The sequence below is a fragment of the Nocardioides sp. Root140 genome, from assembly GCF_001426745.1.
In the GTDB taxonomy this organism is placed as follows: Bacteria; Actinomycetota; Actinomycetes; order Propionibacteriales; family Nocardioidaceae; genus Nocardioides.
Map to the genome: position 1 here is coordinate 56,744 of NZ_LMFI01000001.1, position 453,002 is coordinate 509,745.

The following is a 453,002-nucleotide window of genomic DNA, read 5'->3' on the forward strand; positions in this document are numbered from 1 at the left end:
ACCTTGGTGAAGGCGTTCTCGTAGCTGTGCTTCATCTGTTTGATCGTTTCTTGCATGTCCTCGGGCAACTCCCACTCCTCCTGGAAGACCACGGAGAGCAGGCTGCGCTCGAGAGTGACGAACTCGATGTGTGAAGACACCATCCGTCGAAGCCGTTCGTCTGGTGGAAGATCCAGTTCGGAGATGGGGACGACCTTCTCCGCGATCCTGCCCAGGATTTGGTCGTAGATGGCGCGGAGCAGGGTGTTCTTGGTGTCGATGTAGTAGTACAGCGAGGCCTTCTTCACGTTCAAGGCGTCCGCGAGGTCGTCGAGGGTGGTTGCGCGGTACCCGCGCTCGGCAAAAAGTTCGCCGGCGACCGCGACCAGACGTTCCATGGTGACCCGCTGTTGGCCGTTGGTTGCACGTTCCATGACACCTGCACCTTTCAGTTCGTGATCACCCGCCGACTGATTCGAGAATGACCGCGGTCCCCAGGCCGCTGCCGGCGGGAACCGTCGCTGCGCCGCGGCGAAGGCCGCGTTGCCGGAGCGCGTGGGCAAGATGGATGACGATCCGGAGTCCCGACATGCCCACTGGGTGACCGAGCCCAATGCTACCGCCATCGAGATTCACCCGGTCGGTAGGCCAACCGCCGAGTCGTTCACAGGCGACGCCTTGGACGCCGAAGCCCTCGTTGCACTCGATCAGGTCGAGGTCGTCCAGACCGAGCTTGGCCCGCTCCAGCATGGTGTTCATCGCTACGACTGCCGAATAGCCCATCAGCTGCGGGTCGCATCCGACCAGGGAGCTGTGGGAAACGTCGAACTCGGCCAGCGGTTCGACCCCCAAGTCCTCGAGCGCCTCAGCTGAACAGATCAGTGCCGCGGCCGCACCGTCGTTGATGCCCGACGCGTTGCCCGCGGTGATCACCCCACCGGGCCTGATGGGATCCATGTTCGCGAGTGTCTCGAAAGAGGCGTCGGCCCGGATGTGCTCGTCCTCGCTGACCTGTCGGACGCCCGCTCGGGTCGCGACGTCCACCGGAATGATCTCTCCGGCGAGACGGCCCGCTGCCTGGGCGGCTGCGGCCTTGTGGTGCGACTCGACCGCATAGGCGTCCATGTCCTCGCGGGTGATGTTGTCGATCTTCGCGTGGTTCTCGGCAACGTCGATCATGTACCACGCCTCACCCCATTGGTGGGAACCGGCGAGCGTGCACTCCTTGAGCGCGTCGGTGAACTGTCCGTGCTTGAGGCGCAGACCCCAGCGGGCACCCTCGACGGTGAAGCCTGCACTGCTCATGGACTCGAACCCGAGTGCCAAGGCCACCTGTGAGTCACCGAGGGCAACGGCCTGTGCGGCCTTGATGAACGCCGCCATGCCCGAGGCGCACTGCATGGTGAGTGTGAATGCCGCTGTGGCATCGGGCAGCCCGATGCGTTTGCTGACGACCCTCGCGGCATTGGACTCGGTCATGTTGTGTAGGACGGTGCCGCCGACTACGTGGTCGATCGCTTCGGCCGGGACACCGCTGCGGTTGATGAGCCCTTGCGCAGCGGCGGTCGCCAGATCAGTCGCCTTCAGGTCGCGGAAGCTTCCGCCGAACTTGGTGATCGGGGTTCTGGCGCCATCGATCAGGTAGACCTTGGTCATGATTTCTCCTTGCGTGGGTGAGGTGGGTTGGAGCGACTTGTCGTGAACGGAGGTGGAGTTGTCAGTGGAGTCCGAGGCCCAGGCCCTGCAGGGCCGCGGTCAATGCGGCCCGGGTCTGTTCGGGCTGGATAACGTCGTCGACGATGCCCGCGTCCACGGCCCGGAAGGGGTGGGTGACCTCGGCGCGGTATTGCGCGGCCAGGGCGGTGCGCACGGCGCGAGGGTCGTCGGCTGCTGCCAGCTCGCGACGGTTCAAGATGCCTACGGCTCCCTCCGGGCCCATCACGGCGATCTCCGACTGCGGCCATGCCCAGGTGAAGTCCGCCCCGAGGGAGCGTGAGCCCATCGCAATGTAGGCGCCGCCGTACGCCTTGCGCATGATGACGGTCAGGCGAGGGGCGTCGGCGTCCGCGTAAGCGTCGAGCATGTCGGCACCGTGCGTGATCACTGCTCTGCGCTCCTCGACCGCTCCGGGGATGAAGCCCGGGACGTCGACCCAGGTGGTGATGGGCACACCGAACCGGCCGCAGAAGCGAACGAACCGGGCCACCTTCTGGGCGGCCTTCGCGTCCAGAATTCCGCCGCGTCGCCGCGGCTGGGAGGCGACGATCCCGATCGGGACGCCATTGAGTCGTGCGAATCCGGTGACCACGCTGGGCGAGAACTTGGCGGAGAGTTCGAAGGTCGTCCCTCCATCGACGATGCACGACAGGACGTGGCGTACGTCGAAGGCAACGTGGCTCGCCGCCGGAATCAGGTCGGCCAGCTCCTGGACACTCCGCTCGGGCTCGCGGGGTGCCTGGAGGGGAAGCTCGCCGCCACGCTGCTGCGGGAGGAAGGAGAGGAGGCCGATGACGGAGCGCAGCGCCTCCCGCTCGTCGGCCACCTCGAGGTGTGCGACTCCGCTATCGCGGGTGTGCAGGCCGGCTCCGCCGAGGTCTTCCGGGTCGACGTCCTCGCCGGTGGCTGCCTTGACCACCTCGGGTCCGGTCAGGAACAGACGGCCCTGGCCGCTGACCATGATCGTCCAGTCGGTAAGGGCCGGCGAATAGGCTGCGGCTCCAGCGCAAGGGCCCATGATCACCGAGATCTGCGGAACCCGCTTCTTGGCACGGACGTTCTGGGCGAAGATCCGGCCGCACCCGTCGAGGGCCTCGATGCCTTCGTGGATCCTGGCGCCGCCCGAGTCGTTGATGTAGATGATCGGCATGCCGTTGTCGATCGCGAAGCGCTGGAGGCGCACGACCTTGTCGGCAAAGACGGAGCCGATCGAACCCCCGGCGACCGCGAAGTCATGGCTCGCAATTGCGGTCGGGCGCCCGTGGATGAGCCCCCACCCGATGGCCACGCCGTCGGATGGCAGGGGAGTGGTCGCGCCCCGGGCCTCACTGCGATATCCGTTGCGCATCGCCATGATCTCGTTAAAGGCGCCGCTATCGCACAGGGCCACCGCCCGGTTCCGGGCAGAGAGGTCGCGCGGCTCCTTGATCGGCAGGGCGGCCAGCCGGTCGCGACGCTCCTGCATTGGTCCTTCGAGAAGTGTTCCCGCGAGGACGTCGGTCTCAATGTTGATGGTCATCATGCTCCAATCTTCCCGTTGGTAGTTCAACCTAACAGACGGTTGGCAGCCTGGACAAGGACTCTTTAGCGTCGGTCTCGTCCCGGCAGGGAGCTGCGCGGACGTGGCGGAGCGCTCGACAGACTCCGAGCGGGAGGCGATGGACAAGACCGCCTGCGTCAACGCACGCGTGGGTTGGATGCTCGTGGTTGCGGCTGAAGTGCCCTGGCTCGAGACGATGGCTTGACCGGGACGGCAGTCAGTAGGCGTAGTGGGAATCGCCGGAGCAGTACTTCCGGGCTGTAATGCGAATGACTGGCTGGACGGTGCGCGCTCTAAAGGCCATGCTCGGCCAAGTTGTCCAATCGCGTGACGGGTTGGACCTTCCCGATCACGGAGCCCCGTTCGTGTTCGTATTGGGGGTCGTGAAGGCAGAGCGGCTCGGCGTTGCTGATTCGGTGTTGTGGGATTCTTGAGGTCCGGCCTTCAGTCAGGGGTGCGGTGGAAGGGTTCGATCTTGCCGTTGGTTTGCGGCGGTAGGGACGGATCCTCTTCGCGTGATGCCGAGTTCGGCGCAGGTGTCGCGCCAAAGCTGGGATGCCGAGCAGTGGCCGTTGACACTGAGCACCCGCTTCACGATGACGCCGCGTTCGGCGAACCAGCCAATGGCCTTGCGGTTGAGCACCGCGGCGGTCTCCATGCTCTCGTCGGCGTGGATCTAGGCGTAGGCGATGCGGGAGTGGTCATCATTGACCGGTCTGTAAGCAGACTGTGCCGAGCATCCACAAAGACCATCACGTTGCCGGCGCAGACGATCAAGTCGAAGGTGCCGAGATCGGGGGCGAGGCCGACCATGTCGAGCACTTCAAGCCGAACATCCGGGTGCTGCTCGTGTCCGGCCTCGATGAGCATCGGGTCGGCAGGCGCCCGGGCTCCAGGGGTCTGCCACTCAAATGCCTTGCCTACTTCCACATACCTCGAGGTGGCTCTTTACGACCTCCCGGTCACCCAGGCGACCACGAGGCCGCAGAGTAGTTGGCGCCGAGCTGTCAGCCCCCACCCAAGCCTCACCGGAGCAACGGAGCAAGTCTGTGATCCAGTGCCCTCTGCCCTGACTCGGAGCAAGTCGTCGTCACTCGGCGCGCCTAGCGACCCGACCTCGGACTGATGTCCCATGTTTATCGGTAGGCGATCGACCCTTTGATCAGCACAGCCTTCGAATGCAAGCGGGCGAAGATCGATGGTCTGCCGGGCGTTTACTCAGACAACGGCTTTCGCGCCGGACAGGAGGCGGCGGGCCATCACGATGCGCTGGACCTGGTTGGTGCCTTCGTAGATCTGGGTGATCTTGGCGTCGCGCATCATGCGCTCGACCGGGTAGTCGCGGGTGTAGCCGTAGCCGCCGAGTACCTGGACGGCATCGGTGGTCACCTGCATGGCGACGTCGGAGGCGAAGCACTTGGCGGCGGCACCGAAGAATGTTAGGTCCTTGTCGTCGCGCTCGGAGCGGCCGGCGGCGGCGTAGGTCAGTTGGCGTGCGGCCTCGACCTTCATGCCCATGTCGGCCAGCAGGAACTGGAGGCCCTGGAAGTCGGCGATCGACTTGCCGAACTGCTGGCGCTCCTTGGCGTACCCGAGCGCGTAGTCGAGCGCGCCCTGGGCGACACCTACCGCCTGCGCGGCGATCGTGATGCGGGTGTGGTCGAGGGTCTTCATCGCGATCTCGAAGCCCTGGCCCTCTTCGCCGATGATGCGGTCGGCGGGGATGCGCACGTTGTCGAAGTAGACCTCGGTGGTGGGCGAGCCCTTGATGCCGAGCTTCTTCTCCGGGGCACCGAACGAGACACCCTCGTCGGACTTCTCCACGACGAAGGCGGAGATGCCCTTGGTGCGCTTGTCGGGGTCGGTCACCGCGAGGACTGTGTAGTACTCGGAGACGCCGGCGTTGGTGATCCACCGCTTTACCCCGCTGAGGACGTAGAAGGCACCGTCGCTGGTGTCTTCGCTCACCGCCCGGGTTTTCATGCCACCGGCGTCCGAGCCGGCGTCCGGCTCGGAGAGGCAGTAGGAGAAGCCGCCCTCGCCGCGGGCCAGTTTGCCGAGGTACTTGGTCTTCAGCTCCTCGGAGCCGCCGATCTGCACCGGCAGCGACCCGAGCTTGTTCACTACCGGGATCAGGGAGGACGACATGCACGCCCGGGCGACTTCCTCGATCACGATCACAGTGGCCAGTGGATCTGCTCCCGCGCCCCCGTACACCTCGGGCACGTGTGGAGCATGGAAATCCGAGGCCAGTAAGGCCTCCGCCGCCTCGTGGGGGTAGCGAGCCAACTCGTCCACCTCGGCAGCGAACGGCGCGATCTTCGCATCACACATGGCGCGCACCGTCTCCTTGAGGGACTGATGCTCCTCGGACAATGCGTAGGTTGGGCTGGTCTTCACGGTGTGTCCCTTCGCGACTTGCTTGGGTGGTGGGCGGGCGCCCGGCACCCGGCATCCGGCTCTCGTTGAACGGGAGGCCAGTGCCAGCCGGTTAACCGCATTACGGAACGGACGAATTCTTCGGGCGAATCGAAGGACTCGCGCCGGCGACCGGACCGGGTCTCGTAGACCTCTCCGAGCCAGGGTTCATCGGCCGCGAATACGACCTTCCATCGGCGCATTGGCCTGGGTCTCGATCCCGCCGCTTGAACCGAGGCGGTGTCGGTCGACGCCAGCTTCTGGATCAACGTCAACTGTTCGGTTCGCGAACCGGATGTCATCGGCGTCCTTCTCTCCTCGGCCCCGCGGGCGATGTCCCGCCTTTGCGGGAGCCATTGGGAGCGTATGGAGTCTCGTGATTGATGTCAACCGTCTGGTAGGTTGATCTACCGACGGAAAGATTGGAGTCTGGGTGAGTGTCCGATCGCACCATCACCGACCACGCCGACGAGCAAGTGGGGGGCCCTTGAATATGCGCCACCATCGGTGGGCCCAGCTCGAATTCAAGGACCCGCGGAAACTCGCTGTTCGGGGTCGAGCGGGTGCCCAGTGCGACGACGGCATCCATGAGCTCTTGGCTCTCCGAGAGGGACATGGAACCGCCGACGCCGCGCGAGCGCGGCTACAAGACGAGGGCGTGGCCGGCTGGGCTCACTTCCACAGTCGCCCGACCGCGATTGCTGGCCACGACTTCGGTGTCGCCAGCGGCTCTATCGGGGCAGTATTCGCTGACACGGTCGCGCGACCGCAGAAGTTGGCCATCGAGAGGCAGATGCCGATCGGTGACATCCGCTCGCGACGACGCGAAGATCGACCTGATCACTACGAGTTCCTCGGACCCGCCGCAAACGCCGCCGAAGGCAATCCAGATGCCCTTGAATGGAAAGGCGGTCTCTTCATGGCACTGTGCGAATTTCGGTGGCACGACCAAGAGGCCCCGTGATTTGGAAACGGCCGATCCCTCTCATCGGTGACCGGACCTCGGCGGCCGAGCGTGCCGCCGAGGTCAGGGGCTGGGCGTTCCCGAGCACGTCCAAGGATGCGTTCTACGACCTCGTTGCCGCCCGCCGGGATATTCGCCGCTATCGTCCAGACCCGGTCGACTCCGAGACTCTCAACCGAGTTCTCGCTGCCGCCCACGCGGCCCCATCGGTGGGGCAAAGTCAGCCCTGGCGGTTCATCGTCGTCTCTGAGCCGGAGGCTCGGGAGCGGGCTGCTCGGATGGCCGACGAGCAGCGGCTTCGACAGGCGCGGCAATTGGAGCCAGATGCGGCGCGACGGCTGCTCGACTTGCAGCTCGAAGGCATCCGGGAGGCGCCGTTGGGGGTGGTCGTCGCCTGCGACAGACGTACGCCGTCCGGGGGAGTCCTCGGCAGGGCGACCTTCCCGGATGCGGATCTGTGGTCGTGTGCGTGCGCCATAGAGAACCTGTGGCTGGCCGCGCGGGCTGAGGGTCTGGGCGTCGGCTGGGTCACCCTGTTCGACCCGCAGCAGTTGGAGGATCTCGTCGGCGTGCCTGACGGTGTGGTCACCCTCGGCTGGTTGTGTCTCGGCTGGCCCGACGAACGACCACCGGCTCCGGGCTTGGAGCGGGCCGGCTGGTCACGTCGACAGCCGGTCAGCGAGGTGGTCGTCGCCGAGCGTTGGAGCGAGACGACGCAGGCGCCGCTCTCGCACCTGCGTGCACCACCCATCCATGCTGTCGTCCAAGCTCGTGACGATGCCGACGTCCTCCTCACGCCGCCTGGCTCGCTCGGCCTGTTAGACCGCTACGTCGACCGCGTTGCCGCTGCCTCGGGCCGGAGTCCAGGCGCCCCCCCGACCGGAGCGCTGCTGCTGGTAGGGGGCCGACACCGGGTGGCCGCTCATGGGGTTTCGGCCTTTTCGGATTCGCTGACAGATGACGTACTGGCCGCGAGTGCGGTCGGGGAGTCGGCCGGTTCCGCCGCGGCCACTGCAGTCGGCCTGGACTTTCGCGCGGTGGACGCAGGGACGGCGTCGGGCGACCTGGTCACGACCGATGCCTTGTCGGTGGCAGACGTGCGGGACCTGATCGAGTGGGGTCGGAGGATCGGAGTGGCCACCGGTCGGAAGCATGTGCTCCTCGCTCTGGGGGAGGTCGGCATAGGCAACACCACGGTGGCGGCCGCGTTGACTGCGACGCTACTAGGGCTGCCCGCGGCCGAGGTCGTGGGGCTCGGAGCGGGGGCTGATTCCGCCATGCTGCAGCGCAAGGTCGAGGTCGTGGAGGCCGCCCTGGCTAGAGTGACGGCAGCCCGAGGCCCTGGCCAGCTTCTGCCTCAAGAAGCACTCGCCTTCCTGGGTGGGCCGGAGTTCTGCGTCCTGGCGGGCGCCGTGCTGGGAGCGGCATCGGTCGGTGCCGTCATCGTTCTCGACGGTCTAGCCACGAGTGTCGCCGCACTGGTTGCGGTCCGGATCGAGCCGGGCGCAGCGGCATACCTGGTTGCCGGTCAGCGCAGCCGGGAGCGGGCCCATGCCTCGGTGTTGGTACACCTCGGGCTCGAACCCTTGCTGGATCTGCGACTGCGATCCGGTGAAGGTGTAGGGGCCGCGCTGGCCACGGGCATGCTGATCAGCGGAGTTAAGCTGCGAGAAGGGATCGGCCGGACGGCGCCATGACCGAGTTGCTTGTGGTCCGGCATGGACAGTCGACTTGGAATGTAGCCGGCCGTATCCAGGGACAGACTGCGTCTCCGAAGCTCACCGACCTTGGTCGCCGCCAAGCTGCCGGGGTGGCTGCTCGGCTGCTCGGCCACGGACCGAGGAAGCTGCTCACGTCCGACCTCGTGCGCGCGTGGCAGTCGGCCGAGATTATCGGGGGCGCGCTGGGACTCGAGCCGCTGTCAGACCCACGCCTGCGGGAACGTCACTACGGGATCTGGCAGGGGCGGAATGCTGACGCTGCCAGACAGGCATCACTTTCCTTGGCCGACCATCAGCGGCTCCCGGGAGGTGAGTCGGTGAGTGACTTACGCCAACGCTGGCTGGCTGTCGCTGCCGAGTTACGCGGGACGCCGGGCCCGGTTGTGCTTGTCACCCACGGCAACATCATCGCAGAACTTGCCGGGGATTCCGTACCGGGAAATGGTTCGGTCACGCGGATTTCGCTCGTGTAGTTTGGGCACAATTGAGTACGGGTGGTCCAAAGGCGAATCTCAGCGCGGGCAGCCCCGTTTCGTCACGAGGTTAGTCGGCGCGTCGACCAAAGTAGGAGCGTACTCAAAGGAGGGCTGGAGGAGCGGGCGATCGAGATGACCGCCGGGTGTGCCGAAGTTCGATTGCCCAGGTCAGGGAGCAGTGGTTTTCTTCACTGCGGTCAACATCCGCATTCAGACCGCGGCAGGCCCCTATGCACCTAGGGAAGCTGGACAGTCGGGAGCGATCAACTTCGTCGAGAATTCTTCTTGGGACGGCCAGACCACTGACTACGCGCGAAGCGCTGATCCCGTTGTGATGCCAGTCCTGGTGCCGCAACTTGGGGTTTAGACCTGTCACCTGAACCTGCAGCAGACCCACTTCGAGAGTTCCTCTTGGGACGGCGGACCAGAGACGATGCGTGAAGCGCTGATCCCGGTGAGATGCCAGGTCCTCGTGCCGCAAACTGGGGGTGACCTGTCGCCGGATCCTGCTGCGGACCCCTGGGTGAACCCCAACGCTGCCTTCCGCGAGATGCTTTGAGCATTCGACAGACAGCGGCCGTGACATCGCCATACGGTCCTCCAATGAGCCCGCTCACCGTGTAGCGGGCCGCAACATGGGGACAGTTCATGCGCCTTCGCTCTCTAGCCGCAACAATCGTCATCGCACTTACCCTCGGGGGCGCGGTCGCCGTGTCGCCCAGTTCGCCCGCAGCGGCCGCCGACGACGGCCCCTTTGACGTCTACGCCCTGAAGTCGCCAGGCCTCGCCATCAACAGCGGTTCTTGCCGCTACGTCAGCGTCACGGCGCGTACGAACGCGGACACCTCCTACATTGATGACGTCGACGCCGAGGTCGACATCTGGAATGGCAACGCCTACCTCGGCTCCGTCAGCCTCTACCCAGTCAGTGGGAACCCGACCGTCCTCGCTGGGAGGTACTTCTACTGCCCGTATGAGGGCGTTGGCGTCATGAGGCTAGGTCGGTCGCAAGTCTCGTACTACGACTACGACTACAACAGCGGCGACTTCATCGACACCAGTAGCGGCCGGCTCGACATCCGCCAAGCAACGAGGTCCACGCTCGACGTCCAGCGCACTGGCCAGCTACGGAGGTTCACTGCGAAGCCGCGCTTCTTTTCTGCTGGCGATGACGCGTGGCACCGTTTTCCAAAGGGAACATCGATCCGTCTCCAGCGCCGGGCGGCGAACGGCGCTGGCGTGTGGCGCGTCGTAAAGTCTGAGCGCGTGGACCGAACAGGCAAGGTAGTAATCGCCGTCCGCCCCTCGAAAAGATTCCAGTACCGAGTTATTCATCCGGGGACGAAGAACTCGCGCCCGATGGCAAGTCGCGTCCGGACGAGTTGACGCTGCAACGAGAACGGCTCCGAGGTTGGCGGAGGCAGCGCTTCACTTCACGAGACCGCAAGGGACTGCTGCACGATCTGGTGCCGACCAAGCGCAGCGCGTGACGCTGGCGCGGCCAACTTTGGCGAGTGACCGTGCACACCCCCTTTGCAACCTTGGCGGGCGAGAACAGCCCGGGAGGTGCAGGCGTCTCCTATTCACCTAAGCCGCACGGCGCGGGGGAGCGATCAATCGGGCACAAGATACCTCTGCGGTCTTCACTCCTGGCCGTGGGTCAGACGACGTGCTCGCGCTTCACAGCACCTTGGTGCCGTACATCTCTCCGAGCGGATCGGCGATGAGTTCGAGCCGCGCGCCGTTCGGGTCTCGGAAGTAGATCGAAGTGCCGCTCTCGCTCAGGTACTCCACCCCGGCGTCGTCGAGTTTCTGCTTGAGGTGGTTCCACCTCAACGGTTCCACGGAGATCGCGATGTGGTGGAGTCCGCCGAGCACCTCGTCATATGGGCCGACTTCCAACCCGGGGAAGTCGAAGAACGCAAGTAGGTTGCCGTGGCCGATGTCGAAGAAGAAGTGGTTCGAGCCCTGGTAGTCGCGGTTCTCGAAGATCTCGGTCAACGGGAACTCCAGCAGCTCCTGGTAGAACCGGACGGTTTCCTCAACGTCGCGGGCTACCAGGGCGAAATGGTGGAGCCCCCGGGCGCTGGACGCCGGCCGGCTCGGCTCCGGCTGCAGGTACGTCGCCCGAATACGCTCGCGTTCGGCATCGATGGCCGCGAGGTCGATCTCCGTCATGGGCTCCAGACTACGGGCGGAGCGGGCCACCGTCCCAGTGCTCGAGGTGGGTCAATTGGTCCATCCCGACCCTGGTGAGGCGCGTGAGCTGCTTGACCGGCTTTCCCAGGGGTACGACGGCCGCGACGGCGTACGCGTCCGGGACGCCGAGCAGCCGCTTCAGCGCCGGCTCCTCGGCGACGGCCATGGTGGTGATCGTGCCACCGAACCCCTCGTTGCGTGCGGCCAAGAGGAGGTTCCACACCAGTGGGTAGACCGACGCGCCGCCCACGATGCCAACCCGATCGAGGTTCTGGTCGAGTGCCGCGACGACGCGCAGGTCGACGCAGACGACGAGAATCACCGGTGCCGTGCGGATCGGGTCGGTGACCGATGTGGGGACGCGGGTCTTCGCCACCTGCTCGTCGGTGATCGCGCTGGGTGTGTAGGCGCTCCATGGCGCCTCGCCCGCGGCCCGCTGCGCGTGGTACCGCCGTGCGCCCGGTCCGGTGATCTCGACCAGCCGCTCGCGCGTCACCTGGTCGCGGACCACCACGATCTGGGTGCCTTGGCGGTTGCCGCCGCTCGGGGCAAAGCGGGCGTTGTCGAGGATCGTGTGGAGCACGGCGTCGGACAGCGGGTCGTCGGTGAAGTCACGCACAGCCGCGGTTGTGCGCATCACGTCGTACAGCTCCATGGGCCCCCACGTTAACGACGGCATCGATTCCGAGCCACCCGCTCGCCTCAAGACTGCTCGCGGCCACCGGGTTGCGACCTTCGTGCCCGGACCTCGGCGCCCGCTGCTCGCTCGCGGTGGAATGACTGTGAGGATCGCGGACAGCGAGTGCGCATCCTTGTTGCCTGATCGCCGCCTGCCACCGGGGTCTGCTGCATAATCTGGTGACAGGATGACGTGAGTCCGAGGTCCCCGACAGCCGGCGACCGAGATAACCGCCGGGTGCGCCGAAGTTCGTTTGCCCAGGTCAGGACGCAGTGGTTTTCTTCACTGCGGTCAACATCCGCATTCTGACCGCATGATGCCCTATTCCCCTAGGGAAGCAGGACAGCCCGGAGCGATCAACATCGTCAAGAATTCTTCTTGGGACGGCCAGACCCCTGACTACGCGCGAAGCGCTGATCCCGTTGTGATGCCAGTTCGCGGTGCCGCAACTTGGGGTTAGACCTGTCACCGGATCCTGCAGCAGACCCCAGATCGTGTAGCAGAACCTCCCGGTCTCGGCCAGGTGAGCGTTTGGCTCAACCATGTGCATCTAGATTCCGGCTGACTTCTACGCCTATCTAGAGGTCTAAGTAGGTGTGTGTAGCGTCGCTGGTGCCGAGGTTGTTGATGAGGCGGAGCTTCGGTGTCCGGTCGGGCGCGAACGTGCGGTCGTTGATTGCTGCGGCGAGTTTTGTGCGCATGGCCTCGATGCTCGCGGGCTGCCAGGTCGCCGCGGCAGAAGCGAGGACGATCTCGTCGGCGTGCAACACGGCGGCCCATTGGAGTCGTTTGTGGGCGGCCGCGGACCGCTCGGCAGCGGAACTCCCGAGGTAGTCGCAGGTTTTCACCTCGGCGGTGAGCAACGTGCCGTCGACCAGAGCGATGAGGTCGGTTTCGGCGACTGACGTTCGGGTTCCCTCCCGGTAGAGGTTCATCTCGGCGCAGTCCGTGTAGTCCCTGGCAGTCTTAGTCAAGTGGTGGGCCAGCCATATCGGTGCGTGGCCGTTGTCTCGGAGGAAGTCGCGGGCGACTTGGTTCAGGTCGTAGAACCAGCTCGGCTCGCTCTTGGGCGTGCGCCACGCTTCGAGGGTGAGTTCGTTGTCAGACCCGCATCGTGGGCAACGGTTGCGCTGGCCGAGGTCGGCGACGGCTACGAAGCTGGGAGCCTCGCAAGTCCGGCAGCCAAGGACGAGACCACGGCGGATGATGCCCCGGGTGATGTAGCTGTCGAGCAGGACGCGTGCCTCGTGGTCACGGACAGCGGGCACCGGCTCGCGGTTTCCGTCGTGCGGGGATGGGACGAGGACGTCACGGATCGCTGGGAACGTGAGGAGTCCGCCGACGCCGGTGACGAGCACTCCGGTGCCGTCCGGGTACGCCTCCTTGCTGCTTCGACCTGCCGGCGAGAACGCGCGGGCGAGGTCCGTGAACTTCCCTGCGAAGTCGGCTGTCATCGCCGACCGGGAACCCCACATCCGTTCCAGGAGGCGGGCCCGGCGCCCGGCGTCGGACCAGCCGAGGTCGTATCCGGCCTGGCTAGCCATCCCGCGGCACCACTCCTGGAGGGTCAAGGACCGCAGGCGAGGTCGGGCGAGGCGTTGCTCGAGGTTGGCGCCGGCGGCGACGAAGTCGTACTTGCGGCTCTCGTAACTCACACTGCGATTGCCCGACCGGACCCAGGTCTCGTACCTCGCGTCGGGGTTCGCGGCCAGCTGCTCGCCGTCGAGGCCGCGCCCTCGGGGCATGGTTGACCCAGCGAGGTGAAGATCGACGTGCCAGGCGATGTCGACACCCCCGAGCACCGGGTCGGAGGGCCGCAGCGGCGGGGGAGTGGTCGTGAACGTGGCGGCCTTCTCGTCACGGAGCACCGGCAGTGTCATCCGGGTTGAGTACTCCTCGGTCACTGCGAGATTCAGCATCCCCTTCTGGGGGAACTGCGCCGGGAACTGGGTGGTTAGGAGCTTCGCTATGTGCTCGGCGCGGCGTGCGGTAGCGGCGCTGCCATGCGCTGTGACTGTCGCGGATTTGTCTCCGTCTCCGTCTCTGTCGTCGTCTTTGTTCGTCTCGGAGTTGGTGTCGCTGGTTGCGGCCGCGCCATCGTCGTCCGCGTCGTCGCTCGAGACTGCGTCGCCGGTGCTGCTTCCGGTCGGTGATGACTGCCCGGGCTGCTCCGCGAGCGATACGAAGCCCTCGATGTCACTATCGTCGTTGTCGGTGAGCCCGTTACGAGAAATGAGATTTGCGATGGCGTCGAGCGCCATGCCGCTTACGGACGCGGAAGTGACCACCGCGCGCCCGAGTTGGCGGATGCGGTAGCCCAGCAGGGATAAGGCAGCGTTTCCCCGGCGGCCGGCCTTACCGGCTCCAGCGTTGATGGGGGACCAAGCGGCGTGAATCCACAAGGTGTTGCCATACAGACGGTGGTAGATGAGCGCGAGTGCGAAGTCGTCCGCAGTGTTACCGACGACGACTGTGATGCGCCGGCGAGCGAAGTTGTCGCCGACGGACACCAGGCCCGGAGTGGTGCGGCTCCAGGCCGGAGACAGCGTCGTCGTGTCGACACCAAGCTTGAGACCAGCGTGGTGGTGGACGAGTCGCGCGGGCAGCCGCTGCGGGACGACCGGTGAAGGGCGCTCCAACTGGGAGTAGAACCAGCCGGCCATTTCTGCCGCCGCATCCGGCGACAGCGGCTCGGGACCGCCGCCAGATCCGTCAAGTTCGGCTACTGAAGGAAGGTCCGGCTTGGCCACGGCACCCACGAGGGCGGCCGTCCACGCACCCCATGCGCCGCCAAGACCGGGCGGCGCCGCCAAGCACATGCTGTCACCCTTCCCGAACACGGCGGTGGAGGACAAGTTGCGCGAGTCGTCGAGGAAGCTGGAGGACTCGTCCGAGTTGCGCCACGTCTGATCCCAACGCACCAGCTTCTTCGGGTCCGGCGGTGGCGCTGGGTCGCTGTCGTCAAGGCGCCGGTAGACCTGGCATGCAAGCGCGACCTGGTCGCGTGCATAAAGGGTCCGAGGGTCCATCGCGGCCTCTGCGTCTGCTGACTTGTTCAGATTGGCGAGATCAAAGTTGGATACTGCGCCGTCGGGACCGACGAACATGTCACGTGCGGCAGGGTAGGCAGTGAGCAGTTCGTTCCAGCTGACTCGGTGCGAGACGACGTAGTCCGGGTCGTACGCGGCGACAGCTCGTAGGACGGTGTCGGACACGACGCCGTCGTGGTGGGCAACCAGGACGAATCCGGCGCCGCCCCACAATTGGTTTGCCTGCCACAGCGCTTGGCGTGCGAAGTAGCCCCAGTGTGGGGTGTCGGCCGGGAAGACAATCGCGACCCGAGGTGCGCGAAGGCTGAAGTAGACCTCGTTGTAGTCCTGCTGCGGTGAGCGGTCGTTCTTCTGCACTCGCGGAGCGTAGACGATGCTGCCGGAGCCTGCACTCCTGCATGGCGGCGGCGGCCGGCCGAGCGCGGGGCTGTGGCGCGCTCCATGCACTGCCTCACTCGAACGAGACTGCCAACGATTGCCTTCAGCGACCCACCAGCAATTAGGGGAGGGGGCTGCTGCATATTCTGGTGACAGGTCGAGGTGCGTCCGAGGTCGCCGACAGCGGCTATTGAGATGACCGCCAGGTGTGCCGAAGCGCGTTAGCCCAGGTCACGAGGCAGTGGTTTTCTTCACTGCGGTCAACATCCGCAATCACGCCACAGCAGGGCTTCCATGCACCTAAGGAACATGGGTACATCGCAGCGATCATCTTGTCGCGGGCTTGTTTCGCCTCCGATCCCCTCATCCGGCTGAGTGTCGATGCAGACGCGTCGATTCAGGGTCGGCTGCGCGACCACGCCAAGGAGAGCCTGCCGCCTGAGACCGAGACAGATGATCTTGAGTGAGGTGCGTGTCGAGGAGTGCCTCGACCCCCTGTTGGCTCTCTTAATGCCGACTGCCCGCCATGTGCACGATCCACGCGGGCAGTGCCCGCGAGTTGGGTCAAGTTGTGCGCCAAGCCTTGCTCACTGGCGAAAGAGGTAACACGTCGCGTGATTTTGTCGGGGCTCGTTAGCGCCGACGGGGCCGCTGGTGGGCAGGGCATCTCATGCCGCCGCGGTTGGAATCGGCGATTCGATTTCAGGCTTAACGATTCGGTCCAATCTCTTGAAATAGTGCAGGAAGCAGTCAGAGGTTGGGTCGAGATAGGCGAGCGCGGTCTTAGTTAAGGTGCTTGGTGAAATCTGGCGTTCAACGGTCTCATTAACGTGGGTCGCGACCTGGTACGCAATGAATTTTGTTAGCCACCGACCTTTAACAAGCCTCCATTGCTCGCCTCGATCGAACAAGTCCGTGATCTGGTCCTCGAGTGATTCGATCCAATCCTGGCTATATGCCGATTCGGCCGCGTCAATCACACTTTGGATGAGCGACATCTCTGCAGTCTCGTCAACTACACCGAAGCCGCATTCGTGGAGTTCTGAGATCTGAGCGAATCGATTCGCGCCCTTATGTCCACAGCATGCGCTTAATGCGCCGAGAGTGATCCACGTCCTGTAGAGATCGGCCAATGAATTGAACGAGGTCATTGCTTCGGCAATGACGGAATCAATGGCTGAGAGCGGTAGTGAATAGGTGGAGCGGACGGCTCGTTTGAGATCGGTACTCCTTAGGATCTCAGATTCGATATCCATCCCTGATGTGTAAATTACGTTTGCTGAGTTTCGGAACGTCCCGGCGAACGAGTCCAAGTCGTGGTCTAGGGCCATGACGATTGCCGATCGACTGCCATCTTGATCGATCTGCGTGAGGGCGCCCTCTTCTTCCCAAAGATCGAAAAGCCTCAGTGCAAAGTGTTTTCCACCTGCCCGCTTGCCGTCGATCTGGAAATCCTCGGCCAACCGAATTTCATATTCAGAATGATCGATTCCTGGATATTTTTCGAGCACCTCATCATAGAAAGCGCGATCATGAGAACGACCTTCAACAATAAGCCACAACCTGAACTTGCCCATCATCGCGCGCTTGCCGAAGGCGCGGGCGTCTCGGACGAGCTTATTCACAATTGAAAAACCTTTTCTCCTGCGACATCCGTCATGACTTCAGGCGAGTGAGTCGCCAATAGAAGTTGGCAGTGTGGGTTGATCTTCTGCATCGTGTCTACGAGAACCAGTTGCCAGTCCGGGTGCATGCTCAACTCGGGTTCATCAATCATCACGGTATTGCTCTCTGCTGCGAGTACCTCGAGCATTAGGCGGAGCAGTTGCTTTTCGCCGGACGAGAGTGACTTGATGGGAATGAACTCTTCTCCGACCTGTACTCGTAGGCCGCGGTTGTGCACGTTTGCTGGTTCAAGAACGAGTATCTTGTCTCCGGAATAGAGTCTTCCAATTGCCTCGGAAAATTCTCGTTGAGGCTTTAGTGCGAGTTGTTCACGATCCGTGGTTCCTTCGATGCTGAGAATTACATTCTGCAGTCGCCCGTCGCGATTGTAGGAGTCTAGGAATTCATTACGAGTGACTGGTAAAGTGATTCCTTGTTGGCGCAGAAACTGGAAAACCATCTTGTACGCTTCTCTGCCATCCATCTCCTTGGTTAGAAGGGGGCCAGATCCGTCATTATCGGCGGGAGGAGAATCGTTGCTATTCACCCCACCGAAAAGTATTGCCAGGATCTGGGCTAGACCCTGCTGCTGAATCTGACGGATTTCGGTGAGCGCCGTGGAGTTGTATTCCTGCCATCGGAAGTTCACATGTCGAGCAAACTGCTCGTCCAAAAAAGAGTCGTCGACTACTGTGCTGCGCAGCCCCGACGGTGCCCGCCGTGCTGTGGCTGAGACGTCGGACATTCGCGAGATTGGCAAGTATGAATGGCGATACGGATTTTCAACCGTCTTCCGATCGATAGACTCGTCGGTCGATCGAAGTAGATCATCTTCGTTGAGAATGACAACATCGGACTCCCAGGAAATAATGTCCGGATTCATCATTTGGAACTGGCCCTCGATCAGTTCCCAGGTGTCACCGTCCTCGTCAACGAGAATCTCGCCGTGCTTTCCCTTCTCGTAGCGGCGGCGAACGTGGGTCCGATGCGACTCGCTCCAGAACACGACTTGGGCACTCTTGAACGGGACTTCTGCTAGTCCGACCGAAGTGTTGCCGAGTGCTGCGTGAAGAATCTTTAGCATCGAGGTCTTGCCGGCGCCGTTGAGGCCCCAAAAGACGTTGAGTGAGCGGTCCAATGTGTAACTGATCGGCTTTCTTCGTCCCGCCAAGCCGTCGATCGTGAAACTGTGAATGTAGGCCACCGCCCTAGCCTGCCATGATATCGGCGCACTCCGCATGGAGTCGCGACAATCGGTGCTTGCCTTCCGCGGAGCCGAGCACCAGCGCAGGCTCCACTCCGGCGCCGATTCCCGTGGGACGCGGTGCTTCGCCGCCATTTCGGCCCGCCGGCTGCCGCGGCCGTGTCGAGCGCCCCGACGTGGAGTGGTGTGGCCGGGCAACGAAGCAGGATGCGCGTCCGCTCCGAGAGGCGTAGGCATCGGCGGTAGTGAATTCCCGATCTAGAGCCGGAATGCCGTTAGCGCCTCGTGCGCTCCGTTGCGCGGCGGGCCGGTCTGCAACGGCCGAGTCAGCCGTGGACCTTCTTGTATGCCTTGGCGAGCGGATCGATAACGGAGATCAACTCTTGGAGACCTTGGAGCGCCCGTTTGGCGGCGGCCTTGGGGTCTGCCTCGCCAGACTCGAGGTTCGCCTTGAGGTCTTCGATGTCGTTGTGCAGCTTCTCGAGCGTGTTGAGCATCTCGGTGCCGCTCGCGGCGATGTACTTCTGTCCTCCAGGCATGCACCAACTATGCCCGAATGAGGCGAAGCTTGTGCGGCCTTGCCGCAGCCGGGCCCACTTGCTGGCAGCCGACCGCATGCTTGCGGACGATCATCACATGTCGGTTCAGGCGCAGAAACTCATCGCCGAGGTCGAAGCGGCCCGAGATTCACACCCCTTGGTCGAGACCATCGACGAACACGGAACGCTTTCGTTCCAGGCTAGGACGACCGCATCATTATGGGGGAAACGACGCGGTAGGTTGCAGGCGTCGCGAGGGCTCGTGGCGTATTGAGCGGCCGCGCGCGATCGCGCGGCGGCCCGGTCAGGGCTCTAGCGGCCAGCAAGGCGTTCTCGCAGGTCAGCGTGCAGTGGTTCTATTCACTGCGGTCAACATCCGCAAGTTCACCCTGCGCGCGAGCCGGCTTCCCGACCTCGTCGAGCTCGGGTCCATGCCCACCCAGGCTGCGCAGTTCCTCGACGCGAGCGTGAAGGCCGGGCTCAACGTCCTGGTCGCCGGCGGCACCCAGGCCGGCAAGACCACGATGCTGAACTGCCTCGCCTCGGCCATCCCCGGGAGTGAGCGGGTGATCTCCGTCGAGGAGGTCTACGAGCTGCGCTTCCACCACCCTGACTGGGTGCCGATGCAGACCCGCCAGTCCGGGCTCGAGGGCACCGGCGAGATCCGGTTGCGCGACCTCGTCAAGGAGAGCCTGCGTATGCGCCCGAGTCGGGTGATCGTCGGTGAGGTGCGGGCCGAGGAGTGCCTCGATCTGTTGCTGGCGCTGAACGCAGGGCTGCCCGGCATGTGCACGATCCACGCCAACAGTGCCCGCGAGGCGTTGGTCAAGATGTGCACACTGCCGCTGCTCGCGGGAGAGAACATCTCGGCCCGCTTCGTCGTGCCCACGGTGGCCTCGAGTGTCGACCTGGTCGTGCACCTCGGCATGGATGCCTCCGGCGTACGACGCGTCAACGAGATCGTGTCCGTGCCCGGACGGGTCGAGAACGACATCATCGAGACCGAGACGATCTTCGCCCGCGAGGGTGATGCGTTGCGGGCACAAGGCGGGATGCCGCCGCGTCTCGAACTCTTCGAGCGACTGGGCATCGACATCCACCCGCTGGTGAAGGCCGGCTGATGGGCGCTCTGGTCGGTCTCGGGATCGGACTGGGCCTCGCCCTCGTCTGGTCGGCCTTCTTCCTGCCCCGCGCGGTCCGTGACGGCGACGCCGGGCCGGGTCGCCTCGAGGTGCTCCTGTCGCGCGCGGGGATGCACACGGTCTCCAGCCGAAGCCTCATCGGCCTCTGCGTCGTGCTCGGAGGGCTGGCCCTGCTGGTGATGCAGGTGCTCTCCAACACGTTCCCGGTGGCGGTCGTCTTCGGACTGATGGCCGGCTACCTGCCGATCGCGGTGGTCGCAGGCCGCGCCAAGAAGCGGCAGCGTGAGTTCGCGGAGGTCTGGCCCGAGGCGGTCGACCACCTGGCCTCGGCGGTGCGTGCCGGCATGTCACTTCCCGAGGCGTTGGCCGGGCTGGCCATCCGCGGACCGGAGCCGCTCCGGCCGGCGTTCGCGCAGTTCGCCCTCGACTACCAGGTCAGCGGCCGGTTCGGGGAGTCGCTCGACCGGCTCAAGGACCTGCTCGCCGACCCGGTCGGCGATCGTGTCGTGGAAGGCCTCCGCATCGCCCGTGAGGTCGGCGGCGGCGAGCTCGGTCGCCTGCTGCGCAACCTGTCTGGCTACCTCCGCGACGACGCCCACACCCGCTCCGAGCTCGAGGCACGCCAGGCCTGGACGGTCAACGGCGCGCGTCTGGCAGTGGCAGCTCCGTGGCTCGTGCTGTTCCTCATGTGCTTCCAGCCGGAGGTCATCCACCGCTACGCCTCGCCCGGCGGTGTCCTGGTCCTCGCCGGTGGCGCGGTCTGCTGCCTGGTCGCCTACCAGTTGATGATGCGGATCGGCAGGCTGCCCGTCGACCGGAGGATCCTGGCATGACCGACCTCGTCGTGTGGGGTGCCGTGCTCGGGGGCGTCGCCGCCGCCGGGCTGCTGCTCGTCGTCTCGCGTCTGATGCGGCTGCGTCGTGCCGACCTCTCCGTGCGCGTCCTTCCCTACATCCGCGACCTGCCCCAGTCGGGGCCCGTGCGCCCGGTCAATGACCAGACCGGAGTGGTCCGGGGTGTCTTCGGGCCCGCGCTGCGCAGCGCCGCCGATGCCGTCGAGAAGGTGCTCGGTGGCAGCACGTCGGTGCGCCGCCGACTCGAGCGTGCCGACATCGACAAGACCGTGCACGAGTTCCGTATCGACCAGGTGATGTGGGGCCTCGCCGCTTTCGGTGCGGCCGCGGCGGTGTCCTTCCTGCAGGCCTGGCGCTCGCCGGGGAACACCGTCTCGCTCGTCGTGCTCACGCTGGTCGCCTTCGCGTGCGGCGTCATCCTGTGCGACAACCACCTGAGCTCCCTGGCCAGGAAGCGCGAGCAGCTCATCCTTCTGGAGTTCCCGGTGGTCGCCGAGCTGCTGGCCCTGGCCGTGGCGGCGGGGGAGAGCCCGGTCTCCGCCCTCGACCGGGTCGTACGCCGCACCAACGGAGCCCTGACCAGTGACCTGTCGAAGGTGCTGGCCGAGATCCGCACCGGAACACCGGTCGGCCGTGCCTTCGACGGACTCGCGGCCCGCACCGGGCTGCCCCTGGTCAGCCGGTTCGCGGAAGGCATTGCCGTGGCCGTCGAACGCGGCACCCCGCTTGCCGACGTCCTGCATGCGCAGGCGTCCGACGTACGCGAAGCAGGGCGCCGCGAGCTGATCGAGACCGGCGCTCGCAAGGAAGTCATGATGATGGTCCCCGTGGTTTTTCTCGTGCTGCCGGTGACCGTGGTGTTCGCGTTCTGGCCAGGCCTCATCGGCCTTCGACTGGTCGCGCCCTAAGGAAGGAAGTCTCGGGATGGACATGGTGAACACGCTGTTTCTCCGGCTGTACGTCGGAGTCAGCACCCGGATGCGTGACGAACGTGGGGACGTCCCGGGGTGGGTGATGATCACGGTGATGACCGCAGGCATCGTCGCGGCGCTGACGTTGGTGGCCGGCCCACGGCTTCGGTCGATGCTGATCGAGGCACTGAACTCGGTGAACGGCTGACGGAAGTGCAGCGACCACGAGACGAGCGCGGGTCGGCGGTCGTCGACTTCGTGCTCGTCCTGGTCATCCTGATCCCCCTGGTGCTCGGGATCCTCCAGGTGGCCCTGGTCCTGCACGTGCGCAACACGCTGACGGCCGCGGCCTCCGAAGGGGCCCGCCACGGCGCAACGGCCGACCGGAGCCCTGCCGACGGCGCCGACTACACCCGCCGGCAGATCCGCGACATCATCGCCGGCGACTTCGCCCGCGACGTCACCGCGAAGCAGACCCGCACTGACGGGACCGAGATGGTCGAGGTGACGGTGCGTGCCGAGGTCCCGGCGCTCGGCCTGTGGGGTCCGTCCGTCGAGCTGGTCGTGCACGGGCACGCCACCGAGGAGGACCAGTGAAGCGGGACGAGGAGGGGAGCGCCCTCATCGAGGTGACCTGGCTGGCGATCCTCCTGCTGGTGCCGCTGGTCTACATCCTGATCTCGGTCTTCGACGTCCAGCGCGGAGCCTTCGGCGTCACCGCGGCGAGCCGGGCCGCAGGGCGGGCCTACTCGCTCGCCGACTCCGAGGCCGAGGGGCGGCGCCAGGCGCGGGCCGCCGCGCAGCTCGCCCTGGAGGACCAGGGCCTGGCCGGCCAGGGCCTCGACGTGGATATCACCTGCTCACTCGGGCCCGGACACTGCCTGGTCCCGGGTTCGGTGATCACGGTCGTCGTGCGCACCCAGGTCCGGCTTCCGCTGGCCCCGTCCGCGCTCGGCGGGGGAGCCCCCAGCTTCCGGGTCGAGTCCGTGCATCGGGTGCCGTTCGGCAGATACACCGAGGAGCGCAGGTGAAGCGCCGCGACGACGGCGGCCAGGTCACCGTGCTGATCGTCGGGTTCGCCGTCGTCCTGATCCTCGCGGTCGGCCTGGTCGTCGACGCGTCGGCCGCCTACCTCCAGCGCCAGGGCCTCGACAACGTCGCCGACGGTGCGGCGCTGGCCGGGGCCGACGAGATCCGCGGCACCGCGGTCTACGACGGCGGGCTCAAGGGCGAGCGCGCTCCGCTGGACACCCGGGCCGCCCACGAAGCCGTGGGCGCCTACCTCCGCGAGATCGGTGCGTACGGCGACTATCCGGCGCTCACCTATGTCGTGCACGTGCGCGACAACGCGGTGGTGGTGAACGTGAGTGCGGGGCTCGACCTGCCGATCACGGTCGGTTCGTTGAGCGAGACCAGGGTCGGGTCGCGGGGCTCGGCGGTGGTCGACGTACAGGAGTGACGCAGGACAACCTGACGGACGGGTGGTTCATGAGTGACCCATGTGGGCCATGGGGGACCAACCGATCGGGTGGTTTCCGGCGTTCCCCGGCGCGCCTGCGTGCATCGCCCCTAATCTCACTCGCGGTGGGGGACCGCACCGGAATGTTGGGAGACTTCCAATGCGCACTGTTGCACTCGGGACCCTCGTGTCCTTGTTGTTCGGATTGTTGATGGGCGGCGTCGGATCGGCGTCGCAGGCAGCGGAGGCCCGCGCGACGAGCAGGTCGGTCGCCGCCAGGGACTACGCCCAGGACGTGGTCGTGGTGACCAACCAGCGCCGCGCTGCGCACGAACGCACCCAGCTGCGGCAGCAGGCGTGCCTGCAACGCCATGCCGAGCTCCAGGCGGAGCGGATGGCGAACCGTCGCCAGATGTTCCACCAGGACCTCGGCGTCGTGCTGCGCCGCTGCGGGATGAGGTCGGTCGCGGAGAACGTGGCCGCGGGCTTCCCGGACGGACGGTCGGCGGTCTGGGGCTGGATGCACTCGGCCGGCCACCGGCGCAACATCCTCACCCGCTCCTACCGATTGACCGGTGTCGCGGCCAGCAAGGCCGGCGGCCGCTGGTACGTCGCGCAGGTGTTCGGCCGGTCCTGACCGCGAGCGAGGGCCCGGCCGCAGTGCGCGGCCGAGCCCTCGCCGTCAGGCAGTCGGGTCAGTTCCCGTAGACCGCCTGGATGCCGGCGCGGTCAGTGCTGGTCATGCTCAGGTCGTCCGAGCTTCCGTTGCACTGCGGGTAGTGCATGATCGAGGCCGAGTCGTACGGCGTCAGCGGACGCCAGTTGTTGTCCTCGAAGCAGGTGCCGGACTCGGGGCGCGTGTGCTCGTGCCGGAAGCCCAGCGTGTGGCCGAGCTCGTGGGCCAGGATGTTGGACGGCGTCCACGATCCCGAGTTGTAGAGCGACTTGGCATTCACGAGGATGTTCTTGGAGCTGGTGCTCGGGAAGAACGCCCGGGCGATGTACTGCGTGGTCTTGGTCGGCTCCACGGAGAAGACGACGGTCCTGTTGCGGGTGTTGCAGCTGCTGTCCGCGCCGGAGACGTGGATGAAGTCGACTGCCGACGAGGCGGCCTCCCACTGGCCCGCGCCGCTGTCCATCGCAGAGACGACGCGCGAGTAGTCGGCGCCGAACTTCGTGCTCACGCAGTAGGTGAGGTTGCCGACGGCGGCCTGCGACCACCGGTCGTCCTTGCCGTTGACCGTGTTGATGATCAGGCCCTCTTCGGAGACCTTCTTGGGCGCAGAGACCATGCCGTCGTAGAACTGCCGCAGCCCGCCCTTGCTCTGGACCGGCTCGTCGCCGTTCACGATCCAGGTGCCGTCCGTGTCGCGGAACGTCGAGGCGGAGAACTCCTGGAAGCTGGGTGGCGTCTCGTCCGAGCCGGCCGTTGCGGCGGCCACTCCCAGTGATGAGGCCAGGACCGCGGCGGCGCCGGCGGCCAGAACACGTGTCTTGCTGATTCTCATGAAGTTCCCTTGCGTTGGTGTCGGCCCCCGAATGCCATCCCCTGCGGAACCGTAGGCGAATATGGCGCCGCAGGGCAGTCTTGTTTTTTCGGGTGCACCTGCCGTAAGTTCACCGGTTTCATTCACGGATTGCCGGAAGGGCTCCCGTGGCTCGGGTGGTTCTCAGGGGTGCCGTAACCTTGCTCCTTGTGGCAGGCAGAGACTTTGAAGCAGAGATCAAGCAGCTCCAGGCGACGATGCACACCATCGAGCAGGTGCTCAACCTCGAGGGGATGCGCGAGGAGATCGCCGACCTCGGCGAGCAGGTCGCCGCACCCGACCTCTGGGACAACCAGGAGAACGCCCAGCGCGTGACCGGCCGCCTCTCGACCCTCAACGGCGAGATGGAGCGCTTCACCTCGCTGCACGGCCGCATCGAAGACCTCGGGCTGATGGTCGAGATGGCGCAGGACGAAGGTGACGCCGACACCCTGGCCGACTCCGAGCGTGAGCTCGACCGCATCAAGAAGTCGGTCGAGATGCTCGAGGTGCGCACCCTGCTCTCCGACGAGTACGACGCCCGCGAGGCCCTGATCACGATCCGTTCCGGCGCCGGCGGCGTGGACGCCGCGGACTTCGCCGAGAAGCTCATGCGCATGTACGTCCGCTGGGCCGAGCAGCACAACTACCCCGTCGAGGTCTTCGACACCTCCTACGCCGAGGAGGCCGGGCTCAAGTCCGCCACGTTTGCCGTGCACGCGCCCTACGCCTACGGCACGCTCAGCGTCGAGGCCGGCACGCACCGCCTGGTGCGGATCAGCCCGTTCGACAACCAGGGCCGCCGACAGACCAGCTTCGCCGCGGTCGAGGTCGTGCCCGTGCTCGAGCAGACCGACGAGATCGACGTCCCCGACGAGGACATCCGCGTCGACGTCTACCGCTCGGGTGGCCCGGGTGGCCAGTCGGTGAACACCACCGACTCCGCCGTACGCCTGACCCACATCCCGACCGGCACGGTCGTCTCCTGCCAGAACGAGAAGTCCCAGCTGCAGAACAAGGCCAGCGCCATGGTGGTGCTCAAGGCCAAGCTGCTGGCCCGCAAGAAGGCAGAGGAGAAGGCTCACCTCGACGAGCTCAAGGGCGACGTGCAGGCCTCCTGGGGTGACCAGATGCGCAACTACGTGCTCAACCCCTACCAGGTGGTCAAGGACCTGCGCACGACCTACGAGTCGGGCAACCCGCAGGCAGTCTTCGACGGTGACCTCGACGGGTTCCTCGAGGCCGGCATCCGCTGGCGTCGTGGCGCCGACCACGCGAGCTAGCGGCGACGGTCGGGGCGGACCAGTCCGCTCTCGTAGGCGAGGACGACGACCTGGACCCGGTCACGAAGGCTGAGCTTCGCGAGCAGGCGTCCCACGTGCGTCTTGACGGTGGCCTCGGACAGGAAGAGGCGTACCGCGATCTCGGCGTTCGAAGCGCCCGTGGCCACCTGCATCATCACCTCGCGCTCACGGCCGGTCAGCCGGGCGAACCCCGGTGGTTCCCGGGCGGGGCCCGGCAGGGTGCCCGCCACCTGGTCGAGAAGCCGGCGCGTGGTGGTCGGGGCGATCACCGCGTCACCCCGATGCACCGTCCGGATCGCGTCCACCACCACCTCGGCCCGAGTGCTCTTCAGCAGGAAGCCGCTGGCTCCCGCCCGCAGCGCCGCGAACGCGTTCTCGTCGCGGTCGAAGGTGGTCAGGACGATGACCCGGGATTCCGGTGTGCGCCCCACGATCTGCGTCGTTGCGGCGATCCCGTCCATCACCGGCATCCTGACGTCCATCAGCACCACGTCGGGCCTGGCACTCGCCACCACGTCGACCGCCTGTTGCCCGTCCGCGGCCTCCCCGACGACAGCGAGGTCCTCCTGCGACTCCACGATCATGACGAGTCCGGCGCGGACCAGCTCCTGGTCCTCGGCCACCACCACCCGGATGGTCATCGGCTGTCCTCCACGCCGCTGGATGCGAGGGTCGGGATCGTCGCGGCGACCCTGAACCCGTCGTCTGCGCGACCAGCGTGGAGGGAGCCGTCGAGCCCGGCCAACCGGTCGCGCATCCCGACCAGCCCGCGGCCGCCGAGGGTGGCCGTCGTCGGGGGCTGCGCAGCGTGGTTCTCCACCGCGATCGCGAGGTGGTCGGGTCGCCAGCTGAGCGCCACCTCGACCTCGCCATCGGTGCCGGCGTGCTTGAGCACGTTGGTGAGGGCCTCCTGCACGACCCGGTAGGCGGCCAGCTCGCCGGCGCTCCCCAAGGAGCCCGTCGTGCCGTCCTCCTGGTAGCTCACCGCGAGCCCGGAGGCCCGGACCCGGCCGATCAGCTCGGGGAGCGCGCGCAGCCCCGGCTGCGAGGCGGACCCGCCGGGATCGTTCAGAGCGTCGAGAAGGTCCCGCATGTCCCGTATCGCCTCCTGCCCGGTCCGGGCCACGGTCTCCAGCACGCGTACGCCGACAGCAGGGTCCCGGGCCGCCATCATCCGACCGCCTTCCGCCTGGGTGACCATGACCGACAACGAGTGGGCGACCACGTCGTGCAGCTCGCGGGCGATCCGGATCCGCTCCTCGGCCGCCGCCGCCCGGGCACTCTCGATACGGGCTCGTCGCCGGTGACGACCGAGTCCCCAGGGCACGGCGATCGCGGTGACCGTTCCGACAACGAGGAACAGCGGCCAGCTCCGGACCGGGTCCTCGCCACCGGCAAGCCCGGGCTGGGAGACAGTCAGGTAGTCCGCCCCCCACAACCGGACGGTCACGGCGGTGGCTCCGACACAGGCTGCGGCCAGCGCCAGCAATGACTCCCGGCGAGAGCACCACGCCGCCACCGTGTGGAGCAGGACCGGGAACACCAGCGTGCTCGGCAGAAGGATCGGGTGGAACGAGACGCCGTCCGGGCCGCCGCTCATCTCGGGCAGCGCGACCAGGACGACCATCACCGCACAGACGACGGCGTAGGAGACGAGCGGCGCGGTTCGCCGTACGACGACGGCCAGGTGGGCCACCACGAGAACCGCTGTCACAGCGACGCGGCCGGGGGTCGACCACGAGCTCTCCCACACCGCCGAGGCGGAAAGCGGGAGCAGGAGCAACCCGAGAACCGTGGCGAACAGGGCATCCACCGTCCAGGCCGGACCCCGTTGCCAGTTCACCGCCCCATCGTAGGGCCGTCACGGGTTCCGCCTCGAGGACGACGGTGATCAGCCTGCAGGCTGACGACGAACCGGGGCCGCGGCGGGAACACTCGAATCCTGTCCACACGATCCGAGGAGATCCGATGCGCAAGAGACTCAAGATCTGGGGAGCGGCGCTCTGCCTGTGCCTGGGTGCCGCACCGGTCCTGGATGCCGGCGCGTCCGCCGGCCACGCCGACCGTGGGCCCGGGACCGGGACGTTCGCGGTGAGTGGAACGGGCGGCGGAACCCTGGAGCTGCCGCGTTACGAGAGTGACATCGTGTCCTTCCGTGTGCGGGCCTCCGCGCCGTCCGATGCCGCCTGGACCGCCACAGGCTCGTTCGACGTGACGCACGTGCGCCCCGACGGAACCGTGCTCGCCGACTTCAGCGGCACCGTCGACTGCCTGATGGTCGGCGCCGGTGTCGCCGTGGTCACCGGCATCATCACCAAGGGCGGTGCGGCCGGAATTCCCGGGGAGGAGCTCGGGCGCCGCGTGGGGCTCACGGTCTCCGACCACGGACGTCGTGACCACCTCGGCTGGAGCTGGCTGGTGACGGGCTTCCACGACGTCACGCCCTGCACCAGCACCGCACCGTTCTTCCCGGTCACCGAGGGCAACTTCAGTGTCGACGCGCGCTGACCGTCGGCCGGCGTACCCACCTCCCACAGGACTCGTCACCGCGGTCGGGGTGCTGATGGCCCTGTGGTGCGTCGGATTCGCCGCGGTGAGCGTCTGGATCGAGGCCACCGACCACTTCGCCGACGGGGAGTACGCCGACTACGCCTCGGGGTTCTCCGTGGCGAACTGGTTGGTCACGGTGATCAAGGTCGGGGGATCCGTGCTGGCGCTGCTGGCGGTGGCTCGTCGGCCACGGTTCCCGGGTCCCGGGGTCGTCGGCACGCTGCTGTGGGCGGCGTTCGCCACAACTGGCATCTACGTGCTCGGCAGTCTCGTGCAGGCGGTGCTCATGCTGACCGGCCAGGCCGGCGATGCCGACCGGATCGACGGTGCCGCTGTCGCGTACGTGGCTCTCTTCGCCCTCGCGGCCGTCGGGTTCGGCGTCCTCGCGGTGTCCTATGCCCGCCGGGCCGGACTCGGGAACAAGGAGTTGGCGCTGGGCGCCATCGGAGCGCCGATCCTGTTGGGTGGGCTCCTGGTCGCCCTGCCCGCCCTTCTCGTGGCCCTCGGGCTGTTCCCGGCCTCGTGATCAGTCGGGGACGCTGTTCCACACGCCCGGACGCGCTCGTCGTACGAGAGTCCCGGTCAGCACCGCGGCGGCCGGGCCACTGATTACTCGCTGGCCGCCGCCGAGGCGGCCTGCACGCACCAGTTGCCGGCCTTCTCGAGGGCCGGCCCGGCTGGCGTCTTGCGGTCGGGGTCGCTGACCGAGCAGGCCAGCCAGGCGTCCACGAAGAGCCCGCGGTACGACGCCTCCGTGCCGGCCTTGGTGCGGCACAGGACGCCGGTCGACGGGGTGCCGAAGCCCTGCCCGTCGACGCCGCGGCAGCCGCGGGCGCTCCGAGCGTCGGCGACCAGTGCCTTCGCCCGGGCCTTCGTGACCGTCGGCACGAACACCCAGACCCTGGCCTGCGCGCCGGAGGTGCCACGGAAGGTGCAGTTGAACTCGTGGGCGACGTCCTCGACGTCACCGGTGATGGTCGCCGTGTCCCCGTTGCCGTAGTGCGTGGTGTCGTCGACCTTGCCGATCGCGGCCTCGACGGCGGCGTCGGGGATGCGGTCGCAGAAGTCGGCACGGGCGATCGCCACGCCGGTGGCGTCGTACGCTGACAGGGGAGTGGCCGACACGGTCGGGTCGGCCTCGGGTTCGTCGTCGGAGCCGCTGCACGCAGCCAGTCCGCCGCCCAGGAGGAGCGCCGCCACCACGGCCACGACGGGTCTCGGCACGGTTCGCATGGGGTCACGTTATCCGGACCCGATTCTCGTGACCCGAAGGTGTGGTCAGCGAGCGGAGCCGCGATGTACGTTCAGTCCGTCACCATTCGATCTGGAGGAAAAGATGCGGGCGAAGAGTACGTTCCTGGCAATTGCTGCGGTGGCAGCGAGTTCCGCACTGATCGGCGGTGGGGCCGTCGCGACCAGCACCGCCGTCGCCTCCTCACCCGGTGTCCAGCAGTGTGACGAGCGACCCGACCAGGCCAGGGTCAAGGAGGGCGCCACCGTCAAGGAGCCCGCCCTCTACGCCAAGTCCGACGCCAAGAAGTACGGCGTCATCAAGGACTCGCCGCGCATGCCGAACGGTTCGGTCACCATCGACACCGTCTTCCACGTCATCTCCGAGACCGCGCCGACCGCAGAGCAGCAGACCAGGCTCGAGACGATGATCGACGACCAGGTCGACGTGCTCAACGCCTCCTACGGCGGCACCACCGCCCCCGACGCCGCCGACTCGCCGTTCCGCTTCGCGCTCACCGACACCACGTGGACCGTCAACCCGGCGTGGGCCCACGTGGCCCCCGGCAAGACCGAGCGCGACATGAAGCAGGCGCTCCACCAGGGCGACTCCGAGACCCTGAACGTCTACGTCGCCGACATCGGCGGCGGCCTGCTCGGATGGGCCTACTTCCCGAAGGGCTACAACGACGGTCGCGACTACATCGACGGCGTCGTGATGCTCGACGAGTCGATGCCCGGAGGCACCGCCGGCAAGTACGCCCTCGGTGACACGCTCACCCACGAGGTGGGCCACTGGATGATGCTCGAGCACACCTTCGCCGGCGCCTGCTCGGCCAGCGGTGACGGTGTCGCCGACACCCCGCGCGAGGCGATCCCGCAGTTCGACTGCCCCGAGGGCGCCGACACCTGCGCGGCACCCGGGCTCGACCCGATCCACAACTTCATGGACTACACCCAGGACTCCTGCATGAACATGTTCACCGAGGGTCAGGTGGAGCGCATGAACGACGCCTGGATCGCCTTCCGGGCCGGGGGCAACGGCTGAGCTCGCGACCGGCCGTTCGGCCGGGCCTTCGACCTGGCCCGGCCGGTACGCCGACACAGCGGAGAGCCCGACTTACCAGTTCTCCTTGGCCTGTCACCTAGACTCCGTCCAGTGATTCGCTTCGAAAAGGTCTCCAAGACCTACCCGGGCCAGGCCCGCGCAGCCCTTGAACAGGTGTCCGTCGACATCGAGAAGGGTGAGTTCGTCTTCCTCGTCGGCCAGTCCGGCTCCGGCAAGTCGACCTTCCTGCGCCTCATCCTCCGCGAGTACCGCGCCTCCGAAGGGCGTGTCTACGTCGCAGGCAAGGAGATCAGCCGTCTCGCCGGCTGGAAGGTGCCCCGGCTGCGCCGCCAGATCGGCACGGTCTTCCAGGACTTCCGCCTGCTGCAGAACAAGACGGTCGCCGAGAACGTCGCCTTCGCCCTGCAGGTGATCGGCAAGTCGCGCGCCCAGATCAACGAGCTGGTGCCCGAGACCCTGGAGCTGGTCGGCCTCGACGGCAAGGAGGACCGCCTCCCTGACGAGCTCTCCGGTGGTGAGCAGCAGCGCGTGGCGATCGCCCGCGCCTTCGTGAACCGGCCGATGATCCTGATCGCCGACGAGCCCACCGGAAACCTCGACCCGAACACCTCCGTCGGCATCATGAAGCTGCTGGACCGGATCAACCGCACCGGCACCACGGTGCTGATGGCCACGCACGACGCCGGCATCGTCGACCAGATGCGCAAGCGGGTGATCGAGCTCGAGGACGGCCGCGTCGTCCGCGACCAGGCCCGTGGCATCTACGGCTACCAGAACTGAGAGGGGCTCACACTCATGCAGCTTCGCCATGTCTTCTCCGAGCTCGTCCAGGGCCTTCGCCGCAACCTGACCATGCACATCGCCGTCGTCCTGACCCTCTTCGTCTCGCTGACGCTGGTGGGCATGGGCTTCCTGCTCAACGCCGAGGCCGACAAGGCCGAGCAGCGCTTCGGCGACCTCAACCAGATCATCGTCTCGCTGTGCAACGAGAACTCCCGCACCCCGCAGTGCTCCGGTGAGGTCACCGAGGCCCAGCAGGACGCGATCCTCAAGGTGATCGACGAGAACCCCGAGGTCTCCGGCTACCACGTCGAGTCGCAGGACGAGGCCTACAAGAAGAGCCTCGACCTCTACAGCGAGAGCGACCAGCAGACCAGCCTGATCAAGAAGATCGGTCCCCAGGCGCTGCGTTCCTCGGTGTGGATCGACCTCAAGGACCGCGACAAGTACAAGGGGATCGCGAGTGCCGTGGAGGGCCTCGACGGCGTCTACGGCGTGCGCGACAACCGCGACATCGTGGAGCCGGTCTTCAAGACCCTCGACACGTTCAAGTTCGGGTCCTACGCGATCGCCGGGTTCCTGATCTTCGCGGCCCTGCTCCTGGTGGCCAACACGATCCGCCTGGCGGCGTTCGCGCGACGCCGCGAGATCGGCATCATGCGCCTGGTCGGCGCCTCGAGCCTCTACATCTCCCTGCCGTTCCTCCTGGAGGCGCTGGTGACCGCGTTGTTCGGCGTGGTGCTCGCGGGTGGAGCCCTGGCGGCGTTCATGCAGTTCGGTGTCAAGGAGCAGTTGAGCGACCAGATCCAGTTCCTCCCGTGGATCGGCTGGCCCGAATATCTGCAGTCCCTGGGATGGGTGGCGATCATCGGACCACTGCTCACCGTGATTCCGACTCTCCTACTGACCCGCAAATACCTCAAAGTCTGAGGTTCGTCGTCTAACGTCGAGGCGTTCACTTCCCCGAACGAAGGCTCTTACGGTGGTTCGCTCCTTCCCCAGCGACGACCGACACCGCTTGGTGGTCCTCGTGGCCGCAACCTTGATGGTGATCGGCATGATCTGCGCTCCGCTCGCGCATGCAGACGACGACAAGCTCAAGAAGAAGGAACGGCGGGTCAAGCAGGACATCAGTTCTGCGCACCAGGACCTCGACGAGTCGAGCGCGGCGCTGCGCAGGGCCGCCGCCCGACTGACCGCGGCGCGGGCACAGCTCACGTCGGCCCGCAACGAGCTCGCCGACACCCGTGGTCAGCTGACCACGGCACGCGTGAAGGACCGGGCCGCCCAGGCCGCCCTCGTGAAGGCGGTCGCCGATCTCGACGCCGCGAAGGCCGAGCTGGCCGACGGCCGTGAGGCTGTCGAGGGCCAGCGGGTGGTCGTCTCGAACCAGCTCGCCGACAACTACGAGTACGGCGACCCGCAGCTGCAGCAGGTCTCCTCGATCCTGCGTGCGGAGGACCTCGACGAGGTGAGCCGCACGCTCGAGACCACCAGCGCGGTGGTCGACGAGGAGAACGGCCAGCTCACCGACTTCACGGTCGCCGAGGTGCTGCTCAAGGTGAAGAAGGACAACCTCGCCGACAAGCGCGACTCCGTGAAGGAGCTGCGTGAGGCGGCCGCGGCCAACCTGCGTGTCAAGCAGGAGCTCGAGACGCGTGCCGAGCAGCAGGCCGCCTCCGTGCGCAGCCTGGTCGGCAAGCGGTCCAGCGCCCGGTCCGTCGCGTCCCGGGTGAAGGCGCGTGACCTGAAGGAGCTGGAGAAGCTCGAGCAGGAGCAGAACCGCATCGAGTCGATGCTCAAGGCGCGTGCCGCCGCGGCCGCGAAGAAGTCCGGCAACTCCGGCCCGCCCACCAGCTCCGGTGGCTACCTGAGCTACCCGGTCAATGGCCCGGTCACCTCGTCGTACGGCTATCGCGTGCACCCGATCTACGGCTACTACTCGCTCCACGACGGCACCGACTTCGGCGCCGGGTGCGGCCAGCCGCTGTACGCCGCCGCGGACGGCACCGTGATCGAGAGCTACTACCAGACCGCGTGGGGCAACCGACTGATCATCGACAACGGTCACGTGCGGGGCGTCGGTCTGGCCACGATCTACAACCACGCCACGTCCTACACCGTGGGCGTCGGCTCGCACGTCACCCGCGGCCAGGTGATCGGTTACGTCGGCACCACCGGTTGGTCGACCGGCTGCCACCTGCACTTCACGGTGATGGTCAACGGCTCGCCGACCGATCCGATGAACTGGATGTAACGCGGTTGCCCGCTCCTGAGAGACTGTCCCCATGGTCAAGGAGCAGGGCACGAAGGTGGTCGCGCAGAACAAGAAGGCGCGCCACGACTACCACATCGACACGACGTACGAAGCCGGCATGGTGCTGGTAGGCACCGAGGTGAAGTCCCTGCGCATGGGCCGGGCCTCGTTGGTCGACGGCTTCTGTGAGGTCGACAACGGCGAGGTGTGGTTGCACAACGTGCACATCCCGGAGTACTCCCAGGGCAACTGGACCAACCACGCCTCGCGACGCAAGCGCAAGCTGCTCCTCAACCGGATCGAGATCGACAAGATCGAGCGCCGGGTCAACGAGAAGGGCTTCACGGTGGTGCCGCTCTCGCTCTACTTCAAGGACGGCCGCGCGAAGGTCGAGATTGCCCTGGCCAAGGGCAAGAAGTCGTGGGACAAGCGCAACACCATCGCCGAGCGCCAGGCCAACCGTGAGAAGGAGATCGAGGTAGGCCGCCGGTTGAAGGGCATGGGATGAGCAGCGACCCCTCGGTGGTCGAGCAGGGCGAGGAACGAATCCGCCTCGAAGCCACCTGCACTCGTCTGGGCATCCCCGGCTTCTTCGACATCCACACGCACTTCCTGCCTCCGCAGGTGATGGCCAAGGTGCGGGCGGTCTTCGACTCCGCCGGCCCGTTGATCGGCCGGCCGTGGCCGCTGACCTACCGCGACGACGACGACGTGCTCGTCGAGACGCTGCGGTCGTTCGGCGTACGCCGCTTCTCGGCGCTGGCCTACGCGCACAAGCCGGACATGGCCGAGTTCCTCAACGAGTGGTCCGCCGGCTTCGCCGATCGGCACCCCGAGGCACTCCGGTGCGGCACCTTCTACCCGGAGCCGGGCGCGGCGGCCTACGTGCGCAAGCGGATCGAGGCCGGGGTGGAGCTGTTCAAGGTGCACGTGCAGGTGGGTGCCTTCCACGTCACCGATCCACTCCTCGACGAGGCGTGGGGCGTGCTGGCCGAGGCCCGGACGCCGATCGTGCTGCACGCCGGCTCGGGCCCGGTGCCCACCGAGTTCACCGGCCCCGGTCCGGTCGAGGAGCTCCTGCGGCGGCACCCCGACCTCGCCCTGGTGATGGCCCACATGGGCGCACCGGAGTACGCCGAGTTCCTCTCCATGGCCGAGCGCTACGACAACGTGCGTCTCGACACGACCATGGCGTTCACCGAGTTCTTCGAGGAGATGGGCGGCCCCTACCCGCCCGGGCTGCTGCCGCGGCTCGCGGACCTGGCCGACAAGGTGCTGCTCGGCTCTGACTTCCCCAACATCCCCTACCCCTACGCGCACCAGGTCGACGCGCTCGAGCGACTCGGTGAGCGACACCCCGGGCTGGGGGACGAGTGGCTGCGCCGGGTGCTGTGGCACAACGCCGCGGAGCTGATCGACGCAAACCCCATTGGGGAATGAACCGCACAGTCGATATGGTTGTGGGTAGTACAACTCAAGAGGGGCTGATCGGTTTCGACTTGGGACGTTAGTTCCAGGGGAAGCGGGTCGAGAAGCCAGCGTCATCTCGTAAACGATCGCTGGAAAACCATAGTTGCCAACTCAAACCGCAACGACTTCGCTCTCGCTGCCTGAGCAGTGATCGAAGGGTCAGACCGGGCATCTGCCTTCGTCCCGGAGCCTGACCTCATCTAGAAGGCTTGCTGATCAATCCGTGTCATGGCGGTTGATCGGGACTTTTCCGTGACTGGGCCTGTCGGCGACGTGTCTGTGCGAGCGCCGGGGCCGAGAAAAGCGACAACACGGACTGCACCCGGAGAAGACCTGGTTCGGCGCTCGAGGACGCGGGTTCGATTCCCGCCAGCTCCACCGTTCACCTCTTGACACCCACAACGTGGTGGATCGCAGGCACCCAGTGCCCGTGATCCACCACGTTGTGCATTTCTTTTCCCCATCGACGCAACGCATCGCCGTCGAGTTACGTCTGGAGCAGTGAGGGGTCGTCCACAATGGTCGGGCCCATCACACTCGGCTTCGCCTGACACGGGGAGATCCATGCGCATCGCCAGAATCGTCGTCCTGCTCGGGATGGTCGTCGGACTGTTCTCGCTGCCGGCCATGGCCTCCGCGGACGAGGCCGCCCTGGTCGCCACCACGACCACCCTCGCCGGGCCGGCCCGTTACGAGGGCCAGACCGTCGCGCTCGACGTGGCGGTCAAGGCCACCGGCGGCGCTCCGGTCGAGACCGGAGCGGTCACCGTCGATCGCCGGATCGGCGGGGTGTGGCAGCCGGTCGCGAACGCCGTGACAGGTGCCGACGGCCACGTCACCGTGCCGGCGACGATGAGCCGCACCGTCGCCGACAACGTCTTCCGGGCCCGCTACGCCGGTGACGCGACGTACGCCGCCTCCGCCTCGGCTGCCCGCACCATCACGTTGCTGCGCCGGGACAGCCGGATGGGCTTCTCCGCTCCGTTGCGGGTGGTGGACGAGACGTACGCCGCCTTCAAGGTGCTGTGGCGCACGCCCGGCGGCGTACCGATCCGCGGTTCGGTCCGCATCCAGCAGAAGGTCGGCACCCGCTGGGTGGCCCGCAAGACCGTCATCACCAACGCCGAAGGCAGGGGCGCCTGGAACTTCAAGGTCCGCACCGACAGCGCCTGGCGCGCGGTCGGGATCACCCGTTCGTGGGTGAAGGGTGCGATCAGCGGCACCCGCAAGGTCGACAACCGGCCGCCCGGCGTCCCGTTCACGATGCCCGCCGGCGCGCCGTACCCCCGGATCAAGCTCCCGGCCCAGCCACGGGCCACCCGCGCGGGCGCCGCGGTCACGATCAGCACCATCCCCGACGCCGTGTGGCGCCAGATGGTCGGCGTCACGTGGCACTCCGGCTGCCCGGTCGGGCGGTCCAGCCTGCGGCTGATCCGCGTCAACTACTGGGCGTACGACGGCTACCGCCGGCGCGGCGAGATCGTCGTGAACGCGCGCGTGGCCGGCAACGTCGGGGCGGCGTTCAAGGAGATGTACGACGGAAAGCACCCGATCCGGGCGATGTACCGCGTGGACCGGTTCGGCTGGAGTGACGCCGTGCGTGGCGGCGACGACCACAAGTCCATGGCGGCCGGCAACACCTCGGCGTTCAACTGCCGCAGCGTGGTCAACAACCCGGGGGTGCGCTCCCCGCACTCCTACGGCACCGCCGTCGACGTCAACACCTGGGAAAACCCCTACCGTTCGCGCACCGGGCTGGTGCCGAACTCGTGGTGGCAGTACCACCCGCACCCGCGGGTCTCGTGGCGCAGCTCGACCCACCCCGTCGTCCAGCTCATGCGCCGCCACAACCTGCGCTGGACCTACGGCAATGACGACACCCAGCACTTCGACGCCTACTCCTCGTCGGGCCGGATTGCTCCGCGTTGTGTGGGCGAATGTCACTGATTTGAGGCTTTTGTGGCACTAGATTCCTGCCATGATCGCGTTCCTGCTTGCTGGGCTCATCCTCGGAGTGCTCGCCCGCACGTTGGCCGGTGGCATCCGTGACCCCCAGGTCATGCTGACCGTTCCGGTGGGTGTCGCGGGTGCCGTCGTCGGCGGAGTCGGCGCCAACGTCCTGCGGGGCGAGGACTGGAACCACCTCGACGTGTGGGGCTTCGTCGCCGCCTGCGTGGTGGCGCTGATCGTCCTCGGCCTGCTCGAGGGCGGCGTGGGCCGCAGGCGGTGAGCTGCGTCTTCTGCGCGATCGTGGCGGGGGAGACCCCTGCCGAGGTCGTGCTCGAGACCAGCGACCTGCTCGCCTTCCTCGACCAGCGGCCGGTGTTCAAGGGCCACATGCTGCTGGTGCCGAAGGAGCACGTCGTGACCCTGCCCGACCTGCCGGCCCGGTTGCGCGCCCCGTTCCTCGAGGCCGGACAGCGGCTGGCCACCGCGGTCGTCGAAGGACTCGGTGCCCAGGGCAGTTTCGTCGCGATCAACAACGTGGTCTCGCAGTCCGTGCCGCACCTGCACCTCCACGTCGTACCCCGCACCAAGGGTGACGGCCTGCGCGGCTTCTTCTGGCCGCGCACGAAGTACGCCGACGACGAGCCGGGGGAGTACGCCGAGAGGCTGCGCGAGGCCCTGTCCTAAGGTGGTCCCGGCAACCTCGACCGCCAGTTCCGGCCGGTCGGGCATCACGCATTGACTAGTCACAGGAGTGGGCATGGGTCGGTTTGACGGACGGGTGGCAGTGGTCACCGGGGCCGCACGCGGCATCGGATTCGCCACCGCGAAGCGGTTCGCCGCAGAGGGCGCCGCGGTCGCCATCATCGACCTCGACGAGGCCGCCGCGAGCGAGGCGGCCGGCAAGCTCGGCGAGGGCGTGAAGTCCGTCGGCATCGGTGCCGACGTCAGCAACGCCGAGTCCGTCGAGGCAGCGGTCGAGCGGGTCGTCACCGAGCTCGGCGGCATCCACATCCTGGTCAACAATGCCGGCATCACCCGTGACAACCTGCTGTTCAAGATGACCGAGCAGGACTGGGACCTGGTCATGGGCGTCCACCTCAAGGGTGCGTTCCTGATGACCAAGGCCGCGCAGAAGCACTTCGTGGAGCAGAAGTACGGCAAGATCGTGAACCTCTCGAGCGTCTCCGCGCTCGGCAACAGGGGCCAGGCGAACTACTCGGCGGCCAAGATGGGCGTGCAGGGCTTCACCCGCACCTTGGGCATCGAGCTCGGCCCGTTCGGCATCAACGCCAACGCCATCGCCCCCGGCTTCATCGCCACCGAGATGACCGACGCCACCGCCGCGCGGGTCAAGATGAGCGTCGAGGACTTCCGGGCCGCCGCTGCCGAGCAGAACCCGGTGCGCCGGGTCGGGTTCCCCGAGGACATCGCCGCCGCGGCCGCGTTCCTGGCCAGCGACGAGGCGTCGTACATCACCGGCCAGACGCTGTACGTCGACGGCGGCGCCAAACTGGGCTGACTTGGGGGTTTGTCACATTTCGGGGACTTCCGGGGGCGGTGGCGCTTACCCTCAAGGCGCACAACTTCACACACCGCTCCCGGACAACGCCGAGTCCTGCCCCGTTCAGGGAGCGTCCCGTGACCCGGAAACAGGGGCAGGAGTGGGGGACCCACAGGTTCCACGCGAGGTCGGTCGAGAGGCCGTCCCGCTCGGGGTGAAGTCATCATGCGATGGCAGGACACTTTCCAGTCCCAACCCGACAGCTCACCTCACAGGCGTGGGAAAGGAAACCCTCCATGCCTGCCCTCTTCAGCGTGCGCAGACCGCGCACGACCGCCCGACTGCGCGCACTCCTGGTGCTGCCGCTGATGACCCTGTCGATGCTGGTGGCCGGCACCATGGCCGACGCTCCGAGCGCCGAGGCAGCGTCACTGACCCGCGCCGAGCGCGTGCAGATCGGCTACAACGTCGCCACCAACCAGATCGGCGACCCCTACCGCTACGGCGCCGCCGGGCCAGGGGCGTTCGACTGCTCCGGGCTGCTCTACTACAGCTACCGCAAGGCCGGCTTCGCGGGCATGCCGCGTACGTCGAGCGCGCAGTACGCCTTCGTCCGCCACATCGCCAAGCGGTACCTGCGCCGCGGCGACTTCGTGTTCTTCCACGACGGTGGCCGGGTCTACCATGCTGCGGTCTTCGTGGGGCGCAAGGACGGCAAGGTCATCATCCTGAGCGCACCGCGAAGCGGCACCCGGGTCCGTCGCGAGCTCGCGTGGACCACCTCGTTCTACGCCGGCACCCTGCGTGGCCGGTGATCAGGGACACCTGAGTTCCACGAGGGCGCGCCTCCCCGGAATCCGGGAGCCGCGCCCTCACACTTTGAAACTGAATCAATGTTGTAGACGATCGGAGAATTTCGTGCGCCGTGTCCACCCCTCCCTGACTACCGGCCTTGCTGCCGCCCTGGCGCTGAGCCTCACGCTCACCGCCTGCGGAGGAGATGACAAGGACGACAAGGACGCCAAGGATCCGAAGGGCACCGCCAATGCCGAGGTCCTCGAGAGCACCTGGCCGCTCACCGGCGAGAAGGTCTCGGGTGACGCGTCCTCGAGCAAGAAGCACCCGGTCTACGTCGTCAAGATCGACAACACCGGCAGCAGTGCGCCCCAGATCGGGCTCGGTTCGGCCGACATGGTCGTGGAGGAGCTGGTCGAGGGCGGCAGCACGCGCCTGGCGTCGTTCTTCTACTCCAAGGTCCCCGACAACGTCGGCCCGGTGCGCTCGATGCGTGCCTCCGACATCGGCATCGTGTCGCCGGTCGACGGCGAGATGGTGACCAGCGGTGCGGCCGGTGTCACCATCAGCCGGATCACCCAGGCGGGCATCAAGTTCCACCAGGAGGGTGCCACCGGTTTCTACCGCGACTCCGGGCGCTCCGCGCCGTACAACCTGTTCGTCGACCTGGCCAAGCTCGCCAAGGAAGGGTCGAAGGGCGAGGAGAAGCGGCCCGACGACTACCTGCCGTGGGGCGAGGAGAAGGACCTGCCCAAGGGTCAGCCCGCCACGTCGGTCGCCGCGTCGTTCTCCGCCGGCCACACCACGAACTGGGCGTTCGAGGGCGGCAAGTACCACAACCAGAACACCAACGCCGCCGACGGTGACGAGTTCCTGGCCGACACCGTGCTCGTGCTCAAGGTGCAGGTCGGCGACGCCGGCTACACCGACCCGGCAGGCAACTTCGTGCCCGAGACCAAGTTCCACGGCAAGGGCGAGGCGGTCGTGTTCCACAAGGGCAAGGCCGTGCGCGGCACGTGGAGCAAGAACAAGGCCGAGAGCGCGCTGACCCTGAAGACGAAGGCGGGCGACCTGAAGATTCCCGCCGGTCACGTCTGGATCGAGCTGGTCCCGACCGATGGTGGCAACGTCACCTTCAAGTAGGCACAGCCTTTCGGCGCCCTGGTCGAGCGGCCCCTTCGGGGGTCACTCCGCCAGGGCGCTGCTGCTTCCGGTGACCGGGTCGACGAACTCGACGCCCTGGTCGACCAGGGAGCGCAGGCCCATCAGCATGAACCCGATCGCGGCCTCGACCCGGGCACTGGCCTCCTCGGGGTCCTCGGCGGCCGCGACGCCTTCGCCGGCGCTGCTCAGGGCGCCGAAGAAGATGCGGCTGAAGGTGTCGATCATCGGCTGCTCGAGGTCCCAGGGGCCTGCCGAGAGCACGTTGTTGACCACGTCGAGCACGATCGCGAACGACGAGCGCTCCTCCTGCTCGCGGAAGCGCTCGTAGCCCAGGATGGCGGGTCCCTCCTGGATCACCACCCGGCGGTACGTCGGGTCCTGGACCACCGAGAGGAACGCGCGCAGGCCCTCCGCGGCCTTCTCCCACGGGTCCTTCACGCCCTTGACCGCCTTGGAGATGCTGGCCGCGGCCTCCGCCTCGATGCGCTCGAAGACCGCCTCGAAGACCGCCTGCTTTCCGCTGTAGTGGTGGTAGAGCGCGCCCTTGGTGACCTTGGCCTCGGCCACGATGGCGTCCAGGGACGTGCCGCCGTACCCGTGCTCGGTGAACAGCTCGCTGGCCGCCTCGACCAGGGCCCGCTTGGTGCTGGAGGAGTACTGCTGGCGCCGGGTGGCGCCGGGCAGGTCCGGAAGGGTCGGGAGGCTCGGGATCAGACGCTTCGCTGCGGACTTGCTCATCTGCTCAGCATAGGGCGGCGCGACCGGGACCCTGTGGCCGAGGTCACGGCGTGGTCGGTTTGCGTGCCGAAGGTCGGTTACATACTCTTGGTACGTACCGCCGGTACGTGAAAACGAAAGGAGCTTGACCATGACCTGGGAAGCCTTTCACCACCGTGGGGACGTCCTCCACCGTGTGTTCGACGAAGTACGTGTGCGCCGCGACGGTGTCCTCCCGATGGACCTGCCGGGCGTTGCCGAGACCTTCCGTGACGAGCTCGACCTGCTGGGCGCACTCCAGCTCCGCTGGTCGAGCCGCCTGAGCGGCAAGATCGAGCGCGAGCTATCCAACCAGCCGATGGACCTCGAGGCAGCCGTGATCGCCGCCTGGCGTGCCACGGCCGACGAACTGCCCGGGATCCGCGAGATCCAGGACCACTACCGCTCCGAGCCGGTCGACACGGCGATGTCGCAGGCGATGGCCAAGGCCGCCGCCAAGGAGCGTCAGCTCCTCGCCGTGATGGCCGGACGCGTCTCCGCCCTGGAGGTGGACGAGCACGGCGCCCGCGTGGGTGCCGCGATCGAGGCCGCCGCCCGCGACGGCTACCAGCTGCCCGAACCCGACCCGACTCCCGGGAACGTCCGTTTCCTGGACCGGATCAGGGCGGCGCTCGCGGCCTGACGGCCGCCCCCTGACAGACAGACCCCGGTGTCGACGCACCCGCGGACCTCCCTTCCGCATCTCCCTCCTTCCCCGCGTCGGCCCGGGGCCTGTCTTCATTTCGGCTTGTCTACATTGGGGGCATGGACCCGAGAGCCGGAATGTTGCTGGTGGCCAGCCCCGAGCTGCTCGACCCGAACTTCGCCGACTCCGTGGTGCTGCTCATCGACGCCGATGGCGACGGCGCATTGGGCGTCGTACTCAACCGGCCGTCCATGGTGATGATCGGCGACGTCCTCTCTCCCTGGGCCGACGTGGCGAGCGATCCCGGCGTCCTCTTCTCGGGCGGGCCGGTCGGTGCCGACGGCGCACTTGCCGTCGCCCAGCTCGCCGATGCCGACGACGAGCCCGTCGGGTTCCGCGGGTCCTTCGCCGACATCGGCCTGATCGACCTCGACTCGCCGGTGGAGCTCATCGAGGGCGGCGTGGCCGAGCTCAGGGTCTTTGCCGGGTACGCCGGTTGGGGCGCCTCCCAGCTCGAGGCCGAGATCGCCGAGGGCAGCTGGTACGTCGTGCCGGCGCTGGCCTCCGACCTGTTCCGGGAGGACACCACGACCCTGCGCCGCGACGTGCTGCGACGACAACCCGGAGCCATGGCGTGGGTCTCAACACGTCCGGTCGACCCCTTGATGAACTGAGTTCTGATCTACAGTGGTGGGCGTGAGCAACCCGATCGGATTCAGCCAGACAGACGTTCTCGAGGACCGTCGCACGGTCCCGACCGACGAGGGTGACCACGAGCGGTTCTCGCACTATGCGCCGAAGGACAAGGTCATGGAGGCCATGGTCATGGGCACGCCGGTCACCGCGCTGTGCGGCAAGACCTGGGTGCCCAGCCGGTCGCCGGAGAAGTTCCCGGTCTGCCCCGAGTGCAAGGAGATCTGGGAGAGCCTGCCCCACGGCGGGGATTCCGAGTGACGGGACGGCCCCCCGAGGCCGTCCCACCCGCAGCACTGACTCCGGCCTGGCCGGAGCGTGCCGCATGGGGGACCGCCCAGTCGCTGCGTGCCTGGCAGTCGGCGGCACTCGAGAAGTACTTCTCGGCCTCTCCACGTGACTTCCTCGCAGTGGCCACGCCCGGCGCCGGCAAGACCACGTTCGCGCTGACCGTGGCCGCCGAGCTGTTGGGCCGACGCGTCATCGACCGGATCACGATCATCGCGCCGACCGAGCACCTCAAGACCCAGTGGGCCGAGGCGGCCGCGCGGGCCGGCATCCCGATCGACCCGAACTACTCGGCCGGTCAGGGCAAGACCTCCCAGGACTACGTCGGCATCGCGCTGACCTACGCCGGTGTCGCGGTGAACCCGCTGGCCCACCGGATCCGCACCGAACGGTTCAAGACACTGGTCATCCTCGACGAGGTGCACCACGCCGGGGACGCGCTCTCGTGGGGTGACGGCGTACGCGAGGCGTTCGAGCCGGCGCACCGCCGCTTGGCCCTGACCGGTACGCCGTTCCGGTCCGACACGAACCCGATCCCGTTCGTCACCTACGTGCCCGCTCCCGAGCTGGGCCCGGGCGCGATGGTGTCGGTGGCCGACTACACCTACGGCTACGGGCAGGCGCTGGCCGACCACGTCGTCCGGCCGGTGCTGTTCATGGCCTACTCCGGCGAGATGCAGTGGCGCACCCGCGCGGGCGACGAGATCTCCGCCCGGCTGGGCGAGCCGCTCACCAAGGACCAGAACGCCCAGGCGCTGCGCACCGCGCTCGACCCGCAGGGGTCCTGGATGCCCTCGGTGCTCCAGGCCGCCGACCGGCGGCTCTCGGAGGTACGCCGCCACGTGCCCGACGCCGGCGGCCTCGTGATCGCCAACGACCAGGACTCCGCCCGCGCCTACGCCAAGCTGCTCAAGGCGATCAGCGGCGAGGCGCCGACCGTCGTACTCTCCGACGAGAAGGCGGCGTCGAAGAAGATCTCCACGTTCACCGACTCCGAGGACCGCTGGATGGTCGCGGTGCGGATGGTCTCCGAAGGTGTCGACGTGCCGCGCCTGGCGGTCGGCGTCTACGCGACGATGATCTCCACCCCGCTGTTCTTCGCCCAGGCCGTCGGCCGCTTCGTGCGTGCCCGCCGCCGCGGTGAGACCGCCTCGGTGTTCCTGCCCTCGGCGCCCAACCTGCTGGTGCACGCCTCCGAGATGGAGGTCGAGCGCGACCACGTGCTGGGCCGCAAGGTCACCGACGAGGACGACATGTTCGCCGCCGAGGAAGACCTGATGAACCAGGCCAACGCCGCCGAGTCGGCCTCGGGTGACGAGGCGCTCGGCCCGTGGGAGGCGCTCGGCTCGCAGGCCACCTTCGACCGGGTGCTCTACGACGGCGGTGAGTTCGGCCATGAGGGCGAGGTCAGCGTCGGCTCCGAGGAGGAGATGGACTTCCTCGGCATCCCGGGGCTGCTCGAGCCCGATCAGGTGCGCGACCTGCTGCGCACCCGGCAGTCCGAGCGGGCCGCGAAGACGAAGAAGCCGAAGCCGGCCGAGGGCGACAGCATCGCCCAGGTCTCGACGCACGAGCAGCTGGCGATCCTGCGCCGCGAGCTCAACGGGCTCGTGGCCGCGTGGTTCCACCGCACCGGTCAGCCGCACGGCGTCACGCATGCGGCACTGCGCAAGGAGACCGGCGGACCGGCTGCGGCCGTCGCGACGGCCGACCTCTTGCACAAGAGGATCGACACGTTGCGCGAGTGGGCCGTCCGCAAGTCGTCCTGATGGCGTGGACTCGTGTCTCGACACGCCGGTCGCGGCTTCGTTCCTCAGCCGCGCGGCTGCTCGACGCGCCTCGCCACGCCGTGCACTCCACGGTCGTGCACGGCTAGGCTCAGCGCATGGCCACCGAGACTTCCCAGACCCTCGATCGTGGCCTCCACGTGCTCCGGGTCCTCTCGCAGAACCAGGCGGGACTCACCGTCACCGAGCTCGCTGCCAGGCTCGAGGTCAACCGCACCGTGGTCTACCGGTTGGTGGCCACCCTCGAGCAGCACGCGCTGGTCCGCCGTGACGCGCGCGGCCGGCTGCACGTCGGGCTCGGCGTACTGCACCTCGCCTCGGCAGTGCAGCCGGTGCTGCGCGACATCAGTGTCCCGGTGCTGCGTGAGCTCGCCGAGAGCACGGGCTGCACGGCCCACCTGACCGTCGCCGACGGCGAGGAGGCGCTGGCCCTGGCCGTGGTGGAACCGTCGTGGACCGACTTCCACGTCGCCTACCGGGTCGGTGCGCGCCACCCGCTCTCCCAGGGCGCCGCCGGCAAGGCGATCCTGCTCGGCCGCGAGACCGCGGCGCCGCGCTACGCCGTCACGGCGGGGGAGCTGCAGGCCGGCGCCAAGGGCATCGCCGCCGCCGTCCGCGGTGTCGACGGTCTCGAGGCCTCGGTCGGCATCGTCACCCTGGGCGCCCTCGACGTCGAGAAGGTCGGCCCGCGGGTCGCCGCTGCCGCTGCCGAGGTCGCCACCCGCCTCGCCTGACCAGCGCCAACCGTGGGTTCTTGATGCGCCAACCGTGGGTTCTTGCGCCTCGAACCGTGGGTTCTTGATGGCCCAGCGCAAGGATCCACGGCTCGGACATCAATGATCCACGGTTCGCGCATCAAGAATCCACGGTTCGGGTGAGGGGGAGGACGCGGAAGGGGATCTGCTCGGCCAGGGCGATGACCGTGGTGGAGCGGACGATCGCGGGGTCGGCCAGCACTCGGTCGATGACCCGCTGGAGGTCTGCGTTGGAGCGCGCCACCACGCGCACCCACATGTCGCCGGCCCCGGTGATCGTGTACGCCTCCAGCACCTCCGCGATCTGCTCCAGCTTGCGGGCCACGCTGTCGTGGCCGCCGAGGTCGATGTTGTCCTGGCGGATCTCGAGGGTCAGGAACGCGGTCACCGGGTAGCCGAGCGCCCCCGGGTCGAGGTCCGGCCCCCAGCCGGTGACCACCCCGCTCGAGGCCAATTTGTCGAGTCGCGCCTGCACGGTTCCGCGCGCGACGCCGAGCCGGCGAGAGGCCTCGAGTACGCCGACCCGCGGCTCCCGGGCGAAGAGATCGATCAATGTGGCATCGAGATCGTCCATCGCTACGCTCCTTCTGGACAACATGCACAGTGTTTCGACGTACTGTTGCACATCTTGTCGCTGGTGGACAGGCTGAACCCATGACTACGACTGCTTCCACGGGCGGCGCGCTGACCGCCGACGAACTCAAGGCCGACCTCACCCTCGACCAGCTCAAGCAGCTGGTGGGTCTCGTCGAGTACGACGCGTCGAGCGACCCGTTCCCCGTGGTGGCCCAGGACGCCGTGTGCTTCGTGGTCGGCAACGCCACCCAGACCGCGACCTTCTACCAGCTCGCACTGGGCATGGAGCTCGAGGCCTACCGCGGTCCCGAGAACGGCTGCCGCGACTCGAAGTCCTACGTGCTTCGCTCCGGCTCGGCCCGCTTCGTGTTCACCGGCGGCGTCACGCCGGGCAGCCCGGTGCTCGAGCACCACCGCAAGCACGGCGACGGTGTGGTCGACCTGGCCATCGAGGTCACCGACGTCGACAAGTGCATCGAGCACGCGCGCGCCCAGGGCGCCACGGTCCTGGTCGAGCCGCACGACGAGACCGACGAGCACGGCACCGTGCGCCTCGCCGCGATCGCGACATACGGCGAGACCCGGCACACGCTGATCGACCGCTCGAAGTACGACGGCCCGTACCTCCCCGGCTATGTGGCGCGCTCCACCACCGTGGCCCGTCGTGAGGGCCACCCGAAGCGGCTCTTCCAGGCCATCGACCACTGTGTGGGCAACGTCGAGATCGGCCACATGGACGAGTGGGTGACGTTCTACAACAAGGTGCTGGGCTTCACGAACATGGCCGAGTTCATCGGTGACGACATCGCCACCGACTACTCGGCGCTGATGTCGAAGGTCGTGGCAAGCGGCAACCACCGGGTGAAGTTCCCGCTCAACGAGCCCGCGATCGCGAAGAAGAAGTCGCAGATCGACGAGTACCTCGAGTTCTACGACGGCGCCGGCTGCCAGCACATCGCGCTGGCCACCAACGACATCCTGCGCAGCGTCGACATCCTGCGCGACAACGGCATCCAGTTCCTCGACACCCCTGACTCCTACTACGACGACCCCGAGCTGCGCAGCCGGATCGGCGAGGTGCGGGTGCCGATCGAGGAGCTGAAGAAGCGCAAGATCCTGGTCGACCGCGACGAGGACGGCTACCTGCTCCAGATCTTCACCAAGCCGATGGGCGACCGCCCCACGGTGTTCTACGAATTCATCGAGCGCCACGGCTCGCTGGGCTTCGGCAAGGGCAACTTCAAGGCGCTGTTCGAGGCCATCGAGCGCGAGCAGGACGCCCGCGGCAACCTCTGACTCGGGGGTGGCCACAACGTGGTGGATCACACGCACCAGGTGCGGGTGATCCACCACGTTGTGATGGGAAGTGCCCGGTGACCGATCAATGAGCGCGTGCAGTAGGTCGCGCGGCACCCCTGATCCTGTGCGCCCGAGTGGGCTCGGGGATACTCCACGGGTGACGCCAGCCCTCGATCCCCGCTCCGCGAGGGTCCTGGTCGCGCTGCCGATCGTGCTGGCGATGCTCAGCATGATCGGCCCGTTCAGCATCGACACGCCTTTCCCGGCGTTCGACCAGATGCGCGACGAGTTCGAGGTCGGGCCTGACCAGCTGCAGCTGGTGGTCACCGTCTACATGCTGTCGTTCGCGGCGATGAGCATCTTCCACGGCCCCCTCTCGGACGCGGTCGGCCGCAGGCCGGTGATCATCGGCTCGGTCAGCGTGTACGTCGTCGCGTCCGTCGGCTGTGCGTTGGCCCCCTCGCTCGGGTGGCTGCTGGTCGGGCGCGCTGTGCAGGGGCTCTCGGCCGGTGGCTCGACGATCGTGAGCCGCACGGTCATCCGCGACGTGTTCGAGGGGCCGCAGGCGCAGAGGCTGATGAGTCGCGTGGCGATGATCTTCGGACTTGCTCCCGCGATCGCGCCGATCGTCGGGGGAGCCCTGCTCCAGCTCGGTCCGTGGCACCTCGTCTTCTGGTTCATGGGCGTGCTCGGCCTGGTGCTGATCGCGGCGACCCTCTTCGTGCTGCCCGAGACGCACCCGCCCTCCGCGCGTGTGCCCTTGCGGGTCGGGGAGATCCTGCGCGGCATCGGCGAGGTCGTGCGCCAGCCGTCATTCCACCGCGTCGCCTGGGCCGGGACCTTCGTCTTCGGGGCGCAGTTCCTCTACATCGGCGGCGCCGCGATCTTCGTGGTCGACGTGCTCGGCCAGGGTGAGCTGGACTTCTGGAAGCTCTTCGTGCCGATGATCGGCGCGATGGTCGCCGGCTCGTGGGTCAGCGGTCGTACGGCGGGGATCATCGAGCCCGTGCAACTGGTGACGGTGGGTTTCGGGATCGCCCTCGTCGGTGCCGCAGTCGGCGTGCTGGTCTCACTGACCAGCCTGGGCTCCGAGCTGCCGTGGGCCGTGGTCGGCCTGGCCGCTGTGGCGTTCGGCAACGGCCTGGGTTACCCGATCGTGCAGTTGATGATGCTCGACCTGCTGCCGACCCGACGCGGCGCCGTGATGTCGGGCGCCACGTTCGTGACCTTGGTCTTCAACGCGGTGGTGGCCGTCGCCGTCACGCCGTACGTCGGCGGCACGGCGCTGGGCTTCGCTCTCACCTCCTTCGTCTTCGTGGTGCTCGGCGTGGTGTGTTGGGCATGGCACCGGCGGGCGCTGCGCCGCGGGATCGCGCCGCTCACCGCCTGATCCGCTCGACCACGACCGTGCCGGCGAACTTGTCGTGCAGGGCTTGGCGTTGGGGATTGCCCAGTGCCCACAGGCAGTCGACGAGGATCCAGCTCCAGCTGGCCACGACGGCCAGGAGCAGCCAGCCTGACCCGCTCTCCAGCTCCTCCGCTGACGCGGGGAGCAGTGCCACCGTGCTGATCACGTAGGGGACGCCCGTTTGCGCGGCGAGCCGACGCAGGATCACTGACCAGGTCAGCCTGCCCGGCCCCAGGGCTGGTTGGATCGAGAGTCGGCACAGCATCTTTGCCGGGGTGGCGGAGAGCCCCCGCCACCAGAGGGCGAACCACAGCGGCACCGCCAGGAAACTGACGGCCAGTGCCACCGGGGTCGGCAGGAGGACTGTGGCGAACAGCAGGAGCAGGTTCACCGGCACCAGCAACAGGCTGTCGAGGACGTAGAGCCAGAAGCGGGTCGACATTGCCGCGATGACATAGCGCGTGGAGGGTTCAGCCGAGATCTGAGTCATGCAGGGACGCTAGAACGGAACCGGCCGGGGCTGCAGAAGTTATCCACAGCCCCAGCCGGTTCGTCGTACGACGTGGTCAGTCGATGTCGCCGACCAGCACCGCCTCGGCCTCCTCGGAGGAGTGGGCGGACGGCGCTTCGTGGTGCACGCGGAGGTGCTTGCTGCCGACGGCCATGATGATGAAGCCGATCACGACGACGCCCGCACCCATCCAGAACGGCGCACTGGCGTTGATCTCCTCGCCGAGACGACCGGCGGCCCACGGTGCGACCGCTCCGCCGGAGAAGCGCACGAAGCTGTACGCCGAGGAGGCGACAGGCCGCTCGACCGGAGCAGCGCCCATGACCGCCTCGGTGATGAGGGTGTTGTTGATGCCCAGGAACGCGCCGGCGACGATGATGCCGACCACCAGGACCGTCTTCGATTCCGTGAACAGCGCCATCACGGCGAGGTCGGCCGCGAAGAGCGCGAGGGCGACCAGGATGGTCGGCACCGTGCCGAAGCGGCGTTGCAACGCGGGGGCGGTCCACACCGAGGCGACGGCCAGGAACAGGCCCCAGCCGAAGAAGATCCAGCCGACCTGCGAGGCGGTCATGTCGAGCGGGAACGGTGCGAAGGCGAGCAGCGTGAAGAAGCCCATGTTGTAGAAGAGCGCGGTCAACGCGATGGTCAGCAGGCCGGGGTGGCGCAGCGCCTTGAACGGGTCGGCGAGCGAGGTCTTGCGTGGCGAGGGCGGCGTCGGCGGCAGCAGGAACGCGGTGGCGATCAGCGCGATCAGCATGAGCACGGAGACGCCGAAGAACGGCGCCCGCCACGAGATCGAGCCGAGCTGTCCGCCGACGATCGGTCCGACCGCGATGCCCAGTCCGAGTGCGGCCTCGAAGAAGATGACCGCCTGCCCGGCCGTGCCGGCCGAGGCCACCACGATCGTCGAGAGGGCGGTGGCCACGAAGAGTGCGTTGCCCAGCCCCCAGCCGGCGCGGAACCCGACGATGGCGCCGATCGAGTCGGACATGCCGGCCAGGCCGGCGAACACGATGATCAGCAGGAGGCCACTGAGCAGCGTCCGCTTGGCGCCGATGCGCGAGGAGATGACGCCGGTGATGAGCATCGCGACGCCCATCACCGCCATGTAGCTGGTGAACAGCAGCGAGGTCTCGCTCGGGGTTGCCCCGAGCTCGTCGGCGATCGGCTTGAGGATCGGGTCGACCAGGCCGATGCCCATGAACGTGATGACACAGGCGAAGGCCACCGCCCACACGGCCCGGGGCTGCCGGAACGTGTCGCGGAAGGTGGGAGCGGGGGAGTGGTCGGTCGGTGGTGCGGTGGTCACTGCGTGCCTTTCGGGGACGTGCCTTCGAGGACTCCGCGCAGCACGGCGACGGCCGTGGCGAGATCCTCGGTGGTCAGGGTGGGATGTGCGTCGATGGCCGAGGCCACGGCCTCGGCGTTGCGGCGTCGTACGACGGCCAGCGCCGTGCGCCCGGCATCGGTGAGGTGCACGAGTGACGCGCGGGCGTCGGTCGGGTCGACGGTCTTCTCGACCCAGGCGCGCTCGACGAGGCCGGCGACGGCGCCGGACATCGTGGGTTGCGAGGTGCGGTCGTACGCCGCGAGGGCGCTGATGCCCGACGGCCCGTGCTCGTCGATGAGGGACAGCACGCGCATGCCGGCGGCGGGTGTCTCGTGGATGTTCTGGCGCGAGGCGCGCAGGACGCGGGCGGCGTACGTGACGAGGTCGCCGGCCAGGGCGAGCGGGTCAGGTGGTTGTGCCATGCATCCATTATTGCATAGGAAGCCTATGTAAATCCAGAGAGCCTGATCCGGCCGTCGTGGAGTGACTTCCTCAGCCGGCGGGCGAGGTGGCGGCCGGGAAGGGCGGCCGACCGGTGCCGGTGACGCGGAACCTGCCCCAGGGATCGACGTCACTGAGGCGGGCCGGGGCGGTGAGATCGCCCGCGCGGACTGCCACGTTCGCTCCGCCGCGGCAGGTCTCTGACAGTGCGACGTTGGGAGCGATCCGTCCGTACCAGTGGAAGTGGCCGTCGATGGGCTGGAACGATCCGCGCAGCGTGACCTCGACCGGGATCTCGGTCTCCTCGGTGATCACCGTCGCGGCCCCGGACCACTCGTCGAGCTCGTAGGGGTCGTGTTCGCGGACCGTCATGTGCGTCGTCCCTTCGTGATCGGGGTCGGCCTCTTCGAGGGTGTGTCGAGTGCGGTGAGCGGGACGCCGTACTCCTGGGAGATGCCCTCGAACGCATGCCACACGAAGGCGGTCAGGTAGCGCGCGACGGCTTCGCGCGACATCGTCTCGCGAGTCAGCCACCACTCGCCGGTGCTGAGTCCGAGGCCGACCAGTCCGTGCGACCACGGCTCGGCGCCCGCCGCGTCGACGCCGAGGTGGCGCAGGGTGTCGCCGAGGATCCGCGCGAAGGTCGTGGCGATGCGCTGCTTGCCGTCGGCCAGGGGGTCGTTGCCGTCGCTGCGGTGGCGCACGAGGAGCAGGAACACCTGCGGGTGCTCGGCGATCGTGGACAGGTAGCCGTCGACGCCGCGCGCCACCTTGTCGCGGATCGGGGCGTCGGTGAGGAGCGCCGGGACGATCCGGTCGAGCACCTGCTGGGCCGCCCAGCTGCCGACCTCGGCGTGCAGCTCGGCCTTGTCGGAGAAGTAGCGGTAGAGGACGGGCTTGCTGACCCCGGCCTCCTCGGCGATCGCGGCGATGCCCACATCGGGCCCGTGTCGGTCGATCGAGGCCACTGCGGCTGCCACGAAGTCGGCACGTCGCTGGTCTCGGTGGGCGTCCCATCGGGTGGTGCGGCCGTCGGCGGATCCCTTGACTGGTCGGGTCATGTGAGTCACTCTAGCCTTAGTGTTACTCGAAGTTACAGTTAAACGTCGTGCCAATGTCGAAAGGACCTCGCTCGTGGCCCTCATGGATCCGCTCTCCGACCGCCTCCTGAAGTCGTCGGCCCGTCAGTCCTACGACCCCGAGGTCGACATCGACTGGGACGCGCCGCCGGTGCCCGGCCTGCACTGGATGCAGCCCGAGCGCACCTCCCTCTACGGCACCGACCTGTGGGACGGTCTGACCCCGGAGCAGCAGATCGAGCTGACCAAGCACGAGGTGGCCTCGATCGCCAGCGTGGGCTTGTGGTTCGAGATCCTGCTGATGGAGATCCTGCTCCGCGACGTCTATCGCAGCGACCCGCGCACCGGCCGCACGCACTACGCGCTGACCGAGATCGCCGACGAGTGCCGCCACTCCACCATGTTCGGCAAGGCGATCGGCACATTCGGCGCCCCGGCCTACGGGCCCAGGCCGCACATCCACAAGCTGGCGCGGGTCTTCCCGCCGATCGCGCGTGGCGCCGCGGCGTACGCCTCGATCCTGATCGGCGAGGAGCCGGTCGACCGCTGGCAGCGCGACATGATGAAGGACGAGCGCATCCAGCCCCTGGTCCGCATGGTCTCGCGCATCCACGTGCTCGAGGAGGCCCGCCACGTCACCTTCGCCCGGGAGGAGCTGGAGAAGTCGGTGGCGACGATGTCGCGCGCCGAGCGCCTCTGGGCGCAGACCCTCACCGCGCAAGGTGCCTTCATCATGATGCGTTCGCTGGTGCACCCCGACGTCTACAAGGCGGTCGGCATCGACCCGCAGCTCGGACGGCGTACGGCGTTGGGCAACCCGAACTACCGCGCCACGATCGCGTGGATGGGCGAGAAGGTCATGCCCTACCTCGAGGAGCAGGGCATGGTCGGCGGCGGCGCGAACCGCAAGGCATGGCGGGCGTCCTTCCTGCTGACCTAATGGGCATCACCGGAGGTTCGTCGTGTGTCTCGCACCCTGTGCACGCACCTCGCGGCGTTGTCGGAGACTCGACGGGGCTCCGCCCCGCCATCGCTCCTCCGCCTTGCGATGCACGCACCCAGGGCACGGGCCACCCCCGACGAACCTCCGGCGATACCCACTAATGTGATCGGCATGCGCCTGCGCGGGGACTGGTACGCCGCGGGCGCCGTCGCGCTCGTGTTGTCCGTGTTCAGCGGTGGCTACGGCTATCACCGCGACGAGTTGTACTTCCGGATGCTTCCTCCGGACACCGGGTACGTCGACCAGCCGCCACTGACCCCGTTCCTGGCCCGGCTGACCCGCGACCTGATCGCCGACCAGCAGTGGGCGCTGCGCATTCCGGCGACGGTGTGCGTGGCCGCCTCGGTGCTGGTGATCGCCGCGATCACGCGCGAGCTCGGCGGCAGCCGGCGGGCACAGGCCCTTGCGGCGTGGGGCTACGGATTCGCCGCCGCCACGTTGATGATCGGGCACCTGCTGGTCACCTCGACCGTCGACCTCCTGCTCTGGCCCGCGCTGGTGTGGACGGTGCTGCGAGCCATGCGTTCCCCGCGCTGGTGGCTGGTGACCGGTGTGCTCGGCGGGCTGTCGACGTACAACCGCTGGCTGGTGGTGGTGCTCGCCGCCGGCCTGGTGCTCGGCCTCCTGCTCGTGGGGCCGCGTCGGGTGTGGCGGCGTCCCGAGCTGTGGGGCGGAGTCGGGTTGGCACTGTTGGTGGCCGCGCCCAACCTGGTCTTCCAGGCGACCCACGACTGGCCGCAGCTCGCGATGGGCGAGGCGCTGGCCGACAACAACGCCGACGAGGTGCGCACCCAGGTCTGGCTGATGCTGGCCTTGCTTCTCGGGGTGCCCCTGCTGCCGATCTGGGTGGCCGGGTTCGTGTCGCTGGTGCGGCGTCCCGACTGGCCCGAGCATCGCTGGCTGGCGGTCGCCTTCGTCGTGCTGGTCGCCTTCACGTGGGGCAGCGGCGCACAGGTGCACTACCTGATGGGGCTGCTGCCGGTGATGTTCGCCGCCGGCTGTGTGCCGGTCGCCGACTGGACCGTGTGGCACCGCGGCCGCACGGCCCTCGTGGCGGGCGGGGTGGCCCTCAACGCAGCGGTGGCTCTGGTGCTCGCCCTGCCCCTGGTGCCGGTGGATGCGGTGGGTGACACCCCGATCCCCGACGTCAGCCCGCTGGTCGGTGACACCGTCGGCTGGCCCGAGTACGTCGCGCAGGTGGCCCGCGCGCACGAACAGGCCGGCGGCGGCGACGTGCCGATCATCACCTCGAACTACGGCGAGGTGGGGGCGGTGGACCGTTTCGGCGCCGACCTGCCCGCGCCGTACAGCGGCCAGAACGAGCTCTGGTACGTAGCACGCCCGCCGGACGATGCTGACACGATCGTGATGGTCGGCGCCCAACTGGCGTCGATCGAACGTCACTTCACGTCGTGCGAGGTCGTCGCGCGTCTGGACAGCGGCGAGGGCGTCGACAACGAGGAGCAGGGCGAGCCGATCGCCATCTGCACCGGACCGCTCACCCCGTGGCGCGACCTGTGGGCGGAGTTCCGGCACCTCGACTGACGTCTGCCGACTACTGCCAGATCCACGAGCGCACGCCGCGCGCCCAGTCGCGACAGGCGGCAGCCGTGCGCGACACGGCGCGGCCCACCGCACGGGCGACCACGCCGACGGCCTTCACCACCGGGCGGAACGGCCAGTAGAGGACGAGGGCCACCCGGGTCACGCCCCTCCAGAGGTGGCCGGCCACCCGGGCCAGCCATCGCCAGCACGCCGCCGCCATGCCCGCCGCGATGGTGAGCACCGGACGGAGCCGTCGCCAGACCCAGAGGCATCCCGCGGCGACACCGCGCCCCAGCCAGGCGATCAGGCCGAGGACCGCGTCCGCGATCCACACGAACGGAAACAGCACGATGAGCAGCACGGGTCGCAGCACCCGGCGCCACACCCAGCCCAGGCCTGTGGCCAGCACCCCGCCAAGAGCGCACAACCCGCGCCACAGTTGGGCACACGCCCAGCGGACCGGGAAGAGCAGCCACCAGACGAAGCGGCCGATCGCCGCGAACAGCGCGCCGAACGCCCGGGCGATGCCGCGACCGATCCAGCAGAGCAGGTCCCAGAGCATCACGAACGGCACGAACGGGAGAGCGACGATTCGCTGCACGGTGGAACGGGTGGTCGACGGCGGGGGCTGATGGTTCACGCGGGTCGTGATGCCCCGTCATGGGCAAGGAGAAACTCGCGCAGCGCGGTGAGGTCGTCGGCGATGATCTGGTCGACCCCGGCGGACAGCAATTCGGGCCACATGTGCTGGTTGGTGCCCCAGAACCTGGCGCTGCGACCGGTCCGGTGGATCTCGCTGACCACGCGCCGCAAGCCTTCCCGTTCGCCGGACGGGATGCGCCCGCGCCCGTCCCAGTCGAAGAGCTTGCCGAACTTGGCGCTGATCGTGGTGGTCACCGCGGACAGCCCGTCGACGAGGTCTCCCGGCCTGCCGTCGCGGGTCGCGTAGCGCACCTGCTGCGAGGCCATCAGCACCGGATCGGTGTGGCCGCTGACCACGACCGTGACGGGTCCGCTGAGGCGGCCGTCGTTGCGGTGCTGGGTGAAGAGGTCAGCGCGGCGGGCCAAGGCATTGTGGATCGCAAGGTACGACGACCGTGCTTCGCTCTTGACATCGATCAACAGGGTCAGCGGCCAGTCCGGCCAGACGTGCCCGCGGTCTTCGACCAGTGCCCCGAGCGGTTCGAGGTAGAGGGACTCGAAGGTGCGGTCGGGGAGAAGGTCCTTCGTGCCGTGGCCGACCAGCAGCCGACCGCCCTCGAGGAACACGTCGACCTCGATCGCCGTGAAGCCGTGGGCGAGGGCGTCGAACAGCGGTCGCTCGCGGGCGTAGTCGTTGTGCGCGAACGCACGCCGCAGCGGCGACCCGATCTCCACCTCGTCCGGCATGACACGCAGGGTAGCGACTGTCGCTAACCTCGACGCCATGCCGTCGTACGTCGCCTTCCTGCGCGCGATCAACCTGGGTGCCAACCGCAAGTTCCCCAAGGACGCCATCAAGGCTGCCGTCGAGGGCGCCGGCTTCACCGACGTGGAGACGCACATCAACACCGGCAACGTCAGGCTGACGACCGCGATGCGGTCGACCGCGAAGATCGAGGTCGCCCTCGAGGACGCGTTCCTCGCCGACCGTGGCTTCGAGGTGCCGACCATGGTGTTCACCACCGCGGAGTTCGCGCAGATCGGGCGCGACGCCGAGGAGCTGCACGCGCCCGAGCTGAGCCGCCACTACGTCTACCTGCTCAAGGAGCCGCTCACCGCCGACGCAATGGCGACCATCGACGGGCTGGCCCGCGACGGGCACCGCGCCGTGGTGCGCGGCCGGGCCTGCCACCTGCTGATGGGGGAGGGCTACCGGGAGGGCACGGTCGACCCGATGAACGTGGCCAGGCACCTGGGCGTGGCCACGAACCGCAACTACAACGTGGTGACCACGCTGGCCGCGAAGTGGTGCGCGTCGTGACCTCCTGAGATTTCCCGAGCCGGCCGGCAACCTTTCGGTGCCGGGCTGCGTCCATGTCTGTAGGGCCACCGGCGCGGTCGGTGCCGCACGTCCGGACGACTCGGGGGAACGAACATGGGACTCAACCTGGCCACGCGCATGTGCATCGCCGGAGGCGTGGCGCTCACGGGCGCGTTCGTCGTACCCCTGGCCGCGCCGGCGACGGCGGCGCCGCACACCTGCCACGGTCTGCGGGCCACCATCGTCGGCACACCCGGCAACGACACGATCAACGGCACCCGGCACCGGGACGTGATCGTGGGCCTGGCCGGACACGACGTCATCAACGGCGGCGCTGGTGACGACGTGATCTGTGGCGACGTCGGCGCCGACCGGCTCGACGGTGGTGCCGGCAACGACAGGCTGTACGGCGGGCAGGGTGCGGTCATCGACGACTACGACGACGTCGAGGGCCCGCTGCCCAACGACGTGCTGCGCGGCGGCCCCGGCGACGACGTGCTCCAGCCCGGCACGTCCACGACGTACAACCTCGACAAGCGGATCACCTACAGCACCTCGGCCACCGCGATCCGGGCCAACCTGGCCACCGGCGTGGTCACCGGCGAGGGGCGTGACCGGGTGCCGACGACAGGACGGTTCGAGTTCTTCGCCTCGCCGCACGACGACGTCGTGCAGGGCAGTGGTCGGAACGACAAGATCTGGGGCGGATCGGGCGACGACGTGATCCGCGCGGGCGCCGGCGACGACTCCCTCGGTGACGGCACCTACAACCAGCTCCAGCGGGCCGATCGTGACCTCCTCGACGGGCAGGGCGGCAACGACTCCCTGATGGGCAGCAAGGGTCACGACACGCTGCTCGGCGGTGACGGCAACGACTACCTCGACGACCACGGGGCCGGAGTCGACCGCCTCCTCGGTGGAGCCGGCAACGACGAGATCTGGGACGTCTTCTCCCGCGGCACCAGCCAGGAGGTCGACGGCGGGCCGGGGAAGAACCTGCTGACCTTCGAGTGGACGAAGCCGGGTGCCGGCGACCCGGCGTACACCCGCCTGGTGATGAACCTGGCCACCGGCGCGAGCAACTTCGTGGGCGAGGGCGCCTTCACCGTGCGCAACGTGACCGACGTGCAGGCGTTCCTGCTCAGTCGTGGTTCATGGACGGTCACCGGCACCGCCGCGGCCGAGCGGTTCCGGGCGGGACGGTCGCTGCGGCTGATCGCGCGCGGCGGTGGGGGTGATGACGTCCTCGAGGGCGGTGCGCTCGACGACGTGATCAGCGGCGGGGCCGGTCGTGACCGGGCCTACGTGGGCCCGGGCAGGGACACCTGCACCTCCGTGGAACGCGTCACCGGACCGGCCTGCGAGATCGTCAGCTGACCTTCTCGAGCTGGACCCGCTCCAGGTCACGCACCGACTTCGAGGTCAACGTGACCAAGGCCACCGCGGCGTACACGATCGCGCTGAAAACTAGCACGTCGCGGTAGCCGAACCAGCTCCCGAGTGGGCCGTAGACCAGCTGGCCCAGGGGCATCGCGACGAACGAGCCCAGTGCGTCGTACGAATAGGCGCGCGAAAGAACAGCCTCGTCGATGTTCTCCTGCATGGCCAGGCTCCAGCCGATCCCGAAGACCTCCATGCCGGCGCCTGCGATGAACGTCGCGCCAATCAGCGGGAGCAGGTGCGGGTCGACCCCGAGCATCAGCAGCGGTACGGCGAAGCAGGTCATGCCGAGCATGCCGGCGCGCAGGGGGAACCTGAGCGAGACGCGCAGCATGACCACGGTCATCAGCAGGAGCCCGATGGCTTCGGCGGAGACCGCGTAGCCCCAGCCCTTCTCGCCGATCGTGGCCTTGGCGACGACCGGTCCGAGGGTGAACCAGGCGCCGGCGTGGATCGCGTTCAGGATGCCGAAGGCGAGCACGATGACCCACAGCCAGGTGTGGCCGGTGAACACCGACCAGCCCTCCTTGAGCTCACGGATCATGTTCGGTGCGGCGTCGCCGGAGCGGTCGCGCTGGGGGATGTGCAGCCGGGTCAGGCACAGTGAGGCGATCAGCCAGGTCAGTGCATCGACGGCCAGTGCCCAGCCCGAGCCGACGGTCACCACGAGCAGGGCGGCGATCGACGGGCCGATGATGGCCAGGCCGCCGCGCGTCATCGAGAGCAGCACGTTGGCCGGCTGGAGCTGGTTGCGTGGCACGAGCTGGGGTACGACGCTCGCCATCGCCGGGAAGCTGGCTGCCGCGACGGTGCCGTTGATCGCCTCGAGCACGATCAGCTGCCACAGCTCGGCGTTGCCGGAGATGACCAGCCAGGCCACGATGCCCTGCGTCAGTGCGGCGACGAGGTTGGAGACCTGCATGACCAGGGCCCGGTCGATGCGGTCGGCGATCACCCCGCCGATCAGCAGGAACAGCACCAGCGGGATGCTGCGTGCGGCCAGCACCTGGCCCAGCGCGCTGGCGGTGTTGCTGACGTCGAGCACGGCGAAGGCCAGCGCGATCGGTGCCATCATCGAGCCGGTGGTGCTGATGAAGCGGGCCGCGAAGTACCAGCGGAAGTTCGTCTCGCGCAGGGGGGCGAAGGAGGCGCTCCAGCTCATCGCACGTCCTCCCCGGTCGTGTCCTGCGTGGTCTTGTCCTCCATCAGGAAGGCCAGTGACGTGAGGTTGGCGTGCAGCGTGCCGGGCGTGCGCGGCGGCTGGGCCGCGGAGTGCATCAGCGACGAGGCTGCCTCGACGTGCTGCATCACCTGCTCCCACACCTCGGGCTCGACCCACATCTCGGCGTCCGAGAGCAACGTCCTGGTGCCGCTCCTGCGCTGGCCGAACCGGCGTACCAGTTCCTCGGCGACGGCCCGGATGTACATCTGCGGGTCGTCTTCGGTGGGTTCCACACCGGATCCGTCGGGACGGGCCTCGTGCTGCCACGGGTGGCGATAGCGCTTGGCGATGCCGCCGCGGATCTTCTCCTCGCCGGCCACCACGATCTCGCCGGCGTCGACCAGGACGCGCAGGTGGTAGCTGGCGTTGGCATGGGTCAGGTCCATCTCACGGGCCACCTCGGCGGCACTCATGTCGGTGCTGGTCAGCAGGGACAGCATCTGCAACCGGACCGGGTGGGCGATCGCCCGCAGGGCCGAGACCGGCGTCTTCTCGTCGCTCATGTCGACTCACTCTCAAAGGGTTCTTGGGGAGTGTGTCGCAGGTCGCCCTCGACTGTCAAGCACTTGTTGGGGAGTTGTTGGAAATCAAGAACTGCCGGCTCGCGCATCAAGGATTGCCGGTTGGCGACGCAAGACTTGCCGGCTCGCGCATCAAGCATTGCCGGTTCGTGGGACTAGGTTGCGGGGATGACGAACCAGGTTCCGGGGCTGCAGGTGACCGAGTCCGACGGCGTGCTGACGATCCGGTTCGACCGGCCGGAGGCGCTGAACGCCTTCACCGGCGAGATGGTGGTCGGCACGGCCGGGCTGCTCAACGAGGCGAGCGTGCGTGACGACGTACGCGTGGTGCTGCTGACCGGCACGGCCGGTGCGTTCAGCACCGGGGCCGACATCGCGGGGGAGAACGCCCACGAGGGGTTCGACGTGCGCGCCCTCGACGCGGCCAACCTGCTGATCCGCGCCGTCGTGCAGTGCGACAAGCCCGTCGTGGCCGGGGTCAACGGCATCGCCGCCGGCGTCGGGCTCTCGGTGGCCCTGGCCTGCGACCTGGCCGTGTGCGCCGAGTCGGCCGCGTTCCTGCTGGCGTTCGCGCGCGTCGGCCTGATGCCGGACGGCGGCTCGTCGGCCACCGTGGCCGCCTCGATCGGCCGGGCCCGGGCGATGCGTCTGGCCCTGCTCGCCGAACCGCTCCCGGGCCGCGAGGCGTACGACGCCGGGCTGGTCTCCCACGTCTTCCCCGACAGCGAGTACGCCGACGGGCTGGCCGGCATCGTCAAGCGGTTGCGCCACGGTGCCCCGCTGGCCCAGGCCGCGACGAAGCGGGCCGTCAACGCCGCGACACTCGCGCAGCTCGAGGCGTCACTGGAGAACGAGCGCACCACGCAGACGATGCTGTTGCGCACGGCCGACGTGGCCGAGGGCATGCGCGCGTTCGGCGAGAAGCGTCACCCGCACTTCACGGGCGAGTGAGGGTCGACCGACGTTGACGATCAGCCGACGTTGACGCCGGCCTCGCGCATCTCGGCCAGGGCCCGCTCGGTCGACTCCGGCGCCACACCCGCACAGAGGTGGGGGAGCAGGCGCACCGTGAAGCCCTCGGCCGCCGCGTCGAGGGCGGTGGCCCGCACGCAGTGGTCGGTGGCGAGGCCGCACACGTCGACCTCGGTCACCTCGTGCTCACGGAGCCAGCCGACCAGCCCGTGACCGTTGGCGTCGCGACCCTCGAACCCGGAGTAGGCCGCGACGTACTCGCCCTTGAGGAAGATCGCGTCGAACGGCTGTGGGTCGAGGTTGGGGTGGAACGCCTCGCCGTCGGTGCCGACCTTGCAGTGCACCGGCCACGAGTCGACGAAGTCGGGGTCGTCGGACCAGTGCGCGCCGGGGTCGATGTGATGGTCCTTGGTGGCCACCACGTGGTCGTAGTCGGGGGCGTCGGGACCCCGGGCGCTCCACAGGTGGAGGAGCTCGGCGACGTCGTGGGCCACCTGGGCCCCGCCGGCCACGGCCAGGGAACCGCCCTCGCAGAAGTCGTTCTGGACGTCGACGACGATCAGTGCGCGCTTCATGGACCGAGGGTAGTGCGCACGGCATGCCTCGGGCCACCGGGTGCGGTGGGTGAGCCTGATCGGCGACAATGGATCGATGTCGTTGCAAGCGGCGGGCCTCGGGCCCGCGCAGGAGAATGCCTACCGGCTGCTGGTGCGGGTCGGTGAGGCGCCGGCCGCCCACGTGGCCGAGGTGCTCGGCCTGGCCGAGACCGAGGTGCGAACACTGCTCGAGGACCTGCAGTCCGTCGGACTGGTCACCTCCGTCGGAGGTGAGCCGCGCCGCTACGCACCGACCCCGCCGGACGTGGGCTTCGCACCGTTGCTCCGCAGCGGCATGGACGCGCTGGACCGGGCCCGCATCACGGTCAACGAGCTGACCGAGGAGCACCGGGCGTCGATCCGCCGCCGCGACGCCAACCAGCTCGTGGAGGTGATCAGCGGCACCGACGCGATCCGCCAGCAGCTGCGCAACCTGCAGCTGTCGACCCGCTCGGAGATGCTGTGGTTCTGTCGCGCCGGCGTGGTGGCGATGCCTTCGGCAGACAACGACGAGGAGTTCGCGATGCTGGCCCGCGGCGTCAGCTACCGGGTGATCTACGAGCAGGCGCTCCTCGAGGAGGCCGGGATGCTCGACAGCCTCGCCCAGGGTGTCCGGGCCGGCGAGGTGGCGCGGGCCGCGCCGTCCCTGCCGGTGCGGATGGCGATCTCCGACCGCTCGATCGCCCTGTGCCCGTTGGTGCCGGGTCGCGACGGGGTCAGCGAGCCGACGGCGGCACTGGTGCGCGACAGCAACCTGCTGACCGCGTTGCTGGCGCTCTTCGACAGCTACTGGTCGGGGTCCTCGCCGCTGCTGGCGCCGCCCGAGCCCGGCGAGACAGCCCTCGTCGAGGCCTCCCCGACCGACCCTTTGGCGGACGAGACCCGGGCCCTGCTCTCGCTCCTGGTCGCCGGGGTGAGCGACAAGGCGATCGCGACCCGGCTCGGGATGAGCGTGCGCACCGTGCAGCGCCGGATCAGTGAGGTGATGACGCTGACCCACGCCCAGACCCGGATGCAGCTCGCCTGGCAGATCTCTCGCCGTGGCTGGCTCGATGACCCCGGGTCCGGGGACGTGGGTCCGCTCAGCTGATCCCGTAGGCCCGCATCACGGTCTGCTCGATGCTGTTGCCGTCGGCGTCCTTCGCGTGCACCCGCAGCGAGACGTGGTCGGCCGTGCGTGAGTGCCTGAGCAGCGTGCGCCAGCCGTCCTTGCCCCACTTGAGGAGGCCGAGCCGCTGCCAGGTCGCGCCGTCGTCGTACGACACCCAGGCTCGTACGTCGGCCAGGCGAGCGAGGTGCGGAGCGTCCACCCGCCCGATCGAGAGCTTCAGGGCCCCGATGCTGCCTGCCCTGACCTCGTGGTCGAGCCCTGCCGGAGTGTCGTAGTCGACCTGCAGCAGCGGTAGTTCAGTCGATCCCGAACCCGGCCGCTCCGAGTGGAACCTCCAGGTCGTGTCCGTGCGGGTCGAGAACTCCCAGGTGGTGTCCTTGGTGCGTTCGACCGCGAGGTCGAGACGGTAGTCCGCCGGCCGCTGACCGACGTCGTAGCTTCCCCAGGCCTGGTCGTCGGAGGCAATCAGCAGCTCGTTCTCGTACAGGTGCATGGTGGTCTCCGAGGCCTTGGCGCGGTCGTACGTCGTACCGCCGTTGCCGGCGAGCTCGGCGACCTTGAGCTCGAGGGCGTCGCCGGTGCGGGTCGGACGGTTGCCGGCCGGCACCGCCGGGCGGACCACCGGGCCGAACCAGTCGTAGGTGACCTTCTCGCCGGGCCGATAGGTCCTGATCCCGTGGACCGCGCCGGTCGTGATCGGGTTCATCGTGTCCCAGCTGTAGAAGTGCAGGACGTGCTGGCGCCAGAGCGTGTCGGCCGCGCCGCTCGAGATCGTCTCGGTGCGCTGCTGCGGGGTGTGCAGGTCGCGCTGCGACTCGATGATCGTGTAGGCCTGCCACGGACGCCACGCGAAGCGCTGCTCCTTGGCCCAGGGCTCCCCGCCCATCTCGGCGTAGCGCGCGGTGACCGTCGCGCTGTTCCTGCGGGTCACCTCGTGGACCACCTGGTCGGGGACCCGGCCGTCGGAGACCTGCACCACGTCGTAGGTGTAACGACTGTCCTCGACGCCCGAGACGCGCAGGTCGACCCGCCCCTGGGCCATGCGGTCGGTGAGCAGGTCACGTTCCTTCGGCGAGAGCACCAGCACGGGCAGCGCCAGACGGGTGCCCCGGCCGGTGAACTTCGTCCACCACTGGGTGCCTTCCTTCGGCGCGATCAGCAGCATCGCCACGCCGGCGTCGACCGCCGCCTTGACGTCCTGGCTGCCCTTGCCTGCCGGGTGGACCAGGGCGATCTTGCCGGCGACGTCGAGGCCGGCGTAGTCGGCGGCCTTGCCAGCCCCGGCTTCGACCACCTCGAGCTGCCGGCTCCCGGTGACGGTCGGGGAGTAGCGCTCCAGGGCCGGCAGCAGGGTCAGCGGCTTGCGCCCCACGGTGGTCGCGGTGACCATCGGCTCGGCCAGCTGCCAGCGCGAGGTGAACTCGAACTCGCCGCCCTTGGCGTGCTCGGTCGGGGTCACCCAGATCGAGCGGGTGTCGTCGAACTTCTGCACACTGTGCGTGATCGTGCGCCCGGCGATCTTCCGGTACGCCGAGTAGCCCAGGTTGCCGCGGGGCGTGGTCGGGAGCGGTGTGCGGACCTGCACCCTCGTCGCCTTGCGGGCATCGAGCACGACCTCCATGTCGCCGGTCACCTCGAGGTCGGGATCGATGATCGCGACCCCGGAGTTCTCGTCGTCGACGTCCGGAGTGACCATCGCGCTGAGGAAGTAGTCCCCCTCGCCCACCTCGACGGTCACCTCGCGGTCCTTCCAGACGTGCACGAGCGTGTCGAAGCGCGGGTCCTCACCGGTGAGCACCACCGGTGTCGCAGTGATCGACTCGCCGTCGAAGCCCACCGCCCGGAAGGTGACCTCGTGGGTGGGTGCGGCCTTCACCGCACCGATCGTCGTGTGCACGACGACGTCGCCACTTGTCGCGACCAGCTGGCCGGCGTACCGTCCGCGCTCGAGCTTCGTGGGGTCGAGGGTGAGGGTGACCTCCGCGGTGCCGCCGGCCGGCACGACCACGGTGTCGCTGGCCAGGGCCAGCGAGCCCTCGGCGGGCGCGTCGCCGCCGAGGTCGGTGACGTCGAGATCGAGGTCGAGGGTGACCTCTGTGTCCCCGGTGTTGGTCCAGGTGATCTGTCGGGTCACGGCGTCGGTCTGGCCGTCGCTGATGTCGCCGAGGTTGACCGTGCCGGTTCCGTGCACCGCCTGGGTGACCGCGCGCGCCACGTCGACCCGGCCACCGCCCTGCTCGTGCTCGGTGAGATCACCCGGGAGGGCAGTGCTGATCAGGGCGTCCTTGAGCTGCTCACCGGTCCAGTCCGGGTGCTGCTGCGCGAGCAGTACGGCGGCGCCGGCGACGTGTGGTGCGGCCATCGAGGTGCCGCTCGCCCTGGTGTAGAGGGCGTCGACCGGGGTGCCCATCGACGTACCGGAGGCGCGGGCGGCGACGATGTCGACACCGGGTGCGGTGAGGTCGGGCTTGATGGCGAGGTCCCCGAGGCGGGGGCCGCGGCTGGAGAAGTCCGCCAGCGACTCGTCACGATCCACCGCGCCGACCGTGAGCGACGCGTCAGCGCTGCCGGGGGTGCCGATCGTGGAGGCGCCCGGGCCGTCGTTACCGGCGGAGACCACGAACAGGGAGTCGCTGCTCGCGCTGAGCTCGTTCACCGCCTGGCTGAGCGGGTCGGTGCCGTCGGTGGGGCCTCCGCCGAGGCTCATGTTGACCACGTCGGCGTCGGCCGCGACGGCCCACTCCATCGCCTCGATGATGTCGGACTCGTATCCGTTGCCGGTGTCGTCGAGCACCTTGCCGGACAGGATGTCCGAGCCCGGCGCGACACCCTTGCGCTGGCCGTCGGAACCGTCACCGCTGCCGCCGATCGTGGCGGCGACATGGGTGCCGTGGCCGAAGCGGTCGGCCACGGTGGCACTGTCGGAGAAGTTGCGTGACTCGCTCACCCGCCCGGCCAGGTCGGGGTGCTCGGTGTCGACGCCGGTGTCCAGCACGGCGACCTTGACGCCCGCGCCGTCGAAGCCGGCCTCCCAGGCGGTCGGGGCACCGATCTGCGCCACGCTGCGGTCCAGATCGGCGCGGACCCGGCCGTCGAGCCACAGCTTCCGCACGCCGGCCGCCATCCGGGCCGTTCCCGGTTGCGTCAGGGAGGTCCAGAAGTCTGCGGCCTCGTCCTTGCGGACCTCCATCACCCGCCCGTCGACGCTCTCCAGCGTGGCGCCCTGGTCCGCGCCGTCCAGCGTGGACAGTCCGCGCATGGTGCCGGAGGTGGTCGCGATCAGGGGCAGCGTGTCGGCCGCCGCGTCGTCGTACCCGTCGGCGAGCAACAGGTCGATGTTGAACAGGTCGTCGTCGAGGCGGCCGGCAGCGAGCAGCGGTACGGCGTCGCCGGGCAGCACGTGCAGCTCTCCGTCGATCTCCAGCTGGTGGAAGTCGACACCGTCCCGGCCCGCGGCGGGTTCGATGACGACCGAGCTGTGGCCGCCGGTCTCGTCGCGGACGTGCACCCGGTCGCCGGTGACCAGGGTGACCGTGTCGTCGGCACCGCGGCCGGGACCAGCGGCGGCCCCGGCCGGGCCGGGGGCGGCTCCGCCCGGGGAGCCGGTGGCCGGGCCCGTGGTCAGGCCTGAGGTCAGTCCGGCGACGACCAGGCCCAGGCCGGTCAGCGCAGCCAGTCGACGGACGCGGGTGGAGGAGGAACGGCGGTGCGGCATGCCAGGGAGTCCTTCGTTTACCAGGGAGCTCGGGGAGCTCGTCTGTCTGCACTCTCCCTGCGTGGCGGCACCCGTGTCAGCGGTCGCGGGTGCCGCAGTTGCGACATGGCGCAACCGCGACAACCCGCGCGGGTTCAGCCGCCGATGTGCTGGGTCTCCAGGACCGGCTCACCCTTGCTGAGCATCTGGGCCGGCAACGGCAGCTCGGCCATCGACGAGGCATGGCGTTCGCGAGCCTGCGCCAGCGTCTCGCGGCCCACGATCTCGCCACCGCTGACCAGCGGCACCAGGAGGGGACGGTCGTTGCCGTCGTTCTCCGGCGGCTCGCCGATGCCGACCACCTCGGCCTGCGCCCGGCCGTCGGGGCCGAGCCGGCGCAGGGCGAACTTGCGACCGCCGATCGAGATCTTGTCCTTGCTCTTCTTCGCCACCGACACCATCTCGCCGTCGTCGCCCTCGCGCGCGACCAGCTTGTAGACGAAGCCACAGGTCGGGTGTCCGCTGCCGGTGACCAGCTGCGTGCCCACGCCGTACCCGTCGACGGGTGCCGCGGCGAGCCCGGCGATGGCGTACTCGTCGAGGTCGCTGGTGACGATGATGCGGGTCTGCGTCGCGCCGAGCTCGTCGAGCTGCTTGCGCACCTGGTGGGCCAGCACGCCGAGGTCGCCGGAGTCGAGGCGTACGGCGCCCAGCTCGGTGCCGGCCAGCTCGACACCCAGGCGTACCGCCTCCTCGACGTCGTAGGTGTCGACCAGCAGGGACGTGCCCTTGCCGAGCGACGCGATCTGCGCGCGGAACGCGTCCTCCTCGGTGTCGTGCAGGAGCGTGAAGCTGTGTGCGGAGGTGCCCGCGGTCGGCACGCCGTACCGCTCCCGGGCTGCAAGGTTGGAGGTGGTCTCGAAACCGGCGATGTAGGCCGCACGCGCGCATGCCGCGGCGGCCTCCTCGTGCGTGCGTCGAGAGCCCATCTCGATGCACGGGCGCCCCTGGGCGGCCATCGTCATGCGCGAGGCCGCACCGGCGATCGCCGCGTCGTGGTTGTAGATCGAGAGCAGCACCGTCTCGAGGACGACGGCCTCCGCGAACGTCGACTCGACCACGACGAGGGGGGAGTAGGGGAAGTAGGCCTCGCCCTCGGCGTAGCCCCAGATGTCGCCGGAGAAGCGGTAGTCGGCCAGCCAGTCGAGGGTGGGGCCGTCGACCACGTGGCCCTCGCGCAGCACACCGAGGACGTGGTCGTCGAAGCGGAAGCGCTCGATCGCGTCGAGGGCCCGGCCGACCCCCGCGACCACGCCGTACCGGCGTCCCTCGGGAAGCCGTCTCGGGAAGAGCTCGAACACGGAGCGGCGATCGGCCGTGCCCGCGGCCAGGGCGGCCTGGAGCATCGTGAGCTCGTAGTGGTCGGTCAGCAGGGCGGTCGAAGAGGCGCCGGATGAGTCGGTCACGCAGGACACTGTGCCACGATGTAGCCGTGTCAACAGCGAGCCCCGCACATGCGGATCCCGACGTCGAGGAGACGGTCACTCCCGACGAGATCACGTTCCTGGCCAAGCCGTGGGTGACGATCGTGTGGAACGACCCGGTCAACCTGATGTCCTACGTGACCTACGTGTTCGGCAAGTACTTCGGCTACGACCGGAAGAAGGCCGAGAAGCTCATGCTCGAGGTGCACGAGGACGGCCGGTCCGTGGTCTCGACCGGTACCCGCGAAGAGATGGAGCGCGACGTGCAGGCCATGCACGAGTACGGCCTGTGGGCCACGATGGAGAAGGCATGAGCGGGTTCGCCCGGCACCGCAAGAGCCGCAGCATCATCGCCAACTTCACCGGGTTCGAGGCGGAGCTGTTGCGCTCGCTGGCTGCCCAGCTCGTCGAGCTGCTGCGCAACGAGGCCGCCGTACCCTCCGAGACGACGGACCCGTTCGAGGCGATGATGGACTTCTCCGGCCCGACGAACGAGCCCGAGGACCCGGTGCTGGCCAGGTTGTTCCCGTCGGCGTACGCCGAGGACGAGGAGGCCTCCGCCGAGTTCCGCCGGTTCACCGAGGGGGCCCTGCGTGACGGCAAGTCGGCGGCCGCGATCGCGATCATCGACGGCCTCGAGGAGGCCGGCCTGCCCCAGGAGCTGACCGAGGACGGCCTGCACTTCGACGTCGAGCTCGACGAGCCGACCGCCGAGACGTGGATGCGCTCGTTCACCGACCTGCGGCTCGCGTTGGCCACCCGTCTCGGTGTCGAGGACGGCGACGAGGCCTACTGGCACAGCCTCCCCGACGACGATCCCGAGGCGCAGGCCCACGACATCTACGAGTGGGTCGGCTATCTGCAGGAGACCCTGGTCGAAGCCCTGATGGACTGACCGGGCGTCAAGAATTCCCGGTTCGCGCATCAAGAACACGCGGTTCGCGCATCAAGGACACACGGTTCGCGCATCAAGAACACGCGGTTCGTCAGATGACGCCGTGGGCCAACATCGCGTCGGCGACCTGGATGAAGCTCGAGATGTTGGCGCCGGCGACGTAGTTGCCGGGCTGGCCGTAGTGGTCGGCGGCCTCGGCACAGCGGGCGTGCAGGTCGACCATGATCTGCTCGAGCCGCTGCTCCGTGTGGTCGAAGTGCCACGAGTCGCGGGAGGCGTTCTGCTGCATCTCGAGCGCGCTGGTCGCGACACCACCGGCATTCGCGGCCTTGCCCGGGGCGAACAGCACGTCGTTCTCGACGAGCACCGCCACCGCGTCCGGCGTGCACGGCATGTTGGCGCCCTCGGCGACGGCGAGCACGCCGCCGGCGACCAGGGCCTTCGCGTGGTCGGCGGTGAGCTCGTTCTGGGTCGCGCAGGGGAGTGCGATCTCGCAGGGCACCTCCCACACCGAGCCGTCGGCGTGGTGCGTGGCGTTCGGACGCTGGTCGGCGTAGTCGGTGAGGCGGCCGCGGTCGACCTCCTTGACCTGCTTGAGCAGGGCGAGGTCGAGGCCGTCCTCGTCGACGACGTAGCCGCCGGAGTCGGAGCACGCCACGACGTGGGCGCCCAGCTGCTGCGCCTTCTGGGCGGCGTAGATCGCCACGTTGCCCGAGCCCGAGACGATCACGCGGCGGCCGGAGAGCTCCAGCCCGCGGGTGGCGAGCATCTCGCGGGCGAAGATCACGGTGCCGTAGCCGGTGGCCTCGGTGCGCACCTGCGAGCCGCCGTACGCCAGGCCCTTGCCGGTGAGCACGCCGGACTCGTAGCGGTTGGTGATCCGCTTGTACTGCCCGAACAGGTAGCCGATCTCGCGGCCGCCCACCCCGATGTCGCCGGCGGGGACGTCGGTGTACTCGCCGATGTGGCGGTAGAGCTCGGTCATCAGCGACTGGCAGAAGCGCATGACCTCCGCGTCGCTGCGGCCCTTCGGGTCGAAGTCGGAACCGCCCTTCCCGCCGCCGATCGGCAGCCCGGTCAGGGCGTTCTTGAAGATCTGCTCGAAGCCGAGGAACTTCACGATCCCGAGGTTGACCGTCGGGTGGAAGCGCAGGCCACCCTTGAACGGTCCGAGCGCGGAGTTGAACTCGACGCGGAAGCCGCGGTTGATGTGGATGTCGCCGGAGTCGTCGGTCCACGGCACCCGGAACATCAGCTGGCGCTCGGGCTCGCAGAGGCGCTCGATGATGCGGCCCTCGACGTACTGCGGGTGGGCCCTGACGACCGGGTTGAGGCACTCGAGCACCTCGCGGACCGCCTGGTGGAACTCGGACTCTCCCGGGTTGCGGGCGAGAACGGTCTGCAGGGCGGTGTCCAGGGTCGGGTCGAGTTCAGCCATGGCCGCAGGCTACGTGGCGTTGTGAGGTTGTGAGGTCGCGTCTCAGGGCCGGGCTCCGGTCGAGGCGGCTTCGCCGCTTCACCTACCCTTGGGACCGTGTTGACCATTGACCAGGCGACGTACGACGCGATCGTCGCGCACGCGAAGCGGGACCACCCTGACGAGGCCTGCGGCATCGTCGCCGGGCCCGAGGGCAGTGACCGTCCCGTGCGGTTCATCGAGATGGTCAACGCCGCGGGCAGTCCGACGTTCTACGAGTTCGACTCCACCGAGCTTCTCGCGCTCTACAAGGAGATGTGGGACAACGACGAGGAACCCGTCGTCGTCTACCACTCGCACACCGCCACCGAGGCCTACCCGAGCCGCACCGACATCGGGCTGGCGAGTGAGCCGAACGCCCACTACGTGCTCGTGTCGACACGCGAGCACGGGAATAACGACGGTCCCGTGGAGTTCAGGTCCTACAGAATCATCGACGGTGAGGTGACCGAAGAAGAGGTCACCGTCACCACCACCGAAACAAGGCATCCCGCCTGATGAGGAGACTTGGCTGATGGCCATCGAAGTTCGGATCCCCACCATCCTGCGCACCTACACCAACGGTGAGAAGGCCGTGAACGCCGAGGGCGCCACGCTCTCCGCGCTCATCGCCGACCTCGAGGCCAACCACCCCGGCATCGGCGACCGCCTCCTCGACGACGGTGACCTGCGCCGCTTCGTCAACGTCTACGTCAACGACGAGGACGTCCGCTTCATCGGCGGGCTGGAGGCCACCCTCAACGACGGCGACCAGGTCGTCGTCCTGCCTGCCGTCGCCGGCGGATGACCCGCTTCGACAACCTCCTGGAGTCCGTCGGCGGCACGCCGCTGATCGGGCTCCCTCGGCTGTCCCCGAGCCCCGACGTCCGCATCTGGGCCAAGCTCGAGGACCGCAACCCGACCGGCTCGATCAAGGACCGCCCGGCCCTGAAGATGATCGAGCAGGCCGAGAAGGACGGGTCGCTCCGCCCCGGCTGCACGATCCTCGAGCCGACGTCGGGCAACACCGGCATCTCGCTGGCGATGGCCGCCAAGCTCAAGGGATACCGCCTGGTCTGCGTGATGCCCGAGAACACCTCCGAGGAGCGTCGCCTCCTGCTGCGCATGTGGGGCGCCGAGATCGTCTCCTCACCCGCGGCCGGCGGCTCCAACGAGGCGGTCCGGGTGGCCAAGCGGGTCGCCGAGGAGCACCCCGACTGGGTGATGCTCTACCAGTACGGCAACCCCGCCAACGCCCTCGCCCACGAGGAGGGCACCGGCCCCGAGATCCTGGCCGACCTCCCCGAGATCACCCACTTCGTCGCGGGCCTGGGCACCACCGGCACCCTGATGGGCGTCAGCCGCTTCTTCCGCTCCGCGAAGCCGGACGTGAGGATCGTCGCGGCCGAGCCGCGGTACGGCGAGCTGGTCTACGGACTGCGCAACCTCGACGAGGGCTTCGTCCCCGAGCTGTACGACGCGTCGCTGATCGACTCACGCTTCTCGGTCGGCCCGCGTGACGCCGTACGCCGGGTGCGCGAGCTGCTCGAGCTCGAGGGAATCTTCGCCGGCATCTCGACCGGCGCGATCCTGCACGCCGCCATCGGCCAGGCCGCCAAGGCGGTCAAGGCGGGGGAGTCGGCCGACATCGCGTTCGTCGTGGCCGACGCGGGCTGGAAGTACCTCTCCACCGGGGCCTACGAAGGCACGATCGACGAGGCCGAGGACCGCCTCGAGGGCCAGCTCTGGGCCTGAGCGGTCGACGGGTGCAGAATTCGACCTGACCACCCGGACACCGAGTGAGCGAGGTGCGGAACGTGTCGAGCGACGTCGGCCACGGACACGGGCACGGGCACAGCCACGCCGCGATGTGCGGCGGGCTCGACCACTCCGCCGGCGACTACACGCCGCAACAGCAGGCCGACCTCGACCTGGTCCTCGCCTTCAACCGGCGCATGGCCGACGCGATCAAGGCCAGCCTCGACACCCTCGAGACCGAGCGGTACCTCGACCCCGACCCGCTGCGCTACATGTGGGTCGACGAAGGGCAGGGACAGATCCCGAGGGTCATCGCCAAGGCGGGCGAGCTGCTGGCCAGTGCGCCGCAGATCACGGGGCACACCCGCCACGAGGTCGACGTCGTCGAGGGTTCACGACATGCCGCCCGTCCGACGCTCGCGACCGGAGCGGACGGCGCCAGCCTCACCGCCTGGATCGAGTGGATCCCCGACCGGGGTGACATCGTGCGCACCGTCTTCCGACAGGCCGGCGGTGGGACCCGTGAGGATGTCGTGTCCGCCGGGATCGTCGACGTCTTCCGGCCCACCGCAGTCATCGCGGACGACGGCGCACCGTGGGTGTTCTACGGTGCACGGGTCGACGGCCTGGTCGGGGTCTGGGCAACCACCATGGTCGGCGGCTCCTGGACCGACCCGAGCCTGGTCAGCGGCGCCGAGCAGCCTGCGTTCAACCAGGAAGTGGTCACCGACTCGCTCGGTCGGCTGCACCTGGTCTGGCAGGGCCGCAACGAGGACCGGTTCGGCATCTTCCACCGCACCCTCGAGAGCGGGTCCTGGTCGCCCGTCGATCTCGTGACCGACGGGGTCACGGCCAACGTCTGGGACCCGACCGTCGCCGCGTTCGACGACGGGTCGACGGCCCATGGCTGGTCGGAGTACCGCGACGGCGCCTACCGGGTCGTCGTACGGCGTCGTGACGCGGACGGGCGCCTCCACGAGACCGTCGATCTCACCTCCGGCGACGACTACGCCCTGCACCCGCACCTCGCGGTCACTGCGGACCAGCAGCTGTGGTGCGCCTTCGACGTGATCACCGTCTCCGGGCACGGGGGCAGCGGACCGACCAGGCTCCGGCCGGTCGACACACTGGACAGCCACCCCGGTCAGCTCGACGGCATGCGGGAACCCGGCGACAGCGTCCCGCCCGAGCTGCTGCCGGAGGTGGCCGCCTCGATCCGGGTCGTCAACGTCGCCGACGACGGGCTGCGCCAGCCACCCGGAGACCTCGCGCCCCGGCTCAACGTCGTTCCTGCGGGACTCCCGCGGCTCGTGCCGACCGATGACGGCGGCCTCACCGTGTGCTACCGGATCCACCGCCAGCTGCCCCTGATGACCTACTACTGGGAGGTTGCCAGCCAGGCCCTCACCGCCGTGGGTTGGTCGGTGCCCTCCACGCTCAACGACACCGACGGGCCGCTCGAAGAGGTCAGCGTCGCCGCCGTACCCGGCGGCGCGGTCATGGTCGCCCAGACCGACGCCCGGCTCGAGCGTGCGCTGCAGTGGACCGAAGGGTTCGGCGGCCGCGAATGCCCCTACCTGCTCGAGCACCACGGCTCGGTGATCTGGCACGGCATCCACGGGCTCGGCACGGTGGTCACCGCCCAGCTGGCCGCGGGCGGCCCGGTGCCGACCGCGGAGCGGCTCGCCGAGCTGGTGCCGGTCCGGCAGGTGCTCGTGGAGGACCTCCGCACCGAAGCGAGGCGCTGGGTCTCCGGGGTGCCGAAGGAGCGATACGTCACCTCGGTCGGCGACCGCGAGCTCACGCTCTACTGGGGTGACCTGCATCGGCACTCGTTGGTGAGCCGCTGCACCGCCGGCGACGAACCCTCGCTGGAGGACTTCTACCGCTACGCGTGGGACGTCTGCGACTACGACTTCTGGGCGGTGACCGACCACTCCGAGAACTCCAGCGACTACCAGTGGTGGTCGATCCAGAAGATCGCCGACCTGTTCCACATCCCCGGCCGATTCGTCCCGCTCTACGGCTTCGAGTGGACGTCGGCCGACTCGGGCCACCAAAACGTCATCTTCGGTGACGTCGAGCGGGGCGCACCGATCTTCTCCGCCTTCGCCGACGGCACCACCGACCCCGACGGGCTGTGGGCGGCGTTGGCAGAGCACCCGGAGTTCCCGGCGATCACGATTCCGCACCATCCCGGCGCGGCGATGGTCAACAACGACTGGGACTACCACGACCCGCGGTTCAGTCGGCTCGTCGAGGTCTTCCAGGCCTGCCGCGGCAACTACGAGTCCGACGGCTGCTTCCGTCAGTACGCCGACGGCACCCGTCAGGGCACCTTCGCGCTCGACGGCCTCAAGCGTGGCCACAAGTTCGGTCTGATCGCCTCCTCCGACCACGGCCACGGCGCCAGCTATGTCGGGGCCTTCTCCGGTTCGCTCCAGCGGGCCGACGTCTTCGAGGCGCTGCACGAGCGGCGTACCTTCGCGGCCACCACCCGCGACGTCCTCCTCGACGTCCGTATGGGTGAGACCTTCATGGGGGAGGAGGCGCCGGCCGGGGCCGAGCGCACCTTCACCATCCACGCCGAGGGCTACACCGATCTGGCCCGGATCGACATCATCCGCAACGGCGAGGTGGTCCATCAGGTCACACCAGACCTCGGTCTCCCCGACGGTTGGTTGACCGTCCCGCTCCGCGTGGAATGGGGTGGCGCCGACGTCACCACGACCTGGAGCGGCTCGGTGCAGGTCACCGACGGCGCCGTCGTCCAGACCTCGCACGTGGGTCCGGAGGTGACCGCGGTGACCGACACGAGCCTTCACTGGGAGGCCGAGACCCGCAGCTTCGGGGAGCCGTACGGCGCCCAGCGTGGCGGTGTCGAGGTCACCTTCGTGGGGCCGCCGACCGCCGTGATCCGCCTCGGCGTCCAGGGTCGCGGAGCGACGGTCGAGCTGGCGGCACTGCACGCGACGCTGGCCGAAGGGCGAGCCTGGGAGGTTCCGGGAGGTCCGGGCCACCTGCGGCTGCAGCCAGGCGTCGGTGGGTTGGCCTCGCTCGGTGCCCGCGAGGCCGACCTGACCTGGACCGACGACTTCGCGGACGATGCCTTCTACTACACGCGCGTCTTCCAGACCGACGGGGAGATGGCCTGGTCCTCGCCGATCTGGGCGTTGTCCTAGCGCGTGAGCAGGGCCTGGTCGAAGTTGAGCTCGCTGCCGGGTACCGGGCCGAGGTCGACCAGGCTGGTCGACAGGTTGGCCACGTCAGCGTTGCGGATCGGCTGCTTGGCGGCGGCGTACGTCGGTCGCGCGAAGCCGGGAGTGGCGAACGCCCGGTTCAGGTCGTAGAGCCGGGCGCCCCGCTTCACGCCGGCGCCCCAGACCACGAACGGCACCCGGTAGTTCGCGAACGACCTGATGTCGCTGTGCCCGTTGGGGCCCTCGCCACCGTGGTCGGCGGTGAGCACCACGGTGAGGTGCTCGAGCAGCTTCGGGTGGGTGTTGACCGTGTGGATGAGCTCGCCCAGGCGCTGGTCGGTGGCCTTGACCGCCTGCATGTAGGCGGGGGACATGAAGCCCTTCGCGTGGCCGACGTCGTCGGGGCGGGAGAGATGCAGGAACGTGAAGGCGCGCGGGTGCGCGACCAGGTCGGCACGCACCGACCGCACCAGCTCACGGTTGTCGAGGTTGACGGTGAACCGGTCGACGGCACCCGGCCACGACCGCTTGAAGATCGCGAACTTCTGCTTCGACGCGAACAGGGCGGTGCTGAGGTCGTGGTTGTGGAACACGCTGAACACCGACGCGACCGGGTGGCCGGCGGCCTGCTGGACGGTGCGGTGGTTGTCGTCGTTGAAGTCGACGCCGTGACCGCCACTCGACCGCGAGACGCGCCGTCCGGTGATCATGCCGGTGTGGTTCGGCAGGGTGAGCGTGCGCTCGAACTCGGTGCGCGCGTTGCTGGTCGCGGCGCCGTTCTCCATCATGCGGTGGAAGTTCGGCGTACCGGCCTTGCCCAACGTGTCGAGGGCCTCGGCGTTCAGGCCGTCGACGGAGATGGCCAGCACGTAGTGCGTGGGGTTGGTGGCGCGCCCGGCGGCGGCCCTCTGGGGCGCCTGGCGCAGCGCGATGGAGTCCCCGGAGTCGGCCGATCCGTTCGATCCGGCCGACTCGTGACCGGCACAGGCGGCCGTCGGGAGGAGCAGGAGCAGGGTCGTCGCAAGGGCGGTGCGGGCGTTCCGAGAGAAGAGCACGCCACGACCCTAACCCCCACGTGACCCGCGCCATTGGTGATGTGGATCGCCATTGGCAGCAATCGTCGGGGGATCCGTCTAGATTGTTCGATCATGGTGGAGCGACCCATAGGCATCTTCGACTCGGGCTTCGGCGGACTGACCGTTGCCCGCTCAGTGATCGACCAGTTGCCCCACGAATCGATCCTGTACGTCGGCGACACCGCACGCCAGCCCTACGGTCCCAAGCCGATCGGCGAGGTCCGCGAGTATGCGCTCGAATGCCTCGACCACCTCGTCGACCAGGGCGTGAAGGCACTGGTCATCGCCTGCAACAGCGCCAGCGCCGCGATGCTCCGCGACGCCCGCGAGCGCTACGACGTTCCCGTGGTCGAGGTGATCTACCCGGCCGCCCGCCGTGCCGTGGCGGCCAGCCGCACCGGCCGGATCGGCGTGATCTGCACCCGCGCCACGGCCGACTCGCTGGCCTACGACGACGCGTTCGCCGCCGCACCGCACGTCGAGCTGTTCACCCGCGCATGCCCGCAGTTCGTCGACTTCGTCGAGCAGGGCATCACCGCCGGCGACGACCTGATCTCTCACGCCCACGACTACCTCGACCCGCTGGTCTCCGAGGGCATCGACACGTTGATCCTCGGCTGCACCCACTACCCACTGCTCACCGGCGTCATCTCCTACGTGATGGGCGACCAGGTCACCCTGGTCAGCAGCGCCGAGGAGTGCGCAAAGGACGTCTACAAGCTGCTGGTCCGCAACAACCTGGTGCGCGCCTCGGGCGAGCCGACGTACCGCTTCGTGACCACCGGCAACCCCGGCGACTTCGAGACGATCGGTCGCCGGTTCCTCGGCCCGGAGCTGCACGTGGCCAGCCAGTTCGTGGGGGTGCGCGGATGAAGCTCACCGTCATCGGCTGCTCCGGCTCCTACCCGGGTCCTGACTCGCCGGCCAGCTGCTACCTGGTGGAAGAACAGTTCGAGGGTCGCACCTGGCGGATCCTGCTCGACCTCGGCAACGGCGCGCTCGGCGAGCTGCACAACCATGTCGACCCGCTGACCATCGACGCGGTCCTGCTCAGCCACCTGCACGCCGACCACTTCATGGACCTCTGCGGCTACTACGTGATGCGCAAGTACCACCCCCTCGGAGCCCAGCCGCAGATCCCGGTCTGGGGACCGGCCGGTACGGCGGACCGGCTGTCGGTCTCCTACGACCTGCCGCTCGACCCTGGCATGCACGAGGAGTTCGACTTCCGCGAGTACCCCACCACGTCTTTCGAGTTCGGGCCGTTCACCGTCCAGGCCGTGGAGGTCGTGCACCCGGTGCCGGCGTACTCCCTGCGCGTCACCAGCAACGACCGGCTGCTGGTCTACACCGGTGACTGCGGCCCGTGCGACGGACTCGACCGCGCCGCCGACGGTGCCGACCTGCTGCTCGCCGAGGCCGCGTTCTGCGACGGCGACGAGAACCCCGAGGACCTGCACCTCACCGGGGTCGAGGTCGCCGAGCTCGCCCAGCGCGCCGGCGCCGCCCACCTCGTGCTCACCCACATCCCGCCGTGGCACGACAAGCAGATCGCGTACGCCGAGGCGAAGTCGATCTGGGAGGGCCCGCTCGACCTGGCCCACACCGGCGCGACGTACGAGGTCTGAGCCGAACGACCGTCGCTCGCTGGCTGCGCGGCGCCGCCTGACCCGGATCGTGCACGTGCATGATCCGGGTCGCCCTTTCACCGGAATGCGTGTCACAACTCGACACCTGCATGATCGTGGTCGCTCGACGGACGCGTGCCGTGCCCGTCCACCCGTGCACGCTCCAACCAGAGCGGCACCCGGCTGCCCGCCCGAAGGGCTGAGCACCGGCCCTGTGGATGACGCCGGCAGGGCACCTCGAATCGCGGCATGCTGCCGGGATGAAATCGACGACTGGCACTGGCGCCGCGACCACGGCACCCGACTCCGACCTCGACACTCGTCGTCCCTTCACACGGGCGGACGCCCTCGCCGCGGGCATTTCCCCGCGCCAGTTGCGTGGCTCGCGCTTCCGGCGCATCTTCCGGTCGGTGCTCATCGACGCCTCGGTGGTGGTCACTCCCCACGTGCACGCCGAAGCCGCCTGGTGCGTGTTCGACCCCGAACAGTCGTTCCTCAGTCACACCTCGGCGGCCCGGATGCACGGCGTACCCATCCCGACCCTGCCCGACGAACACGTCACCGTCCTGCATCCCGACCTGCGTCGACCACGGCCCGGGATCGTCTGCCACGTGGTCTCGCAGGCCAAGGTGATCGTGCGCGACGGCATCCGGATCTCCGCACACGCACAGATGTTCGTCGAACTCTCATCCCTGCTGCCACTCGTCGATCTGGTGGTCGTCGGCGACAACCTGGTGCGCACTGGTCGGGTCACGCTGGCCGACCTGGTGAACTTCTGCGAGACCGCGCAGCTGCCGTACGCCGCCAAGGCACGTCACGCCGCCAGCCTCGTGCGCGAACGCGTGGACTCGCCGATGGAGACCCGTCTGCGCCTGCTGATCGTCCTGGCCGGACTGCCCGAGCCGCAGGTCAACCTGTCGCTGCGCACGGTCGACCGTGAGGTGGTGCGGCGCTACGACCTCAGCTATCCGGAGGTGCGGGTGATCATAGAGTACGACGGGCGCCACCACATCGAGCGCATCGACCAGTGGGAGGCAGACCTCGAGCGGCGCGAGGCGATCGACGACGACCAGTGGCGCATCCTGGTGGTCGTGGCCGCCGACATCTTCAAGCGGCCGGAGCGCACCCTGGGACGCGTCGTCCGGCTGCTGCACTCACGCCGGCTGCCGGGCCTGCCGCGCCGGCTCTCCGACGGCTGGCGCCCACACTTCCCCGGACGCTGAGACCTGCGTGACGACCGCCGGCCTCGCGGGCGCGCGACCCGGATCGTGCACGTGCATGATCGTGGTCGCCTTTTCGGCGATTGGTGTGTCACAACGCAACACCTGCACGATCGTGGTCGCCCGCGCGGTCGCCGCTCGCCGCTCGCCGCTCGCCGCTCGGCCGAGGCGACCTGGCTGCGCGTCGTACGGCCGAGGCTCAGACCAGGCCGGCGTCGTGCACGCAGATCGCGATCTGCACCCGGTTGGTCGCGCCCAGCTTGTCGAAGAGCCGGGAGACGTGCGCCTTGACGGTCGGGACCGAGAGGTAGAGCTCGCCGGCGATGTCGGCGTTGCTGAGCCCGCGACCGACGGCCACGGCCACCTCACGTTCGCGGTCGGTCAGCGTGGCCACCCGGATCTGGGCTGCCTCGGCGCGACCGTCGGGGGCGTCGGACCGCACCTGGCGGATCAGGGTCGCCGTGGCCGAGGGGGAGAGCATCGGCTCGCCGTCGGCCACCTTGCGGATCGCGGCGACGATCTCCGGTGGCGGGGTGTCCTTGAGCACGAAGCCGTCGGCGCCCGCGGCCAGGGCGCCGACCACGTGGTCGTCGGCGTCGAACGTGGTCAGCACGATCACCCGCGGCGGCGACGGGTCGGCGTGCAGCTCGCGGGTCGCCTCGAGCCCGCTGAGCACCGGCATGCGGATGTCCATCAGCACGACGTCGGGGCGTTCGCGCCGGGCCATGGCGACGCCGAGGCGGCCGTTCTCGGCCTCGCCGATCACCTCGATGTCGGCCTGGCCGCCGAGCATCAGGGTCAGTGCGGACCGCACCAACGGATCGTCGTCGACGATGAGAACCCGGATCACGCGGACCACGGTATCCAAGCCTGCAACAGGAACATCGAGCCGTCCTTGCGGAACGTGAGCCGTCCGCCGCCGAGCTCGGCGCGTTCGGTCAGTCCGACCAGGCCGAGTCCCGCACCGGGCGCCGATGCGTTGGTGCCGAAGCCGATCGGGTTGCGGATGCGCACGTCGATGCCCTCGTCGGGGGTGCCGGCCAGGTCGACGAACACGGTGGTGCCCGGTGCGTGCTTGCGGGCGTTGGTCAGCCCTTCCTGGACGATGCGGTAGATGGTGCGGCCCGCCGCGGTCGGCACGTCGCCGTCGTCCACGTGTGCGGCGTACTCGATGTGCATGCCCGACTCGCGGGCGTCCTCGATCAGCTCGGCCACGTCGTTGTACGTCGGTTGCGGACGGTCGAGCAGGTCGCCGGTGCCGGGGTCGCGGAGCACGCCGAGCACGGCGCGCAGGTCGATCAGCGCCTGGTTGGCCTGTTCCTGGACGACCGATGCGGTGGCGCGCATCTCGTCGGCGGTGAGGTCGGTGCGGAAGGCCAGCGCACCGGACTGCATGGAGACCTGGGAGATGCGGTGGGCCAGCACGTCGTGCATCTCGCGGGCGATGCGGGCACGCTCGTCGCCACGCGCCTTGCCCACACGCAGGTCGCGCTCGTCCTCGGCCCGTTCGGCGCGGTCGCGCAGCGTCCACAGCAGCTCCCGACGCGAGCCGATGAACATGCCCCACGCCAGTGTGGCGGCGACGAACACGGTGTTGACGGTGAGGTTGAGCCAGTACGGGTCGTCGTCGTACGACGGCTGCGACACCGAGTAGAACTGGGCGGCCGCCAGGCCAATGACCCCTACCGGCACCAGCTCGCGCAGTCGACGGCGGGTGGCCATGGACACGGTGGCCAGGGTGGCCGGCCCACCCGCGACGCCGGAGACCGAGGCGAGCGCATTGGTGATCAGGGCGATGGCCAGGGGATACCTGCGCCGCAGGTGCAGCAGCAGGTAGGAGACCAGGCCCACGACGAGGTCTACCCAGAACAGGATCCGCTGCTCGCGCCACTGGAACGCGAGGTACGGGCTCCAGGCCAGGGCGCTGATCGCCAGCACACCGACGTACCGCCAGAACGACGACCACTTGGTCAGCGGCGGCTGGTAGAGGTCGGGGGAGGCAGGCACTCGTCAACCCTAGGCCCAGACGAGTGCGCTGCGGATCCGTCCCGCGTCGGCGACGCCCCCTACTTTGGTCGCGTCGGAAGCATCCTGTGGGCCGATGTGCGCAGCGGCCGGGACCGGTTGACTTGTCGTCATGATCAAGGTCGAGAACCTCACCAAGAAGTACGGCGACTTCACCGCCGTCAACGACATCAGTTTCGTGTCCCAACCCGGACGCGTCACCGGCTTCCTGGGCCCGAACGGCGCAGGCAAGAGCACGAGCATGCGGATGATGGTCGGCCTCACCAAGGCCGACGCCGGCTCGGTCACCATCGGCGGACACGACTACATGGACATCCCCAACCCGGGCCGCCATGTCGGCGTGCTTCTCGACGCCTCGGCGCAGCACGCCGGCCGCACCGGCCGCGAGGTGCTCGCGCTGAGCGCCGCGACGATGGGCCTGCCCGCCTCGCGCGTCGACGAGATGCTCCACCTGGTCTCGTTGACCGAGAGCGAGGCCAAGCGCCGGGTGAAGAACTACTCCCTCGGCATGCGGCAGCGGCTCGGCATCGCGAACGCGCTGATGGGTGACCCGTCGGTGCTGATCCTCGACGAACCCGCCAACGGTCTCGACCCGGCCGGTATCCGCTGGATGCGCGGTCTGCTCAAGGGGTACGCCGACCGTGGCGGCACGGTGCTCCTGTCGAGCCACCTGCTCCACGAGGTCCAGATGATCGCCGACGAGCTGGTGATGATCGGCCGGGGCGAGATCGTCGCCCAGGGGACGCCGGAGGAGCTGCTGCGCGACAGCGGCACCTTCTTCCGTGCCCTCGAGGCCGACCAGCTGGTCAAGGCCCTTGCCGACAACGGCATCCAGGCGGCACCGGTCGCCGACGGCTTCCGCACCGACGCCGAGCCCGTGCAGGTCGGCAAGGTCGCGGCCGAGCACCAGATCACCCTCGTCGAGCTGAAGCTTGCCGACGGCGGCCTCGAAGACCTCTTCCTCGAGCTCACTGCCGAGACCCAGCGCGAGACCTACACCGAAGGAGGCCAGAAGTGAGCACGGCAACCGCCCCCGTCCAGGCCGGAGACCCCGGCTACATCGACATCTCCGACAGCCACCGGCCCTCGTTCCTGCGTCTGGTCGGCGTCGAGATCCGCAAGATGACCGACACCAAGGCCGGCCTGTGGCTGCTGATCGTGATCGCCGCCGTGACGGTGATCATCAACGCCGCCTTCCTGATCTGGGGACCCGACGACCTCACGTTCAACGACTTCCTCCAGTTCTCCGGCATGCCGCAGGGCATCCTGCTGCCCGTGCTGGCAGTGCTGCTGGTCACCCAGGAGTGGGGCCAGCGCACGGGCCTGGTCACCTTCAGCCTGGTGCCGCACCGTGGCCGGGTGCTGGTCGCGAAGCTCGCTGCGGCGATCGTGTTCGTGCTCGCTGCCTTCGCGGTGGCAGTGCTGATCGCCACGGTGCTGACCCCGATCAGCGGGGCCCCGGACGGCTGGGACGGTGTCTCCGTCGGCTGGCTCTCGCGCTCGATCCTGGCTCTCGTGATCGGCGCGGTCTGGGGCTACGCCTTCGGTGCCGCACTGCTCAACAGCGCATTCGCGATCGTGTCCTACTTCGCGGTGCCGATGGTGGTCAGCATCGTGACCGCGATCTGGACCTCCGCCCAGGAGAAGCTGCTCTGGTTCGACCTGTCGACCTCCTCGACGCGGCTCTTCGAGCCGGACGGCCTCTCCGGCGAGGAGTGGGCGCAGATCGGCACCGGAGTGCTTCTCTGGATCGCCCTGCCGCTGGCGATCGGCGTCTGGCGCATCCTGCGCGCCGAGATCAAGTAGGCGCCACCTCGACCTGACCGGAGCCGGTCTCCCGAAACGGGGGGAGACCGGTTCCGGTCATTTCGGTGAACCGGTGGGCAGGCTGTTCATGCAGTGTTGCCGGACGTGACGCGGCGACGCCGGTTCGTCGTACCGGGGGACCCCACGCTGGAGGCATGCGGTCCTACGTGCGGTTCGCGGCGCTGGGTGACTCGACGACTCACGGCATCGGTGACCCGGTGCCGGACGGCTGGCGTGGCTGGGCCCGCCTGCTGGCCACCGCCATGGACTCCGGGCACGACATCTCGTTCTGCAACCTCGCCGTCTCGGGCGCGACCGCCACCGACGTACGCGACGGGCAGCTGCGAGCCGCACTGGCCCACCAACCCGACGTCGCCTCCCTGGTGGTCGGCATCAACGACACCATGCGCTCCACGTGGCACCCGCCGCGGATGCGGGCCGAGCTCTTCGAGTGCGCCGACGCCCTGCACGGCTCGGGCGCGCTGCTGCTGACCGCGCGATTCCACGACCACGGTGCGATCTTCGGGCTGCCCGGCGTGCTGCGCCGCGCGCTGTGGCGACGGATCGAGGCGGTCAACGCGATCTACGACGAGATCCACGAGACGTACGACGGGGTGCGGGTCGACCTGGCTGCCCTCCCGCAGACCCACGAACGCGTCTTCTGGTCGGTCGACCGGCTGCACCCCTCGGAGCTGGGCCACCGTGCACTGGCCCGCGCGTTCGGTGCCGGACTGCTCGAGCGCGGACTCGATTTCGAGCTGCCGTCCGCGACGAGCGACGGACTGTTCCTCCCGAACTGGCGCTCCGACCTTGCCTGGATGGTCACCGAGGGCGCGCCCTGGATCGGTCGACGGGCCCGCGACCTCGGGCCGTGGGCGGTGCGGAGGGCGCTGGTCGAGCCGCGCACGCAACGGCCTGCCGCACCCGCCGTGCCGGTGGCCGGGCCCGGCCTCGTTACGCTCGACCCATGACCCGAGCTGACGGCCGTGCCGACGACGAACTCCGCCCCATCAAGATCACCCGTGACTGGCTGGACCACCCGGCCGGATCGGTGCTGGTCGAGTTCGGCCGCACCCGCGTGCTGTGTGCCGCCTCCGCCTCCGAGGGCGTGCCGCGCTGGCGCAAGGGCTCGGGCCTGGGCTGGGTGACCGCCGAATACGCGATGCTCCCGGCCTCGACGAACACGCGTTCCGACCGCGAGTCGGTCAAGGGCCGCATCGGCGGCCGCACCCACGAGATCTCCCGCCTGATCGGCCGGTCGCTGCGCGCGGTCATCGACTACAAGGCGCTCGGTGAGAACACCATCCAGCTCGACTGCGACGTGCTCCAGGCCGACGGCGGCACCCGCACCGCCGCGATCACCGGGGCGTACGTCGCCCTGGCCGACGCCTGCGCACACCTCGGTGTGACCGGTGCCCTGACCGGTTCTGTCGCCGCGGTCAGCGTCGGCATCATCGACGGCGTGCCGCGGCTCGACCTGCCCTACGAGGAGGACGTGCGCGCCGAGACCGACATGAACATCGTGATGACCGGCACCGGCTCCTTCATCGAGGTGCAGGGCACCGCCGAGGGCGCCCCGTTCAACCGCGCCGAGCTCGACGCGCTGCTCGGCCTCGGCGAGAAGGGCTGCGCCGACCTCACCCGTCTGCAGACCGAGGCGCTGGCGGTGGAGCGGCAACGTGCCTGAGGTCTTCCTCGCCTCGCGCAACGCGAAGAAGCTGGAGGAGATGCAGCGCATCCTCGCGCCGCTGATCCCCGACATCCGTGTGCTGGGCCTCGACGACGTGCCGGCGTACGACGAACCGGTCGAGGACCAGCCGACGTTCGAGGGCAACGCACTCCTGAAGGCACGGGCAGGGGTCGAGGCCACCGGACTGCCGTCCCTGGCCGACGACTCCGGGCTCTGCGTCGACGCGTTGAACGGCATGCCCGGCGTGCTGTCGGCGCGTTGGTCGGGCCCGCCGAAGTCCGATGCGCGCAACAACGAGCTGCTGCTGGCGCAGTTGGAGGACGTGCCGGACGCTCGACGTACGGCCTTCTTCACCTGCGCGGTGGCGCTGTGCCACCCGGTCGGCGACGGCAAGGTCGACCAGCACGTGGTGCACGGCCGCATGGACGGCCACATCCTGCGCGAGGTGCGCGGGACCGGCGGCTTCGGCTACGACGTGCTCTTCACCGCCGACGGGTACGACGTCACGACCGCCGAGCTGTCACGCGAGGAGAAGGACGCGATCTCCCACCGGGGCAAGGCATTGCGCGAGATCGCACCGTTGGTCAGCCGCGTCCTGTCGGGGCGCTGACCGGCTCGTCGCGACGGAGCAGCCGCACCAGCGTGAGGCCCCACAGCGTCGCGAGGACGAACATCACGATCGAGTAGACCGCGGCCGGCACCGACGCCTCCGTGCTCTCGAGGATCTCGACCGCGACGAAGATCGCCAGGGTGCCGTTGTGCACCCCGATCTCCATCGACGAGGCGATCGCCTGGCGTTCGACGACGCCGAAGGCCCGGGGCACGAAGTAGCCGGTGAGCAGACTGATCGCGCAGAACAGTGCGGCCACCAGCCCGACGTCGCCGAGGTAGTCGACCACGTTGTCGCGCTGGTCGACGAGGATGGCGAGCACCAGTGCGGCGAGGATGATCGCGGAGGCGACCCGCACCGGTTTGTCCATGCTCGCCGCGAACGACGACTTCTTCGCGCGCACCAGCATGCCGATGCCGACCGGGATCAGCACGATCGCGAACACCTGCACGACCTCGCCGATCGGCATCGAGATGCTGTCGCCCTTGTCGTAGTGGTCGATCGCGAGGTTGGTGATCAACGGCAGGGTGACGATCGAGATGATCGAGTTGATCGCCGTCAGCGAGATGTTCAGCGCCACGTCTCCGCGGAACAGGTGGCTGAACAGGTTGGCCGTCGTACCACCGGGGGAGGCGGCCAGCAGCAGCATGCCGATGGCGAGCAGGGCCGGCAGGTCGAAGGCGAGCACGAGCCCGAAGCACACGGCCGGCAGGAGCAGCAGCTGGCAGGCCAGCGCGATCGCCACCGCCTTGGGGTTGCGGCCGATCCGCTTGAAGTCCGCAATGGTCAGGTCGAGGCCGAGCCCGAACATGATGATGCCGAGGGCGAGGGGCAGGCCGATCGTGGTCAGCGCGGAGTCCATGCCCGGACTATAGGGACAAAGCAGACCGGGCGGACCGGAATCAGGCCCAGGCCCAGCTGTCCAGGATCGTCGTGAAGGCAGCGAGGGCGTCGTCCTCGTAGCTCGGCGGCGTGCTCAGCACGATCGTGTAGGTCTGCTCGTCGACGACGACGAGGTACGCCGTCGAGGCCACGCGCTTGCCGCGTGCGTTGGACTCTTCGAGGCGTACGCCGATCGCGTCGTACCCGCCGATGCTCGTGGCCGGGACCTCGGTCCGGGCGTGGTTGCCCGAGGCGAGGCCGGCCTCCCACGTGGAGCGGAGCGACTCGAGGTCGGTCTCATCGGTGGTGTCGCCCAACTGCACGATCACGTTGGCCAACAGATCGTCCAGGTCATCTCCCCAGACAGCGCCGGTGTCCGTGGTGGGCAATCCCCCCTCGGTGCGCAGGGCCTCGGTCTGGTCGGTCCACTCGTCGGGCAGCGCATAGCTGTAGCCACGTCCCTCGATGATCTCAGCATCGGCAGGCCGCTCAGGGGTGACGGTCGGAGAGGTCGACTGACTGATCTCGTCAGGGGAGTCCGAGGAGTCCTCGGTCAGGTTGGCGACCAGGAGCCCGATCACCACCAGCAGTGCGAGCACTGGCCCGATCACCCCGAAGCGCAGCCAGCCCGGCCGCGCGTAGGGGTCTCTGCTCACTGCATCTCCTGGGAAGTCTTGCTGGTGCCGGAGGGGGGACTTGAACCCCCACGCCCTAGGGCACAGGTACCTAAAACCTGCGTGTCTGCCAATTCCACCACTCCGGCCGGCCCCGAGAGTCTAGGACCGTGGGTGCGCGAGAACTCAGTCGAGGGCGAGGTCGCGACGCAGCTTCGCCACGTGGCCGGTGGCCTTGACGTTGTACTGCGCCACCTCGACGTTGCCGCCCTCGTCGATCACGAAGGTCGAGCGGATCACGCCCTGCACGACCTTGCCGTAGAGCTTCTTCTCACCGAATGCGGCGTACGCCGACAGCACCGACTTGTCGGGGTCGGAGAGCAGGGTGATGGTCAGCCCATCGCGCTCGCGGAACTTCGCGAGCTTCTCCGGCTTGTCGGGCGAGATGCCGAGCACCTCGTAGCCCGCCGCCTTGAGGGAGTCGAGCGAGTCGGTGAAGTCGCAGGCTTGCTTGGTGCAGCCCGGCGTCATCGCGGCCGGGTAGAAGTAGACGATCACCTTGCGGCCGCGCAGGTCGGCCAGGGAGACCTGGTCGCCGGTGTCGGACGTGAGGGTGAAGTCGGGTGCGGGGTCTCCGGGGGAGAGGCGCTGCTCGCTCAAGGTAGGGGTCCTCCTGACCGTTCGGACAGTTGTTGCACACCATGTGCAATAACGTAGGCTGCGCAGTATGCACGTACCTGATGGATTCCTCGACGCTCCCACGTCGATCGCGACCGGTGTCGTGGCCGCGGCCGGTGTGGCCGTCGCCCTGCGGGGGGCGCGCAAGGAACTCGATGACCGTACCGCCCCGCTCGCCGGTCTGGTCGCCACGTTCGTGTTCGCGGCCCAGATGATCAACTTCCCGGTCGCCGGAGGCACCAGCGGACACCTCCTCGGCGGCGTGCTCGCCGCGGTGCTGGCCGGCCCGTTCACGGCCGTGCTGTGCCTGAGCGTCGTACTCCTCGTGCAGGCCCTGCTGATGGCCGACGGTGGCGTGACCGCACTCGGCACCAACATCACGCTGATGGGCATCGTCGGCGTCGTCGCCGGCTGGCTGGTCTTCCGCGGCGTCCTCTCCGTGCTGCCCAAACGCAGGTCGATGGTCGCGCCCGCCGCCGCCGTCGCGGCCCTGGTCAGTGTGCCAACCGCGGCCCTGGCCTTCACCGCCCTGTTCGTCATCGGCGGCACCGCACCGGTCGACTCGGGCAAGGTGCTGGTCGCGATGGTCGGCTGGCACGTCGTGATCGGCATCGGCGAGGCCGTCATCACCGCCCTCGTGGTCGGCTCCGTCGTCGCGTCCAGGCCCGACCTGGTGTACGGCGCCCGCCACCTCCTCGCCGACCGTGAGCTCGAGATCCGTAAGGCAGTCGCATGAAGTCCCGCAAGTTCTTCGCCGTGTTCCTCCTCGTCTCCCTGCTGGTGGCGGGTGTGGGCAGCTACTACGCCAGCTCCCACCCCGACGGGCTCGAATACGTCGCGGCCAAGACCGGGTTCGGCGACTCCGCCAAGGACTCCGCCACCTCCGACAGCCCCTTCGCCGACTACGGCGTCAAGGGCGTCGACAACGCGCGACTCAGTGGCGGGCTGGCCGGCGTGGTCGGCACGCTGACTGTGCTCGTCCTGGCCGGCGGACTCTTCCTCGTCGTACGCCGCCGCTCCGGCGACCGCACCGGCGACGAGGCCTGACGCGATGGGTGCCGGGCACGGGCACCGGCTCTTCTTCCACGGCCACAGCCCGATCCACCGCGCGCCCGCGCACTGGAAGCTCGTCGCGCTGCTGGCCTTCATGCTCACCGTCGTGGCCACGCCGCACCACTGGTACGCCGCCTTCGGTGGCTACGCGCTCGTCCTGGTGACGGTGATCCTGACCTCGCGGGTGCCGCTGCTCTACATCGCACGACGCATGGTGGTCGAGGTGCCGTTCGTGTTCTTCGCGGTGCTGATGCCGTTCATCGCCACCGGTCCGCGCATCGACGTGCTCGGCGTCAGCGTCTCCGAGCCGGGCCTCGTCGCGGCCGGCGGCTTCCTGGCCAAGGCCACCCTCGGCGTGGTCGCCTCACTGACCCTGGCCGCCACCACCGAGCCGGTCGACCTGCTCCGCGGCCTGCGCACGCTGCGGATGCCCGACCAGATCGTCTCGATCATGAGCTTCATGATCCGCTACCTCGACGTGGTCACCGACGAGCTGCGCCGTATGGTCACCGGCATGCGATCCCGTGGCTGCGACCCGCGCTCACCGCGGCACTGGCCGATGCTGGCCCGCACCCTCGGGGCGTTGTTCATCCGCTCCTACGAGCGCGGTGAGCGTGTCCACCTCGCGATGCTGTCGCGCGGCTACGACGGACGGATGCCCTGATGGCCACCCCCGTGCTCGACGTACGCGGCCTCGCGTTCGCCTATCCCGACGGCCACCAGGCGCTGTTCGGCGTCGACCTGCACGTGCACCGCGGCGAGCGGGTCGCCCTGCTCGGCCCCAACGGTGCCGGCAAGACCACGCTGGTGCTCCACCTCAACGGCATCCTGACTGCCGGCGCCGGATCGGTGGCGGTCAGCGGCATGCCGGTCGAGCAGAAGAACCTCAAGGAGATCCGGCGACGCGTCGGCATCGTCTTCCAGGACCCCGACGACCAGCTGTTCATGCCGACGGTGCGCCAGGACGTCGCGTTCGGCCCGGCCAACCAGGGCATCAAGGGCGCCGCCCTCGACGCCGTGGTGATGGAGGCGCTCGAGCGGGTCGGGATGGCCGAGTTCGTCGACCGGCCGCCGCACCACCTCTCGTTCGGCCAGCGTCGGCGGGTGGCGGTGGCGACCGTGCTGGCGATGGAGCCCGAGATCCTCGTGCTCGACGAGCCGTCGTCCAACCTCGACCCGGCCTCGCGCCGCGAGCTCGCCGACATCCTGCGCTCGCTCGACGTGACGGTGCTGATGGTCACCCACGACCTGCCCTATGCCCTCGAGTTGTGCTCGCGCTCGGTCGTGCTCCACGGAGGTGTGGTCGCCGCCGACGGTGCGACGTACGACGTGTTGACCGACGACGCGCTGATGGCGGCGAACCGACTGGAACTCCCGTTCGGCTTCGACCCGCGCAGCATTGGTAACGTTCCCCACTGACGCACCAGCTGCACCCAAACCTTTCGGCGGACGAACCAGGAGATTGATCGTGGCGAACGAGATCAGCTCGATCGAGAGCGAGATCGAGCAGACGCGGGAGCGGCTTGCCAAGACCATCGACCAGCTCGCCTACCGTGCGCACCCCAAGACGATCGTCAGCCGCGAGGTGGCCTCGGTGAAGGCGCACTTCGTCGACGTGAACACCGGCGCCCCGCGCACCGACAACATCCTCAAGGTCGTCGGCGGCGTGGTCGGCGTCATCGTCCTGTTCGGCGTGATCCGCAAGGTCGTCAACTGACCCGTGAGTGACAAGACCCCGATCAAGATGCTGCACGACCGCATCCTGGTCGAACTCGACAAGGACGCCGGCGAACGACGTTCCTCCGGCGGCATCGTCATCCCCGCCACCGCGGCGATGGGCGGTCGTCGACTGGCGTGGTCGAAGGTCGTCGGAGTCGGCCCGCACGCCCGTGCCGTCGAGATCGGCGACCGGGTGCTCTTCGACCCGGAGGAGAAGGCCGAGGTCGAGGTCAACGGCGAGGTGTACGTCGTGATGCGTGAGCGCGACGTCCACGCCGTCGCCGCCGACCGGCTGGCCGACGAGTCGACCGGCCTCTACCTCTGAGCCGGCTCCCGCTCCTGGGCGGCCCTGACCGGTAGCCGCCGGTCCAGCCACAGAGCACCCGCGAAGAGGGCCAGCATCAGCACGGTGACACCCGCGCAGTTGGCCAGTACGACGGCGTACCCGTGCTCGTCGACGTCGATGAACGGATAGGGGTACCAGTTCGCGAACGGTCCGCGCACCAGCGTGTAGACCAGCCAGAACACCGGCAGCACCAGGAACGGCACGAGGCGCCCGATGCGGCCGCGTGGTCCGAACGCCAGCCAGCCGATGGTGGCCAGGAGGGGCACCACGACGTGCAGCAGCTTGTCGGCCAGCCAGTCGGCGCCGTGGAGGTCGAGGATCGGGCGGAGCAGGAAGAAGTGCACGATGCCGCCGCCGAGGCAGAGCACGACCGCATTCAGTCGCAGCGCTCTCCAGGCGGGCCCGCCGTCACGGAACGGGTCCCTCACGAGGGTGGCCGAGGACCACGCGACCAGTGCGTTGCTCCAGATCGTCAGGTAGCTGACGAACCGGATCAGGCGGGTCCCGAGGTCCGGTTGCTCGGTCTCGTCGAGCACCGCGTTGCCCTGCACGATCAGCACGAGCTGGAGCACGAGCGCCGCGGTCGTCACGACCGCGGTCAGCAGGTGCCAGGCGCTGGCGGAGCGATCCGAGGTGGCTGCCATGAGCCTGAGCCTAGGGCCTGCGACTGGCGCGCGCACGAGTTACCGGCACGCGTCGCGCCCTCAGCGAGAGTCGCGATTCGTACCACTCGACGCGCTGGGTTGGTACGAATCGCGACTCTCGGCGGCTCGGGCGACGAGGGTGCCGGAGCCCACACCGAACCGGGCTCGTCTCGATTTTTCTGTGGGGTCACCGGCTGCTAAAGTTTCTCTCGCGCAAGCGGCATTAGCTCAATTGGCAGAGCAGCTGACTCTTAATCAGCGGGTTCGGGGTTCGAGTCCCTGATGCCGTACCAGCCAGAAGGCCGGATCCCTCGGGATCCGGCCTTCTGCGTTCTTGTCGCACGTCGAGCGACCCGGATCGTGCACGTGCACGATCCGGGTCGCTTTTTGACGGCTGTCGGTGTCACGACCATGCACGTGCACGATCGTGGTCGCCCGGCGTCAGTCGTCGGTGGTGTCGGTGGGCTCGCCTGACTCGTCGCCGCCGCGCCCGGTCCCGGCACGCCGGCCGCGACCTTCGCCCCGCGACCGCCCTTCGCCGCGCGACCGGCCCTCGCCCCGCGCGCGACCGCGACCCTGTGGCCGCTCCTCGCGCAGGGCCATCCAGGCATCGCGCAGGCTGTCGCCGGTGCGTTCGATGCGCCAGTTGGTCCAGCCGTTGGCGTCGTACCCGTTGAGCGCCTTGCCGGCGCCCGAGGGGGAGTCGTGCAGGGTGTCGTCGTCGAGCCTGATCTGACCGTCGTCGGTGATCGTGGCGTGGAACTCCTCGCCGGAGCGGGGGCGCGACCACACCAGGCGGTCGCCCGGAGTGAGGGCGCCGGACTCGACGAGCAGGGAGAGACGGTTGCGGCGCGGGCCGCGCTCACCGTCGTGTCGGCCGTGTCCGCGTGGGTGGCCGCCACGGCGGGGGCCACGCTCGGGCTCGGGTGCCTCGGGCAGCTCGAGAAGGCGGCGGAGTACGGCGTTGGGGGTGTCCACGAACGGCTTGGCCTGTTCCTGGAGCAATGCGTAGACCTCGTGGTCAATTCGGATCGTGGGAGTCATCTGCATCTACCTTTCTCGCATCTGACTGGTGGAGGTGCAAGATCTTGTCTTGCCAGAACAGTGTGACAGACAAAAAGACAAAAGACAACAGTGGCGCTAGGCTCACCCCGTGAACGACGCTGCCCGCCCGGTGATCCTGCTCGTCTCCGAGACCCGCTGTGACTTCCTGGTCGATGAGTTCGGCCGCTACGCCCGCGACTACGACCTGCGACAGGCCACGACCGCCGCCGAGGCCGAGAAGGTCGCGGAGCAGGTCTGCGCCGCCGGGGGACAGGTGGCGATGTTCGTCAGCGAGTCGGTGCTCCCCGACGCCAGCGTGATGGCCGCGTTCGGGCGGTGGCGCGCCGTCGTACCCACCGCACGCCGGCTGGTGGCCGCGCACTGGGAGCGGTTCCGCCTCGACGCCGACGCCCTGCGCGGAGGACTCGCCGCCGGCAAGTACGACGCGTATCTCCTGATGCCGCGCGGGGTCCGCGACGAGGAGTTCCACACCGCGGTCACCGAGCTGCTCTCCGACTGGGGCTCGACGGTCGCTGCTCCCGAGGTCGCGGTCGTGCGCATCGTGACGCCGTACGTCGACTCGCTGGTGCTGTCCCTGCGCGACTTCCTCGACCGCATGGGCCTGCCCAATCGCACCTTCTCTCCTGAGGACGAGGTCGGCGCTGCGGTCGTCGCGGGGCTCGACGGCGAGCCGGCGTACCCGCTGGTCGACGCCTTCGACCGGGCGCCCGTGACGGTCCGGTCGGTGCACGACCTGGCGATCACGATCTACGGGCAGCCGGCCGACATCGACGTCGACACCGTGGTCGACCTGGCCGTGGTCGGCGCCGGACCGGCCGGCCTCGCGACCGCGGTGTACGGCGCATCGGAGGGCCTGACCACGGTCGTCATCGAGGCCGAGGCGATCGGCGGACAGGCCGGCACCAGCTCGATGATCCGCAACTACCTCGGCTTCCCGCGGGGCATCTCCGGCATGCGGCTGGCGCAGAGGGCGCGCAGCCAGGCGATCCGCTTCGGCACCCGTTTCTTCACCGGGTGGCCGGTGACCGGCCTCGACGTGGGCGCCGCGGGTGAGCCGCACGTCATCCACACCGACGGCGGCACGCTGCGCGCCCGGGCGGTCGTGATCGCCACCGGCGTCAGCTACCGCAAGCTGCGGGTCGAGCCCCTCGAGGCGCTGACCGGCTCCGGTGTCTTCTACGGTGCCGCGATGACCGCCGCGCGCGAGATGACCGGGCGCGACGTGTTCGTCGTCGGCGGCGGCAACTCGGCCGGACAGGCCGCTGTGCACCTGGCCCGCTTCGCGCGGTCCGTGACGATCCTGGTGCGACGTGCCGGGCTGGCCGAGACGATGTCGGACTACCTGATCCGCGAGATCGACTTCAACCCGCGGATCCAGGTCGAGGCCGCCTCCGAGGTCGTCGACGGCGGTGGCGACGGTCGCCTGGAGTGGCTCGGCATCCACCGCATCACCACGGGCGAGGTCGAGCGTCGTGAAGCAGCCGGGTTGTTCCTGCTGCTGGGCGCGGAGCCGCACTGCGAGTGGGTGCCCGACGTGATCACCCGCAGCGACGACGGCTACGTGCTCACCGGCCGCAACACCTCACGCGACACGTGGGTCGACGGCATGCCTCCGCCCGGGCTGGCCACGAACGTGCCGGGAGTCTTCGCGGTGGGCGACATCCGCGACGGGTCGATGAAGCGGGTCGCCTCCGCCAGCGGTGAGGGCGCGTCCGTCGTCCCCCTTGTCCACGCCTGGCTCGCCGAGGACCCCACCCCCGATTGACGCGAACCGTGGGTTCTTGACGCGCGAGCCGTGGATTGTTGTCGTACGCCGAGCGTTCAGCGCGCTGCCAGAACGGCCTGTGCGGCGTTGTGCCCGCCGAGCCCGGAGACCGCACCACCCCGACGTGCACCCGAGCCGCAGAGCAGCAGGTTCTCGATGTCGGTCGCGACGCCCCACTGCTGGGCCGGCGTCTCGAGCATCGCCCGGTTGGAGGCCCACGGCCATTCGAGGTCGCCGTGGAAGATGTGCCCGCCGGGCATGGCGAGATCGGCCTCGATGTCCTGCGGCACCTTGGCCTCGATGCACGGCCTGCCGTCGGCGTCGAGGGCCACGCACTCCTCGATCGGAGTGACCAGGTGCTCGTTGAGCGACGCCAACGCGCGTGAGACGGCGAGGTCCTTGTTGCGCGGGTCCTCGAAGAGCGTGGCCGGGGTGTGCAGCCCGAAGTAGGTCAGCGTGTGGCCCTCGAACGAACCCAGGATCGACGGGTCGGTCAGCGAGTGGCAGTAGACCTCGCCGGGCATCTGGCTCGGCACCTGCCCGGCGGCGGCTTCGGCGTACGACCTCTGCAGCTGTGAGTAGTCCTCGGACAGGTGCAGTGTGCCGGCGAACGCGACCGTCGGGTCCATGCCCGACCTGAGCTCAGGCAGTCGGTCGAGCAGGAAGTTGATCTTCAGCTGGGCGCCGACCGGCTTGGTCTCCGGCTCCGGCTCCTCACCGAGCAGGATGCGCAGCACCCACGGCGCGACGTTGGCGAGGACGTGGCCGGCCGTCACCGTGTGGTGCGCCTTGCCGTCGTGCCAGGTGACCTCGCCGGTGGTGCCGTCGCTCCTGATCGAGCTGACACCGGCGCCGGTGAGCACCTCGGCGCCCGCGTCGACGGCCGCCTTCAAGAGGGCGTCGGTGACCGCGCCCATGCCGCCCACGGGCACCCGCCACTCGCCGTCTCCGTTGCCGATCAGGTGGTAGAGGAAGCAGCGGTTCTGGATCAGCGACGGGTCGTGCAGGTCGGCGAACGTGCCGATCAGCCCGTCGGTCGCCACCACGCCGCGCACGGTGTCGTCGGTGAAGCGTCGCTCGACCGAGGCGCCGAGCGGCTCCTTGGTGAACTCGCGCCACAGGTCGGCGTCCACGCCCGCCGCCAGTGCGGACTCCTTCTGCAACGGCTGGAGCAACGTGGGTGAGATCGCGGCGGCCAGCGTGCCGATGTCGGCGTAGAACCTGCACCACGCGTCGTACTCGTCGTGCGAGCCGGTCAGCTTCTTGAACGACTTGCGGGTGGCCTCGCCCTCGGGCCGCTCGGCGAGCAGTCCGCCGGCGCGACCGTCGCGCAGCCAGGGCGTGTACGACGCGGTGGTGCGCGAGCGCAGGTCGAGGGAGAGGCCCAGGTCGCTGACCAGCTCCTGCGGCATCAGCGAGACCAGGTAGGAGTAGCGCGACAGTCGGGTGTCGTGACCGCTGAACGCGACCTTGGAGACGGCGGCACCCCCGGTGGCCGGCAGCCTCTCGAGCACGAGCGTCGACAGGCCGGCGCGGGCCAGGTACGCCGCGGCGGTGAGTCCGTTGTGGCCGCCACCGACGATGACCACGTCGTACGACGACCTGCTGCTGGCTGAAGTCATGCGCCGAGACTAGCCGCGTACGACGCAGGAGCACGCGGCGTGGCGCGGCGGGTTGAGGAAGACGGACCGGCGGGTCGAAACCACGGTGAGGTACGTCAGGGCGGTGACCTGCCTGCAAAGTCGGACTACCGTGGAGACATGCCTGCCGTCACCGTCGACGACCTCACCGTCCTGCACCGCATCAAGGGCCCCGGCCTGGGCGACCAGCCGCGTCCGGTGACCTCCGTGTCCACCGCGCCGCAGGGCTACGAGGGTGAGGGATTCCCCGTACGTCGCGCATTCGCGGGCATCGACATGCGCCAGCTCGACCCGTTCATCATGATGGACCAGATGGGCGAGGTCGACTACGCGCCGGGGGAGCCGAAGGGGACGTCGTGGCACCCGCACCGCGGCTTCGAGACCGTCACCTACATCATCGACGGCCAGTTCGACCACCAGGACAGTCACGGTGGCGGCGGCACGATCACCAACGGTGACACCCAGTGGATGACGGCCGGCGGTGGCATCCTGCACATCGAGGCGCCCCCCGAGTGGCTGGTCGTCAAAGGCGGCCTGTTCCACGGCATCCAGCTCTGGGTGAACCTGCCCAAGGACGCCAAGATGACGCCCCCGAAGTACCAGGACCTGCGCGCCAGCACTGTCGCGCTGGCCACCTCGCAGGACGCCGGCGCCCTGGTGCGCATCATCGCAGGCGAGGTCGACGGGCAGGGTGGACCCGGGGCGACGTACACCCCGATGACGCTGGTCCACGCCACGATCGAGCCCGGTGCCCGGCTCGACCTGCCCTGGCCGGTGGAGTTCAACGCGTTGGCCTACGTGCTCGGTGGCCACGGTTCCGTCGGCATCGACGCGCATCCGGTGCAGATGGGGCAGGCGGCCGTGCTCGGGGCGGGGGACTACGTCACCGTCACCGGTGCCGAGCGACAGGAGAGTCGTACGCCGGCGCTCGACGTGATCATCGTCGGAGGCCGCCCCATCGGTGAGGCGCTGGCCTGGGCCGGCCCGTTCGTGATGAACACCAAGGCCGAGGTGATGCAGGCCTACGAGGACTTCCAGAAGGGTCGGTTCGGCCACCCGCAGCCCTGAGTGGGTTCTGGTTCTCCAGAAGCAGGCCGCGAGAGTTGCAGTTTGTACGTGTGGGCCGCTCCGAGAGGTGCAAACTGCAACTCTCGGCGTGCTGACCTGCCCGTGCTTGGCGTGAGCTCTTCAAGCATGCGGCCGTGGTCCCGATTCGTCACCCGTCAGAGGCGTTTCTCGAACCAGGCCTGGGCGTAGGGGTTGTCGTTGTAGCGCTCGATGCGTGAGTAGCCGGCCCGGTCATACATCGCGATCGCCTCGACCAGGGTCCCGTTCGTGTCGAGGCGCACCGTGGTGTGGCCGAGGTCGCGCGCGCTGGCCTCGAGCTCGCGGAGCATCCGGCCGCCGAGGCCGGCGCCGCGCCAGTCCTCGCTGACCCACATGCGCTTGATCTCGGCGATGCCGTCCCCGAGGTCGCGGACGCCACCGCACGCCGCCGTACGTCCTTCGCTGCGGGCCAGCAGGAACACGCCGTACGGCGCACGAAGCGTCGCCGCATCGGAGGCAGAGGCATCACCGGCATCGAAGCCCGACTCGAGGCGCCGGTCGATCTCCGCGAAGTAGGAGGCCATCGCCGACTGGCCCTCGGGCGAGGCGGGGTCGACGGGGGAGATGTCGACGGTCGCGGCGCGGACCAGCAGCTCGGCCGTGGCCAGTGCCTCGGCCAGCCGGGTGCCCTGGCGCTCGGTCAGCGGCTCGACGATCTGCCGGGCGAGCTCGTCGGAGCGGTCCTCCAGCTCGGACCACGTGGCGCGTCCGTCTGGAGTCAGCGTGGCGACGCGACGCCGGGCATCGTGGGGATCGGGCTCCATCGCGACCAGGCCCTCGGACTCGAGACGGCGGAGCAGGCGGCTGAGGTGACCGCTGTCGAGACCCAGTCGGTCACGAAGGTCGCGGACGACCGCGCCGCCCGGCGTACTGCCGATCTCGAAGAGGAGACGCGAGGGGCCGAGCGGCCGGCCGGAGCCGAGGAACGACTCGTCGAGCACGCCGACGCGCTGCGACCAGGCGCGGTTGAAATGACGGAGCGTTTCGACGGCGGAGAGCATTCTCTGACTTTAGTCAGACAAATCAAGGCGGGTCAATCGACGCCGAAATGAACCGAGCCCCTGACCGCGTTGCACGCAGTCAGGGGCTCGATCTCTTGGGGTGAGTAACGGGACTTGAACCCGCGACATCCGCCACCACAAGGCGGCGCTCTACCAGCTGAGCTATACCCACCATGGGCGCGACGCCGGAGCGGCGCGACCGGAGAGAAGTGTAGCCGTAGTCAGGGGGTGGTTTGCGAATCGGGGTCGCCCAACCCGGTGAGCGAGCCACCGTGGCGGTTGGCGATCTCCTTGGCGGCCGTGCTGTCCGGGCCCGGAGCCGGCACGAAGACGGCCTCGCGGTAGTAGCGCAGCTCCTCGATGCTCTCCTGGATGTCGGCCAGGGCGCGGTGGTTCCCGCGCTTGGGCGGCGAGGAGAAGTACGCCTTCGGGAACCAGCGGCGCGACAGCTCCTTGATCGAGGAGACGTCGACGATGCGGTAGTGCAGGAAGGCCTCGAGCTCGACCATGTCGCGGGCCAGGAAGGCGCGGTCGGTGGCGACCGTGTTGCCGGCCAATGGGGGCCGTGAGCCGTCGGGGCAGTGCTTCTTGATATAGGCCAGCACCTGCTGCTCGGCCTCGGCCATCGTGATGCCGTCCTTGAGTTCCTCGAGGAGCCCGGACTTCGTGTGCATGTCACGCACGAACTCGTTCATCTGCGCGAGCGCAGCGTCGGTGGGCTTGATGATGAGGTCGATGCCGTCACCGAGCACGTTGAGGTCGAAGTCGGTCACCAGGGCGGCCACTTCGATCAACGCATCGGCGCCCAGGTCGAGCCCGGTCATCTCGCAGTCGATCCATACAAGTCGTTCGTTCACCCGCACGACACTAGCGGCCACAGCGCCAGAGGCCGATTCAGTCTCGTCTCAGGTGCCCGGCCTACTGTCTGTCGCATGCTGGGATGGGTCGGTCTGCTCGCGCGCCTCGTCGTCGGGGGCGTGTGGATCGTCGCCGGCGCCCTGAAGCTGCCCGACCCGGCGGCCAGTGTGCGCGCCGTGCGGGCCTACGACCTGTTGCCCGAGTCCGTGGTGCCGACCGTGGGACACGTGCTGCCGCTGGTCGAGGTCGTCGTCGGGGTGTGCCTGGTCATCGGCCTGCTCACGCGGCCGATGGCGCTGCTCTCGGTGCTGCTGTTCGCGGCGTTCATCTTCGGCATCGCCTCGGCGTGGAGCCGCGGGCTCCAGATCGAGTGCGGCTGCTTCGGCGGTGGTGGCTACTCCTCCAACGCCACCGACGACTACCCGTGGGAGATCGCCCGCGACGTCGGGCTCCTCCTGGCCTCGGCGCTCCTGGTGTGGCGCGCCCGCACCCGCCTCGCCGTCGACAACCTCCTGTTCAACCCCTGAGAGAATGGTTCGCATGCCTTCGCCGTACAACACGAACACCTCGTCTTCCTCCGGCTCCGGGAGCAACGGAAGGCGAAACGTCCTCATCGGCAGCGCCATCGCGGCGGTGCTGCTGCTGATCGTCGGCATCGGCTGGGCGGTGCAGGCCAACCGCGACACCACCGGCGACGACGCCAAGACCCCGGGCGACTCGACCAGCTCGGGAAGCACCCCGAGTACGACGACCAGCCCGTCGCCGGGAACGTCGTCGACCGCCCCGGCCAAGGGCGCTCCGGCGATCACCGACACCTACGGACTCGGTGTCGGCGACCCGGACGCACCGGTGAAGGTCGAGGTGTTCGAGGACTTCCAGTGCCCGTTCTGCATGCAGTTCGAGGAGGCCTCGCACGAGCAGCTGCAGCAGGCCGCGGCCGACGGTGACGCCTACCTGATCTACCGGCCGATGGCGTTCATCAACGACTACTCCGGCCGTGCCCTCAACGCCTTCGGTGTCGTGCTCGACGCGTCGGGCGGCGAGGTGGCGCTGAAGTTCCACGACCTGCTCTTCGCGAACCAGCCGTCCGAGAGCGGCCCCTACCCGAGTGACGACGACCTGATCGACCTCGCCGTCGAGGCCGGGGCCGACGAGGGCCAGATCCGCCGTGGCGTGGAGACCAGCGAGTTCGGCCAGTGGGCGGTGAATGCCAGCGATGCCGCGTCGAAGCGTGGGGTGAACAGCACCCCGACCGTGTTCGTCGACGGCGACCCGGTCACCGGGAACAGCATCGACGAGCTGCTCGCCAACGTGATGGCCGGGATCGACGCCGGCTGATGAAGGTCGAGCGGGTCCAGCGATGGGTCATGTCGGCGTTGCTCACCACGGTGGGCTTCATCTTCGCCGCCGGGCTCTGCTTCCTCGCGGGAGTCGCCGAACGCCCTGGCGCCGAGCCGGGGCTGCTGGTCATCGCCGCCGTCGTCGGCCTGGTCACCCTTGCCGGGGTCCTGACCATCAACCAGCACAGCATGCTCTCGCCGTGGTTGCTGGTCGGACTGGTGCCGGCGGCCGTGGGGGCCTGGCTCCTGCTGCTGCGCTGACGCTGCACCACCGCCGGGTTTGCCAGGGCCCTGCAGCGGTTAGCATCCGCGCGTGACATTGCCCCGGGCCCTGGCCGCGCTCCTCGCCTCGCTGTGGGTGGTGCTGGCGACCGTCGCGCCGTCGTACGCCGACGACAGGTCGACCACCATGCCGGCAGACCTGAAGGCCACCGGCGTCTACCTCGAGCCGGCGGCGGCCATGGGCGACGCCGACCTCTGGCGCACACGACTCAAGGCCGGCGTGCGCAAGGCCGACCTGCCGGTGCCGGTCAGTGTGGCGCTGTGGTCGGAGATACCGGGTGCCTGGCCGGATCCGGAAGACGTGGTGGTGAAGAACGACGCCGAGCTGCTCGAGCTGTTCGACCTGCCGCCGCGCAGCGTGGCGCTGCTCACCGAGGACGGCTCCCTGAGGTCGGTGAGCCATCTTCCCGGACGGGCCGCGGAGAGCGTCCGGGCGTGGGAGAACCGTGCCGACGCGGTGGTCACCCGCATCGAGGCGGCCGGTTCGGACGCTGATCGTGGCGCCTCCTTGTCCGCGGTCGCCGAGGCGTGGGTCTACCTGCGAGTGGCCGACGCCGACGGCGCGAGCCCGCAGGAGCTGGTGGCCGAGCTCTCCGGCGACACATCCCTGTTCGACGACACCGCGCGCGCACCCGAGCCGCCGTCGGAGGACTTCGAGGACGAATTCAACTCCCCGTGGGTGCTCGTCTCGGCGGCCTGCGTGCTGGTCGGCACGGTCGGCCTCTTCGTCTGGAAGACCTGGCAGATGCCGCGCGGATCACTCTCCAGCCGGGTCGCCGCCGGGCCGCGTCGCACGCCGGACGACCTGATCGCCACGCTGACTCCGCTCGCCCTGGAGGAGCAGGTCACCCGTCTCGCCGAGGCGATCTCGAGCTCCGACGTACGACCCGGCAACCCGGCGTACGACGAGGCGCAGGCCTGTCTCGACGCGGCCGCGAAGTACGTCGACTCCGCCCGAGACCGCGACCGGGTCGGCGTGCATCTCCTGGTCGAGGACGGCCATGCCGCCCTGGCAGGCGCGCGAAGCTCACGCTGCTTCTTCCACCCGCTGCACCCGGCGACCACCTCGGTGAAGCGACGCTCGGTCTCGTTGCCCTGCTGCAAGCCGTGTGCCCGTGGCGTCACCGACGGGAAGGCTCCGCAGTCGTTGATGGTCACCGGAGACGACGGCACCGTCCGCGCCTACTACGAGTCCGAGGACGTGTGGACCACGACCGGCTACGGCGCGCTCGACGAGCGCTGGGCCAAACGTGCGCTCCTCGCGTCACTGGAGGCGCGATGAGTGTCAGGAGCATCAAGATCCACATGCTGAAGTGGTACCTGGTCGTAGGGTCCTTCATCGCGTCGATGGTCTGGATCATCGTGCTTTTCAACTCGCAGGACGTCTACCAGGATCCGTATGCAGATGAGTCGGTCGCGGACGTCACGGTGCACACACCGTACGAGGAGGAAGCGGCGGCTGCCCTGCGCGAGAAGTCGGTGTACGTCGACCCGGTGCTGCGCGACACGGTGTGGTCCAGCCTGGAGACCAGTGGTGTCCGGGACGAGATCGCCGGGAGCACGTCGCCGATCTTCCTCGTCGCCTCGCCGAGGTTCGGCTACAGCCTCGAGGGCGAGGAGGTGCTCCTGGCACGGATCGCCGACGCCACCGACCGCGTCGGCATCTACCTGCTGCTGGACCAGACTGGCGTCGTGGCGCAGCACCACGTGCGCGGCCACGACGACGAGTCAATCTACCTGTATCCGCAGACCGGCGACACGTCCGAGCTCGGCGTCCGGGCGATGATCCGGGACACCGATCACTCCGTTCAGGAGCAGGTCAAGGGGAGCGACGACGAGTCCGGATGGGCGAACAGTCCCGTGATGCTCGGGAGCTTCATGGGTCTCACCTTCGCGGTTCCCCTGTGGTACTTGATGAAACTCATCCGCTGGTCTGCGCGCCGTGACCGTTCCTACCTGAAGGGTTTCAAGGAATGAAGGCCGTGATCGTGCTGCTGCTGGCCCTGGTCGGCTGGGGGCTGGTCGGTGGGGGAGTGACCGCGCCGTCGTACGCCGCGCCGGCCGAGCCCGACGTGACTGTGGAGCCGGGCACCGGCTTCACCCGCGCCCAGGTCGACGAGATCCGTGCGCTGGTGGCCGACGCGAAGATCCGCACCCGGGTGCTCATCCTCAACGACCTGCCGAAGTCGGCCAAGGGGTCGCCCGACCTCCATGCATCGAACCTTGAGCTGGCCCGCTTCAAGAAGGACGACGAGCGGGTGGGCATGACCCTGGTCTTCACGCCCGACACGATTCCCGAGTACGGCGCCTACGACTCGTCGCTCGACAAAGACGTGATCTACGCGCTCAGCGTCGTCGAGAAGGACCTCGACGGCACTCCCCAGGAGAAGTTCGTCGAACTCGTGGAGATGACCACCACCCGCACGGGCGCGCAGCGCATGGACGAGGAGATGGCCAAGATCTGGGAGGAGCCCGAGCTCTCGTCGCAGGACACCGGTGGCTCGAAGGAGCCGGCCAGCACGAAGGTCCTGGTGCTGCGCTGGGTCTTCGTCGCCGTGGTGGCCGTGCTGGTGCTGCTCTTCGTGGGCTTCCGCGGTCGGGCCGTCGCGGGCTGGTGGAAGCGCCGACGCAGGGCGCGCGGCATCGAGGAGGCGGCCGGCGAGGCGCGCGAGAAGACCCTGGCCGACCGGGCGAAGGCCGACCTCGCCGCGTTCGGTGCCGCGATCGACGCGGAGAGCATGGACCAGCACGACGCCCTGCCGTTGTGGAACCTCGCCCTCGACGACTACGACAAGGCGTCGCGGTTGTACGACGCCCGCACCGGCGCTGCCGATGATCGCAAGGTGATCGAGATCTGTGCCCGTGGCCGCGACCGACTGGCCAAGGCGCAACGCTGACGGCTTGGGGCTTGGCCGGTCGCGCTGGCAGACTGCGCGGGTGACTGATCTGGCTGCTTTCATCACCGCGCTGCCCAAGGCGGAACTGCACGTGCACCACGTCGGGTCGGCCTCGCCGCGCATCGTCGCCGAGCTGGCCGAGCGCCACCCCGGCACGGTGCCGAGCGACCCGGCGGCGTTGCGGGAGTTCTTCGCGTTCCGCGACTTCGCGCACTTCATCGACGTCTACCTCGCGGTGGTCGACCTGATCCGCACGCCGGAGGACGTCGAGCTGCTGACCTACGAGATCGCCCGCGAGATGTCGACGGGGCAGAACGTGAAGTACGCCGAGCTGACGTGCACGCCCTACACCTCGGTGGTCCGCGGCATCCCGATCGAGGCCTACACCGAGGCGATCGAGGAGGCGCGGCGCAAGGCCGAGCGCGACTTCGGGCTGGTGCTGCGCTGGATCTATGACATTCCGGGGGAGAGCGGCATCCCCGCCGCCGACGCGACCTTGTCCTACGCGCTGGAGCACCGCACCGACTCGCTGGTCGGCTTCGGCCTCGGCGGACCCGAGATCGGTGTGCCACGCCCGCAGTTCAAGCCGCACTTCGACGCCGCCCGGGCCGCCGGGCTGCACAGCGTGCCGCATGCCGGCGAGACCACCGGGCCCGAGACGGTCTGGGACGCCGTGCGGGTGCTCGGCGCCGAGCGGATCGGCCACGGCACGACGTCGGCGCAGGACCCCGAGCTGCTGGCCCACCTGGCTGCCGAGGGGATTCCCCTCGAGGTGTGCCCGTCGTCCAACATCGCCACCCGGGCCGTGGAGTCGCTCGACCAGCACCCGATCACGAAGTTCCGCGACGCCGGGGTGACGATCACGATCAACTCCGACGACCCGCCCATGTTCGGCACGACGCTGAACCGGGAGTACGAGATCGCCGCCGACCTGCTCGACCTCGACCAGGCCGGCGTGGCCTCGTTGGCGCGGGCTGCCGTCGACGCGTCGTACGCCCCGAGCATCGTGAAGGCCGAGCTCTCCGCGGAGATCGACCGGCACGCCGCCGCGCTGAGGGGCTGACGCCATGGCGCCGGTGCCGAACCCGCTCGAGGCCCTGTCGCGCGAGCAGTTGCAGCAACGGACCAGCCTCAAGTGGAACAGCCACCCTGCGGACGTGCTCCCGCTGTGGGTGGCGGAGATGGACGTGTCGCTCGCGGAGCCGGTGGCGCAAGCGCTGCACCGGGCGGTCGACCTGGGTGACACCGGCTACCCGTTCGGCGACGGACTCGCACGGGCCCTCGCGGAGTTCGCCGCGAAGCGCTGGGGCTGGTCGGACTTCCCGGTCGACCGTACGGCGATCGTGCCCGACGTGATGCTGGGCATCGTCGAGGTGCTGCGACTGGTCACCGAACCGGGCGACCCGGTGATCGTCAACGCGCCGGTCTATGCGCCGTTCTACGCGTTCCTCACCCATGCCGACCGCCAGGTCGTCGAGTCACCGTTGACCGAGGCAGGGCGGGTCGACCTCGACGCGCTCGTGGAGGTGTTCCGCCAGGTGCGGACCACGAGTCCACGGGCGGCGTACCTGATCAGCAACCCGCACAACCCCACTGGTGCGGTGCACACGCGTGCCGAGCTCGAGGCGATCGCGGTCCTCGCCCGGCAGCACGGCGTGCGCGTGATCGTCGACGAGATCCACGCCCCGTTGATCCTGGCCGGCGCGGAGTTCACGCCGTACCTCACCGTGGCGGGGTCGGAGGACGCGTTCTCCCTGATGTCGGCCTCGAAGGGCTGGAACCTGGCCGGCCTCAAGGCTGCCCTGGTCATCGCCGGGAGCGAGGCCGTCGACGACCTGGCCCGGATGCCTGAGGAGGTCAGCCACGGCCCCAGCCACCTCGGCATCATTGCTCACGCGGCGGCCTTCCGGCACGGCGGTGACTGGCTCGACGCGCTCCTGGTCGGCCTCGACGAGAACCGCACACTGCTCGGCGACCTGTTGACCGAGCACCTGCCGCAGGTCGGGTTCCTGCGACCCGAGGGCACCTATCTGGCCTGGGTCGACTGCCGTCCGCTCGGCCTGGACGCGCCGGACTCCGAAGACAACGCCGAGGGCGACCTGGCGGTGGTCTCCGACCTGGCCGGCCCGGCCCGCCATTTCCTCGACCACGCCCGCGTCGCGCTGAGCTCCGGGCACGTGTTCGGTGCCGGAGGGCGTGGGCACGTGCGGATCAACTTCGCCACGTCCCGCGCGATCCTCACCGAGGCGGTCACCCGGATGGCCCGGTCGATCGGCTGATCTGTCGGGCAGGTCAGAAAGCGCCCCCGGCAGGATTCGAACCTGCGACCTAATCATTAGAAGTGACTTGCTCTATCCAGCTGAGCTACGGGGGCATGCGGACCGGAGGCAGCCCCCGATCCGCGCGGCAAAGTATGCCGCATCCAGGGGAAGCCGCCCGACCCCTGGCCGTCAGTTGAGGTCGACGCTGAGCGCCTTGCCCGCCTGGACCAGCAGCGGCACGGCGCGATCGACCAGTTCCGGCGACATCCGCTGGGCCGGGCCCGAGACGGACAGGGCCAGACGGGTGGGTACGTCGGGCACCGAGACGGCGACGCAGCGCACGCCGATCTCCTGCTCGCCCTCGTCCATGGCGTAGCCGTTCTTCGCGGCCAGCGCGAGCTGCTTGGCGAACTCGTCGGGGTCGGTGATCGTGTTGTCCGTGTGCTGCGGCATGCCGGTACGCCGCAAGAGGTCGCGCACCTGGGTGTCGGGGAAGTCGGCCAGGATCGCCTTGCCTACCGCGGTGCAGTGGGGCAGCACGCGGCGCCCGACCTCGGTGAACATCCGCATGGAGTGCCGGGAGGGGACCTGGGCGACGTACACGATCTGGTCGCCGTCGAGCATCGCGAGGTTGGCCGACTCACCAAGCTCGTCGACGAGTGCCGCGAGGTGGGGGCGGGCCCAGGTGCTCAGCATGTTGGAGGAGCTCTCACCGAGCCGGATCAGGCGCGGGCCGAGGACGTACTGCCGGGAGGGCTCCTGGCGCAGGTAGCCGAGGTCGACCAGCGTGCGCACCAGTCGGTGGATCGTCGGCAACGGCAGGCCCGACGCCGTCGCCAGCTGGGACAGGCCCATCATCCCGCCCGCGTCGGCCATCATCTCGAGCAACCCGAAGGCCCGCTCGATCGACTGCACGCCCCCGGCGCGGACCTTCGGCTCTTTCTCTGCCACGTGCTCTGCTCCTCAAATACGATTTCCGGATGGTGGAAGTGTAGCGGGAAATATGTGGGAAGAGGTGGGTTGAAGTTCCACTAGGTAGATACTAGTATCCGTAATGCGAAATACCTACCGCTGAGAGGTCGAGAACGTTGGCTACCCCAAGTCCTGGATACGCCGTCACGGTCCGTGTCGACACTCCGTCCTCCGCGGGGGCCACCGGCCGCCTCGTCGCCGCGGTCGCAGGGGCGGGCGGATCGGTCACCGCGCTCGACGTCGCCGAGTCCCACGCCGACCGGCTCGTCGTCGACCTGACCTGCGACGCCGTCGACGTCGCACACGTCGACGCCATCACCAAGGCCCTCGCTGCAGTGCCCGACGTCAAGGTGCGCAAGGTCAGCGACCGCACCTTCCTGATGCACCTCGGCGGCAAGCTCGAGGTCGTCCCCAAGGTTCCGCTCAAGAACCGCGACGACCTCTCGCGCGCCTACACGCCGGGCGTCGCGCGGGTCTGCATGGCGATCGCCGAGAACCCGGAGGACCTGCGCCGGCTCACCATCAAGCGCAACACCGTCGCCGTGGTGACCGACGGCTCGGCCGTGCTCGGCCTCGGCAACATCGGCCCGGGCGCCGCGCTCCCCGTGATGGAGGGCAAGGCGGCGCTGTTCAAGCAGTTCGCCGACGTCGACGCCTGGCCGGTCTGCCTCGACACCCAGGACACCGAAGAGATCATCATGATCGTCAAGGCGATCGCGGTCTCCTACGGCGGCATCAACCTCGAGGACATCGCCGCACCCCGGTGCTTCGAGATCGAGCGCCGGCTCCGCGCCGAGCTCGACATCCCCGTCTTCCACGACGACCAGCACGGTACGGCGATCGTCGTACTCGCCGCGCTCACCAACGCGCTGCGCGTGGTCGGCAAGGATCTCGACAAGGTCCGCATCGTGGTGAGCGGTGTGGGTGCCGCCGGCCACGCGATCATCAGGCTGCTCCACGCCCAGGGCGCGCGGCACATCGTGGCCTGTGACCGGCGCGGCGCCGTACACAGCGGGCAGGAGGGCCTCGACCCCGACCGCCGCTGGATTGCCGACCACACGAACGTCGACGGCTTCACCGGCAGCCTCAAGGCAGCCCTGGCCGACGCCGACGTCTTCGTCGGGGTTTCGGCGCCGAACCTGCTCGACGGGGCCGACATCGCCACCATGGCCGACGATGCGATCGTCTTCGCGCTGGCCAACCCCGACCCCGAGGTCGATCCGGTGGCCGCCAACGAGCACGCAGCGATCGTCGCGACCGGACGGTCCGACCACCCCAACCAGATCAACAACGTGCTTGCGTTCCCCGGCCTGTTCCGGGGCATGCTGGATGCAGCCGCACGCGAGATCACCGACGAGGTGATGCTCGCCGCGGCGGGCGCCATCGCCGACTGCGTGCATCCCGACGAACTGAACGCGAGCTACATCGTTCCGTCCGTGTTCGACCCCGCCGTCGCCCCCGCCGTCGCGGCGGGCGTGCAGGCGGCAGCCCAGGAAGTGGAGAGCCTTAAGTGAGTGAGGGAGCAGTGATGGAGAAGACCGACGACATCCAGGTGTCGGGAGAGCAGGTCGACGGCGGGGAGAAGATCCTCACCGCTGAAGCCCTCGCCTTCGTGGCCGAGTTGCAGCGCAGGTTCGGAGGCCGTCGCGACGAGCTGCTGGCCGCCCGCAAGGCTCGACGCGAGGAGGTCTCGCGCACGGGCACGCTCGACTTCCTCCCGGAGACGGCGGAGATCCGCGCGGGTGACTGGAAGGTCGCACCCGCGCCGGCCGACCTCGTGGACCGCCGGGTCGAGATCACCGGCCCCACCGACCGCAAGATGACCATCAACGCGCTCAACTCCGGCGCCCGGGTCTGGCTGGCCGACATGGAGGACGCCAGCACGCCGCACTGGAGCAACGTGGTCGGCGGCCAGGTCAGCCTGTACGACGCCATCCGGCGCCAGATCTCCTTCACCGCAGCCGGTGGAGGCAAGACCTACGAGCTGCGCGACGACCAGCCACTGGCCACCATCGTGATGCGCCCGCGTGGGTGGCACTTCGATGAGCAGCACCTCCTCGTCGACGGCAGGCCGGTGGTCGGTGCGCTGGTCGACTTCGGTCTCTACTTCTTCCACAACGCCGCCGAGCTGTTGGCCCGGGGGAGCGGCCCGTACTTCTACCTGCCGAAGACCGAGAGTCACCTCGAGGCCCGGCTGTGGAACGACGTGTTCACGTTTGCCCAGGCCTCGTTGGAGATTCCGCACGGCACGGTCCGCGCCACGGTGCTGATCGAGACCATCCCGGCCGCGTTCGAGATGGACGAGATCCTCTACGAGCTGCGCGACCACGCGTCCGGTCTCAACGCCGGCCGGTGGGACTACCTGTTCAGCATCATCAAGTACTTCCGCGACTCCGGTGCCGACTTCGTACTGCCCGACCGCGCCTCGGTGACCATGGCCGCGCCGTTCATGCGGGCCTACGCCCAGCTGCTGGTGAGGACCTGCCACCGACGCGGCGCCTTCGCGATCGGCGGCATGGCGGCGTTCATCCCGAGCCGCAAGGACGAGGAGGTCAACGCTCGCGCGTTCGAGAAGGTGCGTGAGGACAAGGAGCGCGAGGCCGGCGACGGGTTCGACGGCTCCTGGGTCGCCCACCCCGACCTGGTCCCGGTCTGCCGCGAGATCTTCGACCGGGTGCTCGGCGACAAGCCGAACCAGCTCGACCGGCTGCGCGAGGACGTCGAGGTCTCGGCCGCCGACCTGCTCGACCTCAAGGCCACGCCGGGCAGCGTGACCCGCGAAGGACTGCACGGCAACGTCGAGGTCTCCCTGCTCTACCTCGAGGCCTGGCTCCGCGGACTCGGTGCCGTCGGCATCCACAACCTGATGGAGGACGCCGCGACCGCCGAGATCTCCCGCTCGCAGATCTGGCAGTGGGTGCACAACGAGTCCAAGCTCGAGGACGGCACCGTGATCACGGCCGCCCTGGTCCGCGAGGTGCTCGACCAGGAGCAGGCCAAGATCCTGGCCGACGCTCCTGAGGGCAACCGCTTCGCCGAGGCCCGCACCATCTTCGAGGAGGTCGCGTTGGCCGACGAGTTCGTCGACTTCCTGACCCTGCCGGCGTACGACGCGGTGGTGTCGGCGTGAGCGCCTTCGACGACCTGGCCGACGACCTCGACCAGAGGCTGGCCGCGGCTGACGCCGAGCTGCTCGCCTGCTTCCCCGGCGACCGCGGCACCCGTCAGCCGGTGCACACCGTCTACGTGCCGGGCGACCGGTACGACGCCGGCACCGTCACCCAGTGGGGCGAGGAGGCCAAGACCGTCCTTGCCCAGCACGGCCGCTCCGTCATGGAGCTGGCCGAGGCGCTCGAGCTGCGGCCCAGCCTGGCCGTCGAGGTCTATGACCGGGTCCGCGCCAAGCTCGACCGCGAGCCGATCGAAGACCTCCGGATCGACTTCGAGGACGGCTACGGCAACCGCCCCGACGAGCAGGAGGACGCCGCCGTCATCGCCGCGGCCCGGGCCCTCGCGGTGACCGTCAAGGCCGGCGCCGCCTCGCCGTACCACGGCCTGCGGATCAAGTCGTTCGAGGCGCCGACGCGTCGCCGCGGCCTGCGCACGCTCGACCTCTTCGTCGGCGAGCTGGCCGGCGCCGACGCGATCACCGACGGCTTCGTGATCACGCTGCCCAAGGTGACGTCAGTCGACCAGGTGTCGGCGATGGTGGCCGCCCTCGACGCGATCGAGTCCGCCCACGGCGTACCCGCCGGGTCGCTGCGCTTCGAGATCCAGGTCGAGACCCCGCAGGCGATCCTCGGACCGGACGGCTCCGCCCTCGTGGCGAAGATGATCCACGCCGGTGGACGCCGGGTGACCGGGCTGCACTACGGCACCTACGACTACTCCGCCTCGCTTGGTGTGGCCGCGGCGTACCAGAGCATGGAGCACCCGGTCGCCGACCACGCCAAGGACGTCATGCAGGTCGCGGCCGCCGGGACCGGTGTCTTCGTCTCCGACGGCTCGACCAACCAGCTGCCCGTGGGGGACCGCGACGCCGTACGCGCGGCCTGGCGTCTCCACGTCCGGCTGGTACGCCGCTCGCTGACCCGCGGCATCTACCAGGGGTGGGACCTGCACCCGGCCCAGCTGCCGAGCCGTTTCGTGGCCACCTACGCGTTCTATCGCGAGGGCCTGGTCGCTGCCTCCGACCGGCTCCGCGCCTACGTGCACGGGGGCGACTCGGGCTACCTCGACGAGCCGGCGACCGCTGCTGCCCTGGCCGCCTTCGTGCTGCGCGGGCTCGAGTGCGGAGCCGTCGGGGCTACCGAGATCGACAAGCTGATCGGCGTCGACCTCGAGGGCCTCGCGCGCCTCGCCAGGAGGTCCGTGCCGGCCTGATCCGGCCCGCTCCTGTACGACGCCCTGCACAACGCCCGCTCTTCCGGACCTCGTTCCGGCAGGGCGGGCGTTCTGCGTGTCCGGATCGCGATAAGAGGCCGCGAACCCTTGACACGTCCGTGTGAGCGGGGACACACTTTTCTACACACGGAAAGTTAGTTCCACAATGCGGAATTCAATGAAGGGCTCGCAATGTCATCCGTCGCCACCTCGGAAACCACCAAGGCCAAGCGCAAGCCGCTCTACACGTCGCTGTTCCTCCAGGTGGGTGTCGCGATCGTCGCGGGCATCTCGGTCGGACACTTCTTCCCGGACTTCGGCTCCGACCTGCGCCCGTTGGGTGACGGGTTCATCAAGCTGATCAAGATGATCATCGCGCCGCTGATCTTCTGCGTGGTCGTCACCGGCATCGCCCACGTGGGCGACGTGAAGTCCGTCGGCCGGATCGGCCTCAAGGCGCTGATCTACTTCGAGCTGGTGACGACCTTCGCGCTGGTCTTCGGCCTCGTCATCGCCAACGTGCTCAAGCCCGGGCAGGGCTTCAACATCGACCCGGACACCCTGGCCGGCGGCGAGCAGGCGCTCGCCGAGAAGACCGCAGGCGGCGAGCTGCCGCACACCGTCGACTTCCTGATGGGCATCATCCCGGAGAGCGTCCTGGGCGCCTTCGCCGACAATCAGCTGCTTGCCGTGCTCTTCTTCTCGGTGTTGTTCGGCATCGGCCTGGCCCAGGTCAACGACACCGGCAAGGGCTCGGCGATCCTCGAGCTGATCGACCAGTTCAGCCACGTGCTGTTCACGCTCGTCGGCTACATCATGAAGGTCGCCCCGATCGGAGCGTTCGGTGCGATGGCGTTCATCATCGGCCAGTACGGCATCGAGTCGCTCGCCTCGTTCGGCAAGCTGATCGGAGCCTGCTACCTGGCCGCGGTGCTCTTCGCCCTGGTGCTCGCCGCGATCGCCAAGCTGTACGTCGGTCTCAACCTGTTCAAGTTCATCAAGTACGCCCGTGAGGAGTTCGCCCTCGCGCTCGGCACCGCCTCCACCGAGGCCGTGCTGCCGCGGATCATGAGCAAGCTGCAGAACGCCGGCAACTCGCCCGCCTCCACCGGCCTGGTCGTGCCGACCGGCTACTCGTTCAACCTCGACGGCGCCACGATCTACCTCTCCATCTGCTCGATCTTCCTGGCCCAGGCGGTCGGAGTGGACATGTCCCTGATGGATCAGCTCGCCATGGTCGGCGTACTCATGCTGACCTCGAAGGGCATGGCCGGCGTCCCCGGATCCTCGTTCCTGGCGCTCTCGGCGACGGCCACCGCGATCGGTGCCTATCCCGTCGCCGCGGTGGCGGTGCTGCTGGGCGCCGACCGGATCATGGACTCGATGCGGGTCTTCGTGAACCTGCTCGGCAACTGCGTCGCCACCTTCGTGGTCTCCAAGTGGGAGGGCCAGCTCGACGTCGAGCGGATGCACGCGGTGCTGAACGGCGAGATCGTGGTCACCGACGACGTGCCAGAGCCGGAGGAGCTCCACGTTCCCGGGCATCACGTCGACCACCCGGAGCACCACCCGGTTGCAGCCGCGGCGCTCCCGATCCGCGAGTAGCCTGCTTCCATGCGCCTCGTCGCCGAGTTCACCACCGAGCCCTTCCATGGCGAAGGGAAGCCGCCCAAGCATGCCGTGGTCGCGCTGAAGGCGGTGGAGGATGCCGGCCTCGAGTGCGAGTTCGGGCCCTTGGGTACGACCGTCAGCGGCGACGCCGACGAGGTGGTGCAGGCGCTGGCCGACGTGCTCCGCTCGGCACTCTCGCACGGCGCCACCCGGGTCACCCTGCAGGTCGAGCCCGCCGATGGCTGAGTCCGCGGCGGGCCACCCCCTGCTCGAGGCGGTGGCGCCGTTGCTGGCCCGCCTCGACGCCGAGGTGGTCGAGCCGGCGAAGCTGCGCAAGGGCGACGTCCCTCTCGTGTGGGAGGGGGAGACCGTGGCCGGCGTGCGCCTCGCCAGCGCGGACGCGCCGTCCGGCACCTCGAAAGCTGAGTCGTCGGGGGCGGCTTCGGGCACGGAGTCCGCGGGCGACCTGGCCGCGTTGATCGACGAGGTGGCCGCGGAGATCGCCGGTGAGCGCGGTCTGCCGCTTGCCGACTTGTCCCGGGCCGACAAGCAACGCGCGGTGCGCGTGCTCGAGGAGCGGGGCGCGTTCGCCTACCGCCGCTCCGCCGAGACCATCGCGGAGGCGATCGGGGTCAGCCGATTCACCGTCTACAACTACCTGAACCGGTCCCGATGAGCGTGAGGCTGAAAGTTCGACCACCAGAAATTTCAACAAACTGTTGACGTAGCGGCCGACGCCGTGCCACGCTCATCGTGACGGAAAACACATTCCGCATCACGAAAGTAGGTGGACGGTGAAGCTCGAGGAGCTCAACACCTTGCCTGCGGCCGACGTTCGTCCGCACCTGCTCGCCTGCGCCGACGTACCGGCCTGGGCCGACGCGGTGCTCGCCGGCAGGCCGTACGCCGACAGCGACGCGCTCGAGGCCGTGGCCGACCGCGCCGCCCGCGCGTTCACGCCGGCCGATGTCGACCGCGCACTGGCCGCACACCCGCGCATCGGCGAGCGGGCCAAGGGCGCCGGCACCGAGGCCGCCTGGTCCCGGGCCGAGCAGGCCGCGGTGTCCCGCGACACCGACACGGAGCGGGCGCTGGCCGACGGGAACCGGGCCTACGAGGACCGCTTCGGCCGGGTCTTCCTGATCTGCGCCACCGGCCTCTCCGGTGAGGAGATCCTGAAGTCCTTGCGCAGCAGGCTCGAGCACGACGACGCGGCCGAGTTGTCCGTGGTCGCCGACGAGCTGCGCAAGATCGCCCTCCTCCGTCTGCGAAAGGTCCTCGACTGATGAGTAGTGCCATCACCACCCACGTCCTCGACACTGCCCTCGGGCGCCCGGCCGCCGGCTGCCGCCTGCGGCTCGAGCACCTCGACGGCGACCGGGTCGTCATCCTCGCCGAGGCCGCGACCGATGACGACGGACGCGCCACCGAGCTCGGACCCGACCGGGTCGAGCCGGGCACCTACCGGCTGGTCTTCGACGTCGCGGCCTACGCCGCCGCGACCGGCCAGGACTGCTTCTTCCCGGAGGTCGGCGTCACCTTCGCGCTGACCGACGCGACCCTGCACCACCACGTCCCACTCCTGCTCAGCCCGTTCGCCTATTCCACCTACCGAGGGAGTTGATCCCATGGCCATTCGCCTGGGCCCCAACCAGTACGGCAAGGCCGAGAGCCGCGTCGTCCGCATCTACCGCGACACCGCGCGCCACCAGATCCGCGACCTGAACGTCTCGTCCGCCCTGCGCGGCCGCTTCGAGGGCGCGCACATCAGTGGCGACCAGGGCGACGTACTGCCCACCGACACCCAGAAGAACACCGCATTCGCCTTCGCCAAGGAGAAGGGCGTCGGCGCGATCGAGGACTACGCGCTCGCCCTCGCCGACCGCTTCATCGACGCGGCCCCCGCCGTCGACGGCGCCAAGGTCGAGGTCGAGGAGTACGCCTGGGACCGCATCCCCGTCGACGGCTCCGGCCACGACCACGCGTTCGTCCGCACCGGCGGCGGCACCCGCACCACCGCGGTCAACGTCGACGGCCGCGGTGACGACCGGATCGCCCACGTGGTCTCCGGGTTCAAGGACCTGACCGTGCTCAAGTCGACCGGGTCGGAGTTCTTCGGCTACCTCAAGGACGAGTACACGACGCTCCCCGAGACCCACGACCGGATCCTCGCCACCTCGCTGGTCGCCCGCTGGCGCTACGACGCCGCGTTCGTCGCCCGCGGTGACGTCGACTGGGACAAGTCGTACGACGCAGTGCGCGCCCTGCTGCTCCAGCGGTTCGCCGAGATCCACAGCCTCGCCCTGCAGCAGACGCTCTACGGCATGGGGGAGTCCGTGCTCGAGCAGCACCCCGAGATCGCCGAGATCAAGTTCTCCGCGCCCAACAAGCACCACTTCACGGTCGACCTGGCGCCGTTCGGCCTGGAGAACCCGGGCGAGGTCTTCATCGCCGCCGACCGCCCCTACGGCCTGATCGAGGCCTCCGTCATCCGTGACGACGCCACCGACGCGGGCAATGCCTGGCTCGGCCTGCCCGGCTTCTGCTGAGGTGCGCGATGAACTTCCGCCGTCGTACGACCGCGCCTGCTTCCACGCGTCCTGAGGACGAGCGGCACCCGCCCGGGCAGCTGCTCGCCTACGGAACCCAGCACATCCTGACGATGTACGGCGGCGTGATCGCGCCGCCGCTGATCGTCGGCGGTGCGGCGGGGCTGTCGGCCTCTGACATGGCACTGCTGGTCACCGCCGGACTGTTCGTCTCCGGGCTGGCGACCTTGTTGCAGACCCTCGGCCTCGGGCCGTTCGGCAGCCGGCTGCCGATCGTGCAGGGCATCTCGTTCGCCAGCGTCTCCACGATGGTCGCGATCGCCAGTGAGGACGGGCTGCGGCCGGTCTTCGGCGCGATCATCGTCGCCGGCGTGATCGGCCTGGTGCTCTCGTCGTTCTTCGCCCAGCTGGTGCGACTGTTCCCGGCCGTGGTGACCGGCAGCCTGATCACCGTCATCGGGCTCTCCCTGATGCCGGTGTCGTTCCGCTGGGCGATGGGCAACGAGGAGACGGCGTCCGACTTCGGGTCGATGACCAACATCGGGTACGCCGGCCTGACCCTGCTGATCATCCTGGTGATCAGTCGGCTGTTCCAGGGCGCGGTGTCGCGGCTCTCGATCCTGCTCGGTCTCGTGGTCGGCACAGTGATCGCGGCGCTGGCCGGTCGTGCGGACTTCTCGGCCGTCGGTGACGCGAAGCCGTTCGCCGCGCCTTCGGTCCTGCACTTCGGCACACCGACGTTCGAGATCGGCGCGATCGTGTCGATGACCGTGGTGATGCTGGTGATCATGACCGAGACCACTGCCGACATCCTGGCGATCGGCGAGATCGTCGACACCGAGGTGGACGCGAAGCGGGTCGCACAGGGGCTGCGCGCCGACATGGCCGCCACGACAGTGGCACCGCTCTTCGGCAGCTTCCCGTGCAGCGCGTTCGCGCAGAACGTCGGACTGGTCGCGCTGACCGGCATCAAGAGCAGGTTCGTCGTCGCGACGGGTGGGCTGGTCCTGCTGCTGCTCGGGTTGCTCCCGGTGGTCGGTGCCGTCGTCGCGGCGATCCCGTATCCCGTGCTCGGTGGCGCCGGCATCGTGCTCTTCGGTTCGGTCGCGGCCAGCGGCATCCGCACGCTGTCGCGGGTCAGCTATGAGGACAACCTCAACATGGTGATCGTCTCGGTCGCCGTCGCGGTCGGCATCATCCCGATCGCCGCCCCCACTTTCTGGGACGCGTTCCCGGAGTGGTTCGGCGTGATCATGCACTCGGGCATCAGCGCCACCGCCGTCGTCGCGGTGGTCCTGAACTACCTGTTCAACGAGGTCACCGCCGGCAACAGGTCGGGCGCCTCCGTCTTCGCCGCGTCGGAAGACCGGCGCGACGGCTTCGGTGACCGGCTCGACGACGACATCCGTCACGCGGACTGACGTCAATCCGGCCGACGGCTTGGAGATTGCTCCAAGCCGTCGGCCGCTTCGTGGCCCTGGTTCGTGCCCGCTGTGACTTACCGCGCCGGACGTGCGCGGGTTCACTGGAATCCCACCCACGACTCATCGGGAGACAGGCCATGCAGCTCACCAGTTCCGCACGCACTGCCCCCTCTGCAAGCACCGTCATCGAGGGCGCGACCATCGTCACGATGGACGGCTCACGGCGCGAGATCGCCGACGGGTACGTCGTGGTGCAGGGCTCGCGCATCGTCGACGTCGGCCCGGGCCCGGCGCCGTCGTACCCGGGTGCCCGGGTCGTCGACGGCCGCGGCTGCCTGATCACCCCGGGCTTCGTCAACACGCACCAGCACCTCTACCAGTGGGTCACCCGCGGGCTGGCCGCCGACGCGACGCTCTTCGAGTGGCTCACCACGCTCTACCCGGTGTGGGCCGGCATCGACGAGACCTCCGTCCACGTGGCGACCCAGGCAGGCCTGGCCCGCATGGCGCTCACCGGCTGCACCACGGCAGCGGACCACCACTACGTCTTTCCGCGTGAGGGCGGCGACCCGCTCGCCGCATCGATCGTGGCGGCGGAGGAGGTCGGGCTGCGGTTCCACCCGGCCCGCGGCTCGATGGACCTCAGCCGCAAGGACGGCGGGCTGCCGCCGGACTCGGTGGTCCAGGAGCGTGACGAGATCCTCGCCGTGACGGATGCCGCCATCACGCGCTGGCACGACCCGTCGCCCGGCTCGATGCTGCGGATCTCGGTCGGACCGTGCTCGCCGTTCTCGGTCAGTGAAGGGCTCATGCGTGACTCGGCCGAGCTGGCCCGACACCGCGGCGTACGGCTCCACACGCATCTCGCCGAGACCGTCGACGAGACCGAGTGGTGCGAGGTGCAGCGGGGCTGCACGCCCTTGGAGTACGCCGAGCAGTTGGGCTGGTCGGGCTCCGACGTGTGGTTCGCCCATGGCATCCACTTCGACGACGCCGAGGTCAAGCGGCTCGGGGCGGCCGCGACCGGCGTCGCGCACTGCCCGAGCTCCAACGCCCGCCTCGGTGCCGGAATCGCCCGCGCCGCCGACCTGCGCGAGGCCGGCTCGCCGGTCGGCCTCGGTGTCGACGGCGCGGCCAGCAACGAAGCCGGGTCGCTGTTGGAGGAGGCGCGGCACGCGGTGCTCTTCGCTCGGGCGCGTGGTGGGCCGCGTGCCCTCGGCGTACGTGCCGCGTTGGAGATGGCCACTCTCGACGGTGCCAGGATCCTCGGCCGCGAGGACGAGATCGGGTCGCTCGAGGTCGGCAAGCTCGCCGACCTCGCCGTGTGGCGGCTCGACACGCTTGCCCATGCCGGCATCGACGATCCGGTGGCGGCACTCGTGCTCGGGTCGACCCCGCCGCTCGAGCTGCTGCTGGTCAACGGCCGTCCCGTGGTCGAGCAGGGGCGGATGGCCACGGTCGACGAGGAGTCGCTCGCGCGCCGAGTGGCCCGGGTGCAGCGCGACCTGGTCCGGAAGGCCGGTTGACGTGAGCGCCGACGCAGCCGCGCCCAGCGGGCCGGTCCAGTCGATCGGTCGCGCGCTCGGCCTGCTCGAGCACCTCGCCGACGCCGGCCAGCCCCTGGGGCTCTCGGAGCTCGCGGCACTCTGTCGGATCCCGGTCTCGACGACGCACCGGATGCTGGGCGGGTTGTGCCAGGCGGGCTATCTCTACAAGGGATCCGACCGGCGCTATCGCCTCGGCCCGCGTCTGGTCGCCCTCGGTGGTGCGGCCATGCTGCCGATCGCTCCCGACGTCTCCACCTGGCTGGCCAGGCTGGTCGAGGCCACCGGCGAGACGGCGAACGCCGCGACCCTGTGCGGGGACACGGTGCTCTTCGTCGCGCAGGTCCAGTCCTCACAGGCGATGCGCTCCTCGACCGAGGTGCACCGCCGGACGATGGCGCACTGCTCGGCCGTGGGGAAGGCGCTGTTGTCGCTGCTGGCCGACGACGAGGTGACCGCGCTCGCGGAACGCACCGGTCTCGATCGACCTACTTCCCACACAGTTGGGTCAGTCTCGGAGCTGGTCGCTGCCGTTCGCGTCGTACGCCGCCAGGGTTTCGCCCTCGACGACGAGGAGGAGGAGTACGGCGCGCGCTGTGTCGCCGTACCCGTGCCGTCCGCGCCGTTCCCGCTGGCGGTGTCCGTGGCCGGCCCGTCCGCCCGCGTCACCCGAGAGCGTGTTCCCGCCCTCGCCGCCGAACTGCACCGGGTGATCAGCTGACCTCATGCACGGCACCGAGTGGCCAGCCGCTGAGTCGCTTCGTTCGCGGGGTGGCGTAGGTCCTGATCTTGCTGGTGGACAGACCGAGCCCGATCAGGGCTTCGGCGAGCTTGATGGCGGCGGTGACGCCGTCGACGACGGGCACGCCGGTGGCGGCCCTGACGGCGTGGTCGAGACCGGCCATGCCGCCGCAACCCAGCACGATCACCTCGGCCCTGTCCTCCTGGACCGCGCGCTGTGCCTGTGTGGTGATCGCCTTCACGGCGGCCTCGGGGTCCTCCTCGAGTTCGAGGACGGACAGCCCGCTGGAGCGCACGGATGCGCATCGGGCGTCGAGGCCGGCCAACTTGAGCCGGTCCTCGATCAGGGGCACGGTGCGGTCGAGGGTGGTGACCACGGAGTAGGTGTGGCCGAGCAGGGAGGCGACGTGGCCGGCTGCTTCGGTGATGTCGACAACCGGCACGTCGAGGAGTTCCTGGAGACCCTCGCGGCCGTGCTCGCCGAAGCCGGCCTGCACCACGGCGTCGTAGGCGCCCTGGTAGCGGGCGACCGCGTCCATCACGCCAACCGCGGCGAGGTAGCTGTCGAAGTTGCCCTCGCAGGAGTCGGGACCGAACGAGGGAGTGAGGCCGATGATCTCGGTGCCGGGGGAGGCGACGGACCGGGCCGAGGCGACGATCGCGTCGGTCATCGAGACGGTGGTGTTGACGTTGACCACGAGGATGCGCATGAGGTGAGCCTTTCGTTGTTGGGTCAGGGCAGGACGGCGGCGATGTCCCAGCTGGCCCGGATCAGCAGTGGCACGACCCGGGAGACGACCTCGTCCGACATCCGGGTGGTGGGGCCGGAGACCGAGAGCGCGAACCGTTCCGCACTGTCCGGCACCAGGACTGCCACGCAGCGGACCCCCGTCTCCTGCTCTGCGTCGTCGAGCGCGTAGCCCGCCTCGGCGGTCAGGCGCAGTCTCTCGACGTAGGTGTCCGTGTCGGTGATCGTGTTCTCGGTGTAGCGCGGCATGCCGGTGCGGGCGAGCAGGCGGCGTACCTCGTCCTCCGCCATCGCGGAGAGGATCGCGTTGCCGGCCGCGCAGCAGTGCGGCAGTACGCGGCGGCCGACCTCGGTGAACATCCGCATTGAACGGCTGGACGGGGCCTGGGCGACGTATCGCACCTCGTCCCCGTCCAGCATGGTCAGGTGCACGGACTCTCCGAGCTCGTCCGCAAGCCTGGCCAACCTCGGTTGCCCCCAGTTCGCGAGCAGCAGCCTGGAGGACGCGTGGCCCAGGCGGACGAGCGGAGCGCCCAGGACATACTTCCGTGAGGGCTCCTGGTGGAGGTAGCCGAGCTTGGCCAACGTGCTGACCAGTCGATGCATCGACGACAAGGGGAGGCGCGACTCGGCCGCCAGCTGAGCAACGCCCATCCTCCCGTCGTTGTCCGCGATCAGCTCGAGCACCTCGAACGCCCGCTGCAGCGAGCGGTGGGCTTCGACCTGGGCGCCGGTGGCCACGGCAGGTCAGCTGCCCAGGTCGATGGTCCGGCCGAGACCCTTGAGCAGCGCCTTCTCCACGACCATGCGTGCGGTCGCCATGTCCTGGATGGCGAGGCCGACCGAGTTGTAGAGCGTGATCTGGTCCGGCGAGCTGCGACCCGGCCTGCTCCCGGACGCGACTTCACCGAGCTCCAGGTCAAAGTGGTCGTAGCCGATGTCGCCGTTCGCGAACGGAATCATGACGTCGCCCGACTCCTGGCGTGCCACGTCCACCCGGTCGACGACGACCAGGCTGCGGCGGATGCCCTCGGAGTCGATCTCGCGGTGGTCCACCCGTGGCGGCGCCCCCACGGCGTTGACGTGCAGGCCCGGCCTGAACCAGGCGCCGCTCACCAGCGGTTCCCTCGACGGGGTGAGCGTGCACAGGATGTCCGCCTGCGACACGACGTCCTCGACGGAGTCGGCCACCTCGACGTGCACGCCCGTCTGTCGGGCGTGCTCGACGAAGCCCGCGGCGGTCGCGCTGGATCGCGTCCAGACCAGGACCCGGTCCACGGGGCGCACCAGCCGAATGGCTTCGAGGTGTGCCCGAGCCTGCCCGCCTGCCCCGATGAGCCCGAGGCAACCGCCAGACGGGTTCGCGAGGTGTCTGGTAGCCACGGCCGAGGCGGCGGCGGTGCGAAATCGGGTGACGATCCCACCGTCGATGAGCGCCTTCGGGGCACCCGTCGTCCCGTCGGCCAGCAAGATGGCGGACTGCTGGGCGGGCAGTCCCCGGGCCCGGTTGCTCGGGGTGTCGGTCATCAGCTTGACGCCCCCGACCTCCATGGAGCCGATGCCGGCGACCATCGGCACATAGAGCACGTCGCTGCCCTTCAGCTCGAAGGCCGCGCGCTCTGGCTGGATCGCGTCACCTGAGGCGAGGGCGAGGTGCGCCTGCTCCACGACCTCGATCACGTCGGTCATGTCGATGACCTCGGCCACGTCCGAGCGCGTGAGCACGATCGTCATCGGGCTGCTCCGACGGTGCGTACGGCGTCCTCGGCCGGGCGCGGGTCGACCAGGTCGTCGTAGCGGACCGGTTTTCCCACCAGGCCGTCCTCGACCTGGATCCGCAACCACTCGTCGTACCCCTCGGGCGCGATGCGGATGTCCTCCCAGATCCCGCGCTGACGCAGGTCGTCGACGATCTCGATCAGGTGGTCGGTCTCGATCCCCGGCCACTCGCGGGCCAGGAGCGACTTCGCCTCGACCGCGGAGTGCTCCCGCAGCCAGTCGTAGGCACGCTGCATCGCACGGCAGAAGCGCCACACCGTGTCGTCGCGCTCGAGCCGCTCACGGTCGGTGTAGTAGACGCTGTTGGGCATCAGCCCGCCGTCGACGTCGTGGCGTGCCACGATCGAGGCCTTGCCCGCACGCTCGAGGAGCGCGCCGTTGATGGCGTCGGTGACGAGCGCGTCGCCGTGCCCCCCGAGGAAGAGCTCGGTGAGGGTCGAGCCGGCCAGGTCGCGGACCCAGCGGACCTTGGTCATGTCGACCCCGGCCTTCCGCATCAGGCCAGCGGTGTGGACGTACGGCGCCGTGCCACCGGCCCCCGGGGCCAGGACGATCTTGCCCTCAAGGTCTCGCCAGGAGAATCCGGGAGCTGGCTCGCGCATCACCAGGACCTTCGGGTTTCGCGAGTTGAGGGCGGCGACGGCGACGTAGTCGCGGCCGCGGCCGTGATACATCGTCGGGACCCAGATCCCGCCCAGCACCAGGTCGGCGGTGCCGTCGCTGAGGTCGGTCAGGACCTGCGTCCAGTCCGTCGGCGCGCTGCGGGTGAAGTCGAGTCCCTCGTCCGCGAAGAAGCCCTGTTCGCGGGCGACGTACTCGGGGAGGTAGTTGGGCCAGTGGGAGGTGGCTGAGACGTGGAACTTGTCCATGGTCATGGTCCTTTCGGAATTGGTGATCTGGTGGTGGTCAGGAGCGGGGGAGCAGTGAGGTGGGGTTGATCTCCTCGAGGGTCCGGCCGTGAGTTTCCGGGGCGAAGCGGGTGGCGACGGCCATCACGGCGTACATTCCGGAGATCACGATGAAGACGGTTCCCATGCCGGAGCTGTCGAGCAGCCAGCCGGCGCCGATCGGCGCAAGGGCCCCTGCGACGTTCCCCTGGACAGCGATCATCGCGGTACCGAAGGCACGCACGCGGGTGGGATAGAGCTCGGGGGACCAGGCGAAGATCGTGCTGTTCAGGAGCAGCACGAAGAACTGGAAGGCACCGCCGAAGAGCAGGATCGTGGCAGCCGACGATGCGAGCGTGCCGAAGGCCAGGGCGGAGAGGCAGGCGGCAATGGCGCCGACGGTCATCACCAGACGGCGTGGCCAGTGGATCGCGGCGTACGTCGCGGCGACGGCGCCGAAGAGGCTGCCGAAGTTCATCACCATGGTGAACGTGAGGCTCTTGGTCACGGTGAAGCCCTGTTCGACCAAGATGGTCGGCATCAGCACCAGCACCGTGATCTGGGCACCGAACGTCATCCACGACGCGACGGCCAGGGCGCAGGTGCGGCGCAGGAGCACGCCCTGGAAGACCTCGCCCAGGTGCACCTTCGGAGCGGGACCCTCGACGTCGGTCTTGGGCGGCACGAACTCCGTCACGACGAGCTGGTCGTCGTGCAGCCTCCCCGCCTGCAGGAGGCTGAGCACGCGGTTGGCCTCGTCGTGTCGTCCCCTGCTCACCAGATAGCGCGGAGTCTCAGGCAGGTAGCGCCGGTAGAACATCACCATGAGGGCGGGAAGCACGAGAAGGCCGAACATCCAGCGCCAGCTCGTCTCGGGGCCGCCGAAGAACTGGCCGAGAGGACCGAGCACCATCGCGGCGAAGCCGAAGGAGATCACGTTGCCCAGGCCGCCGGCTCCGATGTTGAGCGACGCGACGATGGCGCCGCGGTACTTGGTGGCGACCAACTCGCTCAGGATGGTCATGCCGGCGGCGATCTCGCCACCGAGGCCGAGCCCGACGATGAAGCGGCCGATGGCGAGCACGAGGTAGTTGGGCGCCAGAGCGCAGACGAGGGCGCCGAAGCAGTAGAGGACGAGGTTGAACGCCAGGGCATAGCGCCGGCCGCGGTAGTCGCCGACGATGCCGGCGAAGACCTTGCCGATGATCATCGCGGAGATGGTGATGGTCTGCAGCAATGCGAGCTGTGGTGTGGAGATGCCCCAGATGTCCTTCAGGGTGGGGCCGATCGCACCCAGCGCGTTCTCCTCCATCACGTCGAAGAAGGCGCCGAAGAGCACCATGGCGAGGATGAGCTTGTGGGCACGGTTGAATGGGATCGCATCGAGGGCGCGAGTCACGGCGCCGGACGAGGAACGTGACGCATCGGTGGCGTCGGAGGATGTCATGGGCGGTACTGATTCTGAGGTGGTCATCAGGGCGGACCTTCCAGAGCTGCGAGCGAGAAGAGGGGGATCACAGGCTGGGTTCGGGTGAGGTCTTCATCGACCATGCCATGTGGTGTGCGTCACTCGGTAGATGTACTATGACCATACGTATGACGAATTTGCAAGAGGGAGTTCTGATGAAAGCAATCCCGCGTATGTCCATGGCGGACGCCGCGACCGAGTCCCTGCGCGAGGAGATCGCGGCAGGAAACTGGCCGGTCGGGCACCGGATTCCGCCCGAGACCGCACTGATCGAGTCGCTGGGCGTGAGCCGCACGACCGTGCGCGAGGCGGTGCGCGGCCTCGTGCACGCGGGACTGCTGCAACCGCGCCAGGGCGACGGCACCTACGTCGTCGCGACCAATGCCACGGAGGTGGCGCTGCGGCGCCGGCTCCTCACTGCCACGCACGACGACATCGCCGACGTACGCCGCGGCCTGGACGTGATCGCGGCGCGGCTCGCAGCCGAACGGCGCACCGAGGACCAGCTGAAACACCTGCGTCAGACCCTGGACGCCCGAGCGGCAGCAGGCGCGGCACTGGCGGAGGAGGACTTTGCGACCGCCGACGTCGCATTCCACCTCGCGGTCGCCGAGGTCTCGGGGAACGACGTGCTCGCGGAGCTCTACTCAAGTCTGAGCGAGGCGATGGCGCTGGACCTGAAGGGCGGGCAGTGCTTCTCCCGGTTCATCACGGGGCAGCACGACTGGCACGAGGGACTGTTCATTGCCATCCGGGACGGCGACGTCCATGCGGCTGCGACCGCTGCCATGGCGCTGATCGACAACGCCGGCGCAGGCGAGGGGGAGATCGGCTGAGACAGTGCGCGCAGTTCGGGTGGCAGTCGGCGTGGAGAGGAGTACGGCGCCCGCGACACGATGACGCGACGCGCGACCCTGAGCGAGCGAACCGTCATCTCCACCGGCGGTTGGGACGAGCGTTTCGGCAGTCGTCCGGGCGGTTCGGACGGTCGGGTGGTCGTGAGGCTCGGTCCTGGCCAGTCTTCCGGGTGGACGACCTACCTCGCGGTGACCTTCTTCGAGTACGCCGACGCTGGCGACCCGCCCTTGGCGTTGTAGGCGACGACCCGGAACCTGTAGTAGCCCTTCGCGAGCCTGAACGTGTACGCGCGGGCCTTGGCCGAGACCGGTGCGGAGACCTTCGAGCCGACGACCCTGCCCTCCACGATCTTCGAGGCGATCACCTTGTACGAGGTGATCGCAGCGCCACCGTTGTTCAACGGAGCCGCCCAGCGAGCGGTGGCGTTGACCGGCGTCCCCGCCTTGCCCGATGACGGGCTACCGATCCTGGGAGCCGATGGCTTGAGAGCCACCAGGACCCTGACGGTACGACCGGGGGCCGTTCCTGGGAGCTCGGCGTCCATCTGGGGATTCAGCTTCACGGTGTGGTAGCCGTACGTCGAGAACGTCTTCGTGAAGCTCCGCACTGCTGCGGTCTGCGGGAGGATCTGGTCGTCGATGGTCAGCAACCAGTAGCGCAGGTAGGCGTTGCCGGGGTTCGCGGCGGGCTTCCAGTTGATCGTGGCCTTCAGGCCACTGGTGGTCACGGTGATGGCAGGCGCCGTTGTCGGGACCCAGCTCGCGACATGCCGGTTCAACGTCTTCGGGACTCCGCCCCCGGCGGCGTTCAGAGCCGTGACTGCGACGTTGACGTCGTGGCCGCCCTGCACGGTGATCGCCCTCGACCTGGTGCTTGCGGAGACCTCGACCGGTCCTCCGTTGATCCCGCTGATCCGGTAGCCGTTCGGCGCCGGTCCGGACGACGGGGCCGTCCAGGTCAGCGTGCCAGCGCTCTTGCTGGTGGTGAGGTTGATCGACGCAGGAGCGTTCGGCGTAGCGCCGTTCGTGTCCGCGCAGCCGGTGATCGAAAGCTTGTAGGTGCCGACGCTGCCGTAGTCGGAGTAGCCGGTGGCGAGCGGATCGCCGTTGCCGACGCCGTCGACCTTGACGTAGTAGGTTCCCGGCCCGCCGCTCGGTGAGATCGTGTCCGCGTCCATGCCGCTCGCGATCCGGTGGGCGAACCCACCGACGATGACCTGGCCAGACGGCTGGTCCGAGAACGCGACCAGCGCGTCGTTCGCCGTACGCAGGTCGACGCGCAGATCGAGACCGCTGCCCGCACCGTTTCCGAGGGCTCCCACCGAAGGTGCTGCGACGCACGGGCCGACCTTGTAGTAGTCGACGTCGCGACTGGTGATGATGCCGTCGACCGTGTAGTCGGTCCGTGCTCCCAGGCTCGTCGCGGAGGCCGCGGTGTTGCCGGCGTCGTCGGGCAGCAGAGGCAGGCCGGTGGCGACCATGGTCGCGAAGTCGTCCTGCTTGTTGGAGGCGCTGGCGTAGTCGCCGTTGCTGAACTGGAAGATCCCGTTGAAGCCGGAGCCCATGATCGGCGTCCAGGCGCCCTGGCCTCCGTAGTACTCCTCGCTAGGGATGGTTCGTCCGTCGTGGTTCAGGCCGAGAGTGTGCCCGATCTCGTGCGCGGTGACGGTGGCCGTGAGGAACGCGTTCGCCTGCTTGCGCACCCAGATGGGCTCCTTGGAGTCGGTCCCCGAGTCGGTCGGATCCGCGAACTGGCCGAAGACAGCGATTCCGGCGCAACCGGAGCAGATCGGGTTGGAGTCCGGGTCGTTGCTGAACAGGACGTGGTCGCCGTACGTGTCGTCGGCGATGCCGTCGCGGTGGTAGGCGGCGGGGCCGGTGTCCTCGGTGGTGATGTCGACGTCGTACGCCACGTACATCTCGGCGACGATCCGCCAGAGCTCCTGCATGTAGCTGTGCTCGTCGGCGTTGAAGGTGCCCAGGTCGCCGTCGATCGAGAACCCGTCGTACTGGCCGTTCGGGATCCCGGACGCAAAGTTCCAGTACGTGTTGCTGACGTCGGCACCGTCGAAGTCCAGGAAGATCGTGTGCTTCGAGGTCGGCCGGCTGTGCAGGGTGAAGGTCTGAGCCTCGGGGAACTGGGCTTGGGCCACCTCTGCCGATGCGGCGCTGGGTTGCGCGGGGAACGTGTCGGCGTAGACCAACTGACCACCCGGCACCACTTGGGCCGAGTCGTCGGTGGTCAAGATCCTGCGGAGCTCGCTCGTGCTCAGCCCGGAACGACGGGCAGCGTCATCGAGCTCGTCACCGAGGCGGTCGATCGCTGCCTTCCCGTGCAGGCCGGGATCCGTCGAGCGGTCCGAGGACGCCGCGGCCGCTCCTGCCACCGTGCCCGTACACATGGAACCGAGGACGAGAGCAGACAGGGATGCTGCGGTCAGGAACCGCACGAAGGCCATTGGGCGAGTTTGTCCGTTGGGCACCGGTCTTCGCAGCCCTTTGGGAATCTCGTCCGACATCGCCTGTGTGGGTCTGCTCCACAATCTGGTGGCAGGACGCAGTGGTTCTCCTCGCTGCGGTCAACCTCCCCAATCACGCCACGGCAGGCACTGTCCACGCAGGCAAGCGGGGCATCCAGCTCGTGGCGTCGCGGTGTTGCCGGGAGGAGTTCTGAGGCATTGGGGCTGCGTCCGTCTGGCGCAGATCAGGTGATCCTTGTCCGCTTTCGCGGGGTCGTCTGGGGCAGGGCGGCGCGATGCTGGTGGGGTCATCAGCACTCGACAGGAGACGTACCCGTGACCGAGACCATCGCAGGCATCCAGATCCCCGACACCGAGCTGGCTCGCGCGGCAACCGCGCTGGTGCGGGAGGCGACCGACGACCCGCTGGTGGGGGACTCGCTGTTCCATCACTCCCGGCGCGTCTTCCTCTGGGGGATGTTGAAGTCGAGGGCGCGGGACATCGAAGTGGACGCCGAGCTGGCGTACGTCGGCGGCATGTTCCACGACCTGGGACTCACTCAGAAGTTCCGCACGACCGACCAACGTTTCGAGATCGACGGTGCCGACGCGGCGTACGACTTCCTGCGTGAGCACGGCCGCTCGGAGGCGGACGCGCGCGACGTGTGGCTCGCCATCGCCCTCCACACGACTCCCGAGCTGCCCCTGCACCTGGCTCCCGAGGTCGGTGTGGTCACGCTGGGTGTGGAGACCGACGTACTCGGTCTGGATCTGGACGAGATACGCGACGAGGACAAGAAGACTGTTGTCGCGGCCCATCCGCGCCCGGACTTCAAGCGGCAGATCCTGCACGCCTTCAACGAGGGGATGGCGGACCGCCCGGAGACCACGTTCGGCACGATGAACGACGACGTGCTCGCCCACTTCGATCCACGGTTCGAGCGCGCGAACTTCGTCGACATCATCGAGAACAACGCCTGGCCGGAGTGACGTCTTCTGTGGCCCCATCGGGGTCAGTGGGACGCGCCCGTTCCTGGCTCCTGAGCAGGAGTCGTCGTGGTGAACCGTGCCCGGTACTGGCTCGGCGAGACACCGAACCTGGCCTTGAAGAGTCGTCGCATGCTCTCCGCGCTACCGAAGCCGACCAGGCTCGCGGCCTCGGCGACCCCGTGACCGCGATCGAGGAGTGACTGGGCGTGCTCGAGCCGGGTGCGCTCCACGAACCTGGCCGGGGAGGTGTCGAGCTCGGCGGCGAACAGTCGGGCCAGGTGACGGGGGCTGACCCCAGCGTGCTGAGCCAGCGAACGGGTGCTGTGCTCGAGAGACGGCTGTGCGGAGACCAGGTCCACCACAGCCCGCAGTGAAGGTGTTCGTGGAGGGCGGATCTGCAGGGGAGCGGCGAACTGCGACTGCCCGCCGGGTCGCTGCATGAACATCACCAGGTTGCGTGCGACCTCGCGGGCGAGATCTGGTCCGTGGTCCTCCTCGACGAGGGCGAGTGCGAGGTCGATGCCGGCAGAGACACCGGCCGAGGTGTAGATCCCGCGGTCCTGCACGAAGAGCGCATCCGGGGACACGGAAACCTTGGGGAACGCGCGTGCGAGCAGATCCGCGTGACGCCAGTGTGTTGTCGCCCGACGGCCGTCCAGCAGACCGGCGGCTGCGAGCACGAATGATCCCGTGCAGATGGACACCGTGCGACGCGACCGGGCGTGAAGTTCGGTCGCGGCAGCGGTGAGGTCGCTCGGGATGGGCTTCACCGGGAGGTCGTCACCGCCCGAGACGATGACCGTCTCTGCTTCGAGGACATCCGTGGACGCACCGTCGACGGGCAGGGTGGCTCCGATCGACGTGACGACTGCGTGACCCGTAGGGGAGACGTAGCGAAGCTGGTAGCGAGTTCCGAGTCGGTTGGCTTCGGCGAAGACCTCAGCAGGCCCGGTCACGTCGAGCATCTTCATACCGTCGAACACCAGGAATACGACGTGGTGCGTCCGGGGCATGGCCAGTTCCTTCCCTGCTGAGTCAACGGCGGAGTCTTGCTCGGGTCAGTGTGCCCGTTCGCACGGTGGCGGAGCACGGTGGCTGAGAACCAACGCCTGGTGACATGTGGCGCAGCGTCGCAGACAACGTAGGACCCCTGCTCCTGTGCAGCTCCGCATAGTCTCGAACCAGTGGGAGAAACGGTCTCGGCCTTGAGTGGACGTACGGTCGCGTTGTGGACATCGCAGCTCGCATCAAATCTGGCCAGGGGGACTTCGTCATCTTTGCGGTGACGCCGCCCAGGAGGTCGACACCGACGGACCGACTGCCGGAGATCGCACGCGCGACCGTCGAACGACTTGAGCACCTCGATCTCGATGGCCTGGTCCTCTACGACATCGACGACGAGAGCTCCCGCAACCCGGAGGAGCGTCCGTTCCCGTTCAGCCCCACGGTCGACCCCGCCGAGTACCGAACGGAACATCTGGAGCAGTGGGGGACTCCGGTGATCGTCTACCGCGCCGTGGGCAAGTACCAGCGCGAGGACCTGCGCTCCTGGATCGCCGAGCAGGACCCTCGCCGTACGTTGTCGGTGATGGTCGGCGCCGCCTCGAGCGGATCTTCTCCCTCGGTCTCGCTCGCTGATGCGCAAGCGATGAGCGCCGCGCTCAACCCGGACCTGCTGCTGGGCGGGGTCGCAATCCCCGAGCGGCACAGCCGCCGCGAGAACGAGCACCTGCGACTGATCGCGAAGCAGGAGGCGGGCTGCCGGTTCTTCGTGACGCAGGTCGTCTACGACCTCAATGCGGCCAAGAACCTCGTCTCTGACTACCGATACGAGTGCGAGTCACGAGGGCTGGTGCCGGTGCCGATCGTGTTCACCTTCTCGGTGTGCGGCTCGATGAAGACGCTGGAGTTCCTGCGCTGGCTGGGAGTCGACGTTCCGAGATGGATCGAGAACGACCTCCGGCACGCGGCGAACCCGCTGTTGGCATCCTTGGCGCAAGCCACCGCGACGGCGGTCGAGCTCATCGACTACTGCCGCCGGCTCGGGGTGCCGTTCGGCCTCAACGTCGAGAGCGTTTCGATCCGCCGCGAAGAAATCGAAGCGTCCGTGGAGCTCGCCGGTCAACTAGCCGGGCATCTGCGGAAGTAGCCAGCCTGCTGCTGGAAGACCTGCCCCGAGGGGAACTCCTTCAGCGGCGGCGTACGCCGGGTCGCCTCCGAGGTGATGGGCGAACCACCAGCGCTCTCCGGCCGCTCAATGCTGCACCAGGCCAAGAAGCGTGGTGTCCGAGACGACCAGGCTGCGGCGGAGCTGCTGCTCGTTCAGCCCGTCGACCTTCTTCAGCAGGCAGTGGCGGGCGAACGTCAGAAACGCGAGGGCGGTCTCCAGTTCCCCAGAATCTTCGCGAGGTGTCGGCTCTCGTTGGGACTCAAGCATGTCCGAACGCTAGTGGAACCACGGGAGTGCGTGTCGTCCTGGGCGGGAGCCGAGCATGTCGCGTTCGGGCCTGGCTTGTCGGTGGTCGGAGCGAAATTGATCCGTGCAGGCCAAACCTGCTCGGGTGTTTCTGGGGATAACTCGGCTCATTCGTCACACGCGTTCACAACGGTCACCACCTTCGTGCATTTGTTCAAAAACAGGCATATCAGGCGTAAAATCGTGCCCATGAGCAACCCCGACCACATCGGCCCCGGCACCCACCCGGTGCTCGAGTGCGCAGCGGTGATCGAGACCTCGTTGAAGTCGGTCGCCGACGTCAACCCCGCCTTCATGACCACCGCCGAGAAACGCGCCGCCCTGGTCGAGCTGACCGACCTCGGCTCCCAACTGGAGTCCCTGCGGCTGCGGGTGATCGCGGCCGCAGGCGACGTGGCCGAAGCAGACGGCGACCCCAACGTCGCCTCCTGGTTGACCCCACGCACCCGCACCGGGGCGGGCGCGAACCACCAGGCCGAGAAGCTGGCCACCTCCCTGGACACCCGCTGGAGCGTCGTCGCCGCAGCCCTCGCGTCGAGGGCGGTGCACCTGGAGCAGGCCAAGGTGATCGTGGCCGCCCTGGACCGACTGCTGGCCAGTGCCGAAGTCCCTGAGGACGTGATGGCACCTGGTCGAGCTCGCCGCGCAGCACTCCCCGCACGACCTGCGGATCCTGGGCCGCAAGATCCTCTCCATCGTCGCTCCACAGTTGTGTGAGGACGAGGAACGCAAGCGGGTCGAGGAGGAGGAACGCCGCGCGCACGCGAAGTCCCGGTTGTGGTTCAAGCGCAACGGTGACGGCACCGTGGAGCTGCGCGCCACCCTGTCCGAGGCCGCCGCGGCCCGCCTCAAGGGCATCCTGAACTCGCTGACCTCGCCCCGGCACCAGTCCACCCCGGGTGGGGGTGCGGCCCCGTTGACCGATCCCGCGACCGGTCAGAAGGTTCCCTTCGACCAACGCCGTGGGCTGGCCTTCGAGGCCCTCCTCTCCGTGGGCCAGAGCATCCTGGCCGCATCGGCCGACACGGTGAAGGCCCCGGCACCAGTCCACCCCGGGTGGGGGTGCGGCCCCGTTGACCGATCCCGCGACCGGTCAGAAGGTTCCCTTCGACCAACGCCGTGGGCTGGCCTTCGAGGCCCTCCTCGAGGGCCTGGACCCCGACGCCCTCCCGGTGCATGCCGGCAACGGCACCACCCTGGTGATCACCATGGACCTGGCCGACCTGCTCGCCGGCGTCGGGGTCGGGGTCCTGCCCGACGGTGGCAAGATCTCCGCCACCCAGGTCCGCCGCCTCTCGTGCACCGCGAAGATGGTCCCCGCCGTCCTGGGCGGGGAGTCCGAGGTACTCGACCAGGGCCGCGCAAAACGACTCTTCACCGGCCCGCAGATCCTCGCCATGGGGATCCGCGACAAGACCTGCCGCAGCGAGCGGGGAGTCCGAGGTACTCGACCAGGGCCGCGCAAAACGACTCTTCACCGGCCCGCAGATCCTCGCCATGGGGATCCGCGACAAGACCTGCCGCAGCGAGGGGTGCCTGGTGCCGGCCAAGTGGTGCGAAGCCCACCACCACACCTTGTCCTGGTTGCACGGAGGTCGGACCGACACCAAGGACGGCAAGCTCTTGTGCTCGTGGCACCACCACCGTGCCCACGACGACACCTACGACATGACGCTGATGGCCAACGGTGACGTCCGGTTCCGCAAACGCACCTAGGCCATACCCGAATGGCCGCAGACACAAGGGGCAGCACACCGGGGCCGGTCTTTGGCATGCCCCGGTGTGCCGTGGTGGTGGGGGCTTGGTTTCGAGACGGTCGCCAGAGCGACCTCCTCAACCAACGGTCGCGCGGGGAGGCATGGCGGGGGTCTCGATACGGTCGCAGAGCGACCTACTCGACCACCGAAAAGGCTCCGCGACCTACTCGACCAGCGAGAGAACGCTTGCCTGGTCGGAGTCCTCGGAGCTGACCAGGTCGCCGTCGACCCAGACGGTTCGGACGTCGGCGGGGGTGCCGAGGGCGAAGGTGCGGGCCAGGGCCTCGGCGGCGTCGGAGGCATGTGCGAGGCCGACGTCCAGCGTTGATCCTTCGGCAGGGCAGAGCCACTGGGCGTCGAAGCGCTTGCCGACCGAGAAGTCGCCGACTTCGTCCAGGCCGAGGGCGGCAGCGCCGGCGCTGGTCGCCAGATGGAGCAGGTGGGCGGCGGTGAGCGGATGGCCGAGCTCGCCGAGCAGCTGCTGGGCGAAGTAGGCCTGCAGGCCTTCCTTCAGCAAGGAGAACCCGGTGCCGGCGCCAACGTCGGACCCGAGCGCCACCCGGACTCCCGCAGAGAGATGGCGGGCCAGCGGGAAGAGCCCGCTCCCCAAGGCCGCGTTCGACGTCGGGCAGTGCGCCACGGCCGCGCCCCGTGAGGCCAGCACTGCGAGCTCGGGGTCGGTCGCGTGGACGTTGTGCGCGAGGACGGTGCGGGGTCCGACGAGGCCGTGCTTGTCGTAGGTGTCGACGTACGAACTGCCGCCGAAGAGCTCGCCGACCGCCGCGATCTCACACGGGTTCTCGTTCACGTGAGAGGTGAGCATCGCGCCGGGCACCTCGGACAGGACGGCACCGCACGCAGCCAGCAGATCGTCCGTCGAGGAGAGGGAGAAACGCGGGGTCACGGCGTAGCGGTTGCGGCCAACACCGTGCCAACGCCCAGCCAGGGCTAGCGATTCGGCGTACGCGCGCTCCGGCGTCGTGTGCAACGGGGGGAGCAGGCGACGGTCGCCGACCACGAGTCCGCTTGTGACCCGCACGCCGACCCGCGAGGCCTCGGTGAACAGGGCGTCGACGGCAGGGGCGTTGTGGGCGCCGAAGACCAGGGCGCTCGTCGTGCCTGCGGCGACCAGGCCGCGCACGAAGTCGGAAGCGACGCCGACGGCGTAGGGCAGGTCAGCCATCCGCGCCTCCTCAGGGAGCGCGCACTGGTCGAGCCAGTCGAGCAACGGCATGCCCAGCGCACCGATGACCCGCGCCTGCGGGAAGTGGACGTGGGTGTCGACGAAGCCGGGCAGCACCAGGCCACCGCTGAGGTCGACGACGTCCTCGCCGGGGTGCTGGCGGCGGAGGTCGGCGTACGGTCCGCGGGCGACGATCACGCCGTCCTGCACCAGCAGGGCGCCGTCGCTGTCGGCGCGCAGTGCGCCGCCGGCGAACGGGTCGTCGGGGGTGTCGAGGAAGGTTCCCCGGAAGAGCGTCATCAGGAGACCTCATGGTTCGTGGGTACGTCGGCGGCAGGTGCCTGGTCGGCGTGGTCAGTGGGTACGTCGGCGGCGAAGAGCTGCAGCAGCCAGGCCGCGACGCTCACCGCGATGGTGGCGGGGACCTTGCCGGTCAGCTCGGACAGGCCGATGGGAGTGGTGATGCGGGCGATCGCTTCGGGGGAGTGGCCCTCGTCGGCGAGCTTCTTGCGGAATCGCGCCCACTTGGCGCTGGAGCCGATCAGGCCGATGGTGGCCAGCCGGTCGCTGCGCAGGGCGGCGTCGCACAGGGCGGCGTCCTCCGCGTGGTCGTGGGTCATCACGAGCATGTGGGTGCCGTGGGGCAGTTCACCGACGACCAGCTCGGGCAGCACCGGGACCTGGTGCACGTGCACGTTGGCGACCGCGTCGTCGAACGAGGACAGTCGCTCGGCGGTCAGCTGGTCGGCACGGGAGTCGACCAGGTGCAGCTCGACGTCGTGCCGGGAAAGGATGCGCGCGAGCTCAAGGCCGACATGGCCCATGCCGAAGATCGCGACTGACGGTACGACGGCCAGCGGCTCGAGCAGCAGGTCGACCTCACCGCCGCAGCACTGGACGCCGTGCTGGAACGGCGCCTTGTCGGACAACGCGATCTCCAAGCCCTCCGGCTCGGCGACACCGTCGGCGATCATCACCCGGGCCCGCTCGACGGCGACCGCCTCGAGGTTGCCGCCGCCGACGGTGTCCCAGGTCTGGTCGGCCGAGACGACCATCTTGGCGCCGGCCTCGCGCGGTGAGTGGCCGCGCACGGCGGTGATCGTGACGAGGACGCCTGGCTGCCGCTGCTCGCGGAGCCGTTGCACTGCTCGCATCCACTGCATCTCGGTCACACCCCACCCAGCTCGGCGAGGGCGGAGTCGCGGGCGACGTCGCGGGCCGGGCCGCTTGCCGGGTCGGCGGGCAGCGAGGAGCGCGCCGACTCGAGAGCCCAGTAGACCGCCTCGGGCGTCGCGGGGGAGGCCAGCTCGACGCTGGTCCCGGCCGGCCCGAATGCGGCGGCGGCCTGGCGCAGCGCCTCGCGCACGGAGAACGCCAACATCAACGGCGGCTCACCGACGGCCTTGGAGCCGTAGACCGCGCCGTCCTCGTGGGCCTTCTCGAGCAGCTTCACGTTGAGGACCTCGGGCATCTCCGAGAAGCTCGGCAGCTTGTAGGTGCTGGCCGCCTGGGTCGCCAGCCGGCCCCGGTTCGGGCCGTCGGACTCGTCCCAACGGAGGTCCTCGAGGGTCAGCCAGCCGGCCCCCTGCACGAAGCCGCCCTCGATCTGGCCGATGTCGATCAGCGGCGACAGGCTGTCGCCGACGTCGTGCACGATGTCGACCCGGCGCAGCGTGTAGGAGCCGTCGAACCCGTTGACCTCCACCTCTGCCGCCGCGACGCCGTACGCGAAATACTTGAACGGCGTGCCGCGCATCGCGGCGGCGTCCCAGTGCAACCCCTCGGTCTTGTAGAAGCCCGCGGCCCAGAGCTGGACGCGCTGGAAGTAGGCCTTGTGCACCAGCTCCTCCCAGGTGAGGCCATCGCTCTCGACCTCGGCGAGACGGGCCTTGATCTGCTCGCAGGCGTTCTTGATCGCGGCGCCGTTCAGGTCGGCACCGGAGCTCGCCGCGGTCGCGGAGGTATTGGGCACCTTGTCGGTGCGGGTCGGCGCGAGCCGGACCCGAGAGAGGGGTACGCCGAGCGTGGTCGCCGCGACCTGCAGCATCTTGGTGTGCAGGCCCTGGCCCATCTCGGTGCCGCCGTGGTTGATCAGCACCGAGCCGTCCTTGTAGACGTGCACCAGCGCACCTGCCTGGTTGAACGCGGTCAGGTTGAACGAGATGCCGAACTTGACCGGGGTCAGCGCGAGACCTCGTCGGGCGTCGGGGTGGCTGGCGTTGAACTGCTCGATCTCGGCCTGCCGGCGGGCGACGTCACCGTTCGCGAGCACCTGGCTCCAGCAGGCTTCGAGCCGCTCGGCGTGCCGCACCTCCTGGCCGTACGGCGTGTCCTGGCCGGGCTCGTAGAAGTTGCGGTGCCGCAGCTCGCTCGCGTCGACGCCGAGCATGGGAGCGCACCGGCCGAGGATGTCCTCGATCACGAGCATCCCCTGTGGCCCGCCGAAGCCGCGGAACGCGGTCTGCGAGGTCTTGTGGGTCTTCGCGATCCGACCGTCGACGCGGAGGTTGGGGATCCAGTAGGCGTTGTCGATGTGGCACATCGCGCGCGCCAGGACCGGCTCGGAGAGGTCGAGGCTCCAGCCGCCGTCGGCGGTCAGCGTCGCGTCGAGCGCGACGATCCTGCCGGCACTGTCGAAGCCGACCCGCCACGAGGAGTGGAAGCCGTGCCGCTTGCCGGTCATGGTCATGTCCTGCGTGCGGTTGAGGCGGAGCCGGACCGGGCGACCGGTGAGCCGCGCGCCGAGGGCGGCGATCGCGGCGAACCCGTGCGGCTGCATCTCCTTGCCGCCGAACGCGCCGCCCATGCGCAGGCACTGGACGGTCACCTCGTGGCTCGGCACACCGAGGACGTGCGCCACGATCTCCTGGGTCTCGGACGGGTGCTGGGTGCTGCTCTGCACGAACACCTGCCCGCCCTCGTCGACCAGCGCCAGCGACACGTGGGTCTCTAGGTAGAAGTGCTCCTGCCCGGCGAACTCGAACTCACCCGAGAAGACGTGCTCCGCCGTGGCGAACGCGCCCTCGGCGTCGCCGCGGGCCAGGTGCGGGGTCGCGCCCTGGAAGCTGTCGGCGTCGATCGCGTCGCGGACGCTGACCAATGAGGGGAGCGGCTCGTAGTCGACCGCGACGGCCAGGGCGCCCAGGCGTGCTGCTTCCAGCGTCTCGCCGAGCACCCAGCACAGTGCGTGCCCGTGGAACATCGCCTCGGAGGGAAACAGTGGCTCGTCGTGCTTCACCCCGGCGTCGTTCACCCCCGGGACGTCGTCGGCGGTGAGCACCCGGACCACACCCGGAACGGCGTACGCCGGTGCCACGTCGAGCGCGGTGATGCGCGCATGCGTGTGCGGGGACTGGACCGGCCACGCGTGCAGGACGTCCTTGGTGCGGAACACCAGGTCGTCGGTGTAGAGCGCCTCGCCGGTCACGTGCAGTGACGCGCTCTCGTGGGGAAGGGGTTCGCCGATCATGCGATCGCCTCCTGTCGGTGGGCGGCGTACAGCCGGAGCAGGGACTGGCCGAGCATCGCCGAGCGGTACGACGCGCTGGCCCGGTGGTCGTCCATCGGGGTTCCTTCGCCGGCCATCACCGCGGCGGCCTCGCGGACCGTCTGCTCGGTCCACGGGCGACCGACCAGGGCGGCCTCCGTGGCACTGGCGCGCAGCGGCGTCGCGGCGACTCCGCCGAGCCCGATGCGAGCGCGGATCACGCTGCCGTCGATGACGTCGAGGGCGAACCCGACGGCCACACTGGAGATGTCGTCGAAGCGGCGCTTGGCGATCTTGTGGAACGCGGTCACCGGCGACAGCGGCAGCGGGAAGCGTACGGCGCGGATCAGCTCACCCGGCTCCTTCAACGTCGTCCGGTAGCCGGTGAAGTAGTCGGCCAGCGGCACCACCCGGTCGCCCCGGGGCGACGACAGCACCAGCGACGCGTCGAGGGCCAGAAGCGCGGGGGGTGTGTCACCGATCGGCGAGCCGGTGCCGAGGTTGCCGCCGATGGTCGCTCCGTTGCGGATGAGGCGCGAGGCGAACTGCGGGAACATCTCGGCCAGCAGCGGCACACGGCCCTCGAGCAGTCGCTCGATCTCGCTGAGGGTGAGGCCGGCGCCGAGGACCACCTCGTCGTCCCCGAACGAGAACTCGCGCAGCTCGGGCAGCCGGTCGACCGCGACGACGTACGGCGCACGCACGCCACGGATGTTGACCTCGACCCCGAAGTCGGTGCAGCCGGCGACCACCTGCGCCTCGGGGTTCTCGGCGAGCAGATCGAGAGCCTCGGCGAGGTCGGTGGGCCGGCGGAACTCTGCGCCGTCCACGCTCAGCACCGTGGCCACGGCCGCCGGCGGAGGTGCGGAGGTGCGGGCGGCGAACGTGTCGCCTGCCGCCGGGGCACCGAGGGCGTCGGCGGCGTCCTTGATCGGTCGGTAGCCAGTGCACCGGCAGAGGTTGCCGCTGAGCGCGTGCAGGTCGAAGCCGTTGGCGCCGTGCTCGTGGTCGCCTGCCGAGCCGTTGCCGTTGCCGTCGGTCGAGGGTGCCGCGCCTGCCGAGACCCGGCCGGGGCGGTAGTACTCCGCCGCCATGCTGCACACGAAGCCCGGCGTGCAGTAGCCACACTGGGAGCCGCCGCGCACCGCCATCTCCCGCTGCACGGGGTGCAGCGAGTCGCACGAGCCGAGGCCCTCGGAGGTGACCAGCTCCTGGCCGTCGAGTGCGGCGACCGGCACGAGGCAGGCGTTGACCGCGACCCACTCGGTCGGGGTGTCGGCGCCGGGCCGGGCGACCAGCACCGAGCAGGCACCGCACTCGCCCTCGGCGCAGCCCTCCTTCGCGCCGGTCAGGCCGCGGCTGCGCAGCCAGTCGAGCGTCGTGGTGTGCGCGGCGACGTCGGTGACCTCGGTCGCCTCGCCGTTCACGGTGATGGTCGATGACTCCATGGCTGGTCTCCTCATCCCTTGTTCACCATTCTGCTCCGCGCACTGTGAATCGGGTTGGCAACTTGGAGGAAGTCGTCGAACCGGTAGCCCGCGATCTTCGCGATCTCGAGCAGCGCGGCCGCGTGCTCCTGGGTCTCGCAGTTGGTCAGCCGGGAGCGGCCCTCCTCCAGGATCCGCTCGAAGGAGTAGGCGTCGCGGACCGAGATGATCAGCGGGAATCCGAACCGTTCGGAGTACTCCGACGTGATCGCGGTCAGCACGTCCTGCTCGGGCTCGGCCAGGTGGGTCAGGCCGCGGGTGGACTGGTCGCGCAGCGACGCCTCGCCGCTGAGGCCGTCGGAGACCAGCTTCGAGCCGAGGGCCGGGTAGGACTCGATCAGCTGGCGCTGCTCGTCCTTCGAGCCCGAGAACAGCACTTCCTGGAAGGAGCGGCGCAGCGCGTGGGTGTCGTGGAACGGGCGCAGGTCGTAGGCCCGCTCGACGGCCCAGCGCGGGCCCTGGAACAGGGGAGCGAAGGTCTCGACGAACTCGGCACGGGTCATCTTGTTGACCTGGTCGAGGCGGACCGAGTCGCCGGGTTGGCCGGCCACGGCCGGGCCGAAGTCCTTGCCGATGTGGTGGAAGACGATGTTGAGCACGATCGCGGTCAGGCTGCCCAGAGTGATGCCGCTGCCGAGGATGATCTCGGCCCAGTTCGGGACGGCCTGTGCGACCTGCGGCTGGGCGGTGACGAACATGGCCAGGCCGATGCTGGTCGCCACGATCACCACGTTGCGGTGGTCGTGGAAGTCGACCTTGCCCAGGGTCTGGAAGCCGACCACGGCCACGGTGGCGAACATCGCGATCGCGGCGCCGCCGAGGACGGGGTGCGGGATGCCGGCGACGACCGCACCGGCCTTGGGGATCAGGCCGAGCAGGATCATGATCGCGCCAGCGGCCGCGACGACGTACCGGCTCTTGATGCGGGTCAGCCGGACCAGGCCGACGTTCTCCGCGAAGCAGGTGTAGGGGAACGAGTTGAGCACGCCGCCGAGGGTGGTGGAGAGTCCGTCGGCACGCAGGGCCCGGGCGACGTCGTCGCGGTCGATCCGCTTCTCGACGATCTCACCGGTGGCGAACACGTCGCCGGTGGTCTCGACGGCGGTGATCAGCATGACCACGATCATCGAGACGATGGCGGCGAAGGAGAACTGCGGCCAGCCGAAGTAGAACGGGGTGGTCGCGCCGACCCAGGCTGAGTCGTTGACTGAGCCGAAGTGGGCGTCGCCCAGCATCCAGGCCACGGCCGTGCCGGCGACCAGGCCGACCAGGACGGCGACCGTGGCCATGAAGCCCTTGAAGACGCGCTGGATCACGACGATCAGGGCCAGGGTGCCGAGGGCGTAGGCCAGGTTCTTGCCGCTGGTCGGGTCGGAGGTCGGGCCGGCACCACCGGTGGCGTCCGCGGCCGCGACCGGCAGCAGTGCCAGACCGATGATGGTGATCACCGAGCCGGTCACGACCGGCGGGAAGAAGCGGATCAGCTTGCTGAACCACGGGGCGATGGCGAAGGTGAAGAGGCCGGCCACGATCACCGCGCCGTAGATCACCAGCAGGCCGTCGGTGCCGCCCCCGGCAGCCAGGCCGATCGCGATCATCGGCGAGACCGCCGTGAACGTGACGCCCTGCAACAGCGGGAGTCGTACGCCGACCTTCCAGAAGCCGACCGACTGGATGATCGAGGCGATGCCGCAGGTGAGCAGGTCGGCGTTGATCAGGTGGATCAGCTGCTCGGTGCTGAGGCCGATCGAGTTCGCCAGCAGGATCGGCACGATCACCGCTCCGGCGTAGAACGCGAGCACGTGTTGCGTGCCGTAGACCGCGAGCTTGCCGACCGGGAGGACCTCGTCCACGGGATGTACGGCGGTACGGGGGCTGCGAGATCGTTTCACTGGTGTCTCCTCGGGGGCATGACTGCGTGGCATGTCTTTGTGACCTGCACAACAGCATCCGCTCGCGGCGGTCCCAGCGGCACCCGACGAACCTCCGAAGGTGGTGCGTGTGGAGGCCCTCGTCGTTGTGCGATCACCCAAGCGACTCCAGGGCGAGGAAGACGTCGACCCGGTCGTCGAGGCGGGACAGGTCGCGGCCGGTCAGCTCCTGCACCTTCTCGATCCGGTAGCGAACCGTGTTGACGTGCAGGTGCAACGACTCCGCCGTACGCGCCCAGGAGCCCGAGCAGGACAGGAACTCGCCGAGCGTGCCGATCAGCTCGCCGTTGGTGCGCCGGTCGTGCTCGAGCACCGCGCCGAGGACCCGCTGCGCGTAGGAGCGGCGTACGTCGTCGGGGACGCAGGCCAGCAGCAGCACGTGGGACGCGACCTCGTCGGAGCCCACCACCGAGACCGGTGCACTGCCGGAGCGGGCCACCCGGTGGGCGAACCGCGCCTCCTCGAGCGCCCCGGTGATCGCGTCGGTGCGGGCCTCGCCGCTCAGGCCGACGGCCAGGTGACCGCGACCGGTGCCCGGGGCCAGCCGGGCGAACGACGTGCGCAACCGGTCGGTGAGGTCGGGGGCGGAGGGGAGGATCCCGACCAGGCGGCCGTCCCGGCCCGGCGCCACGACCGGCGAGCCGCCGACCGACAGTGCGACGTCCTCGAACAGCAGAAGGGCGGAGTCGTCGGGGGCGTCGCCGTCGAGGTCGAGTACGACGAGGGTCACCGGGCCGTCGGGGTCGAGGCCGGCCTGGCGCAGCCGTACGGCGATCTCGGCGTACGGCGCCCCGCCCTCGACGAGCGCCAGCACGTCGGCGGACGTCGGCCGCAGCGCGCGCACGCCCTCGTCACGGCGTGACCGGTCGAGGGCCGCGATCGAGCAGAGCTCCTGCACTGCCTCGACGTGGTCGCGCGGCCACTGCTCGTGGTCGCCGTCGACGGCGACCAGCCAGGAGGTGAGTCGGTTGCCGAGGCCGGGGCCGACCGGGAACAGACTGTACGTCGAGTCGTCGTCGCGGGCCACGGCCGGCAGCCGGTCGGCGGCGAGGAAGCCCCGGACCAGCGCGTCGAGCGTGGTGGGGCCCAGCGGGCCGGGTCCCTCCGCGACGTGCCGCCCCGTGGTGGTGAGGACCCGGCAGGGCCGGTCGACCTCCGCCGAGACCCGGGCGGCGAGCTCGTCGAGGCTGCGGCCGTCGGCGAGCGAGGAGACCAGTTGGCGCTGGCGTGAGAGCCGGGCTCCGCTGACCGCCGAGCGGGTCGCGGAGACGTGCTCGGTGATGTCGGCGAAGGCCACCTCGATCGGGACCTCGATGAGGGTGCACGCGTGCCGGCGGCAGGCCTCGACCAGGTCGTCGGGCACGGCACCCAGGAGCGCGTCGCCGGCGAGCACCGTGGTCGCCCCGCGGGAGGCGACCGAAGCCACGAAGGTCTCGCTGTCATCAGGCGTGCGGCGCCAGGCCAGCCCGGTCATCACCAGCTCGCCACCGGTCAGGTAACGACCCGGCTCGAGCAGGTCCGTGGTGATCACGCGGCCGACCGGACGACCCAGCGATCCGGGGGACTCGTGCAGCACGCGCAGCCCCAGACCGGGGGCGGCGAGCAGCTCCGAGAGCAACATGTGCGGCTCCTTCCTGAGTGGAACGTACAGGTTGACGTGACTGGGGTCACGCCCTACAGTGATTCCGAAGTACAGAAGTAATCTTCCGCAATGCGAAATACGGAATACGAGGAACCCTCATGGACCACACCCTGCGCTACGAGGTGAACTGCTCGATCCTGTTCACCGAACTTCCCCTGCTCGAGCGCCCCGCCGCGGTCAGGGCGGCCGGCTTCGACGCGGTCGAGTTCTGGTGGCCCTTCGCCGAGGCCGTGCCCACGGACCGGGACGTCGACGCCTTCGTCGGTGCCATCCAGGACGCCGGCGTGCAGCTCGTCGGTCTCAACTTCTTCGCCGGCGACATGCCCGGCGGCGACCGCGGCCTGGTCTCCTGGCCGGCCCGCTCCGCGGAGTTCCGCGACAACATCGACGTCACCGTCGGCATCGGCGAGCGACTCGGCTGCAGGGCCTTCAACGCCCTCTACGGCAACCGCGTCGACGGGGTCTCCGCCGACGAGCAGGACGAGATCGGCGCCGAGAGCCTCGCACTCGCGGCCCGTGTCGCGGACCGCATCGGCGGCACCGTCCTGGTCGAGCCGGTCAGCGGCACCCCGACGTACCCGCTGAAGACGGCCGCCGACGCCCTCGCGGTCATCGACCGGGTCCGCACGCGCCACGACGTCACCAACGTCGGCCTGCTTGCCGACCTCTACCACCTGGCCGTCAACGGCGACGACGTCGACCGGGTGATCGCGGACCACGTCGACCGGGTCGCCCACGTGCAGATCGCCGACGCACCCGGCCGCAACGAGCCGGGCACCGGCGACCTTCCGCTGATGCGCCAGCTCGCCGCCCTCGAGGCCGGCGGCTACACCGGCTGGGTCGGCCTCGAGTACAAGCCGTCCACCACCTCGGTCGACAGCTTCGGCTGGCTTTCCCGCGAGCGCCGTACGTCGGCCGCCGCCGCCCACTGAAACGAAGAGGAGCCACACCAATGACGAACATCGCCTTCATCGGACTCGGCATCATGGGCAGCCCCATGGCCGTCCACCTGGCCAACGCCGGCCACTCGGTCGCGGGCTACAACCGCACCCCGGACAAGGCCAAGCCGCTCGTCGACGCCGGCGGCCGCGCCGCGGAGTCGATCGCCGACGCCGTGCGCGACGCCGACATCGTGTGCGTGATGGTGCCGGACTCGCCGGACGTCACCGACGTGCTCGCCGGCGACGGCAACGTCTTTGCCAGCGCCAAGGCGGGCGCGCTGATCATCGACTTCTCCAGCATCCGCCCCGACGTCACCGTCGAGCTCGCGAAGCAGGCGCAGGACAACGGGTTCCGGCTCGTCGACGCCCCGGTGTCCGGTGGCGAGGCCGGCGCGGTCAACGCCGCCCTGTCGATCATGGTCGGCGGTGCGGCCGACGACTTCGAGGCCGCCAAGCCGGTCTTCGACGCGGTCGGCAAGACCATCGTCCACGTCGGCCCGAGCGGCTCCGGCCAGACCGTCAAGGCGGCCAACCAGCTCATCGTCGCCGCCAACATCCAGGCCCTGTCGGAGGCCGTGGTCTTCCTCGAGGCCTACGGGGTCGATACCAAGGCCGCCCTCGAGGTGCTCGGCGGCGGACTGGCCGGCTCCAAGGTGCTGGACCAGAAGAAGGAGAACATGCTGTCCCGCTCCTTCGAGCCCGGCTTCCGGATCGCCCTGCACCACAAGGACATGGGCATCGTCACCAGCGCCGCCCGCGAGGCCGGTGTCGTCGTACCCCTCGGCTCGCTCGTCGCCCAGCTGATGGGCAGCGCCCTCGCCAACGGCGACGGCGCCCTGGACCACTCCGGCCTGCTGCGAGGCGTCGAGCGCCTCAGTGGCACCGAGACCTCGACCACCCAGAAGGAGAACTGACATGGCACGCATGCGCGCGGTCGACGCCGCCGTCCTGATCCTGGAGAAGGAAGGGGCCACCCAGCTGTTCGGCCTCCCCGGTGCCGCGATCAACCCGTTCTACAGCGCCCTGCGCGCACACGGCGGGCTCAAGCACGTGCTGGCCCGCCACGTCGAGGCTGCCTCGCACATGGCCGAGGGCTACACCCGGGCCGCGGCCGGAAACATCGGAGTCTGCATCGGTACGTCGGGCCCGGCCGGCACCGACATGATCACCGGCCTCTACTCCGCGTCCGCCGACTCGATCCCGATCCTCTGCATCACCGGACAGGCGCCGGTGGCCAAGCTGCACAAGGAGGACTTCCAGGCGGTCGACATCGCCTCCATCGCCAAGCCGGTCTCCAAGTGGGCGGTCACGGTCATGGAGGCCGCGCAGGTGCCGGGCACCTTCCAGAAGGCGTTCCAGATCATGCGCGAAGGACGTCCGGGCCCGGTCCTGGTCGACCTGCCGATCGACGTCCAGATGGCCGAGATCGACTTCGACATCGACACCTACGAACCGCTCCCGGTCAGTCGCCCCGCGGCGACCCGCGCCCAGGCCGAGAAGGCACTGGCCATGCTCAACGCGGCCGAACGCCCGCTGATCGTCGCCGGCGGCGGCATCATCAACGCCGACGCGTCCGACCTGCTGGTCGAGTTCGCCGAGACCACCGGTGTGCCGGTCGTGCCGACCCTGATGGGCTGGGGCACGATCCCCGACGACCACCCGCTGACCGCGGGCATGGTCGGCCTGCAGACCTCGCACCGCTACGGCAACGCGACCATGCTGGCCAGCGACTTCGTGATCGGCATCGGCAACCGGTGGGCCAATCGCCACACCGGCAGCGTCGAAACCTACACGCAGGGCCGCACGTTCGTGCACGTCGACATCGACCCGACCCAGATCGGTCGCGTCTTCGGGGCCGACTACGGCATCGTCTCCGACGCCAGGGCCGCGCTCGAGGTCTTCGTCGAGGTGGCGAAGGAGTGGGCGGCACAGGGCAAGCTGGCCGACCGCACCACCTGGGCCGGCGAGTGTGCCGAGCGCAAGCGGACGCTGCAGCGCAGGACCGACTTCGAGAACGTGCCGGTCAAGCCGCAACGTGTCTACCAGGACATGAACAAGGCCTTCGGTCCCGAGACCCGCTACGTCTCCACGATCGGCCTGTCCCAGATCCAGGCCGCGCAGCTGCTCCACGTCTACAAGCCGCGCAACTGGATCAACGCCGGCCAGGCCGGCCCCCTGGGCTGGACCGTTCCCGCCGCCCTCGGCGTCGCGGCCGCCGACCCCGAGGCCACCGTGGTCGCGCTGTCCGGCGACTACGACTTCCAGTTCCTGATCGAGGAGCTCGCGGTCGGTGCGCAGTTCCACCTGCCCTACATCCACGTCGTGGTGAACAACTCGTACCTGGGCCTGATCCGTCAGGCACAGCGTGGCTTCGAGATGGACTACCACGTCCAGCTGTCGTTCGAGAACGTCAACAGCCCCGAGCTCAACGGCTACGGCGTCGACCACGTCAAGGTCGCCGAGGGCCTGGGCTGCAAGGCGATCCGCGTCTTCGAGCCCGACGAGATCCTGCCGGCGCTCGAACAGGCCAAGAAGCTTATGGTCGAGTTCGAGGTCCCGGTCGTGGTCGAGGTCATCATGGAGCGCATCACGAACGTGTCCATGGGGCTCGAGATCGACAACGTCGTCGAGTTCGAGGAGCTGGCCGAACGCGGCGAGCACGCGCCCACCGCGATCACTCCGCTGGACTGAGTGGACTCTCGATGCCCAGGGTCCTGATCGCCTCCGACAAGTTCAAGGGGTCGCTCACCGCCGCCGAGGTTGCGGCGGCGGTGGGCTCCGGCGTACGTCGTGCCCGGCCGGACGTCGACGTCGACTCCGTGCCGGTCGCGGACGGGGGAGACGGGACCCTGGCGGCCGCGCTCGCGGCCGGTTTCGCGAACATCCCGGTGACCGCCACCGGCCCGACCGGTGAGCCGGTCGACACGGCCTACGCGCGCCGCGACGACGTGGCCGTCGTCGAGCTGGCCGACGTGTCCGGCCTGGTCCGGCTGCCGTCGGACCAGGCCCCCATGACGGCCGGCACCCTGGGCGCCGGTGAGGTCATCGCCGCCGCGATCGCCGACGGCTGCCGACGCATCGTGGTCGGCATCGGCGGCAGCGCCAGCACGGACGGGGGCGCCGGGCTGTTGCAGGGCCTCGGCGCGCGTCTCCTGGACGGCGCCGGTCGGCCGATCGGGTCCGGGGGAGCGGCCCTCGCCGATCTCGAGTCGCTCGACCTCGCCGACCTGCGCGCGCGGACCGACGGAGTGGAGTTCGTGGTCGCCTGCGACGTGGACAACCCGCTCACCGGGCCCGTCGGCGCGGCCGCGACCTACGGCCCGCAGAAGGGAGCCGGTCCCGGCCAGGTGATCGACCTCGACGACGCGCTCAGCCACTGGGCCGACGTCGTGGCCACCACCACCGGCACCGACCTCCGGGAGGCCGCCGGAGCCGGGGCCGCCGGTGGTGTGGGCTTCGCCGCCCTGGCCCTGCTCGGTGCCGAGCTCCGGCCCGGCATCGACCTGGTGCTCGATCTCGTCGGCTTTCACGAACGGCTGGCCGGCGTCGATCTGGTGATCACCGGTGAGGGCGCACTCGACGCCCAGACCCTGCACGGCAAGGCACCCGCGGGAGTGGCCGAGGCCGCCGGGGCGTTGGGCATCGCGGTCGTCGCCGTGTGTGGCGTCAACCGGCTCGACGCCGCGCGGTTGAACACGGCCGGCATCGAGGCGGCGTACGCCCTCACCGATCTCGAACCCGACGTCAGTCGCTGCATGAGCGACGGCGTCCCCCTGCTCGAACGACTGGGCCAGCAGATCGCTGAGACCCACCTGGTGGGGACCACCGGAAGCTCGTCGTGTGTCGCGACGAACTTGCGGCGACACCCACTCGCCATGAACTGAGGAGACCCCATGAGTGCTGACCAAGCACCCCCTTTCGTCATCGCCGACGGCGGTGAGGCATGAAGCTGCTCCGGGTCGGCGCGATCGGCCGCGAGCGCCCGGCAGCCCTCGACGCGAGCGGCCTGCTGCGGGACCTGAGCTCGGTCGCCGACGACATCGACGCCCGGCTGCTCACCGATCCGGTGCGGATGGCGGCTACACGACAGGCGGTGCACGCCTGCGCGCTGCCGGTCCTGCCACCCGGACTCAGGCTGGGCGCACCCGTGGCCCGTCCAGGCAAGGTGGTCGGGATCGGGCTGAACTACAAGGACCACGCCCTCGAGACCGGCGCGTCGATCCCGGACGAGCCGGTGGTGTTCCTCAAGCCGGGGACCTCGGTGTGCGGCCCGGCCGACACGATCGCCTTGCCCGCGGGCAGCACCACGACCGACCACGAGGTCGAGCTCGGGGTGGTGATGGGCGCTCGCCTGTCGCGCTGTCACGACCCTTCCGCCGCGCTCGCCGCGGTCGGCGGCTACGTCACCGCCGACGACGTCTCCGAACGCTCGCGCATCGCCGCGGGGCCGACCTGGGCCAAGGGCAAGTGCGCGGACACCTTCACCCCGATCGGGCCGTGGCTGGTGACGCCCGACGAGGTGGGCGACCCGCAGGCGCTGACGCTGACCCTCACGGTCAACGACGAGGTGCGCCAGTCCGGCACCACCTCCTTGATGGCGTACGGCGTCGGCGAGCTGCTGGCCTACGTCTCGACCCTGATGACCCTCGAGCCGGGGGATCTGGTGCTGACCGGAACCCCCGGGGGAGTCGCCGCCGGCCGCCCTGAGCCCAAGCCTTATCTCCGGGACGGCGACGTGGTCGAGGCCGAGGTCATCGGTCTGGGGCGACAGCGCACCCCGGTTTCGGGGATCCACGACGCATCTCTGGAACTACAGTGAGGTCTTGATGAGTACAGAAGTCGAAGCACAGGTCAACGAGCCCTGCGACCTGGTGATCCGTGCCAGCCGTGTGGTGAGCACGTCTGGGGAGGTGGGCCGTCTCATCGGCGTCAAGGACGGCAGGATCGTCGCGATCGAGCCGCTCGACTCCGAGCTCGACGGTGCCGAGCTCCTCGAGCTGGCCGACGACGAGGTGCTGATGCCCGGCCTGGTCGACTCGCACGTGCACGTGAACGACCCGGGGCGCACCGAGTGGGAGGGCTTCACGTCCGCCACCCGGGCCGCCGCCGCCGGCGGCGTCACCACGATCGTCGACATGCCGCTCAACAGCATTCCGCCGACCTGCGACGTCCCGGCCCTCGAGCTCAAGCGCAAGACTGCGGAGAGCCAGGCCTTCGTCGACGTCGGCTTCTGGGGTGGCGCCATCCCAGGCAACGTGCCCGACCTGCGGCCGTTGTACGACGCCGGAGTGTTCGGCTTCAAGTGCTTCCTCCTGCACTCGGGCGTCGACGAGTTCCCGCACCTCGACCCCGACCAGCTCGAGGAGGCGATGCGCGAGCTGCGCTCCTTCGACGGGCTGATGATCGTGCACGCAGAGGACACCCACGCGATCGAGCGGGCGCCGACCGCCCACGGTGAGACGTACGACGACTTCCTGCACAGCCGACCGCGTGGCGCGGAGAACCTCGCCGTCGCGCAGGTGATCGAGCTGGCCCGCTGGACAGGTTGCCGGGTGCACATCCTGCACGTGTCGAGCTCCGACGTGCTGCCGATGCTGGCCAGCGCGCGACGCGAGGGCGTCCAGATCACCGCCGAGACCTGCCCGCACTACCTGACCTTCTCGTCCGAGGAGGTCCCCGACGGCGCCACGCAGTTCAAGTGCTGCCCGCCGATCCGCGAGGCGGCCAACAGGGAGCTGCTCTGGGAGGGTCTGCGCGAGGGCGTGATCGACATGGTCGTGACCGACCACTCGCCGTCAACTGTCGACCTCAAGTGCCTCGACACGGGCGACTTCGGGGTCGCCTGGGGCGGGATCTCCTCGCTCCAGCTCGGCCTGTCGGCGGTCTGGACCGAGGCCCGCCGTCGCGGCTTCACCCTGGTCGACGTGGCCCGCTGGATGTGCCAGGCCCCGGCCCGGCAGACGGGCCTGCGGAGCAAGGGCCGGATCGAGATCGGCTACGACGCCGACTTCGCCGTCTTCGCGCCGGACGACGCGTTCGTCGTCGACGTCGACAAGCTGCACCACAAGAACGCCATCACGCCGTACGCCGGTCGCCCGCTGGCCGGTGTCGTCCGCAGCACCTGGCTGCGCGGTCGGCGCATCGACATCACCGAGCAGGCCGAGCCCCAGGGCCGCCTGCTGACCCGAGGAGGAGCATGACCACCCCAGCATCGCCGCGCTACTACGCCCCGAAGGGCGGGCACCCGGCCCAGAGCGAGCTCACCACCGACCGGGCGACCTTCACCGAGGCGTACGCCGTCCTCCCGCGCGGCACGATGCGCGACATCGTGACCAGCAACCTGCCGTTCTGGGAGAACACCCGGCTCTGGGTGATCGCCCGGCCGCTGTCCGGCTTCTCCGAGACGTTCTCGCAGTACATCGTCGAGGTCTCGCCGGGAGGTGGCAGCGACAAGCCGGAGCTCGACGAGGGCGCGGAGGGCGTGGTCTTCGTGGTCGAGGGCGACCTGGTCCTCGACCTCGAGGGGGAGAAGCACGACCTCGGGCCCGGTGGCTACGCGTTCCTGCCGCCCGGCTCGGCCTGGACCCTGCACAACACCAGCGACGCCACCGCCACCTTCCACTGGATCCGCAAGGCCTACCAGTTCGTCGACGGCATCGACGTGCCCGAGGCGTTCGTGACCAACGAGGTCGACGTCGAGGCCGGCGAGATGCCCGGCACCAACGGTGCGTGGTCGACCCAGCGGTTCGCCGACCCGACCGACGTCCGCCACGACATGCACGTCAACATCGTCAACTTCGAGCCGGGCGGCTCGATCCCGTTCCCGGAGACCCATGTCATGGAGCACGGGCTCTACGTGCTCGAGGGCAAGGCGATGTACCTGTTGAACAACGACTGGGTCGAGGTGCAGGAGGGCGACTTCATGTGGCTGCGCGCCTTCTGCCCGCAGGCCTGCTACGCCGGCGGCCCCGGTCGGTTCCGCTACCTGCTCTACAAGGACGTCAACCGGCACGCCAAGCTGAGCCGTCAGTTCGTGTGACGGCGTTGGCCCTCTGATGCCTGTTGCCGTCGTCACCGGAGCCGGCTCCGGCCTGGGTCGTGCCATCGCGCACGGCCTGGCCGGGGCCGGCTTCACGGTCGCCCTGCTGGGTCGTCGTGCCGACGCGCTCGAGGAGACCGCCGAGTCGATCGCTGACGCCCTCGTGCTGCCGACTGACGTCACGGTGCCCTCGAGTGTCGACACGGCCTTCGCCGCGGTGGTCGACGCCTGGGGTCGGGTCGACGTGCTCGTCAACAATGCCGGCACCTTCGGCCCGAAGGGCGAGGTCGACGAGATCGCCGTGGACGACTGGCTCGACACCGTCTCGGTGAACCTGACCGGCGCTTTCCTCTGTGCCCGTGCGGCCTTCGGGCAGATGAAGCGCCAGGACCCGCGAGGCGGCCGGATCATCAACAACGGGTCGATCTCCGCACACACGCCGCGGCCGGGGAGTGCGGCGTACACCTCCACCAAGCACGCGATGACCGGCCTGACCAAGGCGCTGGCCCTGGACGGGCGCGCCCACGACATCGCGGTCGGTCAGATCGACATCGGCAATGCCGCGACCGAGATGACCTCGGGCTTCGGGCAGACCGAGCCGACGTTCGACCCCCGCCACGTGGCGGACGCCGTCGTCGCGATGGCGCGGCTCCCACTGGGAGTCAGCGTGCCCGCCATGACGATCCTCGCGACGGGCATGCCCTACGCCGGTCGCGGCTGAACAGCTCGTCCGCAGCGGCCGTCAGGCGCCGTGCTGTGCTGTGCTGTGCCGCTTGTCCGGGTCGGCGAGAAGTTCGTCGCACGCTGGGCCGATTGGCCTCAACTACCCAGGGCAGAACGAGCCGGTCGGCCCGGCAGACGCAGTGGTCGCCGGACCTCGTCGTCGCGCCGCGGTTGGGTGTCTTGCCTCTCGTCAGGCCCTTCGGCGGTACGCCGGCGGCACGGCGTTGAACGCGTCGCCGACCCGGTGCACGTGCAGTGCGTTGGTCGAGCCGGGGGTGCCGGGCGGCGTGCCGGCGATCAGCACTACCAGCTCACCCGCGGCCACCCGGCCGGAGGCGAGGAGTGCCTCGTCGATCTGCAGCACCATGGCGTCGGTGTTCTCGACCTCGGCGCTGACGAACGTCTCGACGCCCCAGGAAAGGCTCAGGTGCGAGCGGACCAGGGGGACGGGCGTGAAGGCCAGCACGGGGATCCGGCTGCGGTAGCGCGAGAGGCGGCGGGCCGAGTCGCCGGTGGTGGTGAACGCGACCAGGTAGCGGGCACCCAGTCTGTCGGCGACCTCGGCCGCAGCCTTGGCGATCACGCCGCCCTTGGTGCGTGGCTGCCAGTCGATCGCCGCCATCCGGGCCAGACCGTGGTCCTCGGTGGACTCGATGATCCGGGCCATCGTGGCGACGGCGGCGACGGGGTGGTCGCCCACGCTGGTCTCGCCGGAGAGCATCACGGCGTCCGCGCCGTCGAGCACGGCGTTGGCGACGTCGCTGGCCTCGGCCCGGGTGGGTTGCGGTGCCGAGATCATCGACTCGAGCATCTGGGTCGCCACGATGACCGGCTTCGCGTTGCGGCGGGCCTTCTCGATCACCTGCTTCTGCAGGAAGGGCACGTCCTCCAGTGGGCACTCCACGCCGAGGTCGCCGCGGGCGACCATGAACGCGTCGAACGCCTTGATCACCTCGTCGAGGTTGTCGATGGCCTGGGGCTTCTCGATCTTCGCGATGACCGGGCGGACGATGCCCTCCTCGCGCATGATCGCGCGGACGTCCTCGGCGTCCTGGGCCGAGCGCACGAACGACAGCGCGATGTGGTCGACGCCCAGGTGCAGGGCGAAGCGCAGGTCGTCCTTGTCCTTCTCGGACAGGGCCGGCACCGACACCGCGACGCCCGGGAGGTTGATGCCCTTGTGGTTGCTGATCGGCCCGGCGACGACGACCTCGGTGTGCACCTCGGTGTCCTCGACGGCGGTGACCTCGAGGGTGACCCGTCCGTCGTCGATCAGGATGCGCTCGCCGGGGGAGACGTCGCCCGCCAGGCCGGCGTACGTCGTGGAGCAGAGGCGCGCGTCTCCGGGGACGTCCCGCGTGGTGATCGTGAAGGGGTCACCCTGGGCCAGCCGGATCGGGCCGTCCGGCACGAGGCCGAGGCGGATCTTGGGCCCCTGCAGGTCGGCCAGGATGCCGACGCCGCGGCCCGAGGCCTCGGCGGCCTCGCGCACCATCAGGTAGGACTTCTCGTGGTCGGCCTGCGTGCCGTGGCTCATGTTCAGGCGCGCGACGTCCATGCCGGCGTCCACGAGCGCGCCGATCTGCTCGGGGGTCGAGGTGGCCGGGCCGAGGGTGGCGACGATCTTTGCTCTGCGCATGAGACCGACGGTAGGCGCGTCGGCTCGTGCGTGGGTGACATCCGAGCAAGGATTCCACAATCTGGAATAGAAATTCCGAAATCGCGCCGAGTGACGCACTTCTGACCCATGCGGGTGATGTCGTGGTCGGCCGCTGCGGACTAGCGTTCTGACATGGGATTCGAGGTCGCGGCCGACGCCTACGGCAGGTTCATGGGCCGCTACTCCACGCCGATGGCCGAGGAGTTCATCCGTGCGGCGGGGGTGCGTGCCGGCCAGCGCGCGCTCGACGTCGGCTGCGGTCCCGGCGCGCTCACCACGGTGCTGGTGCGAGAGCTGGGAGCCGAGGCGGTCTGCGCGATCGACCCGTCCGAGTCTTTCGTAGCCGCGTTCCGCGACCGCCTCCCAGAAGTCGACGTACGACGGGGGTCCGCCGAGGCGCTGCCGTACGACGACGACACGTTCGACGTGGCGATGGCCCAGCTGGTGGTGCCGTTCATGGCCGACCCGGTGGCCGGGCTGCGCGAGATGGCCCGGGTGACCAGACCCGGGGGAGTCGTGGCGGCCTGCGCCTGGGACCACGCCGGCGAGCGGACCCCGCTGACGACGTACTGGCGGGCCGCCGAGCGAGTCGAGCCGGGGGGTGCCAGCGAGGCGAACATCCCCGGCTGCCGGCGCGGCCACCTCGCCCAGCTCTTCGCGGAGGCCGGCTTCGAGGACCGGGTGGAGTCGGAGCTCACCATCCACGTGCACCTGCCCACGTTCGAGGACTGGTGGGAACCGATGACGAACGGCACCGGACCGGTCGGCGACCACTACGCGCGACTCGACGAGGAGAAGCGCCAAGCCCTGCGTGAGGCCGCCGCATCCCTCATGCCGGCAACCGACCTCGAGATCACGGGTACGACGTGGTGCGTGGTCGGCCGCGTCTAGTCATGTGAGCCCGCTCAGCACCAACGCCGTACGCCGGTGCGCGACAGTGCCAGGTCACGGCGGAGCACCGACAACCTCCGGCCCTGGTTGTGACAGGCCCGCCTGAAGTCGCGGTCGCGGTATTCGACGACGAGGACCCGGCGTCCGTAGTGGGCCGCGTAGGCGCCGCACTCGTGCCAGCGCGCGCACTCCTCGGCGACCGCGAAGTCGAAGCCGATGCGTCGTCCGTCGAGGGCCGGCCAGTTCTTCTGGGCGACCGAGAGCCCGGACCGGTGGGCCCGGCGCGTCAGCAATGCGGCGTACGCCTTGGTCTGGCGCGGCGTGATGAGTCGTCGGCTGCGGGAGAACGAGTCGAGGTTGTCGAGCTCGACGGCGTCGAAGCCGGCCCGGGCGCAGCCGGACATCCACGCGCCCACGATGTGGGCGAGGGCGCGCCGCTTGGCCGGTGTACGGAGGTCGAGGAGCTTCTCGCCCCAGGCCGAGTCGACGACCGGGCGACCGTCGCGCTTGAGGATCAGGTGCTGGCGGGTGCGCCAGAACCGTCCTTCGTCGGGCTGGGTCTGGAACGCGTTGACGTAGCAGATGTTGTAGCGGCCCCGGACCGGCGTCGCGCGGCGATCACGCAGCACGACGCCGACCGACGCCGGCACCGGCCGGGCACCGCCGAGCTGGTAGTCCCAGTGGGTCCCGACCGGCAACGGCAAGCGGTCGGCGGCCTGCGCCGTGCCGGGGACGAGCGCGCCCACAGACAGAGTGACCAGCGTCAGCCCGGCGACGGCCAGCATTGCCGCGAACCAGCGCATCAGCCCTGCAGTCGCGCCATCCAGGCCTCGACGTCGGACGACGTGCGGGGCAGGGACTCCGACAGGTTCTTGAACCCGTCGGCGGTGACCACGATGTCGTCCTCGATGCGGATGCCGATGCCGCGCAGCTCCTCGGGGACGAGCAGGTCGTCCTCCTGGAAGTAGAGCCCCGGCTCGACCGTGAGCACCATGCCCTCGGCCAGGTCGCCCTTCGGGTAGACCTCCGGCGCCGCGGAGCCACAGTCGTGCACGTCGAGGCCGAGCATGTGGCTGGTGCCGTGGAGGGTCCAACGGGAGTAGACCTTCGACTCGGGGTCGAGCGCCTCCTCGACGGAGACCGGGAGCAGGCCCATGTCGCCGAGCCCGGTGGCCAGCACCTCCATCGCGGCGTGGTGCGCGGCGAGGAAGGGTACGCCGGGGCGCACGGCCTGGATGCCGGCCTCCTGCGCGGTGTGGACGAGGTCGTAGAGGTCGCGCTGCAACGGGGTGAAGGTGCCGTCGACCGGGATCGTGCGGGTGACGTCGGCGGTGTAGAGGTTGGTGCCCTCGACGCCCATGTCGAGCAGCAGCATCTCGCCGGGCGTGACCGGGCCGGAGTTCTCGATCCAGTGCAGGGTCGTGGCGTGGCTGCCGCCGCCGACGATGGAGTCGTAGCCGATGTCGTTGCCCATCGCGCGCGCCCGGCGGAAGAACGTGCCCTCGATCCAGCGCTCGCCGTACTTCAGGACGTTGTCCCAGTCACGGACGGAGTCCTCGAAGCCGAGCGTGGTGATGTCGCACGCCTCGGCCAGCTCGCCGAGCTCCCAGTCGTCCTTGACCAGTCGCATCTCGGACGCGACGCGGGCGAAGTCGCGGTCGCGCTCCTCGTCGCCGGTGACGAGGCCGTCGACCGTGCGGTCGATGCCGCGCAGCACGCGGGTCTTCCCGGTGCCGGACAGCGCCGCCGGCAGGTCGTCGATGTGCTTGGTGGTCACGCCGAGGGACGCGGAGATCTCGCCCAGCGAGGCACGCCGGCCGGCCCAGAGTGCGCCGTACTGGCGGTCACGGAAGAACTCGTCGGTGTCACGGCCCGAGCGCGGGCGCGCGTAGAGCACCGCCTCGCCACCGTCGACGACGAGCACCGCGTCGGAGGTCTGGTTGCCGGAGAAGTAGGTGTGCGCCGTGTCGGGGCGGAACCGGTAGTCGGTGTCGTTGGCGCGCACCTTGTAGTTGCCGGCCGGGATCACCAGGCGCTCACCGGGGAACGCGTCGGACAGGCGCTGGCGGCGGGCCGCGGCGGGCGCCGTCACGGGATGCGGGGGTACGTCGGACTCGCGGTCTGCCCAGCCCTGGCGCATGAAGGCGGACCATGCCTCCGGGACGGCCTGGTCGTGGGACTCGGTCTTCGGCTGGGGTGTTGCCGAATGGTCAGAGGACTCGGGGTGTGTGTTCTCGATCTCGCTCACGACTCCACCATACGACTCACCCGCCACGCGAGCAGATACGCTTCCCCCCATGCCTGTACGCCGCCACGAGAGCCTCGTCTTCACCATCGTGGTCTCGTTGATCGCGGCGCTGGCGGCGATCCCGATCGCGTTGGTGACAGCGCTGTCCGGAGAAGGCCCCTCGGTGGTGCTCGCGGCGATCTTCGCGCTGGTCCCGGTCGGGCCGCTGATCGCCTGCTACCTGTGGCTCGACCGCTACGAACCGGAGCCGAAGACGCTGCTCGCGCTCGGCCTGGCCTGGGGTGCCTTCGTCGCGACGTTCCTGGCCCTGGTGGTGCAGGGCGTCGGCGGTTTCGTGGGCGGCTGGTCCAACGAAGCATCCTTGGCGATCGTCGCGCCGCTGTCCGAGGAGCTCACCAAGGGACTGTTCCTGGTGCTCCTGCTGGTCTGGCGACGCCAGGAGTTCGACGGCATCCTCGACGGCATCGTCTACGCCGGCATGGTCGGCATCGGCTTCGCGTTCACCGAGAACATCCTCTATCTGACCGCGGCCTACAACGGCACCGAGGGCGGTGCGCCCGGCGGGCTCCCCGGACTCGGCGCGACCTTCGTGGTCCGCTGCATCGTCAGCCCGTTCGCGCACCCGCTGTTCACCGCGATGACCGGCATCGGCATCGGGTTGGCGGTCTCGAGCCGGTCGACCGCCGTCCGCATCCTCGGCCCGGTCGTCGGCTACGCCCTCGCGGTCGGGCTGCACGCCGCCTGGAACGGTTCGACGCTGCTGGCCAACGGCGCCGGCTTCTTCGGCGTCTACCTGCTGGTGATGATCCCGGTGTTCGTGCTGCTCGTGGTGCTCGCGGTGTGGACCCGCACCCGTGAGCGCGACCTGCTCGCCCGGGCACTCCAGGACGCCGCGGCCCGGGGCCTGATCGCGCCGCAGGACATCCCGCACGTCGTCGACCTGCGCGCCCGACGCCAGGCCCGCGCCTTCGCCCGGGCCCGAGGCGGTGCCCGCGGCGCGCAGGCGATGAGGGACTATCAGCAGGCGGCAGTCGAACTGGGGTACCTTCACCATCGCGTGCTCCGGGGCACGGCGCCCCGTAACTTTGCCCAGCGGGGACAGGCGTTCGTGGAGCGCATGCACGCGGTTCGGCCCCTGATCGCGTTCCCCACGCCCATTCCTGCAGGAGGCCGTCACCGATGAGTGGCTCCACGACGATGCTCACCGCGCTCGTGCGACTGCGCGGCGCGCTCCAGGAGTCGCCGCTCCCGCTCGACGTACCCGGGGTGGACGAGCAGCGTGCCGCTCGCACCGAGATGGTCGACCAGCTCGAGGACTACGTCATCCCGCGTTTGATGACGATCGACGCGCCCCTGCTGACCGTGGTCGGTGGCTCGACGGGCGCCGGCAAGTCGACGCTGGTGAACTCGCTGGTCGGCACCCGGGTGACCGAGCCCGGCGTGCTCCGCCCGACGACGCGGTCTCCCGTCCTCGTGCACAACCCCGAGGACGCGCACTGGTTCGGCCAGGACCGCATCCTCCCCGACCTCGAGCGCACCGAGCGGGCCACCGGTGACCCGTCCGCCCTGCAGCTGGTGCCCGCGGACTCCGTGCCGGCCGGGCTGGCCGTGCTCGACGCACCCGACATCGACTCCGTCGAGGAGCGCAACCGCACCCTGGCCGCGCAGCTGCTGGCCGCCGCCGACCTCTGGCTCTTCGTCACCTCCGCCGCGCGGTACGCCGACCAGGTGCCGTGGGAGTTCCTCAAGCAGGCAGCCGACCGCAGCACCGCGGTCGCGATCGTCCTCGACCGCACTCCCGCCGACGCCATCGAGACCGTTGCCGCCCACCTGGCCCGCATGCTGGCCAGCCGCGGGCTCAAGGACTCGCCGCTGTTCGTGGTCACCGAGGGCACCGTCGACGACCAGGGCCTGCTGCCCGCCGCCGCGGTGAAGGACATCAGGGGCTGGCTCGAGTCGCTGGCCGCCGACGCCGACGCGCGGGCTGCCGTGGTCAAGCAGACCCTCGAGGGCGCCATCCGCTCCGTGTCCTCGCGGGCGTACGCCGTCGCCGACGCCCTGGACGAGCAGGTGGCGGCCACCGCATCCCTGCGCGCCGACGTCGACACGGCGTACGACGACGCGGCCGAGGCGATCGCCAGCGCCAGTGCCGACGGCACCCTGCTGCGCGGCGAGGTGCTGGCCCGGTGGCAGGAGTTCGTCGGCACCGGAGAGCTGCTGCGTTCCCTGGAGTCCCGGGTCGGACGCGTGCGCGACCGTGTGGTCGCCGCCGTGAAGGGCAAGCCGCACCAGGCCGAGCGGGTCACCGTCGCGGTCGAGTCCGGCCTCGAGACGCTGCTGCTCGAGCACGCCGAGGCCGCGGCCGAACGTGCCGCCGGGGCCTGGCGTTCGACCGCCCAGGGCAAGGCCCTGCTGGCCGGTGGCTCCGTCGACCTCGGCCGGGCGTCACGCGAGTTCCGGCGCGACGCCGAGCGGGCCGTGCGCGAGTGGCAGCAGGACGTGCTCGACATGGTGCGCAGCGAGGGCGCCGACAAGCGGGGCACCGCCCGGTTCCTGGCCTACGGCGTCAACGGCCTCTCGGTTGCCCTGATGGTGATCGTCTTCGCCCACACCGCCGGCGTGACCGGTGCCGAGGCCGGCATCGCGGGGGGCAGTGCGGTGATCGGGCAGAAGCTCCTCGAGGCGGTGTTCGGCGACCAGGCGGTCCGCGAGCTGGCCGAGCGGGCCCGGCGCGACCTGACCCGGCGGGTGGACGCGTTGCTGGCCACCGAGCGTGCGCGGTTCACGACACTCGTCGACGCGCTCGGGGTCGACGCCGACGGGCCGGAGCGGCTGCGCAAGGCCGCCCGCAGGGTCACCGACGAGCGATTCGCGAACCGTGAGCGTCCCGGCGGCGGCGACCATTCGGCCTGAGCACCAGCCGTTGCATAGAGTTTCGCCACAAGCCCATGTGAATCTCCGAGGGAGAAGATGACGTCGTTGCTCGAAGGGGCCAAGAAGCTGGTCTCCAGGGGATCCGATCTGGGAGCTCGCGTCGCCGGGCTCGAGGCCGCCGTGCAGCAGGCACGCGGCCGGCTCGACGACGCCCTCGTCGACGAGGGCCAGGCCGTGGTGGACCGCGCGAGCAGCCGCCTGCGGCTCTCCGCCGAGCACACCGTCATCGCGCTGGCCGGTGCGACCGGGTCCGGCAAGTCCTCGACCTTCAACGCACTCACCGGGCTCGAGCTCTCCGCGGTCGGCGTACGCCGCCCCACGACGTCGTGGGCCACTGCCTGCGTGTGGGGCCGCGACGGCGCCGAGGAGCTGCTGGAGTGGCTCGGCATCCCCTCCCGGCACCAGGTCACCCGCGACTCCATGCTCGACACGGGTCGCGAGGACAGGCGCCTCAACGGCACCGTGCTGCTCGACCTGCCCGACCACGACTCCACCGAGGTCTCCCACCACCTCGAGGTCGACCGGCTGGTCAAGCTGGCCGATGTGCTCGTGTGGGTCCTCGACCCGCAGAAGTACGCCGACGCCGCGGTGCACGACCGCTACCTCAAGCCGCTGGCCGGCCACGCGGGCATCATGATCGTGGTGCTCAACCACATCGACACCGTCGCCCCCGACCGTCGTGACGCGATGGTCGCCGACGTACGCCGGCTGCTCGACGCCGACGGCCTCGGCGAGGTGAAGGTGCTCCCGATCAGCGCACGCGAGGACCTCGGGCTCAACGCGCTCAAGGACGAGCTCGCCAAGCGGGTGGCCGGGAAGAAGGCCACCAAGTCGCGGCTGGAGGCCGACGTGAAGGCCGTCGCCGAGAGCCTCTCCGCGGCCTCCGGCACCGGCCGTGCCGCCTCTCCGACCAAGGAGCGCGTCGCCGAGCTGGAGAACGCCTTCGCCGACGCGGCCGGTGTGCCGATCGTGGTCGACGCAGTGGAGTCCTCCACCCGGATCCGCGCCGGACGGGCCACCGGCTGGCCGGTCACCTCCTGGATCTCGAAGCTCAAGCCCGACCCGCTCAAGCGGCTGCACCTCGACCTCGGCAAGGAGGGGCGGGCGCTGACCAGGGCCTCGCGCACCTCGATCCCGCAGGCCACCAAGGTGCAGCGGGCCCGGGTCGATGCGGCCGTGCGTGGTGTCGCCGACGAGGTGGGCTCCGGGCTGACCGAGCCGTGGCGTACCGCGGTCCGCAACGCCTCGGTGTCCAACAACGAGCGCATCGGCGACGAGCTCGACACTGCGCTGGCCGGCACCGACCTCGGCGTCGCGAAGCTGCCGTGGTGGGCCAGCACCGTCCGGGTGCTGCAGTGGTTGCTGATCCTCACTGCGCTCGCCGGGGGCATCTGGCTCGGCGTGCTGGCCGTGATGGCCTACCTGCGCATGCCCGAGCCGCCGACGCCCGACCTGGCCGGCTTCCCGATCCCGACGCTGATGCTGATCGGGGGAGTGCTGCTCGGCATCGTGCTGGCCCTGTTCTGCAAGGTGCTGGTCTCACTGACCGCGCGGTCGCGGGCGCGCGCCGCCGACAAGGGTCTGCGGGCGCAGATCCGCGGGATCAGCCAGAACCTCGTGATCCAGCCGATCGAGGGCGAGCTCGACGCCTACGGCCGGGTCCGCGAAGGTCTCGCCGCCGCCCTGCGCTGACCTGTCGCCAGTTCGGGTCGACCTGTCGCCAGTTCGGGTCGACCCGTCGCCAGTTCGGGTCGACCCGTCGCCAGTTGCGACGGTGGGCGACCGGTTTTCGCTCACATGTCGGTTCGTGTGCGGGTTCTCCACAGTGCGTGCTGCTCGGGCCGGCGTTCGTCGTACCGGCTCCGCAGTCTTGTCCCATCGAAACCGATCGAGAGACAAGGACGCACGACATGAACGAAACGATGATCACCTTCCAGGGCTGGGTCGGCACGGAGGTGAACTTCCGTGACGCGGGCGGCGCACCGTTGGCCACCTTCCGGGTCGCCTCCACGCCGCGGCGCTACAACAAGCCGCAGTCGGCGTGGGTCGACTCGCCGACCAACTGGTACACCGTGAATGCCTGGCGCACCCTCGGCATCAACTGCGCGGAGTCGCTGGCCTCCGGCCACGCCGTGGTGGTGCACGGCCGACTCACCGCCCAGATCTGGAAGGACGAGCAGGGCAACGAACACGTCAACCACGTGGTCGAGGCGATCTCGGTGGGCCACGACTTCAACAAGGGCACGGCCTCGTTCACCAAGAGTGAGGGCGGCTCGGGTGAGGGAATCGACCCGCAGGTCATCGCCGAGCACAACGCCGGCTTCGGCGTCGGTGGGCCCCAGATCAGCAGCAACGGCGAGACGATCGACGACTTCGTGGCCCGCGAACGCACCGAGGAGCCGGCCGCCTGAGCGACCGACTCCCGGTGCTGCACCGGGCGACCGGGGTCAGGGTCGGTACGACGTCCAGACCGGGTTCTCGGCGATGGTCCTCAACTGTGCCAGCGTGAGGGCCACGTCGGGAGCCGTGGGCGTCGCACCGTAGGGCCACTTCTCGGACAGGGTGTTGGCCACGTTGATCATCACCGTGCCGTTGTCCGGGGTGACCAGGGTGACCGACAGGTCACGCACGCCTTTGACCGTGGTGTCGAGGATGCGCCCGATTACCCGGCCGGCGTCGTCACGGATCACCGTGCAGTCCTTCGGATTCGTGACCCCGGCCGGGTCGCAGTTGTAGCGGGCATCGCCTTCCGGCCCGGCCGGTTCGACCGGGTCGTCCTCCGAGGATTCGGCGTCGGGCTGCGACTCGCCGATCGACGACGGGACCTCCGACTCCTCCCCACCGTCGACGGTGGAGGCGCCGGCAGGCTCGCTGCCGGAGAAGGCCAGGTTGACCTTGCCGGGCCCGTCCTCGGTGGTGAGCGTGGCGACCAGATAGCCCTCCATCTCGGCCAGTGGCTCACCCGGTGCACGGTCGGTGTTGGTGGTCACCGGGTCGCTGAGCGTCACGCCGGCGGGGAGGAGGTCGGCGAGTGTCTCGGCCATCTCGCCGGCCGGCATGCTCCACCAGGCGGGGGCGTTCGGGTCGCGCTGCGTGCCGTCCTCGCTGGGCGACGAGGAGGGCTCGGTGGCGACGGCGCTGTTGTCGGGGCGCTCGTCGACCCCGTTGCCGCCGCCGATCACCATGGGTACGCCGATCGCCAGGGCGGCTGCTGCCACGCCGCCGGCCGCGAGTCCTCCGAGGCGCCGACGCGTCCGCATCCGGCGTCCGAGCCGGCGGGCGCCGACCTCGACACCGAGGGGTGCCGAGACGTCGTTCATCGAGGAGTGCAGCACGTCGCGCACTGCATGCTCGTCGTGGTCTGCCCAGTCGTCGTGGTGCGGTTCCAGGTTCATCGCTGGTCTCCATTCGCTGAATCGGACAGGGCGGCAGGTTCACCCAGCAGCTCCCGCAGGGAGCGGAGCGCGCGCAGGCTGCGGTTCTTCACCGCCGGCTCGCTGATCCCGAGCTGGTGCGCGGTCTCGCGCAGGCTCAGGTCCTCCCAGTAGCGCAGCACCACGACGGCCCGGTCGAGTCGCCCGAGCGTGCCCAGTGCCTGCATCAGGGCCAGGCGTTGGGCCGGGTCCGCGTCGGTCGCTCCACGGTCGGGCAGCTCGGCGAGCGTGAGCTCCGTGCTGCTGCGCCGACGCCGTTCGGAGAGGAACGACTTGGTGACGATGCCGTGCACGTAGGCCACCGGGTCATCGGCACGGGCCACCCGCGACCAGGCGACGTACGCCTTGGCGAGGGCGATCTGCAGGAGATCCTCGGCACCGTGCGGCGAGGTGGTGAGCAGGTAGGCGTGCCGGTAGAGCTGGTTCGACCGTGCGGCGACGAACTCCGAGTAGTCGCGATCGTTCCCCCGTGGGTCCTTCACGCCTGCGCCTCCTTGTCCGTTCGGTCCCCCGTTGGGACCGTCACCCTCAAGACGCCCTCACCGGACGATTGGTCTCAGACAGGTTCCTCGGCGGGCACCGGTTGGAGCCGAACCGCCCGCGCACCGTAGGCTCGCGCCCATGGCTGAGTATGTCTTCACACTGCGTAACGTCCGCAAGGCGCACGGCGACAAGGTTGTCCTCGAGAACGTCACCCTCTCGTTCCTCCCCGACGCGAAGATCGGCGTCGTCGGGCCCAACGGCACCGGCAAGTCGTCCCTGCTGAAGATCATGGCCGGGCTCGACAAGGCCAACAACGGCGACGCCATCCTGACCCCTGGCGCGACCGTCGGCATGCTCCAGCAGGAGCCGCCGCTGTCCGAGGGCAAGACCGTCCTCGAGAACGTCGAGGAGGCCGTCGCCGAGACCAAGGCCAAGATGGCACGCCTCGACGCGCTCTACATGGCCATGGGTGACCCCGACGCCGATCTCGACAAGATCAACGCGGAGGCCGGTGACCTCCAGAGCGAGCTCGACGCCGCCAACGTGTGGGACCTCGACAGCCGCCTCGAGCAGGCCATGGACGCACTGCGCTGCCCGCCGCCGGACACGATCGTCGACAACCTCTCCGGTGGCGAGCGTCGCCGGGTCGCCCTCTGCAAGCTGCTGCTCCAGCAGCCCGACCTGCTGCTCCTCGACGAGCCCACCAACCACCTTGACGCCGAGTCCGTGCAGTGGCTCGAGAACCACCTCAAGGACTACCCGGGCGCCGTCCTGGCGGTCACCCACGACCGGTACTTCCTCGACAACGTCGCGACCTGGATCCTCGAGCTCGACCGCGGCCAGGCCCACCCCTACGAGGGCAACTACACGACGTACCTCGAGACCAAGCAGTCCCGGCTCAAGATCGAGGGCCAGAAGGACGCCAAGCGCGCCAAGATGTTGGAGAAGGAGCTCGAGTGGGTCCGCTCCAACGCCAAGGCCCGGCAGACCAAGAGCCGCTCGCGTCTCGCGCGCTATGAGGAGATGGCCAAGGAAGCCGACCGGATGCGCAAGATCGACACGTCCGAGATCAACATCCCGGCAGGCCCACGACTCGGCGACATCGTGCTCGAGACCCATGACCTGGCCAAGGGCTTCGACGACCGCACCCTGTTCCACGACCTGTCGTTCACGTTGCCCCGCGCGGGCATCGTCGGCGTCATCGGCCCGAACGGCGTCGGCAAGACCACGCTGTTCCGCATGATCACCGGCGGCGAGCAACCCGACGAGGGCGAGCTCAAGGTCGGCCAGACGGTGAAGCTGTCGTACGTCGACCAGAGCCGCGGCGGCATCGACCCCAACAAGAACGTGTGGGAGGTCGTCTCCGACGGGCTCGACTTCATCAAGGTCGCCAACTTCGAGATGAACTCGCGGGCCTACGTCGCGTCGTTCGGCTTCAAGGGCCCCGACCAGCAGAAGAAGGCCGGCGTGCTCTCCGGTGGTGAGCGCAACCGCCTCAACCTGGCGCTGACCCTGAAGATGGGCGGCAACCTGCTGCTCCTCGACGAGCCCACCAACGACCTGGACGTCGAGACCCTGTCGTCACTCGAGGACGCGATCCTCGACTTCCCCGGCTGCGCCGTGGTCACCTCGCACGACCGGTGGTTCCTCGACCGTGTCGCCACCCACATCCTGGCGTGGGAGGGCGACGAGGAGGACCCGGCCAAGTGGTTCTGGTTCGAGGGTAACTTCGCCTCCTACGAGGAGAACAAGATCGAGCGCCTCGGCGCAGACGCGGCCCGTCCGCACCGCGTCACGCACCGCCGCCTCACCCGCGACTGACTCGGATGGCGGCACCCGCCGTACGACGTGAAGCGACCCGGACCGTGCACCTGCATGGTCCGGGTCGCTTCTTCGCGTTCTCGTGTGTCTAGACAGCCCCTGTGCACGATCGTGGTCGCTCCGCGAGCGCCCACGAGGCCGCTCAGCTGCCGGGGGTGCGGAGATCGGCCTCGGGGTGGTCCTCGGCCAGCTGGTCGACGACCGCGTCCATGACCCGGCCCATCGCGGCGAAGTCGTCGCCCGCGACGAGGTCGACCAGGTGGGCGCGGACGCCGGCCACGTGGATCGGGGCGGCCCTGACCAGCAGGGCGAAACCGGTCTCGGTGAGGTGCGCGAAGATGCCGCGCCCGTCGTCGGTGGCCTCGCTGCGGCGCACCCAGCCGGCGGCCTCCATACGCTTGATGGTGTGGGTGACCCGGCTCCGGCTGAACCGCATGGCGTCCGCCAGCGCGGACATCCGCAGGGAGTGGTCCTCGCGCTCGGAGAGGCGCACCAGCACTTCGTACTCGTTCAGGCCGATGCCGAAGGCGTCACGAAGCTCGTCGTCGAGGCGGTCCGTGAGCAGGGTGGTCCCCACCATGTATGCACGCCACGCACGTTGTTGATCAGGATCGAGCCAACGAGTCTTCGCGGCGGCAGCGTCCGAGATGCTGTCCGTCATGCCGGGCAGTCTAGACGTGCGGGACCCCCGAACATGCGATGTCGCGAATGACGAAGGCCCCCGGGAGTGTCCCGGGGGCCTTCGTACAGGCGGTGTGGAGCTCAGACGCGCTCGAGGATCAGCGCCATGCCCTGGCCGCCACCGACGCACATGGTGATCAGGCCGGTGGACTTGTCGTGCCAGTCCAGCGAGTTGATCATCGTGTTCTGCAGGCGCGCGCCGGTCATGCCGAACGGGTGGCCGACCGCGATCGCACCACCGTTGACGTTGAGCCGGTCGATGTCGATGCCGAGGTCCTGGTACGACGGCACGACCTGGGCGGCGAACGCCTCGTTGATCTCGACGAGGTCGATGTCGCCGATGCTCATGTTGGCGTTGGCCAGGGCGCGCTTGGTCGCCTCGACCGGGCCGAGGCCCATGATCTCGGGGGAGAGGCCCGAGACGCCGGTCGACACGATGCGCGCCAGCGGGGTGAGGCCGAGCTCGGCGGCCTTGGTGTCGGACATGATCACCACGGCCGCGGCGCCGTCGTTGAGGGCGCAGCAGTTGCCGGCGGTGACCACGCCGTCGGGCCGGAAGACCGGCTGCAGCTGCGAGATCGCGTCGTACGTGACGCCGGCCCGGGGACCGTCGTCGGTGGAGACCACGGTGCCGTCGGGCGTGGTGACCGGGGTGATCTCGCGGGCCCAGAAGCCGTCGTTGATCGCCTTCTCGGCCAGGTTCTGCGAGCGGACGCCGAACTCGTCGAGCTCCTTGCGGTCAAGACCGCGCAGCCGGGCGACGTTCTCCGCGGTCTGGCCCATGGCGATGTAGGCGTCGGGGAGCAGGCCGTCCTCGCGCGGGTCGTGCCAGTCCTGGCCGCCCTCGGCGTACTTGTCGGTGCGCGCGATGGCGTCGTCGAAGACCGCGTTGCGGGTGTTCGGGATGTGGTCGGAGGTGCCGTTCTTGAAGCGCGACACCGTCTCGACGCCGGCCGAGATGAACACGTCACCCTCGCCGGCCTTGATCGCGTGGAACGCCATCCGGGTGGTCTGCACCGACGAAGCGCAGTAGCGGGTGATCGTTGCGCCCGGCACCTGGTCCATGTCGTTGAGCACGTTGACGATGCGCCCCATGTTGTTGCCCATCTCGCCACCGGGGAGACCGCAGCCGAGGTAGAGGTCGTCGACCGTGTTGCGGTCGAGAGCAGGGATCTTGTCCAGCGCCGTCTTGACGATCAGTGCGGTGAGATCGTCGGGACGGAAGTCCTTGAGCGAGCCCTTGTTGGCTCGCCCGATGGGGGAGCGAGCAACGGAAACGATGACTGCCTCGGGCATGTTTCTCCGATCAGGGGTGAAGGGGTCGTGCTACTCCGGCCAGAGTAATCCGGTCCGACGTCTGTCCGGGGAGGAGGTCCCATCAGCCGGGCCCGCATCCCTCTGGGAGACTGACGGCGTGCGCCATGTCTACGAGTGCCCCATCCGCTGGGCCGACCTCGACCTGCTCGGTCACGTCAACAACGTGACGTACGTCGACTACCTCCAGGAGGCGCGCATCGACATGCTGCTGACGCACGCCCCCGACAGTCGCGCCAACGACCTGGCCGAGGGCGTGGTCGTGGTCAGCCACGACGTGAAGTACACCCGCCCGCTCACCTTCCGTGCCGAGCCGGTCAAGATCGAGAGCTGGGTCAGCGAGATCAGGGCGGCCACGTTCACGATGGCCTACGAGGTGTACGACGAGACTCCCGAGGGCCGCGTGGTCTACCTGCAGGCGACCTCGGTGCTCACCCCGTTCGTCTTCGCCGAGGAACGGCCGCGCCGCATCTCGGCCGACGAGCGCGCGACCCTGACCCGGTTCCTCGAGGACAGCCCGCTGCCGCCGACCGCGCCGCTGACGCCGGCTCCCGCCGTGGAGGGTGGGCACTACCCGCTGCGGGTGCGGTTCTCCGACGTCGACGTCTACGGCCACGTCAACAACGTGAAGTACTTCGAGTACTTCCAGGAGGCCCGCATCGCCTACATGATGCAGATCTGGGAGGGCGTCAGCGAGGGCACCACCCGGGTGCCGATGGTGCTGGCCCAGATGAACGTCACCTACAAGACCCCGATCCTCTTCCGCCCCGAGGCGTACGACGTCCGCTCCCGGATCTCACACGTGGGGAACTCGTCGTTCGTCGTCGAGTCGGAGATCCTCGACGGCGAGCGGGTGTTGAGCCGGGCCCGAGTCGTGATGGTGACCTTCGACCAGGAGACGCAGACCGCGGCCCCGGCCCCGGAGGCCTACCGCGAGGTGCTGCGGCGCGAGCTCACTCGAGCGAGTTGACCATGAACTGGGCTGCGTGTGTCACGTAGTCCCAGAACCGCTTGTCCTGTTCTGGTGTCAGCTCGACGGAGTCGAGACCGGCCCGGAAGTGCACCAGCCAGCGCTCGGCCGCGGCCGGGGTCACCGTGAACGGCGCGTGCCGCATGCGAAGACGAGGGTGGCCACGGTTGTCGGAGTAGGTCGTGGGGCCACCCCAATACTGCACCAGGAACAGCGTGAAGCGTTCGGTCGCGGGCCCGAGGTCCTCCTCGGGATACATCGGCCGCAGCAGCGGGTCGGTGGCGACGCCCTCGTAGAACCGGCCGACGATGCGGCGGAAGGTCTCGAAGCCACCGATCTCGTCGTAGAACGTCACGTCGTCGCTGCCCATGCCCCCATTGTGGCCGGGACGCCCGAACCGACTCCTACCCGGGGCCGACCCCGCCGTGGAAGACTCGGCAGCGTCCCGCCGACACCGGCACCCCATCCGCACACGGAGGAGCACCATGGCAACGACCCGCACCGCCAGCACTCGCTGGGAAGGCACCCTGTTCGAGGGCTCCGGCAAGGTCACCCTCGACTCCAGCGGACTCGGCACCTACGACGTGTCCTGGCCGGCCCGCGCCGAGGAGCCGGGCGGCAAGACGAGCCCCGAGGAGCTGATCGCCGCCGCACACTCGGCCTGCTTCTCCATGGCCTTCTCCAACGGCCTGGCCAAGGCCGGCACCCCCGCGACGACGCTCGACACCAAGGCCGACGTCGAGTTCACCCCGGGCACCGGCATCACCGGCATCCACCTGACGGTGGTCGGCGCGGTCGAGGGCATCGACGAGGCAGCGTTCGTCGCGGCCGCCGAGGACGCGAAGGCGAACTGCCCGGTCAGTCAGGCCCTCACGGGTACGACGATCACGCTGAGCGCGTCACTCGGCTGACGAGCCGTCCGCCTCCGGGGTGGGTGCCGTGGAGCCCGTCGGTGCCACGGCACTGCCCTGGTGGGCGGGGTCCCGCACGACCCACTCGGGATAGGGCACCTCGATGCCCTCGAAGTCGAAGCGCGCCTTGATCCGCTGGCGCAGCTCGCGACCGACCGCCCACTGCTCCTGAGGCGCGGTCTTCAGGGCGACCCGGATCAGCACGCCGTTGGCGCCGACCTCCTGCACGCCCCAGATCTCCGGCTCCTCGATGACGACACCGCGGAACTCGTCGTCCTGCCACAGGTCGTGGGCGACGTCGGCGAGCACGCGGCGTACGCGAGAGATGTCCTCGTGGTAGGCCACGGCCACGTCGAGCACGGTGCGGGCCCAGTTCTGGCTCATGTTGCCGACTCGCAGGATCTCGCCGTTGCGGACGTACCAGACGGTGCCGTTCACGTCGCGCAGACGGGTGACCCGCAGGCCCACCGCCTCGACCGTGCCGGTGGCCTCGCCGACATCGATCGAGTCGCCCACGCCGTACTGGTCCTCGAAGATCATGAAGATGCCGCTGAGGAAGTCGCGCACCAGCGCCTGGGCGCCGAAGCCGAGCGCGACACCGAGGATTCCGGCGCTGGCGATCAGTGGAGCCACGTCGTAGCCGAGCTCCGAGATCGTCATGATCAGCACGATCGTGAAGATCACGCCGGTGACGATGCTCTTGAGCAGCGAGCCCATGGTGCGCGCCCGAGCCATCCTGCGGGTGGCGGCGTCGGTGGGACTGATGCCGAAGCGTGAGCCGACGGAACGGCCGCCGAACGTCATGTTGCTGACCCGCCCGGTGACCGATCCGTCCTCGGTCTGGCGCACGACCCGGTCGATCAGTCGGTGGAGCAGCCACCTCGCGACGAGCGCGATCAGGATGAGCCCGGCGATCGCCAGGGGCTTGCCGATCAGCCACTCGGCGAGGTCGGCCGCGGTCTCGTTTCCGGTCATTTTCCAGACCACGCGGCAGGAGACTGCTCCGTCCTGTCCGCACTGGTCGTACTGGTCGAGTGCTGGCATGTGACGGAGGCTACGGGCACCATGGCGCGAGGCAAAGTCAGGAGCCGATATCATGCTGGGTGTGAACACCTCGACTGAATTTCGCGCGATGCGACGCGCTGCACGGTTCGCGACAGCCACGGCGATGCTCGGCATCGTCGGTGGAGGGGTGATTCTCGCTTCGCCGGCCGGAGCCAGCGTGCCCGACGGCTGGAGCAACCCGGCCGACGTCGACCCGGTGCACGCTCTCGCCCTGCTCGCGGGTGTCCCGATCCTCCTGTTCCTCCTGATCGCCCTGGCCGTCTACCTGCCGGCCCTGGCCCGCGGCGAGAAGCTCTCCGGCGGCGCCCACGGCCCCGACCCCGAGTGGTTCGGCGGCCCGCGCAAGAGCAACGACGAGCTCGCCGCTCCCGACACCGAGGCTTCGCAGGCGGGTGGCGCAAGTGGCAAGTGGTGACTACTTCAGCAACGCCGAGCGGCTCGCGATCGACACCACGATCCGCAAGGCGGAGCAGCTGTGCCGCTTCGAGTTCTCGGTGTTCGTCGGCCCGGTCGAGGGTGAGCCCCGGCCGTTCGCGACGCGCCTGCACAACACCCTGGTCGCACCGACCAAGAGCATCCTGATCCTGGTCGACCCGGGCTCGCGGATCCTCGAGATCGTCACGGGTGCCGCCGTACGCCGCAAGGTGACCGACGCCGAGATCGCGCACGTCGTGACCGCGATGCAGTCGCACTTCGCCGAGGGCAACCTCGCCGACGGCGTGCGCCAGGGCATCACGCAGATCGCCGAGCACGCCCACGGCCCGAAGACCCTGCACCAGACCAACGCCTGACTGACGCCCGGCCGACGCCCGGCAGGCTGGTTCACCGCTGTCGTTTTCCCCGGTGCACCGGGGAAACAGTTGCTCCCCACGGAAGACTTTCCGTGGGGAGCAACTGTATTTCGTGGTTGGCCCGACGGGCTACTGCGCGTCGCGCTCCTGGGCGGCCAGGTAGCGCGCGACGTCGGCCCGGCCCTCGAGCACGTAGCGCTTGGCGCCCGGGTTGGCCTGGGTCGACGCGAGCCAGGCATCCACGGTCTCGAGCAGCTCGGCCGAGGCCAGCACCCGCGGGAACATGTATTCCATGGCCACCGACGCCTTGTGCGCGCCGAGGGTGCTCCATGCCGAGTCGGCGGCCTCCAGGTACTTCGCGACGTACGGCGCCAGCACCTCCTCCTGGCCCGGCTGGTGGAACGAGAACGTGATGCTGCGCGCGGTCTCGTTGGGCGTCGACGCGTCGAGCATGGCGGCCTGGAACGCGGCGGCCTTGGCGTCGGCGTCCGGGCGCGCGGCACGGGCGGCGGCCGCGTGCTCCTTGCCGGAGATGGTGTTGTCGTTCTCCAGCTCGGCGTCGATGCGGGCGTCGTCGGCGCGACCGGCGCTGGCCAGCGCGGTCAGCAGCGCCCAGCGCAGGTCCTGGTCGACGGCGAGGCCCTCGAGCACCAGTGAGCCGTCGAGCAGGGCCTCGAGGTCGGCCAGTGCTGCGTCGGTGTGCGCCGTCGCCGCGAAGCTGCGGGCGAAGGTCAGCTGGTGGTCGCTGCCCGGCTCGGCCGAGCCGAGCAGCTCGCGCAGCCCGGTCTCCCACTGGTCGGAGAGTGCGGCACGGTTCGCCGGCGCGGAGAGGCTGTGCACCGCCTGGGCGGCGTACGTCGGGATGCGGCTGACGCCCCACGAGTCGGTCTCGGTGCCGATGTTGGCCAGCACCAGCTTCACGAAGTCGGTGGCCGCCATCTCGGCGTCGCGAGTCATGTCCCACGTCGAGCCCCAGCACAGCGCCCGGGCCAGGGAGTCCTCGAGCGAGGAGAGCCCGTCGATGACCGTCGCCAGGGACCGCTCGTCGAGCCGGATCTTGGCGTAGGCCAGGTCGTTGTCGTTGAGCAGCAGCAGGTCGGGCTGCGCCAGGCCGACGGCCTCGGTGATGTCGGTGGACTCGCCCTCGACGTCGACCTCGAGATAGGTGTCGCGGACCAGCTTGCCGTCGACCCGGTTGTAGAACCCGATGCCGAGACGGTGGCGACGCAGGGTCGGCCAGTCGGGGTGGGCGGTCTGGGCGACGGAGAGCGACGAGTAGTTGCCCTCGGCGTCGAGCTCGAAGACCGGGGCGAGCGTGTTCACGCCGGCGGTCTGCAGCCACTCCTTGGCCCAGCTGTCGAGCTCACGGCCCGACGCCTTCTCGAGGGCGCTGAGCAGGTCGGTGAACTCGGAGTTCCCGTAGGCGTGGTCCTTGAAGTACTGGCGCAGGCCGGCGAGGAAGGGGTCGAGGCCCACCCACGCGACCAGCTGCTTGAGCACGGAGGCGCCCTTGGCGTAGGTGATCATGTCGAAGTTGACCTCCACCGCCTCGAGGTCGTAGTTGTCGGCCGCGATCGGGTGCGTCGACGGCATCTGGTCCTGGCGGTAGCCGGTCTGCTTGCGCGCGTTGGCGAAGCCGGTCCAGGCGTCGGTGAAGTCGGTGGCCTCGGCCTCGCACCAGTAGCAGGCCCACTCGGCGAACGACTCGTTGAGCCAGAGGTCGTCCCACCACTTCATGGTGACCAGGTCGCCGAACCACATGTGCGCCATCTCGTGGGTGATCACCGAGGTGCGGAACTCGTAGAACGAGCGCGGCTGCCGGGAGCGGGGGAGGTACTCGTCGCGCAGCGTCACGCAGCCGGCGTTCTCCATGGCGCCCATGTTGTATTCGGGGACGTAGAGCTGGTCGTACTTCTCGAACGGGTAGGGGAAGTCGAACTGCTCCTCGAAGAACTCGAAGCTCTGGCTGGTCACCTTCACCAGCTCGTCGCGGTCGAGGAACTCCACCAGCGACTGGCGGCAGTAGTGGCCCAGCGGGATCGTGCCGAACTTGCCCTCGTAGGTGTCGAGGACCTCGTGGTACTCGCCGGCCACGACCGCGGTGATGTAGGTCGACATCTTCTTGGTCTCGGGGAAGTTCCACACCGAGTTGCCGTTGCCCAGGTCGGAGGGAGACGGGGTCGGCGCGTTGGAGACGACCTTCCAGTGCGACGGCGCGGTCACGTTGAACGTGAAGACGGACTTGAGGTCGGGCTGCTCGAAGGTGGTGAACACGCGACGGGCGTCGGGCACCTCGAACTGCGAGTAGAGGTAGACCCGGTCGTCGACCGGGTCCACGAAGCGGTGCAGACCCTCACCCGAGTGGGAGTACGTGCAGTCGGCGGTCACGACGAGCTCGTTCTCGGCGGCCAGGCCGGTGAGCGTGATTCGGCTGTCGGCGTACGCCGTCGCGGGGTCGACGGTCTCGCCGTTCAGCGTGATCGAGTGGATCGTCGCGTCGACCAGGTCGGCGAACGTGGTCGCGCCGGGCTCGGTGCACGTGAAGCGCACGGTCGTCGTCGAGGCGAAGGTGGTCTCGGACGTGGTCACGTCGAGGTCCACGGTGTAGGACTCGACACTGAGGAGGGCGGCGCGGATCTGCGCTTCCTCGCGGGTGAGGTTGGTTCCAGGCATGCTGCGCATCATGTCACCCACGTCACAACGCGATCCAATTGTTACCGACCTCCCGGGGAGCAAGTCCTGTGAGGCCGGGAACAATCGCCGGACCCGGCCGGTTGATCGTTGTATGACGAAAGCTGACTTCTGGTTCGACCCGCTGTGCCCCTTCGCCTGGCTCACCTCCCGGTGGGTCCTCGAGGTCGCGGAGGTGCGTGACATCGAGGTCGAGTGGCACGTGATGAGCCTCGCCTACCTCAACCAGGACAAGGACATCTCCGCCGACTACCGCAAGCTCCTCGAGCCGGCCTGGGGCCCGGTGCGGGTCGCGATCGCCGCCGAGCAGGCGCACGGCAACGAGGTGCTGCTGCCGCTCTACACGGCGATGGGCAACCAGATCCACCTGGAGAAGAAGCCGATTGACCGCGACCTGGTCGAGAAGGCGCTGGGCGAGGCGAACCTGCCACTTGAGCTGGCCGACGCGATGGACTCCACCGACTACGACGAGGCGCTGAAGAAGTCGCACCACGCCGGGATGGACCAGGTCGGCGAGGACGTCGGCACGCCCGTGATCTCGATCGAGGGCTCCGCGTTCTTCGGCCCGGTGATCACCAAGGTGCCCCGCGGCGAAGAGGCCGGGAAGCTCTGGGACGCGGCGGTCGGGCTGGCGGCGTACCCGTACTTCTTCGAGCTCAAGCGCACCCGCACCGGAGACCTCGACTTCAGCTGAGTCGCCCGTACGGCGACCCGGGCGGGCGGTACGACGACACGTCGACGGCTCGCGCCGGGTCGAATTTGTGACGGATGTGACGCATGATGGATCAGGTCATGTCTGTTACTCGGAAAGACCATGTCCGCCCGCCCGTTCGCGTTGCCCTGTGCGTGGCCGTCGTCACCGCCCTCGTGGGCACCGGCCTGGTCGCCCTGCTGTGGTCGGGCGACGACACCGACGACCACGCCGCGCGCACCACGAGCAGCGCCGCTCCCGACGTCCCCCTGGTGAAGGACAAGGGCAGTGTCGTGCGCGCCGCGACGGTGCCGCTGGCGCGAGGTCGCGGACTGGTCGCCGATGCGCGTGGGCGGCACCTGACGCAGCGTCTGACCACCGACGCCTACAAGATGGTCGCGGTCACCTGGGCCAGCGGCCGGCCCGAGGTGGACGTGCGCTTCCGCAACGCGCGCGGCTGGTCGGAGTGGACGCACCTCGAGGCGCTGACCGACGGGCCGACGGCCGGTGACGCCGAGTCACGGCAGGCCACGAGGCGCGGCACCGAGCTGCTCTGGGTCGGCAGGTCCGACGGCGTCCAGGTGCGCACGACAGCGACGACCGGCCTCGACCTCGTGCTGATCGACCCGGGTGTGCTGGCCGCGGACGCCACCGCGACCCCGGCCGCGTCCGCGACGCAGGGTTCGGGTGCGGCGACGGCGACGACCGTGGCCCGGACGAGGTCGGCAGGCACGACGTCGGCGGCTGCCCGCCCGACCAAGGCCCCCCGGCCGCCGCTCTACGGCCGGTCGGTGTGGAAGCCCAACCCCGACTACCTGAACGGTTCGCCGGTCTACACCAACATCATCAAGCAGGTGCACGTGCACCACACGGCCTCGGCCAACGACTACTCGCGTGCCGACGTCCCCGCCATCCTGCGCGGCATGTACCGCTACCACACGCAGACGCTCGGCTGGTTCGACATCGGCTACAACTTCCTGGTCGACCGCTTCGGCAGGAGCTGGATCGGCCGGTCGGGTGGGGCCCGCAAGCGAGTCCGCGGGGCGCACACCCTCGGCTTCAACCACAACAGTGTCGGCATCGCGGTGATCGGCAACTACGAGTCCAGGAACCCGACGACGTACGCCGTCACCGCGATCGTCCGTCTCGCGGCCTGGAAGCTCGACCTGGACGGCCAGCACGCAACGGGCCGCACCTGGATGTACTCCAAGGGGAGCGACAAGTATCCGGCCGGCAGGCGGGTTGCGCTGTACCGGATCGACGGTCACCGCGACACCAACGACACGGCCTGCCCGGGGGCACGCCTCTACCGGCTGCTGCCGGACATCCGCACGCGAGCCGAGCGCCGGCTCCGCTACTACAGCTGACGGCGTCGACCGAGGCCGTCAGGAGGAGACGACTGCGGCTGTCGTGGCGGCCGTGGTGGCTGCGGTCATCGCGGCCTGCGCCGAGGCCACCGCGTCGCGCACGGCCTTGGCCGCCCATTCGCCGTCGGCGATCTCCTTGGCCCGGCTGCGGATCTGCTTGGCGGCGATGCCGTGGTTGTCAGCGAGGATGCGGTGTGCCTTGCTCACGGCGTGCAGCAGCGCGACCAGCGCGGCGGTCCGGTCCGCGGGCCGCGCGCCCTCGAGCAGGGCCCCAGCCAGCTGCCGGCGTACGGCGTCCTCGTGGCTGGAGTCGATCGCGGGCCACCGCTCCCGGGGAAAGATGCCCCACACCCTGTCCTCCTCGTGGGCGATGATGCCGCGCGCGACCAGGCGCTCGAGCAGGGTCTCCTTCAGCCCCTTGCCGAGGCGGTTCACGAGGTCCTGGGCGGTGCGCTCCTTGTCGCCGATGGTGCGCAGCGCTTCGACCAGGATCGCGTCGGCCGGCTGCCGGGCGTCGGTCAGCACGTGCACCTTCGCGGACGACCAGGTCCCGTTCTTGCGGACCTCGAGGGCCTCGGCCATGGCCAGCTCGATCAGCACCGCACCGCCGAGCAGCGGGGTGAGGTAGGTGGCGTCGAGCTTCCCGGAGTCGTCGTCGAGCAGGAGCAGGAGCAGGTCTTCGGCGATCAGCGTGGACATGACCACGACCGTAGCGCCCGCGGGAAGGCGGCGTGACAGCATGTCGGCATGCCTGACCTGAGCCATGAGGAAGCCCACGAGATCGCCCGACGCGGCACCAGCAAGGTCGCCTGGCTGCTGGTGAAGGTGCTGATGATGCCCGTCCTGCGGCTGCTCTTCATGATGCGCGCGACCGGCAGGGAGAACATCCCGGAGCACGGGCCGGCCGTGATCGCGCCCAACCACAAGAGCTTCTGGGACGCCTTCTTCATCTCCGCCGTGACCAGGCGCCGGATCTTCTTCATGGGCAAGTCCGAGCTGTTCCGCGGCCGCAGGGGCCGGCTCCTGTTGCTGCTCGGCGGCTTCCCGGTCAAGCGCGGCGAGTCCGACGCCGAGGCCATCGAGACCGCCAAGGCGATCCTCGAGCGCGGCGACGTGCTGGCGCTCTTCCCCGAGGGCACCCGGGTCAGTGACCCGCTGTCCCTGGGCACGCCACGACGCGGGGCCGCAAGGATCGCCATCGAGGCCGGCGCACCGATCATCCCGACGGCGATCACCGGCACCGAGAAGCGACGCTGGCCGCTGCCGCGCCGAGTGCAGATCGCGTTCGGCGAGCCGGTCCCGGTCGACGACCTGACCGCCACCCCGGAGCTGGCCCAGGCCCTGACCGCGCAGACGCTCTGGCCCACGATCGACGAGGACTACCGACGACTGAAGTCCCGCCCCGGAGTGATCGCGGCCGGCGTGGCTGCGGTCGGTCTCGGTGTGCTGGTGCACAGGCTGCGCCACCGGTAGTGATCCATCGTTGGGAAACCGGTGTGACCGGCCCCGACCGCCCGACCCAGATGACCCATCTAGGATCACCCCCATGAGCAAAGTCCTGTCCGCCGTCGCCTGGCCGTACGCAAACGGCCCGCGCCACATCGGCCACGTGGCCGGTTTCGGCGTGCCCTCCGACGTCTTCAGTCGCTACATGCGGATGGCCGGCCACGACGTGCTCATGGTCTCCGGCACCGACGAGCACGGCACGCCGATCCTGATCGCCGCCGACGAGGCCGGCGTACCCCCTCAGGAGCTCGCCGACCACAATCACCGGCTGATCGCCGAGGACCTCACCGCGCTCGGCATCTCCTACGACCTCTACACGCGTACGACGGCGCGCAACCACCACGCCGTCGTGCAGGAGATGTTCCTGGGCGTCTACGAGAACGGCTACTTCGTCGAGCAGACGACGTACGGCGCCATCTCGCCGTCGACCGGGCGCACCCTGCCCGACCGCTACATCGAGGGCACCTGCCCGATCTGTGGCGCCGACGGCGCGCGCGGCGACCAGTGCGACAACTGCGGCAACCAGCTCGACCCGCACGAGCTGATCAACCCGAAGTCGAAGATCAACGGCGAGACGCCGGAGTTCATCGAGACCCAGCACTTCTTCCTCGACCTGCCCGCGCTGGCCGAGGCGCTGACCGGCTGGCTCGACGAGCGTGAGGCATCGGGCACCTGGCGCCCCAACGTGATCCGGTTCAGCCAGAACATCCTCAAGGAGATCAAGCCGCGGGCGATGACCCGCGACATCGACTGGGGCATCGCGGTCCCGCTCGAGGGCTGGCAGGACAACCCGACCAAGAAGCTCTACGTCTGGTTCGACGCGGTGATCGGCTACCTCTCGGCGAGCATCGAGTGGGCCCGTCGCTCCGGCGACGCCGACGCCTGGCGCGCCTGGTGGAACGACCCCGAGGCGCTGTCCTACTACTTCATGGGCAAGGACAACATCACCTTCCACAGCCAGATCTGGCCGGCCGAGCTGCTGGCCTACTCCGGCAAGGGCGACAAGGGCGGCAAGCCGCGCGAGTACGGCGAGCTGAACCTGCCGACCGAGGTGGTCTCCAGCGAGTTCCTCACCATGGAGGGCAAGAAGTTCTCCTCCTCCAAGCGCGTCGTGATCTACGTCCGCGACCTGCTCAGCCGCTACCAGCCCGACGCGTTCCGCTACTTCGTGGCCGCGGCCGGCCCGGAGAACCAGGACTCCGACTTCACCTGGGCCGAGTTCGTGCGCCGCACGAACGACGAGCTCGTCGCGGGCTGGGGCAACCTGGTCAACCGCACGGCCACCCTGATCGCCAAGAACTTCGGCGAGATCCCGGCCGCCGGTGAGCTCACCGACGAGGACACCACGATCCTGGCCACCGTCGAGGCCGCCTTCGGCAGCGTCGGCGAGCTGCTCGGCGCCCACCGCCAGAAGCAGGCGATCAGCGAGGCGATGCGGGCTGTCGCCGAGGTGAACAAGTACGTCACCGACACCGCGCCGTGGACCCTCAAGGGCGACGACCAGCGCGAGCGGCTCGGCACCGTGCTCCACGTGGTCGCCCAGTGCGTGGCCGACCTCAATCTCGTGCTGTCGCCGTTCCTGCCGTTCTCCGCCAACGCGGTCGACGAGGTCTTCGGTGGCGCCGGCGACGTGCAGCCGATGCCGCACGTGGTCGAGGCCGACGACCTCGACGGCGGTGCCGGCTACCCGATCATCACCGGCGACTACACCGGGGTGCGGGCCTGGGAGCGGGCACCGATCAAGGTCGGTACGCCGGTCGCCAAGCCGACCCCCGTCTTCGTGAAGCTCGACACCGCGATCGTCGACGAGGAGCTGGCCCGGCTCGCCGAGTGACCCTGTTCGGCTGAGCCTGCTCAGCCGGCCAGGTCGGCTGACTCGGTGAGGCCCCGCACCTCGGGCAGTTGTGCGGCGGCGTTGACCATCACGGAGAACGCGAGGAAGGCCAGCGCCCACTCGTGGTGACCGGCCTGCGCCAGGCCGGCGGTGGCGAGTCCGAAGACCAGCACCTTGGTGACCGGTCGGACGACCGGCCCGCCGTACGGCGCCTTGGGTGAGGCGAACGCCCACCACACGGCGACCACGACGACCGGCATGACGACGGCCAGGGGGACTCCACCGGCGTGGGCACCCCAGACCCCCGCGGCCGCCATGGCCAGCAGCTCGTCGACGAAGACCAGGGTCAGGACGGTCCAGCCGACGGCCGCTGGGGCCTGCACTCGCGTCATGCCGCAAGGTTAGGGCCCGCAGGGCGTGGCCCGGGTCAGGCTCAGGCGAGCGGGCTCTCCGCGAGGGTGACCGTCTGCTGGTGGGTGGCGCCGGAGGCGTCGGTCCAGGCGATCTGCACGCTGTCGCCGGGCTCGTGGTCGGCGACCGCGGCCAGCAGGTCTTCGGCCGAGCCGACCGTGGCGTCGCCGACCGCGGTGATGGTGTCTCCTGCGACGATCCCGGCTCCCGCGGCGGGGCCGTCGTCCTCGACGCCCGCGACTGTCGCGCCGCTGCCCGTGCCGCCGTTCGCAGCTCCGGTGGTGGCGGCGATCGAGATGCCGAGGAACGCGTTCGGGCCGATCTGCACGGTCCCGGACTCGTCGCCGCTCTCGATCTTCTGGGCCACCGCCAGGGCGGTGTCGATCGGGATCGCATAGCTGCGGGTGCCGTTGGAGGCCGCCGCCGTGGTGATCCCCACGACCTCGCCCTCGGCGTCGTACATCGGGCCGCCGCTGTAGCCGCCGACCACGGGGGCGTCGGTCTCGACGAGGCCGGTGAGCTGCTCGGAGGACCCGGTGCCGCCGGCGGTGATCTGCTGCCCGGTCGCGGTGACCGTGCCGCCCAGGGCGGTCAGGTAACCCTGGCCCTGCGCGTTGCCGACCGCGGTCACGGCGTCACTGGTCGCCACGTCGTCGTCATCGGTGGCGACCGTGTCGAGACCGCTGGCGCCCTCGAGCCGGATCAGCGCCACGTCGGCCGACTCGTCGTGCCCGATCACCGTCACCGGGTAGGTCTCACCGGTGGCCGCGACGGTCGCCTTGAGGTCGGTGGCGCCGTCGACGACGTGGTAGTTCGTCAGGGCCACACCGTCCGAGTCGATCACCATCCCCGTGCCGGCACCCGACCCGTCGGTCAGGGTGCTCTCGATCAGCAGCACGCCCTTCGACTGCTCGTCGGTGGCCGCCTCGGCTGTCGACCGGCCGATGTCCTGGGGTTGCACCTGGCCCTGGTCGCCGTACGGCAGTGTGGTCGATCCGCCACCGGAGATGTCGGAGTCGCCGGTGCCCGGCAGGTCGGTGCCGCTCGCCGGCGCTGCGCTCGCGCCCATGCGGGCGCCGTCGTTCGAGGCGTCCACCAGCTGCCAGGTCAGGGGGACTGCCACGGCCGCGGAGAGCGTGGCTCCCACGGCGAGCCCAGCCGCCACCGGTCGCCAACGTCGACGCGACTTGCCGGCGCCCGCGGTCGGTGCGGGCTGCTGCGGCGGGAGAGGTGACGTGGGCTGTTGCGGCGGGAAGGTTGAGGGGGCCATGGGAAGAGTTCACCGCGCAAAACCCAAGATCTCTTCAGAAGAACCTGTGAGTTCGGTGTGGGTCCGGGTTTGTGGTGCTGTCCGGCTGGTTAAGGTCCAGACCATGACAGCCGAGATGTACGTCCCCCAGTTCTTCGTCAAGCAGAAGATCACCATGATGGTGAACCGCTACGAGATCATCGCCGCCAACCCCGACGGAACCGAAGGACAGCTTCTCGCCCTCGCCGAGCAGAAGCGGATGGCCTTCAAGGAGCAGGTGACCTTCTTCAGCGACGCCGCCAAGACCCGCCCGGTCTTCGGCTTCAAGGCCCGCAAGAAGATCGACCTCAACGCCGGTTACGACGTGACCGACGAGCAGGGGCAGCCGATCGGCTTCTTCCGCAAGGACTTCAAGGCCAGCCTGTTCCGCTCGACCTTCCACATCGAGGGGCCCGGGTTCGCCGGCACCGGCCAGGAGCGCAGCGGCCTGGTGGCCGTGCTCCGCCGGTTCAGCGACATCCCGTTCCTGCGGTTCCACTTCGACTTCACCGACCCCAACGGCGCCCAGCTGTTCTCCAGTGAGCGCAAGGGATCGCTGCGCGACAAGTACACCGTCACGGTGCACGACCAGCGCGTCGACTTCCGCGTCGCTGCCGCCGTGGCCGTGGGCCTCGACGCGTTGCTGGCCCGCTGACCCACTGATCCTGCTGTCGGGCTGGCTACGATCCGGGCGTGCTCTATCCCCAGGCGCGGCGCGCCGTCGAAGCCCAGGCCGGCGTACAGCCGGTCAATGATCCGTCGTACGACATCGCGGCCGCGCGTGCCGAGGCGCGCGCGGTCGCGGCCCGTCAACCCCGCGAGGACGTGGCGGAGGTGCGTGACGTCGACGCCGGGGGAGTGCCGTGCCGGTTCTACCGACCGGCCTCGTCGACGGCCGGGCTCGTCGTGCACCTGCACGGCGGCGGCTTCGTCTTCAACGACGTCGACGTCCACGACGCCGCCTGCCGTCGGCTGGCGAACCGCAGTGGCCTCGCAGTGCTCAGCGTCGACTACCGCCGGCCACCCGAGCACCGGTTCCCCGCAGCGCCCGACGACGTCGACACGGTGCTCGCCTGGCTGGAAGAGAACTTCCCGCTGGCCGGCCAGAGCTGGTTGACGTACGACGACGCGCAACGGCGGGACAGGATCCCCGTCTTCGTGCACGGTGACAGTGCGGGGGCGAACCTCGCGCTGGTCGCCGCGCTGCGCCACCCGGGACGCTTCGCGGGCGTGGCGCTGATCTACCCGTTCCTCGACCCGACCGGCGGCTTCGAGTCCTACGAGACCGCGGCCGAGGGCTTCGACCGGGCCGAGGCGCAGTGGTACTGGGAGCAGTACGCCGCCACGCCCGCCGACCACACCGACCCCGACTTTGCGCCGTTGCTGGCGAAGAACCTCGACACCCTGCCGCCGACGCTCGTCGTCACGGCCGAGCACGACCCGCTGCGCGACGAGGGCGAGCACCTGGCGCACCTGCTCGCCGAGTCCGGCGTCCAGGTCGTGGCGAGCCGGCAGCTGGGCATGGTACACGGCTTCTGGCGCCACCCCGACGCGTTCGACGCGGCCGAGCCGTTGACCCGTCAGGTCGCCGGATTCCTGCGAATGCTCGTCTGACAGAATCCGCCGCATGCGCGTTCACCTCGGATCCGACCATGCCGGACTGGAACTCAAGGACCACCTGCTCAACTGGCTCGTCGAGGCCGGCCACGAGGTCGTCGACCACGGCCCGTTCGTCTACGACGCCCTCGACGACTACCCGGTCTTCTGCCTGCGGGCGGCCGAGGGTGTCGCCGCCGAGCGTGCCGAGGGCCAGGACAGCCTCGGTGTGGTGATCGGCGGCTCGGGCAACGGCGAGCAGATCGCGGCCAACAAGGTCAAGGGTGTCCGCTCGGCCCTCGTGTGGTCCGAGGAGACCGCCGTGCTGGCCCGCGAGCACAACGACGCCAACGTCATCTCGGTGGGCGGTCGCATGCACACCGTCGAGGAGATGACCCGGTTCGTCGAGGTCTTCCTGGCCACGCCGTTCACCGACGAGGAGCGCCACGTGCGTCGCATCGGCCAGCTGTCGACGTACGAGATCGACGGCGAGCTGCCGCCCCTGCCGGAGTCCGCCCTGCGCGGGCCCGCGGATGCCTGAGGGACACACCCTCCGCCGTCTGGCGAACGAGCTCGGTGACGCGTTCGCCGGCCGAACCGTGCGTGTGCAGAGTCCCACCGGCCGTTCGGCCGCCGACGCGGCCGTCGTCGACGGCAGCCTGCTGGTCGGTGCCGACTCTGCCGGCAAGCACCTCTTCGTGGAGTTCGAGGGGGAGCGGTTCGTCCACGTCCACCTCGGCCTGATCGGCAAGTTCGACGTCGCGGCCGGGGTCGAGGAGATCCCGCACCCGCAGGGCCAGGTGCGGCTCCGCCTGTTCGCCGGCGGCGAGCGGCCGGCGTACGCCGACCTCCGTGGCGCCACCCAGTGCGACCTGACCGGAGTGGCGGGACGCGACGCGATCCTGGCCAGGCTCGGACCGGACCCGCTCCGCGCCGACGCCGACCCCGAGCGGGCCTGGCGCCGCATCTCGGCCAGCCACCGCCCGATCGGCGACCTGCTGATGGACCAGGCAGTGATCGCGGGCGTCGGCAACGTCTACCGCGCCGAGGTGCTCTTCCGGCACCGGATGCACCCGCTGCGGCCGGGCCGGAGCCTGCGGCGCAGCCAGTTCCAGGCGATCTGGGACGACCTCGTCGAGCTGATGTCGTACGGCGTCCGGGTTGGCCGGATCGACACGGTGCGCCCGGAGCACACCCCCGAGGCGATGGGAAGAGATCCGCGGAAAGACGACCACGGAGGCGAGGTCTACGTCTACCGTCGTACTGGTCGCGCATGCCACGTGTGTGGTGCGGCGATCAGGACGGAGCCGCTGGTCGGCCGAAACTCGTTCTGGTGTCCACGCTGTCAGCCGCGCTTCCGCTCGCGCGCTGGCCTAGGGTAAGGGCTGGAATTTCCGGTGTTCGTCTCCAGAGAGGGGTTGACGTGGCCCGGTCCGGTCAACCCCTGAGCAGGCGAGCGAGGCGACGGTGGACCACGTGGCGGCGCAGGATGGTCGCCACCGACAACCTCACCCTGATGTCACTGATCGTCCTCACCGCGGTGTGCGCCGCCCTCTTCGCGGTCGCGCCTGGCGTCTGGCCGCTCACCCTCGTCGTGCTGCCGATGTTCCTGGGCGGGTTGTTCCTGAGCCCGCGAGACCTGCCGTGGTTCCTGGTCTTCGTGCTTGCCGTGCTGGCGTTCGCGGTCACCAAGCAGTCGCCGCTCACACCTCGACTGGTGATCGGGGTGGTGGTGCTGTTCCTGCTGGGCTTCATCACGCTCCTCTCGTCGTTCCGGCGCTCGCGCCTCGGCGTCGCCGGAATGCAGGGGGAGTCGATGCTGGTCGACCTGCGCGACCGCATCCTCAGCCAGGGCACGCTGCCCGACCTCCCGGCCAACTGGTACGCCGAGTCGGCGCTGCGCTCGGCCGGCGGTACGCCGTTCGCCGGCGACTTCGTGGTCGCCTCACGCAAGGGCAACGACAGCCGCCTCGACTTCGTGGTGGTCGACGTGTCGGGCAAGGGCGAGGACGCCGGCACCCGTGCCCTGCTGCTCTCGGGGGCGTTCGGCGGGCTGCTGGTGGCGCTCACCGCGGAGGAGTTCCTGCCGGCCGCCAACGACTACCTGATGCGGCAGAACTGGGACGAGGGCTTCGCGACCGCCGTACACCTCACCATCGACCTCGACACCGGTGACTTCGCCGTGCGTACGGCGGGGCACCCACCCGCGATCCAGCTGCTGGCCGGGTCGGGCAAGTGGATCGTGCACGAGTCGGAGGGCCCGATCCTCGGACTCATGGACGACGCCGAGTTCACGGTGGTGCGGGGCCGGATGCGCTCGGGTGACGCCGTGCTGCTCTACACCGACGGTCTGGTCGAGACGCCGACCCGTGACATCAGCCTCGGCATCGACAAGCTCCAGGGACAGGGCGAGCGGTTGCTGCGCAGCGGGTTCGACAACGCCGCACGGAGACTGATCGACGCGCTCGGCTCGCGCAACGACGACCGGGCGCTCCTGTTGCTGCACCGCCGCTGACTGCTCGGCTGCCCGCAGCCGGGTGAACCTGATTGGGAGCGACCCCCGCGCATGTGGCACCATGACACCGCACAAATGTGCGCGCGGATGTAGCTCAATGGTAGAGCCTCAGTCTTCCAAACTGATTACGCGGGTTCGATTCCCGTCATCCGCTCCAAGTGCCGCTCAGGCTCGCTCTGACGGCTACTTGGCGGGGCGTAGCGTAGTGGCTAGCGCGCCTGCTTTGGGAGCAGGAGATCGCAGGTTCGAGTCCTGTCGCCCCGACAGCACATCCCCTGCACCCGCACCATTCCCTGACCCATGAGGAGAAACCTGTGAAGAGCGCCGTCGAGACCTTGAGCCCGACCCGGGCCAAGCTGACCGTCGAGGTGCCCTTCGAGGAGCTCAAGCCGAGCCTCGACGCGGCGTACAAGAAGATCGCCCAGCAGATCAACGTCCCCGGCTTCCGCCGTGGCAAGGTCCCGGCAGCGGTCATCGACCGTCAGGTCGGCCGTGGCGCCGTCCTCGACGAGGCGATCAACGAGATGCTTCCCAAGAAGTACATCGAGGCCCTCCAGGAGAACAACCTCGAGCCGCTGGCCCAGCCCGAGATCGAGGTGACCAAGCTCGAGGACAACGAGACCCTCGAGTTCACCGCCGAGGTCGACGTCAAGCCCGAAATCGAGGTGCCGGCCTACGACGGCGTCGAGGCCCAGGTCGAGGACGTCGCCGTGAGCGACGCCGACGTCGAGGAGCAGGTGCAGGCCCTTCGTGAGCGCTTCGGCACCCTGAAGACCGTCGAGCGCGTGGCCGCCGACGGCGACTTCGTGACCCTCGACCTCAAGGCCACCAAGGACGGCGAGGTGCTCGAGGGCGCCGAGGTCGCCGGCATGTCCTACCAGGTCGGTCGCGGCGGCATGCTCGACGGACTCGACGAGGCGCTGGTCGGCATGGCCGCCGGCGAGACGAAGAACTTCAGCTCCGAGCTGGTCGGTGGCGACCTGGTCGGCGAGCCCGTCGAGGTCGAGGTGACGGTCGGCCAGGTGCAGGAGCAGGAGCTGCCCGAGGTCGACGACGAGTTCGCCCAGCTGGCCTCCGAGTTCGACACCGTCGACGAGTTCAACGCCGACGTGCGTGAGCGCCTGACCCGCGGCAAGCGCCTCGAGCAGGCCGCCGAGGCCCGTGACGCCGTCCTGGAGAAGCTGCTCGAGCAGGTCTCGATCCCGCTTCCCGAGACCCTGGTCACCGAGGAGCTCAACGCCCGTCGCCAGAACGTCGAGCAGCAGCTGGTCTACGCAGGCCTGACGATGGAGAAGTACCTCGAGGACGAGAAGCAGACCGTCGAGGAGTTCGAGGCCGACCTCGACCGCCGGGTCCGCGACGCGGTGACCGCGCAGTTCATCCTCGACGAGGTGGCGAAGAAGGAGGAGCTCGGTGTCGACCAGCAGGAGCTCTCCGAGCACCTGATCCGTCGCGCGCAGCAGTCCGGCCAGGACCCGCAGGAGTTCGCGAACCACATGTTCGAGCACAACCACATCCCGGACCTCGTCCAGGAGATCCTGCGCGGCAAGGCGCTGGCCACGATCGTCGAGTCGGCGGTCGTCAAGGACGCCTCCGGCAACGTGGTCGAGCTGAAGAACCTCCGCCCCGACGGCACCATCGGCGAGCCCGAGACGTCCGAAGAGGCGTCCGCGGACGCAGCGGACGCCGACGCGGAGACCACCGAAGAGGCCTGAGCAACCGCCCGGGCAGCCGCTTGGGCAACACCGTCGACGACGCGTCCCGGACAGCAGCTGTGCTGACCGGGGCGCGTTGCGCATTGTCCGGCCAGCGCTGGAGTTCACTTGTGCAGGCAGTTCGACCGGCGAGGGGCACGGTGCGCGGTCACCGTCTCACCCCGACACGCGAACTGCCTGTTCACATGAACACGTCGAGGACGAGGGGTAGCCCTCGGGTGGGCGGATCGCGCGTCTCATCACGGCGTGGATGGTTGTCCCGGCCACCGGCACCCCGGACACTGTCCCGGTGAGCACTTCGTCGGTCGTCACCGCGCCGTGGCGCCTCCTGTGGCGCCTGGGCCTGCGGAGCTCGCCGTTGGCACTGGCCGCGCCGCTGGTCCGCACCCGGCCCGACCCCGACCTGGCGCCGGTCGCGCTGCGCGCTGCCGGCGCCGATGTGGCCGCCGAGCCCGCCGCCCTCGAGTCGGCCTTCCCGCACGCCACCGACCGCATCGTGGTGCTGGTGCCCGACACCGACGAGGACGAATCGGCCTGGCTGCGGCACCTCGACCAGGTGGGTGGCACCTACGCCAGCCGCCTTGCCGCGCTGCTCGACTGGACGCCCGTGAACGTGCGGGTGTCCCCGGGCGAGGGCACGGCCGTCGAGATCGCGACCACGCTCCAGGCCCTGGTCGACGGCTGGCCGGTGCCGGTACGCCGGATCGCGCTGGTCGGGCACGGTCGCGGGGGACTGGTGCTGCGCGCGGCCTGCGCACTGCGCCACCAGACGCCCGACGCATGGCACGAGCTGGTCTCCGACGTGGTGCTCCTCGGCACGCCGCACCTCGCCGTGCCGGCAGGGCGCACCATGGTCCCGCTGTCCCGTCGGGTCGACGAGGAGCTGGCCGGCATCGTCACCGATGACGTGGTGGACGTGTCGGCACAGCCCCTGCCGCATGCGCGCTACGCCCTGATCACGCCGCACACCCGCCTGCAGCAGAGCCGCCTCGGCGGGCTGCTCGGCGACGTGCTGTGGTGGCGGCACCGGTTGCCGATGCGTCCCCGCAAGGCCCGCTCGCTCTTCCCGAGCGCAACGCTGCACCACGTGCCGACGCACGAGATCGGGCTGGTCAACCATCCCGACGTGCACCAGGCCATGCTCGCCTGGCTGGCCTGAGCCTCGATCGGGGGCAGTTCGCGCGGCCGTTCGGGGTGACCTGACCCTCAACGGGTTGCGCTGACCCCGACAATTGAGTGAACATGTGTGCACTCAATGTTCTTGGAGGTGCACCATGCGCGACGCGTCCGGTCCCGGAGTCGTCGACGTGCTCGGCCTGTTGCCGGCGTACGGCGACGAGATCGTGCTGCGCACCGTCCGTGACACCCACCGGGCCTGGGCCGGACGGGTGTACGGCGTGCTCGACCGTGCCACGGGCGGCAAGGCCCGCGGCGTCCGACTCGTGCACGACGGCATCTCGTCGACCGTCTACACCTCGATCGGCGTCGCACTCTCCGCCGGGACCGTCGCCCTGAAGGCCGCCGGCAGCCAAGGCGTCGGCCCACGCCTCGACGACTCGCCGCGCGGCAGGTTCGTCCGGGCCGCGCTCAACGGGCTGATCGGCGACCGCTTCGCTGACGAGGGGTCGCGCCTCTCGATCACCACCGCCGTACGACGCGACGGCCGCGACGTGCCGGTTACGCCCGACGCCCTCGCCGAGGCCTTCCCGGCTGCGACCGGCCGGGTCGCCGTGCTCCTCCACGGGCTGTCCGAGAACGAGTCCTTCTGGGACCTCCACCGCGACACCGTCGGCAGCACGTACGCCGAGACCCTGGCCGGCCTCGGCTGGAGCGTGGTCATGGTGCGGCTCAACACCGGCCGTCCGATCCGCGAGAACGGCATCGAGGTGGCCGCCCTGCTGCGCGACCTCACCACGGGGTGGCCCGTCGAGGTCTCGCAGATCGCCCTCGTCGGCCACTCGATGGGCGGGCTCGTGGCGCGCGCCGCCTGCGCCGTCGCGATCGACGACGACCGGCCGTGGACGGGCCTGATCAGCGACGTGATCACCCTGGGCAGCCCCCACGCCGGAGCACCGCTCGCGATCGCCGTCGGCCACGGCAGCCGGCTGCTGGCCCACCTGCCGGAGACCTCGGCGTTCGGGCGCATCCTCGACCACCGCTCGGTCGGCATCGAGGACCTGGTCGACGGACTCGGCCACGACGTACCGCCGCTGCCCGGGGTGCACTACCGCCTCGTCGCGGCGACGCTCACCGGGTCGGCCCGGCACCCCGTCGGGCACCTGGTCGGTGACCTGCTGGTGCGGGTGCCGTCCGCGCACGGCCGCTCCCGCAGGCACCCCGACCTCTTCCCGGACGCCGACGTGCTGCACGTGCCACGATCCGACCACTTCGGGTTGCTCAACCACCCCGACGTCCACGACGCGATGAGGAGCTGGCTGCGATGACCGCCGAGCGAGAGCTGCGCGCCGAGACCACGATCGAGGCGACGCCCCAGCAGGTCTGGGCGGTGCTCTCGGACCTCTCCCGGATGCCCGAGCTGAGTCCCGAGACCGTGCGCATGCTGCCGCTGAAGAGGGGCGGCCTGCGCGTCGGGCAGTGGTACCTCGGCGTGAACCGGCGCAAGCTCGTCGTGTGGCCGACGCGCAACGTGGTCGCCGAGGTCGAGCCGGTCCGCCGCCTCAGCTGGGACACCACGTCCAGCGGCGCCCGCTGGATCTACGAGCTGGAGGAGTCGGGAAGCGGCACCCGTGTCGTGCACCGTCGGCCCGTGCCACGGCAGCTGACCCTTCTGGGCAGGGTGTTCGCCACCCTGGCCCTCGGTGGCAAGGAGGACCACGCCGACGAGCTCGAGGCCGGCATGGCCCGCACCCTCGACCGGTTGAAGGCCGCCGTCGAGCGCTGAGCTCCGCACCGTTTCGAGCCGGTCACCCCACCAGCTCGCGCAGCCCGGCGACGAGGCGGTCCACGTGCTCGTCCACCGTGCCGAGGCCGAGGCTGGCGCGCACCGCCGTACCGTCCTCGTCGCAGCCGCCGGACCCGCCGAGCAGGTGGGCCAGCAACGGGTGGGCGCAGAACTTGCCGTCGCGCACGCCTATGCCGTGCCTGTCCGCGAGATGCTGTGCGACGTCGCGGGCTGAGTGGCCCTCGACGGTGAAGGCCAGGATGCCGAGCCGTGGGTGGTCGGGTCCCCACAGGCTGAGCTCGCGCAGGCCGGGCACCTGCGCCAAGCCCGAACGCAGCCGTTCGAGGAGGCGCGTCTCGGCCGCCACGACGGCGTCCCAGTCGGCGGAGAGCTCGCGGCAGGCAGCGGCGAGGGCGACCGCGCCGAGCACGTTGGGGGTGCCGGCCTCGTGTCGCTGCTCGGCGTCCGCAGTCCACTCGACGCGCCCGTCAAGGGCCACGCTGCGGGTCGCCCCACCGCCGCGGAGGTACGGCGCCGCGGCGCGCAGCCAGTCCGCCCGGCCAGCCAGCACGCCCGTCCCGAAGGGTGCATAGAGCTTGTGACCCGAGAAGGCCACGTAGTCCAGGCCCGTGGCGTCGAGCGGTCGATGCGCGACGTACTGCGCCGCGTCGACCGCGATCCGCGCGCCGCACGCGTGGGCCACGTCGGCGAGCTCCCGCACCGGCCACAGCTCGCCGGTGACGTTCGAGGCGGCGGTGACCACGAGGAGTCGCGGCCCGACCGGACAGGCCTCCAGCGCCTCGCGTGCGGCGGCGACGGCCGCGGCCGGGGTGGCCGGGGGAGTGAGGCGTACGGCGTGGCGCCAAGGCAGCTGCGTGGCGTGGTGCTCGGAGTCGAAGACCACCACGCCGGTGCCATTGGGCACGGCCCGGGCCAGCAGGTTGAAGGCGTCGGTGGTGTTGCGCACGAACACCACGGCCTGCGGCCCGCCGAGGAACTCCCGCACGGTCCCGCGTGCCTCCTCGTAGGCGCGGGTCGTGACCTGCGAGGCGTAGCCCGCACCCCGGTGCACGCTGCTGTACGTCGGCAGGGCCCGGGTGACCGCCTCCTGCACAGCGGCCAGGCAGGGCGCCGAGGCGGCGTAGTCGAGGTTGGCGTACGGCAGCACGCCGTCGCCGACGGGCACCGTGAGATCGGCACCGACGACGGCAGGGAGAGTGGCGAGCAGGGACATGGGTGACCTCCGGGTTTCCGGGACCCCGAAGCGTCGAGATCCGCGCTTGCCCGTTGCACCGCGCAACGGGCCAGGTCGTCACCCGGGCCACCCCACCGCGGAGGAGGGTTGGCGGCCAGCAAGCCGGGGCTTGGTGCTGGCACTCATGACCGTGGTCAGGATGTTAGCCGGAACCCTGCCCGGCCGCGACCCGGGAATCCCGGGTTCGCTCCGGGATGGCCCCGCCTGTCGAATCTGCTGTGGGCGAACAGGGGTGTCCGACGCGTGGATGTGTCGGTCCGGGCGGCTAATGTCGCTCTCGTGAACCAGAATCAGAGCCACATGAATGAGCCCCGACGCTCTGTCGAAGCCAACGGCGGCGGCGCGTCCTACGGGCTTGACGACCACATCTACCAGCGGTTGCTCCGCGAGCGCATCGTGTTCCTCGGTTCCGAGGTGCGCGACCAGAACGCCAACGCGATCTGCGCCCAGCTCCTGCTCCTCTCGGCCGAGGACCCTGAGGCCGACATCTTCTTGCACATCAACAGTCCGGGCGGGTCCGTCGACGCCGGCATGGCGATCTACGACACGATGAACTACATCCCCAACGACGTCGCCACGGTCGGCATGGGCCTGGCCGCCTCGATGGGCCAGTTCCTGCTCTGCGCCGGCACCCAGGGCAAGCGCTACGCGTTGCCCCACGCGCGCATCATGATGCACCAGCCGTCGGGCGGCATCGGTGGTTCGGCCTCCGACATCAAGATCCAGGCCCAGCAGAGCCTGCTGCTCAAGAAGCAGCTCGGTGAGCTGATCGCCCACCACACCGGCCGCACCATCGAAGAGATCGAGCGCGACTCCGACCGTGACCGTTGGTTCACCCCCGGCGAGGCCCTCGAGTACGGCCTCATCGACAAGGTGATCACCAACGCCCGCGAGACCGCAGACGAAGGCCGCCCGGCCCACGGAAAGGCCTGACCCCATGAACTACTACATCCCCCAGTGGGAAGAGCGCACCTCCTACGGGTTCCGGCGCATCGACCCCTACGGCAAGCTCTTCGAGGACCGCATCATCTTCCTCGGCACGCCGATCAGCGACGACATCGCCAACGCGGTGATGGCGCAGCTGCTCTGCCTCGAGTCGATGGACCCCGATCGCGACATCTCCATCTACATCAACAGCCCCGGTGGCTCCTTCACCGCGCTGACCGCGATCTACGACACGATGCGGTTCATCAAGCCCGAGGTGCAGACCGTGTGCCTGGGGCAGGCTGCCTCGGCTGCCGCCGTACTCCTCGCCGCGGGTGCGCCCGGCAAGCGCCTGGCGCTGCCCAACAGCCGCATCCTGATCCACCAGCCCTACACCGAGGGTCAGGGCGGCCAGATCTCCGACCTGGAGATCCAGGCCAACGAGATCATCCGCATGCGTGAGCTGCTCGAGAAGATGATCGCCGACCACACCGGCAAGCCGGTCGAGGAGGTCAGCCGCGACATCGAGCGCGACAAGATCCTCACCGCCGACGCGGCCGTGGAATACGGCCTGGTCGACGCGATCCTCGAATCCCGCAAGGCGCTCCCCGCGCTCGCATGACCCGATCGGACCTCGTGTCCGGCAGCGCAAGCGGCCGGGCACGGGGTACCGTCGAGAAGTTGATCAGGCAGAGGAAGGATGACCGCCCGTGGCACGCATTGGTGACGGAGGCGACCTGTTGAAATGCTCTTTCTGCGGAAAGAGCCAGAAGCAGGTCAAGAAGTTGATCGCCGGACCGGGTGTCTACATCTGTGACGAGTGCATCGACCTCTGCAACGAGATCATCGAGGAGGAGCTCAGCGAGCGCTCCGAGGTGGGTCTCGAGGAGCTGCCGAAGCCGAAGGAGATCTTCGAGTTCCTCAACTCCTACGTGATCGGCCAGGAGCACGCGAAGAAGTCCCTCGCCGTGGCGGTCTACAACCACTACAAGCGGGTGCAGGCCGGTGCGTCGCTCGACACGGCCGGCAAGCACGCCAAGGACGAGGCCGTCGAGGTGGCGAAGTCCAACATCCTCGTCATGGGCCCCACCGGGTGCGGCAAGACCTACCTGGCCCAGACCCTCGCGCGCATGCTCAACGTGCCCTTCGCGATCGCCGACGCCACGGCCCTGACCGAGGCCGGCTACGTCGGTGAGGACGTCGAGAACATCCTGCTCAAGTTGATCCAGGCCGCCGACTACGACGTCAAGAAGGCCGAGACCGGCATCATCTACATCGACGAGATCGACAAGGTGGCCCGCAAGTCGGAGAACCCCTCGATCACGCGCGACGTCTCCGGCGAGGGCGTGCAGCAGGCCCTCCTGAAGATCCTCGAGGGCACCTCGGCGTCGGTGCCGCCCCAGGGCGGGCGCAAGCACCCGCACCAGGAGTTCATCCAGATCGACACCACCAACATCCTGTTCATCGTCGGAGGTGCCTTCGCCGGCCTCGAGCACATCGTCGAGCAGCGGGTCGGCAAGAAGACGCTCGGCTTCACCGCCGACGTCCGCGGCCAGGCCGAACGCGACGCCGAGGACCTCATGTCCCAGGTGCGCCCCGAAGACCTCACCAAGTTCGGGCTGATCCCCGAGTTCATCGGCCGCCTCCCGCTGATCACCAGCGTCACCAAGCTCGACCGTGAGGCGCTCGTCGAGATCCTCACCGTGCCGAAGAACGCTCTGGTCAAGCAGTACCAGCGCCTCTTCGCCATCGACGGCGTCGAGCTCGAGTTCACCGACGAGGCCATCGCCGCGATCGCCGACCGGGCGATGGAGCGCGGCACCGGTGCCCGCGGCCTGCGCGCGATCATCGAGGAAGTCCTGCTCCACGTCATGTACGACGTCCCGTCCCGAGGCGACATCGCCAAGGTCGTGGTGACCGGTGAAGTCGTCGAGGACAACGTGAACCCGACCCTGATCCCGCGCGAGGCCGAGCCGAAGAAGAAGAAGTCGGCCTGACCCCTCGCCGGGCCTGATCACCGCGTGCGGCCCGGGGGGCCGACACGGGTGGGTGCGCATAGTCCGTTCGGGTCATTTCCCGCTTCTGATGCGGTGAATCTCGACCTGTTCAGGGAAGATTGACGCGTCTGGTCCGGTCGAGTCAGGGACGTGCATGAGCTCCGAACACAAGAAGCCGCTGTTCGCCTTCGTGGTGATTGCGGTGATCTGTGCTGTCTTCATGGGTTTCACCGTGAAGTCGGATGCGATCAACGCCCCCGGGCTGCCGCGGTTCGCCGCGTCCGCGATCAACACGGGAGCCGACCTGTTCGGCGGTGACGCACGACGGACCACGTCTCCGAGCGTCCTCGTCGCACTGACCGGGCCGAGCGAGACCGCCGGGCCCACGTCGAGCAGTTCCGGGCCGGAGCAGGCCACGACTTCGCCGACGACCAGGACGAAGGCCAAGCCGCGCGCCCGTGCGGCGTACCTTCCGCGCAAGGCCACCTCGCACCACAAGGCCCGCAGCACGAATGTGCATCGCGCCCAGCCGCGGGTGACCGTACGCCGGCCGGCCGGGCCGCACGCCTCCGTCCTGGACCACTCGAAGCACGGCAAGGCGCACGGCAAGGCGAACCACAAGAGCCTGAACCTGCGTGTCGACAACCTGAAGGTCCGCGGCGACTTCAGGGCCCGCGGTCACTTCAAGCTCGACGGTCACGGTCACGGCAAGGCACGGGGTCACTCGAAGGCGCACAGCCACCACGGCAAGGCGCACAGCCACTCGAAGGCGCACGGCCACCACGGCAAGGCGCACGGCCACCACGGCAAGGCGCACGGCCACCACCGCTGACCCGTCGCCAGTTCGTGTCGACCCGTCGCCAGTTCGCGGCGACCTGTCGTGAGTTCGCGAACTCACGACAGGTCGATGCTCATTTCTCGGGAGCGGGAGCCAGCTCGGCCGCGACGGTCAGGGCGGTGGCGTCCTCGACAGGGGTCAGCACGAACTCGCCGGTGACCTTGCCGACCGCACTCAGGTCGTCACGGGCCTTGTCGATGGCAGCCAGTGCCTCGGGGGTGCCGGTGAACTCCACCCGCGTGACCTCGGTGCGCTGGGTGACCTTCGCCTGCGACTTCGCGCCACGGATGCCACCGAGGGCAGCCGCCACGTGGGTCAGCATGCTCGGGTCAGCGGCGGCCGCCGAGCCCAGCTCGGTGGCGGTGGGCCAGGACGCGGTGTGCACCGAACCCTCCTGCCACCACGACCAGACCTCTTCGGTCACGTAGGGCAGGAACGGCGCCAGCAGGCGCAGCTGCACGTGCAGGGCTCCGGCGAGGGTGGCCTGGGCCGACTCGGTGGCGCTGCCGCCGTCCTCGGCGTACGCCCGCTCCTTGACCAGCTCGAGGTAGTCGTCGCAGAACTCCCAGAAGAACTTCTCGACGGCCTCGAGGGCGCTGGTGTAGTCGTAGGCCTCGAAGGCTTCGGTCGCCTCGGTGACCACGTTGGCCAGGCCGCCCATCAGCGCGCAGTCGAGGGGAGCGGAGATCGCCGGCGGGTTCAGCTCGGTGGCCCCGACCATGCCGAGCACGAACTTGGAGGCGTTGAGCACCTTCATCGCCAGGCGACGGCCGACCTTCATCTGGGTCTCGTCGAACGGCGAGTCCAGACCGGGTCGAGCCATCGCAGCGCGCCAGCGCACGGCGTCGGCGCCGAACTTGTCGATGATCTCGTTGGGCACCACGACGTTGCCCTTGGACTTCGACATCTTCTTGCGGTCGGGGTCCATGATGAAGCCGGAGATCATCGCGTGCGTCCACGGCACGGCACCGCTCTCGTGGTGCGAGCGGACCACCCGTGAGAACAGCCAGGTGCGGATGATGTCGTGGGCCTGGGTGCAGAGGTCCATCGGGAAGACCCGCCCGAAGAGGTCGGGGTCGGACTCCCAGCCGCCGGCGATCTGCGGGGTCAGCGACGAGGTCGCCCAGGTGTCCATCACGTCGGGGTCGCCCATGAAGCCGTTCGGCTTGCCGCGCTGCCCCTCGTCGTACCCCTGCGGGGCCACCGTCGACGGGTCGACCGGCAGCTGGTCCTCGGTGGGCAGCAGCGGGTGGTCGTAGTCGGGCTCGCCCTCGGCGTCGAGGGAGTACCAGACCGGGAACGGGATGCCGAAGAAGCGCTGGCGCGAGATCAGCCAGTCGCCGTTGAGGCCGCCGACCCAGTTGTCGTAGCGGTGCTTCATGTGGGTCGGCACCCAGGTGATGGCGTTGCCGTCCTCGACCAGCTCGTCGCGCAGCTCGGTGTCGCGGCCGCCGTTGCGGATGTACCACTGGCGGGTGGCGACGATCTCGAGGGGCTTGTCGCCCTTCTCGTAGAAGTTCGTCATCCGCTTGGTCGGCTTGGGGTCGCCGTCGAGGTCGCCGGTCTCCTTGAGCCGGGCGACCACGGCCTCGCGGGCGCTGAACGCGGTCTTGCCCTTGAGCTCCTCGTAGGCGGCGGAGGCCTGCTCGGAGGAGAGCCAGTCGGGGGTTTCGCGCAGGAAGCGTCCGTCGCGGCCGATGAGGGTGCGCACCGGCAGCTGGAGCTCGCGCCACCACGTGACGTCGGTGAGGTCACCGAACGTGCAGCACATCGCGATGCCGGCGCCCTTGTCGGGCTCGGCCGCGGTGTGGGCCAGCACCGGGATCTCGACGCCGAAGACCGGCGAGGTGACCGTGGTGCCGAACAGCTCGGCGTACCGCTCGTCGTCGGGGTGCGCGATCAGCGCCACCACCGACGGGATCAGCTCGGGACGCGTGGTCTCGATGAAGATCTGGTCTCCGTCGGGCTTGTGGAAGGCGACCCGGTGGTAGGCGCCGGCGTACTCGCGGGCCTCGAGCTCAGCCTGGGCGACCGCGCTCTGGAAGGTGACGTCCCACAGGGTGGGGGCTTCCTGCAGGTAGGCCTCGCCGCGGGCGAAGTTGCGCAGGAAGGCGCGCTGGCTGACCGTCTGGGCCTTCGGCCCGATGGTCGTGTAGTGCTCCTTCCAGTCGACCGACAGGCCGACGGTGCGCCACAGGGCCTCGAACGCCTTCTCGTCCTCGACCACGAGCTCCTCGCAGAGCTCGACGAAGTTGGGCCGGCTGATCGGCACCTGCTTCTTCGGGTCGGGCTTCTCGGGCGGGGTGAAGTCGGGGTCGTACGGCAGCGACGGGTCGCACCGGACACCGTAGAAGTTCTGCACCCGGCGCTCGGTCGGCAGGCCGTTGTCGTCCCAGCCGATCGGGTAGAAGATCGACTTGCCCTGCATGCGCTGGTAGCGCGCGATCAGGTCGGGGTGCGTGTAGGAGAAGACGTGGCCGACGTGCAGCGAGCCGGAGACGGTCGGCGGGGGAGTGTCGATCGAGTAGACCATCGAGCGCGGCTGGGTGCGGTCGAAGCGGTAGGTGTCCTCGGCCTTCCACTTCTCGGACCACTTGGCCTCGAGCCCTTCGAGCGCGGGCTTGTCCGGTACGACGACGGCGCGCGCGGCGGCGGGCGTCGTCTCGGACAGGTCGGCGTTGTCAGGGTTCTCAGTCATGGGCCGAATGTTACGTGTGGGAAGCGATGTGCCGCGAACCCGTTCCCGGTGGCGGACGGCGGCGGATCCGGCGAAAACCCGATCCCCGAGCCGGGCCCTCCCGATTAGCGTTCGTGCATGGCGGACGACGACGTGACCCTGGAGCTCTTCACCGACCCGCGCGACTTCCTCGCGGTGGCCGGTGACCACCTGGCCGAGGACCCGGTCACCCGCACCGTCGTCACCACCGTCACGGCCCGGATGGCGCGGGCCCGCGACGCCGGCGAGCCGGTCGTCGACCGCGGCCACGAGCAGTGGTGGGCGGCCGTGCGCGATGCCTCGGGCGCCGTCGTGGGTACGGCGATGCGCACGGCACCGTTCCCGCCGTACCCACTGTTCGTGCAGGAGATGCCGGAGGCGGGTGCCCGTGAGCTGGCCCGGGTGCTGCACGCCCGTGGCGCCGTGATCGCCGCGGCGAACGGCGCCCTGCCCGCGGCCCAGCAGCTGATGGACGAGCTCGCGCTGCTCAGCGGCGGCCGCGCGGTCATCGAGGAGCACACCCGGCTCTTCGAGCTCGGCGAGCTGACCCCGCCATCGACGCTGCCGGCCGGGTCGTTGCGACTGGCCAGGCCGGCCGAGGCCGAGCTCTGCCTCGGCTGGTTCCGGGCCTTCCGCGTCGAGGCCGCCGAGCAGGCCGGCCGCACGTCCGACCCGACGGTCGGTGAGAGCTTCGGGATCGAGGACCTCCTCGAGCGGATCACGGAGGAGCGCATCTGGGTCTGGGTCGACGAGCACGACGTCCCGGTCCACGTCACCGGCGCCAACCTGCCGTCGTACGGCGTGACCCGCATCGGGCCGGTCTACACGCCGCGGGAACACCGCGGGCATGGCCTGGCCAGCGCGGCCGTGGCCGAGGTGTCGAGGTCGTACGTCGAAGCAGGCGTGCGGGTGTGCCTGTTCACCGACCAGGCCAACCCGGTCTCGAACGCGATCTACCAGCGGCTGGGCTACCGGCCCGTCGTCGACATGGCGATCCTGCGCCTCGAACCGTGAATCGTGGGCGCGAGAGTCCGCAACTAGACTCAAGGCGCCATGACTGAACCTTCCTCGCAGCCCCGTCCCGCCGAGAGCTTCGCCGAGGCCGAGGACGCACTCCTGTCCCGCTGGCCCGAGAGCAAGCTGGAGCCCAGCCTTGACCGGATCCGTGCCTTCACCGAGCTGCTGGGCGACCCGCAGCACTCCTACCCGGTGATCCACCTGACCGGCACCAACGGCAAGACCTCGACGTCGCGGATGATCGACTCGCTGTTGCGCACCATGAACCTGCGCACCGGTCGCTTCACCAGTCCGCACGTGGAGAAGATGAGCGAGCGGATCAGCATCGACGGCGAGCCGCTCGACGACGAGGCGTTCGTCCGCGCGTTCAACGACGTCGCGGGCTACACCCACCTGGTCGACTCCGACCAGCCCCACCCGTTGTCGTTCTTCGAGACCGTGGTCGGCATGGCGTTCAGCGCGTTCGCCGACGCCCCCGTCGACGTGGCCATCGTCGAGGTCGGCATGGGTGGCTCGTGGGACGCCACCAACGTGGCCGACGGCCAGGTGGCCGTCGTGCTCCCGATCGCGATCGACCACTCGAAGTACCTCGGCGACAGTGCCACCGCCATCGCCCAGGAGAAGGCCGGCATCATCAAGGAGGGTGCCCAGGTCGTGATTGCCGAGCAGACCCCCGAGGTGGCCGAGGTGCTGCTGGCCCGCGCGGCCGAGGTGCACGCCACCGTGGCGCGTGAGGGCATGGAGTTCGGCGTGATCACCCGGGTGCCGGCCATCGGCGGCCAGACGATCAGCCTGCAGGGCCTCCGGGGGCGGTACGACGACCTGTTCCTCCCGCTCTACGGCGCCCACCAGGCCCAGAACGCCGCGGTCGCCCTGGCCGCCGTCGAGGCCTTCGCCGGCGACGAGGCACTCTCCGACGAGGTGGTGCGTGAGGCGTTCGCCTCCGTCACGTCACCCGGTCGACTCGAGGTGATCCGCCGCAGCCCGACCGTGGTGCTCGACGCCGCTCACAACCCGCACGGCGCCGAGGCCACGGCGGCCGCGCTCGAGGACTCCTTCGCGTTCTCGCCGCTGATCGGGGTGATGGGCGTGATGGCCGACAAGGACTACGAGGGTGTGCTGGCTGCGTTCGAGCCGCACTTCTCCCACATCATCTGCACCCAGAACTCGACCGACCGGTCGAAGAGTGCCGAGGCGCTGGCCGAAGTGGCCCGCGAGGTCTTCGGCGAGGACCGGGTCACGACGACGCCGCGCCTGGCCGACGCGATCGACCAGGCCACCACGATGGCCGAGGCCGGCGAGGCGATCAGCGACACCTTCGGTGCCGGCGGCGTGCTGGTCACCGGCTCCGTGGTCACCGTCGGCGAGGCGAGGGCGATGCTGAAGGGGCGCAACCAGTGAGCGGGCCGCAGAGGTCACCTCGCCGCGGCATGTGCGCGGGCATCCTCACCCTCGAGGCGATCGCGCTCGGCCTGACCACGCCCGTGCTGATCACCATCGCCGACGTGTCCGTCGGCACCGCCCTGACCCTCGGCCTCGGCCTGGCCGTCGCCTGCATCGTGGCGGCCGGCATGCTGCGCGCCGAGTGGGCCTACGGCCTCGGCTGGGCGATCCAGGTCGCGGCGATCGCGCTCGGTTTCCTGGTGCCGACGATGTTCTTCCTCGGCGGACTGTTCGCCCTGCTGTGGGGCACGGCCTACTTCCTCGGCAAGAAGATCGAACGGGAACGGGCCGCCGCGTACGCCGCCTACGAGGCCGAGAACTGAGGCAGTGCACCTCCCAGAGGGGTCCGGCCCGACGGTCTGGGCCGTCTTCTTCGTCGTGGTGTTCCTGCGCGCCCAGGCGACGTACTGGATCGCCAGGGCGGTGACCCAGCAGGCCCTCGACCACACCGCACCGACCCACGGCTTCGCGCTGAAGGTGCATGCCTGGCTCGACGGTACGTCGGCCCGGCGCGGCGTCGACTCGTTGCGTCGGTGGGGCGCCCTCGCCGTCCCGCTCTCGTTCCTGACGATCGGCGCCCAGACCGTGGTCAACGCCGGCGCCGGCGTGATCCGGATGCCGGCCTGGCGCTACACCCTCGTGATGCTTCCGGGGTGCGCGGCCTGGGCGCTGGTGTGGACCACGATCGGGATCTCGGCGTTCTACGCCGCTATCGGCGCCGGCCTCTCGACCGAGTGGGGAGTGGTCGCTGCCGTGGTCGTCGTGCTCGCCGCGGGACTGGGCATCGGGTTGCTCCGGCGCCGCGCCCGGCGTACCGCCTGACCGGGGGACCGGCTCGCTGCTCCGCTGGTTAGGCTGTGCGCCGTGAGCGAATCGATCGAGAAGTCCCTCGTCCTGGTCAAGCCCGACGGCTACCGTCGCGGACTCAGCGGGGAGGTGCTGCGCCGCATCGAGGCCAAGGGCTACGTTCCCGTGGCGCTGGCCGTCCTGACCCCGACCCGGGAGCAGCTCGCCGAGCACTACGCCGAGCACGAGGGCAAGCCGTTCTACGAGCCCCTGGTGGAGTTCATGTCCTCCGGCCCGGTGACCGCGATGGTCATCGAGGGCCAGCGCTGCATCGAGGGGTTCCGGTCCCTGGCCGGGTCCACCGAGCCGACCGGCGCCCTGCCCGGCACCATCCGCGGCGACCTCGGCCGTGACTGGGGCCTCAAGGTGCAGCAGAACATCGTGCACGGCTCCGACTCTCCCGAGTCGGCCGCCCGCGAGATCGGCATCTGGTTCCCCGAGCTCTGATGCGCATCGCGGGGGCGGTCCTGGGATTGCTCCTGCTCCTCGCCGGGTGCACCTCCTCCGGCGACTCCGGCGATTCCGACGAACCACGCGCCGAACCCGGTGACCGCTGCCGGGGCGTCTCGCACGACGAGGTGCGCGGCCGGGCGCCGTCGTACGGCGCGAAGCGGCTGCGCTCCTACCCGGTCGACCACGCCGTGTGTGCGGCGTACTGGATCGACCACGCCGACGACGGGTTCGTGCCGCAGGGCCTGGCGCTGCGCGGGCGTACGGCGTACGTCGGCGGCTACGGCTGGGTCGAGAAGCGCACCGATCGCGCGTGCCAGGTGGCGAAGGTCGACCTGCGCACCGGGCGCACGACCGGGTTCACGCCGCGCATCGAGGCCGACGTGTACGGCGGTCGCCTCACGTTCTGCCGGCACGGCGGCGGCCTCGAGCTGACCGACGACGGCCTCTGGCTGGCCGAGGCCGAACGCCTCTGGCTGCTCGACCCCGACCGCATCGGCCGCGGAGACCCCGTCGTGAGGGTCTGGCGGATCGAGCCCGGCATCAAGGGGTCGACACTGCTCATCCACGACGGGCGCCTCGGCTTCGCGACGTACGCCGCAGAGGGGTCGGGCCGGATGACGTGGTTCGCGCTCGACGACGTACGACGCCCGGGCGTCGACGACCTCCGCCACGACGCGCGCGACGCGACCGACGCCGGGGTGACCGGGCGCGGTCGCGTGCCGAACCGGGTGCAGGGCATCACCGGCGACGCGGCCGGGGTGTGGCACTCGTCGTCGCGTATCTCGTGCGGTGAGCTGCACGGTCCGGGCAGACGTGAGGTCGCGTCGGTCCCCGGCGCCGAGGACGTGCAGTTCCGCGGACGCGACCTCTGGGTGGTCAGCGAGGCGGGCGCCGAACCGTGGATCGACGAGGAGCGGGTGCCGATGCTGCTGCGGCTCGACCGGGCCACGGTGCTCCGCGCACGGTCGGCCTGCGACTTCTAGGCGACACGGCCTCGAACGGCGAGTGCGACGCTCGGCGGCGCGTTCAGCGCGCGTTCAGCCGGCACCCGTCACAATCGACCCCATGCGCGTGCTGGTGGTCGACGACGAGAAGCGGCTGGCCCGATCCCTGAAGGTCGGACTCGAGGCCGAGGGTTTCGCGGTCGACGTCGCGGCCGACGGCACCGACGGGCTGTGGCTGGCCCGCGAGAACGACTACGACGCGATCGTGCTCGACCTGATGCTTCCCGGCATCAACGGCTACCGGGTGTGCGCCACCCTCCGCGAGGAGGAGAACTGGACGCCGATCCTGATGCTCACCGCCAAGGACGGCGAGTGGGACCAGGTCGAGGGGCTCGACACCGGTGCCGACGACTACCTGACCAAGCCGTTCTCGTTCCCGGTCCTGGTGGCCCGTCTGCGCGCGATCATCCGGCGCGGCGCCACCGAGCGCCCCACCGTGCTCGAGGCCGGCGACCTGCGCCTCGACCCGGCGGCGCGACGCGTGTGGCGGGGCGAGACCGAGCTCGAGCTGACCGCGCGGGAGCACTCGCTGCTCGCCTTCCTGATGCGGCACACCGGCGACGTGGTCTCCAAGACCCAGATCCTCGAGGCAGTCTGGGACGTCAACTTCGAGGGCGACCCCAACATCGTCGAGGTCTACATCCGCCACCTGCGCAACAAGGTCGACCGGCCGTTCGGGCGCGAGGCGATCCAGACCTTGCGCGGAGCCGGCTACCGACTGGCGGGCAACGGTGGCTAGCCGACTGGGCGGCCGGGCCTCGGTGCGCCTGCGTGCCACTGTCGGGGCGCTCCTGGTCGTGCTCGTGGCCCTCGCCGCCGGGGCCGCGTTGCTGGTCGTGCTGATGCGGCAGTCGCTGCTCGACGGTCTCGAGACGAGCGCCGAGCAGCGCGCCTCGTCGCTGGCCGACCAGATCGAGCAGACCGGCGTACCCGAGTCTCTCGGCGCCGACGAGCCGGGGGACGACGATGACGAGGACGACGACCCCGACGACGTCGTGATCGTGGTGCGCGGCCCCGGCGGGTCCGTCGTCGTCACCTCACAGGCGGTGGCGGCCGAGCTGCCGGACGACGACGCTCGAGGCGTCGAGCTGCCGGGCAGCGACCACGACTACGTGGTGGCCGCGGAGGAGGCCGACGCCGACGAGGGGGACTACGTCGTCAGTGTCGGGATCTCCCAGGAGGACGCCGACGAGTCGACGTCCGCGCTGGTCCCGTTGCTCGGGCTCGGCCTTCCCCTCGTGCTGCTCGTGGTCGGCGCCACCACCTGGGTCGTCGTCGGCCGTGCCCTCGCCCCGGTGGACCGCATGCGCGGGCAGGTCGACCAGATCACCGGTGAGCATCTCAGCGGGCGGGTCGACGTGCCCGCATCACGCGACGAGATCCACCGTCTCGCACGCACCATGAACTCGATGCTGGACCGGCTCGAGACCTCGCGGGACCGGCAGCAACGCTTCGTCTCCGACGCCAGTCACGAGTTGCGCTCGCCCCTCGCCGGCATGCGCCAGACCGCCGAGGTCGTGATGTCGCACCCCGGTGCCATGCCCGAGGGCGAGCTCGCGGAGGCCGTGCTCGAGGAGTCCGCGCGCATGCAACGGCTGGTCGAGCAGATGCTGATGCTGACCCGCGCCGACGAGGGCGTGGCCGGCGGACCCGCCCGCGAGGTCGACCTCGACGACCTGGCCCTGGCCGAGGTCGACCGGGCCCGCCGGCTCGGGCAGCCGCGGGAGGTCCACGTCGATGGCAGCGCCATCGCTCCGGGCCGGGTGCTCGGCGACCGGGCCGCCCTGGCGCAGGTGACCCGCAACCTCGTGGACAACGCCCTGCGGCACGCACGCACCCAGGTGCGGGTCAGTGTGTCCTCGGACCCGGCCGGCGTCGAGCTGGTCGTCGAGGACGACGGCTCCGGGGTGCCCGAAGGGGAGCGCGAGCGCATCTTCGAGCGTTTCGTCCGTCTGGACGAGGCCCGGGCCCGCGACGACGGCGGTTCCGGGCTCGGCCTGGCCATCGTGCGCGAGATCGCCCGCGCCCACGGCGGAGAAGCGTCCGTCACCGCGTCCGCGCCAGGCGGCGCGCGCTTCGTCGTACGGCTCCCACGCGCCTGATCGCGCTCGCTCCGCGACGCGCACCCGGTGACTCGTTGGTGGCTGTTGGCTGTCCCTGGTCGGCGAAACAGCCAGCAGCCACCAGTCTGCAGTGGATTTGCGCTTGATCGCCAGCCTGAAAGGGCCTTCAGGTGCTTTCAGCGTGGGTTCAGCGGCCCGCTGACAGGCTCGTCTCATCGCTTGAAAATCAACGAGAGGACGAGTCCCATGAACGAGACACCCACCAACGAGACCGGCACCAACAACGACGAGGCAGCCGCCACCGGCACGCCCAGCTGGCGCAGCCGCCGGGTGCTGGTCCCGGCCGTGGCAGCGCTCGCGGTGCTCGGCGTGGGAGGAGTCGTGTGGAGCGCGTCGGCCGACGACGACCTCCGTGGCGACCAGCGTGACCGCGCCTCCCAGGTGGCGGTCGACACGGCCGGTGGCGGCAAGGTCACCGAGGCCGAGAAGGATGACGGGTTCTACGAGCTCGAGGTCACCCGCGAGGACGGCACCGAGGTCGACGTACGTCTGGACAAGGACTACAAGGTGGTCGGCACCGAGACCGACGGCCCCGACGACGACCGGTACGACGACCGCGACGACGACGGCCGCACCGACGACGACCGCGATGGTGACCGTGACGCCGACGACAAGCCGCTGACCGCCGCCGAGGACACCGCGGCGAAGAAGGCCGCGCTCGCGGAGATCGGGAGCGGCAACGTCACCGACGTCGACCGCGATGACGACGGCGGTGCCGGACGCTACGAGGTCGAGGTGACGAAGGCCGACGGCACCGAGTGGAGCGTGCGGCTCGACAAGGACTTCACTGTTCTCGACAGCCATCGCGACGACTGATCTCCTCCCAGACCCAGACACGGCGTGCGTCCCCACGGGATGCACGCCGTTCTGCGTCTGACCGCGGCTAGCGGCGGCCGCCGCCCAGCAGGCCGCCGAGCACGTCGGAGATGATCTTGCCCGCGCCGCCGGACGCGCCGCCGCCGATGGCGCCCTTGAGCACCTGCTCCAGCACGCTGCCGAGCACGGACTTGTCCTCGGTCTTGGAGGGGGCGGCGCCCTTCGAGGTCATCCGGGACGCCAGCCAGGACAGCACGATCGGCGCCAGGATGGGCAGCAGCTTCTTGACCAGGCCCGACGAGGCGCCGGTGCTGCCGAGCTGGTTGATGACCTGGTCCTGCTGGTTGCCGAAGATGTGGGCCGCGATCTTCTCGCCGTCTGCCGTGTCGACCCGGGACAGGTCGGCGGGGTCGCCGTCCTCGTGCTGGCCGAGCGCGTCGAGGAGCGACGCGGCGCCGGCCGGATCCTGGGCGTTGGCGTCGAGGCCGCCGAGCAAGGCGGGCAGTGCGGCCCTGGCGGCCTGCTCCACGGCGGCCGGGTCCTCACCGAGATCGGCACTGATCCGGTCGAGGGGGAGGGAGGCCAGGAGGTCGTCGATGTCTGACATGGAGGCAACCTACTGCGCGGAGCCGCGGGTTGACCATGGCCTCAGTGAGCCGCAGTGTCAGCGGTGGTCCCGCGCCCGGACTGGCGGGTCACTGGCGGCCGCCGAAGCGCCAGTCGTGAACTTCCAGCGGTTCCCCGGCCAGGGACGGAAACGCCTTCTCGAACACCGCGTTCGCTGCGTCACGGTTCGGCGCGGGAGCGGCGACCGCGACGCCCCGGGCAGGACTGTGTTCGGCGTCCGCCTCCTCAAGGATCCCGCAGACCGCGAGCTCCCCGGCCACGCCGGGAGGGAGCTGCCACGACTCGCTGTCCTGCAGTGCGGCCGAATTCTCCGGACGGACCAGCATGAAGAACATCGGCAGGTCCACGGGCTGAGGAAACTCCCACATGGTGCGGCCGATGAGGTTGGTGAAGCGCCACACCGAGTGCTCGGCGTACGCCCCGGCCTGGTGGTACGGCTCGTCATTGATGAACGCCAGAACCGCCTCGGGGGTGGGCAGCTCCAGCACGTGGATGCTGCCCAACCAGGATTGTCGGTCGGGGCCCAACAGGGGGCCGCGCGCCGTCAGCGCGTCGGCGACCCTGTCGTAGTACGCCCAGTGGCGCTCGTCGAGATCGTGGTCGTCGTCAGTCTCCGCAGCGAGGGCTGAGGCGCGGCTGTGGATGAGGTAGTCCATGCGGATCCTTGGTTGTCGGAGTCATGCGTCCGGAGAGCCAGGGGTCTGGCTCGTCGGCGACGGGCGTTCCGGGCTGCCCGCCGCGTAGCAGGCAGCGATCACCACCATGGTGTCCGGAGGTCCAAGTCCTACTCTGACTGCGGGCAGCCAACTGACCGGCCCGCCGGCCACGACCGCTGCGGGCCTGTTACCGCGTGTCCTACCGGGGAACGCCGGTCGCCGAACCTACCCTCGGATGCGGGCGTGTCGTGCGGTTGCGACACGCAACTTCCCCCAACTACCGCACACGAGCAAGGGTTTCGGATGGCGAACAGCCTCATCGGTCGCGACATGGCCGTGGACCTCGGTACGGCGAACACACTCGTCTACGTCCGCGGCAAGGGCGTGCTGCTCGACGAGCCGTCCGTGGTCGCCCTCAACTCCACCACCAATGAGATCCTCGCCGTCGGCCACGAGGCGAAGCGGATGATCGGCCGTACGCCGGACAACATCACCGCGATCCGGCCCCTCAAGGACGGCGTGATCGCCGACTTCGACGCGACCGAGCAGATGTTGCGCTTCTTCATCCAGCAGGTGCACCGCCGTCGCTACTTCGCCAAGCCCCGCCTGGTGATCTGCGTGCCGAGCGGCATCACCGCGGTCGAACAGCGCGCCGTCAAGGAGGCCGGCTACCAGGCCGGCGCCCGACGCGTCTACATCATCGAGGAGCCGATGGCGGCGGCGATCGGCGCAGGGCTCCCCGTGCACGAGGCCACCGGCAACATGGTCGTCGACGTCGGCGGCGGCACCACCGAGGTCGCGGTGATCTCACTCGGCGGCATCGTGACCAGTCTCAGCATCCGCACCGCCGGCGACGACCTCGACCAGGCGATCATCGCGTGGATGAAGAAGGAGTACTCCCTCATGCTGGGGGAGCGCACCGCCGAAGAGATCAAGATGACCCTCGGGTCGGCGTTCCCGCTGCCCAAGGAGCCCGAGGCCGAGGTCCGCGGCCGCGACATGGTCTCCGGCCTGCCGCGCACCGTCGTGGTCTCCAGCGCGGAGGTCCGCCAGGCCCTCGAGGAGCCCTTGCACAACATCGTCGACTCGGTGCGCACCACGCTCGACCAGACGCCTCCCGAGCTGGCCGGCGACATCATGGACCGCGGCATCGTGCTCACCGGGGGCGGCGCACTGCTGCGCGGCCTCGACGAGCGGATCCGTCACGAGACCGGCATGCCGGTGCACGTCGCCGACGAACCACTCAGCTCGGTCGCCCTCGGCGCCGGCAAGTGCGTGGAGGAGTTCGAAGCCCTCCAGCAGGTGCTGGTCACCGACCCGCGGCGGTTCTGATGGAGCAACGCTGGAAGGGCTCCGACGGCCGCGAGAAGGGCAACCGTCCGTCCGGGTCCGTGGTCGTCGCGTTGCTCTTGGCCTGCGCCACGCTGATCACCCTCGACGCCCACGGCGGCCAGGACTCGCCCATCGAACCTGCCCGCCGGGTCGCCGGTGAGGCGTTCGGTCCCGTCGAGACGTTCACCGCGGGCGTCGTACGACCCTTCGCGGCCGTCCCCGACTACTTCGGCACCCGCAAGGACCTCCGCGAGCAGGTCTCCGAGCTCGAGGCCGAGAACGCCGAGCTGCGGCGCACCGTCGAGACCTCAGGGCTCGACCGCAACCGCCTCGCCGAGTACGACGGCCTCACGCGTGCGGCCGCCGACACCGGCTACGACCTGGTGCCGGCCCATGTCATCGCGGTCGGCTCCGGCCAGTCGTTCTCCCACACGGTGACCATCGACGCCGGCACCGACTCCGGACTCCACGCCGACATGACGGTGCTCAGCAACGACGGCCTCGTCGGCCGGGTCATCCGGGTCACCCGCACCACCGCGACCGTGCTCCTGATCGTCGACGCCGACTCCGTGGTCGGTGGCCGCCTGGCCTCGAGCATGGAGATCGGCTTCCTCGGCGGTCGCGGCATCATCGACAGCACCGGCCGCCTCGACCTCGACCTGATGGACGACTCCGTGGTCGCCAACGCCGGCGACGTCGTCACGACGTGGGGCAGCAAGGACGGCACGCCGTACGTCGCCGGCGTCCCGATCGGCCGCGTGGTCTCGGTGATCAACAGCCCGCGCGAGACCTCCCGACGTGCCGTGATCGAACCCTTCGTCGACTTCACCGCCCTCGACCTGGTCGGCGTCGTCGTACCCACCGGCTCCAGCTCCGACCGTGACGTGGTCCGCGCCGGACAGGGAGAGGACTGACATGACGCTGCTCCGTGGCCTCGTCGCCCTTGCCGTGGTGGCCTTCGCGACCGTGCTCCAGGTGAGCCTGTTCCCGCACTTCGCCTGGGACGGCATCGTGCCCAACCTCGCCCTGCTCGTGGTCGTCGGTGCCGCGCTGGTCCGGGGGCCGCAGTTCGCGGCCACCCTGGGCTTCGTCGCCGGCGTCCTGATCGACCTCGCACCGCCCGCCGACCACATCGCCGGGCGCTGGGCGCTGGCCCTGGTCATCGTCGGCTATCTCGCAGGCCGGGCCCGCCAGGACATCCGCCCCACCGCGGTCGTCACCGTCCTGACCGTGGCCGCCGCGTCGTTCGTCGGGTCCTCGATCTTCGCCCTCTCCGGGCTGCTGCTGCGCGACCCCGTCGTCGGCGTGTCCGACATGCTCGAAGTGATCCTGGTCGCCGTGGTCTGGGACGTCCTGCTCACGCCGTTCGTGCTGCCACCGGTGATGCTGCTGTTCCGGCGGCTCGAGCCCGCCCAGGTGGCCTACTGATGGCGTCGAGCACGGGGGAGTGCAGCCGCCTGCGACTGATCGTGGTCCAGGCCCTGGTGCTGAGTCTCTTCGTCACCCTGTTCGCCCGGCTCTGGTACCTCCAGGTCGCCGCCGGCGAGGTCTACCAGGCCAAGGCCGCCTCGCAGTCGATCCGCGAGATCGTGCTCCAGCCCGACCGTGGGCTGATCGTCGACGCGCAGGGCCGCCCACTGGTCGCGAACCGCAGCTCGTGGGTGATCTCGCTCGACCGCACCACGCTCGGCAAGCTGCCCGAGGACCAACGCCTCCAGCTGATCCGCCGGGTGGCGAAGGCCACCGGCGCCAAGGTGTCCGCCGTCAAGGCGCGCCTGGTCAACTGTGGCGACGCCGACGCCGTGGTCGGCACGTGCTGGAACGGCTCGCCCTACCAGCCCGTGCCGATCGCCGCCGACGTCAAGACCCGGGTCGCGCTGCTGATCAAGGAGCAGGCCGAGGACTACCCCGGTGTGCTCGCCCAGCAGGAGTCCGTGCGTGCCTACCCCCAGCCCTACGGCGTCAACGCCGCGCACATCCTCGGCTACCTGAGCCCGATCACCGAGGGTGAGCTCGACGAGGCGGAGGCCGACGACGACATCTCGGTCAACGGTGCCTCACGCGTGGGACGGGCAGGGGTCGAGAAGGAGTACGACGCGTTCCTGCGCGGGATGCCCGGCTACCAGCGGGTCGAGGTGAACTCCATGGGTGCGGTGATGAAGGAGCACAGCCTCGACGCCGGCACGCCGGGCGACACCCTGGTCACCTCGATCGACGCCAAGGTGCAGGCCGTGGCCGAGCAGCAGCTGGCCGAGACGATCAAGACCGCGCGCAAGACCTTCGACGAGGTCTCCGGCAAGAACTACGTCGCCGACTCCGGCGCCATCGTGGTGATGGAGGCCCGCACGGGTCGACTGGTGGCGATGGCCAGCCAGCCGACGTACGACCCGTCGGTGTGGGTCAACGGCATCACCCAGAAGCAGCTGGCGCGGCTCTACTCCGAGCAGGCCGGCACCCCACTCCTGTCGCGGGCCACGCAGGGCCAGTTCGCCCCCGGCTCGACGTGGAAGCCGATGATGACCGCCGGCGCCCTGACCCACGGCTACACGACCGACACCCGGTTGAACTGCTCGTCGGCCTTCCAGGTCGGCAACCGCGCGTTCAAGAACTACGAGTCCGGTGCCTACGGGTTCATCGGCTTCGACAAGGCCCTCGAGGTCTCGTGCAACACCTTCTTCTACCGCGTCGGCTACGACTTCTGGCGCCGGTTCGGCTCCGACGTCTCCGACGTCAACGCCAAGGACCCGTTGGTCGAGGAGGCCAAGAAGTTCGGCTTCGGCTCCACCACCGGGCTCGACCTCCCCGGCGAGGCGTCGGGGCGCATCGCCGACCGCAAGTGGAAGCGCGCCTACTACGAGTCGATGAAGGACTACTACTGCGGCCTCGAGAAGAACCCGCCGAAGGACGCCAGCTCGTTCCTGCGCCGGTTCGCCCACGAGTTCTGCGTGGAGGGCTACGCCTACCGCGCCGGTGACGCGGTGAACTTCGCGATCGGCCAGGGCGACACGATCGTCACCCCGCTCCAGCTGGCCCGGGCGTACGCCGCGATCTCCAACGGCGGCACGCTCTGGAAGCCGCGGGTCGGCAAGGCGATCGTCGACCCCGCCGGCAACCTCGTCCGCCGGATCAAGCCCGAGAAGCAGGGGCAGGTCAAGGTGCCCAAGAGCGTCCTCGGCTACATCGACAACGCACTGAAGGGCGTCACGCGTCAGGGCACGATGGCCTGGCGGATGGGCGGATTCCCGCTCGACGAGGTGCCGATCCGCTCCAAGACCGGCTCCGCCGAGGTCTACGGCAAGCAGTCGACCTCATGGGTCGCGTCGTACTCCGGCGACTACGTCGTGGTGATGATGGTCTCGCAGGGCGGCACCGGCTCGGGCACCTCCGGGCCCGCCGTACGCAAGATCTGGGAGACGCTCTACGGCATCGACGGCGAGGCCGTGAAGCGCGACCGCGCTGCGATCCCCGGAGTCGTGGCCGGCAAGGAGCTGCCGGTCTTCGCCCAGGACGGCAGCGTGCTGCCGCCCAGGAAGAAGGACTAGGCCATGTCTCCCACACGGCAATCGCCGGCTGCGCGCAGGGCGCCGGGCCTTGACTGGATCCTGATGGCCGCGTCCATGGCGCTGGTCGCCCTGGGCTCGTTGCTGGTCTGGTCGGCCACCTCCCACCGCGACGGGCTCACCGACGGTGACCCGACGACGTACCTCAAGAAGCAGCTGGTCAATGTCGCCATCGGCATCGTGCTGATGGTGATGGTGCTGGCCACCGACCACCGTTGGGTGCGGATCGTCGCGCCGTTGATCTACTTCGCGTCGGTGATCGGGCTGGTGCTGGTGCTCGTCATGGGCAGCACGATCAACGGGTCGCGCTCCTGGCTGATGCTGGGTGGCATGTCGATCCAGCCCTCGGAATTCGCCAAGCTGGCTGTGGTGATCGGCATGGCCCTGCTCGTCGCCGAACGCTCCGAGGGGTCGTGGCGTCGCAAGGTCGGCACCGGCGACGTGGTCGGCATGCTCGCCATCGCCGCCGTACCCGCCGCGCTGATCCTGCTGCAGCCCGACCTCGGCACCATGCTGGTGCTGACCGCCACCGTGTTCGGCGTGCTGGCGATCTCGGGTGCACCGCGCCGCTGGCTGGCCGGCCTGCTGGGCGCCGGCGTGGTCGTGGCGTGGGTGGCCGTGGCGGCCGGGTTCCTGAAGGACTACCAGATCGACCGGTTCATGGCGTTCACGAACCCCGAGCTCGACCCGCGCGGGGCCGGCTACAACGTCGAGCAGGCCCGCATCGCGATCGGCAACGGCGGAGTCTTCGGACAGGGCCTCTTCGACGGCTCCCAGACCCGCTCCGGCTTCGTGCCCGAGCAGCACACCGACTTCATCTTCACCGTCGCCGGCGAGGAGTTCGGCCTGGTCGGCGCCGGCGTGCTGATCGCACTGCTGGGCGTCGTCGTGTGGCGCAGCCTGGCGATCGCGATGCACTCCGAGGACATGTTCGGGCGGGTGGCCGCGGCCGGCATCGCCTGCTGGATCGGCTTCCAGGCGTTCCAGAACATCGGCATGTGCCTGGGCATCATGCCGGTCACCGGTGTGCCGCTGCCGTTCGTGTCGTACGGCGGCTCGTCGATGTTCGCCGGCATGCTCGCGCTGGGCCTCTTGCAGAACATCCACCTGCGCTCGACGGCCTCACTGCCGACCCGGTTCGTCACTCCGCGCTCCCTCGTCTCCCGCTGAGTTCGCCGTACCGTCGCGAACCGTGTGTTCTTGATGCGCGAACCGTGTGTTCTTGATGCGCGAACCGCGTGCTCTTGCGTCGCGACCCTGCAATTGTTGATGCACGAACCGGCAATGCTTGATGCACGAACCGGCAGTCCTTGCGCTCAGTGCGGGGCCGCCCGGTTGCGTCAGGGGCCGACCGACCGAGGAGTGCCCTTGACCCCGGCTCGTCGGGCGACGGCCACAGCCGTCAAGGTCGAGTGCACCTCGAACTTGTGCAGGATGCTCTGGACGTGTGAGCGGACGGTGTTCGCCGCGATGCCCAACCGCAGGGCGATCTCCTTGCGGGAGAGACCGTCGACCAGGCAGCGCAGGACCTCGAGCTCGCGCTCGGAGAGCCGTCGGATCGCGTTGTCGTCGTCGGCCTCCCTGGTGCCCCAGGCCGGCAATGATGCGCAGACGGTGGTCAGGAGACGCCCGGGCACCCGGGTCTGGCCGTCGGCCACCGCACGGATCGCCTCGATCAGGCTCTCGGCGGAGTCCAGCTTGGACACCCACCCACGGACCCCCGAGCGGAGCGCTTCGAGGCCGCGATGGTCGGCGTCCATGCCGGTGACCAGCACCACCTGCAGTGCCGGCCACGTGGCGAGCAGGTCCCTTGCCAGCTCCAGGCCGTCCTCCTGCTGCAAGTAGAGATCGAGGACGACGAGGTCGACGGGCCGGTCCCGGAAGAGGGCCCACGTCGCGGCGGAGTCGCGTGCCGTGCCGACCACCACGAGGTCGGGTTCCGTGCCGAGGCGGCTTGCGATTGCGTCGCTGAAGACCCGATGGTCGTCCACGATCGCGATCCTGGTTCGTGTGGACACGGTTCCACCTTCCGCCTCAGATGGCCTGGCGTGAACCTCCGAGCGGGCCATCGTCGGCTGCGTCATCGGGGGGAGACCAGGTCACGGCCCCACCCCGCAGGTGGGCAGGCCAGGTGACTGAGGAGGAATGGGCGGTGAGCAGGGCGGCGGCCTGGAGTCGTGAGTGGACGCCGAGCTTGGTGAGCACGCCCTGCACGTGCGTGCGCGCGGTGCTCGCGCGCACCCCGAGCCGCGTCGCGATCTCGGCAGTGGTCAGTCCGTCCATGAGGCAACCCAGAGCGTCCCACTCGCGAGTGGTCAGGAAGCGCAGCTGCCAGAGCGGATCCGGGCGGATCGCATCGCCGTGCCCGGCCCCGTGCACCAGGTCGGGGTCCACCGCCAGGTGCCCGGCTCCGGCTCGCTCGACGTACGACACGATGTCCGGGAAGGGCCTTCCCTTGCCGACGAAGCCGCTGGCGCCCTCGCGCAGGGCCCGGGCGACCGAGGTGTGCTCGGTCCAGCCGGACATGATGACCACCCGGGTGGTCGCGCTCGCAGCCAGCAGCGGACCGATCAGGTCGAGACCGCTGCCGTCCGGGAACCCGATGTCCAGCAGACACACGTCGGGGGCGCGGGTGCGCACGGCCTCCAGGGTCTGCCGGCGCGTCGTGGCCAGGGCGAGCACCTCGTGCCCATGGTCCGTGAAGCCCAGGGCCATCGCCTCGAGCAGCAGGAGGTGGTCGTCGCCGAGGACCAGCCTCATGACGCCACCGGAGACGAAGGGGCGTTGGCCAGACCGATGCGGGCGACCATGCCGCCGTCCGGGTGCGGCCGCAGGTCGAAGGTGCCGTTGCACGCGGCGATCAGCGCCCGGGTGAGGGCCAGTCCGAGGGAGGTCCGCTCCGGCACCCACCCCAGACCCGGGCCGTCGTCCCGGACCGTGACGATGACGTGCTCTGCCTCCCGGTCGACGGTCACCGCGACGGCGCCGTCCGGTCCAGCCGCTCGTACGGCGTTGTCGACCACGCAGGAGAGAGCGCGGGTCAGGGCGGTCGGACGCGCGAGGCACCGAGGCGACGATCCCTCCACACTCACCGCGCAGGTGGTCGTGGCAGCGGACGCCGCCACGACCAGGGAGGCACAGGCAGCCACGTCGAGCGCGGCGACCTCGTCGTCGGCCGCGTCGACGAGCACCTCGTCCACCAGGCGGGCAAGCCAACGTGTCTGGTCGGAGATCAGCCCGAGCCTGCGGAGCAGGTCGCCGTCCGCGGTGTCGCGAGGCGAGGGGGAGGCGAGGGCCAGGATCGCCGCCAAAGGTTGCCGCATGTCGTGGCACAGGCCGCGCACCGGGTCGACGTCGGGCTCGTGCGACACCCGACCTCTCGTCGTTGTCGTGGTCATGCGTGTCCCTCCGCCGGCCCGGAGCCGAGGTGGGCAGCATCCGCCCGTGCCACAGGCGGTTGATCCCTACAACCTATGGGCGCCCACAGCCGACGGACAATAGTCACATCGGACCATCGATCCGGGGTGCTGCGTCACCCGTCTGCGGTAGGTGCGGGCGCGCCCTCCCTGGCGGCCACGAGCCGGCGGCCGGCCAGCAGTCCGGCGTCGTAGAGCAGGTCGAACTGGTGGAACTCGAGCAGGCCGGCTCCCATCGAGGGCAGGGTCACCACGGTCGCACCGGCCGCGAGCGCGCCGGCCGCTGCACCGCCGCTTCCGATCAGCATGGTCCTCAGGAGGGTCTCGCCGAGTGAGGGAGTGCGGAGGGCTCGGTCGTTGCGTGTGGCACCACCGCTCTCGGCGGAGCCCCCCATCCCCACGTTGGCCGCGATCACCGGGCCCTCGTCCCGCTCGAGCAGTGCCCCCGTGGGCAGGTTGGCGAGCACGCCACCATCGACCAGCAGCCGACCGTCGAGCTGCACCGGCGGGAACAGTCCCGGCAGCGCGGACGTGGCCATCAGGGCATCGACCACGCTTCCTCGTCGGTGCACCACCACCTCACGCGCGAGCAGGTCCGTGCTGACGCACCGGAACTGCGCCGGCAGCTCCTCGATCGTGGTCTCGCCGAAGCTGCGGAGCAGTGCGGCCCGTTGGCGGTCGCCCTTGGCCAACGACACCCGCGGCACCGTGTAGTCCGAGAACGGCTTGCGGCGCACGAACTCGGCGTACACGATCTCGCGCATCTCGGCTGCGGACCGTCCGGACGCGTGCAGGCCTGCGAGGACTCCACCGATGCTGCAGCCCGCGATCCGGTCCACGACGATGCCGGCTTCCTCCAGTGCCGCCAGGAGGCCGACGTGGGCCAGGGCGCGGGCGCCTCCTCCGGCGAGCACGAGGCCGAGGGAGCGACCGGTGATCCGATCGGCCAGGGGGCGCAGGGCACCGGGGACCAGGTTGTCGACGGCGGTCACCTGCCAGGCGTCGGTCGCCCGCGCCCACCCGGAGCGGTCCTTCCCGGTGGGTCCCGGGCCGACGAGGACCAGGTCGGGCCCGGGCGGCAGCTCGGGCCGCGGTTGTTCGGGCCGCCGGTCGCCGCTGCAGACGGCGACGACCTGGTCGGCCTGCCGGACCGCCCGGGCCCACCACTCCGGGTCGGTCCCCGGGTCCTCGGCGACCAGGAGGACGCAGGGGTTCGTCCGTTCGGCACGGGCGAGCGACTCGTCGTCCAGTGGGCCGGTCAGCTCGACGGCGAGGTGCGGGACGAGACAGGAGCGGATCCCCTCGGCCACCTCGCGCGACGGGGCACCGCGATGCAGCCCGACGACGGCGACGGTTCGTGAGCCACTCTGGCCGCGCACGGGTACGGCGGGGTGCGCCAGCTGACCGGCCAGGACCGTGGCCACCGCGCGCCCCGCGCCCGGCGCGTTGTCCATCACCTCGCGCAAGGCCCGAGGCCGCAGCCGCAGGAGCACGGAGTCGCGTCTGGCCTTGACGGTGGCGCTCCGGTCCGAGTCCGTGAGCAGCGCGAGCTCCCCGAGGACCGCGCCCGGGCCGAGCAGCCGGAGAGACCTCCCGGCGACCGAGACCTCCAGCCGTCCGGTGACCACCGTGTACGCCGCGTCCGCCGGGTCGCCGGCCCGGAACAACACGTCGCCGGCCGCGAGCAGGACCCGCTCGGACGAGGCCTCCAGGTCTGCTCGGGCCTCCGGGCCGAGCCGGGAGAGGAGGGAGTCTGCCTGCCCCACCGTCCCGGTCGACACCTCGTCCCCGGCGCCGTCGGCACCGGGCTCGGGAACCGTGATCATGAGCCCCCTCCCGGCCGTGGCGAGGAGGTCGTCGGCGCCGGTCGCCTCGCCCTCGTGCCGCCCCCCGAGCGCGAGGCTGACCATGGCACAGGCCGCGAAGCAGGCGGCCGCGAAGAGCCACCCGTGGCGGAATGCCTCCACGGCCTCGCCAGGGCCCGGCGTACCGATGATGGCCACGAGCGCGGCGATGCCGAGCACGCCCCCGAGCTGCCGGAGGCTCGCGTTGACCGCCGACGCGGTCGCGTAACCACCTCCCGGGACCGAGGCGAGGGACGCGCTGCCCAGGATCGGCAGGGTGGCCCCGACGCCGATCCCGCTGAGCACCTGCCCGGGCAGCCACTCGGACACGAAGCGCGGCTCGACGCCGACCTCGAGGGCGTACCAGACGTAGGCGGCAGCCCAGAGGATCGCGCCGGGGATCACGACCAGTCGGTACCCGTGGGACTGTGCGAGCGGTCCGAGCACGCCAGCGACCACGGCGGCCACCAGGGCCGCCGGGACCAGTGCCAGCCCTGAGGTCAGCACGTCGTAGCCCCAGACGTACTGCAGCCAGAGCACGTTGGTCAGCAGGTAGGCGTAGAAGCCCATGCCGGCGATCGTCGATGCGGTGTTGGCGACGACGAAGCCACGCACCCGGAGCAGGTCGCGGTCGACGAGCGGGGAAGGATGCACGCGCGAGCTGGCGACGAAGGCGGCTGTGGCGACCACGGCGCCGACCACGCACAGCAGGACGCCGATGCTGGTCCAGCCCCAGTCGTTCCCGGTCGTGATGGCGGTGGTCAGCAGGGCGAGGGCGACCGCGAGGGCGAGGGCGCCGCGCAGGTCCGGCACCTTGCGACGTCCCGGGCTGCGGCTCTCCACGAGGCCCCGCCGGGCCGCCACGATCGCGAGGAGCCCGAACGGCACGTTGACCAGGAAGGCCCAGCGCCAGTTGCCCCACTCGACCAGCGCGCCCCCGATCGGTGGACCGAGCCCCGCCGCCGCCGCGGCGCTGGCCCCCCACAGGCCGACCGCGTGGGCCCGCCGCGCAGCGGGGAAGGCCTCCACCACCAGCGCCAGGGACGCCGGTACCAGCATCGCGGCCCCCAACGCCTGCAGCCCGCGGGCCACCAGCAGCCACGGCACGGATCCGGCGACCGCGCACAGCACCGATGCCGCCACGAAGAGCGTGAGCCCGGCGATGTAGAGACGGCGGCGCCCGAACAGGTCGGCCAGGCGTCCGAAGACGACCATGGCCGCGGCCAGCACGATGTTGTAGACGTTGAGGACCCACGACAGCTCACTGATCGAGGTCCCCGGAAAGGACGCGCGAATGCTGGGGAACGCGATGTTCACGACCGTCACGTCGAGGAAGGCGAGGAAGGCGCCCATGGCCGCGACGAACAACACTGTCCCCTGCGCCAACCGGCTCGTTCCTGCCGCGTCCGAGGCCGACTTCAGGTGCACTGCCACTCGTGTTCCCCTTCCCAGTCCGAAGGCTAGAGAGCACCGACGAGGACGTGCTCGGTCAGCGGTGCTAGTACATCTGGGGGAGGCGACGGGCGTGCCGGCGTACGCCATTCTGAGCATGCGCCCGGCGGGGTTTGGGGCCAGTCTGGAGACGGTGCCCAATCCCGACCAGAACAGGCGACGCCCATGTCCCGACACTCAGCTCGTCGTCCACTCCGCCTCATGGCAGTCTTCGCGCTCGTCGTGGCCGCGACCCTGACCGGTGTGGTGTCGCAGTCTGCTGTCGGCGGCCAGTCGAAGGGCTCCCTCGTGGTCGTGGCGGTCAACGACGCCGGCACGGGCCTCGCCGGTGCCGTGCAGGGGCGCCCCTTCTCCGTCGTCGTGGAGGCGCGCGACCCCCAGGGCGTCCCCTTGCCGGTCACCAAGGCGACCACCGTCGTCCTGTCGGAGCAGTCCGGCCCGGGCGCGCTGTCCGGGAGGCCGAGCGGGGTGATCCCGAGGGGCGGGTCCCGCACCACGATCACGGCGACCTACTCTGCCTTCGGCAACGGCGTCGTCCTGGACGTCGCCGTCTCCTCCGGGGTCGACCTGGATCCCGGAGGGGCGACCATCGACGTCGCCGCCACGGCCGTACGCGCCGGCGGCACGCCGGGTGCACCGACGACGGTCACCGACCCGGGATGCGCCGTCCCGACCGCCACCGCCCCGGTCTGCGGCTACCTTCAGCTGCCCAACGGCGCCAACGGCCAGATCCTGATGTCCGTGGGTGCCTGCACCGGCATCCTCGCCTGCATCACCGACCCGACGAACCAGGCCGGGTTGGTCACCGCCGCCGTCGACCTCAAGGACGGGTCAGGCGCGCCGCTCTACACGAAGGTGGCGCCCGCGTCCTTCGTGATCGGCTGCGACAAGTCGCTGTGCGGCAAGGGAGGCGTGGGGCAGTTCCCGCTCCTGGTGGACGTGACGAACCAGGGAGCGTTCGCCCAGGCCCCGCAGTGTCCGGCCAAGGGACGACTCGGCGACGATCAGACCGTGTGCCTCGACGCGGTGCAGAGCAACCGTGACGGCGCGGGAGACCTCTTCAGCGTGCTCCTCTTCGACTTCGACATCCGCGCCAGCCACCCGTGACGCTCACGTGCCGGTGGGCCACGGCAGAGGCACCCTGACCACCCCGAGCTCCTCCAGGGTCCGCTGGGCCTCGGCCGGGGTCGGCCAGCCGTTGCCCCGCCCGGTCAGCGTGGCGTGACGGGCGGCCACGACCCTGAGGAACCCGCGCTCGTGCGCGAGCTCGGTCGCCGAGCTGAGCTCGAGGCCCTCGGTCAGCGCCAGCGCGGCACCGGGGAGGTCGTCGAGCTCCATCAGTGCCGCGGCGCGGATGCGGTACGCCGAGGGCAGCAGTGTCACGGCGCCGAGTGCCCGGGCGGCTGCGATGGCCGCGGCACTCGTGTCGAGGGCAGGGCCGGGGCGCCCCGCCATGAGGTGCGCCTCTGCGAGCGCGATGTCGGTGTCGGTCACCTCGTGCGGCTCGCCCAAACCGTCCAGCAGCGCGCGGGCGGACAGCAGGAGCGCCTGGCCCTCGGGCCGGCCGTCCCTGGACAGCGCCCGACCCTGCTCGCGCAGGACGAGTCCGACGAGCTCCTCGTCGCCGACCGCCCGGGCCACCCGCATGACCCCCTCCAACTGCACGGCGACCTCGGCGTACCGGCCTTGGCGGTTGAGCAGATCGGCCCGGTTGTAGGACGCGTTGGCCTCGTTGGCCGCGTCGCCGACCTTGGCGAACATGGCCGCGGCCCTGCCGAACATCTCGAGGGCTTGGGCCCAGTCGCCCTGGAGCAGTCTGCGCATCGCGAGGTTGTTCAGCGAGTGCGCCTGACCACCCAGGTCGCCGGTCTCCTCGAACAGTCGCAGGGCGGCCTCGCCGTGGTGGTCGAGGTCCGGGGTGCCGGTGAAGAGGTGAACGCTGTGCAACACGAGGTGTGCCTGGGCGCGGGCGTCCGTCTCGTCGGCGAGCAAGGCCACAGCCACGGCTTCCCGTGCGGCGACCTCGGCAGCGCCGTACCGTCCCTGGCTGATCAGCACCACGGCCCGGCGGGCCAGGATCCGGGCCCGATGGGCCGCCGAGTCGGGGTCGGGTGAGGCGCCGGCGCTGCGCAGGCCGAGGGTCAGCCTTCGAAGGGCCAGCGAGTGGCGCCCCTGCCGCTGGGCGACCTTGGCCAGCTTGAGCATCAGCAGTGCCGTGCCGGAGGAGGAGTGCCCACTGGCCCAGCCGGCTTGGTGATAGGCGGTGTCCGCGGCATCTGAACGGCCGCAGAGGAAGAGCGCGTCACCGAGCGCCTCGAGATCGCTGGCCAGTTCCTCGGGCGGGACCTGGTGGCTGCGGCGGCCGGCCTGCGCGGCGCGGGCGAACGCGTCGGCCGCCGCGGCCGGTGCGAAGCGCTCGTTGGCGCGACGCCCGGCATTGCGGGCGTGCCGCCACGCCTCTTCGAACCGGCCGCCGGCGAAGAAGTGGTGGGCCAGCAGCTCGGGGTGCGTGGCGGCCACCCCGGGGTCCTCCTCGAGGATCTCGGCCGCGCGGACGTGGAGCGCCGCCCTGGTCCGGAAGGGGAGGCCGGCATAGGCCACCTCCCGGTGGATCGCATGTCGGAACGCCATCCGCCCGCCCTCTTCGGAGACCACGAACCCGTCCAGCCGGCCGAGCGCCCGACGAAGGACGGACAGTCCCACGGGTGCGCGGCCGGGCTCCTCCAGCATCCGGCCGAGCAGGCCCAGCGGAAACGAGTCGCCGAGCACCGCGGCTCGACGTAGCAGCGCCCGGTCGACACCGGGGAGGGCGTCGAGCTGGACGGCGAACAGTTCCTCGACCGACTCCGGTGGCTCGCCGAGGTCGTCCCCTCGTACGGCAGCGAGGGTGAGCTCGCGTAGGAACAGCGGGTGGCCACCGGCTCGGCGTACCAGCGCCTCCGCAGCGGCGGGTGGCAATGGGGCCTCGGCGGTCACCACCTCGGCAAGAGTGCGAGCCGAGCTCGTGTCCAACGGTCCGAGCATGATTCGCTCGGCGTCCGGTGACCGCCATCCTCCGGAGTCCTCGCGACAGGACGTGACGAGCAGCCACGGACGACGCCCCGTCTCGGCCGCGATCCGCGACAGGATCTCGCCGCTGGCCGCGTCCAGCAGGTGGGTGTCCTCGACGACAAGGAGGAGTGGGTCGTGGAAGAGCGCGCCGAGCAGGTCGATCACCAGCTGCTGGAGGGCCTCGCTACGGAACTGTTCGTCCAGGGCAGCCACCTCGTCGTGCACGTCGACGAGTCCGACGTCGAGGATCGCGTCGAGGAGCGGCAGCCTCGCGACCAGCTCCGGGGCCGCGCGGTCGACCCGGTCACGGACCCGTGTGGCAGCGACGACGCGGTCCCGGAGCCCACCGATTCCCAGGGCGGTGACCAGGAGGGGGCGCACGGCGCCGAAGGGGGCCTGGGCTCCGCCGTGGTCGCCCGAGCCGACCAGCGTCGCGAAGTCGTCCGCCCCGGACAGCACCTCGGAGACAAGTCGGGTCTTCCCGATTCCGGGGTCGCCCACGATCTCCACCGCGCCACCGGTGCGTCCGGCGCCCGCGCTGTCCCCGCCGAGGCGGTCGAGAGTCGAGGTGAGGACGTCGAGTTCGGCCTCGCGACCGACCAGCACGGTCGCGGCCCTGGAGTCCTCCCCGCCGCGGGGTGAGCCCACCGCGACCGTGCTGACCCGACGGGCAATGCCCTTGAGGGCGAGCGGCGCCCGGGTGGTGAGGTCGAACCCGCGGTGAGAGTGGTGGAGCAGCTCGCTGGGTGCGAGGAACTCACCGGGGGCCGCCTTGGAGGCAAGGCGTGCAGCCAGGTTCACCGCGTGACCCTTGACCGAGTACGTACGCCGGCTCGTGGGACCCAGGTCGCCGGTGAACACGCGACCACGTGCGATGCCGGCGCGGATCGGGATCTCACCGGCTCGGTCGAGGATCAGCCGAACGGTCGAGAGCAGGTGATCGGTGTCGTCGCCCGTGCTGAGCGGCGCTCCCGCCACGAGCATGAATTTGCCGCCGCCGATGCTGATGTCGGTCTCGTGGAAGGAGACCCCGTGCCTGGCCACCGAGCCCTGCACGTTGCGCACCAGCTCGTCCACCGCCCGGGCCAGGTGCTCGGGTCCCTCCTCGCGCAGGAGGTCGTCCGTGCCGTCGAAGAGGACGAAGGCGGCGGTGACCACGCGGTGCTCGGGTTCGTGCGTGCGCGTGAGGTGCGTGCGCAACTGCGGAGGCAACAGGGAGGCGACCACCTCCGAGGGGATCGGGGCCGTCGGGTGCGGGGGAGCGGCAGTCGCCCCGGCCAGCGCGTTGAGCAGTCGGCCGCGGGGCTCCTGCGCCCCGAGCGACGCGGTCGGCAGCAGCCGCGCGGTGGCCGGGCTGACCACGATCTGCCCACCTTCCGCGCTGGCGTCGACCCGGCAGACCTCGCTCGCCGTCGGGCCGAGCACGATCAGCTCCCGGTGCACCAGTGGGTCTCCGGCCAGGACCAGGTGTGTGATGCCGGAATCGATGCCGCTGGAGGCACGCAGCACCACCCGCCCCACGGAGGTGCTCAGGTGCCCGACCTTGGCCAGCACCCGGTGCATGCCGAGCGTGGCACGGGCCGCCCGTGGTGCGTGCTCGTCGCCGTCGAGCATCAGCAACACGGCGTCGCCGCCCCACTTGAGCAGGTCGGCGCCCTCGCGTTCGGCCTCGACGACCAACGCGCTGAACACGGTGTCGAGGACCTCGCTGAGCTCCTCGGCGCCCGCTCGTCCCTGCCCGGAGAGGCGCTCGGTCAGCCTGGTGAAGCCGCTGATGTCGAACATGACGAGGCTCGCGTCGACCTCACGGTGGACCAGGCCCTCGGTGGTCTCCGCCCATCGGGGGAGGAAGCGGGGCAGGTACGCCGCGTGCTCCGGTCGGACGTTCACGGGACCCACAGCTCTCATTCCACGTCCAGCGTCGCAGGAACCCTCGGGTCGGGCGTCCCCAAATCTGGGGAGGGTCGGGCTGTCGCACGGGCGGGGCATGCCGCGCCCGGGATCGGGACGGCCGGTGGCGCCGGTCGAGGAATCGCGGTCACCGACACCCCGGCGTACCCTTGTCTGTCGTCCCCTTGCGCCCCCGAGAGGTTACGTAGTGCCCGCCACCATCACCGCACCCGAGTCCGTGTTCTCACGTCTCGAGCCGAAGCTTCCTTCGGTGCAGAAGCCGATCCAGTACGTCGGCGGCGAGCTGAACTCGACCGTCAAGGACTGGGACTGCGCGCCCGAAGGACCCACGGTTCGCTGGGCGTTGATGTACCCCGACGCCTACGAGGTCGGCCTGCCCAATCAGGGCGTCGCGATCCTCTACGAGGTCCTCAACGAGCGTGACTGGATCGTCGCCGAGCGCACCTACTCGGTGTGGCCCGACATGGAGAAGATCATGCGCGAGGGCGACGCGCACGGCCCGATCCCGCAGTTCACCGTCGACGCCCACCGCCCGGTGCGCTCCTTCGACGTCTTCGGTCTGAGCTTCTCGACCGAGCTCGGCTACACCAACATGCTCAACGCCCTGTCGCTGGCGCAGATCCCGCTGCACGCGGTCGATCGCACCGACGAGGACCCGATCGTGCTCTCCGGTGGACACGCCTCCTTCAACCCCGAGCCGATCGCCGACTTCATCGACGCGGCCGTTCTGGGCGACGGCGAGGAGATCGTGCTGGCGATCTCCGAGGTGATCAAGGAGTGGAAGATCGAGGGCCGTCCCGGCGGGCGCGACGAGCTCCTGCTGCGCCTGGCCAAGAGCAACAACGTCTACGTGCCGAAGTTCTACGACGTGTCGTACGACGACCGCGGCCGCATCGGCTCCGTGGCCCCGAACCGGCCGGGTGTTCCCGACCGGGTCCGCAAGCACACGCTGATGGACCTCGACGCCTGGCCCTACCCGGCCAAGCCGCTGGTGCCCCTGGCCGAGACCGTGCACGAGCGCTTCTCCGTCGAGATCTTCCGCGGCTGCACACGCGGCTGCCGGTTCTGCCAGGCCGGCATGATCACCCGCCCTGTCCGCGAGCGGTCGATCGAGACGATCGGCGCAATGGTCGAGAACGGCATCCGCAAGTCCGGCTTCGAAGAGGTCGGCCTGCTCTCGCTCTCGAGCGCCGACCACACCGAGATCGCCGAGGTGGCCAAGGACCTGGCCGACCGCTACGAGGGCTCCAACGTCTCGCTCTCGCTGCCGTCGACGCGCGTCGACGCGTTCAACATCTCGCTGGCCAACGAGTTCTCCCGCAACGGGCGTCGCTCCGGCCTGACCTTCGCGCCCGAGGGCGGCTCCGAGCGCATGCGCAAGGTGATCAACAAGATGGTCACCGAGGAAGACCTGATCCGCACGGTCTCCGCGGCGTACTCCCACGGCTGGCGCCAGGTGAAGCTCTACTTCATGTGCGGCCTGCCGACCGAGACCGACGAAGACGTTCTCGAGATCGCCGACCTGGCGAAGAAGGTGATCGCCGAGGGCCGCGCGGTCTCCGGTCGCAACGACATCCGCTGCACGGTCTCGATCGGCGGCTTCGTGCCGAAGGCGCACACCCCGTTCCAGTGGGCCTCCCAGCTCGACCACGAGACCACCGACTCCCGTCTCCAGAAGCTGCGCGACGCCGTGCGGGCCGACAAGAAGTTCGCCCGCGCCATCGGTTTCCGCTACCACGACGGTCGCCCCGGCATCATCGAAGGCCTGCTCTCGCGCGGTGACCGCCGGGTCGGGCGCATCATCGAGGAGGTGTGGCGCGACGGCGGTCGTTTCGACGGCTGGAGCGAGCACTTCTCCTTCGAGCGCTGGGAGTCCGCCGCCGAGCGCGGCCTCGAGGGCACCGGCGTCGACCTCGACTGGTTCACCACCCGCCAGCGCGAGTACGACGAGATCCTGCCCTGGGACCACCTCGACTCCGGTCTCGACAAGGACTGGCTCTGGGCCGACTGGGAGGACGCGCTCGACCCCGAGTCGATCGACGTCGAGGACTGCCGCTGGACCCCTTGCTACGACTGCGGCGTCTGCCCCGAGATGAACACCGAGATCCAGATCGGCCCGACCGGCCAGAGGCTCCTGCCGCTCTCCGTCGTCTGACCGCGGGCCCGGTCCATCGCTCACCGAGAGTTGCAGTTCGTACGAGTCTCCTGCGTGAACGCGTACGAACTGCAACTCTCGCGGCCGAAGTCATCGGCCATCCGGGCGTGCCGGGCCTTCTAGGCTGTGCGGCATGACCGACACCGCTGCCCTGGCCCGCCGTTTCGTCGAGACCCTACAGAGGCGTGACTGGGAGGCCTGGGCTGCACTGATGACCGTCGACGTGGTCTACGAGATGCCGCAGACCCGTGAGCGGATCGCGGGACGAGAGGGCTATCTCGAGTTCAACCGCACCTACCCCGGCGAGTGGGAGCTGACGCCGTACGTCGTGATCGGCGACGGGACCCAGGCAGTCGTCTGGTTCACCTGGCGGCTCGACGGCAGCGAGGCCGGAGACGCCCAGGCCTTCTTCGAGTTCGACGGTGCCGGGCTGATCACGAAGGTCACCGACTTCTGGCCCGAGCCGTACGACCCGCCCGCGCGACCCGAAGGCCTGATCGAGCGCTGGTGACCCGGGCAGGTCGATGGACGTCAAGAACCCACGGTTCGCGCATCAAGAACGCACGGGTCGCGACAGCTCGTCCTCGATGAAGCGGGGCTGGGCGGCGTACAGCCCGATCAGCAGCTGCGGCACGGTCAGCGCCAGCAGGAAGGCCAGCGGCCAGGTCCAGCCGCCCGTGGCGTCGTAGATCGCGCCGACCGTGAACGGGCCGACCGCGGCGAGCAGGTAGCCGGCGGACTGGGTGAATCCGGAGAGCGCGGCGGTGCCCGCGGGAGTCCGTGAGCGCAGGCCGATCATGGTCAGGATCAGCGGGAACGTGCAGGCGCCGATGCCGACCAGCAGCGCCCACAGGATGGCGAGCGAGTGGGGCGCCAGCATCAGGCCGACGTACCCGACGGGGTAGCAGGCCATCACGGCCAGCAGCACGCCGCGCTGGTCGGTACGGCGAGCAGCGGCCGCGGGGATCCACGACGACAGCGGAATGCTGACCGCAGCCACCACGCCGAGCAAAAGCCCCGCATGCGTCGCGGAGTAGCCGTTGTCGCGCCACAGCTGGGCGAACCAGCCGAAGACGGCGTAGGCCTGCAGCGACTGGAGCCCGAAGAACAGCGCCATCGCCAGCCCCAGCCGGGTGCGGGCGACCTGGGCGAGCCGGATGTCATGCGGCTCGGCGTCGGGGTGCTGGTCGTGCCCGACCATGAACAGCCAGGGCAGTGCGGCCACCAGTGCGACGATCGCCCAGACACCGAGGCCGATCCGCCAGCCGCCGTACGTGTCGGCGATCGGCACGGTGAGGGTGAGGGCACCGGTCAGGCCGATCGCCAGGGCGGTGGTGTAGATGGCGGTGACTGCGCCGACCCGGTCGGGGAAGTGCAGCTTGACCAGGGAGGGCAGCAGCACGTTGGCGGCGGCCATGCCGGCCAGCGCCACCATCGAGAGCGCGAGGAAGGCAGCGGGAGAGTCGACGACGGCCCGGAGCCCCAGGCCGGCCGCGACCACGACCAGGGAGAGCAGCGTGACCCGGTGGACGCCGACGGCCCGGGCCAGCCCCGGGGCGAGTGCGCCGAAGCCGGCGAACGCCACGACGGGCAGCGAGGTGAGGACGCCGGCCAGCGTGTGCGACATGGCCAGCCCGTCGGAGACCTCGGCGAGCACGGGGCCGACGCTGACCGCGGCCGGACGCAGGTTGAGCGCCAGCATCACGATCGCGCCAAGGATCAGCAAGTTGCCCGAGACGCGATGACCAGAACGGCCGTCGGAGAAGCTCCGACGGCCGTTCCTTGAAGCGGGTGAGTCGCTCAACCGATCTTCTTGTCCAGCTTCTCGTCGTCGCTGCGGCCGACGTAGCAGAGGAACTTCTCGTCGGACGAGGGGCTGTTGTCCTCGTTGGCGATGCCGTACTCGACCTTGCCGTCGAGGTCTTCCTCGATGGTGGCGGCCTGGTCACCCACGAGCGTCGAGCAGACACCGAGCGCGATGCCCGCGTCAGTGACGTCGTCGGCGTTGGACGGCATGAAGCCGGAGTTCTCGACCTCTTCGAACTTGCCGACGTGGACGATCTGGGCGTCGTGGTCGTCGGAGCAGTCCTTCTTGGTGATCATCACCGAGTCGCCGTCCTTGTCGACGTTGACGCACTGGCCGACCTCGGCGTTGTCGAGGGTGACCGTGTTCCTGGCGACGACGAAGATGGCGATGCCGATGCCGATCGCGGCCAGCTGCCCGATGATGCCGAGGATGATCGCGGTGACTGCCGCCCAGCGGCCCTTGCGCTGGCCGTTCTTGGTGCGGCCCAGGCCGATGATGCCGAGGATGACCGCGACGATGCCGAGGAAGCAGCACACGATGCTCAGCACGAAGGCGGTGATCGAGAGACCGTCGGTGCCCTTGCCGGCGTCGTTGCCGCCCTGCCAGGCGCCGTACGGGTCACCGGCAGGCTGGCCGTACGCCGGCTGCTGGCCGTAGGGCTGCTGGCCGTAGGCGGGCTGGTCGCCACCGTAGGCCGGCGGGTCGTTCTTCTGGCCGTACGGCTGGTGCGTCGGCGGAAGGTCGTTGCTGCCGGACTGGTCGCCCGACTCGCCCTCGGAACCCGGATAGGGGGGCTGGGTCATTCGCTGTCTCCTGACACGATCTTCTCGGTGAGTGCGTCACCGTCGCTGTTGCGGATGAAGCACACGACCTGGTCGCCCTCGGACGGGTCGTCGCTGCCCACCAGCGGGCGGACCTCGTTGCCGTCACTGGCCAGGTCGTCGAACGACGTGCCCTTGCTCTCGAGCTCCTCGACGCACTTGCTGCCCGCAGCGTCGATGTCGAACTCCTTGGCGTCGTCACCGCTGAGCTCGTAGGTGGCGAAGACCTCTGCGTCGTGGTCCTCGTCGCACTTCGTCTCCTCGATGGAGTCGATCGTGCCGCTGCCGTCGGCGATGTCGTCGCTGCTGATGCAGGTGCCGGCGGTCAGGTCGTCGATGGCGACGCCCGAGTCCTTGTCGTCGTCGCCGGTCAGGGCCATGACACCGAAGACGGCGCCGACGATTGCCGCGATCAGCACGATCAGGAGGACCGGGATCAGCCACTTCTTCTTGCTGCCGCCGCCGGAACCGCCACCCTGGGGCGCGCCGTATTGCTGTCCGTACTGCTGCTGCGGGCCGCCGTACTGCTGCTGACCCTGCTGCGCGTAGGGGTTCTGCTGCTGGGGCTGCGCGTAGGGGTTGCCCTGCTGGGGTGCGCCCTGCTGCGGCTGGCCGTAGGGGTTCTGCTGCTGGGGTTGCCCGTAGGGGTTGCCCTGCTGGGGTGCGCCCTGCTGGGGCTGGCCGTACGGGTTCTGAGGCTGCTGGGGCTGCCCGTAGGGGTTGCCCTGCTGCGGCTGGCCGTACGGGTTCTGAGGCTGCTGCGGCTGCCCGTAAGGGTTCTGCGGCTGGCCGCCCGTCTGACGGGTCGGTTCCTCGGGTGGGCCGGGGTACGGCGGCTGGTTCGACATGTACTGACCTTCCGGGTCGGCTGTGGCCCATGGCGGTTGGTGATTCGGGGGCAGACTATCCGACAGTTGGCCTCCACAAACCTGTTCCCCGCACCGGGCGTGCCCGAGCCGGGTGTCGGCGTCGGACGGCATGCTGGTGGTCATGCAGCACATCGACGACGACCAGCGCCGGGCCCGCCTCGCCAGGCGGCATGCGATCGCCCCCGCGCACCGGGTCGACGGCCCCGTCCCGGCCACCCGCGCGATGACCGTCCTGCACGCCACGGAGCCGCCCAGCGTGCACCTTGCCGTCGCGGCCAGGTCCGACTCGTCGGTCGCCGACGTCGAGGCCGCGTTGTACGACGACCGCACCCTGGTCAAGCAGCTCGCGATGCGCCGCACGCTGTTCGTCTTCCCTCGCGACCTGTTGCCCGCGGCGTGGGGGAGTGCCTCGGCGCGGGTGGCCACGCAGGAGCACGCCAAGATCAGCAAGGACGTCGTCCGCGCCGGTCTCGATGACGACGGAGCAGCCTGGCTGGCCCGCGCCGAGGAGGCCGTGCTCGCGCTGCTGGCCGACGCACCGCGGTCGACCACGCAGATCCGCGAGGCGGTGCCGCAGCTCGACGGCAGGGTCATGGTCGGCAACCCCGACGCGAAGTGGGGCGGAGAGGTGCCGATCGCCCCGCGCGTGCTGACCTGGCTCGGCGCACGTGGGTTGATCATGCGCGGCGTCAACAACGGCCACTGGCGGCTGTCGCGGGCGGCGTGGACGCCCACCGGGGAGTGGATCGGTGACCGGCCCGAGCCTCTCTCGACCGACGAAGGCTACGCCGAGCTGGTCCGCCGCTGGCTGCGGACCTTCGGCCCCGGCACCACCCGCGACGTGCAGTGGTGGCTCGGGTCGACCGTCACCGCGGCCCGTCGGGCACTCGCCGACGTCGACGCGGTGGAGGTGTCTCTCGACGGGGGTGGCACGGGGTGGGTGCTTCCCGACGACCTCGACCCGGTCGAGCCGGTCGACGACTGGGCCGCGCTGCTCCCGGTGCTCGACCCGACCACGATGGGCTGGAAGGAGCGCGACTTCTATCTCGACCCTGCCGACGTGCCCTATCTCTTCGACAGCAACGGCAACGGCGGCACCACCGCCTGGTGGAACGGGCGGATCATCGGCTGCTGGGTGCAGGACGACGCCGGCGTGGTCTCGGTGGTGCCCCGCGGCCCGTTGCCGGCCGGTGCGCGCGCCGCCCTCGACGTCGAGTGCGACCGGCTCACCCGCTGGCTCGGCGGCGTCCGCATCTCCAGCGTCTACGCATCCCGGCAGATGAAGTCGGCCCGGCTGCCCTGAGCCCGGAGGCGGCCCGGGGCGGCCCGCGCGGAATCGGCGTGACCGTGCCGCGCCCGATATCGTGCCCCCGTGCGTGAACAGCCCGAACAACAAGCCCCTCCGGTCCAGCGACTCCGCATCCGGTACGCCAAGCGGGGCCGGCTCCGGTTCACCAGCCACCGCGACTTCAGCCGGGCCTTCGAACGCGCCGTCTTCCGGGCCCGCGTGCCGATGGCCTATTCCTCGGGCTTCAACCCGCACCCTCGCATCTCGTACGCCGGCGCGGCGCCGACCGGGTCCGCCAGCGAGGCCGAGTACCTCGAGATCGCGCTCGCCGAGATCGTCGACCCGGCCGCGATGCACGAGCTCCTCGCCGAGGCGCTCCCCGACGGTCTCGACATCCTCGAGGTCGTCGTGTCGCCGGGCGGGTCGCTGGCCGACAACCTGCAGGCCAGCCACTGGCAGATCGACCTCGCCCTCGACGCCCAGGTGGCCGTCGACGCGGTCGCGCAGTTCCTGGCTGCCGAGGAGGTCTCGGTCGAGCGGATGACCAAGAAGGGCCTGCGCACCTTCGACTGCCGGGGCGCCGTGCGCTCGATGTCGGCCTCCGCCACCGAGCGGGGCGTGCGGATCGACGTCGTGCTGGTCCACGGCGTCCCCAGCGTGCGACCCGACGACGTGCTCACCGGTCTGGCGCAGGTGGCCGGCGTCGACCTGGCCTCCGGCGGCACCCTGCTGACCCGGGCCGCCCAGGGCGTCCTCCTCGACGACGGCGCGATCGGCGACCCGCTGGCCTGATCGGCATTGGCCGGGTTTCGGCGCCTGTGTGCGATACTCGCCACAGGTCACCGTGCTGCGGCTTGCCGCACACACCGACCCGACGACGTTCTCGCCGAGGCCCCCGAGGCACCGGCACATGGAGTGGAGGTCGTCACCAGACCGCGACGCGGCCCCGTGTTGGTGAGAGCGACACGATCAGGCCCGGCGACCGCGGCAGGTGACATGGCAGGCACTCGATGACGCCCTGCGGAGTTCTTCGTCGCCACCTGAAGGCTTAACGCGTGGTGACCCACACGGAGCATCACGCGTCGGACTGGTAGCAGGCCACCTGAAAGGGCCACGGCTGCCGAGGAGCGCGACATGCTCGACGACGACAACACCGGCACCACGGAATCAACTCCCTCGGACCCGGTGCCCACCGAGTCCGCGGCGGTCGAGACCGACGCCGCCCCCGCCAAGAAGACGGCGGCTCGCAAGACCACCGCCCGCAAGACCGCGGCCAAGAAGGCGCCCGCCAAGCGTGCCGCCGCGAAGAAGACCGCTGCTGCGGGCCCGGCTGACGAGCCGGCCGTCGAGCCCGTCGCCGGCGACGCGCCGACGTCCGACGAGGCCCCTCCCGCCGAGGCGCCCCCCGCCAAGAAGACGGCGGCCCGCAAGACCACCGCCCGTAAGACCGCGGCCAAGAAGGCCCCGGCCAAGCGCACCGCAGCCAAGAAGGTCGCCGCCCAGGAAGTCCTGCCCCTGGACGAGACCACCGAAGCGCCCGCCACCGACACCACGGCCGAGGCCGAGTCGCTGGCACCCGCCACGGCACTGCTGTTCCAGGCTCCCGAGCCGACCAAGGCACCGGTGCGGCGTACCCGCCGGACCAAGGTCGTCTCGGTCGAGGCCGAGTCGGCCGCACCCGAGGACACTGAGCCCGAGGCCACCGCCTCGCCGGCCGTCGAGGACGCCGTGCCGGAGAGCGCGGCGGCGGAGGAGAAGCCGAAGCCCAAGAAGAAGTCCGGCGGCAAGGCCAAGAAGTCCACCGCTCCCGAGGCAGCCGACGCACAGACCGCCAAGGCCGACGACGCCAAGGTCGACGAGGCGCAGACCGACGATGCCCCGGCCGAGGACGAGAAGTCCGGAGCCGAGAAGTCCGACAAGCCGGCCAAGAAGGGCGGCAACAAGGGCAAGGGCGGCAAGGGCAAGGGTGCCAAGGCGAAGGCCGAGGAGCTCGAGGAAGAGGTCGACGAGGCTGCCTCCGACGACGCCGCCCCTGATGAGTCGATCGACGGCACCGACGGCACCGACGCCGACGACGAGGCGGGAGAGACGAGCGGCGGACCGCGTCGTCGTCGCCGCCGTGGCGGCCGCCGCCGTCGCAAGGCCGGCGACGGCCCCGACTCCGCGGGCGAGGGCAACGAGCAGAACGCCGACACCGACGAGGACGACTCCTCCGACGACGACGAGACCGGCGAGAACGGCGCAGGTGGCACCCGTCGTCGTCGCCGTCGCCGCCGCGCCGGTGACTCCGGTGGGGGAGCCTCCGACGACCCCGAGAACACCGTCACCCGGGTGCGCCAGTCGCGCTCGGCCGAGGACCAGATCACCGCCGTCGCCGGTTCCACCCGCCTCGAGGCCAAGAAGCAGCGTCGCCGCGAGGGCCGCGAGGCCGGACGTCGCCGCGCCCCGATCGTGAGCGAGGCCGAGTTCCTGGCCCGCCGCGAGTCGGTCGAGCGCAACATGGTGATCCGCCAGCGCCCCGACCTCACCCAGATCGCCGTGCTCGAGGACAAGGTCCTCGTCGAGCACTACGTCGCCCGCGAGTCCCAGACGTCGCTGATCGGCAACGTGTACGTCGGCCGCGTGCAGAACGTGCTGCCCTCCATGGAGGCGGCATTCGTCGACATCGGCAAGGGCCGCAACGCCGTGATCTACGCCGGTGAGATCAACTGGGCCGCGCTCGGTCACAAGGACGGCCAGCCCCGCAAGATCGAGTCGGTGCTGACCAGCGGCCAGTCGATCCTGGTGCAGGTCACCAAGGACCCGATCGGCCACAAGGGTGCCCGCCTCACCGGCCAGGTCAGCCTCGCCGGCCGGTTCCTGGTCTACGTGCCCGACGGCACCACCAGCGGCATCTCCCGCAAGCTGCCCGACACCGAGCGCAGCCGCCTCAAGACGCTGCTCAAGGAGATCGTCCCCGACACCGCCGGCGTCATCGTGCGCACGGCAGCCGAGGGTGCCTCCGAGGAGGAGCTGACCCAGGACGTCGAGCGCCTCAAGGCCCGCTGGGACGAGATCGAGTCGAAGGCCAAGTCCGGCAACTCTCCCAAGCTCCTCTACGGAGAGCCCGACCTGACCCTCAAGGTGGTCCGCGACCTCTTCACCGAGGACTTCGCCAAGCTGGTCATCGAGGGCGAGGATGCCTGGAACACCGTCCAGGGCTACGTCGCCGAGGTGGCGCCCGACCTCCAGGACCGTCTCGAGCGCTTCGAGTCGCCCAACGGCAAGGACTCGTTCGCGACCTACCGCATCGACGAGCAGATCGCCAAGGGGCTCGACCGCAAGGTCTGGCTGCCCTCCGGTGGCTCGCTGATCATCGACCGCACCGAGGCCATGACGGTCGTCGACGTCAACACCGGGAAGTTCACCGGCTCGGGGGGCAACCTCGAGGAGACCGTCACCAAGAACAACCTCGAGGCCGCTGAAGAGATCGTCCGCCAGCTCCGGCTGCGCGACATCGGCGGCATCATCGTCGTCGACTTCATCGACATGGTCCTCGAGAGCAACCGCGACTTGGTGCTGCGTCGCCTGGTCGAGTGCCTGGGTCGCGACCGCACCCGTCACCAGGTCGCCGAGGTCACCTCGCTCGGCCTGGTCCAGATGACCCGCAAGCGGATCGGCACCGGCCTGCTCGAGGCCTTCAGTGAGGACTGCGAGCACTGCCAGGGCCGCGGCATCATGGTGCACGACATGCCCGTCGAGCAGAAGAACACCGACGACGGCGCCCGCTCCGGTGGCCGTCGCGGCCGCGGCCGCAAGGGCGACGACAGCGGCAACCAGGGCAACCAGGGAAGCGGCAACGGCAACCAGCGGGGCAACGACTCCCGGGCCACCCCGCCGGCACCGCCCTCGCCGAAGGACGTGGCCGCGGTGGCCCGTCCGGAGAACGCCGAGCGGCCCCCGGTCGACGCGTCGGACGAGGCGACGGGCGACGCCGAGCCCACCGTCGACACCACGTCCGAGGCCCCGGCCGAGGCACCCGCACCGACGACCACCACCACGACCCGCACTCGCGGCTCGCGCAATGCCAACCGCCGTCGTACGACGAGGTCCGCCGACACGTCGGACACGGCAGACGCCGCAGCCGACAGGGCTGCCGACGACGCGGACGCGCAGGGCGGGAGCAGCACGCAGAACCAGGCTCGGGGCGAGCAGTCGGCCCCGGTCGAGGCCGAGAAGCCGGCCGCCGTGGCACCTGTCGAGACCGACAAGCCCGTCGAGGCCGAGAAGCCCGTCGAGGCAGCTCCGGTCGAGGCACCCAAGGTGGTCACCCGTACCCGTCGCCGGGCCAGCCGGCCCAGCGGCGTACACACGACCCCGGTCGTGGAGGCGCTCACCGTGACCGCACCGCCGGCTGCCCCCGAGGTCGCCGACGCAGCACCCGTCGAGGCCCCCAAGGTGGTCACGCGCACGCGTGGTCGTCGCGGCGCCAGCCGGGCCTCCGGAGCCGGCTCCACGGCCGCACCGGAGACCGCTGAGGCAGGCGCTCCGGCCTCCGAGGGCGGCGCCGACCTGCACGTCCCGGTGAAGAACAAGGGCGGCCGCAAGCACTGACCGGGCGACCGGGGTCCGCTCGTTTTGCGGTCGGGCCCCGGGAACCGTAGTATTGCTCTTCGGTATGCATCCGTATGCCCTCTCTGCGTGGCCACCACCCGGCGTTGTCCTGACGGACATCCGCGCCCGCGCGTGACTGGCCCCGGAGCCCAGAGATTTGAAGTAGAAGTCACTCGACGAAGGAGACCGCGGTGTACGCGATCGTGCGCGCAGGCGCCACCCAGCAGAAGGTTGCCGTGGGCGACGTCATCGAGATCGACAAGGTGGAGACCGCTGTCGGTGAGTCGGTGACCCTCCCCGTGGTCCTGCTCGTCGACGGCGAGGACGTCACCTCGACCGGCCTCGACAAGGCATCCGTGACCGTCGAGGTCCTCGGCGCCACCAAGGGCCCCAAGATCATCATCCAGAAGTACAAGAACAAGACCGGTTACAAGAAGCGCCAGGGTCACCGTCAGAAGTACACCCAGGTCAAGGTCACCGACATCTCCCAGTGACATTGGGGCGAGCGGGTCGACTTCGTCGCCGCGCTGCCGCCCTGGTTGTTCCTCGACTCGACAAAGGATTCAGAAATGGCACACAAGAAGGGCGCCGCGTCCACCAAGAACGGTCGCGACTCGAACTCCCAGCGCCTCGGCGTGAAGCGCTACGGCGGCCAGACCGTCAACGCCGGCGAGATCATCGTCCGCCAGCGCGGCACGCACTTCCACCCGGGCAGCGGCGTCGGCCGCGGCGGTGACGACACCCTGTTCGCCCTCGTCGGCGGCGCGGTCGAGTTCGGCACCAAGCGCGGCCGTCGTGTCGTGAACATCCTGCCGGGCGAGTGAACTGACGCTCACCCACACCCACGCATCATCCCGTTGGCGTCCCTAGGATCTAGGGGCGCCTTCGGCATTTAGACCACCAGGAGATCTCCATGGCAGTTCCGACATTCGTCGACCAGGTCAAGCTGCACGTCGCAGCAGGCCGGGGCGGCAACGGTGTCGCGTCGGTCCACAGGGAGAAGTTCAAGCCTCTCGGTGGCCCCGACGGCGGCAACGGCGGACCCGGCGGGTCCGTGATCCTCCGCGTCGACCCCGACATCACGACACTCATCGACTACCACCACAGCCCGGTGCGCCGAGGTGAGAACGGCCGCCAGGGCGCCGGGTCGCACAAGAACGGCGCCCACGGTGCCGACATGGTGCTGCCCATTCCCGACGGCACCGTCGTCACCGACGACAAGGGCAACGTGATCGCCGACATGGTCGGCGCCGGCACCGAGCTGGTCATCGCCAAGGGCGGCAACGGTGGCCTCGGCAACGCCGCACTGGCCTCCTCCAAGCGCAAGGCGCCCGGCTTCGCGCTGCTCGGCGAGCCCGGCGACGAGCTCGACATCGTCCTCGAGCTGAAGGTCGTCGCCGACATCGGCCTGGTCGGCTTCCCGAGCGCCGGCAAGTCCTCGCTGATCGCGGCGATCTCGCGGGCCCGGCCCAAGATCGCCGACTACCCGTTCACGACACTGGTGCCGAACCTCGGCGTCGTACGCGCCGGTGACACGACGTTCACCGTGGCCGACGTGCCCGGCCTGATCGAGGGTGCCGCCGACGGACGCGGTCTCGGCCACGACTTCCTGCGCCACATCGAGCGGTGCGCGGCCCTGCTGCACGTCATCGACACCGCCACCATCGAGCCCGGCCGCAACCCGGTCGAGGACCTCGACATCATGGAGAACGAGCTCAGCCGGTACGGCGGCCTCGAGGACCGCCCGCGCCTGGTCGCCCTGAACAAGGTCGACGTGCCCGACGGGCGCGACATCGCCTCGTTCGTCGTCGAGGAGCTGCGCGACCGCGGCCTGCGGGTCTTCGAGGTCAGCGCCGCCTCCGGTGAGGGCATGCGCGAGCTGACCTTCGCAATGGCCGAGCTGGTCTCGCGGGCTCGTGCGGAGAAGCCGGTCGTCGAGGTGCCCCGCATGGTGATCCGTCCGAAGTCGGCCGACGGCTCGGGCGACTTCACGATCAAGGAGACCGGCGAGGGCTGGCGCGTGCGTGGCGAGAAGCCCGAGCGCTGGGTGCGTCAGACCGACTTCAACAACGAGGAGGCCGTGGGCTTCCTCGCCGACCGCCTCAACGCCCTCGGCGTCGAGAAGAAGCTGGTCGAGCTCGGCGCCGAGGAGGGCGACGCCGTCCTGATCGGCCACGCCGACAACGCGGTCGTCTTCGACTTCAAGCCCGGCATCGAGGCCGGTGCGGAGATGCTCGGCCGTCGTGGCGAGGATGAACGGCTGCGTGAGGAGCGCCCCGCGGCGACCCGCCGTCGTGACATCCAGGAGCAGATGCCCGAGCGTTCCGAGACCGAGACCCGTGCCGACGTGGCCCGTCGCCTCGACAGCGGCGACGCCGGCCCCATGTCGTACGTCGTCGGCTCCGAGGAAGACCCCGACTGGAACGAGTTCGACCCCGACGCGCAGGTGGCCGGCGAAGGCACCGATGCTTCCGAGGACGCTGTCGCCGAGCAGGTGGACGGCACCGATGTTGCCGAGGACGCGACCACCGAGCGGGCCACGGAGGCCGACGAGTCATGAGCGCGCGCGACCAGGTGACCGCGGCGCGCCGCGTCGTGGTCAAGGTCGGGTCGTCGTCGCTGACCACCGCCGCCGGCGGCATCGACCCGTCGCGAGTTCGTGACCTGGTCGACACGCTGGCTGCCGTCCGCGCCCGTGGCGTCGAGGTCGTGCTGGTCTCCTCGGGTGCCATCGCCGCCGGCCTGGCTCCGCTGGGGCTGGCTCGGCGTCCGCGCGGGCTGGCCGCGCAACAGGCCGCCGCGTCGGTGGGCCAGGGCCTGCTGGTGCACCGCTACACCGAGGAGCTGGCCCGGCACGGACTCACCGCCGGGCAGGTGCTGCTGACCGTCGACGACGTCACCCGTCGCTCCCACTACCGCAACGCGCACCAGACGATGGCCAAGCTGCTGGAGCTCGGGGTGGTGCCGATCGTCAACGAGAACGACACCGTCGCCACGTCCGAGATCCGCTTCGGCGACAACGACCGCCTGGCCGCCCTGGTCGCCCACCTCGTGCACGCCGACCTTCTGGTGCTGCTCTCCGACGTCGACGGGCTGTACGACGGCAACCCCGCGACCCCGGGCACCTCGCTCGTGCCGAACGTGCGTTCCGCGGCCGACCTGGCCGGCCTGTCGATCGGGTCGACCGGCGCAGCAGGCCTCGGCACGGGCGGCATGCACACCAAGGTCGAAGCAGCCGCCATCGCGACAGGCGCCGGCATCCCCGTCGTCCTGACCTCGGCCCCGCAGGCGGGGGAGGCCCTGGCCGGCAAGCCGGTCGGCACGCTCTTCCACGCCACCGGCAAGCGCCGTCCCACGCGACTGCTGTGGCTCGCGCACGCCACCGAGCCCAAGGGCCAGCTGTTGCTCGACGCCGGCGCGGTCAAGGCCGTCGTCGAACGGCGTGCGTCGTTGCTGGCGGCCGGCGTGGTGGGCGCGACCGGTGGCTTCGTCGGCGGTGACCCGGTCGACCTGGTCGGGCCCGACGGCGTCCCCGTGGCCCGCGGCCTCGTGAACTTCGACGCCGACGAGATCCCGTCGCTGGCCGGCAAGTCGTCGCACGCGTTGAAGAAGGAGCTCGGTGCGGCCTACGAACGCGAGGTCGTGCACCGCGACGACCTCGTGCTGCTCTGAGCGTCGACTCCATCGGACCGTGACGGCCACCGTGCCGCGGACGTGACTGTCCTCGAATCCCTGGCCGACATGCTGGACCGCGGACCCTCTAACCTGTCCGGGTGGCCGACCTGACCGAGGACGAGGAAGAGATCGCGTTCCAGCGGCTGTACGGCGCGTGGGACTCCCTCGACCCGGCGGAGACCGTGGAGTTCCTCCGCGACTTCGAGGCACCGTGGTGGGTCGTCGGCGGTTGGGCGATCGAGGCGTTCACCGGCGTCCCCCGGCCGCATGAGGACATCGACGTGGTGATCTTCGCGCGTGACCTGCCGAAGCTGCTCGACGTGGTGCGTGGGCGCTACCACGCGTGGGGTGCCGGGGCCGGCGCCCTCCGCCCGGTCAACGACACGTGGCCCGAGCTGCACGACGGAGCCAGCCAGGTCTGGTTGCGGGAGCACGCCACGGCACCGTGGATCACGGACTGCATCCTCAGCGAGGACCACGAGGGGCAGTGGGTCTCGCGGCGTGACCCCGCATGGCACGCGCCACTGGACGACGTGACCTGGGTGGCCGCCGACGGCATCCGCTACCTGCGGCCCGAGATCGTGCTCCAGCACAAGGCCCGCCTCGACCGATCCAAGGACCTGCGCGACCTCGTGGCCGCGTGGCCACTGCTCGGGGAGAACGAGCGGGCGTGGCTGCGCGACGCCGTACGTCGTGAGGACGCGGAGCACCGGTGGTTAGGCGTCATATGACGGCGCGCCGTACCCTTGAAGATGCAATGACGACCGTTTACCTCGACCACGCCGCCACGACGCCGATGCTCCCGGCGGCCGTCGACGCACTCACTGCACAGCTGACCGCGGTCGGCAACCCGTCGTCGTTGCACGCCTCCGGGCGTCACGCGCGCCGGGTGGTCGAGGAGTCGCGCGAGCAGATCGCGCAGGCCCTCAACTGCCGACCCGGCGAAGTGGTCTTCACTTCCGGTGGCACCGAGGCGGACAACCTGGCGCTCAAGGGCATCTACTGGGCCCGCATGCGCTCGGCGAACCGGGGCCCCCGCATCCTCAGCAGCGCCATCGAGCACCACGCCGTGCTCGACCCGCTGCACTGGCTTTCCGAGGACGAGGACGCGCAGGTCGAGCTGCTGCCGGTCGACTCGCTCGGTCGCCTCAAGATTGACGCGCTGCGCGCCGCGGTCGAGCGCAACCCCGACGACGTCGCGCTCATCTCCGTGATGTGGGCCAACAACGAGGTCGGCACGATCCAGCCGATCGACGAGATCGTCGAGCTGGCCGCCGCCCACGGTATTCCCGTCCACACCGACGCCGTCCAGGCGATCGGCGCCGTGCCGGTCGACTTCGCGGCCTCGGGAGTCGACGCCCTGACGCTCACCGGGCACAAGGTCGGTGGCCCGTTCGGGGTCGGCGCCCTCGTCGTACGCCGCGAGCTCGAGGTCACGCCGCTGGTGCACGGCGGCGGACAGGAGCGCGACATCCGCAGCGGCACCATCGACACTCCCGCGATCGCCGGACTGGCGGCCGCGGTCGAGGCATCGGTGAAGTCGCAGGCCGACCACCACGTCCGGCTGGCCGCGTTGCGCGACCAGCTCGTCGACCGGGTCTGCGCGATCGTCCCCGACGCCGTGCGCAACGGAGACCCGGCGCACCTGCTGCCCGGTCACGCTCACCTGCGCTTCCCGGGCTGCGAGGGCGACTCGCTGCTGATGCTGCTCGACGCCCGCGGCATCGAGTGCTCCACCGGCTCGGCCTGCAACGCCGGTGTGCCGCAGGCCTCGCACGTGCTCCTGGCGATGGGCTGCACCGAGGCCGAGGCGCGGGGTTCGCTGCGCTTCTCGCTCGGCCACACCACCACGCAGTCCGACATCGACGCACTGGTCGAGGCGATCGGTCCGGTAGTCGAGCGGGCCCGCGCGGCCGGTGCCCGGAAGGGCTCGTGACATGAGGGTTCTGGCCGCGATGTCCGGCGGCGTCGACTCCGCCGTTGCTGCCGCACGCGCTGCCGAGGCCGGCCACGACGTCACCGGCATCCACCTCGCCCTGTCGCGCAACCCCAAGTCCTACCGCAGCGGCGCCCGCGGCTGCTGCACGATCGAGGACAGCAACGACGCGCGCCGGGCCGCCGACGTGATCGGCATCCCGTTCTACGTCTGGGACATGTCCGACGAGTTCCACGAGAACGTCGTCGAGGACTTCATGTCCGAGTACGCCGCCGGCCGTACGCCGAACCCGTGCCTGCGCTGCAACGAGAAGATCAAGTTCGCCGCCGTGCTCGACCGTGCCCTGGCGCTCGGCTTCGACGCGGTGGTCACCGGTCACTACGCGCAGCTCGAGACCGGTTCCGACGGGTTGATCGAGATGCACCGCGCGGTCGACATGGGCAAGGACCAGTCCTACGTGCTCGGCGTGCTCACCCAGGAGCAGCTGGCCCACTCGCTGTTCCCACTCGGCGACTCGGTCAAGGGCGACGTCCGCCTCGAGGCCGAGCGCCGTGGCCTGATGGTGGCCAACAAGCCCGACTCCCATGACATCTGCTTCATCGCCGACGGCGACAACGCCGGCTGGCTGAAGGAGAAGCTCGGCGACCGGGCCCCCAACGACAGCGGCGACATCGTCGACCACGCCACCGGCGAGGTGCTCGGACAGCATGAGGGCACCACGGCCTACACCATCGGCCAGCGCAAGGGCCTGCGCATCGGCCGCCCGGCGCCCGACGGCAAGCCGCGCTTCGTGCTCGACATCGAGCCGGTCTCCGGAATCGTGACCGTCGGCCCACGCGAAGAGCTGCGCATCGACCGGATCGAGGGCATCAAGGCCCGCTGGTGCGGCACCGTCCCCGAGCGACTCGGGGGCACCGTGCAGCTGAGGGCGCACGGCTCCGAGCACCGGGCCGTCGTCACGACGGACGGTCACGACGTCGTCATCGAGCTGCTCGACCCGGCCGAGGGCATCGCGCCCGGCCAGGCCGCGGTGATCTACGACGGCACCCGCGTGGTCGGCTCGGCAACGATCTCGGCCACGTCGCGCACGGCAGTCGGCACCGCGTGAGCGCACTGGCGACCGGCATCGGCTCGATGCCCGGCGGTGGAGCCTTGGCCAACGAGGCCGACAACGCGCGTGACTTCGGCGAGGCCGTGCGCGTGGTGGTCGGGGAGCTGCCCGACCTGGTGCACCTGCCCGAGCTGCCCGGGCGCGGCGCCGCCGCCACCATGACCGGCCGTGGGCTCGCGGTGGTCAGCGGACTGGGTGCCGACCTGCAGCCCGCCGGCTGGCGGCTGACCGACCACTCCGGCATCGACCACCGCCGGGCCCGGTCGCTCCTGTCACAGGACCTCGACGCGATCGAGGAGCAGGTGCAGGACTTCACCGGTGTCTTCAAGGTGCAGGTCGCGGGGCCCTGGACTCTCGCCGCCACGGTCGAGAAGCCGCGTGGTGACAAGGTCCTGAGCGATCACGGTGCCCGACGCGAGCTCGCCGAGGCACTGGCCGAAGGGCTGCGCGACCACGTCGCCGACGTACGCCGTCGGGTTCCGGGTGCCACCGAGATCCTCGTGCAGGTCGACGAGCCCGCGCTCCCTGCGGTCCTCGCCGCGCAGATCCCGACCGCGTCCGGCTGGGGCAAGCACCGCGCCGTGCACCCGCCCGAGGCCTCAGGGGCACTCGAGCAGGTGATGGCCGCGATCGCCGGCGCCGGGGCCACCCCGATCGTGCACTGCTGCGCCCCCGACGTGCCGATCGCGCTGCTCCGCGGCGCCGGTGCCCGCGGCATCAGCATCGACCTCGACCTGCTCGTGCCCGGGTCGTACGACGCCCTGGCCGAGGCCGTCGACGCGGGGGACCGGGTGCTGCTCGGCGCCGTCCCGTCCCTGGCCCCGAACCCGCGGCCGACCGAGGGAAGTGTCTCCGAGCGGTTGCTGCGGCTCCTCGACATGCTCGGCCTCGAGCCGACCGACCGACTGGTTGTCACGCCCTCGTGCGGCCTCGCCGGGGCCGACCCGGCCTGGGCGCGCGCCGCACTCGAACTCTCCCGGAAGAGCGCGGCGAACCTCACGTCCTGAGGCCAGCCCACGACGCTCTGACAAGGATGCGATTCACTGTCACCGGGTGACAGCGAATCGCATCCTTGTCGCGAAGATCTTCTTTTCGGCGACCGACCCAACCCAACCGCGGGTCACGCGCATCTGATGGGGTGCATGCCGAGGAGGAACACACATGACCCGTCCACCGGGGGACGCCGAGTTCGCGGAGTTCGCGAGCGCACGCTGGGCCGCGCTCTACCGCACCGCCTACCTGTTGGTCCACGACCACGCGCTCGCCGAGGACCTGGTGCAGACCGCGCTGGTGAAGACCTACGTGTCGTGGCGCAAGCTGCGCGTCGCCGATGCGGCCGAGGCCTACACCCGCAAGATCCTGGTGAACACGGCGCTGTCGTGGTTCCGCACGAAGTCCTGGCAGAAGGAGCACGCGACCGCCGAGCTCCCGGACCGCGGAACCCGTGACGCAGACCCCGAGGACCGGCGCTGGCTGGTCGACGAGGTCGCCGGGCTGCCGCCGCGACAGCGGGCGGTCGTGGTGCTGCGCTACCTCGAGGACCTCAGCGTCGCCGAGACCGCTCGCATCCTCGGCATCTCCGAGGGCACGGTGAAGAGCCAGTGCTCCGACGCGCTGAAGCGGCTGCGCACGACCCTCGGCCCCGAGATCGTCCCCGCAGGAGGAACCCATGACTGACCCGTTCGGCGATCGTCTGCACGACGCCACCACCTCCATCGACGTACCGCCGCTCGACACCGGTGCACTGCTCGACGTCGGCCACCGCGCCCGTCGCCGACGTCGCCTCGCGGCCGGGGCGGCCGGGGTCGCGGCCCTTGCCGTCGTCGTGGGTACGGCGGGAGTCGTCGCTGCTCTCCAGGGCGGCGACGCGGACCGGAACGTGGTGACCACCACCCCGGCCGACCTGGTCGCGGTCACGACTCCCGGGGCCCTCGCCGCGATCGTGCTCGAGCACGTCGACGCCGAGCCGGCGTCCATGGGTGACGCGGACGACTTCAAGGGGAGCCTCGACCCGGGCGCGGTCGGTGCGGACCTGCGCTTCGACCCGGGCGAGGCGGAGGATGGCGACCTGCTCCTGGCCGCCGCGGCCCCGGGAGCGATCGACGACCTCGGTTGTGGCGAGGACGGGACCACCTGCGACTCGTGGTCGACGGACCAGGGCAAGGTCACGCTCGCGTGGCAGGAGGAGATGCCGGAGGAGGACCCCGGCATCGTGATCGTGGCCCAGCAGCGCAAGGGCGAGTACACGTGGGTGATGTACGCCGGCGACCAGATCACCGGCGACCCGCGCGAGCTCGACCTGTCGATCAGCGTCGACGAGATGACGTCGATCGCCACCGACCCCCGGTTCGGGCTGAAGACGACGCAGGAGGCCGTCGACGCCGGGTCGAGGCTCGACGGATTCGAGACCGAGACTGCGGAGACGCGAGTGCCGATCACCTTCCCGGCGCTGGCCGCGATCGCGCTGGACCACATGGCCGCCGAGCCGACCTCCATGGAGGAGGAGTTCGAGGAGACCACGCCGCAGGAGGTCACCGCCGTGAAGCTCTCGTTCCCGGGTGGCATCGAGACCGGACCCAACGTGTTGATCCTGTCGGCCTCGTCGGCCCCACCCGGTGACGAGGCACCGGGGTCCTGCACGGGCCGGTGCGTCGAGGAGGAGACCGATCGCGGCACCATGCGCGTCACCTGGGAGATCGGTCCAGTGCGTCAACCCGGACGGCTGAGCGTGACCTTGCAGGACGACGACCGACTGCTGCAGATCTCCCTGGACTCGACGAACATGCGCGAGAGGCCGTTCAGCGCCGACGCCAATCCCGAACTCGAGGTTTCGCTCGATGAGATGAAGGCGATGCTGCTCGATCCGACGTACGACCTGCTGACCACGCCGGAACGGGTCGACGAGGGCTCCGCGCTGGAGTTCGAGACGCCCCAGTGACCCGGTGACCCGACGCAGTGATCGACCTCGACTGAAATGACCGAACGGGCCGGGCGGGAGACTTACTCCCGACCGGCCCGTTCGTGACTTGGTGAAGATGATCAGCCGACGTGGACCTGGGCTTCGGGGCCGTCGGTGGCGAGTTCCTCGTGCTTGACGTCGAGGAAGAGCCAGATGATGACCGAGGCGGTCAGCATCATTGCGGCACCCACAAGGAACGCGGTGGTCGCACCGTCGGTGAAGGCGCCGAGGTAGGTCAGCTGACCCATGGTCTCCTCGAACTTCGCCGGGCTGAGCTTCTCCTGCAGGCCGGCGTCCATCGCGGCCTTGGTCAGGCCGGGTGCGATCTCCTCGCCGGTGTTGCGGGTGAAGTGCAGCGAGACCGTTGCGAGGACGGCCAGGCCCAGCGCACCGCCCACCTGCTGCATGGTGTTCAGGACGCCCGAGCCGACGCCGGAGTCCTGGGCCCGCAGGTGGTGCACTGCGGTCAGGGTCAGCGGCACGAAGACCATGCCCATGCCGAGCGCCATCAGGAACACGTACGGCAGGATCTGGGTCCAGTAGTTCACGTCTGCGCCCACCGCGTCACCGGAGAGTGCGCCGAGCAGGTTGCTCGGGGACTCGTCGACGCTGAGCCGGGAGAACCCGAACAGTGCGGCGGCGGCGACCAGTGAACCGGTGCCGGCCAGGATGCGCGGGTCGACGCGGCTGATCAGGCTCGACGCGGCCGTGGCCGAGATGATCATGCCGACCGAGAACGGCAGGAACGCGAAGCCGGCGTGCAGCGGGCTGTAGCCCACGACGTTCTGGATGAAGAGGCTGAGGAAGAAGAACATCGCGAACATGGCGGCCGGCAGGATCATCATCGCGATGAAGCTGACCGCGCGGGTCCGGTGGGCGAAGACGCGCACCGGGAGCAGCGGGTGCTCGACACGCGACTCGATCACGGCGAAGAACACCAGGAGGGCGACACCGGCAGCAAGACTGGCGATGGTCCACTCGTTGCCCCAGCCGTAGCGCTCGTCGCCGGCGCGGCTGAAGCCGTAGACCAGACCGAGCAGGCCGAAGGTTCCGGTGATCGCACCGGGGATGTCGAGCCAACCCTCGTGCTTCTCGGACTCCTCGAAGAAGCGCGGGGCCAGGCCCGCCGCGACCAGGCCGATCGGCACGTTGATCAGGAAGGTCAGGCGCCATCCGTCGACGCCGAGGGGCTGGTCGAGACCGGTGAGCCATCCACCGAGGATCAGGCCGACGGCCGCACCGATGCCGGACATGGCGGCGTAGACCGCGAAGGCGCGGTTGCGCTGCGGGCCGGCCGGGAACGTGGTGGTGATCAGCGCGAGGGCGGCGGGGGAGGCCATTGCGGCCCCGACACCCTGGAGGGCACGGGACGAGAGCAGCAGCGGCTCGGTCCAGGCGATGCCGCCGAGCAGCGAGGCGATCGCGAAGACCACGACGCCGACCATGAAGATGCGACGACGACCGTAGAGGTCACCGAGTCGGCCACCGAGCAGCAGCAGGCCACCGAAGGCCAGTGCGTAGCCGATGACGATCCAGGTCAGGTTCGCCTCGTTGATGTGGAGGTCCTCGCCGATGAACGGGAGGGCGATGTTGGCGATGGTGCTGTCGAGCACCACCATCAGCTGGGCCAGGGAGATCAGCACGAGGGCCCAGGCCAGACGCTTCTTCTCGGCCTTGGAGACCGGCGGCGGGACCTCGGGTAGCGCCTCGGACAGGGACTTTTCGGACATGGTAGATCCAATCTCGGGTTTCGAGCGGTCGGGAGGTCGACGGCCCGTGGTGACGGACCGTTCTGTGGTGCGGAACTCAGCGCCGGCAGGCCGGCACGATGATCTGGTCGATGACCGAGGTGATCAGCTCGGGCGTCGGGGCGTCGCCGAGGAGGAACGTCCGGTGAAGGACGATCGCGGCGAGGGCCGGGGCGATGATGTCGATGTCGAGGTCGTCACGGATCTCGCCTCGCTCTCGCGCCCGGTCGTAGATGATGCGGTTGGCGGCCACCTTGGGCCCGATGAAGCGCTCGCGGAACGCCGCGGCGAACTCCGGGTCACGGTTGATCGCGGTGAGGACACTGGCGAGGATGCCGATCGGCTTCTCGTCGGACAGTCCGCCCATGGCACAGCTGACCTGGACCAGGTCGTCGCGCAGGCTTCCGGTGTCGGGGATGTCGGGGTGTTGCTTCTCGGCGATCAAGGCGTCGATCACCAGGGCGGCCTTGCTGGACCAACGTCGGTAGAGGGTGGCCTTGCTCGCCTTGGCCCTGGTGGCCACGGCGTCCATGGTCAGCCGGTCGTAGCCGACGTCGCAGAGCACCGACAGGGTCGCCTCGAGGATCTCCTGCTCACGGTCGCCCTCGATGCGGGGCCGTGCGCTGGAGACCTCGGACTGGCCGGTCGGTGTCATGTGTGTTTCCTTCGCGTTCTCGGATGGAACGAAACTGTTTCGTTTCATCAATGTAGAACCCAACCGCGGCCGGCGTCCAATCAATTCCCGGATCCGGAAAGAATTTTTCTGTCCGTCACGAGAAGAACTTCAGGGACCTCGTGATCGCGAAGTCGTTCCACTGGGGAATGCGCTTGAACATGTAGTGCCCGACCGGCCCCATGTCGTGCATCTCGACCGAGGAGGCGACGTCCCGCGCCCGGCGTACGAATGCGGCGGTGGCCTTGGGGCTGGTGATCCGGTCGTGGCTGCCGTGCGCCGCCGCGAGGTGCTTGTCGGCCAGCGTGGCCACGGGGTCGTGCTTCTCGAACCACGGCGCCAACGCGACCACGCCGACCACCTGCGGGTGGTCGGCGACGTGCACGGCGGTGCGCGCGCCCATCGAGTGCCCCAGCAGGACGATCGGCACGTCGCCCAGTGCCCGGACGACCTGCTCGACGGCCCACCGCGCGTCGGGGACCGGGGAGGGCGCGTGCACGTCGTTCCAGCCTCGGTGCTGGTAGCGCAGCAACCAGGTGCCGACGCCCTCGTCGTGCGCCCGCGGCGTGATCGACTTCTGCATCGCGTGCGAGCGGCGCCAGGACGTGCTGCGCCAGTCGACCGGCATGAACGAGTGCTGCTTGCCGCCGTGCAGCATCAGGATCACGCCACGACCGCCGTTGGGTGCGTCGTACCGCGTGAGGGTGGGCTCGTGCACGCAGGGTTCCTCTCATGGGGCGTGGTCCGATGTTCGCACGTGGTCTTCGGAGCGGAGGGGCGGATCGGATGGCCTCTCCCGACTGTGGGCGCGACACGGCAAGATGTGCCCATGAGTTCTTCCGAGGTCTCCTCCGCGACCCCCGAGGCCCGTGACCGCCACCGACTGCTGTCCGAGCAGGTCGAGGACGCCCGCTGGCGTTACTACGTGCTCGACGACCCGACGTTGTCCGACGCCGACTTCGACGTACGCCTGCGCGAGCTGGAGGCGCTCGAGGACGAGTTCCCCGAGCTGCGCACGCCCGACTCGCCCACCCAGAAGGTCGGGGGAGCGGTGTCGACGGAGTTCACCGCCGTCGACCACCTCCAGCGCATGGAGAGCCTCGACAACGCGTTCTCCTACGACGAGCTCGAGGCGTGGCACGCCCGGCTGGTGCGCGACGGGGTCGAGAAACCGGCGTTGTTGTGCGAGCTGAAGGTCGACGGGCTGGCGATCAACATCCTCTACGAGAAGGGCCGTCTGGTGCGGGCGCTGACCCGTGGCGACGGGCGCACCGGTGAAGACGTCACGCCCAACGTCAAGACCATCGACTCGATCCCGCACCGGCTCACCGGCACCGACGAGTTCCCGGTGCCCGACCTGGTCGAGGTGCGCGGCGAGGTGTTCCTGCCGGTCGAGGCGTTCGAGCGGCTCAACGACGCGATGCGCGACCAGGGCAAGCCGCCGTTCGCCAACCCGCGCAACGCGGCGGCCGGGTCGCTGCGCCAGAAGAACCCCAAGGTCACCGCGACCCGCGCGCTCGGCATGGTCTGCCACGGCATCGGCGCCCGCGAGGGCTTCTCGCCGACCGCACAGTCCCAGGCGTACGACGCCCTGAAGGCGTGGGGCCTGCCCACGTCTCCGAGGGTCCGGGTGCTGCCCGACCTCAAGGCCGTGCGCGGCTTCATCGAGGAGTACGGCGAGCACCGGCACGAGGTCGAGCACGAGATCGACGGCGTCGTGGTCAAGGTCGACGAGGTGTCCCTGCAGCGTCGACTGGGCTCGACCAGCCGCGCGCCACGATGGGCGATCGCCTTCAAGTACCCACCCGAGGAGGTCAACGCCAAGCTGCTCTCCATCGAGGTCAACACCGGACGCACGGGCCGGGTCACCCCGTTCGGGGTGATGGAGCCGACGAAGGTGGCCGGGTCGACCGTCGAACGGGCCACCCTGCACAACGGCCACGAGGTCAAGCGCAAGGACGTCCGCCCCGGCGACACGGTGATCCTGCGCAAGGCCGGCGACGTGATCCCCGAGATCGTCGGTCCGGTGCTGGCACTGCGGCCCGAGGGCCTGGCCGAATGGGTGATGCCCACCGAGTGCCCGGCCTGCGGCACCGAGCTGGTGCAGCAACGCGAGGGCGACAAGGACATGCGCTGCCCCAACCACCGCTCGTGCCCGGCACAGCTGCTCGACCGGGTCTTCCACGTCGCAGGGCGCGGCGCGTTCGACATCGAGGGGCTCGGCTCCGAGGCCGCCGCTGCCCTGCTCGAGGCGAAGGTGATCCACGACGAGGGCGACCTCTTCGCCCTCACCGCCGACGACCTGATGCAGGCTTCCCTGTTCACCCGTGCCCCGAAGAAGGACGAGGCCGGCCCTCAGCTGAGCGCCAATGGCCAACGCCTGTTGGCGAATCTCGACACCGCCAAGGACGTCCCGCTGTGGCGCGTGCTGGTCGCACTCTCGATCCGCAACGTCGGCCCGACCGCCGCGCGTGGCCTGGCCACCCAGTTCGGATCGCTCCAGGCGGTGCGTGACGCCTCCGAGGAAGTGCTGGCCGACACCGAGGGCGTCGGGCCCACGATCGCCTCGTCGGTGCGCGCCTGGTTCGACGGCGAGGGCTCCGACTGGCACACCGCCATCGTCGACAAGTGGGCCGCCGCCGGCGTCACCATGCAGGACGAGCGCGACGAGTCCGTCGAGCGCACCCTCGAGGGGCTCTCGATCGTGGTCACCGGCTCGCTGGAGAAGTTCAGCCGCGACCAGGCCAAGGAGGCGATCCTGGCCCGCGGCGGCAAGGCGTCGTCGTCGGTGTCGAAGAAGACCGCGTTCGCGGTGATCGGCGAGGCCGCGGGCTCCAAGGCCGACAAGGCGGCCGAGCTCGGCGTACCCATCCTCGACGAGGCAGGGTTCGAGGTGCTGCTGGCCCAGGGGCCCGACGCGGCCCGCGAGCTGGCATGACCCGTACGCCGCCGCAGGTGCTGGTGCTCAACGGCGGTTCGAGCTCCGGGAAGACCACGCTGGCCAGGTTGTTGCAGGAGCCCCTGCCGGGCACCTGGCTCCGGCTCGGGGTCGACACGCTCGTCGACGCCGCGCCGCCGCGGTTGCTGTCCGGCGACGGGCTGGTGCTCGAGCCGGACGGCGGTGTGGTCGTGGGCGACGACTTCGTCGCGGTGGAGCAGCAGTGGCGCACCGGCATCGCGGCCATGGTGCGGGCCGGCGCGCGGGTGATCGTCGAGGACAACTTCGTCAGCGGCCCCGCCGGTCAGCAAGGGTGGCACTCGGCGCTGTCGGGACTGTCGGTCGGCTGGGTCGGTGTGCGCTGCGACGCGGCCGTCGTCGCCGCACGCGAGGCCGCCAGGGGCGACCGCACGCCGGGCATGGCCGCGGCGCAGGCCGAGTCCGTGCACGACGGCATCACCTACGACCTCGAGGTCGACACCGGGAGAGCGTCGACGGAGGCGCTGGTCCAGACGATCCGCGAACGTTTTTTCGCCCGCGGCTGATCAGCCCTCGAGGGCGGCCAGCACCTTCGCGGCGGCGGCCTCCTGCTCCTCGACGAACGGGTGGTACGCCGCGCCGCGCTCCGGGTCGTGGTGCTGACCGTTGATCCACGGGTCGTCGGCGCAGATGTCGTGGCCGGCGGTCGCCTTCCACAGGTCGACGTACGTCGTCTCGGTGGCCCGCGCGACCTCGTCCAGCATCTCGGTGAGCGCCTTGTTGACCATCCGGCCGTAGCGGTAGTCGCCATCCGCAAGGGGAAGCAGGTCGGGGCAGGTGCCCTTTGCCGGCACGATCTGCGGGTAGCCGACCAGCAGCACCTTCGCCTCGGGGGCCGACTGCTGGATCTGGCGCACCACGGAGACCATGCGTCCGCGCGTGGCGGCGATGCTGGTGAGCAGCTTGTCCTTGCCGCGCACGTTCATCGCCTCCTCGCACGGCGAGCCGGTGGGATCCTGGTCGCGCACGAACGCGCACTGGCCGACGAGGGTGAAGAACAGGTTGAACTCGTTGCCGCCCAGGCCGAGGGTCACGACGTCGGTGTCGGAGGTGACCGCGTCGAGCTGTGCCTTGATGGCGGGGTACTGCGGCCGCGTCATGTCTGCGGTGTCGGCGCCGGCGCAGGTGACGTCGACGAACGTGTCGGGCTTCCACTCCTTCGCCACGAGTGACGGGTAGTTGTGGGTCGAGCGCAGGCATCCGTCGTCGTCCTTCGACGACGGCACCGCCGGTGCCGCGGAGTAGGAGTCACCCAGCGCGACATAGCGCACCGACGGGGTGTCGACGTCGCCGATGTCGGTCGCCGCGTCGCCGCCGCACCCGGCGAGCAGGAGCATCGGGAGCAGGGCAAGGGCCAAGGCGGCCTTGTGCCGGACGGTCGGGTGCGGAGCGGTCACCGGAGGTCGAGTCCCAGCAGCGCGTTCTCGAGGACCTCGGCCATCGCGGGGTGGATCCAGTACTGCCCGCGCGCCATGTCGCGTGCCCCCAGGCCGAAGGACAGCGCCTGGATCGCCGGCTGGATCAGGGTCGAGGCGTCCGGCCCCATGATGTGCGCGCCGAGCAGCAGGCCGGTGTCGCGGTCGGCGATCACCTTGCAGATGCCGGTGGTGTCCTCCATCGCCCAGCCGTACGCCGTGTCGCCGTACGCCCGCACGCTGGTGGAGACGCGGCGCCCGGCGTCGAGTGCCTCGGCCTCGGTGAGCCCCACGCCGGCCATCTGCGGGTGGCTGAAGATCGCCGACGGCACGAACCGGTGGTCGAAGGGCCTCAGGTCGTCGGGGTGGGCCAGGTTGTGCGCGATCGTGCGCGCCTCGTGGTTGGCCACGTGCTTGAGCTGGTACGGCGAGGAGATGTCGCCCAGCGCCCACACCCCGGGTGAGGTGGTGCGCCCGAACTCGTCGACCACGATGCGACCGTCGTCGTGGAGCTCGATGCCGGTACCGGCCAGGTCGAGACGGTCACTGTTGGGTCGACGACCGGTGGCGACCAGGAGCATCTCGGCCTCGAGGGTGGTGCCGTCGTCGAGGCCGAGCCGGAGCCCGCCGTCGTCCACCGACGCGGTCGTGACGGTGCGGCCCAGGTGGACGTTCCACTGCTTGGTGGCCAGCTCGGTGAACCCGGCGCTGATCTCGGCGTCGGTTCGGCGTACGAGGGCGTCGCCGCGCACCACGAGGGTGACCTCGACGCCCAGCGCGGAGAAGATGTGTGCGAACTCGGCGGCGATGAAGCCGCCGCCGACGATGGTGAGGGTGCGCGGGAGCGTCTCGATGCGCATGATCGTGTCGCTGGTCTCGAAGGGCACCCCGGACTCCGCGATCTCGGTCGGGATGACCGGGCGTCCGCCGGCGGCGATCACGACCTGGTCGGCAGTGACCTCCTCGACGTGGTCGCCGAGGTCCACGGCGAGCGTGCGGTCACCGGTGAAGGTGGCGTGGCCCTCGAGGACCGTGGTGTTGGCGCCGTCGACGCGACCCTGGCGGGCTTCGGCGGAGTTCGGGTCGATGCGGCCGAAGATGCGGTCACGGATGTCGGCCCAGCGCACACCGTCCAGGGACGCGTCGATGCCGAACCGGCCCGCGTCGCGGATCCAGTTGGCGACGTCGGCGGTGTGCACGAACATCTTGGTCGGGATGCAGCCCACGTTGAGGCAGGTGCCGCCGAAGAGGTTCTCCTCGATGATCGCGAACTGCTTGTCGCGCAGCGAGCGGTTGGCGAGGAAGTTGCCGGAGCCGGCACCGATGACGGCGATGTCGTAGCGAGCCATGGGCCCAGCATAGGAGCGGGGCCATGGACCTGAATCCGGTCCATGGCCCCGTCCGTCTCGAGCGTCAGGACTCGTAGGCGTTGCCCGCGATCTTGATCTCGCCCTTTCCGCTGGCCTGCTCGTCGGTGGTGCAGGACCCGGTACTGGCATCGCAGACGGTCACCTCGGTGCGGGTGACCTTGACCAGGTGGCCGTCGGGGGACCAGCCGAAGTCCCAGGGCTGCTGGTCGAACGAGACGTGCTCGCCGGTCGCCACGTCGTACACGTCGAAGCCCGGGTCGGCCGGACCCATCTGGCCGTTCTCGTCGAGCTCCTCCTCCGCGACGACCTTCAGGTAGCGGCCGTCGGGGGAGAGCTCACCGAAGTGGTGGCCCTCGGGCAGGTCGATCTGCAGGAGCCTCTCGCCGGAGGCCAGGTCGACGACCTCCATGCTGGTGCTGTAGTCCGTGGTCAGTGCGTGACCGCCGGTGGCCTCGGGCATGGTCGCCTTGTCGAGCCCCTCGGCGACGCTCGCCTCACCGGTTCCGAGGTCGATGGCCAGCGTGGCGTCGTCCATCCCGACGTACGCGGTGTCACCGGCCAGTCCGACCGGCGGTGCCTCCCAGCCGCCCCAGCTGAACGAGCCCTCGAACGGGATGCGCTTCACCTCGGTGTTGGTGCTGATGTCGACGACCACCAGTTCCCAGGCGCCCTGCTGGCCGTCGGCGTAGACCATCGTCTGGGTGTGCGGGTCGGTGGCCGGCACCCGGTCCCCGAGGTCGAGATCGAGCGGCTGCACGTCACCGGTGGGGGTGACCAGCGCGTAGTGAGAGGGCCCGGAGTCGTCGGTCCACGGCGTCTTGCCGGTGCGGACCACGACGCCCTCGGAGGTGTAGTAGAGCGCCTTCACCTTCTCCTCGAGCGTGATCGGTCCGTTGCCGGGGTCGCCGAAGTAGACGGTGCTGCCCACGGCGTACGCGCCGCCGCGCAGGTAGCGCTCGGTCGCGGAGACGGGAGCGTCGCTGGTGCGGTCACCGCCACCGGGACCGTCTGCCAGCAGGGCGGCACCGCCACCGATGACACCGAGCACGGCGGCCGCGGCGACCAGGCTCGTGGCTCGGCGACGACGCCGGATCGAACGGCCCTTGGCGAGCACCGGTCCGGTGGGAGCGGAGGGGATGTCGAGGAGGTCGGCCTCGTCGTGCAGCAGGTGTGAGAGTCGTTCAGTCATTGGAGGCTCCAGTGGTGAGCGGGATGACTGCGTCGCCGAGCAGGACGCGCAGCCGGGAGAGGGCGGCCGAGGTCTGGCTCTTGACCGTTCCCTCGGAGCAGTCGAGGATTCGCGCGGTCTCTGACACGGCGAGGTCCTCGTAGTAGCGCAGCACGATCACGGCCCGTTGGCCCTTGGGCAGGAGCTTCAACGCGTCCAGCACTGCCGGGCGGTGGGACGGGTCGGTCTCGGCGCCGGACTCGGGCAGTACGTCGGTCGGCACCTCGTTGCGCCAGCCCTTCTTGCGGAACCACGAGGCGGCGGTGTTCATCAGCGCCTTGCGGGCATAGCCGTGGGCCGCGTCCAGGGAGCGGACGTTGCGCCATGACGCATAGGTGTTGGCGAGCGCCGTCTGGACCAGGTCCTCCGCGGTCGCGTGGTCGCCGATCAGCAGGTAGGCCGTGCGGTAGAGCCGCGGCCAGACGCCGTGCACGAACTCTGCGTAGTCCGCGTCGGATGGTGGTCGTGCCATGTGTCCTCCCGAAGTGATTGTCACCCCGCTAGACGCGGTGACCCGGGATTCGGTTGGGAGTGGTTCGGCCATAGGATCGGGTCCATGCCTGAGATTCCTGGATCGAGTAGCCCGCGAGGCACGAGTGGTCGTATCGAGATTTCACGTGACGAGGTCGCGCATCTTGCCGATCTCGCCCGGATCGACCTGTCCGACGCCGAGCTGGAGCACCTCGCACCGCAGCTGTCGGTGATCCTCGAGTCCGTTGCCTCCATCGCCGAGGTCGCCGCCGACGAGATCCCGCCGACCTCCCACGCGCTGCCGCTGACCAACGTGTTCCGCGACGACGTCGTGACGCCCGGGCTGACCGCCGAGCAGGCGCTGGCCATGGCCCCGGCGTCCGAGGGGCAGCGCTTCTCGGTGCCGCGCATCCTGGGGGAGGAAGCATGACCGACTACCTCCGCGCCTCCGCCGCCGACCTGGTCGCCGCCCTCGAGGCCGGCGAGACCACGTCCGTCGCGCTGACCGAGCTGTTCCTCGACCGCATCGAGGCCGTCGACAGTGCGGTCCACGCGTTCCTCCACGTCGACCGTGAGGGAGCGCTGGCCCAGGCCGCCGCCTCCGACGCGCGTCGTGCCGCGGGCGCCCCGGCCTCGGTCCTCGACGGTGTGCCGATCGCGGTCAAGGACGTGCTGGCCACCGAGGGCCTGCCCACGACCTGTGGCTCGAAGATCCTCGAGGGCTGGATCCCGCCGTACGACGCCACGGTGGTGACCCGCCTCAAGGAGGCCGGCCTGCCGATCCTGGGCAAGACCAACATGGACGAGTTCGCGATGGGTTCGTCGACCGAGCACTCGGCGTACGGCCCGACGCGCAACCCGTGGGACCTCGACCGCATCCCCGGCGGCTCCGGCGGTGGCTCGGCCGCTGCGGTGGCCGCCTTCGAGGCGCCGCTGGCTATCGGCACCGACACCGGCGGCTCGATCCGCCAGCCCGGTGCGGTCACCGGCACCGTCGGCGTGAAGCCGACGTACGGCGGGGTGTCGCGCTACGGCCTCGTGGCGATGGCCAACTCACTCGACCAGGCCGGCCCGGTCTCGCGCACCGTGCTCGACTCTGCCCTGCTGCACGAGGTGATCGGCGGTCACGACCCGCGCGACTCCACCTCGATCAAGGAGCCGGTGGGTGCGCTCGCCGAGGCCGCCCGTCAGGGTGCGTCCGGAGACCTGAGTGGGCTCCGCGTCGGCGTCATCAAGGAGCTCGGAGGCGAGGGCTACCAGGCAGGCGTCGAGGCCAGCTTCCGGGAGTCGCTCGACCTGCTCGTCTCGGCCGGCGCCGAGCTGGTGGAGGTCTCCTGCCCGAGTTTCGTGCACGCCTTGGCGGCGTACTACCTGATCATGCCGTCGGAGGCGTCCTCCAACCTGGCGAAGTTCGACGCGATGCGTTACGGCCTGCGGGTCGTGCCCGACGGCGACCCGTCGGCCGAGGACGTCATGCGCGCCTCGCGTGATGCCGGGTTCGGCGACGAGGTCAAGCGCCGCATCATCCTCGGCACCTACGCCCTGTCGAGCGGCTACTACGACGCCTACTACGGCCAGGCGCAGAAGGTGCGCACGCTGATCAGCCGCGACTTCGAGGCCGCGTTCGAGAAGGCCGACGTGCTGGTCTCGCCGACCGCGCCGACCACGGCGTTCAAGCTGGGGGAGAAGCTCGACGACCCGCTGGCGATGTACCTCAACGACCTCGCCACGATCCCCGCCAACCTGGCCGGGGTCCCGGGCATCTCGCTGCCCAGCGGCCTGGCCTCCGAGGACGGCCTGCCCGCCGGGTTCCAGGTGCTGGCACCGGCCCTGGCCGACGACCGGCTCTACCGCGTGGGTGCTGCCCTCGAGACGTTGCTGGAGAAGAAGTGGGGCGGCCCGTTGCTGGCGCAGGCCCCCAGTCTCGACACGGGTCCCGGTGGTCGAGTAGGGCGCTCTGCGCCCGTATCGAGACCTCCCTACTCGACCACCGGAGAAATGGCATGAGCACCGACACGTTGCTGTCCTTCGAGGAGTCCCTCGAGAAGTTCGACCCGGCGATGGGCCTCGAGGTCCACGTCGAGCTGAACACCAACACCAAGATGTTCTGCGGCTGCCCGGCCGTGTTCGGCGGAGAGCCCAACAGCCAGGTCTGCCCGACCTGCCTGGGCCTGCCCGGCGCGATGCCGGTGGTCAACGCCAAGGCCGTCGAGTCGGCGATGCGCATCGGCCTCGCGCTGAACTGCGAGATCGCCGAGTGGTGCCGCTTCGCGCGCAAGAACTACTTCTACCCGGACATGCCGAAGAACTTCCAGACCTCGCAGTACGACGAGCCGATCGCGTTCGAGGGCTACCTCGACGTCGAGCTCGAGGGGGGCGAGATCGTGCGCGTCGAGATCGAGCGCGCCCACATGGAGGAGGACACCGGCAAGTCGCTGCACGTCGGTGGAGCCACCGGGCGCATCCACGGCGCCGACCACTCGCTGGTCGACTACAACCGGGCCGGCATCCCCCTGATCGAGATCGTCACCAAGCCGATCATGGGCTCACGGGAGAAGGCCCCCGAGGTGGCCAAGGCGTACGTCGCGCAGCTGCGTGAGCTGATCGTGGCCCTGGGTGTCTCCGATGCCCGCATGGACCAGGGCTCGATCCGCGCCGACGTGAACCTGTCGCTGGCCCCGGTCGGCACCGGCTCGCTCGGCACCCGCACCGAGACGAAGAACGTGAACTCGCTGCGCTCGGTCGAGCGTGCGGTCCGCTACGAGATGCAGCGTCACGCCGCGATCCTCGACGGGGGTGGCTCGATCCTGCAGGAGACCCGGCACTGGCACGAGGACACCGGCGTCACGACCAGCGGTCGCCCGAAGTCCGACGCCGACGACTACCGCTACTTCCCCGAGCCCGACCTGGTGCCGGTGGCGCCGTCGCGTGAGTGGGTCGAGGAGCTCAAGGGCACCCTGCCCGAGCTGCCCCGCGAGAAGCGCGGCCGCCTGCAGAAGGAGTGGGGCTTCTCCGACCTCGAGATGCGCGACACCGTCGGTGCCGGAGCGCTCGGGCTGGTCGAGGAGACCATCGCCGCCGGTGCCTCACCGCAGTCGGCGCGCAAGTGGTGGCTCTCCGAGCTGGCCCGCCGTGCCAATGACTCGGGCCAGGAGATCGCCGATCTGGGCGTGACACCTGCCGACGTTGCCGCCGTACAAGCCCTGGTGGACGCCGGCTCGCTCAACGACAAGCTGGCCCGCCAGGTCTTCGACGGCCTGATCGCCGGCGAGGGCACCCCCGCCGAGATCGTCGCCGCCCGTGGCCTCGCCATCGTCTCCGACGACGGTGCCCTGGGTGCCGCCGTCGACAAGGCGATCGAGGCCAACCCCGACGTCGCCGACAAGATCCGCGACGGCAAGGTCGCCGCCGCCGGTGCCCTCATCGGCGCGGTGATGAAGGAGATGCGCGGTCAGGCCGACGCCGGCCGGGTCCGCGAGCTCATCATCGAAAAGCTCACCTGACCAACCGTGGGTTCTTGATGCGCGAACCGTGCATCCTTGCGTCGCCAACCGTGGGTTCTTGATTTCAGGCTCTTCACAATCGAGGGTGTAGTTGGGGTCGGAAGCCGCCGAAGAGCCCAAAAATAGCCCCGGTGCGAGGGTCGGCCCGCGTGCTATGTTCCGGCCATGACTAGACCGGGTGAGATCCTCGGCAGCGTGGTCGCCGCCAGCGAGCGCGAGCAGCTCGAGACGTTCCTGGATTATCTGCGCGACGCCGTCGTGCGCAAGGCCCGCGGGGTGTCGGAGGAGGACGCGCGGCGCAGCCCGGTGCCGACCGGCACCAACCTCGGCGGCCTGATCAAACACCTGCGGTGGGTGGAACTGGGCGGGTTCGCCGAGCAGATCGGGCAGATCCCCGCCGCGGAGCTGCCCACGCCGCCGTGGACCGACGCAGACCCGGAGGCCGACCTGCGGCTGGAGCCGAACGAGAAGCTCGACGACGTCATCGCCGCCTACCAGGCGGAGTGCGACCGCTCCCGCGAGATCGCCGCCCAGCACAACCTCGACTACGCCGTCATCACACCGCGGGGCAGGGAACTGACGTGGATGTACCTGCACGTGATCGTGGAGACCGCCCGGCACGCGGGCCACGCGGACATCCTGCGCGAGATGATCGACGGCAGCGTCGGCGACTGACGGCTCGCGGCGCGTCGTCGGTCCGTGTTCCGGGTCGTCGGAGGCGGCGTTACAACGGTATCGACGGAGGCTGACCTCCAACACCGTGGGCCGCCACCCGAACGGCTCGTGCGCCAACCGCCGGACCACCGTGTCCCTGGCCGCGCCAGGGCATCCGCAGCGACGACACCATCTGTCGGGCTCGACAACCCGGCACCGGAGAATCGCCCGATCGGGCTCCAGCCGCTGCCCGAGCACTTCGAGCCCGAGATCATGGTCACCCCCATCCTCGGGAGACCTCGACCCCTACCCGGCCACCGACGCGCCGACCGGACTACACCCTCAACTGCGAAGAGCCTGATTTCAGCACATCAAGAACTCACGGTTGGGCGCGCAACAACCCACGGTTCGCGCATCAAAAGCACGCGGCTCGCGTCAGGAGGGGGAGACGACGAGGATGCGGTCGTCGGCCTCGGCCGGATCACCGCGACCGTCACGGTTGGACGTGGTCAGCCACAGGTTGCCGTCGGGAGCGAGTACGACGGTGCGCAGCCGGCCGTACTTCCCGACGAAGAAGTCGGTCGGGTCGCTCGCGACACCGTCCTCGACCTTCACCCGCCACAGGCGTTCACCGCGCAGCGAGGCCATCCACAAGAAGCCGTCCGCCCAGGCCAGTCCGGACGGTGAGGCGTCACTGGTGCGCCAGACCACCTGCGGGTCGGTGTAGTCGGGGGCGCCGCCGGATCCCTCGAAGAGCGGCCAGCCGTAGTTGGCGCCCTTCTCGATCCGGTTCAGCTCGTCGAAGGCCTGGGAGCCGAACTCACTGGCCCACAGCTGCCGATCGGAGTCGAAGGCCAGACCCTGCACGTTGCGGTGCCCGGTCGACCAGATCGGCGACGACGGGTCGGGGTTGCCCGGCGCCGGCTTGCCCTCGGGGGTGATCCGCAGGATCTTGCCGCCCAGTGCGTCCGGGTCCTGCGCCATGTCCTGGTCGCCGGTCTCGCCCGTGGAGACGTAGAGGTTGCCGTCGGGCCCGAACACCAGGCGGCCGCCGTCGTGGATGAACCCGTTCGGGATGCCGGTCAGGATCGGCTCGGTCGCTCCCAGCGTGCTCCCGTCGTACGACGCCCGCACCACCCTGTTGTCCGTCGGGGTCGAGACGTAGAAGTACAACGTGGAGTCGGTGGCGAAGTCGGGGGAGACCGCGACCCCGAGCAGCCCGGCCTCCTCACGTGGATCGGCCTCGTCGATCACGCCGATCTCACGGGTGCGGCCACTCGAGACCACCAGGACCCGCCGGGAGTCACGCTCGGTGACGACGGCGTCGCCGTTCGGCAGGAAGTCCAGGCCCCACGGGGCCTCCAGCCCGGTCGCGACCGTGTCGACGACGCGGACCCCGTCCGCCGACGCGGAGGGACGGGGCTTGCCGGTGAGCACGGGATCCGTCGGACCAGTCCCGGTCGATCCGTCGCCCGAAGGCTGGGCCGGCACCTGTGGCGTCGACTGCGGGTCGCCGTCGTCCTCGGAGGAACAGGCGGTCAACGCCACCGAAACCATCAGGAGCGACGCCACCAGCCTCATGTCAGAAGACTGTAGGGCACCACGGTGAGGCCCGGGCCGGGGGTCAGCGCACCCGGTCGAGGAACTCCAGGAGCAGTTCGTGGAAGCGCTCCGGCTGCTCCATCGCGATGAAGTGGCTGCCGACGAGTTCGACGTACGTCGCCCCCTCGATGCGCTCCGCGGCGCTGGCCATGTCGCGTGGGCCGGCGAGCAGGTCCCACTTGGCGGCGACGAACGCGGTCGGCACGTCGATCCGACTGAGCGAGACCCGGCCGTGAGCGGCCGTGGTGAGCGCGAGGTGGAAGTACCAGTCGATCGGCGTGGTGAGGTATTCGCGGATCGCCTTCGCCGCGAGCTCCGGGTCGGCGACCGGGAACATGAAGCCGCTGTGGCTGACCAGGCTCACTGCCTTCTGCCCGATCGGCAGCCGCTTGGCGATCGGCGTGATCGCCTTGCCCGTTGCGGCGACCACGCGCGCCAGGTTGACCGTCAGGGCGCGCGCCACAGGCTTGGGAAGGTGCAGAGGAGCCAGCATCGTCGAGAAGGTCGCCCCGGGCACACCGGCGTACGCGAACAGCCCCGACACCCGCTCCGGGTGGCGTACGGCGAGCTCGAACATCGTGTTCACGCCCATCGACCAGCCCAGCAGCACGGCCTTGTCGAGGCCGACGTGGTCCATCACCGCGACGGCGTCCTCGACGAAATGCTCAATGCCGACGTGCTTGCGGTCGGCGGGACGTGCGGAGCCGCCGGTGCCGCGGTGGTTCCAGGACACGACGCGTACGCCGGACCCGGGCCGCAGCAACGACGGCGTGGTCCACGGGTTGGTGCCCAGGCCGTTGCAGAGCACGACCGTCGGGCCGTCGATCAGGCAGTCGGGGTCGTTGGTCCAGGCGCGCAGGAGCGTGCCGTCCGCGGACTCGACGTCGAAGAAGTAGACCGACGGGGTCGCGCTGTCGATCGTGCTTTCAGGTTGGGCGATGGCAGCCATGAGGAGGATTGTTCACCAGGCCGGCCCGCCCGTGCGGGAGATGTGACCGAGCCCTCAGCCGTGGGCGGCCACGACCCGGGTCGGATAGCGGGCGGCGAAGAACTCATCGACCTCGAGGACTTCGGCGCGGTGCTTCGCCAGGGTGGTGCAGGCGAGCATGGCGTTGCGGCGGGCGGTGGACTGGGACCGGACGGCCCAGTCGTCAAGCAGGTTCCGGACAGTGCGCAGGGGATTCATGATCCGCTCCAGGCGGCTCGATGGCGGGGACGACTCCCAACCTAGGCCTGCGGGGGCGACCCTTGCGTCAACGTCGTGTGACATCTGGGTGAACGAGCACGCGGCGGGGACCTTCAGTCCGGCACCGGCTCGTGGAGCTGCGCCCCGGACCGCGTGGCGCCGACACTTGCCGCGATCACGCAGGCCATCGCGACCCATTGCATCGGCTCCAGGAACTCCTGGAGGACGACGATCGCGGCGAGGGCCGCGGCGGCCGGCTCGAGGCTCATCATGATGCCGAACACGGCCGGGCGCAGGGAGCGCAGGGCGGCCAGCTCGAGGCTGTAGGGAACCACGGAGCTGAGCATGCCGACGGCGGCGCCGAGCAGGAGGATGTCACCGTGCAGCAGGTCGCCGACGCCACCACTCACGACGGCGGGCACCAGCAGTGCGGTCGCCACCGCGCTGGCCACGGCGAGGCCGTCGATGCCCGGCCAGCGTCGACCGGTGCTCGCGCTCAGCAGGATGTAGGACCCCCACGCGGCGCCCGCGAGCAGGGCGAACAGCACCCCGGCCAGGGTGACCCCGGTCGGCTGGAAGCCGAGCAGCAGCACGCCGGCTGCGGCCAGGCCGACCCAGACCAGGTCACGCGGCCGCCGGGAGCCGAACACCGCGATGGCCAGCGGTCCGACGAACTCGATCGTCACCGCCAACCCGAGCGGGATGCGCGCGAACGCCTGGTAGATCGACCAGTTCATCACCCCGAGGCTGAGCCCGAAGCCGAGCACGACCACCCAGTCCTCGCGTGAGCGACCGCGCAGGTCGGGCCGGGCGATGGCGAGGAACACGAGCGTGCTCGTCACCAGGCGGAGGAAGACCATGGCTGTGGGGTCGATCCGGTCGAACAGGCCCTTGGCCACGGCCGCGCCGAGCTGCACGGAGAGGATGCCGCCCAGCACCAGCCAGATTGCCCTGCGCATGCCTCTCCCCTCGAACGTGATCCGGTCGTAGGGTCGAAGCATGGCATCGACAGTGCTCCTCGTCGGAACCCGCAAGGGCCTCTGGATCGGTACGTCGGACGCGGCGCGCGTCGACTGGCAGTGGACCGGTCCCCACTTCGACATGGAGGAGGTCTACTCCTGCATGGTCGACACACGTGGCGACAACCCGCGTCTCCTGGTGGGTGCCTCGTCGAGCTGGACCGGCCCCCAGGTCTGGCGCTCCGACGACCTCGGCGCCTCGTGGCAGGAGACGCCGGGTGGCGCCGTACGCATGCCCGACGACATCGACGCCAGCGTCGAGCGGGTGTGGCAGCTGGTCCCCGGCACCCAACCGGGTGTCGTGTACGCCGGCACGGAGCCGGGCGCGGTGTTCAGGTCGACCGATGGCGGCGAGTCCTTCGAGCTGCTCCGGGGCCTGTGGAACCACCCGCACCGCACCCAGTGGGGCGAGGGGTTCGGCGGACAGGCCTTCCACACGATCCTTCCGCACCCAGCCGACCCACAGTCGCTGACCGTCGCCATCTCGACCGGCGGTGTCTACCAGACCGACGACGGCGGCGAGACCTGGCAGCCCCGCAACGACGGCATCCGGGCCGAGTTCCTGCCCGAGGGGCAGCAGTACCCGGAGTTCGGCCAGTGCGTGCACAAGGTGGCCCGCCACCCGGACGCACCCGACCGGCTGTTCCTCCAGAACCACGGCGGCGTCTATCGCTCCGACGACCAGGGCGGCCGCTGGGAGTCCATCGCCGACGGGCTGCCGGCCGACTTCGGGTTCCCGATGGTCGTGCACCCCCACGACCCGGAGACGATCTTCGTCTTCCCGATCCAGGGCGGCGACGCGCGTTACCCGGTGGACGCGAAGGCGCGGGTCTGGCGCTCCACCGACGCCGGCGCGTCCTGGCAGGAGCTGGGCACCGGCCTGCCCGAGGGCTTCTTCGTGGCGGTCATGCGCGACGCGATGGACGCCGACAGCCACGATCCGGCGGGCCTCTACTTCGGCGGTCGCAACGGCGGAGTCTTCGCCTCCGCGGACGCGGGGGAGACCTGGCGCGAGATCGTGCAGAACCTCCCCGACGTGATGGTGGTCCGCGCCGCGACCCTGTGAGTCCCTCCGCGAAAGGGTCGTGCTCGCGCGTTCTTTCTGACACGATCCCTTGCGTTGGGAACATGTGTGAGGGGTTGGACGATGTCCGAGTTCAAGGTTGAGCGCTCAACCGTGGTGGTGGCCGATCCGCCGAGGATCCACGGGCTGATCAACGATTTCCGTCAATGGCAGGGCTGGTCGCCGTGGGAGGGACTCGACCCCGACCTCGACCGGACCTACTCAGGGCCGGAGAGCGGCGAGGGCTCCCACTACGCCTGGTCCGGCAACAAGCGGGCCGGCAGCGGCACCATGGTGATCACCGCCTCGGAACCCGACCGGATCGGGGTGGCGCTGAGGTTCCTCAAGCCGTGGAAGGCGACCAACGCCGTCACGTTCACACTGCGCCCGGTGGCGGCCGGAACCGAGGTGACCTGGGCGATGCAGGGTGAGCAGAAGGGCCTGATGGGCCTGGTCGGCCGGGTCATCCCGATGGACAAGCTGGTCGGCAAGGACTTCGAGAAGGGCCTGGCCAACCTCAAGGCACGCGCCGAAGAGCCGGCCTGAGTCACCAGACGCGGCGTCGGGCTGAGACACCCCGCCCGGCGCCGAGCCCCGCGGATTAGGCTCGGGGCATGACCGACGCACCTGACATGAAGCCCCGCAGCCGCGACGTCACCGACGGACTGGAGAAGGCCGCTGCCCGCGGCATGCTCCGTGCCGTGGGCATGGGCGACGACGACTGGGTCAAGCCTCAGATCGGTGTCGCCTCGTCGTGGAACGAGATCACCCCCTGCAACCTCTCGCTGGACCGGCTGGCCAAGGCCGCCAAGAAGGGTGTCCACGCGGCCGGCGGCTTCCCGCTCGAGTTCGGCACCATCTCCGTCTCCGACGGCATCTCGATGGGCCACGAGGGCATGCACTTCTCGCTGGTCTCCCGCGAGGTGATCGCCGACTCCGTGGAGACGGTGATGATGGCCGAGCGCCTCGACGGCTCCGTGCTGCTGGCCGGCTGCGACAAGTCACTGCCCGGCATGCTGATGGCCGCGGCCCGCCTCGACCTTGCCTCGGTCTTCCTGTACGCCGGGTCGACGCTGCCTGGCCAGATCGACGGCAAGGACGTCACCATCATCGACGCGTTCGAGGCCGTCGGAGCCTGCCTGGCCGGCAAGATCACCCGCGCGGAGGTCGACCGTGTCGAGAAGGCGATCTGTCCCGGTGAGGGTGCCTGTGGCGGCATGTACACCGCGAACACGATGGCCTCCGTGGGTGAGGCGCTCGGCATGTCCCTCCCCGGCTCCGCTGCTCCGCCCGCGCCCGACCGTCGCCGCGACACCTTCGCGATCAAGTCGGGCGAGGCCGTCGTCGAGATGCTGCGCCAGGGCCTCACCGCCCGCGACATCATGACCATGGACGCCTTCGAGAACGCCATCGCCGTCGTGATGGCGCTCGGCGGCTCCACCAACGCCGTGCTCCACCTGCTGGCGATCGCCCGCGAGGCCGACGTCGACCTCACCATCGACGACTTCAACCGCATCGGCGACAAGGTCCCGCACCTGGCCGACCTCAAGCCGTTCGGCAAGTACGTCATGACCGACGTCGACCGGGTCGGTGGCATCCCGATGGTGATGAAGGCGCTTCTCGACGCCGGCCTCATGCACGGCGACGCGATGACCGTCACCGGCAAGACGCTCGCCGAGAACCTCGAGTCGATCGCCCCGCCGGCCCTCGACGGCGACGTCATCCACACCATGGACAACGCGATCCACAAGTCCGGCGGCCTGACCATCCTGAAGGGGTCGCTGGCCCCCGAGGGTGCGGTCGTGAAGAGCGCAGGCTTCGACAACGACGTCTTCACCGGCACGGCCCGGGTCTTCGACGGCGAGCGCGCGGCACTCGACGCGTTGACGCAGGGCACGATCGTGGCCAACGACGTGGTCGTGATCCGCTACGAGGGCCCCAAGGGCGGTCCGGGCATGCGCGAGATGCTCGCCATCACCGGTGCCATCAAGGGCGCTGGCCTCGGCAAGGACGTCCTGCTGATCACCGACGGTCGTTTCTCCGGCGGTACGACGGGCCTGTGTGTCGGGCACATCGCGCCCGAGGCCGTGGACGCCGGTCCGATCGCGTTCGTCCGCGACGGTGACCAGATCACCCTCGACGTGGCCAACCGCCTGCTCGAGGTGGAGATCGACGACGCCGAGCTCGAGAAGCGCAAGGTGGGCTGGGAGCCGAACCCGCCGAAGTACACCCGCGGCGTCCTCGGCAAGTACGCCAAGACGGTGCAGTCGGCGGCGCACGGAGCCGTCACCAGCTGACTCAGCGGTCGTCCTGTGCGGTGCTGTTGACGGTTCGTCCGTGGCACAACGCGTGTGGAGCGACCGTAACCCCGCGTTGCATCGGGTGGGGAGGGTGTAGGAATGGCCCATGGAGCGAGAGCCGGGACGACTGGTGCGGCACCTGCCCACCGGTGAGGAGGGCACCGCGTTCCCGGTGTTCCGCGACCACCACGTCCACCTCGGCCTGGTCGGGTACGACGCACTGTCCGACGGCGGCATCGGTGCCGTGGTGGATCTCGGCTGGTCGCCGGACATCGTAGACCTCGCCGATGCCGCCAGGATCCCGGTGGCGTACGCCGGCTGCTTCCTGACCGCGCCCGGTGGCTATCCGAGTGACCGCGCCTGGGCGCCGGAGGGCAGCACCCGGACCGTGGCCGACCCGTCGCAGGCCGCGGCCGCCGTGGCGGAGCAGGTCGACCTGGGTGCCTCGCTGGTCAAGGTGGTGCTCAACAACGAGGCCGGGCCGGTGCTGGACACGGCCACGCTGGCCGCGGTGGTCGACGCGTCGCCGGTTCCGGTGGTCGCCCACGTGCAGGGGCCCGGCATGCTCCGGGTCGCACTCGACGCCGGGGTCGCCGTACTCGCGCACACGCCCTGGACCGAGCGGGCGTCCGACGACGAGATCGCCCGCTCGGCCCGCAGCCAGCGGTGGATCAGCACGCTCGACATCCACGGCTACGGCACGTCCTCCCCGGAACAGGACACGGCCGTGGACAACCTGAGTCGCTTCCACGCGGCCGGGGGAGAGGTGCTCTACGGCACCGACCTCGGCAACGGCGACCTGCCGGTCGGACTCAACGAACGTGAGCTGGCGCTGCTCGTCCGGGCCGGGCTGCGCCCGAGGGCCCTGGTCCACGCGCTGGTCGCGCCGTTCGCCGGACCAGCGGTGAGCGATCGCCTCAGCTTCGTGCCGGGAAGCCCCGGCCACGACGCGGCCGCCTGGCTGTCGCGAGCCAGGGTGGTGGCCGCTGACGAGACGGCTGCGGGGTGAGCCGGTTCCCGGGCGGCACCGGGTGGGCGGCGACTGGACGCGGACGACACCGGGCCGCCAGAGTGTCCGGTGACCGGATGGATGTGACCGATTGACGAGAACATGGAGGCCCCACGCGTGACCGTCGACGAAGCAGGCGCCCTGGCGCTGGATGCCGCAGACCCCTGCGCGCGCGACCAGTTCCTGGTGCCACCCGTGCCCGAGCAGCCGGGAACCGAGACGGCCTACCTGGCCGGCAACTCGTTGGGGCTGCAGCCCCGGGTGACCGCCGAGCGACTCAAGGGAGAGCTCGACGACTGGGCGCGTCTCGGGGTCGAGGGTCACCTCGAGGCGCAACGGCCCTGGTTGCCCTACCACGAGCTGCTGCGGGAACCGGCCGCCCGCCTCGTGGGTGCGCTCCCCGCCGAGGTGGTCGCGATGAACTCGTTGACCGTCAACCTGCACCTGCTGATGCTGAGCTTCTACCGGCCGACACCCGACCGGCACGCGATCGTCATCGAGGACGCCGCCTTCCCCTCCGACAGCTACGCAGTCCGCAGCCAGGCCGCCCTCCACGGGTACGACGCGGACGAGGCAGTGATCCGGCTGCGCCCCCGCGACGGCGAGGCCGGGTTGCGCAGCGACGACGTCGTCAGCTTCCTTGCCGAGCACGGGGAGAAGGTGGCGCTGGTCCTGCTGGGCGGCGTCAACTACTACAGCGGCGAGCTGCTCGACATCGAGTCGATCACCCGCGCCGGGCGGGCCGCGGGCGCCGTGGTCGGCTGGGACCTCGCGCACGCGGCCGGCAACGTGCCGCTGCGACTGCACGACTGGGACGTCGACTGGGCCGCCTGGTGCACCTACAAGTACCTCAACAGCGGGCCCGGTGCGGTTGCCGGCGCGTTCGTGCACGAGCGCCACCTGGCTGACCGGTCGCTGCCGCGCCTCGCCGGCTGGTGGAGCACCGACCCGGCCACCCGCTTCCGCATGGGGCCCGAGGTCACCCCGGTGGACACCGCCGACGCCTGGCAGCTCTCCAACCCACCGATCCTGGCGATGGCGCCGGTGCTCGCGTCGCTGGAGATGTTCGACAGCGTGGGCATGGGCGCGCTGCGGGCCCGCAGTCTCCGGCTCACGGCGTACCTCGAGCGGGCCGTCGACGAGCTCTGCGCCGACCGTGCGCTCGAGATCATCACCCCGCGTGACCCCGCCCAGCGTGGCGCGCAGCTGTCGGTCCGGCTGCAGGCCGACGACGCCGGCGAGGTGACCCGCGGGCTGCGACAGCGTGGCGTCATCGCCGACGCCCGCCAGCCGGACGTGGTGCGGTTCGCGCCCGTCCCGATGTATTCGACCCATCACGACTGCTGGCGTGCGGCGACGGCGCTGGCCGAGGTGGTGAGCGCACGTGCCTGAGACCCGAGCCGACCAGGACGTGGCGGTCATCGGCGCCGGACTGGCCGGCTGCCTGGCCGCGACCCTGCTCGGCCGCAGCGGCCGCCGGGTCACGCTCTACGAACGCCGTGCGGACCCGCGCGCCACCGGTGCCGAGCGCGGCCGCTCGATCAACCTGGCCCTGTCGGCACGCGGCCTCAGTGCGCTCGAGCAGGTCGGGCTCCGCGACGAGGTGCTGGCCCAGGCGCTGCCCATGCAGGGGCGCATGGTGCACGCGAAGGACGCGGCGGCACAGCTCCAGCCCTACAGTGCGGACCGGGTGCGGGCGATCCACTCGGTCAGTCGCGGCCGGCTCAACGAGCTCCTGCTCGACGCCGCCGAGGCGACGCCCGGAGTCACTCTCGAGTTCGGGCACGAGCTCGAGTCCGTCGACCTGGACGGCGGCGTGCTGCGCTTCCGGACCGACACCGGCCCTGTCGAGAGGCCTGCCGGCCTCGTGCTCGGTGCCGACGGGTCGTACGCCGCCTCGCGCCGGGCCGTGACCTTCCGGGCCGGCTTCGACTTCAGCCAGGACTTCCTCAGCCACGGCTACAAGGAGCTGACCATCCCGGCCGTCGACGGCGACTTCGCCCTCGACCCCGGCGCCCTCCACATCTGGCCCCAGGGCTCGTCGATGATGATCGCCCTGCCCAACCTCGACCGGTCGTTCACCTGCACGCTCTTCTGGACCCGCGAGGAGTTCGACGCGCTGGGCACCGACGACGAGATCCGGAGCCACTTCGCCCGGCACTACCCGGACGTGGCGGACCTGATCCCGGACCTGGTCGACGACTTCAGGCGTAACCCGATCGGGTCCCTGGTCACCATCCGCTGCAGCCCCTGGGTGCACCACGGCGAGCGTGCCTCGCTGGCCCTGCTCGGCGACGCCGCCCATGCGATCGTCCCGTTCTTCGGCCAGGGCGCGAACTGCGCCTTCGAGGACTGCATCGAGCTGGACCGGCTCCTCGCAGAGGCGGGGGACGACCTGACCGGCGCCCTCGACGCCTACCAACAGGCCCGCAAGGCGAACTGCGACGCGATCGCCGAGATGGCCCTGGACAACTTCGTCGAGATGCGCGACCGGGTCAGCTCGCCGGTGTTCCGGCTGCGCTCGCGCGCCCAGCACGCGCTGGAGCGGGCCGTCCCGGGCCGCTACCAGTCCCGCTACGAGATGGTGTCCTTCACGACGATCCCCTACGTCGAGATCGAGCACCGCATGCGCCGTCAGAACCTCGGCCTGCTCGCCACCGGTGCCACCGGATCAGGTGCCGCCCTTCTCGCCGTACGCCGACTGCTCAGAGGCCGCGGGTCTAGGGTCGGATCATGAGCACGACGTTCCGGAATTTCGTGGACGGGTCCTACGTCGACGGAGTCGCGGAGTTCGACAAGATCGACCCGGTCGACGGTTCCCTGGTGGGCACGGTCAGCGAGGCCGGTGCCGAGACGGTGGACGCCGCCGTACGCGCCGCCCGCCGGGCCCTCGACGGTGCCTGGGGCCGCACCCGGACGGCCGACCGCGTCGCCCTCATGCGCAGGGTCGCCGACCGCATCGACGAACGGTTCGAGGACTTCGTCGCCGCCGAGGTGAGGGACACCGGCAAGCCGGTCTCGCTGGTGCGTGAGCTCGACGTGGCCCGTGCCGCGATGAACTTCAGGTCCTTCGCCGACACGGTCGCCTCGGCCGGGCAGGACTCCTTCCTGACCGAGCTGCCCGACGGGCGACAGGCGCTCAACTACGCGGTGCACAAGCCGCTGGGCGTGGTCGCGGTGATCGTCCCGTGGAACCTCCCGCTCCTCCTGCTCACCTGGAAGGTGGCGCCGGCCCTGGCCTGCGGCAACGCCGTGGTGGTCAAGCCGTCCGAGGAGACACCGGCCACCGCCACCCTGCTGGCCGAGGTGATCGCCGAGGCCGGGGTGCCCGACGGCGTCTACAACGTCGTGCACGGCTTCGGCCCGGGCTCGGCGGGTGAGCACCTGACCAGTCATCGCGGCATCGACGGGGTCACCTTCACCGGTGAGTCGTCCACGGGCTCGGCGATCATGCGCTCCGTGGCCCCCGCCGTACGCCCGGTGTCGTTCGAGCTCGGCGGCAAGAACGCGGCGGTGGTCTTCGCCGACGCCGACCTCGACAAGGCGATCCCCGGCCTGGCCCGCTCGACGTTCCTCAACACCGGCCAGGTCTGCCTGTGCACCGAGCGGGTCTACGTCGAGCGGCCGGTCTTCGACGACGTCGTCGCGGGGCTGGCCAAGGAGGCGGGTCGGCTGCGCCTGGGTCGCCCCGACGACCCGGGCACCACGACCGGGCCGCTGATCTCGCGGGTGCACCGCGAGAAGGTGCAGTCCTACTTCGACCTCGCGGTCACGGAGGGCGCCGAGGTGGTGGTCGGGGGAGGCGTCCCCGACCTGGGCGACGACCTGGCGGCCGGTGCCTGGATCCAACCGACCCTGTGGACCGGGCTCGACAACAGTCACCGGGTGGTGCGCGAGGAGGTCTTCGGTCCGGTGGCCGCACTGATCCCGTTCGACACCGAGGAGGAAGCCGTGAAGATGGCCAACGACACCGACTACGGCCTGGCCGCGGTCACCTGGACCAGCGACCTGTCCCGCGGGCACCGGGTCGCGCAACGGATGAGGGTGGGCATGTCCTGGGTGAACACGTGGTACCTCCGCGACCTGAGGTCGCCGTTCGGCGGCGTGGGACTCTCCGGCATCGGCCGCGAGGGCGGCCTGCACTCGCTGCACTTCTACACCGAGCCGACGAACGTGTGCGTGCAGCTGTGAGCGAAGCGAGAGACCGCATCGAAGAGCTCGCCGTCCGCCTCGACGACGCCGTGCGCACGGCCACGGCCATCCCTCAGCTGTCCGCCGACGAACCACTCACCCTCGACGAGGCGTACGCCGTACAACGGGGAGGCATCGCCCTGCGGGTCGGACGCGGCGACCTCGTCGTCGGGGTGAAGCTCGGCTTCACCAGTGAGGCAAAGGCGCGCCAGATGGGCGTCTCCGACGTGATCATCGGCCAGCTCACGGCGAGCACCGAGGTGTCCGACGGCGGCACCGTCGACCTCGCCACGATGGTGCATCCACGCGTCGAGCCGGAGGTCGCCTTCCGGCTCGGTGCGGACCTGCCGCCCGACCTCGAGGATCCCCTGTCGACCGTCTCCGACGTCGCGGCGGCCCTCGAGATCATCGACAGCCGCTACCGCGACTTCCGGTTCAGCCTCGAGGACGTGGTCGCCGACAACACCTCGGCGGCCGGCTTCGTGCTCGGCGAGTGGCTGCCGTTCGCCGACCACCGCGAGCGTCTCGCCGGTGCCGAGGTCACGCTCGCCTTCGACGGGGAGACCCGCGAGCAGGGCAGCACCTCGGCGATCCTCGGCGATCCGCTGCGTGCCGTCGCCGCGGCGCAACGGATGGCGGCGCACTACGACCTCGCCCTGCCGGCCGGCTCGATCATCCTGGCCGGGGCGGCCACCGCGGCCGTGGCCATGGAGCCCGGCGTGCTCGTCGAGGGCACCGTGGCCGGGCTCGGCCTGGTCTCCGTGCGGACGGGAGGAGACCGTGCCTGAGGGCGTCGTCGTACCAGGCAAGGCGACCCCGCGCGGCGCCTTCCCACACGTGAAGGTCGCCGGCGACCTCGTCTACGTGTCGGGCACCAGCAGCCGCCGCCCCGACAACAGCTTCGCCGGCGTCGAGGTCGACGAGCTCGGGTTGGTCGACCTCGACATCCGCGCGCAGACCCGGGCGGTGATCGAGAACATCCGTGACCTGCTGACTGCCGTCGGGGCAGGGCTGGACGACCTGGTCCAGGTGACGACGTACCTCGTCAGCATGAACGACTTCGGCGGCTACAACGAGGTGTGGGCCGAGTTCTTCGACCACACCGGCCCGACGCGTACGACGGTCGCGGTGCACCAGCTGCCGCACCCGCACCTGCTCATCGAGATCCAGGCCGTCGCCACCCTGGCCGGCACCGCCCGAACCGACCGCACCACGGAGGAGAGCCCATGACCGACATCCCACCCGTCTTCAACTTCGAGTCGTGGATCAACGAGAACGAGCACCTGCTCAAGCCGCCGGTCAACAACAAGCAGATGTACGACGCCACCGGCGACTTCATCGTGATGGTGGTCGGCGGGCCGAACAGCCGCACCGACTTCCACTTCGAGCCCTACGAGGAGTGGTTCTACCAGTACCGCGGCAACATGCACGTCGACCTGATGACCGACGAGGGCCCGCACCGCGTCGACATCACCGAGGGGTCGATGTGGAAGCTGCCGGGCAGCACCTACCACTCACCGCAGCGACCGGAGGCCGGCTCGATCGGACTGGTCATCGAGCGCATCCGTGAGGAGGGCACCCTCGAGAAGTTCGCCTGGTTCTGCCAGCAGTGCAACGCGAAGGTGCACGAGGCGGAGTTGCAGGTGCGTGACATCGTGTCGGACCTGCCGCCGGTCTTCGAGGCGTTCTACTCCTCCGAGGAGGCGCGCACCTGCGACGCGTGCGGCGCACTGCACCCGGGGAAGGGCTGACCGGCTTGGACGCGATCGACGTCCACACCCACTACGTGCCCGCGGGTTGGCCGGACCTGGGTGAGGAGCGGCCGTGGCTGCGGGTCGACTCCGAGCGTGCGGCGATGATCATGGTCGGCTCGACGGAGTTCCGGCCGGTCTGGTCGAACGCCTGGGACGCCGACGTACGCGTGGCTGACATGGAGTCCGACGGCGTCGCGAAGCAGGTGGTCTCGCCGACCCCGCTGTTCTTCGGCTACGACCTGCCGGGCGCCGAGGCGGCGAAGGTGGCCCGCATCTTCAACGACCTGGCCCTCGAGATCTGTGCGCCGTCCGCGGGGAGGCTGCTGCCGTTCGCACAGGTGCCGCTGCAGGACACCGACGAGGCCTGCCGCGAGCTCGACCGTTGCCGGGACTCGGGCCACCTCGGGGTCGAGATCGGCAACCACGTGGGAGACCGCGACCTCGACGACGAAGGGGTCGTGACGTTCCTGCAGCACGCGGCCTCGATCGACATGCCGGTGTTCGTGCACCCGTGGGACATGCCCGAGTCGCCGCGCCTCGACCGGTGGATGGCCCGGTGGTTGACCGGGATGCCGGCCGAGACCCACCTGTCCGTGCTGGCGATGATCCTCGGCGGCGCGTTCGACCGGCTGCCCGACTCGCTGCGGATCTGCTTCGCGCACGGCGGTGGCTCCTTCGCGTTCTGGCTGGGACGCCTCGAGAACGCCTGGCACCGCCGGGGCGACCTGGTCGCGAAGTCCGAGCTGCCGCCCTCGTCGTACGTCGACCGGTTCAGCGTCGACTCCGTGGTCTTCGAGCCCGCGGCGCTGCGGTTGCTGGTCGACACCCTGGGTGCCTCGCAGGTGATGCTCGGCAGCGACTATCCCTACCCACTGGGCGAACGGCCGGTCGGCGAGGTGGTGCACCGCGCCGACTTCCTGACCGACCCCGACCGGGCGGCGATCCTCCACGGCAACGCCGAGCGATTCCTCGGGCTGCCCTGACCTGTCTCGCAATCGTCGGATTCCCGGCGCGGGGCAACCTCGTGGCACGGTGGCGCGTGAAACAGTTCGAACAGCGCAATCGTCACCAACGGGGAGCAGTGCATTGGACCAGCGGATCAGCCTCGTCACCCTCGCAGTGGCCGACCTCGACGCCACCCGGGCGTTCTACCTCGACGGCCTCGGCTGGACCGCCGAGATGGACGTGCCCGGTGAGGTGCTGATGATCAAGGCGGGGGAGCACCTCCTGCTCTCCCTGTGGGCCGAGGCCGAGTTCGAGGCCGAGGTCGGCCCGATCCGGCGCGGTGACGGCGTGGCGCCACTGACCCTGGCCCACAACGTGGCCACCCGCGACGAGGTCGACGCGGTGCTGACCACCGCGCGTGCGGCCGGCGCCGATCCGGTCAGCGACGCGGTCGAACGCGACTGGGGTGGCTACACCGGCTACTTCGGCGACCCTGACGGCTTCCGGTGGGAGATCGCCTTCAACCCGGGCGCCGTCGCGGACCTGGTCCTGCCGTGAGGGAGACGATCGCGCCCACGCACGCGATCCTCGGTGTGCTCGCGGGCCTGGTGGTCCTCGTCCTGACCGCCGGCATCGTCGGCCACCCGGGCACGGACGCCGGTGACGTGTCGGAGATCGCGGTGGCCGGGGCCGCCGCCGAGCCGGGCGCCGAACCCGGCAAGGACAGTGGCTCCGCACCCGTCATCGCGAAGCTGCCCACGATCCCGGCGCTCCCGCACGGGGGCACCAGGGTCTTCGACGGCCGGATGCTGGTGGCCTACTACGGCACGGCCGGCACGCCCGTGCTCGGCGTGCTGGGGGAGACCTCGCCCGAGCAGGCCGTCCGGCGGGTACGCCGAGCGGCCCGGCCGTTCGACCGCCCCGGCAAGCCGGCCGTACCGGTGATGGAGCTGATCGTGACCGTGGCCGACGGACACCCCGGGCCGGGCCGGGACTTCAGCCACGACATCGACCAATCCGCGGTGGCCGAGTACGTGCGCGCGGCCCGCCGCCACAAGGTGATGCTCGTGCTCGACCTGCAGACCGGCCGCAGCGACTTCCTGAAGGTCGCCAAGCGCTGGGAGTGGGCGCTCAAGCACCCGTGGGTCGGCCTCGCGCTCGACCCCGAGTGGCGGATGGGCCGTGGAGACGTGCCGGGTCGTCGCATCGGGTCGGTCAACGCGAGCGAGGTGAACCGCACCTCGGCCTGGCTCGAGGGGCTGGTCCGTCGTGAACGCCTGCCGCAGAAGATCTTCATGCTCCACCAGTTCCGCCGGGAGATGATCCGCGGCATCGACCGGGTCAGGGCCCGCCCGCACCTGGCGATGGTGCAGCACGTCGACGGCTTCGGTACGCCGGGCCAGAAGATGTCGACCTACCTCCATGTGGCGAAGGCGAAGCAGTTCCACATGGGCTTCAAGCTGTTCTACGACGAAGACATCCGCCGCATGTCGGCCGCCAAGGTGCTGCGGATCCGGCCGCGCGTGCAGTTCGTCAGCTTCCAGTAGCCGCCGCGGTTTACTCGGTGGCCTGCCGACCACCGCGGTGACATGCTGGCGCGCATGCCTTCCGTCCCTGACACACGCCGTCCGCAGCTGCAGTTCCCGCGCCCGTTGAAGCCCGGCGACCTGATCGGGGTGACCTCGCCCTCGAGCGGCGTCGACGCTCGCATGCAGCCTCGGCTCGAGGTCGCCCTGGCCGACCTGCGCCGGCGCGGGTACGACGTACGCGTCGGCGAGTGCATGTCCGGCGACCGGCACGTCTCGGCGCCCAAGCAGCAGCGCGCCGACGAGCTGACCGCGATGCTGCTCGACCCGGAGATCCGTGCGGTTGCGCCGCCGTGGGGCGGCGAGCTGGCGATCGACCTGCTCGACCTGGTCGACTGGGACGCCCTCGCCGCGGCCGAGCCGACGTGGTTGGTGGGCTACTCCGACATGACCACGGTGATGCTGCCGCTGACCCTGCGTTCTGGTTGGGCCACCCTGCACGGTGCGAACCTGATGGACTCGCCGTACACCCCGCCGGAGGGGCTGCTGCACTGGACCGACGTCGCCGCGGCGAACGGGCCCGTGGTGCAGCGCAGCCCGGGGCGCTACCGCACGGCCGCGCACGGCGACTACGTCGGCAACCCGGGGGTGAACACCTTCGACCTCGACGGGGAGGGCGGGTGGAGCGTGCTCGGTGGTGGCAACCTCGAGGTGGGTGGCCGGCTGATCGGCGGCTGCGTCGAGACGCTGGGCGCGATCTCCGGCACGCCGTACGCCGACGTCGCCGGCTTCGGGCGCGACCATGCCGACGACGGGCTGATCGTCTATCTCGAGGCCTGCGACTTCGGTGCCTACGACGTGGCCCGGATCCTCCACGGCTTCCGGCTGGCCGGCTGGTTCGACGAGGCGTCGGCGATCCTGATCGGCCGCACCCCGGCACCTGCGTCGGGCGACTTCACCCAGCACGACGCCGTCGCCGACGCGCTCGGCGGCCTCGACATCCCCGTCGTGCTCGACGTCGACTGCGGCCACGTCGCACCGTTCATGCCGCTGGTCAACGGCGCCGACACCCGCATCGTCGTCCACAACGGCCAGGGCGAGGTGTCGCAGACCCTTGCGTGATCACTAGTCTCGAGATCGTGAGCGATGTGCAGGGCAACGACGAGCAGCCCGTCGGGCCCCCGGTGCCCGACTGGCACGGGTGCCCCTTCCCGGACGTCGCGGTCCTGAAGGGCCGCTGGTGCCGGGTCGAGCCCTTGCTGCCCGAGCACGCCGACGAGCTGTACGACGAGCTGTGCGGGCCCGACGACGACTCGCTGTGGACCTACCTCCCACGTGAGAAGCCGCTCGACCGGGCCGACTTCGCCGCACACGTCGAAGCGCGGTCGGAGGCGACCGACTCGGTGACGGTCGTGGTGCGCGACGGCTCGGGCGTGGCCGCCGGCATGCTCAGCCTGATGCGCATCGACCGGGCCAACGGCTCGGTCGAGATCGGGTGGATCGTGCTGGGCCGTCGCCTGCAGCGCACGACGGCGGCCACCGAGGCGCAGTTCCTGCTGGCCCGGCACGTGTTCTCGCTGGGCTACCGGCGCTACGAGTGGAAGTGCGACGCACTCAACGAACCTTCGCGGAAGGCTGCCGCCCGACTCGGTTTCACCTACGAGGGACGCTTCCGCCAGGCGCTGGTCTACAAGGACCGCAACCGCGACACCGACTGGTTCTCGATCACCGACGGTGAGTGGCCCGCGCTCGAGTCGGCGTACCTCGCCTGGCTCGACCCGGCCAACCACGACGGCGGCCGGCAGGTGCGCACGCTGGGGGAGATCCGCGCGGCCGGGTGAGTCTCCCGCCGGTGCCCTCCCGAGTGGCATGCTGGGCACCATGAGCGAGAAGCTGACTGATCAGCAGGTGCTCGATGCAGGACTCACCGGCTGGGCCACGCACGACGACGCACTCCACGTCCGGTTCGACACCGGCGATTTCGCCAAGGCACTGGCGCTGGTCGACGCGATCGGCGCGGTCGCCGAGGAGCTGAACCACCACCCCGACCTCGAGCTCGGCTGGGGGCGGGTGGAGGTGCACCTGACCAGCCACGACGTCGGTGGCATCACCGGGCGTGATCTCACCCTGGCCCGACGCATCGACGAGCTCGCGACGGAGGCCGGCGTACGCGCGTCGCCCTGAGCGCCATATGCTGGGACTCGGGTACCACGATGTGGGATTACTGTTGTACTTGGTTGACGCCGGCGGGCGTCGGCAGCGAACGTAGGCGCATGCGCAAGGACCTTCTTGTATGCACGCGACGCGTGAGTTGAGACCACACAGGTCTCATCGCCCACGCGTCATCCCCTCGTTGCCGAAACCGGCCGGGGGGTTTTTTGTTGCAGTCGAACCCATGAGGACAGGAAGCAAGGATGAGCGAGCAGGGCGAGACCGGGGCACAGGTCACCGGTGCCCAGAGCCTGATCAAGTCGCTGGAGAGCGCGGGCGTCGAGAACATCTTCGGCATTCCGGGAGGCGCGATCCTCCCGGCGTACGACCCGCTCTTCGACAGCAAGATCCGCCACATCCTCGTACGCCACGAGCAGGGTGCCGGCCACGCTGCGCAGGGGTACGCCGCGGCCACGGGCAAGGTCGGCGTCTGCATGGCGACCTCTGGCCCGGGTGCGACCAACCTGGTCACCCCGATCGCCGACGCGCACATGGACTCGCTGCCGATGGTCGCGGTGACCGGACAGGTCGGCGCCGCGCAGATCGGCACCGACGCCTTCCAGGAAGCCGACATCCGCGGCATCACGATGCCGATCACCAAGCACAACTTCCTGATCACCGACCCGGCCCAGATCCCGCAGACTGTGGCCGAGGCGTTCCACATCGCCTCGACCGGTCGCCCCGGCCCGGTCCTGGTCGACGTGGCCAAGTCCGCGCTGCAGGCGATGACCACGTTCCAGTGGCCGACCGAGCTGAACCTGCCCGGCTACCGCCCGGTGACCCGGCCGCACAGCAAGCAGATCCGTGAGGCCTCCAAGCTGATCCTCGAGGCTCGTCGCCCGGTGCTGTACGTCGGCGGCGGCGTGATCCGCGCAGGTGCCTCCAAGGAGCTGCGCGTGCTGGCCGAGGCGACCGGCATGCCCGTCGTGACCACGTTGATGGCCCGGGGAGCGTTCCCCGACAGCCACGTGCAGCACCTCGGCATGCCCGGCATGCACGGCACCGTCGCGGCGGTGGCCGGCCTGCAGAAGAGCGACCTGATCATCAGCCTGGGTGCCCGCTTCGACGACCGGGTGACCGGCAACCTCGACTCGTTCGCACCCGGCGCCAAGGTGATCCACGCCGACATCGACCCGGCCGAGATCGGCAAGAACCGCCACGCCGACGTGCCGATCGTGGGTGACTGCCGCGAGGTGATCGCCGACCTGATCATCGCGCTCAACGCCGAGGCGGAGCAGGGCAACCGTGGCGACTACGAGGCCTGGGTCGGGTTCCTGGCCGGCATCAAGAAGCAGTACCCGCTGGCCTACGACACCCCGCCGAACGGCGCCCTCGCCCCGCAGTACGTCCTCGAGCGCCTGGGCAAGATCGCCGGGCCCGAGGCGATCTACTGCTCGGGGGTCGGGCAGCACCAGATGTGGGCCGCCCACTTCGTCGGCTACGAGAACCCGAACACCTGGCTCAACTCCGGAGGCCTCGGCACCATGGGCTTCGCGGTGCCTGCCGCCATGGGGGCCAAGGTCGGCATGCCCGACAGCACCGTCTGGGCGATCGACGGCGACGGGTGCTTCCAGATGACCAACCAGGAGCTGGCCACCTGTGCGATCAACGACATCCCGATCAAGGTGGCGGTGATCAACAACGAGTCGCTCGGCATGGTGCGCCAGTGGCAGACGTTGTTCTACAACGAGCGCTACTCCAACACCGACCTGCACAGCAAGCGGATCCCCGACTTCGTGAAGCTCGCAGACGCCTACGGCTGTGTCGGCCTGGCCTGCGACTCGCCCGACGACGTGGACGCCACGATCGAGAAGGCGATGTCGATCGACGACCAGCCGGTCGTCGTCGACTTCCGGGTCCACCGCGACGCCATGGTGTGGCCGATGGTGGCCGCCGGCACCAGCAACGACGAGATCAAGTACGCCCGGGACCTGGCTCCCCAGTTCGATGAGGATGACCTGTGAGCAAGCACACCCTGTCCGTCCTGGTCGAGAACAAGCCGGGCGTCCTGGCCCGGATCGCCGGCCTCTTCAGCCGCCGCGGCTTCAACATCGACAGCCTCGCGGTCGGCCCGACCGAGAGTCCCGACGTGTCCCGCATGACGATCGTGGTCTCGGTCGACGAGAGCCCGCTCGAGCAGGTCACCAAGCAGCTCAACAAGCTGATCGAGGTGATCAAGATCGTCGAGCTCGACGGCTCGTCCTCGATCAGCCGCGAGCTGCTGCTGGTCAAGGTCCGCGCCGACGCCGAGACGCGCGGCCAGGTCCTCGACGCCGTCCAGCTGTTCAAGGCCAAGGTGGTCGACGTCGCCACCGACGCCCTGACCATCCAGGTCACCGGCAATGCCGACAAGCTGGGCGACTTCCTGCGGGTCCTCGAGCCGTTCGGGGTCCGTGAGATCGTGCAGTCCGGCATGGTCGCCATCGGTCGTGGCTCCCGCTCGATCTCCGAGCGCAACCTGCGCCCGGTCGCCGTACCGGCCCCGCCGCCGGCCGTCTGAACCACCCGTCCCCGCCCGGTGTAACGCGGGGTTACGGTCGCTCCACACGCGTCATGACACCGCACCACCGTCAACACCACCGCACAAGTCCCCAAGATCCAAGCTCAACACCAACCTGAAGGAGAGCCCCAGTGGCTGAGATGTACTACGACGACGACGCCGACCTGTCCCTGATCCAGGGCAAGAATGTCGCGGTCATCGGCTACGGCAGCCAGGGCCACGCGCACGCGCTCAACCTGCGCGACTCGGGCGTCGACGTGCGCATTGGCCTGCAGCCCGGCTCCAAGAGCCGCGCCAAGGCGGAGGACGAGGGCCTGCGCGTGCTGACCCCCGCCGAGGCCGTCGAGGAGTCCGACGTCGTCGTGATCCTCGCCCCCGACCAGCACCAGCGCAAGCTGTACGCCGAGGAGATCGAGCCGCACCTCACCGAGGGCGACACCCTGGTCTTCGGCCACGGCTTCAACATCCGCTTCGGCTACATCAAGGCGCCGGCCGGCGTCGACGTGATCATGGTCGCGCCCAAGGCGCCGGGTCACACCGTGCGTCGTGAGTACGTCGCGGGTCGCGGCATCCCCGACATCATCGCGGTCGAGCAGGACGCCTCCGGCAATGCCTGGGACCTCGCGAAGTCCTACGCCAAGGCCATCGGCGGCACCCGCGCCGGCGTCATCAAGACCACCTTCACCGAGGAGACCGAGACCGACCTGTTCGGTGAGCAGGCCGTGCTCTGTGGCGGCATGTCGCACCTCGTGCAGGCGGGCTTCGAGACCCTGACCGAGGCCGGCTACCAGCCCGAGATCGCCTACTTCGAGGTGCTCCACGAGCTCAAGCTGATCGTCGACCTGATGTGGGAGGGCGGCATCGCCAAGCAGCGCTGGTCGATCTCAGACACCGCCGAGTACGGCGACTACGTCAGCGGCCCGCGGGTCGTGTCGCCCGACGTCAAGGAGTCGATGAAGGCGATCCTGGCCGACATCCAGAGCGGCGCGTTCGCGCAGCGGTTCATCGACGACCAGGACAACGGCGCCAAGGAGTTCAACGAGCTGCGCGAGAAGGAGGCCGGTCACCCGATCGAGGCCACCGGCAAGACCCTGCGCGCCCAGTTCGCCTGGTCGCAGGCGGACGACGACTACACCGAGGGTTCCGCAGCACGCTGATCCTGCGCCAACCGCGTGCTCTTGATGCGCCAACCGTGGGTTCTTGATGTCCGAACACCGGATTGTTGATCCGGTCGAGGACGACGTACGTCAAGAACCCACGGTTCGAGGCGCAAGAATCCACGGTTCGCGATGAGGAGTCGCACGTTCCTGTTTCGCTCCTCGACCAAGGTTAGGCACTCCTAAGGCGCAGGCGTATTCTGCGTCCGTGCTCTCCAACTACCTGATCGGCTTGCGCGAAGGCCTCGAGGCGGCCCTCGTGGTCAGCATCCTGGTCGCGTACCTCGTCAAGTCCGGCCGGACGAACCTGCTGCCCCGCATCTGGGCCGGTGTCGGCATCGCCGTCCTGATCTCGCTCTGCTTCGGCGCCCTGCTGACCTACGGCCCCCGCGGGCTGACCTTCGAGGCGCAGGAGTTCATCGGCGGCACCCTCTCGATCATCGCGGTCGGCTTCGTGACGTGGATGGTCTTCTGGATGGCCCGTGCCGCCCGCGGGCTCGGCGGCGAGCTGCGGGGCCAGATCGACGAGGCCGCCGACGGAAGTCGCTGGGGCCTGGTCGTCGTGGCGATGTTCGCGGTCGGTCGCGAAGGCCTGGAGACCGCGCTCTTCATCTGGGCGGCCACCCAGGCCGGCACCCGTGAAGAGGTCGGCTCGGTGACCCCCACCTGGGAGCCGTTGCTCGGTGCCGCGCTGGGAATCCTCACCGCGATCGTCCTCGGCTACCTCATCTACCGCGGCGCGATCAGCATCAACCTGAGCAAGTTCTTCACCTGGACCGGTGCGTTCCTGATCGTCGTCGCCGCCGGCGTACTCGCCTATGGCGTGCACGACCTGCAGGAGGCGCGCTTCCTGCCGGGACTGCACGACCTGCTCTTCGACATCTCCGACACGATCGATCCCGCCGGCTGGCTCGGCACGCTGATCAAGGGCGTCTTCAACATCTCGATGGCCACCACCAAGCTCGAAGGGGCCGTGTGGGTGCTCTACCTGGTCCCGGTGATGACCCTCTTCCTCCGCGGTGCCCGCCGGCGTACCGCCCCCAAGGACGCCGCCACGGTGGCAACGTCCTGAGCACCACCCCACTCCACAGAAGGACGACGATGCGCAACAGAAGACTGGCCGTTCTGGTCCCCCTGCTCGTGGCCGCACCGCTGGTGGCCTCGTGCACGGAGAACACGGAGCCCGACGAGGGCAACCCGCGTTCCATCCAGGTGGTCTCCACCGAGGACGGCTGCGACGTCTCGAAGGTCGAGGCGCCCGCGGGGACGCTGACCTTCGACGTCACCAACGCCGGCAAGCAGGTCACCGAGTTCTACCTGCTCGCCGAAGACGGCCTGCGCATCATCGGTGAGGTCGAGAACATCGGGGAGAACCTCGACAGCCGCCTCACCGTGCAGGTGCCCGAGGGCAAGTACGTCACCGCCTGCAAGCCGGGCATGAAGGGCGACGGCATCCGCTCCGACTTCGCGGTCACCGCCTCCGACGAGAAGGTCGAGGTCACCGAGGACGAGCAGGCGCTGGTCGACACAGCCAACGCGAACTACCTCGCCTACGTGCAGGACCAGACCGACCAGCTGCTCACCAAGACCACCCAGTTCGTCAACCTCTACAAGGCGGGCAAGGACGACGAGGCGCGGGCCCTGTACGCCGACGCGCGCGTGCACTGGGAGCGCATCGAGCCGGTGGCCGAGTCGTTCGGTGACCTCGACCCGAAGATGGACCTCCGCGAGGCCGACGTCGCCGAGGGTGACGACTTCACCGGCTGGCACCGGATCGAGAAGGACCTCTGGCCGGCCCGGGCCGAGGGCTACAAGGCCATGACGCCCAAGCAGCGCGCGTTCTACGCCGACGACCTGCTCAAGAACACCAAGACGCTGGACACGAAGGTCGACGGCGATCTCAGCTTCACGATCGACGGCATCGCCAACGGTGCCACCGGTCTCCTCGAAGAGGTGGCCGAGGGCAAGGTCACCGGCGAGGAGGAGTTCTGGTCGCGCACCGACCTGTGGGACTTCCAGGCCAACGTCGACGGCGCACGCGTCGCCTTCGAGGGCGTCAAGCCGCTGCTCGAGACCAAGGACGCCGCCCTCTCGAAGACGCTGACCGACCGGTTCGCCGCGTTGCAGAAGCTCCTCGACGCGCAGAGGACCGACTCGGGTTTCACCTACTACAACGAGCTCACGCAGCCCGAGATCAAGGCGCTCAAGGTCGCAGTCGAGGCCCTTGCCGAGCCCCTCTCGAAGCTGACGGGCACGATCCTGTCCCGGTCATGAAGCAGCCCATCGTCTCTCGGCGCACCCTCTTCACGGGGGGTGCGGCAGTCGTGGGTGTGGCCGGCGGCCTCGCCGCGGCCCAGGCCCTCGAGACCGACACCAGCCAGACCGCCGGACCGCACGCCTACGCCCTGCGTGGCGCCCACCAGCCGGGCATCACCACGCCTGCCCAGGACCGCCTGCACTTCGCCGCGTTCGACGTCGTCACCGACGACCGCGACGCACTCATCGCGCTGCTGACCGCCTGGACCGAGGCGGCCGAGCGCATGATGGCCGGCGGCTCGGCCGGACCCGTCGGTCCGACGGAGGGCGACACCGACCTGCCGCCCGACGACACCGGCGAGGCGATCGGGTTGCCGCCCTCGAAGCTCACCCTCACGTTCGGGTTCGGGCCTACGCTCTTCCGCGACGCCAAGGGCAAGGACCGCTTCGGCATCGCCGACCAGCAGCCCGCGTCACTCGAGCCGCTGCCGCACTTCCCGGCCGACGCCCTCGACCCCGAGCGCTCCGGGGGCGACCTCTGCGTCCAGGCCTGCGCCGACGACCCGCAGGTCGCCGTGCACGCGATCCGCAACCTCGCGCGCATCGGGTTCGGCACGGTCTCGGTGCGCTGGTCGCAGCTCGGCTTCGGCCGTACGTCGAGCACCTCGACGTCGCAGGAGACGCCGCGCAACCTGTTCGGCTTCAAGGACGGCACCGCCAACGTGAAGGCAGAGGAGGCCAAGGCGCTCGACGAGCACATCTGGGTCTCCGACACCGACGACGCGAAGTCGGGTTGGCTGGCTGGCGGTTCCTACCTCGTCGCGCGCAGGATCAACATGCGCATCGAGACCTGGGACCGGCAGTCGCTGGGCGACCAGCAGATGTTCATCGGCCGCACCAAGGAGTCCGGCGCGCCACTCTCGGGTGGCGAGGAGTTCAGTGACCCCGACTTCAAGATGCCCGGCCGCGGCGGCCCGATCATCCCGGTCGACGCCCACGTCCGCGTCGTGCACCCCGAGCAGAACGACGGGGTCCGGATGCTGCGCCGCGGCTACAACTTCGTCGACGGCAGCGATGCGCTCGGTGGCCTGAACGCGGGGCTGTTCTTCATCGCCTACGTGCGTGACCCGGCCACCCAGTTCATCCCGATGCAGACCCGGATGGCGCAGAGTGACGCACTGATGGAGTACCTCAAGTTCACCGGCTCGGCCCTGTTCGCCGTACCCCCGGGAGCTGGCAAGGGCGAGTACGTCGGCCAGGCGCTGTTCGCCTGACCGACGTACGACGCGTGGAGGTCAGTCCTCGACGAAGTACCAGGTGCCGTCCTTCTTGACGACGTCGGTCTTCTCGCTGTCGTTCTCGGTCTTGCCGTTGTAGGTGAAGCTGGTCTTCATCATCACGGTGCCCTTGTCGCCGTTCACGGTGATGGCGCCGGGGGAGAACGTGAAGGCGTTGTCGCCGCTGCCCAGCTGGGCCATCGAGGTCCGGCAGCTCTTGATGTCCTCGGCCTTGGGGTCCACGAAGTAGTCGCCCATGTTCGCGCACTGCGCGGAGTCGCCGGCGAAGATCGCCTGCAACCACGTGTCGACGTCGTGGACCAGCTGGCGGATCTGCTCCTCGTCGGAACCGGTCGGCGGCGTGCGCACCACGGGTGTGCCGGAGGTCTGCGGGCCGGTCGGGCTCGGGTCCGTGGACGGGTCGTCGGTCGACTCGGTGCTCGGGTCGTCCGTCGGCTCGTCGGTGGGGTCCTCGGTCGACTCGGTGCTCGGGTCATCGGTCGGCTCGTCGGTGGGGTCCTCGGTCGACTGGCTGGACGTGTCGTCACCGGCCACGTCGTCCTTGTCGTCGTCGCCCTGGGTCAGGAAGAAGACCAATGCGGCCATGCCTGCGGCGATCAGCAGGGCGCCGATCACACCGGCGGCGACCAGGCCACGCCTGCGCGGCGGCTTCCCGCCCGGCGCCGGCGCCCCGGGCTGTACGCCGTACGCCGGCGGGGCGGGGGGATAGGCGTTGCCCGGGGGCACCGCGCCGTACGCCGGGGGCGCGGCCTGCCCCAGGGGGAGGCCGCATCGGCCGCAGGCCGTGAGGCCCGGGGCCAGGGGAGTGCCGCAGCGGGGGCAGACCGGAGAGTTCATGGCCGGATCCTTCCCCAGCTCGAGCCGGCTCAATCAGGGGAGATGGCCGAGCGGCCGGACCCCGGCGAGGGTCCGACCGGCAGCCACCTGGAGGCGCAGGGTCACTTCACCTCGGACTTGCGGATCAGGAACAGTCCGACGACCAGCGGGATGATCAGCCAGATCGTGGTGGTGACCGCGAGGTGTGCCCAGTCCTCACCGCTCGGGTCGCCGTTGAACAGCGCGCCCTGCGCGTAGGCGAAGTCGACCCACGGCCACAGGTCGCGGAACCACTCCTGCAGGTTGCCCAGCGTCATGAACAGCGTCGGCAGCAGGGCGTTGTAGACGAAGTAGCCCACGATGGCGCCGGCGGAGTTGCGGATCAGCACGCCGAGCATCGAGCCGATCAGCATGCCGAGCACGTTGGCCAGCACGATCAGGGAGAGCTCGTAGGCGCTCACGTTCCACGTCGTGTCCACGCCGGCGATCGCCGTACCGACGATGTTGCCGACCGCGCCGATGGCCATCGCCAGGAACATCGAGACCACGCCGATGCCGACCGCGACGAGGAGCTTGGCGTTGATCACCAGACTGCGGTTGGGCAGCAGGGTGAACGTGGTCAGGCCGGTGCGCTGGCTCCACTCACTCGTGACCGAGAGGAGGCCGATGATCGGCAGGATGATCGCGATGGGGAAGCCGATGGCCGTCGCGAAGGCCTCGTAGTCGAGCTCGGACTCGGGGGCGAAGATGATCGTCGCGGCGGTGGCGAGGACGGCCGCGATGCCGATGCTGGCCATCAGCCAGAAGCCGGAACGCGTGTCGAACATCTTGATCAGCTCGACGCGCATGATGCGGGACAGGGGGATGGGCGCGTGCTTGGCCGGACGGGTGCCCGAGGTGACGGGGGCCTCCTGGGTCAGCGTGGTCATGCTGCTGCTCCTTCACGTTGGGTCTCGGCGGTGAGCTCGAGGAACATCTCTTCGAGACCCGCGTTGTCGGAGGACCGCAGCTCGGTGAGCGCGATCCGGGCGTTGAGCGCGATCTGGCCGACCTGGTCGGCGGGCGCGTCCGTGCGCAGTGCGCCGTCGTTCGACTGGGTGACCACGATCCCCGCGTTGCGCAGGGCCTGGGCCAGCTCGGCTGCGGCGGTGGTGCGCACGGTGGTGCCGGCGGCGTGCAACAGTTCGGCCTTCGTCCCCTCGGCGACGATGCGGCCGTTGCCGATCATCACGAGGTCGTCGGCGATCACCTCGATCTCGTGCAGGAGGTGGCTGGAGAGCAGCACCGTGCCGCCCTGGTTGGCGTATCCCCGCAGCAGGTCGCGCATCCAGCGGATGCCGGCCGGGTCGAGTCCGTTGGCCGGCTCGTCGAGGATCAGCACCTCAGGGTCGCCGATCAGGGCGGTCGCGATGCCGAGGCGCTGGCGCATGCCGAGCGAGTAGTTCCTCACCCGGCGCTCCGACTCGCTCTCGGTCAGGCTGACCAGGGAGAGCATCTCGTCGACCCTTGCCTTCGGCAGGCCCATCGTGCGCTGGGCGATGGCCAGGATCTCCCGACCGGTGCGGCCGGCGTGCTGGGCCGAGGCGTCGAGGAGTACGCCGACCTGCCGGCCCGGGTTGGGCAGTTCGGCGAACGGCTGGCCCTGGATGGTGGCGCTGCCCGAGGTGGCCTCGGTCAATCCGACCATCACGCGCATGGTGGTGGACTTGCCGGCGCCGTTGGGCCCGAGGAACCCCGTGACGCGGCCGGGTCGGGCGACGAAGGAGACGTCGTCGACGGCGGTGAATCCGCGGTACCGCTTGGTGAGTGAGTCAACAGTGATCATGGCCAGAAGCCTCGCGGTGAACAGGCCTCGCCCGCATCGGGGAAGCCGGGCGCTTCGTCCCCCACTCGACCCTGACTCGACCCTGAGGCCCGCCTCACGCCGGGTCCGGGAATCCCCGGCTCGGGGGGTGCGTTGACCCGACATGCGAATTGATGTGTGGTCCGACGTCGTGTGTCCGTGGTGCTACATCGGCAAGCGTCGACTCGAGACGGCGTTGCAGGGCTTCGAGCATGCCGACCAGGTCGAGGTGGTCTGGCACTCCTACGAGCTGGACCCGGCCGCGCCGCCGGTGCCGGTGGAGCGCACGGTCGACGTCCTGGCCCGCAAGTACGGCGGCGGCGTCGAGAACGCACAGCGGATGATGGACCAGGTCGAGGCCGTCGCGGCGGAGGAGGGGCTGCTCTACCGCCTCTCGCAGACCCAGCGGGTCAACACCGTCGACGCGCACCGGCTGCTCCACCTGGCGCTGCACGACGCGGGCGCCGTCGTACAGGGGGAGCTGAAGGAGGCCCTGCTCGCCGCCAACTTCGTCGAGGTGCGCAACGTCGCCGACCACGCCACCCTCACCGAGATCGCGGTCGGCGTCGGCCTGGACGCCGCGCGAGTGGCCACCGTGCTGTCCGGCGACGAGTTCCGCGACGAGGTCCACGCCGACGTCGCGCAGGCCGGCGCGTTCGGCGCGACCGGGGTGCCGTTCTTCGTGGTGGACGACAAGTACGGCATCTCGGGCGCACAGCCCGCCGAGGTCTTCAGCCAGGCACTGACCCGCGCCTGGAGCGACTCCCACCCGTCACTGCAGATGGTCGCCGGCGCAGCCGATCAGGCCTGTGGGCCCGACGGCTGCGCCATCTGACGCTGGTCGGTCAGTTCGACGGCGACTCGGACGGCACGTCGTAGTCGTAGGTGGAGTAGTCACTCGGCGACTCGGTCGGGTCGTCGTAGTCGTAGTCCTCGGTCGAGTAGTCGCTCGGCGCGTCGCTCGAGTCGCCGTCCGACGAGCCCGAGCTGGCGTCGAAGTCGAGCTTCCAGTCGCCGTCGACCTTGCGCAGGTGCAGGTCCTCGGTCCTGGTCTCGGGGTCGCTGTCGCCGAAGCTGCTGGTCGTCTCGACCGTGGCCACGGCGGTGTCTCCGTCGATCTCCGCGCTCTTGTACTTGATCTCGTAGGAGAAGTCGCCGGAGTCGCTGGAGGCGCTGTCGTCGACGGAGTCGCGGCACTCCTGCAGGTCCTCGTCGCTGACCTCCTCGGTGACCAGGTCGCGGTAGGAGTCGCACGCCGAGGCGTCGCCTGACGCGAGCTTCTGCGTGGCGTCGTTGTAGTCGGTGATGACGTTCTCGATCTGTTCCTCGTCGCTGAGGTTGTCGTCGTCACCGCCGCCATCTCCTCCGCCGAGGGTGAGCACCAGCGCGGTGATCCCGCCGCCGACGACGAGCACGGCCGCGGCGAGCAGGATCCAGAGCTTGCCCTTGCCGGACCCGCCCTGAGGCTGGCCGGGGGCCGCTCCCCACTGCTGCTGGCCGAAGCCTTGCTGCTGCCATGCCTGCTGCGGCACGGTGCCGTAACCGGGCTGCTGCGCCCCACCCTGCGGTGCGCCGGCCTGCGGTGCGCCGTACGGCGGGGTGGGCACGCCGGGCTGTGGTGCGCCGGCCTGCGGTGCGCCGTACGGCGGGGTGGGCACGCCGGGCTGTGGTGCGCCGGCCTGTGGTGCGCCGGGCTGTGGTGCGCCGGCCTGTGGTGCGCCGGGCTGTGGTGCGCCGTACGACGGCGGGGGAGTGGAAGCCTGTTGCGGCGGCTGCGGGCTCTGCACCGGGCGGCCGGCGATACGCGTCGGCGCCTCGTCGCTGGGCACCTCCGGAGCCGCGGCCTGGGCCGGGAAGACCGCCCCACAGGCGGAGCAGCGGGGGGCCGCGTCGTTCTCGCGGCGGGTGCCGCACTGCTGGCAGAAGGCTTGACTCATGGTCGAAGTCTCCCACCCGGGCTGCGTCGACAAACAAACCGACCGGCACTTCGAGAAACAGTCCACGAACCCGATTGCATGATTATGCACAACTCCGTATACAGTTGGGTCATGTCCAAGGTTCTCACTTCCCTTCCCGTCGGCGAGCGCGTCGGCATCGCCTTCTCCGGTGGCCTCGACACCTCCGTCGCGGTCGCGTGGATGCGCGACAAGGGCGCCGTGCCCTGCACCTACACCGCCGACATCGGGCAGTACGACGAGCCCGACATCTCCGGCGTGCCGGGACGCGCACTGGCCTACGGTGCCGAGATCGCCCGCGCGGTCGACTGCAAGGCCGCCCTGGTCGACGAGGGCCTGGCCGCCCTGGCCTGCGGCGCCTTCCACATCCGCTCCGGTTCGCGGATCTACTTCAACACCACGCCCCTGGGCCGCGCGGTGACCGGCACGATGCTGGTCCGCGCGATGCACGAGGACGGCGTCGACATCTGGGGCGACGGCTCGACCTTCAAGGGCAACGACATCGAGCGGTTCTACCGCTACGGCCTGCTGGCCAACCCCGACCTGCGCATCTACAAGCCGTGGCTCGACGCCGAGTTCGTCCACGAGCTCGGCGGCCGGCACGAGATGAGCGCCTGGCTCACCGAGCGCAACCTGCCCTACCGCGACTCCCAGGAGAAGGCCTACTCCACCGACGCCAACATCTGGGGCGCCACCCACGAGGCCAAGACCCTCGAGCACCTCGACGTCTCCCTCGAGACCGTCGAACCGATCATGGGCGTGAAGTTCTGGGATCCGTCGGTGGCCATCGAGACCGAGGACGTCACGATCGGCTTCGAGCAGGGCCGGCCGGTCTCCATCAACGGCACGCGGTACGACGACGCGGTGGCCCTGGTGCACGAGGCGAACTCGATCGGTGGCCGCCACGGCCTCGGCATGTCCGACCAGATCGAGAACCGCATCATCGAGGCCAAGTCGCGCGGCATCTACGAGGCCCCGGCCATGGCGCTGCTCTTCATCGCCTACGAGCGGCTGGTCAACGCGATCCACAACGAGGACACCGTCGCGCAGTACCACAACGAGGGCCGCAAGCTCGGCCGGCTGCTCTACGAGGGCCGCTGGCTCGACCCGCAGGCGCTGATGATCCGCGAGTCGATCCAGCGCTGGATCGCGTCACTGGTCACCGGCGAGGTCACCCTCCGGCTGCGTCGCGGCGAGGACTACACGGTCCTGGCCACCTCGGGCAGCAACTTCTCCTACCACCCCGACAAGCTGTCGATGGAGCGCACCGAGAACGCCGCGTTCGGCCCCCTCGACCGCATCGGCCAGTTGACGATGCGCAACCTCGACATCGCCGACTCGCGCTCCAAGCTCGAGATGTACGCCGGGCAGCCGCTCGACCAGGGCCAGGTGCTCGTCGAGAACGGCACCCTGTTCGGTGAGCTCCCGGCCGGTGGCGCCGACCGCATCGCCGACCGCGGTGAGTCGATCAGCGACGAGGACGAGGCTCTCGACCGCGCCGCCATGGAGTTCGGCACCGACTGAACCCACTCCTGCTGCAAACAGTGGAGGTTCTCCGGCGTCTGGCGCCGGAGAACCTCCTTCTTCTTCTGGGTGAGTGCGTCTGGCGGCGCCTCCATTGCGCTCCCATCCACAGGCGGCCGAGCGAGCCGTTGCTGCGGTCCGATGTGCGATTCAGGCTCATCGGATGGAATCCACTGCTGCCCTCGCCTCGCTCCTGCGTCTGCAGGACGGTGTCATCTCTCGTCGACAGATCCTCGAGCTCGGCGGCACGGACAATGACATCGAGCGATGGTGCCGTCGAGCGAGGCTGGCACGCGTTCATGAGGGTGTCTACGTCGAGCACACCGGACCGTTGACCCGCGAGCAACGGTGGTGGTCCGCGGTTCTCTGCCACGAACCGGCCGCACTGACCGGTCTCTCGGCGCTACGTGCGCACCGGATCCGTGGCCCCTGGCTCGGTCGAGAGGAGAAGGTGGTCCAACTCCTCGTGAGCCGCACCAGGCGACTCCATCCCGCGCCGGGCGTCGAACTGCACCGCAGCCAGCACTTCGACCAGATCGCGCAGCTCCATCTGTCGCCACCGCGGGTCGCGGTCGAACACGCGGCACTGGGCGCGGCCTCCAGTGCCCGAGACGATGCTGCGGCGGTGGCAGTGCTCGCCGATCTGTGCCAGCAGCGCCGTACCACGGTGGGGCGGTTGCTCGAGGCGATCGAGTTGCGACCACGCCTGCCTCGTCGTCGACTCCTGGTCGAGATCCTCGTCGACATCGACGCCGGAGCCTTCTCGGTTCTCGAGCGCCGCTACCTCTCCGACGTCGAGCGCAAGCACGGTCTTCCTCGGGGGCATCGCCAGCGCCGCGTCGATCGAGACCGTCCGATCAGTCGTGCACCTGCGGGGCCCGGAGGAGTGATCTTCCGGGACGTCGAGTACTTGGCTCACCTGCTGCTGGTCGAGCTCGACGGACGACTCGGCCACGAGTGGTCCGAGGATCGATGGCTCGATCTGGATCGCGACATCGGAGCGGCGATCAGCAATCGGCTGACGATCCGTCCGGGGTGGAGGCAGGTGCTCGAGCCGTGCCGGCTCGCGGCGGCGGTCGCGCTGATCCTGCGCGCCCGGGGCTGGGCAGGTTGGCCGGTCGCGTGTGGTCCGGACTGCACGATACGAACGTGGCTCAACATAGGAGATTCTCCGGCGCGTGGCGCCGGAGAATCTCCACTGTCGAGGCGAACCGCCTGAGTCGGCCGCTGATCAGTTCAGCGGGCACCCCAACTCGTTCGCGGCCGCCAGTTCGTCCTTCACGGCCAGCATCGCGGCCGGGTCTCCGCTCGCGATGGCCGCGTTCACGGTCCCCACGATGTTGTACGGGTCCGTGAAGCGACGGTACGGGTACCCGAGGTCCTCCGTGGCCGCGTTCAGCCAGGCGGCGGCCGCGTGCCGCATCAGGTTGCGCTCGGCGCCGGCCGCTCCGGCTCCGCCCTTGTAGTTCAGGGCGTCGAGCAGTGAGTCGCCCACCAGAGCCGCGGTCGTGTGGAACTTGACCTGGTTCGAGTTGAGCAAGGTCGTGCTGGCGATCGGCTGCCCCGGCCCCTCCGACCAGCTGTCGGTGTGGTTCTTCCAGTAGCCCGGCGTACAGCCTTCGTCGCCGATCCGCTCGGCCTGCGCCGGCATCGCGGCAAACACGACGCCGACCAGGCCCATGACCAGCCCCAACACCCATGTTCTCTTCATGTCCCCGACTTCCGTTCAGTGTGGTCCCCTGTTCGAAAATCTAGGTACCCGGAAGCGGTCGTGTCGCGACGATGGCCCGACTTACCCAATACGGGGTACGTCGTGCAGCGAGATCCTGCGGTGGACGTCGATCTCGTCGAGGAACGCCTCGTCGTGGCTGACCACGAGCAGGGCACCCCGGTAGCCGCCCAACGCCGAGACGAGCGCGTCGTACGAACTGAAGTCGAGGTTGTTCGTCGGCTCGTCGAGCAGCAGCAGCTGCGGCGCCGGGTCGGCCAGCAGTACCGCGGCCAGGGTCGCCCGGAAGCGCTCGCCACCGGACAGCGTGCCGGCCACCTGGTCACCCTTGGAGCCGCGGAAGAGGAAGCGGGCCAGGCGGGCACGCACCTCGTTCGGGTCCGAGGCCGGTGCCCGCGCGGCCACGTTCTCGAAGACCGTGAGCGAGTCGTCGAGGGTGTCGAGGCGCTGGTCGAGCAGGCCGAACGGCACCTTCACCTGCATGTCACCCTCCGGGGCCAGGGACCCGATGATCGTGTGCAGGAGCGTGGTCTTGCCGCTCCCGTTGGCACCGGTCACCGCGATCCGTTCCGGCCCGCGGAGGTCGAGGTCGACCCGCGCACCGGTGCGCAGGTGCAGGTCGAGCCGGAGCACCTCGCGACCGCGTGGCACCTCGGTCTCCGGCAGGTCGATCCGGATCTCCCGGTCGTCGCGCACCCGCGACTCGGCGTCGTCGAGGCGCTCCCGCGCGGACTCGAGCCGGTCCTCGTGGAGCTGGCGGTACTTGCCGGCGGAGACCTGGGCGGAGCGCTTGCGCAGCTTCATCACCGCCCGCGGTTCCCGCTTGTTGGCATACATCTTGTCGGCGTAGCGCTTGCGCCCGGAGAGGATCCGCTGGGTCTCGACGAGGTCGTTCTTCTGCTTGCGGAGGTCCTCCCGCGCGGTCGTGGCTGCCTGTGCGGCTGCGGCCTGCTCGGCCTCCACCTGCTCGGCGTACGACGAGTAGCCGCCGCCGTACCACGTGACGGAGTTGTCGTGGAGGTCTCCGACCCGGTCGACCAGCTCGAGCAGCTCGCGGTCGTGGCTGACCACGACCAAGGTGCCGCGCCACGACTCGACCACCGCGTGGAGCCGTTCGCGGGCGCGGGCGTCGAGGTTGTTGGTGGGCTCGTCGAGCAGCAGGATGTCGGGGCGCTGCAGGAGCAGGCGGGTCAGCCCGAGCTGGACGGTCTCGCCGCCGGACAGCTGGCCGAGGCGGCGGTCGAGGATGTCCGCAGGCAGGCCGACCCGGGCCAGCTCGGCGCCGGCGCGTTCCTCGATGTCCCAGGCGTCGCCGACGGTCTCGTAGTCGGACTCGTCGACGGAGCCGGCCTCGATGGACCGGATCGCGTCACGGATCCGGCGTACGCCGAGGTGGTCGTCGACGCGTTCGTCGGAGCGCAGGGTGAGGTCCTGGCGCAGCCAGCCGACCCGGCCCTCGGCGCGGATGCTGCCGCCGGTCGGGGCGAGGTCGCCCGCGGCGAGTCGGAGCAGGGTGGACTTGCCGGAGCCGTTGGCGCCGACCAGCCCCGAGCGTCCGGACGGGACGAGCAGGTTCAGGTCGTCGATCACCGGTGACCCGTCGGGCCAGGCGAAGGAGACGTGGGAGAAGCGAAGCGGAGATGACAAGAGCGAGCCTCGGAATCGGGGCAGGGAACCACCCGTCGACGACGGGCTTCACGGGCGCTCTCAGAACTTCACGCGGATCAGTATGCCAAGGTCGGGTGCGTCGTACAAACGAATTTCGAGGCCGCTCCTGTGCGGTGCCGTGGACGGTTTGCCCGTGTCGCGACGCGTGTGGAGCGACGGTGACCCCGCGTTGCTTCCGGGAGGGGGCGGTCTCGATGCGGACGGACTCGGCCATCCGTGGGAGGTCGGGTAGCATTGCCGGTCCGGGCACAGCGTCGTGCACGACCTCCTGAACGGCCGCAACTTGGCCGTCGGACGAGTCCCGCAAATCCGCGACACAAATCGAGGAATCCGCTGTGAGCAAGCCCGTCGTTCTCATCGCCGAAGAGCTGAGCCCCGCCACCGTCGAGGCGCTCGGCCCCGACTTCGAGATCCGCCACTGCAACGGTGCCGACCGCGCCGAGCTGCTGCCGGCCATCGCCGACGTCGACGCGATCCTGGTCCGCTCGGCCACCAAGGTCGACGCCGAGGCCCTGGCCGCCGCCAAGAAGCTGAAGGTCGTCGCCCGCGCGGGCGTCGGTCTCGACAACGTAGACGTCAAGGCCTCCACCCAGGCCGGCGTCATGGTCGTCAACGCGCCGACGTCCAACATCGTCTCCGCCGCCGAGCTGGCCGTCGGCCTGATGCTCGCCGCCGCGCGCAACATCAGCCCCGGCCACGCGGGCCTGCGCAACGGCGAGTGGAAGCGCAGCAAGTACACCGGCATCGAGCTCTACGAGAAGACCGTCGGCATCGTCGGCCTCGGCCGCATCGGCGTGCTCGTCGCCCAGCGCCTGAGCGCGTTCGGCATGAAGGTCATCGCCTACGACCCCTACGTGCAGGCCGGCCGGGCCGCGCAGATGGGCGTCCGCCTGGTCGACCTCGACACCCTGCTCGCCGAGTCCGACTTCATGAGCGTGCACCTCCCCAAGACCCCCGAGACCGTGGGCCTGATCGGCGCCGAGCAGCTGGCCAAGGCCAAGTCCAACCTGGTGCTGGTCAACGCCGCCCGCGGTGGCATCGTCGACGAGGCCGCGCTGTACGACGCCCTCAAGACCGGGCGCATCGCGGCTGCCGGCCTCGACGTGTTCGCCAAGGAGCCGTGCACCGACAGCCCGCTGTTCGAGCTCGAGACCGTCGTCGCCACCCCGCACCTGGGTGCCTCGACCGACGAGGCGCAGGAGAAGGCCGGCATCGCGGTCGCCAAGTCCGTGCGCCTCGCGCTCTCCGGTGAGCTCGTCCCCGACGCGGTCAACGTCCAGGGCGGCGTCATCGCCGAGGACGTGCGTCCCGGCATCCCGCTCACCGAGAAGCTCGGCCGCGTCTTCACCGCGCTGGCCGGCGAGGTCGCGCAGTCGATCGACGTCGAGGTCCGTGGCGAGATCACCGAGTACGACGTCAAGGTGCTCGAGCTGGCCGCCCTCAAGGGTGTCTTCACCGACATCATCGAGGACCAGGTCTCCTACGTGAACGCGCCGCTGCTCGCGGCCGAGCGCGGCACCGCCGTACGCCTGGTCACCGAGGCGGAGAGCCCCGACCACCGCAACCTGATCACGATCCGCGGCACGCTGGCCGACGGCTCGCAGGTCTCGGTCTCGGGCACCCTGGTCGGCCTCGCGCAGAAGGAGCGCCTCGTCGAGGTCAACGGCTTCGACGTCGACATCGAGCCCACCGACCACCTGGCCTTCTTCTCCTACGAAGACCGCCCGGGCATGGTCGGCACCGTCGGCGGCATCCTCGGCACGGCCGAGGTCAACATCGCCGGCATGCAGGTGGCCCGCGACGGCAAGGGCGGCCAGGCGCTGGTCGCGCTCTCGGTCGACTCCGCGATCCCGGCCGACACCCTCGCCGAGATCGAGCAGGCGATGACCGCGCAGACCGTGCGCGCCGTCGACCTGTCCTGACCTCTTGAACACAGCGGCGTCCTGGTGCGAGTGTGGCACCAGGACGCTGTTGTGATTTTCCTGCACTCTCGGACGAAACGCTGTGGAGGAGCCATGCGCCGTACGACTCGGGTCGTGACGTTGTTGGCGATGCTGGTCATGGTCGTCGGACTTTTGCTCACCCCCGCCACGGGACCGGTCGCCGTCGCCGCCGAAGCCGCCCCCACGCTCAAGGTCTCCGCGCGCAACCTCGGCACGGTCTACCTCACTGGTCGTACGGCGCACCGCGCGGACCGCGTGGTCCTGCAGAGGCGAGCGGGCACGCGATGGGTGCGGGTGCGCTCGCTCACGAGTCGGCGGCACGCGTTCCGCACGGTCGTCTGGAAGAGTTCCCGCAAGACCGGGTACCGGGTGGTCGACGCCTCGAGCCGTCGACGGTCCGCGACCCGCTACGTGCCGCGGCTGCTGGTCACCCGCGATGCCTGCGGGGTGCGGCCGCTCAAGGCCGACGGCACTCCATGGCGCTGCACGTTCCGCGACGACTTCAGCGGTACGGCGCTCGACACCACCAAGTGGGTTCCGCAGACCGACGGCTTCATCACCGGCGACCCGCCCGGGGCGGCAGCCTGTTACCGCGGCGACAACGTGAGCGTGGGCAACGGGGCGCTGCGTCTCGTCGCCCGACCGGCCACCCTGGCCGAGTGTCCGGGGCTCGAAGGCATCTTCAAGATCTTCACGTCGGGCATGGTCTCGACCTACCACAAGTGGTCGCAGCGCTATGGCAGGTTCGAGGCTCGCGTCTTCACCACGGCCACCGAGGCGCCGGGCCTGCACGAGGCCTACTGGCTGTGGCCCGACGATCGTGAGGTCGAACTGAACTGGCCGACGACCGGCGAGATCGACGTCTCCGAGACCTACTCGGTCTACCCGGACCTCTCGATCCCGTTCCTGCACTACCGCAACGACGTCAACGGCTCCGTCACCAGTGGTGCGCACACGAACACGGCGTACGACTGTGTCGCGCACCGTGGCCGGTGGAACACCTACCGCCTGGAGTGGTCGGCCACCCGGATCCGGATCTACGTCAACGACAGGCTGTGCCTGACCAACACCTCCGGCGACCCGGCGTTCCGCCAGAAGTACATCGTCATGTTCACCCAGGCGCTGGGCTCCGGGACGAACGGCTACGACCCGCTGGATCCGCCGCCCCTGCCCGCGACCATGCGCGTCGACTACGCCAGGGTCTGGCGCTAGGCCACCATCACCCGTTCGGCAGTCTTGCGGGCGTCGCCGGAGTCGCCGCTTCGCCAGGCCTGGGCGATGCGGGCCACGGCCTCCTCGAGCTCGTCGGCGGGGCGGGTCCACGGGATCCGGAGGAACCGTTCGTAGCCACCCGTCGGTGAGAAGACCGGACCGGGCGCGACCACGACGCCACGCGCCTCGGCCTCGGCGGCCACCTGTGAGGCACGCGGTGACGGCAGCTCGCACCACATGGCCAGGCCGCCGGCGGGAACCCGGAAGGTCCACTCGGGCAGCTGCTCGGCAAGGGCGGAGGCGAGGGCGTCACGCTGCTCCCGCAGCCGGGTTCGCTGCGCGGCCAGCACGCTGCCGTCATCGCGCAGCAGGGTGGCCGCGACGAGCTGCTCGACCACGGGCACACCGAGGTCGAGCGCCAGGCGCGCCTCGGTGAGGGCGTCGAGCCGGGCGCGGGGAGCCCGCAACCAGCCGACGCGCAGGCCGCCCCACAGCATCTTGCTGGCGCTGCCCAGCGTGATCGCCTCACCGCCGGCCGCCTCGACGTGCGCGGCCATCGGCAGGGGCATCTCCTGGCCTTCGAGCGAGAGCGCCTGGTGTGCCTCGTCGATGATCGCCAACGTGCGCGAGGCGGCCAGCTGGGCGGCGTACTCCTCGCGCTGCGCGTCGAGCATGAGGTGGCCGGTCGGGTTCTGGAAGTCGGGGATGAGGTACGCCGCACGCGGTGCGCTCTGCCGGATCGTCGCGCCGATGCCTGCGAGGTCCCAGCCGTCGGCATCGACGCCGGCGCCCACCAGCCGGGTGGAGCGCATGGTCAGCGCCCGGGTGGCGTTGGGGTAGACCGGCACCTCGGCCATGATCCGGTCCCCGGGGTCGGTGCAGGCCAGGGCCACGACACCGGTCGCGGCCAGCGCGCCGGGCGTGACCATGATCTGCTCGGGATCGGTCGGCAGTCCGCGCGCGTCGTACAGCGCGGCGATCGCCTCGCGCAGCTCGGGCAGCCCGACGGGGTAGTAGCCGTGGCCGGTGAGATACGCGGGCAGCTCGGCGACGGCGCGTTCGTAGGCCGCGGCGATGCCCGGCGGGGCGGGGGCTGCGGCACAGTTGAGGTCGATCAGGTCCTCGCCGTCGACGCGCGGGGTGAGCACCCGGTCGGGCGCCCGCGTCGGTCCGCCCGGCACACAGGTGAACGTGCCGGCGCCGCGCCTCGCCTCGGCGTAGCCGCGCCCACGGAGCTCGGCGTACGCCCGGGTGACGGTGGTGCGGCTGACGGCGAGCGCGTCGGTGAGCTCGCGCTCGCTGGGCAGGCGGGTGCCGTGGGCGATCCGGCCGTCGGCGACCAGGCTGCGCAGTGCTTCGGCGAGGCCGGCGTACGCCGGGGAGCGGTCGAAGTCGGCGACGAGAGTGGCCACGGTGTGGGCCGATATGACGCGTGACATACAGGCCACTATTCCACGATTGGCTATTTGTTCAAGGGCCAATCGAGACCAGAATGGTGGGCATGTCCCTCAGCACCACGTTCCCGCGACGCCAGCTCTCCGACCTCGGCCCCCTCGAACAGCTCCGCGCCGGACGCCTCGCGCGGCGCCTGCCGCAGCTGATGATCGGACTCGTGCTGTACGGCGTCTCGCTGGCGATGATGGTGCGCGGGGCACTCGGTCTGGCCCCGTGGGACGTGTTCCACTCGGGCTTCATCCAGCACGTGCCGATCACCCTCGGCCAGGCCGTCGTGCTGTTCAGCTTCGTGGTGCTGCTGCTGTGGATCCCGCTGCGCGAGGTTCCTGGACTCGGCACGATCGCCAACGCCTTCGTGGTCGGCTTCTCCGCCGACGCCACGCTGGCCGTGCTCGCCGAGCCCGACGGTTGGGCGCCGCGGATCGCCCTGCTGGTCGTCGGTGTCGTCGGCAACGGGCTGGCCACCGCCCTCTACATGGGGGCGCAGTTCGGCCGGGGTCCCCGCGACGGGCTGATGACCGGCCTGGCCCGGCGGACCGGCCGCTCGCTCCGGCTCGTGCGCACCGGACTCGAGGTCGCCGTCGTCGTCCTGGGCCTGCTCCTCGGCGGTGCTCTCGGCGTGGGCACGGTGCTCTACGCGCTGGCCATCGGGCCGCTGGCCCAGGCGATGCTGCCGTGGTTCACCGTCGAGCTACCCGACACGCCCTAGTCTTCTCCCATGCGCGTTCTCGTCTCCGGCGGTGCCGGCTACATCGGCTCCCACACTGTCCTCTCCCTGATCGAAGCCGGCCACGACGTGCTCGTGGTCGACGACTTCTCCAACAGCAAGCCCAGCGTGGTCGGCCGCATCGAGTCGCTCTCGGGCGCCCACGTGCCGGTGCACGCGTTCGACCTGACCGACGTCGACAAGACCGAGCGGCTGTTCGCCAACGAGAAGATCGACGCGGTGATCCACTTCGCCGGCTTCAAGGCGGTGGGGGAGAGCGTCGGCAAGCCGTTGGAGTACTACGCCAACAACCTCGGCTCGACCTTCGCGCTCGCCAACGCGATGCGCCGCCACGACGTCCACCGTCTGGTGTTCTCCTCCTCTGCGACCGTGTACGGCGACCACGCGCCGGTGCCCTACCACGAGGACTACCAGCCGCTCTCCGCCGCGAGCCCCTACGGCCGCACCAAGGTGATGCAGGAGCAGGTGCTCTCCGACGTGGCCACCGCCGGCGGACTGAAGGTCGCTCTGCTGCGCTACTTCAACCCGGTCGGCGCGCACAGCTCGGGCACGATGGGCGAGGACCCGCAGGGTGTGCCCAACAACCTGATGCCGTTCATCGCGCAGGTGGCGGTCGGTCGACGCGACAAGCTGTCCATCTTCGGCGACGACTATCCGACCGCCGACGGCACCTGCGAGCGCGACTACATCCACGTCGAGGACCTCGCCGCCGGCCACGTGGCGGCGCTCGAGCACCTCGACGCGATGGTCGAACCGGTCCGCGCGTTCAACCTCGGTGGCGGCACCGGCACCAGCGTGTTCGAGCTGTTCCACGCGTTCGAGCGTGCGGTCGGCCGCGAGCTCCCGCACGAGGTCGTCGGTCGACGTGCCGGCGATCTGCCCGCCTACTGGGCCGACACGGCTCGCGCGGCCGACGAACTCGGCTGGCGGGCCACCCGCACCATCGACGACATGTGCGCCGACACCTGGCGCTGGCAGTCGGGCAACCCGCAGGGCTACCCGGAGGCGTGAGCCTGCCTCCAGTCTGAGCCGTGACCCGCGGACCACGACCGGTGGTGCGGGCCCTGGCCAGCGGGAGGCGAACCGTGACCCGCGGCCGACGAGACGGGTGTTGAGTGGGCACTGGTGTCGGGCCGTTGCCTTGCCCCGAGCTGATCATCTCGCTCCGAAGGCGTGGGGAACTGCGGCAGTTGGTGCTGGCACGTCACACATGCGGCGGGCGAGCGCCGGCGTGAGCGCCAACTGCCGCACTTACCGACGCTTCCATGGAGTCGTGCCGTTGCGCTGATGCGCGACCTGTCGAGCGCCGGCGCTGACGGACAGCAGGCTGCCGCGCAGCAGCAGGGGCGCGGCCGGCCGGGTTGCTCCTACCGGCGGGTGGCGATGATCGCCGACGCGTCGGAGGCGATCATCACCTCGACCGCGGTGAAGCGATCGTCGGTGAGCCACTGCTCGCGCAGGGTGTCGACGCGTCCGCCGGTGATCGGCGGCCACAGCTCGCAGGGCACGAAGTCGTCGAGCACGACGATGCCGCCCGGCTCGACCAGCTCGGCGATCGAGTCGACGCCGACCGCGGACGGCGTACCGGAGTCGAGGAACAGCAGCGAGAACGGTCCCTGGTCGCGCAGGGTCGACCAGTCGGCGGCCAGCACCTCCACGGAGTCGTCGTCGACGAAGATCTCGGCGGCGGCATCGGCCAGCTTGGCATCGAGCTCGGCCGTGACGATGCGGACGTCGCCGCGCACGCCCGAGCGCAGCCATGCGGTGCCCACGCCGCAGCCGGTGCCGAACTCGGCCAAGGTGCCGGTGCGGGTGGCGGCCAGGGTGGCCAGGAGTCGTCCGGTCTCGTTGCGGCAGAACGACACGTAGCCCGACTTGCGGGACACGTCGAACGCACGGGACACGATGGAAGGAAGGTCGGGCGGGGCGCTCATGGCGTCGAGTCTTTCATCCTGGGAAAGTCGTCTCGCATGGTGAGCGGATCCGGGAAGTCGGATGCGCACTCACGCGAGGCGTCGTACGGTTTCTCCATCATGCGGAGCGTTCTCGTACTCATTCACTGCCGCGGCGAGGCCTGACAGAAGGCCACCTCGCCGTGGCGAGTGGTGTTTGTACGACGGGCCTTCTTCCACCTGAAGACGCCCCGCGGCGGATCGCCAGAAGTTTCAGCGTGATCCGCAATCTCTCTGGTCCTGATGGACCGTGTCGGTGCCCGTGCGATCCACGGCTCGGCACCCGTCTCCCCGTCGCGGGGCGTGGCTTCGTTGCACCACCCACGCCCGATCAACCGATGCGACACCGAACGGAGAGACCCATGTACGACATGTACCCCGAGTGGGGACCTGCCAGCCACAACCCCGAGAACCCACGCAGCATGGAGGCCGTCCAGGCCGCTCTTGACCTGCGAGACAACGGCGGCCCGCGCCCCGACGACAACTAGATTCATCGTCATGACCACGACTCCTCCCCAGACCGTCCGCCTCGCCGTCATCCCTGGCGACGGCATCGGCCCCGAAGTCACCGCCGAAGCACTCAAGGTGCTCGAGGTGGCTGCCCCCGTGAAGTTCGAGCAGACCCGCTACGACCTGGGCGCCGAGCGCTACCTCGCCACCGGTGAGGTCCTTCCGGAGAGCACGCTGGAGGAGATCCGCGGCCACGACGCGATCCTGCTCGGCGCCGTCGGCGGCAAGCCGAACGACCCGAACCTGCCCCCCGGCATCCTCGAGCGCGGCCTGCTGCTCAAGCTGCGCTTCGAGCTCGACCACTACGTGAACCTGCGCCCCTCGCGGATCTTCCCCGGTGTCACCTCGCCGCTGGCCGAGCCGGGCGAGGTCGACTTCGTGGTCGTGCGTGAGGGCACCGAGGGTCCCTACACCGGCAACGGCGGCGCGCTGCGGGTCGGCACACCGGCCGAGGTCGCCACCGAGGTCTCGGTCAACACCGCCTTCGGTGTGGAGCGCGTGATCCGCGACGCCTTCGCCCGGGCCGAGCGCCGCCCCCGCAAGAAGCTCACCCTGGTCCACAAGACCAACGTGCTGGTCAACGCCGGCTCCGTGTGGTGGCGCCTCTTCGAGTCCGTGGCCGCCGAGCATCCCGACGTCACGACCGACTACATGCACATCGACGCGGCGATGATCTTCATGACCACCGACCCGTCCCGCTTCGACGTGATCGTCACCGACAACCTCTTCGGCGACATCATCACCGACCTGGCCGCCGCCATCACCGGTGGCATCGGGCTGGCCGCCTCCGGCAACGTGAACCCGGACCGCACCGCCCCCTCCATGTTCGAACCCGTGCACGGCTCTGCTCCCGACATCGCGGGCCAGCAGAAGGCCGACCCGACCGCGGCGATCCTCTCGGTCTCCCTCATGCTCGACCACCTGGGCTTCGACGACGCGGCCCGGTCCATCGAGTCCGCCGTCCTCGCGGACCTGTCCGAGCGCACGGCCGGCGTTGCCCGCCCTACGTCCGAGATCGGCGACGCGATCGCCGCGCGAGTAGCCGGCTGACACGTACTTCGCCAGCCTCTGGCGCCGGGTACGTCGCTTCGACGTGCCCGGCGTCGCTCATTTCACAGAAGGTCAGATAGTTTGATGTCCATGGAGATCAGCACCACCCTGAGCGACAAGATCGTCGACGACGCCCGCCTCGCCGAGATCCTCGCGGCCCCCGGCTTCGGCACGTTCTTCACCGACCACATGTTCACCGCCGAGTGGACCCCCGACGAGGGTTGGCACGCGGCCCGCGTCACGCCGTACGGCCCGTTGACGATGGACCCGGCGACCGCAGTCCTGCACTACGCGCAGGAGACCTTCGAGGGCATGAAGGCCTACCGCCAGCCCGACGGTTCGATCGCCACGTTCCGTCCCGAGGCCAACGCGCAGCGCATGGTGCGCTCGTCCGGACGCCTGGCCTTCCCCGAGCTGCCGGTCGACGACTTCGTGCAGGCCGTCGACGCCCTGGTGAAGGTCGACGAGCGGTGGGTGCCCGAGGCGGCGGGGGAGAAGAGCCTCTACCTGCGCCCGTTCATGATCGCCACCGAGGTGTTCCTCGGCGTGCGTCCCAGCCAGCACGTCACGTTCATGGTGATCGCCTCGCCGGCCGGGTCCTACTTCAAGGGTGGCATCAAGCCGGTCAGCCTGTGGCTCACCGAGGAGTACACCCGCGCCGGACGTGGTGGCATGGGTGCCGCCAAGACCGGTGGCAACTACGCCAGCTCGCTGGTCGCCCAGCAGGAGGCCAGCGGCCACGGCTGCGACCAGGTCGTCTTCCTCGACGCCCAGGAGGGGAAGTACGTCGAGGAGCTCGGCGGCATGAACATGTACTTCGTCTTCGACGACGGACGCATCGTCACCCCCGAGACCGGCACCATCCTCGAGGGCATCACCCGCTCCAGCGTGATCGAGCTGGCCGAGCAGCTCGGCCACAAGGTCGAGGAGCGCAAGTTCTCCATCGACGAGTGGCGCGAGGGCGTCACCAGCGGTGCGATCACCGAGATCTTCGCCTGCGGCACGGCCGCCGTGATCACCCCGGTCGGTGCCCTGAAGTGGGACGGCGGCGAGGTCCCGGCGCCGGCGTCGACCGACCTGACGATGAAGATCCGGCAGTCGCTGGTCGACATCCAGTACGGCCGCGCCGACGACTCCTTCGGCTGGATGCACCAGGTCGTCTGATCCGGCGTGCGTACGCCGTACCGAATCGGGCACTTGGGCGCCCTTGTTGACACTTCTGCACCCGCCGGCAGGGGGCTAGGTCAATCGGTCTAAGCAACGGTCATGCTGCTGCCGGGTGCAAAGCGTCACGGACAGCGCGTTACACGGGGTTCGGGGCGGTGGGCACGGGTAATCTCACGACGTGACGACGACTCCGGGCCGGCAGGCCCCACCTGGAATGCGCGTGGGGGACTACACCCTCCTCTCGCGCATCGGCGAGGGCGGCATGGGCGTCGTGCACCTCGCCCGCAAGCCCGGGGGAGAGCGCGTGGCGCTCAAGGTGCTGCGCCCGCACGTCGTCGGCGACGACGAGGCCCGCGCCCGGCTGGCCCGCGAGGTCAACTCGCTCAGCCGGGTGCGCAGTGTCCGGGTCGCCGAGATCGTCGACTCCGACCCGTGGGGGCCGGTGCCGTTCGTGGCCACCCGCTACGTGCCCGGGCTCTCGCTGCACGACCACGTGCGCGAGGAGGGTCCGCTGACCGGAGACGACCTGGCGTGGTTCGCCCAGGGCCTGGCCGAGGCGCTGCAGGCCGTGCACCGGGTGGGCGTTCTGCACCGCGACATCAAGCCGTCGAACGTGCTGATGGAAGGTCGCAACCCGGTCCTGATCGACTTCGGCCTGGCCCGGGTCGCCGACGACGCGAACATCACCCGCACCGGCTGGCTTCTCGGCACACCGGGCTACCTCGCCCCCGAGATCCTCTACGGCATCGAGCCCACCACCGCGGCCGACGTGCACTCGTGGGCGGCGACCGTGGCCTTCGCCGGAACCGGTCGTGCGCCGTACGGCAAGGGGCCGTCGGTGGCGGTGATGGACCGCGTGCGCCGCGGCGAGCACGACCTGACCGGCCTGGACCCCGTGGTCCTCTCGCTGGTGACCTCCGCGCTCGCTCCCGAACCGGACCAGCGACCGAGCCTGCCGCAGGTGATCGAGACCCTCGGTGGCTCGCCGACCGCCGAACGCCCCGCCGTCCCCGGACCGGCGCCCACGATGACGATGCCGATCACCCCCGGGTTCGCGCAGGCCGCCCAGGAGGCGCTCGACGTCGCCGCCCCGCAGACCCGCAGGTTTGAGGACGACCCGACCCGCAGGCAGCCGCCCCCGGCGCCGCCGTCGCAATCACTGAACCAACCGCTGGCCGGCCCGGCGACCGAGGCGGCCCCGCCGCGGCCGGACCACACCCTGCCGCCGCCGATGCGCGAGCCCTACCAGGTGCCTGCCCCGGCGGGTGCGGCACCGGCGCGGGTGTCGTGGACCGAGCGCCTCCGCCGCTGGATCCTGGGTGCTGCCGTCCTCGGTGCGGTCGCCGGGGGACTCGTGCTGGCGCCGTACGTCGTGAGCGTGTCGATCGCGGTCGTGACCGTGGTGCTGCGCAGCCTGTCGCTCTCCGCGAGCGCGGCCACCGATCGACGTGGTCGCCGCGGCCCGAAGTGGTACGACGGGGTGCTCAACCTGATGGCCGCGCCGTGGCACTTCCTCGTCTCGCTGCCTGCGTCGATCATGCTGCTGGTCTGGACCGCTCTGTTGGTGGGCTGCGTCGGACTGGTGATGGTGGCCCTCGACGTCGACGACCTCACGGCGCTCGGGGTCTCGGGCGTGTTCCTCGGTGTCGTGCACTGGACCGGCCCGGGCAGCTCCCGGCTGAGGTCACCCCTGCGTCGGATCGGGTTGCCCCTGGCCCGCACCCCGGTGCCCTGGCTGGTCGGCGTGCTGCTGCTTGTCGCCGCCTCCGCCCTCATGGTGTGGTGGGCGGTGGGCCACGACCCGGTGTGGGCGCCGTTCGACGAGTCGCCGTGGGCCCCCGGCACCTGGTTGGGCCGCCACCTCTGACGGGTCCGTGCGCTGGATCAGCGACCGGGTTCAGGCGCTGGCGGCGGGCTGACGCGGTCCGGGCAGGTGGCGGGCCCCGCGCGGAACACCCCGGGAGTCGACCGGGTCGTTCTCCATGGCCAGCCGGTGGAGCGCGATCAGCACCTGGTCGAGCAGGACGGTGGTGGCCGCCACCGTCGTGGGCAGGTTCTCGGCGGACGTCTCGCTGATCGCGGTGCGGTCGCTGTGCGCGGCGAGTGCCGCCGCCTCGGCGTACGCCGAGAAGTGGTCGGGGTCGATCTCCAGGCCGACGGACTCGGCGGCCCACAAGGCACGGGCCAGGGCCGGGAGGTGAGGAGACGTGGCGGCCACGTGCCACCCGAGGTCGGCCAGGAGATCCTGCGCGGCGGTCACGTCGATGCTGTCGGAGACGCCGGACGAGGCCGCGATCGCCGCGCGGACCCGGGTGACCCGGGACTCCGTATCGACGTCGGGAAGGTCCATCGCATCAAGGATCTCGTGGATGTCGGACAGCGAGAGCCGGCCGACCTCGAGCAGTGCGCGAATCAGGCGCAGGCGCTTCAGGTGCGTCTCGTCGTACAACGCCTGCGTGGCACTGGTCGCCCGGCCGGCGTGGAGGAGCCCCGAGCGAAGGTAGAACTTGACCGTGCCGACCGGCAGGCCGGCGCGCTCGCTGAGCTTGCTGATGCGCATGGGTGGGGAGTTCCTCAAAGCTGTCCGGATGTTGGATCGCCCAAGAGTAGGTCGGCTCCCGGGTGCCGCGCAGAAGAATGGGGAAGGTCGGATTCCGAGACGGCAGGCTTCGGGCACGTGGTTCCGTGGCAAACTGGGCACGTGCAGCAGATCGCGATCATTATCGACTAGCGCGTCAGGGACTCCCCGACGCGCAACCTCTCGTACTCCGGGAGGTTTTTTTGTTGCCACACCCCCGAACCGGACAACCGAAGCGAGATGAGACGAATGGACCTCCACGGGGCCTTCCACGTCTACGACACCACGATGCGCGACGGCGCACAGCAGGAAGGGTTGAACCTGTCGGTCGCCGACAAGCTCAACATCGCCCGGCTGCTGGACGAGCTCGGTGTCGGCTTCATCGAGGGCGGCTGGCCCGGCGCGAACCCGAAGGACACCGAGTTCTTCGCCCGCGCCGCCGACGAGCTCGACCTGCGCCACGCCAGGCTGGCCGCGTTCGGCAGCACCCGCAAGGCTGGCCTGGCCGCCGCTGACGACCCGCAGGTCGCCGCGCTCCGCGACAGCCGCGCGCCGTACGTCACGCTGGTGGCCAAGTCGCACACCCGCCACGTCGAGCTGGCGCTGCGCACCACGCTCGAGGAGAACCTCGCGATGGTGCGCGACACCGTGGCCCACCTGGCCGGCGAGGGACAGCGCGTGTTCCTCGACGCCGAGCACTTCTTCGACGGCTACAGGCTCGACCGTTCCTACGCGCTCGAGGTGCTGCGCACGGCGTACGACGCGGGCGCCGACGTGGTCGCGCTGTGCGACACCAACGGCGGCATGCTGCCGCACTGGGTGGGTGAGATCGTCGCCGACGTGATCGCCGAGACCGGCGGACGCGTGGGCATCCACGCCCACAACGACACCGGGTGCGCGGTCGCCAACTCGATCGCGGCCGTGCAGGCCGGCGCCACCCACGTGCAGGGTTGCATGAACGGGTACGGCGAGCGCACCGGCAACGCCGACCTCGTCTCGGTGATCGCCAACCTCGAGCTGAAGCTGGAGCGCCGGGTGCTGCCCGAGGGCGCCCTGGCCGAGGCGACCAGGATCGCCCACGCCGTCGCCGACATCACCAACTTCCCGCCCGCCTCACGCCAGCCGTACGTCGGCACCTCGGCGTTCGCTCACAAGGCCGGGCTGCACGCCTCGGCGATCAAGGTCGACCCCAACCTCTACCAGCACCTCGACCCGATGCAGGTCGGCAACGACATGCGGCTGCTGGTCTCCGACATGGCCGGCCGGGCGACCGTCGAGCTCAAGGGCAAGGAGCTCGGCTACGACCTCTCCAGCGACAAGGACCTTGTCACCCGCCTGACCAACCGGGTCAAGGAGATGGAGTCGCGCGGCTACACGTTCGAGGCGGCCGACGCGTCGTTCGAGCTGCTGCTCGTCGAGGAGGCCGAGGGAGTGCGCCCGGCGTACTTCGAGGTCGAGTCGTGGCGGGTGATCACCGAGACCTCGCCCGGCGGCGAGGCGATCTCCGAGGCGACCGTCAAGCTGCGCGCCGGCGGCGAGCGGTTCGTGGTGACCGGTGAGGGCAACGGCCCGGTCAACGCGCTCGACCACGCCCTGCGCCAGGCCATCGGCCAGGCCTATCCGGAGGTCGCGAAGTTCGAGCTGATCGACTACAAGGTGCGCATCTTCGACCAGGGCCACGGCACCGACGCGACTACGCGGGTGCTGATCGAGACCACCGACGGCGAGTCGTCCTGGGTCACCGTCGGGGTCGGCCACAACGTCATCGAGGCGTCGTGGGGCGCGCTCGTCGACGGGCTGACGTTCGGGCTGCGCCGCCACCACGTGGAGTGACTGCGGGCCGGGTGCGCGGCTGGTTCAGCCCGCGAGGATGCGCCGGACCAGGTCGTCCCACCCGGCGATGATGCGCTCCTCGCCCACGCCCTCGGCCCTGTGCTGGCGCAGGATCTCGGCCTCGAGCGGCGCGAGCACCGCCGTGGTCAACAGGTGCAGGTCTCCGGTGGCGCCGAGCTCGGTGAGCAGGTAGCGGACGTGCATCGCGGCGAACGAGTAGGCGGCGTACGACCGGCCGTAGGAGGAGATCGCTGCCTCGATGAGGTCGGCGTGGCGCAGGTTCAGGTCGAGGCGGGAGCGTCCGAAGGCCCGGAGTCGTTCGAGTGGGGGAGCGCCCGGCCCGAGCGGCGGCGGACCGGAGATGACGGCGTTCTGCCAGGCCGACTCGGAGTGGTCGAGCACCGCGCCCATCAGGCCGGCCCGGCTCTCGAAACGCCGGAACACCGTGCCCTTGCCGACTCCCGCGGCCTCGGCCACCGCTTCCATGGTGACCGCGCAGGCGCCGTTGGCCTCGACGAGTCGCAGGGCCGCGTTCAGCACCGCGTCGCGGTTGCGCGCGGCGTCGCGGCGCTCCGGTGCCGGCTGGCCGAGCAGCGGCAGCTCGGCCCTGACCTGCCGGTCGTCGGCAGCTCGGGGCTTCGTGGGCGGTGTCACAACACTCATCCTAGAGGCCCGGAATAAAGCGGACCGCGGTCCGCTTATGCCCTCTGTTCGTCCAACAAACCTCTGAGGAGACAGCTCCATGTCTGACACCCGCGTGCTCGTCCTCGTCGGCAGCCTCCGCGCCGACTCCCTGAACCGCCGCATCGCCGAGACCCTCCAGGCCCAGGCCCCGGCCGGCGTCACCATCGACATCGCCGACGGCCTCGGTGAGATCCCGTTCTACAACGAGGACATCGACGGCGAGACCGCGCCCGAGGCAGCCACCCGCCTGCGCGCCGACGTCGCCGCCGCCGACCGCGTCCTGGTCGTCACCCCCGAGTACAACGGCACCATGCCCGCCGTGCTCAACAACGCCATCGACTGGCTGTCCCGCCCGTACGGCGCCGGCGCCGTCGTGGGCAAGCCGTTCGCCGTGGTCGGCGCCACCCCCACGCCGTACGGCGGCAAGTGGGCCCACGAGCACGCCCGCCACTCGGCCACCATCGCCGGTGCCCAGGTGCTCCAGGAGATCGTCGTGTCGCAGTCCGCGATGGAGGGGGACATCCTCGCCGACGACGAGGTCGTGGCCCGTCTGGTCAGCGCCGTCGAAGCCCTGGTCGCCGCCGAGACCGAGACCTCCGCAGCCTGACATTTCCGATACTCCCTGACGTTCCGGTCCCCAAGGAGGGGCCGGAACGTCAGGGAGTATCTGCGTCTTCAGCGCCAGAGCAGGGCGCTGGTGTAGTCGGCGTTCGTGTAGTGGAGGTAGTCCTTCACCTGCTTGGCGGTGACGCCCTTGCCGCCGGTGACCACCGTGAACACGGCGTACTTCCCGGCGCTGCGCACGCGCCACTGGCCCTTGTCGAAGCCCGGGACGATGTCGGCCTTCTGGTAGTTGAAGTCTCCGTCGGTCAGCGTCTTGTCGTTGGAGAACGTCTTGGCCTTCTTGTCGCTCTTCATCTCCAGGATCATGTGCGTGATCATCACCCGGCCGCCCAGTGCCTTGAGCGTCACCTTGACGCCGTACACGCATCCGCGCTTGGTGAGCGCGCCCTTGACCTCGAGGCCCGAGCAGTCCGGGTAGTCCTTGCCGCGCACGTGGTCGGCCGCCATGCGTACGCCGTCCAGCTTGAAGTCCCAGTCGTGGGCGTACTCCGCGGCGGTGAGTCGGCCGCCGGGCGGCGGCGTGGTGCTCGGGTCCGTGGTGGAGGGGGCGTCGGTCGGCGTCGTGCTGGGTGACTCGGTGGGGTCCGTCGACGGGTCGTCGGTGGGAGTGCTGCTCGGCGCCACCGCCGGATCTCCGGCCACCACGCTGGACTTCTCGTCGGAGTCGCACCCGACGAGCAGCCCGGCCACCAGGAGCGCCAGGACGATCGGCCCGGCGACCGCGCGCCGGCGACGGTTGCTCTGGATGGTTGAACGCATGACACTCCTCTGTCGGTGACTCCGGAGCACCACCCCTACCCGATGCTCCGCCCACGCAATCATTCCCGACACTCCCGGGACCGCAACCACGGGATCGTCAGGGAGTGTCGGTGAACCAGGTGGGGACGGCGGCGGTGAAGGACGCGCGGTCCAGGCCGCCGGCACCTTCGGGGAGTACGGCGACCACGGGTACGCCGGCCGCGCGGGGCAGGTCGTCGAGGTTGCACGACTCGGCAAGGTCGGGGGAGTGCGGCCAGGCGCCGATGACGAGTCCGGCCGGTTCGAGGCCCCGGGACCGCAGGGCGCCAACGGTGAGCTCGGTGTGGTTCAGGGTGCCCAGCCCGGCCCGCACCACGACGTACACCTCGGCGTCGAGGTCGGCGGCCAGGTCGAGCAGCGTGCCGCCGTCGGTGTCGAGACGCACCAACAGGCCGCCGGCTCCCTCGACGATCACGGTGTCGACCGCCTCGGCGCGCGCACGCACCCGGACGACGTACTCCGCCACTGCAGGGATCGTGACGCCGGCTCGACGCGCGGCGGTGTCGGGGGCCAGTGGGTCGGGCAGGCGGGTGTACTCCTCCACCGCGCAGCCGGTGAGGGCACGGACCACGTCGACGTCGCCGGGCTCGTCGGTGTTGGTCGGTCCGATGCCGGTCTGTGCGGGCTTCACGACGGTGACCGTGCCCCGCGCGGTCGCGCGTACGGCGAGGGCGGCGGTGGCGATCGTCTTGCCCACCCCGGTGTCGGTGCCGGTGACCACAATGATGCGACCGCTCACCGGTGCTCCTTGACGACGCGGCCGATGACGTCGGTGGCGTGCTGCCAGTGCGCCTCCGGCAGTCCGGCGTTGCAGGTGATGCGCAGCCGTGACACCCCGTCGGGCACCGACGGCGGCCGGAAGCAACCGACACGGATACCCTCGGCGAGGCAGGCGGCCTGGGCGGCGACTGCCACCCGGGGAGCCCCGAGCGGCACCGAGAGCACGGCGCCGGCCGGGAGGTCGACCTCGAGCGCCTGACCGAGCGTCGCCACCCGGTCGTGGATGGCGCGCGGCAGTTCGGGGTGCGCCACGAGGTGGCGCAGGGCGGCCAGGGCGCCGGCGGTCGGTGCCGGGGCCAGCGCGGTGTCGAAGATGAACGGGCGGGCACGGTTGACCAGGTGCTCGCGCAGCGGCGCCGGGCCGAGGACCACGCCGCCCTGCGCGCCGAGCGCCTTCGACAGGGTGGCGGTGACGACGACGTGGGGGTGGTCGGCCAGGCCGAGCTCACGGACCAGCCCGTGGCCGCCGGTGCCCTTCACCCCGACGCCGTGCGCCTCGTCGACGACGAGCAGGGCGTCGTGCTCCGCACAGACGGCGGCCAGGTCGACCAGGGGAGCGGCGTCGCCGAGCACGGAGTAGATCGACTCGGCGAGCACGAGCGCACGTCGGCCGTCGGCCGCCGCGAGCGCGCTCCGCACCGCGGCGACGTCGTTGTGCGGGGTCACCACGGTCTGGGCGCGGGAGAGGCGGACGGCGTCGATCAGCGAGGCATGGATGTGCGCATCGGAGACCACCAGGGCGTCGCGGTCGGCCAGCGCAGTGACCACCGAGAGATTCGCGTGGTAGCCGGTCGAGAAGACCAGGGCGGCCGGCCAGCCGAGGAAGTCGGCCAGCTCGCGCTCGAGGTCGGCGTGCAGGTCGAGGGTGCCGGTGACCAGTCGCGAGGCGCCCGCTCCGGCACCCCATTGCGTGACCGCGTCGGCTGCCGCCCGGACCACCTCGGGGTGGCGGGACAGGCCGAGGTAGTCGTTGCCCGCGAGGTCGATGGTGTCGTCGTCCGCCCTGCGTGGGTTGAGGATTCTCGTCAACCCGGCGTCTTCGCGTGCCTCCGCCTGCTCGGCCAGCCAGGCACTCCAGCCGGTCCCGCTGTTTGCACTGCTCATCCCGCGACCGCCGCGGCGTGCAGCGCGGTGCAGATCCGGGCGACGTCGTCGTCGGACGAGATGTACGGAGGCATCGTGTAGATCAGGTCGCGGAACGGGCGGATCCACACACCGTTCGCGAGTGCGGCATCGGTCGCCGCCACCACGTCGACAGGGTGGTCGAGCTGTACGACGCCCACGGCGCCGAGGGTGCGGACGTCGTACACCCCGGGGAGCTGGCGCAGGGGAGCGAGGCCGCGCTCGAGCGCGGCGTTGATGCGGGCGACGTCGGTCTCCCAGCCGCGACTCAGCAGCAGGTCGATCGAGGCGGAGGCGACCGCGCAGGCCAGTGGGTTCCCCATGAACGTGGGGCCGTGCATCAGCACGCCGGACTCGCTGGCCGAGATGCCGCCCGCGATGTCGGAGGAGCAGAGCACGGCGGCCAGGGTGAGGTAGCCGCCGGTCAGCGCCTTGCCCAGGCAGAGGATGTCGGGCGTGACCACCTCGGAGACGAACAGGTGGCCGGTGCGGCCGAAGCCCGTGGCGATCTCGTCGAAGATCAGCACCAGTCCGAGCCGGTCGGCCACCTCGCGCATGACGGTGAGGCAGGCCGGGTCGTAGGGGTGCATGCCGCCGGCGCCCTGGAGCAGCGGCTCGACGATGATGCCGGCGAGCTCGTGGGCGTGTGCCTCGGCGAGTGCCGTGAACGAGGCGCTCCAGCCGGCCAGGTCGCCGCCCGGTGCCGGTGGCTGGTCGGCGAAGACGTGGGAGCGCAGCATGCCGGTGAACATCGTGTGCATGCCGCCCACGGGGTCGCACACGCCCATGCAGCCACAGGTGTCGCCGTGATAGCCGCCGCGGACCGTGAGCAGGCGGGTGCGCTCGGGGCGGCTGCGGCCACGCTGGTGCTGCACGGCCATCTTGATCGCCACCTCGACGCTGACCGATCCGGAGTCGGCCAGGAAGACGTGCTGCAGTGGAGCGGGGGTGATCTCGACCAGCGTGCGAGCCAGGTCGATCGCCGGCCGGTGGGTCAGGCCGCCGAACATGACGTGCGCGAACTCCCTTGCCTGGTTGGCGATTGCCTCATCGAGCGCGGGGTGGCGGTAGCCGTGGATCGCCGACCACCACGAGCTCATCGCATCGATCACCTCGCCGGAGCCCTCGAGCTCGAGACGTACGCCGGACGCCCCCGTCACGAGTCGCGTCGGAGTGGGGTCGGTCATCGACGTGTAGGGATGCCAGACGTGCTCGCGGTCGTAGGCGAGCAGGGAGGCGGTGTCGGTGCTCACGCGGTCACGCGTTCGCGGGAGCCTCGGTGCCCGCGCCACGCTTGCGGATCACGGGGTTGTGGGACGTCTCGCCCACTGCCTCGTCGGCATGCCCCGAGCAGCCGCCGCCACAGGCCGAGCCGCAGCCGGCCCCGTCGGAGGCACTGCCGCACGGGCTCGCGGATGCCGAGCCGCAGTCACCGGCCGCGGGCTCGAGGGAGTCGAGGGCCGGCAGGCTGCCGTTGGCGAACGCGTCCTCGTTGCCGAGGATCACGAAGCCGTTGTCGCGCAGCATCTCGAGGTCGGACCTGGCGTCCTGTCCCTCCGAGGTGAGGTAGTCGCCGAGGAAGATCGAGTTGGCCACCTGGAGGGCAGTGGCCTGCAGGGACCTCAGGTGCATCTCGCGGCCGGCCGCGATGCGGATCTCCTTGTCGGGGCACACGAACCGGGCCATCGTCAGGATCCGCAGGCACCGCATCGGCGAGAGCTCCCACGTGTTCTCGTACGGCGTGCCGTCGAAGGGCATCAGGAAGTTCACCGGGATCGAGTCGGCGTCGAGCGCACGGAGGGCGAAGAGCGCCTCGACCAGCTGCTCGTCGGTCTCGCCGAGTCCGGCGATCAGGCCGGAGCAGGGGGAGAGGCCGGCCGACTTCGCCTTGCCGATGGTGTCGATGCGGTCGTCGTACGTGTGGGTCTGGACGATGTTGTCGTGGTTGCTCTCGGCGGTGTTGATGTTGTGGTTGTAGGCGTCGACGCCGGCGGCCTTGAGCCGGTCGGCCTGGCCGTCCTTGAGCAGCCCGAGGCAGGCGCACACCTCGACCCCGTCGTAGGTCTCCTTGATCGCCTCGGTCATCTCCACGACCCTGTCGACGTCGCGGTCGGAGGGTCCGCGGCCCGACGACACCATGCACACCCGGGTGGCGCCGCCCTTGAGGCCGGCCCCGGCCTGCTGGAGGGCGTCGTCCTTCGTCAGCCAGGAGTACTTCAGGATCGGTGCCTGCGACCCGAGCGCCTGGGAACAGTAGTTGCAGTTCTCGGGACACAGGCCCGACTTCAGGTTCACCAGGTAGTTCACCTTGACCGTGTTGCCGAAGTGCTCACGGCGCAGCCGGGCAGCCGCGGAGACCACGGACAGCAGCTCCGCGTCGGTGGTCTGCAGCACGGCGAGGGCATCGGGCTCGGACGCGGCGCCGCCGTCGAGGATCCGGTCGGCGAGCTGGTCGAAGTGGGTCGTCATGTGGGTACGTCTCCTGGTCGTCGGCGAACCTGAACGGTGTTCAGGCAACCTGAACGGTGTTCAGGTTAAGCGAGTTCGACGGGACGCCGCAACACACGTCGGGATGATGGACATCCTGCACGTGGGTGGTCGAACCGTGGACTCTTGCGTCGCGAACCGTGGATCGTTGCGCGTCGAGCCGTGGATCCTTGACGTATCAGTCGTCGCCGATGCCGCGGGCGTGGAGCGCGTCGCCGGTCTCCATGGCCCGGGCCACCACCCGGATCACGAACGGCGAGAGGTAGGCGCGCGGATGCCGGCCCAGGCCCCGCGCGCGGGCCGCGTCGCGGGTCTCGTGGGCCAGGGTGACGGTGCCGGGAAGGGCGCCGATCGCCAGGGCGAAGGCCAGCGCGACCCGTTCGGGCTTCACCCCGATGCGGCGGAACGGTCCGAGCCAGCGGACGACGGCATCGAGCATGGCGTTGACCGACGTGGTCGCGGTGACCACCACCGCGGCCAGCGCCAGCGTGACCAGGTCGACGAACGACTCGATTGCCTTCGCGCCGCCGTACCACCACCACTGGAAGGCGGCCACGAATGCGGCCAGCAGCAGGATGCTGCGGGCCGCCCGCCACAGGGTGCGCAGGCGCACCCGGGCAACGGAGACCAGCAGCAGGGCCACCGCGAGGAACGCGAACGACGCGGGCATGCTGCGCACCAGCACGATCGAGAGACTGAGCACGCCGAGCGCGACCACCTTCACCCCGACCGGCAGGCGGTGCAGCAGCGTCGTGCCGGGTTGATAGATCCCGACCAGGACGCTGCCGGAACCCTGGCTCATGCCGACACCGACGTGACGTAGTGCTCGACGGCCTCGTCCGCGTCGCCGTCGAAGGTGACCCGGGCGTCGGCGACCACCAGCACCCGGTCGCAGCGCCGCGCCAGGTCGAGGTCGTGGGTGACGAGCATGAGTTGTTGCTCGAGGTCGAAGAGCAGGTCGCCGACCCGTCGGGTGTTGGCCAGGTCGAGCAGCGTGGTGGGCTCGTCGGCGACGACCAGCGAGGGGCGTACGGCGAGCACCCCGGCCAGTGCCAGCATCTGCTTCTGCCCGCCCGAGAGCGAGTGCACCGAGTCGTGCGCGTGCTCGAGCAGTCCGTTCTCGTCGAGCACCGCCAGGGCGAGCTCGCGTCGCCGAGAGGGCGACTTCTCCTGCCGCCGCAGCGACAGCTCGATGTCCTCCACGCAGGTCGGCATCACCAGCTGGGCGGCGGGATCGGTGAAGCAGAACCCGACCGTACGACGCACTGCCGCGGCGTCGCGGCGTACGTCGAGGCCGTCGACGCGCACCGACCCGGTCGTGGCCAGGACCAGCCCGTTGAGCATGCGGGCCAGGGTCGACTTGCCCGATCCGTTGGCGCCGATCACGCCGATCCGGTGCTCGGTGAGCTCGAGCGTGGTGGGTTCGAGCACGACGCGGGATCCGCCGTCACCGGGAAGGGGGACGACGACGCCCGCCCGGTCGAACTCGATCCGCGGCACGGTCAGCCCGCGTCGGGTGCCGCGTCGCGAAGCGCTGCGTCGGGAGCCGCGTGGCGAGGGGCGCGGGCGAGCAGCTGCGGGAAGGCGCGGTGCACCTCTGCGGCGATCAGTGCGACCAGCGTGGTCTTGACGAAGTCGCCGAGCCAGAAGGGCAGGTCGTAGGTCATCGCCTCGTGCCAGCTGACGTCGAAGAAGAGCTTCATGCCGACGATGCCCATCGGGTGGATGACCAGGATGCTGCCCGCGGCGGAGCACAGGAAGATCACCAGCGCGCTGGTGCGGCGCTGGCCGGCGACGTACTTCACCAGTAACCCCGCGACGAGCGCGGCGACCGGGAACGACCACAGGTAGCCGGCGCTGGCGCCGGTGAAGGTGCCCAGGCCCGAGGAGTGCTCGGCGAAGACCGGCAGGCCGATCGCGCCGAGGCCGAGGTAGAGCGCCACCGCGAGGAAGCCGCGCACGGGGCCGAGCAGGCAGCCGGTCAGCATCACCGCGAAGGTCTGCAGGGTGATCGGCACGCCGGCGCCGCCGACCGGGATCGCACCGACGTACGCGCAGGCCGAGATCAGTGCGGCGAACGCCGCGATCAGGGCGATGTCGGTGGTGCTCGAGGTCGTACGCCGGGTGCTGGTCGGGGTCTGCGTGCTCAAGGTCGTCGTCTCTTCTGCAAGGTGTCGCGGGCCGGAGCCGTTGCTGAACACTGTTCAGGTTAAGGTCAGTGCATCGTAGATCCTCAAGGAGGGGTGGGAAGTTGAGCTACCGCAGGGCGGACGTCGTCGAACACGCCATCGTCGTGCTCGACGCCTACGGGCTGGCCGACCTCTCCATGCGCCGCCTGGCCAGCGAGCTCGGCGTGCAACCCAGCGCGCTCTACCACCACTTCGCCAACAAGCAGACCCTCCTGGCCGCCGTGGCCGACGAGATCCTGCACCGTGGCACCCGACCTCGGACGACGACCGCCTGGGACGACCGGGTCGTCGAGGTGTGCGGCCAGCTCCGCGACGCGATGCTGGCCTACCGTGACGGAGCCGAGCTCGTGGCGACGGTCAGCGCGTTCGGCCTCGGCGCGGAGGCCCCGGCACTCGAGCTGGCCGAGGCGCTCGCCGACGCCGACCTCGACGCCGACCTGGCGCCCGTCGCTGCCCGCACGCTGATCCACTTCGTGCTGGGCCACGTCATGGACGAGCAGACCCAGATGCAGGCCAGCAGCGCCGGTGCGATCGAGGACCGGCCGCGCGAGGAGTCCGACTTCGCGCTGGGGCTGGCGCTGGTTCTCGACGGCATCCGGGTGCGTGCCGCGGTCTCGTCCTGACCGCAGTCGCCGCGAGGCGACGTACGACTCACACGGTGAGCCTGCGGGAGACGATGTCGTCGGCCGCGAGGAACGCCTCGCGCTCCCCGGTGAGGGCCGCGAGGAAGTCATCACGGCCGAGGGCGTGGAGCACGGTGTCCTCCAACGCAGTGATGGTGGCCGTCCGCGGCACGTCACGCAGCAGGCCGATCTCACCGAAGAAGTCGCCGGGCCCTTCGCGGCGGAGCACCACGCCGTCCTGGGTGACCTCCACGAGCCCCGACTCGATGACGAAGAACCGGTCGGACTCCTCGCCCTGGCGCAGCACGACCGACCCGGCCGGCACCGCGAGGCGAACCAGTTGACCGGCCAGGCCCTCGACGACGGAACGGGGAAGTGGTGCGAACATCGGAACGGCGGCGAGCAGATCGGCTCCGAACGGCGCGGTGAGCCGTGCGTCGAGACGACGCATGCGGGCGATGAACGGTACGACGGCCAGGGCCACGCCCAGCCCGACGACGGCGAGCGCGGTGCGCAGGCTCCACAGGTCGAGGAGGAACGGCATGGCGAAGGCGCCGAGGGCCATGGTCGCGATCAGGCACGACTCGAGGGCCCCGAACACCCGCCCGAGGACCGCGTCCGGGCTGATGCGCTGGACGATGGTGTCGAGGTTGACGTCGACCAGTGGGTTGGCGAGGCCGAGGAGGGCAACGGCTGCGAACACCGTCACGGGTGAGGGCCACAGCGTGACCAGGACCAGCGGCACGGACCACAGCAGGACGCCCGTCGTGAGGTCCTGGGCGAGGCGCTGCCGGGACGCCCTCGAGATCGCCAGGAATCCACCCAGGACGGCGCCGACGCCGAGCGCCGACTCGAGGTAGCCGACACCGTGGGCTCCGGTGTCGAGGACCTCCACGGCCATCACCACGAGGAAGACGGTGGAGGCGCCGGCCACGATCGTCTGCATCGCGACCAGCCAGGTCACCACGACCAGGTCCTTGTCGGCCCAGATGCAGCGGAAGCCACCGGAGACCTCGGACAGGAAGCTCTCCCGCGGAGCGTCGTCCCCGTCGTCACCGCCTCCCGCGTCGTCACCGCCTCCCGTGTCGACGCCGGCTTCCTCGTCGGGGCCGCTGGTGGGGTGCGGGACCCGGATGCCGAGCACCATCGCCATCGACCACACGAACGTGACGACGTTGAGGCAGAACACCACCGACACGCTGGTCGCGCCGATCAGCAGCGCTCCGAGGGCGGGACCGACGAAGAAGGACAGGCTCTCGATCGTGCTGGACGACCCGTTGGAGGCGGTCAGCTCCTCCGGGCTGTCGGCCAGAGTCGGCATCAGGGCTCGCTGCGCGCAGCGGAAAGGTGTCCCCAACAGTGAGGTGAGCGTGGCCAGCACGAAGACCGGTGCGGCGGGAGTGTCCAGGAAGAGACAGGCCGCGGCGGCGGCCACCAGCGTGGCGCGGCCGATGTCGCACAGGACCATCACCGCCTTGCGCGGGGCCCGGTCCGCCCAGGTGGAGGCGAAGGGTGCCGTCACCGACATCAGGGCGAGCCGGATCGCTGCCCAGATGCCGACGGCGCTGGCCCCGCCGACGCCGTACGCCCAGACCGTCACCGCCGTCGCGTAGGCCCAGTCGCCGATCATCGATCCGGCCAGGGCGAGCTGAACCCGCCTCAGGCCGGGGTTGCCGAAGACCGACCTGAGCGAAGCCTTCGTCTCGTGGAGGGCAGTGCGGGTGCTGGCGACGAGGCCGACCCGAGGCGCGGGAGCGGAGGCCACGGCGGATGTCTCGTCCGATGCCACGCCTGCCTCCTGGTGCACGCTGCCTTTCGACCGTAGTGCGCTCCGCACGGTCCTGGTGGGTTTCCGGTCAATCCGCGATCTGGTCTGGACCAGTCGGTGCCGCCGCCGTCGGCGGGCACGCCTACGGTGGGGGTCGTGACGGATCCGATCGAGAACACCGACCTCCACTACCGCGAGGAGGACTGGTACGCCGAGGACCTGGGCGCGGCCCGTTTCGTGCGCTGCACGTTCACCGACATGGACCTCAGTGAGGTGGTCACCTCCGGTGCGACGTTCGACCAGTGCACATTCGCCAACAGCCGGCTCAACGCCAGCACCCACCGTCACACCGCGTTCGTGGCCTGCGACTTCCAGCGGACCAGCCTGTTCGACGCGACCTTCGAGGGCTGCAAGATGATCGGCTCGGTCTTCGCCGACTGCACCGTCCGCCCGATCAAGGTCGTCGGCGGCCAGTGGCGGGGCGTGACGATGCGCGGGCTCAACCTCAGCAAGCTCGACCTCGCCGGCCTCGACCTGCGCGAGGCCGACCTCTCGATGAGCGATCTCACCTCGACGTCGCTAGTCGGCGCGAACCTCGACGGCGCCAACCTGCGCGAGACGAAGCTGGCGGGCGCCGACCTGAGGGGTGCCTCTCTCGACCGGGTCGACCTCGCGGCAGCCCATCTGCGGCGTACGCACCTCGACCTCGCGGGCGCCGTACTCCTCGCCGAGCTGCAGGGCGCGCTCGTCGACGCGGAGCCGGTCAGGCAGTGACTGTCGGCCGTCGCCCGCGCGTCGACCGGAACGGTCAGACGTCGACGGTGCCGCCGCTGCGCCAGTAGACGCTGTCCTCGCGGGTGAGGAACTGGTCGTCGACCAGGTAGCGCCGCAGCGCCGCGACATCGGGGTGGAACGCCCGGAGGATCTCGTTAACCTCGATCTCGGGGTAGGTCCGGCCGAGCTCGAACGACTGCGCCAGGTGGTCGAGCACGACGAGCCGCTTGGCCCGCTTCGTCGGGATCGTGTGCAGTCGTCCCTCGGCGTCGAGGAAGTTCCCGAGAACCTTTGAGTCCATGCTCCGAACCTAGGACGCGCGCGCCGGGCACGCCACCGGGTTTCAGGCCGGCACGTGCTCCGCCGTTCGCGCGAGCACCCGGCTGCCGCCCCACGACACGACGACCGCGACGACGCCGGCAGCCACGGTGACCGCGAAGGCCGGGGTCTGGCCGCCCCAGTCCGCGAGCCGGCCGGCGATGGCCGCACCCACGGCGTACCCGAGACCGGTGGCGGCGGCCAGCAGCGTCATCGCGGCGCCGGTGCGGGCAGGCGGGGTGATCCTCTCGCCGAGGGTGAATGTGGTGATCATGTACGGCGCCACGCTGACGCCGAGCACGAGCAGCACCGGGGCCAACAGCGCGAGGGAGTCGACCAGCAGCAACGGCACGGCCAGCACGAGCAGGGCGACGGCGAACCAGCGCAGGCGTGCGGGCAGCGTGAAACGGTCCGGCAACCCGGCGATCGAGAGTCCGGCGACCACGCTGCCCACGCCGAGCAGCGCATGGAAGTAGCCGGTGAGACCCGGCTGCCCGGCGTCGGTGGCCAGCACCGACGTGCCGGTCTGCACCGACCCGAACACCGCGCCGATCACCAGCTGGGAGGCGCACAGCAGGATCAGGGCGGGGGTCACCAGGGTGAGGTCGTGGATGCCGGTGTCCTCGTGCGCGTCGTGGGCCTGTACGGCGGTGGGGTGCAGCGCGAACCACGCACCGAAGACCGCAAGCACCACGGCCGCGGCAGAGAGCGCGAAGGACGGGCTGGCCAGGGAGACGCCGAGGCCGATCAGGGCCGGGCCGAGCACGAACGACGCCTCGTCGGCCGCGCCTTCGTAGGAGAACGCGATGTCGACGAGCTTCTTCTGGTGCTCGCTGCGCGCGGTGATCGGGCGCCACCGCACGCGTGCCATCGGTCCGACCTGCGGCATCACCAAGCCGGCCGCGGCACTGGCCACCGCCGACCAGCCCCACGGCACACCCGCGTGGGTGAGCACGAGCAGGACGATCATCGCGGCGGCTCCGGCCAGCGACTGGAGCAGGACGACGCTGCGTTGTCCGACCCGGTCTGCCGCCGTACCCCAGAACGGGGCGCCGACCGCGTTGGCGATCGCGAGTGCCCCGGCACAGGCGCCGCCGGCGCCGTAGCTGCCGGTGGTGCCGGCGACGAGGAGGAGCACGCCCAGCTGGCTCATGGCCAGGGGGAGGCGGGCCAGGAAGCCGACGAGGACGTAGGTGGGGCCGGTGAGGCCGAACAGCCTCTTGTAGCCGGTGAGGGGTGACACGGGAACTCCAGGGTTCGCAGAAGCGGGTGCGTACCTTCCCGCCCAACAGGTACGCCAGAGCCCTGTACGCCGCCGATTCTACCGACTCCGGCGGGTCTCGGGCGATTCGTCGAGACGTGCTTCGCGATACGTTCGGACTCATGCATCGCAGCCGCATCGGTGTCGTCCTGGTCGACCATCCCGTGGACCGTTTCGAGAGCTCCGCCGCGTTCTGGGCGCAGGCGCGGGGTTCGACCCGGCGACCCGACGGGGAGGAACCGGTCTACGACAGCCTCGACCCTCTCGGCGGCGGCGTCATGCTCGAGCTGCAGCGCACCGGCGCGGGCACGCCGCCGCGGGTGCACCTCGACATCGAGACCGACGACGTCGACGCCGAGGTCGCGCGGCTGGTCGCGGCCGGGGCGAGGGTCGAGCAACGCCACGAGGCGTACGCCGTCATGCGCGATCCGGGCGACCTCGTCTTCTGCGTCGTGCCGGTGCAGACCGGGAGCGACTTCGACGCGCATGCCACGACCTGGCCCTGAGCGTTCACCAGGCCCTGGAAGAAGTTTCCCCGCCCATGTCGAGAACCGCTCGACGGCTCCGTCCCGGGGGTGAAGGTGCCCACCGGGGGCACCTGAGGAATCCAAGGAGATCATCATGGCGAAGTACCTGTTGCTCAAGCACTACCGCGGCGGTCCCGAGCGGATGCCGATCGGCAATGTCCCGATGGACCAGTGGTCGCCGGAGGAGGTCACCGACCACATCCAGTTCATGCGGGACCTGGCCGACGAGCTCGAGGAGAACGGCGAGCTCGTCGATGCCCAGGCGCTCTCGCCCGAGGGCACGTTCGTGCGCTACGACGGCGAGGGCAAGCCGCCGGTGACCGACGGACCGTTCGTCGAGACCAAGGACCTCATCGCCGGCTGGATGGCGATCGATGTCGACTCGCAGGAACGTGCCTACGAGGTGGCGGCGCGTCTGTCGTCGGCCCCCGGCCCCGGCGGGCAGCCGCTCCACGAGTGGCTCGAGGTGCGCCCGTTCATGGTCGAGCCGCCCACGGTCACCGAGTGACGGTGTCCGGCCTCGACGAGCAGCTCAAGCTGCTCGGCCCCCAGGTCCTGGGTGTCCTCGTCCGCCGCGGAGCAGACTTCGCGGCGGCCGAGGACGCCGTGCAGGAGGCCCTCCTCGCCGCCGTCGAACGATGGCCCGCCGAGGCCCCGGCCGAGCCCAAGGGCTGGCTGATCACCGTCGCCTGGCGCAAGTACGTCGACATGGTGCGCTCGGCCGACGCCCGGCGGCGGCGCGAGGAGAGGTTCCACGACGAGCCCGAGCCCGGTGAGACCGAGAACGCCGACGACACCCTGCAGCTGCTGTTCCTCTGCTGCCACCCGGACCTGTCGCCGACCGCCGCGATCGCGTTGACGCTGCGTGCCGTCGGCGGCCTGACCACCCGCCAGATCGCTCTCGCCCATCTCGTGCCCGAGGCGACGATGGCCCAGCGGATCAGCCGGGCCAAGCGCACCGTCTCCGACCGGCGGCTCACCCGGCTCGGCGACCTCGGCCGGGTGCTCAAGGTGCTCTACCTCGTCTTCAACGAGGGGTACGGCGGCGAGGTCGACCTGGCCGCCGAGGCGATCCGGCTGACCCGGCAGCTGGCCCGGGCCGCCGACGATCCCGAGGTGGCCGGACTGCTGGCGCTGATGTTGCTCCACGATGCCCGGCGTACGTCGCGGCGCGGTTCCGACGGCTCGTTGATCGCGTTGGCCGACCAGGACCGGTCGCTCTGGGACACGACGCTGATCGCCGAGGGTGTCGAGATCCTCCAGACGGCGCTCGCGAAGGACAGGCTGGGGGAGTACCAGGCGCAGGCCGCGATCGCCGCCCTGCACGCGGATGCGCCCGAGGCCGACGAGACCGACTGGCCACAGGTCCTCGAGTGGTACGACGAGCTCCTGCGGCTCACCGACAGCCCGGTGGTGGCGCTCAACCGAGTGGTGGCCCTCGGTGAGGTCGACGGTCCACTGGTCGCCCTGCGCGCCCTGGACGAGCTGCCCGCCGACCTGCCGCGACTGGTGGCCGTGCGGGCGCACCTCACCGAGCGGGCCGGCTCGCTCGAGCATGCTGCCGAGCTCTACGCGGACGCCGCACACCTCGCGACGAGCACGGCCGAGCGCGACCACCTCACCCGCCAGGCCGCCCGCCTCCGCCAGGGTCTGGCCGGCTGACGACCTCCGGACACACAGCGGACTCCGATCGGCGTTGTACCGGCGAACGGGCACAACGTGCCGGAACAGGCTGGAAAAGGGCCTCATCGCACCGTTGTGCCCGTTGACGTGCACGTGGGCCGTCGGCGCAGGGCGAGCAGGTCGACCGCGCCGCTCAAGCCGATCGAGCGGTCACCGTCAGCAGCCGCGCGCACTCGTCGATCAGGCGTTGTCTCAGTGGGGCACCGCGTTCGGCGAACCCGCGCTGGCGGGCGGCGTACTCCTGCTTGCCCTCGGGTGTCTCGATGCGGACGGGCTCGAAACCGAGGTCGACCAGGTCGTACGGCGCGGCCTGCATGTCGAGGACGCGGATGTCGCGGGCGAGCTCGAAGCAGTCGGCGACCAGGTCGGAGCAGATCATCGGGGTCAACCGGAAGGCGTGCTTGTAGAGGTCCATGCCGCCGTGCAGGCAGCCGGGCTGCTCGTAGGCCGGCCGGTCGTCGCGGCCGGGCCGGAGCTGGTTGAGCGGTCGGGCCGGGGGAGTGAAGAAGCGGAACGCGTCGAAGTGCGAGCAGGTGATCCTGTGCGACTCGACCACGTCGTCGGTGCCGGTGGCGCCCAGGCGCAACGGCCAGTCGGCGTGCCGGGTCTCGTCCTCGGAGAGCCTGTAGACCATCGCCCACTCGTGCAGCCCGAAGCAGCCGAACGTCGGTGCCCGTCCGGCGGTGGCGGTGAGGAGTCGGTGCAGCGACTCGATCAACGGCCGCTGTGTGGCGACGTACTCGGCCGACACCGTGACATCCCCGTTGGTTGAGGAGCGCGCGCTGGCGCGCGTCTCGAAACCACCGGCACGCACATAGCCCTTCAGGCCGGCGTACGCCGAGACGTCACCGGCCAGCCCCACGCCGTACCCGGGATGCCAGCGGCGCAGCTGGGCGGGACGCTGCGAGTAGTAGGTGAACAGGAAGTCGTGGACCGGGTGCTTCACGCTCGATCCGCGGCGTGCGAGGTGCGGCTCGATGTAGGCGTCGACGCGCTCGGCGTGCGCGTGCGCCCGCGCCTGCCACGTCGTCTCGTCCAGCACCTCGGTCATGGGGACAAGGGTAGGAGCGACGGCGCCGAGCCCGCGAAACGGTGCGCCCACGACCCCCGACCAAAGTCGTACTCGAACAATCCCCTGGGTGGATGCAACCAAATCGGGTCTGAGGGAGTCTGTATGTAGAGAAGAGCGACGAACGGAGAAGGGCATGGCCACCACCGCACGACGCATCAGTCCGGAAGAGGCTGCGCGGCGCCTGACCGTGCAGCTCGAGGCTGCCCGTCGCCGTCGGCGCGCCGAGACCAGCGCCGGGTCGAGGGCGCTGCGCAGTCGCCTCATGCGCTCCTGACTCGGTCCCGAACGAGCGAGTCGGCACGAGTCGACGTAGTGGGACTGAGCGGGGGCTCCCCACTGCGTCGGCTCGTGCCGACTCGTGGTTTCGAGACGCTCGTTCCTCGCTCCTCAACCACCGCGGGAAGCGCGTCAACCACCGTGGCAGGGGTCCAGCCGTACGGCAGATAGGCTCGGGCCCGTGCGTATCTGCAGATTCACCACCGGCGAAGATCCCCTGTACGGCGTCCTGACGGGCGAGCTCGACGAGTTCGGCCAACCCGAGGAGGGCGCGGTCATCGTGGCGTTGGCCGGCGACCCGCTCTACGTCGGCGTCAAGCTGCTCCAGCAGGAGTACAAGCTCGACGACGTGCGACTCCTCGCGCCGGTGCTCCCGCGCAGCAAGGTCGTGGGCATCGGGCGCAACTACGCGGCCCACGCCGCCGAGCTCGGCAACGACCTGCCCTCGGAGCCGCTGATGTTCCTCAAGCCCAACACCAGCGTCAGCGGGCCGGGTGACCCGATCTTCTACCCGCACCAGAGCGAGAACGTCCAGTACGAAGGCGAGCTGGCCGTGGTGATCGGGCGCATCTGCCGCGACGTGCCGGTCGAGAAGGCCACCGACGTGATCCACGGCTACACGATCGCCAACGACGTGACCGCGCGCGACCTGCAGAAGTCCGACGTGCAGTTCACCCGTGCCAAGGGCTTCGACTCGTTCTGTCCGATCGGCCCGTGGATCGAGACCGACCTCGACCCGCAGACCTTCATCGACGGGGTCAGCGTCCAGACCCACCTCAACGGTGACATCGTCCAGGACGGTTCCACCAAGGACATGATCTTCGACATCCCGGCGCTGATCGCGCACATCTCCAGCGTGATGACGTTGCTGCCCGGCGACGTCATCCTCACCGGCACCCCCGAGGGTGTCGGTCCCATGAACGTCGGTGACGAGGTCGAGGTCTCGATCGCCGGCATCGGCACTCTCACGAACAAGGTGGCAGCACGTTGACCAATCCCGTACTCGGTGACCTTCTGCCCGAGCAGGTGCGCGTGCGCATGGCTCCGTCCCCGACCGGCAGCCCCCACGTTGGCCTGGCGCGCACGGCGCTCTACAACTGGGCGTTCGCCCGCCACTTCGGCGGCACGTTCGTGTTCCGCATCGAAGACACCGACAAGGCGCGCAACACCGTCGAGTCCTACGAGTCGCTGCTCGACCTGATGCAGTGGCTCGGCCTCGACTGGGACGAGGGCCCGCTCAAGGGCGGCGACTTCGGCCCCTACCGGCAGTCCGAGCGGTCCGACATCTACGTCGACGTACTGGCGAAGCTGCGTGAGCACGGCTCGACGTACGACTGCTACTGCACCAACGAGGAGGTCGACGCGCGGCGCAAGGCCAGCGGCTCCAAGGTGATGGGGTACGACGGCTTCTGCCGCGAGCTGACCGAGGAGCAGGTCGCGGCCTTCAAGGCGGACGACCGCTCGTCCGTGGTGCGGTTCCGCATGCCCGACGGCGAGATCACCTTCGACGACCTGGTCCGCGGTGACATCACCTTCGACTCCCAGTTCGTGCCCGACTTCGCGCTGGCCCGCGCCAACGGCGACCCGCTCTACACGCTGGTCGCGCCCGTCGACGACGCGCTGATGAAGATCACGCACGTGCTCCGCGGCGAGGACCTGCTCTCCAGCACTCCGCGCCAGGTCGCGCTCTTCGATGCGCTCAAGGAGATCGGCGTCGCCGACCGTACGCCGCGCTTCGGCCACCTGCCCTACGTCATGGGCGAGGGCAACAAGAAGCTCTCCAAGCGCGACCCCGAGGCGCACATGGAGCTCTACCGCGACCAGGGCTTCCTGCCCGAGGGCCTGCTGAACTACGTGGCCCTGCTCGGCTGGGCGATCGCCGCCGACCGCGACATCTTCAGCCTCGAGGAGATGGTCGAGGCCTTCGAGATCGGCGACGTCAACCCGAACCCGGCCCGCTTCGACCTGAAGAAGTGCGAGGCGATCAACGGCTCGCACATGCGTCTGCTGAGCATTGAGGACATCACGCACCGCTCGATCCCGTTCCTCAAGAAGGCCGGCGTGGTCAGCGACCCGGTCAGCGATGCCGACGCGAGGCTGCTCGAACTGGCCATGCCCCTGGTCGGCGAGCGCATCAACAAGCTTGCCGAGGTGCCCGAGATGCTCGGCTTCCTCTTCGTCGACGAGGCCGACTTCACCCGTGACGAGGCGGATGTCGCCAAGCTCCTCGACGACGGCGGCCTGGCGATCGTGCAGGCGTCGTACGACGTGTTGTCGCCCCTGTCCACGTGGAGCACGGCCACCATCGAAGAGGCGCTGCGCGCCAAGCTGATCGACGAGCTCGGGCTCAAGCCGCGCGTCGCGTTCGGCCCGGTGCGGGTCGCGATCACCGGCAAGCGGATCAGCCCGCCGCTCTTCGAGTCGCTCGAGCTGCTCGGTCGCGAGCGGGGCCTGGCCCGGCTGCAGAGTGCCCTGGCCTGAGCGGCCGATCGACGATGGGGGACACCACACCCGCGCCCGCTGACCGGTTGCCGGCGCTCGCGTACCACCAGTTGCAGCGCGCGGGTGCGCACAGTTGGTGGCGCTCGGTGCTCGGCGTGCTGCTGCTGGGGCTGTTCGGCCTGATCGTGGTGCCGGGCGTCCTGCAGGTGTTCGTGCTGATCGGCCTGGCGATCTCGGGTTCCTCCGACATCGACGGTGACTTCAGGCGACTGCTCGACCTCAACGACCCGACGCCGATCGGTCTGGCCTACCTCAACCTGACCCTCGCGGCGTTGATCCCCGCGACGTTCCTGGTCACCTTGTGGCTGCACCGGCTTCGCCCGGGCTGGCTGACGTCGGTCTTCCCGCGGATGCGGTGGAAGCTCTTCGCAGCCTGCCTCGGGCTCTCGTTCGTGGCACTCTTCGCCACCCTGCTGGTCAGCGCGTTCCTGCCGACGTCATCTGGACAGGAGGTCTCCGGCGACCTCAACGCCTTCGACAGCCAGGCCCGCCAGTTCGCCCTCGTCGTACTCCTGCTGACGCCGCTGCAGGCCGCGGGGGAGGAGTACGCCTTCCGCGGCTACCTCACCCAGGTCTTCGGTGCGCACTTCCCGACCGCGGTCGCCGTGCTGGCCCCGGCCGTGCTCTTCGCGCTGGCGCACGGCGCCCAGGACGCCCCGATCTTCGTCGACCGGCTCGCGTTCGGCATCGTCGCCGGCATCCTCGTCGTGCGCACCGGTGGGCTCGAGGCGGGCATCGCGATGCACGTGCTGAACAACTGGCTGGCCTTCTCGCTGGCGCTGATGTTCTCCGACTTCGGGTCCGCGCTGAACCCGACCGGCGGCACCTGGTGGAGCCTCCCGGTGACGCTCACCCAGTCGCTGGTCTACCTCGGCCTGGTGCTCTGGGTGACCCGGAACATGGGTGTCTCACGCACTGCGGACGGGGCCGTTTTGGCGGCCTCCACGAGTCGCGTGTAAGGTTTCCCGCGGCTCTCCAGAGGGCCCGAAACCATTGGGATATGGTGTAATTGGCAGCACGACTGGTTCTGGTCCAGTTAGTCTAGGTTCGAGTCCTAGTATCCCAGCGAAGCCCGCACGAGACCGAAGCCACACGGCCGAGATTTGGTGCAGGGCCTGGCGAAACGCTAGAGTTTCGCTCGCTGTTCGCAGCAAGTTTGCCCCCGTTGTGTAGTGGCCTAGCACGCCGCCCTCTCACGGCGGTAGCGCCGGTTCGAATCCGGTCGGGGGTACAAACACGAAGTGGGGCCCTGGTCAGCGGAAGCGCTGGCCAGGGCCCCTTTCGTCATTTGCTCCCGAGTCGGGCCGGGGCAACGCTGGGGCGACAGCAGGATCAGCCTGGTCAACGACGGGGAGCCGGAGCCGGCTCTCGCGTGCGGCCTCGCGGGCCCGGCCCATGGCCTCGCCCACCTCGTCCCGCGGAAGTGTGCCGGAGTGTCCCGTTCAGTCGGTGAGGAAGGCGGCCACGACGGGCGCGAACTTGTCGTGGAACTGGAAGATCCCGCCGTGTCCGGACTGGGGGTAGATGATCAGCTCAGAGCCCTTGATCCTGCGGTGGAGGTCCTCGGACAGGGGAGTGGGCACCATGCGGTCGTGGTCGCCGTTGGCGATCAGCGTCGGCTGGGTGAAGGTCGACAGGTCCGAGGGAGCTGAGCGCCCGTACTTCTGGATGGCCTTGAGCTGCGTCCGGAGGGCTCTGAGGCTGATCGGCTCGTCGCGGTCGACGGTGCGCTCCTCGAGCCGCTCGATGAACGCCTTGGCGGCGCGCTTGCCGGTGGCGTCGCGGTTGAAGAAGAGGAACTCCTTCGGGTCCGAGCGTGTCGCGGTCGCGCGGAGGATGTCCCAGTACGTGGTGGCGACGACCTTGTCGATGTCCTTGCCGCCGCGGGGTCCGGTGCCGGTCAGGACGAGTTTGCGGACCAGGTCGGGGTGCTTGACGATCAGGTCCTGGGCGATGAAACCGCCCATCGAGAACGAGAAGATGTCGATCTGGTCGAACCCGAGTGCGGTGATGAATTCGTGGGCGTGGTCGGCGGCCTCCTCGAGAGTGGCGGGCACCTTCCCGGTCGAGGCGCCCACGCCGCGCTGGTCGAAGGTGATGACGTGCCGGTTCGCAGCGATCGGGTCGACGATGCGGGCGTCCCAGTTGTCCAGGGTGGCCGCGAGGTGGACGAAGAAGACGACGGGGATGCCGCCCTTGGGGCCGAGCTCCCGGTAGGCGTAGGTCACCCCGCCTGCGCTGATCGTGCGGGTCGGGGCCAGGGCGTACGACGTGATGACGGGTTCGTTGCTGCTGTCGTGCATGGGTCCTCCTCAGGACGTGCTGGCCTCGGGCCCAGCGCAGAAGATCGAGCAGTTCAGTGACGAACCGGTCATGGTGTTGGAAGACGCAGTCGTGCCCCGCGTCCGGGTAGATCGCGAGGCGGGCGGTTCGGAAGTCGATACGCCGGCTCGAAGGAGGCCCGTGGTCACCGGGTGACCACGATCTTGCCGTTGGCCTTGCCCTGCTCGACATGGGCCATGGCGTCCACGGTCTGGGCGAAGGGGAAGGTGCGGTCCAGGACTGGCCGGAGGGTGCCGTCGTCGTACAGCGCGGCGAGGGTCTTCAGCTGGGCTCCACTCGCCTTCATGAAGAGGAACGAGTAGCGCACGTCGAGCTTCTTGGCCTGCTTGCGGATCTTGCGGCTCAGCACCTTCATCACGGGTGCGAGCAGCGGTTGGCCGAGTTGCTTGGCGAACGCCGGGTCGGGCGGGCCGACGACGCTGATCGCCAGGCCGCCCCGCTTGAGCACGGTCAGGGACTTCTCGAGGTTGACGCCGCCGAGGGAGTCCAGCACGACGTCGAAGTCACTCAGCAGGTCGGCGAAGTCCTGCGACGTGTAGTCGATCACCTGGTCGGCTCCCAGCGAGCGGACCTTCTCGACGTCCTTGGTGCTCGCCGTCGTGGCGACGTGGGCGCCGAGGTGCTTGGCCACCTGGATGACGGTGGAGCCGAGGCCACCGGCGCCGGCATGCACGAGCACCTTCTGGCCGGTCTTCACTGCAGCCACGTCAACCAGGGCCTGCCAGGCCGCGAGTGCGACCAGCGGCACGGCGCCGGCTTCGTCGAACGACAACGAGGCCGGCTTCAGGGCCACGTCGTCGGCATCGATGGCGATGGCCTCGGCGAAGGTGCCGATACGCAGGTCGCGTGGCCGGGAGTAGACCTCGTCGCCGACCTTGAACTCGCGAACCTGCGAGCCGACCTCGGTGATGACGCCGGCGACGTCGTGGCCGAGGACGAAGGGTGGCTTGTACTTGAGGAGCTGCTTGAACTCCCCGTTGCGCACCATCTTGTCGAGCGGGTTGATGCTCGCTGCCCTGATGTCGACGAGCACGTCGCGCGGCCCAACGGCTGGGGTGGGTACGTCGGCCGGCTGGAGGCCGTCGGGGCCGTAGTGATGGACGACGAAGGCTTTCACTTGGTCTCCTGGTGGGGTGTCGGGGTGGTCGTGGGGCCGCCGGCGATGCGCATCGCGTTGCGATGGGCCGAGGCAAGGATCTGGTCGGACAGTGCGGGGTCGGTCACCGCGCGGGCGAGTTGGAGCGAGGAGACCAGGAGGGTGTAGAGCCCGATTGCGCGCTCGTCGGCGTCGACGGGGTTGTCGGCCGCGAGGTGTCGCGTGATCGCCTCGATGAGTCCGCGGGCGCCGTCGGTGTAGGCCTCGCGGGCGGCGACGTGTTGTCGGGGGATCTCGTCGAGCAGTGCGGCCGAGGGACAGCCTCCGCCCGGATCGTCGCGGTGTTCGGGGGAGACGTACCAGCTGACGAAGGCCTCCACGGAGTCATGGCCGAGGGGAAGTTCCTCGACCCGTGCGAGTTGGACGGCGAGTTGCTCGGCGACGACGGTGGCGATGAGGTCGTCCTTCGACGAGAAGTGTCCGTAGAAGGCGCCGTTGGTCAGTCCGGCATCGGCGACCAGTGTGGAGATGCCGGCCCCGTCGAAGCCGTCGCGCTTGAACCTGGCGCCGGCGGTCTCGATCAGGCGGCGCCGGGTCGCGACCTTGTGGTCAGGTGCGTATCTGGCCATCGGAACTTCCTTTCGTCGTGGTGCTTGCCAACACCATAGCATTATGACCATACTATTACGAACGTACTGCAAACAGACCCCAGGAGAGAGTCCCGATGTCCTCGCTCCACGACCCGCTCGAACTCCCGTCCGGCGTACGGCTTCCCAACCGCATTGCGAAGGCGGCCCTCAGCGAGGCACTCGGGGATGCCGACAACTCGCCCGACGACCGGCTGGTGACGCTGTACCGCCGGTGGGCCGAGGGTGGCTACGGCCTGCTGATCACGGGCAACATCATGATCGACCGCAACCACCTCGGCGAGCCCGGCAACGTCGCGATCGAGGATGACCGGGCACTCGAGCGGCTCACCGCCTGGACGAAGGCGGCGCACGACGGTGGCGCGGCGATCTTCGCCCAGCTCAATCACCCCGGCCGGCAGTCCAACCTGCTCGCCCTGGGCCACACCCCGGTCGCGCCGAGTGCCGTCGCTCTGGCGATGCCGGGGGCGACGACACCGCGGGCACTGACCCCCACCGAGATCGAGGACATCGTCGAGCGCTTCGCGACCGCCGCGGCAGTCTGCGAGGCCGCCGGCTTCGACGGCGTGCAGCTCCACGCCGCTCACGGCTACCTGGTCACCCAGTTCCTGTCGCCGCTGACCAACCTGCGCACCGACGAGTGGGGCGGCACGCCGGAGCGCCGGATGCGGTTCCTGATCGAGATCGTCCGCAGGGTTCGGCAGCGGGTCAGTCCCGGATTCGCCGTCGCGGTGAAGCTGAACTCGGCCGACTTCCAGCGCGGCGGTTTCACCGAGGAGGACTCGCGAGCCGTGGTCGCCGCCCTGGCGGCAGAGTCCGTCGACCTGATCGAGGTCAGCGGTGGCAACTACGAGTCCCCGGCGATGGGTGGCTCCGAGGCGGCCTCGACGCGGGCCCGTGAGGCCTACTTCCTCGACTACGCCCGTTCCGTACGACGCGAGGCGGGCGCCGTCCCGATCGCGGTGACGGGTGGATTCCGCAGCCGCACGGCGATGGACGACGCACTGACGGCAGGTGACTGCGATCTCATCGGCATCGCTCGGCCGACGGTCACGGCCACCGACGCGGCGTCGAGCATCCTCGAGGGGCGCACGGCAACCCTGGAGGCCCATGAGATCCAGGCCGGCATGCGCGGACTCCTCGGCCGCATCACCGATCTGAAGGCGCTCGACGGCTTCTTGAACATCAGCTGGAACGCCGACCAGCTGCACCGCCTCGCTCGCGGTCTCGAACCGGACCTCGACCGAGGCCCTCTGGTGACTGCGCTGGCGATGGTGCGGCGCAACGGCCGTGTCTCGTTCAGCCCGAAGCGCGGTGTGGCGTGAGCCGGACGTCGTACGACCTCGACGACAAGGTCGTGCTCGTCACCGGCGGCAACGGCGGAATCGGTGGGGCGACCGCGCGTGCCCTGCTGACCCGCGGTGCCCGGGTCGTCATTGCCGACATCGACCCCGAGACCCCGCAACGGGCAGCAGCTCTCGACCCGGATCGGGCCCTCGGTCGTGTCGCCGACGTCCGCGACCGGTCATCGCTCGACGATGTCGTCGCTCAAGCAGTGCAGCGCTTCGGCCGACTCGACGTCGTGATGGCCAACGCGGGCCTCCTGGCCAAGGCGGCGACCCTCCGCAACACGCCGATCGCCGATCTCGAGGCGACGTTGGCCGTCAACGTCACCGGTGTCGTCAACACCGTCGCGTCGGGGCTTGAGCAGGTGATCAGCAATCGCGGGCAGATCGTGCTGCTCAGCTCGGTGTTCGCATTCGTCAACGGCATGGGCACCATCCCCTATGCCATGAGCAAGGCCGCGGTCGAACAGCTCGGTCGCGGTCTCCGGCTCGAACTGGCCGACCACGGGGTGTCGGTGCTGACCGCCTACTTCTCCCTGGTCAGCACCGACATGATCAAGCGCGGCGTCGACGCCGACGACATGGTTCTCGAACTGCTCTCGACCCTGCCCAGGCCCATGCTCAAGCGGGTCCCCCCGGCCTCAGCGGCCGCGGCCGTCGTCAAGGGTCTCGAACAACGATCCGTCCGCGTCATCCACCCTCGGGTGTGGCGACCCGTCTCTGCATGGCGCGGCATCCTCGGCCCGGCCCTGGACTCCCGGTTCGCCAAGGACCGTCGTGTGCTCGACGTGCTTGCCCGGCTGGATACCCGCACCTGTCCCACCGCCCCTGCCCGTCCATCTCTGACCGCCATCCAAGGAAGCTGACATGACCACCTGGCGTGACACGCCCACGAAGACCATCACGATCGACGGCACCTCCTTCGCGTACCGCGAGCTGGGCACGCCCGGCGGCGTACCCGTGGTGTTCCTCCACCACTTCACCGCAGTCCTGGACGACTGGGACCCACGGATCCTCGACGGCGTCGCGTCGCAGCACCACGTGATCGCGTTCGACAACCGGGGCGTCGGTTCGACCGGTTCCCGCGTCCCCAGCGACCTCGAGCAGATGGGTGCCGACGCCATCGCCTTCATCAAGGCCTTGGCCTACGACCAGGTCGACCTGTTCGGGTTCTCGCTCGGTGGGGCGGTCGCCCAGATGGTCGCCCTGCAGGCTCCCGAGCTCGTACGCCGAATGGTGCTCGCCGGCACCGGTCCCCGCGGAGGTGGCGGCATCTGGAAGATGCCGTTCATCGTCGGCGGCGCCTACGCCAAGGCGTTCGCTGCCCGCAAGGACCCGCGTCACTTCCTGTTCTTCCCCCGCAATGCCGAAGGCAAGATGGCGGCCGAGGACTACTTCGCCCGCCTGGCCGAACGGTCGGGAGACCGCAGCAAGTCGATCTCCCGTCAGGCCACGCTCGCGCAACTGCGCGCGATCACCGCCGGTGGAATGCACGCCCCCGACGACCTGTCCACCATCACGGTCCCGGTCCTCGTCGCCAACGGCGATCACGACCTGATGGTCGCGAGTGAGCACTCCGCCGACATGGCCCGACGTCTGCCGGACGCCAGACTGATCGTCTATCCCAACTCGGGACATGGTGGCGTATTCCAGCACCATGAGAAGTTCGTGCCGGCAGTCCTCGCGTTCCTGGCCGCCTGATGAGTGACCCGGACTTCGTGACGGTCGACGCCTTCGATCGCCCTGCGGGTGGACGGATCAGGTGGCGTCGCAACCTCAGGCGAGTTCTGGACGGTGGCATCGAGGGACTGCGCGGGGCGAGCGTGAACTACTCCAACAACGCGACCCACACGGTTCCGCCCGGGCTGCTGCCGGGCGGATGCGCGCTCGTCGCCGCCTGGGAGTCGCCCGAGGCGGCCGAGGCTGCCTTTGCCGGCCCGCTCCGGCGCGCCATCGACGGCCCGGACCGGTTCAGCCTCGACGGTGAAATCGTGCGGGTGAGGATCGACTCCGAGTCCGAGCGCGACAACTGGCACGGATGGGAGCCCCGAGCCGACGGTGCGCAGCCACTGGAGAAGGATGAGCCGATGGTCGCCATCGTCCACGGCATACTGCGGCGCGGCGAACTGATCACGTTCGTGCGGAACAACGTGCACGCGGCCAGCCGTGCCGCCCACCACCCCGGACATCGCGGCAGCGTCGACATCTCTGCGCAGCTTCCGTTCGAACACACCTCGATCAGCCTGTGGAAGACCTACGAACTCGCCCAGGACTTTGCCTACAGGCCGGGAGGGCATGCCAGCGCCATGAAGCACGCCCTGAAGAAGAAGACTCATCGCGTCGGTGTGTTCCTGCAGGCGCGGCCGACGGCGTGCACAGGAGCGCTCGGCATCGACCAGCCTCCGTTCCCTCAGCTTCCTCCAGCCAATCGCGCCGGCCTCTGAGCAGGGTCGAAGGTCGCCACCCCTCGTGGCGAGGGAACACCTCGAGGCCGCCGGCGAGCAACGTCCTGCGTGGTGGTCCTCGGAGTGGCCGATGTGCAGGACGTCCGGAGGACCGCCCTAGTCGGCCTTCGGCGTCGCCGTCGCCGTCGACGTGGCGCCGGCCAGCCCGAGCACGGGTGCGCTGAGCCGCTCCATCGCCTCGACCACGTCGGCATGCCGTTGCGCCACGGCGGCCACGAGCTCGGCCATGTCGGCGTGCAGCTTCGCCAGTCCGGCCATCGTGTCGGCGAGCTCGCGCTGGCGTGTCACGAAGTCCTGCAGCGGTTGGGCCGTGGCACCGGCCAGGTCGCCGACGGCGCCGAGCAGGTCGGTGACCTGGGTGAGCACGAGCTCCGGTGCGGCGGCGCCGCTGCGGCCGGCGTCGAGCAGGGCGTTGAAGGTCGCCGACGTCATCTTGAGCGCGGCGCGCTGCGACTTGGTCAGCAGCTCGATCGGGTTGTCCACCATGACCGAAGACTGGCACAGCGACGGGTCCCCGGGAAGGCGCTGCAGACGGCCCGAACGACCGCGATCGTGCAGGTGTCGAGCTGCGACACCGGAAATTGAGAAACGGCGACCCGGATCATGCAGGAGCACGATCCGGGTCGCCGACCGGTCACAGGCGAAGGCTCAGCGCGGCGGCTTCACCGTGAGTACGGCGCACTCGGCACCCAGCAGCACCTTCTGCGCGACACTGCCCATCAGCAGCTTGCCGACCGGGCTGCGTCGCTTGATCCCGAGCACCACCAGGTCGGCCCTGGTCTCGTCGACGACGGCCAGGATCGCCTCGGCGACGTCGGTGCCGACCTTCTGGCGCACCTCGTGAACCACGCCCGCCCCGGCCAGCCGCTGCTCGAGCTCGGCCAGCTGCTTGGCGGTCGCGAAGTGCTCGTCGACATAGGCGTCTCCCCGGCTGCCGTTGACCAGCACGAGGTCTGCGTCGCGGAGCCTGGCCTCGTCGAGCGCCCGCTCCACCGCCACCTCGCCGTACTCGTCGGGCGTCCAGCCGACCACGATCGTCGTGCTCATCGCTGCACCAGCTCCTTCTCCTCGTCAGTTGCGTCAACAGCGTCCGATCCGTCGTCGGACCTGCCTCCCGGTCCGCCCGTGACGTCGTCGCCGGAGGCGGGACGCCGGCGCTTCGTCACCATCGGCACGATGATCACCAGGGCGGCCAGCACGTAGAGCACGATCGCCAGGTTCTCGCTCCACAGCGCCGAGAGGTCGCCACCGGAGATGGCCAGCGCCTCGCGGAACCGGGTCTCCATCAGCGGCCCGAGGATGACACCGATGATCAGCGGCAGCACCGGGAAGGCGAAGCGCCGCATCATGAAGCCGACCATCCCGAAGACCAGCAGCAGGAAGATGTCGAACGCGCGCTGGCTGGCGGCGTACGCACCGAGCGAGGCGAAGAACAGGATCCCCGAGTAGAGGTACGGGCGGGGGATCGCCAGCAGCTTGGCCCACAGGGGAGCCAGCGGCAGGTTCAGCACCAGCAGCAGGGCGTTGCCGATCAGGAGGCTGGCCAGCAGCGTCCAGACCAGGTCGGCCTGGTCGGTCATCAGTTGCGGCCCGGGCTGGATGCCGTACGACGTCAGCGCCGCGAGCATCACCGCCGAGGTGGCCGTGACCGGGATGCCCATCGCCAGGAGCGGGACGAACGTGCCGGCGGCAGAGGCGTTGTTGGCCGCCTCCGGACCGGCAACGCCTTCGATCGCGCCGTGGCCGAACTCGTCCTTCTTCCGGGCCAGCTTCCGCTCGAGGATGTAGGAGAGGAAGGTCGGCGTCTCCGCGCCACCGGCCGGGATGGCGCCGAACGGGAAGCCGATCGCGGTGCCGCGCAGCCACGGCTTCCAGGAGCGACCCCAGTCGTCCTTGCCCATCCACGGCTGGCCGACGGGGATGATCTCCAGCGGCTTGCGGCGCAGGTGCGCAGCGACCCAGAGTGCCTCGCCGAGGGCGAAGATGCCCACCGCGACGATGACGATGTCGAGGCGGTCACCGAGCTCGGGGCGACCGAACGTGAGTCGCGGCTGCCCGGTGTTGAGGTCCATGCCGACCAGCCCGAACGTGAGGCCGAGGAAGAGCGAGATGAAGCCGCGCAGCCGGGCGTCGCCGAGCAGGCTGGTCACCAGCACCATCGCGAAGACGATGATCGCGAAGAACGACGGGGCGCCGATGGTCACCGCGACGTCGGCCAGGATCGGGGCGAAGAACACGACCAGCAGGGTGCCGATCGTGCCGGCGATGAAGGAGCCGATGGCCGCGGTGGCCAGGGCCTGGGCGGCCCGGCCCTTCTTGGCCATCTTGTTGCCCTCGATCGCCGTCATCACCGATGAGGACTCACCCGGTGTGTTCAGCAGGATCGAGGTCGTCGAGCCGCCGTACATGCCGCCGTAGTAGATGCCGGCGAACATGATGAACGCCTGCGTGGGCTCGAGGCCGAACGTGACGGGCAGCAGCAGGGCGACGGCCATGGCCGGGCCGATGCCGGGGAGCACGCCGACGAAGGTGCCGAGCAGAACGCCGATGGCGGCGTACATGAGGTTCTCAGGGGTGAGGGCGGCGCCGAGGCCGTCCGCGAGCAGTCCGAGGTTGTCCATCAGAGGATCCCGTCCAGGATGCCGGGGGTGAGCGGGATGCCCAGCCCGACGTAGAAGCCGTACCAGCTGCCGACCGACATCACGATCCCGACGAGGATGTCGCGGATCAGGGTGCGGCTGCCCAGCGACCAGGCGGCGCCGGCGAAGAGGAAGGCGCCCGAGATGGCCCAGCTGAGCCAGTTCACCGTGGCGATGGTGATCAGCAGGACGCCGATCAGCTTCGCGACCGTCAGCCAGTCGGCGGGATGCGTCAGGTCGACGTCCTCACCGCCCTCGGCCTCGGGCTTGTCGCCGCGGGCGGTCGCGACGACCAGCAGCAGCGACAGCACGACCATCGCGCCGCCGATGGCGTAGGGGAACATCTTCGGCCCGACCGGGTCGGCGAACCCGACCGTCAGCGTGGTCGCGTCGTAGAGCGTGTAGGCGCCGATCGCGAACAGCAGGGCGGCGACGCCGTACTGCGCCCGGTCCTGTGACGTGGCCGCCGGTGCGGCCGGGTCGACTGTCTGCGTGCTCACAGTCCCAACTCCTTCATGGTGTCGTCGACACGGGTGTTCTGCTCCTCGAGGAAGGTCTCGAACTCGTCACCGGTCTTGAACTCGTCGATCCACTTGTTGTCCTTGAGCGCCTTCTGCCACTCGGGGCTGTCATGCATCTCCTCGAGGTAGGCGATCATCTCGTCGCGACGCTTGTCCGAGATGCCGGGCGGCGCCAGCACTCCGCGCCAGTTGGTGAAGACCAGGTCGACGCCTGACTCCTTGAGGGTGGGGAACTTGCTGAACAGCTCGCCGTCCAGCCGCTCCTCGCCGGAGACGGCCAGGACCCGCAGCTCGCCCTCCTCGATCTGCCCCTCGAACTCGCCGAGGCCGGAGAAGCCGACCTTGATCTTCTTTCCGAGCAGGGCACTGGTCAGCGGCCCACCGCCGTCGTAGGGGACGTAGCGCACGTCCCGCGGCTCGATGCCGACCGCTTCGGCCAGCTGCATCGGGAAGAGGTGGTCCGGGCCGCCGGGGGAGGAGCCGCCGCCGACCGCGATGCTGTCGGGGTGCTTCTTCCAGTCTTCGAGGAAGTCGTCGATCGTCTTGTACGGCGATGAGGCCGGCACCAGGACTCCCTCCTGGTCCTCGATCAGCTGGGCCAGGGGCGTGGCGTCCTGCAGCTTGTCGTCGAGGCCGAAGGAGTACGCCGACCCGACCACGCCGAGCCCGACGGTCAACATGGTGTGGTCGTCGTCGGAGCGCATCAGCTGGGAGAAGGCGACGGTGCCGCCGGCGCCGATGATGTTGTGCACCTCGAAGGTGCCACCGGTGATGTCCTGGGCCTCCATCACGGCGACCGCGGCACGGCCGGTCTGGTCGTAGCCGCCGCCGGGGGCGTTGGGGATCAGCATGGTCATGTCCTTGGAGGGGTCACCGCGGGTGACCCCACACCCGGTGGCGAACATGCCGACCATGGCCAGCACGAGGCCGGCCACGCAGCGGGTTGTCGTGGAGCGGGACGACATCACAGCTCCTTCGATGGGCGAGAGAATGGGACAACCCGATAGTGGTGAATGATGTGGCGGGCGTCACCCTTGCGGAACCAAAGGAGGTTGTGGAACTTGTGGTCACCAGTCCGACGCGGACGCATCCGGCTGAGCCTGGCCGGCCAGTTCCTCGCCCTCCAGCTGATGGTGCTGCTCGTCGTGCTGGCCTTCGCGGCCGTCGTGCTGACCCGGCAGAGCGACTCGGAGTTCCGTGACGACCGGGGTACGACGCTGCGCGCGTCGGCCCAGCAGCTGGCCAACCTGGAGCCGATCCGCAGCAGCCTGACCAGTGGCGACATCTTCGAGTCGCTGGCCGGCTACGTCGCCACCACGCAGTCGCGCAACGCCGCGACGTACGTCGCACTCGCCAGCCCGGACGGCACGATCGTGATGTCGGTCGACCCCGACGACGTCGGACGGCAGCTCGACCTCGACCACTCCGACGTACAGGAGATGCGCATGTGGACCGGCGACGTGACCGTCGACGGCAAGCGCGCGTTCGCCGCCCAGGTGCCGGTCGTGTTCGTGCCGCCGCGGGCGCAGAACGAGCCGCCCCGGGTCGTCGGCATCGTGATGGTCTCCGAGCCCTACCCCACGCTGGCCGACCGGGTCGACCGCTGGCTGCCCGACCTGGCGCGCTTCCTGGGCATCGGCCTGGCCGTCGGGCTTCTGGGTGCGTGGTTGCTCTCCCGCCTGATCAAGCGGCGCACCCGTGGCCTGGAGCCGGTCGAGATCGCCGCGCTCGCCGACCAGCGCGAGGCGGTGCTGCACTCGATCCGCGAGGGCGTGGTCGTGGTGGCACCCGACGGCACGATGACGGTGCTCAGTGACAGTGCCCGCGAGCTGCTCGGCATCGACCGGGCCGACGAGGGCACACGGGTGGCGGACCTGTCGCTCGACGAGCACGTGCGGGCGGCCCTCGAGGGCACCGACGACGTGCACGACCAGGTGCTGGTCGTGGGCGGTCGCGTGATCGTGCTCAACCGCAACCGCGTGATGGAGCAGGGGCGCCAGGTCGGCACGGTGACCACACTGCGCGACCGCACCGAGCTGCTGGCCATGCAGAGCGAGCTGAGCGCCCGCGAGTCGATCACCGAGACCCTGCGCGCCCAGACCCACGAGTTCAACAACCAGCTGCACACGATCTCCGGGCTGGTCCAGCTCGAGGAGTACGCCGAGGTGTCGGCGCTGATCGGCAACCTCACCCGCAAGCGCGCGGAGATCAGCGAGTTCGTGACCAAGCGGGTCGACGACCCGGCGGTGGCCGCACTGCTGATCGCGAAGTCCAGCCTCGCCGCCGAGCGTGGTGTGACGATGGTGCTGGCCGGCGACTCGTCGCTGCCGCGCCTTGACCCCGACCTCTCCGCCGATGTCGGCACGGTGCTGGGCAACCTCGTCGACAACGCCGTCGACGCCACGGTCGCGTCGGGCGGTCGGCGGGTCGACGTACACGTCCTGCTCGACGACGCCGTGGTGCTCGTGCAGGTCGCCGACACCGGCCCCGGCGTCACCGACACGACCGAGATCTTCCGCCGCGGCTACTCCACGAAACCCAGCGACGCGAGCGGTCGGGGGGTCGGGCTCGCCCTCGTGCAGGTGGTGTGCGAGAGACGCGGCGGCATGGTCTCGGTGCACAATGACGAGGGCGCGGTCTTCACCGCCCGACTGCCGCTGGAAGCCAGAACATGAGGGACTTGGCATGAGTGACGCCGACGTGACGGTGCTGATCGTCGACGACGACTTCATGGTCGCCTCGATCCACACGAAGTTCGTGGAGCGCACCGACGGCTTCCAGGTGGTCGGGGTCGCCGCGACCGGTGCCTCCGCGCTGGCCGAGATCGAGCGGCTCGCCCCCGAGCTGGTGCTGCTCGACGTGCACCTGCCCGACATGACCGGCATCGACGTGCTGCGCACGCTGCGCGGTGGCGGCAACGACGTCGGCGTCGTGATGGTGACCGCCGCACGGGAGGCCGACACGGTGCGCGCGGCCGCGGCCAACGGCGCCGCGCACTACCTGGTCAAGCCGTTCGGGTACGACGACCTGCGGGTGCGACTCGAGGCCTTCCGTTCGGCCCAGCGGGCGTTGACCGACGACACCGCCGCCGACCAGGAGGACATCGACGCGGTGTTCTCCCCGGTGGCCTCCGCCCGGTCCTCGGCCTTGCCCAAGGGCCTCAGCCCGGAGACCGCCGACAGCGTGCTCTCCGCGCTGCGCGAGCGCGGCGACCTCTCGGCCGCGGAGTGCGCCGAGGCAGTCGGCATCTCGCGGGTCTCCGCACGCCGCTACCTGGAGTACTTCGCGCTCACCGGCCAGCTCGACGTGCGGCTGAGGTACGGCGGTGCCGGCCGCCCAGAACGTCGCTACCACCCCCGTTGACCCGTCGCCAGTTCGGGTCGACCCGTCGTGAGTTCGGGTYGACCCGTCGTGAGTTCTCGAATTCACGACGGGTCAACGAGAACTGGCGACAGGTCAACGAGAAGTGGCGACAGGTCGGTCAGAGGAGCTCGGCGAGCATTGCGGCGGCCCGCGCGGCACCGTCGGACTCCACCGGCAGCACGTGCTGCTCGACCATCAGCTCCTTGACGATCGCCTCTGCCAGGAAGCCCGGATCGGACGCCTCGCCGTACGACAGGTGCCGGCCCGCGCCGTACCTCTCCAGGCGGTGCCGGACGTGGAAGTTCTGCTCGAAGTGGTGCTCCAGCGGGACGTAGAGGAACGGGGTCCGGGCCGAGGCCAGCTCCATGCACGTGGTCAGGCCGCCCTGGACCACGGCGACGTCGGCGGCGGCCAGGTGGTCGTGGAGTCGCGGCAGGTAGCCGCGAACCCGTACTCCGGTGCGGCGGGGGAGCGAGGCGGGGTCGATCCGCGGCCCGCAGACCACGAGGAACCGCAGCTCGGGCAGCAGCCGCCGGGCCAGTGGCGCCGCGTCGAGGACCCGTTGCAGCAAGGGTCCACCGACGCCGGAGCCGCCGACCGTCACCACGCACAGCTTGTGCTCCGGCCGGTAGCCCAGCGATCGCCTCAGCCGCTCGGTCTCCGGCCGGGTCGGTGCCTCGAATCCCGTCACGTAGCCCGCGAAGTCGAAGTTCTGCTCGGTCCACTCACGGATCCCCGGCAGGCCCGGACCGAACGCACCGTCGACGATGTCGGAGGGGTTGCCGACGAACACCGACCGGTCGCGCAGCTGACGGAACCTGGCCCGCTGCTCGATCATCTCCGCGTTGTGGTCGCTGGTCAGGCGGGCCTCCTCCTCACCACCGTCCGGCATCGGCAACCACCCCACGAAGTCCGTCATCCAGGCGTAGGCGAACCGCTTGCGCTCAGGGTTCTCGTGGAGGAAGTGGTCGACGTCCCACGCCTCGTCGCCGACCACGAGGTCGTAGTGCTCCTCACCCACGACGTCGTCGAAGACCATGAAGTTGTTGACCAGGATCTCGTCCATCCGGCGGATGGTGCGGAAGGCATGGAGGTCGTGCTCGCTGGCCTCCTCCTCGATGTGGGTCGACTCGTTGAGCAGCCACTGCGAGGCCGGGTGGATGCGTTCGCCGGCGGCCTCGAGAACCGTCGTGACGGGATGCTGGGCCAGCCAGTCGACCTGCAGGCCGGGGCAGCATCGGCGGAGCTCCTCGGCGATGGCGACGTCGCGCCGGGCGTGACCGAGCCCGATCGGCGAGCTCAGGTAGAGCACCCGGCGCGGCCGGTCGAGCGCGCGCTGCCACGTACGTCGTACAGGCGGACGGCCGAGCCCTTCGACGAACGCGCGGACCATCGTGTTGACCAGCACGGGCTGCCGGCCCGGCGGACCGTGGCCCACGCCTTCCAGAAGGGTGAACGAGCCACCCGTCAGCTCGGCCAGCCGCTTCCCGACACCCCACGGCCGGATCCGGTCGCGGTCGCCGTGCACCACGGCGACCGGACAGGTGACCCGGGCGCAGACCGGCTCCAGCGGCTCGTTGACGGCACCCTCCAGCCCCAGGCGACCGGCGGTCGTGTCGCAGAGGGTCTGTGCGGTGATGTCGGCGGACCACAGCAGGCAGTCCTCGATCTGCTTGGTGGAATGCGGCTCCGAGAACATCTGCTCGAAGAAGAACCGGCGGAAGCCGTCGTAGTCGCCCTCCAGCCAGTTGTGCTTGTTGTACGCCGCCCACCCGTCGGTCGTGTCGTGCCGCTGGTCCCAGGCGAACCGTTCGCGGGCGGGGTCGGCCACCGCCAACCCGCACGACGGGGCGATCGCGAACAGGCCCCGGACCCGCTCGGGATGGTCGGCCGCCACGTGCACCGACCAGGTCACGGCACAGGACAGGGCGACCAGCACGGCGGAGTCCGTGTCGGTGGCGTCCATCACCGCGACCGTGTCGGCGGCGTAGTCGAGGTTCGCGTACGCCGCCGCGCCCGACGGCCGCCCGGAGCGCCCGCTCCCGCGACCGTCGAAGGTGACCACCCGGAAATGCCGCGCCAGGTATGGGATCTGCAGTTTCCAGAACCTCGACGGGATGATCGACCAGGTGGGCATCAGCAGCACCGTGACCGGCCCGTCGCCGTACACCTCCCAGGCGAGGGACACCCAGTCCCTCACCGCGGTCCCGGTCCGGTCGGGTGACCGGGCACGGCGCTGCTCCTGCACCATCTCCCCATCGTGCTCCCGCACGAGCGGGCCTGCCAGACCCATCAGGGCCGCACCTCGTACACCTTGTTGAACGGCGTCTCGGCAGCCACCCGGAACTGCGTGAACCCGGCGGTGGTCACGACGTCCCTGATCCGGGCCGGGCCGGCCTGGGCACCGAGTCCGAGACCGACGTCCTGGGCCAGCGACGACGGCGTGCACAGCAGGGTCGAGAAGCCGTAGTAGGCGCGGCCGACCGGGTTGAGGTTGTCCTCGACGTGGTCGCCGGCGGCCGGTTCGACGATCATCCAGGTGCCGTCGTCCTTGATGGTGCGCCGGATGTTGCGGGCGGCGCCGACCGGGTCACCCATGTCGTGCAGGCAGTCGAACGTGGTGACGAGGTCGAAGCCGCCGTCCACGGCCCGCGCGTCGTCGGTGACGAACGAGACCCGGTCGCCGACACCGGCGTCCTCGGCCCGCGAGCGGGCGGTCTCGATCGACCCGGCGTGGTAGTCGGAGCCGACGAAGCTCGACCTGGGGAACGCCTGGGCCATCAGGATCGTCGAGGCGCCGTGCCCGCAACCGATGTCGGCGACGGTCGCTCCGGCCTCCAGACGCGGTACGACGCCCTCGAGTGCGGGCAACCAGGCGCCGACGAGGTTGGCGACGTACCCCGGGCGGAAGAACCGCTCGCACCCGACGTGCACGTCGCCGTTGTGCTCGCCCCAGCCGAAGCCGTCGCCGTTGCGCGCGGCCTCGACGATCAGGTGCGCGTCGCGGATCGAGCCGTGCGCGGTCTGGAACAGCCCCGGGAGGTACGCCGGACTCTCACTGTCGGTCATCGCCACCGCCTGCTCGGGCGGGAGCGTGTAGCGCCCGGTGTCGGGGTCGTAGGTGACGTAGGCGCCGGCGGCCTGGCAGTTGAGCCACTCGCGGGTGTAGTGCGGCTCCGTCCCGGTGCGCTCGGCCAGCTCGGCCGCGGTGGTCGGCCCGTGATCGGCGAGGCTCCGGTAGTAGCCGAGCTGGTCGCCCATCACGACGAGGGCGCCGTTGAGGCCGGCGCCCACCTCCTCGACGGCGCGGAAGACGAAGGCCATCAGCTTGTCGGGGTCGACGGCGGTGCTGGCGGGGGTCTGGTCGATGGTGCTCATGTCGGTGCTCCTCCGGTGGTGGATGTGCTGCCCACAGTGACGCCGGACGTGGCCGCTCCGAATCCGGTGACCCACCTAGCGAGTGATTCCAAGGGGAAGTGCCGGGCGCGCGATGCCCCGCATCCCGACCGGCGGCGTTGTCCTCGACTCGACGGGACTCCGTCCCGCCTTCGCTCGTCCGCCTTGCCGGATCGGGCGCGGATGGACCGCTCGCTGATCCGGCACCCCTTGGAATCACTCGCTAGCGTTGGTGTCCGTACGATCAGAAGATGCTGGTCGGGCGCGACGCCGAGATCCTGGCCCTGGACAGGCTGGTCGGCGGCGCCCGGATCCAGCAGAGCGGCGTGCTCGTCGTGACGGGCGAGCCGGGGATCGGCAAGTCGACGCTGCTGCGCAACCTGGCCGACAAGGCCGAGTCGGTGCGCATCCTGAAGGCTGACGGGGTGGAGTCGGAGAGCGGTCTCGCGTTCGCGGGACTGCACCAGCTCCTGCTGCCGTTGCTCGACCTGCTCCCGGCCCTGCCGGGTCCCCAGGCCACGGCCCTGGAGGTGGCGTTGGCGCTGCGCGAGGGTACGGCGGGGGACAGGTTCGCGGTCGGTGCAGCCACCCTGGGACTGCTCAGCCGTTGTGCGGAGGAGGAGCCCCTGCTCCTGCTCGTCGACGACGCCCACTTCTTCGACCATCCCTCGGCGGAGGCCCTCGTCTTCGCCAGCCGCCGACTGATGGCCGACCCGATCGCGGTCGTGGTGGCGACGCGACCCACCACGGGCACACCGGTCTTCGACTCCGACCTTCCACGCCTGGAGCTCGAAGGGCTGCCGCCCGAGTCCGTGGCGCGGCTGCTCGCCGACTCCGCGAACGCTCCCGTGGCACCCGACACCGTCGCCCGGGTGCACCGGGCTACCGCGGGGAACCCGCTCGCCGTCGTGGAGCTGGCGGAGGAGGTCGATGCGATCGACCGGTTGGCGCCGACCACGCCCCTGACCGTGCCGGACCGGCTGCTGGGTGAGTTCGGACGGCGGGTCCTCGCCCTGCCCGCGCGCACGAGGACGGCGCTCCTGATCGCCTCGATCGCCGAAGCTGACGCCGCCGTGGTCGGTCGTGCGCTCACTGAGCTGGGCACGAGCATCGGTGACCTGACCGCCGCGGAGGAGGTCGGACTCGTCGCCCTCTCGTCCGGCGGCATCACGTTCCGCCATCCGCTCGTGCGCTCCAGTGCCTATGGGGCCGCCTCGCCGGCAGAGCGGAGGAGTGCCCATCTGGCTGTCGCGCACTCCCAGCCCCAGTCGGACCCCGACCGGAGGGCCTGGCATCTCAGCGAGACCGTGATCGGCGTCGACGAACACGTCGGTGGCCTGCTGGCCGAGGTGGGCAGCCGGGCGGCCGGCCGGGGCGCCCACTCGGTCGCGGCCACGGCGTACGAGCGGGCAGCGGCACTGAGCGGGAGCGTGCGGGCGACGGCTCAGCGACTGCTCCTTGCGGGGGAGGCGGCGTGGCTGGCCGGGCAGTTGGCTCGGGCAGAGACCCTGCTCGAGCACGCCTCCGAGGTGGCTCCGGGCTCGGAGCTGGGTGCCGCGGTGGACGGTGTGCGCGGCAACCTGGAGATGCGGGCCGGCTCGCTCGATCTGGCCGGGACGCTCCTGCGTCGGGCCAGCCTCGCCCTCGCCGTCACCGACCCCGATGCGGCCGCGATGCTGGCTGCCGACCAGATCAACGCGTGCTTCCTTTTGGGCGCGACCGCGGAGGGACTTGCCGCAGCCACCCGGCTCGAGGCGCTCCTGGACTCGGTGACGTCGACGTACGTCGAAGTGCGTGGTCGGATGACGATCGGCATGGCGCGGGTGCTCGCCGGTGAGCCGGGCATCGAGCTGATCCGCTCGGCGGTCGAGGAGCTGGAGCAGGGCACCTGGTGGAGCGACGACCTGCGTCGCCCCGGGTGGATGGTGTTGGGCTCCTTGTTCCTGCGTGAGTCGAGCACCGGACGGGACCTGGTCGACCACGTCGTGCAGGAGCTGCGCGACAGGTGTGCGTTGGGGACGCTGCCCACCCTGCTCTTCCACGTGGCCCGCGACCACGCCACCACCGACCGGTGGTCGAGTGCCCTGGCGGTCTACCACGAGGCGGTGGTGCTGGCCCGTGAGTCGGGGCAGACCACCGACCTGGCGATGTCGCTGGCCGGTCGCGCCTGGCTGTCGGCCGGATGGGGCAGGCGGACGACTGCCGTCGCGACGCCGACGAGGCCAGCACACTGGCCGATGGACACGGCATTGCGTTGGCGCGTGCCTGGGCGTTGTCCGCGCTGGGAGACCTCGCCCTCGGGGCCGGGCGCGCCCACGAGGCGCTCGGCCACTTCGAGGCGCTCGAGTCCCTGTTGTCGCGGATCGGCTTGCTTGACGTCGACCTGTCCCCGGGACCAGAACGGGCCGAAGCGCTGGTTCGGCTCGGTCGGGCGGCCGAGGCCGGGGAGATCGCCGCCGTGTATCGGTCCCGGGCGCTGGCGAAGGGGCAACCGTGGGCGATCGCGCGTGCGGAGCGCACCTTGGCGCTGCTGGTAGGGGGCGGGGCGTCAGCACACTTCGACGCGGCGCTGTCCCTGCACGACGGCAGCCCCGACCTCTTCGAGCGAGCCAGGACCCAACTGGCGGTGGGGTCCTGGCACCGCCGGTCCCGGCGCAGGGTGGCCGCGCGGCCGGTCCTTCGGGAGGCGCTGGCGACGTTCGAGGAACTGGGTGCCGGCCCGTGGGCCGAGCAGGCAGCGGCCGAGCTCGAGGCCACGGGGGAGCAGCCACATCGTCGCGGAGACCGGAGCATCGACCTGCTCACCCCGCAGGAGCTGCAGATCGCCGGTCTGCTCGGCGCCGGCCGCACCACCCGTGAAGCGGCGGCGGCGTTGTTCCTCAGCCCGAAGACCGTGGAGTACCACCTGCGGCACGTCTACATGAAGCTCGGCATCCACACACGGGCCGAGCTCCGTTCACACATCGACCTGTCGTGAGTTCTGATCGACCCGTCGCGAGTTCTGATCGAACCGTCGCGAGCTCGCTCCCGATGGCCGTGTCTGATTTCCGCTAGAACGGGCTTCGTGGGTGCGGCAGGATGGAGCCATGTTCACCGACACCGAGGCCTGCTACCGGGCCGTGAAGAGCAAGGACCGCCGCTTCGACGGGGTGTTCTACACGGCGGTGCACACGACCGGCATCTACTGCCGCCCCTCGTGCCCGGCGCGCACCCCGGCCTCGAAGAACGTCTCGTTCTTCCCGACCGCCGCCGCTGCACAGTCGGCGGGCTTCCGGGCCTGCAAGCGCTGCCTTCCCGATGCCACTCCGGGCAGTCCTGACTGGGATGTCGCCGCCGACGTGGCCGGTCGCGCGATGCGTCTCATCGCCGACGGCGTGGTCGACCGCGACGGCGTCGAGGGGCTCGCCACGTCGCTGGGATACACCTCGCGACACCTGACCCGCATCCTCAACGCCGAGCTCGGTGCCGGCCCCCTCGCCCTCGCCAGGGCCCGCCGCGCGCAGACCGCGCGGATCCTCGTCGAGACGACGACGATGACGTTCGCGGACGTCGCGTTCGCCGCCGGGTTCTCCAGCATCCGCCAGTTCAACGACACGATCCGCGAGGTCTATGCGTCGTCGCCGACCGACCTGCGCGGTCGTCGTACGCCCTCCCGCGGAGCGGCCGGACAGCTGTCGATGCGGTTGGCCGTGCGGACGCCGTTCGCGGGACGCGCGTTGCTCGACTTCCTTGCCCTGCGAGCGATTCCGGGCGTCGAGGCGGTCGGCGACGGGTGGTATGCCCGGGCGCTGGCGTTGCCCTACGGACCCGGCACCGTGCACCTCGAGCTCGACGACGCCGTCGACGAGGGAGGCATCGCGCTGGTGTCGGCGACGTTCCGGTTGGCCGACCTGCGCGACACGTCAGCTGCCGTCGAGCGCGTCCGCCGGCTGCTCGACGCCGACTGCGACCCGATGGCGGTCGCTGACCAACTGGTCGAGGACCCGCTGGTCGGTGCCCTGGTCCGCGCGTTGCCCGGACTCCGGGTGCCCGGTCACGTCGACGGCGACGAGATCGCCGTCCGCGCGGTCCTGGGCCAGCAGGTGAGTGTCGCCGGGGCCCGAACCGTGGCCGGCCGACTGGCCGCGGCCCACGGTGTGCCGCTGCCCGACGAGCTGGGGTCCGACGGACTCACGACCCTGTTCCCGACGGCCACTGCGTTGGCGGCGCTCGATCCCGAGGACCTGCCGATGCCCCGCGCCCGGGGTCGAGCGCTCACCGAACTGTGCGCTTCCCTGGCCGACGGCCGGGTGAGCCTCGACCGCCGGGCCGACCGCGCCGACGTACGCCGTGGGCTCCTGGCCGTGCCCGGCATCGGGCCGTGGACGGCCGACTACATAGCGATGCGGGCGTTGGGCGATCCCGACGTGTTCCTGCCTACCGACGTGGCCGTGCGCCATGCGCTGGCCGGCCTCGGCGCCGACCCGAAGGACGCCGACGGCATCGCGGAACCATGGCGCCCGTGGCGCTCCTATGCACTGATGTACCTGTGGCGTTCGCTCGCCCACCCAGAGGAGATGAACTGACATGTGGACCCTGATGGATTCGCCCGTGGGCGAGCTGCGCATCATCGAACGCGAGGGCGCGGTGTCGGCGATCGAGTTCTCGCCGTTCCGCCAGCCCAGTGACGGGCGACCTCTCGGTGCCCGCGATGACGACCACCCGGTGCTCGTCGAGACGGTCCGGCAGCTGGCGGCGTACTTCGCTCGCGACCTGACCGACTTCGACCTTCCCCTGGCCCCGCACGGCACCGAGTTCCAGCAGCGGGTCTGGAAGGAGCTCCAGCTGATCCCGCACGGAGAGACCGCGTCGTACGGTCAGATCGCGCATCGCCTGGGCCACACGAACGCGGCATCGCGCGCGGTCGGTCTGGCCAACGGGCGCAACCCGATCCCGATCGTCATCCCGTGCCACCGGGTGATCGGTGCGGACGGCTCTCTCACCGGCTACGCCGGGGGAGTGGAGCGCAAGCAGACGCTGCTCGACATCGAGCAGGAGGCCCTCTTCTGATGGGTGCTGTCCGGCTGCTGCTCGTGCCCCTGTCCCTGGTCGCCGGTGCGGTCGGACTCGTCGCCGTGCAGGGCGTCAGCGCCCGGCGCACCATCGAGCGACTGCCCGAGGCCGACGGTCTCGAGGACACCCGTGGTCCTTTCTCCGGTGCACCGCTGCATCTGGTGGTGCTCGGTGACTCCGTGGCTGCCGGTGTCGGGATCGCCCACCACGCCGCCACGCTCGCGGGTCGGCTGGCCGGCCTGCTCTCGGACGGTCACGCCGTACGACGCGCGGTGGTCGCGCAGTCAGGCCTGACCGCGGGCGGTGTGCTCGACCTGGTCGACTCACGTGCGGCGGAGCTCGCCTCCGCCGACGTCGTGGTGCTGTCGGTGGGTGTCAACGATGCGAAGGGGCTGCACTCCACGCGACGCTGGCGCGCTGAGCTCACTGCCCTGCTCGACGCCCTCAGCCGTACGGCGCCGCGCGCCCAGGTCGTGCTCCTCGGGGTGCCGGACATGTCGATGTTCACGCGTCTGCCGCGACCGCTGCGTTCGGTGATGGGCCTGCGTTCACGGGCACTCGACCGCGCCGGACGGTCGATCGTGTCGTCGTACCCGAGCGTTCAGCACCTGCCCCTGAACGGTCCCGCCTTCGACGTCGAGAGGCCGTTCGCCTCTGACGGGTTCCATCCGTCCGAGGCCGTGCACGCGGCCTTCGCCGACGAGATCCACCGCCTGTTGTGAGCCAGTCTGCTGGCACTCTCGAGCTGGCCTACAGGGTGATGCTCGAGTGTCGCGGTGGCGGCACAGTCATCAAGAACCCACGGTTCGAAGCGCAACAATCCACGGCTCGCGCATCAAGAATGCACGGTTCGTGGTCACTCGGCGGCGGCGCGGCGGAGTGACTCGGAGAGCCGCTCGGCGGCGGCAATGACAGCGGGTGCGTGCATCCGGCCGGGCTGACGGGAAAGCCGCTCGAGCGGGCCGGAGACGGACACCGCCGCGATGATCTTGCCGCTGGGGGAGCGCACCGGTGCGGAGACCGAGGCCACCCCCTGCTCACGCTCGCCGACAGACTGCGCCCAGCCGCGGCGCCGGATGCCCGAGAGGGCGGTGGCGGAGTACGCCGCGTTCTGCAGGCCGCGGTGCATGCGCTCGGGGTCCTCCCAGGCCAGCAGCACCTGGGCGGCGGAACCCGCGCGCATGGTCAGCTGCGAGCCGACCGGGATGGTGTCGCGCAGGCCGCTGGGACGCTCGGCGGCAGCGACGCAGACGCGGTGCTCACCCTGGCGGCGCCACAGCTGTGCGGACTCGCCGGTGATGTCACGCAGGCGGGCCAGGACCGGACCGGCGGCGGCGAGCAGGCGGTCCTCGCCGGCGGCGGCGGAGAGCTCGGCCAGGCGCGGTCCGAGGACGAAGCGGCCCTGCATGTCGCGGGCCACCAGGCGGTGGTGTTCGAGGGCCACGGCCAGGCGGTGTGCCGTCGGTCGTGCCAGCCCCGTGCCTGCGACCAGTCCTGCAAGGGTGGCCGGGCCGGCCTCCAGTGCGGCGAGCACCAGGGCGGCTTTGTCGAGAACGCCGACTCCGCTAGAGTTGTCCATATGGCAATACTGCCGTCTCAGATCATGGGATGCAAGAGCTAGTCTCTGTGACCTGAAGAACGTCGCTCGAGAAAGTCGTGGAGGGAAGTCATGGGCAAGACCCTGTCGGAGAAGGTGTGGGACGAGCATGTCGTCCGCAGTGCTGAAGGAGAACCCGACCTCCTCTTCATCGACCTCCACCTCATTCACGAAGTCACCTCGCCGCAGGCCTTCGACGGTCTCCGTCTCGCTGGCCGCAAGGTGCGTCGCCCCGACCTGACCCTGGCCACCGAGGACCACAACGTCCCGACCATCGACTGGGACAAGCCGATCGCCGACCCGGTCTCCAAGACCCAGGTCGACACCCTGCGCAAGAACGCCGAGGAGTTCGGCGTACGCCTGCACCCGCTCGGCGACATCGAGCAGGGCATCGTGCACGTGGTCGGCCCGCAGCTCGGACTGACCCAGCCCGGCATGACCATCGTGTGCGGCGACTCGCACACCAGCACCCACGGCGCGTTCGGCGCCATCGCGTTCGGCATCGGTACGTCGGAGGTCGAGCACGTGCTGGCCACCCAGACGCTGATGCAGGCCAAGCCGAAGACGATGGCCGTGACCATCAACGGCTCGCTGCCCGAGGGCGTCACCGCCAAGGACATGGTGCTCACCCTGATCACGCACACCGGCACCGGTGGTGGCCAGGGCTACATCGTCGAATACCGCGGCCAGGCCATCGAGGAGCTCTCGATGGAGGGCCGCATGACGGTCTGCAACATGTCGATCGAGTGGGGTGCCAAGGCCGGCCTGATCGCCCCTGACCAGACCACCTTCGACTACATCGAGGGCAAGCCCGAGGCCCCCAAGGGTGCCGACTGGGACGCCGCGGTCGCGCACTGGAAGACCCTGGTCACCGACGACGACGCGGAGTTCGACAAGGAGATCGTGCTCGACGCCTCCGAGATGACGCCGTTCGTCACGTGGGGCACGAACCCCGGCCAGGGCGTGCCGCTGGGCGGCAACGTCCCGATCCCCGCGGAGTTCGAGGAAGAGCAGGACCGCGTCGCCGCCGAGAACGCCCTCAAGTACATGGGCCTCGAGGCCGGTACGCCGATGCGCGAGGTCCACGTCGACACCGTGTTCGTCGGCTCGTGCACCAACGGTCGCATCGAGGACCTCCGCCTCGCCGCCGAGATCATCAAGGGCCACAAGGTCGCCGACGGCACCCGTCTGCTCGTCGTGCCCGGCTCGGTGCGGGTGCGCCTGCAGGCCCAGGAAGAAGGGCTCGACAAGGTCTTCATCGAGGCCGGCGCAGAGTGGCGCGGAGCTGGTTGCTCCATGTGCCTGGGCATGAACCCCGACCAGTTGACCCCGGGTGAGCGCAGCGCGTCGACGTCCAACCGCAACTTCGAGGGACGTCAGGGCAAGGGCGGTCGCACGCACCTCGTGTCGATCCCCGTCGCCGCTGCCACCGCCGTGCGCGGCACGCTGTCTTCCCCCGCCGACCTGGTCTCCGCAAGCGCGACCGCCGGAAAGGACGCCTGAGCATCATGGACAAGTTCACCACCCACACCGGTGTCGCCGTACCGCTCAAGCGCAGCAACGTCGACACCGACCAGATCATCCCCGCGGTCTACCTGAAGCGGGTGACCCGCACCGGCTTCGAGGACGGCCTCTTCGCGGCCTGGCGCAACGACCCCGACTTCGTGCTGAACAAGCCGGAGTACGCCGAGGCGTCGGTGCTGGTCGCCGGACCCGACTTCGGCACCGGCTCGTCGCGTGAGCACGCGGTGTGGGCCCTGCAGAACTACGGGTTCAGGGCCGTCATCTCCTCGCGCTTCGCCGACATCTTCCGCGGCAACTCCGGCAAGGCCGGACTGTTGGCGGCGCAGGTCGACGAGAAGGTCGTGCAGAAGATCTGGGACCACCTCGCCGAGCACCCGGGCGCGACGGTCACCGTCGACCTCGAGAGCCGCACCGTGAGGGCCGGAGAAGGGCCTGACGCGATCGAGGATTCCTTCGACATCGACGACTACACGCGCTACCGGCTGCTCAACGGGCTCGACGACATCGGCATCACGCTGTCGAACGAGGTCGACATCGCGGCATACGAATCAAATCGTCCTGCGTGGAAGCCGGCGACTCTTTGAGAGCCTCTACTTCTGACTGATTGACCGCGAATCCCTTGCCTGGCAAGGGATTCGCGCATTTCACGACTTCTCCTCGGAACCCAATTCCACACCGGACAAGGGAAATGGTGGTCTGGACCGCGAATTTCCCGTAAAGGAATTCGGTCGAAAACGCGCCGTGGTCATTGTGAGTTGAGCCACGAATGCCTAGCGTGCATGGGAGATGTCGGGCAGGAGCTCGGCCGGATTGGTTCATTGGAAGGGAAGCTAGTGAACAAGACTCAGCTCATCGACACCCTGGCCGCACGCTACGAGGGCAACCGGAAGGCCGCCGCCCACGCGCTGGAGTCCGTCCTGGACACCATCACCCGTGAGGTCGCCAAGGGGGAGAAGGTCGCCATCACGGGCTTCGGCTCGTTCGAGAAGAAGATCCGCGAGGCGCGCACGGTGCGGAACCCGCGCACCGGCGAGAAGATGCGGGCCAAGAAGAAGGCGATCCCGAAGTTCACCCCGGGTGCCGACCTCAAGGCCGTGATCTCCGGTGCGAAGAAGCTGCCGAAGCTCACCCTGGCCAAGGCGACTGCACCGGCCAAGAAGGCGGCCAGTGCAGCAGGTGCAGCCACCAAGGCCGCAGCCAAGAAGGCGCCCGCGAAGAAGGCGCCGGCGAAGAAGGCCACCAAGGCTGCTGCTCCGGCGAAGACGACGGCGACCAAGGCCGCKGCCAAGAAGGCGCCCGCCAAGAAGGCTCCSGCCAAGGCTGCTGCGAAGAAGGCRCCSGCGAAGAAGGCTCCCGCCAAGAAGGCCTGATCCGCCGACTGCTCGATCCGGCGCCGTCTCCCGCCAACGGGAGGCGGCGCCGCCGTCGTTCAGAGGGTGGCGTTGGTGTGGTCCCCGACGCCGAGCACCATGGCCCGGCCCAGGTCGCCCGCCTCGTCGACGTCCTGTCGCAGGCTCGACAGTTCGCCGTCGATGGGCAGGGCGTCGGCCTCGCGGTGGCGTCGCGCGGACTCCCCGCCGAAGTCCGGGTCGAAGTGGCCGAGCGAGCGGGCGGCGTACATCGTGGTGCCTGTGCCGAGGGCGTCGGTCACGAACGCGGGACCGTCGGCCGGCACCTGCGCCAGCGCCTCGTCGAGGTCGTCCGGCCGCAGTGCGGGCAGGTCGCCGCACAGCGCCGCAAGGCCGTACGCCGGCCAGCGCCGCGCGCACTCGTGGGCGGCCTGCACGAGTGTGCCGTTGAGGTCGCCGTGCACCCCGTCGGGCAGGACGGAGCAGCCCTCGGCGACGGCGAGTGCGGCGAACCGGTGGTCATCGGTGACCACCATGACCTCGGCGACCCGAGACGCCCGGCGCGCGGCCGAGATCGTGTCGCGCGCGAACGCAGTGGCCAGCGAGATCCGTTGCGGATCGGGCATCGTGGACAGGCGCGACTTGCCGATCGACGGTGGCTTGACCGGCACGAGGACGACGAACGAGGGCTGACTGGACATCGCGAAGATTCTCCCACCCTTCTCTCGACCGCGTGCCCGAGGGCAGTCGCGGCCGGCACCGAGTAGCCTGCTGGCACGTTGCAGCGCGATCACGGCAAGGTCGCGTGCGAAGGATGAAAGAGGCGCCTTGACCGTTCGTGATCTCGACCAACCCCGTGGATGGGCCTTCGGCCTTGCAGTGGCCGTGATGAAGCCGACCCTGCTCGCAGTGTCGAAGCGGGTCTGGATCGACGGAGAGAAGATCCCGGCCAGCGGCGGCTGCGTCGTGGTGCTCAACCACGTCTCCCACATCGACCCGATGATGGCCGGCCACTTCCTCTACGACCACGGCCGGATGGCCCGCTATCTCGCGAAGGCCGGACTCTTCTCCAACAAGTTCCTCCGCACCTTCCTCAACTCGGCCGGGCAGATCCCGGTGGCTCGCCAGACCGCGGACGCCGTCGGTGCCTACACCGCCGCCGTGCAGGCAGTGCGTGAGGGGCAGTGCGTCGTCGTCTACCCCGAAGGCACCATCACCCGTGACCCCGGTCTCTGGCCGATGACAGGCAAGTCCGGTGCCGCCCGCATCGCCCTCGAGACCAGGTGCCCCGTGATCCCCGTGGCGCACTGGGGAGTCCAGGACGTCCTCGCGCCCTACGGTCACCGGGTGCACGTGATCCCGCGCAGGACCGTCACGGTCAAGGCCGGTGACCCCGTCGACCTCGACGACCTCCTCGCGCTGCCGGAGAAGGAGCGCCTCTCCCTCCAGTCGGTGCAGACCGCCACCGACCGGGTGATGGCCGCGATCACCGGGCTGCTCGAAGACATCCGTGGCGAGACGGCCCCGGCCGAACGCTTCGATCCGCGCAAGGCCGGTGTGAGCATGACCGGCAACCCCCACAAGCAGCAGAAGAAGGGCAAGGACAACTGATGAGCAAGGTGGCAGTCTTCAGTGCCGGTTCGTGGGGGACTGCGTTCTCGATGATCCTCGCCGACGCCGGCAGCGACGTGACCATGTGGGCCCGTCGCGACGAGGTGTGCGCGAACATCAACGACAAGCACGAGAACACCGACTACATGGCCGGCATCGAGCTGCCGCACACGATAAAGGCCACCACCGACCCCGAGAAGGCGCTCGCCGGGGCCGAGGTCGTCGTACTCACCGTGCCGTCGCAGACCCTCCGGGCGAACCTCACCGAGTGGGCGCCGTACATCCCGAAGAACGCGGTGATGGTCTCGCTGATGAAGGGCGTCGAGCTCGGCACCGTGAAGCGGATGAGCGAGGTGATCGCCGAGGTGACCGACGCCGGCCCCGAGCGCATCGCCGTGGTCAGCGGCCCGAACCTTGCCCGCGAGATCGCCCGCCGTGAGCCCGCCGCCTCCGTCGTGGCTTGCGAGGACCACGACGTGGCCCAGCGCATCCAGGCACTGGTGCACTCGAAGGCGTTCCGTCCCTACACCTCGGTCGACGTGGTCGGCTGCGAGCTGGGTGGCGCCTACAAGAACGTCGTCGGCCTCGGGGTCGGCATGGCGGTCGGGCTGGGCTTCGGCGACAACACCACCGCGTCGGTGATCACGCGTGGGCTGGCCGAGACGGCCCGCCTGGGCATCAAGCTCGGCGCGAACCCGATGACGATGATGGGGCTGGCCGGGCTCGGCGACCTCGTCGCCACCTGTTCCTCACCGCTGTCCCGCAACCGCACGTTCGGCGAGAAGCTCGGACAGGGGATGACCGCGGAGGAGATCTACGCGACGACCAACCAGGTCGCCGAGGGCGCCAAGTCGTGTGCCTCGATCCTCGACCTGGCCCGTCGCAACGGCGTCGACGCACCGCTCGCCGAGGCGGTCACCGAGGTCGTGGCGGGCCGCCTCACGGTCTCCGGCATGATGGACGGCTTCATCGCCCGCGACCCCAAGCCCGAGCACGACTGAGTGCGACAGGCAGGTCAGACCGGGGGACGAGGTCTGGCCAGTGCGGTACCGGTTGACGCAGCAGCGTCACACCAGGTCGTCGAGCGACGTGCGCAGGTCGTCCCAAAGGTCCTCGACGTCCTCGATGCCGACTGACATCCGCACGAGCCCGTCGGGGATGGTGGAGGCCTCGCTGGCCCAGCGACGCCGGCGCTCGAAGGTCGACTCGACGCCGCCGAGGCTGGTGGCGTGGATCCACAGCGACGTCTTGCGGGTCAGCAGGTCGGCGGCCATCGCGCCCTGCGCCAACACGATCGAGACGATGCCGCCGAACCCCGGGTAGCGGACCTCGCCGATCGCCGGGTGCTCCTCGAGTCGACGTACCAGCTCCTTCGCGTTGGACTCCGCGCGCTCGACGCGGAGGTGAAGGGTGCGCAGGCCGCGCAGCGCCAGGTAGGCCTCGAGCGTGCCGGGCACGGCGCCGATCAGGTCGCGTCGCTTCTTGAGTACGTCGAACAGCTCGGCGTCGCGCGTGACGATCGCGCCCATCAACGCGTCGCTGTGCCCGGCGATGTATTTCGTGGCCGAGTGGACCACGATGTCGACGTCCATCTCGAGGGGCCGCTGCAGCAGGGGAGTGGCGAAGGTGTTGTCGACCACGACGTAGGCGCCGGCCTCGTGGGCAGCGGCGCGGATCGCGGGGATGTCGGCCACCTCGAGCGCCGGGTTCGTCGGCGACTCGAGCCACACCAGTGAGGCGTCCTCACAGGCGGCGACCACCTCGGCGGTGTTCGTGATGTCGACGAGGCGCGCGCTCACACGTCCGCGGGACTCCAGGTCGGCGAGCTGCATGATCGTGCCCGTGTAGGAGTGACGCGGGGCCACGACGGTCTGCCCCTGGCCGACCAGGTCGAAGATCGTGGACACCGCGGCCAGGCCCGACGCGAACGACAGACAGCGTCCGCCTTCGAGGTCACCGAGGGCATCCTCGAACGCCGTCCAGGTCGGGTTGCCGTAGCGGCCGTACTCGAGGTTGCCGCCGGCGACGTACGTCGACGCCATGGTGATCGGGACGTTCAGTGGAGCATCCGGCTCGGCCTTCGGGCGACCGGAGGTGACGGCAACGGTGGCGGGGCGCAACGGCTTCTCAGGCATGGGCACCACATTAGGAGGTCTCGGCCGTGCGACATGATGGGGCCCGTGACTGACGAGACGAACGACACCACCCTCGCCCGCGACATCGATGCCTGCTGCCGACTGAGCGGGGAGTTCACCCTCCGCTCCGGCCAGGTGTCCCACGAGTACTTCGACAAGTACCTCTTCGAATCGGACCCGGTCCTGCTGGGCCGGGTCGCCGACCAGATGGTCGACCTGGTGCCCGAGGGCACCGAACTGCTCGGCGGCCTCGAGCTCGGCGGCATCCCGATCGTCACCGCGCTGAGCATGCGGATGAACCTGCCCGCGCTGTTCGTGCGCAAGAAGGCCAAGGAGTACGGCACCTGCAAGCTCGCAGAGGGGCCGGACGTCGAGGGCCGTCGGATCACCATCATCGAGGACGTGATCACCACTGGTGGCGCCGTACGCGATGCCACGAACGCACTCCGTGCGGCCGGTGCCGTCGTCGAGGTGGTGGTGTGTGCGATCGACCGCAGCCCCGAGGGCGTCAACCCGCTGGACGACGTGCAACTCGAGGTGCGACCCGTCCTCACCAAGGCGGAACTCGACGCCGTACAGCGCTAGGGTCTGACGCCTTATGACTGATCAGACCAGGAAGCCCCGTGTCGCCGTCGTCTTCGGAGGCGTCTCCAGCGAGCACTCGATCTCGTGCATCTCGGCCGGCAGCGTGCTGAAGGCGATCGACCGCGAGAAGTACGACGTCGTGCCGATCGGCATCACCACCACCGGCACCTGGGTGCTGGAGAACCCCGACGCGAACCCGCTCGCCCTCGGCGAGGCCGGCGAGCTGCCGATGGTCGTGGGGGAGCAGGAGGTTGCGCTGAGCCCCGGCGAGACCAGCTCACTCGTGATGCGCCCGGGTGCGGCCGGTTCCTCGGAGATCGCGGGGGTGGAGACGCTCGGTGAGGTCGACGTGGTCTTCCCGGTCATGCACGGGCCGTTCGGCCAGGACGGCACCCTCCAGGGACTGCTCGAGATGGCCGGGGTCCGCTACGTCGGCGCCGGCGTGCTGTCGTCGGCCGTGGGCACCGACAAGGCGTTCATGAAGCTGCTCTTCGAGGCGCAGGACCTCCCCGTCCTGCCGTACGTCGTGATCACGCCGCGTGACTGGTCGCGTGACGAGGCCGGCTGCCGCAACCGCATCGAGGAGCTCGGGTTCCCGGTCTTCGTGAAGCCGGCCCGGGCCGGCTCCAGCTTCGGGATCAGCCGGGTCAACTCCGTCGACCAGCTCGACGCCGCGCTCGACGAGGCACGCCGCTTCGACCCGAAGGTGATCGTCGAGGCGGCCGCCATCGGAGCCCGCGAGGTCGAGTGCGGCGTACTCCAGGGGGAGGGCAACGAGGCCCACCTCACCAGCGAGCTCGCCGAGATCAGGGTCGACCCGCACCACCAGTTCTATGACTTCGAGGCGAAGTACCTCCCCGAGGAGAACACCGCCCTCGACGTACCTGCCAAGCTCGAGCCCGAGCTGGCCGACCGGGTCAAGGCGTACGCCGTCCGCGCGTTCGAGGCCCTCGACGTCGAGGGGCTGGCCCGGGTCGACTTCTTCGTCTTCGACGACGGCCGGATCGTGCTCAACGAGGTCGAGACGATGCCCGGCTTCACCAGCCTGTCGATGTTCCCGCGGATGTGGGCGGCCAGCGGCGTCGACTACCCCGAGCTGGTCGACCGGCTGATCCGGTTGGCGTTGGCTCGCGACCTCGGCCTCCGCTGAACACGCCTGATACTCCCTGACGTTCCGGCCCCTCAGTCGGGATACTCCCTGACGTTCGGGCCCCAAAGTCGGGATACTCCCTGACGTTCGGGCCCCAAAGTCGGGATACTCCCTGACGTTCGGGCCCCTCAGACGCAGGGGTGGCCGTCGCGCTCGAGGTGCTTCTTCACCGCGGTGCCGACGTCGACGGTGACCGCATCGGGCGGCCGCAGCTCGCCGGGCACCCGGATCTCCACGCGCGGGGTGAACCCGATCGTGGTCAGCACCATGTCGGCGGCGGGGTCGGTGAGCTGGTCGTCGGGAGCGTAGAACCCGACGCCGTTGGCCTCCCAGCACGCGGAGAACTTGTTGAACCCCTCGGCCTTGTCGACGCCGCAGGTCACCACGATCGGCGGATCGCCCCACGCCCGGCCCAGGGCGTCGTCGGGTTCGACGTCGACCGAGGACTCACCGGAGAGCGTGTCGGGCAGCGCGTCGAGGAACGACTCGCACGTGGCGCGGGTCGCGTCGTCGACGTCGGGTGAGTCGATCTCGACGGCCCCGGAGCAGCCGGACACGAGCAGCAGTGCAGCAGACGCGACAGCGCCCCATGCCCGGGCGGGCACGGGGCGCCGACGCGAACTGCGTGGTCGCACCTGGATCAGATGTGGACGACCGGGCAGGTCAGCGTGCGGGTGATGCCCTCGAGGTTCTGCACCTTGGAGACGACCAGCTTGCCGAGTTCGTCGACGTTGCGGGCCTCGGCGCGCACGATCACGTCGTAGGGACCCGTGACGTCTTCGGCCAGGGTGACGCCCTTGATCTGGGCAATGGACGTGGCAACCTCAGCGGCCTTGCCGACATCGGTCTGGATCAGGATGTAGGCCTGGACGACCATGGGAGCTCCTCGGTCTGTTGTGGACATTGCCACGTCAACCTACCGCCTCGGGCCCGCGTGTCGGTAGGTGGTGGCGATTCTTGCCTGATGGGATGAGGCACATGCCCGCAACGCCGTTCTCCCCTGATGCCACACTCGCCGACGTCGGCGAGTTCGGACTGATCTCCGCCCTCAGCGGAATCTTCGAGCAGGGCGAGCACGTGCTGATCGGCCCGGGTGACGATGCGGCTGTCCTGCGGGTGCGCAGCGGCCACGTGGTGGTGTCCACCGACATGATGGTCGAGGGGCGACACTTCCGTCGGGACTGGGCCGGTGCGGCCGACGTCGGCGCCCGCGCCGCGGCGCAGAACCTCTCCGACATCAACGCCATGGGCGGCACCGCGACCTCGTTGACGATCGGCCTCGCGGCACCCGCAGACCTGCCCGCCCAGTGGGCGCTCGACTTCGCACACGGGTTCGCCGACGAGTGCGCCAAGGTCGGCGCCAGCGTCGTCGGCGGCGACGTGACGCGCTCGGAGGTTCTGGTCATCTCGGTCACCGTGATCGGTGCCTGCACGGTCGCCCCCGTCGTACGCTCCGGCGCGGAGGCGGGCGACGTGGTGGCACTGTGCGGCCGCCAGGGCTGGGCCGCCGGAGGGCTCGCCGTCCTCGGTCGCGGCTTCCGGTCCCCGCGCGTCCTGGTCGAGGCCTACCGCCGCCCCGCGCCGCCGTACGCCGCCGGGCAGGTGGCCGCCGATGCCGGCGCGACGTCGATGATCGACGTCTCCGACGGACTCCTCGCCGACGCGGCCCACGTCGCCGAGGCCTCAGGGGTGGCCATCGACATCCGCACGGCGTCGTTCGAGATCGCGGAGCCCCTGCATGCCGTCGGCGCGGCCCTCGGTGCCGACCCGATCCAGTTCATCCTGGGCGGCGGCGACGACCACCCACTGCTGGCCACGTTCGCCAGCGCCGACGTCGTACCCGAGGGCTGGCAGGTGATCGGCACGGTCTCGGAGCCCGGTGAGGACGGTCCGGTGGTCACGGTCGACGGTGCGCCGTACGACGGCCCGACCGGCTGGACGCACTTCTGAGTCCTGCCAGGCGACTTCCGCGCCCCTGTTGACACTTTGCCCCCTGCTGGTGGGGTGCGAAGTGTCATGGACGGAGCGTTGCACGAGGGCGGGGACGCAGAGGGCGGGGGACGCAAAAGAGCCCCCGGACCTCACGGTCAGGGGGCTCTGTGCGTTCAGGTCAGCGGGAGACCTTGCCAGCCTTCAGGCAGCCGGTGCAGACGTTCAGTCGCTTCGGCGCACCGTTGACGGTGGCGCGGACGCGCTGAATGTTCGGGTTGAAGCGACGCTTCGTAATCTTGCGCGACCAGGGCCGGTTGTTACCGAAGCCCGGCTTCTTGGCGCAGATGTCACAGACGGCAGCCACCGTGAACTCCTGGAAAGTCGATGTTGGAACGAGATGGGCCCGGAGCAGGTCGGCTCCCGGGCAACCGAACAAGAGTATCTGATGGGCACCCGAAGAAGGAAATCGTTCCAGACACTAGCCTGTGCGCAGCACATGGAGACGACGACGGAGGTGACGATGCAGGACCAGAGGTTCGACCTGCCCACGATCCTGAAGTTCGTCGACATCGCGACGTCGGCCCTCAGTGACGCTCGCGAGGAGATCGACGCGCTCAACGTCTACCCGGTCCCGGACGGCGACACCGGAACCAACATGTTCCTCACCGTCTCGGCCGCCCGGGAGGCATTGCTGCAGGCCACCGACGGCAACGAGGCCGCGGAGCTGGGGCCGGCGCTGGCCGCCTTCTCACGCGGTGCGCTGCTCGGTGCGCGGGGCAACTCCGGCGTGATCCTGTCGCAGATGCTGCGGGCCATCGCGGCCCGCCTGGTCCGGGCCAGCCCGGAGACCAGGTACGCGAAGGTGTTCGCCGAGGCCCTGCACGAGTCCACCGACGCCAGCTACGCCGCCGTCGGCACCCCGGTCGAGGGCACGATCCTCACGGTGGCCCGTGCCGCGTCCGACGCGGCGCTCGCCAGGGCAGATGACCCCGAGGCGCGCACCACCGACGTGCTCGCCTGCGCCGCAGAGGCCGCCCGCGAGGCCCTGGCCCGCACCCCCACGCAGCTGAAGGCCCTCGCCGACGCCGGTGTCGTCGACGCCGGTGGTCGCGGACTGTGCGTGCTGCTCGACGCGGCCGAGACGACCCTGACCGGGCGCCGCCCGATCACCGCCCCGCGCAGCGCCCCGCACATCCCGCGCCCGATGCCGACCGGCGACCTGCATCCCGACGGTCCGTCCTACGAGGTGATGTACCTCCTCGACGCCGACGACGACGCGGTCGGCACGCTCAAGGTCACCCTGGCCGGACTGGGCGACTCCCTGGTCGTGGTCGGCGGCGAGGGGCTGTGGAACGTGCATGTGCACGTCGACGACGTCGGTGCCGCCATCGAGGCCGGCATCGTGGCCGGCCGCCCGCACCGCGTGCGGGTCACCCACTTCGCCGAGCAGGTCGCCGAGGCCGGAGCCCGTACGTCGACCCGCACCGGCCGCAGGATCGTCGCCGTCGCAGCCGGCCCCGGACTCGAGCAGCTGTTCACCGAAGCCGGTGCCGTGGTGGTGCCCGGCGGGCCCGGGCAGCGGCCCAGCACCGGCATGCTCCTGGAGGCGATCGAGGCCTGTGGTGCGGCCGAGGTCATCGTGCTCCCCAACGACCACGACTCCGTGCGCGTCGCGGAGATCGCGGCCCGCACTGCCGAGGAGTCCGGCGAGGTCCGGGTCGCGGTGATCGCCACCCAGGCGCAGGTCCAGGGACTGGCTGCGGTCGCCGTCCACGAGCCCGGCCGCTCGTTCGACCAGGACCTCCTCCACATGACCGCCACCGCACGGCACGCCCGGCACGGTGGCGTGACGATCGCCGCTCGACAGGCGATCACCATGGGCGGGCCCTGCGAGCCCGGAGACGTGCTCGGCGTCATCGAGGGCGACTTCGCAGTCGTCGGCCAGGACCTCTACGACGTCGCCACCGGCGTCATCGATCGACTGGTGGGCGGTGGTGGCGAGCTGATCACCCTGGTGGCCGGACGCGACGGCCGTGACCTCGCGACACGCTGCGAGCAGTACGTCGAGTCGACGTACCCGATTGTGGATGCTGTGGTGTACGACGGAGGCCAGGAGCGCTACCCGTTGCTCCTCGCGGTCGAATGACCCGCGACCGAACCACCGGAGGCCTCGGAGCACCATGACCGGCATCACCCTCGACTCATCGATCGCGACCGTCCTCGGCAGCGGCAAGAAGGACGCCAGCAAGGCCAAGGCCCTGCAGGAGAAGCTCGGCATGCGCACCGTCGGCGACCTGCTCTGGCACCTGCCGCGCACCTACCTGAAGACGGGCGAGGTGACCGAGGTCAGCGGCCTGGTCGAGGGCCAGCCGCTGACGGTCGTGGCCGACGTGGTCAGCACCCGTGTGGCGTCGTACCAGGACCGCCGGACCCACCGGCAGGCGTTCCGTGTCGAGGCCGTGGTCAAGACCGACGGCCCGGCGTTGCGGATGACGCTGTTCGCCCGCAACAAGGGGGTCGCCGACTGGCAGGCGGCCCGTCTCACACCCGGTGCGAAGGGCGTCTTCACGGGCAAGGTGAGCACCTTCAACGGCAACTGGCAGCTCAACCATCCGCAGATGGTGATGCTCACCGACGACCCCGACGACGCGCGGGCCGAGTCGGCGCGGGCGATGGCCGAGAGCCTGAAGGCGCTGTTCCCGATCTACCGGGTCACCGGTCCCGTCGAGACGTGGGACATCCAGCGGGTGGTGAGCTTCGCCCTGACCGTAGTCGACGACATGCCCGATGCCCTGCCCGACTGGTTGCGTGACGAGCACGGCGTGGTCGACCTGCACACCGCGATGCGCTGGATCCACTCGCCCGACGACTACGGCCAGCTCGGTGCCGCCCGCAAGCGCTTCCGGTTCGAGGAGGCCCTGGTCACCCAGTTGGTGATGGCCAGGCGTCGAGCGGCCGTCCGGGCACTGGGCGCCCGCGCCCGCACCGGTGGGGGCGGTCTGCTGGCCGCCTTCGACGAGCGTCTTCCGTTCACGCTGACCGAGGGCCAGCGTGCGATCGGCGACGAGCTCGAGCACGACCTCGCCCAGCCACACCCGATGAACCGGCTCCTCCAGGGAGAGGTCGGCTCCGGCAAGACCCTGGTCGCGCTGCGCGCCATGCTGCGCGTCGTCGACTCCGGGGGACAGGCCGCGCTCCTTGCCCCGACGGAGGTGCTGGCCCAGCAGCACCACCGGTCGATCGGAGCCATGCTCGGCGACCTGGCCGCGGGAGGCATGCTCGGCGGTGCCGCCGACGCCACCACCATCGCCCTGCTCACGGGGTCGATGGGCAAGGCCGCCCGCCAGGAGGCGATGTTGCGGATGGCCAGCGGGGAAGCAGGGTTGGTGATCGGCACCCACGCGCTCCTCGAGGACAAGGTGCAGTTTGCCGACCTCGGCCTGGTCGTCGTCGACGAGCAGCACCGCTTCGGCGTCGAGCAACGGGCGGCGCTGACCGACAAGGCCGGCGCGCCGCCGCACGTGCTCGTGATGACCGCGACACCCATTCCACGCACCGTGGCGATGACGGTGTTCGGGGACCTCGAGGTCTCCACCCTGCGTGAGCTTCCGGCCGGGCGCGCGCCCATCCAGTCGACCGTCGTGCCGCTCAAGGACCAGCCCCAGTGGCTCAACCGGGTCTGGGAACGCGTTCGCGAAGAGGTCGGCAAGGGGCACCAGGTCTACGTCGTGTGCCCCCGCATCGGCGGCGACGAGGCCGAGGAGGGGCAGGTCGACCAGCTCGACGTCGACGACGACGGAGACGTGCTGCCGTCCGTCCGCGAGGGCCAGCTGGCGGCGGTCGAGGAGCTCGCACCCGAGCTGTCCGGTGGCGCCCTGTCCGGCCTCAGGGTCGAGATGCTCCACGGCAAGATGCCGCCCGACGACAAGGACCGCGTGATGCGCGCCTTCTCCGCCGGCGACATCGACGTGCTGGTCTCCACCACCGTCATCGAGGTCGGCGTCGACGTCGCCAACGCCACCACGATGGTGCTGCTCGACGCCGACCGTTTCGGGGTCTCGCAGCTGCACCAGCTGCGCGGTCGCGTGGGTCGTGGCGGGCTGCCCGGTCTCTGCCTGATGGTCACCCACAGTGAGACCGGTTCGCCGGCACGTGATCGACTCGATGCCGTGGCAGGGTCGACCGACGGGTTCGAGCTCTCCCGCATCGACCTCGAACAACGCCAGGAGGGTGACGTGCTCGGTGCCGGTCAGTCGGGCTTCCGGTCCAGCCTGCGCCACCTCAAGGTGCTGCGTGACGAGAAGACCATCGTGGCCGCGCGTGACGCCGCCGAGAAGCTGGTCGCCGACGACCCGTCGCTCGCCGTCGCGCCCCTGCTGGCCGAGCGGGTCGACGAGCTCGAACGGTCGAGCAAGAGTGACTTCATGGAGCGTTCATGAGCACCCCAGACAAATCCTCGCTGCGCTGCGGTTTGACCGGGGACCCCGCATGACGCGCATCATCGGCGGCACCGCCGGCGGACGGCGACTCGAGACGCCCCACGGCCACGCCACCCGTCCGACCAGCGACCGCGTGCGTGAGGCGTTGTTCTCGGCCATCGAGTCCTGGGCCGGCACGTTGAGCGGCCTCCGCTTCCTCGACCTGTACGCCGGCTCCGGCGCCGTCGGCCTGGAGGCCCGCTCACGTGGGGCCTCGGCGGTGACGTTGGTCGAGCAGGACCGGCGCACCGCAACGCTGATCTCCAGCAACGTGCGCATGCTCGGGTTCACCGGCGTCGACGTGGTCCCCACCTCGGTCACCACCGCACTGGTGCGCCCACCCGGGTCGGCGTACGACGTGGTGTTCGCGGACCCGCCCTACCCCCTGCCCGACGACGAGGTCGAGGCCATGCTCGGGCTGCTCGTCGCGCACGACTGGATGGCCCCCGGTGCGCTGGTCGTGGTCGAGCGCGGAAGGAGGGGTTCGTCACATCGCTGGCCTGCGGGTATCGAAGGCTGGCGCGACAAGCGTTATGGCGAGACCGTGCTGAGATATGGTCACGCGGCCGATCCAGAACAAGATCCAGAGCGCGATCCACAGGAGGATCCAGACCAGGCTCCGGATCCATCCGACGAGCCAGAGGAGTAGGAGTCCAGTGCGCAGAGCTGTCTGTCCAGGATCCTTCGATCCGGTCACCAACGGTCACATCGACATCGTGTCGAGGGCTTCGCTCCTCTTCGACGAGGTCGTGGTCGCCGTCGGGGTCAACAAGTCGAAGAACCGGCTCTTCTCCGCCGACGAGCGCATCGACATGCTGCGCGAGGCGTGCCGCGAGTTCAAGAACGTGACCGTCGACGGGTTCTCGGGGCTGCTCACGACCTACTGCCAGGACCGTGACATCCACGCGATCGTCAAGGGCCTGCGCGCGGTCAGCGACTTCGACTACGAGCTGCAGATGGCCCAGATGAACTCCAGCCTGGCCGACATCGAGACCGTCTTCGTGCCCACCAGCCCGGAGTACTCCTTCCTCGCCTCGAGCCTGGTCAAGGAGGTCGCCATGTTCGGCGGTGACGTGTCCGGACTCGTGCCCGACTTCGTGCGCGAGCGCCTGGCCGTGCGACTCGACGAGAAACGCCGCCTCGAAGGAGAGGGCAGATGAACGACGTACAGTCCGAGCTCGCCGCACTGCGCGACATGGTCGTGAACGCACGGTCGATGCCGATGTCGGCCTCCGCGGTGATCAACCGCCAGGAGTTCCTCGACGCGATCGAGCGGCTCGAGCAGCGGTTCACCGCCGCCACCAGTGAGTCTGCCGCCGTACTGGCCGACCGCGACGGCGTGGTCGCCGAGGGCGAGGGCATGGCGATCGAGATCGTCCGCCAGGCCGAGCTCAAGCGCGACCACCTGGTCTCCGACACCGAGGTCTTCCGGCTCGCCACCCGTGAGGCGGAGACCGTGCGCGCCGACGCGGTGACCGAGGCCGAGCAGCTGCGACGCGACGCCGACGCCTACATCGAGCAGCGCTTCTCGAACTTCGAACACTCCCTGGAGCGCACGCTGACGGAGGTCAGGCGAGGCATCGCGAACCTGAGCGGTCGCAGCTCGTTCGAGGGTGACGCAACCAACAACGAGCCTCCCGCCGGAGACGTTTTGCTGAGTGGCCCCGAAGCCGGGTAGCCTTTGGCTGATTTGTTGTGTCTGGACAGGGAGAAGTGAAGACCTCGAAGTTGGACCCGAGAGCGCCGCTCGTGCTCGATACACGCGAGCTCGGCCGCCGCCCGGGGTCCCAGAAGGAATTCACGGAGACTGTTCCGGCACCAGCAGATCTCGGCATCGAGGTCCTCGGTGTCGCCGAAGGCACGCCGGTCGAACTCGACCTGCGGCTCGAGGCGGTCATGGAGGGCGTTCTCGTCACGGGCACGGTCTACACCGGGCTCACCGGCGAGTGTGTGCGGTGCCTGGACCCGATCTCCGATGAGCTCGAAGCGCGGTTCCAGGAGCTGTACGTCTACGACGATGGTCACCACGACATCGACGCAGACGAAGAGAGCGAAGTACGACGACTCGAGGACGACCTGCTCGACCTCGAGCCCGTCCTGCGGGACGCGGTGGTGCTTGCGCTACCGTTCCAACCGCTCTGTGAGGAGGACTGTCCCGGGTTGTGCACCGAGTGTGGTGCCCACCTGGCCGACGATCCCGATCACACCCATGAGGCGCCGATCGACCCGCGTTGGGCCGGTCTCGAGGCCCTCACGCAAGACGACAGCAAGACGACAGACTGAAGCGGCAGGCCGAACGGCCTTCGCGAATCCAGAGGAGATCACAGTGGCAGTCCCGAAGCGGAAGATGTCGCGCAGCAACACGCGTCACCGTCGCTCGCAGTGGAAGGCCGTTGCGCCGTCCCTCGTGACGTGTGCCAACCCGGCGTGCGGTTCCAAGCACCTCCCGCACCGCGCGTGCGGCGAGTGCGGCCAGTACGGCGCCAAGGCCGAGCGTCGTCAGGTTCTCTGAACCGTTGACTGAGTTCTCTGAACCGTTGCCGGACCTCACGGAACTCACGTACGAGGAGTTGCGGTCAGCGCTCGGCGATCCTGTCCTGGATCCCGAGCTGCTGGACCGTGCCCTCACACACCGCTCGTTCGCCTACGAGAACGGCGGCCTGCCGACCAACGAGCGCCTGGAGTTCCTGGGCGACTCGGTGCTCGGCGTGGTGGTCACCGAGACGCTGTTCCGCACCCACCCCGACCTGTCCGAGGGCAGGCTGGCGAAGCTGCGGGCCGCAGTGGTCAACGCGCGCGCCCTCGCCGAGGTGGCGCGCACGATCGGTCTCGGTGAGCACATCAAGCTCGGCCGTGGCGAGGAGTCGACCGGTGGCCGCGACAAGGCCTCGATCCTCTCCGACACGGTCGAGGCCGTGATCGGCGCGATCTACATCTCCGGTGGCTTCGAGAACGCCGGTGCGGTCGTGCACCTGCTCTTCGACCCGCTGATGGAGGCCGCCGCCGGGCTCGGCGCCGGCCTCGACTGGAAGACCTCGCTCCAGGAGCTCTCCGCGGAGCGCGCCCTTGGCGTGCCCGAATACGTCATCGAGGACTCCGGTCCCGATCACCTCAAGGAGTTCACCGCCCAGGTGCGGGTCGGCGACTCCCTCTACGGCCACGGCGTCGGCCGCTCCAAGAAGGAAGCCGAGCAGCAGGCCGCGCAGACGGCGTACGGCGAGATCTCGGCCGTGCCGATGCCCGAGCCGGAGCCCGACACCGAGTCCGTGGTCGAGCCCGAGTCCGACACCGTCTCCGACTGAGGCCGTGCCCGAGCTCCCCGAGGTCGAGGTCGTACGACGAGGGCTCGACACCCACGCCGTCGGACGCCGCATCGACTCGGTCGAGGTGCTGCACACCCGGCCCGTCCGTCGTGACCCCGGCGGCCCCACCGGCTTCGTCGCGTCCCTGACCGGGCGCACGATCGAGGCCGCCCGCCGCCGCGGCAAGTACCTCTGGCTGCCGCTCGACTCGGGTGACGCGATCCTCGGCCACCTCGGCATGAGCGGCCAGATGCTGGTGCAGCCGCCGACCGTGCCCGACGAGAGGCACCTGCGGATCCGCCTGACCCTCTCTGACGGGCAGGAGCTCCGCTTCGTCGACCAGCGCATGTTCGGCGGTCTGGCCACCTCGCCCGGCGGCGCCGAGCTGCCACCCGAGATGGCACACATCGCCCGCGACCTGCTCGACGACGAGTTCGACCTCGACGATTTCACCCGCCGGGTGCGCCGGCGTACCTCCGCGGTCAAACGGCTGCTGCTCGACCAGACCCTGGTCAGCGGTGTCGGCAACATCTACGCCGACGAGGCGCTGTGGCGGGCCGGGCTGCACGGCGAACGACTGGGGGAGAAGCTGACCGCACGCCAGGTCCGCGAGCTGGCCGGCCATGCCGAGCAGGTCATGCGCCAGGCGCTCGACCAGGGCGGCACGTCCTTCGACGCGCTCTACGTGAACGTCAACGGGGAGAGCGGCTACTTCGAGCGGTCCCTCAACGTCTACGGACGCGAGGGCGAGGCCTGCCGCCGGTGTGGGGCCCCGATCCGCCGGGTCGCGTTCATGAACCGGTCGTCGTACTTCTGCCCGGTCTGCCAGAAGCCCCCGCGAACCCCGCGTTCTTGATGCGCCAACCGTGGATCCTTGCGGTCCTCACATCAGGAATCCACGGTTCGAGGCGCAAGAATCCACGGTTCGCGAAAACGGACGTTGCCGGTGGTTTGACCATTCCCGCCCGCGGTGGGACTCTTGAAGACGGGCCGAGTCAGGTCCACATCACAACTTTCGGAGGCTTTTGAATGGCCAAGGCGCTTCTCGGCTACATGAGCAGCGACCAGCAGTTCCTCTCTCGTCAGACGGCCGTGCGACTGGCCGCCGAGAACAGGGCGCTGCGCGAGCGTGTCGCTGATCTTGAAACCCTGATCGTGCGGTTGAGCGAGGAGAACGAAACCCTCGCCGCAGCCGGGGCAGCCGCCCTCCTCGAGCCCGTCGAGGACATGCAACCGGTCTGAACCGGACCCTTGATGACGCTGCGACGGCGTCACCCCTGAGTCGCGCCCGGAAGAGGTGGCACGCCTTGTTCGAGGCGTGAGCGCACCCGCTCCGCCTCGGGAATCTCGACGTCGACCTTGCGGTACAGGTCATCGGCGGCCCGCCAGGCCTCGTTGCCGTCCTCGACGCGTCCGGCGTCGGACAGCGCGTCGCCGAGGAACGTGAGGCTCTGTGCCTCTTCGAAGAGCATTGAATGCTCCCGGGCCATGCCCAGGGCTGCCCGGTGATGGCGGACGGCATCGAGCGGGTTGCCGAGCTGGCGCTGCACGAGCACCAGCCCGTTGCGGGCACGCGCCATCAGTTCGTGGTCCGTGACCCTGGTGGCCGCCTCCAGGGCCTCCTCGTCGCACCTGCGTGACTTCTCGAGGGCGCCGAGTTCGCGGTGGGCCCGGGCCATCTCGCAGAGGATGTCGGCTTCCTTGGCGCGCACACCACTGTCGCGGACGAACACCTGCGCGCGCTCCAGTGCCGCCAGGGATCCGACGGGATCGCCCTTGTCGCGAAGCAACGCCGCCAGCAGGACCAGCGCTTCGGCGATCACCGGCCGGTCCCCGCTCGCCTCGGCGAGCTCGAGCGAGCGGGTGGCGTGCTCTTCGGCCTGGTCGAGGCGGCCGAGCTGGTGCTGGACGAGACCGAGGTTGACGTGCACCGACTCGAGGCTGTTCTCGTGACCGGCGCGTTTGCTCGCGGCCAGCGAGAGCTCGAGCTCTCGCGTGGCCTCTCCCGGCCGGAACTCGACGAAGTGAACGCCGGCGAGCCCGTTGTGGACGGTGCTCACCGCCACGTGCTCGCCCCGTTCCTCGTGGATCGTCAGGGCGAGCTCGTAGTGGCGACGGCACTCGTCCATCTCACCCAGGGAGAAGAGGGCGAGGGCGAGGAGGCGCAGGGCATCGCCCTCTGCCTTGCGGTCGTGGTGTCGGCGAGCGGCGGCAAGGGCGGCGTCGTACAGGCGAGGTGCCTGCGCCGACCTTCCCGTGGACGCGACGTAGCGCCACAGCAGCACGGGCAGCTTGCGCAGGTAGTCGTAGTGGTCGATCCGATCGGCGACCTGCGCGGCCGCGAGCAGGTTGGGGTATTCACGATCGAGCCAGCCGAGAGCGGTCGCCTCCGACTCGAGACCCGGAAGGTCGATCGACTCATCGACCGTGACGTCGGGACGCCGGTCGCGGTCGTACGGCGCCCAGACGTCGACTGCTGCCTTGGCGGCGGCCAGGTAGTGGTCGAGGAGGCGGTGCTGGGCCGCCTCACGAGTGGCGGTCTCGTCGATCGACTCGGCCAGTTCGCGGGCGTATGCGCGCAGCAGGTCGTGGGACCGGTAGCGGCGGGCCTCGCGCTCCTCGATGAGGTTGGCCCTCAGCAGCTCGTCGAGATGGCGACGCGTCGTGCGCACGGACTCACCGCATAGCGCGGCGAGGGCGAACACGTCCGCGTCATGGCCGGGGTGCAGTCCGGTCCTGCGGAACAGGGTCGCCGCGCCCGCGCCGAGGTGCTGGTACGACGCCCCGAAGACCGGCCGCAGGGCACTCGTCCGGTCGTCGGGAAGATCGAGCACGTCGAGCCGGTCACCCTCGTCGGCGAGCTCCTCGACCAGGTCGGCGACGCTCGCGAGTGGTCTGGCCCGGCCGAGCTCCGCGGCAACCCGGAGTCCGAGCGGAAGCCGCGCGCACTGGTTTGCCAGCGTGCGCAGGGACTCGACGTCGGGCTGCGAACGAGGGCCGAGCATGTCTGCGAGCAGCCCCACCGCGTCGTCGCTGCTGAGGACTCCCAGGTCGATCCGGACGGCGCCCTCGCGGGCACCGAGGCCCGGCAGGGAGTCCCGGCTGGTCACCAGCACGGCGCAGTCCGGGTTGCCGGGGAGAAGTGGCCGCACCTGGTCGGAGGAGTGGGCGTTGTCGAGGATGACCAACATGCGACGGTCCGCAACGAGGCTGCGGAACCGGGCTCCACGCCCGTCGGCGGGTAGCCCGCTCGACGGCTCCAGTGCGGCGAGGAAGCCCGACAGGGCATCTCCCGGATCGACCGGTTCATCGGGCCCGTAGCCGCGCAGGTCGACGTACAGCTGCCCGTCGGGGTAGTCGTCGGCGGCGCTGTGGGCCCAGTGCAGTGCCGTTGCCGTCTTGCCCACACCTGCTGTCCCGGTCAGGACGACCAGGCTCGACTGCGCGTCGCCGTCGAACAGCTCGTCGAGCCGGGCAAACTCCTCGTCGCGACCGACGAGGCGCGACGGCCGGAACGGGAGCATCCGCGGGACCGGCGCCGACGACGTGGCCGGTCCGGTCATGGACTCGCCGGCCAGGATCGTCGCCTCGAGGTCGCGGAGCTCCGGGCCCGGCTCGACCCCCAGCTCGTCGATCAGGTGGGTACGGGTGCTGCGGTAGGCCTCCAGTGCCTCGGCCTGTCGACCTGACAGGTAGAGCGCGGTCATCAGCTGGGCGGTGAAGCGCTCGCGGACCGGATGTCGACGCACGAGGTCGCTCAGCTCCGAGACCAGCCCCGCAGGACGGTCGGTGGTCAGCCGGGCGTCGTACAGGAGCTCGGTCAGCGACTCCTGCAGGCCGGTGAGCCGCTGGGAGTCTGCCCTCAGGGGTGGTACGTCGAGGCCGGCGTAGGCCGCGCCCCGCCACAGGTCCAGTCCTTCCCGGGCGAGGGCCGCGCAACGACTCGGGTCTGTCGCGAGCGCGTTCTCCGCTTCGGCAGCCAAGCCTTCGAACCGGTCGGAGTCGAGCTCGCCGGGCTCGACGCGGAGTCGATAGCCGGACTGGTCGAACACCAGACGAGTGGCATCGCCCATCAGCGTGCGCAACCGCGAGGCGTGCACCTGGAGGCGTTGTTCGGCACGGTCGACGGGATGGCCGGGCCACAGGGCATCGGCAAGGGTGTCGAGGGGGACCGGCTCGTTGGCACGCAGCAGCAACATCGCCAGGAACGCTCGTCCGAGCGCTCCGCCGGGGGCGATCTCGACACCGTCGTCGAGCACACCCACCGTGCCCAGGATCCGGAACTCCATGACGTCCTCCGTCGCGCACCGTTCCCGGGTTCGACGAGCGGAGTCCGCCCCTGTGCCAATCCCGAGATCTGGCTACGTTATCGAAGTGACGCGGACGGTGCTCGCCCATTAGCGTGACGACCTTGTGAGCCGAATTCTCGATGCAGTCATGCCTCCGCGGCTCGGACGCGACTTCAGATGGCTGCTCGGCTCCTCGTGGGTGAGCCAGGTGGGCGACGGGATCGCCCTCGCCGCGGGGCCGCTGCTGATCGCATCGCAGACCCACGACCCGTTCCTGGTTGCGATGGGCGCGCTGCTGCAGCGGCTGCCGTGGCTGCTCTTCGGGTTGTACGCCGGGGTGGTGGCCGACCGACTCGACCGCTTGGTCGTCGTCGTCGCGGTGGACGTCATGCGGGCCGTGGTGCTCGGGATCCTGGTGCTCGCGCTGGCCACCGGAGTGGTCAACATCGGCCTGGTGCTGGTCGTGCTCTTCCTCTTCGGCACCGCCGAGGTGTTCGCCGACACCACGTCGTCGACGCTGCTGCCGATGGTGGTGGCCAAGCGTGACCTCGGCATCGCCAACGCCCGTCTCACCGCAGGGTTCGTCACGGTCAACCAGATGCTCGGTCCGCCGGTCGGCGCCGCACTGTTCGCGGCAGGCATGGCCTGGCCGTTCGTCGCCCAGGCCGTGTGCGTGCTCCTCGGTGCTGCCCTGATCGCGAAGATGCGACTGCCTGCGGTGCCCGCGCCGGAGGAGCCGAAGCGGGTGCGTCACGACATCCTCGAGGGGCTGCGTTGGACCTGGCGTCACCCCGCCGTACGCACCCTGACGCTGACCATCGTGGCGTTCAACATCACCTTCGGCGCGGCCTGGTCGGTGCTGGTGCTCTACTCGCTCAAGACCCTCGACATGGGGGAGGTGGGCTTCGGCCTGCTCACCACCGCCGGCGCGATCGGCGGCATGGTCGCCATCGGGTCCTACGACTGGCTCGAGCGGCACTTCTCCCTGGGCAACATCATGCGGGTGGGGCTGATCATCGAGACCTTCACCCACCTGGCGCTGGCGCTGAACCGCTCCGGACTCGGCGCCATCGTGATCATGTTCGTCTTCGGCGCCCACGCCTTCGTGTGGGGTACGACGTCGCGCACGGTGCGGATGCGTGCGGTACCCACCGAGTTCCAGGGACGCGTCGGCAGCGTCTACCTGGTCGGGGTCTTCGGATCCATGGTGATCGGCACTGCCCTCGGCGGTGTGATCGCAGGCACCTGGGGGATCGTCGCGCCGTTCTGGTTCGCGTTCGTCGGCTCGGCCCTGCTGGTGGTGCTGATCTGGCGGCAGATGCCGCACATCGCGCACGCCGACGAGGCGCTTGTGGCGGCTGAGGACTGAGGTCCCGGGATACCGCGATTCGGGGTTGTCGGCGTGTAATCTCGGCCGTGCTGACCCTTCCCCACGGCGCCTGCAATGATTTCGTCGTTCAGCGACATGTTGAAGCTGACCTGTGAAGCTGACCTGACCGCCGCTGCGAGGAGTCGCACGTTGTACCTCAAGAGCCTGACGCTCAAGGGCTTCAAGTCCTTCGCGTCCTCCACGACCCTGCAGCTCGAGCCCGGGATCACCTGCATCGTGGGGCCCAACGGCTCCGGCAAGTCCAACGTCGTCGACGCGCTGGCCTGGGTGATGGGGGAGCAGGGTGCAAAGTCGCTGCGCGGCGGCAAGATGGAGGACGTCATCTTCGCCGGCACCTCCGGTCGCCCGCCCCTTGGTCGGGCCGAGGTGCAGCTGACCATCGACAACGCCGACGGCGCCCTGCCGATCGAGTACGCCGAGGTCACGATCAGCCGCACCATGTTCCGCAACGGCGGCTCCGAGTACGCCATCAACGGCAACACCTGCCGGCTGCTCGACGTACAGGAGCTGTTGTCCGACTCCGGCATCGGCCGCGAGATGCACGTGATCGTCGGGCAGGGGCAGCTCGACCAGATCCTGCACGCCACTCCCGAGGAACGGCGCGGCTTCATCGAGGAGGCCGCCGGGGTCCTCAAGCACCGCAAGCGCAAGGAGAAGGCGCTCCGCAAGCTCGACTCCACCGAGGGCAACCTGCACCGCCTCGGTGACCTGCTCAGCGAGATCCGCCGCCAGCTCAAGCCCCTGGGTCGACAGGCCGAGGTGGCCCGCAAGGCGGCCACCGTGCAGGCCGACGTGCGCGATGCCCGGGCCCGGCTGCTGGCCGACGACCTCGTCACCGCACGTACGGCGCTCGAGCAGGAGATGGCCGACGAGTCGGTGCTGCTCCAGCGGCGCGCACAGGTCGAGAAGGACATCGCCGCGATCCGTGAGCAGGAGGCCACCCTCGAGGCAGCCCTGCGCGAGGACCTGCCCGCCCTGGCGAAGGCGCAGGAGACCTGGTTCGCCCTGTCCGGGCTCCGCGAGCGCCTGCGCGGCACGCAGTCGCTGGCGAACGAGCGGGTCCGCAACGCGGCCGGCACGGCCGACGAGCCGACCCAGCAGGGCGGCCGCGACCCTGATCAGCTCGAGGCCGAGGCGGCCCGGGTGGGGGAGCAGGAGAAGCAGATCAACGTCGAGCTGGAGAACCAGCGCACGGCGATGAGCGACGCGGTCACCGCCCGCAAGGCGGCCGAGGACGCCGCGGCCGAGGAGGAGCGTCGAGTCGCCGGGTTGCAGCGAGCCGCGGCCGACCGACGCGAAGGACTGGCCCGCCTGCACGGCCAGGTCAACGCGCTCAAGTCGCGCGCAGCCGCAGCAGACGAGGAGATCGGCCGACTCACCGTCGCCCACGAGGAGGCCACCGCCCGTGCCGACCGCGCCCAGCGCGACTTCACCGCCCTCGAGACCAAAGTGGCCGGCCTCGACGCCGGCGAGGAGGGGCTCGACGCCGAGCACGAGGCCGCGGTCGGCCTGCTCGACGACCTCGAGGAACGACTCGCGAAGGCGCGCGACGAGGCCACCCTTGCCGACCGGGAGCGCTCGGCACTGATTGCCCGCAAGGAAGCCCTCGAGATGGGGCTGACCCGCAAGGACGGCGCCGGTGCGCTGCTGGCCGCCTCGGACTCCGTCTCCGGCCTGCTCGGTTCGGTGGCCGCCCTGCTGACCGTCAGGCCCGGCTACGAGACCGCGATCGCGGGGGCCCTCGGGTCGGCCGCCGACGCGGTCGCCGTGGCCGGCCCCGACGCCGCCATCGACGCGATCACCCACCTCAAGGGCGACGACCTCGGTCGGGCCGGACTGCTGCTCGGCGGTGGCCCCGAGGCCGATGCCGACTGGCCCGGGCTGCCCGGCAGTGCGGCGTACGCCGTGGACGTCGTGGAGTGCCCTGCCGACCTGCGCCCGGCGCTGACCCGGCTGCTCTTCAAGGTGGCCGTGGTCCACGACCTCGACTCCGCGCGTGCCCTGGTCGACTCGATGTCCGACGTCACCGCGGTCACCCGTGAAGGCGACCTGCTGGGCGCCCACTTCGCCTCCGGTGGCTCGGCCAAGCAGCAGTCCCTGATCGAGATCCAGGCCGCGGTCGACGAGGCCGCCCAGGCGCTCGAGGAGGCCGCGGCGTCCTCGGAGCGACTGATGTTCGAGACCTCGCGCATGGAGACCGAGCGGCTCGACGCCCAGAAGCGGGTCGACGTGGCGCTGGCCAAGCTGCACGAGTCCGACGCGACCTTGGCCGCCGTGGCCGAGGAGCTCGGCCAGTACGGCTCGCAGGCCAGGTCCGCGCGGGGCGAGGCCGAGCGCCTCACGACCGCCATCACGAAGGCCCAGGAGGCGCGCGAGAAGGACCTCGCCGGGCTCGCCGAGCTCGAGACGCGCCTCGCCTCCGCCGAAGAGGCACCCGAGGAGGAGCCCGACACCAGCGTCCGCGAACAGCTGATCGAGTCGGCCCGGGCCTCCCGCCAGGCCGAGATGGACGCCCGGCTCGCGCTGCGCACCTCCGAGGAGCGCGCCCGGGCCCTGCACGGTCGCGCCGACGGCCTGCTGCGTGCCGCCCGCCAGGAACGCGAAGCCAGGGCCCGTGCCGCCGAACGACGCGAACGACTGATCCGCGAGGGCAAGGCCGCTCAGGCGGTGAGCACCGGTGTCGGCATCGTGCTCGAGCGCCTCGAGGGCTCCGTCACCACCGCTGCCGAAGCGCGTACGTCGGTCGAGCAGTCGCGTGCCGGTCGTGAGCAGGAGCTGATGGCCACCCGCACCCGCCTGCGTGACCTCGACCGTGAGCACGACGAGCTGGTCAACTCCGTCCACCGCGACGAGATGGCCCGCACCCAGCAGCGCATGCGCATCGAGCAGCTCGAGGAGCGCGCCCTCGAGGAGCTCGGCCTCGACCCCGAGGCGCTGGCCAATGAGTACGGCCCCGACAACCTCATCGCCTTCAGCGGTGAGGTGCCCGAGGGCGAGGAGGCCCCCGAGCCAATCCCGTTCGTGCGCGAGGAGCAGACCAAGCGGCTGCGTGCCGCCGAGCGGGCCCTGTCGATGCTGGGCCGGGTCAACCCGCTGGCGCTCGAGGAGTTCTCCGCGATGGAGGAGCGGCACAAGTTCCTCACCGAGCAGCTCGAGGACCTCAAGAAGACCCGCAAGGACCTCCTCGACATCGTGCGCGAGGTCGACAGCCGGGTCGAGCAGGTCTTCACCGAGGCCTGGGAGGACGTGCGGGTCGCCTTCGACCACGTCTTCAAGCGGTTGTTCCCCGGCGGCGAGGGCAAGCTCGTGCTCACCGACCCGGGCGACATGCTCAACACCGGTATCGAGGTCGAGGCCCGTCCGGCCGGCAAGAAGGTCAAGCGGCTCTCGCTGCTCTCCGGTGGCGAGCGGTCACTCGTCGCGGTTGCGTTCCTGGTCTCGCTGTTCAAGGCCCGGCCCTCGCCGTTCTACATCCTCGACGAGGTCGAGGCCGCGCTCGACGACACCAACCTCGGTCGCCTGCTCGAGATCTACGAGGAGCTCCGCGAGAACTCCCAGCTGCTCGTGATCACGCACCAGAAGCGCACGATGGAGATCGGCGACGCGTTGTACGGCGTGACCATGCGCGGCGACGGTGTCTCCGCGGTGATCAGCCAGCGACTGCGCGAGACCGAGCCGGCCTGACCGGGCCCGACTGACCGGGCCCGCCTGACCGGGCCCGCCTGATCGGGCCCGCCTGATCGGGCCCGGCTCGTGCACCGGCCCGCCGTCACCCCCGGTGGGCTGTCGGGTTCGACCGGGGAGCACTCACCGGCCCGCCGGCGCCAGGTCGGCGCGACCAGGCTGGCGGACCGTACGACAGGTGAGCAGGCGGGTGTGGGCGCGGCTCACGCCCAGATCCGGCCCACAGCCCGCGAGTTACCTGTCGGACGGTCCGGTGCGGTCCGTCAGCGGACGACGAGCGGCCGTCCCAGGGGCTAGACGTGCATTTCGACAGGCAGTTCGCTCGTCCCGATGCTCACGTCACGCTCAGCGGACGCACTCGTGGCGTGAACTGCATGTCGAAATGAACGGCGCCGCCTCACTCGGTGTGGTCAGGCGGCATCGCGGGGCTTGCGCGCCGGGTCGAAGTCACCCGGGGCGAACAGGGTGCCGAGCAGACGAGTCCACCGCATAGGGTGCCCTGCGTGAGTGATGCGAAGAGCCGCCCGACCCGCGCCGACTACGTCGCCTGGCGCACGGTGACCACCCGGTGGCGCGACGACGACGTCTACGGCCACCTGAACAACGCGACCTACTACGAGTTGTTCGACACGGCCGTCAACGCGCACCTCATGGAGGCGACCGGCACGAACGTGCGGTTCCTGCCTCAGATCGGCGTCGTCGCGGAGACGAGCTGTCGCTACTTCCGCGAGATCGGGTTCCCGGAGCCGATCGAGATGGGACTCGTGGTCGACAAGGTCGGCACGTCGTCGATCATCTACCGGATCGGGCTGTTCCAGGGCGACTCCGACGAGGCCGCGGCCGAGGGCCGCTTCGTGCACGTGTACGTCGACAACGAGCACGGCGCCGGCAACCGGCCCGTCGTGCCGATGCCCGACGTGATCCGGGCTGCCGTCGAGCCCCTGCTGCGCTGACCTGTCGTCAGCTCGTGATGACCTGTCGTGGGGTCGCCGGCGGGCGCCGTACGGCGTGGGGTGTGACACGTTCCGCGCGTCGGAATGGGGGAAGGATGACGTTGCCGTGTCACGATGTTGGTGACGTCCGCTTTCCAACACCGAGGTGATCTGCTTGCTGGCCATCGTGCTGATGATGCTCGTGATCGTGCTGCTCGCGGCAGTGGTCGTGCTCTACGTCGCCTTCCCGCACCGCGGAGAGGACCTGCCCGCGGTGCCGTGGGTCGGCACGGCGCTGCGCAAGGGCGTCGACGCGATGCCCACTCTCGACGAGGAAGCCGCCGACGCCCGGCGCTGACCGTCGCGAGGGGACCCACGGCGGGTCTGATTGGATTGGCCCATGGAATTCCTGGGTGACTGGCTCTACCTGATCATCGGCATCGCCGTCGTCGGCATCCTCGCCGTCGTCGGACTGCTCTCCGGTGGACGCTCGAAGACCAAGCCGCCCGCTGGTGGCACCGACGTCATCGCGCCGCCGCGCGACAAGCCGGTCGAGCCGCCGCCTGAGGTCTCCACCGAGGAGCCCACGGCCGAGCCCGCTCCCGTCGAGCCCGCTCCGGTCGACGCGGGGACGGCCCCGGCTCTCGAGAAGCCCGAGGGCACCGCCAGCCGACTGGTTCGGCTGCGTCAGCGTCTCTCCAGGTCGCAGAGCGGTCTGGGCAAGGGGCTGCTGGCCCTCCTCTCGCGGGACCGCCTCGACGAGGACACCTGGGAGGACATCGAGGACACCCTCATCACCGCCGACATCGGTGTCGTCCCGACGCAGGAACTGGTCGAGAAGCTGCGCACCCGGCTCCGCGTCGAGGGGAACGAGGCCGGTACGCCGCGCCAGGTGCTGCGCGAGGAGCTGGTCAACCTGGTCGACCCGACCATGGACCGCCGCCTGGCCATCACCGGTGCGGACGGGCTCCCCGGCGTCGTGCTCGTGGTCGGCGTGAACGGCGCCGGCAAGACCACGACCGTCGGCAAGATCTCCCGCATCCTCGTCGCCGATGACCGCAAGGTCGTGCTCGGCGCCGCGGACACGTTCCGTGCCGCCGCCGTCGAGCAGCTCGCGACCTGGGGCGAGCGTGTCGGCGTGCCGGTGGTCCGCGGACCCGAGGGCTCCGACCCCGCCAGCGTCGCCTTCGAGTCGGTCAAGCGTGGCGTCGAGGAGAACTACGACGTGGTGCTGGTCGACACCGCCGGCCGCCTGCAGAACAAGGCCGGCCTCATGGATGAGCTCGGCAAGGTGAAGCGGGTGATCGAGAAGCAGGCGCCGGTGACCGAGGTGCTGCTGGTCCTCGACGCCACCACCGGCCAGAACGGCATGATCCAGGCCCGCGTCTTCTCCGAGATCGTCAACGTCACCGGCATCGTGCTGACCAAGCTCGACGGTTCGGCCAAGGGCGGGATCGTGGTCGCCGTGCAACGTGAGCTCGGCGTCCCGGTCAAGCTGGTCGGCCTCGGCGAAGGCGCCGACGACCTGGCGCCGTTCGACCCCGAGGCATTCGTCGACGCCCTCCTCGGGTGAGGCGTCCCCGTGTGAGCAACGCGTCACACGGAAGTAACACACGGCGGGAACTCGTTTCCTGAGCGCAATGAAGCAACGCGCAAGCCGAAATCTCCAGAGGTGAAGGTTTCACCAACTGAGCGGGAGAGTGTGCCGACATCGTCGTCGGCGTGGGGGCTCCCGCCACTCCGTGATCCACCCCTGGAGGTTCCGTGTACGACGGCTACTACACCTGGATGCTGGTGTCGGCGTCGCTGGTCTTGTTGATGACCGCGCCCGGCCTGGCACTGTTCTACGGCGGCATGAGCCGCTCGAAGTCCGTGCTCAACATGATGATGATGTCGTTCGCGGCCCTGGGCGTCGTCGGCATCGTCTACGTCCTCTGGGGCTGGAACATGTCCTACGGCGACTCCTACGCCGACGCGAACGGCGACACCGGCAAGGAGATCCTCGGCCTCTTCGCCAACCCGTTCCACAACTTCGGGATCAGCAACCTCGACCCGGCCAACTATGTGTTCGTCGCGTTCCAGCTGACCTTCGCCGTGATCACCGCGGCGCTGATCAGCGGCGCCATCGCGGACCGCGTGAAGTTCTCGGCCTGGCTGGTCTTCGTCCCGCTGTGGGTCACGCTCTCCTACTTCCCGCTCGCACACATGGTGTGGGGCGGCGGCTTCCTGACCTGGGCCGACGGCGACGGCCTGGCCGGCATGCTGTTCGGCACCACCGACGGTCTGCCCAACGTGGCGCCGATCGACTACGCCGGCGGCACCGTGGTGCACATCAACGCCGGTATCGCCGGGCTCGTCCTGGTGCTGCTGATCGGCAAGCGCCTCGGCTTCGGCAAGGAGCCGATGAAGCCGCACAACCTGACCCTCACCATGATCGGTGCCGGCCTGCTGTGGTTCGGCTGGTTCGGCTTCAACGTCGGCTCGATCGTCTTCGGCTCGACCGAGGAAGAGGCGATGCTCACCCAGTTCACCACCGAGACCGGCCTGGTCTGGATCAACACCACGGTGGCCACCTGTGCCGCAATGCTCGGCTGGCTGCTCCTGGAGAAGATCCGTGACGGCAAGGCCACCTCGCTGGGTGCCGCGTCGGGCATCGTCGCCGGTCTCGTCGCCATCACCCCGGCCTGTGGTTCGCTGACCCCGGTCGGCTCCATCGGCCTGGGCCTCGTCGCCGGCATGCTCTGCGCGATGGCGGTCGGCCTGAAGTACCGCTTCGGCTACGACGACTCGCTCGACGTCATCGGTGTCCACCTCGTCGGCGGTCTCGTCGGCACGATCGGCATCGGCTTCCTCGCCGCGCCGACAGCCGCCACCGAGGCCATCCCCGAGGGCCTGCTCTACGGCGGCAGCTGGAAGCTCCTCGCCGTCCAGCTCGCCTGCGCCGGCTTCGCGATCCTCTGGTCGGCCGTCGCCACGCTCATCATCGGCCTGGCCATCAAGTACACGATGGGCTGGAGGGTCCACGACGACCACGAGGTCGAGGGCATCGACTTCAACGAGCACGGTGAGTCGGCGTACGACCTGGCCGGCACGTCGGGTGCCCGCCGCGGCCTGACGCCCAGCACGGGCGTCCTCAAGGAGAAGGAAGGTGCCAACGCATGAAGCTGGTCACCGCGGTCATCAAGCCGCACAAGTGGGAAGACGTGCGTGAGGCTCTCGAGACCTTCGGCGTGACGGGTATGACCGTCAGCGAGGTCAGCGGCTACGGCCGCCAGAAGGGCCACACCGAGGTCTACCGGGGCGCGGAGTACGACATCGCCCTGGTGCCCAAGATCCGCATCGAGATCGTCGTGGACGACGCAGACGCCGACGACATCGTGGGCATCGTCGTCAAGACCGCCGCCACCGGCCGGATCGGTGACGGAAAGGTCTGGGTCAGCCCGATCGAGACGGTCGTGCGGGTCCGCACCGGCGACCGCGACGAAGCGGCGATCTGACCGACGTGACATTGGTCCCGGCCTCCAGGCCGTCTGATTCAGACGGGGCGCCGTACGGCGTGGGGAGGCCGGGACTTGTTACCTGCGCGAAACACAACACGACCTCGGCGGTAACGACCGCGAAGCACAGTTTCGCCCCATGACTTCACCTCTCGTCGCGTCCCCGGGCCTCGACACCGGGGACACCGCCTGGCTGCTCGTCGCCACGGCCCTCGTGCTCCTGATGGCACCGGGCCTGGCCCTGTTCTACGGCGGCATGGTCCGCTCCAAGAGCGTGCTCAACATGATGATGATGACCTTCGGCTCCCTGGCCGTGATCATCGTGATCTGGGTGCTGGTCGGCTACTCGATCGCGTTCGGCGACGACCTCGGTGCCGGTCTGGTCGGCGATCCGCGCCAGTTCGCCGGGCTCGGGCAGCTGATGGAGCCGAGCGCGAACGGCGACTCGACGTACCCGCTGATCCTCTTCGCCGTCTTCCAGGGCCTGTTCTGCGTGATCACCGGGGCCCTGGTCTCCGGAGCGATCGCGGACCGGGCCCGCTTCGGCGCCTGGATCGTCTTCATCGCCCTGTGGACGGTGCTGGTCTACGCGCCGATCGCGCACTGGGTCTTCGACCTCTCCGCCGGTGACCACGAGGGCGGCTGGCTGCTCAACGGCCTCGGCCTGGTCGACTTCGCGGGCGGCACGGCGGTGGAGATCTGCTCCGGCGCCTCCGCCCTGGCCCTCGCCCTCGTGCTGGGCCCGCGGGTCGGGTTCGGCAAGGACTCGATGCGGCCGCACAACCTGACCCTCGTCATGCTCGGCGCCGGCCTGCTGTGGTTCGGCTGGTTCGGGTTCAACGCCGGGTCCGCGCTCGGTGCCGACCAGAACGCAGCACTGGTCTTCGTGGCCACCCTGCTCGCCGGCGCCGCCGGAACCCTGGGCTGGCTGGCCGTCGAGCGGTTCCGTGACGGCCACGCCACCTCTCTCGGCGCGGCCTCGGGAATGGTGGCCGGCCTGGTCGCCATCACACCGTCCTGCGGCGCCGTGTCGCCGATGGGTGCGCTCGCCATGGGCGTGGTCGCCGGTGCCATCTGCTCCGGCGCGATCGGCCTGAAGTACCGCTGGAAGTACGACGACTCGCTCGACGTCGTCGGCGTGCACATGGTCGGTGGCCTGGTCGGCACGTTCGGCATCGGCCTGATCGGTACGTCGGCGGCACCGAGCGGCGTCGACGGACTGTTCTACGGCGGCGGCTTCGACCAGCTCGGCAAGCAGGTGCTCGGCGGGGGAGTCGTGCTGGTCTACGCGTTCGTCGTCTCGGGCATCCTTGGACTCCTGGTCCACAAGCTGATGGGCTTCCGGGTCGACGAGGAGCATGAGATCACCGGCATCGACCTGGTCGTCCACGCCGAGTCGGCGTACGACCTGCACGCGTCGGCGGGAGCTCGCACCACGGGCCACGGCTTCCTGGCCGGCCTGACCCACCACGATCCGTCCCAGCACGACACCAGCCACAACGAGGAGAACCGATGAAGCTGATCACCGCAGTCATCAAGCCGCACAAGTGGGAGGACGTCCGCTCCGCCCTCGAGACCGTGGGCATCACCGGCATGACGGTCAGTGAGGTCAGCGGCTACGGGCGCCAGAAGGGCCACACCGAGGTCTACCGCGGTGCGGAGTACGACATCGCCCTGGTGCCGAAGGTGCGTCTCGAGATCGTGGTCGACGACGACGACGTGGACACCGTCGCGGGCGTGATCGTGTCGGCTGCCGCGACGGGCAAGATCGGTGACGGCAAGGTCTGGGTCAGCCCCGTCGAGAGCGTCGTGCGGGTGCGCACCGGTGACCGCGACGAGGCGGCCATCTGAGGAGGCTCAGACGCCGCGGGCGTCTTCGACGCCCAGCTTCACGCCGATGGCGATGACACCGATCGAGGTCAGGATGCCGCTAGCCCACAGCAACAGCACGCTCGCCCCGGCGGCGACGCCGCGCCCGTCGGCGCCCACCGCCGACAGCCAGCCGATCAGCCCGAGCACGATGCCGAGGACGACGAAGATCAGGCCGGAGGGGAGCCCGCTGATGAACTCGGGCACCGGCGCGATCGGATCCTCGTCGGCCACCCGCGGGGTCGCGACCGTCGACTGTTCGTCGAGCTCGTCGACCTCGACGAACTCGGCGCCGGCCAGCGACGCACCGCATGCCGGGCAGGCCTTGAGGAACTCCTGCGGCACCTGGTGGCCGTTGGCACAGATCCGGATCTCCATGCCGTCATTCTTGCAGGGCTCTTCATGAGTGCCGCCGACAGGCAGGCCCGCACCGAGGCGGCCGACGCACTCTGCACCAAGGCGTACGCCGACCTCCATGGGCCCGACACGGGCGTCGCCCTGGTGGCCGTCGGGGGCTACGGCCGGGGAGAGCTGGCTCCGTTCTCCGACCTCGACGTGGTGCTGGTCCACGATGACGACGTCGACCCCGGTGAGCTGGCCACGGCCATCTGGTACCCGCTGTGGGACTCGGCGGCCAAGCTCGACCACTCGGTGAGGTCCTTCGGGCAGACCGTGGACGCGGCCTCCGACGACCTGCGCGTCGCCCTGGGCATGCAGGACGTGCGGTTCCTGGCCGGTGACAGCAACCTGGCCCTGCGGCTGCGCACGACGATGCTGGCGCAGTGGCGGCGGGAGGCGAAGTCGCGGCTGCCCGACCTGCACAAGCTCGTCGTGCAGCGCCACACGCTGATGGGCGAGCTGGCCCATGCCTCCGTGCCCGACCTGAAGGAGTCCCAGGGCGGCCTGCGCGACGCCACCGTGATGAAGGCGCTGGTGGCGACGTGGCTGGTCGACGCGCCCCACGTGGAGCTCGAACGCTGCCGCCAGGACCTGCTCGACGTACGCGACGTGGTCCAGGGCCTGGCCGGCCGGGGCAACGACCGCGTCCCACCGGAGATCTGGGCCCAGCTGCCGGAGCCGCTCGGCCTCGACGACACGGTCGCCGCGCAGGTCGTCGTCCGCGACCTGGGGCGCCGGATCACGCACATCTCACGGCTGACCTGGCGCCGGGTCGAGTCCGTGCTGGCCCGCCCCGCCGCGGTCGGTGCCCGGCGTCCGGACCTCGACCCGATCGCACCCGGTGTCGCGGTCTCCAAGAACGAGGTGGTCCTCGACAGGGGAGCCCGCCCGGAGAAGGACCCGGTCCTGCTGCTGCGGGCCGCCACCGCGGCGGCCGAGCGCGACATCGTGCTGGCGCCCGCCACTGCCGCGCGGCTTGTCCGCGCCTGCCCGCCACTGCCGGAGCCGTGGCCGACCGAGGCAAGGCAGCTTCTGGTGCGGATGCTGGCCGCGGGCCGCGGTCTCCTCGGCGTCTGGGAGACGCTCGAGCAGACCGGCGCACTCGCCCGGATCCTGCCCGAGTGGGAGCGCATCCGGTCACTGCCGCACGCGTCGGCGATCCACCGCTTCACCGTCGACCGCCACGTGGTGGAGACCTGCATCGAGGCGGGCGCGCTGATCCGCACCGTGGCCCGCCCGGACGTGCTGCTGGTGGCGGCGTTGCTGCACGACATCGGCAAGGGCGGGCTCATCGAGCACAGCCAGGCGGGGGAGCCGATCGCCCGCGAGGTGGCCACCCGGTTCGGGTTCGCGCCCGACGAGGTCGACCTCATCGCGACGCTGGTGCGATGGCACCTCCTGCTGTCGGAGACCGCGACGACGCGCGACCCCGACGACCCGGCGACGGTCGACGTCGTGGTCTCGCACCTTCCGTCCGCCGAGGCGCTCTCGCTGCTCCTGGCGCTGACCGAGGCGGACGCCCGGGCAGCCTCGGGCAAGGCCTGGTCGACCTGGCGCGCCGGCCTGGTCCGGCAACTGGCGCGTCGCTGCCACTCCGCGCTGGTGGCCGCCGAGACGGGGACGACGCGCCCCCGCCTCCCCGAGCCGGAGGTGCCCGTGCCGGCGGAGGTGGTCGCCGATCCGTCGGCCATCGCGGTGTCGGTGACGCCGGGCACCGACGGGTGCCGGGTGACGGTGGTCTCCGGCGACCGGGTCGGACTGCTCGCCGACGCCGCGGCGATGCTGGCCCTGCACCGTACGTCGGTGCACGCGGCGCGGGCCTGGACCCAGGACGCGTACGGCGTCTCGCAGTGGGAGGTCTCCGACCAGCACCTCGACGTCGCCGTCCTGCGGCAACGCATCCAGGGCATCGCCGAGGGACGCATCGACGTCTCGCGCAAGCTGGCCCGGCCCACGGCCACGCGTCTGGCGCCCAGTGTCGTCGTACGCCCGGAGGCGTCGGAGCGCGCCACGGTCCTCGAGGTGCGCACCGACGACCGGCCCGGCGTGGTCCACCTCGTCTGCTCCGCCCTGGCCGCGGTCGGGGTGTCGGTGCGCTCGGCGCACGTGGACACGCTCGGTCCGCAGGCGATCGACGTGTTCTACCTGCAGGAGACCGGGGCGGGGGTGCTCACCGACGTACGCGCGGCGGAGGCCGCCCACGCCGTACGCGCGGCGCTCACGACGACCGGGCCCTGAGCCGCCGCGGGGCAGGCTTTTTCGGACAGTCGCGCCCGGCGGTTACCCTTGACCACTGATCCACGCCTGCCGCTACCCAGGGGATGCCCGACTTGTTCGCAACACTTTCCGACCGGCTTGCCGACACCTTCAAGAACCTCCGTGGCAAGGGCCGGCTCTCCGAAGCCGACATCGACGCCACCGCGCGCGAGATCCGCATCGCGCTGCTCGAGGCCGACGTCGCCCTGCCCGTGGTCAAGGAGTTCGTGGGCGCGGTCAAGGAGCGGGCCCGTGGCGAAGAGGTCAGCGGTGCACTGAACCCGGCGCAGCAGATCATCAAGATCGTCAACGAAGAGCTCGTCACCATCCTCGGCGGCGAGACGCGTCGCCTGCGGTTCGCGAAGTCCGGCCCGACAGTCATCATGCTGGCCGGCCTCCAGGGTGCCGGCAAGACGACGCTGGCCGCGAAGCTGGCGCTGTGGCTCAAGGAGCAGGACAAGACCCCGCTCCTGGTCGCCTGCGACCTCCAGCGCCCCAACGCCGTCAACCAGCTCCAGGTCAACGGTGAGCGCGTCGGCGTGCCCGTGTTCGCCCCCGAGCCCGGCAACGGCGTCGGCAACCCGGTCTCCGTCGCCCAGGCCTCGATCGAGGAGGCCAGGCGCAAGCTGTACGACGTGGTCATCGTCGACACCGCCGGTCGACTCGGCGTCGACGCGGAGATGATGCAGCAGGCCTCCGACATCCGCGACGCGGTGACCCCCGACGAGGTGCTCTTCGTCGTCGACGCGATGATCGGCCAGGACGCCGTCAACACCGCGCTGGCCTTCCAGGAGGGCGTCGGCTACGACGGCGTCGTCCTCACCAAGCTCGACGGTGACGCCCGCGGTGGTGCGGCACTGTCGATCGCGTCGATCACCGGCAAGCCGGTCATGTTCGCCTCCGCCGGCGAGAAGATGACCGACTTCGACCTCTTCCACCCCGACCGGATGGCCTCGCGCATCCTCGACATGGGCGACATGCTCACCCTGATCGAGCAGGCCGAGAAGGCCTTCGACCAGGACGAGGCGCTCAAGGCCGCGGAGAAGCTCACCGGCAAGGGCGGCGACTTCACGCTCACCGACTTCCTCGCCCAGATGCAGCAGATCCGCAAGATGGGCTCGCTGACCAAGATCATGGGCATGCTGCCCGGGATGGGCCAGTTCCGTGAGCAGCTCGACAACTTCGACGAGCGCGAGATCGACCGCATCCAGGCGATCATCTACTCGATGACGCCGGGCGAGCGGGAGAACCCGAAGATGATCGACGGCTCGCGCCGGCTGCGCATCTCGAAGGGTTCGGGCACCCAGGTCTCCGACGTCAACACGCTGGTCGACCGCTTCTTCGAGGCGAAGAAGATGATGCAGCAGATGGCCCGCGGCGGCGGCATGCCCGGCATGCCGGGCGTCCCCGGCATGGGCGGCGGAGCAGGCAAGGGCAAGCAGAAGCCGCAGAAGGGCAAGAAGAAGCGCGTCTCCGGCAACCCGGCCAAGGCCGCGCAGCAGAAGAAGGAGCTCGAGGAGAAGTCCAAGGCCGGCGGCAACCCGTTCGGCACGCCCGGCGGCATCGACTACGAGACCGCGGCCGAGAACCTCGAGCTGCCCAAGGACTTCTCCAAGTTCCTGAAGTGACGCGGGCCTGCGATGTCCTCAGATCCCGACGCTGACGCCCGCCGGCTCGCAGCAGTCGCCGGCGAGGGTGACGACCCGAACCGCTGGTTCGAGGAGCTCTACGCCGCGGCAGAACGCGGCGAGGCCGTGGTGCCGTGGGACCGCGGTGGCCCGCACCCGATGCTCGAGTGGTGGGTCGGCGAACGCCTGTCCGCGCAGCACCTGTCCGCCGGGGCACGCGCCATGGTGGTGGGCGCCGGTCCCGGCCACGACGCGCTCCTTCTCGACGATCGCGGCTTCCTGACCACGGCCTTCGACATCTCACCGACCGCCGTCGCCGTTGCTGCCGAACGACTGGGCGACACATCGGTCGTCGTACGCCGGGCCGACCTGCTCGACCTTCCCGCCGAGTGGAGCGGAGCCTTCGACCTGGTCGTCGAGGCGATGACCGTCCAGGCGATGCCGCGCTCCCTGCGCGAGCGGGGCACCGAAGCAGTGCGGTCCATGGTCGCGCAGGGTGGCGTGCTCCTGGTGATCGGCATGCTGCTGCCCGAGGGTGGTGACCTTGACGAGGGGCCGCCGTGGCTGCTCACCCGTGACGAGATCGATGCCTTCGCCCGCGACGGCATCGAGTTCGTGCAGCTGGAGGACCAGCCCGGCTCCGACGGCGACACGGTGCGCTACCTGGCCGAGTTCCGACGTGACTGAGCTGCCACATGCCTGAGCCCCGGCGCGTGCTGGTGGTCGACGCGGCCAACGTGGTCGGCACCAGGCCAGACGGCTGGTGGAACGACCGTGCGGGTGCGGCCCGCCGACTGCACGGCCAGTTGATGGTCGGCGACACGTCGTACGACGAGATCGTGCTGGTGCTCGAGGGCGGCGCGAAGGGTGGCGTCCGAGCGGGACGTGACGGCCACGTCCGCACGGTGCACGCCAAGGGGGCCGGCGACGACACGATCGTGGCCGAGACACGGGCGGCGATCACGGCCGGCCACCGGGTCACGGTGATCACCGCGGACCGGATGCTCCAGTCACTCGTGCAGGGCGCCGGGGCGATGGCGATGTCGCCCTCCTGGCTGCTCGACCAGCTCTGACCCGTGAGGGGGCGGTCGAGTGCTGAGGTGGCCGCCTGAACGACCACCACGGCACTCGACCGGGTGGAGTCGGTACGGTCGGGGGCATGACTGCGTTGAGGTTCTCCGGACCAGTGCTGCCCGACGGCGAGGCACGCGAGTTGTACGTCGTGGACGGCACGATCACCTACGAACGGCAGGCCGGCGCCGAGAGCGCCGCAGAGGGATGGATCGTGCCGGGCCTGGTCGACGCCCACTGCCACCTCGGGCTGGACGACGACGGCGCCATCAGCGACGAGGAGACCGAGCAGCAGGCGATCGCCGACCGCGACGCCGGCGCCCTCCTGATCCGTGACTGCGGCTCGGCCGCGGACACCGCCTGGATCCACGACCGCGACGACCTGCCTCGGCTGATCCGGGCGGGACGCCACATCGCCCGCACCAAGCGCTACATCCGCAACTACGCCCACGAGGTCGAACCCTTCGACCTGCCGGCGTACGTCGCCCAGGAGGCACAGCGCGGCGACGGCTGGGTGAAGCTCGTCGGTGACTGGATCTCGCGCGAGACCGGCGACCTGGCTCCGAGCTTTCCGGCCGAGACGTTCGCCGAGGCGATCAGGGTCGCTCACGAGCACGGCGCGAAGGTCACCGCGCACTGCTTCGGAAGCGCCGTGCTTCCCGGCCTGATCGACGCAGGCATCGACTGCATCGAGCACGGCACCGGGCTCTCAGAGGACCTGATCGACCGGATGGCCGCCCAGGGCACGGCACTGGTGCCGACCGTGATGCAGCTCGACAAGTTCCCGACGTACGCCGAGGCAGGGGCGGCGAAGTTCCCCGCCTATGCGGCCACGATGACCGACCTGTTCGACCGTCGCGCGGACACGATCATGGCCGCTCGGGAGGCCGGCGTGCAGCTCTATGCCGGGTCTGACGGCGGGGGAGTGAGCCGTCACGGCAACCTGCCCGGTGAGGTGATCGCGATGCGCGGCATCGGGCTGAGCGCCGAGGACGCGCTCGGTGCCGCGTCGTGGCGGGCCCGCGGCTGGCTCGGCTGGAACAGCGGCCTTGACGAGGGTGCGCCGGCCGACTTCGTGGTCTACCCGCGCAACCCGCTGGAGGACCTGTCGGTGCTGTTCGAGCCGACCGCGGTCGTGCTGCGCGGCAGCGTCGTCGCCTGAAGGTTCAGTCGGACTTCCGGTCGGCGTAGTCGAGCGCCTCGACGTGCTCGGGCAGTAGGTAGAGGTAGTTGTTGGAGACCCGGCCGTAGCCGGCGTACCCGAGGTCACGGAGGAACTCACCGCAGTTGGCCTTGCCGTCCTCGAGCACGATCACCGGGCGCGAGGCGGCAATGCTCTTCGCGGCGCCGTTGAGCACCTGGAGCTCGAAGCCCTCGACGTCGAGCTGGAGCAGCCGGAGGTCCTCGATCATCAGGTGGTCCAGGCTCAGGATCGAGGTGGTCTGGGTGCGCGCCGAGGCGTCCGCCTCGCCCTCGAGGAAGTATGAGGCTCCGCCGAAGTGCTGCGTCTCGTCACCGACCTTCAGTGTGGCCACGCCCAGGTCGCTGCCCAGCCCGGCGTGGAAGAGCACCACGTTGTCGAGGTTGTTCACCTCGGTGACGGCGCGGGCCAGCAGGTAGTTCTCGAGCACCGGCTCGAACGCGTAGACCGTGCCGGGGCACTTCGCGGAGAACGACGGCAGCATGTCGCCGAAGAACGTTCCGGCATGCACCATGCTGCCCGGGTACGTCTCGAGCACGGTGCGCACGAGCTTGTGCAGATCCGGCTCGGCCACCCTCCCGTTGGCGATCCGGCGCGCGACCGGACGGTGCGCGGCGTACGCCGGCACGAAGAAGGTCGCGCGCTGTGTGTTCACCACATGGGTGTCGATCCCGAAAATCTTCGCCGTGATGGTCATGGCTGCGACTGTAACGGTCGGCCGGGAAGGCCCACGCGGCCGATCAACGGAGTCGGCCCTGTCAGGCGAACTCGACCCACCGTCAGGCGACGACGTCGATGATGCGGCCGTCGGCCGGTTCGTACTTCACCAGGGCGCAGTTCTTCTTCAGCAGCTCCTCGCCGATCGCGTTGCCGTTGCGACGCGAGATGACGGTCCGCCAGATCTCGTTCTTGCGGAAGATCTCGCCGCCGTGGCGCAGGAAGGCCTCGTTGCGCGCCTCCACCTTGTACGACGTCTCCGGCAGCTCGTCGACCAGCAGCTCGCCGCGCAGGTGCCGCTCGTCGACGAAGGCCTTGAGCTGGAAGGTGTGCGCGGTGTCGTTGCGGACGACGAGGTCGACGTAGTTGTAGACGATCGAGCAGCCCACGCCCCACGGCAGCACCCGGCCCTTGTCGGGGAAGGGGTCGAAGCTGTGCTCGGAGCGTTCGACGACGGTCAGCGGTGAGTGCAGGAACATCCAGTGCAGCAGGTTGGCGAGCTGGCAGATCCCACCACCGACACCGGGCACCGCCGCCCCGTTGGACAGCCGCATGCCCTCGACGTACCCCTTGCTGCGGGTGCAGTTGCCGACCGCCTTGTTGAACGAGAACGACTCGCCGGGGCGGATCACGATGCCGTCGACCCGGGCGCTGGCCAGGCGCAGGTTCACCACCTTGTTGCGCTGGAGCACCATCTCGTCCTCGGACAGCTCGCGCATCAACAGGGACGCATGCTTCTTCACCCGCACGGGCAGGGACGTCGTGCGACGCTCTGTCGCCCAGGCAGTGTCCGACCGCATCCACTGGATCCGCCGGCGCACCCGGTGGGCCCGCACCGCCCAGGGATAGAGCGCCGGAAGACGCTGGGTCAGCCGCGGGGATGCGACCACCTGGGCGGGGATGTCGAGGCCCATGGTGGCGGCGTCGGCGAGGGTGACTCTGGTCAGCGTGCTCATCGGGTTTCCTGTCGTAGAACTGCTCCTTCCCTTTCTGACGCACGCCGGGGCGGTTTTGTTGGCACGAGTTTCCTGCCGTCCGCACGTCAGCCTCGACGGCGCGCGGTGACTCCGTCCAACGTGATCGTCCCGTCGTCGAGCCGGACGCTCGTGGCGTAGCGGTAGTGCGCGCGCACCGTGGGGTCGCCGAGGTCCAGCACGCCGCCGGTGTCAGCGGTGAACAGGAACTCCCAGCCCGAGCCCTGGTCGGCGTACGCCGTGGCGACGTGGCCGCGCAGCACGAACGCGTAGCGGGCACCCGGGCCGGTGAGGTCGACGGTTCCGTCGAGGTTGCCGTGGGGCTCCTGGCCGGCGGTGACCAGCCGGCCCTTGCTGCGCAGGTCGAAGCCGACCCGCTTGTGGCCGTTGTGGTAGCGGAACAGCAGATAGTTGTCGGCGTCCTTCGCGACACCCACGAACACCGTGTCCTGGGTGCCGGCCTCGGCGAATGCGCCGGTGTCCAGGACGAGTGCCACCTCGTCCGAGCCGGGAGCGACCTCCGAGCGGAGCACGACGTGGGTCAGTTCCTCGGCGCTGACCGAGAGCTGTCCGTCGGCGACTCCGACCGTGCCGACGGGGCCGCCGGTCGGAACCGGGAGCATGGTCCAGTGCGACAGGTCCGCGTCGAAGCGCTCGTCCAGCTCCAGGGTCGGGTACGCCGTCTCCGACGGCGTGGGTGGGAACAGGTCCACCTCGGCGATGTGGGCCTCGAGCAACGCACGCAGCTGGCGCGCCTTGGCGGGGTGCGGGCGGCTCAGGTCGGTGGTCTCGCCCGGATCCTGCACCAGGTGGTAGAGCTCGGAGCGGCCGTCGCGGAGGTACTGCACGAGCTTGAACTGCCCGTGCCGCACGGCCGCGTGCGGGTGGGTGGCGCCGATGAAGTGGGGGTACACCAAGAACATCGGCCCGCGGTCGACCTCGCCCGTGTCGGTGAGCACGGGGGCCAGGCTGACGCCGTCGAACTCGGCGCCCGGACGGCCACCGGCGAGTGCGAGTGCGGTCGGCAGGACGTCGATGGTGCTGGTCAGCTGGGCCGTACGGCGACCGGCCGCAACCGTGCCCGGCCAGTGGGCGACGAGCGGGACCCGGATACCGCCCTCGTAGAGCTCGCCCTTGCCGCCGCGCAGGGGCCGGTTCGCGTCGCGGTAGGGGCCGCCGTTGTCGGAGGTGACCAGGAACAGGGTGTTCTCCGCGAGGCCGAGCTCCTCGAGCGTGGCCGCGATGCGCCCCACCTGGTCGTCGACGCACTCGAGCATCGCCGCGAGCTGCGGCCGGTTCGGAGCCTGGTCCGCTCCGGGCTTGGCGGCGTACTTCGCGACGAGCTCCGGCTTGCCGTGGAGGGTGGTGTGCACCGCGTAGTTGGAGAGATGCAGGAAGAACGGATCGTCGCGGTGACGGGTGATGAACTCGACGGCCTCGGTGGTGAGCCGGTCGGTCAGGTGCTCGCCCGGTTCGCGGGCAGGGAGCTCGGGCATGAAGAAGTAGGGGTGGAAGTAGTCGCCGTCGGCGATGTACTGCTGCTCCGAGACGAGCACCTCGTCGAACCCGTGCGCGAACGGGTTGCCCGGCCGCTGGTCGTACGCACCGCTGTAGGTCTCGGTCAGGTGCCACTTGCCGACCAGGCCGCTGACGTAGCCACGCGGGCCGAGGACGCCGGGGACGGTGGGGATGCCGGGGGAGAGGTACTTGTTGCTGGCTGCCGGCTCCTGGCGCAGGAAGTCGGTGATGCCGGTCCGCACCGGATAGAGGCCGGTGACCAGGGCGGCGCGGGTCGGCGAGCACAGCGGCGCGGCGGCGTACGCGTTGTCGAACTGCAGTCCCTCGGCGGCGAGGCGATCGATGTTCGGCGTCTCGTTGAACGTGTTGCCATAGCTTCCGAGCTCATCCCAGCCGAGGTCGTCGATCGACAGGAAGACCACATTCGGTAGATCGGCCCGGGGGCGCGCCCTGACCGGCCCGGTCCCCGCGTTCGCTGCGGTCGTGCCAGCTGCGGCGACGAGACCAGTGGCGGCCATCCCGCGCAGGACGGTGCGCCGGGTGGTTGCGGTGGTGATCGACATGGAGCCCCCTGTTAGACGAGTAAGTCAACTTGATAACAGCAGTATGCAGCATGCGAAGTGGACCGGATTTCAACCCCCGACGGATGTCTGGCAGAATCTCCCGCTGAGTCCTGCGCAGATGGCCCCTCTCATCCGGACGCACGGGATCCACAGAATTCGTCCGACCTGGTCCCCACCCGGCCCCGGGCAGTTCACCAAACCACAATTGTCGAGGAGACACCCACAACGTGTCCGTCAAGATCCGTTTGAAGCGCATGGGCAAGATCCGTGTGCCGCAATACCGCATCGTCATCGTCGACTCGCGCAAGAAGCGCGACGGCAAGGTCATCGAGGAGATCGGTACCTACCGTCCCAAGGAGGAGCCGTCGTTCATCTCGGTGACCTCCGACCGGGCGCAGTACTGGCTCGGTGTCGGCGCGCAGCCTTCCGAGGCCGTTGCCGCGATCCTCAAGATCACCGGTGACTGGCAGAAGTTCAAGGGCCTGCCGGGCGCGGAGGGCACCCTCAAGGTGGCCGAGCCCAAGCGCGACAAGCTCGAGATCTTCAACGAGGCGCTCAAGGAAGCCGGTAGCGAAGCCAAGGGCGACGCGGTGACCAATAAGGCCGAGAAGGCTGAGAAGGCCGACAAGAAGAAGGCCGACAAGGCCGACGACGCTGCCGAGGCGCCCGCCGCCGAGGCTGCTGCCGAGGTTCCGGCGTCGGAGACCCCTGAGGTCGCCGCCGACGAGGCCGAGGCCGCCGAGACCAAGTCCGACGAGGCCTGAGTCCCATGCTGGCTGACGCGCTCGAGCACCTGGTCCGCGGCATCGTCGACAACCCCGACGACGTCTCGGTCCGCGACAAGCAGATGCGCCGTGGCTCGGTCCTCGAGGTGCGCGTGCACCCCGACGACCTGGGCAAGGTCATCGGTCGCGGTGGTCGTACGGCGTCCGCGTTCCGCACCGTCATCTCGGCCCTCGCGGGTCGCGGTGGCGCGCGGGTCGACTTCGTGGACGTCGACCGCCGACGCTGAGCAAGAGCTTCACCGCTTCCGGGCGCATCTCCTCGCGGGGATGCGCCCGGTCGCCATTTCCGACGTTAAGGTTCTCCGCGTGGAAGAGATCGAGCTCGTGGTGGGTCGCATCGGCAAGCCGCACGGCATTCGCGGCGAGGTGACGATCGACGTACGCACCGACGAGCCGGAACGACGCTTCGCCGTCGGTACGACGTTGCGCGCCGAGCCGCCCAAGGGGTCGGCCAGCCGGGTGCGCGCGGTGACGGTGAGGTCGTCGCGCTGGCACCAGGGTGTGCTGCTGCTCGGCCTCGACGAGGTCTCCGACCGCAACACTGCCGAGACCGTGCGTGGACTGGTCCTCCACGCCACCATCCCCGTGGACGCCACGCCCGACGACCCCGACGAGTTCTACGACCACCAGCTGGTCGGACTCGAGGCGCACAACCTCGAGGGTGAGGTGCTGGGCACGGTCACCGGCCTGGTCCACGGGGGCGCCCAGGACCTCCTCCAGATCCGTACCCCGGACCGCCGCGACACCCTCGTCCCGTTCGTGAAGGCGTTGGTGCCCGAGGTCGACCTGGCCGGCAGGCGCGTGGTGGTGGCCGACCGCCCGGGCCTGGTCACGCCCCTGGACGACGACTGATGCAGATCGACGTCCTCACGATCTTTCCCGACTACCTGGCCCCTCTGGAGCTCTCGCTGCCGGGCAGGGCGCGGGCCAAGGGGCTGCTCGAGCTGCACGTCCACGACCTGCGGCAGTGGACCACCGACAAGCACCACACCACCGACGACACCCCCTACGGCGGCGGTGCCGGCATGGTGATGAAGCCCGAGCCGTGGGGCGCGGCGTTCGACGCGCTCGACATCGACGGCGCGACGGTCGTCTTCACCACCCCGAGTGGTGCGCCGTTCACCCAGGCGATGGCCGCCGAGCTGGCCGGCCACGAACGACTCGTCTTCGCCTGCGGCCGCTACGAGGGCATCGACCAGCGGGTGATCGACCACGCCCGCACCCGCGCCGACGTCCGCGAGATCTCCATCGGCGACTACGTGCTCAACGGGGGAGAGGTGGCCGCGCTGGCGATCACCGAGGCCGTCGTGCGCCTCATCCCGGGCTTCATGGGCAACCCGGAGTCGCTGGCCGAGGAGTCCCACGAGGACGGACTGCTGGAATACCCGGTCTTCACCAAGCCGGCGTCCTGGCGCGACCTCGACGTCCCGCCCGTGCTGCTGTCGGGCGACCACGGCAAGATCGCCGCGTGGCGCCACGAACAGGCCGTACGCCGCACCGCGGAGCGCCGCCCCGACCTGCTCCACGCCTCCCACAGGATCGACGCGGGGGATCTTGCCGACCTCGAGGTGCGACCCGCGACCCGTGCCGACGCGGGCGAGATCCTCACGCTCCAGAAGGCCTGCTGGGTGCAGGAGGCGCAGGCCAACGCCGCACTCGACATCCCGCCGCTGCGCGAGGGCCTCGACGACGTCGTGGCCTCCCTGGACCGGTGGACGACCCATGTCGTGCGTGCGGAGGGGCGCTTGATCGCCTCCGGTCGCGGACGGCTCGACGGCTCCGCGTGGGACGTCGGCCGGCTGATGGTGGCCCCCGACCTCCAGGGTCGCGGACTGGGTCGCTGGCTCCTGTCGTACGTCGAGGGGCTGGCGCCCGAGGGTGCCACGTCGTACGCGCTCTTCACCGGCGCCGGGAGCGCCGAGAACCTGCGGATGTACAAGAAGGCTGGCTACCGGCTGCGCGGAGAGCTCGACGGCCACCCCGGGGTCGTCGTACTCACCAAGCGCCGGCCAGAGCAAGTCCGGATTTTCTGACCCGCGCGAGTCTGTGGCAAACTTCTCTCTTGGCCCAGTCGGCCGAAGGACTGCTCCGAGTCTCCCGTGATGGGTGAGCGCGGGGAGTCCGCGCCAGATCTCCTGCCACAGGGGGAATCGGCGCCGCCGGCCATCGCACTGGTCCGACCCGATCGATCACCGCTGAAGAACTTCAGCACTGTCCGCGGCTGACCTGTGGCACTCGCGAGGAGATAGACATGACCAACGTCATTGACGAACTTGCCAAGGCCAACCTGCGCTCCGACGTCCCGGCCTTCCGCGCCGGTGACAACATCAAGGTGCACGTGAAGGTCATCGAAGGCAGCCGCTCGCGCGTCCAGGTGTTCCAGGGCGTCGTGATCCGCGTGCAGGGCTCCGGCATCGGCCGCACCTTCACGGTCCGCAAGGTCTCCTTCGGCGTCGGCGTCGAGCGCACCTTCCCGCTGAACTCCCCGATCTTCGAGTCCATCGAGATCGTGACCCGCGGTGACGTCCGTCGCGCCAAGCTCTACTACCTGCGCAACCTGCGCGGCAAGGCTGCCAAGATCAAGGAGCGCCGCGAGGCCTGAGCACTCGGCCTGACCGCAGCACGGTTAGGCTCTGTCGCGTGACTTCTGAAGACCGCGACGCCCTCCCCGAAGAGGACGGAACCACTGGTTCCGAAAACGACAAGGGTCAGGCGTCGCGGTCTTCGCATTCCGACAGCGCCCCGGACCCTGACGAGGAGAACCCGTTGTCGGAGACGACCGCACCCGCCACCGCCCCCAAGGGCAAGAAGAAGCGCAAGCAGCTGCCGGTCTGGCAGGAGACAATCCTGCTGGTGGGGGTCGCGCTGGTGCTGGCGATCATCATCAAGGCCTTCTTCGTGCAGGCCTTCTACATTCCGTCGGAGTCGATGGAACCGGGGCTCAAGGTCAACGACCGCATCCTCGTGCAGAAGGTCTCCTACTGGGGCGACGGTACGCCGCAGCGCGGTGACGTGGTGGTCTTCAAGGACCCGGGTGGCTGGCTCGGACCCGAGGACTCCGAAGGCCCGACGAACCTCGTCGCGAAGGCGATGGCCAAGGTCGGTCTCTACCCGACCGGGGGACACCTGGTGAAGCGGGTGATCGCGGTCGGCGGCGACCACGTGGTGTGTTGCGACAAGCAGCAGCGTCTGTCGATCAACGGTCACCCGATGGACGAGAGCGCCTACGTCAAGGGCGACGCCGAGTGCGCCGCGCCCCAGAGCCCGGTCAACTGCAAGCTCGACGTCACCATCCCCGACGGCTACCTGCTGATGATGGGCGACAACCGCGGCAACTCGCGCGACTCCACGGCCCACATGTGCGCGAACCCGAAGCGTGAGCAGTGCCCGCCGACCCGCGGCCTGGTCCGCGTCGAGGACGTCGTCGGCAAGGTCTTCGCCCTCGTGTGGCCCAAGGACAGGTTCCACCGGATCAAGCGTCCCGCGGTCTTCGAGGACGTCCCCGACCCGAAGTGACTGCAGTGGGCGCCTCACACCGACCGACGTTGCGGCTCGAACGCAGTCTCCTGCGCGAGGGCCGCACCTACCTCGCGGCCGCCGACGAGGTCGGCCGTGGAGCCCTCTGCGGCCCGGTGACCATCGGCATGGTGGTGATCACCGAGGCCACCCGTACGGCGCCCCAGGGCGTGCGGGACAGCAAGCTGCTCAGCGCGAAGGTGCGTGAGCGCCTCGTCCCGAAGATCCAGCGCTGGGCGGTCTCCTACAGCGTGGGCCATGCCAGTCCCGACGAGATCGACGAGTTCGGCATCATGGTCGCGCTGCGGATGGCCGGTCACCGGGCGCTGGCCGGGCTCTCCGTCGAACCCGACCTGGTGCTCCTGGACGGCAACCACGACTACCTGACGCCGCCGGTGCAGCCCGGGCTCTTCGGTGAGGTGCCGACCGCGGTCGTCGTACCTCCGGTGACGACGGCGATCAAGGCCGACCTGCGCTGTGCGGCCGTGGCGGCCGCGAGCATCCTGGCCAAGACCGCCCGTGACGCCCAGATGGTCGAGCTCGGTGCGCGCTACCCGGCGTACTGCTGGCAGGAGAACAAGGGCTACTCCGCCCCCGACCACCTCGAGGCCCTGGCTCGGCTCGGCCCGACCGCGCACCACCGGCGTTCGTGGAACCTGCCCGGGGTCGGCGCCTCGGCTGCGGAGATCGCGTCAGCCATCGCCGAGGTCGAGGACGCCACGCCGCTGGTTGAGGACGCCACGCCGCTGGTTGAGGAGGTCGCTCTGCGACCGTCTCGAAACCAGCACCTAGACTCGCCGCAGCCGCCGAACCACGAGGAGTGCTCATGAGTGCCGAGGATCTCGAGAAGTACGAGACCGAGATGGAGCTCAACCTCTATCGCGAGTACCGCGACGTCGTCTCCATCTTCAAGTACGTCGTCGAGACCGACCGCCGCTTCTACCTCTGCAACGCGGTCGACGTGAAGGCGCGCACGGAGTCGGGCGACGTGTTCTTCGAGGTGTCGATGAGCGACGCGTGGGTGTGGGACATGTACCGCCCCGCGCGGTTCGCCAAGAACGTCAAGGTGCTGACCTTCAAGGACGTGAACGTCGAAGAGCTGGCCGCTTCCGACTTCGAGCCGCCCAAGCCCTGATCGTCAGGCCCTGATCGCCAAGCCCTGGCTGGCTTTCGGCCCGCTTTTCGTGCACGTGCAGGTTCGCGTCCACGATCTCCACAGGCTGAGCCCTCGCCGTACGGCGCCGTCGTCCGCTGCCGCCAGTCTTGGCGCAGGAGGTCAACGACATGGGTTCACGGGCAGCACGACAGCAGGCACTCGGTGCGTACGGCGAGGCGATCGCGGCCAGGCATCTGGTCGACCGCGGGATGATCCTGGTCGACCACAACTGGCGGTGCCCCGACGGAGAGATCGACCTGGTGCTGCGCGACGGCGCCGAGCTGGTCTTCTGCGAGGTGAAGACCCGCCGGTCGGTCTCGCACGGGTCGCCGATGGAGGCCGTCACCACGACGAAGTTCGCCCGGATGCGCCGCCTCGCCTCGGCGTGGATGGCCGCCAACGGGGTCCACGCGGTCGATGTCCGCTTCGACCTGGTCGGCATCGTCGCGCCGCACGCCGGTGCCCCGACCGTCGAGCACGTGGCGGGGGTCTGCTGATGGCCGTCGCCACCGCCCACTGCGTCGCCCTCGAGGGGGCCATCGGTCACCTCATCGACGTCCAGGTCGACGTCTCCCAAGGCGTGGTGGTGACCAGTCTGGTCGGTCGCCCGGACGCCTCGATCAACGAGGCCCGCGACCGCTGCCGCACCGCGATCTCCAACAGCGGCTTCGACTGGCCGGCCACGAGACGGGTGACCATCCTGCTGTCGCCCGCAGACCTGCCCAAGCGCGGCACCCACTTCGACCTCGCGATCGCGGTGGGCGTGCTCGCTGCCGCCGACCCGAAGAACACCCTGCGCGACGCGCTCGAGGGCACGGTGATGATCGGTGAGCTCACCCTCGACGGACGGCTGCGCACGGTGCCCGGTGTGCTTGCGATGACCATGGCCGCCTCGGCCCGCGGCTTCCGTCGGGTGTTCGTGCCCGAGCCACAGTCCGCGGAGGCGGCACTGGTGCCCGGCATGTCCGTGTTCGGGTTCCGCTCCCTGGCCCAGGTCATCGCCGAGCTGCGCGGGCTGGAGGTGCCCGACGCTCCGTCGGTCGACTGCAACACCTCCGGCAACCTGCTCACCTGGCAGGGCGACCACCGCCTCGACGAGGTCGACATGGCCGACATCATCGGCATGGACGACGCCCGCTACGCGATGGAGGTGGCCGCGGCCGGCGGGCACCACCTGATGCTGACCGGTCCGAAGGGCGCCGGAAAGACCTCGCTCGCCGAGCGCATCCCCGGCATCCTTCCCGACCTCGCGCTCGACGAGGCCCTCGAGCTGACCGCGATCCTGTCGCTCTCCGGAGTGCTCGACGGCGGCCAGGGGCTGATCACCAAGCGGCCGTTCTTCGCGCCACACCACTCGGCCTCCAGGGTCAGCCTGCTCGGCGGCGGCACCGGTCGGGTGCGTCCCGGTGAGATCAGCCGCGCCCACCACGGCGTGCTCTTCCTCGACGAGTTCCCCTTGTTCAACAACGACATCATCGAGGCGCTCCGCCAGCCACTCGAGTCGGGCGAGGTGACCATCGCCCGCGGCGAGGAGACCGCGACGTACCCCGCCCGGGGCATGTTCGTGCTGGCCTGCAACCCGTGCCGGTGCGGCAACTACTCGTCCGACCCGGTGAGCGACTCGTGCAAGTGCAAGGAGGTCGTCCGGCGTGACTACCGGCTCAAGCTCGAGGGCCCGGTGATGGACCGCATCGACATCACGCGTCACGTCAGGCCGGTTCCGAAGTCGGCCGGCCGCGACCCGCTGAACAGGCCGGAGAGCTCCTCCTCGATCCGCGCGCGGGTCACCGCGGCGCGGCGCGTCCAGACCGAGCGGTACGCCGGACTCTCCTGGCGCATCAACGGACAGGCTCCGGGCCCCGTGCTCCGCGATCGCTGGCCGTTGACCGACGAGGCAGCCACCCGACTCGACGAGGCGATCTATGGGGGAGAGATCACCCGACGCGGTGGCACCCGGGTGCATCGCCTGGCCTGGACGGTCGCGGACCTGGCCGGGGTCGAGCAACCCGGACTCCCCGAGGTGGAGACCGCCCTGGCACTGCGCACCGGCCAGCCACTGGCCCTGTCCGCCCTGTCCGGACGAGCGGCCGGATGACCGCCGCGCATGACGAGCGGTTGGCGCGCATCGCCCTGGGCCAGCTGGCCGAACCGGGAGACGTCCGCATCCGCCACCTCGTCGACGAGATGGGCCCTGCCACGTTGCACGACGCGCTGATGAACGACCGCGGTCCCGACGGACTGCTGAGTGATCTCGCGGTGCGACTTGCCGACCTCGATCCGGTGGGCGACCTCGAGCGGGCCCGGCGACTCGGCATCAGATACATCGTGCCCGGTGACGACGAGTGGCCGGTCCAGGTCGACGACCTGGGCTCGTGCGAGGTGGTTCAGGACCGCACGGGTGCGCCGCTCGGCCTCTGGGTGAAGGGGCCGTTGCGGCTCGACGAGATCGCCGACTCGGTCGGCGTGGTCGGCTCACGCAGCGCCACGACGTACGGCGCCGAGATGGCCGGCGGCATCTCCGCCGAGGTTGCCGCCACCGGCACGTGCGTGGTCTCCGGTGCTGCGTTCGGTATCGACCAGGCGGCGCACCGTGGGGCGTTGTCCGCTGGCGGTCGCACCGTCGCGGTGCTCGCCTGCGGTGTCGACCGCGCCTACCCGGCCGCCCATGCGAGCCTGATCGACTATCTCGCCGAGCACGGTGCCGTCGTCTCCGAGCTGGCGCCCGGATGCTCGCCGATGCGGTCGAGGTTCCTGGCCAGGAACCGCCTGATCGCGGGACTGACCCGGGGCACCGTCGTCGTGGAGGCAGCCGTGCGCTCGGGCGCGTTGAACACGGCCAACTGGGCAACCCGGCTGAACCGGCCCTTGATGGCGGTGCCCGGCCCGGTGACCAGTGCGCAGTCCCAGGGCGCCCACCAGCTCATCCGCACCGGGGCCGCCGAGCTGGTCACCCAGGGCTCGGAGGTGCTCGAGCTGGTGAAGCCCGCAGGGGAGTACCTCTTCGAGGAGCCACGAGGCCCCGAGCGGCGCCGCGACAGGCTGCGCTCCCGGGAGGCCCAGGTGCTCGAGGCGGTCCCGGTCGTCACCCCGGCCGGCGCGGCCTCCATCGCGCGCACGGCGGGTATCGCGCTGGTCGACGTGGCCAGGGCCTTGTGCAAGCTCGAGTCCGGAGGACTGGTCTCCCGCGGTCTGGGCGGATGGACGCTCACGGAGGCCGCCCGTGAACGCTGAACTGTTCTCCACAGGCGGGCGTTCGACGCTTCCGGCTTGCTTCGCGCCTGCGCAATGTGGGGCCACTGCGCACCTATGCTCGGCGATGTGGAGGACCAAGGCGGCGAGCCGGATCGAGCCGGGCGGCCGGAAGAGCCGGCGCCCGAGCCAGACGAGGCCGCGAACGAGGTCCTGCCCGAGGCGATGATGCGGGTCCTGGCCGACTACGAGCGCCATCTCGTCTCTGAACGCGACCTGACGCCGCACACCGTGCGTGCCTACATGGGCGACGTCTCGTCCATGCTCGACCACGCCCATCGACTCGGCCACGATGACGCCTCAAGTCTTGATCTCAGAAGCCTGCGCAGCTGGCTGGCCAAGCAGCAGACCGTCGGGAAGTCACGCACCACGATCGCCAGGCGGGCAACCGCAGCCCGGGTCTTCACGGCCTGGCTCGCGCGGACCGGACGCTCGCTCACCGATGCCGGGAAGCTGCTCGCCTCGCCGAAGGCGCATCGGCCGCTGCCGGACGTGCTCCGGGCAGACGAAGCCCGTGAGCTCGTCGAGCAGGCGGCCGCGCTCGCCGATGACGGCAGCCCGGTCGGCATCCGCGACGTGGCGATGCTGGAGCTGATGTACGCCACCGGCATGCGGGTGGGGGAGCTGTGCGGCCTCGACGTCGACGACCTCGACTTCGATCGCAACGTCGCCCGTGTGCTCGGCAAGGGCCGCAAGGAGCGCATGGTGCCGTTCGGTGGTCCCGCGTCCAGGGCGCTCAAACGATGGCTGGACCACGGGCGACCGCACCTACGTGTTGAGGGTGCAGGACCGGCACTGTTCCTCGGTGCGCGGGGCAAGCGGATCGACCAGCGTGCGGTGCGCACCCTGGTGCACAAACGGATCCGCGAGGTGCCGGGCGCTCCCGACATCGGGCCGCACGGGCTGCGGCACACGGCGGCCACCCACCTGCTCGAGGGCGGAGCCGACCTGCGCACGGTCCAGGAGCTGCTCGGTCACTCGTCGATGGCGACCACGCAGATCTACACGCACGTGACCAGCGAGCGCCTGCGGGCGGCGTACGCACAGGCCCACCCGAGGGCCTGACGGGCAACTCAGGCTTGGCCGAGCAACCCGAGGATGCCGCCCGTCGTCGGGGCGCGGTGGTCGATCGAGCCACGGCCCGGGATGCCGGAGAGGAGCGGGACCGCGAGCCCGTCGAACGGCAGCAGCCGCACCCGCTGCGAGTCGACGAGGTCGAGTGGGTCGAGGTAGACGTCGTCGACGTTGCGGATCCAGCCCCAGTGCAGGCAGGCCGAGGGCAGGCAGTGCGAACCGCGTGCCTCGAGGCGGCCGATCGGCGTGCCGGCCCCGACAGCGGTGCCGACGCGAGCCGTGGGCACCACGGGTTCGTACGTCGTGCGGGTGTCGCCGTGGGACACCACGACGACCGAGCGGCCGGCGATCACGCCGGTGAACGACACGGAGCCGGGGAGCGCGGAGCGCACGACCTGCCCCGGAGAGCCGGCGAGGTCGACGCCACGATGGCCTCGTCCCCACCGCGTGTCCGGGGGGTCGAATCCGGTCACGACGGCGGGGCGAGGAGCGAGTGGCCAGACCCCTTGGGGGTCGTCACCCGCCACAGCGGACCCGATGCCCACACCGAGTCCCAGCAGCTGGGGGGTCAGCAGCAGGGGGAGGAGGAGGAGTCGGATTCGCATGTCGATCAGGATGCCCGTCAGCCCGGTTCGCCGAGCGTCAGAGGACGCGACCTGTGGAGAAGTGAGGCGCCGGATCGCATGTGCGCGGAAACCGGTCGAGAGGGGGCCGAGTCCCGGCGAACTCACGACGGGTCGGCGATTGGTGGGGTTCGGCCCTCATCAACTAGTCTGGTCACCGCAATCCATCCGTGGATTGACTTCGCACGCTCGCAGACCACGACGTACCTCCCGGGGTACGACCACCCGTGGGCGACGTACCTCAGTTCCGGCCCCGGCCGGATTGGTTCGCCGCGCGGCGTCAGGGCAGTCGGCACCCGTCGGCTGTGGAACTGAAAACAACGCTGGTCCGCACGCTGGCCCGCCTCTCCGACGCCGATCACCGGCCGGGAGCAAGGCAGGCACCAACGGTGCGCAGGCCACACCATCAGAAAGTAGAAACATGGCAGTCGTCACCATGCGCCAGCTCCTCGAGAGCGGCGTCCACTTCGGACACCAGACCCGTCGCTGGAACCCGAAGATGAAGCGCTTCATCATGACCGAGCGCAACGGCATCTACATCATCGACCTGCAGCAGTCGCTGGCCTACATCGACCGCTCGTACGCCTTCATCAAGGAGACGGTCGCCAAGGGCGGCGTCGTGATGTTCGTCGGCACCAAGAAGCAGGCCCAGGAGGCCATCGCCGAGCAGGCGACCCGCGTCGGCATGCCCTACGTCAACCAGCGTTGGCTCGGCGGCATGCTCACCAACTTCCAGACGGTGCACCAGCGGATCAACCGCCTCAAGGAGCTCGACGAGATCGACTTCGACGACGTCGCGGGCTCCAACCGCACCAAGAAGGAACTGCTTCAGATGAAGCGGGAGCGCACCAAGCTCGACAAGACCCTCGGTGGCATCCGCGAGATGACGCGTACGCCGTCCGCCGTGTGGATCGTCGACACGAACAAGGAGCACCTGGCTGTCGAGGAGGCGCGCAAGCTGCGCATCCCGATCATCGGCATCCTCGACTCCAACTGCGACCCCGACCTGGTCGACTTCCCGATCCCGGGCAACGACGACGCGATCCGCGCTGTCGGCCTGCTGACCCGCGTGGTCGCCGACGCCGTCGCCGAGGGCCTCATCGCCCGCTCCGGTGGCAAGTCCGAGGGCACTGCCGAGGAGCCGCTGGCCGAGTGGGAGCGCGAGCTCCTCGAGGGTGACGCCGCCAAGACGGCCGCCGAGGCCACCGGTGGCGACGCCACCGACACCCCGGCCGCCGAGGCCACCGGTGCCGCTGCGGAGGCCCCCGCGGCCGCTGCCGTCGCCGAGGCCGCTGTCGAGGCTCCCGCCGAGGTCAAGCCGCTGGCCGACGTCCCCGCCGGTGAGTTCGGTGCCGACTCGGCTCCGGCCAACGAGGACGGCTCGGCTCCCGAGGGCTTCGAGATCAAGGGCAACAAGGACTCGATGAAGTTCCACGCGCCGACGAGCCCCTGGTACGGCCGCACCATCGCCGAGGTCTGGTTCAAGACCGCTGAGGCTGCCGAGGCCGCTGGCTTCGTCAACGCCGAGCACAAGGCAGACGAGAAGGCTGACGACAAGGCCTGACGACCCGGGCCGCGAGGCCTGAGCCGTACGCATTCGCTTCACCGGCGGCCGCGCCCAACGCGGGCGCGGCCGCCGACTTCGAGGAAGAAGGATCATGGCTAACTTCTCCGCAGCCGACGTCAAGCGGCTCCGCGAGCTCACCAGCGCCGGCATGATGGACTGCAAGAAGGCGCTCGACGAGGCCGACGGTGACTTCGACAAGGCCGTCGAGCTGCTCCGGGTCAAGGGTGCCGCCAAGGCTGCTGCCCGTGGCGCCGAGCGCGAGGCCTCCGCCGGCCTGGTCGCCAGCTCCGGTGGCGCCCTCGTCGAGCTGAAGAGCGAGACCGACTTCGTCGCCAAGAACGAAGAGTTCATCGCCACCGCCCAGCGCATCGCCGAGGCTGCTGACGCCGCCAAGGCCGCCGACACCGAGGCCCTCAAGGCGGTCGAGCTGGACGGCAAGACCGTCGGCGAGGTCGTCGAGAGCCTCGCCATCACCATCGGCGAGAAGATCGAGCTCGGCAACGTCGCCTACTTCGACGGCCCGGTCACGGTCTACCTGCACAAGCGTGCCGCCGACCTGCCGCCCGCCGTGGGCGTCCTGGTCGAGTACGAAGGCGACGAGGCCGCTGCCAAGGCTGCCGCGATGCAGGTTGCCGCGCTCAAGGCGCAGTACCTCACGCGTGACGAGGTGCCGGCCGACATCGTCGCCGCCGAGCGCGACGTCCTGCAGAAGAAGACGATCGAGGAGGGCAAGCCCGAGGCTGCCGTCGCCAAGATCGTCGAAGGCCGCATCGGCGGCTTCTTCAAGGAGATCGTCCTGCTCGAGCAGGAGTCGGTCGTCGAGAGCAAGAAGACGGTCAAGGCCGTCCTCGACGCTTCCAACACCACCGTGAAGCGCTTCGCCCGCTTCGAGGTCGGCGCCTGACCCCAGGTCCACACAGCTCCACCCGTTCAGGGGCGGTACGACGAACGCGTCGTACCGCCCCTGAATGCATTGCGGATCACGTGGAACCTCGTCTCGGAGCGGCCCGTCGGGTTCGACCGGGACACCGACACTCAAGTAGGTTGCATGACGACGATCGACCTCCTCGAAGGGAATGCCTCCGTGACGCCGTACAAGCGAGTCCTGCTCAAGCTCTCCGGTGAGGTCTTCGGTGGTGGCCAGGTCGGTGTCGACCCCGACGTGGTGCAGAAGGTGGCGGCCGAGATCGCCGCCGTCGTGCGTGCGGGAACGCAGATCGCGGTCGTGACCGGTGGAGGCAACTTCTTCCGGGGAGCGGAGCTCCAGCAGCGTGGCATGGACCGCGTGCGCGCCGACTACATGGGCATGCTCGGCATCGTGATGAACTGCCTGGCGCTCCAGGACTTCCTCGAGAAGGAAGGCATCGACACCCGCGTGCAGACCGCCATCACCATGGGCCAGGTCGCCGAGCCGTACATCCCGCGCCGCGCCATCCGTCACATGGAGAAGGGCCGCGTGGTCATCTTCGGCGCCGGCATGGGCATGCCGTTCTTCTCCACCGACACGGTCGCCGTGCAGCGTGCGCTGGAGAGCAAGTGCGACGTCGTGCTGGTCGCCAAGAACGGCGTCGACGGTGTCTACACCGCCGACCCGAACGTCGACCCGACTGCCACGAAGCTCGACAGCGTGACCTACTCCGACGCCATCAGCCGGGGCCTGCGCATCATGGACCAGACCGCCTTTGCGCTGTGTGGAGAGAACAAACTGCCGATGGTGGTCTTCGGGATGGAGCCCGAGGGCAACATCCTTCGCGTCGTCCAGGGTGAGAAGATTGGCACGCTCGTGAGCGCGGACAGCTGACCCAGCGGTGCCGACCGCCGTACGACGACCACCAGCCACATCCGTAGCGAACTAGGAGAAACCGTGATCAACCAGGTCCTGTCAGAAGCCGACCAGAAGATGGGCAAGTCGGTGGAGGCGACCCGCGAGGAGTTCGCAGCGATCCGCGCCGGCCGGGCGAACCCCAGCATGTTCAGCAAGCTGGTCGCCGACTACTACGGCACGCCGACGCCGCTGCAGCAGCTGGCCTCGTTCACCTCGCAGGACGCCCGCACGATCCTGATCGCACCCTTCGACATGAGCGCCATCGGTGCCATCGAGCGGTCGATCCGCGACTCCGACCTCGGCGTCAACCCGGCCAACGACGGCAAGACGCTCCGCTGCGTCTTCCCCGAGCTGACCGAGGAGCGCCGCAAGGAGTACATCAAGATCGCCAAGGCGAAGGCCGAGGACGGCCGGGTCTCGGTGCGCAACGTGCGCCGCACGGCCAAGCAGTCGCTGGAGAAGCTCGAGAAGGACGGCGAGGTCGGCAAGGACGACGTCACCGGTGCCGAGAAGAAGCTCGACGCCTCCACCAAGAAGCACACCGACGCGATCGACGACATGCTCAAGAACAAGGAAGCCGAGCTGCTCGAGGTCTGAGCACCCCCTGATGACTGCTGCCACGCCACCCGCCGCGCCCAAGAAGGACTACGGCCGCGCCGGACGAAACCTCCCCGCCTCGATCGCCTCCGCGGTCGTGCTGCTGGGGGCCATCGCCCTGTCGCTCGCGTTCTGGAAGACCGCGTTCATGGTCATCGTCGCGGTCGCTGTCGTGGTGGCCGTGTGGGAGCTCCGGCGCGGGCTGCTCACCCACGACATCGACCTGCCCGAGCAACCCCTGATGGTGGGCGGCATCGTGATGGTCGTCGTCGCCTACTTCTGGGGCGCCCCGGCGCTGGTCACGGCCACGGCAGTCTCCGCCCTGGTGATCATGCTGTGGCTGCTGCGCCGCGGCGTCGACGGCTACGTCAAGAACGCCACGGCGTCCGTCTTCACGCTGATCTACGTGCCGTTCCTCGGCTCGTTCGTGGCACTCATGCTCGCCGAGGGCGGCGCCACCGGCTTCGAGCGTTGGGACGACGGGGTCAAGGGGATCCTCACGTTCATCCTCATGACGGTCGCTTCCGACATCGGCGGGTACGTCGCCGGGGTGCTCTTCGGCAAGCACCCGATGGCCCCGGTGATCTCTCCCAAGAAGTCGTGGGAGGGCTTCGCCGGCTCGTTCATCGCGTGTGTCGCCGCCGGCGTCGCCCTGGTCGTCCACCTGCTCGAGGGCGACTGGTGGGTCGGCGTGATCCTCGGCGCGATCGCAGTCGTGATGGCCACTCTGGGCGACCTGTGCGAATCGGTGATGAAGCGCGACCTCGGCATCAAGGACATGTCGCAGATCATCCCCGGCCACGGCGGCCTGATGGACCGACTCGACTCCCTGCTGGCCACCATCGCCCCGATCTGGCTGCTCCTGCACTACCTGGTCTTCAACTAGTCGACCGATTGAGCGACAACGCCAGCCGCGCCATGTCGCTCGAGGGCGGTGCGCTCGGCGGGCCGGTGATCGTGTTGCTGGGCTACGTGATCGGCGGTCGGCTGGGCATCGTCTGGAGCGATCCGCTGCTCCTGGCCCTGTTGGGGCTGCCGATCCTGGTTGCCGCACCCTTCCTGCTGCTCCCGCGCCGACGCGCCGATGCGGTCAGGTTCATCGTCGGATCCCTGCTGGGCATCGCGATCCTGGTCGTGGTGGTCGTCGGCGGCATCTCGCTGGTGGCCAGCATGCTCTCGGACCCGGCGTGAGGCGGCGAGGTCGATGACCCTGTTCCTGGTCCGTCACGGGCGTCCCTTGCCGGTGGCCGGCGTGCCCGCGCACGCGTGGTCGCTCGACCCCACGGGCTTCGATGCCGTGTGGGCGCTGCGCGACGCGTTGCCGGCGCGGGCGGCGTGGTTCAGCTCTCCCGAGCCGAAGGCGACCGAGACGGCGCAGCTGTTGACCGACGGACAGGTCGGCGTCATTGACGAGCTTCGCGAGCACGTGCGTGAGAACACCGACTGGATCGACGACTTCGAGGCGGTGGTTTCTGCGGCCTTCGACGCCCCCGGCGTGGCGGCGTACGACGGGTGGGAGCCGCTGGCCGCCTGCCGGGACCGTGTCGTCCCCGCCGTACGCCGAGTGCTGGACGTGCACCACGACCAGGACGTCGTGCTGGTCGGGCACGGCACCGCGTGGACGCTGGTCGTCGCCGCACTCTCGGGTCAGGCGCCCGACCTGGAACGCTGGGCGGCACTGGCCATGCCCGACGTCATCGTCGTCCCGGTCACCAGCCCAGGACGACCTTGAGGCCCGAGCTGATCAGCCTCTGCCACTCCGACTCGCTCCACTGGCCCTCGGGTGCGCCGTACTGCACGGCGATCAGGTAGGTGCCGAGCGAGCGGGCGACGAACCGCGATCGGTACTTCACGCCCGCGGCGGTGACGTAGGTCAGGTCCTGCTTCACGAACTCGACCGTGCCGTGGTCGGTCTGCAGCAACGCGGTGCCGTACGTCGGCGTGCTGACCTTCGAGATCTGGGAGTTCTGGGACAGCTCAGCGTGGTACTTCACCAACCAGGCCTTGGAGTCGGCCGCGTCGCTGGAGTTCGATCCGGCCTCCTTCAGCTGGTACGACGTGAACAGCGCGTCGCTGCCGTTGCGGGTGAGCTGGTTGACGCCCTTCTGGTCGCGGGTGGTGAACGTCCAGCCCTTGACCACCACGGGGAAGGCCCACATCGGTGCCGTTCCCGGCTGCTGGGCGTCGGTGGTGAGCGGCAGCTCGGTGAGGCCGTCGGGTGGAGTGCCGGTCGGATCCGTCGGGTCCGTCGACTCGGTCGGGTCCGTCGAGGTGGTGTCGTCGTCGGGGGAGGCGGCCGACGAGCTGGAGGTTCCGGCGTCGTCGGACGAGTCGTCGCAGGCAGCATGGGCGAGCAGGGCGGTGCAGACGAGCGTGGCCGCCAGGCCTCGACGTACGTGGAGCTGCATGGTGTGCCTTTCGAGAGCGGAACCGTCGGCGCGTCCGACCCGTCCCATCCATGCCCGGTGCGAGGGTCTCGGAAACACGGCGAAAAGGTGACGCGATGAGCAGGTTGACGGTGTTGTTGGTGGGGTTTCTCCTGGTCGTCACAGGGTGTGGCACGGAGAACGACTCGGAGGGCGTGGACCAGTCGTCCGACCAGTCCGCCAGCCAAACACCCAGCCAAACGCCCGGCCAGTCGTCCGGTGAGTCATCGCTCAGCGGCTCCTGGGTGGTCACCGCGATGGAACAGGACGGACAACCCCGCGACCTCGCGCCCGGCACCACGGTCACCTTCGAGTTCACCGACGAACGGGTCACCGTGGCCACCGGGTGCAACGGGCTGTTCGGCACCTACCGGTACGCCGACGGCACCCTCAGGATCTACGGACTGGGCGGCACGATGATGGGCTGCGGTGGCCCGCGGATGGAGCAGGAGGCCTGGCTGAGCGAGCAGCTCGTGAAGTCGATCGAGGTCGAGCCGGAAGACGGGCTTCGCCTCACCACCGACGACGCCGCGTTCGTCCTCGAAGGAGCGCCGAAGGTCGAGGACACCACGCTGGCAGGCACGACCTGGCAGCTGGACTCACTGATCGACGGCCAGACGGTGAGCTCCGTGCCGCAGGGCACGACTGCGAGTCTCACCCTCACCAGTGACGGCACGCTCCAGGTCGACACGGGCTGCAACACCGGCGGGGGATCGGTGAAGGTCGGCACCGCGACCCTCCGGGTCGGGCCGCTGATGACCACGAAGATGGCCTGTGTGGATCCTGCGCGCCAGCAGGTGGAGGCCGCGTTCACCAAGGTGCTGAACGGGACCGTGGGCTACACGGTCGAGGCGGACCGGCTGACGCTCACCAAGGGTGACTCGGGTCTGGGATTCACCGTGAAGTGACCTTGGGTGGGACACTGGGTCGGTCATGAGTGAGCCGATCAAGACCCTGCCCCTCGTCTTCGACGAACCCCGCGGACGCAAGAAGCCCCCGCGGCACCTTGCCGACCTCGACGAGGCCGGCCGCAAGGACCTGCTCACCGAAGCCGGTCTGCCCGGCTTCCGCGCCAAGCAGCTGTCCAACCACTACTTCTCCCGGCTGGTCGACGACCCCGCCGAGATGACCGACCTGCCGGCCGGGCAGCGCGACGAGCTCGTCTCCACCCTGCTGCCCAGCCTGATGACCCCGCTCCGCACGCTCGAGGCCGACAAGGGCGCCACCGTCAAGACGCTCTGGAAGCTCTTCGACGGCGCCCTGGTCGAGTCCGTGCTGATGCGCTATCCCGGCCGGGTCACCATGTGTGTCTCCAGCCAGGCCGGCTGCGGCATGGCCTGCCCGTTCTGCGCCACCGGCCAGGGCGGTCTCCAGCGCAACATGTCGACCGCCGAGATCGTCGAGCAGGTCGTTGCCGGTGCCCGCGCGCTCCAGCGTGGCGAGGTCGCCGGTGGCCCCGGTCGGGTCTCCAACGTGGTCTTCATGGGCATGGGCGAGCCGATGGCCAACTACAAGGCGATGATCGCCGCCGTGCGCCGCTTCGTCGATCCGTCTCCCGCCGGGCTGGGCATGTCCGCGCGCCACATCACCGTCTCCACGGTCGGCCTCGTGCCGCGCATGAAGCAGCTGGCCGAGGAGGGCATTCCGGTCACGCTGGCGCTCTCGCTCCATGCGCCCGACGACGAGCTCCGCAACGAGCTGGTGCCGATCAACACCCGTTTCTCGGTCGCCGAGACCGTCGAGGCCGCGTGGAACTACGCGGCCGTCACCAAGCGTCGGGTCTCGATCGAATACGCCATGATGCGCGGCATCAACGACCAGGCGTGGCGCGCCGACCTGCTCGGCGACGTGCTCAACTCGTACGGCGACTGGGGCTGGGTGCACGTCAACCTGATCCCGCTGAACCCGACCCCCGGCTCCAAGTGGACCGCCTCCGACCCCGCCGACGAGCGCGAGTTCGTGCGCCGCCTCGAGGCCAAGGGCATCCCCACCACCGTGCGCGACACCCGCGGCAGCGACATCGACGGAGCCTGCGGCCAGCTCGCCGCCGTGGAGTAGTCGACCCGTCGCCAGTTTTGGTCGACCTGTCGTGAATTCGTCCCCGCTGGGGAGAACTGGCGACGGGTCGATGGCAACTCACGACGGGTCGACGTTGGGCACGGGTTCACGTGTCGTCCATCCCGAACTCCGTGTCCGTTCCGGCGTCGTCCCTACCTTCGAATCAGAGGTTGCACCCGATTCGAAGGGGACACGATGCGCCACCGACGCAGGCCTGCCGACCCACCGGTAGTGACCAACCTTCACGAACTCCCCGCCACGACAGGCCGCCTCCGCGTGCTCGTCGTGGCGGAGTCGTTCCTGCCCCAGATCAACGGGGTCACCAACTCCGTACGTCGCGTGCTCGAGCACCTCGCCGCGCAGGGACATGACGCCGAGCTGATCGCACCGACCGGCCCGGCGACGTACGCCGGCTTCCCGGTGACCCGGGTGCGGGGGGCCAGGTTGCCGTTCTACAAGGAGTTCCGGATCGGCCTCGAGTCACGTCGCCGGCTCCGCCACGCGATGGAGCGGTTCCGCCCCGACGTCGTGCACATCGCGTCGCCGGCCACGCTCGGCTACCAGGCGGCACGCGCCGCCGACGACCTCGGGATCCCCTCCGTGGCGATCTACCAGACCGACCTGGTCGGCTTCGCCGCGCAGTACGACGTGCCGGGCGGAGCGCGAGCGATGACCGCGCTGACCCGCAAGATCCACGTCGGGGTGGGCCGCACGCTGGCGCCGTCGAGTGCCAGCCTGCGCCAGCTCGAGCTGATGGGTGTGCCCGGGCTGGCCCTGTGGCCGCGCGGCGTCGACCTCGAGCTCTTCGACCCGCGACGGCGATCGGCGCAGCTGCGGCAGCGGATCGGCGACGACCTGCTGGTCGGCTACATCGGCCGGCTGGCCCCCGAGAAGGAGCTCGACCTACTCACCCACCTGCTGGACATCGAGGGGATCAGGCTGGTCATCGTCGGCGGCGGGCCGGAGGAGCAGAACCTCCGGCGACTGCTGCCAGACGCCAGCTTCCTGGGACTCCTGCACGGCGAGGAGCTTGCCTCGGCGTACGCCTCGCTCGACGTCTTCGTGCACACCGGTCGCCACGAGACCTACTGCCAGGCGGCGCAGGAGGCGCTGGCCTCCGGCGTCCCCGTCGTGGCGCCGCGTTCCGGTGGGCCGATCGACGTGGTCGCCGACGGCGCAGGGTTCCTCTACGAGCCCGGCAGCGGCGCCGACCTCAGGTCGTACGTCGAGCGGCTGGTCGAGGACCCGATGCTGCGTCGGCGCATGCAGTCGACCGCACGACGCAGCGTCGAGGGGCGCTCCTGGTGGGCGGTCAACGAAGCACTCGTCGGGCACTACCGCGAGGTCATCAGGGAGACCGGGCTCCGCGGGACCAAGACCAGCAATCCAGCCAGTCAGGGCACACGCCGACTCGGCGTGGCCAGTTGAAGCAGAACTGTTGAGGAGGACACCGTGAGCACACGCATCTCCGTCATCGGCACCGGCTATCTCGGGGCCACCCACGCCGCAGGCATGGCCGAGCTCGGCTTCGAGGTGATCGGTGTCGACACCGACGCCGCCAAGGTCCGCGCCCTCGCCACCGGCCAGGTCCCCTTCTTCGAGCCCGGACTTCCGGAGCTCCTCAGCAAGCACGTCGCCTCCGGGCGCCTGCGCTTCACGACCTCTCTCGAGGAGGCTGCCCGGTTCGCCGACATCCACTTCGTCTGCGTCGGCACACCACAGGGCGCCAACGGTGCGGCCGACCTGAGCTACCTGCACGCCGTGGTCGACGGACTGGTCCCGGCCCTCGAGCGGCCGGCGTTGATCGTCGGCAAGTCGACCGTGCCGGTGGGCACCGCCGAGGCGCTGCTCGATCGCATCGAGGCCCTCGGGGCGAAGGACGTGGAGCTGGCCTGGAACCCGGAGTTCCTCCGCGAGGGCCACGCCGTGCACGACACACTGCACCCCAACCGGCTGGTCTTCGGCATCAACGCGCCCGGTGCCGAGTGGGCACTGCGCAAGGTCTATGCCGCCGCGATCGCGGAGGGCTCGCCCGTGGTGGTGAGCAACCTGCCGACCGCCGAGCTGGTGAAGGTGTCGGCGAACGCTTTCCTGGCCACGAAGATCTCCTTCATCAACGCGATGGCGGAGCTGTGTGAGCTGACCGGTGCGGACGTCACGTCACTGGCCGATGCGCTCGGCCACGACGACCGCATCGGTCGCAAGTTCCTCGGTGCCGGGCTCGGCTACGGCGGAGGCTGCCTGCCGAAGGACGTGCGTGCCCTGGTGGCCCGCGCCGAGGAGCTGGGGTCGGGCCGGTCCGTGGAGTTCCTGCACGGGGTCGAGGCGATCAACGGCCGGCGCCGCGACCGCGTGGTCGACGAGGCGCTCTCGGTGCTGCGGAACGTGGACGGCCGGGCCTTCGGCCGGGTGGCCGTGCTGGGTGCCTCGTTCAAGCCGCTCTCCGACGATGTCCGCGACTCGCCCGCCCTCGACGTGGCCCGCCGGCTCCACCAGGCCGGTGCGTGGGTGACGGTCTACGACCCGCAGGCGGCCGTGCCCGCACGTTCGGTGGCCCCGGAGCTGCGGTACGCCGCCAACGCGGTGGCCGCCTGCCGCAAGGCCGACGTCGTGCTGCACCTGACCGACTGGGCGGAGTTCCGCGACCTCGACCCGGCCCGGCTGCGCCAGGCGGCCCGGGGGAGCGTGCTCATCGACGCCCGCAACACCCTCGACCCGGAGCCCTGGCTGGCCGCCGGATGGGACGTGCGGACGCTCGGCACCCTGGTGCGCCAGCCCGCGGTCGGCGTACCGGCGAAGTCGCTGGTCGGCTGAGTCCCAACCGCATCAGTGGAGCGCGTTTGAGTCGATCTTCCCGGTGGCATGCTGGCGGCGGCAACAACGTCAGCGCAGGGAAGAGGATCACGCATGTCGGCACGCCCCCGCACGATCGAACCGGTCGAGCTGCACAAGGCCAAGGGGATCCTCGATGAGATCTCCGGGGCGTTCTCCAAGCGCATCGTCGGCCAGGAGCAGCTGCGCACCTCGCTGCTCGTGGCGATGATGGCCGAAGGGCACATCCTGCTCGAGAGCGTTCCGGGGCTGGCCAAGACGCTGGCCGCCTCGACCCTGGCCAAGGCGATCCGTGCCGACTTCGCCCGCATCCAGTGCACCCCCGACCTGCTGCCCAGCGACATCATCGGCACCCAGGTCTACGACCCGCGCAACCACGAGTTCGAGACCCAGCTCGGCCCGGTGCACGCCAACTTCGTGCTGCTCGACGAGATCAACCGTGCCAGCGCCAAGACCCAGTCCGCGATGCTGGAGGCGATGCAGGAGCGGCAGACCTCGATCGCCGGCGTCATCCACCCGCTACCGACACCGTTCATGGTGCTGGCCACGCAGAACCCGATCGAGGAGGAGGGCACCTACGTCCTCCCGCAGGCCCAGATGGACCGGTTCCTGCTCAAGGAGGTCGTGGAATACCCCTCCGACACCGAGGAGCTCGAGGTCCTCGACCGCTACGACAGCGGCGCCCTCGGCACCGGCAGCACCGTCGCGTCCGTGGTCACCCCGGAACAGGTCGGCTACCTGCAGCGCCTCGTCGAGCGGGTGTACGTCGACCCGGTGATCAAGCGCTACATCGTCGCGCTGGTGCACGCCACCCGCGAGACCGAGAAGGTGCTCGGCCCCGAGCAGGGTCGGTTCGTCGAGATCGGCGCCAGCCCGCGAGGCACGATCGCGTTCTACCAGGTGGCCCGCGCGCTGGCCGTGCTCGCCGGTCGCAACCACGTGATCCCCGAGGACGTCCGCCACCTGCGCCACTCGATCCTCCGGCACCGCATCCACCTCAACTTCGAGGCGCTGGCCGAGCGCGTGCGGCCGGAGATGGTCATCGACTCCGTCTTCGCGGCCGTCCCGTCACCCTGATCGGCGCGTGTGATGACTGCCCATCTGACCCGGGTCAAGGCCCGCATGTCGATCCATGCCCACCGCAAGGTGCGTGGCCTGCTCGAGGGTGAGTACGCCTCGATGCACACCGGTCGCAGCATGGACTTCAACGACCTGCGCGAATACGTGCGCGGCGACGACGTGAAGGACATCGACTGGAAGGCCTCGGCGCGCAGCCGTGCCCTGCTGATCAAGCGCTACGCCGCGGCCCGCAAGCACACCATCCTGATGGTCGCCTCGACCGGCCGCAGCATGGCCGCGATGAACGACCTCGACGTGCCCAAGCGCGACCTCGCGGTCATGGTGGCCGGGGTGGTCGGCTACCTCGCCGTACGCCACGGTGACCGGGTGTCCCTGGCCTGGGGGGACTCCGTCGAGCAGCACCAGATGCCGCCGGCCAGCGGTGAGCTGAACCTCGAGCGGCGGCTGGGCGCGATCCACGACAACACGCTGCCGACCGGTCCGCCGGCCGACCTGACGGCCGTGCTGAAGTACGTCGCACGCACCGTGCGGCGGCGCACGATCCTGGTCGTCATCTCCGACGAGTACACGATCGATCCCGAGCTCAGTGCGGTCCTGCGCCGGCTCACGGTGCAGCACGAGCTGCTGTTCGTCTCGATCGGCGACCTCGACCCGACCACGATCCACAGCAACGGCAATGTCGTCGACATCGACTCCGGCCACGTGGTGCCCGAATGGGCGCGCTACGACGAGGCCCTGCGCCGCGAGTACGCCGCACTGCTGACCGGGCAGGCCACCAACATGCGTCGCGAGCTCGACGCGCTCAACATCGTCCACGAGACCGTGCACGACGACGCCAGCGCGATCCGCGCCGTCCTCAAGCTGCTCGAGAGGCACCGCCATGCCGGACGCCGATGAGTTCTCGGGCCCGGTCGACTACTCGTCGCAGTGGCTCTGGTTCGCGATCGGGGCGCTCGCCCTGGTCGCGTTGTTCTACCTGGGCGTGCTGCTCTGGTCGCACGCGGGCGGCCCCAAGCCGCTGAAGCCCGGCGACGTGCCCACCGCCCGGACCCGCGCGATGGGCGAGTTGGACCGCATCGGTCACCAGGTGTACGCCGGACAGCTGGCCGAGCGGGTCGGCTACCAGCAGCTCAGCTCGGTGATCAGGGACTTCGTCTCGGCCGTGTCCGGCATGCCCGCGCACACGATGGCGCTGGCCGACCTGCGGGCCGCCGGTGTGCCGCACCTGGCCGAGACGATCGCCTTGATCTATCCACCCGAGTTCGCTCCTGACTCGACCGCCGTCGAGCCCTTCGGCACGACCCTGAACCGAGCCCGTGGGTTGGTGTCGTCATGGAACTGAAGTGGACCTGGTTGGCGATCACCCTCATGGTGATCGTGCTGGTGTGGCTGGTGGTCTGGCTGTTCCCGACCCCGTTCCGCCGTACGCCACGCAACGCCGTGCTCGTGGCGCATGCCGCACGACTGCGCCGCATCCCGCGGTTCCGGGTGCTGGCGCGGCGCAGGGAGTTCGAGATGCTGGCCCGCGTGGTGGCCGTGCTGTTCCTGCTCGGTGGCACGATCCTGCTGAGCTCGCGGCTGACCTCGACCGACAGCCACCAGCCCGACGTGAGCAACCGAGACATCATGCTCTGCCTCGACGTGTCGGGCTCGATGACCGAGTACGACGAGGAGCTGGCCCGTGAGTTCGCCAAGATCAGCGAGGGCCTCGACGGCGAGCGGATCGGCCTGACCATCTGGCACAACGCCTCGGTGACGGTCTTCCCGCTGACCGACGACTACGACTTCGTGCTCGAGCAGCTCGAGACGGCGGCCGACAAGTTCGCCAGCTACGACTACGACTACGTCGCGGGCACCCTGGTCGGCAACGGCAACAGCGGATCGCTGATCAGCGACGGGCTCGTCTCGTGCGTCGACCGGTTCGACCGACCCGACGAGGAACGCGGCCGGGCGATCGTGCTGGCCTCCGACAACGACCCGCAGGGCAAGCCGATCTTCACGCTGCCCGAGGCCTCCGACTACGCGGCCGAGCACGACGTCGTCGTCTACGGGCTCGGCACTCGAGAGATGTCGGTCCTGCCGGGCGCCGTCGAGGGCTTCACGTCTGCGGTGGAGAACACCGGAGGCACGTTCTCGGTGATGGGCAGCGACGGCTCGACCAACTCCATCGCAGAGGGCATCAACGAACTCGAGGCTGCGCGCAGCAAGGAACCTGCCCGGGTGACCGTCATCGACGAGCCCGCGCTCGGCACGGGACTGGTGTCGGCCGGCGTGCTCCTGGTCGTGCTGGCCGGCATCAGGAGGCGGGCATGATCGCCCTCGAGCTGACCTACCGCCCCTTCGCGCCCGGATGGCTGATCGCCGTCGGCGCGGTCGTGCTGGTCGCCCTGTGCCTGTTCTTCGTCGTACGCCGACCGCTCGAACGCACGGCGTGGCTGCTCCGGATCCTGATGGTCGCGGCGCTGGTGGGAATTCTCGTCCGTCCGGGCTACGGCACCGTGCCTGCGAAGGCGAAGACCTCCGACCTCGAGATCCTGGTCGTGGTCGACCGTACGACGAGCATGTCGGCGCTCGACTGGAACGGCAGCGAGCCGCGGCTGAACGGCGTGCAGGCGGACCTGAAGGAGCTGACCGAGGAGTTCCCGGGCGCCCGTTTCTCCCTCGTGACGTTCGGCGCCTTCGTGCGCACGGAGCTGCCGTACTCGAGTGACTCGCAGGCGTTCCTGGCCGCGGCCGAGGTGATGACCGTCGAGGGTGCCTTCGACGGCGAGGGCTCCCTGGTCGACATGCCGCTCGAGGTGATGACGGAGTCGTTGGCCGGTGCGAAGAAGCGCCACCCTGAGCGCAAGCGGCTGGTCGTCTTCGCCACCGACGGGGAGAACACCCGCGACGGCGTGGAGCAGCGGTCCTTCGACGACATCGACGACCTGGTCGACGGCGGCATCGTGCTGGGCTACGGCACCGAGTCCGGCGGCAAGATGCCCGTCGACCCGGAGGCCGACATCGACTCCTACATCTACGACGACGCGACCCAGCAGGACGCGCTGTCCAAGCTCGACGAGCCCAACCTGACCAAGATCGCCGGCGAGATGGGCGCGACGTACCAGCACCGCGAGGCGGTCGGCGGCCTCGACAAGTGGGCCGACGACGTCGACCAGTCGTTCAGCAACGAGGACGACGAGTTCGCGACGAAGAACGAGGTCTACTGGATGTTCGCCCTCGGGCTGTTCGTCCTTGCCCTGATCGAACTGGCCCTCGCCTGGCGAGGCTTCCACGCGGCCCGACGGGAGTTGAAGCAGCTGTGAGCACGAACCCCGCCCGCCGTAGATGGCGGAATCGCCTGTTCCTGTTGGGCATTGTGCCGTTGCTGGCGGCCCTGCTGTTCGTCACCAAGGTCGGCATGATGCTCTCGGCCCAGGCCGACGGGCAGTCGGCGTACGACAAGGACAAGTTCTCCAAGGCCGCCAAGGCATTCGGCGACAACGCGTCGCTGAACGTGATGGAGGCATGGATCTCGCCGTTCAACGAGGGCGCCGCCAAGCAGCGCGACGAGGACTACGACGGCGCGTTGGAGAAGTACGACGACGCCTTGAAGGACGTCCCGGACGACAAGGAATGCACGGTCCGGATCAACATCGCACTGGTCCACGAGGTGCTGGGCGACACCGCCGCGGAGAAACCGGACGGCGAGGCTGCGCTGAAGTCGTGGCAGACCGGTCGCGACGCGTTGGCCGAGGCCGACTGTCCCACGGATGCGGGGGAGCGGACCGACGACGCCAAGGCGGTCGACGAGCGGCTGCGCCAGAAGATCGAGCAGGAGAAGCAGAAGCAGCAGGAGAACCCGCCTCCGCCGAAGAAGGACGACAAGAAGGAAAAGAAGAAGCAGGAGAAGCTGAAGAAGCAGAAGGAGAAGCTCGAGAAGCGCAACGACAAGGGCCGGGTCGACCGCAAGAAGTCCCAGGACTTCGAGGACTACGACTACGACTCCGATCCCGGCTACGAGTGGTGACGGCAGGTCCCCTGGTCGAGCAGGCCTTCCGCCTCGCGTGCCCCTTCAGAGGTGGCCCAGCGCTGGTCTGAGGATCGTGAGGACCCCTCAGTTACTGCTGAACGACCAGCTCACCGGCCACCATGTGCCGGCCGCGGGGCAATCTCGGTGGTTGAGGAATCGCCTGCTCCGCACCCACCCGGCGAGGGAGGAGGCGCACCACCCTCGGTGGTAGAGGCGCGCCAGCGCCGTCTCGAAACCAGGTTGGTGCGTGCGAAGACTTCGCTGGTGGCTGATGGTCGTCCAGTCGACGCTCAGGAGCCATCAGCCACCACGGAGGGTCCGCTGGTGGCTGCGCGCTGACCGAGGGTCTTCCCCGATGGTTGAGGAGGTCCCGCTAGGGACCGTCTCGAAACCAGGCCTAGGTCGGTGGTTGGGGAGGCGGCCGCCGTCTCGAAACCATGCCGGGTCAGGGCAATAGGGCCAGGCGGGCGGTGAGGACGGCGGTGGGGTCGGGTGTGGGCGTGGCGGTAGCCCCGTTCACCGTGTTCTGTGGGGGCGGGGCTTGCGCTGGTGGTGCTGTGGGGCCGGTGCTGTTTGTGCTGTTCCCGAGGCTGCTGCGGACGAATCTGCTGTGGATGAGGCTGCAGGTGTCGGGTTCAGTTGGTGGGGAGTTCGATGGTCCCGTAGGTGGTGACCAGCCAGGTCCGGCGGTATTGGTTGGTCCAGGTATAGGTTCCGTCCTTGTTCCTGACGTAGGACCATCTGCCGTGGGTTTTGGCGAGGTGATGTCGTCGGCACAACGGGGCGAGCCTGTCGGGGCTGGTCTGGCCCGGTGGCCCGGTGTCGTCGTAGGACTCAATGTGGTCGAGGTCGCAACGCCTCGAATCAACCGAACAGTGCGGGAAGACGCAGTGCCGGTCGCGGGTGAGGACTTGTTTGCGCATGGCTTCGGGTGGGTCGTGCTGGTCGACTGCCCAGGCCCGGTTGGTGTCGATGACTGGGGTGAGGGTGGCGTCGGGGCCGAGGTCGCGGAGCCAGTCGAGGATCTTCTCGGTCGTGACGGCGCCGAACAGGTTCGTGTCCGCCATGCCTGGTGCCGGCTCGTGGCCGCCGGTGCCTGCGGAGGCGCCGTGGGTGCCGGTGGTGGCGAGGTCGGCGAGGTTCACGTGGATGTAGAGCCGGGTCTTGAGGTAGGACTTGCGCGGCGCGCCGGTGCCTGCGGAGGCGCCGTGGGTGCCGGTGGTGGCGAGGTCGGCGAGGTTCACGTGGATGTAGAGCCGGGTCTTGAGGTAGGACTTGCGCGGCATCACCTTCTTGCCTGCACCGTGACCGCCCTCGCCATCACCTTCACCAGCACCGTCGCCATCGCCGTCGGGGATCAGGCCGAGGAGGTCGGCGCTGGCCTGCCGGTCCGCGATCACGCCGAGGGCCTTGGCCCTGCGTTGCCCGAGGGTGTCGGTGTCACCCAACTTGCCCATGGTGGTGGCTTCATCAGAGATCAGGTCGTGGAACTTCGCCAGGTCCAACGAGTCACCCATCGCATCGAGCCGTGACGTGCCGTTGCCTGCACCCGCGTTGTGGTCGATGGTGACGTCCCACTGGTCCTTCCCGGGCACCGGGGACGGCGTGCCCCCATCGCATCGAGCCGTGACGTGCCGTTGCCTGCACCCGCGTTGTGGTCGATGGTGACGTCCCACTGGTCCTTCCCGGGCACCGGGGACGGGTCGTTGTCGAGTTTGTCGGGGTGGAACTTCGCGATCGCCGACCTGATGGTCTTCTCGATGGTCGGGATCCCGTACCTGCCCAGTCGGGCGAGTTCGGTGTCGATCCACTCGGCGGCCTCGGCGGAGAGGTTGTGGGTGTCTTCGGCGATCTTGCAGCCCCGCCAGGCCTCGAGCTCGAGCGCATCGACGGCGGCCCAGGTGAGCGGGAGCCGGTGGTGCAGGTCCAGGGTGTTGGCCAGCAGTCGTTTTGCGGTCCAGGAGGACACGGCGGTGGCGGTGGCCCAGGACTCGGTCACGAACGCCGCCACCAAGGGTGTTCCTTCCCCGCCGAGGGCTTGGTCGTAGTCGGCCAGTCCGGGGATCCCGTCACCCCAGGTCGCCGGGTCCACCCCGGGGCCGGCGGGGTTGGTGACGCAGAGTTGGTAGGCGAGGCGGAGCTTGCGGCGTTCGGCACGCCAGGCGGTGTCCTTGGCGTCGGTGATCAGGTCGAGCAGGACCGCGCCTTCGAGGTCGTCGACTCAGGGACCACCGACAGTCGACACCCCGAAAAGTCGTTGTCCACAGGCCCCGGAGAAGATTCCTCGAACTATTTTCTCGAGTGGATTCGAGACAGTCGCAGGGCGACTTCCTCAACCAGCGAAGGGTGGCGGGTGGGGTGGCTTCGAGACAGGCGCACGGCGACCTCCTCAACCACCGAGCCACCAAGGATCCGGTGTTCGCGCATCAAAAGCACGCGGTTCGCGCATCAAAAACACACGGTTCGCGCATCAAGAATCTACGGTTGGGGGAGGCGGAGGACGAGCTCGGCGGCTTCCTCGACGGTGTCGACGAGGTGCACGTGCGGCTCCATGGGACGACCGGCGGCCAGTGCGCCGAGCAGCGGCCAGGCCGGCACGGTCCTGGTCCAGTGCTCCACGCCGACCAGCACCATCGGCGCCACGGAGGACTCGTCGGCGTAGTAGTTCTCGCACGCGTCCTGGAAGATCTCCTGCACCGTGCCGCCCGCGCCGGGCAGGAACACGATCCCGGCATCGCAGACCTGCAGCAGGATCGCCTCACGAGTCGCGTTGCGGAAGTACTTCGCGATGCTGCTGGCGAAGGCGTTCGGCGGTTCGTGGCCGTAGTGCCAGGTAGGGATGCCCAGCGACGACGTACCGTCCGGGAACTCCTCGAGCACGTCGAAAGCGGCCGCCGCCCACTCGCCGATGTCGGGCCGGAAGCCCGGCGCTTCGGCGAGTTTCGTCAACGCTGACTGGAGATCGTCGGTGGTGCGCTTCGCCATCCAGGCACCGAGGTTGGCAGCCTCCATCGCGCCGGGGCCGCCGCCGGTGGCGACGGTGCAGTCAGCGGCGAGCAGCTGCCCGAGGTTCGCGGCGTCGGCGTACGCCGGCTCACCGCGCTGCAATGCGTGACCACCCATCACGCCGACCAGCCGCCGTCCGGTGCGCCAGCTGCCGAGAGCGTTGTCGATGGCGTGGTCGTGCAGGGCCTGGGCCAGCGTCACGTCGAGGTCAGGCGGCTGCTTCGACCAGGCATAGACGCGCGCGTCCAGGCAGGCGTCGTACGGCGCAGTGTCGTAGAGCTCGGCGGGGGAGTAGAGGGTGCCGCGGTAGGTGTCGACCGGGACGTCGGGCACCACCGGGAAGACGATCGCCCCGCGGGTGCGTACGTCGTCCTCGTCGCCGGGCGCGAACGTGCAGCCGAGGAACAGGGCACCCGCCACGCGGACCCGGTGCAGCTCGTCGCTGCGGCCGGACAGGTCGATCGACTGCAGGTGCCAGCCGGTCATCGACGTGACGCCTCCCGACATGCGTCGGTCGAACTCCTCGAGGGTCTCGACCTCGACCACGCGTCCCCGTCGCTTGTGCATGACGCCGAGGCTAGTGGCTCCAGGAATCCTCGTGCAGCACCGATTCGAGGGGGGAGCGGTGCCGCCAGCCGAAGCGCTCGAGGTCCGGCACGTCGGGCAGGCCGGCCACGGTGCCCAGACACAGCCATGCGACCGGTCGGATCTGCTCGGGGAAGCCGACCAGCCCGGAGAGGAACTCCTCGCGGTAGAAGCTCACCCACCCGACGCCGAGCCCCTCGGCGGTTGCGGCCAGCCACAGGTTCTGGATCGCGAGGCAGACCGAATAGAGGCCGGCGTCCGCGATCGCGTGGCGACCCAGGACGTTGTCGCCACCCCGGGTCGGGTCGTAGCCGACGACGACACCCAGCCCCGACTCGCGGATCCCCTCGATCTTGATGCCTCCGAACGTGGACGCACGCTCACCGTCCAGCGAGGCCGCGAAGACCTCACGCTCGGTGGCGACGTGCTCGTGGAACGCATCCAGCTTCGCCGGGTCGCGCACCAGCACGAAGTCCCACGGCTGGCTCATCCCGACGCTCGGCGCACTGTGCGCAGCGCTGAGCACCCGGGTCAGCACCTCGTCGTCGAGGGGCTCGCCGGTGAACTCGGCGCGGGTGTCGCGGCGGCGTCGGATGGCGTCGTAGAGATCCACGGCGCTGACCGTACCCGCCCTGCCGCCGGGCGAGGGCTCGTCTCGAAACCACCCGCTGGTCGGCCCGAGCCGCCGCGAGAGCTGCAGTTCGTACGAGGCCCGACTGCGGACAGGTACGCACTGCAACTCTCGCGAACGCATGAGCGTGCGTGAACGCGAATGCGAATGCCGGCTCAGAAGACCTGGGCCAGGAGTTCGCCGAACAGCTCGTGCTCGTCGACCTCGAGGCCCCGCCGCCGGAACCAGGCACAGACGTTCGCGCAGTCACGCATCAGGAAGTCCATGCCCTGGGCGTTGCCGACGATGTCGACGGCCTGCGGCAGGTCGATGATCACCAGGCGCTCGCCCGCCGCCAGGATGTTGTACGGCGACAGGTCGCCGTGCGCCACACCGTCGCGAGCCAGCGCCTCCATCGCCGAGCGCAGTTGTTCGAAGTAGTGCTCCAGCAGGTCGGGAGCCGGCCGGGTCTGGGCCAGCCGCGGCGCGGGGGAGTCGTCGACGGAGATGAACTCCATCAGGATCTCCGTGCCGTCGATCTGCACCGGGTAGGGGACCGGCACCCCGGCCTCCCAGAACCGTTTCAGCGCGGTCCACTCGGAGTTGGCCCACTGCCCGGAGGCGACCTCGCGTCCGAACGTCGACTTGGCCTTGATCGCGCGGGCGTCACGTGAGCGCCGGGTCGACCAGCCCTCCGTGTAGGCGCCGCTGCGGTGGAACGCCGCGTGCTCGCGGGACTTGTAGCGCTTGGCAGCCATCACCACGGATTCGCCGCCCGGGACGCCGCGCTCGACCAGGAAGACCTCCGCCTCCTTGCCTGTCTTGAGGATGCCGAGCTCGGTGTCGATGGCGCCCTGAGACGTCACCACCCAGTCGGGGCGGGGCTTGGGTCCGCGGCACAGCGGCTCGACGGAGAGCCACGTCGACCAACGCTGGTTCGCGTCGTCGGGCTCGTCGAGCTGCTCGAACTCGAAGACGAAGGTGGAATCTATGCCGTCGAGACGGTTGTCGTGCGGTGTGCTGTCGTGCGATGCGGGGTCAGAGTGGGGTCCCGCGAAGTCGTGCATCATCAGGTGTGCTCCAGAAGTGAGAGAAAAGGTCTGTGGGCAGACCGAAGACATCGATCGACATGTCACGGCTCCTCTCAACGGGCACGGCCTGACGCCGTACGCTTCGGCTAGAACGTTCCCGCACGGGTCCGGTCGTTCGCAACCGGTTTTCTTTTCGAGGAGTACGACGTGGAGCTGGTGTGGTTCAAGACGCCCACCGACGGCGATGAGGGCACCCTGAACCTCGCCTACAACGCGGTCGACGTGCGGGTGATCCGCGGCGGAGCGGCCGACCCGGCCGTCTCAGGGGAGACCTCCCTCGACTTCGCCGGTCTGCTCGAGCAGTCCGGTGCGCTGGCGGGGGCGATGCGCGGGCTCGGCGTGGAACCCGGCCAGCACGTCGGTGTGCTCCTCGCCGACCCGCTGCGCGAGCTGCTGGTGCTGTTGGCGTCCGCCCGCCTCGGCGCCACCTGCGTCGTGCTCGACGACGGGCGCGTGGACGAGTTCGCGCCCCACCTCGTGGTCACCGACACCGCGCTGCACCCTGGCGAACACGCCCCGGCGGCGGCGATCCTCTCCGGCATCGAGCCCTCTGACGAGACCCGCGAGGTCGCCTGGGACATCGCGGTCAAGGCCGGCCGCACGGATCCGGCGGGCTGCGAGCCCGTCGCACCGAGCTCGATCGCGTTCGTGCTCGACGAGCCGGTCCCGATCGCGAGCGCCCTGACGGACCCGAGCCGGTTCGGCACCGCGCTCGCCGCCCTCGTCTCGGGGCGACCGGTGTCACTCGGCGCCGCATCGTGAAGCGGTACGTCGTGACGCCGCGCGTCGTGAAGCCGCGCGGGAAACGTCGCGCTGCGAAGCCCCGCAGCATCAAGCGAGCAGCCGCAGCCGCAGTCGCGCTGGGCTGCCTGATCGGTGGCACGACGGCCGCGACGGCCGGCAGCCAGGCACCGACCCCGGGGTCGGCGGGTATGGGCGACTCCTACTTCCCGCAGTACGGCAACGGCGGCTACGACGTGGGGCACTACGACGTGCGCAACCGGGTCGAGCTCGACACCGGCCGGCTGGTCGGCGTGACCGCCTTCCGGGCCGTCGCCGGCCAGTCGCTGAGCCGGTTCAACGTCGACCTCGTGCTTCCGGTGCGAGCCGTGTCGGTGAACGGCCACCGGGCCGCGTTCAGCCGGACGAACCGCCACGAGGTGCAGATCAGGCCTCGCACACCGATTGCGGACGACGCGTCGTTCGTCGTACGCGTCGCCTATGCGGGAAGGCCCGGCGCCATCTCGTGGGGCGGCGAGCGACCCTGGCAGGGCAACCGCCGCGAGGTCGTGGCGATGGGACAACCCCAGATGGCGGCGTGGTGGTTCGCCGCCAACGACCACCCGCGCGACAAGGCCGTCCTCGACGTGCGCATCACCGTCGAGCGTGGCCTGCAGGCGATCTCCAACGGAAAGCTCAAGGCAATCACCCGCGGCACGAGGTGGACCGTGTGGCACTGGCGGGCCGACGAGCCGATGGCGCCGTACCTCGCGTTCTTCGCAGCTGGCCGCTACACGATCGAGCGGGGCCGGACCGCGGACGGACTGCCCTGGCTCAACGCGGTCTCCAAGGAGCTGGACCCCTACTCACGCACCGAGTCGACCGCCCTCATGCGCCAGACGCCCAGGGTGATCGCCTGGCTCGAGGGCTGGCTCGGCCCCTACCCGTTCTCGACCACCGGCGGGCTCACCACGTCGCTCGACGCCGGCTTCGCGTTGGAGAACCAGACCCGCCCGACCTACCCGTCCGTCGGCGGCAGGGAGTCGACGTGGCTCGTGGTCCACGAGCTGGCGCACCAGTGGTTCGGTGACCGTGTCAGCGTCGACAACTGGCGCGACATCTGGCTCAACGAGGGCCCGGCGACCTACCTGGAGACGCTCTGGTCCGGCAACGGTGGCGAGGCGACCCCACAGGCGTGGTTGCTCAGCACCTGGGAGTCGATCCCCGCCAACTCGGACTTCTGGAAGCTGAAGATCGGCGACCCGGGGCCGGGCCGCCTCTTCGACGGACCGATCTACGACCGCGGCGCGATGACGATGCAGGCGCTGCGCCACCGCATCGGCGACAACGGCTTCAAGGCACTGCTGCGCGCCTGGGTGCGAGGCCCGGCGAACGGCTCCACCGCAGACTTCACCGCACTGGCCGAGTCGGTCAGCGGCGAGGACCTCGACGCGTTCTTCGACGCCTGGCTGTTCACCGGCTCACGCCCCGCCCGTACGGCGGACAACGGGCTGGCCTGAGCGCGTCCCGGCAACCTGAAAGACTGGCCGGGTGACTTCACCTCGCGACATCGTCGTCCTCGGCTCGACCGGTTCCATCGGCACGCAGGCCCTCGAGCTGGTGCGGGCCAACCCCGACCGCTTCCGGGTGGTCGGGCTGACCGCCGGTGGTTCCCACGAGGAGCTGTTCGACGCGCAGGTGCGTGAGTTCGCGCCGGCGTACTCCGGGCTGGGGGAGGACGCCTCGACCGAGGCCGCCGGGCTCGAGTGCGACGTCGTGCTCAACGGCATCACCGGTGCCGTGGGGTTGCGCCCCACGCTGGCCGCGCTCGACGCGGGCAACACCCTCGCGCTGGCCAACAAGGAGTCGCTGATCATCGGCGGCCCGCTGGTCACCTCGCGTGCGCGGCCCGGCCAGATCGTGCCCGTGGACAGCGAGCATGCGGCTGTTGCCCAGTGCCTGCGCGGCGGCAGCCCCGACGAGGTACGCCGACTCGTGCTCACCGCCAGCGGTGGGCCGTTCCGCGGCCGCACCCGTGAGGAGCTGGCCGGGGTGACCCGCGAGGAGGCGCTGAACCACCCGACCTGGTCGATGGGCCCGGTGATCACCGTGAACTCGGCGACCCTGGTCAACAAGGGACTCGAGGTGATCGAGGCGCACCTGCTCTTCGGCATCGACTTCGACCACATCGAGGTCGTGGTGCACCCGACGTCGGTGGTGCACTCGATGGTCGAGTTCCACGACGGCTCGACGCTGGTGCAGGCCAGCCCACCGACCATGATGATCCCGATCGCGCTCGGCCTGAACTGGCCGAACCGGGTGCCCGACGCCGCACCGCCGGTCGACTGGACCAAGGCGGAGACCTGGGAGTTCTTCCCGCTCGACCACGAGGCGTTCCCCGCCGTGGGCCTGGCCAGCGAGGCCGGACGCCGTGGCGGTACGGCGCCCGCGGTCTACAACGCGGCCAACGAGGTGTGCGTCGACGCGTTCCTGGCCGGTGACCTGCCGTTCGTCGAGATCGTCGACACCGTGGCCGCCGTACTCGCCTCCTACGAGCAGCCGCAGATCGCCGAGCTCACCGTGGACGACGTGCTGGCCGCAGACGGGTGGGCCCGCGAGCAGGCCCGCGCGACCCTGCGCTGACGCATCACGGGCCGAGGCCTACGGGGTGGGCGGAGGTCGAATCGTGACCGTGGCCGGTGTCGCGACCACCCGTGCGTTGACCGCCGAGGTGATCTCGACGGTGAAGGTCTCCTCCGGCTCGTCGAGCAGGTCGGCCAGCACCTCGACACGGAAGAACGCGCGAACCGTCCCGGCGGGCACCACCGCCGACGCCACCCTGGGGGTGAAGTCACCGGCTCGTGCTGTTCCCGGTCGGGTGCGCAGGGTCGCCCGGACGCGGCGTCCGCTGGGCCGGCCGAGCTCGACGACCACGTCCGCGGGCGTCGTACCGGTGGCCGGCTCGGTCACCACGAGGTTCCGGACCCGCACACCCGGCGGGGCGTCGTCGTCCACGATCACCACCCGGCGTGACGAGGTGCCGACTCTCAGGCCGACGGGTGCGGACAGCCGGACGGAGAAGGCCTCGTTCCTCTCGTCCAGGGTGTCCTGGTGGGTCCGGACCAGCACCGTGCGGGTCGTGGTGCCGATCGGGAACCGCACACGCAGGCTGCGGCCGGTGAAGTCGGCTGCCCCGGCTCCAGCCGCGCGGGTGTCGAGTCGCACGCTCACCGGACGGGACGTCGGTTGGTCGAGCCTGAGCCGGACCCGGGCCACGTCGCCCTCCCGCACCGTCGTCGACGCGATCGTGAGGCGCGGGACCGGCGGGGTGGGTCGGCCGTCAGCGCCCAGGACGGCGAAGCAGTAGCCGAGTCGGCGGGCCCTCTGGATGATCGACGGCACCGCGCTCACCGAGCTCGGCGAGTTCGTGACGCCGTCGTGCTGGAGAACGATGTTGCTGCGGTGCGGACGCAGGCCCGAGATCACCGCGTTGGCGATGGCGGTGGCGGTGCGGTCCTCCCAGTCCTCCGGGTCGACGTCCCACAGCACCGGCACGAAGCCGGTGCGGGTGATCGCCGCGGTCACCCGCGCGTTGATTCCGCCGTACGGCGGCCGCATCAGCTTGCCGGGCACGACCCCGGCGCGACGGAGCGCGCGGTCGGTGGCGAGCAGGGTGTCGCGGATCTGCGAGTCGGTCTGCGTGGTCATCAGGGTGTGGTGCCAGCTGTGGTTGGCAACGACGTGACCTCCCTGCGCCACCTTGCGGGCGGTCGCCGGGGCCGACGCCACCCGCTCGCCGACCATGAAGAACGTCGCCCGGACCCGGCGCTCCTCGAGGATGCCGAGCAGCCGCGGCGTCACGTTCGAGGAGGGGCCGTCGTCGAAGGTGAGGGCAACCAGGCCGGCCGAGCAGCGCGCGGGCGTGGCGGCGGCGGACGAGGCCACGGCGTACGACGGCGACGGGCCGGTCGACAACGCCGCCACCAGCACCGCAGGCCCCCAAAGGCGTGCTCCCCACATGACCCGAGCATGCGGCACGGCGCCGCGTCGCGCAGAGAGATCGCGAAAGTCGTGCCGGGCTGGACCGAGGACGTACCGTTGACTCGTACTCGTGTGCCTTCGAAGGGACCCCCAGCGGCATGACCGTGCTCTACTACACGCTCGGCGTGGTGATCTTCGTGGTCGCCATCCTGGTCTCGATCGCGCTCCACGAGCTCGGCCACATGGTGTGGGCCAAGAGGTTCGGCGGCAAGGTCACGCAGTACTTCGTCGGCTTCGGCAACACGATCTGGTCGAAGAAGGTCGGCGAGACCGAATACGGCATCAAGGCGATCCCGCTCGGCGGCTACGTGAAGATCGTCGGCATGCTGCCGCCCGAGAAGGACGCGGTGCGCGAGACGATCATCGACGAGGACGGCAACGAGGTCGAGCGGCTCCGCCAGTCCAACACCGGCATGTTCACCCAGCTGATCAGCGACGCGCGGGCGGCCGAGTGGGAGCTGGTCAAGGCCGAGGACTCCGACCGGCTCTTCTACAAGATGTCGTGGTGGAAGAAGGTCATCGTGATGGCCGCCGGCCCGGCGGTGAACATCGCCATCGCGTTCGTCATCTTCGGTGGCGTGTTCGCGACGTACGGCAACCTCGGTGACCCGCACACGACGCCGGAGGTGTCCGGTGTGCAGCCCTGTGTCGTGCCGATCGCGGAGAAGAACCGTGAGTGCACGGCGGCGGACCCGGAGAGCCCCGCGCAGAAGGCCGGGCTCCAGAAGGGCGACCGGATCCTCAGCTTCAACGGTGTCGAGATCGGCGACGACTGGGCGAAGCTGTCCGACCTGATCCGCGACAACGGCGACGGGCGGGCGGTGATGGTGGTGCAGCGCGGCGACGTGCAGAAGGAGCTCACCACGAACACCGTCGTGACCGATCGCCCGACCTCAACCACCGACCAGACCCTGACCGCGGTCGGCTTCCTCGGCTTCGTGCCGACGGCCGAGCCGACCACCGGCGGGCTGGTCTACACGGTCGACACGATGGGCACGATGACCGTCGACACCGCCAAGGCCCTGGCCCACCTGCCGGCCAAGGTGTGGGGAGTCGGCAAGGCGATCGTCGGGGTCGAGGAGCGTGACCCCGAGGGGCCGATGAGCCTGGTCGGCGGCGGCCGGATCGCGGGAGAGACTGCGGCCCACGACGCCTTCCCGGTCAAGGAGAAGCTGGTGATGCTGCTGATGCTCATCGCCGGGTTCAACTTCTTCATCGGCATGTTCAACTTCGTGCCGCTGCTGCCGCTGGACGGCGGGCACATCGCCGGTGCGCTCTATGAAGGGATACGCCGCGGGTTCGCGAAGGTGTTCAAGCGCCCCGATCCCGGGTACGTCGACGTGGCGAGACTGCTGCCGATCGCCTACGTGGTGGCCGGCGCCTTCCTCCTCATGAGCCTCGTCCTGATCGTCGGCGACGTGGTGGTCCCCATCCACCTCACCTGACCGTCGGGCCAGACGTTGTTCAGGACGTCCTGCGAGGTGGTTGCCGCGGCGACCGGAACGCAGGACGTTGTTCAGGACGTCCTGCGAAGTGGCCGCCCGACACGACGTACGTAGACTGGCGCCATGACCTCGATCTCCCTCGGCATGCCCGAAGCCCCGCCGCCGGTGCTCGCGCCGCGACGCAAGACCCGCCAGATCCAGGTCGGCAAGGTCGGGGTCGGCAGCGACCACCCGGTGTCCGTGCAGTCGATGACCACGACGCTGACCTCCGACGTCAACAGCACGCTCCAGCAGATCGCCGAGCTGACCGCCGCGGGCTGTGACATCGTCCGCATCGCGTGCCCGAGCCAGGACGACGCCGACGCGCTCGCCGAGATCGCCCAGCACTCGCAGATCCCGGTCATCGCCGACATCCACTTCCAGCCGAAGTACGTCTTCGCAGCGATCGACGCAGGCTGTGCCGCCGTACGCGTCAACCCGGGCAACATCCGCCAGTTCGACGACCAGGTCAAGGAGATCGCGGCCGCCGCCAAGGACCGCGGCACCTCGATCCGCATCGGCGTGAACGCCGGGTCCCTCGACAAGCGACTGCTCGAGAAGTACGGCAAGGCCACCCCCGAAGCACTGATGGAGAGCGCGGTGTGGGAGGCCGGCCTCTTCGAGGAGCACGGCTTCCAGGACTTCAAGATCTCGGTCAAGCACAACGACCCGGTGGTCATGGTGCGCGCCTACGAGCTGCTCGCCGAGAGGGGCGACTGGCCGCTGCACCTCGGCGTGACCGAGGCGGGTCCCGCGTTCCAGGGCACGATCAAGTCCGCGACCGCGTTCGGCGCCCTGCTCAGCAAGGGCATCGGCGACACGATCCGGGTCAGCCTCTCCGCCCCGCCGGTGGAGGAGGTCAAGGTCGGCATCCAGATCCTGCAGTCGCTCAACCTGCGCCCCCGCAAGCTCGAGATCGTGTCGTGCCCGTCCTGCGGTCGCGCCCAGGTCGACGTCTACAAGCTGGCCGAGGAGGTCACCGCCGGGCTCGAGGGGCTGGAGGTGCCGCTGCGCGTCGCGGTGATGGGCTGCGTCGTCAACGGACCGGGCGAGGCCCGCGAGGCTGACCTCGGCGTGGCCTCCGGCAACGGCAAGGGACAGATCTTCGTCAAGGGCGAGGTCATCAAGACCGTGCCCGAGTCGCAGATCGTCGAGACCCTCATCGAAGAGGCCATGCGCATCGCCGAGGACATGGAGCCCGTCGAGGGCGCCGCGGCCGCGGTGACCGTCAGCTGAGGCGACACCGCCAGGTGCCCGAGGGGCAGTAGGCTCCGGGACGTGCTGCCGACCCCCGAACACGTGCGCCCGCTGGGGCCTGATGACGTGCCGGAGTTCATGCGCCTCGTTGCGCTGGACCCGGTGGTCAACGTGTTCGCCGGCTATCGCGCCCACACCACACGCCTCGACCGTCGCTGGCTCGGAGGCGAGGTGGTCGGCCGGTTCTGCAACGGCATCCTCGTCTCGGCCCTGCACATCGGCGCCAACCTGGTGCCGATCCAGGTCGGTCCCGACGACTTCGAGGAGCTTGCCCACTACGGGCTGCGCGGCCGCTCGCGGGTCTCCACGATCGTCGGTCCGGCTGCCTCGGTCGAGGGCCTGTGGGCGCACATGGCCGACAAGTGGAGCGGGCCACGGGAGGTGCGCGCGCTCCAGCCGCACATGGAGATCGCCGGGTCCCCGCTGGTCGAGCCGGATCCCGCCGTACGGCGCACCGTCGCCTCCGACATCGACGTGGTCTACCCGGCGTGCGTCGCGATGTACACCGAAGAGGTCGGTGTCTCACCCGAGTGGGGTGGTGGGGGCAACCTCTACCGCACCCGCGTGATGCAGCTGATCTCCAAGGGCTGGCAGTTCGCCCGCTTCGAGGACGGCCGGGTCGTCTTCAAGGCCGAGGTCGCGTGCGCCACGCCGTACGCCGCGCAGATCCAGGGCGTGTACGTCGTCCCGGACCGTCGAGGCCAGGGACTGGCCACGGCCTGCATGGCCGCGGTGGCGCAGACGGTGTGTGCGGAGATCGCGCCGATCGCCTCGCTCTACGTCAACGACCACAACCTCCCCGCCCGCCGGGCCTACGAGAAGGCCGGCTTCGTGGAGACGGCGCAGTTCACCACGATCATGTTCTGACCGTCGGGGGAGTCGGTGCCCCGTGCCCGCCTACGCTGGGCGACGTGAACATTCCCAAGGACGTCCTCGGCCTCGCCGGCATCTTCGCTGTCTCCGGCGTCATCCATCTGGTCAAGCCCGAGGTCTACGAACCGATCGTGCCCAAGTTCGTGCCCGCCCGCCGCGAGGTCGTGCTCGGCTCGGGTGTCGCCGAGATCGTCTGTGCCGCTGGCCTCCTGCACCCGCGCACCCGCTCCGTCGCGGGGTGGGCCAGCGCCGGACTGCTCCTCGGGGTCTACCCGGCGAACTTCAAGATGGCGGCCGACGCGCAGAAGCGGAAGAACACCGCGCTCAAGGCCGGCACCCTGGCCCGCCTGCCCCTGCAGATCCCGATGATCCGTAGCGCCCTCAAGGCCGCCCGCGGCTGAGCCTGCAGGCTCAGCCGACTGCTCCGCGGTGGCTGATGGCTCCCCGCGGCGCCGCTGACAGCCATCAGCCACCACCGCGGCCGTGCAGCTCAGGGCTTCCAGATCACCTTGAACTGCTCGAGGACGACCTCGAACTCGTCGGTCACCTCGTGGCCGAACTCGGTGAAGAAGTCGCGGTGCGCCTGCCGCCAGTGGTCCAGCGAGAGGTCGCCCTCACCCTCGAGCCGGGCGTGCTCGGCGGAGACCTCGGCGAACGGCATGGTGCGCACGTCGGTCGTCTGCACCAGCACGCGTGGCACGTCGGCGCCGTCGTTGATGATCGACAGGCTGCCGACGCTGGGCAGCTCCTCTTCGTCGTAGTCGGCGAGCGCGGAGGCGGTGGCGGTCTTGCGACCGTCGAGCACCAGCGCAAGCAGCTCGTCGGCCATGTCGGCGGAGTCCCCGAAGGCCCACGCCGGCGGGCACAGCGCCTCGCTCGCGTTGGGTCCGGTGTAGACCCGCAGCCGGTTGAGGTTGGCACGCACCTTGGCGTCTGCCCAGAAGGCCTCGAGGGCCGCGTCGCTCATGTCGTGCAGCGTACGGGCCCGCCCGGTGCCCTGGCTCCGGACGGTGGGGGATCAGTGCCGGCGGGCCCGCCAGACGGCGAAGGGGACCGGCTCCGCGTCGTCCTCGAGCTGGCCGACCATGCTCTCGGTGAACCAGTCGCGCAGCTCGTTCATCTCGGGAGTCGAGGCGAGGGTGAGCAGGTGCTGGTCGACGCACATCCGGTCGGCGAGTGCGATGGTGTCGGCGAGCTCCCGGGCGAGCACACTGAGCTCCGGGGGAGCGGGCATCTCGATGTCGACGACGTCGAGGCCGGCCGCCGCGGCCTCCTGCGCGATTCGCCGGCCCATGTGTCGGGCAAAGGCGGGACGCGCGACCAGCCGCTCGATCAGCTCGCCCAGCTCGCGCGGACGCGGGCCCGAGTCCGCGCCGGCGTCGATCAACTGGAGCTCACGGATCAGGTCGTCGAGATGCTGGTCGAGTCGGAGGCCGAGGTCGACCGGGCACTGCGGCATGAGGAGCATCTTCCAGCCGGCCGGAAGCATCATCGGTGCGTCCTCGACCGCGGGGAGCGTGCCGAGGCTGGGCGGACGGATCGGGTGCTCCACGTCGGAGGCCTCGATCTCGGCCCAGATGCGCCGTCCCAGCCCGGTCTCGTCGATGCCCCAGTGCCGCGACAAGATCGAGACGATCGACAGTCCTCGTCCGGTGGTCGCCAGCTCCTCCACCGGGGGCGCCTGCTCGCTCGCGGCACCTGCCCGTCGAGAGGTCTGGGGCACGAGGGCCTGCACCGGCACCAGCCCGCCGGCATCCTCGACGGAGACCCGGACCGCCGCATCGAGGTCGTTGAGGACCACGTTCATGTAGCTGCTGCCACTGTGCAGGGCGGTGTTCGCAGCCATCTCGGTCACGCACAGTGCGGCGTCGTCGATCAGGTCGGCGCGCTCCCAGCCGGTCAGGCCGTCACGGACGAACCGACGGGCCCCGGGCACGCTGGCGGTCTCGGCGGCGAGTCGTACTCGCAACTCCGGCCGCTTCTCCCACGGGACGGTCGTAGGCATGGTGCTCATCCTCTCACCACTTCGCCGACGGCGGGGCGACTCGCGCCACGTCGTCAGGACAACGGAAACCGCCTCGCGACTGGCGCTCGGGCACAAGTAGCCTTGCCCGCATGATCCTTCGGATGTCCCAGCTCTTCGTCCGCACGCTTCGCGACGACCCCAACGACGCAGAGGTGCCCAGCCACCGCCTGCTCGTCCGGGCCGGCTACATCCGCCGCGCCGCGCCGGGCATCTACACCTGGCTGCCGCTGGGCCTTCGGGTCTTCCGCAAGGTCGAGAACATCATCCGCGAGGAGATGGACGCGATGGGCGGCCAGGAGCTCCAGTTCCCCGCGCTGCTGCCCCGCGAGCCCTACGAGGCCACGAACCGGTGGACCGAGTACGGCGACGGCATCTTCCGCCTCAAGGACCGCAAGGGCGCCGACTACCTGCTCGGCCCCACCCACGAGGAGATGTTCACCCTCGTGGTGAAGGACCTCTACTCGTCCTACAAGGACCTGCCCGTCTGGCTCTACCAGATCCAGACGAAGTACCGCGACGAGGCGCGCCCCCGCGCTGGGCTCATGCGTGGTCGCGAGTTCACCATGAAGGACGCCTACTCCTTCGACACCAGCGACGCCGGCCTCGACGCGTCGTACGCCGCACACCGCGCGGCGTACATCAAGACGTTCGACCGGCTCGGCTTCGACTACGTCATCGTCAAGGCGACCAGCGGCGCGATGGGCGGATCGAAGAGCGAGGAGTTCCTGGCCCGCTCCGAGGTCGGCGAGGACACCTTCGTCCACTGCCCCACCTGTGAGTACGCCGCCAACGTCGAGGCCGTCGCGGTGCCTTCCCCCGCGCCCGTGTCGTACGACGACGCCCCGGCCGCGCACGCCGAGCAGACGCCCGCGACGCCGACCATCGAGACGCTGGTCAACCACCTCAACGAGAAGTTCCCCCGCGACGACCGTCCCTGGGCGGCCGGCGACACGCTCAAGAACGTGATGGTGGTCCTCAAGCACCCCGACGGCACCCGTGAGCCCCTCGCCATCGGCATCCCCGGTGACCGCGAGGTCGACCAGAAGCGCCTCGAGGGGCAGCTCGAGCCCATCGAGGTCGAGGCGATGGACGAGACCGAGTTCCGCAAGCACCCCGCCCTGGTCAAGGGCTACATCGGGCCGGGCGCGCTCGGTGAGGAGTCCGACAGCAAGATCCGCTACGTCGTCGACCCCCGGGTCAGTGAGGGCACCCGCTGGGTGACCGGCGCCAACGTCGACGGCCAGCACGTCATCGACCTGGTCGCCGGCCGTGACTTCACCGCCGACGGCACGATCGAGGCGGCCGAGGTGCGCGACGGTGACGCGTGCCCGCAGTGTGCCACCGAAGGACGCGATGGCAGGCTCGAGACCGCGCGCGGCATCGAGATGGGCCACATCTTCCAGCTCGGCCGCAAGTACGCCGAGGCACTCGACCTCAAGGTCCTCGACGAGAACGGCAAGCTGGTCACCGTCACGATGGGCTCCTACGGCATCGGCGTCTCACGTGCCGTGCCGGTCATCGCTGAGGACAACCACGACGACTCCGGCCTGATCTGGCCCCGCGAGGTCGCACCCGCCGACGTCCACCTCGTCGCGACCGGCAAGGACCCGGCGATCCACGAGGCGGCCGAGAAGATCGCCGCCGACCTGTCGCAGGCCGGCCTCGACGTGATCTTCGACGACCGGCCCACGAAGGTGAGCCCGGGCGTGAAGTTCAAGGACGCCGAGCTGATCGGCGTACCCACCATCGCCGTGGTCGGCCGCGGCCTGGCCGACGACGGCACCGTCGAGGTCAAGGACCGGCGTTCCGGCGAGCGGACCAACGTGGCGGTGGCCGACATCGTCGCCCACCTGACCGAGGTGGTCAGGAGCTGACCGGGTCGACTTGGGCTACCGATAAGTTGCGCCCATGAGCAGCGGACCCTCGAACCTTGACGCGGTGATCTTCGACTGGGGCGGCACGCTGACCCAGTGGCACGACATCGACTTCCACGCGGAGTCGCTGGCCCTGGCCCAGGCGGTGATCACGACGCCCACGAAGGACGACGACCATCACGCGCACGCCGCCTGGCTGCATTCCGCGGGCGACGTGATCTGGGGCCGCTCGCGTGACCACCAGCAGAGCGCGACGGTGGGGGACCTCTTCACCGAGGCCGGTCTCGAGCACGACCCGGAGCTGCTGGCCGCCTACCGCGAGTTCTGGGAGCCGCACACCGGCACCGACCCGCAGGTGGCACCGCTGTTCGAGGGGCTGCGCGCGCTCGGGCTGAAGGTGGGCGTGCTGTCCAACACGATCTGGCCGCGGGAGTGGCACGAGGAGTTCTTCCGTCGCGACGGGGTCGACCACCTCATCGACGGTGACGTCTACACGAGCGAGATCCCGTGGACCAAGCCCTCTCCGGACGCCTTCGCCGCAGCCCTGGGAGCGGTGGGTGCCACCGACCCGGCCCGCTGTGTCTACGTGGGAGACCGGCTCTTCGACGACGTCTGGGGCGCCCAGAACGCCGGCCTCCGGGCCATCCACATCCCGCACAGCACCATCCCGACCAACCAGGTCGGTCACACCGAAGGCACGCCGGACGCGGTGGCCCACGAACTGGCCGAGATCCTGGGCATCGTGACGGCCTGGAACGACGTCTGAAGGACCTTCATCGGACTGCAGGGATCCGCGATTCACTTTTGCAAGTTCTTGCAACGCAAAAACCTGCAACCACCAACTGCTGGGCACCAGCGAAGAACTGGGGAAGGATCATCCTTGGTGGTGTTCACACACTCGGGGTGAACCAATCCGGCGTCGGGGCAGATCTCGGGGCTTCCCCGATGCCGGGCCACCTCCGCACCAGGACTGGCTGCCGGGAGAGGGCCTTCGCCCAGCCTTGAGGGCCATCTCCGGGCCAGTCCTGGCGGGTCCGTTCTGCCGGGCCCGCCGCGGAGGGGCCCAGCCCGAGCGAGTTCAGCGCGGCTCAGGCGTCGATGCCCGGCAGGTCGGTCGGGTCGCCGTCGAAGTCGAGCTGGCGCACCGCCGACTCGACCAGCGCGTTCACGCCCCAGGCCCGTTCGTCTTCCGTGGTGCGGCCGACCAGGTCGGCGTACGCCGCGGCGCAACGTTGCTCGACCTGCAGCCCGATGGCCTTGAGCTCGGCGGGGGTGCGGGCGGCATTGGGCAGCTCGTAGGCGACCTCGGCGGCCACCGGGACCTCGTCGGCGTCACGCACCCAGCGCACGAGCTGGTCGCGGCGGCTCCGGTGGGTCACGTAGGCCGTGGTGACCGCGTCGTACAGCGCCGGCTGCGACGACTGCGAGGTCTGCCCGCCCAGCACGCCGTAGATCCAGACGGCCGCGTGCTCGGCGGCGAGAGTGGTCTGCAGTGCGTCGGTCCCGGTCATGCGTCGGCGTCCTTCGCGGTTTCGGGGAGCAGCGCGACCTGCTGGGCGACCCCGGCCGCCATCGCCGCGAGGGTGCGGGCGAGCTCCCCGCTCGACACCTCGCCGGCCAGCTTGGTCAGGGTGCGCTGCAGGCCGAGCTCGCGGCGGCGTACGGCCTTGAGGGCGGCGGTGGCGCGGGTCGGCGTGCCCATGCGCACGGTCGTCCCGGTGTCGCCTTCCTTGGCGATGAGCGCTTGGTGCGCGGTGTGCAGGGCGGTCAGCGCCGCCAGTGGCTCGGCGAGACCCACGTGATCGGCCGAGACGTCCTTCACGAAGGCGTCGGCGTCCGCGATCGCCTGCAGCGCGGCCTTCACCTGCTGCTCGTCGGGGACGGCGTTCGAGGGCTCGGCGGCCGGCTCGTCGCCGTCCTCGGCCGGTCCCCAGCGGCATCCGGCCAACGCCAGGAGGGGCGCGGCAGCGAGCGTCGTACGACGCGAGACGGGGCGTGAGGACAGTGGCACGCGGGAGACTCTAACCGGAGGTCTTGATCCCACGGGATTGCCAGTATGGTTGGGCCCACAACAGCACAAGGAGGTCGCACCCATGAGCAGCGCCAAGTCTGACGCAACCAGGGATCGCATCGAAGCGGAACTCATCGACCCCCTGTCGACCATGGGTCTCGACGTCGAGGCGGTCGAGATCACTCCCGCCGGCAAGCGTCGTGTCCTTCGCGTCGCCGTCGACAAGGACGGTGGTGTCAACCTGGACGACGTCGCAGCCGCCACCCGCGAGGTCGAGCGCGTGCTCGACGCCTCCGACGTGATGGGGGAGCACCCCTACACGCTCGAGGTCACCTCGCGAGGCGTCGACCGGCCGTTGACCCTCCCGCGCCACTGGCGCCGCAACGAGGACCGCCTGGTCAAGGTGGCCCTCGTGGAGGGCGGCGAGGTCGAAGGCCGCATCAGCAGTTCCACCGAGACCGCAGTCACCCTCACCATGGAGGGCCCTGGCAGTGACGGAGCCGACCGCGAGGTGGCGTACGCCGACATCGCCAAGGCCAAGGTCCAGATCGAGTTCAACCGAAAGAGCAAGGACGCCTGATGGACATCGACCTGAACATCCTCCGCATGCTGGAGCAGGAGAAGGAGATCAAGTTCTCCGTTCTCGTGGAGGCCATCGAGCAGGCCCTGCTCACGGCCTACCACAAGTCCCCGGGGGCGCAGCCGCGCGCGCGGGTCGTCCTCGACCAGAAGAACGGTCACGTCTCGGTGCTCGCCGCCGAGGTCGACGAGGAGGGCAACGTCGTCACCGAGTATGACGACACTCCCGACGGCTTCGGCCGGATCGCCGCGACGACCGCGAAGCAGATCATGCTGCAGCGGCTCCGCGACGCCGAGGACGAGATCCGGTTCGGTGAGTTCTCCGGCAAGGAGGGCGACATCGTCTCCGGCGTCATCCAGCAGGGCCGCAACCCCGACGACGTGATGGTCGACCTCGGCAAGCTCGAGGCGATCCTGCCGCTGGGCGAGCGGGTGCCCACCGAGAAGTACGAGCACGGCGCCCGCATCAAGTGCATGGTGGTCTCGGTGCGCAAGGGCATGCGCGGGCCGCAGATCACCCTCTCGCGCACCCACCCCAACCTGGTCCGCAAGCTGTTCGCGCTCGAGGTCCCCGAGATCGCCGACGGCACGGTCGAGATCGCGGCGATCGCCCGCGAGGCCGGTCACCGAACCAAGATCGCGGTGCACTCGCGCGTGCCCGGGGTCAACCCCAAGGGCGCCTGCATCGGCCCGATGGGCCAGCGGGTCCGCAACATCATGTCCGAGCTGCACGGCGAGAAGATCGACATCGTCGACTGGTCCGAGGATCCCGCCGAGCTGGTCGCCCACGCGCTCTCGCCGGCCCGGGTCAGCTCGGTGCACATCGTCTCGCTCGAGGAGCGTTCGGCACGGGTGATCGTGCCCGACTTCCAGCTGTCGCTGGCGATCGGCAAGGAGGGCCAGAACGCCCGACTCGCCGCCCGACTGACCGGCTGGCGCATCGACATCCGCTCCGACGAGGCTCCGCCGGTCGCACCCTGAGGTTGATCTGCGGCGGTCTGCCGGGTCACCAGGCCCGGCAGACCCAGCCGTCACCGTCGATGTCGACCTCGACGAACTCGCAGTTGCCGATGCGTCGTGCTTCGTGGCCGTCCAGACGCACCAGCGCAGGCACGCCCATGCGCAGCAGGCCGCCGTGGCTGATCACGAGCACGTCCTCACCCCGGTGCTGGTCGGCGATCTCGGACAGTGCGGACCGAAACCTCTCGATGCCCTCGGCGCCGGTCTCGGCCCCGGGCACACGTACGTCGAGGTCGCCATCGGTCCACCGGCGGTAGATCTCGGTGAACGCGTCGTCGTCGGTGAGCTCGCCCTCGCCGTACTCGACCAGCGCCCGGCGCGTGGTCACCGAGATGCCGAGCGCGGCCGCCACGATCTCGCCGGTCTGCACTGCGCGGGCCAAGGTGCTGGTGTAGACGTGGGAGACCTTGCGATCGGCCAGACGCCCGGCCAGACCGGCCGCCTGCTGGCGGCCGAGCGTGGTCAGTGACCCGCCCTCGTCGGCCAGCTCGGGCTGTTCGTACTCCGCCTCGCCGTGTCGGGCCAGGATGATCCGGCTGGCGCACTGCAGGTCACTCATGCCGTTCAGGCTACTTCCCACGGAAGCCCCTCGCTTCCCACGGAACATCTGCCGTGGGATGTGCAGGTTTCCCCGGTGCGCCGGGGAAACCTGCTGGTCCAGGGGATACCGGTTCGGCGTTGGGCGCGCCAACGGCTAGACTCTTGGATTGGTGGTTACGACTGGCAACATTCCCGCGCGCCCACGCCCCGTGCGTATGTGTGTGGGGTGTCGCAAGCGGGCCACCACGCTTGAGTTGATCCGGGTCGTCGCCGGATCGGATGACCACGGCCCCGCCGTGGTGCCCGATCCCGACGGCACGGCGCACGGCCGTGGTGCTCACCTGCACCCCACGACCGCGTGTCTCGACCTGGCAGTGCGCAAACGCGCTTTCCCCCGAGCCCTGCGGTTCGCGGGGGGCCTTGATGTGACCGCACTGCGCACGATGATCGACTCCGGCACAGACACCACACCGTGATTGACCTACAGGAACTGGAGCAGCAGCTCATGAGCACTCGATGAGTACTTCCCGATGAGTTTGCACAACCACTAACGGTCCGAATCACCTCCTCCTGCATCAGGCAGCGTCGGGGCTCGGGCCAGAAGGAGAAGCGTGGCCAAGCCCCGAGTACACGAACTCGCCAAGGAATTCGGCGTCGAGAGCAAGTTTGTTCTCGAGAAGCTGAAGGAGATGGGGGAGTTCGTCAAGTCTGCGTCCTCGACCATCGAGCCCCCGGTGGCGAACCGATTCAAGAAGGAGTACGGCGAGCAGCTCAAGGCCGCCGCCGCCACTTCCGCCCCTGCAGCGCCTGCCAAGGCTGAGACCAAGGAGGCCGCCAAGCCGGCCCCCGCCGAGGCGCCCGCAGCGGCACCCGAGGCCCCGGCCGCTCCGGCTGCCGAGAAGCCTGCCCCTGTCGAGGCACCCACCGCCGCCAACAAGCCGGCGACGAAGCCCGGGCCGCGACCCGGTCCGAAGCCGGCGCCCAAGCCGGCCGCCGAGGTCCCGGCCGAACCCGTCGCCGCCGAACCCGTCGCCGCCGAGCCCGTTGCCTCCGAGGCACCGGCTGCTCCGGAGACGCCCGCAGCCGAGGCACCCGCCGCGGCTGCTTCTGCCACGCCGAAGGCGCCCGCGCCGAAGGCGCCGGCCCCGCGTCCGGTGGGCAAGCCCAGCGGCACGCCGCGCCCCGGCAACAACCCGTTCTCGTCGAGCCAGGGCATGGGCCGTCGCCCCGCCCCTGCCGACCGTGGACCCGCGCCGAGCACCGGTGGCGGCACTGGTGCCCCGTCCGGCGACCAGCGTCCGCCGCGGCCCCCGGCCTCGCGTGACGGTGGTGCTCCGGGTCGTCCGGGCATGCCCCGTCCGAACCCGGCGATGATGCCCAAGTCCCCGGCCGCCTTCGGTGGCGGCCCCGGCGGTCGTGGTCCCGGTGGCCCCGGCGGCGGTCGTGGCGGTGCGCCCGGTCGCGGTGGTGCTCCGGGTCGTACCGGTGCTCCCGGCCGTGGCGGTGCCCCCGCCGGCGGTCCCGGTGGCGCACGCCCGGGTGGCTTCGGCCCCGCGGGTGGCGGTCGCCCCGGTGGCGGTCGCCCCGGCCAGCGTGGCCAGACCCAGGGTGCCTTCGGTCGCCCCGGTGGTCCGTCGCGTCGTGGGCGCAAGTCGAAGCGGGCTCGTCGTCAGGAATTCGAGGCCATGCAGGCCCCGACGATCGGTGGTGTGCGCGTCCGCAAGGGTGACGGCGAGACCGTTCGCCTGGCGCGTGGCGCGTCCCTGACCGACTTCGCCGAGAAGATCAACGTCGACGCCGCTTCGCTGGTGCAGATGCTGTTCTCCCTGGGCGAGATGGTCACGGCGACCGAGTCGGTCGACGAGGCGACGTTCGAGCTGCTCGGTGAAGAGCTGAACTACGTCGTCCAGATCGTGTCCCCGGAGGACGAGGACCGCGAGCTGCTCGAAGGCTTCGACATCGAGTTCGGTGCCGACGAGGGCGACGAGGGCGACCTCGCGTTCCGCCCGCCGGTCGTCACCGTCATGGGTCACGTCGACCACGGAAAGACCAAGCTCCTCGACGCGTTGCGCAGCGCCAACGTCGTCGACAAGGAGGCTGGTGGCATCACCCAGCACATCGGTGCCTACCAGGTCGCGACCGACGTCGACGGCGACGAGCGTCGCATCACCTTCATCGACACCCCCGGTCACGAGGCGTTCACCGCCATGCGTGCCCGTGGTGCCCAGGCCACCGACATCGCGATCCTCGTGGTCGCGGCCGACGACGGTGTCATGCCGCAGACGGTCGAGGCGTTGAACCACGCCAAGGCCGCCGGTGTCCCGATCGTGGTCGCGGTCAACAAGATCGACAAGCCGGAGTCCGACCCGACGAAGGTCCGCGGACAGCTCACCGAGTACGGCCTCGTGCCCGAGGAGTACGGCGGCGACACCATGTTCGTCGACGTGTCGGCGAAGTCCGAGCTCAACCTCGACAAGCTGCTCGAGGCCGTCGTCCTCACCGCCGACGCGTCGCTCGACCTGCGGGCCAACCCCGACCAGGACGCCCAGGGTCTGGTCATCGAGGCGCACCTCGACCGTGGCCGTGGCCCGGTTGCCACCGTGCTGGTCCAGCGCGGAACGCTCCGGGTCGGCGACTCGATCGTCGCCGGTGCGGCTCACGGCCGGGTCCGCGCGATGCTCGACGAGCACGGCAACAACATCGAGGAAGCCGACCCGGCTCGCCCCGCCATGGTGCTCGGTCTGAACGCCGCCCCCGGCGCCGGTCAGACGTTCATCGTGGTCGACGACGACCGCATGGCTCGCCAGATCGCCGAGAAGCGTGAAGCCCGTGAACGCGCGGCCATGCAGGCCAAGCGCCGCGTGCGTCGTACGCTCGAGGACTTCATGGCCTCCATGGAGAAGGGCGAGAGCCAGGAGCTCAACCTCATCCTCAAGGGCGACGTGTCCGGTTCGGTCGAGGCCCTCGAGGACTCGCTGGCCCAGATCGACGTCGGCGAAGAGGTCTCGCTGCGCGTCATCGACCGCGGTGTCGGTGCGATCACCGAGACCAACGTCGACCTGGCCGCCGCCTCCGACGCCATCATCATCGGCTTCAACGTCCGCCCGCAGGGCAAGGCGAGCCAGATGGCCGAGAAGGAAGGTGTCGAGATTCGTTACTACTCGGTCATCTACCAGGCGATCGAGGAGATCGAAGCAGCGCTCAAGGGCATGCTCAAGCCGGAATACGAAGAAGCCTCCCTGGGCAAGGCGGAGATCCGCGAGATCTTCCGCTCGTCCAAGGCCGGCAACATCGCAGGCTGCATGGTCATCGACGGCACCATCCGCCGCAACGCCAAGGCGCGTGTCCTGCGCGACGGCGCCGTGGTGGCCGACAACCTCGACCTCTCCTCGCTCAAGCGGGAGAAGGACGACGCGTCCGAGGTCCGCGAGGGCTTCGAGTGTGGTCTGGTGCTGAAGAACTTCCAGGACATCAAGATCGGCGATGTCGTGGAGTCCTTCGAGATGCGCGAGATTCCGCGGGGCTGATTGCTCGCTGTTCGACGGGGCGGGTCCGGCTGTTGCCGGGCCCGCGCCGCACCAACCCGGGGCGCTGCGGCGGCGCGTCGCGCGGAAGCGTCTCCTTTGCTGCTCTTCGCTGCGCGCGCCGCGGCCAAGCCCCTTTACGCCGCCCCGGGCAGGCGCGGCTCCGGCCGCAGGTCGTCACCCCGTGCAGGCCAATGCAGTCCCGCCCACAACCGGACCCGTCAATGCGGGGACCTAGACTCATTCTTCGCGGGCTTGTCCCGCGCACGTACTTCCAGGAGGAACCATGGCCAGCCCACGGGTTCGCAAGATTGCGGACCGGATCAAGATCATCGTCGCCGAGATGCTGGAGCGGCGGGTCAAGGACCCTCGTCTCGGGTTCGTGACCGTCACCGACGTGCGGGTCTCCGGCGACAGCCAGCACGCGACCGTCTTCTACACGGTGCTCGGTGAAGAGGACTCGCTGGCCGGCACCGCCGCTGCGCTGGAGTCGGCCAAGGGGCTGATCCGTGCCGAGGTCGGCAAGCAGCTGGGCATCCGCCACGTGCCGACGCTCGAGTTCATCCACGACGCACTGCCGGAGACGGCTCGCCAGCTGGACGACGTACTCGCTCGCGCCCGGCAGATCGACGAGCAGGTCGCCGCGACCCGTGAGGGTGCGACGTACGCCGCCGGCGAGGACGCCTACAAGAAGCCGCGCGTCGACGAGGACGCCGCGGACGAGGCAGACGAGGCCGACGAGGCGTGAACGCCGCCGGTGCCGCCGGACTGGTCGTGGTCGACAAGTCCGGGGGCATGACCTCGCACGACGTGGTCGCGCGGGTACGCCGCCTGGCCGGCACCCGCAAGGTCGGCCATGCCGGCACGCTCGACCCGATGGCAACCGGGGTGCTGGTGCTCGGCGTCAACCGGGCCACCCGGCTCCTCGGACACCTGATGCTGACCCAGAAGGGGTACGACGCCACGGTGCGCCTCGGCGTCTCGACGACCACCGACGACGCCGAGGGCGAAGTCATCGCCGAGGCGGTCGCGGCCAACCAACAGCCGGGACTGGTCGAGGCCGAGTTCGCCCGTCTGGTGGGCGACATCGAGCAGGTGCCGACCGCGGTGTCGGCGATCAAGGTCGACGGCAAGCGCGCCTACCAACGCGTCCGTGACGGTGAGGCCGTCGCGCTCAAGGCCCGCCCGGTGACCATCCATGCGCTGGAGGTGCTCGATCAACGGGTCGTCGGCGACTGGCTGGACGTCGACATCTCGGTGCGCTGCTCGAGCGGCACCTACATCCGCGCGATCGCCCGCGACGTCGGTGTGGCACTGGGTGTCGGTGGACACCTGACCGCCCTGCGGCGTACGGCGGTCGGCGGCTTCGACCTCTCCGTCGCACGCACGCTCGATCAGCTGAACGACGAGTTCGCGATGGTGCCGATCGCCGACGCGGCGCGGGCCACCTTCCCGGCGTACGAGCTGGACGACGCGCAGGAGGTCGACGTACGCGTGGGCCGCAAGCTCGCCATCGACCTCGAGGGGCTGACCGCGGTCTTCGCCCCCGACGGCGAGTTCCTCGCCCTCTACGAACCGGTCGCGTCGGAGGCGTCGGGCGTGCTGGCCAAGCCGGTCGCCGTCTTCACCGGTAGTCCCTGACGTTTCGGTCCCTCCGAGGCGATACTCCCTGACGTTTCGGTCCTTGAGGCTCAAGGACCGAAACGTCAGGGAGTATCCAGGGGTGAGGGCGCAAACGTCAGGGAGTATCGATATGGGAGAGTTCTGGCTGTGCAGATCTGGCGTTCCCTGACCGACGTGCCCGACGGCATCGGTCGCACCGTGGTGACGATTGGCAACTTCGACGGTGTCCACCTCGGACACCAGCACGTCGTACGACGGGCGCGAGAAGTAGGCGACGAGCTGGGCATCGCGCACGTCGTGGCGGTGACCTTCGACCCGCACCCGATGGCCGTGCTGCGTCCGGAGCACGCACCCTCGACGCTGAGCACCATCGAGGACCGTGCCCGGCTGCTCGGCGAGGCCGGAGCCGACGGCGTCCTGGTCCTGCCGTTCGACCGCGAGATCGCGGGGTGGACTCCCGAGGAGTTCATTGACCGGGTGCTCGTCACCGCACTGAAGGCAAGGGCCGTCGTGGTCGGTGCCAACTTCCGCTTCGGCAACCGCGCCGCGGGCGACGTGAACACCCTCCGGGCGACTGGGGCGAGCCGCGACTTCGTCGCCGAGGGCATCGCCCTCGACGGCGGCCCGCAGGTCTGGTCCTCGACCTACGTGCGCACCTGCCTCGCCGCCGGCGACGTCTCGGGCGCTGCCGAGGCCCTGGGTCGTCCGGTGACCGTGCGGGGCGTCGTGGTCAAGGGCGACCAGCGCGGCCGCGAGCTCGGCTTCCCCACGGCCAACGTGCCCACCACGGGTGCAGCAGCGGTCCCCGCCGACGGCGTGTACGCCGGGTGGCTGCGCCGCCTCGACACCGACGAGACGTTCCCCGCCGCGATCAGCGTCGGCACCAACCCCACCTTCGACGGGGTGCGCGAGCGTCGTGTCGAGTCCTACGTGCTCGACCGCACCGACCTGGACCTGTACGGCGTGGAGGTCGAGGTGGAGTTCGTCGAGCGGATCCGCGGCATGGTCGCCTTCGAGGGCGTGGAGAAGCTGGTCGAGACGATGCACGGCGACGTCGACCGCACCCGCGAGATCCTCGGGCTCTGACGTGGCGGACCGGGCCGACGTCGCGGCGGTCGAGGACTGGTTCGTCGCCAACGGCCTGCCCTACTTCGTCGACGGCATCCGCGAGGACGTCGGCCGGCGGATGCGCCCGTCCCGGCTGCTGGCTGTCCTCGTCGTCGGCGTCGTGCTGGCCGTCCCGGTCGGCCTGGCCGTCGGGCTGTGGGCCGACCAGGTGTCGTACGGCGTCTCCAGCGCCCTCACCACGCTTGCCGGTGTCTTCGGCGTCTACGGGCTGCTGACCCTGAAGGCGTGGCTGTGGATCCGGTGGGCGGCCGGCCAGACGCTGGGCTCGCTGAGCCTGATGGTCCCGCTGGTGACCCGGGCGCTGCCGTTGCTGCTGCTGTTCATCACTTTCCTGTTCATCAACGCCGAGGTCTGGCAGGTCGGGGCGACTCTCGACGGCGGCATCATGTGGGCGGCCGTGATGCTGTTCGCGGCGATCGCGGTGGGCTTCCTGCTCTCGCGGCTGCCGGAGGAGCTCGACGCCTTCGACCGGGACTTCGACATCACCAGACTCTCTGGCGCCTGCCGAGGCACCCCGCTCGAGGCCGAGGCGAACCGGCTGCGCGAGACCCACACGCAGCTCCCCGTCCCACCGGAGGTGACCGGGTTGCAGAAGGCCAACCTGGTGCTGGTGCTCCTGGTCGCCCAGATCGTGCAGGTGCTGCTGTTGTCCCTCTCGGTGTTCGCGTTCTTCATCCTCTTCGGCGTGGTGGCCATGGACGACGCGGTCATCGAAACCTGGGTCGGCCACAGCCCCGAGACCTTCCTCGGACCGGTCAGCCGCGAGCTGGTGCAGGTCTCGGTCTTCCTCGCCGCGTTCAGCGGGCTCTACTTCGCGGTCTACGCCGTCACCGACGAGCTCTACCGCAAGCAGTTGTTCACCTCGATCACCCGCGAGCTCGAGCGCGCGGTCAGTGCCCGGGTGGTCTACCGCTCGATGCGCCGGGGTTGAGTGCTGAAGTGGTTGCTCGGGCCGCCACCTCGGCACTCGACCTTCAGACGCGTAGCCAGGCCAGCACGGCACGCACCCGACGGTTGTCGTCGTCGGCCACGGGCAGGTCGAGCTTCGCGAAGATGCTGTTCGTGTGCTTGGCCACGGCCTTCTCGGTGACGAACAGGGCGCTGGCGATCGCCTGGTTCGAGCGGCCCTCGGCCATCAGGGCCAGCACCTCCTGCTCGCGCGGGGTCAGCCTGTCGACCGGCTCCTCGCGCTTGGCCATGATCGTGGAGATCACCTCCGGGTCGATGACGGTGCCGCCGGCCACGACCCGGCGTACGCCGTCGACGAACTCACCCACGTTGGCGACCCGGTCCTTGAGCAGGTAGCCCACCGCCCCCTGGCCGCTGGCCAGGAGCTCGCGGGCATAGAGCTGCTCGACGTACTGCGAGAGCACCATGACCGGGAACCCGGTCCGCTCGGCGCGGATGTCGATCGCCGCGCGCAGGCCCTCGTCGGTGAAGGTCGGCGGCATGCGTACGTCGAGCACGGCACCGTCGGCCTCGTTCTCACGCAGGGCGACGGCGAGCGTGGTCGCATTGTCGACGGCTGCCACGATCGTGGCGCCGTTGGCCTCCAGCAGCCGGATCAGGCCGTCCCGGAGGAGGGCGTTGTCCTCGGCAACGACAAGGCGCACGGAACCTCCAGGGTGATCAGCGTCGGACCTCCAGCGGGACTCGACACCCTCATCGTGCCGTCAAACGCAGCCAGCCGCCGCATGACCCCCCGCATGCCGGTGCCCGCGTTCACGTCGGCACCGCCCCGGCCGTCGTCGCCGACGACGGCGTGGAGGCATCCGTCGGTCCAGCGCAGCTCGACCCAGCCGTTGGCCGCGGCCGCGTGCTTGCCGATGTTGGCCAGGCACTCGGCGATCGCGAAGTAGACCGCGGACTCGACCGGAGCCGGCGGTCGTCCTGCCAGGTCGGTGGTGACCTCGACCGGCACCGCCATGTCGAGGGCCAGGGCCTGTACGGCGCCTGCGAGGCCTCGGTCGGCCAGCACCGGCGGGTGGATGCCGCGCACCACGGAGCGCAGGTCGCCGAGCGCTGCGCCGGTCGTGTCGCGGGCCTCGGTGACCAGCTTGCGGGCCGCCTCCGGGTCCCGCGCGAAGAGGTCGTCGGCCATGCCCAGCGTCATGCCGAGGGCGACCAGTCGGGCCTGGGCGCCGTCGTGCAGGTCGCGCTCGATGCGCCGCAGCTCCGCTGCCGAGTGGTCGACGGTGTCGGCGCGCGAGACGGTCAGGTCGACGACTCGCTGCTCGAGCTGGCCGGTGTGGCCGCGGCTGAGCAGCGCCCGGTCGAGCATGGCGCGCAGTCGCATGATGTGCGGAGCGCCGTACCACCAGAAGGCACCGGTCACCACGACCAGCAACAGCAGCACGGTCAGCAGGCTGAGGATGAAGCCGACCGGCACGATGACCAGTGCCCAGGTGAGCTCGCGCCAGGTCATCGGGTCGCGGGCCCAGGTCTGGAGGCGGGTGAAGAGCGGCTGGCCCGTCGAGGGCAGGCGGTTCGCCGGCACGTCGTGCCCGAGCGTCTGCGCCGCCATCGACCGGTGCCGGTCGGTGATCCAGTGCAAGGACGGAAGGGCGGCCAGCAGGATCGGGATGCCCACGGTGACCACCGTCAGCACGCCGCCGAGCACGACGAACACGACCGTCACGAGCACGAGCGGAAACATCAGCAGCTGGAGGGCCGCGAATCCGGTGAGCCGCAACGGGCCTGGCTTCTCTTCCATGCCGCCATCCTCCCTGATTCCCCGACTCCGGACAGTGGTGCTGGGTCCACCCCCGTCGTGGAACCAGCGCCCCTGACCGGAGCTCGTCGGGCCACAAGGCTGGACGCAACAGACCAGACTCTTGAAGGAGCACGGACATGGCAGTCCACAACCCGCTCGCCGGCCTCTCGCTGAAGGCCGCCCGGTGGAGCGCAACCCATCCCTGGCGGGCGATTCTCGCCTGGGTCGGCTTCGTCGCCGTCTCCGTCGGGCTCGCGATGGCGGTGCCGACCGTCAACGCGGACGGCGAGGACTACTACATGGGGGAGTGGGGGCGGGCCACCCAGATGATCGAGGACGCCGGCCTCGACAACCCCGACAGCGAGGTCGTGCTGATCACCGCGGACGGCGACCTCGACCAGGCGAAGGCGGAAGCCGCGGCGGCAGAGCTCACCGAGCGGATGCGCGCCACCGACGGCGTCGACGCGGTCGCCGAGCCCCAGTGGAGCGAGGACCGGTCCGCGCTGCTGGTCTCGGTGCAGCTGGCCCGCGACCAGGAAGACGTCACGGACCTGCAAGCAGTGACCGAGGACGTCGCCGCCGACCACACCGACCTGCAGATCGGCCAGGCGGGTGACAACTCCGTCGACGACGCGATCAACGACCAGGTCGCCGACGACCTCTCCTCCGCCGAGGCCACCAGTGTGCCGATCACGCTGATCCTGATGCTGATCGCCTTCGGTGCCCTGATCGCCGCCGGCATCCCCGTCCTCCTCGCCGTGACGAGTGTCACCGCGACCATGGGGCTCACCGCGCCGCTGTCGCACCTGATCCACGCTGAAGACACGGTCAGCAGCATGATCGTGCTGATCGGCATGGCCGTCGGCGTCGACTACTCACTCTTCTATCTCAAGCGCGAGCGAGAGGAACGCGCGAAGGGCCGCACCACCCTCGACGCCGTCGAGATCGCCGCCGAGACCTCGGGCCACTCGATCCTGGTCTCGGGCTTCGCCGTGATCGCCTCGATGAGCGGACTCTTCGTGGTCGGCGGTGCCACCTTCAACTCGCTGGC

At 69.7% G+C, this 453,002-nt stretch carries 440 protein-coding genes, 8 tRNA genes, 1 other RNA gene, 4 pseudogenes and 2 riboswitches (2 of these 455 running past the window's edge); of the genes and pseudogenes, 299 read left to right on the forward strand and 154 right to left on the reverse strand.

The genetic code is table 11. The features are described 5' to 3' along the window. From ASD30_RS00275 to ASD30_RS00290, 5 genes and pseudogenes are all read right to left on the reverse strand, one after another. A protein-coding gene (locus ASD30_RS00275) for a TetR/AcrR family transcriptional regulator (RefSeq protein ID WP_056675233.1) crosses the window boundary here: on the reverse strand, positions 1-413 show its 5' portion. Its footprint begins 355 nt before the window's first position; 413 of the gene's 768 nt are visible here — the first part of the coding sequence; the start codon lies at positions 411-413; its stop codon lies off the left edge, out of view. A gap of 25 nt (positions 414-438) precedes the next feature. Further along, on the reverse strand, positions 439-1,635 hold the full coding sequence (locus tag ASD30_RS00280; RefSeq protein ID WP_056675236.1) for a thiolase family protein: 1,197 nt from the start codon (positions 1,633-1,635) through the stop codon (positions 439-441). 61 nt (positions 1,636-1,696) lie between these two features. Continuing rightward, positions 1,697-3,214 (reverse strand): acyl-CoA carboxylase subunit beta, encoded by a 1,518-nt coding sequence (locus tag ASD30_RS00285; protein ID WP_056675239.1) that lies wholly within the window; start codon positions 3,212-3,214, stop codon positions 1,697-1,699. A 474-nt stretch (positions 3,215-3,688) separates the two neighbouring features. Then, positions 3,689-3,941 (reverse strand): annotated as a pseudogene (locus ASD30_RS27365) (IS481 family transposase); the annotation flags it as partial. 512 nt (positions 3,942-4,453) lie between these two features. Then, positions 4,454-5,635: an acyl-CoA dehydrogenase family protein gene (locus ASD30_RS00290; RefSeq protein WP_268788266.1), complete on the reverse strand. Its 1,182-nt coding sequence runs from the start codon at positions 5,633-5,635 to the stop codon at positions 4,454-4,456. Positions 5,636-6,613: 978 nt separating this feature from the next. On the opposite strand from ASD30_RS00290, the gene bluB (ASD30_RS00295) reads away from it, so the two are divergent. The 3 genes from bluB (ASD30_RS00295) to ASD30_RS00300 all read left to right on the forward strand — a co-directional run bounded on the left by bluB (ASD30_RS00295) (position 6,614) and on the right by ASD30_RS00300 (position 10,200). After that, the gene (gene bluB, locus ASD30_RS00295; RefSeq protein ID WP_056675245.1) at positions 6,614-8,314 is read left to right on the forward strand and encodes a 5,6-dimethylbenzimidazole synthase; all 1,701 of its coding nucleotides are present in this window, start codon (positions 6,614-6,616) and stop codon (positions 8,312-8,314) included. Then, positions 8,311-8,811 carry a histidine phosphatase family protein gene (locus ASD30_RS27890; protein ID WP_082563447.1) on the forward strand — a complete coding sequence of 167 codons (501 nt, stop codon included), beginning with the start codon at positions 8,311-8,313 and terminating at the stop codon, positions 8,809-8,811. The genes bluB (ASD30_RS00295) and ASD30_RS27890 overlap by 4 nt, the downstream gene beginning before the upstream one ends. A gap of 651 nt (positions 8,812-9,462) precedes the next feature. Then, positions 9,463-10,200 carry a hypothetical protein gene (locus tag ASD30_RS00300; RefSeq protein ID WP_056675248.1) on the forward strand — a complete coding sequence of 246 codons (738 nt, stop codon included), beginning with the start codon at positions 9,463-9,465 and terminating at the stop codon, positions 10,198-10,200. 294 nt (positions 10,201-10,494) lie between these two features. Here ASD30_RS00300 and ASD30_RS00305 read toward each other — a convergent pair whose 3' ends face one another. The 6 genes from ASD30_RS00305 to ASD30_RS00330 all read right to left on the reverse strand — a co-directional run bounded on the left by ASD30_RS00305 (position 10,495) and on the right by ASD30_RS00330 (position 18,528). Further along, positions 10,495-10,992 carry a VOC family protein gene (locus ASD30_RS00305; RefSeq protein ID WP_056675251.1) on the reverse strand — a complete coding sequence of 166 codons (498 nt, stop codon included), beginning with the start codon at positions 10,990-10,992 and terminating at the stop codon, positions 10,495-10,497. Positions 10,993-11,002: 10 nt separating this feature from the next. Then, the gene (locus ASD30_RS00310) at positions 11,003-11,668 is read right to left on the reverse strand and encodes a nitroreductase family protein (RefSeq protein ID WP_056675254.1); all 666 of its coding nucleotides are present in this window, start codon (positions 11,666-11,668) and stop codon (positions 11,003-11,005) included. A 602-nt stretch (positions 11,669-12,270) separates the two neighbouring features. Continuing rightward, positions 12,271-15,099: a hypothetical protein gene (locus tag ASD30_RS00315; RefSeq protein ID WP_056675256.1), complete on the reverse strand. Its 2,829-nt coding sequence runs from the start codon at positions 15,097-15,099 to the stop codon at positions 12,271-12,273. Positions 15,100-15,788: 689 nt separating this feature from the next. Beyond that, the gene (locus ASD30_RS26315; RefSeq protein ID WP_156393470.1) at positions 15,789-16,745 is read right to left on the reverse strand and encodes a hypothetical protein; all 957 of its coding nucleotides are present in this window, start codon (positions 16,743-16,745) and stop codon (positions 15,789-15,791) included. Further along, positions 16,742-17,989 (reverse strand): AAA family ATPase, encoded by a 1,248-nt coding sequence (locus tag ASD30_RS25855; RefSeq protein ID WP_162250903.1) that lies wholly within the window; start codon positions 17,987-17,989, stop codon positions 16,742-16,744. The genes ASD30_RS26315 and ASD30_RS25855 overlap by 4 nt, the downstream gene beginning before the upstream one ends. Before the next feature lie 326 nt (positions 17,990-18,315). Continuing rightward, on the reverse strand, positions 18,316-18,528 hold the full coding sequence (locus ASD30_RS00330) for a hypothetical protein (protein WP_056675264.1): 213 nt from the start codon (positions 18,526-18,528) through the stop codon (positions 18,316-18,318). 350 nt (positions 18,529-18,878) lie between these two features. Between ASD30_RS00330 and ASD30_RS00335 the strand changes: the two genes are divergently transcribed. The 8 genes from ASD30_RS00335 (at position 18,879) to ASD30_RS00370 (ending at position 23,531) form a co-directional block, all read left to right on the forward strand. Then, on the forward strand, positions 18,879-19,649 hold the full coding sequence (locus tag ASD30_RS00335) for a CpaF family protein (RefSeq protein ID WP_200951057.1): 771 nt from the start codon (positions 18,879-18,881) through the stop codon (positions 19,647-19,649). After that, the gene (locus ASD30_RS00340; RefSeq protein WP_056675266.1) at positions 19,649-20,503 is read left to right on the forward strand and encodes a type II secretion system F family protein; all 855 of its coding nucleotides are present in this window, start codon (positions 19,649-19,651) and stop codon (positions 20,501-20,503) included. The genes ASD30_RS00335 and ASD30_RS00340 overlap by 1 nt, the downstream gene beginning before the upstream one ends. Further along, the gene (locus tag ASD30_RS00345) at positions 20,500-21,432 is read left to right on the forward strand and encodes a type II secretion system F family protein (protein ID WP_056675268.1); all 933 of its coding nucleotides are present in this window, start codon (positions 20,500-20,502) and stop codon (positions 21,430-21,432) included. The genes ASD30_RS00340 and ASD30_RS00345 overlap by 4 nt, the downstream gene beginning before the upstream one ends. A 16-nt stretch (positions 21,433-21,448) precedes the next feature. Further along, complete coding sequence (locus tag ASD30_RS00350; protein WP_268788267.1) at positions 21,449-21,643, forward strand: hypothetical protein; 195 nt, start codon at positions 21,449-21,451, stop codon at positions 21,641-21,643. Positions 21,644-21,648: 5 nt separating this feature from the next. Beyond that, complete coding sequence (locus tag ASD30_RS00355) at positions 21,649-22,032, forward strand: TadE family protein (protein ID WP_056675271.1); 384 nt, start codon at positions 21,649-21,651, stop codon at positions 22,030-22,032. Then, a complete protein-coding gene (locus ASD30_RS00360) occupies positions 22,029-22,466 on the forward strand; it encodes a hypothetical protein (protein WP_156393471.1) in 438 nt (145 codons plus the stop codon). The genes ASD30_RS00355 and ASD30_RS00360 overlap by 4 nt, the downstream gene beginning before the upstream one ends. Next, complete coding sequence (locus tag ASD30_RS00365) at positions 22,463-22,894, forward strand: pilus assembly protein TadG-related protein (protein ID WP_056675279.1); 432 nt, start codon at positions 22,463-22,465, stop codon at positions 22,892-22,894. The genes ASD30_RS00360 and ASD30_RS00365 overlap by 4 nt, the downstream gene beginning before the upstream one ends. A 160-nt stretch (positions 22,895-23,054) precedes the next feature. Then, positions 23,055-23,531, forward strand: a complete 477-nt coding sequence (locus tag ASD30_RS00370) for a CAP domain-containing protein (protein WP_162250904.1) — start codon at positions 23,055-23,057, stop codon at positions 23,529-23,531. A gap of 58 nt (positions 23,532-23,589) precedes the next feature. On the opposite strand, the gene ASD30_RS00375 is transcribed toward ASD30_RS00370, so the two are convergent. Beyond that, complete coding sequence (locus ASD30_RS00375; RefSeq protein ID WP_056675286.1) at positions 23,590-24,402, reverse strand: M57 family metalloprotease; 813 nt, start codon at positions 24,400-24,402, stop codon at positions 23,590-23,592. Positions 24,403-24,590: 188 nt separating this feature from the next. Here ASD30_RS00375 and prfB point away from each other — a divergent pair, with 188 nt between their 5' ends. Further along, the gene (gene prfB / locus ASD30_RS00380) at positions 24,591-25,703 is read left to right on the forward strand and encodes a peptide chain release factor 2 (RefSeq protein ID WP_082563450.1); all 1,113 of its coding nucleotides are present in this window, start codon (positions 24,591-24,593) and stop codon (positions 25,701-25,703) included. Here prfB and ASD30_RS00385 read toward each other — a convergent pair. Together ASD30_RS00385 and ASD30_RS00390 are read right to left on the reverse strand one after the other, a co-directional pair. After that, positions 25,700-26,365, reverse strand: a complete 666-nt coding sequence (locus ASD30_RS00385; protein WP_056675291.1) for a response regulator transcription factor — start codon at positions 26,363-26,365, stop codon at positions 25,700-25,702. The genes prfB and ASD30_RS00385 overlap by 4 nt on opposite strands. Beyond that, positions 26,362-27,567, reverse strand: coding sequence for a sensor histidine kinase (locus tag ASD30_RS00390; protein ID WP_056675294.1), 1,206 nt, complete (start codon positions 27,565-27,567; stop codon positions 26,362-26,364). Before ASD30_RS00390 ends, ASD30_RS00385 begins: the two co-directional genes overlap by 4 nt. Positions 27,568-27,692: 125 nt before the next feature. On the opposite strand from ASD30_RS00390, the gene ASD30_RS00395 reads away from it, so the two are divergent. Continuing rightward, a complete protein-coding gene (locus ASD30_RS00395) occupies positions 27,693-28,232 on the forward strand; it encodes a hypothetical protein (protein WP_056675299.1) in 540 nt (179 codons plus the stop codon). Beyond that, positions 28,216-28,800: a hypothetical protein gene (locus ASD30_RS00400; RefSeq protein WP_156393472.1), complete on the forward strand. Its 585-nt coding sequence runs from the start codon at positions 28,216-28,218 to the stop codon at positions 28,798-28,800. Before ASD30_RS00395 ends, ASD30_RS00400 begins: the two co-directional genes overlap by 17 nt. A gap of 83 nt (positions 28,801-28,883) precedes the next feature. Here the strand turns inward: ASD30_RS00400 and ASD30_RS00405 are convergent, their stop codons facing one another. Then, positions 28,884-29,507 (reverse strand): hypothetical protein, encoded by a 624-nt coding sequence (locus ASD30_RS00405; protein WP_056675304.1) that lies wholly within the window; start codon positions 29,505-29,507, stop codon positions 28,884-28,886. Positions 29,508-29,610: 103 nt separating this feature from the next. Here ASD30_RS00405 and ASD30_RS00410 point away from each other — a divergent pair, with 103 nt between their 5' ends. The 13 genes from ASD30_RS00410 to ASD30_RS00465 all read left to right on the forward strand — a co-directional run bounded on the left by ASD30_RS00410 (position 29,611) and on the right by ASD30_RS00465 (position 40,469). Continuing rightward, positions 29,611-30,552: a zinc metalloprotease gene (locus ASD30_RS00410; protein ID WP_056675307.1), complete on the forward strand. Its 942-nt coding sequence runs from the start codon at positions 29,611-29,613 to the stop codon at positions 30,550-30,552. Between the two features lie 111 nt (positions 30,553-30,663). Beyond that, positions 30,664-31,353 carry a cell division ATP-binding protein FtsE gene (gene ftsE / locus ASD30_RS00415; RefSeq protein WP_056675310.1) on the forward strand — a complete coding sequence of 230 codons (690 nt, stop codon included), beginning with the start codon at positions 30,664-30,666 and terminating at the stop codon, positions 31,351-31,353. Positions 31,354-31,368: 15 nt separating this feature from the next. Beyond that, positions 31,369-32,283, forward strand: a complete 915-nt coding sequence (gene ftsX, locus ASD30_RS00420) for a permease-like cell division protein FtsX (RefSeq protein WP_056675313.1) — start codon at positions 31,369-31,371, stop codon at positions 32,281-32,283. A gap of 100 nt (positions 32,284-32,383) precedes the next feature. Then, positions 32,384-33,610: a M23 family metallopeptidase gene (locus ASD30_RS00425; RefSeq protein ID WP_156393473.1), complete on the forward strand. Its 1,227-nt coding sequence runs from the start codon at positions 32,384-32,386 to the stop codon at positions 33,608-33,610. 31 nt (positions 33,611-33,641) lie between these two features. After that, positions 33,642-34,118, forward strand: coding sequence for an SsrA-binding protein SmpB (smpB, locus tag ASD30_RS00430; RefSeq protein ID WP_056675319.1), 477 nt, complete (start codon positions 33,642-33,644; stop codon positions 34,116-34,118). Next, entirely contained in the window at positions 34,115-35,050 is a 936-nt protein-coding gene (locus ASD30_RS00435; protein WP_082563451.1) for an amidohydrolase family protein, read from the forward strand. Before smpB ends, ASD30_RS00435 begins: the two co-directional genes overlap by 4 nt. A gap of 40 nt (positions 35,051-35,090) precedes the next feature. Then, positions 35,091-35,461: a transfer-messenger RNA gene (ssrA, locus tag ASD30_RS25860) on the forward strand. A gap of 183 nt (positions 35,462-35,644) precedes the next feature. After that, positions 35,645-37,027 carry a M15 family metallopeptidase gene (locus ASD30_RS00440; protein WP_056675321.1) on the forward strand — a complete coding sequence of 461 codons (1,383 nt, stop codon included), beginning with the start codon at positions 35,645-35,647 and terminating at the stop codon, positions 37,025-37,027. Between the two features lie 31 nt (positions 37,028-37,058). Further along, positions 37,059-37,310, forward strand: a complete 252-nt coding sequence (locus ASD30_RS26320; protein ID WP_056675324.1) for a hypothetical protein — start codon at positions 37,059-37,061, stop codon at positions 37,308-37,310. Then, a complete protein-coding gene (locus ASD30_RS00450) occupies positions 37,307-37,714 on the forward strand; it encodes an HIT family protein (RefSeq protein WP_056675327.1) in 408 nt (135 codons plus the stop codon). The genes ASD30_RS26320 and ASD30_RS00450 overlap by 4 nt, the downstream gene beginning before the upstream one ends. A gap of 73 nt (positions 37,715-37,787) precedes the next feature. Beyond that, positions 37,788-38,549, forward strand: coding sequence for an SDR family NAD(P)-dependent oxidoreductase (locus tag ASD30_RS00455; protein ID WP_056675330.1), 762 nt, complete (start codon positions 37,788-37,790; stop codon positions 38,547-38,549). Positions 38,550-38,654: 105 nt separating this feature from the next. Continuing rightward, a riboswitch (cyclic di-AMP (ydaO/yuaA leader) is annotated at positions 38,655-38,824 on the forward strand. Between the two features lie 3 nt (positions 38,825-38,827). Continuing rightward, positions 38,828-39,346 carry a C40 family peptidase gene (locus tag ASD30_RS00460; protein ID WP_056675334.1) on the forward strand — a complete coding sequence of 173 codons (519 nt, stop codon included), beginning with the start codon at positions 38,828-38,830 and terminating at the stop codon, positions 39,344-39,346. A 103-nt stretch (positions 39,347-39,449) separates the two neighbouring features. Next, entirely contained in the window at positions 39,450-40,469 is a 1,020-nt protein-coding gene (locus ASD30_RS00465) for a DUF3048 domain-containing protein (RefSeq protein ID WP_056675337.1), read from the forward strand. 42 nt (positions 40,470-40,511) lie between these two features. Here the strand turns inward: ASD30_RS00465 and ASD30_RS00470 are convergent, their stop codons facing one another. Next, the gene (locus tag ASD30_RS00470) at positions 40,512-41,228 is read right to left on the reverse strand and encodes a TetR/AcrR family transcriptional regulator (protein ID WP_056675341.1); all 717 of its coding nucleotides are present in this window, start codon (positions 41,226-41,228) and stop codon (positions 40,512-40,514) included. Between the two features lie 130 nt (positions 41,229-41,358). Between ASD30_RS00470 and ASD30_RS00475 the strand changes: the two genes are divergently transcribed. From ASD30_RS00475 to ASD30_RS00495, 5 genes are all read left to right on the forward strand, one after another. Continuing rightward, a complete protein-coding gene (locus tag ASD30_RS00475) occupies positions 41,359-41,889 on the forward strand; it encodes a hypothetical protein (RefSeq protein WP_056675343.1) in 531 nt (176 codons plus the stop codon). Positions 41,890-42,011: 122 nt separating this feature from the next. Beyond that, the gene (locus ASD30_RS00480; protein WP_056675347.1) at positions 42,012-42,566 is read left to right on the forward strand and encodes a YqgE/AlgH family protein; all 555 of its coding nucleotides are present in this window, start codon (positions 42,012-42,014) and stop codon (positions 42,564-42,566) included. A gap of 34 nt (positions 42,567-42,600) precedes the next feature. Continuing rightward, positions 42,601-42,846, forward strand: coding sequence for a DUF3039 domain-containing protein (locus tag ASD30_RS00485; RefSeq protein WP_056679010.1), 246 nt, complete (start codon positions 42,601-42,603; stop codon positions 42,844-42,846). Further along, entirely contained in the window at positions 42,843-44,642 is a 1,800-nt protein-coding gene (locus tag ASD30_RS00490) for a DEAD/DEAH box helicase (protein WP_056675350.1), read from the forward strand. The genes ASD30_RS00485 and ASD30_RS00490 overlap by 4 nt, the downstream gene beginning before the upstream one ends. A 116-nt stretch (positions 44,643-44,758) precedes the next feature. Continuing rightward, entirely contained in the window at positions 44,759-45,394 is a 636-nt protein-coding gene (locus ASD30_RS00495; RefSeq protein ID WP_056675351.1) for an IclR family transcriptional regulator, read from the forward strand. Positions 45,395-45,515: 121 nt separating this feature from the next. On the opposite strand, the gene ASD30_RS00500 is transcribed toward ASD30_RS00495, so the two are convergent. Beyond that, complete coding sequence (locus tag ASD30_RS00500; RefSeq protein ID WP_200951058.1) at positions 45,516-45,989, reverse strand: Lrp/AsnC family transcriptional regulator; 474 nt, start codon at positions 45,987-45,989, stop codon at positions 45,516-45,518. An 80-nt stretch (positions 45,990-46,069) separates the two neighbouring features. On the opposite strand from ASD30_RS00500, the gene hppD reads away from it, so the two are divergent. Beyond that, on the forward strand, positions 46,070-47,287 hold the full coding sequence (hppD, locus tag ASD30_RS00505; protein WP_056675357.1) for a 4-hydroxyphenylpyruvate dioxygenase: 1,218 nt from the start codon (positions 46,070-46,072) through the stop codon (positions 47,285-47,287). 160 nt (positions 47,288-47,447) lie between these two features. After that, the gene (locus tag ASD30_RS00510; protein WP_200950141.1) at positions 47,448-48,680 is read left to right on the forward strand and encodes a multidrug effflux MFS transporter; all 1,233 of its coding nucleotides are present in this window, start codon (positions 47,448-47,450) and stop codon (positions 48,678-48,680) included. Here the strand turns inward: ASD30_RS00510 and ASD30_RS00515 are convergent. From ASD30_RS00515 to ASD30_RS00535, 5 genes are all read right to left on the reverse strand, one after another. Then, positions 48,670-49,188 carry an RDD family protein gene (locus ASD30_RS00515; protein ID WP_082563456.1) on the reverse strand — a complete coding sequence of 173 codons (519 nt, stop codon included), beginning with the start codon at positions 49,186-49,188 and terminating at the stop codon, positions 48,670-48,672. The two genes, ASD30_RS00510 and ASD30_RS00515, sit on opposite strands and share 11 nt — an antisense overlap. 76 nt (positions 49,189-49,264) lie before the next feature. Beyond that, the gene (locus tag ASD30_RS00520; RefSeq protein WP_082563457.1) at positions 49,265-50,521 is read right to left on the reverse strand and encodes an MFS transporter; all 1,257 of its coding nucleotides are present in this window, start codon (positions 50,519-50,521) and stop codon (positions 49,265-49,267) included. Next, positions 50,518-50,964, reverse strand: a complete 447-nt coding sequence (locus ASD30_RS00525; RefSeq protein WP_056675363.1) for a MarR family winged helix-turn-helix transcriptional regulator — start codon at positions 50,962-50,964, stop codon at positions 50,518-50,520. Before ASD30_RS00525 ends, ASD30_RS00520 begins: the two co-directional genes overlap by 4 nt. A gap of 70 nt (positions 50,965-51,034) precedes the next feature. Continuing rightward, positions 51,035-51,355, reverse strand: coding sequence for a DUF4873 domain-containing protein (locus tag ASD30_RS00530; RefSeq protein ID WP_056675366.1), 321 nt, complete (start codon positions 51,353-51,355; stop codon positions 51,035-51,037). Beyond that, a complete protein-coding gene (locus tag ASD30_RS00535; protein WP_056675369.1) occupies positions 51,352-52,044 on the reverse strand; it encodes a TetR/AcrR family transcriptional regulator in 693 nt (230 codons plus the stop codon). The genes ASD30_RS00530 and ASD30_RS00535 overlap by 4 nt, the downstream gene beginning before the upstream one ends. An 82-nt stretch (positions 52,045-52,126) precedes the next feature. On the opposite strand from ASD30_RS00535, the gene ASD30_RS00540 reads away from it, so the two are divergent. Beyond that, positions 52,127-53,002 carry an AurF N-oxygenase family protein gene (locus tag ASD30_RS00540; RefSeq protein WP_056679020.1) on the forward strand — a complete coding sequence of 292 codons (876 nt, stop codon included), beginning with the start codon at positions 52,127-52,129 and terminating at the stop codon, positions 53,000-53,002. A 174-nt stretch (positions 53,003-53,176) separates the two neighbouring features. Then, positions 53,177-54,610, forward strand: coding sequence for a glycosyltransferase family 39 protein (locus tag ASD30_RS00545; RefSeq protein WP_056675374.1), 1,434 nt, complete (start codon positions 53,177-53,179; stop codon positions 54,608-54,610). A 10-nt stretch (positions 54,611-54,620) separates the two neighbouring features. On the opposite strand, the gene ASD30_RS00550 is transcribed toward ASD30_RS00545, so the two are convergent. Next, positions 54,621-55,250 (reverse strand): hypothetical protein, encoded by a 630-nt coding sequence (locus ASD30_RS00550; protein ID WP_056675376.1) that lies wholly within the window; start codon positions 55,248-55,250, stop codon positions 54,621-54,623. Further along, positions 55,247-55,999 carry a hypothetical protein gene (locus tag ASD30_RS00555; RefSeq protein WP_056675379.1) on the reverse strand — a complete coding sequence of 251 codons (753 nt, stop codon included), beginning with the start codon at positions 55,997-55,999 and terminating at the stop codon, positions 55,247-55,249. The genes ASD30_RS00550 and ASD30_RS00555 overlap by 4 nt, the downstream gene beginning before the upstream one ends. Positions 56,000-56,036: 37 nt before the next feature. Between ASD30_RS00555 and ASD30_RS00560 the strand changes: the two genes are divergently transcribed. Next, complete coding sequence (locus ASD30_RS00560; protein WP_056675382.1) at positions 56,037-56,573, forward strand: DUF1697 domain-containing protein; 537 nt, start codon at positions 56,037-56,039, stop codon at positions 56,571-56,573. Positions 56,574-56,687: 114 nt separating this feature from the next. Beyond that, positions 56,688-57,950 carry a calcium-binding protein gene (locus tag ASD30_RS00565; RefSeq protein WP_056675386.1) on the forward strand — a complete coding sequence of 421 codons (1,263 nt, stop codon included), beginning with the start codon at positions 56,688-56,690 and terminating at the stop codon, positions 57,948-57,950. Here the strand turns inward: ASD30_RS00565 and ASD30_RS00570 are convergent. Together ASD30_RS00570 and ASD30_RS00575 are read right to left on the reverse strand one after the other, a co-directional pair. After that, positions 57,943-59,175 carry an MFS transporter gene (locus ASD30_RS00570; protein ID WP_056675389.1) on the reverse strand — a complete coding sequence of 411 codons (1,233 nt, stop codon included), beginning with the start codon at positions 59,173-59,175 and terminating at the stop codon, positions 57,943-57,945. The genes ASD30_RS00565 and ASD30_RS00570 overlap by 8 nt on opposite strands. After that, the gene (locus tag ASD30_RS00575) at positions 59,172-59,738 is read right to left on the reverse strand and encodes an ArsR/SmtB family transcription factor (protein ID WP_082563460.1); all 567 of its coding nucleotides are present in this window, start codon (positions 59,736-59,738) and stop codon (positions 59,172-59,174) included. Before ASD30_RS00575 ends, ASD30_RS00570 begins: the two co-directional genes overlap by 4 nt. A 186-nt stretch (positions 59,739-59,924) precedes the next feature. Here ASD30_RS00575 and ASD30_RS00580 point away from each other — a divergent pair, with 186 nt between their 5' ends. Further along, positions 59,925-60,707, forward strand: a complete 783-nt coding sequence (locus ASD30_RS00580) for an enoyl-CoA hydratase (RefSeq protein WP_056675392.1) — start codon at positions 59,925-59,927, stop codon at positions 60,705-60,707. Between the two features lie 20 nt (positions 60,708-60,727). Here the strand turns inward: ASD30_RS00580 and ASD30_RS00585 are convergent, their stop codons facing one another. Next, positions 60,728-61,303 carry a nicotinamidase gene (locus ASD30_RS00585; RefSeq protein WP_056675395.1) on the reverse strand — a complete coding sequence of 192 codons (576 nt, stop codon included), beginning with the start codon at positions 61,301-61,303 and terminating at the stop codon, positions 60,728-60,730. Between the two features lie 76 nt (positions 61,304-61,379). On the opposite strand from ASD30_RS00585, the gene ASD30_RS00590 reads away from it, so the two are divergent. Continuing rightward, a complete protein-coding gene (locus ASD30_RS00590) occupies positions 61,380-62,414 on the forward strand; it encodes a helix-turn-helix domain-containing protein (protein WP_056679024.1) in 1,035 nt (344 codons plus the stop codon). Here ASD30_RS00590 and ASD30_RS00595 read toward each other — a convergent pair. Then, positions 62,407-66,150, reverse strand: coding sequence for a S8 family peptidase (locus tag ASD30_RS00595; RefSeq protein WP_056675398.1), 3,744 nt, complete (start codon positions 66,148-66,150; stop codon positions 62,407-62,409). The genes ASD30_RS00590 and ASD30_RS00595 overlap by 8 nt on opposite strands. Before the next feature lie 134 nt (positions 66,151-66,284). Then, a complete protein-coding gene (locus ASD30_RS00600; RefSeq protein ID WP_056675402.1) occupies positions 66,285-67,604 on the reverse strand; it encodes a nicotinate phosphoribosyltransferase in 1,320 nt (439 codons plus the stop codon). A 17-nt stretch (positions 67,605-67,621) separates the two neighbouring features. Between ASD30_RS00600 and clpS the strand changes: the two genes are divergently transcribed. Together clpS and ASD30_RS00610 are read left to right on the forward strand one after the other, a co-directional pair. Next, positions 67,622-67,927 carry an ATP-dependent Clp protease adapter ClpS gene (gene clpS, locus ASD30_RS00605; RefSeq protein ID WP_056675405.1) on the forward strand — a complete coding sequence of 102 codons (306 nt, stop codon included), beginning with the start codon at positions 67,622-67,624 and terminating at the stop codon, positions 67,925-67,927. Then, positions 67,924-68,508 (forward strand): DUF2017 domain-containing protein, encoded by a 585-nt coding sequence (locus ASD30_RS00610; RefSeq protein WP_056675408.1) that lies wholly within the window; start codon positions 67,924-67,926, stop codon positions 68,506-68,508. Before clpS ends, ASD30_RS00610 begins: the two co-directional genes overlap by 4 nt. A 91-nt stretch (positions 68,509-68,599) precedes the next feature. Here ASD30_RS00610 and gdhA read toward each other — a convergent pair whose 3' ends face one another. After that, the gene (gene gdhA, locus ASD30_RS00615) at positions 68,600-69,946 is read right to left on the reverse strand and encodes an NADP-specific glutamate dehydrogenase (RefSeq protein WP_056675411.1); all 1,347 of its coding nucleotides are present in this window, start codon (positions 69,944-69,946) and stop codon (positions 68,600-68,602) included. Between the two features lie 96 nt (positions 69,947-70,042). On the opposite strand from gdhA, the gene ASD30_RS00620 reads away from it, so the two are divergent. The 4 genes from ASD30_RS00620 to ASD30_RS00635 all read left to right on the forward strand — a co-directional run bounded on the left by ASD30_RS00620 (position 70,043) and on the right by ASD30_RS00635 (position 74,904). Beyond that, the gene (locus ASD30_RS00620) at positions 70,043-70,483 is read left to right on the forward strand and encodes a Mov34/MPN/PAD-1 family protein (protein WP_056675414.1); all 441 of its coding nucleotides are present in this window, start codon (positions 70,043-70,045) and stop codon (positions 70,481-70,483) included. A gap of 16 nt (positions 70,484-70,499) precedes the next feature. After that, a complete protein-coding gene (locus tag ASD30_RS00625; protein WP_056675417.1) occupies positions 70,500-70,772 on the forward strand; it encodes a MoaD/ThiS family protein in 273 nt (90 codons plus the stop codon). Next, entirely contained in the window at positions 70,769-71,719 is a 951-nt protein-coding gene (locus ASD30_RS00630; protein WP_056675419.1) for a PLP-dependent cysteine synthase family protein, read from the forward strand. The genes ASD30_RS00625 and ASD30_RS00630 overlap by 4 nt, the downstream gene beginning before the upstream one ends. A 62-nt stretch (positions 71,720-71,781) precedes the next feature. Further along, positions 71,782-74,904 (forward strand): DUF3604 domain-containing protein, encoded by a 3,123-nt coding sequence (locus ASD30_RS00635; RefSeq protein ID WP_156393474.1) that lies wholly within the window; start codon positions 71,782-71,784, stop codon positions 74,902-74,904. Here the strand turns inward: ASD30_RS00635 and ASD30_RS00640 are convergent. Beyond that, the gene (locus ASD30_RS00640) at positions 74,901-75,977 is read right to left on the reverse strand and encodes an alkaline phosphatase family protein (protein WP_056675426.1); all 1,077 of its coding nucleotides are present in this window, start codon (positions 75,975-75,977) and stop codon (positions 74,901-74,903) included. The genes ASD30_RS00635 and ASD30_RS00640 overlap by 4 nt on opposite strands. 93 nt (positions 75,978-76,070) lie before the next feature. Between ASD30_RS00640 and murI the strand changes: the two genes are divergently transcribed. The 3 genes from murI to ASD30_RS00655 all read left to right on the forward strand — a co-directional run bounded on the left by murI (position 76,071) and on the right by ASD30_RS00655 (position 78,849). Next, positions 76,071-76,871: a glutamate racemase gene (gene murI / locus ASD30_RS00645; RefSeq protein ID WP_056675429.1), complete on the forward strand. Its 801-nt coding sequence runs from the start codon at positions 76,071-76,073 to the stop codon at positions 76,869-76,871. Next, complete coding sequence (locus tag ASD30_RS00650) at positions 76,868-77,626, forward strand: MBL fold metallo-hydrolase (protein WP_056675432.1); 759 nt, start codon at positions 76,868-76,870, stop codon at positions 77,624-77,626. The genes murI and ASD30_RS00650 overlap by 4 nt, the downstream gene beginning before the upstream one ends. Before the next feature lie 260 nt (positions 77,627-77,886). Then, a complete protein-coding gene (locus ASD30_RS00655) occupies positions 77,887-78,849 on the forward strand; it encodes a hypothetical protein (RefSeq protein ID WP_056675442.1) in 963 nt (320 codons plus the stop codon). Between the two features lie 196 nt (positions 78,850-79,045). Here ASD30_RS00655 and ASD30_RS00660 read toward each other — a convergent pair whose 3' ends face one another. Both ASD30_RS00660 and ASD30_RS00665 read right to left on the reverse strand, forming a co-directional pair. After that, complete coding sequence (locus ASD30_RS00660) at positions 79,046-79,696, reverse strand: response regulator (protein ID WP_200950145.1); 651 nt, start codon at positions 79,694-79,696, stop codon at positions 79,046-79,048. Continuing rightward, positions 79,693-80,853 carry a sensor histidine kinase gene (locus ASD30_RS00665; RefSeq protein ID WP_056675455.1) on the reverse strand — a complete coding sequence of 387 codons (1,161 nt, stop codon included), beginning with the start codon at positions 80,851-80,853 and terminating at the stop codon, positions 79,693-79,695. The genes ASD30_RS00660 and ASD30_RS00665 overlap by 4 nt, the downstream gene beginning before the upstream one ends. 130 nt (positions 80,854-80,983) lie before the next feature. Between ASD30_RS00665 and ASD30_RS00670 the strand changes: the two genes are divergently transcribed. From ASD30_RS00670 to rdgB, 5 genes are all read left to right on the forward strand, one after another. After that, the gene (locus ASD30_RS00670; protein WP_056675458.1) at positions 80,984-81,889 is read left to right on the forward strand and encodes an ABC transporter ATP-binding protein; all 906 of its coding nucleotides are present in this window, start codon (positions 80,984-80,986) and stop codon (positions 81,887-81,889) included. Then, positions 81,886-82,677, forward strand: a complete 792-nt coding sequence (locus tag ASD30_RS00675; protein WP_056675462.1) for an ABC transporter permease — start codon at positions 81,886-81,888, stop codon at positions 82,675-82,677. The genes ASD30_RS00670 and ASD30_RS00675 overlap by 4 nt, the downstream gene beginning before the upstream one ends. A 155-nt stretch (positions 82,678-82,832) precedes the next feature. After that, complete coding sequence (locus ASD30_RS00680) at positions 82,833-83,648, forward strand: SGNH/GDSL hydrolase family protein (protein WP_056675466.1); 816 nt, start codon at positions 82,833-82,835, stop codon at positions 83,646-83,648. Beyond that, complete coding sequence (gene rph, locus ASD30_RS00685) at positions 83,645-84,364, forward strand: ribonuclease PH (protein ID WP_056675469.1); 720 nt, start codon at positions 83,645-83,647, stop codon at positions 84,362-84,364. Before ASD30_RS00680 ends, rph begins: the two co-directional genes overlap by 4 nt. Beyond that, positions 84,357-84,977, forward strand: coding sequence for an RdgB/HAM1 family non-canonical purine NTP pyrophosphatase (gene rdgB, locus ASD30_RS00690; protein WP_056675473.1), 621 nt, complete (start codon positions 84,357-84,359; stop codon positions 84,975-84,977). Before rph ends, rdgB begins: the two co-directional genes overlap by 8 nt. Here rdgB and ASD30_RS00695 read toward each other — a convergent pair. The 4 genes from ASD30_RS00695 to bcp form a co-directional block, all read right to left on the reverse strand. After that, positions 84,952-85,839 (reverse strand): bile acid:sodium symporter family protein, encoded by an 888-nt coding sequence (locus ASD30_RS00695; protein WP_056675476.1) that lies wholly within the window; start codon positions 85,837-85,839, stop codon positions 84,952-84,954. The two genes, rdgB and ASD30_RS00695, sit on opposite strands and share 26 nt — an antisense overlap. 40 nt (positions 85,840-85,879) lie before the next feature. Further along, entirely contained in the window at positions 85,880-86,515 is a 636-nt protein-coding gene (locus ASD30_RS00700; protein WP_056675480.1) for a hypothetical protein, read from the reverse strand. Positions 86,516-86,537: 22 nt separating this feature from the next. Continuing rightward, positions 86,538-86,622 (reverse strand) — tRNA-Leu (locus ASD30_RS00705). Between the two features lie 37 nt (positions 86,623-86,659). Continuing rightward, positions 86,660-87,133, reverse strand: coding sequence for a thioredoxin-dependent thiol peroxidase (bcp, locus tag ASD30_RS00710; RefSeq protein WP_056675482.1), 474 nt, complete (start codon positions 87,131-87,133; stop codon positions 86,660-86,662). 67 nt (positions 87,134-87,200) lie between these two features. On the opposite strand from bcp, the gene ASD30_RS00715 reads away from it, so the two are divergent. The 6 genes from ASD30_RS00715 to ASD30_RS00740 are packed head-to-tail and all read left to right on the forward strand — an operon-like array spanning position 87,201 to position 90,248. After that, positions 87,201-87,887, forward strand: coding sequence for an energy-coupling factor ABC transporter permease (locus ASD30_RS00715; RefSeq protein WP_056675485.1), 687 nt, complete (start codon positions 87,201-87,203; stop codon positions 87,885-87,887). Beyond that, positions 87,884-88,198, forward strand: coding sequence for a PDGLE domain-containing protein (locus ASD30_RS27010; protein WP_056675488.1), 315 nt, complete (start codon positions 87,884-87,886; stop codon positions 88,196-88,198). The genes ASD30_RS00715 and ASD30_RS27010 overlap by 4 nt, the downstream gene beginning before the upstream one ends. Before the next feature lie 4 nt (positions 88,199-88,202). After that, positions 88,203-88,868, forward strand: coding sequence for a cobalt ECF transporter T component CbiQ (gene cbiQ / locus ASD30_RS00725; RefSeq protein WP_056675492.1), 666 nt, complete (start codon positions 88,203-88,205; stop codon positions 88,866-88,868). Further along, on the forward strand, positions 88,868-89,623 hold the full coding sequence (locus tag ASD30_RS00730; protein ID WP_056675495.1) for an energy-coupling factor ABC transporter ATP-binding protein: 756 nt from the start codon (positions 88,868-88,870) through the stop codon (positions 89,621-89,623). Before cbiQ ends, ASD30_RS00730 begins: the two co-directional genes overlap by 1 nt. A gap of 49 nt (positions 89,624-89,672) precedes the next feature. Then, a complete protein-coding gene (locus ASD30_RS00735; RefSeq protein ID WP_235530192.1) occupies positions 89,673-89,921 on the forward strand; it encodes a DUF3618 domain-containing protein in 249 nt (82 codons plus the stop codon). 27 nt (positions 89,922-89,948) lie between these two features. Then, complete coding sequence (locus ASD30_RS00740; RefSeq protein WP_056679029.1) at positions 89,949-90,248, forward strand: GroES family chaperonin; 300 nt, start codon at positions 89,949-89,951, stop codon at positions 90,246-90,248. Here the strand turns inward: ASD30_RS00740 and ASD30_RS00745 are convergent. Further along, positions 90,239-90,913 carry a Pr6Pr family membrane protein gene (locus tag ASD30_RS00745; RefSeq protein ID WP_056675498.1) on the reverse strand — a complete coding sequence of 225 codons (675 nt, stop codon included), beginning with the start codon at positions 90,911-90,913 and terminating at the stop codon, positions 90,239-90,241. The two genes, ASD30_RS00740 and ASD30_RS00745, sit on opposite strands and share 10 nt — an antisense overlap. Positions 90,914-91,130: 217 nt before the next feature. On the opposite strand from ASD30_RS00745, the gene ASD30_RS00750 reads away from it, so the two are divergent. Then, a tRNA-Lys gene (locus ASD30_RS00750) sits at positions 91,131-91,206 on the forward strand. A 148-nt stretch (positions 91,207-91,354) separates the two neighbouring features. On the opposite strand, the gene ASD30_RS00755 is transcribed toward ASD30_RS00750, so the two are convergent. Next, positions 91,355-91,957, reverse strand: coding sequence for a DUF4357 domain-containing protein (locus ASD30_RS00755; RefSeq protein WP_162250905.1), 603 nt, complete (start codon positions 91,955-91,957; stop codon positions 91,355-91,357). A gap of 109 nt (positions 91,958-92,066) precedes the next feature. On the opposite strand from ASD30_RS00755, the gene ASD30_RS00760 reads away from it, so the two are divergent. After that, a complete protein-coding gene (locus tag ASD30_RS00760; RefSeq protein WP_056675505.1) occupies positions 92,067-93,743 on the forward strand; it encodes an FAD-dependent oxidoreductase in 1,677 nt (558 codons plus the stop codon). Between the two features lie 56 nt (positions 93,744-93,799). Here the strand turns inward: ASD30_RS00760 and ASD30_RS00765 are convergent, their stop codons facing one another. Then, positions 93,800-95,365, reverse strand: a complete 1,566-nt coding sequence (locus tag ASD30_RS00765; RefSeq protein ID WP_056675508.1) for a phytoene desaturase family protein — start codon at positions 95,363-95,365, stop codon at positions 93,800-93,802. A 138-nt stretch (positions 95,366-95,503) separates the two neighbouring features. On the opposite strand from ASD30_RS00765, the gene ASD30_RS00770 reads away from it, so the two are divergent. Continuing rightward, entirely contained in the window at positions 95,504-96,451 is a 948-nt protein-coding gene (locus ASD30_RS00770) for a pirin family protein (protein WP_056675511.1), read from the forward strand. Positions 96,452-96,606: 155 nt separating this feature from the next. On the opposite strand, the gene ASD30_RS00775 is transcribed toward ASD30_RS00770, so the two are convergent. From ASD30_RS00775 to orn, 3 genes are all read right to left on the reverse strand, one after another. After that, positions 96,607-97,491: a bifunctional helix-turn-helix transcriptional regulator/GNAT family N-acetyltransferase gene (locus ASD30_RS00775; protein ID WP_056675514.1), complete on the reverse strand. Its 885-nt coding sequence runs from the start codon at positions 97,489-97,491 to the stop codon at positions 96,607-96,609. 96 nt (positions 97,492-97,587) lie between these two features. Then, positions 97,588-97,663, reverse strand: a tRNA-His gene (locus ASD30_RS00780). Positions 97,664-97,712: 49 nt separating this feature from the next. Then, positions 97,713-98,348, reverse strand: coding sequence for an oligoribonuclease (orn, locus tag ASD30_RS00785; protein WP_056679032.1), 636 nt, complete (start codon positions 98,346-98,348; stop codon positions 97,713-97,715). Positions 98,349-98,423: 75 nt separating this feature from the next. Between orn and ASD30_RS00790 the strand changes: the two genes are divergently transcribed. From ASD30_RS00790 to ASD30_RS00825, 8 genes are read left to right on the forward strand one after another with little or no spacing between them, the layout of a single operon-like run. Next, positions 98,424-98,876 carry a MauE/DoxX family redox-associated membrane protein gene (locus tag ASD30_RS00790; protein WP_056675517.1) on the forward strand — a complete coding sequence of 151 codons (453 nt, stop codon included), beginning with the start codon at positions 98,424-98,426 and terminating at the stop codon, positions 98,874-98,876. 13 nt (positions 98,877-98,889) lie between these two features. Next, positions 98,890-99,687, forward strand: coding sequence for a DsbA family protein (locus ASD30_RS00795; RefSeq protein WP_056675520.1), 798 nt, complete (start codon positions 98,890-98,892; stop codon positions 99,685-99,687). Further along, positions 99,687-99,950, forward strand: a complete 264-nt coding sequence (locus ASD30_RS00800) for a hypothetical protein (RefSeq protein ID WP_056675525.1) — start codon at positions 99,687-99,689, stop codon at positions 99,948-99,950. Before ASD30_RS00795 ends, ASD30_RS00800 begins: the two co-directional genes overlap by 1 nt. A 52-nt stretch (positions 99,951-100,002) precedes the next feature. Beyond that, complete coding sequence (locus ASD30_RS00805; RefSeq protein WP_156393475.1) at positions 100,003-101,253, forward strand: hypothetical protein; 1,251 nt, start codon at positions 100,003-100,005, stop codon at positions 101,251-101,253. Continuing rightward, the gene (locus ASD30_RS00810) at positions 101,250-101,948 is read left to right on the forward strand and encodes a hypothetical protein (protein ID WP_056675531.1); all 699 of its coding nucleotides are present in this window, start codon (positions 101,250-101,252) and stop codon (positions 101,946-101,948) included. The genes ASD30_RS00805 and ASD30_RS00810 overlap by 4 nt, the downstream gene beginning before the upstream one ends. Continuing rightward, entirely contained in the window at positions 101,945-102,868 is a 924-nt protein-coding gene (locus ASD30_RS00815) for a hypothetical protein (RefSeq protein WP_056675534.1), read from the forward strand. Before ASD30_RS00810 ends, ASD30_RS00815 begins: the two co-directional genes overlap by 4 nt. 40 nt (positions 102,869-102,908) lie before the next feature. Beyond that, entirely contained in the window at positions 102,909-103,931 is a 1,023-nt protein-coding gene (locus tag ASD30_RS00820) for an adenosine deaminase (RefSeq protein ID WP_056679035.1), read from the forward strand. Between the two features lie 4 nt (positions 103,932-103,935). Further along, on the forward strand, positions 103,936-105,147 hold the full coding sequence (locus tag ASD30_RS00825) for a MalY/PatB family protein (protein WP_056675537.1): 1,212 nt from the start codon (positions 103,936-103,938) through the stop codon (positions 105,145-105,147). 21 nt (positions 105,148-105,168) lie between these two features. On the opposite strand, the gene ASD30_RS00830 is transcribed toward ASD30_RS00825, so the two are convergent. Further along, positions 105,169-105,242, reverse strand: a tRNA-Arg gene (locus tag ASD30_RS00830). Positions 105,243-105,318: 76 nt separating this feature from the next. Further along, complete coding sequence (locus ASD30_RS00835) at positions 105,319-106,080, reverse strand: IclR family transcriptional regulator (protein WP_056675540.1); 762 nt, start codon at positions 106,078-106,080, stop codon at positions 105,319-105,321. Positions 106,081-106,217: 137 nt separating this feature from the next. Between ASD30_RS00835 and ASD30_RS00840 the strand changes: the two genes are divergently transcribed. From ASD30_RS00840 to ASD30_RS00895, 12 genes are all read left to right on the forward strand, one after another. Next, a complete protein-coding gene (locus tag ASD30_RS00840; RefSeq protein WP_056675543.1) occupies positions 106,218-107,615 on the forward strand; it encodes an NAD-dependent malic enzyme in 1,398 nt (465 codons plus the stop codon). Further along, positions 107,612-109,231, forward strand: a complete 1,620-nt coding sequence (gene aceB / locus ASD30_RS00845; protein WP_235530193.1) for a malate synthase A — start codon at positions 107,612-107,614, stop codon at positions 109,229-109,231. The genes ASD30_RS00840 and aceB overlap by 4 nt, the downstream gene beginning before the upstream one ends. Next, entirely contained in the window at positions 109,228-110,484 is a 1,257-nt protein-coding gene (locus ASD30_RS00850) for a DUF6986 family protein (RefSeq protein ID WP_056675548.1), read from the forward strand. Before aceB ends, ASD30_RS00850 begins: the two co-directional genes overlap by 4 nt. Positions 110,485-110,676: 192 nt before the next feature. Next, on the forward strand, positions 110,677-112,089 hold the full coding sequence (gene dctA, locus ASD30_RS00855) for a C4-dicarboxylate transporter DctA (protein WP_082563464.1): 1,413 nt from the start codon (positions 110,677-110,679) through the stop codon (positions 112,087-112,089). A 9-nt stretch (positions 112,090-112,098) separates the two neighbouring features. Next, entirely contained in the window at positions 112,099-112,341 is a 243-nt protein-coding gene (locus tag ASD30_RS00860) for a thiamine-binding protein (RefSeq protein WP_056675552.1), read from the forward strand. Next, entirely contained in the window at positions 112,334-112,771 is a 438-nt protein-coding gene (locus ASD30_RS00865) for a helix-turn-helix domain-containing protein (RefSeq protein ID WP_056675555.1), read from the forward strand. Before ASD30_RS00860 ends, ASD30_RS00865 begins: the two co-directional genes overlap by 8 nt. 118 nt (positions 112,772-112,889) lie before the next feature. Then, entirely contained in the window at positions 112,890-113,381 is a 492-nt protein-coding gene (gene uraD, locus ASD30_RS00870; RefSeq protein ID WP_082563465.1) for a 2-oxo-4-hydroxy-4-carboxy-5-ureidoimidazoline decarboxylase, read from the forward strand. Continuing rightward, on the forward strand, positions 113,381-113,719 hold the full coding sequence (gene uraH, locus ASD30_RS00875) for a hydroxyisourate hydrolase (protein WP_056675561.1): 339 nt from the start codon (positions 113,381-113,383) through the stop codon (positions 113,717-113,719). The genes uraD (ASD30_RS00870) and uraH overlap by 1 nt, the downstream gene beginning before the upstream one ends. A gap of 4 nt (positions 113,720-113,723) precedes the next feature. Then, positions 113,724-114,644 (forward strand): factor-independent urate hydroxylase, encoded by a 921-nt coding sequence (gene pucL, locus ASD30_RS00880; protein WP_056675563.1) that lies wholly within the window; start codon positions 113,724-113,726, stop codon positions 114,642-114,644. A gap of 8 nt (positions 114,645-114,652) precedes the next feature. Continuing rightward, a complete protein-coding gene (locus ASD30_RS00885; RefSeq protein WP_082563466.1) occupies positions 114,653-116,065 on the forward strand; it encodes a nucleobase:cation symporter-2 family protein in 1,413 nt (470 codons plus the stop codon). A gap of 140 nt (positions 116,066-116,205) precedes the next feature. Further along, a complete protein-coding gene (locus ASD30_RS00890) occupies positions 116,206-117,594 on the forward strand; it encodes an 8-oxoguanine deaminase (protein ID WP_056675566.1) in 1,389 nt (462 codons plus the stop codon). A gap of 1 nt (position 117,595) precedes the next feature. Beyond that, positions 117,596-118,333 (forward strand): IclR family transcriptional regulator, encoded by a 738-nt coding sequence (locus tag ASD30_RS00895; RefSeq protein WP_056675568.1) that lies wholly within the window; start codon positions 117,596-117,598, stop codon positions 118,331-118,333. Here the strand turns inward: ASD30_RS00895 and ASD30_RS00900 are convergent. From ASD30_RS00900 to ASD30_RS00920, 5 genes are read right to left on the reverse strand one after another with little or no spacing between them, the layout of a single operon-like run. After that, a complete protein-coding gene (locus ASD30_RS00900) occupies positions 118,326-119,063 on the reverse strand; it encodes an aspartate/glutamate racemase family protein (protein ID WP_056675570.1) in 738 nt (245 codons plus the stop codon). The two genes, ASD30_RS00895 and ASD30_RS00900, sit on opposite strands and share 8 nt — an antisense overlap. Positions 119,064-119,086: 23 nt before the next feature. Next, complete coding sequence (locus tag ASD30_RS00905; RefSeq protein WP_056675573.1) at positions 119,087-119,842, reverse strand: IclR family transcriptional regulator; 756 nt, start codon at positions 119,840-119,842, stop codon at positions 119,087-119,089. A 6-nt stretch (positions 119,843-119,848) separates the two neighbouring features. Next, positions 119,849-120,835: an ornithine cyclodeaminase family protein gene (locus ASD30_RS00910; RefSeq protein ID WP_056675574.1), complete on the reverse strand. Its 987-nt coding sequence runs from the start codon at positions 120,833-120,835 to the stop codon at positions 119,849-119,851. Further along, positions 120,832-121,749, reverse strand: a complete 918-nt coding sequence (locus ASD30_RS00915) for an ABC transporter substrate-binding protein (RefSeq protein WP_056675576.1) — start codon at positions 121,747-121,749, stop codon at positions 120,832-120,834. Before ASD30_RS00915 ends, ASD30_RS00910 begins: the two co-directional genes overlap by 4 nt. 37 nt (positions 121,750-121,786) lie before the next feature. Beyond that, a complete protein-coding gene (locus ASD30_RS00920; protein WP_056675579.1) occupies positions 121,787-123,214 on the reverse strand; it encodes an MFS transporter in 1,428 nt (475 codons plus the stop codon). 176 nt (positions 123,215-123,390) lie between these two features. Between ASD30_RS00920 and ASD30_RS00925 the strand changes: the two genes are divergently transcribed. Next, complete coding sequence (locus ASD30_RS00925) at positions 123,391-124,071, forward strand: FadR/GntR family transcriptional regulator (protein WP_056675581.1); 681 nt, start codon at positions 123,391-123,393, stop codon at positions 124,069-124,071. Between the two features lie 200 nt (positions 124,072-124,271). Here the strand turns inward: ASD30_RS00925 and ASD30_RS00930 are convergent, their stop codons facing one another. After that, a complete protein-coding gene (locus tag ASD30_RS00930) occupies positions 124,272-126,551 on the reverse strand; it encodes a zinc-dependent metalloprotease family protein (protein WP_056675584.1) in 2,280 nt (759 codons plus the stop codon). Between the two features lie 336 nt (positions 126,552-126,887). Here ASD30_RS00930 and ASD30_RS00935 point away from each other — a divergent pair, with 336 nt between their 5' ends. Next, complete coding sequence (locus ASD30_RS00935) at positions 126,888-127,541, forward strand: HD domain-containing protein (RefSeq protein WP_056675587.1); 654 nt, start codon at positions 126,888-126,890, stop codon at positions 127,539-127,541. Positions 127,542-127,564: 23 nt separating this feature from the next. Here the strand turns inward: ASD30_RS00935 and ASD30_RS00940 are convergent, their stop codons facing one another. Then, positions 127,565-128,554 (reverse strand): GlxA family transcriptional regulator, encoded by a 990-nt coding sequence (locus ASD30_RS00940; protein ID WP_056675589.1) that lies wholly within the window; start codon positions 128,552-128,554, stop codon positions 127,565-127,567. Between the two features lie 215 nt (positions 128,555-128,769). Between ASD30_RS00940 and ASD30_RS00945 the strand changes: the two genes are divergently transcribed. Then, the gene (locus ASD30_RS00945) at positions 128,770-129,690 is read left to right on the forward strand and encodes a methylenetetrahydrofolate reductase (protein ID WP_056675592.1); all 921 of its coding nucleotides are present in this window, start codon (positions 128,770-128,772) and stop codon (positions 129,688-129,690) included. Positions 129,691-129,795: 105 nt separating this feature from the next. Here the strand turns inward: ASD30_RS00945 and ASD30_RS27015 are convergent, their stop codons facing one another. Beyond that, a complete protein-coding gene (locus tag ASD30_RS27015; protein WP_056675595.1) occupies positions 129,796-129,978 on the reverse strand; it encodes a mycothiol transferase in 183 nt (60 codons plus the stop codon). 228 nt (positions 129,979-130,206) lie between these two features. Here ASD30_RS27015 and ASD30_RS00955 point away from each other — a divergent pair, with 228 nt between their 5' ends. The 3 genes and pseudogenes from ASD30_RS00955 (at position 130,207) to ASD30_RS27370 (ending at position 131,733) form a co-directional block, all read left to right on the forward strand. Next, positions 130,207-130,734: a hypothetical protein gene (locus tag ASD30_RS00955; protein ID WP_056675598.1), complete on the forward strand. Its 528-nt coding sequence runs from the start codon at positions 130,207-130,209 to the stop codon at positions 130,732-130,734. Positions 130,735-131,090: 356 nt separating this feature from the next. Continuing rightward, positions 131,091-131,417 (forward strand): annotated as a pseudogene (locus tag ASD30_RS27895) (DUF222 domain-containing protein); the annotation flags it as partial. A gap of 97 nt (positions 131,418-131,514) precedes the next feature. Continuing rightward, positions 131,515-131,733 carry a hypothetical protein gene (locus ASD30_RS27370; RefSeq protein WP_056675601.1) on the forward strand — a complete coding sequence of 73 codons (219 nt, stop codon included), beginning with the start codon at positions 131,515-131,517 and terminating at the stop codon, positions 131,731-131,733. A 204-nt stretch (positions 131,734-131,937) separates the two neighbouring features. Here the strand turns inward: ASD30_RS27370 and ASD30_RS00965 are convergent, their stop codons facing one another. The 6 genes from ASD30_RS00965 to ASD30_RS00990 all read right to left on the reverse strand — a co-directional run bounded on the left by ASD30_RS00965 (position 131,938) and on the right by ASD30_RS00990 (position 141,483). After that, a complete protein-coding gene (locus ASD30_RS00965; protein ID WP_056675610.1) occupies positions 131,938-133,257 on the reverse strand; it encodes a guanine deaminase in 1,320 nt (439 codons plus the stop codon). Continuing rightward, on the reverse strand, positions 133,257-134,111 hold the full coding sequence (xdhC, locus tag ASD30_RS00970) for a xanthine dehydrogenase accessory protein XdhC (RefSeq protein WP_235532471.1): 855 nt from the start codon (positions 134,109-134,111) through the stop codon (positions 133,257-133,259). Before xdhC ends, ASD30_RS00965 begins: the two co-directional genes overlap by 1 nt. A 14-nt stretch (positions 134,112-134,125) precedes the next feature. Further along, entirely contained in the window at positions 134,126-136,426 is a 2,301-nt protein-coding gene (gene xdhB, locus ASD30_RS00975) for a xanthine dehydrogenase molybdopterin binding subunit (RefSeq protein ID WP_056675620.1), read from the reverse strand. Next, on the reverse strand, positions 136,423-137,892 hold the full coding sequence (locus ASD30_RS00980) for a xanthine dehydrogenase small subunit (RefSeq protein WP_056675628.1): 1,470 nt from the start codon (positions 137,890-137,892) through the stop codon (positions 136,423-136,425). The genes xdhB and ASD30_RS00980 overlap by 4 nt, the downstream gene beginning before the upstream one ends. Positions 137,893-137,903: 11 nt before the next feature. After that, on the reverse strand, positions 137,904-139,823 hold the full coding sequence (uraD, locus tag ASD30_RS00985) for a 2-oxo-4-hydroxy-4-carboxy-5-ureidoimidazoline decarboxylase (protein WP_200951060.1): 1,920 nt from the start codon (positions 139,821-139,823) through the stop codon (positions 137,904-137,906). A 133-nt stretch (positions 139,824-139,956) separates the two neighbouring features. Continuing rightward, positions 139,957-141,483: a PucR family transcriptional regulator gene (locus ASD30_RS00990; protein ID WP_056675643.1), complete on the reverse strand. Its 1,527-nt coding sequence runs from the start codon at positions 141,481-141,483 to the stop codon at positions 139,957-139,959. A 119-nt stretch (positions 141,484-141,602) separates the two neighbouring features. Between ASD30_RS00990 and ASD30_RS00995 the strand changes: the two genes are divergently transcribed. From ASD30_RS00995 to ASD30_RS01030, 8 genes are read left to right on the forward strand one after another with little or no spacing between them, the layout of a single operon-like run. After that, the gene (locus ASD30_RS00995; RefSeq protein WP_056675651.1) at positions 141,603-142,436 is read left to right on the forward strand and encodes a hydroxypyruvate isomerase family protein; all 834 of its coding nucleotides are present in this window, start codon (positions 141,603-141,605) and stop codon (positions 142,434-142,436) included. A 20-nt stretch (positions 142,437-142,456) separates the two neighbouring features. Further along, positions 142,457-143,359: a 2-hydroxy-3-oxopropionate reductase gene (locus tag ASD30_RS01000; RefSeq protein ID WP_056675656.1), complete on the forward strand. Its 903-nt coding sequence runs from the start codon at positions 142,457-142,459 to the stop codon at positions 143,357-143,359. A gap of 1 nt (position 143,360) precedes the next feature. After that, the gene (gene gcl, locus ASD30_RS01005; RefSeq protein ID WP_056675660.1) at positions 143,361-145,136 is read left to right on the forward strand and encodes a glyoxylate carboligase; all 1,776 of its coding nucleotides are present in this window, start codon (positions 143,361-143,363) and stop codon (positions 145,134-145,136) included. An 11-nt stretch (positions 145,137-145,147) separates the two neighbouring features. Next, on the forward strand, positions 145,148-146,329 hold the full coding sequence (locus ASD30_RS01010; protein ID WP_082563472.1) for a glycerate kinase: 1,182 nt from the start codon (positions 145,148-145,150) through the stop codon (positions 146,327-146,329). Positions 146,330-146,388: 59 nt separating this feature from the next. Continuing rightward, positions 146,389-147,264: a fumarylacetoacetate hydrolase family protein gene (locus ASD30_RS01015; RefSeq protein WP_056675665.1), complete on the forward strand. Its 876-nt coding sequence runs from the start codon at positions 146,389-146,391 to the stop codon at positions 147,262-147,264. Positions 147,265-147,271: 7 nt separating this feature from the next. After that, on the forward strand, positions 147,272-148,645 hold the full coding sequence (allB, locus tag ASD30_RS01020; RefSeq protein ID WP_056675672.1) for an allantoinase AllB: 1,374 nt from the start codon (positions 147,272-147,274) through the stop codon (positions 148,643-148,645). Continuing rightward, complete coding sequence (locus ASD30_RS01025; RefSeq protein ID WP_056675680.1) at positions 148,642-149,484, forward strand: bifunctional allantoicase/(S)-ureidoglycine aminohydrolase; 843 nt, start codon at positions 148,642-148,644, stop codon at positions 149,482-149,484. The genes allB and ASD30_RS01025 overlap by 4 nt, the downstream gene beginning before the upstream one ends. Positions 149,485-149,500: 16 nt before the next feature. Next, positions 149,501-150,205: an SDR family oxidoreductase gene (locus ASD30_RS01030; protein WP_056675687.1), complete on the forward strand. Its 705-nt coding sequence runs from the start codon at positions 149,501-149,503 to the stop codon at positions 150,203-150,205. A 192-nt stretch (positions 150,206-150,397) separates the two neighbouring features. Here the strand turns inward: ASD30_RS01030 and pyk are convergent, their stop codons facing one another. After that, complete coding sequence (gene pyk, locus ASD30_RS01035) at positions 150,398-151,846, reverse strand: pyruvate kinase (RefSeq protein ID WP_056675699.1); 1,449 nt, start codon at positions 151,844-151,846, stop codon at positions 150,398-150,400. Positions 151,847-151,999: 153 nt separating this feature from the next. On the opposite strand from pyk, the gene ASD30_RS01040 reads away from it, so the two are divergent. Then, positions 152,000-152,758 (forward strand): class I SAM-dependent methyltransferase, encoded by a 759-nt coding sequence (locus ASD30_RS01040; protein WP_056675702.1) that lies wholly within the window; start codon positions 152,000-152,002, stop codon positions 152,756-152,758. Between the two features lie 14 nt (positions 152,759-152,772). Here the strand turns inward: ASD30_RS01040 and ASD30_RS01045 are convergent, their stop codons facing one another. Both ASD30_RS01045 and ASD30_RS01050 read right to left on the reverse strand, forming a co-directional pair. After that, positions 152,773-153,561, reverse strand: a complete 789-nt coding sequence (locus ASD30_RS01045; protein ID WP_056675704.1) for an endo alpha-1,4 polygalactosaminidase — start codon at positions 153,559-153,561, stop codon at positions 152,773-152,775. Then, positions 153,561-155,006, reverse strand: a complete 1,446-nt coding sequence (locus ASD30_RS01050) for an aminopeptidase P family protein (RefSeq protein ID WP_235532472.1) — start codon at positions 155,004-155,006, stop codon at positions 153,561-153,563. The genes ASD30_RS01045 and ASD30_RS01050 overlap by 1 nt, the downstream gene beginning before the upstream one ends. A gap of 49 nt (positions 155,007-155,055) precedes the next feature. Between ASD30_RS01050 and ASD30_RS01055 the strand changes: the two genes are divergently transcribed. The 4 genes from ASD30_RS01055 to ASD30_RS01070 all read left to right on the forward strand — a co-directional run bounded on the left by ASD30_RS01055 (position 155,056) and on the right by ASD30_RS01070 (position 160,351). Further along, complete coding sequence (locus tag ASD30_RS01055) at positions 155,056-156,189, forward strand: PrsW family intramembrane metalloprotease (protein ID WP_056675711.1); 1,134 nt, start codon at positions 155,056-155,058, stop codon at positions 156,187-156,189. Next, positions 156,186-157,919 (forward strand): dynamin family protein, encoded by a 1,734-nt coding sequence (locus ASD30_RS01060; protein WP_235530197.1) that lies wholly within the window; start codon positions 156,186-156,188, stop codon positions 157,917-157,919. Before ASD30_RS01055 ends, ASD30_RS01060 begins: the two co-directional genes overlap by 4 nt. Positions 157,920-157,976: 57 nt before the next feature. Next, a complete protein-coding gene (locus tag ASD30_RS01065; protein WP_056675714.1) occupies positions 157,977-159,632 on the forward strand; it encodes a GTPase family protein in 1,656 nt (551 codons plus the stop codon). Positions 159,633-159,850: 218 nt separating this feature from the next. Then, positions 159,851-160,351, forward strand: a complete 501-nt coding sequence (locus ASD30_RS01070; RefSeq protein WP_056675716.1) for a single-stranded DNA-binding protein — start codon at positions 159,851-159,853, stop codon at positions 160,349-160,351. 36 nt (positions 160,352-160,387) lie between these two features. Here the strand turns inward: ASD30_RS01070 and ASD30_RS01075 are convergent, their stop codons facing one another. Further along, complete coding sequence (locus ASD30_RS01075; RefSeq protein WP_056675719.1) at positions 160,388-161,335, reverse strand: hypothetical protein; 948 nt, start codon at positions 161,333-161,335, stop codon at positions 160,388-160,390. Further along, positions 161,332-161,856, reverse strand: a complete 525-nt coding sequence (locus tag ASD30_RS01080; protein WP_056675721.1) for a SigE family RNA polymerase sigma factor — start codon at positions 161,854-161,856, stop codon at positions 161,332-161,334. The genes ASD30_RS01075 and ASD30_RS01080 overlap by 4 nt, the downstream gene beginning before the upstream one ends. 139 nt (positions 161,857-161,995) lie before the next feature. Between ASD30_RS01080 and ettA the strand changes: the two genes are divergently transcribed. Then, positions 161,996-163,678 (forward strand): energy-dependent translational throttle protein EttA, encoded by a 1,683-nt coding sequence (ettA, locus tag ASD30_RS01085; RefSeq protein ID WP_056675723.1) that lies wholly within the window; start codon positions 161,996-161,998, stop codon positions 163,676-163,678. Between the two features lie 142 nt (positions 163,679-163,820). On the opposite strand, the gene ASD30_RS01090 is transcribed toward ettA, so the two are convergent. Together ASD30_RS01090 and ASD30_RS01095 are read right to left on the reverse strand one after the other, a co-directional pair. Continuing rightward, on the reverse strand, positions 163,821-164,339 hold the full coding sequence (locus ASD30_RS01090; protein ID WP_056675726.1) for a MarR family winged helix-turn-helix transcriptional regulator: 519 nt from the start codon (positions 164,337-164,339) through the stop codon (positions 163,821-163,823). A gap of 101 nt (positions 164,340-164,440) precedes the next feature. Next, positions 164,441-165,655, reverse strand: coding sequence for an acetyl-CoA C-acetyltransferase (locus ASD30_RS01095; RefSeq protein WP_056675729.1), 1,215 nt, complete (start codon positions 165,653-165,655; stop codon positions 164,441-164,443). Positions 165,656-165,773: 118 nt separating this feature from the next. Between ASD30_RS01095 and ASD30_RS01100 the strand changes: the two genes are divergently transcribed. Then, on the forward strand, positions 165,774-166,643 hold the full coding sequence (locus tag ASD30_RS01100) for an acyl-CoA thioesterase (protein WP_056675732.1): 870 nt from the start codon (positions 165,774-165,776) through the stop codon (positions 166,641-166,643). On the opposite strand, the gene ASD30_RS01105 is transcribed toward ASD30_RS01100, so the two are convergent. Further along, positions 166,627-167,013, reverse strand: coding sequence for a globin (locus tag ASD30_RS01105; protein ID WP_056675735.1), 387 nt, complete (start codon positions 167,011-167,013; stop codon positions 166,627-166,629). The genes ASD30_RS01100 and ASD30_RS01105 overlap by 17 nt on opposite strands. Positions 167,014-167,128: 115 nt before the next feature. Here ASD30_RS01105 and ASD30_RS01110 point away from each other — a divergent pair, with 115 nt between their 5' ends. Continuing rightward, on the forward strand, positions 167,129-167,554 hold the full coding sequence (locus tag ASD30_RS01110) for an OsmC family peroxiredoxin (protein ID WP_056675739.1): 426 nt from the start codon (positions 167,129-167,131) through the stop codon (positions 167,552-167,554). Here the strand turns inward: ASD30_RS01110 and ASD30_RS01115 are convergent. Continuing rightward, on the reverse strand, positions 167,543-168,598 hold the full coding sequence (locus tag ASD30_RS01115) for a mechanosensitive ion channel family protein (protein ID WP_082563474.1): 1,056 nt from the start codon (positions 168,596-168,598) through the stop codon (positions 167,543-167,545). The two genes, ASD30_RS01110 and ASD30_RS01115, sit on opposite strands and share 12 nt — an antisense overlap. Before the next feature lie 88 nt (positions 168,599-168,686). Here ASD30_RS01115 and ASD30_RS01120 point away from each other — a divergent pair, with 88 nt between their 5' ends. Then, positions 168,687-169,034 (forward strand): hypothetical protein, encoded by a 348-nt coding sequence (locus ASD30_RS01120; protein WP_156388844.1) that lies wholly within the window; start codon positions 168,687-168,689, stop codon positions 169,032-169,034. Then, entirely contained in the window at positions 169,021-169,410 is a 390-nt protein-coding gene (locus tag ASD30_RS01125) for a DUF5130 family protein (RefSeq protein WP_056675747.1), read from the forward strand. Before ASD30_RS01120 ends, ASD30_RS01125 begins: the two co-directional genes overlap by 14 nt. A 129-nt stretch (positions 169,411-169,539) precedes the next feature. On the opposite strand, the gene pepN is transcribed toward ASD30_RS01125, so the two are convergent. Next, on the reverse strand, positions 169,540-172,083 hold the full coding sequence (gene pepN / locus ASD30_RS01130; RefSeq protein ID WP_056679050.1) for an aminopeptidase N: 2,544 nt from the start codon (positions 172,081-172,083) through the stop codon (positions 169,540-169,542). 112 nt (positions 172,084-172,195) lie between these two features. Here pepN and ASD30_RS01135 point away from each other — a divergent pair, with 112 nt between their 5' ends. Then, positions 172,196-172,795 carry a mycothiol-dependent nitroreductase Rv2466c family protein gene (locus ASD30_RS01135; RefSeq protein ID WP_056675750.1) on the forward strand — a complete coding sequence of 200 codons (600 nt, stop codon included), beginning with the start codon at positions 172,196-172,198 and terminating at the stop codon, positions 172,793-172,795. A 152-nt stretch (positions 172,796-172,947) separates the two neighbouring features. Then, complete coding sequence (locus ASD30_RS01140) at positions 172,948-174,159, forward strand: N-acetylmuramoyl-L-alanine amidase (protein ID WP_056675753.1); 1,212 nt, start codon at positions 172,948-172,950, stop codon at positions 174,157-174,159. 18 nt (positions 174,160-174,177) lie between these two features. On the opposite strand, the gene ASD30_RS01145 is transcribed toward ASD30_RS01140, so the two are convergent. Next, a complete protein-coding gene (locus ASD30_RS01145) occupies positions 174,178-174,858 on the reverse strand; it encodes a GOLPH3/VPS74 family protein (protein WP_056675756.1) in 681 nt (226 codons plus the stop codon). Positions 174,859-174,906: 48 nt separating this feature from the next. On the opposite strand from ASD30_RS01145, the gene ASD30_RS01150 reads away from it, so the two are divergent. Both ASD30_RS01150 and metG read left to right on the forward strand, forming a co-directional pair. Then, entirely contained in the window at positions 174,907-175,632 is a 726-nt protein-coding gene (locus ASD30_RS01150; RefSeq protein ID WP_056675759.1) for a lysophospholipid acyltransferase family protein, read from the forward strand. Positions 175,633-175,705: 73 nt separating this feature from the next. Continuing rightward, positions 175,706-177,499: a methionine--tRNA ligase gene (gene metG / locus ASD30_RS01155; protein WP_056675763.1), complete on the forward strand. Its 1,794-nt coding sequence runs from the start codon at positions 175,706-175,708 to the stop codon at positions 177,497-177,499. 20 nt (positions 177,500-177,519) lie between these two features. Here the strand turns inward: metG and ASD30_RS01160 are convergent, their stop codons facing one another. Together ASD30_RS01160 and ASD30_RS01165 are read right to left on the reverse strand one after the other, a co-directional pair. After that, the gene (locus ASD30_RS01160; protein WP_082563477.1) at positions 177,520-177,891 is read right to left on the reverse strand and encodes a DUF2568 domain-containing protein; all 372 of its coding nucleotides are present in this window, start codon (positions 177,889-177,891) and stop codon (positions 177,520-177,522) included. Positions 177,892-177,932: 41 nt separating this feature from the next. After that, positions 177,933-179,180, reverse strand: a complete 1,248-nt coding sequence (locus tag ASD30_RS01165; protein ID WP_082563478.1) for a S1C family serine protease — start codon at positions 179,178-179,180, stop codon at positions 177,933-177,935. A 103-nt stretch (positions 179,181-179,283) separates the two neighbouring features. Here ASD30_RS01165 and ASD30_RS01170 point away from each other — a divergent pair, with 103 nt between their 5' ends. The 11 genes from ASD30_RS01170 to ASD30_RS01220 all read left to right on the forward strand — a co-directional run bounded on the left by ASD30_RS01170 (position 179,284) and on the right by ASD30_RS01220 (position 187,926). Further along, the gene (locus ASD30_RS01170; RefSeq protein WP_056675772.1) at positions 179,284-179,853 is read left to right on the forward strand and encodes a hypothetical protein; all 570 of its coding nucleotides are present in this window, start codon (positions 179,284-179,286) and stop codon (positions 179,851-179,853) included. A 38-nt stretch (positions 179,854-179,891) separates the two neighbouring features. Beyond that, a complete protein-coding gene (locus ASD30_RS01175; RefSeq protein WP_056675775.1) occupies positions 179,892-180,812 on the forward strand; it encodes an alpha/beta hydrolase in 921 nt (306 codons plus the stop codon). 13 nt (positions 180,813-180,825) lie between these two features. Next, a complete protein-coding gene (locus ASD30_RS01180; RefSeq protein ID WP_056675778.1) occupies positions 180,826-181,335 on the forward strand; it encodes a ribose-5-phosphate isomerase in 510 nt (169 codons plus the stop codon). After that, complete coding sequence (locus ASD30_RS01185; RefSeq protein ID WP_056675780.1) at positions 181,328-182,176, forward strand: Fpg/Nei family DNA glycosylase; 849 nt, start codon at positions 181,328-181,330, stop codon at positions 182,174-182,176. The genes ASD30_RS01180 and ASD30_RS01185 overlap by 8 nt, the downstream gene beginning before the upstream one ends. A gap of 107 nt (positions 182,177-182,283) precedes the next feature. Continuing rightward, positions 182,284-183,309 (forward strand): PP2C family protein-serine/threonine phosphatase, encoded by a 1,026-nt coding sequence (locus tag ASD30_RS01190; RefSeq protein WP_056675783.1) that lies wholly within the window; start codon positions 182,284-182,286, stop codon positions 183,307-183,309. Between the two features lie 83 nt (positions 183,310-183,392). After that, a tRNA-Gly gene (locus ASD30_RS01195) sits at positions 183,393-183,466 on the forward strand. Between the two features lie 34 nt (positions 183,467-183,500). Next, positions 183,501-183,573 (forward strand) — tRNA-Pro (locus ASD30_RS01200). Between the two features lie 50 nt (positions 183,574-183,623). Further along, positions 183,624-185,024 (forward strand): trigger factor, encoded by a 1,401-nt coding sequence (gene tig, locus ASD30_RS01205; protein WP_056675786.1) that lies wholly within the window; start codon positions 183,624-183,626, stop codon positions 185,022-185,024. Positions 185,025-185,313: 289 nt separating this feature from the next. After that, positions 185,314-186,183: an esterase/lipase family protein gene (locus ASD30_RS01210; RefSeq protein ID WP_056675790.1), complete on the forward strand. Its 870-nt coding sequence runs from the start codon at positions 185,314-185,316 to the stop codon at positions 186,181-186,183. 115 nt (positions 186,184-186,298) lie between these two features. Continuing rightward, positions 186,299-187,468 carry a lipase family alpha/beta hydrolase gene (locus ASD30_RS01215; protein WP_056675793.1) on the forward strand — a complete coding sequence of 390 codons (1,170 nt, stop codon included), beginning with the start codon at positions 186,299-186,301 and terminating at the stop codon, positions 187,466-187,468. Continuing rightward, positions 187,465-187,926 (forward strand): SRPBCC family protein, encoded by a 462-nt coding sequence (locus tag ASD30_RS01220; protein ID WP_056675798.1) that lies wholly within the window; start codon positions 187,465-187,467, stop codon positions 187,924-187,926. Before ASD30_RS01215 ends, ASD30_RS01220 begins: the two co-directional genes overlap by 4 nt. 22 nt (positions 187,927-187,948) lie before the next feature. On the opposite strand, the gene ASD30_RS01225 is transcribed toward ASD30_RS01220, so the two are convergent. Next, positions 187,949-189,160, reverse strand: coding sequence for an aminotransferase class V-fold PLP-dependent enzyme (locus ASD30_RS01225; protein ID WP_056675802.1), 1,212 nt, complete (start codon positions 189,158-189,160; stop codon positions 187,949-187,951). A 37-nt stretch (positions 189,161-189,197) separates the two neighbouring features. Continuing rightward, positions 189,198-189,311, reverse strand: a riboswitch (SAM riboswitch). 170 nt (positions 189,312-189,481) lie between these two features. Here ASD30_RS01225 and ASD30_RS01230 point away from each other — a divergent pair. The 4 genes from ASD30_RS01230 to ASD30_RS01245 all read left to right on the forward strand — a co-directional run bounded on the left by ASD30_RS01230 (position 189,482) and on the right by ASD30_RS01245 (position 192,934). Further along, positions 189,482-190,114, forward strand: coding sequence for an ATP-dependent Clp protease proteolytic subunit (locus tag ASD30_RS01230; RefSeq protein ID WP_056675805.1), 633 nt, complete (start codon positions 189,482-189,484; stop codon positions 190,112-190,114). Positions 190,115-190,118: 4 nt separating this feature from the next. Beyond that, a complete protein-coding gene (locus ASD30_RS01235; RefSeq protein WP_056675808.1) occupies positions 190,119-190,727 on the forward strand; it encodes an ATP-dependent Clp protease proteolytic subunit in 609 nt (202 codons plus the stop codon). A gap of 88 nt (positions 190,728-190,815) precedes the next feature. Continuing rightward, positions 190,816-192,102 carry an ATP-dependent Clp protease ATP-binding subunit ClpX gene (clpX, locus tag ASD30_RS01240; protein ID WP_056675811.1) on the forward strand — a complete coding sequence of 429 codons (1,287 nt, stop codon included), beginning with the start codon at positions 190,816-190,818 and terminating at the stop codon, positions 192,100-192,102. Positions 192,103-192,256: 154 nt separating this feature from the next. Continuing rightward, the gene (locus tag ASD30_RS01245; protein WP_056675815.1) at positions 192,257-192,934 is read left to right on the forward strand and encodes a hypothetical protein; all 678 of its coding nucleotides are present in this window, start codon (positions 192,257-192,259) and stop codon (positions 192,932-192,934) included. A 79-nt stretch (positions 192,935-193,013) separates the two neighbouring features. Here ASD30_RS01245 and valS read toward each other — a convergent pair whose 3' ends face one another. Beyond that, positions 193,014-195,638 (reverse strand): valine--tRNA ligase, encoded by a 2,625-nt coding sequence (gene valS / locus ASD30_RS01250; RefSeq protein WP_056675817.1) that lies wholly within the window; start codon positions 195,636-195,638, stop codon positions 193,014-193,016. 117 nt (positions 195,639-195,755) lie between these two features. Here valS and ASD30_RS01255 point away from each other — a divergent pair, with 117 nt between their 5' ends. The 9 genes from ASD30_RS01255 (at position 195,756) to ASD30_RS01295 (ending at position 203,358) form a co-directional block, all read left to right on the forward strand. Beyond that, positions 195,756-196,670 (forward strand): GNAT family N-acetyltransferase, encoded by a 915-nt coding sequence (locus tag ASD30_RS01255; RefSeq protein ID WP_056675820.1) that lies wholly within the window; start codon positions 195,756-195,758, stop codon positions 196,668-196,670. A gap of 39 nt (positions 196,671-196,709) precedes the next feature. Beyond that, complete coding sequence (gene folC, locus ASD30_RS01260) at positions 196,710-198,074, forward strand: bifunctional tetrahydrofolate synthase/dihydrofolate synthase (RefSeq protein WP_056675822.1); 1,365 nt, start codon at positions 196,710-196,712, stop codon at positions 198,072-198,074. Next, positions 198,071-198,439, forward strand: coding sequence for a DUF4233 domain-containing protein (locus ASD30_RS01265; RefSeq protein ID WP_235530199.1), 369 nt, complete (start codon positions 198,071-198,073; stop codon positions 198,437-198,439). The genes folC and ASD30_RS01265 overlap by 4 nt, the downstream gene beginning before the upstream one ends. A 4-nt stretch (positions 198,440-198,443) precedes the next feature. After that, positions 198,444-198,938, forward strand: coding sequence for a VTT domain-containing protein (locus ASD30_RS01270; RefSeq protein ID WP_056675828.1), 495 nt, complete (start codon positions 198,444-198,446; stop codon positions 198,936-198,938). Positions 198,939-198,980: 42 nt separating this feature from the next. Further along, entirely contained in the window at positions 198,981-199,409 is a 429-nt protein-coding gene (ndk, locus tag ASD30_RS01275) for a nucleoside-diphosphate kinase (protein ID WP_056675831.1), read from the forward strand. Then, complete coding sequence (locus ASD30_RS01280) at positions 199,409-200,398, forward strand: hypothetical protein (protein ID WP_056675834.1); 990 nt, start codon at positions 199,409-199,411, stop codon at positions 200,396-200,398. The genes ndk and ASD30_RS01280 overlap by 1 nt, the downstream gene beginning before the upstream one ends. Positions 200,399-200,480: 82 nt before the next feature. After that, a complete protein-coding gene (locus ASD30_RS01285) occupies positions 200,481-201,158 on the forward strand; it encodes a response regulator transcription factor (RefSeq protein WP_056675836.1) in 678 nt (225 codons plus the stop codon). Then, positions 201,151-202,521, forward strand: coding sequence for a sensor histidine kinase (locus ASD30_RS01290; RefSeq protein ID WP_056675841.1), 1,371 nt, complete (start codon positions 201,151-201,153; stop codon positions 202,519-202,521). Before ASD30_RS01285 ends, ASD30_RS01290 begins: the two co-directional genes overlap by 8 nt. 207 nt (positions 202,522-202,728) lie before the next feature. Further along, complete coding sequence (locus tag ASD30_RS01295) at positions 202,729-203,358, forward strand: PepSY domain-containing protein (protein ID WP_056675846.1); 630 nt, start codon at positions 202,729-202,731, stop codon at positions 203,356-203,358. A 67-nt stretch (positions 203,359-203,425) separates the two neighbouring features. On the opposite strand, the gene ASD30_RS01300 is transcribed toward ASD30_RS01295, so the two are convergent. Together ASD30_RS01300 and ASD30_RS01305 are read right to left on the reverse strand one after the other, a co-directional pair. Continuing rightward, positions 203,426-203,965: a DUF937 domain-containing protein gene (locus ASD30_RS01300; protein ID WP_056675850.1), complete on the reverse strand. Its 540-nt coding sequence runs from the start codon at positions 203,963-203,965 to the stop codon at positions 203,426-203,428. Positions 203,966-204,053: 88 nt separating this feature from the next. Beyond that, positions 204,054-204,641, reverse strand: coding sequence for a YciI family protein (locus ASD30_RS01305; RefSeq protein WP_056675853.1), 588 nt, complete (start codon positions 204,639-204,641; stop codon positions 204,054-204,056). Positions 204,642-204,944: 303 nt separating this feature from the next. Here ASD30_RS01305 and ASD30_RS01310 point away from each other — a divergent pair, with 303 nt between their 5' ends. Genes ASD30_RS01310 through rodA form a run of 5 tightly spaced genes read left to right on the forward strand, consistent with a single transcriptional unit; the run spans position 204,945 to position 210,703 of the window. Then, a complete protein-coding gene (locus tag ASD30_RS01310) occupies positions 204,945-205,973 on the forward strand; it encodes a rod shape-determining protein (protein ID WP_056675856.1) in 1,029 nt (342 codons plus the stop codon). Next, a complete protein-coding gene (gene mreC, locus ASD30_RS01315) occupies positions 205,973-206,887 on the forward strand; it encodes a rod shape-determining protein MreC (RefSeq protein ID WP_056675858.1) in 915 nt (304 codons plus the stop codon). Before ASD30_RS01310 ends, mreC begins: the two co-directional genes overlap by 1 nt. Before the next feature lies 1 nt (position 206,888). Continuing rightward, positions 206,889-207,401, forward strand: a complete 513-nt coding sequence (gene mreD, locus ASD30_RS01320) for a rod shape-determining protein MreD (protein WP_056675861.1) — start codon at positions 206,889-206,891, stop codon at positions 207,399-207,401. Further along, the gene (gene mrdA, locus ASD30_RS01325; protein ID WP_056675864.1) at positions 207,401-209,515 is read left to right on the forward strand and encodes a penicillin-binding protein 2; all 2,115 of its coding nucleotides are present in this window, start codon (positions 207,401-207,403) and stop codon (positions 209,513-209,515) included. Before mreD ends, mrdA begins: the two co-directional genes overlap by 1 nt. A gap of 3 nt (positions 209,516-209,518) precedes the next feature. After that, positions 209,519-210,703 (forward strand): rod shape-determining protein RodA, encoded by a 1,185-nt coding sequence (gene rodA / locus ASD30_RS01330; RefSeq protein WP_056675867.1) that lies wholly within the window; start codon positions 209,519-209,521, stop codon positions 210,701-210,703. A gap of 170 nt (positions 210,704-210,873) precedes the next feature. On the opposite strand, the gene ASD30_RS01335 is transcribed toward rodA, so the two are convergent. The 4 genes from ASD30_RS01335 to ASD30_RS01350 all read right to left on the reverse strand — a co-directional run bounded on the left by ASD30_RS01335 (position 210,874) and on the right by ASD30_RS01350 (position 216,227). Beyond that, complete coding sequence (locus ASD30_RS01335; protein WP_056675868.1) at positions 210,874-211,551, reverse strand: response regulator; 678 nt, start codon at positions 211,549-211,551, stop codon at positions 210,874-210,876. Positions 211,552-211,567: 16 nt separating this feature from the next. After that, positions 211,568-212,293 carry a response regulator transcription factor gene (locus ASD30_RS26330; protein ID WP_056675871.1) on the reverse strand — a complete coding sequence of 242 codons (726 nt, stop codon included), beginning with the start codon at positions 212,291-212,293 and terminating at the stop codon, positions 211,568-211,570. Beyond that, complete coding sequence (locus ASD30_RS26335) at positions 212,290-212,931, reverse strand: sensor histidine kinase (protein WP_156393476.1); 642 nt, start codon at positions 212,929-212,931, stop codon at positions 212,290-212,292. Before ASD30_RS26335 ends, ASD30_RS26330 begins: the two co-directional genes overlap by 4 nt. Before the next feature lie 134 nt (positions 212,932-213,065). Further along, the gene (locus ASD30_RS01350) at positions 213,066-216,227 is read right to left on the reverse strand and encodes an MDR family MFS transporter/patatin-like phospholipase family protein (protein WP_162250906.1); all 3,162 of its coding nucleotides are present in this window, start codon (positions 216,225-216,227) and stop codon (positions 213,066-213,068) included. Between the two features lie 219 nt (positions 216,228-216,446). Here ASD30_RS01350 and ASD30_RS01355 point away from each other — a divergent pair, with 219 nt between their 5' ends. Beyond that, a complete protein-coding gene (locus tag ASD30_RS01355) occupies positions 216,447-217,352 on the forward strand; it encodes a hypothetical protein (protein WP_056675881.1) in 906 nt (301 codons plus the stop codon). Positions 217,353-217,355: 3 nt separating this feature from the next. Here ASD30_RS01355 and ASD30_RS01360 read toward each other — a convergent pair whose 3' ends face one another. Further along, positions 217,356-221,186 carry an adenylate/guanylate cyclase domain-containing protein gene (locus ASD30_RS01360; RefSeq protein WP_162250907.1) on the reverse strand — a complete coding sequence of 1,277 codons (3,831 nt, stop codon included), beginning with the start codon at positions 221,184-221,186 and terminating at the stop codon, positions 217,356-217,358. 208 nt (positions 221,187-221,394) lie between these two features. Here ASD30_RS01360 and ASD30_RS01365 point away from each other — a divergent pair, with 208 nt between their 5' ends. Both ASD30_RS01365 and ASD30_RS01370 read left to right on the forward strand, forming a co-directional pair. Next, a complete protein-coding gene (locus tag ASD30_RS01365) occupies positions 221,395-223,362 on the forward strand; it encodes a TIGR03960 family B12-binding radical SAM protein (RefSeq protein WP_235530201.1) in 1,968 nt (655 codons plus the stop codon). A gap of 133 nt (positions 223,363-223,495) precedes the next feature. Continuing rightward, positions 223,496-223,873, forward strand: coding sequence for a nuclear transport factor 2 family protein (locus ASD30_RS01370; protein ID WP_056675887.1), 378 nt, complete (start codon positions 223,496-223,498; stop codon positions 223,871-223,873). A gap of 42 nt (positions 223,874-223,915) precedes the next feature. Here the strand turns inward: ASD30_RS01370 and ASD30_RS01375 are convergent, their stop codons facing one another. Genes ASD30_RS01375 through ASD30_RS01385 form a run of 3 tightly spaced genes read right to left on the reverse strand, consistent with a single transcriptional unit; the run spans position 223,916 to position 226,838 of the window. Then, positions 223,916-225,166, reverse strand: a complete 1,251-nt coding sequence (locus tag ASD30_RS01375) for a CynX/NimT family MFS transporter (RefSeq protein WP_235532473.1) — start codon at positions 225,164-225,166, stop codon at positions 223,916-223,918. Then, positions 225,163-225,972, reverse strand: coding sequence for a DUF4190 domain-containing protein (locus tag ASD30_RS01380; protein WP_056675889.1), 810 nt, complete (start codon positions 225,970-225,972; stop codon positions 225,163-225,165). The genes ASD30_RS01375 and ASD30_RS01380 overlap by 4 nt, the downstream gene beginning before the upstream one ends. Then, positions 225,969-226,838, reverse strand: a complete 870-nt coding sequence (locus ASD30_RS01385; RefSeq protein ID WP_056675891.1) for a hypothetical protein — start codon at positions 226,836-226,838, stop codon at positions 225,969-225,971. Before ASD30_RS01385 ends, ASD30_RS01380 begins: the two co-directional genes overlap by 4 nt. A 142-nt stretch (positions 226,839-226,980) precedes the next feature. Here ASD30_RS01385 and ASD30_RS01390 point away from each other — a divergent pair, with 142 nt between their 5' ends. From ASD30_RS01390 to ASD30_RS01450, 13 genes are all read left to right on the forward strand, one after another. Beyond that, positions 226,981-228,162 carry a winged helix DNA-binding domain-containing protein gene (locus tag ASD30_RS01390; RefSeq protein ID WP_056679058.1) on the forward strand — a complete coding sequence of 394 codons (1,182 nt, stop codon included), beginning with the start codon at positions 226,981-226,983 and terminating at the stop codon, positions 228,160-228,162. Positions 228,163-228,231: 69 nt separating this feature from the next. After that, positions 228,232-228,939 (forward strand): TIGR03936 family radical SAM-associated protein, encoded by a 708-nt coding sequence (locus ASD30_RS01395; protein ID WP_056675894.1) that lies wholly within the window; start codon positions 228,232-228,234, stop codon positions 228,937-228,939. Between the two features lie 342 nt (positions 228,940-229,281). After that, the gene (locus ASD30_RS01400) at positions 229,282-232,740 is read left to right on the forward strand and encodes an Rne/Rng family ribonuclease (RefSeq protein WP_056675898.1); all 3,459 of its coding nucleotides are present in this window, start codon (positions 229,282-229,284) and stop codon (positions 232,738-232,740) included. 191 nt (positions 232,741-232,931) lie between these two features. Continuing rightward, positions 232,932-233,234 (forward strand): 50S ribosomal protein L21, encoded by a 303-nt coding sequence (rplU, locus tag ASD30_RS01405; protein WP_056675903.1) that lies wholly within the window; start codon positions 232,932-232,934, stop codon positions 233,232-233,234. A 75-nt stretch (positions 233,235-233,309) separates the two neighbouring features. Beyond that, entirely contained in the window at positions 233,310-233,564 is a 255-nt protein-coding gene (rpmA, locus tag ASD30_RS01410) for a 50S ribosomal protein L27 (RefSeq protein WP_056675906.1), read from the forward strand. An 89-nt stretch (positions 233,565-233,653) separates the two neighbouring features. Then, entirely contained in the window at positions 233,654-235,300 is a 1,647-nt protein-coding gene (obgE, locus tag ASD30_RS01415; protein WP_082563485.1) for a GTPase ObgE, read from the forward strand. After that, positions 235,297-236,412, forward strand: a complete 1,116-nt coding sequence (proB, locus tag ASD30_RS01420; RefSeq protein ID WP_056675909.1) for a glutamate 5-kinase — start codon at positions 235,297-235,299, stop codon at positions 236,410-236,412. The genes obgE and proB overlap by 4 nt, the downstream gene beginning before the upstream one ends. Before the next feature lie 101 nt (positions 236,413-236,513). After that, the gene (locus ASD30_RS01425; RefSeq protein WP_056675912.1) at positions 236,514-237,146 is read left to right on the forward strand and encodes a nucleotidyltransferase domain-containing protein; all 633 of its coding nucleotides are present in this window, start codon (positions 236,514-236,516) and stop codon (positions 237,144-237,146) included. Positions 237,147-237,172: 26 nt separating this feature from the next. Beyond that, positions 237,173-238,351 (forward strand): cysteine desulfurase family protein, encoded by a 1,179-nt coding sequence (locus tag ASD30_RS01430; protein ID WP_056675915.1) that lies wholly within the window; start codon positions 237,173-237,175, stop codon positions 238,349-238,351. Between the two features lies 1 nt (position 238,352). Then, positions 238,353-239,459, forward strand: coding sequence for a tRNA 2-thiouridine(34) synthase MnmA (gene mnmA, locus ASD30_RS01435; RefSeq protein ID WP_056675918.1), 1,107 nt, complete (start codon positions 238,353-238,355; stop codon positions 239,457-239,459). After that, on the forward strand, positions 239,456-240,469 hold the full coding sequence (locus tag ASD30_RS01440) for a methionine synthase (protein WP_235532474.1): 1,014 nt from the start codon (positions 239,456-239,458) through the stop codon (positions 240,467-240,469). Before mnmA ends, ASD30_RS01440 begins: the two co-directional genes overlap by 4 nt. 154 nt (positions 240,470-240,623) lie before the next feature. After that, the gene (locus ASD30_RS01445) at positions 240,624-241,139 is read left to right on the forward strand and encodes a SigE family RNA polymerase sigma factor (RefSeq protein WP_056675921.1); all 516 of its coding nucleotides are present in this window, start codon (positions 240,624-240,626) and stop codon (positions 241,137-241,139) included. Further along, on the forward strand, positions 241,132-242,400 hold the full coding sequence (locus ASD30_RS01450) for a hypothetical protein (protein WP_056675924.1): 1,269 nt from the start codon (positions 241,132-241,134) through the stop codon (positions 242,398-242,400). Before ASD30_RS01445 ends, ASD30_RS01450 begins: the two co-directional genes overlap by 8 nt. A gap of 101 nt (positions 242,401-242,501) precedes the next feature. Here ASD30_RS01450 and ASD30_RS01455 read toward each other — a convergent pair whose 3' ends face one another. The 3 genes from ASD30_RS01455 to ASD30_RS01465 all read right to left on the reverse strand — a co-directional run bounded on the left by ASD30_RS01455 (position 242,502) and on the right by ASD30_RS01465 (position 245,560). Beyond that, positions 242,502-244,151 carry an MFS transporter gene (locus ASD30_RS01455; protein ID WP_082563486.1) on the reverse strand — a complete coding sequence of 550 codons (1,650 nt, stop codon included), beginning with the start codon at positions 244,149-244,151 and terminating at the stop codon, positions 242,502-242,504. Positions 244,152-244,227: 76 nt separating this feature from the next. Beyond that, entirely contained in the window at positions 244,228-244,824 is a 597-nt protein-coding gene (locus tag ASD30_RS01460) for a TetR/AcrR family transcriptional regulator (protein ID WP_056675927.1), read from the reverse strand. Positions 244,825-244,939: 115 nt separating this feature from the next. Continuing rightward, complete coding sequence (locus ASD30_RS01465) at positions 244,940-245,560, reverse strand: alpha/beta hydrolase (RefSeq protein ID WP_056675929.1); 621 nt, start codon at positions 245,558-245,560, stop codon at positions 244,940-244,942. A gap of 111 nt (positions 245,561-245,671) precedes the next feature. Between ASD30_RS01465 and ligA the strand changes: the two genes are divergently transcribed. Both ligA and ASD30_RS01475 read left to right on the forward strand, forming a co-directional pair. Beyond that, positions 245,672-247,780 carry an NAD-dependent DNA ligase LigA gene (gene ligA / locus ASD30_RS01470; protein ID WP_056675932.1) on the forward strand — a complete coding sequence of 703 codons (2,109 nt, stop codon included), beginning with the start codon at positions 245,672-245,674 and terminating at the stop codon, positions 247,778-247,780. Then, entirely contained in the window at positions 247,777-248,325 is a 549-nt protein-coding gene (locus tag ASD30_RS01475) for a chloramphenicol phosphotransferase CPT family protein (protein WP_200951062.1), read from the forward strand. Before ligA ends, ASD30_RS01475 begins: the two co-directional genes overlap by 4 nt. Here the strand turns inward: ASD30_RS01475 and ASD30_RS01480 are convergent, their stop codons facing one another. The 4 genes from ASD30_RS01480 to ASD30_RS01495 all read right to left on the reverse strand — a co-directional run bounded on the left by ASD30_RS01480 (position 248,326) and on the right by ASD30_RS01495 (position 252,304). After that, entirely contained in the window at positions 248,326-249,216 is an 891-nt protein-coding gene (locus ASD30_RS01480) for an SGNH/GDSL hydrolase family protein (RefSeq protein WP_056675936.1), read from the reverse strand. It lies immediately after the preceding gene. Next, positions 249,213-250,583, reverse strand: a complete 1,371-nt coding sequence (locus ASD30_RS01485; protein WP_056675939.1) for a mycothione reductase — start codon at positions 250,581-250,583, stop codon at positions 249,213-249,215. The genes ASD30_RS01480 and ASD30_RS01485 overlap by 4 nt, the downstream gene beginning before the upstream one ends. 64 nt (positions 250,584-250,647) lie before the next feature. Further along, positions 250,648-251,793, reverse strand: coding sequence for a YncE family protein (locus tag ASD30_RS01490; protein WP_056675942.1), 1,146 nt, complete (start codon positions 251,791-251,793; stop codon positions 250,648-250,650). Next, complete coding sequence (locus tag ASD30_RS01495) at positions 251,786-252,304, reverse strand: SigE family RNA polymerase sigma factor (protein WP_056675943.1); 519 nt, start codon at positions 252,302-252,304, stop codon at positions 251,786-251,788. The genes ASD30_RS01490 and ASD30_RS01495 overlap by 8 nt, the downstream gene beginning before the upstream one ends. An 84-nt stretch (positions 252,305-252,388) precedes the next feature. On the opposite strand from ASD30_RS01495, the gene gatC reads away from it, so the two are divergent. The 4 genes from gatC (at position 252,389) to ASD30_RS01515 (ending at position 256,481) form a co-directional block, all read left to right on the forward strand. Next, a complete protein-coding gene (gatC, locus tag ASD30_RS01500; protein ID WP_056675946.1) occupies positions 252,389-252,733 on the forward strand; it encodes an Asp-tRNA(Asn)/Glu-tRNA(Gln) amidotransferase subunit GatC in 345 nt (114 codons plus the stop codon). Further along, positions 252,730-254,310, forward strand: a complete 1,581-nt coding sequence (gene gatA / locus ASD30_RS01505; RefSeq protein ID WP_082563487.1) for an Asp-tRNA(Asn)/Glu-tRNA(Gln) amidotransferase subunit GatA — start codon at positions 252,730-252,732, stop codon at positions 254,308-254,310. Before gatC ends, gatA begins: the two co-directional genes overlap by 4 nt. Beyond that, complete coding sequence (gene gatB, locus ASD30_RS01510) at positions 254,307-255,806, forward strand: Asp-tRNA(Asn)/Glu-tRNA(Gln) amidotransferase subunit GatB (protein ID WP_056675950.1); 1,500 nt, start codon at positions 254,307-254,309, stop codon at positions 255,804-255,806. The genes gatA and gatB overlap by 4 nt, the downstream gene beginning before the upstream one ends. Before the next feature lie 165 nt (positions 255,807-255,971). Further along, a complete protein-coding gene (locus tag ASD30_RS01515) occupies positions 255,972-256,481 on the forward strand; it encodes a DinB family protein (RefSeq protein ID WP_056675954.1) in 510 nt (169 codons plus the stop codon). Between the two features lie 51 nt (positions 256,482-256,532). Here the strand turns inward: ASD30_RS01515 and ASD30_RS25880 are convergent. From ASD30_RS25880 to ASD30_RS01535, 5 genes and pseudogenes are all read right to left on the reverse strand, one after another. Further along, positions 256,533-256,733 (reverse strand): annotated as a pseudogene (locus tag ASD30_RS25880) (ISL3 family transposase); the annotation flags it as partial. 162 nt (positions 256,734-256,895) lie between these two features. Further along, on the reverse strand, positions 256,896-258,041 hold the full coding sequence (locus ASD30_RS01520; protein ID WP_056675956.1) for a PQQ-dependent sugar dehydrogenase: 1,146 nt from the start codon (positions 258,039-258,041) through the stop codon (positions 256,896-256,898). A gap of 43 nt (positions 258,042-258,084) precedes the next feature. Further along, positions 258,085-259,011: an alpha/beta fold hydrolase gene (locus ASD30_RS01525; RefSeq protein WP_056675959.1), complete on the reverse strand. Its 927-nt coding sequence runs from the start codon at positions 259,009-259,011 to the stop codon at positions 258,085-258,087. Positions 259,012-259,065: 54 nt separating this feature from the next. Next, complete coding sequence (locus ASD30_RS01530; protein ID WP_056675963.1) at positions 259,066-259,248, reverse strand: hypothetical protein; 183 nt, start codon at positions 259,246-259,248, stop codon at positions 259,066-259,068. 113 nt (positions 259,249-259,361) lie between these two features. Continuing rightward, positions 259,362-260,249: an EamA family transporter gene (locus tag ASD30_RS01535; RefSeq protein ID WP_082563488.1), complete on the reverse strand. Its 888-nt coding sequence runs from the start codon at positions 260,247-260,249 to the stop codon at positions 259,362-259,364. Between ASD30_RS01535 and ASD30_RS01540 the strand changes: the two genes are divergently transcribed. From ASD30_RS01540 to efeB, 22 genes are all read left to right on the forward strand, one after another. Continuing rightward, positions 260,248-261,333 carry a WD40/YVTN/BNR-like repeat-containing protein gene (locus tag ASD30_RS01540; protein WP_056675966.1) on the forward strand — a complete coding sequence of 362 codons (1,086 nt, stop codon included), beginning with the start codon at positions 260,248-260,250 and terminating at the stop codon, positions 261,331-261,333. The genes ASD30_RS01535 and ASD30_RS01540 overlap by 2 nt on opposite strands. Before the next feature lie 81 nt (positions 261,334-261,414). Next, positions 261,415-261,876, forward strand: coding sequence for an SRPBCC family protein (locus ASD30_RS01545; protein WP_056675969.1), 462 nt, complete (start codon positions 261,415-261,417; stop codon positions 261,874-261,876). A gap of 68 nt (positions 261,877-261,944) precedes the next feature. Then, positions 261,945-263,627, forward strand: coding sequence for a dihydroxy-acid dehydratase (gene ilvD / locus ASD30_RS01550; protein ID WP_056675972.1), 1,683 nt, complete (start codon positions 261,945-261,947; stop codon positions 263,625-263,627). Positions 263,628-263,736: 109 nt separating this feature from the next. After that, a complete protein-coding gene (locus tag ASD30_RS01555) occupies positions 263,737-264,639 on the forward strand; it encodes a hypothetical protein (RefSeq protein ID WP_056675975.1) in 903 nt (300 codons plus the stop codon). Positions 264,640-264,756: 117 nt separating this feature from the next. Then, positions 264,757-266,031 (forward strand): kynureninase, encoded by a 1,275-nt coding sequence (gene kynU, locus ASD30_RS01560; protein ID WP_235530206.1) that lies wholly within the window; start codon positions 264,757-264,759, stop codon positions 266,029-266,031. Then, positions 266,024-267,376 carry an FAD-dependent oxidoreductase gene (locus ASD30_RS01565; protein ID WP_056675981.1) on the forward strand — a complete coding sequence of 451 codons (1,353 nt, stop codon included), beginning with the start codon at positions 266,024-266,026 and terminating at the stop codon, positions 267,374-267,376. The genes kynU and ASD30_RS01565 overlap by 8 nt, the downstream gene beginning before the upstream one ends. Next, positions 267,373-268,830, forward strand: a complete 1,458-nt coding sequence (locus ASD30_RS01570; RefSeq protein WP_056675984.1) for a 2-hydroxymuconic semialdehyde dehydrogenase — start codon at positions 267,373-267,375, stop codon at positions 268,828-268,830. The genes ASD30_RS01565 and ASD30_RS01570 overlap by 4 nt, the downstream gene beginning before the upstream one ends. After that, positions 268,827-269,618 carry a 2-keto-4-pentenoate hydratase gene (locus tag ASD30_RS01575; RefSeq protein WP_056675992.1) on the forward strand — a complete coding sequence of 264 codons (792 nt, stop codon included), beginning with the start codon at positions 268,827-268,829 and terminating at the stop codon, positions 269,616-269,618. Before ASD30_RS01570 ends, ASD30_RS01575 begins: the two co-directional genes overlap by 4 nt. Then, on the forward strand, positions 269,611-270,060 hold the full coding sequence (locus ASD30_RS01580; protein ID WP_056675994.1) for a RidA family protein: 450 nt from the start codon (positions 269,611-269,613) through the stop codon (positions 270,058-270,060). The genes ASD30_RS01575 and ASD30_RS01580 overlap by 8 nt, the downstream gene beginning before the upstream one ends. Further along, positions 270,057-270,581 carry a 3-hydroxyanthranilate 3,4-dioxygenase gene (locus ASD30_RS01585; protein WP_056675997.1) on the forward strand — a complete coding sequence of 175 codons (525 nt, stop codon included), beginning with the start codon at positions 270,057-270,059 and terminating at the stop codon, positions 270,579-270,581. Before ASD30_RS01580 ends, ASD30_RS01585 begins: the two co-directional genes overlap by 4 nt. Positions 270,582-270,586: 5 nt before the next feature. After that, on the forward strand, positions 270,587-271,567 hold the full coding sequence (locus ASD30_RS01590) for an amidohydrolase family protein (RefSeq protein ID WP_156393479.1): 981 nt from the start codon (positions 270,587-270,589) through the stop codon (positions 271,565-271,567). 103 nt (positions 271,568-271,670) lie between these two features. Continuing rightward, on the forward strand, positions 271,671-272,087 hold the full coding sequence (locus ASD30_RS01595) for a VOC family protein (protein WP_056676003.1): 417 nt from the start codon (positions 271,671-271,673) through the stop codon (positions 272,085-272,087). Then, positions 272,084-273,076: a hypothetical protein gene (locus ASD30_RS01600; protein WP_056676005.1), complete on the forward strand. Its 993-nt coding sequence runs from the start codon at positions 272,084-272,086 to the stop codon at positions 273,074-273,076. Before ASD30_RS01595 ends, ASD30_RS01600 begins: the two co-directional genes overlap by 4 nt. 54 nt (positions 273,077-273,130) lie before the next feature. Continuing rightward, positions 273,131-274,177 carry a S66 family peptidase gene (locus ASD30_RS01605; RefSeq protein ID WP_156393480.1) on the forward strand — a complete coding sequence of 349 codons (1,047 nt, stop codon included), beginning with the start codon at positions 273,131-273,133 and terminating at the stop codon, positions 274,175-274,177. Between the two features lie 17 nt (positions 274,178-274,194). After that, entirely contained in the window at positions 274,195-274,896 is a 702-nt protein-coding gene (locus ASD30_RS01610) for a GNAT family N-acetyltransferase (RefSeq protein ID WP_056679074.1), read from the forward strand. Between the two features lie 40 nt (positions 274,897-274,936). Beyond that, positions 274,937-275,239 carry a 4a-hydroxytetrahydrobiopterin dehydratase gene (locus tag ASD30_RS01615; RefSeq protein WP_056679077.1) on the forward strand — a complete coding sequence of 101 codons (303 nt, stop codon included), beginning with the start codon at positions 274,937-274,939 and terminating at the stop codon, positions 275,237-275,239. A 230-nt stretch (positions 275,240-275,469) separates the two neighbouring features. After that, positions 275,470-277,230: an acetolactate synthase large subunit gene (locus ASD30_RS01620; RefSeq protein ID WP_056676010.1), complete on the forward strand. Its 1,761-nt coding sequence runs from the start codon at positions 275,470-275,472 to the stop codon at positions 277,228-277,230. Continuing rightward, a complete protein-coding gene (gene ilvN / locus ASD30_RS01625) occupies positions 277,227-277,766 on the forward strand; it encodes an acetolactate synthase small subunit (protein ID WP_056676012.1) in 540 nt (179 codons plus the stop codon). The genes ASD30_RS01620 and ilvN overlap by 4 nt, the downstream gene beginning before the upstream one ends. Before the next feature lie 131 nt (positions 277,767-277,897). Continuing rightward, entirely contained in the window at positions 277,898-278,923 is a 1,026-nt protein-coding gene (ilvC, locus tag ASD30_RS01630; protein WP_056676016.1) for a ketol-acid reductoisomerase, read from the forward strand. 208 nt (positions 278,924-279,131) lie between these two features. Next, entirely contained in the window at positions 279,132-279,995 is an 864-nt protein-coding gene (gene efeU / locus ASD30_RS01635; RefSeq protein ID WP_056676019.1) for an iron uptake transporter permease EfeU, read from the forward strand. A 29-nt stretch (positions 279,996-280,024) separates the two neighbouring features. Then, the gene (gene efeO, locus ASD30_RS01640; RefSeq protein ID WP_056676022.1) at positions 280,025-281,197 is read left to right on the forward strand and encodes an iron uptake system protein EfeO; all 1,173 of its coding nucleotides are present in this window, start codon (positions 280,025-280,027) and stop codon (positions 281,195-281,197) included. Continuing rightward, entirely contained in the window at positions 281,194-282,453 is a 1,260-nt protein-coding gene (gene efeB / locus ASD30_RS01645) for an iron uptake transporter deferrochelatase/peroxidase subunit (RefSeq protein ID WP_056676024.1), read from the forward strand. The genes efeO and efeB overlap by 4 nt, the downstream gene beginning before the upstream one ends. Positions 282,454-282,474: 21 nt before the next feature. On the opposite strand, the gene ASD30_RS01650 is transcribed toward efeB, so the two are convergent. The 3 genes from ASD30_RS01650 to ASD30_RS01660 all read right to left on the reverse strand — a co-directional run bounded on the left by ASD30_RS01650 (position 282,475) and on the right by ASD30_RS01660 (position 285,118). Next, a complete protein-coding gene (locus ASD30_RS01650) occupies positions 282,475-283,314 on the reverse strand; it encodes a hypothetical protein (RefSeq protein ID WP_156393481.1) in 840 nt (279 codons plus the stop codon). Positions 283,315-283,415: 101 nt separating this feature from the next. After that, a complete protein-coding gene (locus ASD30_RS01655; RefSeq protein ID WP_056676029.1) occupies positions 283,416-284,222 on the reverse strand; it encodes an ABC transporter permease subunit in 807 nt (268 codons plus the stop codon). Further along, positions 284,219-285,118, reverse strand: a complete 900-nt coding sequence (locus ASD30_RS01660) for an ABC transporter ATP-binding protein (protein WP_056676034.1) — start codon at positions 285,116-285,118, stop codon at positions 284,219-284,221. The genes ASD30_RS01655 and ASD30_RS01660 overlap by 4 nt, the downstream gene beginning before the upstream one ends. Positions 285,119-285,260: 142 nt before the next feature. Between ASD30_RS01660 and ASD30_RS01665 the strand changes: the two genes are divergently transcribed. Beyond that, positions 285,261-285,971 carry a DsbA family oxidoreductase gene (locus tag ASD30_RS01665; RefSeq protein WP_056676037.1) on the forward strand — a complete coding sequence of 237 codons (711 nt, stop codon included), beginning with the start codon at positions 285,261-285,263 and terminating at the stop codon, positions 285,969-285,971. 10 nt (positions 285,972-285,981) lie between these two features. Here the strand turns inward: ASD30_RS01665 and ASD30_RS01670 are convergent, their stop codons facing one another. Further along, entirely contained in the window at positions 285,982-287,073 is a 1,092-nt protein-coding gene (locus ASD30_RS01670; RefSeq protein ID WP_156393482.1) for an Rv0361 family membrane protein, read from the reverse strand. Positions 287,074-287,184: 111 nt separating this feature from the next. Between ASD30_RS01670 and argG the strand changes: the two genes are divergently transcribed. Next, on the forward strand, positions 287,185-288,615 hold the full coding sequence (argG, locus tag ASD30_RS01675) for an argininosuccinate synthase (RefSeq protein ID WP_056676044.1): 1,431 nt from the start codon (positions 287,185-287,187) through the stop codon (positions 288,613-288,615). A 163-nt stretch (positions 288,616-288,778) separates the two neighbouring features. After that, on the forward strand, positions 288,779-289,834 hold the full coding sequence (locus tag ASD30_RS01680) for a type IV toxin-antitoxin system AbiEi family antitoxin domain-containing protein (RefSeq protein WP_056676049.1): 1,056 nt from the start codon (positions 288,779-288,781) through the stop codon (positions 289,832-289,834). 12 nt (positions 289,835-289,846) lie between these two features. Here the strand turns inward: ASD30_RS01680 and ASD30_RS01685 are convergent, their stop codons facing one another. Then, positions 289,847-290,326, reverse strand: a complete 480-nt coding sequence (locus ASD30_RS01685; protein ID WP_156388854.1) for a hypothetical protein — start codon at positions 290,324-290,326, stop codon at positions 289,847-289,849. Between the two features lie 81 nt (positions 290,327-290,407). Then, positions 290,408-291,991 carry an ABC-F family ATP-binding cassette domain-containing protein gene (locus tag ASD30_RS01690; RefSeq protein ID WP_056676055.1) on the reverse strand — a complete coding sequence of 528 codons (1,584 nt, stop codon included), beginning with the start codon at positions 291,989-291,991 and terminating at the stop codon, positions 290,408-290,410. Positions 291,992-292,347: 356 nt separating this feature from the next. Here ASD30_RS01690 and serA point away from each other — a divergent pair, with 356 nt between their 5' ends. Both serA and ASD30_RS01700 read left to right on the forward strand, forming a co-directional pair. Continuing rightward, the gene (serA, locus tag ASD30_RS01695) at positions 292,348-293,934 is read left to right on the forward strand and encodes a phosphoglycerate dehydrogenase (RefSeq protein ID WP_056676058.1); all 1,587 of its coding nucleotides are present in this window, start codon (positions 292,348-292,350) and stop codon (positions 293,932-293,934) included. 93 nt (positions 293,935-294,027) lie between these two features. After that, on the forward strand, positions 294,028-295,167 hold the full coding sequence (locus tag ASD30_RS01700) for a glycoside hydrolase family 16 protein (RefSeq protein WP_056676061.1): 1,140 nt from the start codon (positions 294,028-294,030) through the stop codon (positions 295,165-295,167). Here ASD30_RS01700 and yczR read toward each other — a convergent pair. Beyond that, on the reverse strand, positions 295,164-296,606 hold the full coding sequence (gene yczR / locus ASD30_RS01705) for a MocR-like transcription factor YczR (protein WP_056676063.1): 1,443 nt from the start codon (positions 296,604-296,606) through the stop codon (positions 295,164-295,166). The genes ASD30_RS01700 and yczR overlap by 4 nt on opposite strands. A gap of 62 nt (positions 296,607-296,668) precedes the next feature. Here yczR and yczE point away from each other — a divergent pair, with 62 nt between their 5' ends. Both yczE and galE read left to right on the forward strand, forming a co-directional pair. Continuing rightward, complete coding sequence (gene yczE / locus ASD30_RS01710; protein WP_056679081.1) at positions 296,669-297,331, forward strand: membrane protein YczE; 663 nt, start codon at positions 296,669-296,671, stop codon at positions 297,329-297,331. Between the two features lie 9 nt (positions 297,332-297,340). Then, complete coding sequence (galE, locus tag ASD30_RS01715; RefSeq protein ID WP_056676075.1) at positions 297,341-298,360, forward strand: UDP-glucose 4-epimerase GalE; 1,020 nt, start codon at positions 297,341-297,343, stop codon at positions 298,358-298,360. A gap of 356 nt (positions 298,361-298,716) precedes the next feature. On the opposite strand, the gene ASD30_RS01720 is transcribed toward galE, so the two are convergent. Then, positions 298,717-299,283, reverse strand: coding sequence for an O-methyltransferase (locus ASD30_RS01720; protein ID WP_056676078.1), 567 nt, complete (start codon positions 299,281-299,283; stop codon positions 298,717-298,719). Between the two features lie 380 nt (positions 299,284-299,663). Here ASD30_RS01720 and ASD30_RS27735 point away from each other — a divergent pair, with 380 nt between their 5' ends. The 4 genes from ASD30_RS27735 to ASD30_RS01735 all read left to right on the forward strand — a co-directional run bounded on the left by ASD30_RS27735 (position 299,664) and on the right by ASD30_RS01735 (position 303,895). Beyond that, positions 299,664-299,789 (forward strand): hypothetical protein, encoded by a 126-nt coding sequence (locus ASD30_RS27735; RefSeq protein WP_268788269.1) that lies wholly within the window; start codon positions 299,664-299,666, stop codon positions 299,787-299,789. A gap of 10 nt (positions 299,790-299,799) precedes the next feature. After that, positions 299,800-300,861: a 3-isopropylmalate dehydrogenase gene (locus tag ASD30_RS01725; protein WP_056676080.1), complete on the forward strand. Its 1,062-nt coding sequence runs from the start codon at positions 299,800-299,802 to the stop codon at positions 300,859-300,861. Positions 300,862-300,951: 90 nt separating this feature from the next. Further along, positions 300,952-302,025, forward strand: a complete 1,074-nt coding sequence (locus ASD30_RS01730) for a branched-chain amino acid aminotransferase (protein ID WP_156393483.1) — start codon at positions 300,952-300,954, stop codon at positions 302,023-302,025. Between the two features lie 181 nt (positions 302,026-302,206). Then, positions 302,207-303,895: a serine/threonine-protein kinase gene (locus tag ASD30_RS01735; protein WP_156393484.1), complete on the forward strand. Its 1,689-nt coding sequence runs from the start codon at positions 302,207-302,209 to the stop codon at positions 303,893-303,895. A gap of 30 nt (positions 303,896-303,925) precedes the next feature. Here ASD30_RS01735 and ASD30_RS01740 read toward each other — a convergent pair whose 3' ends face one another. Beyond that, complete coding sequence (locus tag ASD30_RS01740; RefSeq protein WP_056676089.1) at positions 303,926-304,588, reverse strand: MerR family transcriptional regulator; 663 nt, start codon at positions 304,586-304,588, stop codon at positions 303,926-303,928. A 267-nt stretch (positions 304,589-304,855) separates the two neighbouring features. On the opposite strand from ASD30_RS01740, the gene cimA reads away from it, so the two are divergent. Then, the gene (gene cimA / locus ASD30_RS01745) at positions 304,856-306,439 is read left to right on the forward strand and encodes a citramalate synthase (RefSeq protein ID WP_056676093.1); all 1,584 of its coding nucleotides are present in this window, start codon (positions 304,856-304,858) and stop codon (positions 306,437-306,439) included. Positions 306,440-306,463: 24 nt separating this feature from the next. Here cimA and ASD30_RS01750 read toward each other — a convergent pair whose 3' ends face one another. Continuing rightward, positions 306,464-307,093 (reverse strand): TetR/AcrR family transcriptional regulator, encoded by a 630-nt coding sequence (locus tag ASD30_RS01750; protein WP_414858568.1) that lies wholly within the window; start codon positions 307,091-307,093, stop codon positions 306,464-306,466. A gap of 88 nt (positions 307,094-307,181) precedes the next feature. Here ASD30_RS01750 and ASD30_RS01755 point away from each other — a divergent pair, with 88 nt between their 5' ends. Further along, complete coding sequence (locus tag ASD30_RS01755; protein WP_056676096.1) at positions 307,182-307,730, forward strand: NADPH-dependent FMN reductase; 549 nt, start codon at positions 307,182-307,184, stop codon at positions 307,728-307,730. Positions 307,731-307,798: 68 nt separating this feature from the next. On the opposite strand, the gene ASD30_RS01760 is transcribed toward ASD30_RS01755, so the two are convergent. The 8 genes from ASD30_RS01760 to ASD30_RS01795 all read right to left on the reverse strand — a co-directional run bounded on the left by ASD30_RS01760 (position 307,799) and on the right by ASD30_RS01795 (position 315,084). After that, positions 307,799-308,506 carry a PT domain-containing protein gene (locus ASD30_RS01760; protein WP_056676099.1) on the reverse strand — a complete coding sequence of 236 codons (708 nt, stop codon included), beginning with the start codon at positions 308,504-308,506 and terminating at the stop codon, positions 307,799-307,801. A 97-nt stretch (positions 308,507-308,603) separates the two neighbouring features. Beyond that, positions 308,604-309,284 (reverse strand): dethiobiotin synthase, encoded by a 681-nt coding sequence (bioD, locus tag ASD30_RS01765; RefSeq protein WP_082563490.1) that lies wholly within the window; start codon positions 309,282-309,284, stop codon positions 308,604-308,606. Next, positions 309,281-310,429 carry an 8-amino-7-oxononanoate synthase gene (locus ASD30_RS01770; RefSeq protein WP_056676102.1) on the reverse strand — a complete coding sequence of 383 codons (1,149 nt, stop codon included), beginning with the start codon at positions 310,427-310,429 and terminating at the stop codon, positions 309,281-309,283. Before ASD30_RS01770 ends, bioD begins: the two co-directional genes overlap by 4 nt. Further along, complete coding sequence (locus ASD30_RS01775; protein WP_082563632.1) at positions 310,426-311,700, reverse strand: adenosylmethionine--8-amino-7-oxononanoate transaminase; 1,275 nt, start codon at positions 311,698-311,700, stop codon at positions 310,426-310,428. Before ASD30_RS01775 ends, ASD30_RS01770 begins: the two co-directional genes overlap by 4 nt. A 4-nt stretch (positions 311,701-311,704) precedes the next feature. Further along, positions 311,705-312,916 (reverse strand): biotin synthase BioB, encoded by a 1,212-nt coding sequence (gene bioB / locus ASD30_RS01780; protein ID WP_056676105.1) that lies wholly within the window; start codon positions 312,914-312,916, stop codon positions 311,705-311,707. Positions 312,917-313,112: 196 nt separating this feature from the next. Continuing rightward, positions 313,113-313,736 (reverse strand): energy-coupling factor transporter transmembrane component T family protein, encoded by a 624-nt coding sequence (locus tag ASD30_RS01785; RefSeq protein WP_056676107.1) that lies wholly within the window; start codon positions 313,734-313,736, stop codon positions 313,113-313,115. Beyond that, positions 313,733-314,434, reverse strand: a complete 702-nt coding sequence (locus ASD30_RS01790; protein ID WP_056676112.1) for an energy-coupling factor ABC transporter ATP-binding protein — start codon at positions 314,432-314,434, stop codon at positions 313,733-313,735. Before ASD30_RS01790 ends, ASD30_RS01785 begins: the two co-directional genes overlap by 4 nt. A 2-nt stretch (positions 314,435-314,436) precedes the next feature. Further along, the gene (locus ASD30_RS01795; RefSeq protein ID WP_056679093.1) at positions 314,437-315,084 is read right to left on the reverse strand and encodes a biotin transporter BioY; all 648 of its coding nucleotides are present in this window, start codon (positions 315,082-315,084) and stop codon (positions 314,437-314,439) included. Between the two features lie 101 nt (positions 315,085-315,185). On the opposite strand from ASD30_RS01795, the gene ASD30_RS01800 reads away from it, so the two are divergent. Next, entirely contained in the window at positions 315,186-315,746 is a 561-nt protein-coding gene (locus tag ASD30_RS01800; RefSeq protein ID WP_056676115.1) for a TetR/AcrR family transcriptional regulator C-terminal domain-containing protein, read from the forward strand. A gap of 28 nt (positions 315,747-315,774) precedes the next feature. Here the strand turns inward: ASD30_RS01800 and ASD30_RS01805 are convergent, their stop codons facing one another. Then, positions 315,775-317,535: an MFS transporter gene (locus ASD30_RS01805; protein WP_156388606.1), complete on the reverse strand. Its 1,761-nt coding sequence runs from the start codon at positions 317,533-317,535 to the stop codon at positions 315,775-315,777. A gap of 135 nt (positions 317,536-317,670) precedes the next feature. Here ASD30_RS01805 and ASD30_RS01810 point away from each other — a divergent pair, with 135 nt between their 5' ends. Next, positions 317,671-318,288, forward strand: a complete 618-nt coding sequence (locus ASD30_RS01810; RefSeq protein WP_056676121.1) for a pentapeptide repeat-containing protein — start codon at positions 317,671-317,673, stop codon at positions 318,286-318,288. 34 nt (positions 318,289-318,322) lie between these two features. On the opposite strand, the gene ASD30_RS01815 is transcribed toward ASD30_RS01810, so the two are convergent. Together ASD30_RS01815 and ASD30_RS01820 are read right to left on the reverse strand one after the other, a co-directional pair. Continuing rightward, positions 318,323-318,589 (reverse strand): DUF2087 domain-containing protein, encoded by a 267-nt coding sequence (locus tag ASD30_RS01815; protein WP_056676124.1) that lies wholly within the window; start codon positions 318,587-318,589, stop codon positions 318,323-318,325. Between the two features lie 42 nt (positions 318,590-318,631). Beyond that, positions 318,632-319,849, reverse strand: a complete 1,218-nt coding sequence (locus ASD30_RS01820; protein WP_056676125.1) for an MFS transporter — start codon at positions 319,847-319,849, stop codon at positions 318,632-318,634. Positions 319,850-319,989: 140 nt separating this feature from the next. On the opposite strand from ASD30_RS01820, the gene ASD30_RS01825 reads away from it, so the two are divergent. The 3 genes from ASD30_RS01825 to ASD30_RS01835 all read left to right on the forward strand — a co-directional run bounded on the left by ASD30_RS01825 (position 319,990) and on the right by ASD30_RS01835 (position 322,056). Beyond that, a complete protein-coding gene (locus ASD30_RS01825; RefSeq protein ID WP_056676128.1) occupies positions 319,990-320,373 on the forward strand; it encodes a VOC family protein in 384 nt (127 codons plus the stop codon). 115 nt (positions 320,374-320,488) lie between these two features. After that, positions 320,489-320,902, forward strand: a complete 414-nt coding sequence (locus ASD30_RS01830; protein ID WP_056676132.1) for a YciI family protein — start codon at positions 320,489-320,491, stop codon at positions 320,900-320,902. Continuing rightward, complete coding sequence (locus ASD30_RS01835) at positions 320,899-322,056, forward strand: RNA polymerase sigma factor (protein ID WP_235532475.1); 1,158 nt, start codon at positions 320,899-320,901, stop codon at positions 322,054-322,056. Before ASD30_RS01830 ends, ASD30_RS01835 begins: the two co-directional genes overlap by 4 nt. A gap of 154 nt (positions 322,057-322,210) precedes the next feature. Here ASD30_RS01835 and ASD30_RS01840 read toward each other — a convergent pair whose 3' ends face one another. Next, complete coding sequence (locus ASD30_RS01840) at positions 322,211-323,128, reverse strand: hypothetical protein (RefSeq protein ID WP_056676135.1); 918 nt, start codon at positions 323,126-323,128, stop codon at positions 322,211-322,213. 154 nt (positions 323,129-323,282) lie between these two features. Between ASD30_RS01840 and ASD30_RS26340 the strand changes: the two genes are divergently transcribed. The 6 genes from ASD30_RS26340 to ASD30_RS01865 all read left to right on the forward strand — a co-directional run bounded on the left by ASD30_RS26340 (position 323,283) and on the right by ASD30_RS01865 (position 327,158). Beyond that, positions 323,283-323,423, forward strand: a complete 141-nt coding sequence (locus ASD30_RS26340) for a hypothetical protein (RefSeq protein WP_156393486.1) — start codon at positions 323,283-323,285, stop codon at positions 323,421-323,423. 183 nt (positions 323,424-323,606) lie between these two features. Beyond that, positions 323,607-324,416, forward strand: coding sequence for a fumarylacetoacetate hydrolase family protein (locus ASD30_RS01845; RefSeq protein ID WP_056676139.1), 810 nt, complete (start codon positions 323,607-323,609; stop codon positions 324,414-324,416). After that, complete coding sequence (gene gltX, locus ASD30_RS01850; RefSeq protein WP_268788270.1) at positions 324,413-325,906, forward strand: glutamate--tRNA ligase; 1,494 nt, start codon at positions 324,413-324,415, stop codon at positions 325,904-325,906. Before ASD30_RS01845 ends, gltX begins: the two co-directional genes overlap by 4 nt. A 14-nt stretch (positions 325,907-325,920) precedes the next feature. Next, the gene (locus tag ASD30_RS01855; RefSeq protein WP_056676142.1) at positions 325,921-326,886 is read left to right on the forward strand and encodes a CPBP family intramembrane glutamic endopeptidase; all 966 of its coding nucleotides are present in this window, start codon (positions 325,921-325,923) and stop codon (positions 326,884-326,886) included. Positions 326,887-326,921: 35 nt separating this feature from the next. After that, a tRNA-Gln gene (locus ASD30_RS01860) sits at positions 326,922-326,993 on the forward strand. Positions 326,994-327,085: 92 nt separating this feature from the next. Further along, positions 327,086-327,158, forward strand: a tRNA-Glu gene (locus ASD30_RS01865). Between the two features lie 211 nt (positions 327,159-327,369). On the opposite strand, the gene ASD30_RS01870 is transcribed toward ASD30_RS01865, so the two are convergent. The 3 genes from ASD30_RS01870 to ASD30_RS01880 form a co-directional block, all read right to left on the reverse strand. After that, entirely contained in the window at positions 327,370-328,230 is an 861-nt protein-coding gene (locus ASD30_RS01870; RefSeq protein ID WP_056676145.1) for an alpha/beta fold hydrolase, read from the reverse strand. A gap of 164 nt (positions 328,231-328,394) precedes the next feature. Next, the gene (locus ASD30_RS01875) at positions 328,395-329,387 is read right to left on the reverse strand and encodes an NADP-dependent oxidoreductase (RefSeq protein ID WP_056676148.1); all 993 of its coding nucleotides are present in this window, start codon (positions 329,385-329,387) and stop codon (positions 328,395-328,397) included. Further along, positions 329,384-329,995: a TetR/AcrR family transcriptional regulator gene (locus ASD30_RS01880; RefSeq protein WP_056676151.1), complete on the reverse strand. Its 612-nt coding sequence runs from the start codon at positions 329,993-329,995 to the stop codon at positions 329,384-329,386. The genes ASD30_RS01875 and ASD30_RS01880 overlap by 4 nt, the downstream gene beginning before the upstream one ends. 95 nt (positions 329,996-330,090) lie before the next feature. Between ASD30_RS01880 and ASD30_RS01885 the strand changes: the two genes are divergently transcribed. From ASD30_RS01885 to ASD30_RS01900, 4 genes are read left to right on the forward strand one after another with little or no spacing between them, the layout of a single operon-like run. Continuing rightward, the gene (locus ASD30_RS01885) at positions 330,091-331,338 is read left to right on the forward strand and encodes an NADH:flavin oxidoreductase/NADH oxidase family protein (RefSeq protein WP_056676153.1); all 1,248 of its coding nucleotides are present in this window, start codon (positions 330,091-330,093) and stop codon (positions 331,336-331,338) included. After that, positions 331,335-332,225, forward strand: coding sequence for an SDR family NAD(P)-dependent oxidoreductase (locus tag ASD30_RS01890; protein ID WP_056676156.1), 891 nt, complete (start codon positions 331,335-331,337; stop codon positions 332,223-332,225). Before ASD30_RS01885 ends, ASD30_RS01890 begins: the two co-directional genes overlap by 4 nt. A 1-nt stretch (position 332,226) precedes the next feature. Next, positions 332,227-333,060, forward strand: coding sequence for an alpha/beta fold hydrolase (locus ASD30_RS01895; RefSeq protein WP_056676159.1), 834 nt, complete (start codon positions 332,227-332,229; stop codon positions 333,058-333,060). Next, positions 333,060-333,803 (forward strand): hypothetical protein, encoded by a 744-nt coding sequence (locus ASD30_RS01900; protein ID WP_056676161.1) that lies wholly within the window; start codon positions 333,060-333,062, stop codon positions 333,801-333,803. Before ASD30_RS01895 ends, ASD30_RS01900 begins: the two co-directional genes overlap by 1 nt. Positions 333,804-333,920: 117 nt before the next feature. Here ASD30_RS01900 and ASD30_RS01905 read toward each other — a convergent pair whose 3' ends face one another. The 5 genes from ASD30_RS01905 to ASD30_RS01925 all read right to left on the reverse strand — a co-directional run bounded on the left by ASD30_RS01905 (position 333,921) and on the right by ASD30_RS01925 (position 337,949). Beyond that, positions 333,921-334,310, reverse strand: coding sequence for a hypothetical protein (locus tag ASD30_RS01905; protein ID WP_056676165.1), 390 nt, complete (start codon positions 334,308-334,310; stop codon positions 333,921-333,923). 162 nt (positions 334,311-334,472) lie between these two features. Then, on the reverse strand, positions 334,473-334,871 hold the full coding sequence (locus ASD30_RS01910; protein ID WP_056676168.1) for a universal stress protein: 399 nt from the start codon (positions 334,869-334,871) through the stop codon (positions 334,473-334,475). Continuing rightward, positions 334,868-336,445 carry a tripartite tricarboxylate transporter permease gene (locus ASD30_RS01915; RefSeq protein WP_056676171.1) on the reverse strand — a complete coding sequence of 526 codons (1,578 nt, stop codon included), beginning with the start codon at positions 336,443-336,445 and terminating at the stop codon, positions 334,868-334,870. The genes ASD30_RS01910 and ASD30_RS01915 overlap by 4 nt, the downstream gene beginning before the upstream one ends. Continuing rightward, entirely contained in the window at positions 336,445-336,963 is a 519-nt protein-coding gene (locus ASD30_RS01920) for a tripartite tricarboxylate transporter TctB family protein (protein ID WP_056676176.1), read from the reverse strand. The genes ASD30_RS01915 and ASD30_RS01920 overlap by 1 nt, the downstream gene beginning before the upstream one ends. Then, positions 336,960-337,949 (reverse strand): Bug family tripartite tricarboxylate transporter substrate binding protein, encoded by a 990-nt coding sequence (locus tag ASD30_RS01925; protein WP_056676179.1) that lies wholly within the window; start codon positions 337,947-337,949, stop codon positions 336,960-336,962. Before ASD30_RS01925 ends, ASD30_RS01920 begins: the two co-directional genes overlap by 4 nt. 96 nt (positions 337,950-338,045) lie before the next feature. On the opposite strand from ASD30_RS01925, the gene ASD30_RS01930 reads away from it, so the two are divergent. Together ASD30_RS01930 and ASD30_RS01935 are read left to right on the forward strand one after the other, a co-directional pair. Beyond that, positions 338,046-339,659, forward strand: coding sequence for a sensor histidine kinase (locus ASD30_RS01930; RefSeq protein WP_056676182.1), 1,614 nt, complete (start codon positions 338,046-338,048; stop codon positions 339,657-339,659). A gap of 10 nt (positions 339,660-339,669) precedes the next feature. After that, positions 339,670-340,347 (forward strand): response regulator, encoded by a 678-nt coding sequence (locus ASD30_RS01935; RefSeq protein WP_056676185.1) that lies wholly within the window; start codon positions 339,670-339,672, stop codon positions 340,345-340,347. Between the two features lie 118 nt (positions 340,348-340,465). Here ASD30_RS01935 and ASD30_RS01940 read toward each other — a convergent pair whose 3' ends face one another. Both ASD30_RS01940 and ASD30_RS01945 read right to left on the reverse strand, forming a co-directional pair. Continuing rightward, a complete protein-coding gene (locus tag ASD30_RS01940; protein ID WP_235532476.1) occupies positions 340,466-342,640 on the reverse strand; it encodes an alpha/beta hydrolase in 2,175 nt (724 codons plus the stop codon). Continuing rightward, on the reverse strand, positions 342,640-343,725 hold the full coding sequence (locus ASD30_RS01945) for a class I SAM-dependent methyltransferase (protein WP_056676188.1): 1,086 nt from the start codon (positions 343,723-343,725) through the stop codon (positions 342,640-342,642). The genes ASD30_RS01940 and ASD30_RS01945 overlap by 1 nt, the downstream gene beginning before the upstream one ends. 269 nt (positions 343,726-343,994) lie before the next feature. Here ASD30_RS01945 and ASD30_RS01950 point away from each other — a divergent pair, with 269 nt between their 5' ends. The 5 genes from ASD30_RS01950 to ASD30_RS01970 all read left to right on the forward strand — a co-directional run bounded on the left by ASD30_RS01950 (position 343,995) and on the right by ASD30_RS01970 (position 349,517). Next, positions 343,995-346,280, forward strand: coding sequence for an AAA family ATPase (locus ASD30_RS01950; RefSeq protein ID WP_056676190.1), 2,286 nt, complete (start codon positions 343,995-343,997; stop codon positions 346,278-346,280). Beyond that, a complete protein-coding gene (locus tag ASD30_RS27020) occupies positions 346,265-346,720 on the forward strand; it encodes a helix-turn-helix transcriptional regulator (RefSeq protein WP_056676200.1) in 456 nt (151 codons plus the stop codon). The genes ASD30_RS01950 and ASD30_RS27020 overlap by 16 nt, the downstream gene beginning before the upstream one ends. Before the next feature lie 109 nt (positions 346,721-346,829). Next, positions 346,830-348,308, forward strand: a complete 1,479-nt coding sequence (locus tag ASD30_RS01960) for a DNA-3-methyladenine glycosylase 2 (protein WP_056676203.1) — start codon at positions 346,830-346,832, stop codon at positions 348,306-348,308. Positions 348,309-348,321: 13 nt separating this feature from the next. Beyond that, positions 348,322-348,792 (forward strand): methylated-DNA--[protein]-cysteine S-methyltransferase, encoded by a 471-nt coding sequence (locus tag ASD30_RS01965; RefSeq protein ID WP_327152710.1) that lies wholly within the window; start codon positions 348,322-348,324, stop codon positions 348,790-348,792. Then, positions 348,792-349,517, forward strand: coding sequence for an SGNH/GDSL hydrolase family protein (locus ASD30_RS01970; protein WP_082563493.1), 726 nt, complete (start codon positions 348,792-348,794; stop codon positions 349,515-349,517). The genes ASD30_RS01965 and ASD30_RS01970 overlap by 1 nt, the downstream gene beginning before the upstream one ends. 134 nt (positions 349,518-349,651) lie before the next feature. Here the strand turns inward: ASD30_RS01970 and ASD30_RS01975 are convergent, their stop codons facing one another. Further along, complete coding sequence (locus ASD30_RS01975; RefSeq protein WP_056676208.1) at positions 349,652-350,374, reverse strand: IclR family transcriptional regulator; 723 nt, start codon at positions 350,372-350,374, stop codon at positions 349,652-349,654. Between the two features lie 90 nt (positions 350,375-350,464). On the opposite strand from ASD30_RS01975, the gene leuC reads away from it, so the two are divergent. The 3 genes from leuC to ASD30_RS01990 all read left to right on the forward strand — a co-directional run bounded on the left by leuC (position 350,465) and on the right by ASD30_RS01990 (position 353,286). After that, positions 350,465-351,895, forward strand: coding sequence for a 3-isopropylmalate dehydratase large subunit (gene leuC / locus ASD30_RS01980; protein ID WP_056676211.1), 1,431 nt, complete (start codon positions 350,465-350,467; stop codon positions 351,893-351,895). Between the two features lie 5 nt (positions 351,896-351,900). Then, positions 351,901-352,500 carry a 3-isopropylmalate dehydratase small subunit gene (gene leuD / locus ASD30_RS01985; RefSeq protein ID WP_056676216.1) on the forward strand — a complete coding sequence of 200 codons (600 nt, stop codon included), beginning with the start codon at positions 351,901-351,903 and terminating at the stop codon, positions 352,498-352,500. Between the two features lie 249 nt (positions 352,501-352,749). Then, the gene (locus tag ASD30_RS01990; RefSeq protein WP_056676218.1) at positions 352,750-353,286 is read left to right on the forward strand and encodes an HU family DNA-binding protein; all 537 of its coding nucleotides are present in this window, start codon (positions 352,750-352,752) and stop codon (positions 353,284-353,286) included. A gap of 59 nt (positions 353,287-353,345) precedes the next feature. Here ASD30_RS01990 and cofC read toward each other — a convergent pair whose 3' ends face one another. Further along, on the reverse strand, positions 353,346-353,966 hold the full coding sequence (cofC, locus tag ASD30_RS01995) for a 2-phospho-L-lactate guanylyltransferase (RefSeq protein ID WP_056676221.1): 621 nt from the start codon (positions 353,964-353,966) through the stop codon (positions 353,346-353,348). A 127-nt stretch (positions 353,967-354,093) separates the two neighbouring features. Between cofC and ASD30_RS02000 the strand changes: the two genes are divergently transcribed. Together ASD30_RS02000 and ASD30_RS02005 are read left to right on the forward strand one after the other, a co-directional pair. Then, positions 354,094-354,876: a lysophospholipid acyltransferase family protein gene (locus ASD30_RS02000; protein ID WP_056676233.1), complete on the forward strand. Its 783-nt coding sequence runs from the start codon at positions 354,094-354,096 to the stop codon at positions 354,874-354,876. After that, on the forward strand, positions 354,876-355,877 hold the full coding sequence (locus tag ASD30_RS02005; protein WP_056676235.1) for an NAD(P)H-dependent glycerol-3-phosphate dehydrogenase: 1,002 nt from the start codon (positions 354,876-354,878) through the stop codon (positions 355,875-355,877). Before ASD30_RS02000 ends, ASD30_RS02005 begins: the two co-directional genes overlap by 1 nt. Positions 355,878-355,943: 66 nt before the next feature. Here the strand turns inward: ASD30_RS02005 and ASD30_RS02010 are convergent, their stop codons facing one another. After that, the gene (locus tag ASD30_RS02010) at positions 355,944-357,011 is read right to left on the reverse strand and encodes a trans-sulfuration enzyme family protein (protein ID WP_056676240.1); all 1,068 of its coding nucleotides are present in this window, start codon (positions 357,009-357,011) and stop codon (positions 355,944-355,946) included. 45 nt (positions 357,012-357,056) lie between these two features. On the opposite strand from ASD30_RS02010, the gene pyrE reads away from it, so the two are divergent. Together pyrE and ASD30_RS02020 are read left to right on the forward strand one after the other, a co-directional pair. Next, entirely contained in the window at positions 357,057-357,596 is a 540-nt protein-coding gene (gene pyrE, locus ASD30_RS02015) for an orotate phosphoribosyltransferase (RefSeq protein WP_235530014.1), read from the forward strand. A 13-nt stretch (positions 357,597-357,609) separates the two neighbouring features. Beyond that, on the forward strand, positions 357,610-358,746 hold the full coding sequence (locus tag ASD30_RS02020) for a D-alanine--D-alanine ligase family protein (RefSeq protein ID WP_056676241.1): 1,137 nt from the start codon (positions 357,610-357,612) through the stop codon (positions 358,744-358,746). A gap of 128 nt (positions 358,747-358,874) precedes the next feature. Here ASD30_RS02020 and ASD30_RS02025 read toward each other — a convergent pair whose 3' ends face one another. Beyond that, positions 358,875-359,351: a DUF3515 family protein gene (locus tag ASD30_RS02025; protein WP_056676243.1), complete on the reverse strand. Its 477-nt coding sequence runs from the start codon at positions 359,349-359,351 to the stop codon at positions 358,875-358,877. A 35-nt stretch (positions 359,352-359,386) separates the two neighbouring features. Next, positions 359,387-359,623 carry an Lrp/AsnC family transcriptional regulator gene (locus ASD30_RS02030; protein ID WP_056676246.1) on the reverse strand — a complete coding sequence of 79 codons (237 nt, stop codon included), beginning with the start codon at positions 359,621-359,623 and terminating at the stop codon, positions 359,387-359,389. A gap of 101 nt (positions 359,624-359,724) precedes the next feature. On the opposite strand from ASD30_RS02030, the gene ASD30_RS02035 reads away from it, so the two are divergent. Continuing rightward, a complete protein-coding gene (locus ASD30_RS02035) occupies positions 359,725-360,696 on the forward strand; it encodes a thiamine-phosphate kinase (protein ID WP_056676249.1) in 972 nt (323 codons plus the stop codon). 160 nt (positions 360,697-360,856) lie between these two features. On the opposite strand, the gene rpmB is transcribed toward ASD30_RS02035, so the two are convergent. Further along, positions 360,857-361,042: a 50S ribosomal protein L28 gene (gene rpmB, locus ASD30_RS02040; RefSeq protein WP_056676252.1), complete on the reverse strand. Its 186-nt coding sequence runs from the start codon at positions 361,040-361,042 to the stop codon at positions 360,857-360,859. Positions 361,043-361,174: 132 nt separating this feature from the next. Here rpmB and ASD30_RS02045 point away from each other — a divergent pair, with 132 nt between their 5' ends. The 10 genes from ASD30_RS02045 to ASD30_RS02085 all read left to right on the forward strand — a co-directional run bounded on the left by ASD30_RS02045 (position 361,175) and on the right by ASD30_RS02085 (position 369,700). Beyond that, entirely contained in the window at positions 361,175-362,824 is a 1,650-nt protein-coding gene (locus tag ASD30_RS02045) for a DAK2 domain-containing protein (RefSeq protein WP_235530015.1), read from the forward strand. Between the two features lie 34 nt (positions 362,825-362,858). Further along, the gene (locus tag ASD30_RS02050; RefSeq protein WP_082563496.1) at positions 362,859-365,117 is read left to right on the forward strand and encodes an ATP-dependent DNA helicase RecG; all 2,259 of its coding nucleotides are present in this window, start codon (positions 362,859-362,861) and stop codon (positions 365,115-365,117) included. A 49-nt stretch (positions 365,118-365,166) separates the two neighbouring features. Then, complete coding sequence (gene rsmD, locus ASD30_RS02055; RefSeq protein WP_082563497.1) at positions 365,167-365,805, forward strand: 16S rRNA (guanine(966)-N(2))-methyltransferase RsmD; 639 nt, start codon at positions 365,167-365,169, stop codon at positions 365,803-365,805. Between the two features lie 7 nt (positions 365,806-365,812). Beyond that, positions 365,813-366,316 (forward strand): pantetheine-phosphate adenylyltransferase, encoded by a 504-nt coding sequence (gene coaD, locus ASD30_RS02060; RefSeq protein WP_056676255.1) that lies wholly within the window; start codon positions 365,813-365,815, stop codon positions 366,314-366,316. Further along, positions 366,313-366,834, forward strand: coding sequence for a hypothetical protein (locus ASD30_RS02065; RefSeq protein ID WP_056676259.1), 522 nt, complete (start codon positions 366,313-366,315; stop codon positions 366,832-366,834). Before coaD ends, ASD30_RS02065 begins: the two co-directional genes overlap by 4 nt. A gap of 35 nt (positions 366,835-366,869) precedes the next feature. Beyond that, complete coding sequence (locus ASD30_RS02070) at positions 366,870-367,439, forward strand: YceD family protein (protein ID WP_235532477.1); 570 nt, start codon at positions 366,870-366,872, stop codon at positions 367,437-367,439. Between the two features lie 43 nt (positions 367,440-367,482). After that, on the forward strand, positions 367,483-367,668 hold the full coding sequence (rpmF, locus tag ASD30_RS25885) for a 50S ribosomal protein L32 (RefSeq protein WP_056890728.1): 186 nt from the start codon (positions 367,483-367,485) through the stop codon (positions 367,666-367,668). A gap of 4 nt (positions 367,669-367,672) precedes the next feature. Continuing rightward, positions 367,673-368,458, forward strand: a complete 786-nt coding sequence (gene rnc, locus ASD30_RS02075; protein ID WP_082563498.1) for a ribonuclease III — start codon at positions 367,673-367,675, stop codon at positions 368,456-368,458. Between the two features lie 4 nt (positions 368,459-368,462). Beyond that, positions 368,463-369,314 (forward strand): bifunctional DNA-formamidopyrimidine glycosylase/DNA-(apurinic or apyrimidinic site) lyase, encoded by an 852-nt coding sequence (gene mutM, locus ASD30_RS02080; protein ID WP_056676268.1) that lies wholly within the window; start codon positions 368,463-368,465, stop codon positions 369,312-369,314. Between the two features lie 173 nt (positions 369,315-369,487). Next, the gene (locus ASD30_RS02085; protein ID WP_056676272.1) at positions 369,488-369,700 is read left to right on the forward strand and encodes a hypothetical protein; all 213 of its coding nucleotides are present in this window, start codon (positions 369,488-369,490) and stop codon (positions 369,698-369,700) included. A gap of 29 nt (positions 369,701-369,729) precedes the next feature. Here the strand turns inward: ASD30_RS02085 and ASD30_RS02090 are convergent, their stop codons facing one another. After that, the gene (locus ASD30_RS02090; RefSeq protein ID WP_056676275.1) at positions 369,730-372,747 is read right to left on the reverse strand and encodes an AfsR/SARP family transcriptional regulator; all 3,018 of its coding nucleotides are present in this window, start codon (positions 372,745-372,747) and stop codon (positions 369,730-369,732) included. Positions 372,748-372,895: 148 nt separating this feature from the next. On the opposite strand from ASD30_RS02090, the gene ASD30_RS02095 reads away from it, so the two are divergent. The 9 genes from ASD30_RS02095 to ASD30_RS02135 all read left to right on the forward strand — a co-directional run bounded on the left by ASD30_RS02095 (position 372,896) and on the right by ASD30_RS02135 (position 384,101). After that, the gene (locus tag ASD30_RS02095) at positions 372,896-374,116 is read left to right on the forward strand and encodes an MFS transporter (RefSeq protein WP_056676278.1); all 1,221 of its coding nucleotides are present in this window, start codon (positions 372,896-372,898) and stop codon (positions 374,114-374,116) included. A gap of 150 nt (positions 374,117-374,266) precedes the next feature. Continuing rightward, positions 374,267-377,821: a chromosome segregation protein SMC gene (smc, locus tag ASD30_RS02100; RefSeq protein WP_056679119.1), complete on the forward strand. Its 3,555-nt coding sequence runs from the start codon at positions 374,267-374,269 to the stop codon at positions 377,819-377,821. A gap of 503 nt (positions 377,822-378,324) precedes the next feature. Further along, entirely contained in the window at positions 378,325-378,774 is a 450-nt protein-coding gene (locus ASD30_RS02105) for an acyl-CoA thioesterase (protein WP_056676281.1), read from the forward strand. A 154-nt stretch (positions 378,775-378,928) separates the two neighbouring features. Then, on the forward strand, positions 378,929-379,111 hold the full coding sequence (locus ASD30_RS02110) for a hypothetical protein (protein WP_156388612.1): 183 nt from the start codon (positions 378,929-378,931) through the stop codon (positions 379,109-379,111). A 42-nt stretch (positions 379,112-379,153) separates the two neighbouring features. Next, complete coding sequence (gene ftsY / locus ASD30_RS02115) at positions 379,154-380,326, forward strand: signal recognition particle-docking protein FtsY (protein ID WP_056676292.1); 1,173 nt, start codon at positions 379,154-379,156, stop codon at positions 380,324-380,326. A gap of 191 nt (positions 380,327-380,517) precedes the next feature. Beyond that, positions 380,518-381,915: an ammonium transporter gene (locus tag ASD30_RS02120; RefSeq protein WP_235530017.1), complete on the forward strand. Its 1,398-nt coding sequence runs from the start codon at positions 380,518-380,520 to the stop codon at positions 381,913-381,915. Continuing rightward, positions 381,912-382,250, forward strand: a complete 339-nt coding sequence (locus ASD30_RS02125) for a P-II family nitrogen regulator (RefSeq protein ID WP_056676294.1) — start codon at positions 381,912-381,914, stop codon at positions 382,248-382,250. The genes ASD30_RS02120 and ASD30_RS02125 overlap by 4 nt, the downstream gene beginning before the upstream one ends. 139 nt (positions 382,251-382,389) lie before the next feature. Next, a complete protein-coding gene (locus tag ASD30_RS02130) occupies positions 382,390-383,766 on the forward strand; it encodes an ammonium transporter (RefSeq protein WP_056676296.1) in 1,377 nt (458 codons plus the stop codon). Further along, positions 383,763-384,101: a P-II family nitrogen regulator gene (locus ASD30_RS02135; RefSeq protein ID WP_056676300.1), complete on the forward strand. Its 339-nt coding sequence runs from the start codon at positions 383,763-383,765 to the stop codon at positions 384,099-384,101. The genes ASD30_RS02130 and ASD30_RS02135 overlap by 4 nt, the downstream gene beginning before the upstream one ends. Before the next feature lie 6 nt (positions 384,102-384,107). On the opposite strand, the gene ASD30_RS02140 is transcribed toward ASD30_RS02135, so the two are convergent. Continuing rightward, the gene (locus ASD30_RS02140; protein ID WP_056676302.1) at positions 384,108-384,497 is read right to left on the reverse strand and encodes a hypothetical protein; all 390 of its coding nucleotides are present in this window, start codon (positions 384,495-384,497) and stop codon (positions 384,108-384,110) included. A gap of 24 nt (positions 384,498-384,521) precedes the next feature. On the opposite strand from ASD30_RS02140, the gene ASD30_RS02145 reads away from it, so the two are divergent. The 5 genes from ASD30_RS02145 to ASD30_RS02165 all read left to right on the forward strand — a co-directional run bounded on the left by ASD30_RS02145 (position 384,522) and on the right by ASD30_RS02165 (position 390,635). Continuing rightward, positions 384,522-386,756 carry a [protein-PII] uridylyltransferase gene (locus ASD30_RS02145; protein ID WP_056676305.1) on the forward strand — a complete coding sequence of 745 codons (2,235 nt, stop codon included), beginning with the start codon at positions 384,522-384,524 and terminating at the stop codon, positions 386,754-386,756. Positions 386,757-386,848: 92 nt separating this feature from the next. Further along, positions 386,849-388,402, forward strand: coding sequence for a signal recognition particle protein (gene ffh / locus ASD30_RS02150; RefSeq protein ID WP_056679126.1), 1,554 nt, complete (start codon positions 386,849-386,851; stop codon positions 388,400-388,402). A gap of 12 nt (positions 388,403-388,414) precedes the next feature. Further along, positions 388,415-389,089 (forward strand): class I SAM-dependent methyltransferase, encoded by a 675-nt coding sequence (locus ASD30_RS02155; protein WP_056676308.1) that lies wholly within the window; start codon positions 388,415-388,417, stop codon positions 389,087-389,089. Between the two features lie 8 nt (positions 389,090-389,097). Then, positions 389,098-389,475 carry an NYN domain-containing protein gene (locus ASD30_RS02160; RefSeq protein WP_056676311.1) on the forward strand — a complete coding sequence of 126 codons (378 nt, stop codon included), beginning with the start codon at positions 389,098-389,100 and terminating at the stop codon, positions 389,473-389,475. A gap of 86 nt (positions 389,476-389,561) precedes the next feature. Beyond that, positions 389,562-390,635 carry an amidohydrolase family protein gene (locus tag ASD30_RS02165; protein WP_056676314.1) on the forward strand — a complete coding sequence of 358 codons (1,074 nt, stop codon included), beginning with the start codon at positions 389,562-389,564 and terminating at the stop codon, positions 390,633-390,635. 4 nt (positions 390,636-390,639) lie between these two features. Here ASD30_RS02165 and ASD30_RS02170 read toward each other — a convergent pair whose 3' ends face one another. From ASD30_RS02170 to ASD30_RS02180, 3 genes are all read right to left on the reverse strand, one after another. Then, the gene (locus tag ASD30_RS02170; RefSeq protein ID WP_056676317.1) at positions 390,640-391,371 is read right to left on the reverse strand and encodes an FkbM family methyltransferase; all 732 of its coding nucleotides are present in this window, start codon (positions 391,369-391,371) and stop codon (positions 390,640-390,642) included. Positions 391,372-391,453: 82 nt separating this feature from the next. After that, entirely contained in the window at positions 391,454-392,347 is an 894-nt protein-coding gene (locus ASD30_RS02175) for a VanW family protein (RefSeq protein ID WP_235532478.1), read from the reverse strand. A gap of 86 nt (positions 392,348-392,433) precedes the next feature. Beyond that, positions 392,434-394,446 (reverse strand): sulfatase, encoded by a 2,013-nt coding sequence (locus ASD30_RS02180; RefSeq protein WP_056676320.1) that lies wholly within the window; start codon positions 394,444-394,446, stop codon positions 392,434-392,436. A 227-nt stretch (positions 394,447-394,673) separates the two neighbouring features. Here ASD30_RS02180 and rpsP point away from each other — a divergent pair, with 227 nt between their 5' ends. The 13 genes and pseudogenes from rpsP to ASD30_RS02240 all read left to right on the forward strand — a co-directional run bounded on the left by rpsP (position 394,674) and on the right by ASD30_RS02240 (position 404,217). Continuing rightward, a complete protein-coding gene (rpsP, locus tag ASD30_RS02185; protein WP_056676321.1) occupies positions 394,674-395,210 on the forward strand; it encodes a 30S ribosomal protein S16 in 537 nt (178 codons plus the stop codon). Positions 395,211-395,215: 5 nt separating this feature from the next. Continuing rightward, the gene (locus ASD30_RS02190; RefSeq protein WP_056676322.1) at positions 395,216-395,458 is read left to right on the forward strand and encodes an RNA-binding protein; all 243 of its coding nucleotides are present in this window, start codon (positions 395,216-395,218) and stop codon (positions 395,456-395,458) included. Between the two features lie 79 nt (positions 395,459-395,537). Further along, positions 395,538-396,083 (forward strand): ribosome maturation factor RimM, encoded by a 546-nt coding sequence (gene rimM / locus ASD30_RS02195; RefSeq protein WP_235530019.1) that lies wholly within the window; start codon positions 395,538-395,540, stop codon positions 396,081-396,083. Beyond that, positions 396,083-396,778: pseudogene (gene trmD, locus ASD30_RS27375) on the forward strand (tRNA (guanosine(37)-N1)-methyltransferase TrmD); the annotation flags it as partial. The gene rimM and the pseudogene trmD, both read left to right, overlap by 1 nt. Before the next feature lie 147 nt (positions 396,779-396,925). After that, entirely contained in the window at positions 396,926-397,264 is a 339-nt protein-coding gene (locus tag ASD30_RS27380) for a GNAT family N-acetyltransferase (RefSeq protein ID WP_327152719.1), read from the forward strand. A 218-nt stretch (positions 397,265-397,482) separates the two neighbouring features. Then, entirely contained in the window at positions 397,483-397,833 is a 351-nt protein-coding gene (gene rplS, locus ASD30_RS02205; RefSeq protein WP_056676326.1) for a 50S ribosomal protein L19, read from the forward strand. Between the two features lie 38 nt (positions 397,834-397,871). Further along, positions 397,872-398,747, forward strand: a complete 876-nt coding sequence (lepB, locus tag ASD30_RS02210; RefSeq protein ID WP_082563500.1) for a signal peptidase I — start codon at positions 397,872-397,874, stop codon at positions 398,745-398,747. Between the two features lie 5 nt (positions 398,748-398,752). After that, positions 398,753-399,577 carry a ribonuclease HII gene (locus tag ASD30_RS02215; RefSeq protein WP_156393488.1) on the forward strand — a complete coding sequence of 275 codons (825 nt, stop codon included), beginning with the start codon at positions 398,753-398,755 and terminating at the stop codon, positions 399,575-399,577. Then, positions 399,574-399,882, forward strand: coding sequence for a DUF2469 domain-containing protein (locus ASD30_RS02220; protein WP_056676328.1), 309 nt, complete (start codon positions 399,574-399,576; stop codon positions 399,880-399,882). The genes ASD30_RS02215 and ASD30_RS02220 overlap by 4 nt, the downstream gene beginning before the upstream one ends. A gap of 149 nt (positions 399,883-400,031) precedes the next feature. Next, a complete protein-coding gene (locus ASD30_RS02225) occupies positions 400,032-400,400 on the forward strand; it encodes a YraN family protein (protein WP_056676331.1) in 369 nt (122 codons plus the stop codon). Next, positions 400,400-401,998, forward strand: coding sequence for a YifB family Mg chelatase-like AAA ATPase (locus ASD30_RS02230; protein ID WP_056676338.1), 1,599 nt, complete (start codon positions 400,400-400,402; stop codon positions 401,996-401,998). The genes ASD30_RS02225 and ASD30_RS02230 overlap by 1 nt, the downstream gene beginning before the upstream one ends. Further along, on the forward strand, positions 401,995-403,134 hold the full coding sequence (dprA, locus tag ASD30_RS02235) for a DNA-processing protein DprA (protein WP_056676343.1): 1,140 nt from the start codon (positions 401,995-401,997) through the stop codon (positions 403,132-403,134). Before ASD30_RS02230 ends, dprA begins: the two co-directional genes overlap by 4 nt. A 183-nt stretch (positions 403,135-403,317) precedes the next feature. Further along, complete coding sequence (locus ASD30_RS02240; RefSeq protein ID WP_056679135.1) at positions 403,318-404,217, forward strand: tyrosine recombinase XerC; 900 nt, start codon at positions 403,318-403,320, stop codon at positions 404,215-404,217. An 8-nt stretch (positions 404,218-404,225) separates the two neighbouring features. On the opposite strand, the gene ASD30_RS02245 is transcribed toward ASD30_RS02240, so the two are convergent. Continuing rightward, positions 404,226-404,831 carry a peptidoglycan DD-metalloendopeptidase family protein gene (locus ASD30_RS02245; RefSeq protein WP_082563635.1) on the reverse strand — a complete coding sequence of 202 codons (606 nt, stop codon included), beginning with the start codon at positions 404,829-404,831 and terminating at the stop codon, positions 404,226-404,228. Positions 404,832-405,270: 439 nt separating this feature from the next. Between ASD30_RS02245 and rpsB the strand changes: the two genes are divergently transcribed. The 7 genes from rpsB (at position 405,271) to ASD30_RS02280 (ending at position 410,570) form a co-directional block, all read left to right on the forward strand. Continuing rightward, complete coding sequence (gene rpsB, locus ASD30_RS02250; RefSeq protein WP_235532479.1) at positions 405,271-406,413, forward strand: 30S ribosomal protein S2, sunset domain variant; 1,143 nt, start codon at positions 405,271-405,273, stop codon at positions 406,411-406,413. A gap of 94 nt (positions 406,414-406,507) precedes the next feature. After that, positions 406,508-407,320: a translation elongation factor Ts gene (gene tsf / locus ASD30_RS02255; protein ID WP_056676346.1), complete on the forward strand. Its 813-nt coding sequence runs from the start codon at positions 406,508-406,510 to the stop codon at positions 407,318-407,320. 144 nt (positions 407,321-407,464) lie between these two features. Next, a complete protein-coding gene (gene pyrH / locus ASD30_RS02260; protein WP_056679138.1) occupies positions 407,465-408,217 on the forward strand; it encodes a UMP kinase in 753 nt (250 codons plus the stop codon). A 66-nt stretch (positions 408,218-408,283) separates the two neighbouring features. After that, positions 408,284-408,838: a ribosome recycling factor gene (gene frr / locus ASD30_RS02265; protein ID WP_200950049.1), complete on the forward strand. Its 555-nt coding sequence runs from the start codon at positions 408,284-408,286 to the stop codon at positions 408,836-408,838. A gap of 10 nt (positions 408,839-408,848) precedes the next feature. Beyond that, positions 408,849-409,724: a phosphatidate cytidylyltransferase gene (locus tag ASD30_RS02270; RefSeq protein WP_056676352.1), complete on the forward strand. Its 876-nt coding sequence runs from the start codon at positions 408,849-408,851 to the stop codon at positions 409,722-409,724. A gap of 8 nt (positions 409,725-409,732) precedes the next feature. Beyond that, positions 409,733-410,029, forward strand: a complete 297-nt coding sequence (locus tag ASD30_RS02275) for a hypothetical protein (protein WP_156393489.1) — start codon at positions 409,733-409,735, stop codon at positions 410,027-410,029. Positions 410,030-410,042: 13 nt separating this feature from the next. Next, complete coding sequence (locus tag ASD30_RS02280) at positions 410,043-410,570, forward strand: histidine phosphatase family protein (RefSeq protein ID WP_056676357.1); 528 nt, start codon at positions 410,043-410,045, stop codon at positions 410,568-410,570. On the opposite strand, the gene ASD30_RS02285 is transcribed toward ASD30_RS02280, so the two are convergent. Continuing rightward, the gene (locus ASD30_RS02285) at positions 410,548-411,246 is read right to left on the reverse strand and encodes a hypothetical protein (protein WP_056676361.1); all 699 of its coding nucleotides are present in this window, start codon (positions 411,244-411,246) and stop codon (positions 410,548-410,550) included. The two genes, ASD30_RS02280 and ASD30_RS02285, sit on opposite strands and share 23 nt — an antisense overlap. 95 nt (positions 411,247-411,341) lie before the next feature. Here ASD30_RS02285 and ASD30_RS02290 point away from each other — a divergent pair, with 95 nt between their 5' ends. The 10 genes from ASD30_RS02290 (at position 411,342) to ASD30_RS02335 (ending at position 421,243) form a co-directional block, all read left to right on the forward strand. Continuing rightward, positions 411,342-412,172, forward strand: coding sequence for an META domain-containing protein (locus ASD30_RS02290; protein ID WP_056676365.1), 831 nt, complete (start codon positions 411,342-411,344; stop codon positions 412,170-412,172). Between the two features lie 25 nt (positions 412,173-412,197). Continuing rightward, positions 412,198-413,322 (forward strand): 23S rRNA (adenine(2503)-C(2))-methyltransferase RlmN, encoded by a 1,125-nt coding sequence (rlmN, locus tag ASD30_RS02295; protein ID WP_056676367.1) that lies wholly within the window; start codon positions 412,198-412,200, stop codon positions 413,320-413,322. A gap of 231 nt (positions 413,323-413,553) precedes the next feature. Continuing rightward, on the forward strand, positions 413,554-414,750 hold the full coding sequence (locus ASD30_RS02300; RefSeq protein WP_235532480.1) for a glycosyltransferase family 4 protein: 1,197 nt from the start codon (positions 413,554-413,556) through the stop codon (positions 414,748-414,750). Between the two features lie 24 nt (positions 414,751-414,774). Continuing rightward, a complete protein-coding gene (locus ASD30_RS02305; protein WP_056676372.1) occupies positions 414,775-416,136 on the forward strand; it encodes a UDP-glucose dehydrogenase family protein in 1,362 nt (453 codons plus the stop codon). 93 nt (positions 416,137-416,229) lie between these two features. Then, complete coding sequence (locus ASD30_RS02310; protein ID WP_056676375.1) at positions 416,230-417,231, forward strand: AAA family ATPase; 1,002 nt, start codon at positions 416,230-416,232, stop codon at positions 417,229-417,231. A 12-nt stretch (positions 417,232-417,243) separates the two neighbouring features. Further along, entirely contained in the window at positions 417,244-418,131 is an 888-nt protein-coding gene (locus ASD30_RS27810) for a DUF58 domain-containing protein (RefSeq protein WP_056890746.1), read from the forward strand. Further along, entirely contained in the window at positions 418,115-418,576 is a 462-nt protein-coding gene (locus ASD30_RS02320) for a hypothetical protein (protein ID WP_056676380.1), read from the forward strand. Before ASD30_RS27810 ends, ASD30_RS02320 begins: the two co-directional genes overlap by 17 nt. Then, positions 418,567-419,547, forward strand: a complete 981-nt coding sequence (locus ASD30_RS02325) for a VWA domain-containing protein (protein ID WP_056676383.1) — start codon at positions 418,567-418,569, stop codon at positions 419,545-419,547. Before ASD30_RS02320 ends, ASD30_RS02325 begins: the two co-directional genes overlap by 10 nt. Continuing rightward, positions 419,544-420,539: a vWA domain-containing protein gene (locus tag ASD30_RS02330; RefSeq protein ID WP_056676386.1), complete on the forward strand. Its 996-nt coding sequence runs from the start codon at positions 419,544-419,546 to the stop codon at positions 420,537-420,539. The genes ASD30_RS02325 and ASD30_RS02330 overlap by 4 nt, the downstream gene beginning before the upstream one ends. Continuing rightward, the gene (locus ASD30_RS02335) at positions 420,536-421,243 is read left to right on the forward strand and encodes a hypothetical protein (protein WP_156388614.1); all 708 of its coding nucleotides are present in this window, start codon (positions 420,536-420,538) and stop codon (positions 421,241-421,243) included. The genes ASD30_RS02330 and ASD30_RS02335 overlap by 4 nt, the downstream gene beginning before the upstream one ends. Positions 421,244-421,881: 638 nt before the next feature. Here the strand turns inward: ASD30_RS02335 and ASD30_RS02340 are convergent. From ASD30_RS02340 to ASD30_RS02360, 5 genes are all read right to left on the reverse strand, one after another. Then, the gene (locus ASD30_RS02340; protein WP_056676388.1) at positions 421,882-422,763 is read right to left on the reverse strand and encodes an HNH endonuclease signature motif containing protein; all 882 of its coding nucleotides are present in this window, start codon (positions 422,761-422,763) and stop codon (positions 421,882-421,884) included. Beyond that, complete coding sequence (locus ASD30_RS02345; protein ID WP_156393490.1) at positions 422,724-423,257, reverse strand: hypothetical protein; 534 nt, start codon at positions 423,255-423,257, stop codon at positions 422,724-422,726. The genes ASD30_RS02340 and ASD30_RS02345 overlap by 40 nt, the downstream gene beginning before the upstream one ends. A gap of 467 nt (positions 423,258-423,724) precedes the next feature. Further along, positions 423,725-424,819 (reverse strand): LOG family protein, encoded by a 1,095-nt coding sequence (locus ASD30_RS02350; protein WP_056676390.1) that lies wholly within the window; start codon positions 424,817-424,819, stop codon positions 423,725-423,727. A 10-nt stretch (positions 424,820-424,829) separates the two neighbouring features. After that, the gene (bluB, locus tag ASD30_RS02355; RefSeq protein ID WP_056676393.1) at positions 424,830-425,450 is read right to left on the reverse strand and encodes a 5,6-dimethylbenzimidazole synthase; all 621 of its coding nucleotides are present in this window, start codon (positions 425,448-425,450) and stop codon (positions 424,830-424,832) included. 173 nt (positions 425,451-425,623) lie between these two features. Then, entirely contained in the window at positions 425,624-426,517 is an 894-nt protein-coding gene (locus ASD30_RS02360; RefSeq protein WP_056676395.1) for a serine protein kinase RIO, read from the reverse strand. 168 nt (positions 426,518-426,685) lie between these two features. Between ASD30_RS02360 and ASD30_RS02365 the strand changes: the two genes are divergently transcribed. Genes ASD30_RS02365 through dxr form a run of 3 tightly spaced genes read left to right on the forward strand, consistent with a single transcriptional unit; the run spans position 426,686 to position 429,901 of the window. Continuing rightward, entirely contained in the window at positions 426,686-427,300 is a 615-nt protein-coding gene (locus tag ASD30_RS02365) for an AMP-binding protein (RefSeq protein ID WP_056676398.1), read from the forward strand. Next, the gene (locus tag ASD30_RS02370) at positions 427,297-428,778 is read left to right on the forward strand and encodes a M1 family metallopeptidase (RefSeq protein WP_056676401.1); all 1,482 of its coding nucleotides are present in this window, start codon (positions 427,297-427,299) and stop codon (positions 428,776-428,778) included. The genes ASD30_RS02365 and ASD30_RS02370 overlap by 4 nt, the downstream gene beginning before the upstream one ends. Positions 428,779-428,809: 31 nt before the next feature. Beyond that, positions 428,810-429,901 carry a 1-deoxy-D-xylulose-5-phosphate reductoisomerase gene (gene dxr, locus ASD30_RS02375; protein WP_056676404.1) on the forward strand — a complete coding sequence of 364 codons (1,092 nt, stop codon included), beginning with the start codon at positions 428,810-428,812 and terminating at the stop codon, positions 429,899-429,901. Positions 429,902-429,919: 18 nt separating this feature from the next. Here dxr and ASD30_RS02380 read toward each other — a convergent pair whose 3' ends face one another. Next, complete coding sequence (locus ASD30_RS02380) at positions 429,920-431,278, reverse strand: polysaccharide deacetylase family protein (RefSeq protein ID WP_082563507.1); 1,359 nt, start codon at positions 431,276-431,278, stop codon at positions 429,920-429,922. Positions 431,279-431,397: 119 nt separating this feature from the next. Between ASD30_RS02380 and ASD30_RS02385 the strand changes: the two genes are divergently transcribed. The 4 genes from ASD30_RS02385 (at position 431,398) to ASD30_RS02400 (ending at position 435,314) form a co-directional block, all read left to right on the forward strand. Further along, positions 431,398-432,744 (forward strand): M50 family metallopeptidase, encoded by a 1,347-nt coding sequence (locus ASD30_RS02385; protein ID WP_056676411.1) that lies wholly within the window; start codon positions 431,398-431,400, stop codon positions 432,742-432,744. A 123-nt stretch (positions 432,745-432,867) separates the two neighbouring features. After that, complete coding sequence (ispG, locus tag ASD30_RS02390; protein ID WP_056676413.1) at positions 432,868-434,019, forward strand: flavodoxin-dependent (E)-4-hydroxy-3-methylbut-2-enyl-diphosphate synthase; 1,152 nt, start codon at positions 432,868-432,870, stop codon at positions 434,017-434,019. 42 nt (positions 434,020-434,061) lie between these two features. After that, a complete protein-coding gene (locus tag ASD30_RS02395; RefSeq protein WP_056676416.1) occupies positions 434,062-434,907 on the forward strand; it encodes a GNAT family N-acetyltransferase in 846 nt (281 codons plus the stop codon). Between the two features lie 44 nt (positions 434,908-434,951). Then, positions 434,952-435,314 (forward strand): DoxX family protein, encoded by a 363-nt coding sequence (locus ASD30_RS02400; protein ID WP_056676418.1) that lies wholly within the window; start codon positions 434,952-434,954, stop codon positions 435,312-435,314. Between the two features lie 89 nt (positions 435,315-435,403). Here the strand turns inward: ASD30_RS02400 and ASD30_RS02405 are convergent, their stop codons facing one another. Both ASD30_RS02405 and ASD30_RS02410 read right to left on the reverse strand, forming a co-directional pair. After that, positions 435,404-435,880, reverse strand: coding sequence for an ASCH domain-containing protein (locus ASD30_RS02405; RefSeq protein ID WP_056676421.1), 477 nt, complete (start codon positions 435,878-435,880; stop codon positions 435,404-435,406). A 51-nt stretch (positions 435,881-435,931) separates the two neighbouring features. Then, complete coding sequence (locus ASD30_RS02410; protein ID WP_156393491.1) at positions 435,932-436,918, reverse strand: ATP-binding protein; 987 nt, start codon at positions 436,916-436,918, stop codon at positions 435,932-435,934. Positions 436,919-437,028: 110 nt separating this feature from the next. On the opposite strand from ASD30_RS02410, the gene ASD30_RS02415 reads away from it, so the two are divergent. Further along, complete coding sequence (locus tag ASD30_RS02415) at positions 437,029-438,813, forward strand: proline--tRNA ligase (protein ID WP_056676425.1); 1,785 nt, start codon at positions 437,029-437,031, stop codon at positions 438,811-438,813. A 34-nt stretch (positions 438,814-438,847) separates the two neighbouring features. Next, positions 438,848-439,579: an HAD family hydrolase gene (locus tag ASD30_RS02420; RefSeq protein WP_056676428.1), complete on the forward strand. Its 732-nt coding sequence runs from the start codon at positions 438,848-438,850 to the stop codon at positions 439,577-439,579. 322 nt (positions 439,580-439,901) lie between these two features. On the opposite strand, the gene ASD30_RS26345 is transcribed toward ASD30_RS02420, so the two are convergent. Both ASD30_RS26345 and ASD30_RS26350 read right to left on the reverse strand, forming a co-directional pair. Then, positions 439,902-440,324, reverse strand: coding sequence for a ferritin-like domain-containing protein (locus ASD30_RS26345; protein WP_056676431.1), 423 nt, complete (start codon positions 440,322-440,324; stop codon positions 439,902-439,904). Further along, positions 440,321-440,824 (reverse strand): hypothetical protein, encoded by a 504-nt coding sequence (locus ASD30_RS26350; RefSeq protein ID WP_156393492.1) that lies wholly within the window; start codon positions 440,822-440,824, stop codon positions 440,321-440,323. Before ASD30_RS26350 ends, ASD30_RS26345 begins: the two co-directional genes overlap by 4 nt. Positions 440,825-440,906: 82 nt before the next feature. Between ASD30_RS26350 and rimP the strand changes: the two genes are divergently transcribed. Together rimP and nusA are read left to right on the forward strand one after the other, a co-directional pair. Continuing rightward, positions 440,907-441,404 (forward strand): ribosome maturation factor RimP, encoded by a 498-nt coding sequence (gene rimP, locus ASD30_RS02435; protein WP_056676438.1) that lies wholly within the window; start codon positions 440,907-440,909, stop codon positions 441,402-441,404. Further along, entirely contained in the window at positions 441,404-442,384 is a 981-nt protein-coding gene (gene nusA / locus ASD30_RS02440) for a transcription termination factor NusA (protein ID WP_056676441.1), read from the forward strand. The genes rimP and nusA overlap by 1 nt, the downstream gene beginning before the upstream one ends. 25 nt (positions 442,385-442,409) lie before the next feature. Here the strand turns inward: nusA and ASD30_RS02445 are convergent, their stop codons facing one another. Continuing rightward, complete coding sequence (locus tag ASD30_RS02445) at positions 442,410-442,982, reverse strand: histidine phosphatase family protein (protein ID WP_056676444.1); 573 nt, start codon at positions 442,980-442,982, stop codon at positions 442,410-442,412. 196 nt (positions 442,983-443,178) lie between these two features. On the opposite strand from ASD30_RS02445, the gene ASD30_RS02450 reads away from it, so the two are divergent. The 6 genes from ASD30_RS02450 to ASD30_RS02475 all read left to right on the forward strand — a co-directional run bounded on the left by ASD30_RS02450 (position 443,179) and on the right by ASD30_RS02475 (position 450,169). Beyond that, positions 443,179-443,439 (forward strand): YlxR family protein, encoded by a 261-nt coding sequence (locus ASD30_RS02450; RefSeq protein WP_056676448.1) that lies wholly within the window; start codon positions 443,179-443,181, stop codon positions 443,437-443,439. A 135-nt stretch (positions 443,440-443,574) separates the two neighbouring features. After that, positions 443,575-446,490 (forward strand): translation initiation factor IF-2, encoded by a 2,916-nt coding sequence (gene infB, locus ASD30_RS02455; RefSeq protein ID WP_056676451.1) that lies wholly within the window; start codon positions 443,575-443,577, stop codon positions 446,488-446,490. Positions 446,491-446,773: 283 nt separating this feature from the next. Further along, positions 446,774-447,235, forward strand: coding sequence for a 30S ribosome-binding factor RbfA (gene rbfA / locus ASD30_RS02460; protein WP_056676454.1), 462 nt, complete (start codon positions 446,774-446,776; stop codon positions 447,233-447,235). Beyond that, positions 447,232-448,128, forward strand: coding sequence for a tRNA pseudouridine(55) synthase TruB (gene truB, locus ASD30_RS02465; RefSeq protein ID WP_268788271.1), 897 nt, complete (start codon positions 447,232-447,234; stop codon positions 448,126-448,128). The genes rbfA and truB overlap by 4 nt, the downstream gene beginning before the upstream one ends. Positions 448,129-448,257: 129 nt before the next feature. After that, entirely contained in the window at positions 448,258-449,196 is a 939-nt protein-coding gene (locus ASD30_RS02470; RefSeq protein WP_056676457.1) for a bifunctional riboflavin kinase/FAD synthetase, read from the forward strand. Position 449,197: 1 nt separating this feature from the next. Continuing rightward, positions 449,198-450,169, forward strand: a complete 972-nt coding sequence (locus ASD30_RS02475; protein ID WP_056676459.1) for a hypothetical protein — start codon at positions 449,198-449,200, stop codon at positions 450,167-450,169. Between the two features lie 43 nt (positions 450,170-450,212). On the opposite strand, the gene ASD30_RS02480 is transcribed toward ASD30_RS02475, so the two are convergent. Both ASD30_RS02480 and ASD30_RS02485 read right to left on the reverse strand, forming a co-directional pair. Continuing rightward, a complete protein-coding gene (locus ASD30_RS02480) occupies positions 450,213-450,851 on the reverse strand; it encodes a LuxR C-terminal-related transcriptional regulator (protein WP_056676462.1) in 639 nt (212 codons plus the stop codon). Continuing rightward, positions 450,803-451,951 (reverse strand): sensor histidine kinase, encoded by a 1,149-nt coding sequence (locus ASD30_RS02485; protein WP_056676465.1) that lies wholly within the window; start codon positions 451,949-451,951, stop codon positions 450,803-450,805. Before ASD30_RS02485 ends, ASD30_RS02480 begins: the two co-directional genes overlap by 49 nt. 137 nt (positions 451,952-452,088) lie before the next feature. Here ASD30_RS02485 and ASD30_RS02490 point away from each other — a divergent pair, with 137 nt between their 5' ends. Further along, positions 452,089-453,002, forward strand: the 5' portion of a protein-coding gene (locus ASD30_RS02490) for an MMPL family transporter (RefSeq protein WP_056676468.1). Its footprint extends 1,246 nt past the window's final position; only the first 914 of its 2,160 coding nucleotides appear in the window; it begins with the start codon at positions 452,089-452,091; its stop codon lies off the right edge, out of view.

Excerpts from the sequence above, each read along its gene's own strand:
- ASD30_RS00280 (WP_056675236.1), bottom strand. The coding sequence starts at position 1,635 with ATGACCAAGGTCTACCTGATCGATGGCGCCAGAACCCCGATCACCAAG.
- ASD30_RS00285 (WP_056675239.1), bottom strand. The coding sequence starts at position 3,214 with ATGACCATCAACATTGAGACCGACGTCCTCGCGGGAACACTTCTCGAA.
- ASD30_RS27890 (WP_082563447.1), top strand. The coding sequence starts at position 8,311 with ATGACCGAGTTGCTTGTGGTCCGGCATGGACAGTCGACTTGGAATGTA.
- ASD30_RS00300 (WP_056675248.1), top strand. The coding sequence starts at position 9,463 with ATGCGCCTTCGCTCTCTAGCCGCAACAATCGTCATCGCACTTACCCTC.
- ASD30_RS00305 (WP_056675251.1), bottom strand. The coding sequence starts at position 10,992 with ATGACGGAGATCGACCTCGCGGCCATCGATGCCGAACGCGAGCGTATT.
- ASD30_RS00310 (WP_056675254.1), bottom strand. The coding sequence starts at position 11,668 with ATGGAGCTGTACGACGTGATGCGCACAACCGCGGCTGTGCGTGACTTC.
- ASD30_RS00330 (WP_056675264.1), bottom strand. The coding sequence starts at position 18,528 with ATGCCTGGAGGACAGAAGTACATCGCCGCGAGCGGCACCGAGATGCTC.
- ASD30_RS00340 (WP_056675266.1), top strand. The coding sequence starts at position 19,649 with ATGGGCGCTCTGGTCGGTCTCGGGATCGGACTGGGCCTCGCCCTCGTC.
- ASD30_RS00345 (WP_056675268.1), top strand. The coding sequence starts at position 20,500 with ATGACCGACCTCGTCGTGTGGGGTGCCGTGCTCGGGGGCGTCGCCGCC.
- ASD30_RS00350 (WP_268788267.1), top strand. The coding sequence starts at position 21,449 with ATGGACATGGTGAACACGCTGTTTCTCCGGCTGTACGTCGGAGTCAGC.
- ASD30_RS00370 (WP_162250904.1), top strand. The coding sequence starts at position 23,055 with ATGCGCACTGTTGCACTCGGGACCCTCGTGTCCTTGTTGTTCGGATTG.
- ASD30_RS00375 (WP_056675286.1), bottom strand. The coding sequence starts at position 24,402 with ATGAGAATCAGCAAGACACGTGTTCTGGCCGCCGGCGCCGCCGCGGTC.
- ASD30_RS00385 (WP_056675291.1), bottom strand. The coding sequence starts at position 26,365 with ATGACCATCCGGGTGGTGGTGGCCGAGGACCAGGAGCTGGTCCGCGCC.
- ASD30_RS00395 (WP_056675299.1), top strand. The coding sequence starts at position 27,693 with ATGCGCAAGAGACTCAAGATCTGGGGAGCGGCGCTCTGCCTGTGCCTG.
- ASD30_RS00405 (WP_056675304.1), bottom strand. The coding sequence starts at position 29,507 with ATGCGAACCGTGCCGAGACCCGTCGTGGCCGTGGTGGCGGCGCTCCTC.
- ASD30_RS00410 (WP_056675307.1), top strand. The coding sequence starts at position 29,611 with ATGCGGGCGAAGAGTACGTTCCTGGCAATTGCTGCGGTGGCAGCGAGT.
- ftsX (WP_056675313.1), top strand. The coding sequence starts at position 31,369 with ATGCAGCTTCGCCATGTCTTCTCCGAGCTCGTCCAGGGCCTTCGCCGC.
- smpB (WP_056675319.1), top strand. The coding sequence starts at position 33,642 with ATGGTCAAGGAGCAGGGCACGAAGGTGGTCGCGCAGAACAAGAAGGCG.
- ASD30_RS00435 (WP_082563451.1), top strand. The coding sequence starts at position 34,115 with ATGAGCAGCGACCCCTCGGTGGTCGAGCAGGGCGAGGAACGAATCCGC.
- ASD30_RS00440 (WP_056675321.1), top strand. The coding sequence starts at position 35,645 with ATGCGCATCGCCAGAATCGTCGTCCTGCTCGGGATGGTCGTCGGACTG.
- ASD30_RS26320 (WP_056675324.1), top strand. The coding sequence starts at position 37,059 with ATGATCGCGTTCCTGCTTGCTGGGCTCATCCTCGGAGTGCTCGCCCGC.
- ASD30_RS00455 (WP_056675330.1), top strand. The coding sequence starts at position 37,788 with ATGGGTCGGTTTGACGGACGGGTGGCAGTGGTCACCGGGGCCGCACGC.
- ASD30_RS00460 (WP_056675334.1), top strand. The coding sequence starts at position 38,828 with ATGCCTGCCCTCTTCAGCGTGCGCAGACCGCGCACGACCGCCCGACTG.
- ASD30_RS00470 (WP_056675341.1), bottom strand. The coding sequence starts at position 41,228 with ATGAGCAAGTCCGCAGCGAAGCGTCTGATCCCGAGCCTCCCGACCCTT.
- ASD30_RS00475 (WP_056675343.1), top strand. The coding sequence starts at position 41,359 with ATGACCTGGGAAGCCTTTCACCACCGTGGGGACGTCCTCCACCGTGTG.
- ASD30_RS00480 (WP_056675347.1), top strand. The coding sequence starts at position 42,012 with ATGGACCCGAGAGCCGGAATGTTGCTGGTGGCCAGCCCCGAGCTGCTC.
- ASD30_RS00495 (WP_056675351.1), top strand. The coding sequence starts at position 44,759 with ATGGCCACCGAGACTTCCCAGACCCTCGATCGTGGCCTCCACGTGCTC.
- ASD30_RS00500 (WP_200951058.1), bottom strand. The coding sequence starts at position 45,989 with ATGGACGATCTCGATGCCACATTGATCGATCTCTTCGCCCGGGAGCCG.
- hppD (WP_056675357.1), top strand. The coding sequence starts at position 46,070 with ATGACTACGACTGCTTCCACGGGCGGCGCGCTGACCGCCGACGAACTC.
- ASD30_RS00515 (WP_082563456.1), bottom strand. The coding sequence starts at position 49,188 with ATGACTCAGATCTCGGCTGAACCCTCCACGCGCTATGTCATCGCGGCA.
- ASD30_RS00525 (WP_056675363.1), bottom strand. The coding sequence starts at position 50,964 with ATGGCACAACCACCTGACCCGCTCGCCCTGGCCGGCGACCTCGTCACG.
- ASD30_RS00530 (WP_056675366.1), bottom strand. The coding sequence starts at position 51,355 with ATGACGGTCCGCGAACACGACCCCTACGAGCTCGACGAGTGGTCCGGG.
- ASD30_RS00535 (WP_056675369.1), bottom strand. The coding sequence starts at position 52,044 with ATGACCCGACCAGTCAAGGGATCCGCCGACGGCCGCACCACCCGATGG.
- ASD30_RS00540 (WP_056679020.1), top strand. The coding sequence starts at position 52,127 with ATGGATCCGCTCTCCGACCGCCTCCTGAAGTCGTCGGCCCGTCAGTCC.
- ASD30_RS00545 (WP_056675374.1), top strand. The coding sequence starts at position 53,177 with ATGCGCCTGCGCGGGGACTGGTACGCCGCGGGCGCCGTCGCGCTCGTG.
- ASD30_RS00555 (WP_056675379.1), bottom strand. The coding sequence starts at position 55,999 with ATGCCGGACGAGGTGGAGATCGGGTCGCCGCTGCGGCGTGCGTTCGCG.
- ASD30_RS00560 (WP_056675382.1), top strand. The coding sequence starts at position 56,037 with ATGCCGTCGTACGTCGCCTTCCTGCGCGCGATCAACCTGGGTGCCAAC.
- ASD30_RS00565 (WP_056675386.1), top strand. The coding sequence starts at position 56,688 with ATGGGACTCAACCTGGCCACGCGCATGTGCATCGCCGGAGGCGTGGCG.
- ASD30_RS00570 (WP_056675389.1), bottom strand. The coding sequence starts at position 59,175 with ATGAGCTGGAGCGCCTCCTTCGCCCCCCTGCGCGAGACGAACTTCCGC.
- ASD30_RS00575 (WP_082563460.1), bottom strand. The coding sequence starts at position 59,738 with ATGAGCGACGAGAAGACGCCGGTCTCGGCCCTGCGGGCGATCGCCCAC.
- ASD30_RS00580 (WP_056675392.1), top strand. The coding sequence starts at position 59,925 with ATGACGAACCAGGTTCCGGGGCTGCAGGTGACCGAGTCCGACGGCGTG.
- ASD30_RS00585 (WP_056675395.1), bottom strand. The coding sequence starts at position 61,303 with ATGAAGCGCGCACTGATCGTCGTCGACGTCCAGAACGACTTCTGCGAG.
- ASD30_RS00590 (WP_056679024.1), top strand. The coding sequence starts at position 61,380 with ATGTCGTTGCAAGCGGCGGGCCTCGGGCCCGCGCAGGAGAATGCCTAC.
- ASD30_RS00595 (WP_056675398.1), bottom strand. The coding sequence starts at position 66,150 with ATGCCGCACCGCCGTTCCTCCTCCACCCGCGTCCGTCGACTGGCTGCG.
- ASD30_RS00610 (WP_056675408.1), top strand. The coding sequence starts at position 67,924 with ATGAGCGGGTTCGCCCGGCACCGCAAGAGCCGCAGCATCATCGCCAAC.
- gdhA (WP_056675411.1), bottom strand. The coding sequence starts at position 69,946 with ATGGCTGAACTCGACCCGACCCTGGACACCGCCCTGCAGACCGTTCTC.
- ASD30_RS00625 (WP_056675417.1), top strand. The coding sequence starts at position 70,500 with ATGGCCATCGAAGTTCGGATCCCCACCATCCTGCGCACCTACACCAAC.
- ASD30_RS00630 (WP_056675419.1), top strand. The coding sequence starts at position 70,769 with ATGACCCGCTTCGACAACCTCCTGGAGTCCGTCGGCGGCACGCCGCTG.
- murI (WP_056675429.1), top strand. The coding sequence starts at position 76,071 with ATGGTGGAGCGACCCATAGGCATCTTCGACTCGGGCTTCGGCGGACTG.
- ASD30_RS00650 (WP_056675432.1), top strand. The coding sequence starts at position 76,868 with ATGAAGCTCACCGTCATCGGCTGCTCCGGCTCCTACCCGGGTCCTGAC.
- ASD30_RS00655 (WP_056675442.1), top strand. The coding sequence starts at position 77,887 with ATGAAATCGACGACTGGCACTGGCGCCGCGACCACGGCACCCGACTCC.
- ASD30_RS00670 (WP_056675458.1), top strand. The coding sequence starts at position 80,984 with ATGATCAAGGTCGAGAACCTCACCAAGAAGTACGGCGACTTCACCGCC.
- ASD30_RS00680 (WP_056675466.1), top strand. The coding sequence starts at position 82,833 with ATGCGGTCCTACGTGCGGTTCGCGGCGCTGGGTGACTCGACGACTCAC.
- rph (WP_056675469.1), top strand. The coding sequence starts at position 83,645 with ATGACCCGAGCTGACGGCCGTGCCGACGACGAACTCCGCCCCATCAAG.
- ASD30_RS00695 (WP_056675476.1), bottom strand. The coding sequence starts at position 85,839 with ATGGACTCCGCGCTGACCACGATCGGCCTGCCCCTCGCCCTCGGCATC.
- ASD30_RS00715 (WP_056675485.1), top strand. The coding sequence starts at position 87,201 with ATGCACGTACCTGATGGATTCCTCGACGCTCCCACGTCGATCGCGACC.
- ASD30_RS27010 (WP_056675488.1), top strand. The coding sequence starts at position 87,884 with ATGAAGTCCCGCAAGTTCTTCGCCGTGTTCCTCCTCGTCTCCCTGCTG.
- cbiQ (WP_056675492.1), top strand. The coding sequence starts at position 88,203 with ATGGGTGCCGGGCACGGGCACCGGCTCTTCTTCCACGGCCACAGCCCG.
- ASD30_RS00730 (WP_056675495.1), top strand. The coding sequence starts at position 88,868 with ATGGCCACCCCCGTGCTCGACGTACGCGGCCTCGCGTTCGCCTATCCC.
- ASD30_RS00740 (WP_056679029.1), top strand. The coding sequence starts at position 89,949 with ATGCTGCACGACCGCATCCTGGTCGAACTCGACAAGGACGCCGGCGAA.
- ASD30_RS00745 (WP_056675498.1), bottom strand. The coding sequence starts at position 90,913 with ATGGCAGCCACCTCGGATCGCTCCGCCAGCGCCTGGCACCTGCTGACC.
- ASD30_RS00755 (WP_162250905.1), bottom strand. The coding sequence starts at position 91,957 with ATGACTCCCACGATCCGAATTGACCACGAGGTCTACGCATTGCTCCAG.
- ASD30_RS00765 (WP_056675508.1), bottom strand. The coding sequence starts at position 95,365 with ATGACTTCAGCCAGCAGCAGGTCGTCGTACGACGTGGTCATCGTCGGT.
- ASD30_RS00770 (WP_056675511.1), top strand. The coding sequence starts at position 95,504 with ATGCCTGCCGTCACCGTCGACGACCTCACCGTCCTGCACCGCATCAAG.
- ASD30_RS00775 (WP_056675514.1), bottom strand. The coding sequence starts at position 97,491 with ATGCTCTCCGCCGTCGAAACGCTCCGTCATTTCAACCGCGCCTGGTCG.
- ASD30_RS00790 (WP_056675517.1), top strand. The coding sequence starts at position 98,424 with ATGCTGGGATGGGTCGGTCTGCTCGCGCGCCTCGTCGTCGGGGGCGTG.
- ASD30_RS00795 (WP_056675520.1), top strand. The coding sequence starts at position 98,890 with ATGCCTTCGCCGTACAACACGAACACCTCGTCTTCCTCCGGCTCCGGG.
- ASD30_RS00800 (WP_056675525.1), top strand. The coding sequence starts at position 99,687 with ATGAAGGTCGAGCGGGTCCAGCGATGGGTCATGTCGGCGTTGCTCACC.
- ASD30_RS00810 (WP_056675531.1), top strand. The coding sequence starts at position 101,250 with ATGAGTGTCAGGAGCATCAAGATCCACATGCTGAAGTGGTACCTGGTC.
- ASD30_RS00815 (WP_056675534.1), top strand. The coding sequence starts at position 101,945 with ATGAAGGCCGTGATCGTGCTGCTGCTGGCCCTGGTCGGCTGGGGGCTG.
- ASD30_RS00825 (WP_056675537.1), top strand. The coding sequence starts at position 103,936 with ATGGCGCCGGTGCCGAACCCGCTCGAGGCCCTGTCGCGCGAGCAGTTG.
- dctA (WP_082563464.1), top strand. The coding sequence starts at position 110,677 with ATGTCATCCGTCGCCACCTCGGAAACCACCAAGGCCAAGCGCAAGCCG.
- ASD30_RS00860 (WP_056675552.1), top strand. The coding sequence starts at position 112,099 with ATGCGCCTCGTCGCCGAGTTCACCACCGAGCCCTTCCATGGCGAAGGG.
- ASD30_RS00865 (WP_056675555.1), top strand. The coding sequence starts at position 112,334 with ATGGCTGAGTCCGCGGCGGGCCACCCCCTGCTCGAGGCGGTGGCGCCG.
- uraH (WP_056675561.1), top strand. The coding sequence starts at position 113,381 with ATGAGTAGTGCCATCACCACCCACGTCCTCGACACTGCCCTCGGGCGC.
- pucL (WP_056675563.1), top strand. The coding sequence starts at position 113,724 with ATGGCCATTCGCCTGGGCCCCAACCAGTACGGCAAGGCCGAGAGCCGC.
- ASD30_RS00885 (WP_082563466.1), top strand. The coding sequence starts at position 114,653 with ATGAACTTCCGCCGTCGTACGACCGCGCCTGCTTCCACGCGTCCTGAG.
- ASD30_RS00890 (WP_056675566.1), top strand. The coding sequence starts at position 116,206 with ATGCAGCTCACCAGTTCCGCACGCACTGCCCCCTCTGCAAGCACCGTC.
- ASD30_RS00900 (WP_056675570.1), bottom strand. The coding sequence starts at position 119,063 with ATGCGCATCCTCGTGGTCAACGTCAACACCACCGTCTCGATGACCGAC.
- ASD30_RS00910 (WP_056675574.1), bottom strand. The coding sequence starts at position 120,835 with ATGACGATCGTGCTCACGCGCTCGGACGTGGCCGAGGTCATCGACATG.
- ASD30_RS00915 (WP_056675576.1), bottom strand. The coding sequence starts at position 121,749 with ATGGACAAGTTCCACGTCTCAGCCACCTCCCACTGGCCCAACTACCTC.
- ASD30_RS00920 (WP_056675579.1), bottom strand. The coding sequence starts at position 123,214 with ATGACATCCTCCGACGCCACCGATGCGTCACGTTCCTCGTCCGGCGCC.
- ASD30_RS00925 (WP_056675581.1), top strand. The coding sequence starts at position 123,391 with ATGAAAGCAATCCCGCGTATGTCCATGGCGGACGCCGCGACCGAGTCC.
- ASD30_RS00930 (WP_056675584.1), bottom strand. The coding sequence starts at position 126,551 with ATGGCCTTCGTGCGGTTCCTGACCGCAGCATCCCTGTCTGCTCTCGTC.
- ASD30_RS00940 (WP_056675589.1), bottom strand. The coding sequence starts at position 128,554 with ATGCCCCGGACGCACCACGTCGTATTCCTGGTGTTCGACGGTATGAAG.
- ASD30_RS27015 (WP_056675595.1), bottom strand. The coding sequence starts at position 129,978 with ATGCTTGAGTCCCAACGAGAGCCGACACCTCGCGAAGATTCTGGGGAA.
- ASD30_RS00955 (WP_056675598.1), top strand. The coding sequence starts at position 130,207 with ATGAGCAACCCCGACCACATCGGCCCCGGCACCCACCCGGTGCTCGAG.
- ASD30_RS27370 (WP_056675601.1), top strand. The coding sequence starts at position 131,515 with ATGGGGATCCGCGACAAGACCTGCCGCAGCGAGGGGTGCCTGGTGCCG.
- ASD30_RS00965 (WP_056675610.1), bottom strand. The coding sequence starts at position 133,257 with ATGACGCTCTTCCGGGGAACCTTCCTCGACACCCCCGACGACCCGTTC.
- xdhC (WP_235532471.1), bottom strand. The coding sequence starts at position 134,111 with ATGCGAGCAGTGCAACGGCTCCGCGAGCAGCGGCAGCCAGGCGTCCTC.
- xdhB (WP_056675620.1), bottom strand. The coding sequence starts at position 136,426 with ATGATCGGCGAACCCCTTCCCCACGAGAGCGCGTCACTGCACGTGACC.
- ASD30_RS00980 (WP_056675628.1), bottom strand. The coding sequence starts at position 137,892 with ATGGAGTCATCGACCATCACCGTGAACGGCGAGGCGACCGAGGTCACC.
- ASD30_RS00990 (WP_056675643.1), bottom strand. The coding sequence starts at position 141,483 with ATGTTGCTCTCGGAGCTGCTCGCCGCCCCCGGTCTGGGGCTGCGCGTG.
- ASD30_RS00995 (WP_056675651.1), top strand. The coding sequence starts at position 141,603 with ATGGACCACACCCTGCGCTACGAGGTGAACTGCTCGATCCTGTTCACC.
- ASD30_RS01000 (WP_056675656.1), top strand. The coding sequence starts at position 142,457 with ATGACGAACATCGCCTTCATCGGACTCGGCATCATGGGCAGCCCCATG.
- gcl (WP_056675660.1), top strand. The coding sequence starts at position 143,361 with ATGGCACGCATGCGCGCGGTCGACGCCGCCGTCCTGATCCTGGAGAAG.
- ASD30_RS01010 (WP_082563472.1), top strand. The coding sequence starts at position 145,148 with ATGCCCAGGGTCCTGATCGCCTCCGACAAGTTCAAGGGGTCGCTCACC.
- ASD30_RS01015 (WP_056675665.1), top strand. The coding sequence starts at position 146,389 with ATGAAGCTGCTCCGGGTCGGCGCGATCGGCCGCGAGCGCCCGGCAGCC.
- allB (WP_056675672.1), top strand. The coding sequence starts at position 147,272 with ATGAGTACAGAAGTCGAAGCACAGGTCAACGAGCCCTGCGACCTGGTG.
- ASD30_RS01025 (WP_056675680.1), top strand. The coding sequence starts at position 148,642 with ATGACCACCCCAGCATCGCCGCGCTACTACGCCCCGAAGGGCGGGCAC.
- ASD30_RS01030 (WP_056675687.1), top strand. The coding sequence starts at position 149,501 with ATGCCTGTTGCCGTCGTCACCGGAGCCGGCTCCGGCCTGGGTCGTGCC.
- pyk (WP_056675699.1), bottom strand. The coding sequence starts at position 151,846 with ATGCGCAGAGCAAAGATCGTCGCCACCCTCGGCCCGGCCACCTCGACC.
- ASD30_RS01040 (WP_056675702.1), top strand. The coding sequence starts at position 152,000 with ATGGGATTCGAGGTCGCGGCCGACGCCTACGGCAGGTTCATGGGCCGC.
- ASD30_RS01045 (WP_056675704.1), bottom strand. The coding sequence starts at position 153,561 with ATGCGCTGGTTCGCGGCAATGCTGGCCGTCGCCGGGCTGACGCTGGTC.
- ASD30_RS01055 (WP_056675711.1), top strand. The coding sequence starts at position 155,056 with ATGCCTGTACGCCGCCACGAGAGCCTCGTCTTCACCATCGTGGTCTCG.
- ASD30_RS01060 (WP_235530197.1), top strand. The coding sequence starts at position 156,186 with ATGAGTGGCTCCACGACGATGCTCACCGCGCTCGTGCGACTGCGCGGC.
- ASD30_RS01065 (WP_056675714.1), top strand. The coding sequence starts at position 157,977 with ATGACGTCGTTGCTCGAAGGGGCCAAGAAGCTGGTCTCCAGGGGATCC.
- ASD30_RS01070 (WP_056675716.1), top strand. The coding sequence starts at position 159,851 with ATGAACGAAACGATGATCACCTTCCAGGGCTGGGTCGGCACGGAGGTG.
- ASD30_RS01075 (WP_056675719.1), bottom strand. The coding sequence starts at position 161,335 with ATGAACCTGGAACCGCACCACGACGACTGGGCAGACCACGACGAGCAT.
- ettA (WP_056675723.1), top strand. The coding sequence starts at position 161,996 with ATGGCTGAGTATGTCTTCACACTGCGTAACGTCCGCAAGGCGCACGGC.
- ASD30_RS01090 (WP_056675726.1), bottom strand. The coding sequence starts at position 164,339 with ATGACGGACAGCATCTCGGACGCTGCCGCCGCGAAGACTCGTTGGCTC.
- ASD30_RS01095 (WP_056675729.1), bottom strand. The coding sequence starts at position 165,655 with ATGCCCGAGGCAGTCATCGTTTCCGTTGCTCGCTCCCCCATCGGGCGA.
- ASD30_RS01105 (WP_056675735.1), bottom strand. The coding sequence starts at position 167,013 with ATGGGCAGCGACGACGTGACGTTCTACGACGAGATCGGTGGCTTCGAG.
- ASD30_RS01110 (WP_056675739.1), top strand. The coding sequence starts at position 167,129 with ATGGCAACGACCCGCACCGCCAGCACTCGCTGGGAAGGCACCCTGTTC.
- ASD30_RS01115 (WP_082563474.1), bottom strand. The coding sequence starts at position 168,598 with ATGCCAGCACTCGACCAGTACGACCAGTGCGGACAGGACGGAGCAGTC.
- ASD30_RS01120 (WP_156388844.1), top strand. The coding sequence starts at position 168,687 with ATGCGACGCGCTGCACGGTTCGCGACAGCCACGGCGATGCTCGGCATC.
- pepN (WP_056679050.1), bottom strand. The coding sequence starts at position 172,083 with ATGCCTGGAACCAACCTCACCCGCGAGGAAGCGCAGATCCGCGCCGCC.
- ASD30_RS01135 (WP_056675750.1), top strand. The coding sequence starts at position 172,196 with ATGACGAAAGCTGACTTCTGGTTCGACCCGCTGTGCCCCTTCGCCTGG.
- ASD30_RS01145 (WP_056675756.1), bottom strand. The coding sequence starts at position 174,858 with ATGTCCACGCTGATCGCCGAAGACCTGCTCCTGCTCCTGCTCGACGAC.
- ASD30_RS01150 (WP_056675759.1), top strand. The coding sequence starts at position 174,907 with ATGCCTGACCTGAGCCATGAGGAAGCCCACGAGATCGCCCGACGCGGC.
- metG (WP_056675763.1), top strand. The coding sequence starts at position 175,706 with ATGAGCAAAGTCCTGTCCGCCGTCGCCTGGCCGTACGCAAACGGCCCG.
- ASD30_RS01160 (WP_082563477.1), bottom strand. The coding sequence starts at position 177,891 with ATGACGCGAGTGCAGGCCCCAGCGGCCGTCGGCTGGACCGTCCTGACC.
- ASD30_RS01165 (WP_082563478.1), bottom strand. The coding sequence starts at position 179,180 with ATGGCCCCCTCAACCTTCCCGCCGCAACAGCCCACGTCACCTCTCCCG.
- ASD30_RS01170 (WP_056675772.1), top strand. The coding sequence starts at position 179,284 with ATGACAGCCGAGATGTACGTCCCCCAGTTCTTCGTCAAGCAGAAGATC.
- ASD30_RS01180 (WP_056675778.1), top strand. The coding sequence starts at position 180,826 with ATGCGCGTTCACCTCGGATCCGACCATGCCGGACTGGAACTCAAGGAC.
- ASD30_RS01185 (WP_056675780.1), top strand. The coding sequence starts at position 181,328 with ATGCCTGAGGGACACACCCTCCGCCGTCTGGCGAACGAGCTCGGTGAC.
- ASD30_RS01190 (WP_056675783.1), top strand. The coding sequence starts at position 182,284 with ATGGTCGCCACCGACAACCTCACCCTGATGTCACTGATCGTCCTCACC.
- ASD30_RS01215 (WP_056675793.1), top strand. The coding sequence starts at position 186,299 with ATGCGCGACGCGTCCGGTCCCGGAGTCGTCGACGTGCTCGGCCTGTTG.
- ASD30_RS01220 (WP_056675798.1), top strand. The coding sequence starts at position 187,465 with ATGACCGCCGAGCGAGAGCTGCGCGCCGAGACCACGATCGAGGCGACG.
- ASD30_RS01225 (WP_056675802.1), bottom strand. The coding sequence starts at position 189,160 with ATGTCCCTGCTCGCCACTCTCCCTGCCGTCGTCGGTGCCGATCTCACG.
- ASD30_RS01230 (WP_056675805.1), top strand. The coding sequence starts at position 189,482 with ATGAATGAGCCCCGACGCTCTGTCGAAGCCAACGGCGGCGGCGCGTCC.
- ASD30_RS01235 (WP_056675808.1), top strand. The coding sequence starts at position 190,119 with ATGAACTACTACATCCCCCAGTGGGAAGAGCGCACCTCCTACGGGTTC.
- ASD30_RS01245 (WP_056675815.1), top strand. The coding sequence starts at position 192,257 with ATGAGCTCCGAACACAAGAAGCCGCTGTTCGCCTTCGTGGTGATTGCG.
- valS (WP_056675817.1), bottom strand. The coding sequence starts at position 195,638 with ATGACTGAGAACCCTGACAACGCCGACCTGTCCGAGACGACGCCCGCC.
- ASD30_RS01255 (WP_056675820.1), top strand. The coding sequence starts at position 195,756 with ATGGCGGACGACGACGTGACCCTGGAGCTCTTCACCGACCCGCGCGAC.
- folC (WP_056675822.1), top strand. The coding sequence starts at position 196,710 with ATGACTGAACCTTCCTCGCAGCCCCGTCCCGCCGAGAGCTTCGCCGAG.
- ASD30_RS01280 (WP_056675834.1), top strand. The coding sequence starts at position 199,409 with ATGCGCATCGCGGGGGCGGTCCTGGGATTGCTCCTGCTCCTCGCCGGG.
- ASD30_RS01285 (WP_056675836.1), top strand. The coding sequence starts at position 200,481 with ATGCGCGTGCTGGTGGTCGACGACGAGAAGCGGCTGGCCCGATCCCTG.
- ASD30_RS01295 (WP_056675846.1), top strand. The coding sequence starts at position 202,729 with ATGAACGAGACACCCACCAACGAGACCGGCACCAACAACGACGAGGCA.
- ASD30_RS01300 (WP_056675850.1), bottom strand. The coding sequence starts at position 203,965 with ATGTCAGACATCGACGACCTCCTGGCCTCCCTCCCCCTCGACCGGATC.
- ASD30_RS01305 (WP_056675853.1), bottom strand. The coding sequence starts at position 204,641 with ATGGACTACCTCATCCACAGCCGCGCCTCAGCCCTCGCTGCGGAGACT.
- ASD30_RS01310 (WP_056675856.1), top strand. The coding sequence starts at position 204,945 with ATGGCGAACAGCCTCATCGGTCGCGACATGGCCGTGGACCTCGGTACG.
- mreC (WP_056675858.1), top strand. The coding sequence starts at position 205,973 with ATGGAGCAACGCTGGAAGGGCTCCGACGGCCGCGAGAAGGGCAACCGT.
- mreD (WP_056675861.1), top strand. The coding sequence starts at position 206,889 with ATGACGCTGCTCCGTGGCCTCGTCGCCCTTGCCGTGGTGGCCTTCGCG.
- mrdA (WP_056675864.1), top strand. The coding sequence starts at position 207,401 with ATGGCGTCGAGCACGGGGGAGTGCAGCCGCCTGCGACTGATCGTGGTC.
- rodA (WP_056675867.1), top strand. The coding sequence starts at position 209,519 with ATGTCTCCCACACGGCAATCGCCGGCTGCGCGCAGGGCGCCGGGCCTT.
- ASD30_RS26330 (WP_056675871.1), bottom strand. The coding sequence starts at position 212,293 with ATGAGGCTGGTCCTCGGCGACGACCACCTCCTGCTGCTCGAGGCGATG.
- ASD30_RS26335 (WP_156393476.1), bottom strand. The coding sequence starts at position 212,931 with ATGACCACGACAACGACGAGAGGTCGGGTGTCGCACGAGCCCGACGTC.
- ASD30_RS01355 (WP_056675881.1), top strand. The coding sequence starts at position 216,447 with ATGGCAGTCTTCGCGCTCGTCGTGGCCGCGACCCTGACCGGTGTGGTG.
- ASD30_RS01370 (WP_056675887.1), top strand. The coding sequence starts at position 223,496 with ATGACCGACACCGCTGCCCTGGCCCGCCGTTTCGTCGAGACCCTACAG.
- ASD30_RS01380 (WP_056675889.1), bottom strand. The coding sequence starts at position 225,972 with ATGACCCAGCCCCCCTATCCGGGTTCCGAGGGCGAGTCGGGCGACCAG.
- ASD30_RS01385 (WP_056675891.1), bottom strand. The coding sequence starts at position 226,838 with ATGTCGAACCAGCCGCCGTACCCCGGCCCACCCGAGGAACCGACCCGT.
- ASD30_RS01390 (WP_056679058.1), top strand. The coding sequence starts at position 226,981 with ATGCAGCACATCGACGACGACCAGCGCCGGGCCCGCCTCGCCAGGCGG.
- ASD30_RS01400 (WP_056675898.1), top strand. The coding sequence starts at position 229,282 with ATGCTCGACGACGACAACACCGGCACCACGGAATCAACTCCCTCGGAC.
- rpmA (WP_056675906.1), top strand. The coding sequence starts at position 233,310 with ATGGCACACAAGAAGGGCGCCGCGTCCACCAAGAACGGTCGCGACTCG.
- obgE (WP_082563485.1), top strand. The coding sequence starts at position 233,654 with ATGGCAGTTCCGACATTCGTCGACCAGGTCAAGCTGCACGTCGCAGCA.
- proB (WP_056675909.1), top strand. The coding sequence starts at position 235,297 with ATGAGCGCGCGCGACCAGGTGACCGCGGCGCGCCGCGTCGTGGTCAAG.
- ASD30_RS01430 (WP_056675915.1), top strand. The coding sequence starts at position 237,173 with ATGACGACCGTTTACCTCGACCACGCCGCCACGACGCCGATGCTCCCG.
- mnmA (WP_056675918.1), top strand. The coding sequence starts at position 238,353 with ATGAGGGTTCTGGCCGCGATGTCCGGCGGCGTCGACTCCGCCGTTGCT.
- ASD30_RS01445 (WP_056675921.1), top strand. The coding sequence starts at position 240,624 with ATGACCCGTCCACCGGGGGACGCCGAGTTCGCGGAGTTCGCGAGCGCA.
- ASD30_RS01450 (WP_056675924.1), top strand. The coding sequence starts at position 241,132 with ATGACTGACCCGTTCGGCGATCGTCTGCACGACGCCACCACCTCCATC.
- ASD30_RS01455 (WP_082563486.1), bottom strand. The coding sequence starts at position 244,151 with ATGTCCGAAAAGTCCCTGTCCGAGGCGCTACCCGAGGTCCCGCCGCCG.
- ASD30_RS01460 (WP_056675927.1), bottom strand. The coding sequence starts at position 244,824 with ATGACACCGACCGGCCAGTCCGAGGTCTCCAGCGCACGGCCCCGCATC.
- ligA (WP_056675932.1), top strand. The coding sequence starts at position 245,672 with ATGAGTTCTTCCGAGGTCTCCTCCGCGACCCCCGAGGCCCGTGACCGC.
- ASD30_RS01475 (WP_200951062.1), top strand. The coding sequence starts at position 247,777 with ATGACCCGTACGCCGCCGCAGGTGCTGGTGCTCAACGGCGGTTCGAGC.
- ASD30_RS01485 (WP_056675939.1), bottom strand. The coding sequence starts at position 250,583 with ATGGCTCGCTACGACATCGCCGTCATCGGTGCCGGCTCCGGCAACTTC.
- ASD30_RS01490 (WP_056675942.1), bottom strand. The coding sequence starts at position 251,793 with ATGACTGAACGACTCTCACACCTGCTGCACGACGAGGCCGACCTCCTC.
- ASD30_RS01495 (WP_056675943.1), bottom strand. The coding sequence starts at position 252,304 with ATGGCACGACCACCATCCGACGCGGACTACGCAGAGTTCGTGCACGGC.
- gatC (WP_056675946.1), top strand. The coding sequence starts at position 252,389 with ATGCCTGAGATTCCTGGATCGAGTAGCCCGCGAGGCACGAGTGGTCGT.
- gatA (WP_082563487.1), top strand. The coding sequence starts at position 252,730 with ATGACCGACTACCTCCGCGCCTCCGCCGCCGACCTGGTCGCCGCCCTC.
- gatB (WP_056675950.1), top strand. The coding sequence starts at position 254,307 with ATGAGCACCGACACGTTGCTGTCCTTCGAGGAGTCCCTCGAGAAGTTC.
- ASD30_RS01515 (WP_056675954.1), top strand. The coding sequence starts at position 255,972 with ATGACTAGACCGGGTGAGATCCTCGGCAGCGTGGTCGCCGCCAGCGAG.
- ASD30_RS01520 (WP_056675956.1), bottom strand. The coding sequence starts at position 258,041 with ATGAGGCTGGTGGCGTCGCTCCTGATGGTTTCGGTGGCGTTGACCGCC.
- ASD30_RS01525 (WP_056675959.1), bottom strand. The coding sequence starts at position 259,011 with ATGGCTGCCATCGCCCAACCTGAAAGCACGATCGACAGCGCGACCCCG.
- ASD30_RS01530 (WP_056675963.1), bottom strand. The coding sequence starts at position 259,248 with ATGAATCCCCTGCGCACTGTCCGGAACCTGCTTGACGACTGGGCCGTC.
- ASD30_RS01540 (WP_056675966.1), top strand. The coding sequence starts at position 260,248 with ATGGCATCGACAGTGCTCCTCGTCGGAACCCGCAAGGGCCTCTGGATC.
- ASD30_RS01535 (WP_082563488.1), bottom strand. The coding sequence starts at position 260,249 with ATGCTTCGACCCTACGACCGGATCACGTTCGAGGGGAGAGGCATGCGC.
- ASD30_RS01545 (WP_056675969.1), top strand. The coding sequence starts at position 261,415 with ATGTCCGAGTTCAAGGTTGAGCGCTCAACCGTGGTGGTGGCCGATCCG.
- ilvD (WP_056675972.1), top strand. The coding sequence starts at position 261,945 with ATGACCGACGCACCTGACATGAAGCCCCGCAGCCGCGACGTCACCGAC.
- ASD30_RS01555 (WP_056675975.1), top strand. The coding sequence starts at position 263,737 with ATGGAGCGAGAGCCGGGACGACTGGTGCGGCACCTGCCCACCGGTGAG.
- ASD30_RS01570 (WP_056675984.1), top strand. The coding sequence starts at position 267,373 with ATGAGCACGACGTTCCGGAATTTCGTGGACGGGTCCTACGTCGACGGA.
- ASD30_RS01585 (WP_056675997.1), top strand. The coding sequence starts at position 270,057 with ATGACCGACATCCCACCCGTCTTCAACTTCGAGTCGTGGATCAACGAG.
- ASD30_RS01605 (WP_156393480.1), top strand. The coding sequence starts at position 273,131 with ATGCCTTCCGTCCCTGACACACGCCGTCCGCAGCTGCAGTTCCCGCGC.
- ASD30_RS01615 (WP_056679077.1), top strand. The coding sequence starts at position 274,937 with ATGAGCGAGAAGCTGACTGATCAGCAGGTGCTCGATGCAGGACTCACC.
- ASD30_RS01620 (WP_056676010.1), top strand. The coding sequence starts at position 275,470 with ATGAGCGAGCAGGGCGAGACCGGGGCACAGGTCACCGGTGCCCAGAGC.
- efeO (WP_056676022.1), top strand. The coding sequence starts at position 280,025 with ATGCGCAACAGAAGACTGGCCGTTCTGGTCCCCCTGCTCGTGGCCGCA.
- efeB (WP_056676024.1), top strand. The coding sequence starts at position 281,194 with ATGAAGCAGCCCATCGTCTCTCGGCGCACCCTCTTCACGGGGGGTGCG.
- ASD30_RS01650 (WP_156393481.1), bottom strand. The coding sequence starts at position 283,314 with ATGAACTCTCCGGTCTGCCCCCGCTGCGGCACTCCCCTGGCCCCGGGC.
- ASD30_RS01655 (WP_056676029.1), bottom strand. The coding sequence starts at position 284,222 with ATGACCACGCTGACCCAGGAGGCCCCCGTCACCTCGGGCACCCGTCCG.
- ASD30_RS01660 (WP_056676034.1), bottom strand. The coding sequence starts at position 285,118 with ATGATCACTGTTGACTCACTCACCAAGCGGTACCGCGGATTCACCGCC.
- ASD30_RS01665 (WP_056676037.1), top strand. The coding sequence starts at position 285,261 with ATGCGAATTGATGTGTGGTCCGACGTCGTGTGTCCGTGGTGCTACATC.
- ASD30_RS01670 (WP_156393482.1), bottom strand. The coding sequence starts at position 287,073 with ATGAGTCAAGCCTTCTGCCAGCAGTGCGGCACCCGCCGCGAGAACGAC.
- argG (WP_056676044.1), top strand. The coding sequence starts at position 287,185 with ATGTCCAAGGTTCTCACTTCCCTTCCCGTCGGCGAGCGCGTCGGCATC.
- ASD30_RS01680 (WP_056676049.1), top strand. The coding sequence starts at position 288,779 with ATGGAATCCACTGCTGCCCTCGCCTCGCTCCTGCGTCTGCAGGACGGT.
- ASD30_RS01685 (WP_156388854.1), bottom strand. The coding sequence starts at position 290,326 with ATGAAGAGAACATGGGTGTTGGGGCTGGTCATGGGCCTGGTCGGCGTC.
- ASD30_RS01700 (WP_056676061.1), top strand. The coding sequence starts at position 294,028 with ATGCGCCGTACGACTCGGGTCGTGACGTTGTTGGCGATGCTGGTCATG.
- yczR (WP_056676063.1), bottom strand. The coding sequence starts at position 296,606 with ATGTCACGCGTCATATCGGCCCACACCGTGGCCACTCTCGTCGCCGAC.
- yczE (WP_056679081.1), top strand. The coding sequence starts at position 296,669 with ATGTCCCTCAGCACCACGTTCCCGCGACGCCAGCTCTCCGACCTCGGC.
- galE (WP_056676075.1), top strand. The coding sequence starts at position 297,341 with ATGCGCGTTCTCGTCTCCGGCGGTGCCGGCTACATCGGCTCCCACACT.
- ASD30_RS01720 (WP_056676078.1), bottom strand. The coding sequence starts at position 299,283 with ATGAGCGCCCCGCCCGACCTTCCTTCCATCGTGTCCCGTGCGTTCGAC.
- ASD30_RS27735 (WP_268788269.1), top strand. The coding sequence starts at position 299,664 with ATGTACGACATGTACCCCGAGTGGGGACCTGCCAGCCACAACCCCGAG.
- ASD30_RS01725 (WP_056676080.1), top strand. The coding sequence starts at position 299,800 with ATGACCACGACTCCTCCCCAGACCGTCCGCCTCGCCGTCATCCCTGGC.
- ASD30_RS01730 (WP_156393483.1), top strand. The coding sequence starts at position 300,952 with ATGGAGATCAGCACCACCCTGAGCGACAAGATCGTCGACGACGCCCGC.
- ASD30_RS01740 (WP_056676089.1), bottom strand. The coding sequence starts at position 304,588 with ATGCGCATCAGCAAGCTCAGCGAGCGCGCCGGCCTGCCGGTCGGCACG.
- cimA (WP_056676093.1), top strand. The coding sequence starts at position 304,856 with ATGGACCTCCACGGGGCCTTCCACGTCTACGACACCACGATGCGCGAC.
- ASD30_RS01755 (WP_056676096.1), top strand. The coding sequence starts at position 307,182 with ATGTCTGACACCCGCGTGCTCGTCCTCGTCGGCAGCCTCCGCGCCGAC.
- ASD30_RS01760 (WP_056676099.1), bottom strand. The coding sequence starts at position 308,506 with ATGCGTTCAACCATCCAGAGCAACCGTCGCCGGCGCGCGGTCGCCGGG.
- ASD30_RS01770 (WP_056676102.1), bottom strand. The coding sequence starts at position 310,429 with ATGAGCAGTGCAAACAGCGGGACCGGCTGGAGTGCCTGGCTGGCCGAG.
- bioB (WP_056676105.1), bottom strand. The coding sequence starts at position 312,916 with ATGACGACCCACTTCGACCAGCTCGCCGACCGGATCCTCGACGGCGGC.
- ASD30_RS01785 (WP_056676107.1), bottom strand. The coding sequence starts at position 313,736 with ATGAGCCAGGGTTCCGGCAGCGTCCTGGTCGGGATCTATCAACCCGGC.
- ASD30_RS01815 (WP_056676124.1), bottom strand. The coding sequence starts at position 318,589 with ATGGACTCAAAGGTTCTCGGGAACTTCCTCGACGCCGAGGGACGACTG.
- ASD30_RS01825 (WP_056676128.1), top strand. The coding sequence starts at position 319,990 with ATGCATCGCAGCCGCATCGGTGTCGTCCTGGTCGACCATCCCGTGGAC.
- ASD30_RS01830 (WP_056676132.1), top strand. The coding sequence starts at position 320,489 with ATGGCGAAGTACCTGTTGCTCAAGCACTACCGCGGCGGTCCCGAGCGG.
- ASD30_RS01840 (WP_056676135.1), bottom strand. The coding sequence starts at position 323,128 with ATGACCGAGGTGCTGGACGAGACGACGTGGCAGGCGCGGGCGCACGCG.
- ASD30_RS26340 (WP_156393486.1), top strand. The coding sequence starts at position 323,283 with ATGGCCACCACCGCACGACGCATCAGTCCGGAAGAGGCTGCGCGGCGC.
- ASD30_RS01855 (WP_056676142.1), top strand. The coding sequence starts at position 325,921 with ATGGGGGACACCACACCCGCGCCCGCTGACCGGTTGCCGGCGCTCGCG.
- ASD30_RS01870 (WP_056676145.1), bottom strand. The coding sequence starts at position 328,230 with ATGCACGACAGCAGCAACGAACCCGTCATCACGTCGTACGCCCTGGCC.
- ASD30_RS01880 (WP_056676151.1), bottom strand. The coding sequence starts at position 329,995 with ATGGCCAGATACGCACCTGACCACAAGGTCGCGACCCGGCGCCGCCTG.
- ASD30_RS01885 (WP_056676153.1), top strand. The coding sequence starts at position 330,091 with ATGTCCTCGCTCCACGACCCGCTCGAACTCCCGTCCGGCGTACGGCTT.
- ASD30_RS01895 (WP_056676159.1), top strand. The coding sequence starts at position 332,227 with ATGACCACCTGGCGTGACACGCCCACGAAGACCATCACGATCGACGGC.
- ASD30_RS01900 (WP_056676161.1), top strand. The coding sequence starts at position 333,060 with ATGAGTGACCCGGACTTCGTGACGGTCGACGCCTTCGATCGCCCTGCG.
- ASD30_RS01905 (WP_056676165.1), bottom strand. The coding sequence starts at position 334,310 with ATGGTGGACAACCCGATCGAGCTGCTGACCAAGTCGCAGCGCGCCGCG.
- ASD30_RS01910 (WP_056676168.1), bottom strand. The coding sequence starts at position 334,871 with ATGAGCACGACGATCGTGGTCGGCTGGACGCCCGACGAGTACGGCGAG.
- ASD30_RS01915 (WP_056676171.1), bottom strand. The coding sequence starts at position 336,445 with ATGGACAACCTCGGACTGCTCGCGGACGGCCTCGGCGCCGCCCTCACC.
- ASD30_RS01925 (WP_056676179.1), bottom strand. The coding sequence starts at position 337,949 with ATGTCGTCCCGCTCCACGACAACCCGCTGCGTGGCCGGCCTCGTGCTG.
- ASD30_RS01935 (WP_056676185.1), top strand. The coding sequence starts at position 339,670 with ATGAGTGACGCCGACGTGACGGTGCTGATCGTCGACGACGACTTCATG.
- ASD30_RS01940 (WP_235532476.1), bottom strand. The coding sequence starts at position 342,640 with ATGGGTCTGGCAGGCCCGCTCGTGCGGGAGCACGATGGGGAGATGGTG.
- ASD30_RS01945 (WP_056676188.1), bottom strand. The coding sequence starts at position 343,725 with ATGAGCACCATCGACCAGACCCCCGCCAGCACCGCCGTCGACCCCGAC.
- ASD30_RS01950 (WP_056676190.1), top strand. The coding sequence starts at position 343,995 with ATGCTGGTCGGGCGCGACGCCGAGATCCTGGCCCTGGACAGGCTGGTC.
- ASD30_RS01960 (WP_056676203.1), top strand. The coding sequence starts at position 346,830 with ATGTTCACCGACACCGAGGCCTGCTACCGGGCCGTGAAGAGCAAGGAC.
- ASD30_RS01965 (WP_327152710.1), top strand. The coding sequence starts at position 348,322 with ATGGATTCGCCCGTGGGCGAGCTGCGCATCATCGAACGCGAGGGCGCG.
- ASD30_RS01970 (WP_082563493.1), top strand. The coding sequence starts at position 348,792 with ATGGGTGCTGTCCGGCTGCTGCTCGTGCCCCTGTCCCTGGTCGCCGGT.
- ASD30_RS01975 (WP_056676208.1), bottom strand. The coding sequence starts at position 350,374 with ATGGACAACTCTAGCGGAGTCGGCGTTCTCGACAAAGCCGCCCTGGTG.
- leuC (WP_056676211.1), top strand. The coding sequence starts at position 350,465 with ATGGGCAAGACCCTGTCGGAGAAGGTGTGGGACGAGCATGTCGTCCGC.
- leuD (WP_056676216.1), top strand. The coding sequence starts at position 351,901 with ATGGACAAGTTCACCACCCACACCGGTGTCGCCGTACCGCTCAAGCGC.
- cofC (WP_056676221.1), bottom strand. The coding sequence starts at position 353,966 with ATGTCCAGTCAGCCCTCGTTCGTCGTCCTCGTGCCGGTCAAGCCACCG.
- ASD30_RS02005 (WP_056676235.1), top strand. The coding sequence starts at position 354,876 with ATGAGCAAGGTGGCAGTCTTCAGTGCCGGTTCGTGGGGGACTGCGTTC.
- ASD30_RS02010 (WP_056676240.1), bottom strand. The coding sequence starts at position 357,011 with ATGCCTGAGAAGCCGTTGCGCCCCGCCACCGTTGCCGTCACCTCCGGT.
- ASD30_RS02020 (WP_056676241.1), top strand. The coding sequence starts at position 357,610 with ATGACTGATCAGACCAGGAAGCCCCGTGTCGCCGTCGTCTTCGGAGGC.
- ASD30_RS02030 (WP_056676246.1), bottom strand. The coding sequence starts at position 359,623 with ATGGTCGTCCAGGCCTACATCCTGATCCAGACCGATGTCGGCAAGGCC.
- ASD30_RS02035 (WP_056676249.1), top strand. The coding sequence starts at position 359,725 with ATGCCCGCAACGCCGTTCTCCCCTGATGCCACACTCGCCGACGTCGGC.
- ASD30_RS02045 (WP_235530015.1), top strand. The coding sequence starts at position 361,175 with ATGGAGACGACGACGGAGGTGACGATGCAGGACCAGAGGTTCGACCTG.
- ASD30_RS02050 (WP_082563496.1), top strand. The coding sequence starts at position 362,859 with ATGACCGGCATCACCCTCGACTCATCGATCGCGACCGTCCTCGGCAGC.
- rsmD (WP_082563497.1), top strand. The coding sequence starts at position 365,167 with ATGACGCGCATCATCGGCGGCACCGCCGGCGGACGGCGACTCGAGACG.
- ASD30_RS02065 (WP_056676259.1), top strand. The coding sequence starts at position 366,313 with ATGAACGACGTACAGTCCGAGCTCGCCGCACTGCGCGACATGGTCGTG.
- ASD30_RS02085 (WP_056676272.1), top strand. The coding sequence starts at position 369,488 with ATGGCCAAGGCGCTTCTCGGCTACATGAGCAGCGACCAGCAGTTCCTC.
- ASD30_RS02090 (WP_056676275.1), bottom strand. The coding sequence starts at position 372,747 with ATGGAGTTCCGGATCCTGGGCACGGTGGGTGTGCTCGACGACGGTGTC.
- ASD30_RS02095 (WP_056676278.1), top strand. The coding sequence starts at position 372,896 with ATGCCTCCGCGGCTCGGACGCGACTTCAGATGGCTGCTCGGCTCCTCG.
- ftsY (WP_056676292.1), top strand. The coding sequence starts at position 379,154 with ATGGAATTCCTGGGTGACTGGCTCTACCTGATCATCGGCATCGCCGTC.
- ASD30_RS02125 (WP_056676294.1), top strand. The coding sequence starts at position 381,912 with ATGAAGCTGGTCACCGCGGTCATCAAGCCGCACAAGTGGGAAGACGTG.
- ASD30_RS02130 (WP_056676296.1), top strand. The coding sequence starts at position 382,390 with ATGACTTCACCTCTCGTCGCGTCCCCGGGCCTCGACACCGGGGACACC.
- ASD30_RS02135 (WP_056676300.1), top strand. The coding sequence starts at position 383,763 with ATGAAGCTGATCACCGCAGTCATCAAGCCGCACAAGTGGGAGGACGTC.
- ASD30_RS02140 (WP_056676302.1), bottom strand. The coding sequence starts at position 384,497 with ATGGAGATCCGGATCTGTGCCAACGGCCACCAGGTGCCGCAGGAGTTC.
- ASD30_RS02145 (WP_056676305.1), top strand. The coding sequence starts at position 384,522 with ATGAGTGCCGCCGACAGGCAGGCCCGCACCGAGGCGGCCGACGCACTC.
- ASD30_RS02155 (WP_056676308.1), top strand. The coding sequence starts at position 388,415 with ATGTCCTCAGATCCCGACGCTGACGCCCGCCGGCTCGCAGCAGTCGCC.
- ASD30_RS02160 (WP_056676311.1), top strand. The coding sequence starts at position 389,098 with ATGCCTGAGCCCCGGCGCGTGCTGGTGGTCGACGCGGCCAACGTGGTC.
- ASD30_RS02165 (WP_056676314.1), top strand. The coding sequence starts at position 389,562 with ATGACTGCGTTGAGGTTCTCCGGACCAGTGCTGCCCGACGGCGAGGCA.
- ASD30_RS02170 (WP_056676317.1), bottom strand. The coding sequence starts at position 391,371 with ATGACCATCACGGCGAAGATTTTCGGGATCGACACCCATGTGGTGAAC.
- ASD30_RS02175 (WP_235532478.1), bottom strand. The coding sequence starts at position 392,347 with ATGAGCACGCTGACCAGAGTCACCCTCGCCGACGCCGCCACCATGGGC.
- ASD30_RS02180 (WP_056676320.1), bottom strand. The coding sequence starts at position 394,446 with ATGTCGATCACCACCGCAACCACCCGGCGCACCGTCCTGCGCGGGATG.
- ASD30_RS02190 (WP_056676322.1), top strand. The coding sequence starts at position 395,216 with ATGCTGGCTGACGCGCTCGAGCACCTGGTCCGCGGCATCGTCGACAAC.
- rplS (WP_056676326.1), top strand. The coding sequence starts at position 397,483 with ATGACCAACGTCATTGACGAACTTGCCAAGGCCAACCTGCGCTCCGAC.
- ASD30_RS02220 (WP_056676328.1), top strand. The coding sequence starts at position 399,574 with ATGAGTGCCGAGGATCTCGAGAAGTACGAGACCGAGATGGAGCTCAAC.
- ASD30_RS02225 (WP_056676331.1), top strand. The coding sequence starts at position 400,032 with ATGGGTTCACGGGCAGCACGACAGCAGGCACTCGGTGCGTACGGCGAG.
- ASD30_RS02230 (WP_056676338.1), top strand. The coding sequence starts at position 400,400 with ATGGCCGTCGCCACCGCCCACTGCGTCGCCCTCGAGGGGGCCATCGGT.
- dprA (WP_056676343.1), top strand. The coding sequence starts at position 401,995 with ATGACCGCCGCGCATGACGAGCGGTTGGCGCGCATCGCCCTGGGCCAG.
- ASD30_RS02240 (WP_056679135.1), top strand. The coding sequence starts at position 403,318 with ATGATGCGGGTCCTGGCCGACTACGAGCGCCATCTCGTCTCTGAACGC.
- ASD30_RS02245 (WP_082563635.1), bottom strand. The coding sequence starts at position 404,831 with ATGCGAATCCGACTCCTCCTCCTCCCCCTGCTGCTGACCCCCCAGCTG.
- rpsB (WP_235532479.1), top strand. The coding sequence starts at position 405,271 with ATGGCAGTCGTCACCATGCGCCAGCTCCTCGAGAGCGGCGTCCACTTC.
- tsf (WP_056676346.1), top strand. The coding sequence starts at position 406,508 with ATGGCTAACTTCTCCGCAGCCGACGTCAAGCGGCTCCGCGAGCTCACC.
- pyrH (WP_056679138.1), top strand. The coding sequence starts at position 407,465 with ATGACGACGATCGACCTCCTCGAAGGGAATGCCTCCGTGACGCCGTAC.
- ASD30_RS02270 (WP_056676352.1), top strand. The coding sequence starts at position 408,849 with ATGACTGCTGCCACGCCACCCGCCGCGCCCAAGAAGGACTACGGCCGC.
- ASD30_RS02280 (WP_056676357.1), top strand. The coding sequence starts at position 410,043 with ATGACCCTGTTCCTGGTCCGTCACGGGCGTCCCTTGCCGGTGGCCGGC.
- ASD30_RS02285 (WP_056676361.1), bottom strand. The coding sequence starts at position 411,246 with ATGCAGCTCCACGTACGTCGAGGCCTGGCGGCCACGCTCGTCTGCACC.
- ASD30_RS02290 (WP_056676365.1), top strand. The coding sequence starts at position 411,342 with ATGAGCAGGTTGACGGTGTTGTTGGTGGGGTTTCTCCTGGTCGTCACA.
- rlmN (WP_056676367.1), top strand. The coding sequence starts at position 412,198 with ATGAGTGAGCCGATCAAGACCCTGCCCCTCGTCTTCGACGAACCCCGC.
- ASD30_RS02310 (WP_056676375.1), top strand. The coding sequence starts at position 416,230 with ATGTCGGCACGCCCCCGCACGATCGAACCGGTCGAGCTGCACAAGGCC.
- ASD30_RS27810 (WP_056890746.1), top strand. The coding sequence starts at position 417,244 with ATGACTGCCCATCTGACCCGGGTCAAGGCCCGCATGTCGATCCATGCC.
- ASD30_RS02320 (WP_056676380.1), top strand. The coding sequence starts at position 418,115 with ATGCCGGACGCCGATGAGTTCTCGGGCCCGGTCGACTACTCGTCGCAG.
- ASD30_RS02325 (WP_056676383.1), top strand. The coding sequence starts at position 418,567 with ATGGAACTGAAGTGGACCTGGTTGGCGATCACCCTCATGGTGATCGTG.
- ASD30_RS02330 (WP_056676386.1), top strand. The coding sequence starts at position 419,544 with ATGATCGCCCTCGAGCTGACCTACCGCCCCTTCGCGCCCGGATGGCTG.
- ASD30_RS02340 (WP_056676388.1), bottom strand. The coding sequence starts at position 422,763 with ATGGGTGACTCGTTGGACCTGGCGAAGTTCCACGACCTGATCTCTGAT.
- ASD30_RS02350 (WP_056676390.1), bottom strand. The coding sequence starts at position 424,819 with ATGCACAAGCGACGGGGACGCGTGGTCGAGGTCGAGACCCTCGAGGAG.
- ASD30_RS02360 (WP_056676395.1), bottom strand. The coding sequence starts at position 426,517 with ATGATGCACGACTTCGCGGGACCCCACTCTGACCCCGCATCGCACGAC.
- ASD30_RS02380 (WP_082563507.1), bottom strand. The coding sequence starts at position 431,278 with ATGTGGGGAGCACGCCTTTGGGGGCCTGCGGTGCTGGTGGCGGCGTTG.
- ASD30_RS02385 (WP_056676411.1), top strand. The coding sequence starts at position 431,398 with ATGACCGTGCTCTACTACACGCTCGGCGTGGTGATCTTCGTGGTCGCC.
- ispG (WP_056676413.1), top strand. The coding sequence starts at position 432,868 with ATGACCTCGATCTCCCTCGGCATGCCCGAAGCCCCGCCGCCGGTGCTC.
- ASD30_RS02405 (WP_056676421.1), bottom strand. The coding sequence starts at position 435,880 with ATGAGCGACGCGGCCCTCGAGGCCTTCTGGGCAGACGCCAAGGTGCGT.
- ASD30_RS02410 (WP_156393491.1), bottom strand. The coding sequence starts at position 436,918 with ATGCCTACGACCGTCCCGTGGGAGAAGCGGCCGGAGTTGCGAGTACGA.
- ASD30_RS02415 (WP_056676425.1), top strand. The coding sequence starts at position 437,029 with ATGATCCTTCGGATGTCCCAGCTCTTCGTCCGCACGCTTCGCGACGAC.
- ASD30_RS02420 (WP_056676428.1), top strand. The coding sequence starts at position 438,848 with ATGAGCAGCGGACCCTCGAACCTTGACGCGGTGATCTTCGACTGGGGC.
- ASD30_RS26345 (WP_056676431.1), bottom strand. The coding sequence starts at position 440,324 with ATGACCGGGACCGACGCACTGCAGACCACTCTCGCCGCCGAGCACGCG.
- rimP (WP_056676438.1), top strand. The coding sequence starts at position 440,907 with ATGAGCAGCGCCAAGTCTGACGCAACCAGGGATCGCATCGAAGCGGAA.
- nusA (WP_056676441.1), top strand. The coding sequence starts at position 441,404 with ATGGACATCGACCTGAACATCCTCCGCATGCTGGAGCAGGAGAAGGAG.
- ASD30_RS02445 (WP_056676444.1), bottom strand. The coding sequence starts at position 442,982 with ATGAGTGACCTGCAGTGCGCCAGCCGGATCATCCTGGCCCGACACGGC.
- ASD30_RS02450 (WP_056676448.1), top strand. The coding sequence starts at position 443,179 with ATGTGTGTGGGGTGTCGCAAGCGGGCCACCACGCTTGAGTTGATCCGG.
- rbfA (WP_056676454.1), top strand. The coding sequence starts at position 446,774 with ATGGCCAGCCCACGGGTTCGCAAGATTGCGGACCGGATCAAGATCATC.
- ASD30_RS02485 (WP_056676465.1), bottom strand. The coding sequence starts at position 451,951 with ATGGAAGAGAAGCCAGGCCCGTTGCGGCTCACCGGATTCGCGGCCCTC.